The 452,983-nt window shown below is 63.6% G+C and carries 425 protein-coding genes, 18 tRNA genes and 1 other RNA gene (2 of these 444 cut by a window edge); 274 read left to right on the top strand and 170 right to left on the bottom strand.

Features of this window, described 5'->3' with window-relative positions; translation table 11 throughout:
- Window positions 1-186 carry the beginning of a hypothetical protein gene (locus K6G35_RS11775; RefSeq protein WP_223277285.1) on the bottom strand. It extends 222 nt beyond the left edge of the window, so only the first 186 of its 408 coding nucleotides appear in the window; the start codon lies at window positions 184-186; its stop codon lies beyond the left edge, outside the window.
- Here K6G35_RS11775 and rpoD point away from each other — a divergent pair.
- Window positions 176-2,455 (top strand): RNA polymerase sigma factor RpoD, encoded by a 2,280-nt coding sequence (gene rpoD / locus K6G35_RS11770; protein WP_035884812.1) that lies wholly within the window; start codon window positions 176-178, stop codon window positions 2,453-2,455. The two genes, K6G35_RS11775 and rpoD, sit on opposite strands and share 11 nt — an antisense overlap.
- Window positions 2,456-2,465: 10 nt before the next feature.
- Window positions 2,466-2,544 (top strand) — tRNA-Ile (locus K6G35_RS11765).
- Window positions 2,545-2,645: 101 nt separating this feature from the next.
- Here the strand turns inward: K6G35_RS11765 and K6G35_RS11760 are convergent.
- The 5 genes from K6G35_RS11760 to K6G35_RS11740 form a co-directional block, all read right to left on the bottom strand.
- Entirely contained in the window at window positions 2,646-3,674 is a 1,029-nt protein-coding gene (locus K6G35_RS11760; protein ID WP_035884813.1) for an NAD(P)H-dependent flavin oxidoreductase, read from the bottom strand.
- Between the two features lie 52 nt (window positions 3,675-3,726).
- Window positions 3,727-4,539 carry an SDR family NAD(P)-dependent oxidoreductase gene (locus tag K6G35_RS11755; protein WP_035884814.1) on the bottom strand — a complete coding sequence of 271 codons (813 nt, stop codon included), beginning with the start codon at window positions 4,537-4,539 and terminating at the stop codon, window positions 3,727-3,729.
- A gap of 54 nt (window positions 4,540-4,593) precedes the next feature.
- A complete protein-coding gene (locus tag K6G35_RS11750) occupies window positions 4,594-5,385 on the bottom strand; it encodes an enoyl-CoA hydratase/isomerase family protein (RefSeq protein WP_035884815.1) in 792 nt (263 codons plus the stop codon).
- Window positions 5,386-5,458: 73 nt separating this feature from the next.
- A complete protein-coding gene (locus tag K6G35_RS11745; protein ID WP_035884816.1) occupies window positions 5,459-6,607 on the bottom strand; it encodes a thiolase family protein in 1,149 nt (382 codons plus the stop codon).
- Window positions 6,604-7,008 carry a Zn-ribbon domain-containing OB-fold protein gene (locus K6G35_RS11740; protein WP_035884817.1) on the bottom strand — a complete coding sequence of 135 codons (405 nt, stop codon included), beginning with the start codon at window positions 7,006-7,008 and terminating at the stop codon, window positions 6,604-6,606. The genes K6G35_RS11745 and K6G35_RS11740 overlap by 4 nt, the downstream gene beginning before the upstream one ends.
- A 233-nt stretch (window positions 7,009-7,241) precedes the next feature.
- On the opposite strand from K6G35_RS11740, the gene K6G35_RS11735 reads away from it, so the two are divergent.
- From K6G35_RS11735 to K6G35_RS11720, 4 genes are all read left to right on the top strand, one after another.
- The gene (locus K6G35_RS11735; RefSeq protein WP_008649872.1) at window positions 7,242-7,991 is read left to right on the top strand and encodes an IclR family transcriptional regulator; all 750 of its coding nucleotides are present in this window, start codon (window positions 7,242-7,244) and stop codon (window positions 7,989-7,991) included.
- A 108-nt stretch (window positions 7,992-8,099) separates the two neighbouring features.
- A complete protein-coding gene (locus K6G35_RS11730; RefSeq protein WP_035884818.1) occupies window positions 8,100-9,248 on the top strand; it encodes an acyl-CoA dehydrogenase family protein in 1,149 nt (382 codons plus the stop codon).
- Window positions 9,249-9,360: 112 nt separating this feature from the next.
- The gene (locus K6G35_RS11725; RefSeq protein ID WP_008649875.1) at window positions 9,361-11,487 is read left to right on the top strand and encodes an acetate--CoA ligase family protein; all 2,127 of its coding nucleotides are present in this window, start codon (window positions 9,361-9,363) and stop codon (window positions 11,485-11,487) included.
- Window positions 11,484-12,578 (top strand): CaiB/BaiF CoA transferase family protein, encoded by a 1,095-nt coding sequence (locus tag K6G35_RS11720; protein ID WP_008649877.1) that lies wholly within the window; start codon window positions 11,484-11,486, stop codon window positions 12,576-12,578. The genes K6G35_RS11725 and K6G35_RS11720 overlap by 4 nt, the downstream gene beginning before the upstream one ends.
- Before the next feature lie 74 nt (window positions 12,579-12,652).
- On the opposite strand, the gene K6G35_RS11715 is transcribed toward K6G35_RS11720, so the two are convergent.
- Entirely contained in the window at window positions 12,653-13,636 is a 984-nt protein-coding gene (locus K6G35_RS11715; protein ID WP_008649879.1) for a Bug family tripartite tricarboxylate transporter substrate binding protein, read from the bottom strand.
- A 215-nt stretch (window positions 13,637-13,851) separates the two neighbouring features.
- Window positions 13,852-14,109, bottom strand: a complete 258-nt coding sequence (locus tag K6G35_RS11710) for a hypothetical protein (protein ID WP_008649880.1) — start codon at window positions 14,107-14,109, stop codon at window positions 13,852-13,854.
- Window positions 14,110-14,318: 209 nt separating this feature from the next.
- Here K6G35_RS11710 and K6G35_RS11705 point away from each other — a divergent pair, with 209 nt between their 5' ends.
- Complete coding sequence (locus K6G35_RS11705) at window positions 14,319-15,599, top strand: hypothetical protein (RefSeq protein WP_008649882.1); 1,281 nt, start codon at window positions 14,319-14,321, stop codon at window positions 15,597-15,599.
- A 117-nt stretch (window positions 15,600-15,716) separates the two neighbouring features.
- On the opposite strand, the gene K6G35_RS11700 is transcribed toward K6G35_RS11705, so the two are convergent.
- Window positions 15,717-16,955: a glycosyltransferase gene (locus K6G35_RS11700; protein ID WP_495675755.1), complete on the bottom strand. Its 1,239-nt coding sequence runs from the start codon at window positions 16,953-16,955 to the stop codon at window positions 15,717-15,719.
- Window positions 16,956-17,195: 240 nt separating this feature from the next.
- On the opposite strand from K6G35_RS11700, the gene K6G35_RS11695 reads away from it, so the two are divergent.
- Window positions 17,196-17,792: a hypothetical protein gene (locus K6G35_RS11695; protein WP_035884849.1), complete on the top strand. Its 597-nt coding sequence runs from the start codon at window positions 17,196-17,198 to the stop codon at window positions 17,790-17,792.
- A 39-nt stretch (window positions 17,793-17,831) separates the two neighbouring features.
- Here K6G35_RS11695 and K6G35_RS11690 read toward each other — a convergent pair whose 3' ends face one another.
- The 4 genes from K6G35_RS11690 to K6G35_RS11675 form a co-directional block, all read right to left on the bottom strand.
- Entirely contained in the window at window positions 17,832-18,608 is a 777-nt protein-coding gene (locus tag K6G35_RS11690) for a DeoR/GlpR family DNA-binding transcription regulator (RefSeq protein ID WP_008649888.1), read from the bottom strand.
- A gap of 108 nt (window positions 18,609-18,716) precedes the next feature.
- Window positions 18,717-19,718 carry a 4-hydroxythreonine-4-phosphate dehydrogenase PdxA gene (gene pdxA / locus K6G35_RS11685; RefSeq protein ID WP_008649889.1) on the bottom strand — a complete coding sequence of 334 codons (1,002 nt, stop codon included), beginning with the start codon at window positions 19,716-19,718 and terminating at the stop codon, window positions 18,717-18,719.
- 30 nt (window positions 19,719-19,748) lie between these two features.
- The gene (locus K6G35_RS11680) at window positions 19,749-20,981 is read right to left on the bottom strand and encodes a four-carbon acid sugar kinase family protein (RefSeq protein ID WP_495675754.1); all 1,233 of its coding nucleotides are present in this window, start codon (window positions 20,979-20,981) and stop codon (window positions 19,749-19,751) included.
- The gene (locus tag K6G35_RS11675) at window positions 20,978-21,961 is read right to left on the bottom strand and encodes a 2-keto-3-deoxygluconate permease (protein WP_008649893.1); all 984 of its coding nucleotides are present in this window, start codon (window positions 21,959-21,961) and stop codon (window positions 20,978-20,980) included. Before K6G35_RS11675 ends, K6G35_RS11680 begins: the two co-directional genes overlap by 4 nt.
- A gap of 270 nt (window positions 21,962-22,231) precedes the next feature.
- Between K6G35_RS11675 and K6G35_RS11670 the strand changes: the two genes are divergently transcribed.
- Window positions 22,232-22,840 (top strand): glutathione S-transferase, encoded by a 609-nt coding sequence (locus K6G35_RS11670; protein WP_495675753.1) that lies wholly within the window; start codon window positions 22,232-22,234, stop codon window positions 22,838-22,840.
- Window positions 22,841-23,030: 190 nt separating this feature from the next.
- On the opposite strand, the gene K6G35_RS11665 is transcribed toward K6G35_RS11670, so the two are convergent.
- On the bottom strand, window positions 23,031-23,819 hold the full coding sequence (locus K6G35_RS11665) for an IclR family transcriptional regulator domain-containing protein (protein WP_495676347.1): 789 nt from the start codon (window positions 23,817-23,819) through the stop codon (window positions 23,031-23,033).
- Window positions 23,820-23,994: 175 nt separating this feature from the next.
- Between K6G35_RS11665 and K6G35_RS11660 the strand changes: the two genes are divergently transcribed.
- Both K6G35_RS11660 and K6G35_RS11655 read left to right on the top strand, forming a co-directional pair.
- Complete coding sequence (locus K6G35_RS11660; RefSeq protein WP_035884823.1) at window positions 23,995-25,638, top strand: acyl CoA:acetate/3-ketoacid CoA transferase; 1,644 nt, start codon at window positions 23,995-23,997, stop codon at window positions 25,636-25,638.
- A 69-nt stretch (window positions 25,639-25,707) separates the two neighbouring features.
- Window positions 25,708-26,721: a Bug family tripartite tricarboxylate transporter substrate binding protein gene (locus K6G35_RS11655; protein ID WP_008649910.1), complete on the top strand. Its 1,014-nt coding sequence runs from the start codon at window positions 25,708-25,710 to the stop codon at window positions 26,719-26,721.
- A 68-nt stretch (window positions 26,722-26,789) separates the two neighbouring features.
- On the opposite strand, the gene K6G35_RS11650 is transcribed toward K6G35_RS11655, so the two are convergent.
- The gene (locus K6G35_RS11650) at window positions 26,790-28,397 is read right to left on the bottom strand and encodes an alkaline phosphatase D family protein (protein WP_051705561.1); all 1,608 of its coding nucleotides are present in this window, start codon (window positions 28,395-28,397) and stop codon (window positions 26,790-26,792) included.
- A gap of 257 nt (window positions 28,398-28,654) precedes the next feature.
- Between K6G35_RS11650 and K6G35_RS11645 the strand changes: the two genes are divergently transcribed.
- Window positions 28,655-30,151 (top strand): DEAD/DEAH box helicase, encoded by a 1,497-nt coding sequence (locus K6G35_RS11645; RefSeq protein WP_008649914.1) that lies wholly within the window; start codon window positions 28,655-28,657, stop codon window positions 30,149-30,151.
- Here the strand turns inward: K6G35_RS11645 and gluQRS are convergent.
- A complete protein-coding gene (gene gluQRS, locus K6G35_RS11640; RefSeq protein WP_035884824.1) occupies window positions 30,094-31,026 on the bottom strand; it encodes a tRNA glutamyl-Q(34) synthetase GluQRS in 933 nt (310 codons plus the stop codon). The genes K6G35_RS11645 and gluQRS overlap by 58 nt on opposite strands.
- Window positions 31,027-31,067: 41 nt before the next feature.
- Window positions 31,068-32,003, bottom strand: coding sequence for a LysR family transcriptional regulator (locus K6G35_RS11635; RefSeq protein ID WP_008649920.1), 936 nt, complete (start codon window positions 32,001-32,003; stop codon window positions 31,068-31,070).
- A gap of 145 nt (window positions 32,004-32,148) precedes the next feature.
- Between K6G35_RS11635 and K6G35_RS11630 the strand changes: the two genes are divergently transcribed.
- Together K6G35_RS11630 and K6G35_RS11625 are read left to right on the top strand one after the other, a co-directional pair.
- Window positions 32,149-32,847 carry a pirin family protein gene (locus tag K6G35_RS11630; RefSeq protein WP_035884825.1) on the top strand — a complete coding sequence of 233 codons (699 nt, stop codon included), beginning with the start codon at window positions 32,149-32,151 and terminating at the stop codon, window positions 32,845-32,847.
- Window positions 32,848-33,042: 195 nt separating this feature from the next.
- Window positions 33,043-34,023 carry a CobD/CbiB family protein gene (locus K6G35_RS11625; protein ID WP_008649924.1) on the top strand — a complete coding sequence of 327 codons (981 nt, stop codon included), beginning with the start codon at window positions 33,043-33,045 and terminating at the stop codon, window positions 34,021-34,023.
- A gap of 75 nt (window positions 34,024-34,098) precedes the next feature.
- Here the strand turns inward: K6G35_RS11625 and K6G35_RS11620 are convergent, their stop codons facing one another.
- From K6G35_RS11620 to K6G35_RS11610, 3 genes are read right to left on the bottom strand one after another with little or no spacing between them, the layout of a single operon-like run.
- A complete protein-coding gene (locus K6G35_RS11620; protein ID WP_008649925.1) occupies window positions 34,099-34,416 on the bottom strand; it encodes a putative signal transducing protein in 318 nt (105 codons plus the stop codon).
- Window positions 34,417-34,450: 34 nt separating this feature from the next.
- On the bottom strand, window positions 34,451-35,422 hold the full coding sequence (rsgA, locus tag K6G35_RS11615) for a ribosome small subunit-dependent GTPase A (RefSeq protein ID WP_008649927.1): 972 nt from the start codon (window positions 35,420-35,422) through the stop codon (window positions 34,451-34,453).
- Window positions 35,419-36,669: a M48 family metallopeptidase gene (locus K6G35_RS11610; RefSeq protein ID WP_035884826.1), complete on the bottom strand. Its 1,251-nt coding sequence runs from the start codon at window positions 36,667-36,669 to the stop codon at window positions 35,419-35,421. The genes rsgA and K6G35_RS11610 overlap by 4 nt, the downstream gene beginning before the upstream one ends.
- 152 nt (window positions 36,670-36,821) lie before the next feature.
- Between K6G35_RS11610 and orn the strand changes: the two genes are divergently transcribed.
- Together orn and K6G35_RS11600 are read left to right on the top strand one after the other, a co-directional pair.
- A complete protein-coding gene (gene orn / locus K6G35_RS11605; RefSeq protein WP_040011205.1) occupies window positions 36,822-37,439 on the top strand; it encodes an oligoribonuclease in 618 nt (205 codons plus the stop codon).
- Window positions 37,440-37,512: 73 nt separating this feature from the next.
- Window positions 37,513-38,394 carry an AEC family transporter gene (locus K6G35_RS11600; RefSeq protein WP_008649930.1) on the top strand — a complete coding sequence of 294 codons (882 nt, stop codon included), beginning with the start codon at window positions 37,513-37,515 and terminating at the stop codon, window positions 38,392-38,394.
- A 64-nt stretch (window positions 38,395-38,458) separates the two neighbouring features.
- Here K6G35_RS11600 and mog read toward each other — a convergent pair whose 3' ends face one another.
- A complete protein-coding gene (gene mog / locus K6G35_RS11595; RefSeq protein WP_286881498.1) occupies window positions 38,459-39,109 on the bottom strand; it encodes a molybdopterin adenylyltransferase in 651 nt (216 codons plus the stop codon).
- Window positions 39,106-39,705, bottom strand: a complete 600-nt coding sequence (yjgA, locus tag K6G35_RS11590) for a ribosome biogenesis factor YjgA (protein ID WP_411860074.1) — start codon at window positions 39,703-39,705, stop codon at window positions 39,106-39,108. Before yjgA ends, mog begins: the two co-directional genes overlap by 4 nt.
- A gap of 57 nt (window positions 39,706-39,762) precedes the next feature.
- Here yjgA and pmbA point away from each other — a divergent pair, with 57 nt between their 5' ends.
- Window positions 39,763-41,130 (top strand): metalloprotease PmbA, encoded by a 1,368-nt coding sequence (pmbA, locus tag K6G35_RS11585; RefSeq protein ID WP_011517150.1) that lies wholly within the window; start codon window positions 39,763-39,765, stop codon window positions 41,128-41,130.
- A gap of 98 nt (window positions 41,131-41,228) precedes the next feature.
- On the opposite strand, the gene K6G35_RS11580 is transcribed toward pmbA, so the two are convergent.
- The 3 genes from K6G35_RS11580 to K6G35_RS11570 form a co-directional block, all read right to left on the bottom strand.
- Window positions 41,229-41,729 (bottom strand): dihydrofolate reductase, encoded by a 501-nt coding sequence (locus K6G35_RS11580; RefSeq protein ID WP_035884828.1) that lies wholly within the window; start codon window positions 41,727-41,729, stop codon window positions 41,229-41,231.
- Window positions 41,726-42,520 (bottom strand): thymidylate synthase, encoded by a 795-nt coding sequence (locus K6G35_RS11575; RefSeq protein ID WP_495675752.1) that lies wholly within the window; start codon window positions 42,518-42,520, stop codon window positions 41,726-41,728. The genes K6G35_RS11580 and K6G35_RS11575 overlap by 4 nt, the downstream gene beginning before the upstream one ends.
- A 107-nt stretch (window positions 42,521-42,627) precedes the next feature.
- The gene (locus K6G35_RS11570; protein ID WP_008649936.1) at window positions 42,628-43,326 is read right to left on the bottom strand and encodes a TerC family protein; all 699 of its coding nucleotides are present in this window, start codon (window positions 43,324-43,326) and stop codon (window positions 42,628-42,630) included.
- 569 nt (window positions 43,327-43,895) lie between these two features.
- Between K6G35_RS11570 and egtD the strand changes: the two genes are divergently transcribed.
- Together egtD and egtB are read left to right on the top strand one after the other, a co-directional pair.
- Window positions 43,896-44,984, top strand: coding sequence for an L-histidine N(alpha)-methyltransferase (gene egtD, locus K6G35_RS11565; RefSeq protein WP_035884829.1), 1,089 nt, complete (start codon window positions 43,896-43,898; stop codon window positions 44,982-44,984).
- 130 nt (window positions 44,985-45,114) lie between these two features.
- Window positions 45,115-46,371 (top strand): ergothioneine biosynthesis protein EgtB, encoded by a 1,257-nt coding sequence (gene egtB / locus K6G35_RS11560; protein ID WP_008649940.1) that lies wholly within the window; start codon window positions 45,115-45,117, stop codon window positions 46,369-46,371.
- A gap of 75 nt (window positions 46,372-46,446) precedes the next feature.
- On the opposite strand, the gene K6G35_RS11555 is transcribed toward egtB, so the two are convergent.
- Together K6G35_RS11555 and K6G35_RS11550 are read right to left on the bottom strand one after the other, a co-directional pair.
- The gene (locus K6G35_RS11555) at window positions 46,447-48,372 is read right to left on the bottom strand and encodes a DEAD/DEAH box helicase (RefSeq protein ID WP_495675751.1); all 1,926 of its coding nucleotides are present in this window, start codon (window positions 48,370-48,372) and stop codon (window positions 46,447-46,449) included.
- A gap of 817 nt (window positions 48,373-49,189) precedes the next feature.
- Window positions 49,190-49,960 carry a PP2C family protein-serine/threonine phosphatase gene (locus K6G35_RS11550; protein ID WP_035884831.1) on the bottom strand — a complete coding sequence of 257 codons (771 nt, stop codon included), beginning with the start codon at window positions 49,958-49,960 and terminating at the stop codon, window positions 49,190-49,192.
- 109 nt (window positions 49,961-50,069) lie between these two features.
- Between K6G35_RS11550 and K6G35_RS11545 the strand changes: the two genes are divergently transcribed.
- From K6G35_RS11545 to K6G35_RS11535, 3 genes are all read left to right on the top strand, one after another.
- Window positions 50,070-50,144: transfer RNA gene (locus K6G35_RS11545), tRNA-Arg, on the top strand.
- A gap of 172 nt (window positions 50,145-50,316) precedes the next feature.
- Window positions 50,317-50,520, top strand: coding sequence for a hypothetical protein (locus K6G35_RS11540; RefSeq protein ID WP_152415053.1), 204 nt, complete (start codon window positions 50,317-50,319; stop codon window positions 50,518-50,520).
- Between the two features lie 727 nt (window positions 50,521-51,247).
- Entirely contained in the window at window positions 51,248-51,496 is a 249-nt protein-coding gene (locus K6G35_RS11535) for a hypothetical protein (RefSeq protein ID WP_008649945.1), read from the top strand.
- A 99-nt stretch (window positions 51,497-51,595) separates the two neighbouring features.
- On the opposite strand, the gene K6G35_RS11530 is transcribed toward K6G35_RS11535, so the two are convergent.
- Window positions 51,596-52,294 (bottom strand): fimbrial protein, encoded by a 699-nt coding sequence (locus tag K6G35_RS11530; protein WP_008649946.1) that lies wholly within the window; start codon window positions 52,292-52,294, stop codon window positions 51,596-51,598.
- Between the two features lie 652 nt (window positions 52,295-52,946).
- On the opposite strand from K6G35_RS11530, the gene K6G35_RS11525 reads away from it, so the two are divergent.
- The gene (locus K6G35_RS11525) at window positions 52,947-53,273 is read left to right on the top strand and encodes a hypothetical protein (protein ID WP_152415054.1); all 327 of its coding nucleotides are present in this window, start codon (window positions 52,947-52,949) and stop codon (window positions 53,271-53,273) included.
- Window positions 53,274-53,300: 27 nt separating this feature from the next.
- Here K6G35_RS11525 and K6G35_RS11520 read toward each other — a convergent pair whose 3' ends face one another.
- Complete coding sequence (locus K6G35_RS11520) at window positions 53,301-53,630, bottom strand: DMT family transporter (RefSeq protein WP_011517120.1); 330 nt, start codon at window positions 53,628-53,630, stop codon at window positions 53,301-53,303.
- A 338-nt stretch (window positions 53,631-53,968) separates the two neighbouring features.
- Here K6G35_RS11520 and K6G35_RS11515 point away from each other — a divergent pair, with 338 nt between their 5' ends.
- Window positions 53,969-54,493, top strand: a complete 525-nt coding sequence (locus K6G35_RS11515; RefSeq protein ID WP_008649949.1) for a hypothetical protein — start codon at window positions 53,969-53,971, stop codon at window positions 54,491-54,493.
- Between the two features lie 61 nt (window positions 54,494-54,554).
- Here K6G35_RS11515 and K6G35_RS11510 read toward each other — a convergent pair whose 3' ends face one another.
- Both K6G35_RS11510 and K6G35_RS11505 read right to left on the bottom strand, forming a co-directional pair.
- A complete protein-coding gene (locus K6G35_RS11510; protein ID WP_035884832.1) occupies window positions 54,555-55,742 on the bottom strand; it encodes a benzoate/H(+) symporter BenE family transporter in 1,188 nt (395 codons plus the stop codon).
- A gap of 153 nt (window positions 55,743-55,895) precedes the next feature.
- Window positions 55,896-56,828, bottom strand: coding sequence for an amino acid ABC transporter substrate-binding protein (locus K6G35_RS11505; RefSeq protein WP_035884833.1), 933 nt, complete (start codon window positions 56,826-56,828; stop codon window positions 55,896-55,898).
- Window positions 56,829-57,290: 462 nt separating this feature from the next.
- On the opposite strand from K6G35_RS11505, the gene K6G35_RS11500 reads away from it, so the two are divergent.
- Entirely contained in the window at window positions 57,291-59,216 is a 1,926-nt protein-coding gene (locus K6G35_RS11500) for an ATP-binding cassette domain-containing protein (protein WP_495675750.1), read from the top strand.
- A 69-nt stretch (window positions 59,217-59,285) separates the two neighbouring features.
- Here K6G35_RS11500 and K6G35_RS11495 read toward each other — a convergent pair whose 3' ends face one another.
- The gene (locus tag K6G35_RS11495; RefSeq protein WP_008649954.1) at window positions 59,286-59,411 is read right to left on the bottom strand and encodes a hypothetical protein; all 126 of its coding nucleotides are present in this window, start codon (window positions 59,409-59,411) and stop codon (window positions 59,286-59,288) included.
- 1 nt (window position 59,412) lies between these two features.
- Window positions 59,413-60,624, bottom strand: coding sequence for an MFS transporter (locus tag K6G35_RS11490; protein ID WP_008649955.1), 1,212 nt, complete (start codon window positions 60,622-60,624; stop codon window positions 59,413-59,415).
- Between the two features lie 201 nt (window positions 60,625-60,825).
- Here K6G35_RS11490 and K6G35_RS11485 point away from each other — a divergent pair, with 201 nt between their 5' ends.
- The 5 genes from K6G35_RS11485 (at window position 60,826) to K6G35_RS11465 (ending at window position 67,578) form a co-directional block, all read left to right on the top strand.
- On the top strand, window positions 60,826-62,820 hold the full coding sequence (locus tag K6G35_RS11485) for a DNA topoisomerase IV subunit B (RefSeq protein ID WP_495675749.1): 1,995 nt from the start codon (window positions 60,826-60,828) through the stop codon (window positions 62,818-62,820).
- A 13-nt stretch (window positions 62,821-62,833) separates the two neighbouring features.
- Window positions 62,834-63,673: a lytic transglycosylase domain-containing protein gene (locus K6G35_RS11480; RefSeq protein ID WP_495675748.1), complete on the top strand. Its 840-nt coding sequence runs from the start codon at window positions 62,834-62,836 to the stop codon at window positions 63,671-63,673.
- A gap of 154 nt (window positions 63,674-63,827) precedes the next feature.
- Window positions 63,828-66,158, top strand: a complete 2,331-nt coding sequence (parC, locus tag K6G35_RS11475) for a DNA topoisomerase IV subunit A (RefSeq protein WP_008649960.1) — start codon at window positions 63,828-63,830, stop codon at window positions 66,156-66,158.
- A gap of 311 nt (window positions 66,159-66,469) precedes the next feature.
- Window positions 66,470-67,051, top strand: a complete 582-nt coding sequence (locus K6G35_RS11470) for a chromate transporter (protein WP_011517094.1) — start codon at window positions 66,470-66,472, stop codon at window positions 67,049-67,051.
- Entirely contained in the window at window positions 67,048-67,578 is a 531-nt protein-coding gene (locus K6G35_RS11465) for a chromate transporter (RefSeq protein ID WP_008649963.1), read from the top strand. Before K6G35_RS11470 ends, K6G35_RS11465 begins: the two co-directional genes overlap by 4 nt.
- 7 nt (window positions 67,579-67,585) lie before the next feature.
- Here K6G35_RS11465 and K6G35_RS11460 read toward each other — a convergent pair whose 3' ends face one another.
- From K6G35_RS11460 to K6G35_RS11420, 9 genes are all read right to left on the bottom strand, one after another.
- Window positions 67,586-69,418, bottom strand: coding sequence for an ABC transporter ATP-binding protein (locus K6G35_RS11460; RefSeq protein ID WP_495675747.1), 1,833 nt, complete (start codon window positions 69,416-69,418; stop codon window positions 67,586-67,588).
- 109 nt (window positions 69,419-69,527) lie between these two features.
- Complete coding sequence (locus K6G35_RS11455; RefSeq protein ID WP_008649966.1) at window positions 69,528-71,204, bottom strand: L-lactate permease; 1,677 nt, start codon at window positions 71,202-71,204, stop codon at window positions 69,528-69,530.
- A gap of 518 nt (window positions 71,205-71,722) precedes the next feature.
- Complete coding sequence (locus tag K6G35_RS11450; RefSeq protein ID WP_008649973.1) at window positions 71,723-72,367, bottom strand: glutathione S-transferase family protein; 645 nt, start codon at window positions 72,365-72,367, stop codon at window positions 71,723-71,725.
- A gap of 37 nt (window positions 72,368-72,404) precedes the next feature.
- Window positions 72,405-73,592 (bottom strand): aminotransferase-like domain-containing protein, encoded by a 1,188-nt coding sequence (locus K6G35_RS11445; protein ID WP_186424915.1) that lies wholly within the window; start codon window positions 73,590-73,592, stop codon window positions 72,405-72,407.
- 86 nt (window positions 73,593-73,678) lie between these two features.
- Window positions 73,679-74,131 carry a RidA family protein gene (locus K6G35_RS11440; protein ID WP_008649984.1) on the bottom strand — a complete coding sequence of 151 codons (453 nt, stop codon included), beginning with the start codon at window positions 74,129-74,131 and terminating at the stop codon, window positions 73,679-73,681.
- Window positions 74,132-74,143: 12 nt separating this feature from the next.
- Window positions 74,144-75,118 carry a DMT family transporter gene (locus K6G35_RS11435; RefSeq protein ID WP_495675746.1) on the bottom strand — a complete coding sequence of 325 codons (975 nt, stop codon included), beginning with the start codon at window positions 75,116-75,118 and terminating at the stop codon, window positions 74,144-74,146.
- Window positions 75,119-75,123: 5 nt separating this feature from the next.
- Window positions 75,124-75,753 (bottom strand): LysE family translocator, encoded by a 630-nt coding sequence (locus K6G35_RS11430; RefSeq protein WP_008648093.1) that lies wholly within the window; start codon window positions 75,751-75,753, stop codon window positions 75,124-75,126.
- A gap of 22 nt (window positions 75,754-75,775) precedes the next feature.
- Window positions 75,776-76,492, bottom strand: coding sequence for an alanyl-tRNA editing protein (locus K6G35_RS11425; protein ID WP_495675745.1), 717 nt, complete (start codon window positions 76,490-76,492; stop codon window positions 75,776-75,778).
- A 27-nt stretch (window positions 76,493-76,519) separates the two neighbouring features.
- Window positions 76,520-77,197, bottom strand: coding sequence for a VOC family protein (locus tag K6G35_RS11420; protein WP_495675744.1), 678 nt, complete (start codon window positions 77,195-77,197; stop codon window positions 76,520-76,522).
- An 84-nt stretch (window positions 77,198-77,281) separates the two neighbouring features.
- Between K6G35_RS11420 and K6G35_RS11415 the strand changes: the two genes are divergently transcribed.
- From K6G35_RS11415 to K6G35_RS11390, 6 genes are all read left to right on the top strand, one after another.
- Entirely contained in the window at window positions 77,282-78,838 is a 1,557-nt protein-coding gene (locus tag K6G35_RS11415) for an aminotransferase-like domain-containing protein (RefSeq protein WP_286881735.1), read from the top strand.
- Window positions 78,839-78,939: 101 nt separating this feature from the next.
- On the top strand, window positions 78,940-80,841 hold the full coding sequence (gene htpG, locus K6G35_RS11410; protein WP_495675743.1) for a molecular chaperone HtpG: 1,902 nt from the start codon (window positions 78,940-78,942) through the stop codon (window positions 80,839-80,841).
- A gap of 125 nt (window positions 80,842-80,966) precedes the next feature.
- Window positions 80,967-81,461, top strand: a complete 495-nt coding sequence (locus tag K6G35_RS11405; protein ID WP_495675742.1) for a DNA-deoxyinosine glycosylase — start codon at window positions 80,967-80,969, stop codon at window positions 81,459-81,461.
- Between the two features lie 310 nt (window positions 81,462-81,771).
- Window positions 81,772-82,503: a gluconate 2-dehydrogenase subunit 3 family protein gene (locus tag K6G35_RS11400; protein ID WP_040011119.1), complete on the top strand. Its 732-nt coding sequence runs from the start codon at window positions 81,772-81,774 to the stop codon at window positions 82,501-82,503.
- A 2-nt stretch (window positions 82,504-82,505) separates the two neighbouring features.
- The gene (locus tag K6G35_RS11395) at window positions 82,506-84,281 is read left to right on the top strand and encodes a GMC family oxidoreductase (RefSeq protein ID WP_495675741.1); all 1,776 of its coding nucleotides are present in this window, start codon (window positions 82,506-82,508) and stop codon (window positions 84,279-84,281) included.
- Between the two features lie 10 nt (window positions 84,282-84,291).
- Window positions 84,292-85,644, top strand: a complete 1,353-nt coding sequence (locus tag K6G35_RS11390; protein WP_495675740.1) for a c-type cytochrome — start codon at window positions 84,292-84,294, stop codon at window positions 85,642-85,644.
- Window positions 85,645-85,706: 62 nt separating this feature from the next.
- Here K6G35_RS11390 and K6G35_RS11385 read toward each other — a convergent pair whose 3' ends face one another.
- The 3 genes from K6G35_RS11385 to K6G35_RS11375 all read right to left on the bottom strand — a co-directional run bounded on the left by K6G35_RS11385 (window position 85,707) and on the right by K6G35_RS11375 (window position 87,782).
- Window positions 85,707-86,789 carry an SRPBCC domain-containing protein gene (locus tag K6G35_RS11385; RefSeq protein WP_008648074.1) on the bottom strand — a complete coding sequence of 361 codons (1,083 nt, stop codon included), beginning with the start codon at window positions 86,787-86,789 and terminating at the stop codon, window positions 85,707-85,709.
- On the bottom strand, window positions 86,786-87,142 hold the full coding sequence (locus K6G35_RS11380; protein ID WP_008648072.1) for an ArsR/SmtB family transcription factor: 357 nt from the start codon (window positions 87,140-87,142) through the stop codon (window positions 86,786-86,788). Before K6G35_RS11380 ends, K6G35_RS11385 begins: the two co-directional genes overlap by 4 nt.
- Window positions 87,143-87,299: 157 nt before the next feature.
- Window positions 87,300-87,782: a hypothetical protein gene (locus tag K6G35_RS11375; RefSeq protein ID WP_008648070.1), complete on the bottom strand. Its 483-nt coding sequence runs from the start codon at window positions 87,780-87,782 to the stop codon at window positions 87,300-87,302.
- Window positions 87,783-87,937: 155 nt separating this feature from the next.
- Between K6G35_RS11375 and K6G35_RS11370 the strand changes: the two genes are divergently transcribed.
- Both K6G35_RS11370 and K6G35_RS11365 read left to right on the top strand, forming a co-directional pair.
- The gene (locus tag K6G35_RS11370) at window positions 87,938-88,699 is read left to right on the top strand and encodes a hypothetical protein (protein WP_186424920.1); all 762 of its coding nucleotides are present in this window, start codon (window positions 87,938-87,940) and stop codon (window positions 88,697-88,699) included.
- Between the two features lie 29 nt (window positions 88,700-88,728).
- A complete protein-coding gene (locus K6G35_RS11365) occupies window positions 88,729-89,628 on the top strand; it encodes a class I SAM-dependent methyltransferase (protein ID WP_286881730.1) in 900 nt (299 codons plus the stop codon).
- A gap of 54 nt (window positions 89,629-89,682) precedes the next feature.
- On the opposite strand, the gene K6G35_RS11360 is transcribed toward K6G35_RS11365, so the two are convergent.
- Window positions 89,683-91,269, bottom strand: coding sequence for an ABC transporter substrate-binding protein (locus K6G35_RS11360; RefSeq protein ID WP_008649339.1), 1,587 nt, complete (start codon window positions 91,267-91,269; stop codon window positions 89,683-89,685).
- A 78-nt stretch (window positions 91,270-91,347) separates the two neighbouring features.
- Between K6G35_RS11360 and trmB the strand changes: the two genes are divergently transcribed.
- Window positions 91,348-92,013: a tRNA (guanine(46)-N(7))-methyltransferase TrmB gene (gene trmB, locus K6G35_RS11355; RefSeq protein ID WP_286881729.1), complete on the top strand. Its 666-nt coding sequence runs from the start codon at window positions 91,348-91,350 to the stop codon at window positions 92,011-92,013.
- Window positions 92,014-92,085: 72 nt separating this feature from the next.
- Here the strand turns inward: trmB and K6G35_RS11350 are convergent, their stop codons facing one another.
- The 6 genes from K6G35_RS11350 to K6G35_RS11325 all read right to left on the bottom strand — a co-directional run bounded on the left by K6G35_RS11350 (window position 92,086) and on the right by K6G35_RS11325 (window position 99,464).
- Complete coding sequence (locus K6G35_RS11350) at window positions 92,086-93,288, bottom strand: DUF2863 family protein (protein ID WP_008649341.1); 1,203 nt, start codon at window positions 93,286-93,288, stop codon at window positions 92,086-92,088.
- Window positions 93,289-93,392: 104 nt separating this feature from the next.
- On the bottom strand, window positions 93,393-93,527 hold the full coding sequence (locus K6G35_RS11345) for a hypothetical protein (protein WP_008649342.1): 135 nt from the start codon (window positions 93,525-93,527) through the stop codon (window positions 93,393-93,395).
- Window positions 93,528-93,698: 171 nt separating this feature from the next.
- Window positions 93,699-96,404, bottom strand: a complete 2,706-nt coding sequence (gene acnA, locus K6G35_RS11340; RefSeq protein WP_008649344.1) for an aconitate hydratase AcnA — start codon at window positions 96,402-96,404, stop codon at window positions 93,699-93,701.
- A 188-nt stretch (window positions 96,405-96,592) separates the two neighbouring features.
- On the bottom strand, window positions 96,593-97,144 hold the full coding sequence (locus tag K6G35_RS11335; RefSeq protein WP_008649346.1) for a hypothetical protein: 552 nt from the start codon (window positions 97,142-97,144) through the stop codon (window positions 96,593-96,595).
- Window positions 97,145-97,366: 222 nt separating this feature from the next.
- Window positions 97,367-98,347: an HpcH/HpaI aldolase/citrate lyase family protein gene (locus K6G35_RS11330; RefSeq protein WP_286881728.1), complete on the bottom strand. Its 981-nt coding sequence runs from the start codon at window positions 98,345-98,347 to the stop codon at window positions 97,367-97,369.
- 133 nt (window positions 98,348-98,480) lie between these two features.
- Window positions 98,481-99,464 carry a malate dehydrogenase gene (locus K6G35_RS11325; RefSeq protein ID WP_008649349.1) on the bottom strand — a complete coding sequence of 328 codons (984 nt, stop codon included), beginning with the start codon at window positions 99,462-99,464 and terminating at the stop codon, window positions 98,481-98,483.
- A gap of 391 nt (window positions 99,465-99,855) precedes the next feature.
- Here K6G35_RS11325 and K6G35_RS11320 point away from each other — a divergent pair, with 391 nt between their 5' ends.
- On the top strand, window positions 99,856-100,710 hold the full coding sequence (locus K6G35_RS11320) for a GntR family transcriptional regulator (RefSeq protein WP_008649351.1): 855 nt from the start codon (window positions 99,856-99,858) through the stop codon (window positions 100,708-100,710).
- 65 nt (window positions 100,711-100,775) lie between these two features.
- Here K6G35_RS11320 and K6G35_RS11315 read toward each other — a convergent pair whose 3' ends face one another.
- Complete coding sequence (locus K6G35_RS11315; protein ID WP_152415047.1) at window positions 100,776-101,066, bottom strand: hypothetical protein; 291 nt, start codon at window positions 101,064-101,066, stop codon at window positions 100,776-100,778.
- 17 nt (window positions 101,067-101,083) lie between these two features.
- On the opposite strand from K6G35_RS11315, the gene sdhC reads away from it, so the two are divergent.
- From sdhC to K6G35_RS11175, 28 genes are all read left to right on the top strand, one after another.
- Window positions 101,084-101,494: a succinate dehydrogenase, cytochrome b556 subunit gene (sdhC, locus tag K6G35_RS11310; protein WP_008649352.1), complete on the top strand. Its 411-nt coding sequence runs from the start codon at window positions 101,084-101,086 to the stop codon at window positions 101,492-101,494.
- Between the two features lie 11 nt (window positions 101,495-101,505).
- A complete protein-coding gene (gene sdhD, locus K6G35_RS11305) occupies window positions 101,506-101,871 on the top strand; it encodes a succinate dehydrogenase, hydrophobic membrane anchor protein (RefSeq protein WP_008649354.1) in 366 nt (121 codons plus the stop codon).
- Window positions 101,872-101,874: 3 nt separating this feature from the next.
- Complete coding sequence (gene sdhA / locus K6G35_RS11300; protein WP_008649356.1) at window positions 101,875-103,653, top strand: succinate dehydrogenase flavoprotein subunit; 1,779 nt, start codon at window positions 101,875-101,877, stop codon at window positions 103,651-103,653.
- 34 nt (window positions 103,654-103,687) lie between these two features.
- Window positions 103,688-104,389 carry a succinate dehydrogenase iron-sulfur subunit gene (locus K6G35_RS11295; RefSeq protein WP_008649360.1) on the top strand — a complete coding sequence of 234 codons (702 nt, stop codon included), beginning with the start codon at window positions 103,688-103,690 and terminating at the stop codon, window positions 104,387-104,389.
- A 134-nt stretch (window positions 104,390-104,523) separates the two neighbouring features.
- The gene (locus tag K6G35_RS11290; protein WP_008649362.1) at window positions 104,524-104,805 is read left to right on the top strand and encodes an FAD assembly factor SdhE; all 282 of its coding nucleotides are present in this window, start codon (window positions 104,524-104,526) and stop codon (window positions 104,803-104,805) included.
- Between the two features lie 42 nt (window positions 104,806-104,847).
- Entirely contained in the window at window positions 104,848-106,149 is a 1,302-nt protein-coding gene (gltA, locus tag K6G35_RS11285; RefSeq protein ID WP_008649364.1) for a citrate synthase, read from the top strand.
- 665 nt (window positions 106,150-106,814) lie between these two features.
- Entirely contained in the window at window positions 106,815-107,942 is a 1,128-nt protein-coding gene (locus K6G35_RS11280) for a branched-chain amino acid ABC transporter substrate-binding protein (RefSeq protein ID WP_008649366.1), read from the top strand.
- Window positions 107,943-108,082: 140 nt separating this feature from the next.
- Window positions 108,083-109,009 carry a high-affinity branched-chain amino acid ABC transporter permease LivH gene (gene livH / locus K6G35_RS11275; RefSeq protein ID WP_008649368.1) on the top strand — a complete coding sequence of 309 codons (927 nt, stop codon included), beginning with the start codon at window positions 108,083-108,085 and terminating at the stop codon, window positions 109,007-109,009.
- A 12-nt stretch (window positions 109,010-109,021) separates the two neighbouring features.
- Window positions 109,022-110,296: a high-affinity branched-chain amino acid ABC transporter permease LivM gene (locus tag K6G35_RS11270; RefSeq protein ID WP_495675739.1), complete on the top strand. Its 1,275-nt coding sequence runs from the start codon at window positions 109,022-109,024 to the stop codon at window positions 110,294-110,296.
- The gene (gene livG / locus K6G35_RS11265; RefSeq protein ID WP_008649372.1) at window positions 110,293-111,060 is read left to right on the top strand and encodes a high-affinity branched-chain amino acid ABC transporter ATP-binding protein LivG; all 768 of its coding nucleotides are present in this window, start codon (window positions 110,293-110,295) and stop codon (window positions 111,058-111,060) included. Before K6G35_RS11270 ends, livG begins: the two co-directional genes overlap by 4 nt.
- Window positions 111,060-111,761 (top strand): ABC transporter ATP-binding protein, encoded by a 702-nt coding sequence (locus K6G35_RS11260; RefSeq protein ID WP_029307381.1) that lies wholly within the window; start codon window positions 111,060-111,062, stop codon window positions 111,759-111,761. The genes livG and K6G35_RS11260 overlap by 1 nt, the downstream gene beginning before the upstream one ends.
- A gap of 315 nt (window positions 111,762-112,076) precedes the next feature.
- Complete coding sequence (leuC, locus tag K6G35_RS11255) at window positions 112,077-113,486, top strand: 3-isopropylmalate dehydratase large subunit (protein ID WP_035884865.1); 1,410 nt, start codon at window positions 112,077-112,079, stop codon at window positions 113,484-113,486.
- A 26-nt stretch (window positions 113,487-113,512) separates the two neighbouring features.
- Window positions 113,513-113,647 carry an entericidin A/B family lipoprotein gene (locus K6G35_RS11250; protein ID WP_008649378.1) on the top strand — a complete coding sequence of 45 codons (135 nt, stop codon included), beginning with the start codon at window positions 113,513-113,515 and terminating at the stop codon, window positions 113,645-113,647.
- Between the two features lie 9 nt (window positions 113,648-113,656).
- Complete coding sequence (gene leuD / locus K6G35_RS11245) at window positions 113,657-114,307, top strand: 3-isopropylmalate dehydratase small subunit (protein ID WP_495675738.1); 651 nt, start codon at window positions 113,657-113,659, stop codon at window positions 114,305-114,307.
- Window positions 114,308-114,334: 27 nt separating this feature from the next.
- Window positions 114,335-115,402 carry a 3-isopropylmalate dehydrogenase gene (gene leuB, locus K6G35_RS11240; RefSeq protein ID WP_008649389.1) on the top strand — a complete coding sequence of 356 codons (1,068 nt, stop codon included), beginning with the start codon at window positions 114,335-114,337 and terminating at the stop codon, window positions 115,400-115,402.
- Window positions 115,403-115,845: 443 nt separating this feature from the next.
- Window positions 115,846-116,982, top strand: a complete 1,137-nt coding sequence (gene asd / locus K6G35_RS11235; protein WP_008649390.1) for an aspartate-semialdehyde dehydrogenase — start codon at window positions 115,846-115,848, stop codon at window positions 116,980-116,982.
- 302 nt (window positions 116,983-117,284) lie between these two features.
- Window positions 117,285-120,116 carry a motility hub landmark protein FimV gene (locus K6G35_RS11230; protein WP_035884867.1) on the top strand — a complete coding sequence of 944 codons (2,832 nt, stop codon included), beginning with the start codon at window positions 117,285-117,287 and terminating at the stop codon, window positions 120,114-120,116.
- A 152-nt stretch (window positions 120,117-120,268) separates the two neighbouring features.
- Window positions 120,269-121,099 carry a tRNA pseudouridine(38-40) synthase TruA gene (gene truA, locus K6G35_RS11225; protein WP_186425131.1) on the top strand — a complete coding sequence of 277 codons (831 nt, stop codon included), beginning with the start codon at window positions 120,269-120,271 and terminating at the stop codon, window positions 121,097-121,099.
- Entirely contained in the window at window positions 121,089-121,784 is a 696-nt protein-coding gene (locus K6G35_RS11220) for a phosphoribosylanthranilate isomerase (protein ID WP_495675737.1), read from the top strand. The genes truA and K6G35_RS11220 overlap by 11 nt, the downstream gene beginning before the upstream one ends.
- An 89-nt stretch (window positions 121,785-121,873) precedes the next feature.
- A complete protein-coding gene (gene trpB, locus K6G35_RS11215) occupies window positions 121,874-123,067 on the top strand; it encodes a tryptophan synthase subunit beta (protein WP_008648451.1) in 1,194 nt (397 codons plus the stop codon).
- Window positions 123,067-124,002: a DNA-methyltransferase gene (locus K6G35_RS11210; protein ID WP_008648449.1), complete on the top strand. Its 936-nt coding sequence runs from the start codon at window positions 123,067-123,069 to the stop codon at window positions 124,000-124,002. Before trpB ends, K6G35_RS11210 begins: the two co-directional genes overlap by 1 nt.
- A gap of 11 nt (window positions 124,003-124,013) precedes the next feature.
- Window positions 124,014-124,811: a tryptophan synthase subunit alpha gene (gene trpA / locus K6G35_RS11205; RefSeq protein ID WP_035884869.1), complete on the top strand. Its 798-nt coding sequence runs from the start codon at window positions 124,014-124,016 to the stop codon at window positions 124,809-124,811.
- A gap of 193 nt (window positions 124,812-125,004) precedes the next feature.
- Window positions 125,005-125,877, top strand: coding sequence for an acetyl-CoA carboxylase, carboxyltransferase subunit beta (gene accD, locus K6G35_RS11200; protein ID WP_008648443.1), 873 nt, complete (start codon window positions 125,005-125,007; stop codon window positions 125,875-125,877).
- A 78-nt stretch (window positions 125,878-125,955) separates the two neighbouring features.
- A complete protein-coding gene (gene folC, locus K6G35_RS11195) occupies window positions 125,956-127,266 on the top strand; it encodes a bifunctional tetrahydrofolate synthase/dihydrofolate synthase (protein ID WP_495675736.1) in 1,311 nt (436 codons plus the stop codon).
- A 41-nt stretch (window positions 127,267-127,307) separates the two neighbouring features.
- Entirely contained in the window at window positions 127,308-128,045 is a 738-nt protein-coding gene (locus K6G35_RS11190; RefSeq protein ID WP_495675735.1) for an SPOR domain-containing protein, read from the top strand.
- Window positions 128,046-128,260: 215 nt separating this feature from the next.
- A complete protein-coding gene (locus K6G35_RS11185; protein ID WP_017513725.1) occupies window positions 128,261-128,758 on the top strand; it encodes a CvpA family protein in 498 nt (165 codons plus the stop codon).
- Window positions 128,759-128,873: 115 nt separating this feature from the next.
- Window positions 128,874-130,406, top strand: a complete 1,533-nt coding sequence (purF, locus tag K6G35_RS11180; protein ID WP_008648427.1) for an amidophosphoribosyltransferase — start codon at window positions 128,874-128,876, stop codon at window positions 130,404-130,406.
- A gap of 36 nt (window positions 130,407-130,442) precedes the next feature.
- Window positions 130,443-131,651, top strand: a complete 1,209-nt coding sequence (locus tag K6G35_RS11175; RefSeq protein WP_008648424.1) for an O-succinylhomoserine sulfhydrylase — start codon at window positions 130,443-130,445, stop codon at window positions 131,649-131,651.
- A 44-nt stretch (window positions 131,652-131,695) separates the two neighbouring features.
- On the opposite strand, the gene K6G35_RS11170 is transcribed toward K6G35_RS11175, so the two are convergent.
- The gene (locus tag K6G35_RS11170) at window positions 131,696-132,553 is read right to left on the bottom strand and encodes an ABC transporter permease (RefSeq protein WP_008648421.1); all 858 of its coding nucleotides are present in this window, start codon (window positions 132,551-132,553) and stop codon (window positions 131,696-131,698) included.
- Window position 132,554: 1 nt separating this feature from the next.
- Window positions 132,555-133,448 carry a nodulation factor ABC transporter ATP-binding protein NodI gene (gene nodI, locus K6G35_RS11165; RefSeq protein WP_495676346.1) on the bottom strand — a complete coding sequence of 298 codons (894 nt, stop codon included), beginning with the start codon at window positions 133,446-133,448 and terminating at the stop codon, window positions 132,555-132,557.
- Window positions 133,449-133,632: 184 nt separating this feature from the next.
- Between nodI and K6G35_RS11160 the strand changes: the two genes are divergently transcribed.
- Window positions 133,633-134,250 carry a LysE family translocator gene (locus K6G35_RS11160; RefSeq protein ID WP_495675734.1) on the top strand — a complete coding sequence of 206 codons (618 nt, stop codon included), beginning with the start codon at window positions 133,633-133,635 and terminating at the stop codon, window positions 134,248-134,250.
- A gap of 64 nt (window positions 134,251-134,314) precedes the next feature.
- Here the strand turns inward: K6G35_RS11160 and rpsU are convergent, their stop codons facing one another.
- From rpsU to fdxA, 6 genes are all read right to left on the bottom strand, one after another.
- Window positions 134,315-134,527 carry a 30S ribosomal protein S21 gene (gene rpsU, locus K6G35_RS11155; RefSeq protein WP_008648415.1) on the bottom strand — a complete coding sequence of 71 codons (213 nt, stop codon included), beginning with the start codon at window positions 134,525-134,527 and terminating at the stop codon, window positions 134,315-134,317.
- A gap of 349 nt (window positions 134,528-134,876) precedes the next feature.
- A complete protein-coding gene (locus K6G35_RS11150) occupies window positions 134,877-135,485 on the bottom strand; it encodes a LysE family translocator (protein WP_186424929.1) in 609 nt (202 codons plus the stop codon).
- A gap of 24 nt (window positions 135,486-135,509) precedes the next feature.
- Window positions 135,510-136,349: an AraC family transcriptional regulator gene (locus K6G35_RS11145; RefSeq protein WP_286881723.1), complete on the bottom strand. Its 840-nt coding sequence runs from the start codon at window positions 136,347-136,349 to the stop codon at window positions 135,510-135,512.
- Window positions 136,350-136,494: 145 nt separating this feature from the next.
- Window positions 136,495-136,570 (bottom strand) — tRNA-Asn (locus tag K6G35_RS11140).
- Between the two features lie 239 nt (window positions 136,571-136,809).
- Entirely contained in the window at window positions 136,810-137,913 is a 1,104-nt protein-coding gene (locus K6G35_RS11135) for an NAD(P)/FAD-dependent oxidoreductase (RefSeq protein ID WP_008648409.1), read from the bottom strand.
- 75 nt (window positions 137,914-137,988) lie between these two features.
- Entirely contained in the window at window positions 137,989-138,312 is a 324-nt protein-coding gene (gene fdxA, locus K6G35_RS11130; RefSeq protein ID WP_008648407.1) for a ferredoxin FdxA, read from the bottom strand.
- Window positions 138,313-138,730: 418 nt separating this feature from the next.
- Between fdxA and K6G35_RS11125 the strand changes: the two genes are divergently transcribed.
- The 6 genes from K6G35_RS11125 to K6G35_RS11100 all read left to right on the top strand — a co-directional run bounded on the left by K6G35_RS11125 (window position 138,731) and on the right by K6G35_RS11100 (window position 145,185).
- Complete coding sequence (locus K6G35_RS11125; RefSeq protein WP_008648406.1) at window positions 138,731-139,261, top strand: hypothetical protein; 531 nt, start codon at window positions 138,731-138,733, stop codon at window positions 139,259-139,261.
- Between the two features lie 87 nt (window positions 139,262-139,348).
- Entirely contained in the window at window positions 139,349-140,527 is a 1,179-nt protein-coding gene (gene pncB, locus K6G35_RS11120; protein ID WP_286881721.1) for a nicotinate phosphoribosyltransferase, read from the top strand.
- 75 nt (window positions 140,528-140,602) lie between these two features.
- Complete coding sequence (locus K6G35_RS11115; RefSeq protein ID WP_286881720.1) at window positions 140,603-141,289, top strand: LutC/YkgG family protein; 687 nt, start codon at window positions 140,603-140,605, stop codon at window positions 141,287-141,289.
- Window positions 141,290-141,387: 98 nt separating this feature from the next.
- A complete protein-coding gene (locus K6G35_RS11110) occupies window positions 141,388-142,818 on the top strand; it encodes a sodium:proton antiporter (protein WP_495675733.1) in 1,431 nt (476 codons plus the stop codon).
- Between the two features lie 5 nt (window positions 142,819-142,823).
- A complete protein-coding gene (locus K6G35_RS11105) occupies window positions 142,824-143,819 on the top strand; it encodes a 2-hydroxyacid dehydrogenase (RefSeq protein WP_008648400.1) in 996 nt (331 codons plus the stop codon).
- A gap of 19 nt (window positions 143,820-143,838) precedes the next feature.
- The gene (locus K6G35_RS11100; protein ID WP_495675732.1) at window positions 143,839-145,185 is read left to right on the top strand and encodes a DNA recombination protein RmuC; all 1,347 of its coding nucleotides are present in this window, start codon (window positions 143,839-143,841) and stop codon (window positions 145,183-145,185) included.
- Window positions 145,186-145,341: 156 nt separating this feature from the next.
- Here K6G35_RS11100 and K6G35_RS11095 read toward each other — a convergent pair whose 3' ends face one another.
- From K6G35_RS11095 to K6G35_RS11075, 5 genes are all read right to left on the bottom strand, one after another.
- Complete coding sequence (locus K6G35_RS11095; protein ID WP_008648396.1) at window positions 145,342-145,623, bottom strand: hypothetical protein; 282 nt, start codon at window positions 145,621-145,623, stop codon at window positions 145,342-145,344.
- 178 nt (window positions 145,624-145,801) lie between these two features.
- Window positions 145,802-147,088 (bottom strand): molybdopterin molybdotransferase MoeA, encoded by a 1,287-nt coding sequence (gene moeA / locus K6G35_RS11090; RefSeq protein WP_008648395.1) that lies wholly within the window; start codon window positions 147,086-147,088, stop codon window positions 145,802-145,804.
- Between the two features lie 94 nt (window positions 147,089-147,182).
- A complete protein-coding gene (gene mobA, locus K6G35_RS11085; RefSeq protein ID WP_035884882.1) occupies window positions 147,183-147,794 on the bottom strand; it encodes a molybdenum cofactor guanylyltransferase MobA in 612 nt (203 codons plus the stop codon).
- A 37-nt stretch (window positions 147,795-147,831) separates the two neighbouring features.
- Entirely contained in the window at window positions 147,832-148,956 is a 1,125-nt protein-coding gene (gene moaA / locus K6G35_RS11080; RefSeq protein WP_495675731.1) for a GTP 3',8-cyclase MoaA, read from the bottom strand.
- 245 nt (window positions 148,957-149,201) lie between these two features.
- The gene (locus tag K6G35_RS11075) at window positions 149,202-152,276 is read right to left on the bottom strand and encodes an Rne/Rng family ribonuclease (protein ID WP_495675730.1); all 3,075 of its coding nucleotides are present in this window, start codon (window positions 152,274-152,276) and stop codon (window positions 149,202-149,204) included.
- A 983-nt stretch (window positions 152,277-153,259) separates the two neighbouring features.
- Here K6G35_RS11075 and K6G35_RS11070 point away from each other — a divergent pair.
- From K6G35_RS11070 to K6G35_RS11055, 4 genes are read left to right on the top strand one after another with little or no spacing between them, the layout of a single operon-like run.
- Window positions 153,260-154,270 carry an RluA family pseudouridine synthase gene (locus K6G35_RS11070; RefSeq protein WP_035884885.1) on the top strand — a complete coding sequence of 337 codons (1,011 nt, stop codon included), beginning with the start codon at window positions 153,260-153,262 and terminating at the stop codon, window positions 154,268-154,270.
- Between the two features lie 57 nt (window positions 154,271-154,327).
- A complete protein-coding gene (locus tag K6G35_RS11065; protein ID WP_008644829.1) occupies window positions 154,328-154,987 on the top strand; it encodes an HAD-IA family hydrolase in 660 nt (219 codons plus the stop codon).
- Entirely contained in the window at window positions 154,980-155,363 is a 384-nt protein-coding gene (locus tag K6G35_RS11060) for a Rieske (2Fe-2S) protein (protein WP_495675729.1), read from the top strand. Before K6G35_RS11065 ends, K6G35_RS11060 begins: the two co-directional genes overlap by 8 nt.
- 41 nt (window positions 155,364-155,404) lie before the next feature.
- Window positions 155,405-156,571 (top strand): S49 family peptidase, encoded by a 1,167-nt coding sequence (locus tag K6G35_RS11055; RefSeq protein ID WP_495675728.1) that lies wholly within the window; start codon window positions 155,405-155,407, stop codon window positions 156,569-156,571.
- 56 nt (window positions 156,572-156,627) lie between these two features.
- Here the strand turns inward: K6G35_RS11055 and K6G35_RS11050 are convergent, their stop codons facing one another.
- Window positions 156,628-157,359, bottom strand: a complete 732-nt coding sequence (locus K6G35_RS11050) for an SAM-dependent methyltransferase (RefSeq protein WP_495675727.1) — start codon at window positions 157,357-157,359, stop codon at window positions 156,628-156,630.
- 3 nt (window positions 157,360-157,362) lie between these two features.
- Window positions 157,363-157,962 carry a Maf-like protein gene (locus tag K6G35_RS11045; RefSeq protein ID WP_495675726.1) on the bottom strand — a complete coding sequence of 200 codons (600 nt, stop codon included), beginning with the start codon at window positions 157,960-157,962 and terminating at the stop codon, window positions 157,363-157,365.
- Between the two features lie 166 nt (window positions 157,963-158,128).
- Here K6G35_RS11045 and K6G35_RS11040 point away from each other — a divergent pair, with 166 nt between their 5' ends.
- The 21 genes from K6G35_RS11040 (at window position 158,129) to nagZ (ending at window position 177,735) form a co-directional block, all read left to right on the top strand.
- The gene (locus K6G35_RS11040) at window positions 158,129-158,746 is read left to right on the top strand and encodes a DUF177 domain-containing protein (protein ID WP_008644821.1); all 618 of its coding nucleotides are present in this window, start codon (window positions 158,129-158,131) and stop codon (window positions 158,744-158,746) included.
- A 120-nt stretch (window positions 158,747-158,866) separates the two neighbouring features.
- Window positions 158,867-159,046 (top strand): 50S ribosomal protein L32, encoded by a 180-nt coding sequence (gene rpmF / locus K6G35_RS11035; RefSeq protein WP_008644820.1) that lies wholly within the window; start codon window positions 158,867-158,869, stop codon window positions 159,044-159,046.
- 192 nt (window positions 159,047-159,238) lie between these two features.
- Entirely contained in the window at window positions 159,239-160,318 is a 1,080-nt protein-coding gene (gene plsX / locus K6G35_RS11030) for a phosphate acyltransferase PlsX (RefSeq protein ID WP_008644819.1), read from the top strand.
- Between the two features lie 78 nt (window positions 160,319-160,396).
- Window positions 160,397-161,377, top strand: a complete 981-nt coding sequence (locus K6G35_RS11025; protein WP_035884891.1) for a beta-ketoacyl-ACP synthase III — start codon at window positions 160,397-160,399, stop codon at window positions 161,375-161,377.
- 73 nt (window positions 161,378-161,450) lie between these two features.
- Complete coding sequence (gene fabD / locus K6G35_RS11020; protein ID WP_035884892.1) at window positions 161,451-162,386, top strand: ACP S-malonyltransferase; 936 nt, start codon at window positions 161,451-161,453, stop codon at window positions 162,384-162,386.
- 20 nt (window positions 162,387-162,406) lie between these two features.
- The gene (gene fabG / locus K6G35_RS11015; RefSeq protein ID WP_008644815.1) at window positions 162,407-163,156 is read left to right on the top strand and encodes a 3-oxoacyl-ACP reductase FabG; all 750 of its coding nucleotides are present in this window, start codon (window positions 162,407-162,409) and stop codon (window positions 163,154-163,156) included.
- A 169-nt stretch (window positions 163,157-163,325) separates the two neighbouring features.
- Entirely contained in the window at window positions 163,326-163,565 is a 240-nt protein-coding gene (acpP, locus tag K6G35_RS11010; protein ID WP_008644813.1) for an acyl carrier protein, read from the top strand.
- Window positions 163,566-163,776: 211 nt separating this feature from the next.
- The gene (gene fabF / locus K6G35_RS11005) at window positions 163,777-165,009 is read left to right on the top strand and encodes a beta-ketoacyl-ACP synthase II (protein WP_011517021.1); all 1,233 of its coding nucleotides are present in this window, start codon (window positions 163,777-163,779) and stop codon (window positions 165,007-165,009) included.
- 255 nt (window positions 165,010-165,264) lie between these two features.
- Window positions 165,265-165,864 carry an RNA polymerase sigma factor RpoE gene (gene rpoE / locus K6G35_RS11000; RefSeq protein ID WP_008644807.1) on the top strand — a complete coding sequence of 200 codons (600 nt, stop codon included), beginning with the start codon at window positions 165,265-165,267 and terminating at the stop codon, window positions 165,862-165,864.
- 136 nt (window positions 165,865-166,000) lie between these two features.
- Window positions 166,001-166,657 carry a sigma-E factor negative regulatory protein gene (locus K6G35_RS10995; protein WP_008644804.1) on the top strand — a complete coding sequence of 219 codons (657 nt, stop codon included), beginning with the start codon at window positions 166,001-166,003 and terminating at the stop codon, window positions 166,655-166,657.
- Between the two features lie 8 nt (window positions 166,658-166,665).
- The gene (locus K6G35_RS10990) at window positions 166,666-167,745 is read left to right on the top strand and encodes a MucB/RseB C-terminal domain-containing protein (RefSeq protein WP_008644803.1); all 1,080 of its coding nucleotides are present in this window, start codon (window positions 166,666-166,668) and stop codon (window positions 167,743-167,745) included.
- A gap of 139 nt (window positions 167,746-167,884) precedes the next feature.
- Window positions 167,885-169,390, top strand: a complete 1,506-nt coding sequence (locus tag K6G35_RS10985; RefSeq protein WP_035884894.1) for a DegQ family serine endoprotease — start codon at window positions 167,885-167,887, stop codon at window positions 169,388-169,390.
- 245 nt (window positions 169,391-169,635) lie between these two features.
- On the top strand, window positions 169,636-171,429 hold the full coding sequence (lepA, locus tag K6G35_RS10980; protein ID WP_008644801.1) for a translation elongation factor 4: 1,794 nt from the start codon (window positions 169,636-169,638) through the stop codon (window positions 171,427-171,429).
- Between the two features lie 45 nt (window positions 171,430-171,474).
- On the top strand, window positions 171,475-172,374 hold the full coding sequence (lepB, locus tag K6G35_RS10975; protein ID WP_008644800.1) for a signal peptidase I: 900 nt from the start codon (window positions 171,475-171,477) through the stop codon (window positions 172,372-172,374).
- Between the two features lie 53 nt (window positions 172,375-172,427).
- Window positions 172,428-172,820, top strand: a complete 393-nt coding sequence (locus K6G35_RS10970; RefSeq protein WP_051705568.1) for a DUF4845 domain-containing protein — start codon at window positions 172,428-172,430, stop codon at window positions 172,818-172,820.
- 4 nt (window positions 172,821-172,824) lie between these two features.
- Entirely contained in the window at window positions 172,825-173,595 is a 771-nt protein-coding gene (gene rnc, locus K6G35_RS10965) for a ribonuclease III (RefSeq protein WP_008644793.1), read from the top strand.
- On the top strand, window positions 173,592-174,530 hold the full coding sequence (gene era / locus K6G35_RS10960; protein ID WP_035884895.1) for a GTPase Era: 939 nt from the start codon (window positions 173,592-173,594) through the stop codon (window positions 174,528-174,530). Before rnc ends, era begins: the two co-directional genes overlap by 4 nt.
- A 5-nt stretch (window positions 174,531-174,535) precedes the next feature.
- Window positions 174,536-175,432: a DNA repair protein RecO gene (gene recO, locus K6G35_RS10955; RefSeq protein ID WP_008642366.1), complete on the top strand. Its 897-nt coding sequence runs from the start codon at window positions 174,536-174,538 to the stop codon at window positions 175,430-175,432.
- A gap of 28 nt (window positions 175,433-175,460) precedes the next feature.
- Entirely contained in the window at window positions 175,461-176,243 is a 783-nt protein-coding gene (gene pdxJ / locus K6G35_RS10950; protein ID WP_008642368.1) for a pyridoxine 5'-phosphate synthase, read from the top strand.
- A complete protein-coding gene (acpS, locus tag K6G35_RS10945; RefSeq protein WP_011517009.1) occupies window positions 176,240-176,671 on the top strand; it encodes a holo-ACP synthase in 432 nt (143 codons plus the stop codon). The genes pdxJ and acpS overlap by 4 nt, the downstream gene beginning before the upstream one ends.
- Before the next feature lie 14 nt (window positions 176,672-176,685).
- Complete coding sequence (gene nagZ / locus K6G35_RS10940) at window positions 176,686-177,735, top strand: beta-N-acetylhexosaminidase (protein WP_495675725.1); 1,050 nt, start codon at window positions 176,686-176,688, stop codon at window positions 177,733-177,735.
- 120 nt (window positions 177,736-177,855) lie between these two features.
- Here nagZ and efp read toward each other — a convergent pair whose 3' ends face one another.
- Both efp and earP read right to left on the bottom strand, forming a co-directional pair.
- Window positions 177,856-178,416: an elongation factor P gene (gene efp, locus K6G35_RS10935; protein WP_008642375.1), complete on the bottom strand. Its 561-nt coding sequence runs from the start codon at window positions 178,414-178,416 to the stop codon at window positions 177,856-177,858.
- 129 nt (window positions 178,417-178,545) lie between these two features.
- Window positions 178,546-179,697 (bottom strand): elongation factor P maturation arginine rhamnosyltransferase EarP, encoded by a 1,152-nt coding sequence (gene earP, locus K6G35_RS10930; RefSeq protein WP_495675724.1) that lies wholly within the window; start codon window positions 179,695-179,697, stop codon window positions 178,546-178,548.
- Between the two features lie 148 nt (window positions 179,698-179,845).
- On the opposite strand from earP, the gene uvrC reads away from it, so the two are divergent.
- The 6 genes from uvrC (at window position 179,846) to K6G35_RS10900 (ending at window position 184,785) form a co-directional block, all read left to right on the top strand.
- The gene (uvrC, locus tag K6G35_RS10925) at window positions 179,846-181,831 is read left to right on the top strand and encodes an excinuclease ABC subunit UvrC (protein ID WP_495675723.1); all 1,986 of its coding nucleotides are present in this window, start codon (window positions 179,846-179,848) and stop codon (window positions 181,829-181,831) included.
- Between the two features lie 133 nt (window positions 181,832-181,964).
- Window positions 181,965-182,564 (top strand): CDP-diacylglycerol--glycerol-3-phosphate 3-phosphatidyltransferase, encoded by a 600-nt coding sequence (gene pgsA, locus K6G35_RS10920; protein WP_008642380.1) that lies wholly within the window; start codon window positions 181,965-181,967, stop codon window positions 182,562-182,564.
- A gap of 180 nt (window positions 182,565-182,744) precedes the next feature.
- Window positions 182,745-182,820: transfer RNA gene (locus K6G35_RS10915), tRNA-Gly, on the top strand.
- Window positions 182,821-182,903: 83 nt separating this feature from the next.
- Window positions 182,904-182,979, top strand: a tRNA-Gly gene (locus tag K6G35_RS10910).
- Window positions 182,980-183,092: 113 nt separating this feature from the next.
- Window positions 183,093-183,166, top strand: a tRNA-Cys gene (locus K6G35_RS10905).
- Between the two features lie 392 nt (window positions 183,167-183,558).
- Window positions 183,559-184,785: a cation:proton antiporter domain-containing protein gene (locus tag K6G35_RS10900; protein ID WP_008642382.1), complete on the top strand. Its 1,227-nt coding sequence runs from the start codon at window positions 183,559-183,561 to the stop codon at window positions 184,783-184,785.
- Between the two features lie 20 nt (window positions 184,786-184,805).
- Here K6G35_RS10900 and K6G35_RS10895 read toward each other — a convergent pair whose 3' ends face one another.
- Window positions 184,806-185,723 carry a LysR family transcriptional regulator gene (locus K6G35_RS10895; protein ID WP_008642384.1) on the bottom strand — a complete coding sequence of 306 codons (918 nt, stop codon included), beginning with the start codon at window positions 185,721-185,723 and terminating at the stop codon, window positions 184,806-184,808.
- Between the two features lie 102 nt (window positions 185,724-185,825).
- Here K6G35_RS10895 and K6G35_RS10890 point away from each other — a divergent pair, with 102 nt between their 5' ends.
- Window positions 185,826-186,914 (top strand): YeiH family protein, encoded by a 1,089-nt coding sequence (locus K6G35_RS10890; RefSeq protein WP_035882251.1) that lies wholly within the window; start codon window positions 185,826-185,828, stop codon window positions 186,912-186,914.
- Window positions 186,915-186,922: 8 nt separating this feature from the next.
- On the opposite strand, the gene K6G35_RS10885 is transcribed toward K6G35_RS10890, so the two are convergent.
- Window positions 186,923-187,008 (bottom strand) — tRNA-Leu (locus tag K6G35_RS10885).
- Window positions 187,009-187,181: 173 nt separating this feature from the next.
- Between K6G35_RS10885 and K6G35_RS10880 the strand changes: the two genes are divergently transcribed.
- Window positions 187,182-187,508: a hypothetical protein gene (locus tag K6G35_RS10880; RefSeq protein ID WP_008642387.1), complete on the top strand. Its 327-nt coding sequence runs from the start codon at window positions 187,182-187,184 to the stop codon at window positions 187,506-187,508.
- Between the two features lie 248 nt (window positions 187,509-187,756).
- The gene (locus K6G35_RS10875; protein ID WP_008642389.1) at window positions 187,757-188,164 is read left to right on the top strand and encodes a heme-binding protein; all 408 of its coding nucleotides are present in this window, start codon (window positions 187,757-187,759) and stop codon (window positions 188,162-188,164) included.
- 208 nt (window positions 188,165-188,372) lie between these two features.
- Here the strand turns inward: K6G35_RS10875 and hemP are convergent, their stop codons facing one another.
- From hemP to K6G35_RS10855, 4 genes are all read right to left on the bottom strand, one after another.
- The gene (hemP, locus tag K6G35_RS10870; RefSeq protein ID WP_008642392.1) at window positions 188,373-188,699 is read right to left on the bottom strand and encodes a hemin uptake protein HemP; all 327 of its coding nucleotides are present in this window, start codon (window positions 188,697-188,699) and stop codon (window positions 188,373-188,375) included.
- A 209-nt stretch (window positions 188,700-188,908) separates the two neighbouring features.
- Complete coding sequence (locus tag K6G35_RS10865; RefSeq protein WP_008642394.1) at window positions 188,909-189,322, bottom strand: ExbD/TolR family protein; 414 nt, start codon at window positions 189,320-189,322, stop codon at window positions 188,909-188,911.
- Between the two features lie 32 nt (window positions 189,323-189,354).
- Entirely contained in the window at window positions 189,355-190,086 is a 732-nt protein-coding gene (locus K6G35_RS10860; RefSeq protein WP_008642395.1) for a MotA/TolQ/ExbB proton channel family protein, read from the bottom strand.
- Window positions 190,087-190,139: 53 nt separating this feature from the next.
- Window positions 190,140-190,799, bottom strand: coding sequence for an energy transducer TonB (locus K6G35_RS10855; RefSeq protein ID WP_186424940.1), 660 nt, complete (start codon window positions 190,797-190,799; stop codon window positions 190,140-190,142).
- 455 nt (window positions 190,800-191,254) lie between these two features.
- Here K6G35_RS10855 and K6G35_RS10850 point away from each other — a divergent pair, with 455 nt between their 5' ends.
- Window positions 191,255-193,570 (top strand): AAA family ATPase, encoded by a 2,316-nt coding sequence (locus tag K6G35_RS10850; protein ID WP_495675722.1) that lies wholly within the window; start codon window positions 191,255-191,257, stop codon window positions 193,568-193,570.
- Here the strand turns inward: K6G35_RS10850 and murI are convergent.
- From murI to K6G35_RS10830, 4 genes are all read right to left on the bottom strand, one after another.
- Complete coding sequence (gene murI / locus K6G35_RS10845) at window positions 193,560-194,372, bottom strand: glutamate racemase (protein ID WP_186424942.1); 813 nt, start codon at window positions 194,370-194,372, stop codon at window positions 193,560-193,562. The two genes, K6G35_RS10850 and murI, sit on opposite strands and share 11 nt — an antisense overlap.
- A gap of 166 nt (window positions 194,373-194,538) precedes the next feature.
- Window positions 194,539-196,062, bottom strand: a complete 1,524-nt coding sequence (locus tag K6G35_RS10840; protein ID WP_008642400.1) for a fumarate hydratase — start codon at window positions 196,060-196,062, stop codon at window positions 194,539-194,541.
- A 153-nt stretch (window positions 196,063-196,215) separates the two neighbouring features.
- Window positions 196,216-196,770, bottom strand: a complete 555-nt coding sequence (locus K6G35_RS10835) for a TIGR00645 family protein (protein WP_008642401.1) — start codon at window positions 196,768-196,770, stop codon at window positions 196,216-196,218.
- Between the two features lie 93 nt (window positions 196,771-196,863).
- Window positions 196,864-197,787: a DMT family transporter gene (locus tag K6G35_RS10830; protein WP_495675721.1), complete on the bottom strand. Its 924-nt coding sequence runs from the start codon at window positions 197,785-197,787 to the stop codon at window positions 196,864-196,866.
- Window positions 197,788-198,083: 296 nt separating this feature from the next.
- On the opposite strand from K6G35_RS10830, the gene acs reads away from it, so the two are divergent.
- The 3 genes from acs (at window position 198,084) to fliD (ending at window position 204,297) form a co-directional block, all read left to right on the top strand.
- Entirely contained in the window at window positions 198,084-200,066 is a 1,983-nt protein-coding gene (acs, locus tag K6G35_RS10825) for an acetate--CoA ligase (protein WP_495675720.1), read from the top strand.
- A 108-nt stretch (window positions 200,067-200,174) separates the two neighbouring features.
- The gene (locus K6G35_RS10820; protein WP_035882256.1) at window positions 200,175-202,226 is read left to right on the top strand and encodes a sodium:solute symporter family protein; all 2,052 of its coding nucleotides are present in this window, start codon (window positions 200,175-200,177) and stop codon (window positions 202,224-202,226) included.
- 574 nt (window positions 202,227-202,800) lie between these two features.
- On the top strand, window positions 202,801-204,297 hold the full coding sequence (fliD, locus tag K6G35_RS10815; RefSeq protein WP_495675719.1) for a flagellar filament capping protein FliD: 1,497 nt from the start codon (window positions 202,801-202,803) through the stop codon (window positions 204,295-204,297).
- A 386-nt stretch (window positions 204,298-204,683) separates the two neighbouring features.
- Here the strand turns inward: fliD and K6G35_RS10810 are convergent, their stop codons facing one another.
- Complete coding sequence (locus K6G35_RS10810) at window positions 204,684-205,148, bottom strand: hypothetical protein (protein ID WP_495675718.1); 465 nt, start codon at window positions 205,146-205,148, stop codon at window positions 204,684-204,686.
- A 525-nt stretch (window positions 205,149-205,673) separates the two neighbouring features.
- On the opposite strand from K6G35_RS10810, the gene K6G35_RS10805 reads away from it, so the two are divergent.
- From K6G35_RS10805 to K6G35_RS10735, 15 genes are all read left to right on the top strand, one after another.
- Window positions 205,674-206,924, top strand: a complete 1,251-nt coding sequence (locus K6G35_RS10805) for a tyrosine-type recombinase/integrase (protein WP_495675717.1) — start codon at window positions 205,674-205,676, stop codon at window positions 206,922-206,924.
- A 93-nt stretch (window positions 206,925-207,017) separates the two neighbouring features.
- Window positions 207,018-207,449, top strand: coding sequence for a hypothetical protein (locus K6G35_RS10800; RefSeq protein WP_495675716.1), 432 nt, complete (start codon window positions 207,018-207,020; stop codon window positions 207,447-207,449).
- A gap of 73 nt (window positions 207,450-207,522) precedes the next feature.
- Entirely contained in the window at window positions 207,523-207,990 is a 468-nt protein-coding gene (locus tag K6G35_RS10795) for a hypothetical protein (protein WP_495675715.1), read from the top strand.
- Window positions 207,991-208,036: 46 nt separating this feature from the next.
- On the top strand, window positions 208,037-208,300 hold the full coding sequence (locus tag K6G35_RS10790) for a hypothetical protein (RefSeq protein WP_495675714.1): 264 nt from the start codon (window positions 208,037-208,039) through the stop codon (window positions 208,298-208,300).
- 117 nt (window positions 208,301-208,417) lie between these two features.
- A complete protein-coding gene (locus K6G35_RS10785; RefSeq protein ID WP_495675713.1) occupies window positions 208,418-208,900 on the top strand; it encodes a hypothetical protein in 483 nt (160 codons plus the stop codon).
- A gap of 79 nt (window positions 208,901-208,979) precedes the next feature.
- Complete coding sequence (locus tag K6G35_RS10780; RefSeq protein WP_495675712.1) at window positions 208,980-209,183, top strand: helix-turn-helix transcriptional regulator; 204 nt, start codon at window positions 208,980-208,982, stop codon at window positions 209,181-209,183.
- A gap of 11 nt (window positions 209,184-209,194) precedes the next feature.
- Complete coding sequence (locus K6G35_RS10775) at window positions 209,195-209,509, top strand: helix-turn-helix domain-containing protein (RefSeq protein ID WP_495675711.1); 315 nt, start codon at window positions 209,195-209,197, stop codon at window positions 209,507-209,509.
- The gene (locus K6G35_RS10770) at window positions 209,506-209,691 is read left to right on the top strand and encodes a hypothetical protein (RefSeq protein WP_495675710.1); all 186 of its coding nucleotides are present in this window, start codon (window positions 209,506-209,508) and stop codon (window positions 209,689-209,691) included. Before K6G35_RS10775 ends, K6G35_RS10770 begins: the two co-directional genes overlap by 4 nt.
- A gap of 108 nt (window positions 209,692-209,799) precedes the next feature.
- Window positions 209,800-210,489 (top strand): helix-turn-helix domain-containing protein, encoded by a 690-nt coding sequence (locus tag K6G35_RS10765; RefSeq protein ID WP_495675709.1) that lies wholly within the window; start codon window positions 209,800-209,802, stop codon window positions 210,487-210,489.
- 10 nt (window positions 210,490-210,499) lie between these two features.
- On the top strand, window positions 210,500-212,293 hold the full coding sequence (locus K6G35_RS10760; RefSeq protein WP_495675708.1) for a toprim domain-containing protein: 1,794 nt from the start codon (window positions 210,500-210,502) through the stop codon (window positions 212,291-212,293).
- A 31-nt stretch (window positions 212,294-212,324) separates the two neighbouring features.
- Complete coding sequence (locus tag K6G35_RS10755; RefSeq protein ID WP_495675707.1) at window positions 212,325-212,744, top strand: DUF5681 domain-containing protein; 420 nt, start codon at window positions 212,325-212,327, stop codon at window positions 212,742-212,744.
- Window positions 212,716-212,952 (top strand): hypothetical protein, encoded by a 237-nt coding sequence (locus K6G35_RS10750; RefSeq protein ID WP_495675706.1) that lies wholly within the window; start codon window positions 212,716-212,718, stop codon window positions 212,950-212,952. The genes K6G35_RS10755 and K6G35_RS10750 overlap by 29 nt, the downstream gene beginning before the upstream one ends.
- Window positions 212,953-212,969: 17 nt before the next feature.
- The gene (locus tag K6G35_RS10745; protein WP_495675705.1) at window positions 212,970-213,821 is read left to right on the top strand and encodes a phosphoadenosine phosphosulfate reductase domain-containing protein; all 852 of its coding nucleotides are present in this window, start codon (window positions 212,970-212,972) and stop codon (window positions 213,819-213,821) included.
- A 23-nt stretch (window positions 213,822-213,844) separates the two neighbouring features.
- Window positions 213,845-214,141: a hypothetical protein gene (locus K6G35_RS10740; RefSeq protein ID WP_495675704.1), complete on the top strand. Its 297-nt coding sequence runs from the start codon at window positions 213,845-213,847 to the stop codon at window positions 214,139-214,141.
- Window positions 214,142-214,442: 301 nt separating this feature from the next.
- Window positions 214,443-216,890 carry a hypothetical protein gene (locus K6G35_RS10735; RefSeq protein ID WP_495675703.1) on the top strand — a complete coding sequence of 816 codons (2,448 nt, stop codon included), beginning with the start codon at window positions 214,443-214,445 and terminating at the stop codon, window positions 216,888-216,890.
- Window positions 216,891-217,667: 777 nt separating this feature from the next.
- Here K6G35_RS10735 and K6G35_RS10730 read toward each other — a convergent pair.
- From K6G35_RS10730 to K6G35_RS10645, 18 genes are all read right to left on the bottom strand, one after another.
- On the bottom strand, window positions 217,668-218,720 hold the full coding sequence (locus tag K6G35_RS10730; RefSeq protein ID WP_495675702.1) for a tyrosine-type recombinase/integrase: 1,053 nt from the start codon (window positions 218,718-218,720) through the stop codon (window positions 217,668-217,670).
- Window positions 218,721-218,960: 240 nt separating this feature from the next.
- Window positions 218,961-219,179: a DUF4224 domain-containing protein gene (locus K6G35_RS10725; RefSeq protein WP_495675701.1), complete on the bottom strand. Its 219-nt coding sequence runs from the start codon at window positions 219,177-219,179 to the stop codon at window positions 218,961-218,963.
- 362 nt (window positions 219,180-219,541) lie between these two features.
- Complete coding sequence (locus K6G35_RS10720; RefSeq protein WP_495676345.1) at window positions 219,542-220,021, bottom strand: DUF551 domain-containing protein; 480 nt, start codon at window positions 220,019-220,021, stop codon at window positions 219,542-219,544.
- Window positions 220,022-220,031: 10 nt separating this feature from the next.
- Window positions 220,032-220,325, bottom strand: coding sequence for a DUF4031 domain-containing protein (locus tag K6G35_RS10715; RefSeq protein WP_495675700.1), 294 nt, complete (start codon window positions 220,323-220,325; stop codon window positions 220,032-220,034).
- The gene (locus tag K6G35_RS10710; protein WP_495675699.1) at window positions 220,322-221,389 is read right to left on the bottom strand and encodes a DNA-methyltransferase; all 1,068 of its coding nucleotides are present in this window, start codon (window positions 221,387-221,389) and stop codon (window positions 220,322-220,324) included. The genes K6G35_RS10715 and K6G35_RS10710 overlap by 4 nt, the downstream gene beginning before the upstream one ends.
- On the bottom strand, window positions 221,386-222,303 hold the full coding sequence (locus K6G35_RS10705; protein WP_495675698.1) for a DNA cytosine methyltransferase: 918 nt from the start codon (window positions 222,301-222,303) through the stop codon (window positions 221,386-221,388). Before K6G35_RS10705 ends, K6G35_RS10710 begins: the two co-directional genes overlap by 4 nt.
- Window positions 222,300-222,497 carry a hypothetical protein gene (locus K6G35_RS10700; protein WP_495675697.1) on the bottom strand — a complete coding sequence of 66 codons (198 nt, stop codon included), beginning with the start codon at window positions 222,495-222,497 and terminating at the stop codon, window positions 222,300-222,302. The genes K6G35_RS10705 and K6G35_RS10700 overlap by 4 nt, the downstream gene beginning before the upstream one ends.
- A complete protein-coding gene (locus K6G35_RS10695; protein ID WP_495675696.1) occupies window positions 222,497-222,838 on the bottom strand; it encodes a hypothetical protein in 342 nt (113 codons plus the stop codon). Before K6G35_RS10695 ends, K6G35_RS10700 begins: the two co-directional genes overlap by 1 nt.
- 232 nt (window positions 222,839-223,070) lie before the next feature.
- The gene (locus tag K6G35_RS10690) at window positions 223,071-223,574 is read right to left on the bottom strand and encodes a hypothetical protein (protein ID WP_495675695.1); all 504 of its coding nucleotides are present in this window, start codon (window positions 223,572-223,574) and stop codon (window positions 223,071-223,073) included.
- 27 nt (window positions 223,575-223,601) lie between these two features.
- Window positions 223,602-225,197, bottom strand: a complete 1,596-nt coding sequence (locus tag K6G35_RS10685; RefSeq protein WP_495675694.1) for a YqaJ viral recombinase family protein — start codon at window positions 225,195-225,197, stop codon at window positions 223,602-223,604.
- Window positions 225,194-226,279, bottom strand: a complete 1,086-nt coding sequence (locus K6G35_RS10680) for a hypothetical protein (RefSeq protein WP_495675693.1) — start codon at window positions 226,277-226,279, stop codon at window positions 225,194-225,196. The genes K6G35_RS10685 and K6G35_RS10680 overlap by 4 nt, the downstream gene beginning before the upstream one ends.
- A 29-nt stretch (window positions 226,280-226,308) precedes the next feature.
- A complete protein-coding gene (locus tag K6G35_RS10675) occupies window positions 226,309-226,584 on the bottom strand; it encodes a KTSC domain-containing protein (RefSeq protein ID WP_495675692.1) in 276 nt (91 codons plus the stop codon).
- A 22-nt stretch (window positions 226,585-226,606) separates the two neighbouring features.
- Window positions 226,607-226,753 carry a hypothetical protein gene (locus K6G35_RS10670; protein ID WP_495675691.1) on the bottom strand — a complete coding sequence of 49 codons (147 nt, stop codon included), beginning with the start codon at window positions 226,751-226,753 and terminating at the stop codon, window positions 226,607-226,609.
- Window positions 226,754-226,945: 192 nt separating this feature from the next.
- Window positions 226,946-227,188, bottom strand: a complete 243-nt coding sequence (locus K6G35_RS10665) for a hypothetical protein (protein ID WP_495675690.1) — start codon at window positions 227,186-227,188, stop codon at window positions 226,946-226,948.
- Window positions 227,185-227,421 carry a hypothetical protein gene (locus K6G35_RS10660; RefSeq protein WP_495675689.1) on the bottom strand — a complete coding sequence of 79 codons (237 nt, stop codon included), beginning with the start codon at window positions 227,419-227,421 and terminating at the stop codon, window positions 227,185-227,187. The genes K6G35_RS10665 and K6G35_RS10660 overlap by 4 nt, the downstream gene beginning before the upstream one ends.
- On the bottom strand, window positions 227,418-227,762 hold the full coding sequence (locus K6G35_RS10655) for a hypothetical protein (RefSeq protein WP_495675688.1): 345 nt from the start codon (window positions 227,760-227,762) through the stop codon (window positions 227,418-227,420). Before K6G35_RS10655 ends, K6G35_RS10660 begins: the two co-directional genes overlap by 4 nt.
- Window positions 227,763-227,946: 184 nt before the next feature.
- A complete protein-coding gene (locus K6G35_RS10650) occupies window positions 227,947-228,585 on the bottom strand; it encodes a hypothetical protein (protein ID WP_495675687.1) in 639 nt (212 codons plus the stop codon).
- Between the two features lie 2 nt (window positions 228,586-228,587).
- Window positions 228,588-229,634 carry a LexA family transcriptional regulator gene (locus K6G35_RS10645; RefSeq protein WP_495675686.1) on the bottom strand — a complete coding sequence of 349 codons (1,047 nt, stop codon included), beginning with the start codon at window positions 229,632-229,634 and terminating at the stop codon, window positions 228,588-228,590.
- 40 nt (window positions 229,635-229,674) lie between these two features.
- Between K6G35_RS10645 and K6G35_RS10640 the strand changes: the two genes are divergently transcribed.
- The 13 genes from K6G35_RS10640 to K6G35_RS10580 all read left to right on the top strand — a co-directional run bounded on the left by K6G35_RS10640 (window position 229,675) and on the right by K6G35_RS10580 (window position 235,781).
- Window positions 229,675-229,920 (top strand): transcriptional regulator, encoded by a 246-nt coding sequence (locus tag K6G35_RS10640; protein WP_495675685.1) that lies wholly within the window; start codon window positions 229,675-229,677, stop codon window positions 229,918-229,920.
- A 118-nt stretch (window positions 229,921-230,038) separates the two neighbouring features.
- Window positions 230,039-230,425: an XRE family transcriptional regulator gene (locus K6G35_RS10635; protein ID WP_495675684.1), complete on the top strand. Its 387-nt coding sequence runs from the start codon at window positions 230,039-230,041 to the stop codon at window positions 230,423-230,425.
- Window positions 230,422-230,610, top strand: coding sequence for a hypothetical protein (locus K6G35_RS10630; RefSeq protein ID WP_495675683.1), 189 nt, complete (start codon window positions 230,422-230,424; stop codon window positions 230,608-230,610). The genes K6G35_RS10635 and K6G35_RS10630 overlap by 4 nt, the downstream gene beginning before the upstream one ends.
- Window positions 230,611-230,619: 9 nt before the next feature.
- Entirely contained in the window at window positions 230,620-230,796 is a 177-nt protein-coding gene (locus K6G35_RS10625; RefSeq protein ID WP_495675682.1) for a hypothetical protein, read from the top strand.
- Window positions 230,793-231,590: a YdaU family protein gene (locus K6G35_RS10620; protein WP_495675681.1), complete on the top strand. Its 798-nt coding sequence runs from the start codon at window positions 230,793-230,795 to the stop codon at window positions 231,588-231,590. The genes K6G35_RS10625 and K6G35_RS10620 overlap by 4 nt, the downstream gene beginning before the upstream one ends.
- A complete protein-coding gene (gene dnaB / locus K6G35_RS10615) occupies window positions 231,587-232,954 on the top strand; it encodes a replicative DNA helicase (RefSeq protein ID WP_495675680.1) in 1,368 nt (455 codons plus the stop codon). The genes K6G35_RS10620 and dnaB overlap by 4 nt, the downstream gene beginning before the upstream one ends.
- A gap of 7 nt (window positions 232,955-232,961) precedes the next feature.
- Window positions 232,962-233,510: a hypothetical protein gene (locus tag K6G35_RS10610; RefSeq protein WP_495675679.1), complete on the top strand. Its 549-nt coding sequence runs from the start codon at window positions 232,962-232,964 to the stop codon at window positions 233,508-233,510.
- 100 nt (window positions 233,511-233,610) lie between these two features.
- A complete protein-coding gene (locus K6G35_RS10605) occupies window positions 233,611-233,814 on the top strand; it encodes a hypothetical protein (protein ID WP_495675678.1) in 204 nt (67 codons plus the stop codon).
- Between the two features lies 1 nt (window position 233,815).
- Window positions 233,816-234,238 carry a recombination protein NinB gene (locus K6G35_RS10600; protein WP_495675677.1) on the top strand — a complete coding sequence of 141 codons (423 nt, stop codon included), beginning with the start codon at window positions 233,816-233,818 and terminating at the stop codon, window positions 234,236-234,238.
- Window positions 234,235-234,519: a helix-turn-helix domain-containing protein gene (locus K6G35_RS10595; RefSeq protein WP_495675676.1), complete on the top strand. Its 285-nt coding sequence runs from the start codon at window positions 234,235-234,237 to the stop codon at window positions 234,517-234,519. The genes K6G35_RS10600 and K6G35_RS10595 overlap by 4 nt, the downstream gene beginning before the upstream one ends.
- On the top strand, window positions 234,516-234,713 hold the full coding sequence (locus tag K6G35_RS10590) for a hypothetical protein (RefSeq protein ID WP_495675675.1): 198 nt from the start codon (window positions 234,516-234,518) through the stop codon (window positions 234,711-234,713). The genes K6G35_RS10595 and K6G35_RS10590 overlap by 4 nt, the downstream gene beginning before the upstream one ends.
- A complete protein-coding gene (locus tag K6G35_RS10585) occupies window positions 234,710-235,162 on the top strand; it encodes a phage protein NinX family protein (RefSeq protein WP_346812303.1) in 453 nt (150 codons plus the stop codon). Before K6G35_RS10590 ends, K6G35_RS10585 begins: the two co-directional genes overlap by 4 nt.
- Window positions 235,155-235,781: a hypothetical protein gene (locus K6G35_RS10580; RefSeq protein ID WP_495675674.1), complete on the top strand. Its 627-nt coding sequence runs from the start codon at window positions 235,155-235,157 to the stop codon at window positions 235,779-235,781. The genes K6G35_RS10585 and K6G35_RS10580 overlap by 8 nt, the downstream gene beginning before the upstream one ends.
- A 106-nt stretch (window positions 235,782-235,887) precedes the next feature.
- Here the strand turns inward: K6G35_RS10580 and K6G35_RS10575 are convergent, their stop codons facing one another.
- Window positions 235,888-236,091 (bottom strand): DUF6173 family protein, encoded by a 204-nt coding sequence (locus K6G35_RS10575; protein ID WP_495676344.1) that lies wholly within the window; start codon window positions 236,089-236,091, stop codon window positions 235,888-235,890.
- Between the two features lie 353 nt (window positions 236,092-236,444).
- On the opposite strand from K6G35_RS10575, the gene K6G35_RS10570 reads away from it, so the two are divergent.
- The 21 genes from K6G35_RS10570 to K6G35_RS10470 all read left to right on the top strand — a co-directional run bounded on the left by K6G35_RS10570 (window position 236,445) and on the right by K6G35_RS10470 (window position 252,584).
- Window positions 236,445-236,981 carry a helix-turn-helix domain-containing protein gene (locus K6G35_RS10570; protein WP_495675673.1) on the top strand — a complete coding sequence of 179 codons (537 nt, stop codon included), beginning with the start codon at window positions 236,445-236,447 and terminating at the stop codon, window positions 236,979-236,981.
- A gap of 43 nt (window positions 236,982-237,024) precedes the next feature.
- Window positions 237,025-238,362 (top strand): PBSX family phage terminase large subunit, encoded by a 1,338-nt coding sequence (locus K6G35_RS10565; protein ID WP_495675672.1) that lies wholly within the window; start codon window positions 237,025-237,027, stop codon window positions 238,360-238,362.
- Entirely contained in the window at window positions 238,359-239,930 is a 1,572-nt protein-coding gene (locus K6G35_RS10560) for a DUF1073 domain-containing protein (protein ID WP_495675671.1), read from the top strand. The genes K6G35_RS10565 and K6G35_RS10560 overlap by 4 nt, the downstream gene beginning before the upstream one ends.
- Window positions 239,836-240,513 (top strand): phage minor head protein, encoded by a 678-nt coding sequence (locus K6G35_RS10555; RefSeq protein WP_495675670.1) that lies wholly within the window; start codon window positions 239,836-239,838, stop codon window positions 240,511-240,513. Before K6G35_RS10560 ends, K6G35_RS10555 begins: the two co-directional genes overlap by 95 nt.
- 1 nt (window position 240,514) lies before the next feature.
- Complete coding sequence (locus K6G35_RS10550) at window positions 240,515-240,892, top strand: ubiquitination-like system serine protease family protein (RefSeq protein WP_495675669.1); 378 nt, start codon at window positions 240,515-240,517, stop codon at window positions 240,890-240,892.
- Between the two features lie 101 nt (window positions 240,893-240,993).
- Window positions 240,994-242,334, top strand: coding sequence for a DUF2213 domain-containing protein (locus K6G35_RS10545; RefSeq protein ID WP_495675668.1), 1,341 nt, complete (start codon window positions 240,994-240,996; stop codon window positions 242,332-242,334).
- A gap of 12 nt (window positions 242,335-242,346) precedes the next feature.
- Window positions 242,347-242,841, top strand: a complete 495-nt coding sequence (locus tag K6G35_RS10540) for a structural cement protein Gp24 (RefSeq protein ID WP_317915235.1) — start codon at window positions 242,347-242,349, stop codon at window positions 242,839-242,841.
- A gap of 13 nt (window positions 242,842-242,854) precedes the next feature.
- The gene (locus K6G35_RS10535) at window positions 242,855-243,895 is read left to right on the top strand and encodes a DUF2184 domain-containing protein (RefSeq protein WP_495675667.1); all 1,041 of its coding nucleotides are present in this window, start codon (window positions 242,855-242,857) and stop codon (window positions 243,893-243,895) included.
- 12 nt (window positions 243,896-243,907) lie between these two features.
- Window positions 243,908-244,246 carry an STY1053 family phage-associated protein gene (locus K6G35_RS10530; protein WP_495675666.1) on the top strand — a complete coding sequence of 113 codons (339 nt, stop codon included), beginning with the start codon at window positions 243,908-243,910 and terminating at the stop codon, window positions 244,244-244,246.
- Between the two features lie 39 nt (window positions 244,247-244,285).
- Complete coding sequence (locus K6G35_RS10525) at window positions 244,286-244,669, top strand: DUF4054 domain-containing protein (RefSeq protein ID WP_495675665.1); 384 nt, start codon at window positions 244,286-244,288, stop codon at window positions 244,667-244,669.
- Window positions 244,670-244,696: 27 nt separating this feature from the next.
- A complete protein-coding gene (locus tag K6G35_RS10520) occupies window positions 244,697-245,233 on the top strand; it encodes a hypothetical protein (RefSeq protein ID WP_495675664.1) in 537 nt (178 codons plus the stop codon).
- 3 nt (window positions 245,234-245,236) lie between these two features.
- Entirely contained in the window at window positions 245,237-245,608 is a 372-nt protein-coding gene (locus tag K6G35_RS10515) for a hypothetical protein (protein WP_495675663.1), read from the top strand.
- A 190-nt stretch (window positions 245,609-245,798) separates the two neighbouring features.
- Window positions 245,799-246,389: a phage neck terminator protein gene (locus tag K6G35_RS10510; RefSeq protein ID WP_495675662.1), complete on the top strand. Its 591-nt coding sequence runs from the start codon at window positions 245,799-245,801 to the stop codon at window positions 246,387-246,389.
- A gap of 10 nt (window positions 246,390-246,399) precedes the next feature.
- Window positions 246,400-247,875 carry a DUF3383 domain-containing protein gene (locus tag K6G35_RS10505; RefSeq protein WP_495675661.1) on the top strand — a complete coding sequence of 492 codons (1,476 nt, stop codon included), beginning with the start codon at window positions 246,400-246,402 and terminating at the stop codon, window positions 247,873-247,875.
- A gap of 15 nt (window positions 247,876-247,890) precedes the next feature.
- Window positions 247,891-248,337, top strand: a complete 447-nt coding sequence (locus tag K6G35_RS10500; protein WP_495675660.1) for a tail tube family protein — start codon at window positions 247,891-247,893, stop codon at window positions 248,335-248,337.
- Window positions 248,338-248,339: 2 nt separating this feature from the next.
- Window positions 248,340-248,843 (top strand): phage tail assembly chaperone, encoded by a 504-nt coding sequence (locus K6G35_RS10495; RefSeq protein ID WP_495675659.1) that lies wholly within the window; start codon window positions 248,340-248,342, stop codon window positions 248,841-248,843.
- Between the two features lie 29 nt (window positions 248,844-248,872).
- Window positions 248,873-249,043: a DUF6889 family protein gene (locus tag K6G35_RS10490; protein ID WP_495675658.1), complete on the top strand. Its 171-nt coding sequence runs from the start codon at window positions 248,873-248,875 to the stop codon at window positions 249,041-249,043.
- Window positions 249,018-250,727 (top strand): phage tail tip lysozyme, encoded by a 1,710-nt coding sequence (locus K6G35_RS10485; RefSeq protein ID WP_495675657.1) that lies wholly within the window; start codon window positions 249,018-249,020, stop codon window positions 250,725-250,727. The genes K6G35_RS10490 and K6G35_RS10485 overlap by 26 nt, the downstream gene beginning before the upstream one ends.
- Entirely contained in the window at window positions 250,724-251,302 is a 579-nt protein-coding gene (locus tag K6G35_RS10480; protein WP_317915225.1) for a phage baseplate protein, read from the top strand. Before K6G35_RS10485 ends, K6G35_RS10480 begins: the two co-directional genes overlap by 4 nt.
- A complete protein-coding gene (locus tag K6G35_RS10475; RefSeq protein ID WP_317915224.1) occupies window positions 251,302-251,616 on the top strand; it encodes a phage baseplate plug family protein in 315 nt (104 codons plus the stop codon). The genes K6G35_RS10480 and K6G35_RS10475 overlap by 1 nt, the downstream gene beginning before the upstream one ends.
- A complete protein-coding gene (locus K6G35_RS10470) occupies window positions 251,616-252,584 on the top strand; it encodes a phage protein (protein ID WP_317915223.1) in 969 nt (322 codons plus the stop codon). Before K6G35_RS10475 ends, K6G35_RS10470 begins: the two co-directional genes overlap by 1 nt.
- Here the strand turns inward: K6G35_RS10470 and K6G35_RS10465 are convergent.
- Window positions 252,581-253,126 (bottom strand): hypothetical protein, encoded by a 546-nt coding sequence (locus K6G35_RS10465; RefSeq protein WP_317915222.1) that lies wholly within the window; start codon window positions 253,124-253,126, stop codon window positions 252,581-252,583. The genes K6G35_RS10470 and K6G35_RS10465 overlap by 4 nt on opposite strands.
- Window positions 253,127-253,135: 9 nt before the next feature.
- Here K6G35_RS10465 and K6G35_RS10460 point away from each other — a divergent pair, with 9 nt between their 5' ends.
- The 11 genes from K6G35_RS10460 (at window position 253,136) to K6G35_RS10410 (ending at window position 259,934) form a co-directional block, all read left to right on the top strand.
- Window positions 253,136-253,852: a Gp138 family membrane-puncturing spike protein gene (locus tag K6G35_RS10460; protein WP_317915221.1), complete on the top strand. Its 717-nt coding sequence runs from the start codon at window positions 253,136-253,138 to the stop codon at window positions 253,850-253,852.
- Between the two features lie 8 nt (window positions 253,853-253,860).
- A complete protein-coding gene (locus tag K6G35_RS10455) occupies window positions 253,861-254,214 on the top strand; it encodes a contractile injection system sheath initiator (protein WP_495675656.1) in 354 nt (117 codons plus the stop codon).
- Window positions 254,214-255,395 (top strand): baseplate J/gp47 family protein, encoded by a 1,182-nt coding sequence (locus tag K6G35_RS10450; protein ID WP_495675655.1) that lies wholly within the window; start codon window positions 254,214-254,216, stop codon window positions 255,393-255,395. Before K6G35_RS10455 ends, K6G35_RS10450 begins: the two co-directional genes overlap by 1 nt.
- Window position 255,396: 1 nt before the next feature.
- On the top strand, window positions 255,397-256,059 hold the full coding sequence (locus K6G35_RS10445; protein WP_495675654.1) for a DUF2612 domain-containing protein: 663 nt from the start codon (window positions 255,397-255,399) through the stop codon (window positions 256,057-256,059).
- Window positions 256,060-256,068: 9 nt separating this feature from the next.
- Entirely contained in the window at window positions 256,069-257,085 is a 1,017-nt protein-coding gene (locus K6G35_RS10440) for a hypothetical protein (protein WP_495675653.1), read from the top strand.
- Between the two features lie 251 nt (window positions 257,086-257,336).
- On the top strand, window positions 257,337-258,275 hold the full coding sequence (locus K6G35_RS10435; RefSeq protein ID WP_317915216.1) for an FkbM family methyltransferase: 939 nt from the start codon (window positions 257,337-257,339) through the stop codon (window positions 258,273-258,275).
- 87 nt (window positions 258,276-258,362) lie between these two features.
- Window positions 258,363-258,725, top strand: a complete 363-nt coding sequence (locus tag K6G35_RS10430) for a hypothetical protein (RefSeq protein WP_317915215.1) — start codon at window positions 258,363-258,365, stop codon at window positions 258,723-258,725.
- Window positions 258,722-258,988 carry a DUF7940 domain-containing protein gene (locus K6G35_RS10425; protein ID WP_495675652.1) on the top strand — a complete coding sequence of 89 codons (267 nt, stop codon included), beginning with the start codon at window positions 258,722-258,724 and terminating at the stop codon, window positions 258,986-258,988. Before K6G35_RS10430 ends, K6G35_RS10425 begins: the two co-directional genes overlap by 4 nt.
- Window positions 258,975-259,469: a hypothetical protein gene (locus K6G35_RS10420; RefSeq protein ID WP_495676343.1), complete on the top strand. Its 495-nt coding sequence runs from the start codon at window positions 258,975-258,977 to the stop codon at window positions 259,467-259,469. The genes K6G35_RS10425 and K6G35_RS10420 overlap by 14 nt, the downstream gene beginning before the upstream one ends.
- A complete protein-coding gene (locus K6G35_RS10415; RefSeq protein ID WP_317915213.1) occupies window positions 259,466-259,759 on the top strand; it encodes a hypothetical protein in 294 nt (97 codons plus the stop codon). Before K6G35_RS10420 ends, K6G35_RS10415 begins: the two co-directional genes overlap by 4 nt.
- Window positions 259,692-259,934, top strand: a complete 243-nt coding sequence (locus K6G35_RS10410) for a hypothetical protein (RefSeq protein WP_495675651.1) — start codon at window positions 259,692-259,694, stop codon at window positions 259,932-259,934. The genes K6G35_RS10415 and K6G35_RS10410 overlap by 68 nt, the downstream gene beginning before the upstream one ends.
- A 9-nt stretch (window positions 259,935-259,943) precedes the next feature.
- Here K6G35_RS10410 and K6G35_RS10405 read toward each other — a convergent pair whose 3' ends face one another.
- The 18 genes from K6G35_RS10405 to bcsB form a co-directional block, all read right to left on the bottom strand.
- A complete protein-coding gene (locus K6G35_RS10405) occupies window positions 259,944-260,390 on the bottom strand; it encodes a hypothetical protein (protein WP_495675650.1) in 447 nt (148 codons plus the stop codon).
- Window positions 260,387-261,049: an SOS response-associated peptidase gene (locus K6G35_RS10400; protein ID WP_495675649.1), complete on the bottom strand. Its 663-nt coding sequence runs from the start codon at window positions 261,047-261,049 to the stop codon at window positions 260,387-260,389. Before K6G35_RS10400 ends, K6G35_RS10405 begins: the two co-directional genes overlap by 4 nt.
- 53 nt (window positions 261,050-261,102) lie before the next feature.
- On the bottom strand, window positions 261,103-261,486 hold the full coding sequence (locus tag K6G35_RS10395) for a hypothetical protein (protein WP_495675648.1): 384 nt from the start codon (window positions 261,484-261,486) through the stop codon (window positions 261,103-261,105).
- A gap of 551 nt (window positions 261,487-262,037) precedes the next feature.
- A tRNA-Ser gene (locus tag K6G35_RS10390) sits at window positions 262,038-262,128 on the bottom strand.
- 61 nt (window positions 262,129-262,189) lie between these two features.
- Window positions 262,190-262,453, bottom strand: coding sequence for a hypothetical protein (locus K6G35_RS10385; RefSeq protein WP_008642440.1), 264 nt, complete (start codon window positions 262,451-262,453; stop codon window positions 262,190-262,192).
- A 103-nt stretch (window positions 262,454-262,556) separates the two neighbouring features.
- The gene (locus tag K6G35_RS10380; RefSeq protein ID WP_008642441.1) at window positions 262,557-263,270 is read right to left on the bottom strand and encodes a GGDEF domain-containing protein; all 714 of its coding nucleotides are present in this window, start codon (window positions 263,268-263,270) and stop codon (window positions 262,557-262,559) included.
- A gap of 26 nt (window positions 263,271-263,296) precedes the next feature.
- The gene (locus K6G35_RS10375) at window positions 263,297-263,686 is read right to left on the bottom strand and encodes a DUF1987 domain-containing protein (RefSeq protein ID WP_008642444.1); all 390 of its coding nucleotides are present in this window, start codon (window positions 263,684-263,686) and stop codon (window positions 263,297-263,299) included.
- Between the two features lie 21 nt (window positions 263,687-263,707).
- Window positions 263,708-264,280 (bottom strand): SiaB family protein kinase, encoded by a 573-nt coding sequence (locus K6G35_RS10370; RefSeq protein ID WP_008642446.1) that lies wholly within the window; start codon window positions 264,278-264,280, stop codon window positions 263,708-263,710.
- 35 nt (window positions 264,281-264,315) lie between these two features.
- Window positions 264,316-265,491 carry a SpoIIE family protein phosphatase gene (locus K6G35_RS10365; protein ID WP_008642448.1) on the bottom strand — a complete coding sequence of 392 codons (1,176 nt, stop codon included), beginning with the start codon at window positions 265,489-265,491 and terminating at the stop codon, window positions 264,316-264,318.
- Window positions 265,492-265,708: 217 nt separating this feature from the next.
- Window positions 265,709-265,936: a BcsR/BcsP family cellulose biosynthesis protein gene (gene bcsR, locus K6G35_RS10360; protein WP_008642451.1), complete on the bottom strand. Its 228-nt coding sequence runs from the start codon at window positions 265,934-265,936 to the stop codon at window positions 265,709-265,711.
- Window positions 265,933-267,495 carry a cellulose biosynthesis protein BcsG gene (gene bcsG, locus K6G35_RS10355; RefSeq protein WP_495675647.1) on the bottom strand — a complete coding sequence of 521 codons (1,563 nt, stop codon included), beginning with the start codon at window positions 267,493-267,495 and terminating at the stop codon, window positions 265,933-265,935. The genes bcsR and bcsG overlap by 4 nt, the downstream gene beginning before the upstream one ends.
- A 27-nt stretch (window positions 267,496-267,522) precedes the next feature.
- Window positions 267,523-270,096 carry a UDP-forming cellulose synthase catalytic subunit gene (gene bcsA, locus K6G35_RS10350; protein ID WP_495675646.1) on the bottom strand — a complete coding sequence of 858 codons (2,574 nt, stop codon included), beginning with the start codon at window positions 270,094-270,096 and terminating at the stop codon, window positions 267,523-267,525.
- The gene (bcsQ, locus tag K6G35_RS10345; RefSeq protein WP_035882262.1) at window positions 270,093-270,848 is read right to left on the bottom strand and encodes a cellulose biosynthesis protein BcsQ; all 756 of its coding nucleotides are present in this window, start codon (window positions 270,846-270,848) and stop codon (window positions 270,093-270,095) included. Before bcsQ ends, bcsA begins: the two co-directional genes overlap by 4 nt.
- Window positions 270,845-271,045 (bottom strand): hypothetical protein, encoded by a 201-nt coding sequence (locus K6G35_RS10340; RefSeq protein WP_008640766.1) that lies wholly within the window; start codon window positions 271,043-271,045, stop codon window positions 270,845-270,847. The genes bcsQ and K6G35_RS10340 overlap by 4 nt, the downstream gene beginning before the upstream one ends.
- A gap of 3 nt (window positions 271,046-271,048) precedes the next feature.
- Window positions 271,049-272,797 carry a cellulose biosynthesis protein BcsE gene (gene bcsE / locus K6G35_RS10335; RefSeq protein WP_286881379.1) on the bottom strand — a complete coding sequence of 583 codons (1,749 nt, stop codon included), beginning with the start codon at window positions 272,795-272,797 and terminating at the stop codon, window positions 271,049-271,051.
- A gap of 76 nt (window positions 272,798-272,873) precedes the next feature.
- On the bottom strand, window positions 272,874-276,677 hold the full coding sequence (locus tag K6G35_RS10330; RefSeq protein ID WP_495675645.1) for a cellulose synthase subunit BcsC-related outer membrane protein: 3,804 nt from the start codon (window positions 276,675-276,677) through the stop codon (window positions 272,874-272,876).
- Window positions 276,659-277,822, bottom strand: coding sequence for a cellulose synthase complex periplasmic endoglucanase BcsZ (bcsZ, locus tag K6G35_RS10325; protein WP_035882265.1), 1,164 nt, complete (start codon window positions 277,820-277,822; stop codon window positions 276,659-276,661). Before bcsZ ends, K6G35_RS10330 begins: the two co-directional genes overlap by 19 nt.
- 1 nt (window position 277,823) lies before the next feature.
- Window positions 277,824-280,076: a cellulose biosynthesis cyclic di-GMP-binding regulatory protein BcsB gene (bcsB, locus tag K6G35_RS10320; RefSeq protein ID WP_495675644.1), complete on the bottom strand. Its 2,253-nt coding sequence runs from the start codon at window positions 280,074-280,076 to the stop codon at window positions 277,824-277,826.
- A 360-nt stretch (window positions 280,077-280,436) separates the two neighbouring features.
- Here bcsB and K6G35_RS10315 point away from each other — a divergent pair, with 360 nt between their 5' ends.
- Both K6G35_RS10315 and K6G35_RS10310 read left to right on the top strand, forming a co-directional pair.
- Complete coding sequence (locus tag K6G35_RS10315) at window positions 280,437-281,285, top strand: D-amino acid aminotransferase (RefSeq protein WP_495675643.1); 849 nt, start codon at window positions 280,437-280,439, stop codon at window positions 281,283-281,285.
- Between the two features lie 69 nt (window positions 281,286-281,354).
- A complete protein-coding gene (locus K6G35_RS10310) occupies window positions 281,355-281,630 on the top strand; it encodes a hypothetical protein (protein ID WP_008651922.1) in 276 nt (91 codons plus the stop codon).
- A gap of 15 nt (window positions 281,631-281,645) precedes the next feature.
- On the opposite strand, the gene K6G35_RS10305 is transcribed toward K6G35_RS10310, so the two are convergent.
- From K6G35_RS10305 to yfiR, 4 genes are all read right to left on the bottom strand, one after another.
- Window positions 281,646-284,198 (bottom strand): EAL domain-containing protein, encoded by a 2,553-nt coding sequence (locus tag K6G35_RS10305; RefSeq protein ID WP_286881375.1) that lies wholly within the window; start codon window positions 284,196-284,198, stop codon window positions 281,646-281,648.
- Window positions 284,199-284,483: 285 nt separating this feature from the next.
- Window positions 284,484-284,987, bottom strand: coding sequence for an outer membrane lipoprotein YfiB (yfiB, locus tag K6G35_RS10300; protein ID WP_008651927.1), 504 nt, complete (start codon window positions 284,985-284,987; stop codon window positions 284,484-284,486).
- A 9-nt stretch (window positions 284,988-284,996) separates the two neighbouring features.
- On the bottom strand, window positions 284,997-286,277 hold the full coding sequence (gene dgcN, locus K6G35_RS10295; RefSeq protein ID WP_008651929.1) for a diguanylate cyclase DgcN/YfiN: 1,281 nt from the start codon (window positions 286,275-286,277) through the stop codon (window positions 284,997-284,999).
- Entirely contained in the window at window positions 286,274-286,927 is a 654-nt protein-coding gene (yfiR, locus tag K6G35_RS10290; protein WP_186424970.1) for a regulatory sequestration protein YfiR, read from the bottom strand. Before yfiR ends, dgcN begins: the two co-directional genes overlap by 4 nt.
- Window positions 286,928-287,100: 173 nt before the next feature.
- Here yfiR and K6G35_RS10285 point away from each other — a divergent pair, with 173 nt between their 5' ends.
- The 3 genes from K6G35_RS10285 to K6G35_RS10275 all read left to right on the top strand — a co-directional run bounded on the left by K6G35_RS10285 (window position 287,101) and on the right by K6G35_RS10275 (window position 288,184).
- Entirely contained in the window at window positions 287,101-287,304 is a 204-nt protein-coding gene (locus tag K6G35_RS10285) for a hypothetical protein (protein WP_008651931.1), read from the top strand.
- A gap of 125 nt (window positions 287,305-287,429) precedes the next feature.
- The gene (locus K6G35_RS10280) at window positions 287,430-287,861 is read left to right on the top strand and encodes a YXWGXW repeat-containing protein (RefSeq protein WP_008651932.1); all 432 of its coding nucleotides are present in this window, start codon (window positions 287,430-287,432) and stop codon (window positions 287,859-287,861) included.
- Between the two features lie 98 nt (window positions 287,862-287,959).
- Window positions 287,960-288,184 (top strand): hypothetical protein, encoded by a 225-nt coding sequence (locus K6G35_RS10275; RefSeq protein WP_495675642.1) that lies wholly within the window; start codon window positions 287,960-287,962, stop codon window positions 288,182-288,184.
- 85 nt (window positions 288,185-288,269) lie between these two features.
- Here the strand turns inward: K6G35_RS10275 and K6G35_RS10270 are convergent, their stop codons facing one another.
- The 3 genes from K6G35_RS10270 to glpK all read right to left on the bottom strand — a co-directional run bounded on the left by K6G35_RS10270 (window position 288,270) and on the right by glpK (window position 291,888).
- Window positions 288,270-288,653 (bottom strand): hypothetical protein, encoded by a 384-nt coding sequence (locus K6G35_RS10270; RefSeq protein WP_035882356.1) that lies wholly within the window; start codon window positions 288,651-288,653, stop codon window positions 288,270-288,272.
- A gap of 78 nt (window positions 288,654-288,731) precedes the next feature.
- Entirely contained in the window at window positions 288,732-290,336 is a 1,605-nt protein-coding gene (locus K6G35_RS10265; RefSeq protein ID WP_495675641.1) for a glycerol-3-phosphate dehydrogenase/oxidase, read from the bottom strand.
- A 19-nt stretch (window positions 290,337-290,355) separates the two neighbouring features.
- Entirely contained in the window at window positions 290,356-291,888 is a 1,533-nt protein-coding gene (gene glpK / locus K6G35_RS10260) for a glycerol kinase GlpK (protein WP_495675640.1), read from the bottom strand.
- A 33-nt stretch (window positions 291,889-291,921) separates the two neighbouring features.
- On the opposite strand from glpK, the gene K6G35_RS10255 reads away from it, so the two are divergent.
- Both K6G35_RS10255 and purU read left to right on the top strand, forming a co-directional pair.
- Complete coding sequence (locus K6G35_RS10255) at window positions 291,922-292,773, top strand: NUDIX hydrolase (RefSeq protein ID WP_495675639.1); 852 nt, start codon at window positions 291,922-291,924, stop codon at window positions 292,771-292,773.
- 47 nt (window positions 292,774-292,820) lie between these two features.
- Window positions 292,821-293,687: a formyltetrahydrofolate deformylase gene (purU, locus tag K6G35_RS10250; RefSeq protein WP_008641549.1), complete on the top strand. Its 867-nt coding sequence runs from the start codon at window positions 292,821-292,823 to the stop codon at window positions 293,685-293,687.
- Between the two features lie 169 nt (window positions 293,688-293,856).
- On the opposite strand, the gene K6G35_RS10245 is transcribed toward purU, so the two are convergent.
- Window positions 293,857-294,627 carry a DeoR/GlpR family DNA-binding transcription regulator gene (locus K6G35_RS10245; RefSeq protein ID WP_008641550.1) on the bottom strand — a complete coding sequence of 257 codons (771 nt, stop codon included), beginning with the start codon at window positions 294,625-294,627 and terminating at the stop codon, window positions 293,857-293,859.
- Window positions 294,628-294,789: 162 nt separating this feature from the next.
- On the opposite strand from K6G35_RS10245, the gene K6G35_RS10240 reads away from it, so the two are divergent.
- The 7 genes from K6G35_RS10240 (at window position 294,790) to K6G35_RS10210 (ending at window position 302,289) form a co-directional block, all read left to right on the top strand.
- Window positions 294,790-295,914 (top strand): ABC transporter ATP-binding protein, encoded by a 1,125-nt coding sequence (locus tag K6G35_RS10240; protein WP_186424971.1) that lies wholly within the window; start codon window positions 294,790-294,792, stop codon window positions 295,912-295,914.
- A gap of 1 nt (window position 295,915) precedes the next feature.
- The gene (locus K6G35_RS10235) at window positions 295,916-297,016 is read left to right on the top strand and encodes an ABC transporter ATP-binding protein (protein WP_008641552.1); all 1,101 of its coding nucleotides are present in this window, start codon (window positions 295,916-295,918) and stop codon (window positions 297,014-297,016) included.
- Window positions 297,013-297,897 (top strand): carbohydrate ABC transporter permease, encoded by an 885-nt coding sequence (locus K6G35_RS10230; RefSeq protein ID WP_008641553.1) that lies wholly within the window; start codon window positions 297,013-297,015, stop codon window positions 297,895-297,897. The genes K6G35_RS10235 and K6G35_RS10230 overlap by 4 nt, the downstream gene beginning before the upstream one ends.
- The gene (locus K6G35_RS10225; RefSeq protein ID WP_008641554.1) at window positions 297,890-298,720 is read left to right on the top strand and encodes a carbohydrate ABC transporter permease; all 831 of its coding nucleotides are present in this window, start codon (window positions 297,890-297,892) and stop codon (window positions 298,718-298,720) included. Before K6G35_RS10230 ends, K6G35_RS10225 begins: the two co-directional genes overlap by 8 nt.
- 11 nt (window positions 298,721-298,731) lie before the next feature.
- Window positions 298,732-299,040 (top strand): DUF2160 domain-containing protein, encoded by a 309-nt coding sequence (locus tag K6G35_RS10220; RefSeq protein ID WP_008641555.1) that lies wholly within the window; start codon window positions 298,732-298,734, stop codon window positions 299,038-299,040.
- 123 nt (window positions 299,041-299,163) lie between these two features.
- Window positions 299,164-300,894 (top strand): ABC transporter substrate-binding protein, encoded by a 1,731-nt coding sequence (locus tag K6G35_RS10215; protein ID WP_008641556.1) that lies wholly within the window; start codon window positions 299,164-299,166, stop codon window positions 300,892-300,894.
- A 183-nt stretch (window positions 300,895-301,077) separates the two neighbouring features.
- Window positions 301,078-302,289, top strand: coding sequence for an ATP-binding protein (locus tag K6G35_RS10210; protein WP_495675638.1), 1,212 nt, complete (start codon window positions 301,078-301,080; stop codon window positions 302,287-302,289).
- A gap of 27 nt (window positions 302,290-302,316) precedes the next feature.
- Here K6G35_RS10210 and K6G35_RS10205 read toward each other — a convergent pair whose 3' ends face one another.
- Window positions 302,317-304,305 carry a sensor domain-containing diguanylate cyclase gene (locus tag K6G35_RS10205; RefSeq protein WP_495675637.1) on the bottom strand — a complete coding sequence of 663 codons (1,989 nt, stop codon included), beginning with the start codon at window positions 304,303-304,305 and terminating at the stop codon, window positions 302,317-302,319.
- A 231-nt stretch (window positions 304,306-304,536) separates the two neighbouring features.
- Complete coding sequence (locus K6G35_RS10200; protein WP_035882284.1) at window positions 304,537-305,397, bottom strand: LysR family transcriptional regulator; 861 nt, start codon at window positions 305,395-305,397, stop codon at window positions 304,537-304,539.
- Between the two features lie 85 nt (window positions 305,398-305,482).
- Here K6G35_RS10200 and K6G35_RS10195 point away from each other — a divergent pair, with 85 nt between their 5' ends.
- Both K6G35_RS10195 and waaC read left to right on the top strand, forming a co-directional pair.
- A complete protein-coding gene (locus K6G35_RS10195; RefSeq protein WP_008641567.1) occupies window positions 305,483-306,091 on the top strand; it encodes a cysteine hydrolase family protein in 609 nt (202 codons plus the stop codon).
- A 189-nt stretch (window positions 306,092-306,280) separates the two neighbouring features.
- The gene (gene waaC, locus K6G35_RS10190; RefSeq protein ID WP_035882357.1) at window positions 306,281-307,303 is read left to right on the top strand and encodes a lipopolysaccharide heptosyltransferase I; all 1,023 of its coding nucleotides are present in this window, start codon (window positions 306,281-306,283) and stop codon (window positions 307,301-307,303) included.
- Here waaC and K6G35_RS10185 read toward each other — a convergent pair.
- The 6 genes from K6G35_RS10185 to K6G35_RS10160 form a co-directional block, all read right to left on the bottom strand.
- Window positions 307,258-307,947 carry a hypothetical protein gene (locus K6G35_RS10185; protein WP_008641579.1) on the bottom strand — a complete coding sequence of 230 codons (690 nt, stop codon included), beginning with the start codon at window positions 307,945-307,947 and terminating at the stop codon, window positions 307,258-307,260. The two genes, waaC and K6G35_RS10185, sit on opposite strands and share 46 nt — an antisense overlap.
- Before the next feature lie 142 nt (window positions 307,948-308,089).
- Window positions 308,090-309,283, bottom strand: coding sequence for a c-type cytochrome (locus K6G35_RS10180; protein WP_008641581.1), 1,194 nt, complete (start codon window positions 309,281-309,283; stop codon window positions 308,090-308,092).
- A 15-nt stretch (window positions 309,284-309,298) separates the two neighbouring features.
- Window positions 309,299-310,087, bottom strand: a complete 789-nt coding sequence (locus tag K6G35_RS10175; protein WP_008641582.1) for an ABC transporter ATP-binding protein — start codon at window positions 310,085-310,087, stop codon at window positions 309,299-309,301.
- The gene (locus tag K6G35_RS10170; RefSeq protein ID WP_495675636.1) at window positions 310,081-311,124 is read right to left on the bottom strand and encodes an ABC transporter permease; all 1,044 of its coding nucleotides are present in this window, start codon (window positions 311,122-311,124) and stop codon (window positions 310,081-310,083) included. Before K6G35_RS10170 ends, K6G35_RS10175 begins: the two co-directional genes overlap by 7 nt.
- A 4-nt stretch (window positions 311,125-311,128) precedes the next feature.
- A complete protein-coding gene (locus tag K6G35_RS10165) occupies window positions 311,129-312,154 on the bottom strand; it encodes an ABC transporter substrate-binding protein (protein ID WP_008641586.1) in 1,026 nt (341 codons plus the stop codon).
- A gap of 35 nt (window positions 312,155-312,189) precedes the next feature.
- On the bottom strand, window positions 312,190-313,281 hold the full coding sequence (locus tag K6G35_RS10160) for an LLM class flavin-dependent oxidoreductase (protein WP_008641588.1): 1,092 nt from the start codon (window positions 313,279-313,281) through the stop codon (window positions 312,190-312,192).
- Between the two features lie 194 nt (window positions 313,282-313,475).
- Between K6G35_RS10160 and K6G35_RS10155 the strand changes: the two genes are divergently transcribed.
- The 5 genes from K6G35_RS10155 (at window position 313,476) to bluB (ending at window position 318,562) form a co-directional block, all read left to right on the top strand.
- Complete coding sequence (locus K6G35_RS10155) at window positions 313,476-314,684, top strand: acyl-CoA dehydrogenase family protein (protein WP_495675635.1); 1,209 nt, start codon at window positions 313,476-313,478, stop codon at window positions 314,682-314,684.
- 102 nt (window positions 314,685-314,786) lie between these two features.
- Window positions 314,787-315,407: a cysteine dioxygenase family protein gene (locus tag K6G35_RS10150; protein ID WP_008641596.1), complete on the top strand. Its 621-nt coding sequence runs from the start codon at window positions 314,787-314,789 to the stop codon at window positions 315,405-315,407.
- Window positions 315,404-317,002: a rhodanese-related sulfurtransferase gene (locus K6G35_RS10145; protein ID WP_495675634.1), complete on the top strand. Its 1,599-nt coding sequence runs from the start codon at window positions 315,404-315,406 to the stop codon at window positions 317,000-317,002. The genes K6G35_RS10150 and K6G35_RS10145 overlap by 4 nt, the downstream gene beginning before the upstream one ends.
- A 164-nt stretch (window positions 317,003-317,166) precedes the next feature.
- Complete coding sequence (locus K6G35_RS10140) at window positions 317,167-317,763, top strand: ParB-like protein (RefSeq protein WP_008641610.1); 597 nt, start codon at window positions 317,167-317,169, stop codon at window positions 317,761-317,763.
- A gap of 103 nt (window positions 317,764-317,866) precedes the next feature.
- The gene (gene bluB, locus K6G35_RS10135; protein WP_495675633.1) at window positions 317,867-318,562 is read left to right on the top strand and encodes a 5,6-dimethylbenzimidazole synthase; all 696 of its coding nucleotides are present in this window, start codon (window positions 317,867-317,869) and stop codon (window positions 318,560-318,562) included.
- Window positions 318,563-318,685: 123 nt separating this feature from the next.
- On the opposite strand, the gene K6G35_RS10130 is transcribed toward bluB, so the two are convergent.
- The 6 genes from K6G35_RS10130 to K6G35_RS10105 form a co-directional block, all read right to left on the bottom strand.
- A complete protein-coding gene (locus K6G35_RS10130) occupies window positions 318,686-319,573 on the bottom strand; it encodes a universal stress protein (protein WP_008641614.1) in 888 nt (295 codons plus the stop codon).
- A 30-nt stretch (window positions 319,574-319,603) separates the two neighbouring features.
- Window positions 319,604-322,342, bottom strand: coding sequence for a cation-transporting P-type ATPase (locus tag K6G35_RS10125; RefSeq protein WP_495675632.1), 2,739 nt, complete (start codon window positions 322,340-322,342; stop codon window positions 319,604-319,606).
- A 616-nt stretch (window positions 322,343-322,958) separates the two neighbouring features.
- Window positions 322,959-323,033 (bottom strand) — tRNA-Val (locus tag K6G35_RS10120).
- Window positions 323,034-323,157: 124 nt separating this feature from the next.
- Window positions 323,158-323,883: a DNA polymerase III subunit epsilon gene (gene dnaQ, locus K6G35_RS10115; protein ID WP_495675631.1), complete on the bottom strand. Its 726-nt coding sequence runs from the start codon at window positions 323,881-323,883 to the stop codon at window positions 323,158-323,160.
- A 22-nt stretch (window positions 323,884-323,905) separates the two neighbouring features.
- Window positions 323,906-324,343 carry a ribonuclease HI gene (rnhA, locus tag K6G35_RS10110; protein ID WP_008641621.1) on the bottom strand — a complete coding sequence of 146 codons (438 nt, stop codon included), beginning with the start codon at window positions 324,341-324,343 and terminating at the stop codon, window positions 323,906-323,908.
- An 18-nt stretch (window positions 324,344-324,361) separates the two neighbouring features.
- Window positions 324,362-325,156, bottom strand: coding sequence for a class I SAM-dependent methyltransferase (locus K6G35_RS10105; protein WP_011516914.1), 795 nt, complete (start codon window positions 325,154-325,156; stop codon window positions 324,362-324,364).
- 12 nt (window positions 325,157-325,168) lie between these two features.
- On the opposite strand from K6G35_RS10105, the gene gloB reads away from it, so the two are divergent.
- The 16 genes from gloB to K6G35_RS10025 all read left to right on the top strand — a co-directional run bounded on the left by gloB (window position 325,169) and on the right by K6G35_RS10025 (window position 345,572).
- Window positions 325,169-325,969, top strand: coding sequence for a hydroxyacylglutathione hydrolase (gene gloB / locus K6G35_RS10100; protein WP_035882293.1), 801 nt, complete (start codon window positions 325,169-325,171; stop codon window positions 325,967-325,969).
- Between the two features lie 137 nt (window positions 325,970-326,106).
- Window positions 326,107-327,819 carry a transglycosylase SLT domain-containing protein gene (locus K6G35_RS10095; RefSeq protein ID WP_035882295.1) on the top strand — a complete coding sequence of 571 codons (1,713 nt, stop codon included), beginning with the start codon at window positions 326,107-326,109 and terminating at the stop codon, window positions 327,817-327,819.
- A 172-nt stretch (window positions 327,820-327,991) separates the two neighbouring features.
- Window positions 327,992-328,951 (top strand): glycerophosphodiester phosphodiesterase family protein, encoded by a 960-nt coding sequence (locus K6G35_RS10090; RefSeq protein WP_200876279.1) that lies wholly within the window; start codon window positions 327,992-327,994, stop codon window positions 328,949-328,951.
- 83 nt (window positions 328,952-329,034) lie between these two features.
- Window positions 329,035-330,924 carry a propionate--CoA ligase gene (locus K6G35_RS10085; RefSeq protein WP_495675630.1) on the top strand — a complete coding sequence of 630 codons (1,890 nt, stop codon included), beginning with the start codon at window positions 329,035-329,037 and terminating at the stop codon, window positions 330,922-330,924.
- A 148-nt stretch (window positions 330,925-331,072) separates the two neighbouring features.
- Complete coding sequence (locus K6G35_RS10080; protein WP_495675629.1) at window positions 331,073-333,448, top strand: bifunctional salicylyl-CoA 5-hydroxylase/oxidoreductase; 2,376 nt, start codon at window positions 331,073-331,075, stop codon at window positions 333,446-333,448.
- 2 nt (window positions 333,449-333,450) lie between these two features.
- Window positions 333,451-334,245: an SDR family NAD(P)-dependent oxidoreductase gene (locus K6G35_RS10075; protein WP_008641636.1), complete on the top strand. Its 795-nt coding sequence runs from the start codon at window positions 333,451-333,453 to the stop codon at window positions 334,243-334,245.
- Between the two features lie 30 nt (window positions 334,246-334,275).
- A complete protein-coding gene (locus K6G35_RS10070) occupies window positions 334,276-335,127 on the top strand; it encodes an enoyl-CoA hydratase family protein (RefSeq protein ID WP_035882299.1) in 852 nt (283 codons plus the stop codon).
- A gap of 9 nt (window positions 335,128-335,136) precedes the next feature.
- The gene (locus K6G35_RS10065) at window positions 335,137-336,303 is read left to right on the top strand and encodes an acyl-CoA dehydrogenase family protein (protein WP_495675628.1); all 1,167 of its coding nucleotides are present in this window, start codon (window positions 335,137-335,139) and stop codon (window positions 336,301-336,303) included.
- A gap of 21 nt (window positions 336,304-336,324) precedes the next feature.
- On the top strand, window positions 336,325-337,986 hold the full coding sequence (locus tag K6G35_RS10060) for an AMP-binding protein (RefSeq protein ID WP_035882300.1): 1,662 nt from the start codon (window positions 336,325-336,327) through the stop codon (window positions 337,984-337,986).
- A 2-nt stretch (window positions 337,987-337,988) separates the two neighbouring features.
- Window positions 337,989-338,408: an acyl-CoA thioesterase gene (locus K6G35_RS10055; protein ID WP_008641640.1), complete on the top strand. Its 420-nt coding sequence runs from the start codon at window positions 337,989-337,991 to the stop codon at window positions 338,406-338,408.
- A gap of 35 nt (window positions 338,409-338,443) precedes the next feature.
- On the top strand, window positions 338,444-338,857 hold the full coding sequence (locus tag K6G35_RS10050; RefSeq protein ID WP_008641641.1) for a RidA family protein: 414 nt from the start codon (window positions 338,444-338,446) through the stop codon (window positions 338,855-338,857).
- A gap of 320 nt (window positions 338,858-339,177) precedes the next feature.
- Entirely contained in the window at window positions 339,178-340,326 is a 1,149-nt protein-coding gene (gene carA / locus K6G35_RS10045; protein WP_011516902.1) for a glutamine-hydrolyzing carbamoyl-phosphate synthase small subunit, read from the top strand.
- A 34-nt stretch (window positions 340,327-340,360) separates the two neighbouring features.
- Window positions 340,361-341,032, top strand: coding sequence for a leucine efflux protein LeuE (gene leuE, locus K6G35_RS10040; RefSeq protein ID WP_008641643.1), 672 nt, complete (start codon window positions 340,361-340,363; stop codon window positions 341,030-341,032).
- A 70-nt stretch (window positions 341,033-341,102) separates the two neighbouring features.
- Window positions 341,103-344,351 (top strand): carbamoyl-phosphate synthase large subunit, encoded by a 3,249-nt coding sequence (gene carB, locus K6G35_RS10035; protein ID WP_495675627.1) that lies wholly within the window; start codon window positions 341,103-341,105, stop codon window positions 344,349-344,351.
- A 237-nt stretch (window positions 344,352-344,588) separates the two neighbouring features.
- A complete protein-coding gene (gene greA, locus K6G35_RS10030) occupies window positions 344,589-345,065 on the top strand; it encodes a transcription elongation factor GreA (RefSeq protein ID WP_008641647.1) in 477 nt (158 codons plus the stop codon).
- Window positions 345,066-345,080: 15 nt separating this feature from the next.
- Complete coding sequence (locus K6G35_RS10025; RefSeq protein WP_017513923.1) at window positions 345,081-345,572, top strand: DUF4149 domain-containing protein; 492 nt, start codon at window positions 345,081-345,083, stop codon at window positions 345,570-345,572.
- 65 nt (window positions 345,573-345,637) lie between these two features.
- Here K6G35_RS10025 and K6G35_RS10020 read toward each other — a convergent pair whose 3' ends face one another.
- Complete coding sequence (locus K6G35_RS10020) at window positions 345,638-346,147, bottom strand: YhbY family RNA-binding protein (RefSeq protein WP_008641651.1); 510 nt, start codon at window positions 346,145-346,147, stop codon at window positions 345,638-345,640.
- A 156-nt stretch (window positions 346,148-346,303) separates the two neighbouring features.
- Between K6G35_RS10020 and K6G35_RS10015 the strand changes: the two genes are divergently transcribed.
- The 11 genes from K6G35_RS10015 to phoR all read left to right on the top strand — a co-directional run bounded on the left by K6G35_RS10015 (window position 346,304) and on the right by phoR (window position 358,548).
- On the top strand, window positions 346,304-346,969 hold the full coding sequence (locus tag K6G35_RS10015) for an RlmE family RNA methyltransferase (protein WP_008641653.1): 666 nt from the start codon (window positions 346,304-346,306) through the stop codon (window positions 346,967-346,969).
- A 201-nt stretch (window positions 346,970-347,170) separates the two neighbouring features.
- Window positions 347,171-349,072: an ATP-dependent zinc metalloprotease FtsH gene (gene ftsH / locus K6G35_RS10010; RefSeq protein ID WP_008641654.1), complete on the top strand. Its 1,902-nt coding sequence runs from the start codon at window positions 347,171-347,173 to the stop codon at window positions 349,070-349,072.
- A gap of 112 nt (window positions 349,073-349,184) precedes the next feature.
- A complete protein-coding gene (gene folP, locus K6G35_RS10005; RefSeq protein ID WP_008641655.1) occupies window positions 349,185-350,054 on the top strand; it encodes a dihydropteroate synthase in 870 nt (289 codons plus the stop codon).
- Between the two features lie 5 nt (window positions 350,055-350,059).
- A complete protein-coding gene (gene glmM, locus K6G35_RS10000; RefSeq protein WP_008641656.1) occupies window positions 350,060-351,403 on the top strand; it encodes a phosphoglucosamine mutase in 1,344 nt (447 codons plus the stop codon).
- Window positions 351,404-351,706: 303 nt separating this feature from the next.
- Entirely contained in the window at window positions 351,707-352,738 is a 1,032-nt protein-coding gene (gene pstS / locus K6G35_RS09995) for a phosphate ABC transporter substrate-binding protein PstS (RefSeq protein ID WP_008641657.1), read from the top strand.
- Between the two features lie 113 nt (window positions 352,739-352,851).
- Entirely contained in the window at window positions 352,852-353,817 is a 966-nt protein-coding gene (pstC, locus tag K6G35_RS09990) for a phosphate ABC transporter permease PstC (protein WP_008641658.1), read from the top strand.
- Window positions 353,814-354,743: a phosphate ABC transporter permease PstA gene (gene pstA, locus K6G35_RS09985; protein WP_495675626.1), complete on the top strand. Its 930-nt coding sequence runs from the start codon at window positions 353,814-353,816 to the stop codon at window positions 354,741-354,743. Before pstC ends, pstA begins: the two co-directional genes overlap by 4 nt.
- A 21-nt stretch (window positions 354,744-354,764) precedes the next feature.
- The gene (gene pstB / locus K6G35_RS09980) at window positions 354,765-355,553 is read left to right on the top strand and encodes a phosphate ABC transporter ATP-binding protein PstB (RefSeq protein WP_008641660.1); all 789 of its coding nucleotides are present in this window, start codon (window positions 354,765-354,767) and stop codon (window positions 355,551-355,553) included.
- Between the two features lie 70 nt (window positions 355,554-355,623).
- Window positions 355,624-356,328, top strand: a complete 705-nt coding sequence (gene phoU, locus K6G35_RS09975) for a phosphate signaling complex protein PhoU (protein WP_008641661.1) — start codon at window positions 355,624-355,626, stop codon at window positions 356,326-356,328.
- A gap of 36 nt (window positions 356,329-356,364) precedes the next feature.
- Window positions 356,365-357,072, top strand: coding sequence for a phosphate regulon transcriptional regulator PhoB (gene phoB, locus K6G35_RS09970; RefSeq protein ID WP_008641662.1), 708 nt, complete (start codon window positions 356,365-356,367; stop codon window positions 357,070-357,072).
- Window positions 357,073-357,195: 123 nt separating this feature from the next.
- Entirely contained in the window at window positions 357,196-358,548 is a 1,353-nt protein-coding gene (phoR, locus tag K6G35_RS09965; protein ID WP_008641663.1) for a phosphate regulon sensor histidine kinase PhoR, read from the top strand.
- A gap of 89 nt (window positions 358,549-358,637) precedes the next feature.
- Here the strand turns inward: phoR and ppk1 are convergent, their stop codons facing one another.
- A complete protein-coding gene (ppk1, locus tag K6G35_RS09960; RefSeq protein ID WP_080709698.1) occupies window positions 358,638-360,758 on the bottom strand; it encodes a polyphosphate kinase 1 in 2,121 nt (706 codons plus the stop codon).
- A gap of 110 nt (window positions 360,759-360,868) precedes the next feature.
- Here ppk1 and ppx point away from each other — a divergent pair, with 110 nt between their 5' ends.
- Complete coding sequence (ppx, locus tag K6G35_RS09955) at window positions 360,869-362,401, top strand: exopolyphosphatase (protein ID WP_186424985.1); 1,533 nt, start codon at window positions 360,869-360,871, stop codon at window positions 362,399-362,401.
- A gap of 131 nt (window positions 362,402-362,532) precedes the next feature.
- Here the strand turns inward: ppx and K6G35_RS09950 are convergent, their stop codons facing one another.
- The 5 genes from K6G35_RS09950 to K6G35_RS09930 form a co-directional block, all read right to left on the bottom strand.
- Window positions 362,533-363,384, bottom strand: a complete 852-nt coding sequence (locus K6G35_RS09950; RefSeq protein WP_081596761.1) for a GNAT family N-acetyltransferase — start codon at window positions 363,382-363,384, stop codon at window positions 362,533-362,535.
- A 248-nt stretch (window positions 363,385-363,632) separates the two neighbouring features.
- Window positions 363,633-364,109 (bottom strand): SixA phosphatase family protein, encoded by a 477-nt coding sequence (locus K6G35_RS09945; protein ID WP_008641667.1) that lies wholly within the window; start codon window positions 364,107-364,109, stop codon window positions 363,633-363,635.
- A 162-nt stretch (window positions 364,110-364,271) separates the two neighbouring features.
- Window positions 364,272-364,493, bottom strand: a complete 222-nt coding sequence (infA, locus tag K6G35_RS09940) for a translation initiation factor IF-1 (RefSeq protein ID WP_008641674.1) — start codon at window positions 364,491-364,493, stop codon at window positions 364,272-364,274.
- 429 nt (window positions 364,494-364,922) lie between these two features.
- Entirely contained in the window at window positions 364,923-365,075 is a 153-nt protein-coding gene (locus tag K6G35_RS09935; protein ID WP_008641675.1) for a hypothetical protein, read from the bottom strand.
- A 192-nt stretch (window positions 365,076-365,267) separates the two neighbouring features.
- Window positions 365,268-365,344 (bottom strand) — tRNA-Pro (locus K6G35_RS09930).
- A 445-nt stretch (window positions 365,345-365,789) separates the two neighbouring features.
- On the opposite strand from K6G35_RS09930, the gene K6G35_RS09925 reads away from it, so the two are divergent.
- Together K6G35_RS09925 and K6G35_RS09920 are read left to right on the top strand one after the other, a co-directional pair.
- Window positions 365,790-367,046, top strand: coding sequence for a GGDEF domain-containing protein (locus K6G35_RS09925; RefSeq protein ID WP_495675625.1), 1,257 nt, complete (start codon window positions 365,790-365,792; stop codon window positions 367,044-367,046).
- A gap of 74 nt (window positions 367,047-367,120) precedes the next feature.
- A tRNA-Arg gene (locus K6G35_RS09920) sits at window positions 367,121-367,197 on the top strand.
- 227 nt (window positions 367,198-367,424) lie between these two features.
- Here K6G35_RS09920 and K6G35_RS09915 read toward each other — a convergent pair.
- The 7 genes from K6G35_RS09915 to K6G35_RS09885 all read right to left on the bottom strand — a co-directional run bounded on the left by K6G35_RS09915 (window position 367,425) and on the right by K6G35_RS09885 (window position 381,894).
- Window positions 367,425-369,611: a c-type cytochrome gene (locus K6G35_RS09915; RefSeq protein WP_495675624.1), complete on the bottom strand. Its 2,187-nt coding sequence runs from the start codon at window positions 369,609-369,611 to the stop codon at window positions 367,425-367,427.
- Between the two features lie 327 nt (window positions 369,612-369,938).
- The gene (locus tag K6G35_RS09910) at window positions 369,939-372,398 is read right to left on the bottom strand and encodes an ATP-binding protein (RefSeq protein WP_495675623.1); all 2,460 of its coding nucleotides are present in this window, start codon (window positions 372,396-372,398) and stop codon (window positions 369,939-369,941) included.
- Between the two features lie 15 nt (window positions 372,399-372,413).
- On the bottom strand, window positions 372,414-373,055 hold the full coding sequence (locus K6G35_RS09905; protein WP_008641682.1) for a response regulator: 642 nt from the start codon (window positions 373,053-373,055) through the stop codon (window positions 372,414-372,416).
- Window positions 373,056-373,121: 66 nt separating this feature from the next.
- Complete coding sequence (locus K6G35_RS09900) at window positions 373,122-375,344, bottom strand: penicillin-binding protein 1A (protein WP_495675622.1); 2,223 nt, start codon at window positions 375,342-375,344, stop codon at window positions 373,122-373,124.
- Between the two features lie 226 nt (window positions 375,345-375,570).
- Window positions 375,571-377,268 (bottom strand): peptidoglycan D,D-transpeptidase FtsI family protein, encoded by a 1,698-nt coding sequence (locus tag K6G35_RS09895; protein WP_495675621.1) that lies wholly within the window; start codon window positions 377,266-377,268, stop codon window positions 375,571-375,573.
- 623 nt (window positions 377,269-377,891) lie between these two features.
- Window positions 377,892-379,781 (bottom strand): flagellin N-terminal helical domain-containing protein, encoded by a 1,890-nt coding sequence (locus K6G35_RS09890; RefSeq protein WP_495675620.1) that lies wholly within the window; start codon window positions 379,779-379,781, stop codon window positions 377,892-377,894.
- Window positions 379,782-379,920: 139 nt separating this feature from the next.
- Window positions 379,921-381,894 carry an alkyl/aryl-sulfatase gene (locus K6G35_RS09885; RefSeq protein WP_035882311.1) on the bottom strand — a complete coding sequence of 658 codons (1,974 nt, stop codon included), beginning with the start codon at window positions 381,892-381,894 and terminating at the stop codon, window positions 379,921-379,923.
- A 104-nt stretch (window positions 381,895-381,998) separates the two neighbouring features.
- On the opposite strand from K6G35_RS09885, the gene K6G35_RS09880 reads away from it, so the two are divergent.
- On the top strand, window positions 381,999-382,889 hold the full coding sequence (locus K6G35_RS09880; RefSeq protein ID WP_008641689.1) for a LysR family transcriptional regulator: 891 nt from the start codon (window positions 381,999-382,001) through the stop codon (window positions 382,887-382,889).
- Window positions 382,890-382,950: 61 nt separating this feature from the next.
- Here the strand turns inward: K6G35_RS09880 and fabI are convergent, their stop codons facing one another.
- A complete protein-coding gene (gene fabI, locus K6G35_RS09875; RefSeq protein ID WP_008641690.1) occupies window positions 382,951-383,733 on the bottom strand; it encodes an enoyl-ACP reductase FabI in 783 nt (260 codons plus the stop codon).
- Window positions 383,734-383,942: 209 nt separating this feature from the next.
- Here fabI and K6G35_RS09870 point away from each other — a divergent pair, with 209 nt between their 5' ends.
- The 5 genes from K6G35_RS09870 to K6G35_RS09850 all read left to right on the top strand — a co-directional run bounded on the left by K6G35_RS09870 (window position 383,943) and on the right by K6G35_RS09850 (window position 390,708).
- On the top strand, window positions 383,943-385,829 hold the full coding sequence (locus tag K6G35_RS09870; RefSeq protein ID WP_035882312.1) for an extracellular solute-binding protein: 1,887 nt from the start codon (window positions 383,943-383,945) through the stop codon (window positions 385,827-385,829).
- Window positions 385,830-385,847: 18 nt separating this feature from the next.
- Window positions 385,848-386,897, top strand: a complete 1,050-nt coding sequence (locus K6G35_RS09865; RefSeq protein WP_008641693.1) for a microcin C ABC transporter permease YejB — start codon at window positions 385,848-385,850, stop codon at window positions 386,895-386,897.
- The gene (locus tag K6G35_RS09860; protein WP_008641695.1) at window positions 386,894-388,024 is read left to right on the top strand and encodes an ABC transporter permease; all 1,131 of its coding nucleotides are present in this window, start codon (window positions 386,894-386,896) and stop codon (window positions 388,022-388,024) included. Before K6G35_RS09865 ends, K6G35_RS09860 begins: the two co-directional genes overlap by 4 nt.
- Window positions 388,021-389,670: an ABC transporter ATP-binding protein gene (locus K6G35_RS09855; protein ID WP_152564861.1), complete on the top strand. Its 1,650-nt coding sequence runs from the start codon at window positions 388,021-388,023 to the stop codon at window positions 389,668-389,670. Before K6G35_RS09860 ends, K6G35_RS09855 begins: the two co-directional genes overlap by 4 nt.
- A gap of 357 nt (window positions 389,671-390,027) precedes the next feature.
- Window positions 390,028-390,708 carry a C40 family peptidase gene (locus K6G35_RS09850; RefSeq protein ID WP_008641698.1) on the top strand — a complete coding sequence of 227 codons (681 nt, stop codon included), beginning with the start codon at window positions 390,028-390,030 and terminating at the stop codon, window positions 390,706-390,708.
- 133 nt (window positions 390,709-390,841) lie between these two features.
- Here the strand turns inward: K6G35_RS09850 and K6G35_RS09845 are convergent, their stop codons facing one another.
- Complete coding sequence (locus tag K6G35_RS09845; RefSeq protein WP_035882313.1) at window positions 390,842-391,792, bottom strand: patatin-like phospholipase family protein; 951 nt, start codon at window positions 391,790-391,792, stop codon at window positions 390,842-390,844.
- A 195-nt stretch (window positions 391,793-391,987) separates the two neighbouring features.
- Between K6G35_RS09845 and gltX the strand changes: the two genes are divergently transcribed.
- The 7 genes from gltX (at window position 391,988) to K6G35_RS09810 (ending at window position 394,449) form a co-directional block, all read left to right on the top strand.
- A complete protein-coding gene (gene gltX / locus K6G35_RS09840; RefSeq protein ID WP_495675619.1) occupies window positions 391,988-393,385 on the top strand; it encodes a glutamate--tRNA ligase in 1,398 nt (465 codons plus the stop codon).
- 208 nt (window positions 393,386-393,593) lie between these two features.
- Window positions 393,594-393,669: transfer RNA gene (locus tag K6G35_RS09835), tRNA-Ala, on the top strand.
- 7 nt (window positions 393,670-393,676) lie between these two features.
- A tRNA-Glu gene (locus K6G35_RS09830) sits at window positions 393,677-393,752 on the top strand.
- A 66-nt stretch (window positions 393,753-393,818) separates the two neighbouring features.
- Window positions 393,819-393,895 (top strand) — tRNA-Asp (locus K6G35_RS09825).
- A 150-nt stretch (window positions 393,896-394,045) separates the two neighbouring features.
- A tRNA-Ala gene (locus tag K6G35_RS09820) sits at window positions 394,046-394,121 on the top strand.
- Between the two features lie 109 nt (window positions 394,122-394,230).
- Window positions 394,231-394,306 (top strand) — tRNA-Glu (locus K6G35_RS09815).
- A 66-nt stretch (window positions 394,307-394,372) separates the two neighbouring features.
- Window positions 394,373-394,449 (top strand) — tRNA-Asp (locus K6G35_RS09810).
- 202 nt (window positions 394,450-394,651) lie between these two features.
- On the opposite strand, the gene K6G35_RS09805 is transcribed toward K6G35_RS09810, so the two are convergent.
- The 6 genes from K6G35_RS09805 to trxA form a co-directional block, all read right to left on the bottom strand.
- Window positions 394,652-396,001 (bottom strand): MATE family efflux transporter, encoded by a 1,350-nt coding sequence (locus K6G35_RS09805; RefSeq protein WP_008647956.1) that lies wholly within the window; start codon window positions 395,999-396,001, stop codon window positions 394,652-394,654.
- 75 nt (window positions 396,002-396,076) lie between these two features.
- Complete coding sequence (locus K6G35_RS09800) at window positions 396,077-397,861, bottom strand: ArnT family glycosyltransferase (protein ID WP_495675618.1); 1,785 nt, start codon at window positions 397,859-397,861, stop codon at window positions 396,077-396,079.
- Window positions 397,862-398,015: 154 nt separating this feature from the next.
- Complete coding sequence (locus K6G35_RS09795) at window positions 398,016-398,276, bottom strand: type B 50S ribosomal protein L31 (RefSeq protein ID WP_008647952.1); 261 nt, start codon at window positions 398,274-398,276, stop codon at window positions 398,016-398,018.
- A gap of 167 nt (window positions 398,277-398,443) precedes the next feature.
- A complete protein-coding gene (locus K6G35_RS09790) occupies window positions 398,444-399,334 on the bottom strand; it encodes a M90 family metallopeptidase (protein WP_495675617.1) in 891 nt (296 codons plus the stop codon).
- Between the two features lie 78 nt (window positions 399,335-399,412).
- Complete coding sequence (gene rho / locus K6G35_RS09785; protein WP_008647942.1) at window positions 399,413-400,675, bottom strand: transcription termination factor Rho; 1,263 nt, start codon at window positions 400,673-400,675, stop codon at window positions 399,413-399,415.
- A gap of 181 nt (window positions 400,676-400,856) precedes the next feature.
- The gene (trxA, locus tag K6G35_RS09780) at window positions 400,857-401,183 is read right to left on the bottom strand and encodes a thioredoxin TrxA (RefSeq protein ID WP_008647939.1); all 327 of its coding nucleotides are present in this window, start codon (window positions 401,181-401,183) and stop codon (window positions 400,857-400,859) included.
- A 462-nt stretch (window positions 401,184-401,645) separates the two neighbouring features.
- On the opposite strand from trxA, the gene K6G35_RS09775 reads away from it, so the two are divergent.
- From K6G35_RS09775 to K6G35_RS09765, 3 genes are all read left to right on the top strand, one after another.
- Window positions 401,646-401,921, top strand: coding sequence for a hypothetical protein (locus K6G35_RS09775; RefSeq protein ID WP_008647936.1), 276 nt, complete (start codon window positions 401,646-401,648; stop codon window positions 401,919-401,921).
- A 66-nt stretch (window positions 401,922-401,987) separates the two neighbouring features.
- Window positions 401,988-404,936 carry a PD-(D/E)XK nuclease family protein gene (locus K6G35_RS09770; protein WP_495675616.1) on the top strand — a complete coding sequence of 983 codons (2,949 nt, stop codon included), beginning with the start codon at window positions 401,988-401,990 and terminating at the stop codon, window positions 404,934-404,936.
- Window positions 404,933-408,496 carry a UvrD-helicase domain-containing protein gene (locus tag K6G35_RS09765; RefSeq protein ID WP_495675615.1) on the top strand — a complete coding sequence of 1,188 codons (3,564 nt, stop codon included), beginning with the start codon at window positions 404,933-404,935 and terminating at the stop codon, window positions 408,494-408,496. Before K6G35_RS09770 ends, K6G35_RS09765 begins: the two co-directional genes overlap by 4 nt.
- Before the next feature lie 127 nt (window positions 408,497-408,623).
- On the opposite strand, the gene ffs is transcribed toward K6G35_RS09765, so the two are convergent.
- Window positions 408,624-408,722, bottom strand: an RNA gene (ffs, locus tag K6G35_RS09760) — signal recognition particle sRNA small type.
- Window positions 408,723-408,886: 164 nt separating this feature from the next.
- On the opposite strand from ffs, the gene K6G35_RS09755 reads away from it, so the two are divergent.
- From K6G35_RS09755 to K6G35_RS09705, 11 genes are all read left to right on the top strand, one after another.
- A complete protein-coding gene (locus K6G35_RS09755) occupies window positions 408,887-411,394 on the top strand; it encodes an adenosylcobalamin-dependent ribonucleoside-diphosphate reductase (protein WP_286882186.1) in 2,508 nt (835 codons plus the stop codon).
- A 96-nt stretch (window positions 411,395-411,490) separates the two neighbouring features.
- A complete protein-coding gene (locus K6G35_RS09750; protein ID WP_495675614.1) occupies window positions 411,491-413,860 on the top strand; it encodes a DNA polymerase III subunit gamma/tau in 2,370 nt (789 codons plus the stop codon).
- 80 nt (window positions 413,861-413,940) lie between these two features.
- A complete protein-coding gene (locus tag K6G35_RS09745; protein ID WP_008647477.1) occupies window positions 413,941-414,267 on the top strand; it encodes a YbaB/EbfC family nucleoid-associated protein in 327 nt (108 codons plus the stop codon).
- Between the two features lie 28 nt (window positions 414,268-414,295).
- Window positions 414,296-414,910: a recombination mediator RecR gene (gene recR / locus K6G35_RS09740; protein ID WP_008647479.1), complete on the top strand. Its 615-nt coding sequence runs from the start codon at window positions 414,296-414,298 to the stop codon at window positions 414,908-414,910.
- Window positions 414,911-414,916: 6 nt separating this feature from the next.
- Complete coding sequence (locus K6G35_RS09735) at window positions 414,917-415,822, top strand: LysR family transcriptional regulator (protein WP_008647482.1); 906 nt, start codon at window positions 414,917-414,919, stop codon at window positions 415,820-415,822.
- A gap of 165 nt (window positions 415,823-415,987) precedes the next feature.
- Window positions 415,988-417,184 (top strand): CaiB/BaiF CoA transferase family protein, encoded by a 1,197-nt coding sequence (locus K6G35_RS09730; protein ID WP_035882319.1) that lies wholly within the window; start codon window positions 415,988-415,990, stop codon window positions 417,182-417,184.
- An 8-nt stretch (window positions 417,185-417,192) separates the two neighbouring features.
- On the top strand, window positions 417,193-418,161 hold the full coding sequence (locus K6G35_RS09725) for a hydroxymethylglutaryl-CoA lyase (RefSeq protein WP_035882360.1): 969 nt from the start codon (window positions 417,193-417,195) through the stop codon (window positions 418,159-418,161).
- A 59-nt stretch (window positions 418,162-418,220) separates the two neighbouring features.
- A complete protein-coding gene (locus tag K6G35_RS09720) occupies window positions 418,221-419,201 on the top strand; it encodes a Bug family tripartite tricarboxylate transporter substrate binding protein (protein ID WP_008647488.1) in 981 nt (326 codons plus the stop codon).
- 171 nt (window positions 419,202-419,372) lie between these two features.
- Window positions 419,373-420,416: an ABC transporter substrate-binding protein gene (locus K6G35_RS09715; RefSeq protein ID WP_029307553.1), complete on the top strand. Its 1,044-nt coding sequence runs from the start codon at window positions 419,373-419,375 to the stop codon at window positions 420,414-420,416.
- A gap of 102 nt (window positions 420,417-420,518) precedes the next feature.
- A complete protein-coding gene (locus tag K6G35_RS09710; RefSeq protein ID WP_286882181.1) occupies window positions 420,519-421,331 on the top strand; it encodes an ABC transporter ATP-binding protein in 813 nt (270 codons plus the stop codon).
- A 27-nt stretch (window positions 421,332-421,358) separates the two neighbouring features.
- Entirely contained in the window at window positions 421,359-422,150 is a 792-nt protein-coding gene (locus K6G35_RS09705; protein ID WP_186425000.1) for an ABC transporter permease, read from the top strand.
- A 67-nt stretch (window positions 422,151-422,217) separates the two neighbouring features.
- On the opposite strand, the gene K6G35_RS09700 is transcribed toward K6G35_RS09705, so the two are convergent.
- On the bottom strand, window positions 422,218-423,192 hold the full coding sequence (locus K6G35_RS09700; protein WP_008647506.1) for an NADPH:quinone oxidoreductase family protein: 975 nt from the start codon (window positions 423,190-423,192) through the stop codon (window positions 422,218-422,220).
- A 178-nt stretch (window positions 423,193-423,370) separates the two neighbouring features.
- Here K6G35_RS09700 and surE point away from each other — a divergent pair, with 178 nt between their 5' ends.
- From surE to K6G35_RS09675, 5 genes are all read left to right on the top strand, one after another.
- Window positions 423,371-424,123, top strand: a complete 753-nt coding sequence (surE, locus tag K6G35_RS09695; RefSeq protein WP_008647507.1) for a 5'/3'-nucleotidase SurE — start codon at window positions 423,371-423,373, stop codon at window positions 424,121-424,123.
- 88 nt (window positions 424,124-424,211) lie between these two features.
- Complete coding sequence (locus K6G35_RS09690) at window positions 424,212-425,120, top strand: protein-L-isoaspartate(D-aspartate) O-methyltransferase (RefSeq protein ID WP_286882178.1); 909 nt, start codon at window positions 424,212-424,214, stop codon at window positions 425,118-425,120.
- A gap of 8 nt (window positions 425,121-425,128) precedes the next feature.
- Window positions 425,129-426,016, top strand: coding sequence for a peptidoglycan DD-metalloendopeptidase family protein (locus K6G35_RS09685; protein WP_035882325.1), 888 nt, complete (start codon window positions 425,129-425,131; stop codon window positions 426,014-426,016).
- A 6-nt stretch (window positions 426,017-426,022) separates the two neighbouring features.
- Entirely contained in the window at window positions 426,023-427,183 is a 1,161-nt protein-coding gene (gene rpoS / locus K6G35_RS09680; RefSeq protein ID WP_035882326.1) for an RNA polymerase sigma factor RpoS, read from the top strand.
- Complete coding sequence (locus K6G35_RS09675; protein WP_008643743.1) at window positions 427,180-428,016, top strand: 3'-5' exonuclease; 837 nt, start codon at window positions 427,180-427,182, stop codon at window positions 428,014-428,016. The genes rpoS and K6G35_RS09675 overlap by 4 nt, the downstream gene beginning before the upstream one ends.
- A gap of 1 nt (window position 428,017) precedes the next feature.
- Here the strand turns inward: K6G35_RS09675 and K6G35_RS09670 are convergent, their stop codons facing one another.
- Window positions 428,018-428,872, bottom strand: coding sequence for an endonuclease/exonuclease/phosphatase family protein (locus K6G35_RS09670; protein ID WP_008643746.1), 855 nt, complete (start codon window positions 428,870-428,872; stop codon window positions 428,018-428,020).
- A gap of 185 nt (window positions 428,873-429,057) precedes the next feature.
- On the opposite strand from K6G35_RS09670, the gene rlmD reads away from it, so the two are divergent.
- Window positions 429,058-430,362 (top strand): 23S rRNA (uracil(1939)-C(5))-methyltransferase RlmD, encoded by a 1,305-nt coding sequence (rlmD, locus tag K6G35_RS09665; protein ID WP_495676342.1) that lies wholly within the window; start codon window positions 429,058-429,060, stop codon window positions 430,360-430,362.
- 63 nt (window positions 430,363-430,425) lie between these two features.
- On the opposite strand, the gene K6G35_RS09660 is transcribed toward rlmD, so the two are convergent.
- Window positions 430,426-431,133 carry a Bax inhibitor-1/YccA family protein gene (locus tag K6G35_RS09660; RefSeq protein ID WP_008643750.1) on the bottom strand — a complete coding sequence of 236 codons (708 nt, stop codon included), beginning with the start codon at window positions 431,131-431,133 and terminating at the stop codon, window positions 430,426-430,428.
- 340 nt (window positions 431,134-431,473) lie between these two features.
- Here K6G35_RS09660 and ndk point away from each other — a divergent pair, with 340 nt between their 5' ends.
- From ndk to K6G35_RS09580, 16 genes are all read left to right on the top strand, one after another.
- Complete coding sequence (gene ndk, locus K6G35_RS09655) at window positions 431,474-431,899, top strand: nucleoside-diphosphate kinase (RefSeq protein ID WP_008643751.1); 426 nt, start codon at window positions 431,474-431,476, stop codon at window positions 431,897-431,899.
- Window positions 431,900-431,948: 49 nt separating this feature from the next.
- Window positions 431,949-433,103, top strand: coding sequence for a dual-specificity RNA methyltransferase RlmN (gene rlmN, locus K6G35_RS09650; protein WP_029307560.1), 1,155 nt, complete (start codon window positions 431,949-431,951; stop codon window positions 433,101-433,103).
- Entirely contained in the window at window positions 433,100-433,876 is a 777-nt protein-coding gene (pilW, locus tag K6G35_RS09645) for a type IV pilus biogenesis/stability protein PilW (protein ID WP_186425004.1), read from the top strand. Before rlmN ends, pilW begins: the two co-directional genes overlap by 4 nt.
- The gene (locus K6G35_RS09640) at window positions 433,869-434,924 is read left to right on the top strand and encodes a RodZ domain-containing protein (RefSeq protein ID WP_495675613.1); all 1,056 of its coding nucleotides are present in this window, start codon (window positions 433,869-433,871) and stop codon (window positions 434,922-434,924) included. Before pilW ends, K6G35_RS09640 begins: the two co-directional genes overlap by 8 nt.
- A gap of 48 nt (window positions 434,925-434,972) precedes the next feature.
- On the top strand, window positions 434,973-436,265 hold the full coding sequence (gene ispG, locus K6G35_RS09635) for a flavodoxin-dependent (E)-4-hydroxy-3-methylbut-2-enyl-diphosphate synthase (RefSeq protein WP_186425006.1): 1,293 nt from the start codon (window positions 434,973-434,975) through the stop codon (window positions 436,263-436,265).
- 54 nt (window positions 436,266-436,319) lie between these two features.
- Window positions 436,320-437,663 carry a histidine--tRNA ligase gene (gene hisS, locus K6G35_RS09630; protein WP_008643762.1) on the top strand — a complete coding sequence of 448 codons (1,344 nt, stop codon included), beginning with the start codon at window positions 436,320-436,322 and terminating at the stop codon, window positions 437,661-437,663.
- A gap of 83 nt (window positions 437,664-437,746) precedes the next feature.
- Window positions 437,747-438,379, top strand: coding sequence for a YfgM family protein (locus tag K6G35_RS09625; RefSeq protein WP_008643763.1), 633 nt, complete (start codon window positions 437,747-437,749; stop codon window positions 438,377-438,379).
- A 33-nt stretch (window positions 438,380-438,412) separates the two neighbouring features.
- Complete coding sequence (gene bamB / locus K6G35_RS09620; protein ID WP_008643765.1) at window positions 438,413-439,564, top strand: outer membrane protein assembly factor BamB; 1,152 nt, start codon at window positions 438,413-438,415, stop codon at window positions 439,562-439,564.
- Window positions 439,565-439,795: 231 nt separating this feature from the next.
- Window positions 439,796-441,139, top strand: coding sequence for a ribosome biogenesis GTPase Der (gene der, locus K6G35_RS09615; protein WP_008643768.1), 1,344 nt, complete (start codon window positions 439,796-439,798; stop codon window positions 441,137-441,139).
- Window positions 441,140-441,347: 208 nt separating this feature from the next.
- The gene (gene hfq / locus K6G35_RS09610; protein ID WP_008643769.1) at window positions 441,348-441,587 is read left to right on the top strand and encodes an RNA chaperone Hfq; all 240 of its coding nucleotides are present in this window, start codon (window positions 441,348-441,350) and stop codon (window positions 441,585-441,587) included.
- 223 nt (window positions 441,588-441,810) lie between these two features.
- Window positions 441,811-443,046 carry a GTPase HflX gene (gene hflX / locus K6G35_RS09605; RefSeq protein ID WP_008643771.1) on the top strand — a complete coding sequence of 412 codons (1,236 nt, stop codon included), beginning with the start codon at window positions 441,811-441,813 and terminating at the stop codon, window positions 443,044-443,046.
- Window positions 443,047-443,151: 105 nt separating this feature from the next.
- Window positions 443,152-444,495 (top strand): FtsH protease activity modulator HflK, encoded by a 1,344-nt coding sequence (gene hflK / locus K6G35_RS09600; RefSeq protein WP_035882327.1) that lies wholly within the window; start codon window positions 443,152-443,154, stop codon window positions 444,493-444,495.
- A gap of 11 nt (window positions 444,496-444,506) precedes the next feature.
- On the top strand, window positions 444,507-445,409 hold the full coding sequence (gene hflC, locus K6G35_RS09595) for a protease modulator HflC (protein ID WP_035882328.1): 903 nt from the start codon (window positions 444,507-444,509) through the stop codon (window positions 445,407-445,409).
- 121 nt (window positions 445,410-445,530) lie between these two features.
- Window positions 445,531-446,682, top strand: coding sequence for an ATP phosphoribosyltransferase regulatory subunit (locus K6G35_RS09590; RefSeq protein ID WP_008643775.1), 1,152 nt, complete (start codon window positions 445,531-445,533; stop codon window positions 446,680-446,682).
- A gap of 179 nt (window positions 446,683-446,861) precedes the next feature.
- A complete protein-coding gene (locus tag K6G35_RS09585) occupies window positions 446,862-448,205 on the top strand; it encodes an adenylosuccinate synthase (RefSeq protein WP_008643776.1) in 1,344 nt (447 codons plus the stop codon).
- Between the two features lie 126 nt (window positions 448,206-448,331).
- Complete coding sequence (locus K6G35_RS09580) at window positions 448,332-448,901, top strand: phosphoribosyltransferase (RefSeq protein ID WP_008643777.1); 570 nt, start codon at window positions 448,332-448,334, stop codon at window positions 448,899-448,901.
- Between the two features lie 127 nt (window positions 448,902-449,028).
- Here K6G35_RS09580 and K6G35_RS09575 read toward each other — a convergent pair whose 3' ends face one another.
- The 3 genes from K6G35_RS09575 to K6G35_RS09565 form a co-directional block, all read right to left on the bottom strand.
- On the bottom strand, window positions 449,029-449,640 hold the full coding sequence (locus K6G35_RS09575; protein WP_286882173.1) for an NAD(P)-dependent oxidoreductase: 612 nt from the start codon (window positions 449,638-449,640) through the stop codon (window positions 449,029-449,031).
- Between the two features lie 63 nt (window positions 449,641-449,703).
- Window positions 449,704-450,138: an Rrf2 family transcriptional regulator gene (locus K6G35_RS09570; RefSeq protein ID WP_035882330.1), complete on the bottom strand. Its 435-nt coding sequence runs from the start codon at window positions 450,136-450,138 to the stop codon at window positions 449,704-449,706.
- Window positions 450,139-450,401: 263 nt separating this feature from the next.
- Window positions 450,402-450,488, bottom strand: a tRNA-Leu gene (locus tag K6G35_RS09565).
- Window positions 450,489-450,557: 69 nt separating this feature from the next.
- Between K6G35_RS09565 and rnr the strand changes: the two genes are divergently transcribed.
- A protein-coding gene (gene rnr / locus K6G35_RS09560; RefSeq protein ID WP_008643780.1) for a ribonuclease R crosses the window boundary here: on the top strand, window positions 450,558-452,983 show its 5' portion. Its footprint extends 205 nt past the window's final position; the window shows 2,426 of its 2,631 coding nt (coding positions 1-2,426); it begins with the start codon at window positions 450,558-450,560; its stop codon lies off the right edge, out of view.

Raw genomic sequence — 452,983 nt, 5'->3', positions numbered from 1 at the left:
GTCAGTCAGGACGACATCAGCCCGGTCTGCGCCAGCAAAATCCGCGCGGAGCGCAACTGCGCCCGCCGGAACCACTTCCGCCAGGAATCGCACATCCGAAAATACAAAGCCCTCGACTTCGGCACGCGAGAGCGGCAAGAGCGCCAATACAAGCGGCAAGAGCGCCGCTGCACCAGTGAAAGGCAAGAGTATCACCGTGGCGAAACAGCAGAATACCGAAGTCGAGAGCAAGCGTGCGGCAACGACGGCCGGCACACGGAGTGGAGGCGCCAAGGCAGGCACCACCGCTGCCGCGACGCCCAAGGCCCGTGCCGCGACTCCCGCACCCGTTGCATCCGAGCGTCCCGCCGCTCCGGCCGTCAAGCCGGAGCCGAAAAAGCGTGGCCGCAAGCCCAAGGCCGAGATGCAGCAAGACGACAGCACCATCGAAGACGTGACTGAAGAGTTTTACGACAACGACGCGCCGGCTACCCCTGCCGCTGCGCCCAAGACCGAAAAGCAGAAAGCCAAGGACCGCAAGGCCAAGGAAAAGGCCCTGCTCAAGGAATTTGCATCGTCGAATCAGGCTGGTAGCGAGGAAGAGCTCGAGATCCGTCGCCAGAAGCTCAAGGCGCTGATCAAGCTCGGCAAATCGCGTGGCTACCTGACCTATGCGGAAATCAACGATCACCTGCCGGACGACATGGTCGATTCGGAAACGATCGACACGCTGGTCGCCACGCTGAACGACATCGGTATCGCCGTCTACGAACAGGCGCCGGATGCCGAGACGCTGCTGCTCAACGACAACGCACCGTCCGCCACGAGCGAGGAAGAGGCCGAGGAAGAAGCCGAAGCCGCCCTGTCGACCGTGGACTCCGAATTCGGCCGCACCACCGACCCGGTCCGCATGTACATGCGTGAAATGGGTACCGTGGAACTGCTGACGCGCGAAGGCGAAATCGAGATCGCCAAGCGCATCGAAGCGGGCCTGAAGGACATGGTGATGGCGATCTCGGCCTGCCCGGTCACGATCTCCGAAATCCTGGCCAGCGCCGAGCGCGTGGCGAACGAAGAGATCAAGATCGACGAGTTCGTCGATGGCCTGATCGACCCGAACGCAGAGGAAGTCCAGGACAACTCCCCGGCCCAGGCGGTAGCTGCCGATGACGAGGACGAGGATTCGGACGAAGACGGCGACGACGGCGAAGAGGAAGACGACGAAAGCGGCGGTGGCGCCGGTGCGTCGGCTCGCCAGCTCGAGGAACTGAAGGTTGCCGCGCTGGAAAAATTCCGCGTGATCGCCGAGCAGTTCGACAAGATGCGCCGTGCCTTCGAAAAGGAAGGCTACAAGTCGAAGCCGTACGTGAAGGCCCAGGAAGCTATCCAGGCCGAACTGATGAGCATTCGCTTCACCGCGCGTAATGTCGAGCGTCTGTGCGACACGCTGCGTGGCCAGGTGGACGAAGTGCGCAAGCTGGAACGCGCCATCCTGAATATCGTCGTCGACAAGTGCGGCATGCCGCGCGCCGACTTCGTGGCCCGTTTCCCGGGCAACGAGACGAACCTGGACTGGATCCAGACCATCGTGGCCGACGGCAAGTCGTACAGCACGATCGTCGAGCGTAACGTGCCGGCCGTGCACGAGCTGCAGCAGAAGCTGATCGACCTGCAGTCGCGCGTGGTGCTGCCGCTGAAGGAACTGAAGGACGTCAATCGCAAGATGTCCGAAGGCGAGAAGCGCGCCCGCGAAGCCAAGCGTGAAATGACCGAGGCCAACCTGCGTCTGGTGATCTCGATCGCGAAGAAGTACACGAACCGCGGCCTGCAGTTCCTGGATCTGATCCAGGAAGGCAACATCGGCCTGATGAAGGCGGTGGACAAGTTCGAATACCGTCGCGGCTACAAGTTCTCCACCTACGCCACGTGGTGGATTCGCCAGGCCATCACGCGCTCGATCGCCGACCAGGCTCGTACCATCCGTATTCCGGTTCACATGATCGAAACGATCAACAAGATGAACCGGATCTCGCGCCAGATCCTGCAGGAAACCGGCAATGAGCCGGATCCGGCAACGCTGGCCGAGAAGATGGAGATGCCCGAGGACAAGATCCGCAAGATCATGAAGATCGCCAAGGAACCGATCTCCATGGAAACGCCGATCGGTGACGACGACGATTCGCATCTGGGCGACTTCATCGAAGACACGAACACGCTGGCCCCGGCCGAGGCTGCGCTGCATGGCTCCATGCGCGACGTGGTCAAGGACGTGCTCGACAGCCTGACGCCGCGCGAAGCCAAGGTGCTGCGCATGCGTTTCGGCATCGAAATGAGCACCGACCACACGCTCGAGGAAGTCGGCAAGCAGTTCGACGTGACGCGCGAACGTATCCGCCAGATCGAGGCAAAGGCACTGCGCAAGCTGCGCCACCCGAGCCGCTCCGACAAGCTGAAGAGCTTCCTGGAAGGCAACTAACGCCTTTCAAGGGCCTCTAGCTCATGCCTGGTTAGAGCAGCGGACTCATAATCCGTTGGTGCCGTGTTCGACTCACGGGAGGCCCACCACTGATGTTGTAAATGCGAAGGGGTTACGGTTTCTGCCGTAACCCCTTTTCTGTTTCTGGCCTGTCTCTGCCTGTAGATCGACCAAAACGTCGATCAAGGGCTCAAGCCCACGCCCGTTCCACCCGCCTTGTCATCGCCCCCCAGGCCGCACACGCCCCTTCCACCAATCGCTCGACAATCTTCCCCGCCGGCTCGATTGCATCGGCGAAGCCGGCGGCCGGGCCGAGCGAGACGATGCCGGCGTCGGTATCGCCGCCCAGGTACACGCGTTCCTGGGTGCGCGACGACAGGATAAGGTCGCCGAATGCCGCGTGCGAGCGGGCGCCTTCGGCTTCGAGGCGTTGCACCTCGCGCGCGGCAGCGTTGTCGAGCACGCGCCAGGTATCGTTCAGGCTGCGCAGGATGGCAACCGAGCAGCGCTCGTCGGCGGCGACGATGCGTTCCTTTAGCGCGCGGTGGGTGGCGATCTCCGTGGCCACCATGAAGCGGCTGCCCATCACCACGCCATCGGCGCCAAGCGCCAGCGCAGCCGCAATCTGACGGCCGCTGCCGATGCCGCCGCCGATTACGAGCGGGATCTCCACACGCTCCAGCGCAAACGCGCCATTGACGAAGGCCGACAACTGGTTGGCGCCAGGGTGTCCCCCTTCCTCGAGCCCGACCAGCGCGACGGCATCCACGCCAAGCCGCTGCGCTGTGACCGCGTGGCGCACGCTCGGGCACTTGTGGATCAGCAGGCCACCGCCGGCATGGATCGGCGCGACCAGTCGCTCGGGCGAGATGCCCGCGCTCTCGAACACGCGCACGCCTTCTTCCAGCGCCACGTCGATCCATGCTGCGGCCAACTGGTTTCGATCTTCGCGAGCAGAGAGCGTGACGTTGACACCGAAGGGCCTACCCCGGGTCAGCGTGCTGCAACGGCGCAGGTCGGCGCGAAAGGCTTCGAGGGTCGGGAAGGAGCGCGCCGTGATGAACCCCATCGCTCCCGCGTTGACAACGGCCGCCACCACATCGGACGTGCCGAGGAGTTGCATGCCGCCCAGCAGGATCGGATAGCGGATATCCAGCAGCGCCGCCAGGCGCGTCTGGAAGATGCGTTCGGCCGCGTGGCCGGATGCTGCCGGACTCATGTGTTCTCCTCGGTCGGACGTCAGGATGCGGTGCGAGCCAGAGAAGCTGGCTTCAGAGCATCACGTAGCCGCCGTTCACACCGAGGCTCTGGCCGGTGATGAAGGCTGCGCGATCCGATGCCAGGAAAGCCACCACACCCGAGATGTCCTCTGGCCGCGACAGCCTGCCGAGTCCGCGTGCGATCGGGTAGGCACCGAGCATTTTCTTGAGGCGGTCGTCGGTCTCGGGGGTGGACGACGGATGCAGCGGACCGTTGGCGATGCCCTCGTGCGACACCGCGCCCAGTGCGATGGTGTTCACGTTGATGCAGTCACGGCCGTGCTCCTGCGCGATCGCCTTCGCGAAGCCCAGCATGGCGGCCTTGGCGCCCGAGTAGACCGCCAGGCGTGCCTCGCCGACGCGTCCGGCTTCGGACATGATGTTGACGATCTTGCCGCCGCCCTTGCGTTGCATGCCGGGCAGGGCGCTGTGGCAGCAGTTCATCACGCCGTAGACGTTCAGGTCGACGACTTCCTTCCAGTCTTCGACCGGCATTTCCATGAACGTTGGGGGCATGCCGCCCTTGGTGCGACGCGCCACGGTCACGCCGGCGTTGTTCACCAGGATATCGACGTCGCCGAAGCGTTCACGCGCCGCCGCGAACATGCGTTCCACCTGTTCCGAGTCGCCGATATCTGCCTGCACGGCCAATGCCCGGCCGCCCGCTGATTCGATCTCCTTTTGCACCGCCTGCGCGCGCTCCAGGAAGTAGTCGTTGATCACCACGTTGACGCCTTCGCCGGCGAGTTCCAGGCAGATGCGTCGGCCCACGCCTTGTCCGCCGCCAGTTACCAATGCCACCTTGCCTTGCAGATGCAGTTCCATGCCGTACTCCTCCAGTTTTCGATGTTCCGTGTTTCGATACCGTTCGCGTGCGGATCAGCGCCCGACGAACCGGGGCTCGCGTTTCTCGACGAATGCGCGCATTCCTTCCTTCCTGTCCTCGCTGTCCATCACCATGGCCGCGCCGTAGCATTCGAACTGCAGGCCCATGTCGACCGAGCCCTGCATGCCCAGGTTGACCGACCGCTTGGCGAAGCGCACGGCCAGCGGTGGTTGCGCGGCGATGCGCCTGGCCATCGTCAGTGCCGCGTCCATCAGCTTGTCGTCGTCGATCACGCGATTCACGAGGCGGATGTCTTTCGCGGCGTCGGCGTTGATCAGTTCGCTGGTAAAGATCAGTTCCTTGGCGATGGCGGGACCCACCACGCGCGGCAGGCGCTGCGTGCCGCCGGCTGCGGGAATGACGCCGAGCTTGATCTCTGGCAGGCCGAATCGTGCCGATTTGGCGGCCAGCCGGATGTCGGCACACAGGGCCAGTTCCAGGCCGCCGCCGAGCGCCACGCCATTGATGGCGGCGATCACCGGCTTCTCGAATTCCTCGATGCCACGGAACAGCTCGTGCGTGCGTTGCTGCGTGACGTAGTAGTCGGCGGGGTGGGCCGTGCCGCCTGCGCGTTCCTTGATGTCGGCGCCCGCGCAGAATGCTCTGTCGCCGGTGCCGGTCAGCACTACGCAGCGAACGCTGGTGTCGTTACGCGCCAACTCGAAGAACGCGCGGGCGAGATCCGGTTTCATGGTGCCGCCGAGTGTGTTCATGCGATCCGGGCGGTTCAGCCGGATGATGGCCACGCCCTCGACCACTTCGTACAACAGGGTTTCGAATTGCATCCTTGTCTCCTTGCCTGGAATGATGTGCGCGACGGATGCGCCAGCCGTGCTCGCGGCCGGTGCATTCGCGCGGTCAGTGCGATGCCGCCAGGATGTGCGCGAAGGCCACCGAGCCGAGCCCGATCATGTGGGCGAGCCCCAGGCGTGCGCCGGGGTGCTGCCGTCCATGTGCCTCGCCGCGAATCTGGCGCGTGATTTCGGCGATCTGCCCGATGCCGGTCGGGCCGGTCGGGTGTCCCATGCCGAGCAGGCCACCCGAAGCATTGACCGCGCATTCGCCGCCAATGGCCGAAGCGCCGCGTTCGAGCCATGCCGCACCTTCTCCGGGCGCGCACAGGTGCATCGCTTCGGTGTAGACCAGTTCCTCGATCGAAAAGGCCTCGTGCAACTCCACCAGGTTCAGGTCGCGCGGGCCGACGCCGGCCTGCTCGTACGCCATCGCGGTGGACTTGCGCACCATGTCGATGGCTGCAGACGAATCGCCGTGTTCCAGTTCCTCGCTGTTCGCCACCGATGCCAGCACGCGCACGGCGCGGCGCTTGTCCAAGCGGAGCCGCTTGATCGCGGCCTCGGACACCACGATCACGGCTGCGGCACCATCGCCACGCGGGCAGCACTGCTGCACCGTCAGGTCACCCACCACCTTGGGCGAAGCCATGACCTGCTCGAGCGTACGAGCCTTGCGGAACTGCGCATATGGGTTGAGCGCTGCGTTGCCGTGGTTCTTCACCGCGACGCGCGCCATTGCTTCGGGCTTCAGCCCGTGCTGGCGCAGGTATTCATGCGCCATCAGCGCGAACTTCACGGGCGGCATGGTCGCGGTAGGCGCAAGGTGCGGCAGGCCGTCCTTGTCGGCGGCCTTGCGGCCATCGCCGAATTTGTCGACGCCGATTGCCACCACCACGTCCGAGACGCCGCTTGCCACTTCCAGGCACGCCTGGCGGAACGCCGAGCAGCCCGATGCCGAGGCGCTCTCCACCTGTGTCACGGCCAGGCCGGTAGAGCCCAGGTGGCGGAACATCACGCGTCCCGTTGCCATGCCGATTGCCGAGGTGCCCACGTAGGCGCTCTGCACCTCGGGCCAGGCGATGCCAGCGTCCGCCAGCGCCTCGCGCATCGCGCGCAGACCAAGGCTGACATAAGGGGTGTCCGACGCGAACTGGTACGGATGCAGGCCGATGCCGATGACATAGACCGAGGTTTGCTGCAGCAAGCGGTTCATCGTTGCACCTCCTTGCTGGCGGGTACGAAGTGCAGTGGATAGCGGTCGCCGCACGGTGCGTCGGCGCGGATCACGCCCTGAACCGTCATGCCTGGGGCCAGCTCCGTTTCGCTGGCGACGTCGAGCAGGACCTCTTCGCGAATGCCTTCCGCAAAGTCGACCTCGCCGACGACGAACGGCGGCGGCATGTCGCGCACCAGCGGCGCATGGACAGTCACGTAATTGCGCAGCGTGCCTCGCGCCGGCATCTGTTCCACCGTGCCGCGCTCGGGCTCGGCGCCGCAGTACTGGCAGCCATAGGCAGAAGCGGGGTAGGTGGGCTTGCCGCATGCGCCGCAGCGCAGGACGGCCAGGCTTGGCGCTGCTTGTGTTTCAGGCGAGCGGGATTCCGCAGTCTGCATCGTGTCTCCTCTTCAGTGTCTGTTTGTCCATCGAGGCGCGGGTGCCTTGTATGTCGGCGCGCCATCGCCGGTGCCATCGGCCGATCTTCATCTTGCGTAACTACGATAGGTCGGATTAGTATTCAGTATATCGTAGTAAGATCCCCTGTCAAACACGGAAACGCGTACGAAATCTCGTAGACTGTGCGGTTTGGGCGGATGTCGCCTTTTCAATACGAGATTTCGGAGAACCCATGCCTAGCTTTGTTCCTGCTGCCGCGCGCAGCCTTGCCGTCTTCGAGGTGTTCTCGCGCGAAAAGCGCGAGCTCTCCAATTCGGAACTTGCGCGCCTGCTCGACCTGCCAGAGAGCAGTTGCTCGGACCTGCTGCATACGTTGACCGAGACGGGGTACCTGATGCGTACCGCGCGCACGCGCCGCTTCTATCCCACGATGCGGCTCCATTCGATTTGCGAGGCCATTGCGGGCAACGATCCGCTGGCTGCCGTGGCGGCGGAGGCCACCGAGTTCCTCACCGGCAAGACGGGCGAGACCTCGCTGTGCGGCCGGCTGGACGGCGCCTACGTGCGGGTGACCGGCTTCCAGGAAAGCCGCTACGAACTGCGTTACGTGCTGCGCGTTGGCAAGCGTCTGGCCTTGCACGCCACGGCGCTCGGCAAGGCGTTGCTGGCGGTGCTGCCGCCGGAAGACGCCGCGCGGCAGTTGCGCCTGCGCGCGCTGCCCAAGCTGGGGCCGAAGACGGAAATCAATCCGGTCGTGCTGGAAAAGCAGGTCGCCGAAGTGCGCGAGCGCGGCTGGGCGTGGGTCGAGGACGAGGGCGGAGAAGGGGTGACGGCCATCGCGGTAGCCGGGCGCATCGGTGACGAGCCGTTCGCCATCTCGCTGGCGGGCCCCACCGAACGATTCAATCGCCGCAAGGACGAGTACCTGGAGGTAATCGAGGCAGCGCGGGATCTGGTTTTCCCGACCGCCCAGAAGGATTAGGCCGGCACATGGGACCGCTCCTGTGTCCGGCTTTGTTTCGACGGTGCCTGGCGATGATGCCGCTGGCGCCGGATGCATTTCCCAACCGGACTACTACAGGAGACATCCATGTTTTTCGAAGCCACGCCAGAGCAGCGACTGCTGCGCGACAACATTCGCCGATTCATGCAGGCGGAGGTCGCTCCGCTGATCAGCCGGCATGATCAGGAGAAGACGTTTCCGTTCGAGATCCTGAAGGGGCTGGCGCAGTTTGGCTACATCGGCGGGCGCCTGTCGGAGGAACAGGGCGGGATGGGGCTGGATCAGCTCACCTGGGCGATGATGATGGAAGAGGCCGGCTATGCCTGGCTTTCGCTACGCACCATCCTGAACATCACCAACGGACCGATCGCCAAGCTTGCCGCCGTCGGCACGCCGGACCAGAAGGCCCGCTTCCTCGAGCCGTTGCTGGCCTGCGAGCGCAAGGTGTTCACAGCGATCAGCGAGCCTGGCACCGGTTCCAATATCGCGCAGATCCAGACGCGCGCCGACCTGAAGGGCGACCACTACGTGCTCAACGGCCGCAAGCTCTGGATCACCAACGGCGCATTTGCCGACTTCGGCATCGTGGTGGCGCGCACCTATAGCGACAACTGCGAAGGCCAGCTGTCGACGTTCCTGGTGGAGCGCGAGGTCAGCCCCTACGAGGTGCGTCGCGTGGACACCATGGTGCTGCGCAGTACCGGCACCGCCGAACTCGGTTTCGATAACGTGCGTGTGCCGCGCGAGAACCTGCTCGGCGAAGAAGGCGGGGCACTCAAGCGCATGCTGCAGGGCCTGGATGGCGCGCGCGTCAATATCGCGATGGGCGCTGTGGGCGCGGCGCAGTCCGCGCTGGATCTGGCTACGGACTATGCCAAGACGCGCACGCAGTTCGGCCGTGCCATCGGCAGCTTTCAGCTCGTGCAGAAGATGATCGTGGACATGACGATCCGGGTGGAAGCCGCTCGCGCGCTCGGGTATCGCGCCGCAATGGCGCTCGACCGTGGCGAGGACACGCGTGTCTCTGCGTCGATCGCCAAGCTGTATGCGACCGAGGCCGCGCACGAAGTAGCCAGCATGGCGCTGCAGGTGCATGGCGGTCTGGGCTACGCCACCGACTATCCGATCGAGCGCATCTTCCGCGACACGCGTGGCGGCACGATTCCCGAGGGGACCACGGAGGTACAGACCTTGATCGTCGGCCGCGAGATTCTGGGCATGTCGGCGATTGCCTGATCGGCACAGCAGTCCCCTTTTCCGCCCGGCGTGGTGGTGGATCGGCGCATCAGCACATCAGCACATCAGCGCCTCGTCGGGCTCCACAGACTTCCGCAAAGAGAGAACAAATATGGAGACATACCAAGACCTGTCGCGGCTCGTCAGCCCGCGTTCCATCGCCCTGGTTGGGGCCAGCGACCGCAGCGGCAGCATTGGCGCGCGCGCGCTCGAGAATCTGATGGACCATTCCGACTTCAAAGGCGACGTCTATCTGGTCAACGCGACCAAACCGGAAGTGGCCGGGCGCAAGGCATGGCCCGATGTGGCATCGCTGCCGGCCGTGCCCGACACCGCTCTGGTAGCGGTGCCCGCCGAGCACGTGCTCGCGGTGCTGGAACAGTGCAGCGAGAAAGGGGTGCGCTTCGCGATCATCCTGACCTCGGGCTTCGGCGAAGCCGGTGAGGAAGGCAAGGCTGCCGAGCAGACCATGAAGGAGATCGTGGCGCGCACGGGCATGCGCATCTACGGACCGAATTGCCCGGGCCTGACCAATATCACGGAGCGTCTCGGCTTCACGTTCTCGCCTTCGTTCCGGCACGATCTTCGCGGCGGGCCAGTTGGGCTGGCCACGCAGGGTGGCGGCCTGGGCCGCAATGTGCTGCAGGCGATGGACCGTGGCATCGGCGTGGCGCTCTGGAGTTCCAGCGGCAACGAGGTCGATTTGCAGGTGAGCGACTTCATCCACTACATGGCCGACGCGCCGGATATCAAGGTCATCGCCACGCTGCTCGAAGGCGTCAACGATGGCCGCAAGTTCGTCGCCGCCGTGCAGCACGCGGCGCGCAAGGGCAAGCCGGTGGTGGTGCTGAAGGTGGGACGCTCCGAGTACGGCCGCAAGGCGGCGCAGTCGCACACGGCGTCGATCACCGGCTCGGCGGAGGTCAACAGCGCCGTGTTCGCGCAGCTTGGCGTGGTGGAGGTGGATGACATCGACGAATTGATCGACACCGCCTGGCTGTTCGCGCGCGGCATGCCGCGTCAGGGCGGCGCACTAGCCATCTATTCGGGATCGGGCGGCACGGCGGCACTGTGCGCCGACATGGTCGGCAACGCCGGATTGAAACTGGCGGAGTTCGCGCCGGAGACACTTGCCGTACTGCGCGACGCGCTGCCGTCGTATGCCGCAATCGACAACCCCATCGACACCACCACCGCGGTGATGGCAAAGCCGGAGCTGGCACGCACGTGCCTGCAGGCGGTCTGCAATGACCCGGGCGTGTCGCTGGTACTGCTGCCGCAGGCGCTCGAGTATGGCGACATCACCAAGCTCGCTGCCGACATCACGGCCGACGTGCAGAAAGGGAGCCCGGTGCCGATGTTGCCGATCTGGATGAGCGAGCGTCAGGGCGGGGCCTACAAGGTGTTTGCCGATGCAGGCCTGGCGCCCGTGCGCAGCATCAGCAAGGCGGTCAAGGCCGTGGAGCGCTGGATGGGTTACGCGAGCTGGCGCGCCCGCGCCGATATCGACTTCAAGCCGCTGATGCAGACGGCGGCGCGGCCCGTTGCCGATGTGCCGACTCGGGCCCTGTCTGAGCCAGAGGGCAAGGCGATGCTGCGTGCGGCCGGCATCGCTATTCCGGTGTCCCGCGTAGCGGCCACGCTGGAGCAGGCACGTGAGCTGGCGCGCGAGGTGGGGTATCCGCTTGTGGCCAAGGTGGTGAGCGAGCAGATCCAGCACAAGTCGGATGTTGGCGGCGTGGTGGTCGGCATTCACGATGATGCGGGACTCGAAGCGGCATGGGAGAGCATTCACACGTCGGTCAAGCGCAATATGCCCGATGCGCGTATCGACGGAATTCTGTTGGAACACATGGCCGCGCCGGGTGGACTGGAGATCCTGATTGGCGTGTCGCGCGATCCGGTGTTTGGGCACATCCTGACCTTCGGTCTCGGCGGGATCTACGTGGAAGTCTTCAAGGACGTATCGCGCCGGATGTTGCCGCTGTCGGCCACGGAGGCCGAGGCCATGATTCGCGAGGTGCGCTGCTTCGCGCTGCTCGATGGCGTGCGAGGCAAGCCACGGCGCGACATCGCCGCGCTGACGGCGCTGCTGGTGAAAGTCTCGGACTTTGTCGTCGCGCATGGTGACCATCTGGTCGAGATGGATCTGAACCCGGTATGGGTCGGCGTTGCTGGAGAGGGCGCATTGCCGCTCGATGCGGTGATCGTGATGGAGCAAGGGGAGGGGGGGAAATGAGCACGTCCGATGCCACCCATGCGGCGAACGCGGCGGATGCAGCCGCCACGCCGCCACTCGCGGGCGTACGCGTCGTCGACCTGACCGAACTGCTCCCCGGCCCGTTCCTGACGCAGACGCTCGTCGAGATGGGCGCCGAGGTAATGAAGATCGAACGTCCACCCCACGGCGACAATGCCCGGCGGCTGGCACCGGGGCTGTTCGCCGCGCTCAACCGTGGCAAGCACAGCCTGTATTGCGACTTGAAGAGCGACAGCGGACTGGCCGAGGTGCGGGCGCAGATCGCGCAGGCGGACATTCTGATCGAGTCCTATCGCCCGGGCGTGATGCGTCGGCTCGGGCTGGACTACGAGAGCCTACGCGAGCAGTTTCCCCGACTGATCTACCTGTCGCTGACCGGGTTTGGTCAAGAGGGCCCACATGCGCTGCTGCCGGGGCATGACATCAACTATCTGGCTGCGGCGGGCGCGCTGTCGCTGACGGGCACGCCCGGTGGCGCTCCGGAGCACCAGGCCATGCTGCCGATTGCGGATCTGGCCGGAGCTTCCATGGCGCTATCCGCGCTGCTGGCCGCGCTCTACCAGCGCACGGTGAGTGGACGTGGCCAGTATCTCGACGCGGCACTCGCTGACAGCGTTCTGCACTGGATGGCGCCGAGGCTGGGGCTGTTCCGCCAGAAGGCCGCAGCCACGCCTGACGCACAGCGCGCGATGCTGGGCGGCAAGCCAGCCTATGGCGTGTTCCGTTGCAGGGATGGCCGCTATCTGACCATCGCCGCGCTGGAGGAGCATTTCTGGCGCGGTCTGAATGACGTGCTGAGCCTGTTCGCCGCCAATGACGCGTGTTGCGTGGACCACGCCGCCCGGACGGCGAATGCGGAGAGGATCAATACGCGCCTGGCCGAGCGCGTGGCGGAATATGACGCCGATGCGTTGATGGCGCGGCTGGCGAATGCGGACCTGCCGGTGTTCCCGGTGCTGGATGCGGTGGAGGCTGTCGCGCAAGCCCGACACAGATCGGGCGCGCGGATCACGGAAACCGAGAACGGGCCGCTGCCCGGATTCCCCGTGACGCTGGAAGGCATGGCCTGAACATGGCCTGACTTCACGTGGGGCGTCGGCCTTCCCCGCGCCCCACGATGATGTCCTTGCGGATGTCCCGATGGTCAGTCCAGCTTGGCGCCGGACTTCTTGACCACATCCCCCCACTTCACGATTTCGGCCTGGATGAAGCTGCCGAACTTGGCTTCGGAGAGGCCGTACATCGGCATGCTGCCGTAAGGCTCGATCGATTTTCGTACCTCGGGGTCGCGCAGCGCTTCCTCCGTTGCCTTCGAAATCAGCGCCACGGTCTGAGGCGGTGTGCCGGCTGGCACCAGGATGCCGGACCAGCTGCTGGCCTGCGCCATGGCGAATCCCGATTCGGCGATGGTGGGCACGTTCGGCAGCAGCTCCAGACGATCCTTGCCGGTCGTGGCGAGCGCACGCAGCTTGCCGCTCTGGATGAACGGCAGCACGATGCTCGGATAGTCGAACATCACGTCCACCGTGCCGCCAAGCAGGTCATTGATGGCCGGCGAGCTGCCCTTGTAAGGAATGTGGGTCAGCTTCACGCCAGCGCTGGCCTGGAACAGCTCTGCGCTCAGATGCGTGCCAGTGCCGGCGCCAGCCGAGCCGAAGTTGACCTTGCCCGGATGCTGCTTCGCGTATTCCACCAGCTCCTTGACCGTCTTGTACGGGCGAGAGGCGTTCACGACCATGATCGTGGATGTTTCGGAGAGCGCGTGGACCGGGGCGAAATCCTTCAGCGGGTCGTAGCGCACCTTGCTGTACAGCGCCAGGTTCGCCGCCATCGTGCCCTGCGTGCCGTATATCCACGTGTAGCCGTCGGCCGGCGCGCGGGCCGCCACTTCCGTGCCGACCATGCCGCCCGCACCGGGGCGGTTTTCCACCACCACCGACTGTTTCAACGTTTCCGACATCTTCTTGGCGATAGTGCGCGATGCCGTATCGGTGATGCCTCCCGGGGTGAACGGCACGATCCAGGTGATCGGTCGGCTCGGGAACTTGTCTTGCGCGAATGAAAGCGCCGGCGCCAGTGCCAGCGTTGCCAGCAGCGGTCGCAGCCGGACTCGGAAACTCCTGTTCATTATTGTCTCCTTTTGGTTATATATTCCGATATATCGAAGAACTATACAGCCAATCGCAGAAAAGACAAACGGGAAATCCCCCGGTCTGGGCAAGAGGCCGTGTGGTTGGGCGTCGCGGGGGGCTTCCGGCTTCAGGTCATGCCGGCGAAAGGAGGGCCGGGGGCTGCGGTCGTGCCGGAGCCCCTGACTGGTCAGAAACGGGTGTGTTCAGTCTTTCAGTACTTGATGTCGCGGGCGGTCTGTCGCCCTTGCTGCTTGGTGTCCCGCTTGTCCTGCCGGCAATGCGAGTTGCTTTTCTGGTTCGCGGCGCGGCAATCCTGTTTGGTCTCGCGCGAGCCCTGGCGGGTGTCCTGGCGGACGTCGCGACCAGCGCGGCGTTGCTGCGCCTGTTCAGTGGCGCTGACCAGTCCGGGCGCCGGGATGACAACCATCGCGATGACCAGCGCGCCGAGCCTTCCATAGATGTTCGTCATTTGCCTGCCTCCCCAAAATCAAGCGACGAAGTCGTCCACCAAGACGTCTGGTAGCCAACCCGCCTGTACGTCAGTCTACCCCTCCACGCCTCATACGATCAGTTGATTCTCCAACGTAACGTCAGGGGATACGTTACCCATACGGTTGTCGCGCTCATGGCGAGCCATTGAACAACGCGTACAGGGAAATCAGAACAAGGGGGAGCCGTATGACACATCCTGCGAAGCTGACTGCAATGTCCTTTGCCTGCCTGACCATCGCGTTGGCGGGTTGTGGAGGAGGGGGCGATTCCACGCCAACGAGCGCCACTACCACGAGCACGGGAACGCAGCCGACCACGCCGACCACACAGTCTCCGACCGTCCAGCGCAATACGCTTCTGTCAGGGATCACGGATCCCGGTCCAAATATTGGCAACGATGGGGATTTCTATATCAATACCGCCACCTGGATGATCTTCGGGCCCAAGGCCAATGGCGTGTGGCCGGCGGGCGTGTCTCTGGCGGGGCCCGCAGGCGTAAATGGCACCAAGGGTACGACGGGCGCCACCGGAAATACCGGAGCAGCCGGCAACACCATTCTTTCCGGCTCGGTCGACCCGACCGACAGCGTTGGCAATAACGGGGACTATTACATCAACACCGCAACGTCCACGTTATTCGGGCCCAAGGCCAATGGCACGTGGCCACCGGGTACTTCGCTGGTGGGGCCGGCTGGCCCGAGCGGCAATCCCGGCGCGCCTGGTACCAACGGCAGCGCCGTGCTGTCTGGCAGCGGCGCTCCCGGCAACACCATTGGCAACAATGGCGACTTCTATCTCGACACCAGCACCTGGACGATCTACGGGCCGAAGGCCAATGGCGTCTGGCCGGCGGGCGTATCGCTGATCAACCAGAGTTCCAGCGGCGGCGGTACTAATACTGGTACTGGCACGGGCAGCGGTTCCGACACCGGCGGCCACATCCTGTCCGGGAGCGGCGCTCCGTCCGACAGCATCGGGGTCGACGGCGATTTCTATCTCGATACCACAACGTCCACCCTCTACGGCCCCAAGACGGGGGGCAAGTGGCCTGGCACCGGTATCACCATGACCACCGGCACCGTCTACAGCGGCAACTTCAATGTGCCCGATACATTGAGCCGTGGCGCGTATGTCATGACTGGCGACGGTGGCGCGGTGGCCTTGCCGAGCGATTTCGGCGTCACGATTCCGTACGACTGCAGAAGCGTTAGCCTGACGGCCACGACGCTTGGCAAAGCTACGGGCGTGTTGAACCTCGCTGTGTTCAAGGTCACGGGCTCCGGCGTTTCCGCGACGTACGCACCGGTCAGCGGGTTGAGTTGCAAGATCAGTAACGGTCAGCAGAACTGCAGCGTGCAGGCTCCGGCAGGTGCGGTAGCACATGGCGACAAGCTGCAGGTACAACTCGACAACAACCAGGCAACGGGCTGGGGCGGCCTCTCGGTCAACCTCGCGTGTTCGCTATAGCCTGATGATGACCGCTGCCGGATGCGGCGGTCATCATGCGTGCAGCGGGACGTCGTGTCCCGCTGCACGCTATTGGCAATCGCCGGCATCGGGCTGGGATTAGCGCACGGGGCCGGATCACAGACGGGCGGCTACCAGACGTCCGATCGCGCCAACAGCCGCAACCAATCCGTCCTCTTGCGCCATGCGTTCGCCAAGCGCGCGGGCGCGATCACAGACCTCTGGCCGTTGCGCGAATGCAATCGCCTGTGCCAGCGTGGAAGCCCGCAGCCGTTTGCCTGGGACCGGATCGCCGGCCACGCCGGCATCCCGTAGCCGCTGTGCCCAGAAGAACTGATCGCCCGCGAACGGCACAGCCACCGAAGGGATGCCGGCCCGCGCCGCCGAATGCGAGGTACCCGATCCGGCGTGATGAATCGCCATCGACGTCCGGGGGAAGAGCCAATGATGCGGGGTTTCGCCCACGATGAAGAAGTTCTTCGGCAATGACGCCCCATCAATGCCGCTCCAGCCAGGATAGAACAGCGCGCGCCGACCAGCGATGGCTGTGATCAGCGCATCGGTCATTGCCACATGATCGAACCCGGCCATGCTGCCGAAGCCGATGTAGATGGGCGCTTCTCCCGCTGCGAGGAATGCCTCGAGCGCTGGAGGTGGCGTCCAGTGGGTCGCTGCGGCGCTCCATTGCCCGCAGACGAATGCGTTCGCAGCCCAGTCCCGCGGGCGTGGCAGCAGGCTTGGCGATACGCCGTAGAGCATTGGATGATCGCTCCAGACATGCTTGCGTGCGGGCAGGCCGCAGACATCGGCTCGCGCGGCGTTGGTGGTTTTCTTGAATGCCTGCCAGAGCAGTTCGTTCACCAGACGGTGGCTGGCGCGATTGAGCCATCGCGGCACCTTGCCCGGTGGCAGGAAGGGCGAAGCGAAGTCGGCGGTCGGCGTGATGGGGATCAGTCCGGTACCGATGGCCGGGATGCCGCGATACTCGGCCACGGAAAGGCCGACAAAGGCGGCCAGCCCCGAGATGATCAACGCATCGCAACCCTCCGATGCGTCGGCGACCTCGCGCATCCAGGCCGGTGTGCTGGCATTGGCGATGGCCGCCAGCGCACGGCTCGTGTCCTGGAACCCGCCCTTGCGATAGACCGCGTTCGACAGCGCTTGCCCCGGCGCCAGCGCCTTGCGGATATCGCCTGAGAGTGCCGAGGCTGGGACGCCGAGCGCCTCGGCCGAATGCAGCGTCGAGGCGTCGGCCTGCAGATGCACCTCATGACCCGCGTCGATCAACGCACGGGCAAGCGCCGCGAGCGGGCGCGTGTCGCCTTCGGTTCCATAGGTCACCACAGCCAGCTTCATCGTTCACCTCTGCGTCGTACGGGCATGTGAGTGGCGATTATGGCATTCATGGTCGCGAGGATCTTGTCTGCACGAGCGGACATGCAGTCGTTCGTCACGCTGCGCGAAATGCGCCGTAACACGGCTTACAGACCGGGCGTCGTCTGCCTGCGCAGTTGCCGCATTAATGCAGGCAAGGGCGACGTCCCCATCAGAAACGACGGCCCGAGCACCCTGACAACGTATGTGGAGGAATCAATCATGAAGCGCAATTCCGTTCTTCTTGCTGGCCTGATCGCAGCCACCCTCTCGGGTATCGCCAGCGCGCAAACCGGCGCGGTGACCTACGACACCCAGCGCGACGTCAACCAGCAGCAGCGTATCGAGAATGGCCTGAAGTCGGGCACGCTGACCACGCGAGAGGCGTCAAGCCTGGAGCAGCAGGAGTCGAAGGTCGATCGCATGGAAGCCAATTCGCTGCAGAACGGCAAGCTTTCGCCGCAGGAGCAGGCCCGCATCCAGAACGCGCAGAACCGAGTGAGCCAGGATATATCGCGTGATACCCACAACGGCAAGGTCGGCAACCCGGACAGCGTGTCGTCACAGCGGATGCAGGCCGACGTCCAGCGCAATATCAATCAGGAGACGCGCGTCCGCAATGGTGTGGAAAATGGCTCGCTGACCAACCGGGAGACGGCGCAACTCGAGCGTGGCCAGGCGCATGTCGATCACGCGGAAGCGCGCGCGGGCCGTAACGGCCATGTCGGGGCGGGGGAACAACGCTCGATCAATCGTGCCGAGAACCATGCCAGCGGCCAGATCTACCACGACAAGCACAACGGCCATCGTCGCGGCTGAACGCCGGAGGGCGGATGTGCAAGCGCGGGCGGCGCGACGCTAACTCGCGACCGCCACGCGCACCTGCTTCAGCGCGCGGAACGGTTCTAGCTGGTCGGCGGTGGCATCGCCATCTGTCACCAGCGTCCATCCGCGTTCCAGCGGGGTCCAATGCTGCTGGCGGGCGCGGCCCAGCTTGGTCGAGTCGGCCAGCACGAAGATATCGGCGGCTTGCCGGATGATGCATTCCTTCAGATAAGCCTGTTCGGCGCTGGCCTCGCACAGGCCCACGCCAGCCACGACACCGTCGGCGCCCAGGAATGCCTTGTCGACGCTGATGCGCGACAGCGCCAACTGTGCCAGCGGGCCGAACGTGCCCATGCTCGATGGCCGCACATCGCCGCCGATCAGCGTGACGCGGACTTCGGGCAGGCCGGCCAGAGCAGTGACCACAAGCAGGTTCGTCGTGTAGACATGCAGGTCCGAACGCGCGGCGAGCATCCGGGCCAACGCGGCCGCCGTGGTGCCGCTATCGAGCAGCACGGCGTCACCGTCGTCGACAAAGGTCGCCGCCATGCGCGCGATCGACTCCTTCTGGTCGCGTTGCAGTGCCTTGCGTTCCTCGAGCGAAGCCTCGGGTTCGTGCCCGCCGATCTGCATCAGCGGCGCGGCACCGCCGTAAGTGCGCACGATGCGCCCTTCGCGTGCCAGCGCGGTGAGGTCGCGGCGCACCGTTGCTTCGGATACGCCGAGGTTGCTGGTCAACCGTTCAACGTTGGCATCCTCGCCGGACAGTACGAGTTCGAGGATAGCGCGGCGGCGGTCGGCGGCTTTCATGGATGGGAAAAGAGAAAAGGGGATCGCAAACGATCCCCGATCTTACCGCAGCGGTGGCTGGCTCAAGCCGTGTGGCCGTGTCGCCGTGTGGCTGGGCCGCCGGTCCGCTCACGCGCGGCGGGTAGCCAGTTCCGCGCCCTGGCGCAACGCTTCCAGCAGGCTGCGTTCGTCGGCGATGCCCTTGCCGGCGATGTCGAACGCCGTGCCGTGGTCCACCGACGTGCGGATGACTGGCAGGCCCACGGTGATGTTCACACCGGCTTCCAGGCCAAGCACCTTGACCGGGCCATGGCCCTGATCGTGATACATGGCCACCACGAGATCGAAATCGCCACGGCCAGCGCGGTAGAACAGTGTATCGGCCGGCAGCGGGCCTTCCACGTCCCAGCCGCGCGCGCGCAGTGCTTCCACGGCCGGAATGATCTTCTGCTCTTCCTCGCCGTGACCGAACAGGCCGTTCTCGCCAGCGTGCGGGTTGATGCCGCAGACGCCGATGCGCGGGGCAGCGATGCCCGCGCGCTGCAGCGTCACCTGGCCGCGCTCGATCGTGCGCTGTACCAGACCGGGCTCGATCTTGCGGATGGCATCCAGCAGGCCGATGTGCGTGGTGACGTGAATCACGCGCAGCTTCGGCGCGACGAGCATCATCGAGACTTCGGGCGTGCCGGTCAGGTGCGCCAGCATCTCGGTGTGGCCCGGAAACTTGTGGCCGCCCGCGTGCAGGGCTTCCTTGTTCAGCGGCGCGGTGCAGATCGCATCGATCTTTTCTTCCTGCGCCAGTCTGACCGCGCGCTCGATGTAGCGGAACGCGGCGTCGCCGGCCACGGCGGACAGTTTGCCGAACGGCAGGTCTTCGGGGATCAGGCCCAGGTCGATGCAGTCGATCGTGCCCGGCTCGAAGCGTGCTTCCTCGGGCGACTGGATCGCGCGGATCCTGAGGGCCGAGTTGACGAGTTTGCCTGCCTGTTCGAGCCGGCGCGCATCGCCGATGACCAGCGGGCGGCATTGGGCGTAGACGGTTTCGTGGGCCAGGCTCTTGACGATGACTTCGGGCCCGATGCCCGTGGCATCACCCATCGTGATGCCGATGACAGGAATGTAGTCGCTCATGTTTGTCTTTATCCCGTTTCGTGGGGCGGTTCAGTTCTGGCGCATGGCTTGCCACGCCAGCCACAACGCGGCTTCGGTGCCGAATGCACCGGCCTTGGTGGCCACGCGGCGCGCCGGCGCGCCAGGGAGGGATTCAATGGTGTCGGACAGCGGCACGCCGGGTTCGACCTCGTGCCGTAATGCCAGCGCGGCAATACCGGCCGCGCCGAGCATGGCGCGCGCGGTTTCGCCGCCGGTGGCGATCAATCCGCCAACATGTTCGAAGGAGGGCAGAACCAGTTGCGCGAGCGCGGTCGACAGCCGCGGCCCTTCGGCCGGGTCGAAGGCATCGTCGCGGCCGATGCTGAGCAGCAGATCGCGGCCGGCGCTCAGGCATGTCGTGATCGATTGCCGCGTGGTGGTCCATGCGGGATGGCCCGGGCCATCGCGTAGCGTCTGCGGCGCCACGATCAGGGCTTCCATTCGCGCCCGCTCGCACAGGTAGGCGGCTTGCTTGCCGGAGATGCCCGACATGCTGCCGACCATCGTCAGCATCGGACCCCGGTGATACGTGAGCGGAGATGTCGTCTCCGCACGCGAGACCTGCGCTACGGCGGACAGCGCGCGCGCCAGTCCGCCGGAGCCGACCCAGTACGCCGGCGTGTCGAGCTGACTCGAGGCGTCGGCCAGCGTCACCAGATCCTGTTCGGTTTCGGCGTCGCAGACAACTGCTGCGATGCCGTCCGCCTGTCGCGCACGCAACTCGGCGAGCACGGCCGGGGCGCCGGCACGAACGACGTCGAGCGGCAGTAGTGCCGTGGCCAGTCCGCGCGCGGCGAGCAGCGCCACCATGTCAGCGTGACCGTTCAGGCCTTCCAGGCGCCAGATGTCGGTGTCCTCCAGTGGCTGGCCGTTGACGAACATGCGGCCGCCGCGCGTGGTGCGCCCCGTCGCGGGGAACGCCGGCGCGATGATCGCCAGCCCTGCCAGCGGCTGCAATGCCACCGTTTCGGCGGCCCAGTTGCCGCGCAGGGTCGAGTCGATTTTCTTGTACAGACGCCGGTGCCGGCCGTCGCCGCGATGCCAGGCGTCGATGTTGCTGGTGGTGGCATCTTCGGGCGTCATGCGGCGGCTATCGACATCAGCCGCCACGATTTCTGCATCGGCGATGCCGACGGAATCGGCCACGTCGAGTGTGACCACCGCGCGCGCGCCGTGCGCGGCAAAGCCGATCGCGCAGTCAGCGGCGCCGGACAGGTCGTCGGCGATGATCAGCCAGGTCATGCGGTGGTCCTGGCCACGGCCGCACTGGTGCGATTGGCTACCCGGCGTGCCACGAATGCGGTGACCAGCGGCGTCAGCACGGCGGTCACGACCACGCAGGCGGCTACCAAAATCGTGGCGCTCTTGGCCGCTTCGGTATAGGCGGGGTTGGCTGCCGCCACCAGCGTGGGTACCGCTGCGGCATTGCCCGCGGTGCTTGCCGCCGCAACACCCGCCACACCCGTGCCGCCGCTCAGGCGGTCCGCGATATACAGCGCGAAGCCGGTGACCACCACCACTGCCACACCCAGGCCGAGGCCAAGCATGCCGGCCTGCCAGACCTTGTGCAGATCGAGGCCCGCGCCCAGCGCCAGCGCGAAGAACGGAATCATCACGGGAACGGCCTTGCTGAGGAAGTCGCGCATCTCGCGATCGAGGTTACCGAGCAGCATGCCCAGCATCAGCGGCAGGATACTGCCAACCAGTGTCGGCCAGGGGAATGCCGAAAGACCAGCCACGCCCAGCGTCACCATGGTCAGGAACGGCCCCGATTCCAGCGACATGATCGAGTAGGCGCCGACGTCCTCGGGCCGGCCGTACTGACCCATCAGCGCCATGTACAGGCCGCCGTTGGTGTCGTTCATCGCGGCCACCACGGCCAGTGTGGAGAGGCCGGCGAACATGCCCGCGCTGATCGGCGACTCGCCGAGGAAGTGGCCGAGGATCACGCCCAGCAGCATTGCCGTGCCCACCTTGGTGGCGAACAGCACGCCGCCTTTCTTGACGATGTATGGGGTGGCCTTGATGTTGATGCTGGCGCCCATGCAGACATAGAACACCGCCAGGATCGGCAGGGCGCCGGTGAACAGCGCGTTGGTGAACGACCCGAAGAACTTCGGGCCGTCGGGCGCGAAGGTGGCAACCAGTGAACCGATCAGCAACGGCACGATCATCATGCCGCCCGGCACGCGCTCGATGGCGCGCTTGATATGAATCTGCATGTTCGTCTCCAGCCGCGCCTGGGGTGCGCGGCAGCCTGTGTGTTTTGATCAAAGAATTGATTGAATCGATCAATTCAGGGGCGAAGTGTAGGCGAAATGCGAATTTCTGACCAGTTCAATCATTGATATGATCGAAATGATCATTGGGTTGCTTGAGCGACGCGGTCATGTGCTGTCACGTGCGGCACGCTGCATGTGCGTCCGGGCTGCGCTATCGTATGCGTCCCGGCGCGGAAATCGCCGCGTCACCCAGCCACCGGAGCCAAGGAAATGAGACTGATCGGGATGCTCGACTCTCCCTACGTACGCCGCGCCGCCATCGCGCTGCGCCTGCTCGACCTGCCGTTCACGCATGAATCGGTGTCGGTATTCCGTACTTTCGATCAGTTCCGCGCGATCAATCCAGTGGTCAAGGCGCCTTCGCTGGTTTGCGATAACGGCGTTGTGTTGATGGATTCGACGCTGATCATCGACTACGCGGAAACGCTGGCAGGCCGCAGCCTGATGCCTGCGGGTCTGATGGATCGCCAGCGCGCGCTGCGCACGATTGGCCTGGCGTTGGCGGCCTGCGAAAAGGTGGTCCAGAACGTCTACGAGCACAACCTTCGGCCCGAAGCCAAGCAGCATGAGCCCTGGCTGGAACGGATCGACGGCCAGCGCGCGGCCGCGTTTGAGCTGCTGGAGCAGGAGATCGCCAAGATGCCGGTGCCGGCCGACGCCCGTGCGCTTGATCAGGCAGGACTGACCGCTGCCGTGGTCTGGACGTTCACGCAGGCCATGTTGCCGGGAAAGGTCGACCCAGCGCGGCATCCGGCGCTGGCGGCGTTCACATCGGCGGTCGAACGGTTCGCTCCGTTCCAGGATCTGCCGCACGCATGACTTTTCGCGGAAGTTAGGTGCGTTACCCCACGCTTTTCCCCACATTCGGGTGATGCCGAGCCGCAGGTCTTCCACCAAGATAGCCCTTGGGGCGACTGGATCCTTGCCCCGCTACCACTTCAGCCCCGCGACCTCCCCGGCCAGCGGGGCTTTTTCCTTTCGGGCCCGTTTGCGTGTTGGCCGTGCGTCGTCAGCGTGCTTTCAGGATGGACTCGATCTGCGCCGCCGTGCGTCGTAGCGGCGGCAAGTAGTGTTTCTCGAGATATGCCTGATCGCGGCTGCCCAGCACCATGCTCAGGCCCAGGCCGGCCACGGTCTTGTCGGTCTGGTCATGCAGCGGCACCGAGATGCCGGCGAAGCCATCCGCCAATTCACTGATCAGCGTGCAAAAGCCGTCGGCGCGCACCGCTTCGAGCTTGCGCGCCAGCGCGGGGCCCGAACTGATTGTGAATGGCGTCAGTTGCCTGAGTTCAGCTTGCGCGAGATAGGCGTCGAGCGCTTCAGCGTCGAGCCCCGCCAGCAGCACGCGGCCGAGCGAGTGTGCATATGCCGGCATCCGGCGGCCGATGGCCATGTCCACGCGCAGTAGCTGGCTGGGTTCCTCGCGCGCGACCAGCACCACGGATTCCTGGTCGAGCATCCCGACCGAGCAGCTTTCGCCGACTTCGGCGCAGAGTGTCTGCAAGTAGGGGCGGGCCAGTTGCGGCAGGTTCATCGACGCAAAGTACGCGTAGCCCAGATCCATCACTTTTGGTGTCAGGGCAAACTGCCGGCCTTCCTGCGCCAGGTAGCCGTTGTGCGCCAGCGTCAGCAGCAGCCGGCGCGCGGCCGCGCGGGTGACGTCGAGTTCTTCCGCCACCTCCTGCATCGTCAGACGCTCCACGCCGCTGGCGTACAGCCGCAGCAGGGCAAGCCCCTTGGTCAGCGAGTCGAGCAGTTCTTCCTTCTTCGGGATCTCCGGAGCGTGGTCGTCAGGCATTGGCGTGGAGGTCAATCAAAGGTATCCGAGGGTCAGACCGGGCTTGCGTCCGGGCTGCCGATCCGTATGATATGCGTTTTCCGAACAAATGTTCGCAAAACGTGGTTCGGCGAAAACCACGGTGGCAGGACAATCCGGAAACGCCAGAAAAAACCAGAAGAACCAGGAGACAGCAATGAAGGTGATCACCACCGCGCAGGCGGCCGCGCTCGTGCAGAGCGGCTGGACCGTGGCCAGCGCCGGGTTTGTCGGCGCGGGACACGCCGAAGGGGTGACCGAGGCGCTCGAGCAGCGCTTCTTGCGCGAGGCCCTGCCACGAGACCTGACGCTGGTGTATTCGGCCGGGCAGGGCGACCGGGGCGCCCGTGGTGTGAACCATTTCGGTAACGTCGGCATGACCCGCGCGGTCGTCGGCGGTCACTGGCGCTCCGCCACGCGGCTGGCCACGCTGGCGATGACCGAGCAGTGCGAAGGCTTCAACCTGCCACAGGGCGTGCTCACGCATCTCTATCGGGCCATCGCTGGCGGCAAGCCCGGCGTGCTGACCAAGATCGGTCTGCATACGTTCGTCGATCCTCGTGTCGAGAAGGACGCGCGTTACCACGGTGGCGCGGTCAACCAGCGTGCCCGCGATGCCATTGCCGCCGGTACAGCGAACTGGGTAGAGGCGGTCGACTTCCGTGGCGACGAATATTTGTTCTACCCGAGCTTCCGCATTGATTGCGCGCTGATCCGCTGCACGGCGTCCGACACGCGCGGCAATCTCAGCACGCATCGCGAGGCCTTCCACCACGAACTGCTGGCGATGGCGCAAGCCGCGCACAACTCGGGCGGCATCGTGATCGCCCAGGTGGAGTCGGTGGTCGACTACCACGAGACCCTGCAGGCCATCCACGTGCCGGGCATTCTGGTGGACTACGTGGTGGTCAGTGAACAGCCCGGGCATCACCTGATGACGTTTGCCGAGGCCTACAACGAAGCCTACGTCAGGCCCTGGCGCGGTGAAGCTGCCGAGGCCGCGGAGCGGGCGAAGGAAGCCGAGGTGCTGCCCGATGCGTCGGCGCAACTCGATGCGCGCACGATCGCGCAGCGGCGCGCCGTCATGGAGCTAGCGGCACGCAAACCGCGCGTGGTGAACCTGGGTGTCGGGATGCCGGCCGCGGTTGGCGCGCTGGCGCATCAGGCCGGCCTGGGCGGTTTCACGCTGACCGTGGAAGCCGGTCCGATCGGCGGCACGCCGGCGGATGGACTGAGCTTCGGCGCGTCGGCCTATCCTGAGGCGGTGGTCGACCAGCCCGCGCAGTTCGACTTCTACGAAGGCGGCGGCATCGACCTGGCGATCCTCGGTCTGGCTGAACTCGACGGGCACGGCAACGTCAACGTGAGCAAGTTCGGGGAAGGCGAGGGTGCGTTGATTGCCGGTGTTGGCGGCTTTATCAACATCACCCAGAGCGCACGCGCGGTGGTGTTCATGGGCACGCTGACAGCCGGTGGCCTCGAGATACGGGTCGAGCAGGACCAGTTGCGGATCGCGCGCGAGGGTCGTGTGAAGAAGATCGTGCCCGAGGTATCGCACCTGAGCTTCAACGGCCCGTACGTGGCGTCGCTCGGTGTGCCTGTGCTTTACATCACCGAACGTGCCGTATTCGAAATGCGTGCTGACGCGCAGGGCGATGCTCGCCTGACGCTGGTCGAGATCGCTCCCGGCGTGGACCTGCAACGCGACGTGCTCGATCAATGCGCCACGCCGGTCGCCGTGGCCGATGACCTGCGCCTGATGGACGCGCGGCTGTTCCGGCCGGGCGTCATGAAGCTCTGAAACGGATTTTCAAGAACGAGAAAGCAGGCCGGCGTGTCCTGTTCGCCGGCAGCAATTGGAGGAAGCACCGTGCAATACCGTAGTCACCGTCATCAACGTACCCATCGCCGTCTGGCGCTGTCCGCGCTCGCCGTGGCGGCACTGCTGCCGTTCGTCCCTGCCGCTGCGCAGGCCCAGGCGAACTACCCGGACAAGCCGATCCGGCTGGTCGTGCCGTTCCCGGCCGGTGGTCCCACCGATACCGCTGCGCGCATCATCGGCCAGAAGATGAGCGAGACGCTCAAGCAGCCGATCGTCATCGACAATCGTCCGGGCGCATCGGGCACCATCGGCACCGAGACCGTGGCCAAGGCCACGCCTGACGGCTACACGATCGTGATGCTCGCCACGCCGACGCTGCTGGCGCCGTATCTGCTGCCGCGCAAGGGCTACGACATTTTCAAGGACTTCGCGCCGATCGGTAACGCGTATGAGCTGCCGATCGTGATGGTGGTCAATCCGCACGCGCTGCCCGATGTGACCAACCTGCAGCAGTACATCGCAAAGGCCAAGGCCAATCCCGGCCAGATGAACTACACCAGCGCGGGCAATGGCAGCTTCGGTCATCTGTCGACGGAGCTTCTGAAGAACCTCGGCCACTTCGACGTGCAGCACGTGCCTTACAAAGGCAGCGCGCCGGCCATGTCCGACGTGCTGGCCGGACAGGTGCCGATGATGTTCTCCGACATGATTGCCGCGCTGCCGCACATCAAGGCGGGCAAGCTGCGCGCAATCGCGGTGGGGTCAAGCAAGCGCGTGAGCTTCGCGCCCGAGGTGAAGACCGTGGCGGAGCAGGGCTTCCCGGGATTCGACGCAGCGTCGTGGGGTGGCTTGCTGGCGCCGGCCGGCACGTCCAAGGAGATCGTGGCCAAGCTGTCGGCCGCGCTCAAGGGGGCGCTGGCCGATCCGACCGTCGAGCAGAAGATGCTGGGCGCCGGCACCGTGGCCTCGTACCTGCCTTCCGACCAGTTCGCCACGCGTATGCGCAATGACTACGCGAAGTGGGGCAAGGTCATTCAGGACAACGGTATCAAGAGCGATTGATACCGGCGATTGATACCGGCGATTGATACCGCCGTCCGGCGTTTCGGTCGGCGGCTTCGCGAGGACGCTCAGGCCTGCGCCTGCAGCGTCTGCGAATACTGCGACACGCCGTTCAGGTCACGCAGATCGACGGTCAGCGCGCGTGAGGCGGGGTCGATGTTGACCTCGCCGAAGAACTGATAGCCGGCAAACGGCGACATGTTCTGCGCGGTGGGCGCTTTCTGGAATGCGACATGCGGCCCGAACGTGTTGTCGAGCGGGTTCGGGCCGAAGCTGCCTGCATTGAGCGGGCCGGCCACGAATTCCCAGAACGGATCGAAATCCTTGTACACCGCGCGTTCCGGCGAGTAGTGGTGGGCGGCGCAATAGTGCACGTCCGCCGTCACCCACACCACGTTCTTGATGCCGGCTTGTCGGATGCGCGTGAGCAGTCGCGCGGTTTCGAGTTCGCGTCCCAGGGCCGGACCGTCGCCGTTGGCGATGGCTTCCCAGCGCGGACGCCCCTGAGCGTCCTTGCCATCTGGCACGCCAAGGCCGATCGGCATATCAGCGGCGATGACCTTCCAGGTGGCCCGCGATGCCATCAGTTCCGCCACCAGCCATTCGAGCTGCGCATTGCCGAGGAATGCCGTGGCCGCGCTCTCGGTCGTCTCGCGGTTATAGCCATTTGGACCGCGGAAGCTGCGCATGTCGAGCACGAACACGTCCAGCAACGGTCCGTAGCCGATCTTGCGATGCACGCGCTCGGCCAGCCCCTGGCGGTGCCAGCGCATCGGCGCGTTTTCCAGGAAGGCGCGGCTGCCGCGCGCCACCAGCACGCGCACGTCTTTTTCCGTGTAGCGCGCGTCGCCGGAGAGATCCTTCGAGGCCGACCAGTTGTTGGTGATCTCGTGGTCGTCCCACTGCCAGATCTGCGGGACCTGGCTCGCAAAGCGGCGCACGTTGGTGTCCATCATGTTGTAGCGATGGCGGCCGCGGAATTCCTTCAGCGTCTCGGCGACCTTGCTGACTTCCTCCGTCACCAGGTTGCGCCAGATACGGCCATCCTCGGCTTTCTGCTCGGCCGTGATCGGGCTGTCCGCGTAGATCGTGTCGCCGCTGTGGATGAAGAAGTCCGGGTTGCGCTGGCGCATCGCTTCATAGATGCGCATCCCGCCGAGGTCGGGGTTGATGCCCCAGCCTTGGCCGACCGTATCGCCCGACCAGACGAAGCGGATCGGGCGATCGGCCTGCTGGGACGGGGTGCGGAACGAACCCTCCGTCCAGGCGCCCATGCCACGGCGTTGCTCGGGGTTCTCGAATGCGACGCGCACGTGGTATTGCTGACCCGGCAGCAGGCCGGTCAGCAAGGTGCGGGCGGTGAGGTCGGCTTCACTGGTCGCCAGCGGGCCTGAAATGCGCATCGGATTGCGGAAACCCGGCTCGGTGGCGTATTCGACCACCATGCGCGACTGGCGCTCGGCGCGTGCCCAGACCACGAGCCCGTCATCCGACGGATCGCCAAGCTGGATGCCGTCGGGCGTGTTCGGGCGTCCGTTCGACACCACGGCCGGGGCCGCGAGCACCGCCGGTCCAACCAGCGCCAGACTGGCGCCCAGGCCCAAAAAGCGCCGGGAAGTGCGCAGGAACCTGCGTCGGGTCAGATCGCTGGGCTCGGCGAGCGGGGTGGTGGTCATGGTGGAGTCCGTGGTGGAACGCTTTTTCTGGGTGGTATGGTCGGCGCTTGAGCCGGGGCGACATCGTCGCGCGTGGATGTGACATGTTGTTGACATCGCAGGCGCCGATACTGGCTAGCGTCCGGGATGACCGCGCCCGGGCAGTAATGGTAGAATCCAAGTCTTTGATTTTCCGGGCAATTCACCCTTTGCCCGGTCTCAGTTCCAGACGCGTGTCCGATTGCGACGGCTTCGCGCCCTGCACAGACACCTCAACCATGACGATGACAACCACACAAGACCAGGCCCCAGCAGCAGAGCAGACGTTCGAAAGCTTCGGGCTGGATCCGCGCGTTCTGCGCGCCTTGACCGAACAGGGTTACACCAAGCCGACGCCGATTCAGGCACAGGCGATTCCCGTGGTGTTGCTGGGCAAGGATGTGATGGGCGCCGCGCAGACCGGCACCGGCAAGACCGCCGGTTTCGCGCTGCCGATCATTCAGCGGCTGCTGCCGCTCGCCAACGCGAGTGCCTCTCCGGCGCGTCACCCGGTGCGCGCGCTGATGCTGACGCCGACGCGCGAACTGGCCGATCAGGTCTACGACAACGTCGCCCGGTATGCCAAGCATACTGACCTGCGCAGCACGGTGGTCTTCGGTGGCGTCGACATGAACCCGCAGACCGATGCGCTGCGCCGTGGCGTGGAAATCCTCGTGGCCACGCCGGGTCGTCTGCTCGATCACGTGCAGCAGAAGTCGGTGAACCTGTCGCAGGTGCAGATGCTGGTGCTCGACGAAGCCGACCGCATGCTCGACATGGGCTTCCTGCCCGACCTGCAACGCATCATCAACCTGCTGCCGGCGCAGCGCCAGACGCTGCTGTTCTCGGCCACGTTCTCGCCCGAAATCAAGAAGCTGGCCTCCAGCTACCTGAAGCAGCCGGTGACGATCGAAGTGGCGCGCAGCAACTCGACCAACGAGAACGTGCGTCAGGTGGTGTATCAGGTGCAGGATGGCCACAAGCAGGCCGCCGTGGTGCATCTGCTCAAGCAGCGCGCCAACGAACAGCAGTCGCGCCAGTGCATCGTTTTCGTCAACAGCAAGATTGGTTGCTCGCGTCTGGCGCGTCATCTGGAGCGCGAGGGCATCAACGCCGCCGCGATTCACGGCGACAAGACGCAGACCGAGCGTATGCAGACGCTCGACGGTTTCAAGAATGGCACGATCGACGCGCTGGTGGCCACCGATGTGGCGGCCCGTGGTCTGGACATTCCCGCCATGCCCTGCGTGATCAACTTCGACCTGCCGTTCAGTGCGGAAGACTACGTGCACCGCATCGGCCGCACAGGCCGGGCTGGCGCCAGCGGCGACGCGCTTTCGATCTTCGTGCCGGGCAATGACGACCGTCTGCTGGCCGATATCGAGAAGCTGATCAAGCGCAGCATTCCGCGTGGCTCGCTGGACGGCTTCGATCCGACCGGCGAGCGTGCGCGTCAGGAAGACAGCGATCGTCGCCGCGCGCGTTCGGAAGTTCGCCGCGTTCGCGACAATGGCGAGGGCGAGGAGCAGCAGCGCCGCCGCCGTACCGAGCCGAATGGTCGCCAGGCGTTCCGTCCGTCGGACGATCCGTTCTTCTCGCGTCCGTACGAGCCGTCAGGCAACTACACGCCGGCACCGAAGACCGAGGAACAACTGGCCGCCGCGCTGACGCGTGGACGTCAGGCGCCCAAGCGCCCCGTGGCCGCGCTGCTGGGCGGCGCGCCGCGCAAGTCCTGAACGGCGCGAAGCCGTTCCAGCCACTGACCGGTTGCGGTCGCCAGCCAGGCGGCCACGGTCTTCTCCTGATTCACGATGCCCAGATGCGTTCCCGCGGTGCGGAGCGCATCGAGCGGCGCCGAAGCATCGAGCGCTTGCGCGCCGCTCTGCTTGCTCAATTTCTCTCCGACTGCGTTGACCACCACCGGCACGTGCAGATAGCCCGGCGTCGGCAAGCCCAGCAAATGCTGGAGGTGGATCTGTCGCGGTGTCGAATCCAGCAGGTCCGCTCCGCGCACGATATGCGTGATGCCCTGCGCGGCGTCATCGACCACGACCGCAAGCTGATAGGCCCATAGCCCATCGGCCCGTCTCAGTACGAAATCCCCGAGTTCCGTTTCAAGGTTCTGGCATTGGCGGCCCTGCCAGCGGTCGTCAAAGCAGATCGTTGCCGCCGGGCCATCTGGCACGCGCACGCGCCAGGCGCGTGGCAGCTTGCCATGCAGGCCATTGCGGCAAGTGCCCGGGTAGCCGAGTGTCTGATGCCGTTCGCGCACGTGCACGAGCGAATCGGCGATCTCCTTGCGTGTGCAGCCGCACGGGTAGAGATTGCCGGCGGCATCGAGGTGACGCAGCGCCTCCGCGTACAGGCCCTCGCGACGGCTTTGCCAGACGGGCGGTTCGTCCGGGTGCAGGCCCAGCGCGTCAAGTGTGCGCAGGATGTCTTCGTCGGCGCCCCTGACGCAGCGCGGGTAGTCGATGTCCTCGATTCGCACGAGCCAGTCGCCGCCATGGGCGCGTGCGTCCAGCCAGCTCGCCAGCGCGGTAACCAGGGAGCCCAGATGGAGCGGGCCGGTGGGGGAGGGCGCGAAACGGCCCCGGTAGCGTTGTGACATGGAACTGCGGGATTCAGTCGACCTGTTTCAGTCGCTCTGTTTCAATCGGTCTGATCTAGCGGAGAGTGCGCCGGCTGAAGCAATAGCGCCTGTGCCAGCCGAGGGTCCTCGAGCTTGTTCGTCCACCACTGCAGCGCCTTGCCGCGCGTGTTCGTCCGCCAGGCTACCTTGAAGTTTCCGGGGGCGCGTACCTCCACGGTCTCCCGGGCCTGCAGCACGCCGCTTTCGATATGCGGTTGGGCCAGTGGCGCGGGCAGCCAGCCGCAGCCCAGGCCGCGGATCTGCGCTTCGAGCTTGTCGCGCATGGTGGGCACCACCAGCACATCCTGGCCGGCCAGCACGCCGTGGGTGCGCGCGGGCAGGTTGCGCGACGTATCGCCCACGGCCACGATGCGGTGCTTGGCGATCTCGATCGTCGTGAGCGGCCCTTCAATGGCGGCCAGCGGATGATGCGCGGCCACCGCGAACACGAATGGCATGGCACCAAGGGCACGCACCTGGAAGCCCTGCGTGCTTGGCGCCTCGTAGGCGCCGCCGATGATCAGATCCGCGCGATTGCTGACCAGCGCATCCCATGCGCCACCCAGCACCTCCTTGGAAAAGCGCAGCCGCGTGGCGGTGTTCTCGGCGTAGAAATCCTGGATCACGGGCAGCAGGGCGCGGAAATTGACGAGGTCGTCGACGGTGATGTTCAGGCTGGCCTCCCAGCCGGTGGCCAGTCGCTTGACGCGTCGCTCCAGGTCGTCGGCCGCGCGCAGGAGGTGGCGGCCCTCGTCGAGCAGCGCCCGGCCAGCCGGTGTCAACTCGGCGCGATGGCGGCGCCGGTCGAACAGCAGCACGTCGAGATCTTCCTCGAGCTTGCGGACGACATAGGTCAGGGCGGAGGGCACCTTGCCCATCTCGTGGGCGGCGGCGGCAAAGCTGCCTTTGCGCTCGATGGCGTCAAGGACTTCGAGGGATTCCAGGGACAGGGCCATATTCAGATTTTCTGAATGACTGCTTCTAATGTGGTGCCCGCCAATATACTCCCGCTGCCCTAAACTGCCTAGCATCGAAACGCCCCTGACCCATATGGATCTAGCCATCTGGGTCGATAGCCAGGCCACAAGGAGGGCCATCAAAATGATTGAAATCCGTAAATCTGAAGAGCGTGGGTATGCGGACCATGGCTGGCTCAAGTCGTACCACAGCTTCTCGTTTGCTGATTACTACGATCCGCGCCATGTCCAGTTCGGGTCGCTGCGCGTGATCAACGAGGACCGTGTGGCGCCGGGCATGGGCTTCGGCACGCACGGGCACCGGGACATGGAGATCATCAGCTATGTGCTTGAAGGCGAGCTGGCCCACAAGGACAGCATGGGCAACGGCAGCGTGATCCGTCCGGGCGATGTGCAGCGCATGAGCGCCGGCACGGGCGTGCGCCATTCGGAATACAACCACGCGGCGCACGATACGACGCATTTCCTGCAGATCTGGATCATGCCGAACGAGACCGGCATCGAACCCGGCTACGAGGAAAAGCGCTTCGAAGCCGCCGACAAGCGCGGTCGCCTGCGCCTGGTGGGGAGCCCGGACGGCGCCGAAGGTTCGGTGGTGATCCATCAGGATGTGCGCCTGTACGCGGGCCTGTTCGATGGCGATGAAACTGCCACGCTGTCGTTGGCACCGGGCCGCCGCGCCTATGTCCACGTGGCGCGTGGGCGCATCAGCATGAACGGCCAGGCGCTCGAGGCCGGCGACGCTGCGAAGCTGGAAGACGTGGAAACCGTGAACCTGTCGCAAGGCAGCGGGGCCGAGGTGCTGGTCTTCGATCTCTCCTGACCGGCTCATCCGTTTCCTACCCCGTGGCATTGACGCCCGCTTCGGCGGGCGTTTTGTATTTTTGCCGCTTTTAGCTTTTTGCTTACCAGTGCTTACACGAGTATTGCAAAGCCACCGAAGCGCTATGCTATCGTCTGGCTATACGGCCAAGGGACCGCCGCGGCACTTCGCCGCACACCGATTAATCGTCACCTGATGACTTTCGTTTCCATTCTTCTGGCGCTGATTGCCGAACAGTTCCGCGCCTTGGGTCGGAACAATCCGATTTTCGACATCGTGCGCGTGCTGGGCGACCGGGCCGAGCACGCATTCGATACCGGTCGCCCGCGCGACGCCGCGCTGGCCTGGCTGACCGTGGTATTACCGCTGACGCTGGCGGTAGTGATCGTCCACTATCTGCTGTCTTCGATCAGCATCGCGCTGACGCTGGTCTGGAATGTGCTGCTGCTGTACCTGACCCTCGGGTTCCGGCAGTTCAGCCACTACTTCACCGACATCCACGAGGCGCTCAACCGCGACGACCTGCATACCGCGAGGACGATCCTGCACGAGTGGACCGGGCTCGATACCGTCGAAATGCCGGTCAGCGAGATCGTGCGTCATACGCTTGAAGCGGCGATCGTCGCCGTGCACCGTCATGTCTTTGGCGTGTTCTTCTGGTTCCTGGTGCCGATCGGCCCGGGTGGCGTGATCCTCTATCGCACCGCCGAGTATCTGAGCCGGCAGTGGAACAGCCCGTCCAACGAACGCAGCCCGGCCCTGGGTTGCTTTGCCGCGCAGGCGTTCTACGTGCTCGATTGGGTCCCGTCGCGCCTGACCTCGATTGGGTTTGCGATCGTCGGCAACTTCGAGGATGCGGTCTACGCGTGGCGCAACCACGCGCGCAAATGGAACGATGCGGTCAACGGCATCCTGCTTGCCAGTGGTGGCGGGGCGCTTGGCGTCCGGCTCGGCGCGCCGCTGGCCGAGGACGATTCGAGTGTGATGCTGCGCATGAGCGTGGCGGGCGTCGACTATGCTCCTGGCATGGACGATGGTTCGGACCCCGTGCCGCCCGAATTTGGCAGCGATCCGGGTGTTCGCACGCTGCAATCGGCGGTTGGTCTGGTCTGGCGTGCCGTGGTCCTCTGGATGATTCTGCTGGCGATGATCTCGCTGGCGTTGTGGGTGGGTTGAGCCCGCAGCGACTCTCGCAAAGGAAAAAGCGCCACGTTGGCGCTTTTTCCTTTCTCCCGGCGGCCGATGGCTGGTCTATCCGACGGCCTGCTCCTGTGGCTGCCCACAGCGCCAGCACGCCGCGAACTGCGCCTCATGCCATTCTCCGCAGTGCCGGCACTGCCAGTGCGGACCCGGCCTCGGGTTTGCCGCGGCATTCAGCACCGCCCAGGCATCGGTTTCGGTAGAGTCATCGAGAATCCAAACCTGAGGTGCGCTTTCCTGCAGCGGGATATCACCCGCCGCGCCCGCCAGCCATGTGTTGCGGACCTCGGCCTGGATGCCCGCCGCGCGCAGCACGTTTTCGCAGTGCGCGGCGTGGACCAGCGATGGCGTCCTCAGCAGCAGTTTCATGATGGTGCGAAGCGAACGGGCAGGTGCGCTTACCTTACCACGGCTTCTGCTGGCGTGACTCGTGCAGCAACTGCGTGTAGAGCTGATGCCGGCGGGTGGAAATCGTGCCGTCGTCGATGGCCTGCAGCACCCCGCAGCCTGGCTCGTTGATGTGATGGCAGTTGTAGAATCGGCATTCGGTCAGCCGTGGCCGGAACTCCGGAAATGCCCGCTCGAGCATGCCTTCGCTCAGGTGGTGCAGTCCGAATTCCTGGAAGCCTGGCGAGTCGATCAGATAGCCCGGACGGCCGTCGACCACTGCCCATTCCTCGGGCAGGTGGTACAGGCGGGTGAACGTGGTGGTGTGCTTGCCCGAGTCGAGCTTCGCGGAGATCTCGCGCGTCTGCGCTTCCACACCCGGGATCAGCAGGTTCAGCAGCGACGACTTGCCCATGCCGGACTGGCCGATCATGATGCTGGAGACGCCCGCCGTACGCGGCTTGAGCGCGGCGAGCGCCTCTTCCGGGCGCCCGTGCACGGATAGCTCCAGCGTCTCGTAGCCCAGGTCCTGGTAGAGCTTCAGCCGCCGCCGCGCGTCATCGAGCCGCGCGGTCAGGTCGGTCTTGTTCAGGATCACCAGCGGCCGGATTTCCAGCGCTTCGGCCGAAACCAGGGCGCGGCCCAGCAGGTCTTCGGAGAAGCTGGGCTCGGTGGCCAGGACGATGATGACCTGGTCGATATTCGCAGCCAGCAGCTTCGACTTGAACTGGTCGGAGCGGTGCAGCAGGTTCTTGCGCGGATCGATCGCGGTGATCACACCCTGATCCACCGAGGCCAGTTCCACGCGTACATGGTCGCCCACGGCGGCATCGCTCTTCTTGCCACGCGGAAACGCATGCAGGTGCGTGCCGTCCGCGCGTTCCACGACATAGTGCCGGCCGTGTGCCGCGACAATCAGTGCCGATTCGCTCGAGTCGTTCTTGCCGGTGCCTTTCCCGGCGTTGTGATGGCGCGCGCTGCGGGTCATGCGTGCGCCAGCAGGCGGTCGATCCGCTGGGCTGCGGGCGGATGCGAGTAGTAGAACGCGCTGTAGAGCGGGTCGGGGGTCAGCGTCGAGGCGTTGTCCTTGTACAGCTTGACCAGCGCCGAGACCAGATGGCCAGCATTGGTCTGGTGCGCGGCGAATTCGTCGGCCTCGAACTCATGCTTGCGCGACGATACGCTGGCCAGGGGGCCCAGGAAGAACGTGAATACCGGCAGCGTCAGGAAGAACAGCACCAGCGCCAGCGCGTGGTTGCTGCTGCCGAAGTTCGGCAGCACGCCCAGCCCGGTGAAGAACCATTCGCGCGTGGCCAGCCAGCCGAGCAGGGCCAGGAACACCAGCGACAGCGCAAACGTCACGATCATCATCTTGGCCACGTGACGACGCTTGAAGTGGCCCAGTTCGTGCGCCAGCACCGCTTCCACTTCCTCGCCATCCAGGCGCGACAGCAGGGTGTCGAAGAACACGATGCGCTTCGATGCGCCAAAGCCTGTGAAATAAGCGTTGCCATGGGCGCTGCGCCGGCTGCCATCCATCACGAACAGGCCCTTGCTGGCAAAGCCGCACTTGCGCAGCAGCGCCTCGATGCGCTCGCGCAGGGTTTCGTCGTTGAGCGGTTCGAACTTGTTGAACAGCGGGGCGATGAAGGTCGGGAAGATCACCTGCAGCAGCAGGCTGAACGCCATCCACAGCAGCCAGGTCCAGACCCACCAGTACGTGCCGGCCTGGTCCATCAGCCACAGCACGGCCAGCAGCAGCGGCAGGCCCAGCACGCAGGCCACCACGGCCATCTTGAGCAAGTCCGCCAGCCACAGGCCGAACGTCATCTTGTTAAAGCCGAAGCGCTCTTCGACCACGAACTGGCCGTAGAGCGAGAAGGGCAGGTCAATCAGCCCGCCAATCAGTACCACGCTGGCGATCAGCGCGACGCCATAGAAGTAGCCACCGCCGCCGAATACGTGCAGCCAGAGCTGGTTCAGCGCGTGCAGGCCGCCCAGCAGCGTGAAGCCGATCAGGACGGCCGCGCCGGCCAGCACCTCGAGCATCGACAGCCGCGTGCGTGCGATGGTGTAGTCCGCCGCTTTCTGGTGGGCGGACAATGTGATGGTGTTGGCAAAGCGTTCCGGCACGGCGCCGCGATGACGGCCCACATGGCGAATCTGGCGGCTGGCCAGCCAGAGTTTGGTCAGCACCATGACAACCAGTGCGGCAAGAAAGATCAGCGTGAACATCTGTGGGCCTTGTTGACGATGGCGCGGCGGAAGACATGCATACCTGGCCATCGGGGCGGATATGCGAGAATTATAAATTGTTCGCCCGCCGTACCCTTGGGTAACTCGTCGGGCGCTCTTATCCGACCTCCATATCGAGCCGTACCGCCAGAATGACAAGCCCTTCCGCATCCTCCGTCAAAAGTGAAAACAACCTCGTCTGGTTGGACATGGAAATGACCGGCCTGCAGCCGGACACCGACCGGATTATCGAAGTGGCGGTAGTGGTCACTGACTCCGAACTCAATATCCTGGCCGAAGGGCCGGTGCTGGTGATCCATCAGCCGGATGCCGTGCTGGACGCGATGGACAACTGGAACAAGGGTACCCATGGCCGCTCGGGCCTGATCGACAAGGTCAAGGCGTCCACGCTGACAGAAGCCCAGGCCGAGGCCGAATTGCTGGCGTTCCTGAAGCGCTGGGTGCCGGCCAACAAGTCGCCGATGTGCGGTAATTCGATCTGCCAGGACCGTCGCTTCATGGCGCGCTACATGCCCAAGCTCGAGTCGTTCTTCCACTACCGCAACCTGGACGTCTCGACGCTCAAGGAACTCTGCAAGCGCTGGGAACCGGCGATCCACAAGGGTTTCACCAAGCGCCAGCTTCACACGGCCCTGGCGGACATCCTGGAATCGGTGGAAGAACTGCGCTACTACCGCCAGCATTTCATCAAGACGTCGGCCTCCGCCACGCCCGAGGCGCCCGACGCACCCCAGGCACCAGCAGCCTGACCGTTCAAAAGTAGTACCTCCACGTGGCGGGCCGGTGCGCGGCCTCCGCCGCGCCACCCTGTCGCCCCCGCCCATGTTCACGCGCATCGTTTCGATCATCACGCCGGTCATCCTGATCATCCTGATTGGCTGGCTCTACGGACGCCGTGCCCATCCGGACATGACTGGCATCAACCGGGCGACGCTGGAAGTGATTGCGCCGTTACTTGTGGTGTCGGCGTTCATCAGCAAGGACTTCGTGCTGGCCGACCAGCTTGTCCTGCTGGCCTGCGCGGTGGCCGTGGTGATCGGCTCGGGGGTGCTGGCCTGGCTCGTGGCACGGATGATCGGGGCCAATCCCCGCACTTTCGTGCCGCCGATGATGTTCAACAACTGCGGCAACATGGGCTTGCCGCTGTCGGTGTTCGCATTCGGTCCGGCAGGCCTGGCCCCGGCCGTGGCGCTGTTCGCGGCATCGAACCTGATGCATTTCACGGTCGGCATGAAGATCGTCAACCGGCACGCATCGATGGCGCAGATCGCGCGCAACCCGATGGTGCTGGCCACGGTGGCCGGTGTGGCGTTGTCGCTGGCGAAGCCCTACTTCACCTTGCCCGAGCCGGTCTACGAGTCCATCAAGCTGCTGGGCGATGCCACGGTGCCGCTGATGCTGTTCGCGCTCGGCGTGCGTATGAAGGACGTCAGCCTGCGCAACTGGGGGATGGGGGTGCTGGGCGCAGCGGTTTGCCCGCTGGCGGGGATCGTCGTGGCGCTGGGACTGGCCTGGTGGGTGCCGATGACCGACCTGCAACGCGGACTGCTGTTCGTCTTCGCGGCGCTGCCGCCGGCAGTGCTGAACTTCCTGGTAGCCGACCACTTCCGGCAGGAGCCGGATCAGGTGGCGTCGATCGTGCTGCTCGGCAATATCGCGGCGGTGGTATTCGTGCCGATCGGGCTGTACCTGGGTTTGAAGTGAACCTTTCAGTCTTCTCCCCGCTCCCGCCGGGCGGGTGTGGGGAGAAAACGTCAAACCTCAAACTTCAAGCCGATGCCGGCTTCGGGCGCACGGCGTTCTTCGGCCGCCAGGCCTTGACCACCGCTTCATCGGTCTCGATGTACGGTCCGCCGATCAGGTCGATGCAATACGGCATGGCCGCGAACACCCCCTGAACGATCGACTTGCCATCGGCATCGCGCAGGCCTTCCAGCGTTTCGCGGATGGCGCGCGGCTGGCCGGGCAGGTTCACGATCAGCGCGGCGCGGCTCGGCGTTTCGCGGATCACGGCCACCTGGCGCGACAGAATCGCGGTCGGCACGAAATGCAGGCTGACCTGGCGCATCTGCTCGCCAAAACCCGGCATTTCCTTGGTGCCGACGGCCAGCGTGGCTTCCGGCGTCACGTCGCGGCGCGCAGGGCCGGTGCCGCCCGTGGTCAGCACCAGGTCACAGCCAGCCACGTCCACCAGTTCGATCAGCGTGCGCGAAATCTGCGCCTGCTCGTCGGGAATCAGCCGCTCCACAGACTGCCACGGCGTGGTCAGCGTCTTGCCGAACCAGTCGCGCAGCGCGGGGATGCCTTCGTCCTGGTACGTGCCGGACGACGCCCGGTCGGAAATCGACACAAAGCCGACCACCAGCTCGTCTGGGCTCTTGCGGGCGACGGGCGATGTCAGCGGGGTCTGCGGGTTCATGCTTCGGGCTCCGGTGCGTTGTCTGGGGCCGCGTCGGCGTCCTTCTCTTCCAGCGCGCTCTTGATGGCCTGGAACAACTCGCGGAAGTACTTCGGCGGCTTGGCCAGTTCCTTTTCCTTGCGGGCATTGCGGATGATGTTGCGTACCGATTGCACGTCCACGCTTGGGTGCTCGCCAAGGAACTTGGTCAGCGCGTCGTCGTCGGCCAGCAGCAACTCGCGCCAGCGCTCGATCAGGTGCATCCGGGCCGTTTCGGCCTTGCTGGTGCCCTTGAAGCCTTCCAGAGCCGCCCGGATGGTGGCAATTTCGTCGTCGTCCAGGCCACGCATGACCTTGCCGACGAACTGCATCTGGCGGCGCTTGCCTTCGTGGCTCGTGATCTTGCGGGCCGCGTGGATCGCGTCGGCCAGCGCCTCGGGCATGGGCACGCGCGCCAGCCTGTCCTTGGGCAGGGACTCCAGCTCGGCGCCAATGTCCTGCAGCGCCGTCATATCGCGCTTGCGCTGGGACTTGCTCTTGGGCAGGTCGTCCTCGTCCTCCGGGGCAAAGGCGCCCGGGAATCGGCCATTGGGATTGTTACGGGTATTTCGCGTCATGGGCGGCATTTTATCTTGCTATGATTCCCGTTTGGACTTTTGATCACGCCCGCCCATATGAGCCAGACCGCTGAACAGACCGCGCATTTCACCTACACCCAGGACCAGCTCAAGGCCATGGCGGCCGATGTGCTGCGTGTGGCACGCGAGCTAGGCGCGACGGATGCCGCCACCGAGATTTCCGAGGGCAGTGGCCTGTCGGTGTCGGTGCGCAAGGGCGAGGTGGAAACCATCGAGCAGAACCGCGACAAGGTGGTGGGTGTGACGGTGATGATCGGCAAGCGTCGCGGCAATGCCAGCACGTCGGATTTTTCGGCCGCCGCGCTGCGCGCCACGGCCGAAGCCGCGTACAACATCGCCCGTTTCACGGCCGAGGATGACTGCGCTGGCCTGGCCGAGGAAGAGTTGCTGGAGCGCGACCCCCAGGATCTGGACCTGTTCCACCCGTGGACCATCGATGCCGAAGGCGCGATCGACATTGCCCGCCGCGCCGAAGCGGCGGCTTTCGCCGTCTCGCCGAAGATTCGCAACAGCGACGGCGCGAGCGTGTCGGCCCAGCACTCGCAGTTTGTGCTGGCCACGTCGCGCGGCTTCTCGGGCGGCTATCCCTACTCGCGCCACTTCATCTCGTGTGCGCCAATCGCCGGTTCGGGCGGTGGCATGCAGCGGGATGACTGGTATTCGTCGAAGCGCGCTCCTGGAGCGCTGGCTGAGCCGGAAGCAATTGGCCGCTATGCGGCGGAGCGCGCGCTGGCCCGCCTGAACGCCCGCAAGCTGTCCACGCGCAAGTGCCCGGTGCTGTTCGAGGCGCCACTGGCTGCTGGCCTGCTGGGCGCGTTCGTGCAGGCGGTGTCGGGGGGCGCGTTGTATCGCAAGTCGACGTTCCTGTATGACACGCTGGGCAAGGAGGTTTTCGCGCCGCATATCCAGGTTTACGAACGGCCGCACGTGCCGGGCGCGATGGGCAGCGCGCCGTTCGACGAAGAGGGCGTGCGCACGCACGAACGCGACGTGGTGCGCGACGGCGTGGTGCAGGGCTACTTCCTGTCGACGTACTCGGCACGCAAACTCGGCATGAAGACTACCGGCAACGCGGGCGGCTCACATAACCTCACGCTGACCAGCTCGCAGACGCAAGCGGGCGATGATTTCGTCGGGATGCTGAAGAAGATGGGCACCGGTCTGCTGGTGACGGAGCTGATGGGGCAGGGCGTGAACTACGTGACCGGCGACTATTCGCGCGGCGCCTCGGGCTACTGGGTCGAAAACGGCGTGATCCAGTATCCGGTGGAGGAAATCACGATTGCCGGCAACATGGTCGAGATGCTGCGCCAGATCGTTGCTGTTGGTGCCGATGCGCTGGTGCGTGGCACCAAGGAGACTGGCTCGATCCTGATCGAGCAGATGACGATCGCCGGGAACTGATGGTTTGTGCGTCTCTTCCGAACGGGAGAGACGACAAGGGCCGATCAGGGACGACGAAGGGCGGCGCAAGCGGGTGAACCCGTTTGCGCCGCCCTTTTTTATTCTTCCCCGGACGCCGGCCGTTCGTACGTCACGAACGCATAGTCGAAGCCATTCGTTTCCGAATGGTGTACCTCACGCGCGGTCTCGACCCATGTCGTGCGGTCCACGGCCGGGAAGAACGCATCGCCTTCCACATCCGCGTCGATTTCCGTGACGATCAGGCGATCGGCGCTCGGCAGTGCCTCCGCATAGAGCTGCGCGCCGCCGATCAGGAATACCTGCTCCACACCAACGCACAGCCGTTGCGCATCCTCGATCGATCCCACCACATCGGCGCCCTCGATATGCAGGTCGCGGTTGCGGCTCACCACGATATTGCGGCGCCCCGGCAGCGGGCGCCCGATCGAATCCCAGGTCTTGCGACCCATGATGATCGGCGCGCCCATGGTCGTGCGCTTGAAATGCTGCAAGTCTTCCGGCAGGCGCCACGGCAAGGTGTTGTCGCGGCCGATCACGCCGTTGCGCGCGCGCGCGACGATCAGAGTCAGCAGCGTCATACGGCCACCGGCGCCTTGATCGCGGGGTGCGACTCATAGCCGACCAGTTCGAAATCGTCGTACTTGTAGTCGAAGATGCTGTCGGGACGATGCTTGATTCGCAGCGTTGGCAGCTTCATCGGCTCGCGCGAAAGCTGCGTTGCCACCTGCTCGAAGTGGTTGCTGTAGATGTGGCAGTCGCCACCGGTCCACACGAAATCGCCCACGCCCAGGTCGCATTGCTGCGCGATCATGTGCGTCAGCAGCGCGTAGCTGGCGATGTTGAACGGCACTCCGAGGAAGATGTCGGCGCTGCGCTGGTAGAGCTGGCAGGACAGCTCGCCGTCGGCCACGTAGAACTGGAAGAACGCGTGGCAGGGCGGCAGTTTCATCTGCGGGATCTCGCCCACGTTCCAGGCCGACACGATCAGCCGGCGTGAATCGGGGTTGTCGCGGATCTGGCGCACGACCTCGGTGATCTGGTCGATATGGCGACCGTCCGGCGTCGGCCATGCGCGCCACTGGTAGCCGTAGATCGGACCCAGTTCGCCATTGGCATCGGCCCATTCGTCCCAGATGGTGACGCCGTTTTCCTTCAGGTACCGGATGTTGGTCGAGCCCTGCAGGAACCACAGCAGTTCATGGATGATCGACTTCAGGTGCAGCTTTTTCGTGGTGACGACGGGAAAGCCCTCGTTCAGGTCGAAGCGCATCTGGTAGCCGAAGACCGAGCGCGTACCGGTGCCGGTGCGGTCGGACTTTTCGGTGCCATGCTCGTACACATGGCGCATGAAGTCGAGGTACTGTTTCATCGGAACAGGAAGTGGGAAGTGACGTCGGCGCGCGGGCCGCAAGCGGGGATTTTAGCCTGAAAGCAGAAAGCCGCCCGAAGGCGGCTTTCTGCGTCAGATGCGGGGTGTCAGTTGGCTTGGGTGGACGGCTCCCGGCGCTTCTGCGTCAGGTAGCCGGCGCCCAGCACACCGCCGACGATCACCAGGTACAGCGCCCACTTGACGATGGGTTGCGCCTCGAAGAACGGCTTGGTGATCGGCTCGCCCAGGATCATCTTCACAGCCGTGAAGGCCAGCACGCCGGCACCCACGTAGATGATGGACGGGAAGCGTGCCATCAGCTTGAGCACCAGGCTCGAGCCCCAGACCACGATCGGAATACTGATCAGCAGACCCAGCACCACCAGCAGGAAGCTGCCGTGGGCGGCGCCGGCCACGGCCAGCACGTTGTCCACGCCCATGACTGCGTCGGCGATGATGATCGTCTTCATCGCGCCCACCAGCGTGCTGGCGCCGCTGCCGTGCTCGTCACCGTCTTCCTCGGCGGCCAGGAGCTTGTAGGCAATCCAGACCAGCGCCAGGCCACCCACCAGCAGCAGGCCGGGGATCTTCAGCAGCCAGACCACGCCGATGGTCATTGCCGAGCGCACGACCACGGCGCCGATGGTGCCCCAGACAATGGCTTTCTTTTGCAGGTGCGGCGGCAGGTTACGCGCCGCCAGGGCGATCACGATGGCGTTGTCGCCGGCGAGTACCAGGTCGATGACGACGATCGACAGCAGTGCTGTCAGGAACTGCATCGTGAACAGATCGGTAAACCACTCCATGTAGGCTCCTCAAGTGCAAATTGCTGCGGGCCGATCGGGCCAGCAAGTTTTTTGACACCTGGGATTACGGAGCGACGGAAGTTGCCGACAAGGGCGGGACTGCCTTTGCAAACCGTAACACCAGGTTGCAAAGGTCTTGCTCGACACGCTGGCACGGTATGCGTACCAGGGTCAGCACAACCGGAGACGGGTCAGCGCCTCGGAATGACGATTGTGCTAAGGGCATGGGCCCCCAAGCTACTCCCCTTTAACTTCCCTTTGGAAGGGACGCTGACACCGGATGCTCCGGCGTTTTGCGTTGGGCGCGATTATACCGAAGCTGCGGGAAAAATGTTGCATCACCGACAATGTGTCTGAATGTATGGACAAAGTGTGTAGGCAAATGCGGGGCTGCCGGGTCATGCAATGCATGACGCACGCATATGCATATGCGCCTATGCTTGTTGGATTGGCGGTCGGTCGGTGTGCGTCAGACACGACAGGAGCGCACCCCACGCCAACCGTGTGCCCGTCGTGCCATGCGGTCTTTGAGGGATTCACGTAGTGCCCATCGACAATAAGGAAACGTCATGCCGGCTGTTACGACACCACTGAACCCGTCTCGCCCCCAGCCTCAGCCTCTCCACCACGCCAACCACCATTCCGCTCCCGAACACGCGCAGGACCCGACGCCACGCCTGGTCGTGGCGAACGGCGCCCATGCCGCGCTCCGGCCGGAATTCATTCAGCAATATCACGAGAACAGTGATGCGCTGCGCGCGGAGATCGTCTCCGGATTGCTCCGGTCGCAGGCGGGCATCAGCCCGAAGTTCTTCTACGATGTGCTCGGCTCGCGCCTGTTCGAGGCCATCACCGACTTGCCCGAGTACTACCCGACGCGCACCGAGGCGTCGATCTTCGCCAGCGTCGCCCCGGCGATCGCGGCGCGTGCCGGTAGCGGTTGCGTGCTGATCGACCTCGGCGCCGGCAACTGCGAGAAGGCCGCCCGGCTTTTCCCGAGCCTGCAGCCGGCCCAGTACGTCGCGCTCGATATCTCGGTGGATTTCCTGCGCGGCACCCTGTCCGGGTTGCAGCAACAGCATCCGCATATCCCTATGCTCGGCCTGGGCACGGACCTGTGCGGGCCACTCGACCTGCCATCCAGCGTCAGGCGTGGCCGCCGGTTGCTCTTCTACCCGGGTTCCAGCATCGGCAATTTCACACCGATTGATGCGCTGGCGCTACTGCAGCGGCTACGCGCGGTGACGGGTCATGGCGATGGTGTCCTGATCGGCGTCGACCTCTACAAGGACGCTGATACGCTGGTCGCGGCTTATGACGATGCCCTTGGTGTCACGGCCGCGTTCAATCGCAATGTGCTGCGCAATGTGAACCGGATCCTGGGCAGCGACTTCGCGCTCGAGGACTGGCGCCACGTGGCATCGTTCGATCAACAGGCATCCCGCATCCAGATGCACCTCGAGGCCGAGCGCGCGGTGACGGTTCGCTGGCCCGATGGTGAACGCAACTTTGCCAAAGGGGAGCGGATCCATACCGAGGACTCGCACAAGTATCGGCCCGAGGATTTCGCGATCCTGCTGGAATCGGCTGGTTTCACCGACCCCGTAAGCTGGACCGACCCGCGTGGCTGGTTTGCCGTTTTCCACGCGCGCGGCTGAGCGCGAGCGGAGAAGCCGCGGCGCCGGCAGGGGGATAGGGCGCGCGGGAAATGGCACCGGCTCGCCGGTGTCATAATGCGCGCAGCCGGCGTGTCCGGCTTTTCTTTCACCCTCAGTCACGGACCTTGCGATGAGCGGCTTCTCCATGCTTCCCGATCTTCACTTTACCGGCGGCAAGGCGGCGTGGCCCGATGCGCGGCGCCTGCCGCGCGAGGGGCTGGCGCAGGCGCTCGTGGAATCGCGCAACCGCACGCTGGCGTGGCTGGGTGCGTTCGGTCAGACACGCCGAGGCTGGACCGTCCCGCGTCAGTACGATTGCAACCCGCCGCTGTGGACGCTGGGCCACGTCGCCTGGCACGCCGAATGGTGGTGTCTGCGCGGTGTACGTCATCTGGAGCAGGGCGGTATCCGCCTGCCGGTGGCCAGCGAACCATCCTTGCTAGATGGCGCCGACGAGTGGTTCGATCCCGAGCGCATCGGTCCGGACGAGCGCTGGGAAATCGCGCTGCCCGATGTATCGCGCGTCAAGCAGTACGCGGCCCAGGTGCTGGATGGATTGCTGCGCCGCATCGCGCTGCTGGCCGACGATGATGACGCAACGCTGTACCCGTTCCGCCGCGCGCTGTACCACGAGGACGTCCAGGGGGAGACCATCGCGGCGTTGTTGCAATCATTGGGCGTAGCGCCGGCCGAGCCGGCGTCCGTGGGCCCGGCGGCATCGGTCTCTCACAACGACGCGCTGCATTTTCCGGGTGGAAACTTCACGCAGGGCTGGAGCGATGCCGATGGTTTCGCATGGCCCGATGAACTGCCGCCCCAGAAGGTCTATGTGCCGGCGTTCGAGATGGATGCGGCACTGGTCTCCAACGCGCAATACCTCGAGTTCGTCGAGGACGGTGGCTATGAGCATCCTGCGTACTGGTCCGCGGCGGGCCGCCAGTGGCTGATGATGCAGGAGCGGTCCGCGCCGCGCTACTGGTCTCGCCATGCGGTGACGCGAAGCTGGGTGGTATCGCGCTTCGGTGCCGAGCGCACGCTTAACCCCGATGAACCGGTGCGGCACGTGACCCTGTTCGAGGCGCAGGCATGGTGCGTGTGGGCGGGCCGCCGCCTGCCGCAGGAAGTCGAATGGGAACTGGCGGCCACGCAGAATCGCGGACTCCAGTGGGGCGCGCTGCGCGAGTGGACCGCCACGCCATACGAGCCCTACCTGGGCTTCATCGCAGAGCCGACGGACGGCGAGATCGTCGGCCGCTTCGGTACCCATCAGGTGGTGCGGGGTGTGTCGTTTGCGAGCCCTGCGCGACTGCGCCATACGCGCGCGCGAACCGCGCTGCTGCCCGAGGACGATGTCTCATTCGTTGGGTTCAGGACTTGCGCGGTGTGAGGGGGCATCAGCGGCTCGCGCTCGTCGCAGGCAAGCCGACAGCATAAAAAAAGGCACCCGAAGGTGCCTTTTTATTTATCGCTCGTAACGCGAGCGGCTGTTGCGCTGGCCGCCGAAGCCGGCGCGGTCGCCACCGCGATCACCGAACTTGCGGTCGCCGAAGCTGCGATCGCCAAAGCTACGGTCACCGAAGCTGCGGTTGCCGTCGCGCTGGCCGTCACGGTTGCCGCCAAAGCTGCGGTTACCGTCACGTTGCGCGGTGTCACGGTTGCCATCGCGCTGCGCGAAGTCGCGGTTGCCGAAGCTGCGTTCGCCACCGAAGCTGCGCTGCTGACCTTGGCCCTGGCCTTGAGTCTGGCCTTGGCCCTGGCCACGGTAGCCGCCATTGCTATTGCCATTGCTGCGGTCGCCGAAACCACGCTCGCCACGATCGCCGAAACCACCACGGTTGTCGTCGCCGAACGGACGCGGGGCGCGATCGCCGAAGCCACGGTTGTCGCTGCTGAATCGGCGTTCGCCGAAGTTGCGGTCGCCGTTACCTTCGCGGTTGCCGCGATAGCCACCGCCGTTGTTGCCGCGATAGCCGCCACCGGTGCCACCGTTGCCGCGGAAGCCGTCACGGCCGCCCGGCTTGCCGCCGAAGTTCGAGCGCGGCTTCGGCGAGCGACGCGGTTCGAAGCCTTCGATCACCGAGGCGTCGATGCGGTTGTTCGTGAAGCGCTCGATGCGGCGCCACTGGAACATGTCACCGTGGTTCACGAGGTTGATCGCCACACCCGAGCGACCGGCACGGCCGGTACGGCCAATGCGGTGCACGTAGTCTTCCGCCTGCTTGGGCAGGTCGAAGTTCACCACGTGGGTGATGTCAGGCACGTCGATGCCGCGCGCGGCCACGTCGGTGGCCACCAGCACGCGTAGATTGCCACGGCGCAGGGCCGTCAGCGTGCGGTTACGCGCGCCCTGGGTCATGTCGCCATGCAGCGCGCCGGCGGAGAAGCCGGTGTCCGACAGGCGCTCGGCCAGCGAATCGGCATCGCGCTTGGTAGCGGTGAAGACGATGGCTTGCTTGAGCGATGCATCGCGCAGCAGGTGGTCGAGCAGGCGCTCCTTGTGCGACATGTCGTCGGTGAAGTGCAGGCGCTGTTCGATGTTGCTGTGGTCGGCGCGCGCGGCGGCGATCTCGATGCGCTGCGGGTCGCGGAGCTGGCGCGAGGCCAGTTGGGCGATGCGGGCGTCGAGCGTGGCCGAGAACATCAGCGTCTGGCGCGATGCCGGCGTGGCGGCGACGATGGCGTCGATGTCGTCGGCGAAGCCCATGTCGAGCATACGGTCGGCTTCGTCGAACACCAGCATTTCCAGCGCGGACAGGTCAATGCGGCCGGCTTCGATATGGTCGAGCAGGCGGCCCGGCGTGGCCACGAGGATGTCCGGCATACGGGCCAGCATGGCCAGCTGCTTCGGGTAGGGCATGCCGCCCAGGATGCTGGCGCAGACGATACGGCGCAGATGGCGGCCATACTTGGCGGCAGCTTCGGTTACCTGCAGGGCCAGTTCACGCGTCGGCGTCAGCACCAGCAGCGACGGCTGGGCCGGAGACGGACGGGGGCGCTTGCCCTTCATGCGCTTGGCCGGTTCGGTCGGGCGATGCGTCGTGGCAGGCTTTTCGCTGATGCGCTGGATTGCGGGCAGCATGAACGCGGCGGTCTTGCCCGAGCCGGTCTGGCTGGAAACCAGCAGGTCGCGGCCGGCCAGGAAGGCGGGGATGGCCTGCGCCTGCACCGGTGTAGGTGTGTTGTAGTTGGCTTCGGCCAGTGCGCGCAGGATGGCGGGGTCGAGGCCGAGTTTTGCGAAGCCGTTTTCCGAGGCTTCCACGGCCGGTGCGGCGTCAGCGTTCAGCATGGCGTCGAGCTTGTCGAGCGGGCTGGCGGTATCGGCGGGCGTGGCGAATGCGTCGGTGGCGGAGGCAATAGGCTGCTCCGCACGGAAATCGTGCTGGGTCATGTCGTACGTCTTAAAAATGCATGGCACCCCTGGCAGATGTGCGCGAAGGGGTGGGCGCAGTGCAAAGTCTTAAAAAGGCTTCGGCGCCAATCGGTGGGCCGTTCGACAGACTCAGCTGGCAAAACGGCGGCAGGCAGGGGCGACTGGTTATCGAGAAACCAACCGGAACCCTAGCAGGCAAACAGCTAACAATCGGGCTGTTCTTCAGGATCGGAGACGAGGCAGCGTCAGGTGAGTGGTGCGTTCTGGCCAGGCACCTGTCAGCGATACTTCCGAGAAAATGACAGAGGCAGGGAGCAGAGCTTGGGAGGTAGCGGATACGCCACAGCGTTGAAAGCCGGGCGAGTTGCGGAACTCACAGTGCGAAACTCACGGCGCGAAGTATAGCAGAACACCGAATATTTTGTTGCGGTGCGAAAAGTCCGAAAAGGTAACGGGATGTATCGCGCACATGGCTTGAATGTCCGGCCTTGCTGCCTATACTCGAGAGCGCGAGCTTCGATGCTCGTACGGGGCGGACGACGACATGTCCCGCTGATCCTGCCTTTGGCAAGGTTGGCTTGCCACTCGCCCCCCGGCATTGCGGTCATTGTTGCCATTGCCAGGTTTTCTTCGACTGTCCGGGTGGTCCGGATGGACGTCCGCGTCATGGGCGGAATCACGGGAAACATGCTTGGCACAGGAATGACCGGAATTGCCGGCGACGCAGACCCAGGAGGTCCGGGCCCGTCCGCAGCCCAAGCCCGCCACTCAGTTGGCGGGCTTTCTATTTGTGCTGTGTGTGGCGCGCTGCTTGCGCTGAGCCACGTTTGGCGGGTCAGCCCGTGGTGTCCGACGAGGAGGGCGATTCCGAGCCGCCGTCAGCCTCGCTGGCGCGGATCACCACCACCGTGACGTTGTCCTGACCACCGTGCGCCAGCGCCAGTCTCACCAGTTCATCCGCCGCGTGTCGGCAATCCCCGGAGGCCAGTACCGAGGCGATGTCCGTATCGTCGACGTCGTTGTAGAGGCCATCGCTGCAGAGCAGGAACATGTCGCCGTCCCGGACGTCCAGCGTGAGCGTTTCAAGGTCAAGCGTGGCGGCAGCCCCCACGGCGCGTGTGATCGCGTTGTGCGCGGGATGGTGTTTCGCTTCCTCGGCGGTAATAAGGCCACGCGCGCGCAATTGCTCCACGTGACTGTGGTCGCGCGTGAGCTGTTGCAGATGGTTGGCGCGGAGCAGGTAGAGCCGGCTGTCGCCCGCCCAGAGACAGGCGCATTGATGCCCGCGCGCGAGCAGCGCTACCACCGTGCTGCCGATCACGCGTACCCGCGCCTGCCGCGCTTCATCCATCAGCAACTGATTGACGCCGAGGATGGCAGCGCGTGTATCGTCGATGGCCTGATCGAGATCGCCGGGCAGCGATAGCGTCGACAGCGCCTCCACGATCGAGCGGCTGGCGAAATCGCCAAGCGCGTGGCCGCCCATACCATCGGCCACGACCCAGAGGCCGGGCGTGGCGAGCCACGCATCCTCATTGCGTGCCCGCGCGAGTCCAACATCCGTGTGGGCGGCGGATTCCCACTGGAACTCTGCTGTGTTCTCCATATGTCCAGCATAGCGGCTGTCGCCGATCCTGCGTCCGAGTTTGCTATACTGCGCCCCGTCTTTTGGCTCGCCTGCCCCGATGCGGCGCGAGCCCCAGGCAGACGGTCCGCTCGCCGTAGTTCAATGGATAGAACGAGCGCCTCCTAAGCGCTAGATACAGGTTCGATTCCTGTCGGCGGGACCATCATCAGTCTGCACTGGCTTCTCCCTCCCTTCATCGTTGCCTCCGATTGTTTCGCGCCGTGCCGTCTCTCGCTGTAGGAGAACGTCTTGCTGCGGAATGTCCTCGTTCCTACATCGTGGCGGTAATCCAATGCGTATGCTCGAGAAGGGAAAAGGCTGAACAGGAGTGCCATATGAAGCCCATTCTTGTGATTCTCATCACCTCCGTGGCGCTGCTTGGCGGGTGCGTCATTACACCCGACCATGGTGACCACAGAGGCGGTGGGTACTACGGCGGAGATGGTCGATCTGATTACGATCATGGCGATCGTGACCGGAACGATCACCGGGACAACGATAATGACCGGGATCGCTGGCAGGGCGGCCCGCATTATTAGTGTGTGTCCTGATCTCGTGCCAGGCGGCCACGGATGGGATGGGGACTCCCTACGTATTTCCAGACGGGGCAGGTCATCACCGGCGGAAGCGTCAGCGCCATTGTGACGCTGTACATGAACTATCCGTAGTTGCTGCCACGCGAGGTGGCCAACGGTAGATGGGGCGGCTGGACGCGCCCCGTCTGTGTGGACAAGGCCGACAATCAGGTAGGGCGAGACGGACAAGGCCATCCTCGCCCGTGGTCTTGCTGACGCTGAGACTGGTAGCTGGAAATCAAGGCGAATTGACTTGCCTTAGAAATTGCCGCAGCAGTTCTCTACGTGTCAGCCTTCCAACCATGACCACTTGACCTTGGCACATTGATTGTCTGCGCTAGCATCGGGAACGATCCGAACATGAAAAGTTGTGGCAGGTCATATGTGTTTCAGTTGCGGCGAAGAGCTGGTCGGATGCAGTGCTACGCTGTAGGAATACTCTGGAAGTATTCTGATGAAAGCATTGGCCAGTATGTGTTTTGCCTTGTTACTTACCGGCTGCGCGATCGGATCCAACTGCTCGTTGGGACAGCGTGAGCCCTGCAAGTTCATTCCGTTCATCGCGCCTCCGGGGACCACAGTCGTTCCTGCGACGGCACCCCGTTAGGTCCACGGGGCAGGCGTATCGTTGAGGATCCAGTCACGCGCGGGTACATTGCGCTGACGTCCATGCGGCATACGGAGCCTGACCATGCAGACCGACCCTGAATACTGGTTTCACGCCAAGCGCTATGGCTGGGGATGGGGGCTCCCGACTTGCTGGCAAGGCTGGGTAGCCTATGGCGCGTATTTCGCGATGCTAGCGCTGGCTGTCTTCTTCTTCCGTGTTGACCACCGTCCCGTTGTCTTCGTCTTCCTCGTGGTGATCCTGAGCCTGGCGCTGTTTGTCGTTTGCTGGATCAAGGGGGAGCCGCCACGCTGGCGTTGGGGAGACGACTGATCGGCCCGTCGCTGATCTACCTATCCACCGAGCTACCCCTTTTGGCAGACCATTTCACGATGGTCTGTTTTCATCTTGGCCGGTGTCCGCGCCCGCCAGTTATTGATAACTGAGCGTGAACGTTGCCAGCGCTCTGACAGCGCCGGGAATGACGGTTCCCGTTGAAACATAGCGCGCGGTCAAGGGCACAAGGGTGGTGGCGGCAGACGGCCCCACGTACCATTGCCCGGGGTTTCCTCGTACTGCGGAATCGGCGCCAAAGGTGATTGGCGTGCCGCCACTCGACAGTCGAAGCGCGATGCCCTGCGCCGCGGAATCAGGCGTCAGCGAGAGATTGTTCGTCCTGTTGCCGGGCCGGGTTGCGTCCGTCAACGTGATATAGACGCCGATACCGGTTGGACACGACAAACTGATGTTGAAGTCGGCGCGCTCGGCGCTAACGTTGCCGACTGGTAGCAGGCTCGCAAGCCTGACCGGGGGTAACGCCGCCTCGACGTGCGGCGTCGTGACGGTGCAACTGTTGGCGACGATCCGTGTGCCGGGCGTGATCGTCACGGTACGGGTGACCGTATTGAAGCAACTGCCTGAGAACTGAACGGTCATGGAAGGCAGGCCGGTCAGGGTACCGGACTCCATGGGACCAGTCACGATGATTTCGGCAGAGAAGTACTCCGCGGCGGAGATGCTTGGACTCGCCGCAGAAAACGTTGCCGTCTGTGGTGCTGGCGTGAAAAGCCCCGCCCAGCCGTCGGTGAGTGCGAAGCGTATACCGAAGCCGGTCAGATTGGTCTGGTACACATTGGGCATTCCTGGCACTGGAACCCCACTGACACTTGCTGTTTTCGTTATTGAGCAGCGAACATCAGAAAGTCTAACGCCGGGATTCCGCCACTCGCGTGCCAGTTGCTTCCCGATCCTTTCGACTCGCGAAGAAGTCATTAACGACGTCCCAAATGACAGATTGAACGAGGTCGATTCGATAGATGGATAGATGACCTCACCTGCTGACGCCGGCTGGACTTGGCTCAAGACGATGCAGCCAACGAGGAGGGTGATCCGGATAAGTCCGCGCGTGGCCGGCTTCCATCCGGTTGATTGGAAAGGTCTGATGAGCGGTTCAAGCATGGGCAATCGTTTGTCGTCGATGGAAACGCACCGGGATTGAGATTTCGTGCGGCAGTCCATCATCTATTGAAGGGAACGGTGACCGCCATCGTGGTGCATTCGATGCCATGCTCCAAAGCCAGTTTCGTCGAGTGTCGACTCTAAGGGGGGGGCTGTTGGTGTGTGAATCGTAATAAATTGAATGTCTCTGTTCAGGCGAAACGCGGCGTCTCTTGACGCGACCCGCTTACCTTGTGGACATTTCCGATTGGATGATTCAGCGAACGGATATGATGTCGGCTTCACGCCGCAAACGAGGACCCATTTGGCCAGCTTCCGCCCAACCATGCCATCCGTCCGCGCGAACCTCTGCCGGTTGCCGCTGCTTGTCCTGATTGGTGCGATGCCGGCTCTGGCGGTGCCACCGGCGTCCGATCCGGCGCTGGCCGATACATCGGGCTGCACGGCGCTGATCAATATCGTGCAGGAGAGCTTGCGGGGTGAGCTGGAGGTCCCGTGCGCGGAGCCGAATCGCGAGGCATGCGAGGCCAAGAATGGGCAGATCCGCGCCATGCTGGAAATCGTCGAGCAGCGCCGGCAGCGCAAGGCTGACGAATGCGAGACACTGGCCCAGGTCAATCGGCTGCTGCGCACGCTGCCACCAAAGGGGTGAGCGCAGCCGGGCAGGGTGCTGTCGGAATCAGTGCGACATCTTCGAGAAAAGCTGGATTACCGCCACGCCGGCGATGATCAGCCCGATGCCTAGCCAGGCCGCCAGGTCGGGGACCTGCCGGTAGAGCACGGATGCAATGAGCGTCACGAGCACGATGCCGGCGCCGCACCAGATCGCGTAGGCCACACCGACTGGCACTGTTTTCATCACCTGCATCAGCAACCAGAACGCCGCCACGTATCCGGTCACCACCAGGACGCTGGGGACCAGGCGCGTGAAGTTCTCGGCGGCCTTGAGGCTGCTGGTGGCGATGACTTCGGCAACGATGGCCAGGGCGAGGAGCAGATATCCGTTCATGAATTGATCAAAAGAGACTGTTGCGGCACGCGGATTCGATATTATGCAATCCGCGCCCCCGATCACCCCCAAACGGGGCTGCAAACCATGGGACGAATTGCCGAGAATCCTGGCGTCATAGTGCTTTCAGGTGATCGATTACCCTCCCACACGGTGGTTGCCCTGCAAGGGATAGGGGAATTGAATGATGGTATGCGCTGAAAACGCACGGGGCGCCCGGGAATACACAAGAGGCGCCTCCAGAATGTCGCGGCGGTATCCAATCTGGCCTGACCATGCCGGCACCAAAACATACGCCGGCGGCTGGCGAGGTTGTAGTTGGGATCAAGGGGAGCATCATGAACAACGAGCTTGACGGGGTAACGGCCTGGCCGACCACGCGACTCGGCCATTTGCAGGGGGAGTCCGATCCCGGGCGCGATCCGGGAGAGGGCGTCTGGCAGAACACAATTGCCGCCGCCGATCACGCGCTGGAAGAAGCGTCCCGCATTCAGCGAGGCGTGCAGCAAAATCTGAAACTGATGCAGGAGGTGCGGACGCTGCGCGACGAATTGCGCCGTGCCCATGCCGAGATCGATCGCTATCGAGGGATGCACGCGCGCGTGGTGGTCAGCATGCGGCAGCTTGAGGATGAGCACAGCGTCGAGATGTCGCGCCTGCAAACCGACAACGAACTGCTGCTGGTGCGCCATCGCGTCTACAAGCTGCTGGCGGAGCACTACGCCACCGCCGCATTGCGGTTCGATCCCGCTGTGTTCGCCGAGCACCGTGACCGGGTGCTCGAGCACGTGCTGTTCCAGCGCCGCAAGGGCATGTTGCTCACGCAGATCGGCGTGGCGGACATCGCCTTCCTGCTGCTGTAGCAGATCGGGTCGTTGAGCCCGGGTGTTGCCCGGCGACGATCAGGCGACCTTCAGGCGACCATCAAGCGGACTTTGGCTCGCGCGGCTTGAGCACCAGCAGCGCGAGCATGCCGCCCACCACGCCCCAGAACGCGGAGCCGACGCCTGCCAGCGTCATGCCTGACGCCGTGATCATGAACGTCAGCAGGGCCGATTCCCGTTCGGCCGGCGTCTGCATGGCCACCGTCAGGCCGTTGGCGATCGAGCCAAGCAGCGCAAAGGCGGCGACTGCCACCACCAGCGCCTTCGGGAAGGCCGCGAACAATGCGGCGATGCTGGCCGCCATGATGCCCATGACCAGGTAGCCGATACCGCAGACCACGGCGGCCATGTAGCGGCGGCGCGGATCGGCGTCAGCCTGCGGGCCGGTGCAGATCGCGGCCGTGATGGCCGCCAGGTTGATGCCGTGCGATCCGAACGGCGCCAGGATGGCCGATGCCAGGCCGGTGACCGCAATCAGCGGACTGGCCGGCACGTGGTAGCCATCGGCACGCAGCACGGCCAGCCCCGGGATGTTCTGGGACGCCAGCGCCACGATGAACAGCGGCACGGCAATGCTGACGAACGCAGATACCGAGAACGCCGGCGTGGTCCAGACCGGCATGGTCACGGCGAAGTGAAACTGCTCGAAGTGCAGCTGGCCGAGTACGCCGGCCAGCGCCACGCCGATCACCAGCACACCGGGCACCGCATACCGCGGCCACCAGCGCCGCCCGAGCAGGTAGACGGCGAACATCACCAGCAATAGCAGCGTCTGGTGCTGGGCCTGGACGAATACGTCGACGCTGATGCGGAACAGGATGCCGGCCAACAAGGCCGAAGCGATGCTGGCCGGTAGTGCCTTCATGAGCTTGTCGAACCAGCCGGTCAGGCCGGCCGCCGTCATTAGCAGGGCCGCCATCAGGAACGCGCCAATCGCTTCCGGGTAGGGCACCCCGGGCAGAGATGCGATCAGCAGCGCCGCCCCGGGCGTGGACCATGCGATCACGATCGGCACCCGCATCAGCAGCGATAGTCCGAGCGTAGTGACACCCATGCCGACCGATAGCGCCCAGATCCAGGACGATATCTGGGCATCGGTCAGGTGCGCGGCTTGCCCGGCCTGAATCATCAGGACCAGCGAACTGGTGTAGCCGGTCAGCATGGCGATCAGCCCGGCCACCGTGGTGGAAACGGACAGGTCGGACAGCTTGAGGGGGGCGGCGGTCATGGTGGATCGTGCGGTGCGGGCCCAAGGGCAACGGGCGGTATCTTCGCACGGGATGACCGGAGTGGTGTTCTGTTTTCTCCCCCTCTCCCGCAAGTGGGGAGCGGGGGAGAAAGGGGTGAAAGGGGAGAAAGACCGGCGGTCGGCGTCAGCGCCTCAATCCGCCACCTTGTCGCTCGGGAACTTGAACGAGTCCCGCAGCAGGTAGCTCATCGGAATATCCAGCGTGATCCCATGGGGCGGGATCGGCTGCTGGAACCACTTGCGGTAGAGCTTCTGGGTTTCCTGGTCATAGATCGCGTTGACCAGGGCCTTGTCGACGATCTTCTTGAACTCGGCGTCCTGCTTCGACAGCATGATCGCGTAGGGTTCGATCGTCAGCAGGTCGCCGGTCACCGCCAGCGACGCAGGGTTCTTCGCGTTTGCGCGCAGACCGAACAGCAGCACGTCGTCCATCACGAACGCATCGGCGCGGCCCGATTCCACCATCGCGAACGCCTCGGCATGGTCCTTGGCCTCCAGGACCTTCCAGCCCATCGCGCCGGACTCGTCCATCTTGCGGATCATGGCCAGCGGCGTGGTGCCGGTGGTGGAGACGACGGTCTTGCCGCGCAGGTCGCTCCAGCGGCGGATGCCGGAATCCGACTTGACGAGCATGCGGCTGCCGGCGATGTAGTGCGGGATCGTGAAGGCGACCTGTTCGCGACGCTCGCGATTGTTGGTGGTCGACCCGCATTCCAGATCGGCCTTGCCATCGACGATGGCCGGGATGCGCGTGGCCGGCGTCACGGGCACCCACTCCACGCGCAACTGCGGCATTTTCAGTTGGGCGCGCACGGCGTCAGCCGCTTTCAGGCACAGATCGACGGCGTACCCGACTGGCTTGCCGTCGGCCATGAACGAGAACGGCACGGAGCTTTCGCGGTGCGCGATACGGATCGTGCCGGTCTGCTGGATGCGCTGGATAACCGGACTGGATGCCGCCTGCGCGGCCGGGATGGCGGCCGGCGTCAGCAATGCGGCGAGGGAAAGGAAGACAGACGCGACGCCCCCGAACGAGGCGCGGCGTGGCAGGCCCGAATTGGTCATGATGATACCCGTCGAAAAATAGTCAGAAATAACCGTGGCGGCGCTAGGCCGCCCTGGCCATCCGCCGATCACCAATTGGCCGGATCGGTCCGGCTCTGTCGTGCTTCGTGGTGCTGCTTCTTGTTGTGCGATCGGATGTTTCCGATGGCGCTGATTGTTCCACGGGGGGCGGCGGTGACACAACTGCAAACGCCGGCAGACGTGCGCTACGCAATGGCGGCGTCCCCGTAACGCAACGCTTCGACCCAACCCGCGTTGACGGGGGCTTTCCCTTACGGAGTTATCCGACTTCTTGTGACTCAGGCGAATGGCTATTCTTCAGCCGTGCCTTGCGAGCAGGGCACCGAGGAGAGACTCTTGGGCCCGTGAAGGAACGGGCCCTTCTTTTTTTCGGGGGTGCCATTTGGGGTGCCGACGCCTGCGACTCGTCTACAATCTTGGGCCTACTCAGTCGGACCCACCATGGCCCTGTTCTCCATTACCGATGCCCAGCTGGCTTTCGGCCACGTGGCGTTGCTCGACCACACCGATTTTTCCCTTGAAGCCGGCGAACGTGTTGGCCTGATCGGCCGCAACGGCACGGGCAAGTCGTCCCTGCTGCGGATCGTGGCCGGCATGTCAGCGCCCGACGATGGCCTGATCTCCCGCCAGAGCGGCGTGACGTGCGCCTATGTGGCGCAAGAGCCGCAGTTCGCGCCGGGCTTGACCGTATTCGATGCGGTGAGCCAGGGCATGGGCGCGGCGCACGATCTGCTGCTGCGCTATGACGCCGCGCTCACCAAGCTGGAAACCCACAACGACGAGGCCACCCTGGCCGAACTGCATCGTGTGCAGGCCGAACTCGATGCCGCCGACGCCTGGCAGTTGCGTACCCGCGTGGAAACCACGCTGGCAAAGCTCGCGCTCGACCCTCACGTGCGCGTGGACGCGCTTTCTGGCGGTCTGCAGAAGCGCGTGGCGCTGGCTCAGGGTCTGGTGGCCGAGCCGGACATCCTGCTGCTCGACGAGCCGACCAACCACCTCGACGTGGAGGCCATCCGCTGGCTCGAAGAACTGCTGCTCGGGTTCCGCGGCAGCGTGCTGCTGATTACCCACGACCGCGCGTTCCTGGATCGCGTGGCAACCCGCATCGTCGAACTCGATCGGGGCCGGCTGGTTTCGTTCCCGGGCAACTTTGCCGCCTACCAGACACGCAAGGCCGAACTGCTGGCCAACGAGGCCGTGGAGCAAGCCAAGTTCGACAAGCTGCTGGCGCAGGAAGAAGTGTGGATCCGCAAGGGCGTCGAAGCACGCCGTACCCGCAGCGTGGCGCGCGTGCAGCGGCTGGTGACGATGCGGGCGGAGCGCGCCTCGCGTCGCGAGGTGCAGGGCAACGTCAAGCTCGAAGTCTCGCAGGGCGAGCGTTCGGGCAAGATCGTGTCCGAGTTGACCAACGTGTCGAAGGCTTATGGCGACAAGGCGGTCGTGCGCGACTTCACCGCGACGATCATGCGCGGCGACAAGGTCGGCCTGATCGGGCCGAACGGTGTCGGCAAGACCACGCTGCTGCGGCTGATTCTGGGTGAACTGCCGCCCGACAGCGGCACGGTGCGCAACGGCAGCAATCTGCAGGTGGCGTACTTCGACCAGATGCGTACGTCGCTGGACCTGGAGAAGTCGCTCGCGGACACCATCAGCCCGGGCAGCGACTGGGTCGAGGTCAACGGCCAGCGCAAGCACGTGATGAGCTACCTGGGCGACTTCCTATTCGCGCCCGAACGCGCGCGGTCGCCGGTCAAATCGCTGTCGGGCGGCGAGCGCAACCGGCTGCTGCTGGCACGGCTGTTCGCGCGGCCCGCGAATGTGCTGGTGCTGGACGAACCGACCAACGACCTGGACATCGACACCCTCGAACTGCTGGAAGAACTGCTGCAGGACTACAGCGGCACGGTGTTCCTGGTTTCGCACGATCGTGCGTTCCTGGACAACGTGGTGACCTCCACGATCGCCGCCGAAGGCGACGGTATGTGGCGCGAATCGGTGGGCGGTTACTCGGACTGGCTGGAACAGTCGGCTCGTGCGCAGGCGTTGCAGGCTGCCCGCGCTGAATCCAGGCAGGCCACGGAGGCGCCAAAGTCGGCCGCGCGCGAGGCGCGGGGCGCGAATCGCACAGTCAAGCTGTCGTACAAGGAGCAGCGCGAGCTAGACGGTCTGCCGGAACGTATCCAGTCGCTGGAGACCGAGCAGAAGACCATCGGCGCGCAACTCGAGGACGGCTCGATGTACGCCACCGATCCGAAGCGGGCGGCCGATCTGGCCACGCGTCACGACGAGATCGAGATGGAGCTGCTCGAAGCGCTCGAACGCTGGGAAGTGCTGGAGAAGAAGACGAAGGGCGAGGGCGCCTAAGCGTTGCTCTTGGTTTTCTCCCTCTCTCCCACGGCGTGGGAGAGAGGGGCTGGTCGGTAGTCAATCCACTCATCCGCACCACGCCAGCACCATATTGGTCAGGTCGACCATGAACGCTGGGCGCAGGTAAGCCAGAAACCCCAGCGTCAGCAGCGCCGCCAGGGCAAGGAATCCAAGGCCCTTGGCCAGTCTCATCTCAGGCCCCCACGGGTTGTGGACGGACCAGCGCCTGCTCGCGGATCGGCAGGTTGACTACCGCGGCCATCAAGCCCAGCGCGATCGCGATCATCCATACGGTGCTGTAACTGCCGGTCTTGTCGAACAGGTAGCCACCCAGCCATGCGCCCAGGAAGCTGCCGATCTGGTGCGAGAAGAACACCACGCCCGACAGCATTGACAGGTACTTCACGCCGAATACCTGGGCGATGATCCCGTTGGTCAGCGGTACCGTCGACAGCCACAAGAAGCCCATCAGCGCCGCGAACACCCAGGTGCTGGCCGCCGTCAGCGGCATCAGCAGGTAGCCGGCGATCACCACCGAGCGCGCGATATAGATGAACGACAGCAGGTAGCGCTTGGGCATCCGCTGGCCCATCGACCCGGCCGTATAGGTGCCGAACACATTGAACAGACCGATCAGCGCCAGCGCCACTGTGGCGACCTTGGGATCGGTGAAGCCCCGGTCCTTGAGGTAAGGGGCCAGATGCACGCCGATGAACACCACCTGGAAGCCGCAGACGAAGTAGCCGAGCGTCAGCAACTGGAAATTGCGGTTACCGAATGCCTCGCGCGTCGCTTCGCCGATGGTCTGGTGATGGCCGGTGGTCGTCGCGGCCATCTTCGGTTCCCGCAGTGTCAGTGCCAGAGGCAGCATGAAGCACGCGAGGAATGCCAGGATGAACAGCGCGTTTTGCCAGCCCATGGTGGAAATCAGCGTCTGTTCCACCGGAATCATCAGGAACTGGCCGAAAGACCCGGCCGCTGCCGCGATGCCCATGGCCCAGACGCGCTTCTCCGCGCTGGCCACGCGGCCGATCACGCCATAGACCACGCTGTACGTGGTGCCGGACTGTGCGATACCGATCAGCACCCCGGCGCCCGTGGCAAAGGCGGTGCCGCTGGTGGCCAGTCCCATGACGACCAGACCGGCCACATAGAGCGCCACGCCGATGATCATGATGCGCAGGGCGCCGAACTTGTCGGCCAGCGCGCCGGTGATCGGCTGGCTGGCGCCCCACATCAGGTTCTGCAGCGCCAGGGCAAAGGCGAAGGTCTCCCGGCTCCAGCCATGGGTTTGTGTGATCGGCAGGTTGAACAGGCCAAAGCCATGCCGGATGCCCATCGAGAGCGTCACGAGCAGCCCACCGCACACTAGGACGGTGGTCAGGGAGAGTTTGCGGTCAGTCATGTCGGGCTCGGTAGGTATTGTTTCTATTGTTATGTCGACGGCTGCTGTAGCGACTGCGGAGGTGCCGTATGCGCGGTCCGGCGAGTTTACTCCGCGCTATCCAATCTTGCCGGCGCGGGATTCGTGCCGCGCCCATCCATTACAATGCAGCGCATTCCGGCCGCCGACGGCCGGGCGTCCCACTTTCCGCAAAACGACTCCATGGCGAGCAAAACCAGTCAGTACAGCGAATCTTCCATCCGGGTCCTGAAGGGTCTGGAGCCGGTCAAGCAACGGCCCGGCATGTACACCCGCACCGATAACCCCCTGCATGTCGTGCAGGAGGTGATCGACAACGCGTCCGACGAAGCGCTCGGCGGCTACGGCACCGAGATCCTGGTCACGCTGCATCGCGACGGCAGCATCAGCGTGGAAGACGATGGCCGTGGCATCCCGGTGGGCATCCACCCGGAGGAACAGGTGCCGGTGGTGGAAATCGTCTTCACCCGTCTGCACGCGGGCGGCAAGTTCGACAAGGGCAAGGGCGGCGCCTACGCATTCTCGGGCGGCCTGCATGGCGTGGGCGTGTCCGTTACCAACGCGCTGGCCACGCGCCTGGACGTCACGGTCTGGCGCGACGGGGCGATGTCCACGCTGACGTTCGAGCACGGTGGCGAAGTGACCCGCCCGCTGGCGACGCGCAAGATCGAGCGCGGCGAGAAGAAAAGCGGCACGCGCGTGCAGGTGTGGCCGGATGCGAAGTACTTCGATTCGGCCGCAATCCCGATGGCCGAACTGCAGCGCCTGCTGCGCAGCAAGGCCGTGCTGCTGCCGGGCGTGAAGGTCACGCTGGTGCTCGAGAAGACTGGCGAGCAGACGGTGTGGCAGTACGAGCAGGGCCTGAAGGGCTATCTGGTCGAGGCCCTGGCCCAGGGCAGCGGCGCCGAACTCGTGATCCCGATGTTCGAGGGCGAGCACTTTGCCGACCCGGACAAGAATGCCGGCGAGGAAGGCTTTGCCGAAGGCGAAGGCGCGTCGTGGGTGGTGGCGTGGACCGAGGAAGGCGCGCCGGTGCGCGAATCCTACGTCAACCTGATTCCCACGCCAGCCGGCGGTACGCACGAATCTGGCCTGCGCGAAGGCCTGTTCCTGGCGGTGAAGAGCTTTATCGAGATGCACTCGCTGCAGCCGAAAGGCGTGAAGCTGATGAGCGAAGACGTGTTCGCGCGTGCATCGTTCGTGCTGTCGGCCAAGGTGCTCGATCCACAGTTCCAGGGCCAGATCAAGGAGCGCCTGAACAGCCGTGACGCCGTGCGTCTGGTTTCCACGTTCAGCCGCCCGGCGCTCGAACTCTGGCTGAACCATCACGTCGATTTCGGCAAGAAGCTGGCGGAACTGGTGATTCGCCAGGCTCAGGCCCGCACGCGTGCCGCGCAGAAGGTCGAGAAGAAGAAGGGCTCCGGCGTGGCCGTGCTGCCCGGCAAGTTGACCGATTGCGAATCGACCGATGTCGAGCGCAACGAGATTTTCCTGGTGGAGGGCGACTCCGCCGGTGGTTCGGCCAAAATGGGCCGCGACAAGGAATTCCAGGCCATCCTGCCGCTGCGCGGCAAGGTGCTCAATACCTGGGAGACCGAGCGCGACCGCCTGTTCGCCAATAACGAAGTGCATGACATTGCGGTGGCGATCGGCGTTGACCCGCATGGCCCGGACGACGAGCCCGACCTGTCGAACCTGCGGTACGGCAAGATCTGCATCCTGTCCGATGCGGACGTTGACGGGGCGCACATCCAGGTGTTGCTGCTGACGCTGTTCTTCCGCCACTTCCCGAAGCTGATGGCGAACGGCAACGTCTGCGTGGCACGCCCGCCACTGTTCCGCGTGGATGCGCCGGCGCGTGGCAAGAAGCCGGCGCAGAAGCTCTATGCGCTCGACGAAGGCGAGCTCGAAGCCATCCAGGACAAGTTGCTCAAGGATGGCGTCAAGGAAGGCGCGTGGCAGATTTCGCGCTTCAAGGGCCTTGGCGAGATGAGCGCCGGGCAGCTCTGGGAGACAACGATGAATCCCGATACGCGCCGGCTGCTGCCGGTGTCGCTGGGCGAGTTCGACATGCCGCAGACCGTCACCATGATGAACATGTTGATGGGCAAGGGCGAAGCCTCGCAACGACGAAGCTGGCTGGAAGAGAAGGGCAACGAAGTGGAGGCCGACATCTGACGGCAGCGCGCATATGAGGCAGGGTAGCAACAACATCGGACGATTCGGTCGATTCCGCCAATCTGGGCGGATGGTGGCGCGGGTGGCAGGAACGCTCGCCGCGCTGGCGTCGCTCTGCCTTGCCGCGCCTGCCCATGCGGAACTCTGGGGCTTTATCGACGCCGATGGCGTGGCGCACTTTGCCGATGCGAGGCTCGATGCGCGCTACAAGCTGTTCATGAAGGATGGCGGCAGCTTCGATTCGGGCAACATGCGCAATCTGCCCAATCTGCATCAAGGCGGCCTGCCCGGCGGCAAGCTGGACCCCGAACGCGAGAAGCTGTACCGCTACGTGCTCAACCATCCGAACCTGGCGATGGTCGATCCGATCATCCAGAAGGCGGCTGCGGCGCAGAACGTGGACCCGGCACTGGTCAAGGCCGTGATGGCCGTGGAGAGCGGCTTCAATCCGACGGCGGTGTCGCCGAAGGGCGCGATCGGACTGATGCAGGTGATTCCGGACACGGGCGCGCGCTTTGGCATCGCCGCAGACAAGCGCGGGACCGTGGAGCAGAAACTGGCCGATCCGCGTCTGAACATCACCACCGGTGTGCGGTACCTGCGCTGGCTGATGGAGCTGTTCCCGAATAACCTGGAGCTGGTGCTGGCCGCGTACAACGCCGGTGAGGGCGCCGTGCAACGCTACAACAACCAGATCCCGCCATTTCCCGAGACACAGCAGTATGTCGCCACGGTGCTGGAGTTCTATCGCCTGTACCAGCCGGGCGAGGCGTCCGGTGCGCGCGTGGTGCGGACCGGCATGGCGGCCGAGCGGGTCAGGATGGTGATCGGCGGTCGCCGGCCCATGCCCTGACATGCGGACGCCTGATGCCGCTTCCTGAGATGGATTTGCCACGCGGCCAGAGTTTGCGGCGGTATCGCCATCCACTTCCTTTAGAATCCCACGCTGACTGCAACAGCCGGCTGCCGGGCGCGCAGGTGCCTGCCGGGCCGAAATCTTGCCAAACATGGATCAACCAGACATTACGTTTCAGGCCGACGAGCCTGCCGATTCGCTGACGCTTGCTCGCTACGCCGAGCGCGCCTATCTCGACTACGCCGTGAGCGTGGTCAAGGGCCGCGCGCTGCCCGAAGTGGCCGACGGCCAGAAGCCCGTGCAGCGCCGCATTCTCTTCGCCATGCAGGCGATGGGGCTGCGTGCCGATGCCAAGCCCGTGAAGTCCGCCCGTGTGGTCGGCGAGGTGCTCGGCAAATTCCACCCGCATGGCGACCAGTCCGCCTATGACGCCCTGGTACGCCTGGCGCAGGACTTCTCGCTGCGCTATCCGCTGATCGACGGCCAGGGCAACTTCGGCTCGCGCGATGGCGATGGCGCCGCGGCCATGCGCTACACGGAAGCCCGCCTGACGCCGATCTCGCGCCTGCTGCTCGATGAAATCGACATGGGCACGGTGGACTTCCTGCCGAACTACGACGGTTCGGAAGAAGAGCCGAAGCTGTTGCCCGCGCGACTGCCGTTCGTGCTGCTGAACGGCGCATCGGGCATCGCGGTGGGTATGGCCACCGAAATTCCGCCGCACAATCTGCGCGAAGTGGCAGGTGCCACGGTGGCGATGATCCGCAACCCGAATATCTCGCTGGCGGACCTGCTGGCGCTGATGCCGGGGCCGGACTACCCGGGCGGCGGCCAGATCATTTCGCCGGCGTCCGAGATCGCCCAGATCTACGAAAGCGGCCGTGGCAGCCTGAAGGTGCGTGCGCGCTGGACCATCGAGGAAATGGCGCGGGGTCAGTGGCAGATGGTGGTGACCGAACTGCCGCCGGGCACGTCGGCGCAGAAGGTGCTCGAGGAAATCGAGGAAATCACCAACCCGAAGATCCGCACCGGCAAGAAGGCGCTGACGCCCGAGCAGACCCAGCTCAAGACGACGATGCTGTCCGTGCTCGACGCGGTGCGCGACGAGTCGGGCAAGGATGCGCCGGTACGCCTGGTGTTCGAGCCCAAGAGCAAGAACACCGAGCAGCAGGACTTCATCCAGACGCTGCTCGCGCATACGAGCCTGGAATCGGGCGCGCCGATCAACCTGGTGATGATCGGCACCGATGGCCGTCCGCGCCAGAAGGGGCTGCAGGAAATCCTGCGCGAGTGGATCGAGTTCCGCTTTGCCACGGTGACGCGCCGCACGCGCTTCCAGCTGACCAAGGTGGAGGATCGCATCCACATCCTGGAAGGCCGGATGCTGGTGCTGCTGAACATCGACGAGGTGATCCGCATCATCCGCGAAAGCGATGAGCCGAAGCCCGCGCTGATCGAGGCGTTCCGCCTGAGCGACCGCCAGGCTGAGGACATCCTGGAAATCCGCCTGCGCCAGCTGGCGCGCCTGGAAGCGATCAAGATCGAACAGGAACTGGCGAAGCTGCGCGACGAGCAGGCCGAACTGGACGTGCTGCTGAAGTCCGAGACGATGATGCGCCGTCGCATCATCAAGGAAATCGAGCAGGACGCGAAGCAGTACAGCCCGGAAGACAAGGATCCGCGTCGCACGCTGATCCAGGAGGCCAGCCGTGCCGCCGCCGAGGTAAAGGTGATCGACGAGCCGGTGACGGTCATCGTGTCGGGCAAGGGCTGGGTGCGCACGCGCCAGGGCCACGGCCACGATGCGTCGCAGTTCACATTCAAGGCGGGCGACAACCTCTACGGCACCTTCGAATGCCGCACCGTTGACACGTTGCTGGCGTTCGGCAGCAACGGCCGCGTGTACTCGGTGGCCGTATCGGGCCTGCCGGGCGGGCGGGGCGATGGCGTGCCTGTGACGACGCTGATCGACCTGGCCGCCGGCACGCAGATCGCGCACACGTTCGCCGGTGCCGCCGAGCAACGGATGCTGATCGCCACGGCGGGTGGCAATGGCTTCGTTACCAAGGTTGGCGACATGATCGGCCGCCAGAAGGCGGGCAAGGCCTTTGTCACGCTGGACGAGGGTGACACGCTGCTGGCCCCGACGCCGATTGGCGACGAGTGCACGCATGTGGCCTGCTTCTCGGCCAATGGCCGACTGCTGCTGGCGGCGCTGGACGAGGTCAAGGTGCTGTCGGCCGGTGGCCGCGGTGTGATCCTGATGGAGCTGGAACCGAAGGAAACGCTGATGCAGGCGGTGGCCGTGGGCGCGCCGGGCCTGATGATCTCGGGCATCGGCGTTCGTGGCGGCAAGGTGCCGCCGCAGAAGCTGGCCGGCAAGACGCTGATCCCTTACGTTGGCAAGCGCGCCCGCAAGGGCAAGGCGATCGAGCCGCGCCTCAAGGAAGTGAAGATCGAGCCGGTAAAGGTTGGGGAGTAAAGGGGAGCGGCGTCGGTGATTCTGGCGCTGATCCTCTGATCCGGTCCCTCTCCTGCTGGGCGGGAGAGGGGAGCGAACTCTCGGCATGTGAGTTGCTGTCGGGGCTCTCACCGCTCCGGCCCCGCGCGACAGGACAAGTCGCATGATCCGCGATACTGCCCGCATCACTCCTATCCTCCGGCATCGCCAATCGAGACCCCCTCTTTCCAATCCGTGATGACCCCGGGCGCGTGCCGCCGTGCGGGATTGCCGTACCATGTCGGTTGCCCCCAATTCCTCCAGTGCGCGGGCATAAGAAGATCATCAAGACCATGTCCTCCACGCCGATTCCCGTTGAGTCCGAGCTTGCGCCGGCTCCCACGCCCCGTACGTTGTTCATCGAATTTGCTCGCATGGGGCTGTCAGGGTTTGGCGGCGTGCTGCCATTCGTGCGACGGTCCGTCGTCGAACGCAACCGCTGGCTCAATGACCGCGATTTCGTCGAGATACTGAGCCTCGGGCAGGTGCTGCCGGGGCCGAACGTGATCAACCTGGCGTTGATGCTCGGCCTGCGCTTCGCCGGACTGCGCGGCGCGTTGGCCGCATTCGCCGGACTGGTGCTGATGCCGCTGGTCGTGGTGCTCTGCGCGATGGGCCTGTACCTGCGCTTCCAGGATGTGACCGCCGTGCGGCAGATGCTGGCGGGCATGACCGCGGTGGCGGCGGGGCTGGTGCTGTCGACGGGCGTGAAGCTGGCGCAGAGTCAGCCGCGCACCGTGCGCGCGATTGCCGTTGGGGTTGCCGCGTTCGTTGCGATTGGCCTGCTGCGCTGGCCGCTGTTGCCGGTGATGGCCGTGCTGGTGCCCGTTGCGCTGGTGCTCGAATACCGCGCGATGCGCAAGGGGGGCGCATGACTTCGCCCGAGATCCTGCGCAGCCTGCTTGGCCACTTCGGCATGCTCTCACTGCTGGCCGTCGGTGGCGGCGGTTCCGTGATTCCCGACATGCATCGCTTCCTGGTCGAAGCGAATGGCTGGATGAGCGATGAGCAATTTGCCGCGCTCTATGCCATCTCGCAGGCGTCTCCCGGGCCCAACATTCTGTTTGTGGCGCTGTTCGGCTGGCAGGTGGCCGGGCCGGCCGGTGCGTTCGCGTCGATGGCCGGCATCTGCGGGCCGTCGAGCGTCATCGCGCTCGGTTTCGAATACTTCGCGGGCCGTTCGCCGCACGCAGTATGGCCCGGCCTGATCCGACGCGGCCTGTCTGCATTGACCATCGGCCTGCTCATGTCCACGGGTTGGGTGCTGGCCGGCAGCGTGGACCATAGCTGGACGGCCGCGCTCGTGACGCTGGTGACGGTGGGGCTGATGCTGAAGACGAAGGTGCACCCGCTGGCCCTGGTGGCGCTTGGCGCCGGGGCAGGGCTGCTGGGGCTGGTCTGACGGCAGATCAATCGACGCCGACGAAGCCCCCGGTCTGGTGCGCCCAAAGCCGCGCATACAGGCCACCATCCGCCAGCAATTCGGCGTGCGTGCCGCTTTCGACGATGCGGCCGCCGTCGAGCACTACCAGACGATCCATGCGGGCAATCGTCGATAGCCGGTGCGCGATGGCGATCACGGTCTTGCCACGCATCAGCGCTTCCAGGCTTTCCTGAATCGCGGATTCCACTTCCGAGTCCAGCGCGGACGTGGCTTCATCGAGGATCAGGATCGGTGCGTTCTTCAGCAACACCCGCGCGATGGCGATGCGCTGCCGCTGCCCGCCCGAGAGCTTCACGCCGCGCTCCCCGACCAGCGCATCCAGCCCGTGATTGCCGTGCGAGTCGACCAGCAGGTCCATGAAGTCGTCGGCGCGGGCCTGACGCAAAGCCTCGTGCAACTCGGCCTCTGTGCTGTCGGGCTTGCCGTAGCGCAGGTTGTCGCGAATCGAGCGGTGCAGCAGTGATGTGTCCTGCGTGACCATGCCGATCTGCGCGCGCAGGCTTTCCTGCGTCACGCCGGCAATGTCCTGGCCGTCGATCAGGATGTGGCCGGTCTCCACGTCGTAGAGCCGTAGCAGCAGGTTGACGAGCGTCGACTTGCCCGCGCCAGACGGACCGACCAGTCCGATCTTCTCGCCGGGCCGCACCACGAGGTTCACGTTGTCGATGACGCCGCTGCCCTTGCCGTAGTGGAAGCCGACATGGTCGAACCTGACCTCGCCCTGGCGGATGTCGAGCGGCTGCGCATCGGGACGGTCGAGCACGCGACGTGGCACGGCGATGGTCTTCATGCCGTCCTGCACCTGGCCCACGTTCTCGAAGATGCCGTTGACCACCCACATGATCCAGCCGGACATGTTGTTGATCCGGATGACCAGCCCCGTGGACAACGCAATGGCGCCCGTGGTGACCAGCCCCTGGTTCCACAGCCACAGCGCGATGCCCGTGGTGCCAGCGATCAGCAGGCCGTTCAGCGTGGTCACCGTGACGTCCATCGCGCTGACCATCCGGCCGGCCTGCCGGACCTTGTCGGTCTGGTCGGCCATCGCATCGCGCGCGTAGGTCTCCTCATGCTGCGAGTGGGCGAACAGCTTGAGCGTGGTGATGTTGGTATAGCCGTCGACGATGCGGCCCATCAGGCGCGAGCGCGCGTCGGTGGCCACCACGGAGCGTTGCTTGACGCGCGGCGTGAACCACGCCAGCGCTGCGATGTACCCGACGATCCAGATGAGCAACGGAATCGTCAGCCGCCAGTCGGCCTCGGCGAACAGCGCCAGCGAACTGACCGCGTAGACGATCACGTGCCAGAGCGCGTCTACCGCCTGCACGGCCGAGTCGCGCAGCGAGTAGCCGGTCTGCATGATCCGCTGCGCGATGCGGCCGGCGAAGTCGTTCTGGAAGAACGACAGGCTCTGCTTGAGCACGTAGCGGTGGTTCTGCCAACGGATCATGTTGGCCAGGCTCGGGTTGATCACCTGGTGGACCAGCACGTCGTGGGCCCCGATCATCAGCGGGCGAAGGATCAGCGCGACGAACGCCATCCACAACAATTCGTTCTGGTGGCGTGCGAAGAACGACCCGTCGGGCGTCTCGCGCGCCAGATCGACCAGCCGGCCGAGAAAGCTGAAGAGTGCCACTTCGACCAGCGCTCCGATCAGGCCGACGATCAGCAACGCCGCGAAGACGCCGCGGACTTCGCGCAGGAAATGGGCATAGAAGCGCCACACGCTTTCCGGCGGCTGGCTGTCGGGCAGCCCGCGGAACGGGTCGATCAGTCTTTCCAGACGGCGCATCAGCATGGGGGGCGATCCTCGTCATGTCTGCCGGGTGAGCCGATCATGATACGCCCATGAAAAAGCCCCGCTCGAGGGCGGGGCTTGAAGACTGCAGCGGATGATGGCTGGTGGATCAGTGGATCACCATCAGCGTGAACGGATGCACGTACGCCTGCAGCGTCACGAAGATACCGACCATCAGCGCCAGCGCGATCGAGTGGAAGAACACGTAGCGCAGAATCTCGCCTTCGTGGCCATACCACTTGGTGGCGGTGGAAGCCACCACGATCGACTGTGCATCGATCATCTTGCCCATCACGCCGCCCGAGCTGTTGGCCGCGGCCATCAGGGTCGGAGACAGGCCAAGCTGTTCCGCCGTGGTCTTCTGCAGGCCGCCGAACAGCACGTTCGATGCGGTGTCCGAGCCCGTCAGCGCCACGCCCAGCCAGCCCAGCATCGTGCCGAACAGCGGGTAAAGCACGCCGGTCTGCGCGAAAGCCAGGCCCAGCGTGGCGTCCAGACCCGAGTAGCGGGTCAGGTAGCCGATGCCGAACATCGCGCAGATCGTCAACAGCGAGTAGCGCACGAGCTTGATCGTCTCGAAGTACTCCTTGATCAGGCGCGGGATCGAATAACCCATCAGCAGGCCGCCGACCAGGGCCGACACCAGAATGCCGGTACCCGCCATCGACAGCACGTTGAATGCGAACACGGCTGGTTCGGCGATTTGCTTTGCCACCACGGGCGGGCCCTTGAGCACGGCCTTGTCCAGACCCGGGATCGCGTACTTCCATTGCCATACGCCGTCCATCAGCTTCTTGAACTCGGGGATGCCCCAGACGAACACGAAGACGGTCAGGATCACCCAAGGCATCCACGCCTTGATCACCGAGATGTTGGCCGATGCGGCGTTGGCCTTGGCGTCGGCTTCGAGGGCTTCGGCATTGTCGACCTTGGAATCGTCGTGACGGCCCAGGATGCGCGTCGAGGTCCAGATTTCCTTCGGATGCCAGATCTTCAGGAAGGCGGTCAGGCAGCCCATTGAGACCAGCGCCGAAATCACGTCCACCAGCCACGGGCCGTGGAAGTTCGACACCAGGAACTGCGGCACCGCGAAGCTGACGCCGGCCACCAGGATCGCCGGCCAGATCGCCAGCATGCCGCGGAAGCCCGCGAACGCCCAGATCAGCCAGAACGGCACCAGCACCGAGAAGAACGGCAACTGGCGGCCGATCATCGCGGAGAGTTGCACCTGATCAATGCCGGTCACCGAGGACAGGCCGATGATCGGCGCGCCGAGCGCGCCGAATGCCACCGGCGCGGTGTTGGCGATCAGCGCCAGGCCCGATGCAGCCAGCGGCGAGAAGCCCAGGCCGATCAGGATGGCGCCGGTCACGGCCACGGGCGTGCCGAAGCCGGCCGCGCCTTCGAAGAACGCGCCAAAGCTGAATGCCACCAGCAGGAGCTGCAGGCGGCGATCTTCGGTGACGCCCGAGATCGAGTTCTGCAACACCTTGAATGACCCGTTTATCGTGGTCAGCCGGTGCAGGAAGATGATATTGAGGACGATCCAGCCAATCGGGAACAAGCCGGAGATGATGCCGAGCCCGGCGGCTTTGCCAGCCATTTCCGCAGGCATTCCGAACACGAATGACGCCACAACGACGCCGACGACCAGCGCCAGCCCGGCCGCCAGGTGCGCCTGCATGTGAAAGAACGCCAGCGCTGCGAGCAGCACGACAACCGGAACCGCGGCGGCAATAGTGGACAACGCCATACTGCCGAGCGGGTCATACACTTGACTCCACACGATTGAATCCTCCTCTGGATTGAAACGACAGCTTGCCTCTGACGGGCCTGGGCTGCCGGAATGCAAATGCCCGTTCTAGCGACGATAGCGCCCCTGGGGGGCGCTATCAAAATGAGTCATGCGTCGTTGCACGGCCTTGCCGTACGACTTCTACAGTCTGCGGCCGTACCCTTGGCCGGAACCGCTCCGCTTCATTTTGATAACGCCCCAAAGTGGACAGAAGGGGGATTGTAAGGATGGGTCCCGGGCCGCCTGCCTTAAATCGGATCATCGGAATGATGAGCCGGATTCAGGGATCAGGGTTTGCTCGGGGGCAGGCTGAAGCACCTCACGCTCTCGCGCGAGACTACTCCTTAATACGAGTGTTCGAAATAGGGGATGTGGAGGGAAGGGCGTAAAACCAACGCCGTGGTCACTGAAAACGCGGGCTTGCGTAGTGACTTGTTCCGCACAGGCAGGGGGGAGGGAGAGGAGGCGGTCACCGGCCGGCTGAGCGACGGTGACCGCGATACAACGATTTACTTCAGCGGCAGCTCGAGGATGCCAGTGGCCGCCGGACGCGCCCGCATGGCCGCGAGCCAGCGCTCCAGGTTGGGCCGGGCCGTGTGGGCCTTTGGCATGCCCATCCAGCGGTGCGCCGCGCAGGCCAGCGAGACGTCGGCCATCGTGAACCGATCGCCACCGATGAACTCGCGGCCTTCCAGCGCGTCGTCGAGCATCTTCGCCAGCGGCTCGGCGCGCTCGCACGATTTCTCGACGACGGCCTCGTCACGCTTGTCCGCCGGCGTGCGAACCAGTTGCAGGAACGCCTGGACCATCGCCGGGCTGAACGTCGTGGTCTGCCAGTCCATCCAGCGGTCTGCCGAGGCGCGCGCCTTGACGTCCGAGGGCCACAGCGTGTCCTCGCCATAGCGCGCGCACAGGTAGCGCACGATCGCGTTCGATTCCCACAGCACGAACGGCTCGCCGGCCACGTCGGTGTCGCGGAAATCCTCGATCACCGGAATCATGCGGTTCGGGTTGAGACGCACGTAAGCCTCGGTATCGAGCTCGCCCTTCTGATTGCCGATGTCGATGCGCTCGTGGTCCAGATGCAGCTCGCGCGCGCACCAGACCACCTTCTGGACGTTGATTGACGACAGCCTGCCCCAGATGCGAAGCATGTTCGATGGCTCCTCGGGTTGGTTGTAGCGTGCCGGCTCAGGCCGCCCGTGCCTGCGGCGCGGCTTGCGCGATCGCTTCGCGGAACACCTCGCCCAGGATCGACACGCCCTGCTCGATGCGCTCGGCCGAAACGGTCACGAACGCCAGGCGCAGCGTGTTCTTGCGCGGGCTGCCCGCGTAGAACGGCGCGCCCGGCACGTAGGCCACGTTGCGGCGCACGGCTTCTTCCAGGATCTTCATGCTGTCCAGACCCTCAGGCAGCTCCACCCAGATGAACATGCCGCCCTCGGGCGCGTTCCAGGTCACGCCGGCCGGCATGTGGCGCTTCAGCGCGTCCAGCATGTACGCGCATTGCTTGCCGTAGAGCTCGCGAATGGTCGGGATGTGCTGTTCGAGCAGGCCGTCCTTGATCGTTTCATAGGCGATGCGCTGCGTGAACGTCGGCGTGTGCAGGTCCGAGGCCTGCTTGGCCTGGCACAGCTTGAAATGCAGGTCGGGCGGGGCGATGACGAAACCCAGGCGCATACCGGGCGCCAGGATCTTCGAGAACGAGCCCATGTAGATCACGCCGTCCGGGTTCATCGACAGCAGCGACGGCAACTGGTTGCCCGAGTAGCTCAGTTCGCCGTACGGATCGTCCTCGACCAGCAGCACGCCGAGTTCCTTGGCGCGCTTGACCAGTTCCTGGCGGCGCTCCAGCGGCAGGCGGCGGCCGGTGGGGTTCTGGAAGTTCGGCAGGGCGTACAGGAAGCGCGCGCCGGCGGTCAGCTCGGGCGTCAGCGCCTCGGGGATCAGGCCATTTTCGTCGGACGGGATCGACACGAATTCCGGCTCGAACAGCGAGAATGCCTGCAGCGCGCCCAGGTAGCTCGGCGTTTCCACCAGCACCGGGCTGCCCGGATCGATCATCACCTTGGCGATCAGGTCCAGCGCCTGTTGCGAACCCGTGGTGATCATCACGCGTTCCACGTCGACGTTGTAGCGCTTGGCCACGAACTCGCGCAGCGGCATGTAGCCTTCTGTGGCCGCGTATTGCAGCGCGCCTTGCGGGTTGTCGGCGAATACACGGGCCACTGCCGCTTCCATGGCCGCTACCGGGAACGAAGCCGGCGAGGGCAGGCCGCCGGCGAACGAAATAACTTCCGGACGCTCGGTGACTTTCAGGATTTCACGGATGGCCGAGCTGGTCAGTTGCTGCGCCCGGCGGGAGATGGCCCATTTCATGATTGGTCTCGTGGTGGGGGAATTCAATGCGCCGGCCTCCGCAAGAGGCGGCGCGGCATTATCTGTTTACGTGGTTTTCGACGACGTCAGATCTCGACGATCATTTCGATCTCGACGCAGGCACCCAGCGGAATCTGCGCCACGCCGAACGCGCTGCGTGCGTGCTTGCCTTTCTCGCCGAATACCTCGGCCAGAAACTCCGAGCAGCCGTTGGTGACCAGATGTTGTTCAGTGAACTCGGGCGTCGAGTTCACCAGGCTCATCACCTTGACGATGCGCTTGACGCGGTTCAGGTCGCCGATATGGGCGTGCAGCGTGGCCAGCAGGTCGATGGCGATCGCGCGCGCGGCCTGCTTGCCGGATTCGGTGTCGATATCCTTGCCGAGCTTGCCAGCCCAGGGCTTGCCGTCCTTCCTGGCGATATGGCCGGACAGGAATACGGTGTTGCCGGTGGTCGCTGCCATGACATAGGCAGCGGCGGGGGCGCCGGCCGAGGGCAGTTCCACGCCCAGACGGGCAAGGGTGTCATAGACGGACATGCATGTCTCCTGTCAGTGAAGTCGTCCTGGAAGGATAGGGGGCGCCTCCTCGGCGGCGGATGCCAATGGCATGGCGGGTGCGGTGTTGCGCACTGCGGCGCGTCGGCCAAGGGCCACCACGGCGATCACCGCCACTGCGAAAGCGACGGTGGCGGCATCGAGGGGCTCGGCCAGGATCAGCGCGCCGCCCGCCAGCGTGAGGAACGGCTGGAGCAATTGTATCTGGCCTACGCGCGCCACGCCGCCTTTTGCGAGTCCGGCGTACCAGAACAGGAAGCCGATGAACATCGAGAACACCGACACATAGGTCATGCCCAGCCACGCGTGGGGCGACGCGGCGGCGATGGATGCGGCATGTTCCAGCCCCAGCCAGGCCACCAGGGGCGCCAGCACGGGCAGCGAGACCACCAGCGCCCAGCTGATCGTCTCCAGCCCGCCCAGTTCGCGCGAGAGCTTGCCGCCTTCGGCATAACCGAGCGCGCCAAGCACCACCGCCAGGAACAGGTACCAATCGGCATGTTGCAGCCCGCCCGCGCCTTGCCACAGGGCGAAGGCCACCACGAGCGCGCTGCCGGCCACGGCGGACAGCCAGAAACCCAGCGACGGCCGTTCATTGCCGAACCATGCGGCGAACACCGCGGTGGCCAGCGGCAGCAGGCCAATCACGATCGCGCCATGCCCGGACGGCACTTCGCGCATGGCCAGCGACGAAAACACGGGAAAACCGACCACCACGCCCAGTGCGGTCACGACCAGCCGGAGCCATTGGCCACCACGCGGTCGCCGGCCTGATGCCAGGGCGCCGCGCATCGCCAGCAGCGCGAGCGCCAGCGCGGCGGCGACCACGGCGCGTCCGAGCGCGACGAACGTCGCGTCCAGCTCGGCCACGGCCATGCGCGTAAAAGGCAGCGTCTGGCTGAAGATCGCCACGCCGATGAAGCCCAGCAGCATGCCGCCGGAGGGAGGGGAGTGATTCGGATCCTTCATGATGCTCAGTGCGGTTGTCCTGCGACGGCGATCCAGACGGCGGTCAGCGCCAGTGCCAGGCCCATCGTGCCGTTGAACCAGCGCACGCGATTGCCCTCCATCAGCCAGCGCCGCAGCGATGCGCCAAGCACGCCATAGGCGCCATTGCTGAAGAAGCCGAACAGCGCGAATATCGCGCTGACCAGCACCACGCGCTGCCCCGGCGAGGGGGCGCCCGCCATATACGATGCGGCCACCGCCAGCGCTAGCATCCATGCCTTGATGTTGGCGTACTGCAGTGCCGCCGATTGCCAGACATTCATCGGCTTGAGCACGGTCTTTTCCGCCAGCGACGTGCTGCGCGCGATGCGATACGCCAGCCACAGCAGATAGAGCACGCCCACCACGTGAATCACGGTGGCCAGCATCGGGCTGGCCAGGATCAGCGCGCCGACACCGGTGGTGCACAACGCGACGATGCTGGCGAAGCCGAACGACACCCCGACGCAATGCGGGAGCGTGGCGCGCAGGCCGAAGTTGGCGCCGGTGACGGCGGCGATTGTCGTGTTCGGGCCGGGCGTGAAGGCGCCCACCGCGAGCAGCGTGACCAATGCAAGGAACTGGGCTGTCGAGAGCCCCGTGAGCCAGGCTTCCATATTCTGTGTTTCGGGGGCGCTGTTATGCGAAGTTCACGACCACACGGCGGTTCGTGCGGCTCTTCTTCTCGATCTTGGTCACGGCCACCGCGCCGATCTCGCCCGTGTGGGCCACGTGCGTGCCGCCGCAGGGCTGACGGTCCACGCCGGGGATCTCGATGATGCGGATCGTCGATGTGCCGGCCGGCGGCGCCGCGCCGATCGTGCGCACGAGGTCGGGCTGGGCGGCCAGTTCCTCGGGCGTGATGCGGTCGACGGTGACCGGCGTCTTCGCGTTGATCAGCGCGTTGAGCTGTTCGGTCAGCACGGCCTTGTCGAGCGTGGATTCGGGCAGGTCGAAGTCGATGCGCGCGGAGTCAGGCGAGATGCCGCAGCCCGTCACCGGCACCGGGATCAGCGACCCGAGCAGATGCAGGCACGTATGCAGGCGCATCAGCCGGTGGCGGCGGGCCCAGTCGATCTTCACTTCGACACGGTCGCCGGCCTGCAGCGCCGGAGCGTCGGGGGCGGGGACGTGCAGGATGCGCTGGCGGTCGTCGGCGTAGACGGTATCGGCCAGTGTGACGATGCGGCCGTCGGCGGTGGTCAGGGTGCCGGTGTCGCCCGCTTGTCCACCGCTACGCGCGTAGCAGACGGTCTGGTCGAGTTCGATGCCGGCTTCGCTGACGGCCAGCACCGTGGCCTGGCAGTGGTCCAGGTAGGCGTCGTCGTCGAAGCGCTTTTGTGTGGTGGCGGGCATCGGGGGAGCTCCTTTGGTGTGTGTCGTTTATCGCAGGGTCTTGATGCCCGCTGGGGTTTCGATGTCGGCGGCCAGCAGAGGCGGGCCGTCGCCTTGTTCGATCTCGATCAGGTCCGTGGCGCCGATCCACGCCAGTCCTTGGCGCAACAGTTCCGCGTGCGGATGCTGGCCGTGCAGTCGGCGCAACGCCAGGTCATGGCCCGGCAGGCTGACTGCCGGATGGTTTGCCACGTCCCACTGGATCAGCGTGGGAAACAGGCCATCGCCCGCATTCGCCACCTCGCCGGTCCAGGCGGGCAGGCTGCCGTCGTCAGGCACGGTCAGGCGCCAGCGCAGGTCGCCGCGCGTCATGGGAATGACCGGGGCGATCCGGTCCGGGTACTGCGCCTGCCAGCGCGACAGATCGGCCGGACGCTCGACGCGGGCCGCCCAGTGCGCCAGGAACGGGCCATCGCGCAGCCGCTGGCGCATCAGGTCGCCATCCAGGCCGAACCAGCGTGGCCGATCAGGTGCGGCCGCCGACGGATCGATCGCGATGACTTCGAGGTACAGGCCACCGTAGAGGCCCATCACGCGGTTGTGCGTGCCCATGCGCGGGTGCGTGCCGCCGCATTGTGGAGCGACGCCGAGCGCGCTGGCCACATACTCGGCGCCTGAGTCCAGGTCGGGCGCGGCAATCACGAGATGGTCGATGGCAAGTGTCATGGTCGGTTGATGTTAGTCAAGCTCGTCGGTACAGTACCGATACAGTTGAGCAGATCGTCTTCAGTACAGTTGCGGGAGCGCCACATGGAAGGTAGCCAGAAGGATAGCCGGGGGGATCTTGGCAGTGCCGCAGGCGGCACACGGCCGTTGCGGCTCGTGATGCCGGCGACGGGGCTCGAGCAGCTTCCGGACCCGATTCCGTCGGCGCAGATGACGCTGGTGGAGCAGTTGACCGAGTGGGCGCGGCTGCGTATCGACGAACGGGTGTTCCGGGCTGGCATGCGTATGCCGTCGATCCGTCAGTTGGCGACCGAGAAGAGCATTTCGCGTTTTACCGTGGTGGAGGCCTATGAGCGGCTGGTGGCGCTGGGCTACCTCGAATCGCGCCGCGGCTCGGGCTTCTACGTCCGTGAGCGCACGCCGCTCGCGTCCACCGTGGCGCCACCGGCCACGCCCGCGATCCGCAACGTCGATGTCACCTGGCTGCTGCGCAGCATGTTCCATTCGGCCGAGAGCCACAAGGCGCCCGGCTGGGGCTTCCTGCCCAACGAATGGCTGGACGGGGAACTCGTGTCGGGCGCGCTGCGCAGCCTGGGCCGTCAGCCCGGCAGCCATTTCCTGGTCAGCGGCACGCCGCAGGGTTTTCTGCCACTGCGGCAGCAACTGCGCACGCGGCTCGAAGAACTGGAGATCGGCGTCACGCCGGACCAGATCGTGATGACTTCCGGCATCACGCAGGCGTTCGACCTGATCGCGCGCCAGTTCCTGCAGCCGGGCGACACGGTGGTGGTAGGCGACCCGGCCTGGTTCGTAATGTTCGCCCGCTTCGCCACGCAGGGCGCCAACGTGATTGGCGTGCCCTATACCGTGGAGGGCCCAGACGTGGAGGCGCTGGAGCGGATCGTCCAGGCCCACCGGCCGAAGCTGCTGGTGGTCAACTCCGTGCTGCACAACCCGACCGGGACGTCGCTGTCCGCCGCCCGCGCTTTCCGGCTGCTGCAACTGGCCGAACAGTACGATTTCACGATCGTCGAGGATGATATCTACAGCGATCTCTGCCCTCCGGGCCACGCCGCCACCCGGCTGGCCAGCCTGGACCAGCTCAAGCGCGTGATCTACCTGGGCAGCTTCTCCAAGACGCTGGCCGCCAACCTGCGCGTGGGCTTTATCGCCGCCAGTCCGGACCTGGCCGTGACCTTGACCGACAGCAAGCTCGTGACCGGCATGGCCTCGCCCGAAGTCAACGAACGCGTGGTCTACAAGGTGCTGACGGAAGGGCACTACCGCAAGCACGTGGAGCGCGTGCGCGGCCGGCTGGACCGGGCGCGTGACGAGACGCGCGAGCAGCTCGAGCGGCTGGGTTTGCGCATCTTCCCGGGCAATCATGCGGGCATCTACCTGTGGGCCGATACCGGCGTGGACACCAACGTGATCGCCACGGCCGGGCACGAGGAAGGCTATCTGTTCGCGCCGGGCAGCCTGTTTTCGCCGTCGCAGATGCCTTCCACGTGGACGCGCTTCAACGTGGCCAGCAGCAGCGATCCGGGCATGCTCCGGTTCCTGGCCGGCCAGATGGACCGCTTGTCCGGCCTGTCGGGCCTGTCAGCGCTGTCTGGCCTGCCCGCCAACGCCGGGGCTTGAAAAACCGGCTGCCGATCCCTATTTCCACACGCATCGATCCCGGTCCGGATCCCACGGACCAGGGCAAATACGCGCCCGTTTTCGTTTTCAAGAGGAGAACCATGACCGCACCGCACGAAACGATGAGCTTCCAGGCGGAAGTGAAGCAGCTACTGCACCTGATGATCCACTCGCTGTACAGCAACAAGGAGATCTTCCTGCGCGAGCTGGTATCGAATGCTTCCGACGCCACCGACAAGCTGCGCTTCGAGGCGATCGCGAATCCCGCGCTGCTCGAGAACGATGCCGACCTGGCGATCCGGATCGAAGCCGATCCCGCCGCCCGCACGCTGAAGATCACCGACAACGGCATCGGCATGAGCCGTGACGAGGCGATCCGCAATCTCGGCACCATCGCGCGGTCGGGCACCAAGGAGTTCTTCCAGCAGCTTTCCGGCGACCAGCAGAAAGACGCCGCGCTGATCGGCCAGTTTGGCGTGGGCTTCTACTCGGCATTCATCGTGGCCGACAAGGTCACCGTGGAAACGCGTCGCGCGGGTGTTGCCGCCGACGAGGCCGTGCGCTGGGAAAGCGCCGGCGACGGCGAGTTCAGCATCGATGCGATCAACCGCGCCGAGCGCGGCAGCACGATCACGCTGCATCTGCGCGAGGGCGAGGACGACTTCTTGTCGTCGTACCGCCTGCAGAACATCATCCGAAAGTACTCGGACCACATTTCGCTGCCGATCCGGATGCCCAAGGAGGAATGGGATGCCGAGGCGCAGCAGCAGAAGGTCACGGGCGAGTGGGAAAGCGTGAACCAGGCCAGCGCGCTCTGGACTCGCAGCAAGTCGGACATCACGGACGAGCAGTACCAGGCGTTCTATCAGCACATCGCGCACGATCACGAGGCGCCGCTGGCCTGGACCCACAATCGCGTGGAAGGCCGTAGCGAGTACACGCAGCTGCTGTACATCCCGGCGCGCGCGCCGTTCGACCTGTGGGACCGCAATCACAAGGCCGGCCTGAAGCTGTACGTGAAGCGCGTGTTCATCATGGATGACGCGGACCAGCTCTTGCCAGCGTACCTGCGCTGGGTCAAGGGCGTGGTCGATTCGGCGGACCTGCCGCTGAACGTGTCGCGTGAACTGCTGCAGGAGAGCCGCGACGTGAAGGCGATCCGCGAGGGCTGCGCCAAGCGCGTGCTGTCGATGCTGGAAGCGATGGCCGATAGCGAAGACGAAGCCGAACGCGCCAAGTACAAGACCTTCTGGGAACAGTTCGGTCAGGTGCTCAAGGAAGGCGTTGGCGAAGACCATGGCAACGGCGAGCGCATCGCCAAGCTGCTGCGCTTCGCGACCACGCATGGCGACACGGCCGAACAGTCGGTCTCGCTGGTCGACTACGTGGGCCGCATGAAGGAAGGTCAGGACAAGATCTACTACGTCACGGCCGATACCTGGGTGGCGGCGAAGTCGAGCCCGCACCTCGAGGTGTTCCGCAAGAAGGGCATCGAAGTGGTGCTGCTGACCGACCGCGTTGACGAATGGTTGCTGTCTTACCTGCACGAGTTCGACGGCAAGCAACTGGTATCGGTGGCCCGTGGCGACCTGGACCTGGGCGCGCTGGCCGACGAAGCTGAGAAGGCCGAGCAGGAGAAGGCCAGTGCCGACTGGAAGGAAGTGGTCGACCGCGCGAAGTCCGTGCTCGAAGGCAAGGCCAAGGACGTACGCGTGACGCTGCGCCTGACCGATTCGGCATCGTGCCTGGTGTCCGACGATGGTGACATGAGCGGCTATCTGCAGCGTCTGCTGAGACAGGCCGGCCAGAAGGCGCCCGATGCCCAGCCGATCCTGGAGCTGAATCCGGAACACGCGCTGGTGAAGAAGCTGCGCGATCTGCCGGATGGCGAAGCCTTCGGCGACCGTGTGCGCGTGCTGTTCGACCAGGCGTTGCTGGCCGAGGGCGGCATGCTCGACGATCCGGCTGCCTATGTGCAGCGGGTGAATCGACTGCTGGCCTGATCAGTATCGTCGTTTCGGTATCGTCGTATGAAACGCCTGCCCTCTCACCCGACCATTCTTCCCGTGCACGGGAAAGGGTATCGCGGCGGAGGGCAGGACTTTCCAGCTTCCAGTACCTCTTCCCGATGACCACCAAGCGCTGCTTTCCTCCGGTCGTCGACATTCACACTCGCGTGCTTGTGCTCGGCAGCCTGCCGGGCGAAGTCTCTCTCGCGCAGTCACGCTATTACGCGCACAAGCAGAATCGTTTCTGGCATTTGATGAGCGATGTGCTCGGCGTCGATCTGGTCGGCCTCGAGTACGAAGCTAGATTGCAGACACTGCTCGGCCATCGCGTCGGCCTGTGGGACGTTGTGGCCGAGGCACGGCGCGAGGGCAGCCTCGATAGCAGCATCCGCGATCATCAGGGCAACGATCTGATCGGCCTGATCGCGACGCTGCCGACGCTCAAGGCCATCGCATTCAATGGCGGCACCGCCGCGAAGATCGGCGAGAAGACGCTTCGGGACCATGGCGATCGCCATGCGATCCTCCGATTGCCATCGAGCAGCCCGGCTTACACGCTGGCCTATGCGGAAAAACGCAAGGCCTGGGAGAGCCTGCGCGACTGGCTCGACTGATCCGTCGACGCTGAATTCTGCCGTACGGCCGTGCGCATCTCCAGCGCATGGTTGGCACACGCGCTCGTACGTAGGCGAGACCTCGATTTGATGCAACGCAAATCGGGCACCCGATTCAAAAAAATCAATTCGCCTACTGGAAATATTCAGAATCCTCGGTCGAATCATTGACTATCATATTCAATTGATAAGTCAATGATTCGGTCATGCTCGCCCAGGTATGACCGTTTCTTTAATGGTGCAAGGCTCCACCACGTGTTTCGTTTTTTTCCCCAAGGCATCACGAAGTACCCCACACGAGAAGACGACCATGTCCCAGGAACAAGAACCGCGTCGCCGATTTTTTCGGCAGATGCTGGCAGTCGTGCCCGCTGCATCCGTTGCGACAGGTGCAGCGATATCACAATCCGCGTGCTCGGAGTCTCCCGGGCCGCAGTCCGCAAATGCCGGAAATGTCGGGCCCTACAAGCCTAACTATTTCACTGCCGACGAATGGAAATTCGTACAGGCGGCGGTCGACCGGCTGATTCCCGAGGATGAATTGGGGCCGGGTGCGCTTAAAGCGGGCGTTCCGGAATATATCGACCGGCAGATGGACACGCCCTACGGGCACGGCAAGCTCTGGTACATGCAGGGGCCATTTCATCCCGATGTGCCCGCAGAGCTTGGCTTCCAGATGAATCTCGCACCGCGCGACATATATCGTCTCGGCGTGAAGGCTTGCGACGAATACTGCAAGAAACAGTACGGCGGCAAGGCATTTGCCGATCTCTCCAAGGAAGACCAGGAAAGCGTGCTTGGCCAGATGGAACACGCCAAGCTCTCGTTCGATGCGGTACCGGTCAGGACGTTCTTCTCCTATCTGCTGAACAACACGAAAGAGGGCTTCTTTGCCGATCCGATCTACGGCGGCAACAAGGGCATGGTGGGCTGGAAGATGGTCGGCTTCCCCGGCGCACGGGCGGATTTCGCGGACTGGATCGATCAGCCAGGGGTGAAGTATCCCTATGGTCCGGTGTCGATCGACGGACGGAGGGGATAAGCATGGCGATCAAGAAGGACAAGGTCGATTGCGTGGTGATCGGTTTCGGCTGGACTGGCGCGATTCTCGCCCAGGAACTGACCGATGCGGGGCTCGACGTCGTGGCGCTCGAACGTGGCGCGATGCGCGATACCCCGATCGATGCCGAGTATCCGAAAGTCGTCGACGAACTGAAGTACGTCGTGCGCGGAGAGTTGTTTCAGGATCTCTCCCGGGAGACGGTCACGATCCGTCACGGCGTGGACGACCTGGCGGTGCCGTATCGGCAGAACGGCTCGTTCCTGCTTGGCAATGGCGTGGGCGGCGCGGGCTTTCACTGGAACGGCATGCACTATCGCGTTCTGCCGGAAGAACTGCAGTTGCGCAGCCGCTACGTGGATCGCTATGGCAAGAAGTTCATTCCCGAAGGGATGCAGGTGCAGGACTTCGGTGTCACGTACGACGAACTCGAGCCACACTTCGACTTCGCCGAGAAAGTGTTCGGCACGTCGGGGACGGCCGGCAACCTGAATGGCAAGATCCAGCCGGGCGGCAATCCGCTCGAAGGCCACCGGTCGAGCGAGTACCCGACCCCGGCGCTGAAGAATTCGCTCGGCGCGCAACTGTTTGAGAAAGCCGCGCGCGAGGCGGGCTTCCACCCGTACCCGGCACCGGCGGCGAATACGTCCGAGCCCTATACGAATCCCTACGGCGTGCGCCTTGGGCCGTGCAATTTCTGCGGCTTCTGCGAGGACTTCGGCTGCTACATGTACTCGAAGGCGTCACCGCAGACGACGATCCTGCCGGTCCTGCTGAAGAAACCCAACTTCGAGTTGCGCACGAAGGCGCAAGTCACCAGGATCCTGCTCGATTCCGACAAGAAGCGCGCGACCGGCGTGCTGTACATCGACGCCCAGGGGCGAGAGGTCGAGCAACCCGCCGATCTCGTGATCGTCGCGGCGTACCAGTTGCACAACGTGCGTCTGCTGTTGCTCTCTGGCATCGGTACGCCGTATGACCCGAAAACCGGCAAGGGTGTCGTTGGCCGCAACTACGCGTATCAGATGAACGGCGCGGTCAACGTGATGCTGCCCAAGGGCACGCTGCTCAATCCGTTCATCGGGACAGGTGCCGGCGGGGTAGGGCTGGATGACTTGAATGGCGACCAGTTCGATCATGGCCCGCTCGGCTTTCTCGGCGGGGCGAGTATTCGCCATATACGTTATGGCGGCCGGCCCATCAAGCAGACGCCGACTGTCCCCGGCACGCCAGCGTGGGGCAGCAAGTGGAAAGCGGGTGTGGTCGATGCGTACCAGCGCTATATGACGATCGGCATTTCGGGCTCGGTCATGCCATATCGCGATGCGTACCTCGATCTCGATCCGACGTACCGCGACGCCAATGGCCTGCCGCTGATGCGCATGACTTTCGACTGGCACGACAACGAGTACGCCATGCTGGATTACATGGGCACCCGCATGGAAGAGGTGGCCAAGGCGATGAAGCCCGAGGCGTACTACAAGGCCATCCGCAAGAAGGGCCAGCACTACGACACGCGCGTCTATCAGTCCACGCACACGACAGGCGGCGCAGTGATGGGGTCGTCGCCCGAGACCAGCGTGGTCAACAAGTATCTGCAGAGCTGGGATGTACACAACGTGTTCGTCATGGGCGCCTCGGCGTTCCCGCAGAACATGGGCTACAACCCGACCGGTCTGGTAGCCGCGCTTGCCTATCACTCCGCGAAGGCTATCCGCGAGCAGTACTTGAAGCACCCGGCGCCGCTGGTTCAGGCTTGAGGTGATGGCCATGAAAGCAAGCAAGAAAGCAACAATGGTGGTGGCGGTGTCGGCGCTGCTGGCGGCGTCGGCGTGGACCATCGGCGCGTTCGCCGATGACCGGCAGGGCGATTCGGCGACTGCCGCGCAAGTGTCGGGCGCCGATGCGCAACTGGTCGAGCGAGGCCGCTATCTCGCGACGGTGGCCGACTGCGCGGCGTGCCACACGGCGAAGAACGGCAAGCCGTTCGCAGGCGGTCTTGGTATTGAATCGCCGATTGGCCGGATCTATTCGACCAACATCACGCCGGACAAAAGCTCCGGCATCGGCAAGTTCAGCTACGACGATTTCGATCGCGCCGTGCGCCACGGCATAGCCAGGGACGGCTCCACGCTGTACCCGGCCATGCCCTATGCCTCGTATGCGAAGGTGAAGCCGTCCGACATGCAGGCGCTATACGCGTACTTCATGCGTGGTGTGCAGCCAATCGAGCGGGCCAACAAGGCGACCGATATTCCATGGCCGCTGTCGATGCGCTGGCCATTGCGTTTCTGGCGCATGGCTTTCGCCCCGGAGGTGGCCACCGACGACCCGCCGGTATCCAATGACCCGGTGGCGCGCGGCCGCTATCTGGTGGAGGGGCTCGCGCACTGCGGCGCCTGTCACACGCCTCGTGGCTGGGGGTTGCAGGAGAAGGCGCTGAGCGATGACGGCAAGACCTATCTCTCGGGAGGCGTGATCGATAACTTCCTGGCGAAGAATCTACGCGGCGACGGGAAGGATGGTCTCGGTACGTGGACGCAGGACGAGATCTTCGCGTTCCTGAAGAGCGGGCGCACCAAGCATTCAGCGGCATTCGGCGGCATGTCGGAAGTGGTCGAGAACAGCATGCAGCACGTGAACGATGCTGATCTGACGGCGATTGCGGCATACCTGAAGACGCTGGCGCCAGTGAATCCCAGTGCGGCCGTGTTGACGGCGAATGCCAGTGCGACGGACAAGCTGCGCGCCGGAACGGATCGCAGCAACGGCGCGCTGACTTTCGTCGACAACTGCGCCGCATGCCACCGCACGAGTGGCAGTGGCTACGAGAGTACGTTCCCGAGGATCGCGCTCAGCTCAACCGTGAACAGCAACGATCCAACGTCGCTGATCCACATCGTCCTGGTGGGTGGTGAGATGCCGTGGACGAAGACCGGCCCGACGCACTACGGGATGCCCGGATTCGCCAAGCGTCTGACGGATCGGGATATCGCCGATGTGCTGACGTTCGTGCGGACGAGTTGGGGGAATCAGGCGCCGCCGGTCAGCGCGGACCAGGTAGCGAAGGTGCGCAAGTCCGTTGGCGCAGCGTCTCAGCCGAAACGGCCTGAGAACAACTGACGGACGGGAAAGCGGGAGGCCGGCGCCTCCCGCTTTCCGCTACCCGCTGGTTGGGGCTCTGGCTAGCCGAAGTTCGGCTGTGTGGCCGCGTAGCTGGGCCGTGCCCGCATCGCTGCGTGAGCGCGCCGGATGTTCGGGCGTGATTCCAGCATCGCGGCACTTTCCGGAAAGCGTCCCAGGTACTCCACGATCGGGGCGAAGAACAGATCGGCCATCGTCAGCGTGTTGCCCGCCAGAAAATCGCGACCGCCATAGGCATGCTCGAGCGCATCGAGCTGTTTGGCGATGTCGGGCAGGGCGGCGTCGATCGTCTTGCGGTCAGGCTGGCCGTTCTCGCCGCTCGGGAAGACGTACTGCAGCACGTAGCGGCGCACCATGGCGTCATACGCGTGGCAGTTGATGAGGCTGATCCATTGCTCGCAGCGTGCGCGGGCCGTGGGGCCGGCCTGCGAGATCAGGCTTGGGCCATCGAATGCTTCCTCGATATAGCTCAGGATGGCGCGTGTCTCGAAGAACTCCAGCGGGCCGTCGGTGAAGGCCGGAATGCGGCCGAACGGGTTGTGCTTCAGCAACTCGGGGTCCCGCGGCGTCAGAGGATCGAGCTTGTACGCAATGCCTTTCTCTGCCAGCGCCATGCGCACGGTGCGGACATAGGTGCTGCGGCCATCGCCATAGACGGTGACGGTACCCGCGCTGCCTTCGGCATCCACGTAGTCGCTCAGACGGTTGAATACCGATTGCCAGCCGCTGGTGTGCGCATCGCGTGTGGCGGTGTCCGGGAAACCGCTGTGACGCATGTGCAGGAGCGTGCCGCCGTCCTTGTCTGTCAGGGTCACCTCGATCAGCGTGCGGGTGCCTTCGGGCAACTCGCCACCTTCCCACTGCCAGGTGTAGGCCAGGAAATTGGCGCGGTCGATCTTCTGGTACTCGCCGCCGACCATGTGCTGCGACCCGTCACGGCCACCCATCACAAGCCGATAGCGCCCGCCGACCCGTGCATCGGCGCTGGCTTCCAGCACGCGCATGCCGCGCGGGCAATGCCAGGCCGCGAGCGCCGCCTGGTCCGTGAACGCATCGAAGACCCGTTCGCGCGGCGCGCGAATCTGGCGGGTCATCTCCAGATGAAACGTAGCAGCTTCGGTCATGACTTGAACCCCTTGTCATCGGTGACGGTATGCGCCTGCTCGACAAAGGCGACGAGCCTGTCGAGGTTGTCCTCCCAATGCCGCCGATACGTTTCCAGCCAGCCATGCGCGTCGCGAAGCGCACCGGGGCGCAAGTGACAGATGCGCCAACGCGCGTTGACTTCCCGCTCGATCAGCCCAGCATCGGCCAGCACACGCAGGTGCTTGGAGATGGCTGGAGCCGACATGTCGAACGGACGGGCGAGTTCGCTCACAGGGGCTTCACCTTCCGCCAGCCGCGCAAGAATCGCGCGACGGGTGGGGTCGGCCAGGGCGGCGAAAACCGAGGAGAGCGGGTCGTCGGAATTGGGCATGCGCTCATTTAACTCATTGGTTAAATGAAGATCAAGGGCTGTTACATATGATCTTTGCTGCGCTGAGTGGAGGGCAGTTGTCGCCTGCCGGGCGATACCCAGCCAGGCGACAATTTTTGATCGGAAGCTGCTTGGCGGCTAGAAGCGGAAGAGCCCCTCAGGCCGTCGTATTGACCACACCGCCGGTGCTCGAGCCACTCTCTTGCTGCATGGCCTCGGCCAGCTTGGCGTACGCCTGCGACAGCGCGGCGTTGGTGGAGGACACGGCGCCTTGCAGGGTAGCGACGGTGCTCGCCTTGGTCCTTTCGTCGGTCTTGGCGTTCTGCGCCGCCTGGAGCTGCTGCATCTGGGTGGCCAGCAGTTTCTGAAGCGTTTCGATCTGCTGCTTGATCGCCTTGATGACCGCCGATTCGGTGTCGCTGCTGCTGGAGCTGTCCGTGCCGCCGGCACCCGCAGCGCCGCCGGCGCCGCCAGCCTTGCCGCTGAATGCGGCGCCGTTTACCCGGCCGTTTGCCGACGCGCTGGAATCCTGTGCGCTGGCCTTGCCCGTGCTGTCCGTGCCGTCCTGCGACGCCGAAGTGGTGACTGCGGCGCCACTGGCGGTGAAGACCTGCGGTGTAACGCTGGTGATAGATGTCATGTTCTGGTTTCCGATCGGAAGAGAGCCTATCCGTTGATCGGCCGGCGCCGGCAAAACTTTAGTGCCATCGCCGCTGTCCTACTGGCTTCCTTCGGCATCTGTCACAATCGCGGCCATGCATTCTTCCGGTCGTTCTTCTTCAGGATTGATTTGATATGTCCAATCTCGGTATCGGCGGCATCGGCCTGCACGTGATCGTGGCGATTTTCTTCGCCGTGCACGCCGTTCGCACCCACCAGAACATGTACTGGTTGCTGCTGCTATTCCTGTTCCCCGGCCTGGGCAGCATCGTCTATTTCTTCGCCGTTTACTTGCCGAGCCTGCGCGATTCGCGCGGGGCGCGGGCAGCGTCGCGGGCGATCAAGCAAATCGTCGATCCGAACCGGGCCGTGCGCGAAGCGCGCGAGGCATTTGACCGGGCGCCGACTGTCGATCACCGCATGCGCCTGGGCGCTGCCTTGCTGGAAGTGGGCAATGCGGCCGAGGCGCTCGAGCACTATCAGGCTGCAGCCAACGGCCCGTTTGCGTCCGATTCGGCCTTGCTTGAGGGGCTGGCGCGCGCCCAGGTTGCCACGGGCCGCCATGCCGATGCGCAGGCGACGCTTGAGAAGCTGTTTGCCGCGCATCCGCAGGCGCGCGACCAGGCCGAACCCGCATTGCTTTACGCGCGTGCGCTGTCCGCGCTCGATGCGCCCGGCACGCGCGACGCCTTCGAGCGCGCGCTGACCTGCGCCAGCGATGCCGCGCCGCGCTGTCTGTATGCCGACTGGCTTTCCCGCCAGGGTGATGCAGCCGACCGCGAGCGCGCCAAGTCGCTGTACTCGGAAATTGTTCACGACGCGCGCCACTGGCCGCGTCACGCCCGCGAGCACAATCGCGAATGGCTCCAGCGCGCGCAGGTCGCGCTGGGCCAATGATCCGCGCCTTGAGCGCGTTGTATTCCTCCATGACGCTTTTGAAACGCAAATCTATCGAGGCCGTGGCCTCACGCCGCCCCGCGCGCGGCGAACGTGAAACCTCGCGCAGGAAGCTGTCCGGCGACGCCGTCGATGTCGACAATGCCGGCGAGAAGCGCATGACGCCGCGCTTCGCGCCAGTGACGTTCTCGGAAATGGATGGCGTGCGCTATCTCCATTTCGGCACCGAGTGGGTGCAGGGCGCGATGCGCCTGCGCAAGCCCGATGCGATCGAGCTCGAGTACGCCCAGCAGATGATGGCGTGGCTGCTGTTCCTGTCGCCGTCGGCTGCGGATTTCCACGTGGCGCAGCTGGGCCTGGGCGCTGCCGCGCTGACCAAGTTCTGCCATCGCCAGTTCGCGCGCGCGAAGGTGACGGCGGTCGAGTTGAATCCCGCCGTGATCGTGGCCGGCCGCAGCATGTTCGGTCTGCGCGAGGACGATGCGCGTCTGACCGTGCGCGAGCAGGACGCATGGGACTTCGTGATGGATGGCGCGCAGACAGCGTCGATCGACGCATTGCAAGTCGACCTGTACGACGCCACCGCGCGTGGCCCGGTCCTCGACACCACGGCGTTCTATCGTGCCTGCCGTCGCGTGCTCAAGGCGCCTGGCGTGATGACGATCAACCTGTTCGGAGACCACGAGAGTTTCCCGAAGAATATCGTGCGTATTTGCGATGCGTTTGACAATCGCGTGCTGGTGTTCCCCGAGGTGCATGACGGCAACGTCATCGCGCTGGCATTCAACGGGCCGGCGATCGACGTGTCTTGGGAAACGCTGGAGGCGAGGGCGGAAGTGGTGGAGTCCACCACGAAGCTGCCGGCGAAGGACTGGGTGAAGAAGCTGCGCGCGGCGAATGCGCGGCAGGAAGAACGGCTGGTGATCTGAAGTCGCGCTTTTTCTCCCCCTCCCACCCGGTGGGAGAGGGGAGTCAGGCCACCATCATTCCTTATGGAAGAACTGCGCGAGCGACCACTCGTCGGTGCGCGCCTCATAGCGCAGGCCCTTGCGCATCGCCCACATCGCCAGTTGGCTGTGCGACGGGATGATCGCGTGGTCGGCCAGCGCGAACCTGGCCGCCGCGCGGGCATTCTCCTCGCGGGCCTTGTCGCTGGAGATCGTCGTCAGCGATTTCTCGATCAGTTGATCGAGCTGCGGATTGCTGTACTTGCCCCAGTTCCACGTGCCGTAGCCGGTCTTCGGGTTTGGAGTACCCGTGATCGAGCGCAGCGCCACGTCGGCAGCGGCCGATCCCCAGCCTAGCATCTCGAATGCAAAGTCCCCCTGGCGCGCGCGCGTGAAGTACGTGGCCACGGGCAGCGTCTCAACCTTGGTCTGGATGCCGATACGCGTCAGCATCCCGGCCGTGGCCTGCGCCACCTGGGCGTCATTCAGATAGCGATTGTTCGTGGCGTGCAGCGTCAGGCCGAAACCGTCCGGATATCCTGCGGCGGCCAGCAGCTTCTTCGCGCCTTCCACGTCATAGGCGTCCGGCTTGGTGCCAGGATGGCCAAAGATCTGCGGCGAGACGATCGACGAGGCCGGCACCGCCAGGCCTTCCATGATGCGGCTGACGATGGCGTCGCGGTTGAGGGCCTTGCTGATCGCCGCGCGCACGCGCGCATCCTTGAACGGATTCTTGCCGAGCGGCTTGCCTGCCTTGTCTGTGACGAACGGCGGGTTGTCGCGTGACTGGTCCATCTGCCAGAAGATCGTGCGCCACGACACGGTCTGCTCGATCTTGAATTTCGGGTTCTGCTTGAGCTTCGCCACGTCGGCGGATGGCACGCTTTCGATCACATCCACATCGCCGGCCAGCAGGGCGGCCGAGCGCGCGCCGTTGTCGGTCAGGATCCGGAAGATTGCGCGGTCCCATTCGGGCTTTGGCCCCCAGTAGTCGGGATTCTTCGCCATCACGATTTCCTGGCCGCGCGCGAAGCGCACGAACTTGAACGGACCCGTGCCGATCATCGCCTTGCCTGAATCGAAATCGGCCTGGGTCAGGTTCGCGGCGATCTTCTTCGGCATGATCGGCACGCTGTTCAGATCGTTGGCCAGGTTCGCATAGTTCGGCACGCTCATGGTCAGGCGCACGGTCAGCGGGTCGGGCGTGTCGATGCGGGCGATCGGCTTGGTGTAGCTGGTGAACGACCCCGGCGCGTTAGTCAGCTTCTCGGGCCGCTCCAGTGACGCCTTGACGTCCTCGCTCGTGAACGGCGAGCCGTCATGCCATTTCACGTTCGGGCGGAGCTTGATCTCCCACGTGATCGCGTTGAGCGGCTTCCACGACAGCGCGAGGCCGGGAATGTAGCGCGCGTTCTTGTCCATGAACACCAGCGACTCGAAGATATGGAGTGCGATGGCGTTGTTCGGGCCCGAGTTGTTCCAGTGCGGGTCCATGGACGTCACGTCGGCGGCCAGGCCGATGCGCAGGTCTTCGGCATGAGCCGCCTGGGCGGGCAACAGCGTGAGCGCGGTGGCGCTCAACGCAATCGAAAGGGATGCTTGCAGCAGCGTGCGGCGGATCATCGGTGGGCTCCTCGTACGGTGTTCGGCCATATTGTGCCGGTAACTATACATCGTTGCAGACCCAGTACAATCGCGGCCATGTTTGCCAATTCCCGCACGATTTCGTCGGCACAGTCCGATATCCATGAGCATCTGGCCACGCTGGTGGAGCGTCATCTGGCCGAGCCATTCCGCAAGCCGATTGGCGCGCCGAGCCAGCACGCGTTCGATGCGGCCATCGACGCGTGGCAGCGGGCGGGTAGCGCGCCGCTGATTCTCGATGCGGGCTGCGGTGTCGGGGAAAGCACGTTGCGTCTCGCCACGGCATTTCCGGATCACTATGTCATCGGTGTGGATCAATCGGAAAAGCGCCTGACGGCCGGCAAGGACTGGTGGGATGCACCCCTGCCCGAGAATTTCCATTGGGCACGCGCGGATCTGGTCGATTTCTGGCGGTTGGTGCAGAGCGCCGGTGTGCGGGTCACGCGGCACTATGTGCTGTATCCGAACCCGTGGCCCAAGATTGGCCATTTGAGCCGGCGCTGGCATGGGCACGCCGTATTTCCCGCGCTGGCGGCGTGCGGTGACTATCTCGAATGCCGCAGCAACTGGAAGATCTACATCGACGAGTTCTCGGCCGCGCTGACGATGGTGGGGCGCCCGGCGCAAACCGAATCGTGGCAGCCGGAGGCGCCGATGACGCCGTTCGAACGCAAGTACGCGGCGTCAGGGCATGGCTTGTGGCGCTGCGTGAGTGTTCGATGAGTGTTCGATGAGCGTCGGATGAAATGAAAAACCCGCCAGATCTGGCGGGTTTTTCATTTTCGGACTGCGCGGTCAGTGGAACAGCGGCTGTTGCGTCGGCGCGTCCTCGGGCAGTTCCGCGTGGACGATTTCGCCGGAGCGGTCCGCGTAGAGCGGGGTGCCGCAATCCTCGCAATACTCGGGATCGAACAGCGCCGCATGGCGGAAGATGTCCTCGACACCGGCGTTGCGCAGCTCCTCGCAGATCTGCTCGACCGGATTGCCCTTTTCCTCGGCATCGGCCTCGCCAGCTTCGCGGCCATAGACAGGCCAGACGATGCCGTAGATCACTTCCTTCTCGCCACGCATCGTGAAGCCGACGCGATATTCCTCAACCACTTCCTCGCCGAACCCGGCCACCACGGCGGCCAGTTGGCCGGCCGGCACATCGAGCGTGCCGCACAGGTAGTTCACGGCGGCGCGCACGGTCAGCGGACGGATGCTCTTGTCCGATTCGCGGCAGGACAGGAAGAAGGCATCCGGCAGCAGCAGTTCGAACTCGCAGCCGGGCAGCAGGAGCGCGACGGTCGGCTGCACCTGCTGGCGCCACTGTTCGAGGCACACCGAACGCTCGGCGTGGTGCTCCTTGGCATCTTCCTGCCAGCGGAACAGCGCGCCTTCGTGCGGGGCCACCACCACGGCCAGCAGGTAGCGCGGATCGGCCAGGATCGGCGCGGTTTCGGGCAGATCACGCAGGTCCACCTTCGGCATGGTCCCGGCCAGTGCGGCAGTAGCCAGCTTGTGGGTCAGGGCGAAGGTGTCGCTATGGCTGCGCGGCAGTTGGTCGATGCTGTAGAGGTACGGCGACAGCGCCACCTTGGTGCCGGTGGCCAGCACATGCGCCTGCAGATGCACGGCCAGCGTCTGGGCCAGTTCCGGCTTCAGCGCGCCCGATGGAATCGCGTAGCGTGTATGGGCCAGGATCGGTGCCGCGATCAGCAGCACATCCAGCTTGGCGCCGTCGACTTCGATGGTGGCCGATTCGGCCAGGGTTTCGGCCTGTTCGGCCAGCACGTCGGACGCATCGGCGTTGTGCTTGAACAGGTGTTCGAGCGCGGCGTCGAGCGCGGTCTGGCTGCCGTTTTTCAGCAGGCGATGGAGCCGCTGCGACAGCCGACGCTCCCAATACCCGTCCTCCATGCGGCTGCCCGATGCATCCAGGGCGAGCGCGTCGGCCACCAGCCGTTCGGCGTCAGGAGAGAGTCTGGCGGAAGACTTGGGGCGAAAACCTGCCATATATGTAGAGAACGTCCGTTTTTCGTAAAACGGTATTCTACTCGTTGCGCAGGCGGGTGCAGTCCTCGCGAACCCTCAATCAGGCTGTTGTTTGCATTGTTGGATTACTTTTGAGCCGCCGGTGCGTGCGATTCGGTGCTGTGCGACTCGCCAGCCATCGAAACCTCGCCGCCGCCCTTGGTCAGCAAGTACAGGCAGGCGCCCGCCACGACTACAAAAGCGATCAGAATCTTCACCATGTGATGTCTCCGTCTTTGTCTTGGTATAAGTCACGCTGAATCCGTGTGGGGCGAGTCTGGCAGTGCAGGCTTGCGCAAAACTTACGCGACGGGGTGGGGATTACCCGCAAAAACAAAACCGCCGCCCCGCTTTGCAAGCCGGGACGGCGGTTTCGGTCAGCGGCTGGCGAATCAGGCGGCCAGCAGTTGACGCAGCACGAACGGCAGGATGCCGCCGTGGTTGTAGTAGTCGACCTCGATCGGCGTGTCGATGCGGAGCAGCACCGGTACGCGTTGCGTGTCGCCGTTGGCGCGGTGGATGACCAGCGTCACGTCCTGCTGCGGCTTCAGGTCGCCTTCGATGCCTTCCACGTCGAAGGTTTCGTTGCCGACGATGCCGAGCGACTGCACGCTGTCGTTGCCCTTGAACTGCAGCGGCAGCACGCCCATGCCCACCAGGTTCGAACGGTGGATACGCTCGAAGCTGCGTGCGATCACGGCCTTCACGCCCAGCAGCTGGGTGCCCTTGGCCGCCCAGTCGCGCGACGAGCCGGTGCCGTACTCTTCGCCACCGAACACCACTGTGGGCGTGCCTTCGGCAATGTACTTCATCGCGGCGTCATAGATCGACAATTCCTCACCGGTGGGCTGGTGCAGCGTGATGCCGCCTTCCACGCGGGAGCCGTCGGCCTTGACCGGGATCATCAGGTTCTTGATGCGGACGTTGGCGAACGTGCCGCGCATCATCACCTCATGGTTGCCGCGGCGCGAGCCGTAGCTGTTGAAGTCGGCCTTGAGCACGCCATGCGACAGCAGGTACTTGCCGGCAGGTGAGGTGTCCTTGATCGAACCGGCCGGGGAGATATGGTCGGTCGTCACGGAGTCGCCGAACACGCCCAGCGCGCGGGCGCCACGGACGGTCACGGCTTCGCCGGTCGGCTCGAGCGCGAAGTCCTGGAAGAACGGCGGCTCGGCGATGTAGGTCGACTTCGGCCAGTCGTAGACCTGGCCCTTCGTGCCCTTGATTGCCGCCCACAGCTTGCTCGGCTTCCTGACCTGCTCGTAGTTGCCCTTGAACGTCTTGGCGTCCATCGCGTACTTCAGCAGCGCATGGATTTCTTCCGACGTCGGCCAGATGTCGCCCAGCCAGATGTCCTTGCCACCCTTGCCCTTGCCCACTGGCTCGGTCATCAGGTCGCGCGTGACGTTGCCGGCGATGGCATAAGCCACCACCAGCGGCGGCGATGCCAGGAAGTTGGCGCGGATGTTCGGGTGGATCCGAGCTTCGAAGTTGCGGTTGCCCGACAGTACGGCGGCGGCCACGATGTCGTTCTGCACGATCGTGTCGTTGAGCGCCTGGGTCAGGTCGCCGGCGTTACCGATGCAGGTGGTGCAGCCGTACGCGGTGACGCCGAAGCCGAGCTTGTCCAGGTACGGCAGCAGGCCGGCGGCCTTCAGGTATTCCGTGACCACGCGGCTGCCAGGGGCCAGCGACGTCTTGATGTGCGGCGCGACCTTCAGGCCAGCTTCCACGGCCTTCTTGGCCAGCAGACCGGCGGCCAGCAGCACGCTGGGGTTCGACGTGTTCGTGCACGACGTGATCGCGGCAATCAGCACATCGCCGTTGTGCACCTTCACGCCGTCGGCGTTCGTGTACTCGCGGTCCAGGTCTGCGACGTCCTTGTTGAAACCGTTCTCGGCCACTGGCTTGGCAAACAGCGACTTGAACGTTTCCTTGACGTGGCCAATCTCGATACGGTCCTGCGGGCGCTTCGGGCCGGCCAGTGACGGGGCCACGGCGCCCAGGTCCAGCGTCAACGTCTTGCTGTAGTCGATCTCGCCAGCGCGCGGAACGCCGAACATTTTCTGGGCGCGGAAGTAGCCCTCGAACGCGGCGATTTCCTCGTCGGTGCGGCCCGTGCCACGGAAATAGTCGATCGTCTTCTCGTCGACCGGGAAGAAGCCCATCGTCGCGCCGTACTCGGGCGCCATGTTGCCGATCGTGGCGCGGTCCGGCGTGGTCAGGCTGGCCGTGCCTTCGCCGAAGAATTCCACGAACTTGCCGACGACCTTTTCGCGACGCAGCATCTCGGTGATGGTCAGCACCAGATCGGTGGCCGTTACGCCTTCGCGCAGTCGGCCCTTCAGTTCCACGCCCACCACGTCCGGGGTCAGGAAGTAGACCGGCTGGCCCAGCATGCCGGCTTCGGCCTCGATACCTCCCACGCCCCAGCCGACTACGCCAATGCCGTTAATCATCGTGGTGTGGGAATCGGTGCCGACGAGGGTGTCCGGATAATAGACGCCATCCTTCTTGTGCACGCCGCGCGCCAGATATTCCAGGTTGACCTGGTGCACGATGCCGAAGCCGGGCTGCACCACGCCAAAGGTGTCGAATGCCTGCATCCCCCACTTCATGAACTGGTAGCGCTCGTTATTGCGCTTGAATTCCAGTTGCATGTTCAGGTCCAGGGCGTTCTTTTCGCGGAAGTGGTCGATCTGCACCGAGTGATCGACCACCAGGTCCACGGGAACCAGCGGCTCGATCTTCTTCGGGTTCTTGCCCATCTTCTCGGCCACGTTGCGCATGGCAGCCAGGTCGGCCAGCAGCGGCACGCCCGTGAAGTCCTGCAGCACCACGCGGGCCACGACGAACGGGATTTCATCCACGCGCTCGGCGTTCGGCTTCCAGTTGGCCAGTTGGCGGACGTGTTCCTCGGTCACCTTCTTGCCGTCGCAGTTGCGCAGCACGGATTCCAGGACCACACGAATCGACACCGGCAGGCGTTCGATCTTCACGCCCAGGGCCTTGCCCAGCTGGGGCAGGGAATAGTACTGGCCGCGGCCGCCAGTGCCGAGCTTGAATTCTTTCAGGGTGTTATTGAGATTGTGGGGCATTGCCTGACTCCAATCGAAGGGTGACGCGGGACGCTTCTGAACATTCTTATTCTTAAGACCCCGGTGCGCGATTGGGTTCCGCCGCCATGCAAGCGGCGCGGCCGGCGGGACCGGACGCGCACCGTTACCACGACTCGGCCTGACCCCGAGCGGGTCAGGCAAAGGTAAAACAGGACTTTACTGCGGAATTATTGCTTCGGTGCGGATTGTGCGGATGCGGGTTGCGCATCTGCCGGCTGGGCCGGTTGCGACGGAGCCACCAGCAGCGGCGTGGCCACCGGGGCGCGCAGCGCGCCGGCAACGGTCGGCGCGGAGCCGCCGGCCTGCATGTCTGCCGTCTGGCATTCGTCCGCCAGGCGCTGACCGAGGTTCCGGTTGAACAGCATGGCCTTGCTCGGGATCACCACCAGATCCATGCCGGTGCGTTGGTCGAAGTAGCGGTCGGCGCCGGTCACGGTGTTCTGGCGCGGCAGGCGGTAGACCTTGCCTTCCCAGTTCACGCCGATCACCTCGTCACGCTGCATGTTGCCGGTGATGTAGAGCGCATGGCCCAGTTCGCATTGCCACTTTTCGCCGGCCGGCGCTTCAACCGGGGCGGCTGCCTCGGTCTTCTTGGTGGTCTTCTTCGAGGCCGTCTTCTTGGTAGCGGCCGGTTTCTTGGCCGGTTCCTGGGCCAGCGCGGCGCCGGCGGATGTCAGGGTCAGGGCGCCAAGGCAGGCGGCCAGCACGATGTGTTTCATTGTGTCTTCCTTCCGGTTTTCTGAATAATCAAAAACGGCTGTTAGTCGTACGGTCCGCTGGGGAGCGCCGGGGGGCGCTCCGGCTACAACTTTCCGCCGCTATTCTCTACGATTTGCCCCACGGGGCGAAGCCCGTCGGTCATTGGTTACACAATTGTCCGCGGACGGTTTGTCATCGGCCACTTCAGGGCAAAAATGAGCAGTCCGCGTTTCGGACTGGTGTCAGTCGAAGAACAACTCCGTCACCGGCGAGGGCAGTTTCGTGCCAGTGGCATGGGCACGCTGCAGCAGCGACCAGTAATAGCGATAGCTTGCGCGGTCATGGAGTTGGCCGTCGTGGCGGATCGGCGCCCAGTTGTTCTCGTGCGCCGCGAGCAGGATCTGGCTTGCCGCGCCGATCTCGCTGTTCCCGGGGCGGAAGGCCGACACAATCGGTTCGATCTGGCCCGGATGAATGCTCCATTTACGCAGATAGCCGAATTCGGCGCGCGCCCGGTATGCGTCGTCGCCCGAGCGTTGGGGGTTCTGCACATCGGTGCTGACATTGTGTGACGGCACTTTGCCATGGCGGTGGCAGGCTGCCGAAATCTCGAGCATGGCCCGGCGGATCAGCGGATGCTCGAACTGCTCCGGCGAGCGCATGGCCTCGCCCGGAATCGCGCCGTGGTGCGCCGAGACAAAATCCATCAGGCCGAAGCTCAGGCACTCCACCTGTACGAGCGAGGCGATGTCGAAGACTTGCTCGAGCGCCGAATGTGTCTCAATCAGCACGTGTATCGGGATGTGGCGGGCAATGCCGGACGCGCGCGCCACCTGGTTCACGTGATCGGTCACGCGGGCCACTTCCACCACGTCGGTCACTTTCGGGACCACTACATAGGCCAGTCGGGCGCCGGCTGTCCTCACCAGGATGTCGACGTCCTCGCGCCAGCCCGGGTGCGCCGGGTCGTGGATGCGCACGCCCACGCGGTTGTGCGCATTTTCGGCACTGTTGATCAGTTGCGCGCACAGCGTGGCGTGCTGGCGTTCGAGCCCGACCGCTGCGCCGTCCTCGCAGTCGAACGTGATATCAAACACTGGCCCGAGCGCTTGCTGCAGGGCAAGCGATTTGCGCATGAGCTTTTCGCTACCGGCATAGTGGTCACACACCGGCAGTTGCACCGGAATGGCTTCGCCCTGAAACAAGACCTCGGATGGATGCACGTTAAATACGGAGAAAATGTAGGGTTATTCAAAAATGGGATTTACGCGCCCAAAAGAAAAACCGGGGTCCGCGCCGATTTTCGAGAATCGATGCGGAACCCCGGTCTTTCATGAGCGGGTGGCTCGCGGAGGATCAGCCCAGCAGGTGTTGCACGCCGGCACGCTCTTCTTCCAGTTCCTTGAGCGTGATGTTGATCTTCTCCTGGCTGTACGCGTCAATTTCCAGACCCTTGACGATTTCGTACTTGCCGTTGGCCGTGGTGACCGGGTAGCCGAACATCACATCGTTCGGAATGCCGTATTCACCGTTCGACGGGATGCCCATCGTAACGACCTTGCCGTTCGAGCCCAGCACCCAGTCGTGCACGTGGTCGATGGCGGCGTTGGCAGCCGAAGCGGCCGACGACAGTCCACGGGCCTCGATGATGGCGGCGCCGCGCTTGCCAACGGTCGGCAGGAACACGTCGTTGTTCCACACCGGATCGTTGATCATGTCCTTGACGCTTTTGCCGTCGACGGTGGCGTAGCGGTAGTCGGCGTACATCGTCGGGCTGTGGTTGCCCCAGACGAACATCTTCTCGATCGACGACACCGGCTTGCCGGTCTTGGCGGCGATTTGCGACAGGGCACGGTTGTGGTCCAGGCGCAGCATGGCGGTGAAGTTCTCGCGCTTCAGGTTCGGCGCCGACTTCATGGCGATGTAGGCGTTGGTGTTGGCCGGGTTGCCGACCACCAGCACCTTGACGTCGCGGCTGGCCACTTCGTCCAGGGCCTTGCCTTGCACCGTGAAGATCTGGGCGTTGGCTTCGAGCAGGTCCTTGCGTTCCATGCCCTTGCTACGCGGACGCGCGCCCACCAGCAGGGCAACGTCGGCATCCTTGAAGGCGACCTTGGGGTCGTCGGTAATGACCACGCCGGCCAGCAGCGGGAACGCGCAGTCTTCCAGTTCCATCACCACGCCCTTGACGGCGGCCTGGGCTTGCGGGAGATCGAGCAGTTGGAGGATGACCGGCTGGTCTTTGCCGAGCATGTCGCCGTTGGCGATGCGGAACAGCAGGGAATAGCCGATCTGGCCAGCGGCGCCGGTGACTGCGACGCGCATTGGGGCTTTAGCCATGAGTAAGTCTCCAAACGAAAAGAGGGGGTAACCGGTCGGTGGCGCTTGGGTCTCCAGGGTATGGAGCGGCCCGGCGCGTCACCGGGTGCTGGTCGCGTGTCGCCACGAAGGCAGGCGGGCGTCCGCCGCGGAACCCGCGGGCATTCGCGCGTGACCGGGCAACGAGAGTGCGCTTCCGGCCAGGTGCAGGCGTCGTGGGCGACAAGGCGTAAGTCTACTACTGCTGAGTGGTGCGTCGCATCCCGCAAAGGGGTATTCGGGAGCAACGGCACGGACCTGCGCGAGTGTAGGGTGAGCCCTGATTGATGTCAATTCATATGTCTTATATAAGACATAAGACATTTCATAGCGTGCTGGACGTGATTCTCGCTTTTGTGGTTGAATCCGGGCTATGTCATCCCTGCCTACGTCCCTGCCCGCAGCCGCCGCCAATGGCGCGCCGGAATCGGGCGCCCCCCAAAGCGGCGCCGGGACGCAGCCGTCCACGAACGCGCCGGGCGCTGCAGTCGCCCCCGCGACGGCCGCGCCGTCGCCGACTTTCAGCCCACTTTACCAGCAGATCAAGGCCCTGATCATGCAAAGCCTGCAGACGGGCGAGTGGAAGCCGGGCGAAATGATTCCGAGCGAGATGGATCTGGCTGCCCGCTACAAGGTGAGCCAAGGCACCGTGCGCAAGGCCATCGACGAACTGGCCGCCGAGAATCTGGTGGCGCGTCGTCAGGGCAAGGGCACGTTCGTGACTACCCATTATGAGGACGTGGTTAAATTCCGCTTCCTCCGTCTGGTACCCGACGAGGGCGAACCCCATTACGGCTCCAGCCGCGTGCTCGAATGCAAGCGGTTGCGTGCGCCTGCCGAGATCGCCCGCCTGCTAGATATTCGCACTGGCGATAGCGTGGTGCAGATCCGCCGCGTGCTGACTTTCTCGAATGAAGCCACGGTGCTGGACGAGATCTGGCTGCTGGGCGCCAACTTCAAGGGCCTGACGGCCGAAAAGCTCAACGAGTGGAAGGGCCCGATGTACGCGCTCTTCGAGGGCGAGTTCGGCACGCGGATGATCCGCGCCACGGAGAAGATCCGTGCGGTGGTTGCCGATGATACGGCGGCGGAATTGCTGTCGGTGGCACCGGGCTCACCGCTGCTATCGGTGGAGCGTGTTTCATTCACATATGGTGACCGCCCGGTGGAAGTCCGCCGCGGTCTGTATGTCACGACGCGGCACTATTACCAAAACGACTTGAGTTAATGCGCGATGGCGATGGGAGAGCGGTCCAGGGCGTCGATTATTGTGGCGCGTGTATGGGACCTGCTTCAACCATTGTCGAGCGTGAATGGAATGGCCAGATTTTTCCCGCCTGAAACGGTACAAACACTGTCGCGTGCGATTGTCGGGCACGCCGTGTTGGTGCGCGATAGGCGAAAATTATTGGTGCGCCGCGCAACAAAGGCGCTAAAATCATCTGGATTTGCTCCACTGCATTCATTTGCATCCAGTGTCACCCACACGCTTGATGCAATCCGGTGCAGCCACGGTACCCGCTGTGGCGCGCCAATGCAATTGGGAGCAATGGCAGTGTCGTACTTTTGCTGTTTTCTTTTCACCGCAAATGGGGTCTCGCATGGCTGAAGCCGTCAAACAAGCCAGGCCGGAGTTCCGGAACATCGGTATCGCGCAAATCTCGCGCTATCGGTTGCCCTGGGCCGGCAAGGTATCCATCCTGCATCGCGTAAGCGGCGCAATGATGTTCCTCCTCCTTCCTTTCGTTCTGTACCTGTTTGAGCAGAGCGTCACCTCCGAACTGAGCTTCGCCAAGTTCTCGGCCCTGCTGTCCAACGGCTTCATCAAAGTTGTGATCCTGGCCCTGATCTGGGGTTACCTGCATCACTTCTGTGCCGGCATCCGATTCCTGCTGCTCGATGTGCACGTTGGCGTAACCAAGCCCGCCTCGGCCAAGTCGGCTGTCACGGTGCTGGTGGTCAGCCTGCTGCTCACCCTGATCTTCGGTCTGAAGCTGTTCGGTCTGTTCTGAGGAGAATCAAGGTGGCAAACAATAATATTGGTCCCAAGCGCCTGGTTGTCGGCGCGCACTACGGTCTGAAAGACTGGCTCGCGCAACGCGTTACCGCGGTCATCATGGTGGTGTTCACCGTGGTGCTCGCAGCTGTGTATCTCGCCTTCGGCAACCCTTCGTACGAAGGCTGGTCGGGTCTCTTCGCCAATCAGTGGATGAAGATCCTGACGTTCCTGACCATCCTGTCCCTGCTGTTCCATGCGTGGATCGGCGTGCGCGATATCTGGATGGACTACGTGAAGCCGATGGCCGTGCGCCTCGTGCTGCAAGTTCTAACGATTCTGTGGCTCGTCGGTTGCGCGGGCTACGCTGCTCAGATTCTCTGGAGGGTGTAATAAATGGTCGCAGTCAAGACTGGATTGCCGCGTCGCAAATTTGACGTGGTCATCGTCGGGGCGGGCGGCGCCGGGATGCGCGCATCCCTCCAGCTCGCGGAAGCCGGCCTGAACGTGGCCGTGCTGTCGAAGGTTTTCCCGACGCGCTCGCACACCGTGGCGGCGCAGGGCGGTATCGGTGCTTCGCTCGGCAACATGAGCGAAGACAACTGGCACTATCACTTCTACGACACCATCAAGGGCTCGGACTGGCTGGGCGACCAGGACGCCATCGAGTTCATGTGCCGTGAAGCACCGAAGGTCGTGTACGAACTCGAACACTTCGGCATGCCGTTCGACCGTAACGCCGATGGCACGATTTACCAGCGTCCGTTCGGCGGCCACACCGCCAACTACGGCGAAAAGCCGGTGCAACGCGCTTGCGCGGCCGCTGACCGTACCGGTCACGCGCTGCTGCACACGCTGTACCAGCGCAACGTTCGCGCCAAGACCCACTTCTTCGTCGAATGGATGGCGCTGGACCTGATCCGCGACGAGGACGGCGACGTGCTGGGCGTGACCGCGCTGGAAATGGAAACCGGCGAAGTCTATATCCTCGAAGCCAAGACCACGTTGTTCGCGACCGGCGGTGCCGGCCGTATCTACGCGGCTTCCACCAACGCCTTCATCAACACCGGTGATGGCCTGGGCATGGCGGCACGTGCCGGCGTCCCGCTGGAAGACATGGAGTTCTGGCAGTTCCACCCGACCGGCGTGGCCGGCGCGGGCGTGCTGATCACGGAAGGCGTGCGCGGCGAGGGCGGTATCCTGCGTAACAAGGATGGCGAGCGCTTCATGGAGCGCTATGCCCCGACGCTGAAGGATCTGGCTCCGCGTGACTTCGTGTCGCGTTCGATGGACCAGGAAATCAAGGAAGGCCGCGGCTGCGGTCCGAACGGCGACTACGTGTTGCTCGACCTGACGCACGTCGGCGCCGAGACGATCATGAAGCGTCTGCCGTCGATCCGCGAAATCGGCATGAAGTTCGCCAACGTCGACGCGATCAAGGAACCGATCCCCGTGGTGCCGACCATCCACTACCAGATGGGTGGCATTCCGACGAACTTCCACGGTCAGGTCGTGGTGCCGAAGAACGGCAACCCGAACGAAGTGGTCAACGGCTTCTACGCCATCGGCGAATGCTCGTGCGTGTCGGTGCACGGCGCCAACCGCCTGGGCACGAACTCGCTGCTCGACCTCGTGGTGTTCGGCCGTGCGGCCGGTAACCACATCGTCGCCAACGCGATGAAGCAGAAGGAACACAAGCCGCTGCCGGCAGATGCCGCCGACCGCGCCATGGCCCGTCTGGCCAAGCTGCAGGGCACGACCTCGGGTGAATACACCCAGGACGTGGCCAACGATATCCGCCGCAACATGCAATCGCACGCCGGCGTGTTCCGTACGCAGAAGCTGATGGACGAAGGCGTCGAGCGCATCCTGGAAGTGGCCGAGCGCGCCAACAACATCCACCTGAAGGACAAGTCGAAGGTCTTTAACACCGCGCTGGTGGAAGCCCTGGAAGTGTCGAACCTGGTGGAAGTTGCCAAGGCAACGATGATATCGGCCGCAGCCCGCAAGGAATCGCGTGGCGCCCACGCCCATAGCGACTTCCCGAATCGCGACGACGAGAACTGGCTCAAGCACACGCTGTTCTACAGCGAAGGCAACCGCCTCGACTACAAGCCGGTGAAGATGCAACCGCTGTCGGTGGAATCGGTTCCGCCGAAGGCCCGTACGTTCTGATACCCGCGTCGTAGAGAAAACAGGACCCACAGAAATGAAGCGTATTTTCGAAGTCTACCGCTACGATCCGGACAAGGACGCCGCGCCCCGCATGCAGACCTACGAGGTGGAACTCGACGGTCACGAGCGCATGCTGCTGGACGCGCTGGTCAAGCTGAAGAAGCTCGATGAGACGATCTCGTTCCGTCGCTCGTGCCGTGAAGGCGTGTGCGGCTCGGACGCGATGAACATCAACGGCAAGAACGGCCTGGCCTGCCTGACGAACATGCGCGAGCTGCCGGACCGCATCGTGCTGCGTCCGCTGCCCGGCCTGCCCGTGGTGCGCGACCTGATCGTCGACATGACGAACTTCTTCAAGCAGTACAACTCGATCAAGCCGTTCCTGATCAACGACGAGCCGCCGCCCGAGAAGGAGCGTCTGCAATCGCCGCAGGAACGTGACGAGCTGGACGGCCTGTACGAGTGCATCTTGTGCGCAAGCTGCTCGACGTCGTGCCCGTCGTTCTGGTGGAACCCGGACAAGTTCGTTGGCCCGGCCGGTCTGCTGCAGGCCTACCGCTTTATCGCGGACAGCCGTGACCAGGCCACCAGCGAGCGGCTGGACAACCTGAACGACCCGTACCGTCTGTTCCGTTGCCATAGCATCATGAACTGCGTCGATGTGTGCCCGAAGGGCCTCAACCCGACGAAGGCGATTGGCAAGATCAAGGAATTGATGGTTCGCCGCGCTGTTTAATCCGCCGGTATAAACTGCCTTGTGCGTACCGGGCGGAATCCGTACGAACACAGACAGTCTGTAGTTGAAGTAAGCGGCGCGTCAGCCCGATGCGGTATCAATCGGGTGGCGCGCCGATCGCAAGAAGGCTGACCATGAGTCTTTCCACCACTTTCTCCCATCAGGCCGATCCGCACAAACGTGCCCGTCTACGCTGGCGCGCCCGCCGCGGCCTTCTGGAGAACGACATCATCGTCGAACGTTTTTTCAACCGTTACGAGGAGAGCCTGTCCGACGAGGACGTGGCATCGCTGAGCGAGCTGTTCGAGCTTGGCGACAACGAGTTGATGGACCTGCTGCTTGCCCGCAAGGAGCTGGACGGTGAGCTCGACACGCCCCCGATGCAACGGGTTGTAAGCCTGCTGCGTTCGGTCTGAGTTTGGTCAACACTATTATTCACAGTATTTGAAGGAACCGACATGACGCCGTCCGATGTGAAAGCCACGCTATCGTTTTCCGATGGTTCCCCCAGCGTTGAGCTGCCGATCTACAAGGGCACCGTTGGCCCGGATGTGATCGACATTCGCAAGCTGTACGGACAAACCGGCAAGTTCACCTATGACCCGGGGTTCATGTCGACCGCTTCGTGCAACTCCAAGATCACCTATATCGATGGTGACAAGGGTGAACTGCTGTACCGTGGCTACCCGATCGAGCAACTGGCACAGAAGTGCGATCACCTCGAGACCTGCTACCTGCTGCTGAAGGGCGAGCTGCCCAACGCCAAGCAGAAGGAAGAGTTTGTGAACTCGGTGATGAACCACACGATGGTCCACGAGCAGCTCCAGTTCTTCCTGCGCGGCTTCCGCCGTGACGCGCACCCGATGGCCGTCCTGACGGGCCTGGTTGGCGCGATGAGCGCGTTCTACCACGACGCGATGGACATCGATGATCCGCATCAGCGCGAGATCTCGGCCATCCGCCTGATCGCCAAGATGCCGACCCTGGTCGCCATGGCGTACAAGTACACCATGGGTCAGCCGTACATCTACCCGCAGAACGACCTGTCCTACTCGGGCAACTTCATGCGCATGATGTTCGCCACGCCGTGCGCCCCGTACACCGTGAATCCGGTGCTCGAGCGCGCGCTGGACCGCATCTTCATCCTGCACGCCGACCACGAGCAGAACGCGTCGACCTCGACCGTGCGTCTGGCAGGTTCGTCGGGCACGAACCCGTTCGCAGCCATCGCCGCTGGCGTGGCCTGCCTGTGGGGTCCGGCTCACGGCGGCGCGAACGAAGCCGCGCTGAAGATGCTGGAAGAAATCGGCAGCGTCGACAACATCGGCGAGTTCATCAAGCAGGTCAAGGACAAGAACTCGGGCGTGCGCCTGATGGGCTTTGGCCACCGCGTGTACAAGAACTACGACCCGCGCGCCAAGCTGATGCGCGAGACCTGCTACGAAGTGCTGAACGAACTGGGCCTGCACAACGACCCGCTGTTCAAGCTGGCCATGGAGCTCGAGAAGATCGCGCTGGAAGACGAGTACTTCGTCAGCCGCAAGCTGTACCCGAACGTGGACTTCTACTCGGGTATCGTGCAGCGCGCGCTGGGCATCCCGACCTCGCTGTTCACCTGCATCTTCGCCCTGGCACGCACGCCGGGCTGGATCTCGCAGTGGGAAGAGATGATCACCGATCCGGAATACAAGATCGGTCGTCCGCGCCAGCTATTCAACGGCGCCGCCGCACGCGAAGTGCCGGATCTGGCCAAGCGCTGATCTGGTTGCTGTCACGCAAGATGAAGAACGCCCCGGTCCGCCGGGGCGTTTTTTTTTTGCCTTGCGTGTTGCGCTGCACTGCAGAGAGCGGGGCAGCGCGGCGGTCAAGCCTGAGGCTGGCGCCGATCATTGACTCGCGCGATCTCATGTCCTTGTAGGGGGCTAGCCCTGCGGTTGCCATAGGTGGCCCAATGCAACCGGCGCGCCACAGATGCCGCTGTGCACAATTGTTGTGAAATCAGCTTTTGGCGGCGAATCCTGCCGTCGGCGGGTTGCAACGGTCTTCATAAGTTGTCGGGTTTTCCCCAAATTCGAAGAACTTCACTCTATCTGGTTGCAACTTTCCCTTTATAATGCGGGCTGCTTTACCGACCGGCAGCCGGGCCACCCTTCCGGCCAGCCGTGTTGGAAAGCGGGGCAGGCGAAGCGCTTGCGCAATAGAGAACGCATCAACGTTGTCTTTCCGAACTTTTGGCGACCGTCGTCTGGCGGGCGCCGACACATGCCGGGCCCCGCACAAGCATCAACTCTTCACCGCAGGCCCGACTTCCGCTCTGGGCCGTACCGTTCGCCACGTCAGGCGGCGCATTCCCGCGGGTGTTGTTCGATTGCGCCGGTCATGCCGACTCTGCCCGGATGACCAATACATAATCGAGGAGCTCCTGATGACGTTGTCCCGTCTCACGTCCACTGCCATGGCCGCCGTGCTTGCCACTGCCGGCCTCGCTGCCTTTACTTCGGCCAACGCCGAAACCATCAAGATCGCCATTGCCGGCCCGATGAGCGGCTCGGTCGCCCAGTACGGCGACATGGTCAAGGCTGGTGCCCTGACCGCCATCGAACAGATCAATGCCGCCGGCGGCGCCAACGGCAACAAGTTCGAAGCCGTCATGATGGACGATGCTTGCGAACCGAAGCAGGCTGTGGCCGTGGCCAACAAGATCGTGAGCCAGGGCATCCACTACGTGATTGGTCACGTGTGCTCGGGTTCAACGATCCCGGCATCGGATATCTACGAAAACGAAGGCATCGTGATGGTCACGCCGTCGGCTACCGCGCCGCAGCTGACCGAAACGAAGAAGCGCAACTTCATCTTCCGTACGATCGGCCGTGACGACCAGCAAGGTCCGGCAGCCGCCCAGTACATCATCAACAAGGTCAAGCCGAAGAAGGTTGCCGTGCTGCACGACAAGCAGTCGTACGGCCAGGGCATCGCCAGCTCGGTGAAGAAGGATCTGGAAGCGGCCAAGATTCCCGTGGCGGTCTTCGAAGGCATCAACGCCGGTGATTCCGACTACTCCGCTGTCATCACCAAGCTGAAGTCGCAAGGCGTGGACTTCGTCTATTTCGGTGGCTACCACCCGGAAATGGGCCTGCTGCTGCGCCAGGCGCGTGAGCAGGGCGTCAAGGCGACCTTCATGGGTCCCGAGGGCGTTGGCAACAAGGACGTGACCGCCATCGCCGGCCCGGCTTCGGAAGGCATGCTGGTGACGCTGCCCGCCGACTTCTCGGCCGATCCGGCCAATGCGGCCCTGGTGAAGGCTTTCGCCGACAAGAAGCGTGACCCGAACGGTCCGTTCCAGATGCCCGCGTACGCCGCCGTGAAGATCATTGGCGATGCCATCACGGGCGCCAAGAGCACGGACCCGACGAAGGTTGCCGCTTACATGCACAAGAACGCGTTCAACACGCCGATCGGCAAGGTTGAATATGACGCGAAGGGCGACCTGAAGTCGTTCAAGTTCGTCGTCTACACGTGGCACAAGGACGCCACGAAGACCGCCGCCAACTAAATCCCGGCGCCATTCTGGCGAGACGCCCCGCTCCCGACCCGGCGAGCGGGGCGTTTTGGTATCGGTTCGATGTTGATGGATCGCCACATGACGGCGGTCAACTCCCCGCATCGGGCTTCCCGATCCACAAGGTCCCTCGCATGAACGAATTTCTTCCACAGTTCACTCAGCAGCTGGTCAACGGCCTGACGCTGGGTGCGATCTATGCGTTGATCGCCATCGGCTACACGATGGTCTACGGCATCATCGGCATGATCAACTTTGCCCACGGCGAGATCTACATGATCGGCGCGTACGTGGGTCTCGTGACGCTGACCGCCATTGGCGCGCAGGCGGGTTATCCGCTGCCGCTGGTGCTTGGCGCGGCACTGATCGTCTCCGTCGCCGTGACAGGCTGCTACGGCTATGCCGTCGAGCGCGTGGCGTATCGCCCCCTGCGTGGCGGGCCGCGCCTGGTGCCGTTGATCTCGGCTATCGGCATGTCGATCTTCCTGCAGAACTATGTCCAGATTGGGCAGGGCGCGCGCGACGTGTCGGTGCCCATCCTGATTTCTGGCGCGATCGAATTCCAGATGGGCAGCGACTTCACGGTGACCGTGCCGTATTCGCGGCTGCTCATCGTGGGCGTGACGCTGGTGCTGATGATCGTGCTGACGCTGTTCATTGGCCATTCCCGCATGGGCCGCGCCTGCCGCGCCTGCGCGGAAGACATGCGCATGGCCAACCTGCTCGGTATCGACACGAACCGCGTGATCTCCTTCACGTTCGTGCTCGGCGCGATGCTGGCCGCCGTGGGCGGCGTGCTGATTGGTCTGACGATCGGTAAGCTCAATCCATTCATTGGCTTCATCGCTGGCATCAAGGCCTTCACGGCGGCGGTGCTGGGCGGCATCGGCAGCATCCCGGGCGCCATGCTCGGCGGCGTGCTGCTGGGTCTGGCCGAAACCTTCGCCTCCGGCTACATGCCGGCCGAGTACAAGGACGTGGTGGCGTTCGGCCTGCTGGTCCTGGTGCTGCTCTTCCGTCCCACGGGCCTGCTCGGCAAGCCCGACGTGGAAAAGGTCTAAGGGGAGGACGACATGACTCAAGCGACTTCGATTTCGCGGGCGTCCGTCCCGCAAACGTCGGTCTCCGACACGCTGAAGAACGCGGTGACGGCCGCCGTGCTGACGGCCATCCTGACCGTGCCGCTGCTCGGGCTGCAACTGAAGCTCGACGGCTACAAGGTGGTGCTCGAGCCGCACTGGCGTCCGGTATGGATCGCCGTGGCCGTGGTGTTCATCTTCCAGTTGTTCAAGCCGATGCTGACGCGCGCGCGCGGCGCCGTGAAGCTGCCGGCGCTGCCCGCGATGGGCGCGCAGCGGCAACGCAGGGCGGTGTGGCTGCTGCTGGCCGTGGGGCTGGTGTTTCCGTTCCTCGGCTCGCGCGGCGCGGTGGACGTGGCCACGCTGGCGCTGATCTACGTGATCCTGGGCCTGGGCCTGAACATCGTGGTGGGCTTTGCCGGTCTGCTCGACCTGGGCTACGTGGGTTTCTACGCTGTGGGTGGCTACACCTACGCGCTGCTGAACCAGTACTTCGGCCTGACGTTCTGGGAGTGCCTGCCGCTGGCCGCTGGTCTGGCCGCGACGTTCGGCTTCGTGCTCGGTTTCCCGGTGCTCCGGCTGCGTGGTGACTACCTGGCCATCGTGACGCTGGGCTTCGGCGAAATCATTCGTCTGCTGCTGAACAACCTGACCAGCCTGACCGGAGGTCCGGATGGCGTCTCGGGTATTCCGAAGCCGACCGTGTTCGGTATCGAACTGGCACGCAGCGCCAGCGTGGAAGGGGCGAAGACGTTCAATGACCTGATCGGTATTCCCTATACCGGCCAGCACATGGTGATCTTCCTGTACCTGCTCGGGCTGCTGCTGGTGGGCTTCACGCTGTTCGTGACCAGTCGTCTGATCCGGATGCCGATGGGCCGTGCCTGGGAGGCACTGCGCGAGGACGAGATCGCGTGCCGCTCGCTGGGCCTGAATCCCACGCGCATCAAGCTGTCTGCGTTCACGCTGGGTGCATCGTTCGCCGGTCTGGCCGGCGCGTTTTTCGCGGCGCGCCAGGGGTTGGTCAATCCGGAATCCTTCACGTTCATCGAGTCCGCGCTGATCCTGGCCGTGGTTGTGCTCGGCGGCATGGGTTCGCAGCTTGGCGTGATCCTGGCTGCCATCCTGCTGACCGTGCTGCCCGAGGTGGCGCGTGACTTCGCCGAGTACCGGATGCTGATTTTCGGTCTGGTGATGGTGCTGATGATGATGTGGCGTCCGCAGGGCCTGCTGCCCGCAAGCCGTCCCCACGTGGAGTTGCCGCGATGAGCGCAGAAATGCTGAAAGTATCCGGCCTGCAGATGCGCTTTGGCGGTCTGCTGGCCGTCGACGGCATCGAGTTCGATGTGCGTCGTGACGAGGTCTTCGCCATCATCGGCCCGAACGGCGCGGGCAAGACCACCGTGTTCAACTGCGTGGGCGGTTTCTACAAGCCCACGGCCGGCGAGATCATGCTCGACGGCCACTCGATCGCGCGTCTGCCGAGCCATCAGGTTGCACGCCGCGGTCTGGTGCGCACATTCCAGAACATTCGCCTGTTCAAGCAGCTGACCGTGGTGGAGAACCTCATGGTCGCGCAGCACCTGCAGGTGAAGGCAGGTTTGTTGCATGGGCTGCTGGCCACGCCAGCCTATCGCCACGCCGAGCGCGCGGCGCTGGGCCGTGCCGCCGAATGGCTGGAGCGCATGGGCCTGACCAGCGTGGCCAACCGCGAGGCGGGCACGTTGTCGTATGGCCATCAGCGCCGGCTCGAGATCGCGCGCTGCATGATCACGAAGCCCCGCTTGCTGATGCTCGACGAACCGGCCGCTGGCCTGAATCCGCAGGAGAAGATCGAGCTGCAGCAGCTGATCGACAAGCTGCGTCGCGAGTTCAACATCTCGGTGCTGCTGATCGAGCACGACATGAGCCTGGTGATGGGCGTGTCCGATCGCATCCTGGTGATGGAGCACGGCAAGCCGATCATGGTTGGCAAGCCCGAGGAAGTGCGCAACGACCCGCGCGTGATCAAGGCCTATCTGGGAGAGGACTGATGCTGAAGCTGGAAAACGTCCATACCCACTACGGCGCGGTCGAGGCGCTGTCGGGTGTGTCGATCGAGGTCAACAAGGGCGAGATCGTCACGCTGATCGGTAGCAACGGGGCCGGCAAGACCACGCTGATGATGACGGTGTGCGGCACGCCGCGCGCGTCCAGCGGCCGGGTGTCGTTCGAGGGGCAGGACATCACGCGGCGCAACACGCACGAGATCATGCGCATGGGCATGGCCATCTCGCCGGAAGGCCGCCGTGTATTCCCGAGCCTGACCGTGCTGGAGAACCTCAAGATGGGGGCGTTCTTCGCCAGCCGTCACGAGATCGAAGAAGGCATCGAGCACGTGTTCAAGCTGTTCCCGCGTCTGAATCAGCGCGCAAGCCAGCGCGCTGGCACGATGTCAGGCGGCGAACAGCAGATGCTTGCGATCGGCCGCGCGCTGATGAGCAAGCCGCGCCTGCTGTTGCTGGACGAGCCGACGCTTGGCCTGGCCCCGCTGATCATCGCGCAGATCTTCGACATTATTCGCACGATTCGTGATGAGGGCGTCACCGTGTTCCTGGTCGAGCAGAACGCCAACAAGGCGCTGCAGGTAGCCGACCGGGGCTATGTGCTGGAAACCGGCAAGGTGGTGCTGGCCGATACCGGACAGAACCTGCTGGCCAACGACCGCATCCGCGCGGCGTATCTGGGCGGGTAAGGTGCCGATTTCTCCCCTCTCTCGTCCGCGCGAGAGGGGAGGCAGACTGGCCGACGTCAAAGGCCCCTTCGCCATCCGCGAAATCCCCCTTTCGCCAATGACCGCCGCCCGGGTGGTCTCTCCGACCCGCTGGCGGCCGGCCCACATGGCATAATCGATTGCGATGTCAAGCAATCCCCCGGCCTTGCCGGAATCGCAGCAAAATACCTGCTTGCCCGCGAAGGCATCCGGAAAACAATTCCCCTGCAAACCAATGCGCGGACCCGCGCCGCTGCTGCCCCGGATGGGCAGAGCGGACGGTTCGCCACTCGCATCATGGCCAAGACGCTCTACGACAAACTCTGGGATGACCACACCGTCCACGTCGAGGAAGACGGCACCACGCTGCTCTACATCGATCGCCACCTGCTTCACGAAGTGACCAGCCCGCAGGCGTTCGAAGGACTAAAGCTGGCGGAGCGTCCGGTCTGGCGCATCAGCGCCAACCTGGCCGTGTCGGATCACAACGTGCCGACCACCGACCGCTCGCAAGGCATCGCCGACCCGATCTCGAAGCTCCAGGTGGACACGCTCGACCTGAACTGCGATGCCTATGGCATCACCCAGTTCAAGATGAACGATCACCGTCAGGGCATCGTTCACGTGATCGGGCCGGAGCAGGGCGCCACGCTGCCCGGCATGACCGTGGTCTGCGGTGACTCGCACACCAGCACGCACGGCGCGTTCGGTGCGCTGGCCCACGGCATCGGCACGTCGGAAGTGGAGCACGTGCTGGCCACCCAGACGCTGCTGGGCAAGAAGGCCAAGAACATGCTGATCAAGGTGGAAGGCAAGCTGCCCCGCGGCTGCACCGCCAAGGACATCGTGCTGGCCGTCATCGGCAAGATCGGCACGGCGGGCGGCACGGGCTACACGATGGAGTTCGCCGGCTCGGCCATTCGCGACCTGACGATGGAAGGCCGCATGACCGTCTGCAACATGGCAATCGAAGCTGGCGCGCGTGCCGGCCTGGTGGCCGTTGACGATGTCACGCTCGAATACGTCAAGAACCGTCCGTTCGCGCCGCAAGGCGTGGAGTGGGAGCAGGCCGTGGGTTATTGGCGCACGCTGCATTCGGATGCCGGCGCCCACTTCGACAAGGTTGTGGAGCTGCGTGCCGAAGAGGTCCGTCCGCAGGTGACCTGGGGCACGTCGCCCGAAATGGTCATCAGCATCGAGGACCGCGTTCCGGATCCCGAAAAGGAGAAGGACTCGAACAAGCGCAACGCGATGGAGCGCGCGCTCGAGTACATGGGCCTGCAGCCGAACGTGCCGATGGAGTCGATCAACATCGACAAGGTGTTCATCGGGTCCTGCACGAACAGTCGCATCGAAGACATGCGTGCCGCCGCATGGGTCGTGCAGAAGCTGGGCCGCAAGGTCGCGTCGAACGTGAAGCTGGCGATGGTGGTGCCGGGTTCGGGTCTGGTGAAGGAACAGGCCGAGCGCGAAGGTCTGGACAAGATCTTCAAGGCTGCCGGCTTCGAATGGCGTGAGCCGGGGTGCTCGATGTGCCTGGCGATGAACGCTGACCGCCTGGATCCGGGCGAGCGCTGCGCGTCGACGTCGAATCGCAACTTCGAAGGCCGTCAGGGCGCCGGTGGCCGCACGCACCTGCTGAGCCCGGCGATGGCTGCCGCGGCTGCGATCGAGGGGCACTTCGTCGATATTCGCAAGCTCGGTTGAGCCTGCGCCGATCGGCATTGAGACATATGAAAAAGTTCGTGATCACGCTGCTGGCATGTCTGGGCATGCTGCAAATCGCCGGCTGCAACACCATGGCCGGCCTGGGCAAGGACACGCAGGCTGCGGGCCGTTCGCTCGAGAGCGCGGCGACGAAGAAGTAAGGACATCACATGGAAAAGTTCACCGTACACAGCGGCCTTGTGGCGCCGCTCGATCGTGAAAACGTCGATACCGACGCGATCATTCCGAAGCAGTTTCTGAAGTCGATCAAGCGCACGGGCTTTGGCCCGAACCTGTTCGACGAGTGGCGCTACAAGGACGTCGGCGAGCCGGGACAGGACAACAGCAAGCGTCCGCTGAACCCGGACTTCGTGCTGAATCAGCCGCGTTACCAAGGGGCTTCGATCCTGCTGGCGCGCAACAACTTCGGTTGCGGTAGCTCACGCGAGCACGCACCGTGGGCACTCACGCAATACGGCTTCCGTGCCGTCATCGCGCCGAGCTTCGCCGACATCTTCTTCAACAACTGCTACAAGAACGGCCTGCTGCCGGTGGTGCTGACGGACCTTCAGGTCGACCACCTGTTCAACGAGACCAACGCGTTCCCTGGCTACAAGCTGACGATCGATCTGGATCGCCGGGTGGTGGTCACGCCGGGCGGCGACAACTACTCGTTCGATATCGCCCCGTTCCGCAAGTACTGCATGTTGAACGGCTTCGACGACATTGGCCTGACGCTGCGTCACAAGGACAAGATCAAGGCATATGAGGCCGAGCGCCTCACGAAGATGCCGTGGCTGGGCAACCGCGTGGTTGGCTGAGGCAAGACAAACTACAGGATTAGAAAGATGAAGATTGCAGTTCTGCCGGGCGATGGCATTGGCCCCGAGATCGTTGCCGAAGCTGTCAAGGTGCTCAACGCACTGGACGAGAAGTTCGAGATGGAAACCGCGCCCGTTGGCGGCGCTGGCTACGAGGCCGAAGGCCATCCGCTGCCGGACAACACGCTGAAGCTGGCCAAGGAAGCCGACGCCATCCTGTTTGGCGCTGTGGGCGACTGGAAGTACGACAGCCTGGAGCGTCCGCTGCGTCCCGAGCAGGCCATTCTCGGCCTGCGCAAGCATCTGCAGCTGTTCGCCAACTTCCGTCCGGCCATCTGCTACCCGGAACTGACCGGTGCATCGAGCCTGAAGCCCGAACTGGTGGCCGGCCTGGATATCCTGATCGTGCGCGAACTGAACGGCGACATCTACTTCGGCCAGCCGCGCGGTGTGCGCGAGGCGCCGGATGGCCTGTTCAAGGGCGCCCGCGAAGGCTTCGACACGATGCGCTACAGCGAGCCGGAAGTCCGCCGCATCGCGCATGTGGCGTTCCAGGCCGCAGCCAAGCGTGGCAAGAAGCTGTGCAGCGTCGACAAGGCCAACGTGCTCGAGACTTTCCAGTTCTGGAAAGACATCGTGATCGACGTCAGCAAGGAGTACCCGGACGTCGAGCTGTCGCACATGTACGTGGACAACGCCGCGATGCAACTCGTCAAGGCACCGAAGAGCTTCGACGTGATCGTCACTGGCAACATGTTCGGTGACATCCTGTCCGACGAGGCCGCGATGCTGACCGGTTCGATCGGCATGCTGCCGTCGGCGTCGCTCGATGCCAACAACAAGGGTCTGTACGAGCCGTCGCACGGCTCGGCGCCTGACATCGCCGGCAAGGGCGTGGCGAATCCGCTGGCCACGATCCTCTCCGCCGCGATGATGCTGCGCTACTCGCTGAACCGCGCCGAACAGGCCGATCGCATCGAGAACGCCGTCAAGAAGGTGCTGGCCCAGGGCTATCGCACGGCCGACATCATCACGCCGGGCTGCAAGCAGGTTGGCACGCGCGAGATGGGCGAGGCGGTGCTGGCGGCACTGTAATAAGGCCAGACGCCGAGTGGTTTGCTCCCCTTTCCCGCAAGGCGGGAGCGGGGCTGCGGGGGATGGCCGGGCGGTGCAAGATGCGAATTCGCAATTTGTTGCCGATTACCGCCTCCCCCGACCCCTCTCCCGCGTGTGGGAGAGGGGAGAAAGCCCTTCAGCAGCTACAAAACACCCATTATTTCCCCTGCGGCGCTGCCGCAAATTCGTGTAGACTGTCCCGCTATGGCCCGATTCCACCAGTCCCTTCTGACTGCATTCGCTGCTCGTACCGCCAAGCGCGGCTCGATTGGCGTGGATTCGCTCGGCCTGACCACCACGACGATTAAAACGATTACCAAAACGATCCCCTAGATCGTTCGTCGTGCCTGCCCGTCTTCCCCGCGCAGCCACGCCGGGCGAGGAAAATGGCGGGGAAGTTCACATCACATCCGAGGTAAGTCATGATTGTAGGTCTCGTCGGTTGGCGAGGAATGGTCGGCAGCGTCCTGATGCAGCGCATGCAGGAAGAAGGTGATTTCGACCACTTCGAACCCATTTTCTTCAGCACGTCCAACGCGGGTGGCAAGGCTCCGGCCATGGCCAAGAATGAAACCACGCTGAAGGACGCGAATGACATCGAAGCGCTGAAGAAGTGCGACGTGGTGCTCACCGCCCAGGGCGGCGACTACACCAACGACGTCTTCCCGCGCCTGCGCGCAGCCGGCTGGAATGGCTACTGGATCGACGCCGCATCGTCGCTTCGCATGAAGGACGACGCGATCATCGTGCTCGATCCGGTGAACATGGGTGTGATCAAGGACGCGCTGAAGAAGGGCGTCAAGAATTTCATCGGTGGCAATTGCACCGTGAGCTGCATGCTGATGGGCCTGGGTGGCCTGTTCGAGCATGACCTGGTCGAGTGGATGACCTCGATGACGTACCAGGCTGCTTCCGGCGGTGGCGCCCAGCATATGCGCGAGCTGCTGACCCAGTTCGGCACGCTGAACGCCGCGGTCAAGCCGCTGCTGGACAATCCGGCCTCGGCCATCCTGGAGATCGACCGACAGATCCTGTCGACCCAGCACGGCCTGTCTGCCGACGAAACCAAGCAGTTCGGCGTGCCGCTGGCCGGGAACCTGATCCCCTGGATCGACAAGGACCTCGGTAACGGCGTGTCGCGCGAGGAATGGAAGGGCGGCGCCGAGACCAACAAGATTCTGGGTCGTGGCGAAGGCTTCCTGGGCGCCACCGGCGCCAGCCCGATCGCCGTGGATGGCCTGTGCGTGCGGATCGGCGCGATGCGCTGCCACTCGCAGGCGCTGACGATCAAGCTCCGCAAGGACGTGCCGCTGGACGAGATCGAAGGCATGCTGGCCGCCAACAACCAGTGGGCCAAGGTGGTGCCGAATACGCGTGAGGCCAGCATGAAGGACCTGACGCCGGCCGCCGTGACCGGCACGCTGACGATTCCGGTCGGTCGCCTGCGCAAGATGCAGATGGGCGGCGAATACCTCTCGGCGTTCACCGTTGGCGACCAGTTGCTCTGGGGCGCCGCCGAGCCGCTGCGCCGTATGCTGCGCATTCTGATCGAGGGTTGATTCCCGAAATTGCCTTGCCGCATCGTTGCAGCGAGGCAACAGAATCTGCTGCTTTGCCTGCAACGCCGCGCCACAGCGCGGCGTTGTTGCATCCGGGTGGCTATTTTCCCCGGGGTTGCGTCACAATACAGCCGGCATGAGCTAGGCCAACGGGGTCAGCGTCACCCTGCGTCCGGGATGCGAGGTGATGGGAAGTGATGTGCGCCCGGGTAGATATTCGATTGGAACCGGTACCGCGCTGCCTGCCATGCGTTTTGGGGTCGGGTTAACTTTTTGCTACTAAAAACATAACGGAGCACGAGGTGAGTGTGAGCCTACATCGCCGGAAAGATGCGCCTAATGTCCGTCAGCGCTGGTCAACGCTGGCCGTCACGGCTCTCGGCCTGCTGCTTGTCCAGCCGGCCGCGTATGCCGCGGGGTTCGGGCAACTACGGGTACAGTCCAACCTGGGGCAGCCGCTCCAGGCCGAAATCGATATCACCGGCGTGTCGGCCGAGGAAGCGGGCAGTTTGGCTGTCAAGCTTGCCCCGCCGTCCGCCTATGCGCGTGCAGGGCTGACGTACCTGCCAGCCATCTCGAGCGTCAAGCTCGATGTGCAGCAGCGCCCGAACGGCAGCTATGTTGCGACCGTCCGCTCGAACCAGCCGCTCAGCGAGCCGTTCGTGGACATTCTGGTCGACATGAGCTGGTCCAGCGGCAAGGTCACGCGGGCATACACGTTCCTGCTGGATCCGGCCGGCGCCAAGCCGTCCAACCAGACTTTCTCCCCGACCACGGTGGTGCAGGCGGCCACGCCTGATGCAACACCGGCTCCGGCTCCAGCGCCAGCCCGGGCGGCGCCCGCGCCGGCACCGGTCGCAGCCGCTCCCGAGCCCGCGCGTCCGGCTCCTGCGGCGCCTGCTCAGCCCCGCGCCCAGCAACAGCCACGGCCCGCCACGGCTCCGGTGGCGAACGCAGGTGCCGTCGCCAATGGTTCCTATACGGTGCAGCGTGGAGACACGCTCTCTTCCATCGCCGGCGATGCGGTCCAGATGCAGGATTCCGTGTCGCTCGACCAGATGTTGTTGGCGCTGTATCGCAACAATCCCAACGCATTCATCGGCGGCAATATCAACCGGATCAAATCGGGTGCAGTGCTGAAGGTGCCGAGCGCCCAGCAGGCACAGTCCGTCAGCCCGCGTGAGGCGCGCCGTGAAGTGGTTGCCCGCACGCAGGGTTTCGACAGCTATCGCAGCCGACTGGCCGCTGCTGCTGCCGCCAAGTCGGTGGAGCCCGGTTCGGGCCGCGAACAGTCCGGCAATGTGACGGCGCGCGTGCAGGACACCACGGTGCCCGCAGCGGGCCCGCGTGACGAACTGAAGCTCTCCAAGGCGGACCGTGGCGCGCAGGCCAAGGCCCAGGCGCAGGCCGAGGCCGACGTGGCCAGCCAGCGCAAGCTCAAGGAAGCCGAGTCGCGTGTGGCTGACCTGGAGAAGAACATCTCCGACATGCAGCGCCTGATGGAGCTGAAGAACGCGGAGATCGCGAAGTTGGGCCAGGCCAACCAGGCAGCCAAGGCGCCTGCGCCGGCCGGCAAGGCGGCCGAAGCGGCTCCCGCGCCGGCCGTGGTGCCGGCAGAGCCTGCCAAGGCAGCAGCCACGACGACCGCCGCAGCACCAAGCACCGCCACACCCGGGCCTGCTCCGGCAGCAACCGCAGCCGCATCGGCACCGCAAGCCCAGGCCGCAACGGCTTCGGATGCTCAGGCCGCTGCTCCGGCGACGGCTGCTGCCGCTGCATCGGCTCCGAAGGCAGCAACTGCGGCCGCCGCAGCTTCGGCCCCGGCTGCCGCGAAGAAGCCCGTTGCCCTGCCCAAGCCCGAACCGTTGCCGCAGCCTTCGCTGCTCGACGGCCTGCTGGCCAACCCGATGCTACTGCCGGGTGCTGCACTGATGGTTGTGCTGCTGGGCGGATATGCGTACTATCGCCGCCGCCAGAAGCAGAAGACCGGCGACAGCACTGGCTTTGGCGACAGCATCCTGTCGCAGGAAAGCACGGTGATGGCCGGTGGCCACTCGCTGTTCGGCACTGCCGGCGGACAGAGCGTCGATACGTCGCAGCACAGCGTGTTTGGCGCGGACTTCCGCATTGGCAACAATTCACCCGAGGCGACGGAAGTCGATCCGATCGCCGAGGCCGAGGTTTACATCGCCTATGGACGCGACGTGCAGGCGGAGGAAATCCTGCGCGAAGCGTTGCAGCAGAATCCGGAGCGCCAGGCCATTCGCCTGAAGCTCATGGAGATTTACAGCACTCGTCAGGATGTGGAAGGTTTCCGAGTGATCGCAGAAGAAATGTTCGCCCAGACGGGTGGGCACGGCGCGGACTGGCTACAGGCCGCCGAAATGGGCCGCAAGCTGGACCCGAGCAACGCGTTGTACCTGTCGGTCGCGCCGGATACGTCGGACGAGGCGGATACGACCACCCCGGTGGCCGATCAATGGCGCACGCAGGATCCCGCAGCGAACCTGACGCAACCGCCTGCCATGCCGGACTTGGCATTGCCGGAGTTGGCCTTGCCGCTCGATGCCTTCCCGGCGCCGGCAGCGGGGGAGCCCATCGTGGCGCCCGAGTCCGCTTCGCTGGTGTTCGGTAACGATCTCGAGTCGGAGCCGGTGCGTCTCGACGACGCACTCGACGAACGTCACGATGCCGGCGTGCCGGCGCTCGATACGCCGACCCGTTCGCGTCCGCTCGAGTTCGATATGTCGAGCCTGTCGCTGGACCTGAATCCGGAAAAGCTGGAGCAGGACTCCGCCACGCCGCTGTCCGGTATGGCGCAGTCGCTGGACGAATCCACGGTGCCGCTGCCCGCGCCGACGATGCTCCAGGGCGGCAAGCTCGTCGAGCCGATCGATCTGTCGCGCGTGACGTCGGAGGGGCGGCATAGCGATTCGAATGGCATGTCCGCCAGCACGTTGTCGGTCACCACGATGGATGGCAGCCGCGATATGCAGATCAAGCTTGATCTGGCGCGCGCCTATATCGAGATCGGTGACAAGGAAGGTGCCCGCGAACTGCTGCAGGAGGTGGTCGACCAATCGCAAGATTCCCTGCAGGAGGAAGCCCGCTCGTTGCTGCGCGAGGTGGCCTGATCCATTGCAACAGACGGCCGCGGGGCACGCCCCAAAGGCCGGTATGATGCGGGGTTTGCGGCAGATGCCTTACCGCAACCCGAAGCGATGCGCCGGAAGCGTCCCTTCCGGCGCATTTTGTTTTTGTGCCATCAGGAAACTGTTTCTTGCCTGTGAACCGCATCGCCATCGGCCTCCACTATGACGGCTCGGCCTACTCCGGCTGGCAGTCGCAGCCCCATCGCAATACCGTGCAGGACCACCTCGAGGACGCGATCGAGCGCTTCGCAGGCGTGAGACTGCTGACCACGGTGGCCGGGCGGACGGATGCGGGTGTGCACGCGCTGGGGCAGGTCATCCACCTCGACACCGAACTCGACCGCGACCGCTTTTCATGGGTTCGTGGCGTCAACGCCTTCCTGCCGCCGTCGATCGCGCTGCAGTGGGCGGAGCCCGTCGACGAGAACTTCCACGCGCGCTTCCTGGCCTACGAGCGCATGTATTACTACGCCCTGTACACGGGGCCGCACCGCGCGCCGATGATTCACGGCCGTGCCGGTTACCTGATGCTGCCACACGGGCAGCGACTCGACGTCGAGGCGATGCGCCGGGCGTCGGCATGTCTGCTCGGCGAACATGATTTCTCGGCGTTCCGCGCCGCCGAATGCCAGGCCAAGTCGCCCGTCAAGACGATGTACGACGTGACGATCGAGGCGGATGGCAACTGGGTGTTCCTGCGCTTCCGGGCCAGCGCCTTCCTGCACCACATGGTGCGTAACCTGATGGGTTGTCTGGTGGCGGTGGGGCGTGGCCGATATCCCGCCGAGTGGATGGCGGAAGTGCTGGAAGGGCGCAATCGCCAGAAGGCCGCGCCAACCTTCATGCCGGACGGTCTCTATCTGGTCGACGTGAAGTATCCTGAGCCATACCAGTTGCCCAAGGCGGACTCGGCCGCCAGCTTCTTCCACGGAGTATTTGCCGATGATAGCCACGATGGCGCCTGAGCCCCGCACGCGTATCAAGATCTGCGGCCTGACGCGCGACGAGGACGTACGCGCCGCCGTGGATGCCGGTGCCGATGCGATCGGCCTGGTCTTCTACGCCAAGAGCCCACGCCACGTCGATGTGGCGCACGCCGCGGCCCTGGCCGAGCAGGTGCCGCCGTTCGTGTCCGTGGTTGGCCTGTTCGTCAATGCAGATGCCGAAGAGGTGGCCCATGTGGCCGAGCGTGTGCCGTTGACGTTGCTTCAGTTCCACGGCGACGAGACGCCCCAGCAGTGCACCGAGATCGCCCGGCGTTGCCGGCTGCCATTCATGCGCGCCGCACGTGTCCGCCCGGGGCTCGATTTGGTAGAATTCGCAGATCAATATCGTGACGCTTCCGGCCTGTTGCTCGATGCCTTCGTGGAAGGCTATGGCGGTGGCGGCCACGTTTTCGACTGGACCCTGATTCCTGCTCAATGGCTTCCGCCCAATCCTGCCAATCCCCGCGCAAACGACGCTCCTCGCATCGTTTTGAGTGGTGGATTGAACGCGCAAAACGTCGCTGGAGCGATTGAGCGCGTGCGGCCCTACGCTGTGGATGTCAGCAGCGGCGTGGAGGCCAGCAAGGGTGTGAAAGACCACGCCCGTATTGCCGCATTCGTGCACGCCGTTCGACAGGCCGACGCAGGGCGATCCGCAGGGTAATTCCCTCCGCCTTCCGTGGCTCACGGCCGCGCCGACCCCGATACCCCGCGCGTCATCCCATGGTTGACGCGCTTCCTGAGAGCCTGGACATGTACGACCTGCCCGATTCCCGTGGCCACTTTGGCCCCTATGGCGGTACCTTCGTTTCCGAAACCCTGGTTCACGCGCTGGACGAGTTGCGCGACGCCTACGCGCGGTACCAGAAGGACCCCGATTTCGACGCCGAATATCGCCGCGAACTGAAGCACTTCGTTGGCCGCCCGTCGCCGATCTATCACGCGCAGCGCTGGAGCGAGACGCTCGGTGGCGCGCAGATCTACCTCAAGCGCGAAGACCTGAACCACACTGGCGCGCACAAGATCAACAACGTGATCGGCCAGGCGCTGCTTGCCAAGCGCATGGGCAAGAAGCGTGTGATCGCCGAAACCGGCGCGGGCCAGCATGGCGTGGCCACGGCCACGATCGCGGCGCGCTTCGGCATGGAGTGCGTGGTCTACATGGGCTCCGAGGACGTGCGCCGCCAGGCGGCCAACGTCTATCGCATGAAGCTGCTGGGCGCCACCGTGGTGCCTGTGGAAAGCGGCTCGCGCACGCTCAAGGACGCGCTCAACGAAGCGATGCGTGACTGGGTGACCAACGTCGAGACCACGTTCTACATCATCGGCACCGTGGCCGGCCCGCACCCGTACCCGATGATGGTGCGCGATTTCCAGTGCGTGATTGGCGAGGAAGCCAAGGTGCAGATGCCCGAACTCGCGGGCCGCCAGCCCGACGCCGTGATCGCGTGCGTCGGCGGCGGTTCGAACGCGATGGGAATTTTCTATCCGTATATCGAACACAAGGATGTGCAGCTGATCGGCGTGGAAGCGGCCGGTGATGGCCTGGATTCGGGTCGCCACGCTGCTGCGCTGATCGGCGGTTCGCCCGGCGTGCTGCACGGCAACCGTACCTATCTGCTGCAGGACGCCAACGGCCAGATCATCGAGACGCACTCGGTGTCGGCAGGCCTGGACTACCCCGGCGTCGGCCCCGAGCACGCATGGCTGAAGGACATGGGCCGCGCGCAGTACGTGCCGATCACCGACGAGGAGGCCCTCAAGGCGTTTCACGACTGCTGCCGCATTGAAGGCATCATCCCCGCGCTCGAATCGAGCCATGCGATCGCCTATGCGTGCAAGCTGGCGCCGACGCTGGGCCGCGACAAGCTGCTGCTCGTGAACCTGTCCGGCCGTGGCGACAAGGACATGCACACCGTGGCCGAACGCGCGGGGTTGAAACTCTGATGCGCACGCTGCCTCCCAATACGACGCTGTCCCAGTCCGAAGAGGGCGGGGCAGGTTCGGAACCGTTCGATATTCTCGATACGGCAACCATGCGCCTCTATCAGGAAGACGTGCTCGAAGGGATCAAGCGCATCCCCGACGGCTCGATCGACCTGGTCGTGGCGGACCCGCCCTATGGCCTGGGCAAGGACTACGGCAACGATTCAGACCTGCTGTCGGGCGATGCCTATCTCGAGTGGTCGGAGCGCTGGATGGACGCGATCGTACCCAAGATCGCACCACGCGGCACGCTGTACCTGTTCTGCACCTGGCAGTACTCGCCCGAGCTGTTCGTCATGCTCAAGCGGCGCATGACGATGATCAACGAGATCATCTGGGATCGCCGCGTACCGAGCATGGGCGGCACCACGCGCAAGTTCTCGTCGGTGCACGACAACATCGGTTTCTTCGCCCGTCAGCGCGACTACTTCTTCGATCTCGATCCGGTACGGATTCCGTACGACGCCGAGACCAAGAAGGCGCGCAGCCGGCCGCGCTTCGAGGGCAAGAAATGGCTCGAGGTGGGGTACAACCCGAAGGACCTGTGGAGCGTGCCGCGCATTCACCGCCAGGACCCGGAGCGGGCCGACCATCCGACGCAGAAGCCGCTTGAGATCGTCGAGCGCATGGTGCTGTCCAGCTGTCCGCCGGGCGGCATTGTGCTCGACCCGTTCACGGGCAGCGGCACGACCGCCGTGGCTTGCGTCCGGCACGGCCGCAGTTTCGTCGGATTCGAGATGAATCCGGAGTACGCCGGCCTGGTGCGCGAGCGCGTGACCGCCGCGCAGCCCGTGTATGCGCCGCTCAAGCCGCAAGCGTCCGATGTCGCCGATACCGCCGACGCCGCCAATGACGATGCCAACGAAGCAGCATCGCCCGTGCAACGCCTTATCTGATTGCCACTGACATGTCCCGTATCCAGAAGACTTTCGCGGCACTGGCCGCGCAGCAGAAGAAGGGCCTGATTCCGTTCATCACCGCCGGCGATCCGGCTCCCGCGTTGACCGTCGACCTGATGCACGCCCTCGTGGCTGGCGGCGCCGACGTGATCGAGCTTGGCGTGCCGTTCTCGGACCCGATGGCCGACGGCCCCGTGATCCAGCGCGCTTCCGAGCGCGCGCTGGCCCAGGGCGTTTCGCTGACACAGGTGCTGGCCTGGGTGACCGAGTTCCGCAAGACGAACGCGACCACGCCGGTAGTGCTGATGGGCTACGCCAACCCGATCGAGCGCATGGGTGAGGAAACCTTCGCCAAGGCGGCCAGCGCGGCCGGCCTGGACGGCGTGCTCGTGGTCGACTACCCGCCCGAAGAGTGCGAGTCTTTCGCCGCGCTGATGCGCGCGAACCAGATGGACCCGATCTTCCTGCTGGCGCCGACCTCGACCGACGACCGCATCGCCGCGGTGGCGAAGGTAGCCAGTGGCTATCTGTACTACGTGTCGCTCACTGGCGTGACCGGCTCGGCCACGCTCGACCTCGAGAGCGTGGCTGCGCGTCTGCCGCTGATCAAGCAGCACGCGAATCTGCCCGTGGGCGTGGGTTTCGGTATCCGTGATGCGCAAACCGCACGCGCCATCGGCAGCGTGGCCGACGCCGTGGTGATTGGCAGCCGCCTGGTGCAGTTGCTTGAGGATGCGCCGCGCGAGAAGGCCGTGGACGCTTTGCGTGCCTTTATCGCCGACATTCGCCAGGCACTGGACGCCTGATTTCTGGTCCAACGCTTGGCGTGCCGCTGAGAAAAACGCGCCATTTATGATTCTTACTTCACAAATGGCGCGTTTTGCTTCGGTCCGATGGCCCGGGCGTGGTAAATTCGCGGCCTGATTCCCTGCCGTTCCTGTATTCGCCCCTCCCGAAGGAGGCCCGCGTGCGGACGGCAGTTATCCGAAAGGAGCTTTCATGAGCTGGTTGGATAAACTCCTGCCTCCCAAGATTCAACAGACCGACCCCTCCACCCGTAAGGGCATTCCGGAAGGGCTGTGGGTCAAGTGCCCGTCGTGCGAGGCCACGCTGTACCGTACCGACGTCGAGGCCAATCTTCACGTCTGCCCGAAGTGCGACCACCACATGCGCATCGGTTCGCGCGAGCGCCTGGACAAGCTGCTCGACGCCGAAGGCCGCTATGAAATCGGCCAGGAAATCGTGCCGGTGGACGCCCTGAAGTTCAAGGACACCAAGAAGTACCCGGACCGCATCAAGGCCGCCATGGATGACACCGGCGAGACCGACGCGATGGTGGTGATGGGCGGCGCGATCCACACCATTCCCGTGGTCGTGTCCTGCTTCGAGTTCGAGTTCATGGGCGGTTCGATGGGCTCGGTAGTGGGCGAGCGCTTTGCCCGTGGCGCCCAGGCGGCGCTGGAGCAGAAGGTGCCGTTCATCTGCGTAACCGCCACCGGTGGCGCGCGGATGCAGGAAAGCCTGCTGTCGCTGATGCAGATGGCCAAGACCACGGCCATGCTGAACCAGCTCTCGAATGCCAAGCTGCCGTTCATCAGCGTGCTGACCGATCCGACGATGGGTGGTGTCTCGGCAAGCTTTGCGTTCTTGGGCGATGTGGTTATCGCCGAGCCGAAGGCGCTGATCGGTTTTGCCGGCCCGCGTGTGATCGAGCAGACCGTGCGCGAAAAGCTGCCGGAAGGCTTCCAGCGTGCCGAGTTCCTGATGCAGAAGGGCGCGATCGACATGATCGTGGACCGCCGCCGCCTGCGCGCCGAACTGGCGCAACTGCTGGCGCTGCTGCAGAAGCAGCCGGCTGACGCGGTAGCCTGACGCGGCAAGCAAATTTGCAGGACAATGGCGCGGGTGCCGAATACCCGCGCCATTTTGCTTTTGTAGTTCTGAATCCGTATGCCCATCTTCCACAATCTCCCCGACTGGCTCGCACATCTTGAAACCGCTCACCCCGTGGGCATCGACATGGGCCTGAGCCGCATCACGCGGGTCAAGGAAGCGCTGGGCCTGCGCATTGACGCCGTGGTGTTCACGGTGGGCGGTACCAACGGCAAGGGATCCACCTGCGCGATCCTCGAGCGCATCCTGCTCGAGTCGGGCTACAAGGTGGGCCTGCACACCTCGCCGCACCTGATCCAGTTCAACGAGCGTGCCCGCCTCAACGGCGAGCAGGCGGCGGACGCCCAGCTCCTGCCGCATTTCGAGGCCGTCGAGCGCGCCCGTACGAGCTTTGCCGATCCGGTCAGCCTGACGTATTTCGAATTCACGACGCTGGCAATCATCCACATGTTTGCCGAAGCCGGACTCGACGCGATCATTCTGGAAGTCGGTCTCGGTGGCCGCCTGGATGCGGTCAATGTGATCGATACGGACTGCGCGATTATCACCAGCGTGGATATCGACCACACCCAGTACCTTGGCGACACGCGCGAGAAGATCGGCTACGAGAAGGCCGGCATCTTCCGCCCGCACGTGCCGGCGATCGTCGGCGATCCCATGCCGCCGCAGTCGGTGATCGATCACGCCGAGGCGATCGGCGCCGAACTCTGGCTCGTGGGACGTGATTTCCGCCACCAGGCTGCGCAGGGCCAGGAACGCCAGCAATGGGACTGGGCCAGCCGGGACCGCAAGCTGAATGGCCTGGGCTACCCGGCATTGCGTGGCGCCAACCAACTGCTCAACGCCTCTGCGGCGCTGGCCGCGCTGCAGGCCATGCGCTCGCGCCTGCCTGTGAGCGCGCAGGAAGTGCGCAACGGCCTGGCGTTCGTGGAGTTGCCGGGCCGGTTCCAGGTGCTGCCAGGGCGTCCGGCCGTGATCCTCGATGTCGCGCACAACCCCCATGCCGCAGCGACGCTTGGGCAGAACCTTGAGAATATGGGGTTCTTCCGTTACACCTATGCGGTGTTCGGCGCCATGCACGACAAGGACATCGCCGGCGTGCTGCAACATGTGGCCGACAAGGTGGACCACTGGTGCCTGTGCGACCTGCCGACCGACCGGGCCGCTACTGCCGCGGAGTTGCGCGAGAAGCTTGAGGCAACTGGCTTCCGTGAGGGCCCGGACAACACCGTTGCATGTTTTTCCAGCCCCGAACTTGCGTATCGCGATGCTGTCGAGCGCGCTACCGAGAATGATAGAATCCTGGTCTTCGGGTCGTTCTACACAGTGGCCGGCGTGATGGCATATCGTGCCACGCAGGCCAACTGAGTCGGAACGGCATCGCACCGAACACCATACTTTGGGCATCTATGGGCCTGCTTTCGCTGTTCTCGTCCCGCAAGGGCACTGACCCGGCACCCGAACGCGGTCGCCGCACGCGCGCGGAATCGAGCGCCGGCATCGGCGCGTCGCGTCGGACGGCGGACGAATACGCTGACGATACCCTTGACCCCGATTTTCCCCAGAAGCAACGCGCGCGGCGTCGCCTGATCGGTGCCGTGGTGCTGCTCGCGGCCGCGATCATCGTGCTGCCGATCTTGTTCGAGCACAAGCCGCGTCCGGTTTCGGAGGATGTGGCCGTCAGCGTGGCCAACGGGCAGGGCGCCACGCAAAAGCCGAAGGTCGAGGCACGCAAGGCCGAGCCGCTGCCACCGTCCGCCAATGCCAATCGCAACGATGCGGCGCTAGACGCGGGCGAGGAGATCGTCAGCGCACCTGCTACGGACAAGTCCGACAAATCCGACAAGCCGAAGGCTGACGTGAAGCCTGACACCAAGGTTGCCGATAGCAAGCCGGCGGACAAGCCTGCCGCCGCCGGCACGAAGTATCTGATTATGATTGGCGCGTTCTCGTCGGAAGAACGCGCGAAGAACTGGCTGGCCAAGCTCAAGGAGAGCAAGGTGCCGGCCTATGTGGAAAAGAAGATGCTGGCCGATGGTGAGCGGAACCTGCTGCGGGCGGGTCCGTTCACCAGTCGCGATGCCGCCGAGGCGGCGGAGAAGAAGGTCAAGGCGATCGGACTCACTTCGAAGATCGTGGAGCAGTAAGAGGCGCTTTCAACATGAAGCGAAGCGGTGCTGGCTAGCCGCGCGGACGCAGACAGTACAAGTGGACTGGCCAAGGCCGCGCAACGACGCCAGCGTCATTTTGATAGCGCCTCTAAGCCGATGTGTCGGCGAGTGGGCACGTGGTGTGCCGCGACGTATCGCAATCCGGCAGTCTGCCCCCATCTGACAGGAACGCATCGGACCGCCCAGGACGCATGGCTTTTACTTTTTTCGATTACGCGGTGGCCTTCATCGTGGTGGCCTCAGGCCTGGTTGGCATACTGCGCGGCCTGGTGCGCGAGGTGCTCGCGCTGGTGGGCTGGATCGTGGCTTTCGTACTGGCATACCATTTCGGCGGCATGGCCGCACAATGGATGCCGGAGTCGCTGCCAGGCGGCGAACTGACGCGCAGCGCGCTCGGCTTTCTCGCCGTATTCTTTGGTACGTGGATCGTCGCCGCGCTGGCGGGGGCGATTCTGGGCCAGTTACTGGAATCCACCGGGCTGAAGCCCGCGGATCGCGGCCTGGGATTGTTGTTCGGGCTGGCGCGGGGCGCGCTGATCGTGATGCTGGTCGTCGTGCTGGCGGGCCTCACCAGGCTGCCGGAAGAACCATTCTGGCGTGACGCGGTGTCGCGCCCCTATGTGATGCAGGCCATGGACGAGCTGCGGCACTGGCTGCCGCCGGACCTGGCCAAATATGTGAAGACGTGAGCGCCTGCGGGCGTTGCTCGACAGAGCGCACCCGCGGCGACAGTGACAACGCAGATCCCGTTCGCCCTTGACGGGATTGCGCCCCTGAATCATTTGCCTTTCCTGGGAGTTCGGCATGTGCGGTATCGTCGGTGCGGTTTCCACCAGCCCTGTCAATCAACTCATCTATGACAGCCTGCTGCTGTTGCAACACCGCGGACAGGATGCAGCCGGCATCGCCACGGCCAATGGCAGCACCTTTCACATGCACAAGGCCAACGGCATGGTGCGTGACGTGTTCCGCACGCGCAACATGCGCAGCCTGCCGGGCACGTCGGGCATCGGCCAGGTGCGCTACCCGACCGCCGGTTCCGCGTCGAGCGAGGAAGAAGCACAGCCGTTCTATGTGAACGCGCCGTACGGCGTCATCCTCGCCCACAACGGCAACCTGACCAACTCGGAACAGTTGCGCGAGGAAATGTTCCGTCGCGATCGCCGCCACATCAACACGCATTCGGATTCCGAAGTGCTGCTGAACGTGCTGGCCGACGAACTGCAACGCGCCAGCAGCGGCAACGAACTGGACCCGGAGACAATCTTCAAGGCCGTCGCGGGCATGCATCGCCGCGTCAAGGGTGCCTATGCGATCACCGCGCAGATCGCCGGCTACGGCCTGCTGGCTGTGCGCGATCCGTTCGGCATCCGCCCGCTGTGTATTGGCAGCGTCGACACCCCGACCGGCAAGGAATACCTCATCGCCTCGGAATCCGTCGCCCTGGAAGGCATCGGCTACCAGATGGAGCGCGATGTGGCGCCGGGCGAGGCGATTTTCATCGACCTGGACGGCTCGTTCCACAGCAAGCAGTGCGCTGATAATCCGGTGCTGACGCCGTGCATCTTCGAGTACGTCTATCTGGCCCGTCCGGATTCGTGCATTGACGGCGTGCCGGTCTACGATGCCCGCCTGCGCATGGGCGACTACCTGGCCGAAAAGATTCGCCGCGAAGTGCCGGCTGGCGATATCGACGTGGTCATGCCGATTCCCGATTCGAGCCGCCCGGCCGCCATGCAGGTGGCCAATGCGCTCGGTGTGCAGTACCGCGAGGGCTTCTTCAAGAACCGCTACGTGGGCCGTACGTTCATCATGCCTGGCCAGGCAGTGCGCAAGAAGTCGGTGCGCCAGAAGCTCAACGCGATGGGTGTCGAGTTCAAGGGCAAGAATGTGCTGATCGTCGACGATTCGATCGTCCGCGGTACTACGTCGCTCGAGATCGTGCAGATGGCGCGTGACGCAGGTGCGAAGAAGGTGATCTTCGCGTCGGCCGCGCCGCCGGTGAAGTTCCCGAACGTCTACGGTATCGACATGCCCACGCGTGCCGAACTGGTGGCCTATGGTCGCACGGACGAAGAAGTGGCGCGCATGATCGGCGCCGACCAGCTCGTCTACCAGGACGTGGAAGCGATGAAGCAGGCTGTGCGCGACATCAACCCGAACCTGCGTGACTTTGATGCGTCGTGCTTCGACGGCAAGTACGTTACCGGCGATATCGACGACGCCTATCTGGAGCGCCTCGAGACCGCGCGTAGTCTGGCCGATCGTGAAGGTACCAACGGCGGTGAAACCGAACGTTCGCAGCTGCATCTGCAGCGCTCGGGCGGCAACGAATAACAAGAAACCAGAATCTTCGGAAGGCAGCAAAGCAGCATGAGCGAACCGTTCAACCCAGACGCCTACGGCATTGATACCCTCGGCGTGCGCGCCGGCACGCTGCGCACTGGCGAATTCATGGAGCACTCCGAGGCGATGTACCTGACCTCGAGCTTCTGCTTCAACAGTGCAGCCGAAGCCGCCGCGCGCTTCGCCAACTCGGAAGAGGGTTACACCTACTCGCGCTTCACGAATCCGACCGTGTCGATGTTCCAGTCGCGCCTGGCCGCGCTGGAAGGCGCGGAGGCCTGCATGGCCACGGCTTCGGGCATGAGCGCGATTCTGTCGGTGGCGCTCGCCACGCTGCAGGCCGGCGATCATCTGGTCAGCTCGCGTTCGATCTTCGGCTCGACGATGACGCTGTTCAACTCGATCCTGGCCAAGTTCGGCGTGGAGACGACCTACGTCGACGGCACCGATCTGGCTGCCTGGCGTGCCGCCGTGAAGCCGAACACGAAGCTGTTCTTCCTGGAGACGCCGTCGAACCCGCTGACCGAGGTGTCCGATATCGCGGCGGTTGCCGATATTGCGCACAACGCTGGCGCGCTGTTCGTAGTTGACAACTGCTTCTGCTCGCCGGCTTTGCAGCAGCCGATCAAGTTCGGTGCCGATGTGGTGGTGCATTCGGCCACCAAGCACATCGACGGCCAGGGCCGCGTGCTTGGCGGCGCGGTGGTCGGCAAGCACGATTTCATCATGGGCAAGGTGTTCCCGTTCGTGCGAACGGCGGGCCCGACGCTGTCGGCGTTCAACGCGTGGGTGATGCTCAAGGGCATGGAAACGCTGGCGATCCGCATGGAGCGTCACTCGCAGAGCGCGTTGGCGATTGCCGAGTTCCTCGAGTCACATCCGGCCGTGAATCGTGTGTTCCACCCGGCACTGAAGTCGCATCCGCAATACGAGATCGCCCAACGCCAGCAGAGCGGGGGCGGCGCGATCGTGTCGTTCGAGTTGAAGGGCGACACCCCCGAGGCCATGCGTGCTGCTGCGTGGCGCGTGATCGATAACACGAAGCTGTGCTCGATCACCGGCAATCTCGGCGACACGCGCACGACGATCACTCATCCGTACACCACCACCCACGGTCGCGTGGCGCCTGAAGCCAAGGCCGCCGCCGGTATCAGCGAAGGGCTGATCCGACTGGCCGTTGGCCTGGAGTCCGTGGAAGATCTGAAGGCCGATCTGCTGCGCGGCCTGGGCCAGTAAGCGGTTGGTTTTTCTCCCCTCGCCCATGACTGGGCGAGGGGGCTTCACCGCAGCATCCTCTTCCTCAGCAGCACCAGCGCCACCGTCAGCGCCACGGCTGCATACGCCGCGAGCACACCGACGTGCAGCGCTACATTCTCCACCGGCCGGCCCAGCATCAACGGGCGAATCAATGCGACTGCGTGCGCCAGCGGCAACACTTGCGTGGCGGCCTGTGCGCCTTCTGGCAATTGTTCGAGCGGAAAGAACACGCCCGATAGCAGCAGCATCGGCGTCATGACCAGCGTCTGGTAGAACATGAAGAAGTCGTAGCTCGGTGCCAGCGCGGTCACGATCATCGCCAGACTGGCGAATGTCACGCCCGCCAGCACGATGACCGGTAGCGCCCCGAGCGCGCTCGGAAACTGCGCATAGCCCAGAAGGCCGGCCACCAGCATGATCGCCACCCCGGACAGCACGGCCTTGCTGGCTGCCCATAGCACCTCGCCCAACACCACGTCGCCCAGCGTCAGCGGAGCGTGCATGATCGCTTCCCAGGTGCGCTGCACATGCATGCGCGAGAACGCCGAATACATCGACTCGAAGCTGGCGGACATCATCACGCTCGATGCCGTCGTGCCTGCCGCGAGAAACGCGATATACGACACGCCATGCACATTGCCGACCAGCAATCCAAGCCCGAGACCCAGGCCGAACAGATAGATCATCGGATCCGCCAGGTTGCCGATCAATGACGGCACGGCCAGCTTCTTCCAGACCATGTAGTTGCGGTACCAGACCATCATCCAGTTGCGCGCGTTGCGTGGCAGCAGCGGCTGAGGGTAGCGCTGGTGGGTTTGCACGACGGGCGGCGCGCCGGCGACGACCGCGTCAGTGCTTCGTGGTGGGTCCAGTTCGCTCATTTCAATCCCTCATCTCGCGGCCGGTCAACTTGAGGAACACGTCCTCGAGGTTGGCGGGCCGATGCAGGTAGCGCACGCCGCCCTTGCCATGCAGGGCGGCCAGCAGCGGAGCCGGCTCGCGCACGTAGAAGAACAGCGTTTCGCCGCGCATTTCGGTGCGTTCGGCCAGGGGCGTCAGCGTGTCGCGCAGCGGTTCGAGTTCGTCGCCGTAGACTTCCACCACATCGCAGCCGATCTCGCGGTCAATCAGTTCATGCGGCTTGCCTTCAGCGATCTTGCGACCCGCGTCGATGACGCACAGGTGGTTGCAAAGCCGTTCGGCTTCCTCCATGAAGTGGGTGGTCAGCAGGATCGTCTTGCCGGCCGACAGCAGTGATTTGAGTCGCTCCCAGATCAGGTGCCGGGCCTGCGGGTCGAGGCCCGTGGTCGGCTCGTCCATGATCAGCAGGTCGGGGTCGTTGATCAGCGCTCGCGCCACGGTCAGGCGCCGCCGCATACCGCCAGAGAGGTCGCGCACCTGCGCGTCGGCACGGCTTTCCAGTCGCGCAAACTCGAGCAGCTTCGGCACTCGCTCCGCGATCTGGGCGGAGGACAGGCCAAAGTAACGCCCGAAGATGCGCAGATTCTCGATGACGGAGAAGTCGGGATCGAGATTGTCGAATTGCGGCACCACGCCCACGCGCATCCGCGCCTGTGGGGCGCGTTGCGGAATCGGTTCGCCGCAAAGCATCAGCGTGCCGGATGCTGGCGTAGTTAGGCCCAGCAACATCCGCAGCGTGGTGGTCTTGCCGGCGCCATTCGGGCCGAGCAGGCCGAAGCACTGGCCGGGCTGGACTTCCAGGTCCAGGTTGTCGACCACGACGTGGTCGCCATAGAGTTTGCGCACATTGCGCATCTGGAGGATTGCGGTCAAGGCGAGGTCCCGAGGATGCGATATCTGCCATTATGCAGGGCATCGCTCGGCGCATTGTTGCGCGAATCACGGCGAGACAATTCCATTTGCCGGAGTGTAGGTTGGCTAACGCGCGGCGTTCGGCTTACTCTTGATGTTTTCGACACTGGACTTCAAAGGAGCCGTGATGACTTTCGAACACTGGATTACGTTCGTGTTGACCAGCGTGATCCTGCTGATCATTCCAGGGCCGACGATCCTCCTTGTGATCGGCGATGCGCTCGCGCACCGTGGTCGCAGTGCCTATGCCACGGTGGCTGGTGTGGCCTGCGGCGACCTGACGGCCTTCACGCTGTCGATGGCGGGCCTGGGAGCGGTGCTGGCGGCCTCTGCCACGCTTTTCACGGCCCTCAAGTGGGTTGGGGCGGCCTATCTGGTCTATCTCGGTGTGCAGGCGTTGCGTACCGCGAATCAGGCCCGGGAGCTCGAGGTGGCGCCGCAGTCTGGCAGCGGCGCCCAGCGCTTTGCCAAGGCATGGCTGGTCACGGCGCTGAACCCGAAGAGCATCGTGTTCTTTGTGGCCTTCGTGCCGCAGTTCATGGATGCGAAGTTGGCATTCTGGTCGCAGGCCGTGGTGCTGATCCCGACCTTCGTGGTGCTGGCGAGTGCCAATGCCATGGTTTATGCGCTGCTGGCGCGGTCGCTGGCGACCCGGCTGACCACGCGACGGGCGCAGGCCAATATGCAACGTGCCGGCGGCATTACGCTGATTGGGGCGGGCGCGCTGATCGCCACGCGCTCCTAGGCAGTGCCGTAGGGACGAAAAAAAACCGCCAGCTTGCTGGCGGTTTTTCTTGGCAATGCGCGAATCAGTAGAGCTTCTTCGGCAGCATTTGCATACGCAGACGCTTGCGCAGACGGGCCTCGGCAGCCTTCTTCTTGCGCTTGCGCTCGGTCGTCGGCTTTTCGTAGGCGGTGCGGCTCTTCAGTTCCACGATCAGGCCAGTCTGCAGAATGGCGCGACGGAAACGACGCATTGCAACTTCAACGGGCTCGCCCGGTTTCAGAACGATCTTAGTCAATTCAGTCCTTCGGAAATTACCGCCAGAGGCGGTGGGTTCATAGGGGGAAACGTGCCATGTCGGGCCCCGGAGCCTTTCATGACGGTGGTATTGCACACAGCGGCGAATGCCGTGGTGCGCCCCTAGAACCTGCTGTGGACCGAAATCCGTACTGCCTGTGTCAGGGGTGATGGGCCAAATTTTCCTAGCTAGGTAAAAACTTGGCGGGCTACCTGTTTCCGTGAGTATTGCGCAAGAAATACGCCGGTAAGCTTTTACAGGTATACCGGGGGTGAGTCAAGTAAACCTGGGCAATCCGAGATCATACACCAGGAAATGTGCGCGAGGACCGCCAATCCTGGGATTGGCGTTACTGCAACAGGCTGCACCACGCCGAGATCAGCAGTACAAGCGCCATGAGGCGGTCAAAGCGCTTCATCATGGCGGGGGATCGGATGTAGCGGGTGGCGCCGGCGCCGAGGACTGCCCATACGCCCATGCAAGGCAGCGAGATGATAAAGAAGGTGAGTGACAGCAGAATCACCTGATGCGAATGGTCTGACCTGTGGCCCGCGAAAACACTTACCACGGCCAGCGCCATCATCCAGGTCTTCGGATTCACGAGCTGCAATGCGGCCGCGCCTGCGAGGCCGAGAGACCGTTTGTCGTTGCTGTCGACCTCGACACTTGCTGCCGGGCTGCTCCAGATCTGCCACGCCAGCCAGGAGAGCCAGAGCACGCCGCTCCAGGCCATCACGCGTTGCACCTGCGGGTGGTCAGTCAAGGCATCGCCAATGCCGATGCCGACGGCTAGTACCAGCAAGGCTGCGCCGCCACAGCCGCCCATGATGATCGGCAGCGTTGCCACGATTCCGCGGCGGGCGCTGTGGCTCAGTACGATGACGTTGGTCGGGCCGGGCGTGATCGACGCAACGATCGCGAAAAGCAGGAAAGGAAGAAAAGGGAGTGTGTCGAGCATGTGGCCATTGTTGCGGCCGATGCCTCACGCGTCTGGAAGATTTGAGCAGCGCTTGCGGTAGTGCGCGGGTGTCAGGCCATAGGCACGCCGGAACCAGCGTCCCAGATGGCTCTGGTCGGCAAAGCCGAGCGCCACGGCGACATCGGCTGGCGTTGCGCCTCGGGCCAGCAGGTGTCTTGCGCGCGCCAGACGCATCTGTACCAGGTAGGCGTGTGGCGCGATGCCGAATGCCGCCTTGAAAGCGCGTGTCAGTCGATAGCGATCCACACCGCTGATCGCAGCCAGATCATCGAGCCCGATATCGTGATCGAGGTGGTCGTGGAGATAGTCGCGCGCCCGCTGTGCCACCAGGGGCAGGCGCGGGTCGAATGCGTGATGCGCGCGCCAATGCATATGCGCTGTCAATTGGGCGAGCAGCGCATCGAGTGCCGACTGGCGGACGATGCGCAATTCGGGCTGCTGCAGGAACGAATAGGCGCTACCGATGGCCGAGATCAGCGCGGGGTCTTCTCTCAGGGTCTGAGCAAAGCCGGGTTGGCAGTGCGCTGGGGCGTCCTCGAATACGGCGCGTAGCTCGCGCTCCATCCACTGTGCGTCGAGATAGAGCATCGAGTAGGTGAAGCCCTCCGGTGCCACCGCGTAGCCATCATGGATCTCGCCGGGCTCCAGCGTGAACACTTTGCCGGGGGTACTGCGCTGGACTTCGCGGCGACAGTGGAACTGCTGGATGCCCTGCTCGGTGTATCCGACCAGGTAGCTGTCATGCCAGTGAGGATCGTAGGCGTGGCCGGTGAAATGGGCGCGAATCGTCTCGATGCCAGTGCTGGCATCCTGCCTGAGGTCGATCCAGCTTTGGGGGCTCACAGCGATTTTCGCGTTTCGGTTCCTTGAGCGGGCATCTTATACAGTCTGATGCGAAGGCTCTGGAACGTTTGTGCAGGGGAGGGGTGTTGGGCGCGCAAAAAGAAAAAGGCCGATGCTTTCGCATCGGCCTTCCTCTTATATTGGTTGGCTCCCCGACCTGGGCTCGAACCAGGGACCTACGGATTAACAGTCCGGCGCTCTACCAACTGAGCTATCGGGGAACAGCTGAGAAAGAAATTATAACCAGCCTCTCTTCGTTTCGTCAACAACTTTTTAACGTTTTGTTTTCGCTAGAAGTTATTGCCAGAACTCTGGTTCGCCTCGAAACCGGCTTGCAGCGGGCGTTTCCACCTTTTGCAGCGTTGCCGTGTTTAGCAGCGAGGCCGCATTATAGCCAGCTTTTCGATTTATGCAAACAAAAAAACCGCCCGGAGGCGGCTTTTTTGTTTCGGTTCCGATGTCAGTCGAAAACCGGCGTCTCCACGCCAAGCACCTTGTGCAGCTTCGGCGAGGTCGTCGTGTACTGCATGTGGATCTTCTTGTCCGGGAAGATGTACGGCGCGGCGCCGAAAGCAGCCAGCGCGGCTTCGTGGAAGCCCGACAGGATCAGCTTCTTCTTGCCCGGATAGGTGTTGATGTCGCCAACCGCGAAGATGCCCGGGATGTTCGTCTCGAACTTCTCGGTGTCCACCTTGATCTGCTTGCGCTCGAGGTCCAGACCCCATTCGGCGATCGGGCCGAGCTTCGGCGACAGACCGAAGAACACGAGGATGTCGTCGACGGGCATACGGCGGGTCACGCCGTCGGCGCCGGTCACCTTGATCTCGGTAAGCACGCCGTCCTTCTCTTCATAGCCGCCGATCTGGCCGACCATGAATTGCATTTCCATCTGTTCGCACAGCTCGCGCATCTTGGCCACCGATGCCGGCGCGGCACGGAAACCATCGCGGCGGTGGATCATCACCACCGACTCGGCCTTGCCCACCAGATCCAGCGTCCAGTCCAGCGCCGAATCACCACCGCCGACGACGACCAGATTGCGGCCGTGGAAGCGGCTCGGATCCTTGACGCGGTAGAACAGCTGCTTGCCTTCGAACTTGTCGATGCCTTCCACCTTCAGCGTGCGCGGCTGGAACGAGCCAACGCCGGCGGCGATGAAGATGGTCTTGGTGATGAAGCGGGTTCCGAGCGATGTTTCGACGAAGAAACGGCCGTCTTCGCGGCGCTCGACGACGCTCACTTCCTGGCCCAGATGGAACGTCGGCGAGAACGGCTCGATCTGCTTCAGCAGGTTGTCGGTCAGTTCCTGACCCGTGCAGATGGGCACGGCCGGGATGTCGTAGATCGGCTTGTCCGGATACAGCTCGACGCACTGGCCGCCCACTACCTTGAGCGAGTCGATGATATGTGCCTTGATTTCGAGCAGCCCCAGTTCAAAGACCTGGAACAGGCCAACTGGGCCAGCGCCCACGATCAGCGCGTCAATTTCCAGCGGCTGACCGCCAGGGTTCCCGCCGGCCTGATGGGTCGCGTCGGCCACGGGGTTAGGAATGCTCAAGTCCATATTCGTCCTGATACGTTGTGGGCACACGTGTGCCCGGCATTGCTAGAAAGCGCGGGGGACGGCTCTCCGTATTTTTTAGCGCTGCAGGTATTGCAGCTTGTCGGTGGCATCCTTCCATTCCTCGGCCTCGGCCAGCGGGGCCTTGGTCTTGGTGATGGAGGGCCAGATCCGGGAGAGTTCGGCATTCAGTTCGATGAACTGTTGCTGATCGCCCGGCACGTCTTCCTCGGCGTAGATCGCGTTGACCGGGCACTCGGCCACGCACACGGCGCAGTCGATGCATTCGTCCGGGTCGATGGACAGGAAGTTCGGGCCTTCGCGGAAACAATCGACCGGACACACATCAACGCAGTCGGTATAGCGGCAACGGATGCAGGATTCGGTGACAACGTGAGTCATTTCGGTTCCAGAAAAACGGATCGGTCTTCAAATGGGGGAGGTCCAAGGCCGCATTCTTGCCCGGCGTTCCCGCCAGTCACCCGACATGCGTCAAGCACAGCGCAAGTCAATCGGGATAACTTGGGGCGAACGGGGGCCGTGGCCTTTCAAAGACCGATATTGTAGCCGAGCCTTCCCGCAAGAATAGCGAGTCTATATAGCTGGGTAAGATAGTTTTCTTATTTCTTTATGTGTTTTGTTGGCAATTCGATTCGAAAGTCGGCCTGCCAGGCGGCTTTCGTGGCGTTCAGGGCATCGAAACCGGTGGCGAACCGCTAATATTCTCCCTACGATGCCTGTGGCTACCCGGGGTAAAAGTGCGGCCGCGGGCCCTTGCGGGACATTCAGACTACGCAACATCCGACCGGGGACCCATGCCATGCAGGCACGCCTTCTGTTCCGATTCGCAGTTTGCCTGGCCACAGCAATGCTAGCGCCGCTGCCGTTGGCCGCCCAGACGCTGGCGCCGACGAACGGCTCCGCGGCCATGGCCGATAGCGTGGTCTCCCGGCTGGTGGCCTGGCGGGCGCGGACGGACCAGCCGGTCACGCTTTCATCGCTGACGGCGTTTGAGTGGGATAGCTTCAGCGTGGTCCGTGCGGCCGCCGGCGACCCGATGGCCAATTGCAGCCGCGAAGGTCTCGTGCCATGTGGCCCGGACCTGCACCCGCCTCCCGGCTCGATGATCCAGGTGCTGCGCTTCGACCGGGCCGGCCGTTCGGTCTACCAGGAGCGCATCATGGTCGCATCGGCCAATTTCGCCGATCCGTTGCCGACTGCGGTGCCACGCGCGCAGGCCACGCTGGTCACCTGCCCGGACGAGCAGGGGGTGCCGCTCTGGTGTGTGCAGACGCCTCGCAAGTCGGAACAGAAACCGCCACAAGGGCTGCGCTCGCTCGATGGCGGCTGACGACGCCAGGCTACGCCAGCGCGCCTCCGCGATACTTTCGGTTAGCATGATGGCCTGACTTCCGGTATGCCCCCGTCTGGCCTCGTTATGATCATCCGTTCCCTGCTCGACACTGACCTGTACAAATTCACGATGATGCAGGTGGTGCTGCATCACTTCCCGCAGGCCCAGGTGGAGTACCGCTTCAAGTGCCGCAACGCCGGGGTCGACCTGACGCCGTACGTCGACGAGATCCGGTCCCAGATCACGCAGCTTTGCCAGTTGCGATTCACCGACGATGAACTCGATTACCTGCGCGGCCTGCGCTTCATCAAAAGCGACTTTGTCGAGTTTCTGGCGCTGTTCCATCTGAACGAGAAGTACGTGCAGGTGCTGCCGTCGGCCAAGGGTAATGGCGAAATCGAGATCATCATCAAGGGTCCGTGGCTTCATACGATCCTGTTCGAGATTCCGCTGCTGGCCATCGTCAACGAGGTGTACTTCCGACGTACCCAGCCGAAGCCCGATCTGGCGGAGGGCCGTCGCCGGCTGCAGGCCAAGCTGGAGCTGCTCGCGGCGCCACCCTATGTGGATTGCGTGATCGCGGACTACGGTACCCGCCGCCGGTTCTCGTGCGACTGGCAGGAGGAGGTCCTGCTGTCGATGCGCGACGCCATTGGCCCGCAATTGGCCGGCACCAGCAACGTCCACTTCGCGCGTCTGCACAACATGACGCCGCTTGGCACGATGGCGCACGAGTACCTGCAGGCCTGCCAGGCCCTTGGGCCGCGCCTGCGTGATTCGCAGGTCTACGCGCTGGAGCGGTGGGCGCACGAGTATCGCGGCGACCTTGGCATCGCGCTTTCGGACACCTACGGCTTCGACGCATTCCTGCGGGACTTCGATCTCTATTTCTGCAAGCTTTTCGACGGCGTGCGACACGACTCGGGCGATCCGTTCGAATGGGGCGAGCGGATGATCGCGCACTACGCAGCCAACCGCGTGGATCCGCGCGGCAAGACGCTGATCTTCAGCGATGCGCTGGACATTCCCAAGGTCATCGAGCTCTACGAGCGGTTCCGTGGTCGTTGCAAGCTCGCTTTCGGTGTGGGCACCAACCTGACCAACGATCTTGGCTACAAGCCGTTGCAGATCGTGATCAAGATGGTGCGGTGCAATGGGCAGCCCGTGGCCAAGCTGTCGGACACGCCCGAGAAGACGATGTGCGACGATCCCGGCTATCTGTCGTACCTGCGGCAGGTGTTCGCGGTTCAGGCCCCCGCTTAGGAACTTTCAACCGCGCGCATCAGGACGCTTTCTACAATCGGTCTGCCCCTTCAACCGCCACATACTCACATCGCCATGGAAACCAACGCCGCCCGTGACCGCATCTTCGCCCGCATCCGCGCTGCCCAGGGCCGGGGGCCCGCCGTGACCGAAGGTGAACGGGAGGCAGTGGCCGATTATCTGGCGCGACATCCGCAAGGGCCGCTGCCTCCGGTTGACGGCGATCGTGCGGCTGGGTTCGTCGCGCAGGCACAAAAGATGGCCTCGACCGTGGATCGCGTGGCGACCCTGTCCGAAGTTCCGGCGGCCGTGGTGCGGTACGTGGATGGGCTGAAGCTCGTGCGCCGTGCCGTGGCATGGACCAGCCTGGGCAGCTTGCCGTGGGCGGAGCAGGGGATGACGGTTGAATGCCGTCCGCCGCTGCGCGATCCGCAAGGTGACCATGACCATGGCGACCTGGTCGGCATCACGGGCTGCTTCGTGGCAATTGAAGAGACTGGCTCGCTGATGTTGCTATCGGGCCCGGACACGTTTGCGTCGGCAGCGCTGCTGCCCGAGACCCATATTGCGGTGGTACCGGTGTCGCGCATCGTGGCCAATCTTGAGGAAGCCTTTGCGCGAATGCGCGCCGAGCATGGTCAACTGCCGCGTGCCACCAATATCATCAGCGGTCCGTCGCGAACCGGCGATATCGAGCAGACCATCGTGCTGGGCGCGCATGGCCCATACCGGGTACACGTGATTCTCGTCGATCAGGGCTGATCATCGCCACACGCGCCGCAACAGGCGCATTTTGAGACCTTTCTCCGAGGGGTTTGCTTTACACTGACCCTCTTAACGAGAAAGGAGAAATCCACACGATGCGACGTGTCAGCACACTGCTTCCCCATTGCCTGCTTGCGCTTGTTGGACTGCTGCCGAGTTGGGGCCATGCGGCCGATCTCGACGGGGCGGCGTTAGCGCCAATCTGGGGACTGCCGTTTGCCGGCATTCTGTTGTCGATCGCGCTGTTTCCGCTATTTGCGCCCAAGCTCTGGCATTACCACTACGGCAAGATCGCCGCGGCGTGGGGCGTGCTGTTCCTGGTGCCGTTCGCGACGGTCTTTGGCGTGCATACCGCGGCGGCCAACGTCGTGCACGCGCTGCTGTCCGAGTACATTCCGTTCATCGTGTTGCTGACCGCGCTCTATGTGGTGGCGGGCGGTATCTGCGTGCGCGGCAACCTGCATGGCACGCCAAAGTTGAACACCGGCATTCTCGCGCTGGGCACGTTGCTGGCCAGCATCATGGGCACCACTGGCGCGGCGATGCTGCTGATCAGGCCGCTGCTGCGTGCCAACGACAACCGCCGGCATGTGGCGCATGTCGTCGTGTTCTTTATCTTCCTCGTGGCAAACGCGGGCGGCGCGCTGACGCCGCTCGGTGATCCACCGCTGTTCCTTGGTTTTCTGAAGGGCGTGGACTTCTTCTGGACTATGCGCAACATCCTGCCCGAGACGATCTTCATGTGGGTGCTGCTGCTGGCGCTCTTCTACGTGATCGATCGTCACTACTATCTGAATCGGGAAGAGGAACTGCCGGTCAGACAGGATCCGACGCCTGATTCGCGGGGCATCCGCATCGAAGGCAAGGTGAACTTCGTGCTGCTGCTGGCCGTAATCGGCCTGGTGCTGATGAGCGGGCTGTGGAAGCCCGGCATCGTGTTCGATGTGATGGGCACGGACGTGCCGCTGCCGGCAGTATTGCGTGACGTTCTGCTGGTCGTGGTCACCCTGGCGTCGCTCATCGTCACGCCGCATGTTGCGCGCGCAGGAAACGAGTTCAACTGGGAGCCGATCCTCGAGGTCGGCAAGCTGTTCGCCGGCATCTTCCTGACGATTATTCCCGTGATCGCGATGCTCAAGGCCGGTACGGATGGCGCTTTCGCGGGCGTGATTCGCGCGGTCAGTGATGGCAATGGGCAGCCTATCGACAGCATGTATTTCTGGGCCACAGGCATCCTGTCGTCGTTCCTCGACAATGCGCCGACCTACCTTGTCTTCTTCAATACCGCTGGTGGTGATCCGGCCACGCTGATGACGCGCGACGCTTCGACGCTGGCGGCGATCTCCGCTGGCGCGGTGTTCATGGGCGCCAATACCTACATCGGCAATGCGCCGAACCTGATGGTGAAGGCAATTGCTGAAAGCCGTGGCGTGAGGATGCCGAGCTTCTTCGGCTACATGGCCTGGTCCTGCACTGTGCTGCTGCCGCTGTTCCTGGTGATGACGCTCTTCTTTTTCCACGTATGACTGATATGAAGCCCTCCATTCTGGTCACCCGCGCAATCTTCCCCGATGTCATCGAACGGCTCGCGCAGTACTTTGACGTCGATGACAACCAGGAGGACCTGGTGCTCGACAGCGCCGCACTGCGAGACCGACTGGCGGGTAAGGCGGGTGTTCTGGCCAACGCTGCGGACCGGATCGACGACGAGCTGGTGGGGGCTTTGCCGCAGTTGCGCGCCGTATGCAACATGGCGGTCGGCTACAACAACCTCGACCTGTCTGCGCTGACTGCAGCCGGCATCGTCGCGACCAACACACCTGACGTGCTGACGGAAACCACCGCGGACTTCGGCTGGGCCCTGCTGATGGCAACGGCGCGTCGCGTGACCGAAGGGGAGCACTATCTTCGGGCCGGCAAATGGGAGCGCTGGAGCTACGACATGCTGGTCGGCATGGACGTCCAAGGCAGCACGCTGGGTATCCTCGGCATGGGGCGTATCGGCCAGGGGCTGGCGCGACGCGCGGCAGGCTTCGACATGCAGGTGCTTTATCACAACCGGAGCCAGTTGCCGGGCGATGTCGAGCGTTCGCTCAATGCGCGATATGTGAGCAAGGCGGAACTGTTGCAGCAGTCCGATCACCTTATCCTGGTGCTGCCCTATAGCGCCGAAAGCCATCATGCCATCGGCGCAGCGGAAATCGCGCAGATGAAGCCGACCGCGACGCTGATCAATCTCGCGCGCGGTGGCATCGTCGACGACGCCGCGCTTGCGGCGGCACTGCGCGCGCGCAAGATCTTCGCCGCGGGTCTTGATGTGTTCGACGGCGAGCCGAGCGTGCATCCGGATTTGTTGACCGTGCCGAACATCGTGCTGACGCCTCATATCGCCAGCGCTTCCGAGAAGACGCGCCGCGCCATGGCCAACCTGGCCGCGGACAATCTGATCGCCGCGCTGGACGTGGGTCCGCAGGCCGGGAAACCGCCGACTGTCGTCAATCCTGAAGTGATGGCGCATCGTCGCTGATTGCCGGGCTGCCCGAGACATGTCACTGGTTCCCATCCTGACCCTCGCGACCGCCGTGGTGGCGGTACTGCTGCTACTGGTGCTGGTCTGGCGCACGCAGGGCAAATCCGCTGGCGCGGACCTGCAACCATTGCTCGGCGAGTTGCGTGACGACGTGCGCGAGGATACCGCGCGTGGCCTGGAGCGGCTCGAGCGCGAAGTGCGCACGGAGATCGCCGAAAGCGCGCGCGCCAATCGCGGTGAAGCCGGTCAGCAGATGTTGCGATTCCAGCAGACGCTGTCGACGCATCTGACGAGCATCGCGACGGTACAGCAACAGCAGCTTGCGCAGATGTCGGAAGTCAATGAGCGGCGTCTGGTGGAGGTGCGTACGACGCTGGAGCAGAAGCTGCGCGACATCGAGGCCAACAATGCCGCCAAGCTTGAGGAAATGCGTCGCACCGTGGACGAGAAGCTCCACGCCACGCTGGAGCAGCGGCTCGGTGAATCGTTCAAGCTGGTGTCCGATCGTCTGGAGCAGGTCCATCGTGGACTCGGCGAGATGCAGGTGCTGGCGCAGGGCGTAGGTGACCTCAAGCGCGTACTGACCAATGTGAAGTCGCGCGGCACATGGGGAGAGGTTCAGCTTGAGATGCTGCTCGAGCAAATACTCACTCCGGATCAGTACGCCAAGAATGTCGAAACGGTCCGCAGTTCTGGCGCGCGCGTCGAATTTGCCATCCGTCTGCCTGGGCGAGAGTTGGAGAGTGGGGCAGTGTGGCTGCCGATCGACGCCAAGTTCCCGAAGGAGCAATACGAGCGCCTGATCGACGCCCAGGACCGGGGCGATGTGGACGGGGTGAACAGTGCGAGCCGTGAACTCGAGGTCGCGGTGCGGCGCGAAGCCCAGACGATCGCGGAGAAGTATCTGTCGCCTCCCGCAACGACGGACTTTGCGATTCTGTTCCTGCCTACCGAAGGGCTATATGCCGAGGTGCTGCGGCGCCCGGGACTCACAGACCTGCTGCAGCGCGACTATCGAGTGACTGTGGCTGGCCCAACGACGCTGACCGCGTTGCTCAACAGTTTGCAGATGGGTTTCCGCACGCTTGCATTGGAGAAGCGATCGAGCGAAGTCTGGGAGGTGCTCGGCGCCGTGAAAACCGAGTTCGGCAAATTCGGTGAAGTCCTCGCCAAGACGCGTGACACGCTGGTACGTGCGGCTCGGAATATCGAACAGGCCGAAGTCCGTACCCGGCAAATGGAACGCAAGCTGCGTACCGTCGAGGCGTTACCTGGAGATTTGGCGGAACAGCTACTGGGAACAGGCGAGAAGCCCTCAGTGGATGCCGACGCTGCGGAGCAGGGGCAGGCAGAAGGCCTGTAGTCGCTCAGATTCCGACGCGATCTCGGAGCGTCCACAAGGCTGCAGATCAGCCGCCGGAGGATGGCGGCAAAAGACACAGCAATCGCCTATGGCACGTCCAGCTTCTTGTGGCGCTGCGAGGAACCGGTGCAGCGCCCGTGTGACAGCCGAAACAGCTTACTGACGATCTTCGGGCGTCAATTCGCGCACGTGAACTTCGATGCCGCCGAAGCGGGCAGCCACCCAGTTGTATGCCTTGCAACCGAGCCAGAGCAGGCCGAATCCGATCAACGCGTTGAGAATCAGGGCCGTGAAGACGGTGATGCCGGGCAGGTCGCCATAGCGAATGAAGGCAACGAAGAGGCCCATGGCGACGATCGGTACGGAAAAGCACAGGTAGACCAGCACCAGCGCGCGAGCGGTCTTGACAGGGTGGAGGTACGCGATCTCCTGGTTCATGACGACAGACACAATATTCGGGGATTCGGATTTTCGTGCTGCAAGTGTAGCGATTGGGGCTTGCGACGCCTAGTCTGCCCCTCTTGTGGATGGGCAATTCGGATGGCGGGACCCGGCTTTTGCCGCCGAATGCGGCACAAAAACGACACCCTCGCAGGACCTCGCCGTATCGCTGCGCTCAGATCAATCCGTCGAAAAGCATGATTTCGACGCTTTCCCCAGCTTCCACAGTGCCTTGTTCATGCGCGAGCACGATAAAGCAGTTGGCTTCGCTCATGGACCGCAGCACCCCTGAGCCCTGCTGGCCTGTGACGCGGACTTCCAGCGTGCCATCGGCACCGGGGGCGAGAATGCCTCGTTGGTATTCGGTACGGCCCGGCTTCTTGCGAATGGTTCCGGCACTGCGCACGCGCATCAGCGGGAGTGGGGCGACCTTGGCACCCATCAGTCGATGCAACGCCGCGCGCACGAAATGGTAGAACGTGACCATCACGGCCACCGGATTGCCTGGCAGTCCGAACAACAGTGCCTCGCGGCCATTCGACGTGATGCGTCCAAATGCCATCGGGCGGCCGGGGCGCATCGCGATCTTCCAGAAGGTGACGTCGCCCAGTTGCGCCATGATCTGCTTGGTGTAGTCCGCTTCTCCAACAGAAACGCCGCCTGACGTGATGATCGCGTCGGCATTCTCGCAAGCGCTGCGGAACGCGGCTTCCAGTGCTTCCGGATCGTCCCGGACCACGCCCATATCGATCAGGTCGACATTGAGGCGGCGCAGCATACCGTGCAGCGTGTAGCGATTCGAGTCATAGACGCAGCCCGGGTCCAGTGCCTCACCGATCGAGCGGAGCTCGTCGCCGGTGGAGAAGAAGGCCACGCGCAGGCGGCGGCGCACTTTGACTTCGGCCACGCCAAGCGAGGCCAGCAGGCCGATATCCGCTGGCTGAAGGATGCGGCCCGCGGCAAGCGCGGCCTGCCCGTTGGCCAGATCCTCGCCACGCAGCCGGCGGTTGTCGCCGGCGCGCACGGCATCAGCCGCAAAACGGATCTGGTTGCCACCGGCCTGGATCTCAACGAACTCCTGAGGCACCACCGTATCGCAACCGTCGGGCATGACCGCGCCGGTCATGATGCGCACGGCTTGCCCCGGGCCTGCCGGGCTACCAAGCGCATTGCCGGCGTAGGCCGTGCCGATGACCTGAAGCACCACGTCGCTCCCGGCGTCGGCCAGCGCCGCGCTGCTGAACGCGTAGCCGTCCATCGCGGAATTGTCATGCGCCGGCACGTCGATCGACGAGATCACATCCTCGGCCAGCACGCGATCGAGTGCGGTGCGGATCGCCAGTTGTTCGATGCCGCCAACAGGCTCGATCACATCGCCAATGATGGCGTTGGCCTTCGCCACGGGCAGGGCGGAGGGGTCGTAGTCTGACAGGCAGGAGATGACGGATTGAAGCGAAGGCATGGCGTAGTCTCGTGGCGCGCCTGACAGTCTGAACAGAGACAGTGGACGGCGCGCGTGTACTCGGAAGGCGAGGTCTTGAGCGTAGGCTGGAAGTCTAACCCGCGCGCTTCTCGCTTTCGTGCATGTGCAGTTCGTCGAGCGTGTTGATATTGGCGAAGGCCGCGGCATCGTCGAACGGCACTTCCACCAACCGATGGCTGGCCGCCCAGGTCTCGATCTTGCGGCCGCCACCGTTCAGATAGGCGACCAGACTGTCGATGGCCGATGCCGGCATCAGACAGAACACGGGCTGGGTCTGGCGGCGGCCGTCGGCGTCGATCGTGACCGGAATCGCCAGTTCGGCGTCCTCGGTCTCGATGGCCTGGGCCAGCCGTAGCACCAGATCCGTGGGCAGGAATGGCGAATCGCAAGGCGCCGTCACCATCCAGCCGGTCTGGCATTGCTCGAGCCCTGCCAGCATGCCGGCCAGGGGGCCTGCGAAGTCGGGCACGGAATCAGTAACGACCGGCACGCCGAAAGATTCATAGGCGGCAAGGTTGCGATTGGCGTTGATCAGCATCGCGCCGGTCTGCGCGGACAGGCGCATCAGCGTATGCATGGCCATCGGCACGCCGCGAAGCGGTTGCAGGCCCTTGTCCGTGCCGCCCATGCGGCTGCCTCGGCCGCCGGCCAGGATCAGGCCGGTTATGTCGTCGCGTGAAATCATGGATCTCGAGGAATGGGGCGCGGCGCCCGGAAGGGCATCACCCGCCGATATAGGACATCTCGATCTTGCGCTCGGCGCGTGCCGCGCGAATTGCCGGATCGCTGCGCTGTTCGGAATAGTTGTCGGTGCGGCCTTGCCAGACCTGGGCAATCGCGTTGGCGATCTCCAGGTCACTGTGCCCACCGCGCAGCAGGGCGCGCAGGTCGTAGCCCTCGGTGGCGAACAGGCACAGATAGAGCCGACCCTCGGTCGACAGCCGGATGCGGCTGCAGTCTCCGCAGAAGGCCTGCGTGACGCTCGAAATCACGCCGATCTCGCCGCCGCCATCCCGGTAGCGCCATCGCTCTGCGGTCTCGCCCGAGTAATTGGCGGCCACGGCTTCCAGCGGAAACACTTCGTCGATCCGGCGCACGACTTCGGCCGACGGAAGGACTTCGCCCATCTGCCAGTGGTTGCTGGCGCCCACGTCCATGAACTCGATGAAGCGCATGATGATGCCGCTGCCGCGGAAGTGGCGCGCCAACGGCACGATTTCGCCGTCGTTGGTGCCACGCTTGACCACCATGTTGACCTTGATCGGCGCCAGCCCGACGGCTTGCGCCACTTCGATGCCGTGGAGCACGTCGCGCACGGCATAGTCGACGTCGTTCATCTTGCGGAAGATCGCGTCATCAATGGCATCGAGACTGACGCTGACGCGGGACAGGCCCGCGTCGCGCAACGACTGCGCCTTGCGCGCGAGCAGCGATGCGTTGGTGGTCAGCGTCAGGTCCAGCGGCTTGCCCGATACGGTTTCGATGCGCGCGAGCATTTCCACGAGTCGCTCGATGTTCTTGCGCAGTAGCGGCTCGCCGCCGGTCAGACGAATCTTCTCTACACCCTGCGAGACGAAAATGCGCGCGGTGCGTTCGATCTCTTCGAAGCTCAGCAACTCGGAGTGGGGAAGGAACGTGTAGTCCTTGTCGAACACTTCCTTCGGCATGCAGTACACGCAGCGGAAGTTGCAGCGGTCAGTGACCGAGATACGCAGGTCATGCAGTGGCCGGCCGCGCGTATCGGCAACGAGTCCGTTCGGCGCAACCAGGTGCGAAGGAATGCTCGGCACCATCGAATGGTATCGATGGTCGCGCAGGTCGAGAATGGGGATGACGGTATCGGTCATGGCCAGGGTGAGGACGGAGGCTCTTCGGCGCGCGGGCGCCCGGGAGGCCTTTCTGTCAGCCATTCTAGCCGAGCGGCATCGGGCATCGTGGATGACATTATTGCCATAGGGTCACAGTTTGCCCGAGGCAGCTGCAATACAGCTTGCGGCATTGCAGCAAGTCAATCAATCCGCAAACAAAAAAAGGGGACGGCTTCTGGCCGTCCCCTTTCCCCTTGCCGGCGCGCGGTCAGCGCGCGAGGCAATTACTGCTGTTGCTGTGCAGCGGCTTGCTGTACGCCACCGGTCTCGACCAGAACCATCGGGCCTTCCGGCAGCGGCGGTAGCGGCTTGCGCTCACGCGGCACGCGCGGCGCCGGCACGATCTGCGAAGCGGCTTCCTGTGCGGCGCGGTGCTTGTCGCCGTCCGTACGGACCCACTCCAGGCCAGCCGCAGCCAGCATCGGCTCCAGGTTCTCGGCGCTTGGCGCGGCGGTCACCGGCGTTGCGGCCGATACGACTGCCACGGTTTCCACCACGGCTGCAACCGGGGCTGCAACCGGGGCTGCAACCGGGGCTGCAACCGGGGCCGGGGCGACGTCCGGCGTGACGATGACAGGTTCCGAAATCACCGGAGCAGCTGCCACGGGAGCGGCTACCACCGGCGCCGTCTCGACCGGAGCGGGCGTCACTACCGGCGCCGCTTGCGGCTCGGCAACGGCTGCGAAGACGGGCTCGGATGCCACCGGGGCCACCGGAGCGACCGGTGCTGCTGGGGCCACTTCCGCCGGCGTCACCGCCACGGCCGTTTCGACAGCCTTGACGCTTTCATCGGCCTCGGCAACAGTGGGCTGGTAGCCAGTCGACTCAGATTCCGATTCCGTCACGCCTGCGCTGACTTCGGCCAGATTGGCTTCGTCGCCGTCAATACCTTCGGCATTCTGCGCAGTGTCATCACGGTCGCGGCGATAGCGGTTGCGGCCGCGACGATTGCGGCGGCGGCGTTCTTCGCCTTCACCGGTCTCGGCACCTTCCACACCAGCCGGCAGTTCCGTGGTGCCTGCTTCCGTGGTCACGGCGACCATTGCGGCGGCTGCGACGACCGGCGCTACCTGGGCGGCGCCGACGGCCAACTGCGGCGCTTCGGTGCTCAGTGCCTCGTCGGTCTCGCGGGCCTCATGGCGTTCGCGTTGACGCTCGCGCTGACGCTCGCGGCGTTCCTGGCTGCGCTCGCGGCGGCCTTCCTGGCGTGCCTCGGCACGTTCCGGCTGGGCGATTGCCGGGGTGGCCTGGCCTTCGCGAGGCACGCGTGCCGGGCGTTCGCCACGTTGCTCACGTGGCTCGCGCTGCTCACGTTGTTCGCCGCGTTGCTGCTCGCTGCGTTCACCACGCTGGCCACGGCCCTGACGGTCACCGCGCTGTTCGCCACGCTCGCCACGCTGGCCACGGCCCTCGCGACCTTCACGGCCTTCGCGTCCCTCACGGCCTTCACCACGGCCTTCGCCGCGCTGACCACGCTCGCGGCGGCCTTCACCACCACGCGACGGGGTTTCGGCTGCCGGCTTTGCCGGTGCCTCGGGCGGCGTGGCCGGCTTGGCGCCAAACAGGCCCTTGAGCCAGGCAATGAAACCGCCGCTGGCCACCGGCTGGGTTGCCGGTGCAGGGCGCGCCGCAGGTGCCTCCGGGCGCACGCGCTCGGGGCGCGGCACCGAAACCGGTGCCGGCGCGTCGGGCGTGATGCCCTTGACGGCCGCTTCCTGACGCGGGCGCGCTTCTTCCTTCTTGCGGCTGCTGTAGCTCGTGTCGGCCTCGAGTTCCTTGGCGGCAGCCTCGGCCATACGGTAGCTGGCAGTCGACTCTTCCAGGCGCGGATCGTCGTGGCGCAGGCGCTCGAGCTTGTAATGCGGCGTTTCGAGGTGCTTGTTCGGGATCAGCAGCACGTTGACCTTGAAGCGCAGCTCGATCAGGTTGATCTCCTGACGCTTCTCGTTCAGCAGGAAAGCGGCCACTTCCACCGGCACCTGGCAGTGGATGGCGGCCGTGTTTTCCTTCATCGCCTCTTCCTGGATGATGCGCAGCACCTGCAGGGCGGACGATTCGGTATCGCGGATGTGGCCCGTCCCGTTGCAGCGCGGGCAGGTGATATGCGAGCCTTCGGACAGGGACGGACGCAGGCGCTGGCGCGACAGCTCCATCAGGCCGAAACGGCTGATCTTGCCCATCTGCACGCGGGCGCGATCGTGGCGCAGCGCATCCTTCAGGCGCGTTTCCACATCCTTCTGGGCCTTGCCGGACTCCATGTCGATGAAGTCGATCACGATCAGGCCGCCAAGGTCGCGCAGGCGCAGCTGGCGGGCGATTTCGTCGGCCGCTTCCAGGTTGGTGCGCAGCGCGGTTTCCTCGATGTCCGCACCCTTGGTGGCACGGGCCGAGTTCACGTCGACGGAAACGAGGGCTTCGGTGTGGTCGATCACGATGGCACCACCCGACGGCAGCATCACCATGCGGGAGTAGGCCGATTCGATCTGGTGCTCGATCTGGAAGCGCGAGAAGAGCGGCACGTCGTCGCGGTACTTCTTCACGCGACTCATGTTGTCCGGCATGACCACGCTCATGAAGGCGCGGGCCTGCTCATAGATCTCGTCGGTATCGATCAGGATTTCGCCGATATCGGGCTGGAAGTAGTCGCGGATCGCGCGGATCACGAGGCTGGATTCCAGATAGATCAGCAACGGGGCCTTGTTGTCGCCGGCGGCGCCGTCGATGGCCTTCCACAGTTGCAGCAGGTAGTTCAGGTCCCACTGCAGTTCTTCGGCGGCACGGCCGATACCGGCGGTGCGCGCGATGATGCTCATGCCTTCCGGCACCTGGAGCTGCGCCATCGTCTCGCGCAGTTCCTGGCGGTCTTCGCCCTCGATGCGGCGCGAAACGCCACCACCGCGCGGGTTGTTCGGCATCAGCACCAGGTAGCGGCCGGCCAGCGAGATGAACGTGGTCAGGGCTGCGCCCTTGTTGCCGCGCTCTTCCTTCTCGACCTGGACGATCAGTTCCTGGCCTTCGTGCAGGGCGTCCTGGATGCGCGCGTTGCGCACGTCCACGCCGTCCTTGAAGAAGGCGCGTGCCACTTCCTTGAACGGCAGGAAGCCATGGCGCTCTTCGCCGTAGTTGACGAAGCACGCTTCCAGCGAGGGTTCGATCCGGGTGATGACACCCTTGTAGATGTTGCCTTTGCGCTGTTCGCGCCCGGCGGTTTCGATGTCGATGTCGATCAGTTTCTGACCATCGACGATGGCGACGCGCAGCTCTTCCTGTTGCGTCGCGTTAAACAGCATGCGTTTCATCGCAATACCTCACTCCAGTGTCGCGGGAGCCAAATGTCATGAATCGGCCATGCCCGCAACGGTCCAGGGAGCACGCGAGGAAAGTGAGCGAGGGCGGGAGAATTGCCAAAGACGCCAGCGCGCACGAAAGCGCGGCCGGCTGGGCGCGGGTGAAAGGAGAAGCTGTCGGCGAATTGGCCGTCCCTGTGGACGGGCAGTCAGTTGGGTCGGGAGAGCAATGCAATATTGCTCCTGATACAGCGACCTCTGGCGGATACCGGCTGGCCGGGGGCGGGAGGACGTGTACGCCGTGCCGTCGGCACAGGCTTTCGTTTCCTCTCGCAGCCGGGCCGGGGTGGCCAAGACGCGTCAAAGAGCAAGTTATCCGGACGCGGCGTGCGCATGCCGATACCAATCCGACCCGTGTGCTGGCGGGCGCGCCACTGCTTCTTGGCGTTCTGCGTCAGGGCGCCAGACAATCCGGGGTGTTATGAACCACGCCGGATCGCGGCCGATTTGCAGGTCGGTTGGCAGGCTGGCCTGCCGGGCCGGCACCGATTCCCGGTGCGGGCGGTCTTCTCTCACCGATGCGGATGCCCAATGGCGAGCATCCACATTGAATTCTTTTCTACCTGAACACTCAGTTTCCACGTGTCGACCGGTTCGATGCCGAAGTTACCTCTGGGCAACTTCCTGCGTGCCGGCGCGGCGCGTGCGTGCTGCTGATTGCCACCATTTGCCTGTCCGGCGCTTGCGGGGTACGCAATAAGCGGGGGACGGGCCGGGTCGATGGCAACCCGAAGTGTAAAATGCGAAATCTTGCGCGGATACTGGTGGGACTACCCAATTCAATCTGTTGGATGTCCCGCATGTTCCTGCCCGATGCGCCGCGAAAAAATGGCTGGCAAATCCGGGCAGGTTTTCAGGGCTCGCGCCAAACCTCGCTTACACAGGTCGTGCGTTTCCGGTCTTTGGCCGGTAACGGCCGGGAAATTATATTGAAAATGAATGAGTTACGCCATCAAATTGCAACGGAGCCGCAATCGCGCCCCAGCGGGCTCCAGGTGGCGTACGTGACCGTCGACGAAAGTTCGGAAGGGCAGCGCATCGACAACTTCCTGTTGAAGGTGGCCAAGGGCGTGCCCAAAAGCCACATTTATCGCGTGCTGCGCTCAGGCGAAGTGCGCGTCAACAAAGGTCGGGTCGACGCCACTTACCGGTTGCAGAACGGAGATGTGGTGCGTATCCCGCCGATGCGCGTGGCGGAGAAGGCTGCTACGGCCAGTGGTTTCGTCCCCGCAGGCGAGTTTCCTGTGCTTTTCGAGGATGCCGCGCTGCTCGTGATCGACAAGCCGGCCGGCGTGGCCGTGCATGGCGGGTCTGGGGTGGCCTTCGGGGTGATCGAGCAACTACGCCGCGCCAGGCCGGAGGCGAAGTTCCTCGAACTGGTCCATCGGCTCGATCGGGAAACGTCCGGAATCTTGGTGCTGGCGAAGAAGCGTTCCGCGCTGGTGCACCTGCACGAGCAGATTCGTGGCAACGGCATGGACAAGCGGTATTTCGCCTGCGTGGCGGGCGAGTTTCCGAACACGCGCCAGCATGTGAAGCTACCTCTATATAAATACAGCACGCCGGACGGCGAACGCCGCGTGCGTGTGCAGGCGGACGGGTTGGCGTCACATACGGTCTTCAATCGCATGGAGGCCTTCGACGGCTACACGTTGCTGGAGGCCGAACTGAAGACCGGACGGACGCACCAGATTCGCGTGCATCTGCAATCGATTGGCTTCCCGATCGTTGGTGATGATAAATATGGCGATTTTGCGCTCAATAAGGCGCTTTCCCGCAGCGGCGCCAAGCCGGGACTGAAACGCATGTTCCTACATGCGCACCGGCTCACGCTGACACATCCGGCCACCGGCGCGCCGATGACGGTGTCCGCGCCATTGCCTGCCGAGTGTGTTGAATTTCTGCAACAATTGCGGCAGGGGCGGCCAGCGCGCGACGCGGACTGATCCGTACGCACGTCGCTGTTAGCGCTCACACACTTTCAGTATCCAACAAGGACCGCAATGGCCAGGCAGCGCTTCGACCTGATCGTCTTCGACTGGGATGGAACCCTGATGGACTCCACCCCGACCATCGCCAAATGCATACAGCTCGCCAGCCGTGATCTGGGACTACCCGTGCCGGATGACAGCGCGGCCAGCCATGTGATCGGACTCGGCCTGAAAGACGCGCTCTCGTATGCCGTGCCGACGCTCGATCCCGCCGACTATCCGCGTCTGGCGGAACGCTACCGCTATCACTTCCTGACGCGTGACGCCGAACTGGTGCTGTTCCCGGGCGTGCTCGACATGCTCGAGGCGCTTCACGCCGAGCATTACTTCCTGGGCGTGGCCACCGGCAAGACCCGAGTCGGACTCGAACGCGCTCTGGCGGCAACTGGCATCGGCAAGCTGTTCGATGCCACGCGCTGCGCCGATGAGACGTTCTCGAAGCCGCATCCGGCCATGCTCCACGAACTGACGCGCGAACTTGGCCAGGATATCGGTAGGACCGTGATGATCGGCGACACGACCCACGACCTGCAGATGGCCATCAACGCTGGCGCGCAGGGGCTTGGCGTCTCCTACGGCGCGCATCCGGCGGAATCGCTGCGTGAGATGTCGCCCGTGCATTGCGCAACGTCGATTGCCGACCTGCAGGCCTGGCTGCTCGCTCATGCCTGAAGCATTGCTGGAACCGCGGCGCCTTTGCGCGGCAGAGGAACTGGTCGACGGTGGCGCAGGCGTGCGCTTTGCAGTGCGTCTCAACACGCGGGAGATCGGCGCGTTCGTCGTGCGATACGACGGCGCCGCGCACGGCTATCTGAATCAGTGCGCCCATGTGCCGATGGAGCTGGACTGGCAGGAAGGTCAGTTTTTCGATAGTGCGGGCTTATACTTGATGTGCGCTACACATGGCGCGACCTACGCGCCGGACACCGGCTTGTGCGTGGGTGGCCCGTGCAAGGGGGCCACGCTCGCCAAGCTCCGGATCGAGGAGCGCGAGGGCGCGGTCTTCTGGTTGCCTGAACCCCCATTTTTCCCGCTCGACGCCGAGTAAGGCGGAGCGGGACGTCATCTGACTTTATCGAGTCCATTCGCATGACAGAACAGCAAAATCCGCCGAACGAACCGGGTCAACCTCAAGATCGCGCAGGCGACGACAGCAAGCTGGAGACGGCAAAGCACGCCGAATTCCCGCTGGAGCGCGAACTGCGGGCTGGCGACGACGCGGCCAAGCGCGAAGCTGACGAGCGTCGCGCCCGCCTGGCAGGCAAGGGCGGTCCCGTTGGGGGCAGCAGTGGCGGCAGTGGTAGTGGTAGCGGTAGCGGTGGCTGGGAGCGCGACGTGCTCGAAAAGGTGCTGATGGCCTCCCTGCGCGAGCAGCGCTCGGCGCGACGCTGGAAGATCTTCTTCCGCTTTCTTACCCTCGGCATCGTTGCGCTGATTCTCTACGCCGTGATCGACTTCAAGGGGGATGTGCTGAGTTCGACGAGCGGTCGCCATACCGCCATGGTCACGCTCGACGGCGAAATCGCCGCCGGCACCGCGGCCAGCGCGGACTCGATCAACGCGGCGCTTCAGGCGGCCTTCGAGGACACGTCGGCGGCTGGTGTGATCCTGAAAATCAACTCGCCAGGTGGCTCGCCGGTACAGGCCGGCATCATCAACGACGAGATCCACCGCCTGCGCAAGCTGTATCCGGACAAGCCGTTCTACGTGGTGGTCGAGGAAATCTGCGCATCGGGCGGCTATTACGTGGCCGCCGCAGCCGACAAGATCTATGTCGACAAGGCCAGTATCGTGGGGTCGATCGGCGTGCTGATGGATGGCTTTGGCTTTACGGGTCTGATGGACAAGGTCGGCGTCCAGCGCCGCCTGTATACGTCCGGCGCCAATAAGGGCATGCTCGATCCGTTCTCGCCGGAAGTGCCACGCCAGAAGGGCTACGCGGAGTCCATGCTCAAGGAGATCCACCAACAGTTCATCGACGTGGTGAAGGAAGGTCGCGGTGATCGGCTCAAGAACGATCCCGAACTGTTCTCGGGGCTCTTCTGGTCGGGTGAGCGCGCTGTGGAGCTGGGGCTGGCCGATGGCCTGGGTAGCGCGGACTACGTGGCCCGGGACCTGTTCAAGGCCGAGGACATCGTCGACTACACGGTCAAGGAGAACATCGCCGAACGCATGGCCAAGCGCTTCGGCGCGGCTGCTGGATCGGCGGCGATGAAGTTGATGATGATGAGTGCAACCGTGCCTTCGGTGCGGTAATCGGCGCGATGCGCCCATGCAAAAGCCCCCGATTTCCGGGGGCTTTTGTTTTTGTCTTACTGCGCCAGCAGCGAGAAGATCGCGGGGCGCTTGTGCAGGTCGAGCCGGTCGGGGCGCCATGCTGAAATCGGCAGCGTGACGATGGCTTCGGTTGGGAGAGTCAGGTCGACTGCGATCGACAGCAGCGTGGTACCGGAGCAGTGTTGGCGCAGCGCCTCGAGCAGCGCACCGTTGCGGTAGGGCGTTTCGATCCACACCTGCGTCTGATGCGCCTTGCGCGAGCGCTGTTCGAGTTCGCGCAGCTTCTGCGCGCGGACATCTGCGTCGACGGGCAGGTATCCGTTGAACGCGAAGCTCTGGCCGTTCAGGCCCGAGCCCATCACGGCGAGCAGGATCGAGCTGGGCCCGACCAGCGGACGCACGGTGATGCCGCGCGTATGCGCCAGCCGCACCAGGTCCGCGCCGGGGTCGGCCACGGCCGGTACGCCAGCCTCGGAGAGCAGCCCGCCATCGCGGCCCGCGGCAATCGGGTCAAGCAAGGCCGTCAGTGTGTCCGGGCGGGTATTGACGTTCAACTCGCGGATCTCGATCTGCTGGATCGGCTGCGCGAGTGGGGTCGTTTCGCCGAGCTTTTTCAGGAATGCGCGTGCGGTCTTGGCATTCTCGGCGACGAGGTAGTCGAGCCGCGCCGCGATCTGCTGGACGCCCGCTGGGATCACGTCCATCACGGGGTCGAATTCGTCGCGCTTGCCCAGCGTGTTGGGAATCAGGAACAGGTTACCGGCCATCGGTCAGGCTCCGAAGCATGGATAGCCGACGTGACGCAGCATCCCGGTGAGTGCGATCAGCGGCAGGCCGATCAGCGCGGTCGGATCATCGGATTCGACGCGCTCGAGCAGCATGATGCCCAGTCCTTCGACCTTGGCGCTGCCGGCACAGTCATAGGGCGTCTCGAGTCTCAGATAGGCGTTGAGTTCGGCATCGGAAAGGTTGCGGAAAGTGGCGCGTGTCTGGATGTCGGCGATCTGGGCCTCGCCGGTGCGCCCATCGAGCAGGCAGAGCGCGGAATGGAAAGTGACCGTTCTTCCGCGCATCAACTGGAGCTGCGCCAGCGCCTTGGCATGGGTGCCGGGTTTGCCAATCTGCTGGTCGTCGAGCGTGCAAACCTGGTCGGAGCCGATCACCAGGGCGCCGGCGTGACGCGCGGCAATCGCTTCCGCCTTGAGGCGGGACAGGCGCAATGCCGTGGCAGCAGGACGTTCATCGGCCAGGGGCGTTTCGTCGATATCCGGCGTGGCAACCTCGAACGGGATGCGCAGGCGCGACAGCAGTTCGCGCCGGTAGGGGGAGCTCGACCCGAGAATCAAGGCAGGGCGGGTGTCGGAAGACATATTGTTAACAGAGAGCAGAGAGGCAGAAGCTGTGGTGAGCGGCGTACAGCTTGTATACTTTGACCGCCTCGGGTTTTTCAACGTATAATCGCGCGTTTAGCTGCACAGGCACGCACGTTGCCGGGATTTGTGTGGCAGACAAGGCATTTTGAGCGATTCAGCCCGTATGAGTCAGCTAACCCAGCCCGTGGCGTCCGCCGGGGCATTCGATCTGCGCGAAACCGATCTCTTCGCCTTCTGCCGTAAGGGCAGCAATGCAGCGGGGGATGTGGCCACGCGCGATTTGCCGCGCATCTTAGCCGAGACGGCCGCTGATGCGCCAGCTTCGGCGCCGGACGAGACATTCCACTATATGGTGGCAGGTTCCGTCCGCGATGAGGCGGTGGAGCCCGGCGCGCCGGTCGTGCAGCGACTGTTTCTCGATGTGGCGGTCAATGGACGTGTCTGGCTGGATTGCCAGCGGTGTCTCGGCGTGTACGCCGAGCCGATCGCCACGAAAATGTGCTTTGAAGTGGTGGTCAGTGAAGCGGCCGCCGAAGCGGCGCCAATGGATGACGACGAAACCGATGTCATTGTCGGTTCGAAGAAATTCTCGGTGCTGGAACTGATTGAAGACGAGGTGCTGTTGGCATTGCCTACAGCGCCGAAGCACGCGGTCTGTCCGTCGGTGCACGAGTCGCTCGTGACCGGCGCGGACGGCGAGGTGGAGCCAGAGGCGCCACCTGAGGAAGAAAAGCGGCCATCGCCCTTCGCGGCGCTGGCCAGCCTGAAGACGAAGCATTGACGCCGCAGACGCGGCACGGCAAGCGTCTTTTTGGTAGCAGTTGAAGCATCCGGCCGGGCCCCGGCTACGCCTTGCGCAGGATGCGTGTGTTAATATCGCAAAATTCTCGAAGGAGTCATCATGGCTGTTCAACAGAACAAGAAGTCGCCGTCCAAGCGCGGCATGCATCGCTCGCACGACCATCTGTCGGTCGCGCCGCTGGCTGTCGAGCCGACCACCGGCGAAACCCACCTGCGTCACCACGTGAGCCCGAACGGCTACTATCGTGGTCGCAAGGTCATCAAGACCAAGAACGACTGACCAGGTCGTCTGGCGTGACCCAGTGTCCCGCTCGCGCACGTTGTCAGGTGTAAAACAGGAAAGCGGCAAGCTCGTTGCCGCTTTTTTGTTGGGCGCTCGGCTCCCGCACCGCAACGTATTCGCGCGTCCGGCTGATTGCGTCCCCGCAGCCCCAGGCGACGGGTGCCGGCGCGCTTTCCGTATCAGGAAATAATGACGATCAAGCTCGCTATCGACTGCATGGGCGGCGATCACGGCGTATCCGTGACGGTGCCGGCGGCGATCAGTTTTCTTTCCAGTCACGACGACGCCGAGATGGTCCTGGTCGGCTTGCCCGACGCCATCGGCGCGCAGCTCAAGAAGCTGCATGCAACGGATCATCCGCGTGTGACCGTCGTGCCGGCAACCGAAGTCATCACCATGGATGACCCGGTGGAAGTGGCGCTGCGCAAGAAGAAGGATTCTTCGATGCGCGTGGCCGTCACGCAGGTCAAGGAAGGCAAGGCCGATGCCTGCATCTCCGCCGGCAACACCGGTGCGCTGATGGCGGTGTCGCGCTATGTGCTCAAAACGCTCGAAGGTATCGAGCGCCCGGCCATCGCCACCACGATTCCCAATGAACAAGGCTGGGGCACCACGGTGCTCGACCTCGGCGCGAATGCCGACTGCGAGCCCGGACACCTGCTGCAGTTCGCGCGTATGGCCGATGCCATGGTGTCGGTGGTGGATCACAAGGAGCACCCGACCGTCGGGCTGCTCAATATCGGCGAAGAAGTGATCAAGGGCAACGAGGTGGTCAAGGCCGCCGGCGAGTTGCTGCGCGCTTCCGAGCTAAACTTCTACGGCAACGTGGAAGGCAATGACATCTTCAAGGGTACGACCGATATCGTCGTTTGTGACGGTTTCGTCGGCAATGTGGCGCTCAAGAGCACAGAGGGCCTCGCGAAGATGATCGGCAGTATGATCAAGGAAGAATTCACGCGTTCGTGGTTCACGAAGCTGCTGGCGGTGGTGGCCATGCCGGTGCTGTCGCGCCTGGCGCGACGGCTCGATCCGGCCCGCTATAACGGCGCTTCCCTGCTGGGCCTGCGTGGGCTCGTGATCAAGAGCCACGGCTCGGCCGATGCCCATTCTTTTGAGTGGGCCATCAAACGCGGGTATGATGCCGCCAGAAATGGCGTCATCGAACGCATAGCAAGGGCATTCGCTCACAAGTCAGGTGCCGGTGGCGCCGCGACGGGCAGCCCGGAGACAGACGCACCGAACCCACATCCCGATTCTCGCGCCGCTTGAGGCCGCTCGCCCGCTGCGGCGGGCAGCCTGCGCGACCGCGCACAGGGCGGCCCGGTGAGCATCACGATCCGACACGACATGACCAAGTACGCAAAAATCATCGGTACAGGGAGCTACCTGCCTCCTCGGCGCGTCACGAACGCCGACCTGGCGGCTCAGCTTGCCGAGAAGGGCATCGAGACCAGCGACGAGTGGATCGTCTCGCGCAGCGGTATCTCGGCGCGTTACTGGGCCGAGCCCGACGTCACGTCGAGCGACCTGGCCGTCAAGGCGGCCGAACGGGCGATCGAGGCGGCCGGTATCGACCGCCAGGACATCGACCTGATCATCGTCGCCACGTCCACCCCTGACTACGTTTTCCCGAGCGCCGCTTGCCTCGTGCAGCAGAAGCTCGGCATCACCAACCAATGCGCGGCATTCGATCTGCAGGCCGTTTGCTCCGGCTTTGTCTATGCGTTGGCCACGGCGGATAAGTTCATCCGCAGCGGCTCGCACAAGAATGTGCTCGTGATCGGTTCCGAGGTGTTTTCGCGCATTCTGGACTTCAACGATCGCACCACCTGCGTGCTATTTGGCGATGGCGCCGGTGCGGTGGTCCTGACCGCGTCCGATGAGCCGGGCATCCTGTCCACGGCCATGCATTCGGACGGTAGCCACGTGGGCATCCTTTGCGTGCCGGGCAATGTGTCCGGTGGCGCGATCACCGGCAATGCGTTCCTGCATATGGACGGACAAGCTGTGTTCAAGCTGGCTGTGACCGTGCTCGACAAGGTCGCGCGCGAAGCCATCACGGCGGCCGAGATGCAGGCCGACGAGATCGATTGGCTGATCCCGCACCAGGCCAACATCCGCATCATGCAGGGCACGGCCAAGAAGCTCGGCCTGCCGAGCGATCGCATGATTGCCACCGTGCATGAACACGGCAATACCTCCGCCGCTTCGATTCCGCTGGCGCTCGACGTCGCGGTACGCGATGGCCGCATCAAGCCCGGGCAGACCGTGCTGATGGAGGGTGTGGGTGGCGGCTTTACCTGGGGCGCGGTGCTGCTGCGCATGTAAGATGCGGCCGGCGCGCGGCGCGTAGAACGCGGTGCGCCAGTCGACAAGATGAATTGCTAGGACTGGATTTCAGATGAAATTCGCATTTGTTTTCCCCGGACAGGGTTCGCAGTCGGTCGGCATGCTCAATGCCTTTGCCGATAACCCGGTGGTGCGCGCCACGCTTGAAGAGGCTTCGACGGCGCTGGGCCAGGACATCGGCAAGCTGATTGCGGAAGGTCCGGCCGAAGAGCTGAACCTGACGACCAACACGCAGCCCGTGATGCTGACGGCCGCAGTGGCCGTCTACCGCGCATGGCTCGACGCCGGTGGTCCGGCTCCCGCACTGGTTGCGGGCCATAGCCTGGGCGAGTACTCGGCGCTGGTGGCCGCAGGGGTGATCCCGTTTGCCGAGGCGGTGCCGCTGGTTCGCTTCCGTGCCCAGGCGATGCAGGAAGCCGTGCCGGTGGGCGAGGGCGGCATGGCCGCGATCCTTGGCCTGTCGGACGATGACGTGCGCGCCGCGTGCGCCGAGGCTGCGGCGGCAGGCGCCGGCGTAGTCGAGGCTGTCAATTTCAATGCCCCGTCGCAGGTGGTGATCGCCGGCAACAAGGGCGCCGTGGAAAAGGCCTGCGAGATTGCCAAGGCGAAGGGCGCCAAGCGCGCGCTGCCGCTGCCGGTGTCCGCTCCGTTCCACTCGTCGCTGCTCAAGCCCGCCTCGGATCGCCTGCGCGACCGCATGGCTGGCCTGTCGTTCTCGGCACCGGCCATTCCGCTGGTGAACAATGTCGACGTGGCGATCATCAATGATCCGGCTCAGATCAAGGACGCGCTTGTTCGTCAGGCAGCCGCTCCGGTACGCTGGGTAGAGTGCGTGCAGAAGATGGCCGCAGAAGGCGTGACACACGTGATCGAGTGCGGTCCGGGTAAAGTGCTGGCCGGTATGACCAAGCGCATCGACGGCAACCTCGTTGGTGGTGCAATCTTTGATCCGGCGTCGCTGCAGGATACGCTGGCGCTGCTGAAGTAAGACCAAGGAACAAACGCAACATGAGCAAGACTCTGGAGAATCAGGTCGCACTGGTGACCGGCGCATCGCGCGGGATCGGCCGTGCCATCGCGCTGGAGCTCGCACGGCAGGGCGCAACGGTGATCGGTACCGCCACGAGTGAGTCGGGCGCTGCTGGCATCAGCGAGTACCTGGCGGGCGAAGGCCTGAAGGGCAGCGGTGTGGTGCTGAACGTCAACGACGCGGCGCGCTGCGAGGCAGTGATCGACGAGATCATCAAGGCGAATGGCGGTCTGAACGTGTTGGTCAACAACGCCGGCATTACGCAGGATCAGTTGGCCATGCGCATGAAGGACGATGATTGGAGCGCCGTCATCGACACGAACCTGACGGCCGTGTTCCGTCTGGCCCGTGCCGTGCTGCGCCCGATGATGAAGGCCCGTGGCGGCCGCATTATCAACATCACCTCGGTGGTCGGCTCCACCGGCAACCCCGGCCAGATGAACTACGCTGCGGCGAAGGCTGGTGTCGAGGGCATGACGCGTGCGCTGGCCGCCGAAATCGGCAGCCGCAACGTCACCGTCAACTGCGTGGCCCCCGGATTCATCGATACCGACATGACCAAGGTGCTGTCGGAAGAGCAGCATGCGGCGCTGAAGACCCGGATTCCTCTGGGTCGTCTTGGCCAGCCGGAAGACATCGCTAATGCGGTGGCATTCCTGGCTGGACCGCAGGCCGCCTACATCACGGGCACTACGCTGCACGTGAACGGCGGGATGTACATGAATTGATGGTTCCGCCCGGGATCGGTTTCGAGGGAGAAGCCGAAAGAAGCCGGGCGAAGCTGTTGTTTTTCAAACCAAACGGGCGCGATTCTTGCAAAGCTTGGCAGGCGGATTTTTTGTGGTCCAAACCTGCTAAAATGCGCCCACTTTTTGTCGAACTTCCCTGGAGGGTTACATGGACAATATCGAACAACGCGTCAAGAAAATCGTTGCTGAGCAGCTTGGCGTGGCCGAGGCAGACATCAAGAACGAATCGTCGTTCGTGAACGATCTCGGTGCGGACTCGCTGGACACGGTTGAACTCGTGATGGCGTTGGAAGATGAATTCGGCATGGAAATTCCCGATGAGGAAGCCGAAAAGATCACGACCGTGCAACAAGCTATTGACTACGCTACCGCGCACGTCAAGGCTTAAGCCGTCGTCTTCATATTCCGAGCCACAGAAGGCAGGTCGGCGGGGCCATTACGGTCCTGTCACGCTGTTTTCTGTGGCTTTCGTCTGTTCGACGAAGCAGAATCGGAATGATCTCAGCCGCTTCCTTTCGCAAGGAATCATTTCCTATCGGCAGGAGCAGCGAGATCCTGAATCAATCCAATTCCGCTTCACGTACTCGTAGGAAAAAATAGTGAGCCGTCGTCGCGTCGTCGTCACTGGGCTTGGCCTTGTGTCTCCCGTCGGAAACACGGTTGCCGAAGGCTGGGCCAATCTGGTTGCCGGCAAGTCGGGCATCGCCACCATCACCAAGTTCGATCACTCTCCCTTTGCTGTGCACTTTGCGGGCGAAGTGAAGGGCTTCAATGCCGAGGATTACATCCCGGCCAAGGAAGCCCGGAACATGGATACCTTCATCCATTTCGGCATCGCCGCCGGTTCGCAGGCGCTCAAGGACAGCGGCCTGGAAGTGACCGAGGCCAACGCCGAGCGCATCGGTGTGCTGGTGGGCTCGGGCATTGGTGGGCTGCCGATGATCGAAGATACGCAGATGACGCTGGCCGAACGCGGCCCGCGCCGGATCTCGCCGTTCTTCGTGCCGGGTTCGATCATCAACATGATCTCCGGCCACCTGTCGATCATCCACGGCCTCAAGGGCCCGAACCTGGCTGCGGTGACGGCCTGCACGACCGGGCTGCACAGCATCGGTCTGGCGGCGCGTCTGATTCAGGCGGGTGACTGCGATGCGATGCTGGCTGGCGGAGCAGAGTCGACGGTGTCGCCGCTTGGCATCGGCGGTTTTGCGGCGGCGCGCGCGCTGTCCACGCGCAATGATGATCCCGCCGCGGCGTCGCGCCCGTGGGACAAGGACCGCGACGGCTTTGTGCTGGGCGAGGGTGCTGGCGTGATGATGCTCGAGGAGTATGAGTCGGCCAAGGCGCGCGGCGCGCGAATCTATGCTGAACTCATCGGCTTTGGCATGAGCGGTGACGCGTTCCACATGACGGCGCCGAACACCGACGGTCCGCGCCGCTGCATGGTCGCTGCGATCAAGGATGCCGGAATCAATCCGGACGAAGTGCAGTACCTCAACGCGCATGGCACCTCGACGCCGCTGGGTGACAAGAACGAAACGGATGCCGTCAAGCTGGCATTCGGTGATCACGCCTACAAGATGGTGGTCAACTCGACGAAGTCGATGACCGGTCACTTGCTGGGCGGCGCTGGGGGTCTGGAGTCGGTGTTCACGGTTCTGGCGATTCACAATCAGATCTCGCCGCCGACCATCAACATCTTCAATCAGGATCCCGAGTGTGATCTCGATTACGTCGCCAATACGGCACGTGACATGAAGATTGATGTTGCCGTGAAGAACAACTTTGGCTTCGGCGGTACCAACGGTACGCTTGTCTTCCGCCGCGTCTGATATCGCGCGCGTTTCGCATGACACGGGGCCGGCTGGCGACAGCGGCCCCCGTCCCATCCTGTACTCCCCGGCATTTCCCCGAACCTCAGGGTTGCACGCAGGTGCAACCGCGTTCGTGGCCAGGCGGAACCTTATTGCGCAGTTGTGGTCACAGAATGCGCTCCGCGACACCCGAAATCGCCTGGATCGTAGGTAAAATACAACGCTTGTCTTGACGACGAAACCAAGAGATACACTGCAGCAGGTGAACTATTCGTGAGTGAACGCGAAGCCGATCAGCTTCTAGTTGAACGCGTCCAGCAGGGCGACAAACGGGCCTTTGAGTTGCTGGTGACCAAATATCACCGCAAGATCATCCGCCTGATCTCCCGCCTTGTCCGAGACCCCGCCGAAGTGGAGGATGTGGCGCAGGATGCCTTTATCAAGGCATATCGCGCCCTGCCCCAGTTCCGGGGCGAATCCGCTTTCTACACGTGGCTGTACCGGATCGCCGTCAACACGGCCAAGAACTACCTGGCCACCCAGGGACGGCGGCCGGAAGCGTCCAGCGATATCGATGCCGAAGAGGCTGAAACTTTTGCGGACGGTGAGCAACTAAGGGATATCAATACGCCGGAGTCGATGCTCCACACGCGCCAGGTTGCTGATACGGTGAACCGCGCCATGGAGGCATTGCCGGAAGAGTTACGCACCGCCATCACGCTGCGCGAGATCGAAGGCCTCAGCTACGAGGAGATCGCGGAGGCGATGGGGTGTCCGATCGGTACGGTGCGCTCGCGGATTTTCCGGGCGCGCGAGGCGATCGCCGAGAAGTTGCGTCCGCTGCTGGGAACGGCAGAGGGCAAGCGGTGGTAGGGGATGCCAGCAGGATGCTGGTGTCTCACAGTTTGAATGTCGTGCAGCCAGCGTTGCAGCCTATTCCTGCATCGATAAACGACAAGCAGTAGTGACGGGATTTATCGGTGTTCGATGGAATTTCTTGGGGTTGGAAATGGGTCAGGCTCATAAGCAGTCGGTTCATGTAATGGAAGCCGCGGAGCAGATTTCCGCATTGATGGACGGCGAGCTGGCGCCGCACGACGTGGATGCCGCGCTCGGCCTTGCCAAAGGCGACGCCGGTATGGCCGACTGGTCGATGTACCAGTTGATCGGCGATGCGATGCGTTCGGAAGAGTTGACGCACGCAGGGTCGACCGAAGCCTTCCTCTCCCGATTCTCCGCGCAGCTTGAAGCCGAACCGCATGTGCTGGTGCCGGCTGTCGCGCAGGCTGGTCGTCATCGTCTGCTGGTGCGCCCATCGTGGGTGCGCCGTGTGGTGCCCGGTACCGCGATTGCCGCCGCAGTGGCCGCTGTGAGCTGGGTCGTGGTTCCGCAGATGCGTGGGCCAGGCGGTGTGGGCGCTCCGGATGCTGTGGTTGCAAGCGTCGAGCAACCGGCCGGTGCGACGGTGAAGGCTGGCGTTGCTGCTCCGGCGGCCGCGGGTTCGATCATGGCGGTCTCCGCCGATAGTGCCCAGATGATTCGCGATCCCCGTCTCGATGAATACCTGCGTGCCCATCGCGCGTCGGTCGCAACCGATGCCTTTGTGCCGACCATGCGTACGGTGGTGAATGGTGTCAACTTCTCTCAGGACAATTCGCAGGAATAATGCCGGACATGCATAAAGGACCGTCGCTCGCCAATGCAGCGGGCGTACACGGAAAGAAGGGCCTGCGGAGGTCCTTTTTTCTGGCCTTATGTCTGACCGCTGCCGCCGCGACTGCGCAGCCGTCTGACTCCACGCTGAACCGCCGTGACGCCACGGCGTGGCTGAACAAGATCCATCGTGCTGCCCAGCGGGAGAACTACGTTGGTACGTTGATTTATCAGCGCGGCAGCATCATCCATGCGTCGCGGATCCAGCATTACAGCGATCTCGTAAACAACGAGTACGAACGACTGGAAACGTTGGACGGCAAGCCGCGCGAGGTGCTGCGCCAGAATGATGTGGTTCACAGCCTGATTCCCGAGGCCAAGCTTGTGGTCGTGGAGAAGCAGGAGGCGAAGGACCGCTTCCCGGCGCTGCTGGCGACGAACAAGAGCGACGTGCTCGACCTGTACGACATGCATAAGCTGCCGGCCGAACGCGTCGCCGGCGTCGAGTGCGAGGTCTTCTCACTGGACCCTCACGACACGGCACGTTACGCGGTACGGTTGTGGGCCGACAAGAACTCGGGCCTGCTGATGCGCGCACAGACGATCGGCGAAGGCGGTAAGGTACTCGAGCAGGTCGCATTCTCGCAGGTCGATATCGGCGTGCCTTCGGACAAGCAGCGCATCCTCAATGCGATCAAGGGCGCGAGTTCCTGGAGCCATTACGAGGTTACCTATCAGCCTGCCAGCATTGCCGACGAAGGGTGGTCGATCAACACGCCGATCAAGGGCTTTCAGAAGATCCGGGAAGTGCGCCGCCCACTGGGCGAGTTGCACGCGCCGACCTCGACCAACAAGTCCGGGCAGGTCTTCGAAGTATTGCAGGTCGTCTACAGTGATGGCCTGACGGGGCTTTCGGTCTTCATCGAACCCGTATCCGAGCAGCGTGCGCGCCGCGAGGGCGTGGCGTCGCTAGGCGCCACCCAGGTCGTGGTACGGCGCGTGGCCGATTTCTGGATTACCGTGGTCGGCGAAGTGCCTGCTTCTACGGTGAGGCAGTTTGCGGCCGGCGTGGAGTACCGCCCGCCCAAAGCGGTACACTGACCGAAATCGGTTTGGCGGCGGTGGAGTGGTAGTCTCGCAACACCGCCAGGCAGTACGCTTTGCAGGCGTCCCCCGGCCTCATGCGCTGTGAAGCGCTGTGAAGCATCCGTTTCTCGCTGATCTCCCGGGAGTTTTGTCGATGATTTCCAGATCTCCAGCCCTGGCAAGGGTCGTGGTCATGGTGGCCATGCTCGTGTTCGGTCCGGCTGTTTCCGAATTGGGGCACGCTCAGGCAGCGGCCCAGAACTACAACCTGCCCGACTTTACCGACCTGGTCGAGAAAGTGAGCCCGGCGGTCGTGAATATCCGCACGACGGAGCGTGTGCGCTCGCGTGGCGGCAATTCCCCCGATGACGACGAAATGGCGGAGTTCTTCCGTCGCTTCTTCGGCGTGCCAATGCCAGGAACGCCGGGACAGCCTCGCCGTGGGCAGCCTCCGCAAGGACAAGGCCAAAGTCAGGGGCAGGGCGAAGAGATGAGCCGGGGCGTGGGTTCCGGCTTCATCATCAGCCAGGACGGCTACGTGATGACGAACGCCCACGTCGTGGCAGAGGCAGACACGATCTACGTGACGCTGCCTGACAAGCGTGAATTCAAGGCCAAGCTGATTGGTGCGGACAAGCGTACCGACGTGGCGCTGCTCAAGATCGACGCAACGGGTCTGCCGCGCCTGCCGCTCGGGGATTCGGACAAGGTCCGCACCGGCGAGTGGGTGTTGGCCATTGGTTCGCCGTTCGGCCTGGACAGCAGCGTGACCGCCGGTATCGTATCGGCCAAGGCGCGCGACACCGGCGACTACCTGCCGCTTATCCAGACTGACGTGGCGGTGAACCCTGGCAATTCGGGTGGCCCGCTGATCAACCTGCGCGGCGAGGTCATCGGCATCAATTCGCAGATCTACAGCCGCAGCGGCGGTTATATGGGCATTTCGTTCGCGACCCCGATCGACGAAGCGATGCGTGTGACCGAGCAACTGAAGGCGACTGGCAAGGTGACGCGTGGGCGGATCGCCGTGGCGATCGGCGATGTGACCAAGGAAGTGGCGGACTCGCTGGGTCTTGGGCGCACTCGCGGCGCGCTGGTTGGCAGCGTCGAGCCGGGCGGTCCTGCCGAAAAGGCCGGTATCGAGGCGGGCGACATCATCCTGAAGTACAACGGACGGGATATCGAGAAGGCTGCGGATCTGCCGCGGATGGTCGGAGACACCAAGCCGGGCACGCGCGTGCCGATGCAGGTGTGGCGCAAGGGGCAGACGCGAGAGGTAATGATCACGGTGGCGGAGCTTGAGCCCGACACCCCTCGCGCCACGCCGCGCCGCGGTGACAAGCGCGGCGGAGGTACCGAAGAGGCACCCGCGCCGAAGCCGAATGCACTGGGCCTGATCGTCAACGACATTCCCGAGGCGCGGATGCGCGAGCTCAAGCTGAAGTCAGGGGTGGAGGTCGACACCGTTGATGGTCCGGCCGCCCGTGCCGGGATCCGTCCGGGCGACATTATCCTGCGACTCGGCGATACCGACGTGACCAGCGCGCGGCAGTTCAATGATCTCGTCAAGGGACTGGACAAGAACAAGATGGCCGCCGTGTTCGTGCGCCGCGGCGATGCTACCCAGGTACTGACGCTGCGTCCGAATCAGGCGCGCTGACCAGGTCCTGGATCTAGGCTGTAAAAATCGCGCCGGACAAGTTCCGGCGCGATTGTTTCGTGGTGGGTGCGTCAAGCGCCATTTTGGCGCCTCGCGCCCCGCACCGCCCGAGTTCAATTCGCGGACGGAAGTCCTTGAAAATCCGGTAAAATCGCGGATTGGCGCGAGCTCCGTGCGCCCCAACTTTTTTGCTCCCGCGCCCGACAGGCCTACCATGAGCGCGCCGGTGCTTCCCAGAACGTTAGATGGACCACATTCGTAATTTCTCGATCATTGCCCACATCGACCATGGCAAATCCACCTTGGCCGACCGGATCATTCAGCGCTGTGGCGGGCTGTCCGATCGCGAAATGGAAGCGCAGGTGCTCGATTCGATGGATATCGAGAAGGAGCGGGGCATCACGATCAAGGCCCAGACCGCCGCGCTGAGCTACAAGGCGCGTGACGGCCAGGTCTACAACCTGAATCTGATCGATACGCCGGGACACGTCGACTTCAGCTATGAAGTCAGCCGCTCCCTGTCCGCATGCGAAGGCGCGCTGCTAGTGGTCGACGCCTCGCAGGGCGTGGAAGCCCAGACTGTGGCCAATTGCTACACGGCCATCGAACTGGGCGTCGAAGTCGTGCCCGTGCTGAACAAGATCGATCTGCCGCAGGCCGACCCGGCCAATGCGATCCAGGAGATCGAGGACGTGATCGGCATCGACGCGCAGGACGCCACGCCGTGCTCGGCCAAGACCGGCCAGGGCGTGGAAGACGTGATCGAGGCGCTGATCGCCAAGGTTCCGCCGCCCAAGGGTGACGCCGCCGCGCCGCTACAGGCGCTGATCATCGACTCCTGGTTCGACAACTACGTTGGCGTGGTGATGCTCGTGCGCGTGGTCAACGGCACGCTTCGCCCCAAGGACAAGGTTCTGCTGATGGCCACCGGCGCCCAGCATCTGGTGGAGCAGGTCGGTGTGTTCTCGCCCAAGTCGGTTCAGCGGGACGAGCTGACGGCGGGGCAGGTGGGATTCGTGATTGCCGGCATCAAGGAATTGAAGGCAGCCAAGGTTGGCGACACGATCACCACTATGACGCGCCGCGCCGAAGCGCCGCTGCCGGGCTTCAAGGAAGTCAAGCCGCAGGTGTTCGCGGGGCTGTACCCCGTGGAATCGAACCAGTACGAGGCCCTGCGCGAATCGCTCGAGAAGCTGCGCCTGAACGACGCATCGCTGCAGTTCGAGCCGGAAGTCTCGCAGGCACTCGGCTTCGGTTTCCGCTGCGGCTTCCTGGGTCTGCTGCACATGGAGATCGTGCAGGAGCGTCTGGAGCGTGAATTCGACATGGACCTGATCACGACCGCGCCGACCGTGGTCTATCAGGTTCAGCAGCGTGATGGCACGGTGTTGACCGTCGAGAACCCGGCCAAGATGCCCGATCCGAGCAAGATCGAAGCCATTCTCGAGCCGATCGTCACGGTCAACCTGTATATGCCGCAGGATTATGTCGGCTCGGTGATGACGCTGTGCACGCAGAAGCGGGGCGCGCAGATCAATATGAGCTATCACGGCAAGCAAGTGCAGCTCACATACGAGATCCCGATGGCGGAAATCGTGATGGATTTCTTCGATCGCCTGAAGTCGGTATCGCGTGGCTACGCATCGATGGATTACGAGTTCAAGGAATACCGGCAATCGGATGTGGTGAAGGTGGATATCTTGATCAACAGCGACAAGGTCGATGCCTTGTCCGTGATCGTGCACCGTTCAAACTCGCAGTATCGCGGTCGCGAGGTGGCGGCCAAGATGCGCGAGATCATCCCGCGTCAGATGTACGACGTAGCCATCCAGGCCGCCATCGGCTCGAATATCATCGCGCGCGAGAACGTGAAAGCGCTGCGCAAGAACGTGCTGGCCAAATGCTACGGCGGCGATATCAGCCGGAAGAAGAAGCTGCTGGAAAAGCAGAAAGCAGGCAAGAAGCGGATGAAGCAGGTGGGGACCGTCGAAATCCCGCAGGAGGCCTTCCTGGCGATCCTGCAGGTGGACGACAAGTAAGCGCGCCCCAGCGACGACACAACATCGACATCACTTGAAGCCGTTATGAATTTTGCACTGATACTTTTTGTGCTGGTGGTCATCACAGGCATAGCCTGGGTCGCGGACAAGCTGGTGTTCGAGCGACAGCGCCGGAGCGTGGCGCAACTCGCGCTGGCCGAATTCGATGCGCGTCGTAATGACATGCAGTCGATGCAGGGCGGCGCAGACATCGATCGCTCGCGTGCGCGTCTGGCGGAAGAGAAGCTGCGCCAACCGTGGTGGCTGGAATATTCGGCGAGCTTCTTCCCGGTGATCCTGGCGGTGTTCGTGCTGCGCTCGTTCGTGGTGGAGCCGTTCAAGATTCCGTCGGGATCGATGATCCCCACGCTACTGATTGGCGACTTCATCCTGGTCAACAAGTACGACTACGGCATTCGTCTGCCGGTCGTGAACAAGAAGATCATCAGCCTCGGCGAGCCCCAGCGCGGCGATGTCATGGTGTTCCGCTATCCGCGGGATGAGTCGCTCGACTACATCAAGCGCGTGATCGGCGTGCCGGGCGATGTGGTGCAGTACGAAAACAAGAAGCTGACGATCAATGGTAAGCCGGCCGAGTACAGCCCGCTGCCGGATTATCTCGACGAAGAACGTCTGGCGTACTCGAAGCATTTTGTCGAGAAGTTGCCGGGCGGTCCCGAGCACGGCATCCTGAATGACAACGATCGCCCCGCCTTCGTGGCCGGTGCCGATCCCGATTTTCCGTTCCGCGAAAACTGCACTTACAATCAGCAGGGCGTGACGTGTAAAGTGCCGGAAGGTCACTATTTCGTAATGGGTGACAACCGGGATAACAGCCTGGATTCCAGATACTGGGGGTTCGTGCCTGATCAGAATATCGTGGGCAAGGCGTTCCTGATCTGGATGAATCTGGGTAATTTCGGGCGCGTGGGGTCGTTCAAGTAACGCTCGTTCGGTTTCACGCGGCGCAAGACACTCAAAAAAGAGGGAAGCGCAACATGGGTCAAAAGCGGTTGGGTTCTCCGGGGCGAGTTCGTTTCGATGTGATTCATCGGGCGCGTGGATTCTCGCTGGGATCGTTGCTTGTCGTTGTCATCATTGTGGGGGCGGTCGCCGTACCGGCGTTGAAGGTAATTCCAAGCCTGATCGAGTATTTCTCCATCAAGCGCGCCGTCAACTATGCCAAGGGTACTGGTACCAAACGTAGTGACGTCGCAGCCAGTTTCGACAAACAGGCCGCGATTGATCGCATTTCATCGCTCAAGGGCGAGGATCTGGATATAGAAGAGGACGAAACCGGGCGGATCCGCGCGGTCGGCTTCGAGTACCGGACCGAAATTCAGATTTATGGTCCGTTGAGTTTTTTGATTACCTACTCGGGAACGCAGTAACGACATGACCCTCGACGCCTTGCAGCAACGTCTCGGCTACCGATTCAGCAAGCCCGAATTGCTGCAGCAGGCGCTCACGCATCGCAGCCATAGCGCCCAGCACAACGAGCGCCTGGAATTCCTGGGCGACTCGGTATTGAATTGCGCCGTGGCTGATATGCTCTTTGGCATGTTTGGCAAGCTCGACGAAGGCGATCTTTCCCGTGTGCGCGCCAATTTGGTCAAGCAGCAGGCGCTCTACGAGATCGCTCAGATGCTGCAGCTTTCCGATGCGCTGCGTCTGGGTGAGGGTGAGTTGAAGAGCGGCGGTTTCCGCCGCCCCTCGATTCTTGCCGACGCGCTCGAGGCTATCGTTGGTGCCGTGTTTCTCGATGCGGGGTTCGACGCGGCACGCGCGTTGATCCGCAAGCTGTATATCCCGATCCTGGAGCAGGTGGACCCGCGCACGCTGGGCAAGGACGCCAAGACGCTGCTCCAGGAGTATCTGCAGGGCCACAAGATTGCCCTGCCGCAATACAACGTCATCGCCACGCACGGTGCGGCGCACAGCCAGCAATTTGAAGTCGAATGCATCGTGCCTAAACTGGAGGTGCGCGTGTTCGGTACCGGCGCGTCGCGTCGTGCCGCCGAACAGGCCGCGGCCAAGCTCGCGCTCGACGAAGTCCAGAAGCTCGTGCCGCAGTTGCTCAAGCGCAGCCGTGCCGAACGTACGGGCAAGACGCGCAAGCAGCCGGTGCCGCCCGATCCCCAGTTGTCTCTCAGGTTGAAGGAATGACCGATTCTCTCCCTCCGCAGCAAGATGCGGCGGAACCCTCAGGTGCCGTGGCATTTCGCTGCGGCACAGTGGCCATCGTTGGCCGTCCGAATGTTGGCAAGTCCACGCTGATGAACGCGCTGGTCGGCCAGAAGATCAGCATCACGTCACGCAAGGCACAGACCACGCGGCATCGTATCGTCGGTATTCAGACGACCGATGATACCCAGTATGTGTTCGCGGATACACCTGGTTTCCAGACCCGCCACGCCAGCGCGCTGAACCGCTCCCTGAACCGCGCCGTGACGTCGACGCTGTCGTCGGTCGATATCGTGCTGTTTGTTGTCGAAGCCGGCTATTTCGGCCCCGATGACGAGAAGGTGCTGTCGCTGCTCCCCAAGAACGTTCCGGTGCTGCTGGTCTGCAACAAGCTTGACCGAATCGGCGAAGGCCGCAGCGAAGTCATGATGCCGTTCCTCGAGCAGATGGGGCAGCGCTTCCCGTTCCGGGAGGTGGTGCCGATGTCGGCCAAGACGCACGATCATATCCAGCGTCTGCTGGTGATCATCCGGCCGTATCTGCCGGAAGGCGAGCCGATGTACGACGTCGATGCAATGACCGATCGCAGCGAGCGCTTCCTGGCGTCCGAGATCATCCGCGAAAAGGTGTTCCGCTGGACCGGCGACGAACTGCCTTACACCAGCACCGTCGTGATCGACAAATTCGAGACCGAAGGGCGCCTGCGCAGGATTTTCGCGACGATCCTGGTCGAACGCGACGCGCACAAGGCGATGATCATCGGCAACAAGGGCGCCAAGCTCAAGCAGATCTCCACCGAGGCACGCCTGGATATGGAGAAGCTGTTCGATGGCAAGGTCTACCTGGAGATGTGGATCAAGGTCAAGAGCGGCTGGGCCGATAACGAAGCCAGACTGCGCGCCTACGGCTACGAGTGAGCAAGATGCCTGACGTGCGCCGCGCTGCTGCGCCGCGTGCGCGCAGCGCTGACCCGATTGCCGAGGAAGCCGCGGAACTGCTGGGGTCTGGCGCAGTACCTGCCATGAACGCGGCGGTTAGCCCCTCGGTGGCAGCCGGGCGCGAAATGATGGATCGCGCGATGCGTATCGTTCCGGCTCGCTCGGAACTGCGCGTCACCAATGAGGCGGGCTTCGTGCTTCATGCGCATCCTTATCGCGAAACCAGTCTGGTTCTCGACGTTTTTACGCGCGATCACGGTCGCGTGGCCATGGTCGCGAAAGGGGCCAAGCGGCCGCATTCCGCACTGCGCGCGGTGCTGCAGCATTTTCATCCGATCGCCCTGTCCTGGACCGGCCGCGGCGAGGTCAAGACGCTGACCAAGGCGGAGTACGTGGGCGGCATGCTGCCGCTTGCCGGCGACGCACTGCTTTCCGGCTTCTACCTGAACGAACTGCTGCTGCGTTTCTGCCCGCGCGAGGACGCGCATCCGGCCCTGTTCCGACACTACATGGCGACGCTGACGCGCCTGTCGCATGGCGAGCCGGCCAGCTTCGTATTGCGCAGCTTCGAGCGGGTGTTGCTGCAGGAGACTGGGTTTGCGGTAGCGTTTGATCAGTGCCTCCGATCGGGTGAACGCGTGCAGCCAGGGCTCGATTACGTCTACCAGCCCGAGCGCGGGGTGCGGCGCGCGCATGCGTCAGATCCGTCGAGCTGGCCCGTGGTGTCGGGACAGACGCTGCTGGATATGGCGCAGGATGATTACTCGCGCGCGCAGACCGTTTCGCAAAGCCGCGCACTGATGCGGTTCCTGCTGCATTATTATTTGCAGGGTGCGCCGCTGAAGACGCGCCAGATCCTGATCGATCTGCAGTACCTTTGATATCCCAATTCTCCTGAGAGAAGCCGGCATGATTTTCCACGCGAACCCCGGTGTCATCGACCTCGGGGTCAATATCGACCACGTGGCCACGCTGCGCAACGCGCGCGGCACGGTGTATCCCGATCCGATTCAGGCAGCGCTGCAGGCCGAGGAGGCCGGCGCCGACCTGATCACGCTGCATCTGCGCGAGGACCGTCGCCATATCCGCGACGCCGACGTGCGCGCGCTGCGCCCGAAGCTGGCCACGCGCATGAATCTGGAATGCGCGATCACTTCCGAGATGCTCGACATTGCGTGCGAGATCAAGCCCCAGGACGTCTGCCTGGTGCCTGAGAAGCGCGAGGAAGTCACTACCGAAGGTGGACTCGACGTGGCGGGCCATTTCGAGCAGGTCAGCGCCGCATGCCGGCAACTGGCCGACGCGGGTATCCGTGTATCGCTGTTCATTGATGCTGACCCTGACCAGATTGCCGCCGCTGCCGCGTGCAAGGCGCCGGTGATCGAGATCCATACTGGCCGCTACGCCGATGCGCATACCGCGGACGAGCAGGCAGTCGAGTTCCGCCGTGTGGCGGCGGGCGTGGAAGCGGGGCAGAAGCATGGTCTGATCGTCAACGCCGGCCACGGCCTGCACTACACCAACGTCCAGCCGATTGCTGCGCTGCCGGGGATCAAGGAGCTCAACATTGGTCACGCGATCGTTGCTCACGCGGTGTTTGCCGGGTGGCAGAACGCCGTGCGCGAGATGAAGGCCATCATGGTGGCGGCGCGCCTCGGTACCCGTTACCCGGTTCCGGGTCAGCCCGCGTGATCTACGGCGTCGGCACCGACATCATCCAGATCGATCGCGTGCGCGGTGTGATGGAGCGCACGCGTGGTCGCTTTGTCGAGAAGATTCTCGGGCCGCGCGAGATGAAGATCTATCTTGCACGCAAGGCACGCTCGGAAAAACGCGGCCTGGCATTCCTGTGCACGCGTTTCGCGGCCAAGGAGGCATTCTCGAAGGCCATTGGCCTGGGGATGCGCTGGCCGATGACGTGGCGTGCGATGGAGCTGCTGAACCAGCCATCGGGCGAGCCCGCGCCGCATTGCACTGGCGAACTGGCGGAATGGGTGCGGGAACGCGGCCTGACCGTTCGTGTCAGTGTCAGTGACGAACATGAATATGCGGTCGCGTTCGCGATCGCCGAGCGGGGTGGTCAGCTGGCGGCCCCGCAATCCGAACCCGCTTCGAACTGAATTCGATATTCGATATGAACAAGAAAGTCTCCGGCAAGCGGCCGGGCCCGGTAGTGCTCGACGTCGTGGGCAAGGAACTCACCGCCGAGGATGCGCGTCGCATTGCCCACCCGCTGACGGGTGGTGTGATCCTGTTTGCGCGCAACTTCGAATCGCGTGCGCAACTCGTGGCGCTGACGCGGGCCATTCGTGAAGTTCGTGACGATGCGCTCATCTGCATCGACCATGAAGGCGGCCGCGTGCAGCGTGCCAAGACCGATGGCTTCACGCACTTGCCGGCGATGTCCCGGCTCGGGGCGCTGTGGGACCGTGACGTGCTGGCTGCCACCAAGGTGGCGATGGCTTGCGGCTACGTGCTGGCGGCCGAACTGCGTGCCTGCGACATCGACCTGAGCTTCACCCCGGTGCTCGACCTCGACTATGGCCGCAGTGGTGTCATTGGCGATCGTGCGTTCCATGCCGATCCTCGTGTGGTGACCATGCTGGCCAACCATCTGACGCACGGACTGCTGCTGGCCGGCATGGCGAACTGCGGCAAGCACTTCCCGGGGCATGGCTATGTCGAAGCCGATTCGCATGTGGCCATTCCGGTGGACGAGCGCGGTCTTGATGAAATCCTGTCCCAGGATGCCCGCCCTTATGACTGGATGGGCCCGGCGCTGGCGTCGGTGATGCCTGCCCACGTGATCTACCCGAAGGTCGATCCGAACCCGGCGGGCTTCTCGCGCTACTGGCTGCAGGACATCCTGCGCACCCAGCTTGGTTTTGAGGGCGTGATTTTCAGTGACGACCTCAGCATGGAGGGCGCGAGCGTGGCCGGTACCGTTACCCAGGCCGCGCGCGCCGCGCTCGAGGCGGGTTGCGACATGGTGTTGATCTGCAACCACCCGGATCGCGCGGACCAGTTGTTGAATGAACTCGATGTGTCGATCGGCAAGGCCTCGCAGCGGCGCATCCGCAAGCTGTTCGGTCGCCGCAAGCCGCTGGACTGGAACAAGTTGCAGCAAGAGGGCGAATACCGTGCCGCGCTGCGCCTGCTAAAGGAACACGATCTGATCGCTTGAGCGACTCAGGCCGCCGGGTGGTGGATCTACGCCACCCAGACATGAATCCGCAAGAATGGATCGGTAGAAAGAAAAAAGGGCAGCCGAAGCTGCCCTTTTTTGCGTATGCCCTAAGAGATCTTAGTTGGCGCGGCTGCGGTATTCGCCGGTACGCGTGTCGATTTCGATCTTGTCACCGATGTTGCAGAACAGCGGCACTTGCAGTTCGAAGCCGGTGTTGATCTTGGCGCCCTTGAGCACCTTGCCCGACGAGGTGTCGCCCTTGACGGCCGGTTCCGTGTAGATGATCTCGCGAACCAGCGTCGTCGGCATTTCGACCGAGATGGCCTTGTCGTTGTAGAACACCACTTCCACCACCATGCCGTCTTCGAGGTAGTTCAGCGAGTCGCCCATGCTGTCCTTCTCGACTTCGTACTGGTTGTACTCGGTGTCCATGAACACGTACATCGGGTCGGCGAAGTACGAGTACGTGCACTCGCGGCGCTCCAGCACCACGACTTCGAACTTGTCGTCAGCCTTGAAGACGGATTCGCCCGGGGCTTCCGTCAGCAGGTTCTTGTACTTCATCTTGACGACAGCGGCGTTACGACCTGACTTGTTGTACTCGGCCTTCTGAACCACCATCGGGTCGGAACCAATCATGAACACGTTGCCGACGCGGAGTTCCTGTGCGATTTTCATCTGAACTGTTTTCCTGAAAAAAATGGTCCGGGATCGTTGTAGGTGCCCGGAAATCGGTATGGCGAAGGGCGCAGCCGGCGTTTGCTGTTCTTGGGCCTTTGAACTTGGCTCGCCATAAAAATCAGCCGGCTATTTTACCCGATTTTCGCAGAAGGCCACGAGATTCGCCGCCAGATCTCCCAAGTGCTGCAACTGCCGCTGCCAGCGGTCCATACCGGAAGTGAGGGCGGGTAATTGTGCCTGTAACGCCGCCCAATCCGGTGCATGGCCGTAGCCATTCCACGCGTGCGTGAAATTCGTCAGCGCGGCGGAAGCCTCGGGCACCACGCCGGAGCGTGAGAACCGGCCGAGCCAGGCGTCGAGCTTCTCGCGGTGCGCGTGGTCATCCTGGGGGTAGATGTGCCAGATCATTGGCTTGGCGGCCCAGTGCGCCCGCACGCATGAATCCTCGCCGCGCACGAAGTTGATGTCGCAGGCCCACAGCAGTTCATCGTAGTGTTCCTGGCGCACGAACGGGATGCATTGCAGGGTCAGATTGCCGCGCTCGTGCGATCCCCCCGGTTCTAGCGTCGCGCCGAGCCACCCACCCGCCTGCGTGGCGGCCAATCCTTGTGGCACAAGGCATTGGACCGGCGTAGCGCCATCGCGCCATTGTTCGAGTAGCGCAGGTAAGGCCGGGTTTGTATAAGCGAACAGGCTCGTCCGTAGGGCGCCTGCGATCGGCTGCACGCCCAGTCGGTGCCAAAGCGTGGCTTGTGCGGCCGGGCTGTCCAGAAATGCCGCGCGTGATGCGCCGAGCATGGATTCGCGCAAGAGGCCCCCGGTGCCGTGTGCAAATCCCGGGAAGAAGAAGTACTTGGTCAGTGGCAGCCGAGAATGGGGCGAGGCCATCGCATGATGTTCGCTGACCCAGGCCTCGGCGCTCAGGTATTCAAGATTGATCCAAATTGGTTTGCGATCGGCCGCGGCCATGGCGGCCTGCAACGGCTCGGGGAGATGGCAGGCGAAGGCCTCGATCACCACGTCGTGTGGCGTGACGGGCTCGAACGGTGCCTCTGGCTTTGGATCCCAGGTGTGCACGTCCACGCCGGCCAGCCGCTGGCGGGTGGCCGTCACATCAATCTCGGGTGCCAGTCGGGAAAAGCTGGTCAGGTCATCGACCCACAGTCGCACCGCATGACCGTGCTCCTGCGCCAGTTGGCGCGCCAGTCGCCAGCAGACGCCGATGTCGCCGAAGTTGTCGATGACGGTGCAAAAGATGTCCCAGGAACGGATTGGCATGACGATGACGGTGCCCGCCTGCGGAAAGTCCGGCGGGAGAATTGCTCTAAACTTGCGATTCTAGAGCGAGCGCCCCACGTTGGCGCGTTACGTCACACACTTTCCGTCCCCGATGCCCGAGCAGGAACCCGTCCTTCCCACCGAGACAATGCCCCCGGAATCCGATGCCCCGGAATCGTCCGGCGCGCCGGCGTTCGACCCGCGCCCGATCCTGGCGCGTATGCCGGGGTTGCCTGGTGTCTATCGCTACTTCGATGCCGACGGCAACATCCTCTATGTCGGCAAGGCGCGCGACCTGAAGAAGCGGGTCTCGAGCTATTTCAACAAGACGCAGTTGTCGCCGCGCATTGCGATGATGGTGGCCAAGATCGCCCGCATCGACACCACGGTGGTGCGGACCGAGGCGGAAGCGCTGCTGCTTGAGAACAACCTCATCAAGGCACTGGCGCCGCGCTACAACATTCTGTTTCGCGACGACAAGTCCTATCCATTCCTCAAGCTGACCGGGCACAAGTTCCCGCGCATGGCGTACTACCGTGGCGCCACCGATCGCAAGCACCAGTATTTCGGGCCGTTCCCGAGCGCGCACGCCGTGCGCGAGAGCATGCAGATCCTGCAGAAGGTCTTTCAGTTGCGAACCTGCGAGGACACGGTTTTCAACAATCGCACGCGGCCGTGCCTGCTGCATCAGATCCACCGCTGCACCGGGCCGTGCGTCGCCGCGATCAGCGAGGACGACTACGCGCGGGACGTGTCGAACGCGGCGCGCTTCCTGCAGGGCCGCGAGACCGAGGTGCTTGAGGGTCTGCAATCCAAGATGGAAGCCCATGCGGTGCAACTGGAGTTCGAGCAGGCTGCGGCGGTTCGGGACCAGATCGCCGCGCTGTCGACCGTGCTCAAGCGGCAGGCCGTGGAGGAAGTCGGCCAGGCGCGCGACATCGACATCCTGGCCGTGGCGGTGCAGGGTGGGCGTGCCTGTGTGAACCTGGCAATGGTGCGCGGTGGTCGTCATCTCGGCGACAAGGCGTACTTCCCGGCCCACGTCGACGAGGCGGCGATGATCGTGGAGGAGGGAGACGAGGCAGACGGTAGCGCGCATGAAGGAGCGGCTGCCGATACGGATCAGTTGCCCATCGACCGCATCGCCGCTCGCGTGCTGTCCGCTTTCATGGTGCAGCACTATCTGGATCAGGCACCGCCGCCCATCGTGGTGGTGAGTCATCGGCCGGCCGATTCCGCCTTGGTCGAGGCGCTGTCGATGCAGGCGGGCCGGAAGATCACGCTGGTGCGCCAGCCTCAGGGCCAGCGCAAGACATGGCTGGAGATGGCCGCGCAGGGTGCGGGCTTGGCGCTGGCTCGTCGGCTGGCAGAGCAGGGCAGCCAGGAGGCGCGCACGCGCGCGCTGGCCGAAACCATTGGCCTCGACCTGGAGGATCTGGCGACATTGCGCATCGAGTGTTTCGATATCAGTCACACCGCTGGCGAGGCCACGCAGGCATCGTGCGTAGTGTTCCATCATCACGAGATGCAGAACAGCGAGTACCGACGCTACAACATCGCCGATATCACGCCGGGCGATGATTACGCTGCGATGCGCCAGGTGTTGACGCGCCGGTACCAGAAGCTCGTCGAGCAGTTGCAGGAGGCGGGTGGCGATCCGGCTGGCGATGGCGGCGACGGCGTGCCCCGTATGCCCCGCGTGGTGCTGATCGACGGTGGCAAAGGGCAGGTCGAGGTCGCGCGGCAGGTGTTCGAGGAACTCGGTCTCGATATTGGCCTGCTGGTTGGCGTGGCCAAGGGCGAAGGACGCAAGGTAGGTCTCGAGACGCTGGTGTTTGCCGACGGCCGGCCGTCGCTGGAACTGGGGCAAGGCAGCGCGGCGCTGATGCTGGTCGCGCAGATCCGGGACGAGGCGCACCGGTTCGCGATTACGGGTATGCGCGCGCGCCGGGCCAAGGCGCGTACCACTTCGCGGCTCGAGGAAATCGAAGGTGTGGGGGCGCGCCGCCGGCAGAAGCTGTTGACACGCTTCGGAGGTTTGCGGGGCGTGATGGCGGCCAGCATCGACGAACTGGCCAGCGTTGAAGGCATTTCGCGCACCCTGGCCGAGGAGATCTACCGACAGTTGCACTGAGCCTCGCGCGCCCATGAATTGGGCGGTTTTCGGCCCGAAACTACGTGTCGGGTCCGAAATCGGCGACAATCGCGGCAATCGACATCGCAATCCGGCCTTGTCTGCCCGGGAACACACTGCCCTAGCACCGCCCATGCCACTTAACATTCCCATTCTGCTGACCTGGCTTCGCGTGGCCATGATCCCGCTGGTCGTCGGGGTTTATTACCTGCCCGAGGCCTGGTTGCCGATGCACACCAAGAACGTCACCGCGGCATCGTTCTTCGTCATCGCGGCAGTGACGGACTGGCTCGATGGTTTTCTGGCGCGGCGCTGGAATCAGACCTCGGCCTTCGGCGCGTTCCTCGACCCGGTGGCCGACAAGCTCATGGTGACAGCTGCATTGCTGTCGTTGCTCGCGCTGGGGCGGGTGGCCGACCTGATCGCGCTGGTCATCATCGGGCGTGAGATCACGATTTCGGCACTGCGCGAATGGATGGCCCAGATCGGGGCTTCGAAGAGCGTGGCGGTGAATTTCCTTGGCAAGCTCAAGACCACGGTGCAGATGATCGCGATCCCGTTGCTGTTATTCAACGACGCTCTGTTCGGTGTGGACGCATCGCTGCTTGGCGGCTGGATGATCTACCTGGCAGCCGTGCTCACGTTGTGGTCGATGTTCTATTACATGAAGCTCGCCTGGCCGCAGATTCGCGAGCGCAGCGAGGTTATCAGCGGGGCTCGGACACAAAAGTGAGATTTGCTGCAAAAAGTTGTTGACGAGCCGGATCGTCCTTTGCAATAATCTCGTTCTCGCTGCTGACGACGCAAACGAAAGCAGCAAGATAAGCGGTACATAGCGCGAAATGGCAGCATAAAGCTGCGCGTTTAAAAGAAGTTGCGCGATAGTCTGCTTTTCGGTAAGATGCAGGGCCCTGCGGGAGTAGCTCAGTTGGTAGAGCGCAACCTTGCCAAGGTTGAGGTCGCGAGTTCGAGACTCGTCTCCCGCTCCAGGTTAATGGCATCCGGTGGCATGACGAAGCATGTGCAAGTCATCGGAACGGCAGCAAAGCTGCCACAGCAGTAAAAGTTGTACGCGGGAGTAGCTCAGTTGGTAGAGCGCAACCTTGCCAAGGTTGAGGTCGCGAGTTCGAGACTCGTCTCCCGCTCCAATCCCAAAGGGAAGCAGCGCTTCCCTTTTTCTTTCTCGGGATTGCCTCCGGGTTGTGGCTATGTCGGTGACGACGGTCGCAACGAATGCGGATACAATCCAGCATCGTCACCTGGCGGGGTGGCAGAGTGGTTATGCAGCGGCCTGCAAAGCCGTGTACGCCGGTTCGATTCCGACCTCCGCCTCCAGTCTCAAGCAAAACGGCGCCCGATGTGGCGCCGTTTTGCTTTTCGAGCTTTACCTACTTCAGCTTCTTTGGGACATCGCGGATTTTTTGCGACTGCTCTCACATTTGCCTGCGTGGTGCGCGTGTTACATTACGTCATGCCGTACCGCATTCGGGACGACGCTTGGCGTGGCAATCCACCTCGCGTAGTTGTATTCCGATGCACTCTCCTTGCCGTGGAGCGTTGCGCCGCAATTGGCGCCCGCGCGTCGCGGTCTGCTCTTCCCGTACTATCCGTCTCTTCCTTGTGCCCTTCGCGGGGGCATGATCTCGTCGTGCGATGCCCGTAGGGGCGGCCACGAGGGGCGGGTGGTCCCCAGAACATCGAGACAACCATAAAGGAACCCCAGACGCATGCATCACGCCACCCCGCTCATCAGCACAATCGTCGGCGGTATCGTGCTGGCGTTCATTCTGGGTGCGATTGCCAACAAGTTCAGGCTACCACCGCTGATCGGCTATCTTTGCGCGGGCATCGTCGTGGGGCCGCACACGCCTGGCTACACGGCGGATCAGACGCTGGCGCCGGAACTCGCGGAGCTAGGCGTGATCTTGCTGATGTTCGGCGTCGGGCTGCATTTCTCGGTCAAGGACCTGATGGCCGTGAAGCGAATCGCCATCCCGGGGGCGATCGTCCAGATCAGCATTGCCACGGCCCTCAGCATGTTGGTGGCCTGGGGGTTCGACTGGTCCTGGGGGCAAGGGCTCGTGTACGGACTGGCACTCTCGGTGGCCAGTACCGTGGTGCTGCTGCGCGCGCTGCAAGAGCGCGATCTGATCGAGTCGCCACAAGGCCGCATTGCTGTGGGCTGGCTGATCGTCGAAGATCTGGCGATGGTGTTGACGCTGGTGTTGCTGCCGGCCATGGCGCGCTTGCTTGGCGGCGGTGATGCCAATGCGACAGCGCCGACCACGATGGAGGTACTGATCGAGGTCCTCTCCACGCTTGGCAAGGTGGCCGCGTTCGTCGCGGTGATGCTGGTGATTGGCCGGCGCTTCATTCCGTGGATGCTTGAGCGCATTGTCTGGACCGGTAGTCGCGAGTTGTTCCGCCTTGGGGTGCTGGCCACTGCGCTGGGTGTGGCCTTCGGCGCCTATGCGTTGTTCGGCGTGTCGTTTGCCCTCGGCGCCTTCTTCGCGGGCATGGTGCTGGCCGAATCGGAGTTCAGCCATCGCGCGGCAGAGGAATCACTGCCGCTGCGCGATGCCTTCTCGGTGCTGTTCTTTGTCTCGGTGGGCATGCTGTTCGACCCCATGGTGCTAGTCAACGACCCTTGGGGTGTGCTGGCGACGCTCCTGATTATCGTCGTCGGCAAGTCGCTCGCCGCGCTCGGCATCGTGAGGGCCTTTGGCCTGAATAACCGGACCGGTCTGACGATTGCCGTGAGCCTCGCACAGATCGGCGAGTTCTCCTTCATTCTGGCCAGCCTCGGTGTCTATCTGGACATCCTGCCAGAGCGGGGGCAGGCGCTGATCCTTGCGGGTGCATTGCTGTCGATTGTGCTCAATCCCGTGCTGTTTCACCTGCTCGACCGCTACACCGCGCGCGAAGACGGACAGGGCGATCCGCAACCTGCCTGACCGGTTGCCGTATAGCGCTGTCAGGCGCCGAGACTCGGCGCCACGCCTCGCAGGTACTCGGTAAACGCAAGCAGCCCCTGGGTGGGAAACTTGTCCTGGTGGACGACCAACTGGAGCGGGCGGATCACGCGGGGCAGGTCGCTTCGTAGCGCGACGAGTAGCCCACGCTCGATTTCGTCGCGTACGACGTGCAACGACAGGCAGCTGACGCCGAATCCGCTCATGACGGCGCGCTTGATGGCTTCCGCATTGCCGAGTTCCAGTGCAAATCGCAGCGCACCCAGTTCAGGTACCAGGCGGGCCTCGATGATTTCACGCGTGCCGGAGCCTGGTTCTCGCACGATCCAGTCTGCATCGCGCAGCATGTCGTGAAACTGCGGCGATTGCTCGCCTGCGAGGGCCAACGGATGCGTAGGCCCAACGACCACCACCATCTCGTCATCGCACCAGTGCACGCTGCGCAGATCGCGCTCATGGCTCGTACCCTCTATCAGGCCGATGTCGGCCTCGAACTTCATCAGTGACTGCAACACATCCTGGGTGTTGCCGATGCGGAGGTCGAGTGCGCATGGGCCCGTCTGGGCATTGCGGAAGCCCGCCAGCAAGGCAGGAAGGAGATAGCTGCCGATGGTGTTGCTGGCGGCGATGCGCAGTTGGACGCCGCCTTCCGAGGCGAATCGCTCCAGTTCCTGCGCCTGATCGAGTAACGATAGTGCGCGGGGAAAGAACTGCCGTCCCGCCTCATTGATCGCAAGGCGTCTGGCCACCCGGTCGAATAGCGCCCCGTTCAGTGCTCGCTCGAGCTCGGCCAGCGATGCGCTGACGGCCGATTGCGACATCGCAAGGGCGTCGGCCGCCGCGATCGTGCTGCCGTGCTGGGCCACTGCCACGAACACCTGCAGCTGGCGCAAGGTAAGGCGTAGCGGGCGCTGATCCATGATTTATCGATATTTAGGGTTACGACTACCAATATTACCCGTTTTACGGGTTAGATGTACGTCGATACCCTGCATGGCATCCGACGAGAACCAGTTGCCGCCATGTCTTCCACGCCTGCTACACCCGCGATTTCCTCGACTCCGCAGTCGGCGCTGGCGCTCTGGCGCATGAGGCTAATTACGCTCTTTCCGCTTGGCGCCATCGCGTGGATCTCCATGGTCCTCGCCGATCACCCCGCGATTGCCCATTACGGCCTTTCTGCCCTGACCCTGGCGATGGGCGCAGGCATGGTGGCTGCCAATACGATGCCGAAACACTGGCTTGCGCCGCTTGCCCCCGGGATGCAGTTCGCGCGCCATCATCTGTTGCGTCTCGGTGTCGCCCTGTACGGCCTTCGCCTGACATTTGGCGCAATTGCGGCGCTTGGCGTCGGTGGGGTGGTGGTGCCACTGACGATGCTCGTCGCCACGCTGCTCTTCGGCACGTGGGTCGGATCGTCGATCTTCGGGTTGAGCCGTCGCGAAGCCATCCTGGTCAGCGCCGGTAGTGCAGTTTGCGGAGCGGCGGCGGCGATTGCGGTGTCGTCGGTCGTGCGTACCGATGACCGGCAAACGGCTGTGGCGGTGGCCACGGTGGTGCTTTTCGGAACGGTGGGGATGTTGCTTTACCCCTGGCTCTACGAACTCGCCACGCTACACTGGCACCTTGCCATCAGCGAACGGAGCTTTGGCATCTTTGCCGGCGCCACGCTGCATGAAGTGGCCCAGGTGATTGCCTCGGGAAAGATGGTCAGCGATGGTGCGGCCGATGCGGCGGTGGTCGCGAAAATGGTACGCGTGCTCGCACTGGGCCCGCTGCTGCTGGTCATGGCGCTGTGGCCCCGCACGAGCTGGTCGCAGGAGTCCGGTGGCTCGCGCAACCTGCGTGGGCTGCTCCGGTCGGTACCTTGGTTCGCGTTGGGTTTCGTCGCTGTAATGGCGCTGAATTCAGCCCAGATGGTGCCGGCGGACTGGAAGCCTGTCCTGATTGGCTTCGATAACTGGATGCTGGCTTGCGCCATGCTTGCCATCGGCCTGCACACCCGCATCGGCGATCTGCTTCGCGCCGGCCGCAAGCCACTGGCCTTGGCGGGCGTCCTCTTCCTCTTCCTGATGGTCGTTGGTGCTGCGCTTTGCGCGCTGCTGGTCTGAGGAGAGCCTGGTGCGGCCGACGGGACTCGAACCCGTAAGCCCGGAAGGCGGCAGATTTTAAGTCTGCTGAGTCTACCAATTTCTCCACGGCCGCACGGCAAGCCCGGTATTGTGGTGGCTTAGCCTGCCGGACGCAAGCTGTTCAACTTGCGACAGAAGTGATGTGCCTGTTACCGGTGGTAACAATGTAGCGCCCGCCGTTTCACCTGAAAAAGCGTGAGCCTCTACAATTCGGTTACCAGAACCCAAATTCCAAGAGGCACGATCATGAAACGTTGGTTGTTCGCAGCATTCGGTGTGACCGCCGCGCTGATGTCGGGCGCTGCAATGGCACATGTGAGCGTTGGCGTGGCGATCGGCGTGCCGGGCGTGGTGATTGGTGCTCCGGCCTATTACCCGCCAGCGCCGGTCTACTATGCACCGCCGCCGGTGATGGTCGCGCCTGGACCCGCCTACTATGGTCCTCCTCCCGTCGTGGTGCGGCCGGCTCCGGTCTACTATGGTGGCTACGGTTACTACCGCGGTGGGCCCCGCTACTACTACGGCCCGGGCTGGCATGGTCGCGGCCACGGTCATGGCCGCTGGCATGACTGATTGACCGGCAGGATGTCATCCGAGAAAGAAGCCCCTGACTGGGGCTTCTTTCATTTCTGGCGGTCACTGGCAGGCGTGCTCTCCGGTGCCTCCGGCGTTGCCGGGTGTCTTGCGTGCGTGACAACGCGTCAAGTCGTGCGTCGGGTGAAGGTCTTTCACATTTTGCCGCTGTCGTGGAATGCATCGGCCCGCCCCGGGGGGCGATATACTTGCGCCTTATCCCTGACATGAATCGATGGAGAGAGGTAATGCAGCAAAAAACCGTACTGACGGCAGATGACGTGAAGAAGGTGATGGCCGCTGCCGAGGCCGAAGCCCTGGCCAACAACTGGGCCGTCACGATTGTGGTCGTCGATGACGGTGGTCATCCGCTGGCAATGCAGCGTCTGGATGGCGTAGCGCCGATTTCGGCCTACATCGCCACGGAGAAGGCGCGCACCGCGTCGCTGGGTCGTCGTGAATCCAAGATCTACGAAGACATGATCAACAATGGCCGCTACTCGTTCATGACTGCCCCGGTACTGAACGGCATGCTGGAGGGCGGTGTGCCCATCGTCGCCAATGGCCAGGTGGTGGGCGCAGTTGGTGTGTCGGGCGTGAAGTCGACCGAAGACGCACAGATCGCACGCGCTGGTATTGCTTCGCTGGGCCTCTGAGCGCCCAAAGCAAAAAGCCCCGCGAACGCAACGTCCGCGGGGCGGTATAAAAAGCGGCATGGCTGGCGTGGTCGGCACGGCAAGGGGTTTGGAGTTGCTTGCTATGCCGGGAATCCAATCGACTGGCTACTGCCCAACGCCCCGGTACAGGGCGGTCCCCACAAAAGTCTTTGCATGCCCGACCTTTCGGTCCGGCCACCTGATCAGATCACTTGGTCAGGATCAGTTTCCCGTAGCGCGTGACACGCAGCGTATAGACGTTCCCGTTGTGCAGGATCGGCAGCGTCGTCGCACCGTGCATGATGGCTTCCAGCGGTACGGGTTGCGCGGTACTACCGTCGGCCGGCGCGTCATGGCGCATCAGTGCTTCGAGGCGAGCGGGCAGGGCGGCGACCGCCGATTTGACCGATTCGATTGCTGACGAGGCCGTCGATGTCTCGCGCCTGTCCTGCTGGACAACCTCCACGCGGCGCAGTGACAGACGGCGGCGCGTGACTTCACGCGGTTGCGACATCGGCAGGCTCAGGGTGCTCATGGTCTTCTCCGTACGAAGTATTCAATAGGTGTCGGTGACGATGGAGAGAATCATAAATGAGAATTGTTATCATTACAAGTGAGATCGCAATTCGTTACACCCACATCAGTCTTCGAACACGGCTCTTGAGCAGATAAGGCGCCGATCACTAAAAAACAAGGGCACCCCGAGGGGTGCCCTTGTTGCGATGACGCAGTTGCGCGACCGGCCTAGTGCTTCGGTTCGGTGATGAACCCGATCTTGCCGAGTCCACCGTGCTGCGCCGCGGCCATGACCTGGGCGACGCGCTCGTAGCGCACTTCGCGGTCCGCGCGCAGATGCAACTCCGGTTGCGGCTGCTGCAAGGCGGCTTCTGCAATGCGCTGATCCAGTGTGGCCTCGTCAACTTCCTGCTGGTTCCAGAACACCTTGCCTTGGGCATCGATCGAGACATTGATGCTCTGCGGCTTGGAGTCGTTGGGCTGGTTGGTCGCGCGCGGCAGGTCGATCTTCACCGCGTGATTGATGACGGGAATTGTGATGATGAAGATGATCAGCAGCACCAGCATGACGTCGACCAGTGGCGTCATGTTGATCTCGCTCATCACCTCGTCATCATCTCCGTCGAGCGTGCCGAATGCCATGATGCTTTCCTTCCTGCGTCTGCCGGGCAGACTTAGTTCTTGACGGCCAGGCGGACCGACGCGTCATCGGCGCGGACGCCACCAGTAGTCGGGCGCACACGGGCGCCGGTCACGAAATAGGCGTGCAGGTCGTGCGCGAAGCGGTTCAGTTTGCTGATGACGCCCTTGTTGCCACGGCTCAGCGCGTTATAGCCGAGCACGGCCGGGATCGCCACGGCCAGGCCGAAGGCGGTCATGATCAGTGCTTCGCCCACCGGGCCGGCAACCTTGTCGATGGTCGGCACGCCGGAGGCGCCGATGCCGATCAGTGCGTGATAGATGCCCCACACGGTGCCGAACAGGCCAACGAACGGGGCCGTCGAACCCACCGAAGCCAGAATGGCCAGACCTGACTGCATCCGCGCCACGGCTTCGTCGATCGCGCTCTTGAGCGAACGGGTCAGCCAGTCCGAGATGTCGAGTGCGTCATGCAATTGCGGCTGGCTGGCGCGGTGATGCTGGGCCGCCTCGCGGCCGGTGACGGCCAGCATACGGAACGGGTTGGCATCGTTGGCGCCGAGCGTGTCGAGCGCGTGGTCGAAATCGTCGGAATGCCAGAAGCGCTTTTCCGCGCCGTGCGCCATCTTCTTGAGGCGAATCAGATCCCACGCCTTGGTGAGGATCACGATCCACGACAGCAGCGACATGATCAGCAGAATGATGGCGGTCGCGCGCATGACGAAATCGCCTTGCGACCAGAGGTGGGAAAGTCCGAGGTCCTGCATGGTGGTTCCTGAAAAGGGTCAGTGTAAGGAAGTGTCGGAAAGATTCCGGGGAATCAGTTCAGTTCGAAATTGATCGGCTGCTGAGCGGTTACCGCCACGGCGCGACCATTATCCATATAGGGCTTGCAACGCATCGCCTGCACCGCATTGACCGCCGCCGTATCCAGGCGTGTCGATCCGCTCGACGTGACGATGGCCGTCTTTACCACACGTCCGGTCTCGTCCGTGGTCAAACGCACCACGGTCTTGCCGGTTTCGCCCATCCGGCGCGACTGCGACGGATACGTGACCTGAGGCGGCGAACATGCGATTTCGCCGATACCTACTGCACGCGGTGCGGCATTCGCCGAGGCTGCAGGCGCGGCGGGCTCCGGAGCGGGCGCTGGTGGCGCAGGCGGAGCGGGCGGCGCTTCGATCGCGGTAGGCGAAGGCGGTAGCGATGCCACGGGCGTAGGCGTGGGTTGCGGCTTGGGCGGCGTCGGGCGTGGCGTCACGACCTTGACCTGCTTGGGCGGTGTTTGCGGCTGCTGCTTGGGCGGCTCTGGCGCCGGCGGCTGCTGCGGAGGTTCCATCGGGATGATGCGGGCGATGATCTCGGGAGCGATGACAGCTTCCGTCATCTTGCGAGCCAGCCCGCTCTGGATCAAATACAGCAGTCCTGCGTGGAACAGCAGGACCGCGATGGTGATCTTGAAGAAACGTTGATCGAACATGTGAAGAACGACAGGTGCACGCCAGATGGCGCAATCACTTGCGGTAGAACAGGATCAGCGAGATGCCACATCCGACCAGCAGGCTCAATAGCAGTTCCATGATGATAACGCTCCAGAAATAGATACCTCGAAGAAACCGGTTCCCGGGGGAGCGCCACTCTTGGGTAGCGTATCAGGGCGACAGTATAAACGATAATGATTCTTATTTGTTGCGCATTGTGCAATGCGTGATCGGGATTCTTTCCATCCTCGGATGCGCGCCGCATCAATGGGTACTCCGGGGTTGCGGGTGCGTTACGTGGGCCAGCTCGCGTAACGCAACGTCTCGCCGATGCTCCACACCCGCAAAACCGCGCTAGGATTAACAACTACAGCCATTAGCGGCAGACACGGCACAGGTGCAGCGCGTTCCCCGCGGTCCGGACGCCGAACGCCCCGTGCGAAGGGAACTGGCAATGGACTTTACCCGTTTTGCTGATGACGACCGCATGATGGACGACCGCACCACGCTGTTGCGCGCCTCGTCCGGCGTCGCGGGTACGTCGCCGCTGGACTGGATGTGCGCCCAGTTCGCGCTGCGCGTGGTCTGCGCGCTGGGTCCCCGCTTCAATCTGCGCAGCAATATCAATGACGTGCTCACTGTCAGCGCGCAGGAAATGGTCTGGCCCTACGGCGTGGTGCTGCGCGTGCAGCGGTTTCTGTCGGCGCGCTGTGCCGACATGCCGGCGTGGAAGGGGGCTGCGCGGCTTTCCCCGGAAGAGTTTCTCGATCGCCATGGCCAATGGAACAGCGCCTTCGATGAAAGTGCGCTGTTTTACTACCTCGACGAGTACGTCAAATACCACGCCAAGGACATGTTTGCCGTGTTCGCGGCCTCGTCTGCCGCCATTACGGCGAGGCTCGATGGCGAACGCGTGCTGCTGGTGCGCAATATCGACATGCTCAGCCACGTGCTCAACCTGCCCGAGCATGAGCGCAAGTTGCTGCTGTTCGCGGCGCTGGCGAAGTACAAGCGCGATCTTCGCGCGGTCATGGTCGACTGCAAGGTTGCTCACAGCCAGGAAGCATTTCAGATCCTGGCGGGCCTGACTGGTGCCAGCCCCGGCGATATTGCCGTCTCGCTGCGCCCGGGTTCACGGCTCGAAACCCTCAATCTGATCGAGCAACCCCTGCCGGAAAACAGCGTGACCGATCTGGGCGACTTGATGCGCCTGTCCGATCGTCTGTTGCACGTCCTGCTCGGCAACTACGCCAGCGAGGCGGATATGATGGCCGTGTTCACGCGGCCAGCCGCACCGCCGACGCTGGGGACGAGCGACTATCCGCATGTGGAAGCCGACGCCCGTTACCTCACGGCACTGATGGCCAATGCCACGCGACAGAATGCCACCGGCGTCAATGTTCTGATCTATGGCCCGCCCGGCACAGGCAAGACCGAGTTCGCGCGACTGATCGCGCGAGAGGCCGAGTGCGAACTTTATGAGGTCGACTGCTTCGATCGAGATGGCAACAGTCTTTCGGGCAAGGATCGGTATCGGTCGCTGCAAGTCTCGCAGGCCTTTCTGCGCGGGCGGCCGCGCACGGCCCTGCTGTTCGACGAGGTGGAGGACGTATTTCCGGGCAGCGCGCGCGAGTTGATGAGTCTGTTCGGCCAGGAAGACACGCGCGGTTCAGTCAACGGCAAAGCGTGGGTCAACCAGACTCTGGAACAGAATCCGGTGCCGGTGATCTGGATCTCGAATTCGATCCGGCAGATCGATCCGGCATACCTGCGCCGCTTCCAGTTCCATCTGGAGCTGAAGATCCCGCCGCCGCTGGTGCGGGAGAACATTATCCGCAAGCACCTGGGCGGTCTGGCCGTCAGTGATGCCTTCATCGCCACGCTCGCAGCCCGCAAGACGCTGACACCGGCGCAGGTACAGTCAGCCGCGCGGTTCGTGGAACTGGCGCGGCCCGATGTCGAGGAACCCGTGGAAGCGCTGATCCTGCGGCAACTTGAACACGCGGATCGCGCCATGGGATTGCAGCCCGAAGCGGAGGCACGTCCCGTGGTGACGCACTATCGCCTGGATAATCTGAATCTGGAAACGCGCTATGCGGTGAACAAGATCGTGCAGGCCCTCGGCGCGCGCAAGCGCGGCACGCTCTGCTTCTATGGGCCACCGGGCACGGGAAAGACCGCGTTGGCCGAGCACATCGCCGCCGAGCTCGATCTGCCGCTTATGATTCGCCGCGCCTCCGACCTGATGAGCAAGTATGTGGGCGAGACCGAGCAGCAGATCGCGGCCATGTTCGCGCGCGCGGAGGAGGACGGGGCGGTGCTGCTTCTGGACGAAGCTGACAGCTTCATGCAAAGCCGCCAGCAAGCGGTGCGCAATTACGAGGTGTCCGAAGTCAACGAGATGCTGCAGGGAATGGAACGCTTCAACGGCATCTTCATTTGCACCACCAATCTGTTCGATCGGATCGATGAAGCCGCGCTGCGTCGGTTCTCGTTCAAGATCCGCTTCCAGGCGCTCAAGCCGGTGCAACGGATCTCGATGTTCGTCGACGAAGCGCTCGATGGCGATGCGACGAACATGACCGACGCGATTCGCCGGGAACTCGATGGGATGGATTGCCTGACACCGGGCGATTTCGCGACAGTCAAACGGCAGTGCGTGGTGCTTGGCGAAGCGCTGACGCCCGAGGAATTTCTGGCGCAGCTACGTCAGGAACACGCCGTGAAGCCCGAGGTGCGGCATCACAGGCCGCTGGGCTTCATTCAGTAGCTGGAGCAGGTTCGATCACGACCGTCTCGGCGTTGGCCTCGACATGAAGCAGCGCTGCGGCCATTTCGCGCAGATGGGCGGCGTCCTTGGTGGACAGGTAGCGCACGCTCGGCACCGTGTCGGGACTGGCCGCGAGGTCGAACTCCGCGAGCTTGCGTGCGAGTTGGCGTGCGATGGCCACGCCCGTGTCGATCAGCGCCAGTCGTCCGTCGACCAGGTCATCAATCGTTTCCGACAGGAACGGGTAGTGGGTGCAGCCCAGTACGAGGGTGTCGGCGCCAGCTTCGAGCATCGGTGAGAGCAGGGTACCCAGCGTTTGGCGGACCGTGTCGCTCGACACATCGCCTTGCTCGATCAGCGGTACCAGGCCGACGCCTGCCTCGCAGAGAAAGCGACTCTCATTGCCGAGCGAGGTCAGCAGCCGGTTGAACTTGGCGCTCTTCAGTGTGTTGGCCGTGGCCAGCACGCCCACCACCTTGCTGCGGCTGGCCGCGGCGGCGGGTTTGAGTCCCGGTTCCACTCCGATAATCGGCACGGCAAGACGTTCACGCAGTGTCTGCACCGCATGCATCGTTGCGGTATTGCAGGCGATCACCAGTGCCTTGCATCCCTGCGCGACGAGCCATTCGCAAACCTGCAGCGTGCGCGCCTCCACGAACCGCTCGGGCTTTTCGCCATATGGGGCGTAACGGGAATCGGCGAAGTAGAGCAGCGACTCGTGCGGCAGCAGCGCGCGCACTTCACGCAGGACCGACAGGCCACCAAGGCCAGAATCGAAGATGCCGACGGGGGAGGGGTTCACGCGCGCAGTGTCGAGGAGGGTTTGCTTCCCTCTCTCGCTTGCGGAAGAGGGAAGGGGAGAGGGCGGGCTGTTCCATCAACGACAAGTCGCGATCTGAACCACTGCACCTTCTCCCCCAACCCCTCTTCCACGCAGCGGGAGAGGGGTGTACTACAAGTAGCCGGATTTAGGCCGTCGCGACCGGAATCTTGCCGATCTTGGCCTGCCACTCGGCGGGGCCGGTCTTGTGGACGGACGTGCCCGAGCTATCCACGGCCACCGTCACCGGCATGTCCTTGACGTCGAACTCGTAGATGGCTTCCATGCCGAGGTCTTCGAAGGCCAGGACCTTGGCGCCACGGATCGCCTTCGACACGAGGTAGGCAGCGCCACCCACGGCCATCAGGTAGGCCGACTTGTGCTTCTGGATCGATTCGATCGCGGTGGGGCCACGCTCGGCCTTGCCGATCATGGCGATCAGGCCGGTCTGCGACAGCATCGTCTCGGTGAACTTGTCCATGCGGGTGGCGGTGGTGGGGCCAGCCGGGCCAACCACTTCGTCACGTACGGGATCCACAGGGCCCACGTAGTAGATCACGCGGTTCGTGAAGTCGATCGGCAGCTTCTCGCCCTTGGCCAGCATGTCGGCGATGCGCTTGTGCGCGGCATCACGGCCGGTCAGCATCTTGCCGTTCAGCAGCAGCGTCTGGCCGGGCTTCCACGAGGCGACTTCTTCCGGCGTCAGCGTGTTCAGGTCAACGCTTTTCGACGTTTCGGTGTTCGGTGCCCACTCGACCTTCGGCCATTGCGACAGGTCCGGCGCTTCCAGCTTGGCGACGCCGCTGCCGTCCAGCGTGAAGTGCGCGTGGCGGGTGGCCGCGCAGTTCGGGATCATGGCCACAGGCAGGTTGGCCGCGTGAGTCGGGTAGTCCAGCACCTTCACGTCGAGCACGGTGGCCAGGCCGCCCAGGCCCTGCGCGCCGATGCCCAGTGCGTTGACCTTCTCGTACAGCTCGATTCGCAGTTCTTCGGCGCGGTTGCTCGGGCCGCGGGCGAGCAGGTCCTGAATGTCGATCGGCTCCATCAGGGCTTCCTTGGCCAGCAGCATGGCCTTTTCAGCCGTGCCGCCAATGCCGATGCCCAGCATGCCCGGCGGGCACCAGCCGGCGCCCATGGTCGGCACAGTCTTGAGCACCCAGTCGACGATCGAGTCAGACGGGTTGAGCATCACGAACTTCGACTTGGCTTCGGAACCGCCGCCCTTGGCCGCGACGATCACGTCCACCGTATCGCCCGGAACGATCGACATGTTGATCACCGCCGGGGTGTTGTCCTTGGTATTGGTGCGCTTGCCGGCCGGATCGGCCAGCACGCTGGCGCGCAGCTTGTTGTCCACGTCGTTGTACGCGCGGCGCACGCCTTCGTTGACCATGTCTTCCAGGCTCATCGTGGCGCCATCCCAGCGCACGTTCATGCCCACCTTCAGGAAGACCGTCACGATGCCGGTGTCCTGGCACAGCGGGCGCTTGCCTTCGGCGCACATGCGGCTGTTGGTCAGGATCTGCGCGATCGCATCCTTGGCGGCCGGACTCTTTTCCAGCTCATAGGCGCGGCCCAGGCTGGTGATGTAGTCCATCGGATGGTAGTAGCTGATGTACTGCAGGGAATCGGCGACGCTCTGGATGAGGTCTTCTTGCTTGATGACTGTCATTTTGTGGGGGATGGGCAGCGGTGAAACACAGCCCGGAATCATACACCGTCGCGGCGACGACTGCCGCTTTGCATACAGCCGTCGACACGAGGTTTGGTGGCGGGATGGGCGCAGGCGTCACCCGGGTGGCGGGCAGCCGTCTCCGCGCGGCGGTCAGTGTGTCGCTTCTGCCGCACCGCCGGACGCGCCGTGTCCGGCGGCCGGGTGCGGATGCGTGACCATGCGGTCCACCCAGGCCATTGCCACGGCCGAGAGCAGGAATGCCACGTGGATGATGACCTGCCACATGATCGTATGTTCGCTGCGCTGGTCGGCGTCGATGAAGGTCTTGAGCAGGTGGATCGACGAAATGCCGATCAGCGCCATCGACAGCTTGACCTTGAGCACGCCGGCATTGACGTGATCCAGCCACTCGGGCTCGTCGGGGTGGTTGTCGATGCCCAGGCGCGACACGAAGGTTTCATATCCGCCCACGATGACCATGATCAGCAGGTTCGAGATCATCACCACGTCGATCAGGCCCAGCACCACGAGCATGATCTTGGTCTCGTCGAAGGTCGTGACGTGCGCCAGCAGGTGCCAGACTTCGACCAGGAAGTGATAGACGTAGACGCCTTGCGCGATGATCAGGCCGAGATAGAGCGGCAGTTGCAGCCAGCGCGAGGCGAAGATGATGCGGGGAATCGGGCGAAGCGGGGTGTGGGCCATGGAATTGAATGTAAATGAAGCAAGACAATCAGGATGTGGTCTGATTGTACCGTGCACATTTGACACCTCGCTCCGCGATTCGGTAACCGAACGTCACCGGCCCGGGTCGCCTCCGAACGCCCGGCGCGCGATCGGTCCGGGCCAGCTTGCCAGCACGATGCCTGCGAGCACGCAGGCCAGCGCGACGCCGTGCGCCCAGCTTGGACGCTCGCCGAGCACCACGATGCCGTAGAGGGCCGCGGCCACCGGCAGCACCGACGTGAACACACCGGCCAGTTGTGCCGGAACATGGCGGACGCCCTTCATCCAGAGCCAGAACGAGAACACGCTGGCCGATAGCGCATACCAAAGCAGCATCGCCCAGGTGGTGCCGCTCACGCTGCCGAAGTCGAACGTCAACAGCGGCACCAGGCCCAGCGGCAGCATCAGCGCGCCGCCGATCAGATGCGTGTAGGCGCAGATTTCAATTGCGGCCAGGGTCTGGGAGAGCCGGCGCGACAGAATCACGTAAATCGACTCGCATACCACCGCGCCGAGGATCATCAGGTTGCCTATCAGCGCGCCGCTGCCACCGCTGCTGGTCGAGGCATCGTGGCCGCTGCCGCGCGCGATATTGAGCACCGCGATACCCGCCACGGCCAGCAGCACCGAGAACACCGTCCGCCGCGATAGCCGCTCGCGCAGCCAGAGCCATGACAGGATGGCTACCGTGGCCGGAATCGTGCTGGTGATCACCCCGGCGGCCATCGCGCTGGTCAGCCGCACGCCGCCCAGCATCAGCAACGTGAACATGAACGTGCCGAAGAACGCCATCAGGAACAGGTTGATCCATTCGCCGCGCGAGACCTGGCGCATCCGCGCTGGCCGATACCACGGGGAAAGGCAGACGATCGCGATCAGGAAGCGCAGCAGCGCGAACAGCAGTACCGGTACTTCCGCGATGATGGATTTGCCCAGGCCTACGTTGCTGCCAACCAGGGCCATGGCGGCGATCAGGAAAAAGGCGTGGATGGGCAAGGGGTGTCCGGCAGGAAGGGGTGCGACGTGGAGACGACGGAAACACTGACGCCGGAGAAAGGGCGCGCCAGAAAGGGCGTGCGCGACGTTCAGGTATAGGGTCCGCCGCATTATAGCTGTGCTAACTTAGTAGAGTCGACTGCACTTGTGCCCCAGCGTCTCCCGAATCAGGCCCCACCGGTCTGTTGCGACGCAGCATCGTTGCAAGTGGGATGCTTGCCTGAACCGTCAGGTTTAAGTAAGGCGTCGAGCGTACCTTGCACCGAAAGCAGTCAAAGTCAAACAGGAGACAACCCATGTCCGCCATCGAGTCGGTGATGCAGGAGCATCGCGTTTTCAATCCCCCTGCGTCGTTCGCCAAGACCGCCGCGATCCCCAGCATGGAGGCCTACCAGGCCCTGTGCGACGAGGCTGCAAAGGACTACGAGGGCTTCTGGGCCCGCCACGCGCGCGAGCTGCTGCACTGGCACAAGCCGTTCACGAAGGTGCTCGACGAAAGCAACGCGCCGTTCTACAAGTGGTTCGAGGATGGCGAGATCAATGCGTCGTACAACTGCCTCGACCGCAATGTCGAGAAGGGCCTCGGCGACAAGACGGCCATCGTCTTCGAGGCCGACGACGGCACGGTGACGCGCGTCAGCTACCAGGAACTGCTGGCGAAGGTCAGCCGCTTCGCCAACGGCATGAAGGCCCTTGGCATCAAGAAGGGCGACCGCGTTGTGATCTACATGCCGATGTCCGTCGAAGGCGTAGTGGCCATGCAGGCCTGCGCGCGCATCGGCGCCACGCACTCGGTGGTGTTCGGCGGCTTCTCGGCCAAGTCCCTGCAGGAACGTCTGGTGGACGTGGGCGCCGTGGCGCTGATCACGGCCGATGAGCAGATGCGTGGTGGCAAGGCGCTGCCACTGAAGGCCATCGCCGACGAGGCGCTGACGCTGGGCGGCTGCGAGGCCGTGAAGAACGTGATCGTCTATCGCCGCACGGGTGGTAACGTTGCCTGGACCGAAGGCCGTGATCGTTCGATGGAAGACGTCTCCGCCGGTCAGTCCGATAACTGCCCCGCCGAACCCGTTGGCGCCGAGCACCCGCTGTTCGTGCTCTACACGTCGGGCTCCACCGGCAAGCCGAAGGGCGTGCAGCACAGCACGGGCGGCTATCTGCTGTGGGCGCTGATGACGATGCGCTGGACCTTCGACATCAAGCCCGATGACATGTTCTGGTGCACGGCCGATATCGGCTGGGTCACCGGTCACACCTATATCACCTACGGCCCGCTGGCCGCAGGCGCCACGCAGATCGTGTTCGAGGGCGTGCCGACGTTCCCGAACGCCGGCCGGTTCTGGGACATGATCCAGCGCCACAAGGTCTCGATTTTCTACACCGCGCCGACGGCGATCCGCTCGCTGATCAAGGCCGCGGAGGCCGACGAGAAGATCCATCCGAAGCAGTACGACCTCTCGAGCCTGCGCCTGCTGGGCACCGTGGGCGAGCCGATCAATCCAGAGGCATGGATGTGGTACTACAAGAATATCGGCCGCGAGCGTTGCCCGATCGTCGATACGTTCTGGCAGACCGAAACTGGCGGCCACATGATCACGCCGCTGCCGGGCGCCACGCCGCTGGTGCCGGGCTCGTGCACGCTGCCGCTGCCGGGCATCATGGCGGCCATCGTCGATGAAACCGGGCAGGACGTGCCGAACGGCAATGGCGGCATCCTGGTCGTCAAGCGTCCGTGGCCGTCGATGATCCGCACGATCTGGGGCGACCCGGAGCGCTTCAAGAAAAGCTACTACCCCGAGGAACTCGGCGGCAGGCTGTACCTGGCTGGCGACGGTTCGATCCGCGACAAGGAAACCGGGTACTTCACGATCATGGGCCGTATCGATGACGTGCTGAACGTGTCGGGCCATCGCATGGGCACGATGGAAATCGAGTCAGCGCTGGTCTCGAACCCGATGGTGGCCGAGGCTGCCGTGGTGGGTCGTCCCGATGACACCACCGGAGAGGCGATCTGCGCGTTCGTGGTGCTCAAGCGTTCGCGTCCGACGGCTGAAGAGGCCGTGAAGATCGCGGCCGAGCTGCGCAACTGGGTGGGCAAGGAAATCGGCCCGATCGCCAAGCCGAAGGACATCCGCTTCGGCGACAATCTGCCCAAGACGCGTTCGGGCAAGATCATGCGCCGCCTGCTGCGTTCGCTGGCCAAGGGCGAGGACATCACGCAGGACACCTCGACGCTGGAGAACCCGGCCATTCTCGATCAGCTCAAGCAAGCCCAGTAACGGCCAGCAAGCGGATCCGGAAAACGGATCGTCCCGGTCACGCACCCGTGACACCCATCGTGCCCGCCTCGGTTTCATGCTGAGCGGGCACGATTTTCTTTCTTGCTGATGCCAGACACCCAGTCGCGCTTTCGCCGCCGGTTGATGCTGTACTACGGCCTGTTCACGCTCGGGCTGTTTGGTTTCGTCGGCATGATGGGCTTGCTGGAGCATTCCAATGCGGATGCGCTCTGGCTTGGCTACGTCTTCCTCTTCGTCACGATCGCGATTTATGCGTGCATCGGCCTGATCTGTCGTACCTCGGATCTCAACGAGTACTACGTGGCGGGACGGCGGGTACCGGCCATGTTCAATGGCATGGCGATCGCAGCGGACTGGATGAGCGCGGCATCCTTCATCGGACTGGCCGGCATCATCTTCGTCTCCGGCTACGAAGGGCTGGCCTATGTGATGGGCTGGACCGGCGGCTACTGCCTGGTGGCCTTCCTGCTGGCGCCATACCTGCGCAAGTACGGCGGCTATACGATCCCCGATTTCCTGGCAGCGCGGTATGGCAATGGCAAGCCGGGCGGCAACATGCCGGTGCGCGCGATCGCCGTGCTGGCCGCATCGCTATGCTCGTTCGTTTATCTGGTGGCGCAGATCCAGGGAGTCGGGCTGATCGTCACGCGCTTTATCGGCGTGGAATTTGCCGTTGGCGTGTTCTTCGGTCTGGCCGGCATTCTCGTCTGTTCGTTCCTGGGTGGAATGCGCGCCGTGACGTGGACGCAGGTGGCGCAGTACATCATGCTCATCGTCGCGTTTCTACTGACGGTGTCGCTGATCGCGTGGAAGCACCATCACGAAGTGCTGCCGCAGGTTAGCTATGGCAAGTTGCTGAGGCAGATCGACCAGACGGAAAAAGCGATCGAGCGCGATCCGGCCGAAATCCAGGTGCGCGAGATCTTCCAGCAGCAGGCCATAGCGCTGCAGGACCGCATCGCGCGACTGCCGGAATCGTTCCTGGAGGAACGCAATGCGCTCGACGCCAGATTGCTCGAGTTGCGGGCGCGCAATGCGCCGCTGCGCGAGATCAAGAGCGTGGAGCGCGAGCGCCTGGCATTCCCGGTCGATGCCGCGGACGCGCTGCAACAGTGGACCCAGATGCGCGAGGATGCGCTCGCGCGCAGCCGGGTTTCAACGCCCTCGACTGAGCCGTACCCTGCGGCGTCGGAGCAGGAGCGCAAGACGCAACGGCTCAACTTCGTGCTGCTGGTGTTCTGCCTGATGCTCGGGACGGCCAGCCTGCCGCACATCCTGACGCGCCTCTACACGACGCCATCGGTACGCGAATCCCGCAACTCGGTGGCCTGGGCGGTGTTCTGCATCGCGCTGTTGTACGTGTCCGCGCCAACGCTCGCGGCGCTGGTCAAGGCCGAGTTCCTGCAGCATCTGGTAGGCACGCCATACGCCGAGTTGCCGCAGTGGGTGGTGCAATGGCGGAAGGTCGACCCTCCCGTGTTCGGCATCCGGGATATGAACGGCGATGGCATCGTCCAATGGGCCGAGATCCTGATCCAGCCGGACATGATCGTGCTGGCCGCCCCAGAAATCGCCGGGCTTCCCTACGTGATCTCAGGACTGGTCGCCGCCGGCGCGCTAGCGGCAGCGTTGTCCACGGCCGACGGCCTTCTGCTTACCATCGCCAACGCGCTGTCGCACGACGTCTACTACCACATGGTCGACCGCCAGGCGAGCCACCAGCGGCGCGTGACGACCGCGAAGGTCGTACTGCTAGGGGTGGCGCTGTTCGCGTCCTATGTCACATCGCTACGGCCCGGCAATATCCTGTTCCTGGTCGGCGCGGCGTTCTCGCTGGCAGCATCGAGCTTCTTCCCGGTACTGGTGCTGGCCATCTTCTGGCGCCGCACCACTGCAGCGGGCGCGGTAGCCGGCATGGCAACCGGCCTGGGTGTGGCGGTCTACTACATCTTCGTCAACTACCCGTTCTTCACCAAGATGACTGGCATCTTCGGCAACCGCTGGTTCGGCGTCGACCCGATCGCATCGGGCGCGTTCGGCGTGCCAGCCGGGTTTGCCGCGGCCATCCTGGTCAGTCTGGTGACGCCGAGGAATGCGCCGGTGATCGACAGGTTGGTGAATTACCTGCGGAAGGGGTAGCAGGGTATTGCCCGTTGTCCATTGCCCATTGGACAAAAAAACGCCCACACCGGAGAGGTAGTGGGCGCGCGGGAATAGATCAGTTGGGGTCACAACAGATCTTGCTGAGGCCGGGAGGCGCCCAACGGATCAAGTCTGCTCCCAAGTGCGCGGGGGTTCCATTTGATGTTTCCGAATCTGGTCTGGGACGCTTCCGCAATTGACACTCCACGCGCGGCAGGAAAGTAGTCTTTCGCGCCACCGCCGTAGTCGCTTTGTCATCCAGGAGCCTTCGAAGCATTTGAATGCCGAAAGCAGGTCCGCGCAGTGGACAATGTTTCCGCTTTGTATTGGATTTGAGTCAGACAGTCCCACACAACCGCCTCAAATTCTTGCAGTGCGTTACGCATCGTCACCGCCGGTTAAATGCCGGCGAAAGCGGCGCCAATTCATCAATAAGCGCCAGTTTCTCGTTGCTATGGTGATGACGGGTTATTGCGTGCAGAACAAGCAATAGCCTGGTTGCAGAACCTGAGCATTGCTCAGGCTGCTCGATATCGTCCCAGACGATATATCCCCTCACCAGAAGCGAGTCATGACTACGACATCCAGTACGACTTCCGCCTCAAGCTCCGGCCTGATATCCAACCTCGGCGTTGGCTCCGGACTTGACCTGAGTTCCCTGCTCGACCAGCTCACTCAGGCCGAACAGGCACCGCTGACCGCGATCACCCAGGAGCAGCAAAGCTACCAGACCAAGCTCTCCGCATATGGGCAGATCCAGAGCATGCTGGCGGCCTTCCAGGGCTCGGCCAGCGAGCTTGCCAGTCAGTCCTTCTTCCAGGCAACGACTGCCAGTTCCAGCAACACCGCCGTGTTGAGCGCAACCGGTAGTAATACGGCGGCCACCGGCAACTATGCGGTCAACGTCACGCAACTCGCGCAGGCGCAATCGCTCGTCTCGAAGGGACAGGCCAACCAGACCGCTGCCATCGGCACCGGCACCATCCATGTCGATTTCGGTTCGATCACCGGCGGCACGCTTGACAGCAATGCGTCCAGCGGCACCTACGGCACATACACCGGGGCCACGTTCACGGCCAACAGCGCCAGCACCGGCGTCGACATCACGATCGACAGCAGCCACAACACGCTGCAGGGCATCGCCAGCGCGATCAACAACGCCAATGCCGGCGTCACCGCAAGCATCATCAACGACGGCTCTGGTACACCCTACCGCCTTGTGATCAACTCGAACAATACGGGTGCCACCAACAGCGTGCGGCTTTCGGTCAATGAAACCGATGGCGGCACGGCGCTAGCGAACCTTGTTGGATACGATCCTGCCGGCACGCAGAACCTGCAGCAGACCGTTGCTGCCCAGAATTCCCAGCTCACTGTCAACAATATCGCCATCCAGAGCACCAGCAACACCGTGAGCGACGCGGTGGCCGGCGTGACCATGACATTGGCGCAGACAGGTACCAGCAACGTCTCGGTGCAACGCGACACCAGCTCGATCGTGACGGGCATACAGGGATTCGTCACCGCGTACAACAACCTGCAGAGCACCTCTGCCTCGCTGTCTGCGTATGACCCCTCCACACAGACGGCTTCACCGCTGACCGGTGATTCCACGCTGAGCATCATGCAGTCGCAGTTGCGCAGCCTGCTGAATACGCCCCAGTCGAACAACGCGTTCAGCACGCTCTCGCAGATCGGCATCTCGTTCCAGGACGACGGTACGCTGGCGCTCGACACCAGCAAGCTGACCACGGCGCTGAACAACAATGCCGGCGCGGTGGGCAACCTGTTCGGCAACGCCGACGGCGTAAGTGGCTATGGCAATCAGATCGGCACGTGGGTCAAGAACCTGACCAGTAGCACCGGTGCGGTGACCACGGCAACCGCAGGCATCAACAACACACTCAAGGATCTGAGCAATCAGTACGATCAGACGCAGACGCAGATCAACGCGGACATCGCCAACTACAAGGCGCAGTTCACGCAGCTCGACGTGATCATGTCGCAGATGCAGAGCACCAGTGCCTACCTGACGCAGCAGTTCTCGTCCAGCAGTAGCAAGGGATAACGTCGGACGAGCAATGGCACTGCCGTCAGGCAACGGCGGTGCCTGCCGTGACCCTGTGTCCGCGCACAAGGTCACGGCCAAGGGGCAGGGCAGAAGTGCTGATGGTTTTGTGGGGAAACTGCCGGGCAGCCACACTCAACGCGAGTACGCGCTCTGGTCACACCGCACGGGTGTCAAGGAGTCCGGTCGCATTGACGCCCCCGCGCCCCCGCGCCCCCGCGCCCCCGCGCCGCCGGCCTGTCGCTTGGGACCGGTGCCTGCCTTTCTATACGTGGTTGGTAGCAGCGTCATCCAGGGTGTCGTTTGCGCGGCACACGACACCCTGCCGCGCGCCTCCCGTCCGGTTATGGTGAGAGCCCGGAAGGACCACGCGCGACCGGCGCAGATCAGGCGAGCGTACTGATGATCGAGCCAGCCGGCACTGCGGCGGCGCTCGCTTCGACCGCCAGCGAATTGCTCGCGTCCGTCGAGGACGTGCTCGCAATGGCCTGTGCGGGGGCCGCGCCACCATGATGGTGATGACCGCCGCCATGATGGGCCTGCTTGAGCTTGGCCAGCGCCTGCTGGGCACCACTCAGATCATTGTTTTGCAAGGCCTGACCGAGTGCGTCCAGCGGCGAGCTGTTTGACGTGCTGGAGGTACCCGACGTGCCTGACACCGAAGCGGTCGTGCTGGTATCCACGCCGGTTTGCTGCAGCGCCGAGTAGGCCTGCTGGGCGCCGCTCAGATCGTTGTTCTGCAGGTCCTGCGCGATCTGCTGGAAGTCGGCGCGCCGTTGCGCGGCATTGTTCTGGCTGGTGGCGGCCGGCAGGTAACCGGTGCTTGAAGACAGGCTGCTGATCGAAGACATGTGCTGTTTCCTTGAATGCGTTGTTTAGGTGAGCTACCGCCGTGAAGTACCGGGGAGCGGTTGCACGTTAGCAAGGGCATTCAGGCCGCCAGAGGCAGAACTGACAGGACTTCACTTGGCATTTAACCGTTTGTGATGACCGGATACAGGCTTGTACGAAAGCACCAGTACTTGTGCATCCGGACTCGACACGACAGTACAGAGTGGATACATGAAAGCGGCACGGGCGAGGGGTGCGTCAGGTGCGGTGTATGCGTGACGGGGTGCCGGAAGGAGATTCCCGCAGCGGGGATCGGCTGATCGACAGGTCAAAAAAACCCCGGCAGATCCTGGGATCTGCCGGGGTTTCTCGAAATCTGTGGCGGAGAGAGGGTCCGCCTAACTATACTCCACGCACGTCCAAGCCTGTCTAAGACTATCCAAAAAATCCCTTTCTTTACGGTGGTTTAGGCGAACTCCTTCCTTGAATTGTCTAAACGCATCTCATAGAATCCGATGAAAACGTGTGGGTAGAGGTGCGGGTAGATGAAGCTAGTCAAGGCTCCTAGAGCCATCCATACACTGTCAGCAGTAGGCGTCAACAAGCTCAAAGATCCCGGCTATCACAGCGATGGCGGCGGCCTGTACTTGCAGGTCTCGCCTGCCGGCACAAAGTCGTGGATCTTCCGTTTCAAGCACAACGGCCGCGCACGCGAGATGGGGCTTGGCTCCCTGCTGGCGATCGGCCTGGCCGATGCTCGGATCAAGGCTGCCGAATGTCGCAAGCAGCTTGCGAACGGTGTCGACCCGATTGAGGCTCGCAATGATGCGAGGGTGCAAGCACATCTAGAAAGAGCCAAGGCTGCTACCTTCGCCCAGTGCGCCAAGTCGTATATCGAGGCGCACCGGGCAGGCTGGCACAACGCCAAGCACGCGTCGCAGTGGGAAAACACCATCGAGACGTACGCGATTCCCGAGATTGGTGCGTTGCCTGTGCAGACCGTCGACACGGACGCGCTGATGCGGGTGCTAGAGCCGATCTGGACGGAGAAGCACGAGACCGCTTCCCGACTGCGCGGCCGCATCGAATCGATCCTAGATTGGGCTAAGGTGCGCGGTTACCGAGACGGCGAGAACCCGGCACGCTGGCGCGGGCACCTGAAATCGCTGCTTCCGAACATTTCACGATCTCGCATCGTCCAGCACCACCCGGCCCTGCCATACCAGCAGGTAGGCCTGTTCATGGCCGACCTGAAGACCCAGGAAGGCATTGCTGCGCGCGCCTTGGAGCTCACCATCCTTACTGCGGCACGAACCGGTGAAATCGTCGCGGCGAAGCGCAGTGAGTTCGATCTCAAGGAAAAGGTCTGGACCGTGCCAGCAGAGAGAATGAAATCGAAGCGCGAGCATCGTGTGCCGCTGTCGCCGGCTGCCGTGTCGATCCTGTCGGCGCTTGAGGCATATCAGGTCGACGACTTCGTATTCCCAGGAGCGCGCAAGGACAAGCCCCTTTCCAACATGGCCATGCTCGCGGTGCTCAAGCGCATGAAACGATCGGATTTGACTGCCCACGGCTTCCGCTCGACTTTCCGCGATTGGGCTGCAGAACAGACGAACTATCCGGGTGAGGTGGCTGAAGCCGCCTTGGCCCACGTGGTGGGCGACAAGGTTGAAGCCGCGTATCGACGCGGGGACATGTTCGAGAAGCGTCGCCGACTCATGAACGATTGGGCCAAGTATTGCTCCACCCCCGCGAAGGCGGCCGAGGTTGTTCCGATCAATCGCGCAGCGAGTTAGACCGCGCCTGACGGCATCAGGCAAAGCGGGAGGAACGATGTTGGCGCATCGAACCTCCCTAACCATAACCCAAGCTGAAAAGGAGCTTGAATCATGGCTGAAGCAGATTTTACCGCTCTGGCGAAGCCCCCCGCCGAAGCTGACACTGACCGCAATAGAAATACCGGCCACCGCTACTTTAGTAGCCCGGACGGCCTCATCACCTTCCTGTGGCAACACATGGATAAGAGCAAGGCAAGTGATGCCGATCTCGAATACCTATCCGGCGCCACCGACATCGCCTCATTATGGGCTCAGAATCTTGGCGACACGCTTTCTGGCATTGGTTGCCTGGTGTCCGAAGACGTCAACAATGGAGTCGAGGGAAGGCTCCAAAGTGGTGCCCTCCAGAGTCACGACCTGCCATTGCTGCTGTTCAGTGCAGCTGAATCACTTCGGGCAATTTCGGCGATGACATTCGTCGGGAACGAAGCCGACTTCGAACTCCGACAACGGCTTGCGAAGAGACTGGGGCGCACCACCTAAGACAACAACACAACTCGACGCTTCGCGCCTGGCACATTCATGGATCGGGCGCGCGTTCCTTCAGGAGCTGATCATGAGGCTCGAACACTACCCCACCCGCGACAGGTCCTATGGCGCCTGGCATCGCGCCCCATCGATCGGCCGTTACCTGAAGGGCGCCCAGGCCGAATCGCTGACTATGGTCGACTTGGACTCCGTCCTGTTCACTGAGTACGAAAACGGCAGCAAGTTGCCCCTGGCGCTTGTGGAGGTCGCGATTGACATCGGCCAAGAGAAGCCCGCCGGCGTCATTCAAAGGCTGGCGCAGATGGCAGATGTGCCAGCATTCGTCGCACTCTATACGCCCTCTGAGCACGCCAACCCGACCAATCCGAATTGGACGGATATTCAGTCGTTTCGAGTGCGACGTCTGTGGCCGCAACCTGAGCATCGGTGGCGTGTGCTTACGCCAGAGCAATGGGCGCGGGCGCTCGTACAGATCCGCGGATGGCAGTTGCGCCGCTTTGCTGTCCAAGAAGCAGCAAACGACGCTCAATATTGATTGCCTCGATCTCTCCATCAACGCATATTGAAAAAGGAATTCGATCATGGCTGAAGCTGACTTCATCCATCAAACATCCCAGATCATTCCGTGCGAGGGCCAGCTAAACAAGCTGACGCGCCGGGCGTGGGCCATCCACAACATCTTGGCATTCATGGCAGAAACCGTACCGGAAGACAAGATTGAGGACCTGCCGGTTCACAGCACATTGTTCGAACTGCGGGAGATGGCTTCGTCGTTGGCAACAGACTTGGGCGACGTTGCAAATGAAGCGTGGAAGCAGCAGAGAACGTGTACAGCGAAGGCGTAGCAGCCATTTGCCTGACGCATAATACTTACCGCCGCGCCTAGATCGGCCAATCGAAAACCGGGCACCCTACCTGGCTGGCGCGGCTTCCTTCTAGGGTTCACGCTTAGGGAGCGCCCAATGACCGTGTATGACCCGGATGCGTTTCCATCCTTCGATGAATGGATGGCGCGTAACGAAGTGTGGACCGAGAAGCGCGTTCCAAACTACGAAAACGCACTCTTTCTGTTGCAGATTACAAACTACCAGTACGATCGCCTAGCCGACTTCAATCGGCATTTACTCGAAGTTGCATCGAAGATCCCGGAATTGCAGAAGGCAGCGATTCTGGGGGCGACGTTGCAGCACTGGGAGGCCATTCAGCGCAGCAGGAAGATCCTGGAGTCGGCAACGCGCGGCCATGAGGCAATTCATGGGAACTCTGTTGAGAAAGCCGCCAGATGGGGTGAGTTGCAGGACGAGGTAGATCGGATTCGCACCGAAAAACCGAACTTGAGCTGGCAGCGAACAATTGAGCTCGCCGCGAAGGCCAAGAATGTGAGCGTCTCAACGGTAAAGCGACACTGCACGGACCCGAAAAAGTTGGGTCAGTCCCGCCAGTGAACTAGGTCTCAGTAAATAGATTACGGACATGCCGCTTCGTGCATCGACATGCGGCTAGACAACCTAACAGGAGTGTCAAATGTCCGTCAGCCAACAGGCCCTTCGTCCGAAGAAAGCCGCCGAAAAGCTCGCCATCGGCCTCTCCACGCTGTGGGCTAAGGCCAAGAATGATCCAGACTTCCCCAAGCCGGTAAAGCTCTCGCCGGGCACCACCGTATTCATCGAGCGCGAGCTCGACGACTGGATGGCAAAGCGCGCCGCTCATTCACGCGTTATGGCCTGAGGGGGCGGCTGATGGAAAACAATAAAAAAGCCGCAGCCCAAGCGGGTGCGGCCAAAGGTAAAGATCAAGCCCAGTATAGCGGCAACGATGCTGCGGCTCAACGGAATCGCATCCTCGCCTACCTGCGAAAGCACAACTCCCTGAGCACCTTCGATGCCCGGTATCAGATCGATGTCATGCACCCGGCTGCTCGCGTCATGGAGTTGCGCAAACTAGGGTTTGAGATCTACACGTCCTGGGTGCGTGAGGAAACGCCGGAGGGGAAATCCCATCGGGTTGGTCGCTACCACCTGCTAGCTGAGCCGAAGCGGGAGGCGACGCAATGAGTCAAGTCTCCTTTCGCAGGCAATCCGTCCCCATGGCCACGCGCCAACTCCGCTCGCTGCCGAATCGTGGCATCGGGCTTTACGAGGTGCTAAAGGCTGCCTGGATCTCCACTCATCCCAATGCGTCTACCTCCGAGTATGACGCGGCCATGCTGCGCTTTGCGCGCCTGTCGGGGGTGTGACATGCGCACCTTGATTAAGCGGCTTCTCATACTTGCCTATTGCCGTGGATGGGTCGGCGCCGACACGGTGTCTCGCCTATTCCTCTATTTCGATTTGGGAGCCGCCTGATGTCGATTCGTGTCATGTCTCTGGTCTGGGACGGCTTCCCTGGAAGTGGCTCCGAGTTGCTGGCAATGCTGGCGCTGGCTGACTGGAGCGACGACGACGGCCGTTGCTACCCATCCATGGCGGCCATCGCGATGAAGACGCGGTTGTCGCGCTCGCAGTCTCAGCGCGTTGTTCACGGTTTGATCGATGGCGGGTTTGTGGAGGTTGTCGGCAACGAGTACGGCGGACCTCCCGGCGCAACACGCCAATACCGGATCGTTCGATCCACCCTGACGGGTCGCATGGATGCGACGGGTAGCGCCAATGCGACGGGTCGCACCCATGCACAAGACGGGTCGCATGGATGCGCAGAGACGGGCCGCATGGGTGCGACCCAAACCGTCATTGAACCGTCAATAACCGTCATAGATACGCGCGCAGTGCCGGCAAAGAAAAAGACAACGAAGCGCCAGAGCGCCAGGACGTCGATCCCTGACGAGTTCGGAATATCGGAGAGCGTCAGGAAGTGGGCGCAGGAGAAAGACTACGGTCGCCTGGAAGAACGCCTCGAGCACTTCGTCGGTTACGTGCGGGCCAACGGCAAGACCTACGCCGATTGGGATCAGGCATTCATGAACGCTATCCGGAATGACTGGGCCAAATTGAATCAGCGTGTCAGCCGTGGCAACGGCGCACGCTTTGAGAACTGAGGTAGGCGCCATGAATTGGAACGAAGTGTCACAGCGACTGGCGCAGGAGGCCGAAGCGATCGCCGGCATGTTGCTGCCAAACGGCAAGCGCCAAGGCCCGGAATGGGTTGCCGGCTCCGTCGACGGTGAGGCGGGCGATTCACTGAAGGTCCGCATCAGCGGCAACAAGGCGGGGGTGTGGAAAGACTTCGCCGCGGGAGATAGTGGCGACCTGATCGACCTCTGGGCGGCGACGCGCGGAATAAGCCTCCGTGAGGCGTTTGAGGCGGCGCATAGCTACCTCGGTATATCCGGGCCCAAGTTCGCGGCTCCTAAGCGGGTCTACTCGCGTCCTGTGCGTCCTTCCGCCGTCAAACCTACCGGGCGCGCGCTGGATTACCTCATGTCAGAGCGAAAGCTCTCGCTGGAGACAATCCAGGCCTTCAAGGTAGGGGCGTCCAAGGACGACGACGCGATCATCTTTCCATACCTGCGTGGCGGCGAGCTCATCAACGTCAAGCACTTGGCACTGAAGCGAGATGCCAATGGCAAGAAAAAGACCTGGCAGGCGTCTGACGCCGAGGCCTGCCTGTACGGCTGGGATTTGATTCCCGATGCAGCGAAAGCCGTGCTGATAACCGAGGGTGAACTCGACGCGATGAGCCTGTACGAGTACGGGGTGCCCGCCTTGTCGATCAATCAGGGCGCCGGCAATCACCAGTGGATCGACTCGGATTTCGATCGACTCGAGCGATTCCAGGAGATTTTCCTCTGGTTCGACAACGATGAAGCCGGCCAGAAAGGCGCTAAGGAAGTCGCGAACCGGCTGGGACTGGACAGGTGCCGGATTGTCAAATTCCGCCTGAAGGATGCCAATGAGGCGTTGCAGCAAGGCGTGACGGACGAAGAGATCACGCAGGCTCTGGACGGCGCGGAGCGTATCGAGCCTTCCGATCTGCGCACACCTGATGCCTACCTTGATCAGGTTCTTGCGCTGTTCCGAGATGGGCCTGTGAATCTGACTGGGGCAACGCTTCCCTGGCCGGCATGGTCGGACCGCGTTCGCCTTCGGCCTGCCGAGCTGTCAATCTGGACAGGCATCAATGGCCACGGCAAGAGCGACTTGCTTGGCCTGGCGATGGTGGATCTGCTAGCGCAGGGCGAGCGGGTTTGTTTCTTCTCCGGAGAGATCAAGCCGTCGGTGCTACTGCGTCACCTGGTCACGCAGGCCGGCGCAACCTCTTCGCCAACCGAGCCCTTCGTCTGCGCCTGCAACGCCTGGATGAACGGCGCTGTCTGGATCTACGACCACGTTGGCAGCATCGACCAAGATCGTCTGTTGGAGGTATTTCGCTACGCGGCCAAGCGCTACCGGGTTACCCACTTCGTGGTCGATTCGCTCATGAAGTGTGGGATCGCGGAAGACGATTACAAGGCCCAGAAGGGGTTTGTCGACCGGCTGTGCGATTTCAAGAACGAGTTCGACGTGCACGTGCACCTGGTTGCTCACGCTCGCAAAGGGGAAAGCGAGGACAGGGCGCCGGGAAAGCTCGACGTGAAAGGTGCTGGCGCGATCACCGATTTAGCAGACAACGTCTTCACGGTCTGGCGGAACAAGCGCAAGGAACTGCAGGAAACCCCTGATCCTCAAGAAGAGGATGCCCGCCTGTACTGCCACAAGCAGCGTGCGACGGGCTACGAGGGAGCTCTGCGCCTCTGGTTCGACCCGAGCAACCTGCATTTCCGGCAGAGCGCCAACTGGCGCCCGAGGCCATATTTCGAGTTCTCTGGGCACACCGCCCAGGATCAGCGCGCCGCGGCGTGAGCGTGCAATTTTCAGACAAAGAACAGAAACCATGCGATTCAAACCCGGCCAATCTGGCAACCCGGCAGGCAAGCCAAAGGGCGTGAAGGATAAGCGCACGGCCCTGCGCGAACTCCTGCAGCCGCACGCCGCGGATCTGGTGAATAAGGCTGTTGAGATGGCGCTTGCTGGCGATACCACTGCCCTGCGCATCTGCGTCGATCGCCTGATCCCAGTGGCTAAGGCAAAGGATTCGCCCATCAGCCTGCATGGCCTGTCTGGCTCGCTGGCAGATCAGGGACGCACGGTTCTAACGGCGCTAGCAGCAGGCGAGCTAACGCCAGATGAAGCCAATGCGGTCATGGGCGTTATCTCGGCTCAGGCGCGAATCATCGAAGTCGACGAACTGGAGAAGCGCATAGCGGCGCTGGAGGGCAGGAACGATGGCAACCAATCTCAGAATCCGGCTTGAGCGGTTGGAGCAGCAGCGCGGCGGCGCGGAGCCGCTAATCGTCGTGATCAATCGATTCGACGAAGAGCACCGCTCTGCCGGCGTATCGGTCAATGGGACCGTCACCCAGTGTCAGCCGGGGCAAACTGCCGCGGACCTGGAAGAGCAGCTCGTTCGCGGCATCGAGGCGCAACGACGCCCCGGGATCTTCGTTGTCCGCCAGGTCTGAACATCATGGAGAGCACGATGCAACAACAAGCCGCCGTCAAACCCACACACGAAATCGATGCCGCGCTGGTGCGTGCAAGTCAGGATGAAATCGCCCAGGCGATAGCAACCCATAGCCGCGCAGCGCTGAAGTTCTCCGGCGGAAAGGATTCGCTGGCCTGCTTGTACTTGCTTCGGCCGTGGTGGGATCGCGTGATCGTGCTGTGGACCAATGCCGGCGATCCGTACCCGGAAACAGTCGAGCAGATGGAGCGGATTCGCCGACTTGTCCCTCACTTCCTGGAGGTGGCCGCCCCCGGCGGTGTGTCGTGTCACGGTCCTGGGGAAATGTACCCCGCCGACATGGTGCCGTGGGGCGCCACGCCAATGGGAAGGCTCGTGCAGACATCGGCGCCGCGCTTCACGATCCATTCATTTGCGGAATGCTGCGCTCACAACGTCTGGCTGCCGATGCAGCAGGCAATCGTTCAACTCGGGTGTGATCTGGTGATCCGGGGAGAGCGTGAGAGCGAGCAATACCGGCCGCCGGTAACCAGCGGAATGCATGACCATCAGAACGGCGGCACGCAGCTCCTGCCCATTTACGGGTGGGCGAAGGAGGATGTGTTCGCCTTCCTGCATGCCGAGGGCGTCGAGATCCCCCGGCAGTATGAATACGGGATGGGCTCCCTCGACTGCCTGTACTGCACGGCCCATCTCGGGGAGGCCGGCAGCAAGCTCCGATATCTGCGAGACTTCCACCCCGCCATCGCGGTCGAGTACGAAAGGCGCCTGCGGCTTATTCACGACGAGCAGGAGCGACACTTCAGACTGACAAAGGTCGCTCTCGGCGAGTTGGAGCCGGTCGGCAATGAGGGCCACGGAGACTAGGTTTCGGTATAGCGAGGCTCTAAATGGACTACCCACTTTCCTATGGTATCGGTCCGGACGGCGGCTTCACAGGCAACGCCATGCCGGATATGAGCTATCTCGACGACACGCCGACCCTTGGTATGTTCCAGGGCGGGGGCATGGACCCGATGATGGCATTCCAGCTATCACAGGCGATTGGCAATATCTTCACTGCTGGATCGCCACAGCTAAGCACGCCGAATCTTTCGTTGGCGGCTCCTCTGGCGTTGCTTAGTCCGGGTGGGCAGTCGCGCCCGCAGATGCTGGCTGCGGCGCTGCAACGGTACAGCCAATTTTGAGCGCCAAGGCGCGCGGCGCAGCAGATCGCGAGCTATTTGCCGCAGCGTTCCGGCCGGCGCGGGATGTGGCCTGAGCCGTCAAACCCGCCTAGGCGATCGCCACTCTTGTCTGGAAGACCGATCTGATTAGTTATGAGGCGTGTTTATGAGGACTAGCAAGGTGTAGAGCACCCGATAGGGTTGTATGTTCGGTGCCGGACAGAGTACGCGCAATTCCTTATCGGATCGTTTGCAAGACATGGAAGACGTCCAGAAACGTCGGCCCTGAGACCTCGGGATCTGATGCCCTTGCGAGACCAATATGCGCGAATCCATCTTGCGCGGCCTTGTCATGGCTGCGGTTTTTTTTCTCAGCGGCTGCGCTGCGCCTCTACCGGACATGGCGCAGAAGCTGCGGGGTATTCATGCACCAGACTATTTCACTACAGAGGCGTTACAGACGAGGTTCCCAGAAGAATGGGAAAACCTGCCGGAAAACGATGGCAAAGCAGGGGATCACGTACCACAACTCGGTCTCGCGTTGGCCGGGGGGGGGACGAAGGCGGCCGATTTCTCGGTAGGCGTTCTTCAGGGGCTAGAGGAGACAGGCATGTTGTCACATGTGGGCGTCATTTCCTCGGTGTCCGGAGGTGGCTACGCCGCATACTGGTATTTTGCGAGGTTAAACGAGCAATTGCTCAAAAAAAACGAAGTACCAAACGGTCGCTTGAGACTTGATAAAGAGTTCAGTGACTGCATGTCGAGTCATTATGCCTACGAGCAGCACGATCAAGTCATTCCACCATGCCCCGGCCCCAAGGACGCGCCACACAATTACACTAATTTCGATCGGGATCTGGAGGCGCCAAGGGGGGATGCCTATCGATATCAGAATTACCTACGCGGCTATCAGAACGTTTTCAGTAGCGGGAAAGGTCCTGATGGCGAATACCCTTTCCGATACGTGGGGGCCGACGACGACAACCCGAGGTTCAAGCGGGATGTTCTTGAGGTCGGGTTTGGGTCTCTGGTTCTGTCCGTTGTCAACCTCCTGCCGAACGTCCTCTTCGATTGGGAGAAGCAGCTATCGATCTCTCGCCATTATTACGACAGTGGCATTTACCGGACGTTTGGCGCTCTTCCTCCGGAGTGCGATCTCAGTGATCCACGTACGTGCAGCGCGGACGGACAAGCATGGCGTGCGGAGGGGAAACTCCCTGATCAGGAACACGATCGCCTCAACTTTGTGAGCTTGAGGCATATGGTCAAAGCCAAGCAGGCGCCGCTATGGATCATTAATACAACTGCAGGAGAGGATAGAACTCCATGGGATTTCGGAGGGGCGCGGTCGCCAGAACTTACGGTCTTCGAGATCACGCCGTACAGGTCGGGTTCGGGAATCTATGGATATCGAAAAGACCAGTTAGACAACATGTGGCCGTTCCGTGCCGCCTCCGCCTCTGCTGCGTTCCTTGACTCGCAGCAGAAGGTCACCCTGTCGGCTGGGGAGAGATTTTTTGCGGCTGGCGCGATGAGGCTGACGACTTTTGACTGGGGCGTGTCCTATATCAATCCCGCGATCGGTACAGGAACCGGAGGTGACCAAGTCAACACGAGTTGGAACGATCCGCTCGATGAAAGAGCTCAGAGCCAGCTTGCGGTTCATCGCATGCTGCCGTGGCCGTTTTACTATCTGCATTACTTCCGAGGGGCTCCAGATTCCGCGTACATTCATCTATCCGATGGCGGGCAGTCTGAGAATCTTGGGGCGTACTCGCTTATTCGGCGCGGGGTGGACACGCTCATCATATCCGATCATGCGCATGACCGTAGCGGAACGATGGAGGATATTTGCCGTCTACGGCGGGAGCTCGAAGATCGAGGAAGGGGCGTTGACGGGCAGAGTATTGAAAGCCCCCGCCAGGCGTACGAGCTTTACATCCCAGGCCTGAAAGATCTGGCGAAGGTTTGCGACACCGCCGAGGGTCTAGGCTACGACATCTTCGATTGGAGGCACCGATTCCTAGTTGGTTGTATTGTTCCGTACACGCGAAAGCCACACACAAACAGCGAAGGAATAGCCATAAGCGAAGAAGAGTACGGCGCCAAGGTTTGTGGCGCCCTGCATGGGACGTGGCGCACCGAGAATTGGCGTCAAAAGCGAGCAGACGGAACTTATTGGGCTCGAGTCATAGTAATAAAGCCGGCATTTGGCGGCCAAAAACTAATGGACGGTCTTGATACGGTTATGAAGTACTGCAATCCAACGAGTCCCCCTGGGGCTTGCTTTAGAGAGGTTGGGCAAAAGTGTGGCGAGAGCCACGGCGCGATGCTCAAGGGTGATGGTGAACCCGTTCCGTGTGAGGTGCTTGGATTCGCGGCCAATAACTTCTTCGTTGTCGGTGGTCGCGACTCGTCCGATCAATGTCCAGTTTTCCCTCAGTTCAGCACATTTTCTATGACACTAGAATCCTCTCCATGGATGTATGGGGCAATGAGGGAGCTAGCGCGCTACTACACACGCGTCGCTGCCTCGATGTTTGTTCCGGGGACTGGAAAAATCGAGCAATCGAGCTTCATTGAGAGGCTTAACACACAAGCGGCTGCTCCGTTGGAGGCGAAGAGCGCTAAGCGATCCGTCTTCTTCTCGAAGAAGGCTGGGGCTGATGAGGAGCAGGGGATGTGTCGCAAGTTCCCGATTAAAGGGCTCCCGGTGACAGCGAACGAAGCGAACGCATCGAAACAAGGTCCGGTCGGGGGCCATCCATGACTATGCCGAGGCGGTCCCTTCGTGCCTCTATGCTCTGGCAGCTACCGGGACGAATATGCCGCCGCAAACGCTCTCTAAAGCCCTTCGGCGCAACCTCCACCCAGCCGTCATCGGGCCGGCGGGGCGGGGCGACGCGGGCGCGACCGTAGCCACCACACGAACTCCCGGATGAGGGCATACATCAGCAACGCGATAAGCGGGCTTAAGGCGGTCAGGTTCATGCGGGATGGTGACCACTAAAGTAGTGAAGGATAGTGAAGGCGGACACGAGGCTGCGACCGTTGACTCACCGAGGGCTAACCAGCGCTGTTGTTCGGCGAAGTAGTCTTTCCGACCCAAGGATGGAAGCGCGATGCGGTCGCATTATTAGCCGACACCGGCGCGGCCTTCAGGAAGGAAGTCGGCGACTGTCACCGGGCACAAGGACGGACAGTGCCAGTGCTGAGGGGGCGGTGGCGTCCTCGCAAATCGGGCCACAGTGCCATTGTTGTTTTTCTTCACATCGCTGCGTCGCGAACCAAACCCAGCTTTTTCTGTGGGTTGGTTTGTGGGTAGGCAAACCAAGAAAGCAAAAAGCCCTTGATATTCAAGGGCTTAGAGGTAATCCTGGCGGAGAGAGGGGGATTCGAACCCCCGATGGGCTATTAACCTGTCCGCGTGCTGATCGTAACTCGTTGATCCGTAACGATTAGTGCAAATTATTCTGTCCTAATAATTTCTCATGCAGTGCGCTGTAAGTGCTTGATTTGTAATGGGCCGTTTTCCTGTATCGGACAACTATCGCAGGGGCTGAACCACCTGCGGCTTGCGTCGATACACGCGCTCCGTCAGCCTGCTATCCGCATGTGCCATCAATGCTTGGGCATGGGCAAGCGTCTCGGCATCGCTCGCGCACTTGGCACGTAGATCGTGCTCGTTGAACCGCTGCTTGACCTTCGTTTCCTTCAGCAGCCGTTCCATGAAGTTGCGCCACATCGTGTCCCATCCGCCAGCGCGACCAGTCTCTTCGCTGACGTAGCATTCGCCATCACGATTGCAGAACAGCCACGGCGCGATTCGGACAGGACGGGCGAACTTCGCCATTTCCACCGCAGCGCGGAGTTCTTCCGTCCACGTCAGGATGATGCTCTTGCCGGTGCTGCTTGCCGTCTTGGATGGCGTGACATGGATACCGTCTTCCTTCAAATCAGACATGGACAGACGGAGTAGGTCACCACGGCGCAGGCCGGTGATCAGCTTGATTCGGATATAGGCCTGCACAGCCAGTACGCTTCCGTGGGTTCGTCGCGGCTCGAGCGCCAGGCACTCCACGATCTCCCAGTCCTCGACATAGCGCGTGCGTGGCTTCTCTCCGGACAGGCGTACTTCGCCCTTGAACGGATGCCGGTCGATGATTCCCCATTCCACTGCCTTGGTGAAAGCGTGTGACAGGATCTCGATTTCACGACGTGCGGAGATCTTGGCGCTGCGCTTGTCGATGTACTGGTAGACCGTCTGCGGTCTGATAGCAGTGATGGGCGCAGTACCGAGTACGGCACGCAGGCGCTTGATGCAGATCTGATTGCTCGACTGCGTGGTCTTTGCCTTCGTCGGCACGACTTGCAGGCTGTATCGGTCCAGCAGATCAGCCACCGTCTTCGTGTTCTCGGTGTGCGCAAGTCGATCAGCCCAGACCTTGTACGCTTCCGGAAGTGATTTGCCGAGGCGGAATTCCTTCTTGCCGTCCCACATGGCCTCTAGACCACGGGGAACCTGATAGAAATAAGCTCCATTCTTCAGGCGCCAGCGCAGCGGGAGTCCCTTGTTCTCGGGGTTACGCGGACGGGGCATCGGTGGACTCTGGGATAGAGTACGTCACTACTGGGAATGAAATAGACAGAAGGTGCTTGACGTAGAATCGTCCTATTTCTGTAGCAACGATCTCACCGTCTCGGACGTGCTGTAGCAAGCCGTTATCAATGAGATATTGAATGCCAGATTGCACGGCCGGCGCGTCGAAGTTGTCACAACGGCCGGTACGGCAATAGTAGTGCGTCAGTATCCCGAGATCGCAGACTGTCCCGATAATATTCATGCTGCCCCCCAATTCGGCTCCCACGACACCAGTTTAGCGCCAGCCTTCGGCGCTCCCATCTGCGCATCAACGTGCGCCCGAAGCACAGCCACGCTCCCGTCAGGCCGCACCTTATGCTCGATGCCCATCGAGCGCAGAGCACGCACCTGTGCAGACGACCTGCTCTTGTGCGTCAATTCCCTTAGCTCATCCGGTGATAGCGTCAGGTTGTTCATCTTGCTGCTCCAGGTTCCAGAGTCGCCGGGTCACGGCGATGATTCGTTCTACTACTTGTTCCACTGCAATTATTGGTTTTGAATAATTCGGTCTAAACGGTCGCGGGCGGCGGTCAGTGCCGTGGTGGCGATCACGTTTCTTGCTGCTGCTTGCATTTATTCGCGCCGCATAAGCGGCTGTAAAGTTAGGCACTCAGGCACCTAACGCGCCCAGCGTGGGCAAGTGACTCCAAGTACGGCGCAATCCATCTTCGTCATCCATCGCAGAGCGTTCCACGCATTGCCAGGGGTGCGGCGTTGCGCGGCATAGGGGCTGCACTTGGCTACCCACCAGCCGCGGCACATGTACAGATGCGGCTTGCTCATGACTCCCTCCCTCCCTTCGCCTCGCCATTCCCCGCAGACGGGGCGGTAGGTAGTGGCATCCAGTGCGTGGGCTTCCAACGCATTACGTAACCTGCTGAATACATCCACAAGCCGCGAGTGCGGAAAGCGATAGTAGGGATCAGTTGGCCAGTAGCCCAAACAAGAACAGACGCCCCATCCGTCGGTGCCGTCTCAATCGGCTGCCATGCCTCCCCGCTGCCAGGCTGGCTGGCGCGGCTTTCGTGTTCAGCCCGGAGTTGCGCAACCTCTTTACGAAGCGCAGTGATCTCCGATGCGCGCTCACGCCAGCCGGGAATAAACTCGTCCAGTTCACTGACATGGAAGCCGCCACGACAGTTTCGGCCTTCCAGATCAATCAGCGCTGGCTGTGGGCTCCAACGCTTGCAGTAACCTGCATACGCCTCCAGGTGAAGCGACCACGGGATACCCGCTGGCCAGCCTTGGACCGGCGCCATCTTTTCTTTCTCAGCCATTGCTCGCCCCCTCTGTGGCGCGGGCGCGCTGCTCCGTGCGGCGCTGTTTCAGAATCGTGGCTAGTCCGGCGCGGTCGATCTCGACGGCGCCATGGCGGATCGCCTCGGCGCGCTTCGCTTTGCAGATGTCGAAGTGCTCCTGATACGTGCCCTCCTTCTGGATGTGCTTCGGGTGCACGCCGATATTCAGGGCCATGTCGATCAGTTCCGCCTTGGTGTCGGCCACCATGTGGAACATGATCATTCCGCGATAGGGTGCGGCCATGTCGTCAACGTAGACCGTCACGATGTTGTCTCCAGCACCAGCCCCGGCTGGCGCGTGCGCGCCGCCTGCAGGGCGATGTATTCGGGGTTGAGTTCGGCGCCGAGCCAGCGGCGACCGAGCCGCTGCGCGACGCTGGCCACCGTGCCGGAGCCCATGAACGGGTCGAAGACGACGTCACCCGGACGGCTGCCGGCGAGCACGCAGGGCTCGACCAACGCTTCCGGGAAGGTTGCGAAGTGTGCGCCGGGATATGCGCCTGTTGGCACTGTCCAGACGGAGCGACGATTCGCGCCTCCGCTGGGCATTCCGCCCGCTTCGCGTACCTTCTCGGCGTACGCCAGCAGACCGGCCTTGGTCCGATGCTCGACAGCACCTGCCTCGTACTCCGCTTGGCCCTTCGGTGGGCGAACATTGCCGGGCCCGCGGTACTTGTCACGCGCCTTGTAGTCCATCGTATCGAAGCTCTGAGCCTTCGTTTCCGGGCTGAATGGTGTGCGAATCGCATCCTGATCGAAGTGATACCGATCGCTCTTCGTCAGCAGGAACAGGTACTCATGCGCCTTGGTGCAGCGATCGCGCACGCTCTCCGGCATGGGGTTCGGCTTGTGCCAGATGATGTCTTGGCGGAGATACCAGCCGGCGTCCTGCAGCGCGAAGGCGAGGCGCCAAGGCTGGCCCATCAGGTCTTTCGGCTTCAGGCCAAGCTCCCGCCCGCGCGTGCCGGTGCCGGATCCGAAGCGCGGGCTGGCGCCGATCTGGCGCGCACTGCCCACACTGCGGCCGGTCATCTGGCCTGGCCCTTGAGGCCTGCCCTGCGCGCCCCACGATCCGGCGTAGGCGTCGCCCATGTTCAGCCACAGCGTGCCATCGTCTGTCAGCAGCTCGCGGCAGAGGTCGAACACCTCGACCATGTTGTTCAGGAACTCCCGTAGCGTCGGTTCCAGCCCGAGTTGGCCATCGACACCGTAGTCGCGAAGGCCCCAATACGGAGGGCTGGTCACGATGCACTGTACGCGCACGCCGTCCGCGATCAGTGACCGCATGACGGCGCGGCAGTCGCCTTGGTAGCAGTGATCGAGCTTCATGCCGCCTCCAGAATCGCAGTGATCACGTCACGCGCCACCGGCGGGCAGACAGCGTTGCCCAGCAGGTGCACGGCGGTTCGGTGTTGCTGCGGCAATTGGTAGTCAATGGGGAAGCCCATCGCAGCGCGGCACTCGTCGGCGCGGAGCATGCGCATACGGTTCCCGTCGATCACGGCATACCGGTCGCGCGTGGTGATGGTGCCCAGTGGGCGCGCCAGCGATCGGCCGCCGGCCTCGTTGCCGTAGTAGGCGGTCAGGAAGCGATCGCCATGGGCGCGCCGCCCGTTGGCAATCCTGCCCAGCGTCGCGGCGGCGCGGCCAGGCTTCTCGATCGGGGACCAACTGCCGGCGCCGAAGTCGATGATGTCCGCCGCCGGTACGTGCGTGCGCTGGGGCAACTGAAGCATCATCGGTCGCTCGCTGCGGCTCAGCACCAGATAAAGTCGCTCGCGGTGCTGCGGTACACCGTGGTCAGCCGCGTCGACGATGTGCGGAGCCACTTGGTAGCCCAGCGCCTGTAGCGCCAGCCGCCATGCCGGATACAGCTTCCACTGAACGAACTCGGGCACGTTCTCGACCACGCCGAATGCCGGCCGGTGGTATTCGAGCGCGGACACCACCGCCCAGGCCGTCGACCGGCTGGCGTCGTGCTGCGGGTTGTTGGCGGACTTGCCGCGTGCCTTGCTATGACCCTGGCAGCAGGGCGAGGCCAGGAGGATGTCGTGGGCCGGCACCTTCGTCCAGTCTGCCTGGTGCAGGTCCTGACAGACGTGCTGCGTCTCAGGGTGGTTCGCGGCGTGCGTCTCGACGGCCACCGGCCAGTGGTTGCTAGCCCAGACCACGTTGACGCCTGCCATCTGCGCGCCGGTCGAGAAGCCGCCGGCACCGGCGAAGAGATCGATCGCGCGGATCATGCGCGCACCTCCGCTAGGAACTCGGCCCGCGTGATCCGCTCTCCCACGTAGAACATGACGCCGGACGTCAGATGCTCGGGCCACTTCCGGCCGTGCGCCGCGACTGCGCGGGCGATGATCTGGGCTCGCTCGGTATTCACCGCAAGCTCTGCGGCGATTGGCGAGCTATTCACCGCATTGGTGGTGTCGGTCATCACAGCTTCCTGTTCTTGAATTGTTCGATCGCGCTGGCCATCGGGCCGAAGCGCACCCAGCGCAGCAGTGGCCAGTGGGGATGCTTCCGTGCGCTTTCGATCAGCGTTTGAAGTAGGCCGCGCAGTTGCAAGGCTTCAGCGCTGGCCACGGCATGGGCCTGGCGAAGGTCATCGCGCGCAACGTTCGCTTCGCGAAGGCGGCGCTCCAGTTCGGCAACTTGGCCGCGCAGCGTCGCGTTCTCACGCTTCAGGCGGTCAGCGTCCTTGCCAAGATCGATCAGGTCGTCGTCGATGCGCGAGCGTGCGCGGCTGACGGTGGTTCCGAATGGCCAGGTCATCATGTGCTCGTAGTAGGGTGGGGCGGCCGGAGCTGATCTCGGTATGCTGCCGCGCGGTGTGGACTGCGATGGGGTCGGGCTCTCGGCGAGAACTACGTGCCCGATCTCTTGCCGCCCCGGATACCTGTTGCATGCCCTATTGGTGGGCCACCTCTGCCGTGAGCGATGCCTCGCCTTGGCCGTATCCGCGCTTCCTAGTCGCTTGCGGGTCAGCATCCCGCATTCGCCCCGTTGATCACTCTTCGACGCTTTCCTGAGCGTCTTCGTCAATGCTCAGGCTCATGTGCACTTCTTGACCGAGCAGCTGCAGCAGGCGAGCCGTGTCCTTTTCGTCCGGATGCGCCTGCACGCGGAAGTTGATGAACACCGTGCCGCCTTCCTGCATGTCGAAGGCCATCTTGGCCACCTTGCAGTCGTCGAGAACGATGTCGTCTTCCTTGCGCACCTTGTGCAGGACGCGCAGGAGCTGGTGTTCCCAGGAACCATCCCATTTCACCGGCCCAAGTTTCGGGTTCTTCAGGTTGGGCAAGTGGTTCTTGTCCTTGACCAGGTCACCCTGCACCGAGTCGTCCTTGTGATAGAAGCTGGATTTCAGCGTCGGCGAGAACATCGACAGCGCGTCGTTCGACAGGCGCGCCTGGAGGCGAAGGTCAACGGCCAGCACAGACTCGTCCCCGTGCCGCTCGTTGCGGGCGTTGACGTGCATGATCTTGACCATCTGGTTATCGAGTTCGAGCATTCCGTGGCTCCGGTGGTGGATGGGTGATTAAGCGGCGTGGTCGAAGGTCGAGAAATCGAGCTCGCACAGCCAGCTGATCACTTCGGCCTCGGTGGCCTCGAAGTGGCTGACGAGAGCGGCGACGATCTCGGCGTCTGCCGGGCGCTGGGTCTGGCGAGGGCGGTTGTCGATGCGGGTGACGGGCGCGGCGGCCAGCGGGCGAGTGGGAGCCGGTTGGGGAACTGGCGTGGCAGCTGGTGCCGGTGCTGGCGTATTCGCCGCTGCCCGCTGGGCCGCTTCGCGCTCGAGCTTCTGTTGCTCTTCGCGACGGATGCGCTCGCGCTCGGCGTCCTGTCGGCGCTGCTCGTCGGCCTTGTGTTTGTCGATCCGGGACTCGACGACCAAGCGCAGGTCATCCAGTTGCTTCGCGGCTAGGCCCGTGCGGTCGGCAAACAGGAACTCGTAACCGGCGATCGCCTTGTCGAGGTAGGCGATGTTCTCGCGGATCCGTTTCGCGGAGGCGTCGGCCCCGATCTTGGAGTTGGCCAGCAGCGTGTCGACGGCATCCTGAATGCTCGCAACCGAGCGCTTGCCCTTGGCCGCGCCAGCAAAGTCCGGCGTGCCCAGATCCACCCAGGCGCCGCCGGTCTCCACCTTCAGCGACTGGATGTGCTTTGTATAGGCTTCACGGCCACCACGGATGATGGCTTCCTTCACCTCGGTCTTGCGCTGGGTGACCAGCTTGTCGAGGTCGAGGCGCACGCGGCGGGCCTCGGCGCTGATATCGTCGATCGTCCGGAACAGTTCGTCGATGCTGGCCGTCTGCGACAGGGCGTGCTGCTTGGCCGCTGCCAGCTTGCTCTCGACCTCGCCGCACCATTTCACGGTCTTCTCGGCGTCGGCGAAATCCTGGTCGGTCGACAGCTCGCGGTTGATGCCGCGAAACACGGCGATGGCGTGGTCGCGGAACTCGATCAGGTTGCTGGCCGTGACCTGGCCCGTTACCTCGACCAGTAGTGCTGGCAGAGTCTCCGGCGTGCGGCCGGCCGGTTTTATCTCCAGCGGCTGCGGCTCGTAGTCGGCCAGGTCTTTGTCGAACTGCTTCCAGCCGGCGATGATGCGGTCAAACCATCCTTCGTCGGGAAAGACATCCACCCAGACGAAACGGTCACGTGTGCCGTTGGACACCGTAAAGCGCACGCGCTCGGCGCCGGTCACCATGAGGATCTGCTGGCACTGTGGCATATGGCTGTCCGGAACGTTGCCGTTCTCGACGGCTAGCGCCAGGTCCTCGTTCCACTGCTTGTGTTCGAAGGCAATAGCCTCATCCATCGTCAGCCCGTCGAGCGACGACGACAGCCAGCCCCTGTCATCGCGGCAGGTTACCGGGTACAGGTCCTCTCTGAGGTCTTCCTCGACCAGCGGGCGTGCCAATGCCTCTACCTCGTGACCGTAGTCGAGCACGTGCTCCTGCACCCATTCACTGAATTCCTTCGGCGTGCCGGTCTTCTTGATTCGCAGCAGCTCAGTGCGCTTCATGTTCGGCGACAGGCCGAGCATCGCGGCTGCTTCGGATGCGCCGTGATACTGCTGGCGGAACTGCAGCCATTCCGGCGATCCCTGGATCAGATTGATGATTTTCATTCTTGGTCACCTTGCGTAGCAGCTGGCGTCGCCCAGCCAGCGATTTCCATCTTCTGATCGTCTGTAAGCGATTCCTTGGTTTCGATCATGGCGATCAGGTCGTTGACGGTCTTCGAGCCAGACTCGATCTGCTTTCTCCAGCCTGGTGCCTTCTTCGTGAAGGACTCGTCGGAGCAGTTCGGCTTCTGCTTGGGCTCGGCCTTGCTCTGGCTAGATTCGGATCCGGCGGCGGCCGTGCCTGACTGCTCGGCCTTGTTGTCCATGACGGACTTCCACGTGGCCTCGCCATCCTTGATGGCACCGTAGATGCCTCGCAGATCCACGAGTTCAGCCGGCGAACAGTTGTCGAGCGAGTGGCCAAGGTATGCAACCAAATCGGCCACTTTCACGCCGATGCCCGCGAATGCGTCGGCAACCTTTTTGCGCTCTGCGTCGGGATCTCGCGCGGCCTCGTCCATGCGCACGCTCTTGATAATGTCCTCGGCTTCGTCCTGCATATCACCGGGGATGATGCGCAGGCCCAGCGTGCGGATCGCTTTCGATATCTGAGCCGCGCGTTTGTTGAGCAGGTCGTCGTCGTTCGCCGGCACGGTGTAGACGTCCTTGCCGTAGCTGTTCTTGCGTACCGACAGGAAACTGCCGTCGTCCATCGGCTTTGAGCGCTCGACCGTCTTCGAAACGCGAACGTCGAGCGGATAGGTCAGATTCGACTCGAGGTCGGTTACCGACACGCGGTGCACTTCCTTGCTCTCGTCCTCGAAGATCATCGTGGTCTCGACGAGCACGTTGGTCATGCAGCGTAGCGCCACTTCAACGAAGCGAATTCCGAGGCCTTCCACGCCCTGACCGATAGGCTTGCGGTAGTAGGCGCTCTTGTTGTGTGCGAACGATGGGCGGCGGCACTCGCGTAGTAGCGTTTGGCGAACAGCATCCCAGTTGCGCGGGCGCTGCATGGCCATGATGTAGCGGGCTTCGACCATCGCCTTCGCTTGCGCGGCGACGGCCGTCGAGGCTGTCTCGACGAGTGCGTGTGTGGATTGCTGGGCGCCGAACTCGTTGCGCACGGCGATGGCAGTGGACATGGTGCGAATCTCCTGGTGATGGATGTGGTTCAGACGGCAGGCGCGGCGTCGACCTTCACGTACGGGTACTTCTTGTCGTACGGCTTGATGTGTTTGCCGAAGTGAGACCCCTTCGACTCGGCGTCGCGGAACGCCTCGAAGTCGGCGGCTGGGAAGTTGCTGTAGTGATAGAGCGACGTCGGCAGGTTCGAGCGCCGATCACGAAAGCGGATAGCTAGCGTGCCGCTCTCGGCGTCGTGGCCAATGCTGTGGATCTGCGATGAGTCGACTTCTTGCATGTCGATCGCGGGCGTGGTTTGTTCCATGGTGGTCTCAATGTGGAATGGGTCAGAACAGGGCGCCGGCGCGTACGGCGACGGCGACGTACCAGACGACGGGTGCAGCGATGCAGAATCCGGCCGCACAGGCGTACTCGATCGCGCGCTTACGCTTGGCGATGGCGAGCAACTGATTCGAAGCGGGGTCATAGGTCATGCCAGCACCTCGTTTGCGATGACGACCAGGGCATATCCGACAGCCAGCCAGAAGGCGGTAGTCAGCCAGCGGTTATTCCGGGAGACGGCGTCGGGGCTCATTGCGACACCGCCATGCAGATGACAGCGGCCGAGAGCACGACCAGCGGTGGTGCGACGCAGATGGCCAGTGCGATCAGGAAGAAGTCGCGGTTCACGATTGCGCTCCCGTGGCTTTCGAGATCACAGCGGCGCGCTCGTGATATCGCGTAGTGCCCTCGCCGTCGACGCCATCCTTGGCGTTGCGCTCAGCCCAGACGGACTTTTGTGTGACGGACATCAGATGCAGGCCGTTCTGGATGATCTGATGCGCGTGCTGCAGCTCGCGAAGCAATTCGGCGTTCCGGTTCTCAAGCACCGCTTGGCGGATGCAAGCCTGGTCCGTGGTCATGCTCATGCCGCCCTCGCGATCCGTTGCGCCGTGCCGGCAGCAGCCTGAGCGTTACCCAGCAGCAGTTCCGCGTACAGCAGGACTTCGGTCTTCGCGATCGATCCCCACGCCACACGGCGCTCTGCCGCGGCGATGTAGTTGGAGAGCAGGGTGGCCGCATCCTTGCTGGCGGCGAGGCGCTCGAGGAACGCCTTCTCGCCGGCCGTTCCGTACGAGCGGTTATCGTTGGCCGTAGTCATGCGGCCTCCCGGCTGTCTAGGGCGTAGGACGCCAGCAGCTCGAGGTGGGCGACAAAGCCGCCTGCCAGGCTGTCGATCAGCGATGACGACACGTTCCCGTCCTCGTAGACGAGGGCGATGTCGGACGCAATGAATGCGGGAGTCAGGCTGGGGGCCGGGGTGGTGAACTCGCCGACGACGGACCAGAACAGTCCATCGGACAGCACGACGGCCGTACGCTGGTCAGCGCGGACGGCTTGTTTGCGGAAGGTGCGCGCGATATGGCGCAGGCTTCCGCCAGTTCGTTGCCTGGCTTCTTGGGCGATCTGGTAAGCGGCTGCGTGGGGGAGGCCGGCTGGCATCTGCGACTCCATCGGTGAGTTGATGGAGTGAATACTAGCAACGCTGTTTGAATTACTCAACAGCAATGCTGTTTGTCTGTCATTGAATATTTAAATAGCTATGCTTGTAGTGATAGGCATTGTCGCAAAAAAGCCCGCTCGTGGCGGGCTTGATATTGAACCGGCGGGCGTGTCTAGGAGTGCTTCAGTTGTCGCCTTCTTCGCATTTAACCCACCGTCGTTCGTAGCCGGCATCATTTTTATGACCCCAGCACCAACCCTTTGCAGCGATGAGTTTCCCTACCTCGTCACGATCTGCGCAGGCCTTCATACCGGCCGGGTCGTCGCCGGGCTTTCCACGGCATAGGTCGTTCAACTCGTCTGAGCGGTCAGTGAGTACTTTGATTTCAGCAGGGATCGCTGGTCCAGCTTCAGCGGATTGTGGAATTTCTGAGGGCGGGGAGAGCGAAGGAATTGCTTTACTGAGCGCCCGTTTCATCACCTCTTGGGCAATGAAATCCATTCCTCCCGCTGTCACCTCATACATCACTTTGTCGCCGTCGGCCATGATGTTCAACGGGACTTGATGTACTTCTCCGTTCATGCCAATCGTGGCCATGCCCTTGTACTTATTTCCTGATTCGTGGATGACGTCAACACGTTCCACGATCAGATGTAAGTCTTTTAACTCCGGCTGACCGTCTAGCCGGCGTTGAAACACGGTCTTCACATCCTGTGCAACCGAATCATTGCTCGGGCTGCAGGCAAGTAGCACACAGCTTGCAAGTGCGACTAGGGATAACTGCGCAAGGCGGCGCGGAAGTGTTGCGAGGATACCTGTCATGGCTAGTCAGGCCGCCAGGCCGATCGCTTGACTATGCCGGCAACAAAGTGCATCCGTTCGATCTGCTCTTGTGGAATCCGCAGCATTCCGTGCTTCTCGTTCACAGAAGAGAGATGAACGATCCCGTCGCGCACATACGCCAGTTCCTTGACCATCACGCGTCCGTCTTGAGATTTGACCAGCACCTCGTCGCCATTCTGGATCTGAGTTCCAGGTTCCACGACCACGAACTCATTGTGCTTGACTCGTGGTCGCATCGATTCTCCGTTGCAGCGCAGGGCATACGCGTCCGGATCCTTGGTCGGGAAGGTCACATATCCGTCACCATGGCCGACTGGATACTCCACGTCGACAAAATGCCCGTTGTCTCCTAACTGTGCCATGCCTCTAACCGGGATTCGCCTGAAGGCGTCCTGCGGGATTGGAAAGGTGTCAAAGGGTAGGCTGGGTTCGTCCAGCTCTGGCTCGATCGCACCGGTCAACTTTGCGTCGCCGGCTCCAGTGATCAGCCATTTTGGGCTGTAGCTATACGCTTCCTGGAGCTTCACCGCATGGTGCAGGGGAATCTTGGAGGCGCCGGCCTCTAGCCATGACCGGATTACCGCTGATTCAACGCCGAGGAGCGATGCGAGGGACGGAACATCCAACCGCTGCTCGGCCATCACCAAACTGAGTCGCTCCTCGGGTGTGGTGATCGCCCCCGCAGTTGCCGGCGGAGAGGGGATGTGCTCCTGCACTGCAGCTGACGCACGGCGAATCTCGGCTGCCAGTCGCGGGCTGATGGACTCAATACTTACGCCCAGCCCGTGGGCGAAGTTCGTGACTGCTTTGATGTTAAGCGGACGCCGTCCATTGAGGTACTGCCAGACCATCGATTGGCGCCCGATGTCAAAGCGGACCCCGAACTCTTCCTGGCTCATCTTTCCCTTTTTCTCGGAAAAAAGTGCCTTGAGACGCTCAGCGTCTTCGATTTGCCATGGCTCGAGTGTGGTCGATGGTCGATTCATGGGCGCGAGTGTAGCAACGCTATTTATTTGATCAACCAGCATAGCTGTTGACATTATCATAAGCGATGCTAGTATTTCGCTTATGAACCTCGCCGACTACCTCGACAAGACGAAGACCAGCCAGGCTGCTTTTGCGAAGCAGTTGGGGGTCTCTCAAGGACTCGTTCACCAGTGGCTTGCTGGCAAACGGCCGATCTCGGCTGAACAGTGCCCGGTTATCGAGCGGATAACCGGCGGCGCAGTCACGTGCGAAGAGCTCAACGACAAAGTCGACTGGGCGTTCGTACGGCGAAGCGGTGAAAGGGAGCATGAACAACATGCTGCTTAAAGGGCGAGGGCTCATCTGAATTCCAAAGGCGTCGTAATCGACGCCTTTATTTGGCCCGGCGGCCAACTGTGGAAGCAACTGTGGAATTGATTGATTTTTCCAATCAGGAGAACAAGAAATGCGGGTAGCCGAACAGCCGACAACCGGCGCCGGTACTGGGTCTCAGGTTTTTTTTGATAGCGGCAAAGGGCGCTTTCTGTCCGATGCAGAGATTGCATCGTGCAGCACCTATCGCGACGCCTGTGCTTTGGCGTGGGAGCGCCGCACGCAGACCGGTTTGACCCTGCAGGCTCTGGCCGCTCTAGCCGACCTTTATCCGTCGCACGTCAGCGACTACTTCCAGCGCGAGGCCCTCAACACGAAGGGCAATCCGCGCCGCTCTCTGCCAGCCGAGAAGATCGCCGACGTCGAGCGCGTCCTGGGCAACCGGATTCTCAGCCAGTACCTCATGCATCGTGGGGCCTTGACCATCATGGAAGCGGTGCTGGCGGCGAGGGGTGCATGAGCGATTCGGAAGCAAACAAGCTGGCACTGCAGGTCATGCAGAAAGCGGTAGAGCAGAGCGGTGGAGACGACATCCAGTTGACCAAGGCGCTGGCCAAGGCAATGCAGGACCCGCGCGTCGCCGCGGCGTTCAAGGCAGTCGGTTACGACGATCTGCTCGAAGAACAGAACAGCACCAAGCACTGAGACCAAACCATGGATGCACTGCAGGCGATCCAGGCCCAACGCAAGTACGTCGACGAACTGTTGCACCGGATTACCGTCGCGAACTCCCGCGAGGTCCGCATGCAGCTGTGCCGCGAGACCAAGCACGAGATGACCGTGCTGGAGACCATGCTGCTGTCTGTCGCGGCTGGGGGAACGCAGCAATGAATTACTACGAGCGCCATATCGGCGACTACATCCGCGACACGGTCAGCCTGACCATGCTGGAGGATGGCGCATACAACCGTTTGCTTGACCAGTACTACCAGACCGAGCGACCGCTTTCGCTCGATCGCAAGATGGTCTATCGCCTGGCGCGAGCTACCAGCGCCACAGAGCGTAAGGCCGTCGATTTTGTGCTGGAAACGTTCTTCACGAAAACTGAAGAGGGCTACACGCAGAAGCGCGTGCAGGCAGAAATCGAGCGGTTTTCGGAGAAGCAGCGCAAGGCAAAGGCATCTGCGGAAGCACGCTGGAGCAAATCCAAAGGCAATGCGAACGCATCGGAATCGCATGATGAATCGGATATGCGAACGCATAGCGAAGGCAATGCTCTCCAGACACCAGACACCAGTAACCATAAGACATCCCCCCATACCCCCAAGGGGGGCAAAGACCAGGTCGAGGACAAAGCGGCCAAGCCCAAGCGCTCAGCCGTTGGCCTGCCGGCCTTCCTGCAGGAATGCCGCAAGACGGGGGAAAAGCCCATCCCCGAAGGCGACGCAGTGTTCGAGTACGCCGACAAGGTTGGCATTCCGCTGGAGTTCCTTCGCCTGCACTGGCTCGAATTCAAGACCCGATACTCGGACCCTGACGCCAAGCGGTACAAGGACTGGCGGGCCGTCTACCGCAAGTCGGTGCGCGGCAACTGGCTGAAGCTGTGGTTCTTCGCCCCTGACGGCTCGGTCGCTTTGACCACGGTTGGCGAACAAGCCCGACGCTCGAACGGGGAGGCAGCATGAACGCGCCGCTTCGCAACCCGCATCCCGAGGAACGGCTGATTGCCGTCCCGTCCGAACACGCTGTGCTCGGGGCCCTGATGGGTGACAACGAGTGCTTCGACCGCATCGGCGATCTACGAGCCGAGCACTTCACGCTTGGCGATCACCGGGCCATCTTCGCGGAGATCGAGCGCCAACTGTCCGCGGGCAAGCCGGCAGATGCGATCACGGTGTACGAGCGCTTGCAAGCCGCCGGCAACAGTGCTGCTGACCTGAGCTACCTGAGCACGATGGTGCAGAACACGCCTGGCGCGGTCAGCGTTGCACGGCACGCCGCGATCGTGCGTGAGCGGGCTATCCGTCGCGCGCTGGTGGCGCTGGGGCAGGAAATCTCCGACGAGGCCCGCACTTCTGCCGACGACGCTCCGGCGCTGGTCGATCACGCTACCAGCCGCCTCGAAGAGATCGCTCATGCGCGAGTCCGCAAGGAACCGACGCACGTTGGCCAAGGGCTGGTCGAACACGTCAAGGTGCTGTCGGCCAGGGAGACGCAGGGCGTGCTCGCCATCTCCACCGGGTTCCGTGATGTCGACGGGCTGCTGAACGGTGGCCTGCGCCCGGGAGAACTGGTCGTGGTCGCCGCCCGTCCGAAGATGGGCAAGACGGCCTTTGCGCTGAATATCGCTGCCTACGTTTCTCGGACGCACCACGTGACCGTGCTGTCGCAGGAAATGCCGAAGTCGCAATTGCACGACCGGAACATTGCCGCAGTAGGGCGCATCCCTCTGCCGCACATCCTGAATCCGCGCAACATGCTGCCCGACGAATGGGACCGCTTGTCGCAGGCTGTCGGGATGCTGGAGGAACTGAACCTGTGGCTGGATGATGAAGGCGGCCTGCGGCTGCTCGACGTTCGCATGAAGGCCAAGCTGGTGAAGCGAAAGGCCGGGCTGCACGTCCTAGTGATCGACTACCTGCAACTGATGGAAGGCGAGGGCGACAACCGGAATGCGCAGATCGAGAAGATCACGCGCGGCCTCAAGGCGCTTGCCCTGGAGCTCGGCATCACGATCATCCTGCTGTCGCAACTGAACCGCCAGCTCGAGCAGCGCCCGAACAAGCGGCCCATGCCCTCCGACCTGCGCGACTCTGGCGCGATCGAACAGGACGCCGATGTAGTGATGTTCCTGTACCGCGATGAGGTGTACCACCCGGACACCGACGACAAGGGCGTTTGCGAGGTGGAAGTGGCCTTGAACCGCCAAGGCTCGTCCGGCCGCGTAGCCCTCGGCTACGTCGGCGCGCAGACCCGATTCGAGAACCTGAACACCACCTGGCACCCGAGCGTGCCGAAGCGCCAGCCGCCCTCGCGGGGCTTTGACTGAGGCAACCATGACCTTTGACGAATACTGCGCCGCTCAGGACGCAATTGAGGCCGAAAAACAGGAAGTCGCGCTCGCAGAAGTAGCTACGCCCACCTGCAACGCCAACATCCTGGCCATCGACATCGGCACCACCACGGGCTGGGCGCTCGGCCTGCGCGACGGGAAGCTGCACAGCGGCAGCGAGTCATTCGCGCCGCGCCGTAACGACGGCCCTGGCCAGCGCTGGCTGAAGTTTCAGGCGTGGCTGGGCCAGCGCTCGCAGATCGCCGGCGAGATCCAGGCCATCTACTACGAGTTGGTGCTCCGCCACACCGCGGTCCAGGCGGCCCACGTGTACGGAGGCTTTGAGGCCCACCTTCAGGCATGGGCCGATCGCAACCGCGTGCGCCTGGTCGGCGTGCCGGTGCCAGTCATCAAGAAGTCGGCGACAGGGAAGGGCAACGCTAACAAGGACGCCATGGTGGCAGCTATGCGCCAGCGCGGCCACCGCGTCGTAGACGACAACCACGCGGATGCCCTGGCGCTGCTCGAATACGCACAGAAGCAGGAGGCATGATGGACAAGAGCTGGAACGGCTACTGCTACCGCTGCGGCGGGTTCGGGCATCGCTCGTCGAGCTGCCCGCGCTGGAAGAGCGTCCGTCTGACGAGGCCAGCATGAGCATCCCCTATCCGTATCCCTGCCCGAAATGCCGCGGACCGGTCCAGGTCTTTGGATCCCGCTGGTGCAAGGACTGCTACTACCCTGGCATCGATGAGACATACCAGCGCTATCGGGATTACATCGAAGAAGGCTATTCGCGCTACCAGGCGAAGGTGATGTCTGGCTGGGGTGACCCCGACGAAGCGCGGGAGGATTGAGATGGCCGCGCTCTACAAGGAATTCGTGCTGAAGTCGCCGGGCATCTGGCCATTCGTGACAGCGTTCATCAAGGCCAATGCCCGGGCCTGCGCCGACAAGGGCGAGCCGCTGCGCATCATTGTGACCGCCGAAGAGCGCCGACGTACCAACGACTCCAACCGGTACTACTGGGGCGTGGTCCTGCGCGACATCGCTGAGCAGGCCTGGGTGGAAGGGCGCCAGTACGACAAGGACACCTGGCACGAGTACTTCGCTGACCTGTACGGGGTGAAGGTCGAGCGCACCCTGCCCGACGGCAGGATCCACCTCTCGCGCAAGTCGACCTCCGACATGTCGGCCGGAGAGTTCAGCGAATACCTGACCAAGGTGCAAGCCCACGCCGGCAATGAGTTCGGTGTGTCGTTCGATGGGGTGCACGCATGACGCTGCCACGAATCACGCAGTTCGGCCCGCGCCTCAAGCGCGCGCGTCTGGAGAAAGGGTGGGGAGTGCGCCGGCTGGCCGAGTTGTCGGGCGTCGATTACCGGACGATCTACCGGTATGAGGACGAGGCCATTTCGCCCAACATCGAGGGCGCGGCCCGGCTGGCCCAGACGCTCGACTGCTCGCTGGACTGGCTCTGCGGCCTGGACGAGCCGGGCGCCGCACAACCAAACAGTTGTAAATCGGAAATACAACCTACAGGTTGTGAGGTGTCCGCATGACGCTGCCCGCCTTCATGTACCGCGACCCGGCCGAGGTCTACGAACAGAACGAGGCGCGCAGCTGCAAGGGCTGCATTTACGAGAAGACCGCCCGCCTGATGGGCGCCACGCACACGGTATGCACGAAGCTGCTGCCGGGCGGGAATCGAAGGAATCACGGCAAGAGACGTCCGTCTTACGGGGAAAAGAAATGAAGGTATCTGAACTGGAAGGGGCGCTGCTGGACCTATGGGTGGCAATCGCCGAAGGTCATCGGCTGGCGCCCGCGCACCCGGATCCTGATCCGGACACGGGCCGGTATTGGCTCCAACAGGGCAACCTCGGCAGCGTGCAGGAATGCCCGCGCTACTCAAGCGATTGGGCGGCGGGCGGGCCAATCATCGAGCGCGATGAAATTTTCCTGAATCCGCCGGGTGCGGTCCACTACAACGGCGGTCCGAACAACGGTTGGAAGGTCTACGGGCATTGGCGCGCCACTGTCTCGGCGTCCACCCGCACGCTGCCGCCGCAGAACGAAACCCAGGAAGCGCTGAATGTGCGGCCGGTCGGGCGTGGTGCCGGTGCGGGAGTCCTGGTCGCAGCCATGCGGGCGAAGGTGGCGAGCCATTATGGCGAAGAAGTCCCGGAGGTGGCCCATGGATAAACCGCTGTTCGCAGACGTCTCGCACGCGCTGCACGTCTCCTACTTGGTGCTGTCCTTGCCGCCGCGCCAGAAGGCGCCGTTCCGGAACATGCTGATCCAACTGCTGGAGGCGATCGACCAGCCGACGGCCGCGCAGGAGAAGTGGCTGGGCGAACTGCGCGGCGAGGTGTCTGAACGAGGCTATGGCGGAAGCCTCTCAATGGACGAATACCGAGCGCAGTGCGCCCTAATCACCGACGCTGCGAAGACTCGACTACCGTCGCCGGAGTACGCCGCGGTGCTGGCGCGATACGGGCACGGCCCCGAGAAGCTGGCCGGCTGCAAACGCCTGGCGCTGTACGCGCGCCGGTCGTGCGGGCTCACGGCTCTGGGCCTGCTGACGGAACTGACTGTCCGGCACTACCTGCCACGCAGGCACCGCGACGGGTACAGCCTCCGAGATCTGGCAGAGAAGGCAAAGATCGGCACCGACAAGGCGTTCCGTGCGGCGAAGTGGATGGAGAAGAATTTCAGGTCGCTGGAGGTGCTGGCCATGGAACGCCTGGAGCCGTCCTTCATTGCCCACGGCGTCGTCCCTGACCGTACAACGTGCGGATCGGAGGAATCTGTTACAGCGTAAGGGATGGCGGGCGCAACACCCTTGCATTTTCCAAACAAGTGCGCTAAATTCACCTCACACTACGGCAAGCCCCGCCCGGATGATTCCCGGCGGGGCTTTCTTATTCTTACTCGGAGTGAAATCCGATTGGTCGCCTCGGTGCCTCCGGAGTTGCCTTGACTTTGAGGAGTAGGACGGAAGTCTGCGTGTAATGTTGCACTAGGGTAGCTTCTCCGCCGTCCTCAGTAATGCCTTCTAGGCAGATGAACTGGCCATCTCGTGATATGGACCGCAACTGTAGGTGCACGGCGCTCCCAAAAGAGGCCAACATGGCGCCGACTGCTTCGGTCTCAGCCAGGTTCGCTTCAAATTTCTTGATTCTTGCCACGAGGCTGTCGAACGCTTGAATGTGCAGAGGATCTGGCTTACGAATTGCCAAATCAATCTGCCGAGATAGTCCCGTCACGAATTCGTTGTTCACCATTTCTCCAAGGGTGGGCACAGCCCCGTAGCGTACCAAATCTCCCCCGGCCGGCGGTGGGGCATAACACCGGCAGCAACCTGATGCGGTGACAAGCCGTTCTCCTCCCCGTGCATGGCTGTGGGGGCGCGGGGCATCTTCGGCGGTGGGCAGGTTGCCCCCTCATTCTTCTGGAAGTACACACCATGGGACGTCCCTCGAAGTTGACCGACGCCCAATGGGAGGTGATCGGCAAGCGCCTGCTCGCTGGCGAATCCACCTCGGCCCTGGCGCGTGAGTTCAAGGTCAGCAAGACTGCCATTTCGGTGCGTTTCTCGAAACGTAACGAAACAATCAAAACCGTTGCGAATCAGATAGTTGAGACGGAGCGCGCTCTTTCGAAACTCAATGTTTCGGAACAAATGGCAGCCCGGTCTCTGGCCGATTCCCTGAAAGACATCTCGGAACACTTGGCTGGCGCTGCACGCTTCGGCGCAATGACCGCGCATCGCCTCGCTGGTATCGCCGCGCAGCAGGTCGAGAAGATCGACGACGTTGATCCGCTGACGAAGAGCGCGACACAGTTGATGGGAATCTCCGCGCTGACCAAGCTGGCCAACGGTGCCAGCGAGATCGGGCTGAACCTGCTGCGCGCCAACAAGGAAGCATTGGAGGATGCCAGCCGCGGCAAGAAGCCGGTGCCCACTGGTCTGAACCACTTCTATGGCGAGTCCAACGACACCGACGCGGCCGACGCTTAATCCGGCCCTGAGACCGTTCTGGACAGCCCCCGCGCGGAATCGCGTGCTTGTCGGTGGCCGGGCCTCGACAAAGTCATGGGATGCGGCAGGCTTCGCCACGTTCCTGACTTCGAACTACAAGCTGCGCGTGCTGTGCGTGCGGCAGTTTCAAAACAAGATCGAGGAATCGGTCTACACGCTGCTGAAGGCGCAGATCAGCCGGTTCGGGCTGACTAGCCAGTTCCGCATCCTGGATAACAAGATCATCGGTCGGGAGACGGAGAGCGAGTTTCTGTTCTACGGCCTGTGGCGGTCCATTGACGAGATCAAGTCGCTGGAAGGTATCGACATCCTCTGGATCGAGGAAGCCCACAACCTGACCGAGGAACAGTGGAAGGTGCTGGAGCCGACGATCCGGAAGGCCGGGTCGCAAATCTGGATCATCTTCAACCCGAAGCTGGCCACGGACTTTGTCTATCGGCGCTTCGTGCTCAACCCGCCGCCGAACACGATCGTTCGTCACATCAATTACGACGAGAACCCATATCTGTCGGCCACCATGCTGGCCGTGATCAACGCGGCCAAGGAAGAGGACGAGGAAGAGTTTGCCCACATCTACCTGGGCGTTCCGAAGGACGACGACGAGGGCGCAGTAATCAAGCGCTCCTGGCTGCTGGCTGCGATTGATGCGCACAAGGCGCTGGGTTTTGCTCCAGCGGGTGCGCGGCGCTTGGGCTTCGATGTGGCTGACGGCGGCGCGGACAAGTGCGCCAACGTTTTCGCCCATGGCTCTGTTGTGTCGTGGGCCGATGAATGGAAGGCTGGTGAGGACGAGCTGCTCCAGAGCTGCAGCCGGACCTATGCCGAGGCTCGCGAGCGCGGCGCTTCGATTCGGTATGACTCCATAGGCGTTGGTGCAACTGCTGGCGCCAAGTTTGGCGAGTTGAACGAGGCCCGGCGCGCGGACAGCGACAACGTCCCGGTGTTCTACGAGAAGTTCAACGCTGGCGCGGTTGTTTGGGAACCGGACGAGATCTATCAGCAGCCGAACATCACGAACAAAGACATGTTCTCCAACATCAAGGCACAAGCTTGGTGGATGGTGGCGGACCGGTTCCGTAATACCTACAACGCGGTCAAGCGCGGCATGGAGTTTCCGACTGACCTGCTGATCAGCCTCGACAGCGCCTGTCCGCACCTGGATAAGCTGATCGACGAGCTGTCCACGCCGCGGCGGCAGTTTGATGACAACGGCCGCGTGAAGGTCGAAAGCAAGAAGGACCTGGCCAAGCCGAATCGGCCAGGCGGCCCAAGGCCATCGCCGAACATCGCCGACGCGCTAATCATGTGCTACGCGCCGGGCGATCACTCCATTGAAACCTGGGCGAAGCTCGCACAATGAATCGAAACCAACGCAAGGCGCTACAACGGGCGCAACGGGCAGAAGTGTCCGCGTCCGCCGGCGCCAAGCGCTGGATTAGCGGTGACAGTTTCCAGAACTTTGAGGCGCGAGTCGGCCTGGGTACGAATAATCAGGCGTCGCAGTACAGCTACGGCTTTGACTTCATCAGCCGGAATCGCATCCAGATGGAGGCGATGTATCGGTCATCGTGGATCGTTGGTCAGGCTGTAGACGTCGTTGCCGACGATATGACGCGCGCCGGCATTGAGATCGGCTCAGATCTGGATCCCGATGACAAGGACCTACTGAACGCCGCGATCGAGAACATGGCGCTGTGGGACCGCGTTGGCGACACGATCAAGTGGGCGCGGCTGTACGGTGGCGCGCTCGCTGTCATGCTGATCGACGGGCAGGATCCTTCCACGCCGCTGCGGCCGGATTCCATAGGCAAGGACCAGTTCAAAGGTTTGTATGTGCTAGACCGCTGGATGGTGCAGCCGACTCTCACGATGTTGGTCACCGAGATGGGCCCCGACATGGGCCTGCCGATGTTCTACGACGTGGTGGCGGACAGTATGGCGCTCACGCGCCAGCGCATCCACTACAGCCGGGTGCTTCGGATAGATGGCGTTGACCTGCCGTACTGGCAGAAGATCGCCGAGAACCTTTGGGGGCAGTCGGTGATCGAGCGGTTGATTGACCGCCTGGTGGCCTTCGACAGCACGACCATCGGCGCCGCGCAGCTCGTCTATAAGGCACACCTGCGTACGCTCAGCATTGACAAGTTGCGCGAGGTGATTGCTGCAGGCGGCCCGGCTATGGACGGCTTGCTGAAGCACGTCGAGTTCATCAGGCGCTTCCAGTCGAACGAGGGCATGACCCTGATCGACGGCAAGGATACGTTTGAGACTCATCAGTACCAGTTTTCCGGGCTGGACAACGTGCTGATGCAGTTCGGCCAGCAGCTCTCCGGCGCGTTAGGAATCCCCCTGGTACGGCTGTTTGGCCAGTCGCCGGCGGGCCTGAACAGCACGGGCGAGTCGGACCTGCGCACGTACTACGACAACGTCAACCAGCAGCAGGAACGCCGGCTGCGCAGCCCAGTGACGCGGATGATGGACGTGCTGGGACGCTCGGTGCTGGGCAGGGCGCTCCCCGAGGGCTTTGCTTATAGCTTCCGATCGCTGTGGCAGCTCTCCGACACGGAGAAGGCAACCAACGCCAAGACGACGACGGACGCCGTGGTGGCGGCTTACGACGCTGACCTGATCGACAAGCCGACGGCGATGAAGGAACTACGCCAGTCGAGCCACGTAACCGGGGTGTTCACCAGCATCACGGACGAGGACATCGAGGCGGCCGAGAACGAGCCGCCGCCTGTGCCGGAGATGGAACTGCCAAATGCTGATGACCCGAACAACCGACCGGAAGAAGGGACGGAAGAACCCGGTGAAGCTCAGCGGACCGGAACGGGTGTACAGGACGCAGCTCCGACAGGTCGCGCAGCAGGTTGGAACCCTCGTAAATGGCTTTCCGCCTGGCGATCCAACGGTCCTGCCAACGATTGAGCAGTTGCTGCAGCGGTATGCCGAGGCGCTGACGCCGTGGGCCGAGCGCGCCGCTGCCGAGATGCTGTCCGAGGTGAACCGCCGCGACGAGCAGGCGTGGATGCAGCAGACCAAGGATATGTCTCGCGCGCTGCGGATGGAAATCCGGACCACGCCGACCGGCGCCACGATGCAGGCGCTGATGGCCGAGCAGGTTGGGCTGATTAAGTCCATTCCGCTGGAAGCCGCCCAGCGTGTGCACAAGCTGACGATCGAGGGCATCGAGGACAGCAGCCGGGCCTCGGAGATCTCCAAGGCAATCCAGGCGTCTGGCGACGTGGCCAAGAGCCGCGCCGATCTGATCGCACGGACCGAGGTGGCGCGTACCGCTTCAACGCTGACCGAGGCGCGTGCGCTGCATGTCGGCTCTCCGGGCTACTTCTGGCGGACGTCAGGCGACGGCGACGTGCGCGACTCGCACCGCGAGATGAATGGCCAGTTCGTGGCTTGGAACGACCCGCCAACGCTCGACGCGATGACCGGCCACGCCGGCCAGTTTCCGAACTGCCGCTGCTACTCGGAACCGGTGATTCCGGAGGAATGAAATGGCGAAAGCGAAGATCGTTCGTGACACAGAAGGGCTGTTCTACGGCATCAAGTTCCTTTGCCCGGGATGTCTCTGGGATGACGGTCACCCGCAGGCGCACATCGTGCCGGTCAATTGGCTGCCCGCTGGCGAGACGCAAGAGTCGCCACATGTTGCCGGCAAGCCCCATTGGTCATTCAACGGCGACCTTGATCGTCCGGTGCTCGGTCCGAGCGTGCTGACGTGGTCGGGTGGTGAAGACACTGAGGTGCCTCTGCACCGCTGCCACTCGTTTGTCGGCTGCAACGGCGCGCAGCCGGGGCAGATCGCATTGCTGGGCGACTGCACGCACGCACTTGCCAACCAGACGGTCAACCTTCCTGAAATTGAGGACTGACATGGTCCCCAACGCCCTGATTGTCTGCGCACTGATCATTTTCCCGACCGTCGTCGCCGGCATTCTCATGGCCTGCTGCGAGATCCTGCTGGACCGCTGACATGCGTTTCTACACCGTTCAAAAGCTCGGACCGAAGCGATCGCTGACGCCCGAGGGCTTCCTGCTGTGCGAAGAGGTGCCCGTCGCGCGCACCGGCGAGATGTTGTATGGCCCCGGGGAAGTGCCGGTAGAGCCTGGCCCGGATGGGCTGATCCGCATCAGCCGGACGCCTGAAGAGGTGTTCCGCGACGCGACGCTGGCGAGCTGCATCGGCAAGCCGGTCACGCTAGATCACCCCGACGACTTCGTCACGCCTGCCAACTTCGCCGCTCTGGGCAAGGGCGCAATGCTGAACCTGCGGCGCGGCGCCGGCATTGAAGACGACCTGCTGATTGCTGACCTGCTGGTGACTGACCAGAAGGCTATCGACGCAATCCAGACCGATGGGATCGAAGAAGTCAGCCTCGGCTATGAGGCGGACTACGAACAGGTATCACCCGGCCGCGGGGTACAGCGGAACATCGTTGTCAACCACGTAGCCCTCGTCGAGCGCGGCCGGTGCGGCCCGCGCTGCGCGATCGGCGATAAGGAATCCGAAGACATGAAGACCAAAGACAGCAAGCCCAAGGGCAAGCGCACCTGGCTCGACCGCCTGATGACGGCCATGAAGGCCAAGGACGCCGAGGCGATCGGCGAGGCCATCGAGGAAGGCCAGGAAGCCATGGACGAAGAGTCCGAGGAAGAGCGCGAGGCCCGCGAGGCCAAGGAAAAGGAAGCCAAGACTGGCGATGCCCAGTCTGCGCTGCTGAACAAGATCCTGAAGCGCATGGACGCGCAGGATGCCGCCATCGCCGCGCTGGGCACGCGCAAGGCCAAGGACTCCGAGAAGGAAAAGACCGACGACGAGGACGAGGACGACGAGGACCCGGACAAGAAGAAGACCGGCGACGACGGCGACCTGACCGAAGCCGAGACGGCCGGCAAGCTCAACCAGGCCGAAGTCGATCTGTACACCGGCGATGCTGCGGCCGGCATTCCCTCGCGCGCCGAGATCCTGGCGCCAGGCATCAAGCTGCCCACGCTGGACGCCAAGATGGCCACGAAGGACCGCGCCGCCGCACTGTGCAAGTGCCAGCGCAAGGCCCTCGACGTGGCGTACGGCACCGACGCCGGCAAAGCGGCGATCGCACCGTTCCTCGGCGGCCACAAGGCCGACTTCGAGAAGCTGCCAGCCGCGCTGGTGCACGCCGTGTTCATGGGTGCCAGCGAGCTGGTGAAGGCCCAGAACAACGGCCGTGCGCACGACAGCGTCGCGAAGACCAAGGACTTCGGCAAGCCGCGCACCGTGCGCGACATCAACGAAGCCAATCGCAAGTACTGGGCCGACCGGTCCGCTCACTAAGGAGTCCCGCACATGGGCAACGCAATCCTGTATCGCATGGCCTCGGGCATTCCGGGGGACATCTCGCGCCAGTCGCAAGCCACGGTCGAGTCGCTGATTCTCGATCCCGCCAACCCCTTCCCGGGCTATGGCCTGTTCGGCAAGATCGCCAATGGCAAGTTCGTGCCGATTGGCGCGGGTGACACGGCAGCGGCGGTCTACGCCATGCTGGTGCGCCCGTTCCCGACGACCGGCGGTGCGGCATCCGACCCGCTGGGTACGTCCACTCCGCCGACCAAGGGTGTCGCCGACGGAATGCGCCGCGGCTACATGACGGTCAAGAACAACGCCGGCACCCCGGCGCTGAATGGCCAGGTGTATGTGCGCGTCGCTGCTGCTGCCGCTGGCAAGCCGATCGGCGGCATCGAGGCTGCTGCTGACAGCACCAACACCATTGCCATCACCGGGGCAATCTTCACCAACGGCGGCGATGCGAACGGCAACGTCGAAGTCGCATACAACATCTAAGGGGTCACCCAGAATGAGCAAAATCATCGTTCCGCGCATGGCCGCGGCTGCCGCGATCGCCATGGTGAATGCCCCGGCGGTCATCACCCGCGCTCGTACGCGCGACAACATGCTGACGTTCGACAGCCATACGATCGACAGCACCGGTTCCTTCCTGATCGGCGAGCTGGAGCGCCTGGACCAGACGCTGCACGGCCCGCTGGCCTCTGTCACCTGGTCGCGCGATATCGACCTGCGTGAAGACGTGTCGATCGCTGACGAGACGTCTTCGTTCACCAACTCCAGCTTCGCGGCAGCCGGCGGCGCATCGCCCAACGGCAAGTCGTGGATCGGCAAGGACGCCTCGGCCATCGCCGGTATCGCGCTGGACATCGGCAAGACGGCCAGCCCCCTGACGCTGTGGGGTATGCAAATCGGCTGGACGATTCCCGAACTGGAATCGGCGCAGAAGCTCGGCCGCCCGGTGGACCAGCAGAAGTTCACCGGTATGCAGCTCAAGCACAACATGGACGTCGACGAGCAGGTGTACATCGGCGATACCGTGCTGGGAGTCACCGGCCTGGTGAACAGCTCGGTCGTGACCAACGTGTCGAACGCTGCGACCGGCAACTGGGCTACGGCTACGCCGGACCAGATCCTGGCTGACGTGAACGAGTTGCTTACCAGCGTGTGGGCAGCCTCGGCGTACGCGTACTGCCCGTCGGAGTTCCGCCTGCCGCCGGCCAAGTTCGGGCAGATCGTGAGCATGAAGGTCAGCAGCGCAGGCAACATCAGCGTGCTCGAGTACCTGAAGCTGAACACGATTTCGAACTCGATCAACGGCCGCCCGCTGAATATCCAGCCGCTGAAGTGGCTGTACCAGCGCGGCACCGCCAACGCGGACCGCATGATGGCGTACACCAAGGAACAGGACAAAGTCCGCTTCCCGATGGTGCCGCTGCAGCGCACGCCGCTCGAGTACCGCGACATCCGCCAGCTCACCACCTATTTCGGCCGCCTCGGCGTGGTCGAGGTCGTGTACCCCGAGCTGATCGGGTACCGCGACGGCATCTGACGGGAGAACGACATGCCGAAGATCTACGTCAAGAAGGCATTCACGCTGCAGCATGAGGGCGAGAAGCACGAATTCCCGGTGGGCAACCACACCGTGCCGGCCGGCGTGGCCGACCACTGGTACGTGAAGGCGCATATCGGCGACGAGCCGCCCGCTGGCAGCGAAGGGGATGCCGACCTGGCCGAACAGCGCGCAACGCTGGATAGCGCAGCCGAGTTCCTGGAAGGCAAGGCCCAACAGTTGAAGGCGCAACAGGATGAGCTAGAAGCACGCGAAAAGGCAGTTGCCGAGCGCGAGCAGGCTGCCGAGAAGGCAGCGGCGGAAGCGGCCAAGGCGGCGAAGTCGAAATGAGGGGTATGATGCCTCGCGAGGGGCATCAGCCAACCACCTATGACACCAGACGATTTCAGAACCGACTTTCCGGAGTTCGCCGACAAGACGAAGTATTCCGATGCGTCTGTCGAATTCTGGCTGACCGTCTCGGTGTCCCTGGTGAACCCCTGTCGATGGGGCGTGCTGACCGACCAGGGTATTGAACTCTGCACGGCGCACCACCTCGTCCTGGCTGCCCGCGACCAGGCTACAGCCGATGTGGGTGGCACTCCGGGCCAGGTCACCGGCCCGCTTTCTTCCAAGGCAGTCGACAAGGTCAGCGCCAGCTACGACACGGGCGCAGCAACCATTGACGACGCCGGCATGTGGAACCTGACGACCTACGGCGTTCGGTACCTCACTCTCGCCAGAATGATGGGCGCAGGCGGCATGCAGCTGTAGTCGCGCGAGCCCATCGGGAGCATCCCCATGGGCTTCATCAAGACGGACCGCCTGAAGGACGTCCTGCAGTCGATCAATGGCCTGGTCGACAAGCAGGTGCTGGTCGGCATCCCCGACAGCACCGCCGGGCGCAAGGACGGGGGCGCGCCGCTCAGTAACGCGGAAATCGGGTACATCCAGGAGAACGGGGCGCCGGAGATTAACCTGCCGGCTCGCCCATTCCTCGTCCCGGGCGTGGCCGCCGCGCAGCCGAAGACCCTGCCGCAACTGCAGAAGGGCATGGAGGCAGCGCTCGACGGCGACATCGACGGCGCGCAGCGGCGCATGGCCATGGCTGGCCTAGCCGCACAGTCATCCGTCCGTGCTCGCATCAACAGCGGTATCGGGCCTGCCCTGAGCGAGGCCACGCTGCGCAAACGAGCGAGGCGCGGCCGTGAGGGTGCTAAGGCAGAACTGGAGGCGCGTGCCGCTGGCCAGCAGCCCAGCACCGAGCTGGCCAAGCCGCTGGTCGACAGCGGTCAACTGCGCAACGCGGTCACCTACGTGATCCGCAAACGGAAATAACCCATGGCACAACTCGACGTCGTCGACGTGCTGCTCGATCCGGATTTCATGGACACCGGCCTGGTGTGCAACCGGATGACGCAGACGGTCGACGGGCACGGCCGTGCGCAGAACACCGTCACGGCTTCTCCGTTCGCCGCGGTGGTGACGAGCGACAGCGGCGACATTCTGCAGCGGGGTTCGGATGGCAGCCACATCAAGGGATCGATCACCTTGCACACGCCGTTCCGACTGCGTGACGGTGGTGACGACGCGGACGCTGACGAGGTGTTGTGGGATGGCAAAACGTACACCGTGGCGAAGGTCAACAGCTACAGCCATTTTGGGCGCGGATTCGTTGCCGCAATCTGCGATCTGAAACCGCTTTCTGGCTGAAAAGGAAAAGCGATGCTTGCAACCTTCTGGTGGGTGTGCCCCAGATGCGGCGTACGGCACCGGCCCGGTGGATGCCGAGCGCCTTTGCGGGGCTATCAACCGCTGCCCGGCCCAAAGATGCCGCCGCCGCCGATGCCGCAGGTAAAGCCGGCACGTGTCGAATGGTCAGACTCCAACTGAAAGCGAAGACATGGCAAATACCAGCGCCACCGGCGGTTACCTTGCGCCGACGGCGCCGGTGCCGCCCGAAGACGACGAGCTCGACGATCTGCTGCAGGAGCTGGTCGTCGGCGTGACCGGCCTGCCCGGCGCCATGGTGCGGCCGCGCTGGCAGGCGACGGTGCCGAAGCAGCCCGAGCCGACTGAAAACTGGTGCGCGATGGGAATCACCAGGCAGGCGAACGACGCCAGCCCGGCCATCCAGCATGCCGGGGATGGCGACGGCAGCGACGAATACATCCGGCACCAGCAGATCGACCTGCTGTGCTCGTTCTACGGACCGGGCGCGAAGGGATACGCCCAGCGCCTGGCCGACAGCATGTCCATCCCTCAGAACAACGAGCAGCTGACGCTCAACGGGATGAAGGTCGTCAGCGCGAGCGACATCCAGCCCGCGCCAGCACTCGTCAACCAGCAGTGGAACCGGCGGTATGACTTGACGCTGGTGCTGCGCCGCAAGATCACCCGGACCTATCCGGTCCTCAACCTGTTGTCCGCCGAAGTGCAAAGCACCACCGACTCGGTGCCGCCGGTGGCCGCGACGACCAACATTCACCAGTAGAGGGATGACCATGTCCAACGGACTGCCGGTATCGCGGCTGATCAATGTCTCCATCAACATGTCGCCGCTGGCGGCACAGGGCGCCAACCTGAACACGGAACTGATCCTGGGCGCGTCAGCGGTGATCGACACCAACGAGCGCATGCGGTCGTACGGCACCATCGATGCGGTGGGCAGTGATTACGGCAACACCGCGCCGGAATACTTGGCCGCGCTGCTGTATTTCCAGCAGACGCCCCAGCCGTCGCAGCTCTACATCGGCCGCTGGGCAAAGACGGCCACGGCCGGCTCGCTGCGCGGCGCGGCGCTGAGCACTGCCCAAAAGGACATCACGGTGTGGAAAGCCGTCACAGCCGGATCGTTCAAGATCACGATCGACGCCACCGTGAAGACGCTGTCCGCGCTGGACTTCTCGGGCGTGACCAACCTGAACGGCGTGGCCACGATCATCCAGACCGCGCTGGCCGGCGCCGGCTTCGTGTGGAATGGCACCCAGTTCGTGGCCACCTCGCCGACCACGGGCACCAGCTCGAAAGTCAGCTACGCCACGCCGACGGGCTCGGGTACCGACATCTCGGCCATGCTGGGCCTGACCAGCGGCCTGGCATCGGTGCCGGTCGACGGCATCGTGGCCGAAACCCCGGACGCGTGCGTGAACATCTTCCTGGACCGCTTCGCGAACAAGTTTCTGGGCGTCCAGTTCGCCGACACGTCACTGACCAACGACCAGCATGTGGCCGTGGCAGACCTGATCGAGGCGGATCAGCGCCACATCTATGGCGCGACCACACAGGAGCCGCAGGCGCTGGACAACACCGTGACCACGGACCTGCTGTCCCGCTTCAAGGCGAAGGGCTACAAGTACTCGTTTGCGCAGTACTCGAGCACCAGCCCCTACGCCGCCGCCTCGATGTTCGGCCGGCTACTGACCACCGACTTCAACGGCAACAACACGACGATCACCCTGATGTACAAGCAGGAGCCTGGCATCGTGCCGGAGACCCTGTCGAGCAGCCAGGCTGATGTGCTGGAAGACAAGCGCGGCAACGTGTTCGTCGAGTACGACAACGACACCGCCACCGTGCAGTACGGCGTGACGCCGAGCGGCATCTTCATCGACTCGGTCTACAACTCGATCTGGTTCCGCAACCGTATCCAGACCGACGTGTACAACCTGCTGTACCAGAGCCAGACGAAGGTACCGCAGACCGATGCCGGTAACGCACTGATCGCCACGACCATTGAGGCAGCCTGTGCTGCCGCGGTGAACAACGGCTACCTGGCCCCGGGCGTCTGGAACTCCGGCGGCTTCGGCGCGCTGAAGCAGGGCGACACGCTGGCCAAGGGCTACTACGTCTATGCGCCGCCGATCGCGCTGCAGTCGCAGGCCGACCGCGAGGCGCGCAAGTCGGTGGCCTTCCAGGTCGCGGCGAAGGAAGCCGGCGCCATCCATACCGTTGACATCCTGGTCAACGTGAACCGCTGATAGGGGAAAGAGACCATGCAAGGCGGCACCTATTCGTTTATCGATGTCCAGGCATCCATCACCGGGCCCGGCGGTTCGTTCTCGCTCGGCTACGGCGAGGCCACAGCGGAAGAGGGCATCACGGTGGCCATGGCCAATGACAAGAACACCATGACAGTGGGTTCGGACGGCAGCGTACAGCACAGCCTGCGCGCGGACGGCTCTGGCCAGATCACGCTGCGCTACCTGAAGACGGCGCCCATTAATCGGACGCTGATGGCGCTGTACAACGCCCAGAAGATCGACAGTCGGCTCTGGGGCAAGAACGTCATCACCGTGACGCAATCTGTCGCAGGTGACGCGATCGCCGGAATCTTCTGCGCGTTCAAGAAGGTCCCTGACCTGACCTACGCGACCGAGGGCGGCACGGTCGAGTGGGTGTTCGACGCTGGCCGAATCGAAGGCATGCTGGGGACATACTGACCATGAGCCGTGAAATCGAACTGGGCGGCGTCCAGTACTCCATTGGGCGCCTGACGGCAAAGCAGCAGTTGCACGTCTCGCGCCGCATCGCGCCGGTGATCCCGCCGATGATTCCTGCCTTCCTGAAGCTGGCCGACAAGCTGAAAGCCAGCGGCGGAGATGATCCTGCGGTTCCTGGCGCTGCCAAGGCAACGCTGCTTCTCGCGGGAGACCTGTCCGACCTCGGTGAAGCACTGCAGCCGTTCGCAGATGCGCTGGCGGCCTTGAACGACGCCGACGCGGACTATGTGTTCGACAACTGCCTGTCGGTGGTCCAGCGCCGGCAGGACAGCGGCTGGGCGCGCGTGGTGTCGCTTGAACAGAAGACCCTGATGTTCCAGGACATGGACCTGGGTGTCACCCTGCCACTGGTAGTGCAGGTAATCGTGGCCAACTTGGGCCCTTTTATTCAAGGGTTGCTTACCAGCCTGCCGGGCAACCCGGATCTGCCGGGACAGGCTGGCTAAGGCAACTGCCCGGCGGCGAGGACTGGCTGATGGCGCCGGTCCTCGAAGGCCTGTGCAAGTACGAGTCGCTGATCGACGGCACGCTGGGCCTCGAAGACATCGCCCTGATGAACGACGCGCTGGCCGTACGGGCCGACAACCAGGCGGCCGCGCGCCGCTTCTTGGAACAGCAGAATGGCCCAAAGCACCGTCATCCGTGAATTTCTCGTCGGCCTAGGCTTCAAGGTCGACGAGAAGGGCCTGAAGAAGTTCACCCAGGGCGTCGAGCAGGCCACCAAGGGCGTCAAGCAGCTGGTGACGACCATTTCGGCGTCGGCACTGGCCGTCAGCGTCGGGGTGTCCGCGCTGGCGTCGAAGCTGGAGAACCTGTACTTCGTTTCGAAGCGCACGGGCGCATCGGCCACGAGTCTGAAGGCGTTCGATTTCGCCGCGCGTAACCTCGGCATCTCGACCGAGACTGCGTTCGGCGCTGTCGAAAGCCTGGCGAAGTTCCTGCGCAACAACCCGGCCGGCGAGGGATACCTGGCCACGCTGGGCGTGCAGACTCGCAACGCCAACGGTGAGCTGCGAGACACGGTCGACATCCTGACGGATCTCGGCGCGCAACTGGCGAAGCAGCCGACATGGCTGGCCAGCCAGTACGGCAGCATGCTTGGCATCGACGAGAACCTGCTGTTGGCGATGCGCAATGGCGATTTCGCCAAGTTCATGCAGCAGTACCGGGAGATGTCGCGGGCCAACGGGCTGGACAAGGCCGCCGAGGATGCGCACCAGTTCATGGTCGCGCTGCGCGGCCTGGGTACGACCTTCGAGAACTTCGCCATCAAGGTGGAGGGCGCGCTGCTGCGCAAGGTTGGGCCGCAGCTGGAACGGTTCCAGAAGTGGTTCGAGGACCATTCGGACGAGATAGCGCGGCGCGTCGCAGACATTGCCAGCGCCATTCTGGCTGCAGTAGCCGCACTCGGACCGCCGCTGTCTTGGCTCTCGGACCAGTTCATCGCGCTGGACAAGGCCACGGACGGCTGGTCGACGAAGATCATGCTGCTGGTCGGCGCGTTTGGCGCGCTGGGCGGCTTCAAGATCGTCAGCGGCATCTGGAAGATGGTCGCGGCGGTACGCGCGCTGGGCGCTGCCAATGCCGCTGCTGCGGCGGCCGGCGGCGCTTCAGCGGCTGGCGGCGCTGCGGGCGCCGGGGCTGCTGCCGGCGCGGGCGCTGGCTGGCTCGCCCGGTTCTTGCCGTGGGCAGCCCGGATCGGCGGTGCTGCAGCGCTGATGTTCCGCAGCGGTGACCTGAATACTGGCGAGGATGCCGAACTGGCGCGCCGGCGTGCTGCCGCTGGCCAGGCTGGCGGTACGGGCAATGCTGCATTCGACGCCGTGTCGGTCTTCCAGCGGCTGGGCTGGTCCCATGATCAGGCCGTGGGCATCGTTGCGAACCTGCAGCGCGAGAGTGGAAGGGGCCTGAATCACCAGGCCATCGGTGACAACGGGCGCGCCTATGGCGTCGCGCAATGGCATCCCGACCGCCAGGCGAATTTCAAGGCATGGGCGGGAAAAGACATCCGCGATTCGTCGCTGATGGAGCAGCTGCAGTTCGTGAACTACGAGCTGACGCAGGGTGCCGAGCAGCGCGCCGGCCAGCTGCTGCGCGCCGCGCAGAACGCCCAGCAGGCAGGCGAAATCGTGTCGCGCTACTACGAGCGGCCCGCCCAGGCTGACTTGGAGGCTGCACGCCGCGGTTCTGCCGCTGTCGATCTGCAGCAGCAGACGACAATCAACCTGTACGGGGTGTCCGACCCGGCGGCGGCCGGGCGGGCCGTGAACGACGGCCAGCGCCAGGTGAACGACGAAATGGTGCGCAACATGCAGGGAGCAATCTCGTGAGTTTCCTCGACATCATCACACTGGTGCCGAAGACCATCGGCCCGGTGACGGTCGGCTGCACGATCGAGGAAGCGCACCAGGACGAATTGCAGATCACCGAGCACCCGGTCGAGAAGGGCGCGCAGATCAACGACCACGCGTTCAAGTTGCAGCCCGAGGTAACGATCCAGTGCGGCTGGTCGAATTCGGACCTGGCCGCGCTGATCGGCACCCTGGAATCGATCTTCGAGGGCGGTAGCCTGCCGTCGGCTGACTACATCAGCACGGTGTACTCGCAGCTGCTGGCGCTGCAGGAGACACGCCAGCCGTTCGACGTGGTGACGTCGCTGCGCCTGTACCGCGACATGCTGTTCAAGTCGCTGCGCGTGGTGAAGGACCAGAAGACGGGCGCTGCGCTGAGCGTGACGGCCACGCTGAAGCAGATCCGGATCGTGCAGACGCAGGCCACCAAGCTGCCGCCGAAGGAAGACCAGGCTGACCCGAAGGCCACAGCCGAGACGCAGAACACCGGCACCAAGGCGGCCATGCCGGCCACGCCGGCGCCGGGCGGATCGGTGCCACCGACGAGCATGTGATGCCGACATTCTACGAAATTCCTCTGTCTCCGGATCCTCAGCGGCTCACGGTGACGCTCAGCGGCGTGGATTACCGGCTGACGGTGCAGTACCGCGACGCCGGTGGCGCCGGATGGGTGCTTGACGTGGCCGATGCGAACAACCAGGCGCTGGTGAGCGGCCTGCCGCTGGTGACCGGCGTGGATCTGCTGGGCCAGTACCGGCACCTTGAGTTCGGCGGCCGGCTGTGGGTGCAGGGCGCGGCCAATCCCGACGACGTACCCACGTTCGAGGACTTGGGCATCGGGTCGCACGTCTTCTGGGTGACAGACTGATGGGTACGAAACAGTACGGCCGGAAGGTATCCATCTTGGTCGGCCAGTCCGGCGGTGCCGCGACCGAGTTGTCGGAGCTGCGGTGCGTGTTCAAGATCAGTCGCGGCGACCTGCAGACGCCGAACTCGGCCCGTGTGCGGGTGTACAACGTCTCCGAGACCACCCGGCAGCGTATCGAGAAGGAATTCACTCGGCTGGTGGTGCAGGCAGGCTATACGGGCAATTTCGGCATCATCTTCGACGGCACCATCAAGCAGGTGCGCCGCGGCCGCGAGAGCCAGACGGATACGTACCTCGACATCACGGCGGCGGACGGCGACTCGGCCTATAACTTCGCGGTGGTGAACAAGACTCTGGCCGCCGGCTCGACATCGGCCGATCACGTGGCCGCGGCAGTCGCCGCCATGAATCCGTTCGGCGTGACGCAAGGATACGTTCCGACCTTGTCCACCAACCCATTGCCGCGCGGCAAGGTCATGTTCGGGATGGCCCGTGACTTCATGCGGTCGGTCTCGAAAACGAACCAGACGGTCTGGAGCATCCAGGACGGCAAGGCCATCATGGTGCCCGAGACGTCGTATATGCCCGGCGACATCCCGGAGATCACGTCCGAAACCGGCATGGTGGGACTGCCCGAGCAGACACAGAACGGCATCACGGTCAAGATGCTGCTGAACCCGAACGTGAAGATCAGTCAGCTCATCAAGATCAACAACGCCAGCGTCCAACGCTACGAGTACAGCCTGAACGTCGGGCAGCAGGCCCAGAACGAGCTAATACAGCATCAGGCGAAGCTTCAGGACGACGGCTTCTACTATGTGATGACCGCCGAACACTCCGGCGACACGCGAGGCAACGAATACTACACGGACGTGATCTGTCTGGCGGCCGATGCGACGGTGCTGCCCAAGCAATTCATCAATCGGGGCGAGGTGCCGCCGGAAAACGTGATCAAGAAATTCGGTTAGCGCATCGCTTTTTGATGGTCGGCGACGTTCTTGGTGAACTCGTCGCGCGACATTGCTGGCCTGACGAATAGTGCCGATCCATCAGGCTGAATTTTCGTCTCAGCGTAGTTGAGCAATGACTCCCTGCGCGAATCACCGGACTTTGTCACGATGACCACTTCGTCTTTCGTGGGGGTCACGAGCTTGCCCCAGCACGCCGGTGCCAGGCCGCGTCCGTATAACGACTCGGCAGCACGCATGTCTTTGGCGTGGCTCAGCGGCAGCGGGCACGGCGTGTCGCGATAGAGGATTGCGACCATGGCCGCACGAGGTGTCTTTTCATCGATCGGCGTTGCAAAGATGTAGGCCGTGCGACCCACCGTAGCTTGGTCGAACGACCGCATCTTGATTTCCGCATCTTCGGCATCCTGCTGGACCTTCCATGCAGGCTTTTGCGCTTCGCGCGCTGCCAGTTCGCGGTTGCTTCTAGTGAGCGCCTCAGCGTCGAAGGCGAACGCCTGTGTTGCGGTAGCCATCAGGATGGTTGCAACGAAAATTCTCATAGCGACACCATGGATAGACGAGAGAGAGTAGGTGACCCCGAGGTTGCGCTTCGGGAGGCTTTGGACGGGATGCGCGCGGGCCTCTGGACGGCACTTCCAGGAATCATCCAGTCGTTCGACGTTGACGCCATGACTTGCGAGGTGCAGCCCGGTATTAAGGTCAAGGTGCGCCAGCAAGACGGGACGATCGTCTCGGTGCCGCTGCCGCTTCTGGTGGACTGCCCGGTGCAGTTCCCATCTGGCGGGAATTGTAGTCTGACCTTCCCGGTTGCTCCAGAAGACGAGTGCCTGGTCGTCTTCGCCTCGCGGTGTATAGACGGCTGGTGGCAGTCTGGCGGCGTGCAGGAGCAGGCAGAGCTGCGAATGCACGACCTATCCGACGGCTTTGTGCTGCTGGGCTTCCGATCTCAGCCACGCGCACTGGTGGGGGTCAGCACCAGCACCACGCAGCTCAGGAACGACGCCGGCGACACCTACGTGGATCTGGATCCGGCCGGCAAGGTAGTGAAAGTCAAGGCGCCTGGCGGCATCACGTTGGACGCGCCGATGGTCACGATGACAGGTGCCATTGCTGTGCAGAACAGCGGCGGAGCCGTCACCGCATGCGCCATCACAGGCAACACAGCCTTTTCCGGTCAGGTGCGCGCGAACGGCAAGCGCATCGACGACAGCCATTCGCACAACGGCGTCCAGCCGGGAAGCGGCAATTCCGGCAACGTCAACTGAGGACTCCCATGCGGTACAGGAAGATGACGGCGGACGGGGATTACCAGTTCGGTGGGCAGCAGGCCGACTTCTACAAGGACTCCCCAGAGGCGGTCGGCCAGGCTGTGCTCACTCGCCTGCGCCTGCTGCGTGGGGAATGGTTCCTCGATAAGACCGAGGGGATGCCGTGGGCCACCGAGGTGCTGGGCAAGTACACCAACGGCACCTACGACGCAGCCATCCGCCAGCGCATTCTTGGCACGCAGGGTGTGCTGCAGATCACCGCCTATTCCAGCTCGGTCGACACCGAGAAGCGAAAGCTGACCGTGCGAGCAACGATCAGCACCATCTACGGCACTACCACCGTTGACGAGACTCTGTAATGGCGATCACCACCACCGCACCGACGATCGATGCCAACGGCATTACGGCGCCGACGTACGCCGAAGTGCTGGAGTATCTGAAGGATCAGTACCGCGCGATCTATGGACCAGACGTGTACCTCGAGGCGGATAGCCAGGACGGGCAGTTGCTTGCCGTGTTCGCGCGCGCGATCAGCGATTCCAATGCCGTGGCGATCGCGGTCTACCGCTCCTTCAGCCCGGGCACTGCACAGCAGGATGCGCTGTCGAGCAACGTCAAGATCAATGGCATTCAGCGTAAGGCGGCATCGTTCTCCACTGCTGACCTGCTGATCGTGGGGCAGGCTGGTACAACGATCTCCAACGGTGTGGCCAAGGATGCCAACAGCATCAAATGGTCGCTTCCGGCCTCGGTGACGATTCCACCCGCCGGCCAGATGACTGTCACAGCAACATGCCAGACGCTGGGGGCGGTAGCGGCGGCGGCCGGCACGATCACGCAGATCGGTACGCCGACGCTCGGGTGGCAGACCGTGACGAATCCTTCTGCAGCGGCTGCAGGTGCGCCAATCGAGTCGGACGCCGCGCTGCGGCAGCGCCAGACGGTTTCGACGGCTCTGCCGTCGCTCACTGTGCTCGACGGGATCATCGGGGCGGTGTCGAATATCTCAGGGGTCACGCGGCTGGCTGCATACGAGAACGACACCGACGCGACGGACGGCAATGGCATCCCCGCGCATTCGATTTCAATGGTTGTGGAAGGCGGAGACTCCGCGGCGATCGCACAGGCCATCGCCGCCAAGAAGACGCCTGGGGCCGGCACGTACGGCACCACTGCCATCGTGGTCCTCGACATCTACGGCCGGCCGATCACGATCCGGTTCTATCGTCCGTCGACTGCAAACGTGACTGTGGCGGTGACGATCAAGGCGCTGACGGGCTACACCTCGGCGGTCGGCGATGCCATCAAGCAGGCCATCTCCGACTACGTCAACGGTGTCGCGATTGGTGGCGGTCAATCCGGCAGCGTTGAGTGGGCGGATGCGATCACCGCGGCCAATGGCGTGGGCGGCGGCGTCGCCTTCAAGCTGACGGCACTGGCCCTCACTGGACCCGGCGGGGCAGGCGCGCCCGATGTGGCGCTGGCATTCAACCAGGTCGCCGCTTGCTCGCCGGCGGCCGTGACGCTGACGGTGACGTGACATGGCAGATGTCGCAACCTACACCGACCTGATCACCAGCGAGCACGACCAGCGGCCCGATTTCATGGCGGTGGTCGAGGCGCTGTCCCAGCCGATGGTCGACGTGCAGAACCTGCTAGGCAGCATGCCGGGGAAGTTCGACCTGGACGATGCCGTGGGTGCGCAACTCGACGACGTCGGGGCCTGGGCTGGGATCTCACGGAATATTCGAACGCCGCTGACCGGCGTCTATTTCTCGCTCGATACTGCGGGCCTCGGATTCGATCAAGGCTCGTGGAAGGGCCCGTTCGATCCCGACACCGGGCTGACCAGGCTGGATGACGAAACCTACCGGCTGGTGATCCGGGCCAAGATCGGCGCGAACCACTGGGACGGGACGCTCGAATCGTCGAAGGCAATCCTGGATTCCATCTTCGGCGGCGGCACGTTCGTCTTCATCCAGGACAACCAGGACATGTCGATGACCATCGGCGTGTCCGGCCAGATTCCATCGGCCGTCTTCCTCGCGCTTCTGTCGGGCGGCTACATCCCGCTCAAGCCTGAGGGCGTGCGCATCAGCGTCGTCATCGTGACTTCGGTCGACGGCGCGCCGATCTTCGGATTCGACATGGACAACAACCTCGTGGGCGGCTTTGACGAAGGCGCCTGGGGCACCCCTCTGTAAGGACGATCAATGGCAACGAACGATTTTCTGGTGTTCGGCGGCGGCGCTGGCGCCAACGTCATCACGCAGGTCACCTATTCTGGCTTGGCCGCGCGCACCGCGGGCTTCTCGTCGGGTGTGGCGCAATCCGCGCAGCTCAACAAGGTCTGGCGACAGTCGAGCGTCATGTCCGCGGTGCTGGCGCAGTTCATCTCTGATATTACCGGACAGGATTGCCTGGATGACGGCACAACGACAACGCTGCTGACGAATTTGAAGGCGGCAGTGAGCGCTCAGGCGCCCTGCATTGTTGGTGCAACCCGCAATGCTCGGATGTCTGTGGTAGCTGCTTCGTCCACCGCGACATTTGCGGCAGATGAGATTGCGCTGGAGGACACGCTGGGAGGGCGGACATATCGTCTTTCTAACTTCAGTAAGGTGGTCAACCTTGCGGCTACCGGTGCTGGCGGCATGGACACTGGCAGCGCGCCGACTAGCGGATTTGTTGCGCTGTATGCGATCTATAACCCGGTCACCGGGGCAAGCGCACTATTGGCGAGAAATGCAACAAGTGCCGCGCAACCCGAGGTATATGGCGGGGCGAACATGCCCGCCGGATACACGGCGTCGGCACTTATAAGCGTCTGGCCGACCACATCAGGTGGGCAGTTCATTATTGGGGTACAGCAAGAACGCCGTGTTTCGTTTGGATTCACTACGGTGTTGTCTACCAGCGTCCAGCAGGCGTCTGCAACCGCTTTGAGCATCGCGGCTGCGGCGCCAGCGAATGCCAAAGCGGTCAAGGGGTACTGCGTAATCACTTCCTCGGCTTCCACGGCGAACTTGTTCTTTACCGTGAGTGGATCGGGTGCAGCGCCTGGTCTTGGGGGTATGCAAGGGTCTATCACCACGAGCGCAGTGAGCGCGGGTCTCAGCAGCCCGTTCAATGACGTCCCCATCGTGACGGCACAAACTGTGTACTACACGGCTACTTCGTCGGCGGGCACCATGGGATTTTCGATGGTTCTTTCTGGCTATGTTTTCTGAGGGATGGATGATGAATTCCGTAACAGTTCAGTTTTCCGACGCGACGGAGTCGGAAGTGGTTGCAGTCTTTGCGAGTCCACAAGATGGGGGTTCTTATGCCCACATGGGTGAGGTGGATACTAGCGATCCACGCCTGGAGACATTCTTGGCGCAGCTTCCCCCATCGGTGGCGCCGATCTTTCGAGAATAGAGGTTTCGGGTAATATGTCGCGAGAGACACAATTTGATAACAATGCGATACATTCCCCAAAATGCTCAAGTCATTTTTTCGTCGATTGTCGGCCTTTGCCACCCGTGATGTAACGCACGAACTCGTTCAACTCCGATCCGATATCAAAGGCCTTACAGAGGCATTCCAAGGCGTTGTGAAAGCTGGTCAAGCGGAGGACGAGAGGTGGAACGAGTACCTAAAAACTATTGCCGGCGCGACGGATCAAACGAGGCACCTTGCCATCACGCAACTGAAGGTGACAAAGCTGGCGTCGCTCGGCGCTGATCCGGTTGTTTCTTTCTTTCACAATGGGACGATCCCCATCCGCTTTTTCGTTCCGAAGGCGGCGACGGATTACATCCAGGGATATCATCTTTTCCATGAGTCATTTTGGGATGTCGCACATCTCCAGCGCACCGACAGTTTTGTGAAGGGGAAGGCTGTACTGGATATTGGTGCGAACGTAGGTAACCACCTGGTCTACTGGGCTCGCGTGGCCGGCGCAAAAAGCATTACTGCGTTCGAGCCAATCCCTGAACTCTTCGAGATACTCCAGCGTAATATCTCGCTCAACGGCGTGCACAATGCCGAAGCTCTCAACGTAGCATTGGGCCGGGAAGAGTCATTCGGATCGGCAGTTTCCAGTGGTGACAATCGTATGCAGAGCGAAGTGCATGCGACCGCCGTCGAGGCGGCCGGCAGCATAAAAATCGTAGCGCTTGATGAACTGGAAATCGCGGAGGCTGACTTCGCAAAGATTGACGTCGAAGGACATACTCTGGATCTCTTGCACGGCGCAACGAAGACTTTGAGGCGACTACGACCGGCAATTTTCGTGGAGCTCTTCGAGCATGAGCGAAAGGCTTGTCATGAGATTCTGACTGGTATCGGATACGAGATGCGTCGAGCGGCGGCAGATAGCAACTACCTCTATGTGCACCCGTCACGACCGTTCGACGGCGAACTCGGCTTCCTGTAGAGAGAAACGCCAACAGCCAATTGGGCCACCTTCGGGTGGCTTTTTTCATGCCCGCCGCGCGCGGGCATTTTCATTTCCGGGGATTTCATGTCCGACAACACGACGCCTGGCGCAGCCAGGAAGCCGCGCTGGATCGACACCACCATCAACGTGCAGACGCTCGTCGGCAGCTTCGTCGGTGGCGCTGTGGCGCTGACGATCGCGTACTACGGCGTAGTCGAGCGGGTCACGAAGCTCGAGCAGAAGGACGGAGAGCAGGAGCGCCATCTGACAAGGATGGAGTCCGACTTGCGCCAGCAGCGGGACGAGACGAACCAGCAGATTCGCTCGATCAGTGCAGACGTGAAAGAGCAGTTGAGTGGCGTCAGCAACGACGTCAAGGAAATCCGGCGGTACCTAATGGACAACGCGGCCGGCGCGCGGCCCGATATTCGGAGATGGTCGAAATGAATCTGAGACTCAGCATGGCTGACAACTGGAAGCAGCTCCACAAGCGAGGCACGGTTATCCTCGCCAGCGTCTGTGCCGCGGTGACAGCGTTCGGACCGACGCTCGTGGACACCTGGAACCTGATGCCGCAGGACCTGAAGGCGGCATTGCCGGAAGGCACCGCCCGCTGGGTGTCGACCGCGGCGTTCGTGCTGCTGATCGTGGTGCGCTACACCGCGCTGCGTCCACGCGAAGAAAAGGGCGATGCCGATGCAACTCAATGAGATCCTTCGCAGCGCCATCATTCCTGCGTTTGGCATCTTGCCGGCAGCTATGGACAGCCAGCAAGCACGCGTTGAGCTGCTGACCATCGGCCTACAGGAGAGCGGCTTCCAGCATCGCAAGCAGATGGGCAACGGCCCGGCGCGAGGCTTCTGGCAATTCGAACAGGGCACGCGGAAATCGCGTGGCGGCGTCTGGGGTGTCTATCTCCACGATGCCAGCCGCTTCTGGCTGGAAAGGCTCTGCGCGTCTCGGGGCGTCCAGTTCCTGCCGGAGAGTATCTGGCGCGCGCTGGAGACCGACGACGTGCTGGCGGCCGGCGTCGCCAGGTTGATGCTTTTCACCGACCCCAAGCGGCTTCCAGCCGTGGAGGACGTAGATGGCGCCTGGGGGCTGTACTTGCGCACTTGGCGCCCGGGAAAGCCGAAGCCGGACACCTGGCCAGGTTTCCATACCCAAGCTCGATTCGAGGTGACGGCATGACCGCGCTGCTCGCAATCCTCGCCAAGATCTGGCCGTTCCTGCTGGCGGCCGGCGGCGTCATCTTCGGCATGTTCCGGCACCAGCAGGCTGCCAAGGCAGAGGCGCAGGCCAAACAGCGCGAGGCCGAGGCTGATGCACAGGTCGCCCAGGCCGATGTCGTACAGGCTAAGGCCAACCAAGACGCCACGCGCGCTGGCGCCGACAACGCAAAGGTGAGACGAGATGAAGACGCTGCTGTTGCTGGCGAGCCTGACGCTGACCGCGTGCTGCACGACGAATGGGGCAGGTAAGACGCCCGAGCCGCAGGTGGTGGTGCAGACACGCGTGGTAGACACGGCGTGCGACTGGACGCATCCGATCTACGTGGACAAGGCCGATGTGCTGACCAATGACACAGCCAAGGCGATCCTGGCTCACAATCGGGCCGGGGCGAAGGTGTGCGGGTGGAAACCGAGGGGGAAATAACAATACTGGCTATTTCTCTTTTTCCCTTAGATCCTGGTACTGCTTCATCTTCGGAGTTGGTGTAAAGGCATCCGCTTTGTACTCTTTCCACATTGGGCCGTTGCTTGTTTCCCAGCGAACCCGGACAGTGGTTGCCTGTTGGTCGCTGCAACCTTTCAGCTGGATCTGGCCGGCGCTGCTCACAATTCGCGCCGGTTTGCCCGCGACGAGTCGTTCTCCACGTGGCCCGATAGCGGCGACCTTTGCGCCGGCCGGCGCCGGATACCCGAGGTTACACACGCCGCTCAATAGTTCAAGGACTGAGCCTTCTGGTTCGGGTTTCGTGTGCGTTACATCAACCTCTGACAGTAGTTTCCCGGATTTCGTTGGGGCCGGTGTCCACACAACCCCAGAGTCTTCAGCGAGCGCCGACGATGTACAGGCAAATGCGATGAAGAGAGTGCAAATTTCTTTCATGGTTGTTCCTCGTCGCTCATAGATCGTTTAACGCGCGGCGGTACTGGCGCCGCCTCGGCCAGCATCCCATCAGACGGATAAAGCCGCAGGAATGTCCGAGCCACTTCCGGATCGCGGCAACCTAGCCAGTCGTCCCACTCTTCGCGCGGCAGAATCACCACGCCGCGCTTCTCATCTCCGGGCTTGTGGAATCGGCGCATCAACGGGTGACTATCCGCGTTGAGAGTCGGCATGGTGAACGACACAGCGCCATCCGGCCACGTGCGCCACAATCCCGCGATCGCAAACGGCTCCCCGTCCGGCAGACCAATCCTCCACCGCACGGCCTTGCCCGTCTCCCAGTTCGGCTCATAGAAGCCAGTGGCTGGGATCAGGCCGAACTGGGCCGCCTTCCAGTGCTTAGCGAACGAGCTGAGCTTCCCGATCGTTTCCGTCCGCGCGTTAGCCGTGGGGTAGTACCGGACGCCAGGCGGTATCTTTGCCTTGGGGACCATGCTGAACGAGCCCAGCACCGCTTCGCGCGATCCATCTGCCGCGGCGCGGATGATCGGGGCAGGATAGTCTGGCCAGGCCTCGGCCTTCCATTCGCCGGCGGGCGGCTCGACGCCGAAGACATCGCGCAACACCTGGCGCTGGACGGGGGCATAGTTCACGCACATTGAAAGTCTCCTGCCTCTTGGGGGCGCAATGGCATTGTTGAGCGGGCCCTCCGCTACAGCTCTACTGACGGAGGTTGGGCTTCTATGGTGAATTGTTTCCCGGTCCCGGTGGTGATCCGCACCTCCATCTGACTAATTTGTGCTGCGATGGTAAAGGCCATGGGGAGTGGGAGCGTAGCGGTGGCGCGTGCCTCAATGATGTAAGGCGCGCTAATTAGCTGGGACTGCTCGCGCCCTTCAGAAAAGAAGGATGCCGCTTTCACAATTTGGATGGGAAACGGGCTCAGGTTTCTCGCGTGGCACTCCGCTCCATCAATTTCGAGTGTTAAGCGTTCCCGTCTATCTAGGCGGGCGATGTACCAGTTGTAGCAGCTTATGGCTGTGCCGATTGCTCCAAGAATCAGACCACCCCACGCGACGACTGCACTATCTGCCATGCTGTCTCCAGAAATGGATTCAGGAGGATTACAGCACTTTCGGAGGGGCCCTGCGAATCTTTTCCGGCACTCGGTAGTGCTTGTCCTCGGCTTCTTCCCAAGTCAGAGATTCGAAGGTCTTTTGTCAGGCGACCGCAAGTCCAGCAAGGAAGTAGCCTGCTGATACTGTTCAGATATACAGTGCCATCCATGTCCGCCGGCTACTTCGAACCACCAGACGAGCCCATGCCACCCTACGTGGTGGAGGAGGGTACAGCGTGCCGTACGTGCTCGCGGCTCAAGATCGAGGTGCTTCAGGAGTGCCCCCATCCGCGCCTGTACCTCTACTGTGATTTCGAGGACCGCAAGTACATACCGAGGCGGTCGTGCGAGTTCTATGTGCGGGAGCCGGGGACGGACTGAACAAAATTCGCGCCGAGAGCACCGGACTAGTATTTCGGTGTCCTCAATAGCACTTTTCTTGCGGGGAATCTGGCGCCTGAATAGGACAATCCAGCTTTAATAGGACAGAAGCGCTTTGCTTAGAACCCGCAAAGCCTTACAGAATAAGGTGGCGGAGAGAAGGGGATTCGAACCCCTGATGGGCTATTAACCCATACACGCTTTCCAGGCGTGCGACTTAAACCACTCATCCATCTCTCCGGGAAGTCCGCGATTATAGCAGAGCCGCTCCGGCTGTCCAGCGTCGCGCATGTGCAACGTCTTACTCGCTGGCTCGCCCTCCTTTTCCGAACCTCAGGGACTTTGGCAGCAGGCACAGCATGATCGCCAGGAAGAAGAGCGTCGATGGCACGCCTTTCCCTTGCCAGCCGGAGAGCGAGTGAAACCAGTAGACGAGGACGGCCAGGCCGACGAGGTAGCGGAATCTGACAACAAGGTTGCCTAGCGGGGGACAGATTCGGCCGATGAGCCAGACGCAGCCGTAGGCGGCAGCGTAGTAGCCCAGCATGATGAGGAGAGCGCCCATGAGGTGACGGATAACGGATGCGGCACAAGACCCCTCATCTATCGGGCTGTGCCGGCGATTGCTTCACCCCTCGGACGAGTGGGCACTGGCTGGACGATGCCAGTCACTCCCGCGCCTGCGTTACCCGATTCCGCCCGCCTCGCTTGGCTTCATACAACGCCTCGTCCGCGCGGCCGTAAGCGTGCTCGAACGGGCGGCCCTGCGGTGACCAGCTCACGCCGAAGCTGGCGGTGACCTCGCGGTTGACGGGGGCAGGGAAGCGATGTCCGGCGATGGCCAGACGCATCTGGTCGGCCAACGTGGCGGCGGCGTCGATCGTGAAGTCGGGCAGCAGCGCTGCGAACTCTTCGCCGCCCATGCGTCCGATCACGCCTTCCATGCGGACCGTGTCCTTCAGGCAGGCCGTGACGCCGCAGATCACCGCATCGCCCACGGGGTGGCCGAAGTCATCGTTCAGGCGCTTGAAGTGGTCGATGTCGATCACGATCAGCGCCAGGCTGCCGCGCGCCAGCGCTGCTGTGGCGCGGTCGATGACGGCGCCGCGGTTGAGCGCGCCGGTCAGTGTGTCGTGCGTGGCGCGGTATTCGAGTTCCTGGGCCAGTTCCTGCAACCGGTGGTTGAGCCGGTTCATTTCCAGCTCTTCGCGGTCGCTGCGCCGGATCAGGCGGCGCGTCTCGCGCATCAGCCGCTCGTAGTAGCTGATGAGCTGGCCAAGGGTGTGACGATAGGCTTCCTCGCCCGCGTCGACATCGCAGAACACGGACCTGGCGTGGGCCAGAACGCTGTTCTCCGATTCGAACAGATCGGGTTCGGGCATGGTGGCGACGGTAGCGAGAGGGGGATTCAACTGCTGGTCGTCACTTCGTCGATGAAGTCGATGGCGGGGAAATCGGCGTGCAGTTCCTGGCCGAACTCGAGGATGGTGTCGTCGTCCTCGTCGTGGAACCAGTGCAGGCGGATCGCGTTGCCACGTTCGGCGGCCTCGTTCAGCGCGTCGAACATGCTGAACAGCATCTTGGTGCTGGAGCTGTTGAAGTACGTCAGCGCGACGTTGACCGTGACGGACGCGCCATCGCAATCGGACAGGTACTTGCGCAGGCGCGTGACGGCTTCGCCGTAGAACACGGCGGCATTTTCGGGGTAGGACTCACCCTTGAGCGAAAGAACGTGCCGCGTGAAGTCGAAGCTCACTTCGGGCGAGCTTGGCGTGGCGGCGATGAACAGGTTTTCCATGGCGGGCTCTTTCCGATGGGCTCAGATGGTGGCGACGAGCTGGAACATCGTCGAGACCGGATCGGAGTCGATCGGCTGAAAGTTGTACTCCAGAGGGGCGCTGGCATCGCGCGCCATTGTCAGGATGCCGAGACCGGCGCCTTTGCTGCCCTCCGGCACCTCGGCCCGCAGGGTTTCCTTGTAGGCGCGCTTGATCTCGTCGAGCGTCATGGTGCGCACGCGCTCCAGCGTGCCGCGCAGTTGCGCCACGCGCGCGGTGGACACCGGGTTCGAGCACATCAGGCGGTAGTGCTCGTCGACCATGCTGATGCAGACGGAACCGTGGCGCAGATGACCGTCGGCTTGCGATGGCGATGTCAGCGAATCGGACGAGTAGTGCACGATGTTCTGCGCCATCTCCACGAACGACGAGAAGAGCTTGCGGCGCGTGGCGCCGTCCACGCCGCTGACGGAAAGCTGCAGGCGCACCGCGTCGGACATCGCGGCGATGATGTTCTGCGAAAAATAGCCGACGTAGTAGAAGATCACGTTGCGTTCCCGAGCCATCGCGAAGAAGGGCTCATATTCATTGTCAATCGATTGTGCGGCGGTCATGTGTTGGCGAATGGGCGCGGTGCGGCCGGATGGCGTCACGGCGCGCGGAAACAGAAGAAAGTCAGGTCGTCGCGTCGGCGCTGCGTGCCTTGCCAGTCCCGGTGGGCATCCTGCACGGCCTGGCTGATCTGCGTCGCTGATGCGGCGCGATTGGCGCAGATCGCCTCGCGCATCCGGCGCTTGCCGAAGGCGATTTCCTTCGGGCCGCCGATCTGATCGATCAGGCCATCGGTGGTGACGAACACCAGCGTGCCGGACGTGGTCGGAACGGCGTTGTTCTGCCACGTGAATGCCATATCGGTATCGACGTAGCCGACACCCATGCGCGCGCCGTTGACCATCTCGCCTTCGGCGTCGGCGGGTTGCAGCACGAACAGCGATGACTTGGCGCCGGCGAAGGTCAGTTGGCGCGTGGCGTTGTCGAACCAGAAGAAGGCCGCGTCCATGCCGTCGTCGGATTCCGACGCGCTCGGTGATTCACGCGGCTCGCGGTCGTTCTGGCCGAGCATCTGCTTGATGCCGCGATTTACGGCCATCAGCAGCGCGCCGGGGTCACGCGGGCCGATCTGCTCGATGGCCTGCGTGAGTAGCGACGAGGCGATCAGCGTCATGAATGCGCCTGGCACGCCGTGGCCGGTGCAGTCGGCCAGCGCGGCGAACCAGCCGTCCTCGAAGGCGGCAAAGTGGTAGAAGTCGCCGCCGACCACGTCACGCGGTTCCCATACCAGTGCGGCGTCGGGCAGCGTGGCGCCCAGCATCTCGCGCGAGGCACGCAGCATCGCGCGCTGGATCGTGCTCGCATAGTCGATGCTGTGCATGATCTGGCGATTTCGCTCGGCTTGCATGTCCGCCACCACGCGCATCAGTTGCAGACCTTGCCCCAGGCCGATGTACTGGTCGTCGCGCGCGATGATGAAGCCGTCGGCCAGCGCCTTTTCACCGTATTCCACGGTTCGGAACGTCAGTGCGTCAATGCTCATGGCCGCGTCGACGATCAGCGGCTCCTTGTCCATGAACGCGATGCAGCTTTTGCGGTTGTAGAGCTCGCGATGATAGGGCTTGCTCATCTGCGACAGAAAGATCGACCGATTGATCAGGCCGATCGGCTTGCCTTGCTCGGTGACGGGCAGGCAGGCCAGGTCGCGATGGGCGGCAAAGACCTCCAGCACATCCTGGTTCGTCTGGTCGGTGGTGACAGACGGGGTCGGCATGGCCAGGTCTTCGGCGCATGGCTGTCGGAAGCGCGGACGGGCAGCGGAAGGGTCGACCAGTACGCCAGACATGACGGGAGGGACACTGTGTGGAAAGTGGCCCAGAGTCTAGGCAGGCGATATGACGAATCCGTGACACTTTGGCCCCGAAGGCCAATGTTGCTTCCCTACTGGCGGGGGATGGTGGGCGTAGCGCTTTGGGGGAGGGGGGCGACCGTCAGCCGCCACCGCTCGGGCCGACGGCAACCGACGGCTCCGCGTCGGCCAATGCCGAGCACCCCATCACCCGGGCCAGCAGAGGCCAGCGTTGCGCGGCGGCCACTGTTTCCACTTCAATTTGCTGGTCGAAGTACTGCTGCGCGTCGAAGCCGTCCACATGCTGGGCCAGCATGTCGATGTCGCTGTAGGCCGTGGCCGCCTTGCGGGACCCGATGGGTTTGCTCATTGCTGCTCCACCCAGACGCCGTCCGGTGTGTGAATCACATAGCCGTTGGTTCGTTTCATCGTCAGCGTCGCTTCGTTCTCGCCGACCATCTGGGTCTGCGGAAGATCCTCGACGTAGTGCGCCAGATCGGGCGCCCCCTGGCGGAACGGGCTGTCGGCCACGAGATTGAACACCAATTGTGACAATCCGAAGAAACTCGTCGGCGCGTCGATGGTTACCGGCTGCGGCGTTGCCGTGGTGGGCAGGCCGACCAGTTTGACGCCCACGGGCACGTGGATGATGTTGGGAGTGGGAATCTCGCGCAGCCCCGAGATCTGGTTCTTGTCGCCGCGTAGCGCCGCGCCATGCTCGGGCACGAAGATCACCACGGCCTTGCGGCCGGACTTGCTGATGGTGTCGATGATCCGGTCGACATCGTCGAGCAACGTCTTCAGGCGCAGCGGGTAGGACTCGATGCTGGTCAGGCGCTTGTCGGGCAGGCGATTGCCGTCGTGCAGCGTGACCGTGTTGTAGTAGAGCGCCACGGGGCCTTTGTCCTGCGCCAGGTGCTGCTTGTACCAGTGGTCAAAGGTATTGAAGTCGTCCAGGATCGGCGAGTCGTCGAAGGCGCGCATGGCCACCGGCACGCCGTCGGTCGATTCCATCTTCACGCCCTGAATGCCGATCTCGGTCTCCACGTAGTTGCGGAAGTTGTCGAAGCGGCCATCGTGGTTCATCAGGATGCGCGGCGTGAAGCCGGCCTGGGCCAGATCGGCGAACAGGTGGCATTCGGCGGGCGCGGGGTCGTACAGATCCTTGTGCGGCTGCTGGCCGCATGACGCGCGCAACAGGCGGATGGCGGCCGGACCGCTATAGCTGGCGGCGGAACTGAAGTTCTTGAACAGGTAGTCGAAGCGCGACAGCAGTGGGTGATTGAGGCTCTTGGCCGCGTCAAGGTCATCCCACGACAGCGAGCAGATGTGCAGCACGATGATGTCGAACTGCGCGTCAGGCGTTGCGGTGAGCGGCGAGAAGGTGGCGGTGCGCTGGGCTTCCTGCTGGCGGAACGCGGCCAGGATGGCGTCGTAGTTGTTGGTGGCGTTGATATCCGCGCGCGGCGATCCGTCGGATTGCGCTGTTGCTTGCTGAGCCTTCGCGCCCGGCAGCGTGATACCCGTGCCATACCAGATCGGCATGGCGATCAAGGCAAGCAGGACGAACGTAGTGGTGCGAATCCATCGGTTGATCAGCAGGTATACCAGGACCACCAGCACCACGGCCACCACCATCTCCACCGGCACGAAGCGCTGGAATAGCTCCACCAGGTATCCGGGCGTGAAGGTGCGGATGTTGGAAAACTCCGTGAGCAGGCGCGCGAACGGCGGCAGCGTGGATTCCCGCCACGCCAGCGCCGCGCCGGCGCCGATGGCGATGACCTGCCGCAGCACCCGCAGAATGCGCGACTCGAGCGGTATCACCAGCAGCAGGGCGAAGACCAGGTTCAGCAGCCATATCGGTTGCATCTGCCCGGTATGGAACAGGTAGATCTTGGCGAGGAAGTAGAGGTTCCAGAGTCCCATGGGGTCTCGCTTAGGGGTTCGGGGCGGTCAGGGCAGACGTGAGCGGCGTCGCGCGGTCACCAGCTCGACGGCATCGACGAAGGCGTCGTAGAGCCGCAGCAGGCCCTGATAGCCCATTTCAACGACTTCCTTGAAGCTGCGCAGCGGGGCATCGACGCGCTCGTCGTCGAGCCAGTCGATCCATGCGTCGGCGCGGCCGAACGTGCACTGGATCAGCTGCGCTTCGCGCTCGACGCTCAGATCGTCCATGCGCACCCCAAGGTGGCGATTGATATTGCGGGTGACCACGGCGGGGAAGTGATAGGTTCGCGATCCGCGCGACAGACATACGCCCACCGGCGCGCCCTCGACCAGTGGCACGTCGATTGGCAGCACCATGCCCAGGCCACCCATCGAATAGTTCTCGGTCTTGCACGCGATCGTGCGGCCATCGGGCAGCAGCAGAGTGGCCGGCACGCGCATCGGGATACGGTGCGACACGCGTACCTGCCGCGCCTCGCGGGCCACGCCAACGGCAGCGCCGAGCATGATGAGGTTGAACGTGGCCCATCCCATGTTCATCAGCACGGTGGCCGGCTCTTCGGTGCCCCAGAACAGCAGGCGGAGCACGCCGAATACAAGGCCGGCCACGTTCAGCGCCAGCAGTACCAGATAGGGCTTGGAGATAGTCCAGTCCAGATAGTCGTCGGCAATCTGCCCGCCCTTGGCTGTTACGTTGAATTTGCCGGCGCGCGGATTGATGAAGGCCACCGTGGTGGGCAGCACGATGTACCACGCCAGCACGGACTCGTAGACTTCCGCCCAGAACGAATGTCGGTAGCGACCCTGAAGTCGCGAGTTGGTGACGTTGGCGATCAGCAGGTATGGCAACACGTAGGCCATGATCATCAGCGCCGACGTATTGATCACGTGCAGCCCGAAGTACAGATACGCGATCGGCATGGTCAGGAAGATCAGCCGTGGAATGCCGTAGAAGAAGTGCAGCATCGCATTGCTGTAGCACAGGCGCTGGAACAACGTCAGGCCCTTGCCAAGCAGCGGATTGTCCAGACGGAAGATCTGCGCCATGCCGCGTGCCCACCGGATGCGCTGGCCGATATGGCTGGACAGGCTTTCGGTGGCCAGCCCGGCGGCCTGCACGGTACGCAGGTATGCGCTGTTGTAGCCACGGCGGTGCAGTTTCAGTGCAGTGTGCGAGTCCTCGGTGACGGTCTCTACCGCGATGCCACCGATCTCGAGCAGCGGCGCGCGCTTGATTACTGCGCAGGAGCCGCAGAAGAACGTGGCGTTCCAGAGGTCATTGCCGTCCTGGATCAGGCCGTAGAAAAGGCTGCCTTCGTTCGGCACGCGGCGGAAGGTGTCGAAATTGCGTTCGAACGGATCGGGCGAGAAGAAGTGGTGGGGCGTCTGCACCAGCGCGCACTTCGGATCGTCCAGGAACTCGCCCATGGTCATCTGCAGGAACGAGCGCGTGGGGATATGGTCGCAGTCGAAAATCGCGATGTAGTCCCCGCTGGTGCGCGGCAGCGCCTGATTGATATTGCCGGCCTTGGCATGGCGATTGTTGTCGCGCGTGATGTAGCCCACGCCCGCCGCTTCGGCGAACTCGCGCATCGCCGGCCGGCGGCCGTCGTCGAGGATATAGACGCGCAGCTTGTCGGCGGGCCAGTCCATGCTGCGCGCCGCGTACACCGTCGGCTGGACCACGGCGAGTGATTCGTTGTACGTCGGGATAAAGACATCGACGGTCGGCCATAGAGACGAGTCAGCCGGCAGCGGCTTTGGCTTGCGGTGCAGCGGCCAGGCGGTCTGCAGGTAGCTCAGCGCGAGCACCAGCCACGTGTAGCACTCGGCTGCGTAGAGCAGGTAACCGATCACGGCCTCGGTCGTGGTGGCGAACTGCAGCGTTTGTGTGGAGCGCCACCAGATATAGCGCACGGCCATCAGCATGGAGACGGCGATCATCGTGATCGTGGCCAGCCGCCCAGGAATGCGCCGCACGACGATCAGTATGGCCCAGACCACGGCGAACATCAGCATCTGGCTCGCGAACGTCAGCGGCGTGGTGCCGATGACGACGGTGGCGATGGCTGCGATGATCATGGAGATCGGCAGGACAAATGGAATACGCCCGACCTGCGCGGCAAGTGACTCGAGCGAATAGGCCACTCGATTCCAGTCCGGTCGAGGCAGGATCGACAAGAATTGGTGGTGCAGTCGCGATGTCGTATTCCAGACGGGCTCGAGTACCCGATCGAGCCAGCGGCGCAGCCAGTTGTCGCGCTCCGGCTCGGCCATCGAACGCTGCTTGCGCGGATCGGCAGCCAGTCGATGTCGAGGTTTTGGGGGGCGGATGAACAGGCGCCACAGCCACGCGCCCGTGCTTTGGCGCTTGCCGATGCCGAGCCGGGTCATGGCGCGTTTGTGAACCTGCGCGGCCCATTCCGCCGGGATGTCGCGCTTGCCCGGCCGAGGCGGGCGAAAGAACAGGCGGAGCAGCCAGTTGCCGGCATTCGCGGTGCGCGCCACGCCGAGCGCCCGCGCCACGCGGTCGCGGGCGCCCGAGAACAGTTCGCTTAGCGAGAAGCCGCGCGCGCTCATTGCCGGGACTCCTGTGTGGCGGCTTCGAGCCATGCCGACAACCACGACGCCAGGCCATTCATGTCATGCGCGGCCTGCGAGTGTGGCGTGCTGCGGCAGAAACTCTCGCTGCGGGCCAGCGCCTCGGCCACGCTGCTGTCGTCATGCACGTGATAGGGCAGCATGGCCTGTCCGAGCATGGCCTGCAACAGCGCGACGATATCGACATGAAGTTGCCGCGCAGGCTGCAGCCGCGTAGCCACATAGCGGGCGGTTTTGCCTTGCGCGGTCAGCGCGTCGGCCAGTCGGCGCAGCGTCAGGCAGGTCTCCGGTTGCGCCGGGGCCAGCACGAGCACGAGATCGGCCGCTGCGATGGCCTGATCCGCGAGTGGGGATGGCCAACGTGCGCAGTCGATCAACGTTACACCACGCGGTGGCAGATCCACCTGCGCCAGCAGCCGGCCGAGCCAGTCCGGCGCGGCGTTTGCCAGCGCGGCAGGGGCGCCGCCGCTGCCCCATGGCACGAACAGCACGTCATCATCGCTGCGTTGTCCGGCGCGTGCCCACGCGCCAGGGGTCGGTGCGTCGAGATAGGCACCGAGGCCATCCTCGGGAATTTCTCTCATCCCGAAGTGAAAGCCGAGCACGTTGGCGGGATCGCATTCCAGCGCCAACGCCGGGTGCTTGCGCTGGGCCAGCAGCGAGGCCAGTTCCGCCGTCAGCGTGCTGCGGCCAGCGCCGCCCGTGGTGGAGACGATGGCCACGGTATTCATGACTGTTCTCCATCGCCGATACGGCGCTTGCCACGTATCACCAGGGCGTCGAGTTGCGGTGGTAGTCGCACGCTGCGACGGGGCCGTGGCGCGGTCCAGCGCGGCAGCCAGCGCAACAGATCAAAGCGCCACGTCAGCCACGCAAGCGGCGCCGCCAGAATCAGTCCCCAGACGAAGTAGCCGAGAAAGATGGGCATGGGTCAGCGTAGTGGTTTGAGCGGCACGGGGTGGTGGCGCGGCAGGGCGCGTGGGCCACCGCCGCCTTGTGCCCGGCGAGGCGCGATCAACGGCAAGGTCTGCGCCGGGGCCGGTGTCGTTGGGGATGCCTCCGTTGGTGCATCCGACGGTTCCGTGTGGCTCGATGGTTCCTGGGCCAGCCAGCGCGTGTAGTCGGGAGGCGGATAGGCCTGAATATCGGCCTCCAGTTCGCTCAGCGTCGCGGCGATCGATTCGTTGTCGCCGCTGCGCAGATCGCCCTGGAACATATCGCCCATCGGACGCTGGAACACGCGCGCGCATACCGCGTCGACATCGTCCAGCCGGCAGGCGAAGAAAAACGCGTACACGCTATCACTGCCCGCGGTGCAGAGGTCGCCGGCGCGGTTCATATGGCAGGCGCGCAGCGCGTCGATATGCGCCACTTCGGGCAGTAGCGGCAGTTGCAGCAGTACGTGTGGCAGCCGGATCAAGCGGCTGCGGTCCATCGCATCGCGCACCAGAGAAAGGAACGTGTCGGGCGTCACGTAGCCGGTGGCCGAGGTCGTCAGCACGGCCGATAGGGCGCTGTGATAGTCAGCGAGGATCGGCCGCGAGAAGACCTGACCTTGCAACGCGTCGATCATCGCCTGCATTCGCGCGAACGGCGTGCGTTGCGCCACCACGGCATTGGCACCGAGGTTGAGCATCAGCAGCTCATAGTGCTGGCGCATGGCCTCGCGGTCTTCGCGGATCACGATCTTGAGCGCGCGGCCCGCGCTACGCCGCAGGCGGTGCACCTGGCTGGCCAGCAGTTCCAGGTCGCGGCTGCCCGAATAGCGCAGGATCACGGTCGCGGCCACGGACTGGCTGGCCGTGGCGACGGCGGCTTCGTTGCTGTCAACGATGCGCCAGTTCTCGGGAATGAAGCGCTCGCGCAGCACCGCATCGCGGCTGACGATCACGCGGTCTTCGTCGGGCGCCAGCATTCCCGCTTCCTCAATCTGGTCGCTGTAGGTGTCGGACGCCACCATCAGCCGTTGCTCGTGCGGCGCGAAGCGCAGCCGCAAAACTTCGCCAGCGACCACCGACTGCTTGTCGCGCCAGAACGCGACTTCCCAGGTGTACTGCCCCTGCTGCTGGGAAAGTTGCGCCGCACCGGCAAAACGGCCGTGGAAGGCCTGCAAGTCGGGCGGCGATTGTCCCGGCGCCAGCGGAGGCGGCGCGACCACGAGCAGCACGCCACAGCGTTCTTTCGCGCACCAATCGTGCAGGCGAACGCCTTGGCTCGCCAGGGCGACCGCATCCTGCCAGCTGAAAAATGCTTCGGCGCCTTCGATCAGGAGCATCGTGCCCCGCGCGCCGCATTGGTCGACGAGTGCCTGAAGCGCGTCGATCAAGGCATCGATGCCGTCGCGGCCGGGTTGGGCACGCAAGGCACAGAGATTGGCACGCGAATGCAGCGCGCGATTGACGTCGATATCGAGACCATGCTCGCGGAGCGCCTTGGCGATTTCGCCGGCATCACGCGCCGAGAGCACACTGGCGGGTCCGCGCAGCGCGCCGGCGGCGGTTTGCCAGAAGAAAGCATCGCGTGCGGGCGAGGGCTGCGCGTACACCACGTGTGCGCGGCCGCTGGCCAGCGTGCCGAGCGCCGGCGCCAGCCCTTCGATCGCGAGCAGCGTGCGCGCCTGCAGCCGCGCCAGCAGCGGCTTGCGGGAGGGGCGGGGGGCAGAGTGTTCGACGTCGTTCATGACAGAACCCGATAGCTCAGTATGTCGCTCAGTAAGTCGCTCAGTAAGTCGCTCAGTAAGTCGCTCAGTAAGTCGCTCAGTAAGTCGAATAGGGCCGCACTGGCGCGGGCGGGTACGGCACCGGGTCTTTCCGCTTGTCGAACAGATACCGGAGCCAGGCCATGGCACGGTTCGGCGCGTAGTCGCGTGACCGGTCGATCGAGAATGCCGCGCCAACCACCCAGTGCGGCGCGAGCGTGTATTCGATCGTCGCGCCCAACGTGTAGCTGAAGCCACCGCCCGAACCGCCCTTGTAGATGGCGTTGCCGCTCATCGCCTGCAGGTCGGGGCGGGTCGGGAAGTACGGCGCATCGTCCTCGTAGGTGAATGACCACCCTGCCGAGCCAAGGAAGCGCCACGACCACTTGTGATACCGCCCGGTCCAGTCCAGAGGGATGCCGAACGACACATAGCGTTGGGGGCTGTAGTAGCCGCCATGTCCAAACGTATAGAACCGCTGGTTGTCGGAGTAATGCCAGTAGTTGAGCACCAGACCGCTGGAGACCCTCTGGTCCCGCGCCATGTAGACGGGCACGTCGAAGCCGGTGCGCACGGTGATTTCGCGATTGGTCTTCACGTTGTCACCAGTGTAGAGGCCGGCGCCGACGTCGGCAAACAGGCCAATGCGTCCGACATCGCGCGCGTACCGCAAGTGGACGCCGTTGCGCACGATGCCGCCCCAGTGCTCCCCGGTGACCGGATCAACGGCCCCCGCGTACGAGATCAGCGAACTTGTCACGGCCCGCCGCGAGATGTCCGCGCTGAACGACGAAACGCCGAGGTCGGCGCGATAGCGGAAGCCGCCAACCACGTTCTGCTCGGTGAAGCCAAGCGGCGTGGTGCCGATATCGGCGCGCCAGCTGTTGTATGCGCCATCGTATTCGTAGCCGGCGGCCAGGGCCACACCCTTGTCGGTCTGGCCGATCGGCCCGAGCCCGGCGTTGCCGAGCGCTGGGATCTTGCCGAAGGGCAGGTCGCTGACCGATCGGCTGGCCTGCAGCGTACCCGCATCGAGCAGCACGGTATCTGCATGGAAAAAGTAGTGGCCTGTATAGCCATTCGGAATCCGCACATAGAGCGGAATCTCGGTGGCGTTCAGCTTGGAGATGCCGTCGTCGCCGGATTTGTTCGACTGCAACACGGCCGTTGCCACTTCGCCCTGGCGACGTGCCTCCAGGCCCGCCAGCGCGCGCTGCGCGGGCGTGCCCTCGGGGCCCGGCAGCACGCTTTCGCGTTGCTCGAGCCCGAGCGCGGTGCGATAGATTTCAGCCGCATCGTTGTAATCACCGCGCGACTGGGCGATGCGGCCACGCTGCACGGTGATGTCGGCGCGGTTCGGGAAGCGGGCGTCGAGCGCATCGACGACGGCATCCGCTTCGTCCTCGCGCCGCAGCGCAGTGAAGCGCCGCGCCACCGAGAGGCGTGTGTCGATATCGTCGTCGGGCGCTTCGGCCAGCACCGTGCGCACGATGTCGAGCGCCTCGTCGGTGCGGCCCATGCGTTCGTACTGCCGCGCCAGCGTCAGTTGCGCACCGGCGTCGTGCGGATCGGTCGCCAGCACCTGATGCGCCGCATCGGCCGCGCCCTTGAAGTCGCCGTGGGCCTCGCGCAGGTCCGCGAGCTCCAGCAGCCAGCGACGGTCGCGTTGCTGTGCTTCGGGCACTGCGTACAGGGTGTCGTGCGCGCCGTTGAAGTCGCCTTCGGCGATGCGCCGATCGGTCTCGCGGATGGCCAGTCGCAGTGACTGGTCGGCGAAGCTGGCACGTTGTTCGTCGGTGATGCCGGGCAGGGCGGTCGAATCGGCGATCCACTGGCGCAATGCCTCGTCGCGATCGGCCGCCGCCAGCAATTCGCCATAGCGCAGGCGGATGTCGAGATGCGGGTCCTCCGGGTGCGCGGCCAGCCAGTCGCTGACCAGATGCAAACCGGTCTCCGGCTCGCCGAGCGCGATCCATTCGCGTCCGATCGACGCCAGCATGTGCGGATCGTTCTGGGCCTCCTGCGCGGCCTGACGCAACAGGGCACGTGCCTCGTCGTCGTGTCCCTCGGCAACGCGCAGCCGGGCTTCGCGGAGCAAGCGCTGGGCGGCCAGGTTATGTCCGAGGTTCCTCATCCCTTCCGAGCGCTCGGCATCCGGCACGGCGGCCAGCACCGTAGTGGCCGCGTCGATGTCGTCCACGCTGTTCAGGTAGAGCGCCGTCGCATAGCGCATCTCGCTTGTCGGCGCAGCCTTGAGACCGTCGTCCATGACGGTGCGGCCTAGCGCGGGTAGTCCCAGATCGCGATAGAGGCGGGCCAGCGTGAAGCGTGTCCAGGCGTCGTCGGGCTGCAGCCGAACCGAAGCCTCCAGGTTGGCGATGGCGGGGCTGCGCTTCTGCTGCGCCAGCAGCCGTTCCGCCTGCACCGATAGCAGGTCGGCACGCATCGCGCGCATCTCGCGCTCGGAACCTTTCATGCGCGGCTCGATGCCGGCGATCAGCGGATCGATTTCGGCATCGCGATGTTCCTTCTGCAGGAGTTCGACCAGCGAGCGCAGCGCGCCCATGTCGGGTTTGGGGCGGGCCAGCATCTTGCGCAGCAGCGCCTCGGCTTCCGCATCCTTGTTCTGCGCGATCAGCGCGTCGGCCAGGATGCCTTCCGCACTGTCGTTGCCAGGCTGCTGCGCCAGTGCCTTGCGCGCCAGCGCTTCCGCTTCGGCCGGCTTGCCTTGCTTGTTCGCGTCGCGTGCCTTGGAGATCATGCCCCAGAACGTCGCCGTGGCCATCAGGCTGCGCCATTTGTTGCTCGGGTCGAGCTGCTGCGCACGTGCGAACAGTTCGCGTGCCTCGTCGTGCCGGCCTTCGCGCAGGCGCACGAGTCCGAGCCCGCCCACCACTTCGGCATCGTTCCGCCGCTTTTGATACGCCTTCTGCAGGGCGATGTCCGCCTCACTGAGCTGGCCACGCTCGAGCTGTGCCAGCCCGCGTTGCCGGGCCTGATAGGCGGGGTCGGCCTGCAGACGCTTCTGCTCCTCTACCTTCTTGCCGAGATCGGCGAGCGTCTGCCGCGCGGCGTCATCGTCGGGCACTTCCTTCAGGTAGCGCTCGAACCAGACGTAGTAGGCCGGGTCATCATTCACGCGGTAGAGCGTGCGCCGCCAGATGTCGAGCGCGGTCTTGCGGTCGCCATCGGGGCGCTGCGTGATGCGGTAGAGGATGCCGATGCCTTCCTGGCGGGTGCCGGCGCGGTCGGTCAGCAGATCGCCCAGTGCGAGCTGCAGTGCCATGTCGTTGGGGTTCTGGCGCGTGCGGCTGCGGAGTTCGCTGATGGCCCGTGTGCGGCCATCCGGCGTGCCTGAGAGGATGCGGTAGTAGTCACGTGCCAGATCGCCGCTGGGCGCGCCGCGCGGGAACAGCAACAGCAGCCGCTTCACGGCTTCCTCGTCCTTGCCCGATCGCGACAGCAACCGGATGGTGGCCATCTCGCGCTTGTCGCGCGTGGCGATCCGATAGGCGTCATCGAGTTCGAGCGTCGCGGCGCTGCCCGGCGCGGTCTGGCGCAGCTTGGCCAGCAGCTTGCCGGCTTCGGCGGGGCGGTTCGAACGGATCTCGATCAGGCCCATCAGCTTTAGCGCCTCGGGCTGGTTCGGATCGATCAGCAGTGCCTTTTCCAGGATGCCGCGCGCCATATCGGTGCGGTTCTTTGCCTCCCACATTTTGGCAGCGGCAAGCAACTGCGCCATCTGCGCGGATGTGGCAGGCGGCGACACACCTGCCGCTGGGGCAGGATCGGCCGCGAAGGCCGGCAAGGCGGAACTGGCCAGCAACAGCGCCAGCGCGGGAGCTAGCGCGTGGCGGGGCATGTGGATTTCCAGGCCGGCACCAGGGTGCCGTCCGCTTCGAAGCGGAAATGTCCGTCAAGATGGCCCAGGCCGAACAGCGCCAGCACCTGGCTGTAGTAGCCGGCGGGCTTCTGCGCGGCCAGGTCGCGGGCGCGCTGCGCCTGCGCGCGCGCGTCATCGGTCTGTCCCAGGGCGGCAAGGTAGGGCGCGATGGCTGCCGAGAAGCCACCGTTGCCGCTGTTCGGCCCGAACGTGCCCGACTGGGTATCGACCCGCTCGGGCGGATACCCCTGCTTGCGGACGTAATCGGCCATCGGGCGGAACGCCTGGAGCACCGAAGTGCGCAGCGGATCGCGCGGCGCCATCATGCCGGCCCAGAGATAGACCCGGATCGCGTTGTATGAGCCGCCGGCCTGTGTCTGCGTGTCGGGCCGGAAGCCTCGCCCCTTGTGATACTCCACCCAGTCAGGCGAAAAGCCGCGCGGGGCCGTGTTCAGGATCAGCCGGGCCGAGGTGTCGACCAGCGTTTTCCAACTGCTGTCCTCGCCCGGCATGGCTGCCAGCCGCCGCATGACCTGCAATGGCACATAACTCGGGTTCAGGCGCCAGACATCGGGCGACGTGTGGAATCCAGTGGGCCCGGGCAGCAACGTGCGGCCGAGTCCGGGCAGCACCGCCGTTTCCTCGCGCAGGGCGCGGCGCGCCACCAGCGTTCCAAGCGCCGTGAAGCGGCGCTCGTTCCAGAGGCGGCCGGCTTCGAGCAGCGAGTAGGCAATCCACAGGTCCGCGTCCGATGCCGGATTGGCGTCGATGACACCCCAGGTGCCTGCGTGCTCGCCCTCGGTGCGCTTGCCCCAGATCCACGCGGGCAGATGGGCCGTCAGGTCGCCTTGCGCGAGGTTGTTCTCGGTCCAGGTCAGCAGCCTGTCGAAGGTAGCGCGGTCGTTGGCCACGAGCGCGAAGAACAGCGCATACGACTGGCCTTCGGAGACCGTCACCTGCTGGTCGGTGCTGTCGTCGATCACGCGGCCGTCCTGGCTGATCGTGCTGCGCCGGAAGGCATCCCAGTCGGGCCACGCGCAGGTGGCCGCGGCACTGGTCAACACCGTGCCGGCCAGCGTGCATACGACGGTAGCCCGCAACAGCCAGGCCATTGCCCGACGCATGTCAGCCTCCGTTGCGGCGTGCCGCCAGCCGGCTCAGCGCCCAGAACAGCGTCAGCGCCACGATCAGGCCGGCAATGATGCCCGCGATCGCCAGGAGCGCAGGATGCCCGGACAGGCGCATCCACAAGCGGCCATACCAGGGCAGGCTGCCGACGTAATACCGTTCGCCCAGGCGCAGGCCTTCCAGGTCCCGATGGTGGATCACGGTCAGGTCGCCGCGGATCTGCGCCACCCTGCCGGGGTCCTCGAGCACGTCGAGTACATCGCGCAGACGCTCGTCGGCCGTGGCCGTCAGCGCGACGATGCTGTGCTGCGCCTTGAACGGCGATTCGAAGCCGATCAGCGCAGCCAACGGGCCATCGGCGGTCAGGATCGCGCGCCCGGCAGGCGAAACGTCGACGTCGTCGGTGCCGCTGAGCCAGTTCGACCATGCGTGCGAGCGTTGGTCGCGCAGCGTGATCTCGGTCTTGCCGCGCTCGATCATCAAGGGCAGCGACTTGCCCCAGCCGGTCAGGATCTGCGCCGCGCTGCCGGTACCGATGATGACGAGGTTCCGGTCCTTGACGGTGTCAATGGCCTTGGCAGGCGCCACGGCCACGCGCAGAGATGGCAGGCCGGTCCATTTGCCCATGTGGCCGAGCATGGTCAGTGCGGCTTCCTGGTCGATGGTGGTGGGTGCGTCGGGCACCACCACGGCGGTATCGGCCAGATCGGCCAGGCGCGTGAACGGATAGCCACTATTGGCGAAGAACGCCAGGTTGGGCAAGGCGGCGTAGTGCGCGAAGCCGCTGAAGTCGATCGACGAATCCGGGTCCACCGCCGCGCGCGCCACGTTGGTCGCCGTCGACGCGCACAGGCCGGTCTTCTGCGAGTCCATGCTGAAGCGGAACTGCATCTGGTTATTGCTGCCGACGCGGAACGCGGGGATCAGGATATCGCTGCTGGCCGAGACGCTGCCGCCGGACAGCAGCGGCACGCTGACGAGGTTCTCGTCGCCCTGTGTGGTCAGCGGCTTGAGGCGATACGAGCGCACGAGCTGGTCGTTGATATCGACGCTGAGCACTGAATCGTTGTACGTCGAAGGCGCGGTGTAGCGGTACTTGATGCTGAGCGGCACGGAGCGGTCGTTCCAGCCGAACAGGTCGGCCGGCACGCGCAAATTAACGCGGATGGCATCCGGGCTGGCGCCGGCCACCTGGAGTTGCTGCGGATCGGTGACGAGTTCCTTGAACAGGACTGGGCGATCCACCGGGGCCCACGCTGGCGCGTCATAGGGCTGGCGCGGCTTGCCCAGGTCCACGGCCTGCACGCCGGTGCTGGCGCCAGCCATGGCGGCCTTGCCCAGTACCAGCGCATTGGCGGCCAGCTGCAATTCTTCCGGATTGCGCCCGGCCAGCACCAGCAGCTTGCGCGCGGGGTTTGCGGGGTTCGGCATGACGCGCACCGAGGCGCCTTCGATCTTGTCGATATGAAGGCCGTCCGGCATGGCGTTGGGCATGACCAGTGCGATCGCGTGCGCATCGCCGGGCGCGGTGCGCGACACCGGGAAGCGGAGCTCGCGATAGCTTGCCAGTGCGCCGAGCCACGAAGCTACGACGCCAGCGGCGCGTAGCACGGCGGGATCAGTATTGGCCGGCAGCACGAACGGCACGGTGACGCGGTTGTTGTCGCGGCGGTCGAAGAACGGCGCGGGCAGCAACGCCAGGTTGTCTGGCAGCGTCACGCTGGCCTTGCTCAGCGTCAGCGTGGTGCTAGGACTGATGTCGGCCCACAGGCTTGAATGGAACGGGTCTTCGCAATGATCGAGCGTGTAATGCGCGATCATCTGCACGTTGATGCGGTTGAAGTCCGTGAAGTAGCGCGGGTCCAGATCCACTTCGCGCGTGACCTGTTGCCCGGCGTGTTCCTGATCCAGCGGAATCGTTGCCACCACCTCATCGTTGAGGCGAATCTTCAGGTGCGAGAGCGGGAAGACGAGCGCTGGCGAATAGGTGAAGACCAGCTTGAGCCGGGCCGCGGTGACCACTTCGTCGAGCCGGACCCCCACGTTCAGTGTGTGGTCCGGGTCCACGCCGCGCAGCGGAATCGGATAGTTGGCCCCCATCTGGGCGAGTGTCAGAACCTGGGTACGGGTGACGAGCGGAGAAGCCGCTGTCGCGCCCGGCGAGGGCGGGGGTGCTGCGGCGGGTGAAGAGGCCGCGACCTGGGCGGCCGACTGGCCGGGAATCGTCGAGATCAGGAAGGCCGTCGCCATGGCGGCAATCCGCGTGCAGCCACATCGCAGGCCTGACTCCAAATTCGTCATATAGGGCGCCCTGTAGGAGTGGCACGGCGAAGGCACGTGAACGCAATGCCGATGTCGCGCACTGAAGTTTCGCGTGACGAATATATCACGCTGTTTTTCGTCTGCTGCATGGCAATGCACGCTAGATCAATGAATTAAAAAATATTCAATACAGGCCGACTTTGTCGTTGAAATAGTTTTAGGCGCGCGTCTTGCCGAAGTCACATCGACGGAGGGGCGATGCCGCGACGACATGCCGAAATTGCATAAAGGCAGTCCGCGCCATGTGAAAGAATTCACTTCACGATCTTCCTTGCCCAAATACTGACCATGTCTGAAACAGTCGTTTTCCTGAATGGGGAACTGCTTCCCCTGTCCGAAGCCCGCGTGCCCGTGCTCGATCGCGGGTTCATCTTCGGTGACGGCATCTACGAGGTGATTCCGCTCTACAACGGCAAGCCGTTCCGTGGCGCTCAACATCTGGCGCGCCTGCAGCGCAGCCTTGCCTCCATCGGCATTCCCAACCCCTATTCGGAGACCGAATGGCTGGCGCTGATCGACCGTGTGGTCAAGGCCAATGGCCTGGGCGACCAGATGGTCTACATGCAGGTGACGCGCGGCGTGGCCAAGCGGGCCCACGCATTCCCGAAGGAAGTCACGCCGACCGTGCTGATCATGACCAACCCGATGGCCCTGCCGCCGGCGGCATCGGTGGAACAGGGTGTGGCCTGCGTGACGATGGAAGACCGCCGCTGGCTCAACTGCCAGATCAAGTCGACCTCGTTGCTCGGCAACGTGCTGGCCGCCCAGGTGGCCGCCGAGGCAGGCGTGACCGAGGCGATCCAGTTTCGCGATGGCAATTTGACCGAAGCGTCGTCGTCGAACGTCTGGTTGGTCAAGGATGGCCGCGTCTACGCGCCGCCCAAGGACAACCTGATCCTGGAAGGTATCCGCTATGGCCTGATGGAAGATCTGTGCACGGCGATGGATATCCCGTTCGAGGCCCGCCGCATCACGCGCGACGAGGTGTTCGCCGCCGACGAAGTCCTGCTGTCGTCGGCCAGCAAGGAGCTGCTGCCGGTGGTGACGATCGACGGCAAGACCATCGGCGCGGGCAAGCCTGGCCCGGTGTTCCAGCGCCTGTTTGCGGCGTATCAGGCAGCCAAGTCGGCGCTATGACAAGCGTCATGTCCCCGCGATGGTCGCGTGCTAGGATGGCGCGCACGAACCACCGAAAGGAGGCTGCTCATGGCCAAGCGCGAGCGCAGCCGGCATGCCATCAAGGAAGAGGTGAGCCGGCGCATTCATCAGATCGATGAGGTTGCCGACGATGGCGCGCATATCCGGGTACCCGACCCCGAGCCGCACGAGCGCGACGCGTGGGGTCGTAACTGGGACATGGACTATTTCGGCAATGCGCGCGGATACGAGGCATCGATCCGCAGCGTGGTCGATGACGTACGCGACGAGTTCGATCTCGTCGACGATCCCGTAACAAGGGTGCCGAACCCGTTCGGCGACTGAGCGGGGGCGAAATCCCTAGTGCATCAACCCTGGCCAGGACGGCTGGGGTTGCCATCTCTCGATGGACGCGGCCGGCAGAGGCTGGGCGAACAGGAACCCCTGGCCTACGTGACAGCCCTGGTCGAGCAGGAACTGGCGCTGGAGCGCGCTGGTGACTCCCTCGGCCACCACGTTCAGATCCCGCGCGCGGCCAATCCGGATCACGGCCTCCACCAGGGTGCGCGTGGCCTCGCTGTTCTCCAGATCCACCAGGAAACTCCGGTCGAGCTTGATCTCGTCGACTGGCAATTGCATGAGCCGGCTCAGGCTCGAAAACCCCGTCCCGAAATCGTCGATCGACAGGCGCACGCCCAGCTTGCGCAGGGCTGCGATCGTGGCCTCCGCCTCGGAGGTGTGATCGAGGAACACGCTTTCCGTGATCTCGATGGTCAGTTCGCCGGCAGGCAGCGCGTGCGTTCGCAGGGCCTGCGTCACTACGTCCGGCAGCGCTGGGTCACGGATCGATAGCGGCGAGAGGTTGACGGAGATGGCCGGCACTGCGGCGCCGAGCCGTCGCCAGCGTGCCTGCTGCGCACATGCTTCGCGCACGGCCCAGTATCCGAGCGCCACGATCAATCCGGATTCTTCGGCCAGCGGCACGAACACCGTGGGCGCGATGTCGCCGCGATGCGGATGCGGCCAGCGCGCCAGCGCTTCCACCGCCCAAAGGTTGCCCGAAGCCAGATGGATCTGAGGCTGGTAGCGCATCTGCAACTGGCCGCTGCCGATGGCTTCGCGCAGTTCGGATTCGAGCATGCGCCGATCGCCAAGGCGCCGCGCCAGCACCGTGTCATACACACAGATCTGGTTGCCGAGGTCCGGGCCACTGCGCTTCCTGGCCTGGCAGACCGCAAGGTCGGCATGATGCAGCAGCGTTTCGCGGTCGCGTGCCTGCTCGGTCAACATGCTGATGCCGATGCTGGCCGAAGGCGAAAGGCTCAGGCCGTGCGCGACGGTAACCGGCGGATCGAGCGCGCGCAGCAGCTCATCGGCGATGGCCAGGGCCTCGTCACGTCCGTGGCCCGGAAGCAGTACGGCGAACTCGTCCCCCGACAGCCGGCCGACGGTGGCATCCCGCGCGTGTTCGGCAGTGGCGAACTGCAGCCTTGATGCCACTTCGATCAAGAAGCGGTCGCCGGCGCCGTGACCCTGCACGTCGTTGACGCGCTTGAAGTTGTTCAGGTTGATGAACAGCAGGGCGAGCGGGGTGCCATGGGCGTTGGCACGCGCCACGGCATCGTCGGCGCGGGACAGCAGCAACTGGCGATTCGGCAGGCCGGTCAGCGCGTCGTAGTACGCCAGGCGGTGGATGCGCTCCTGGGTCTGGTCGCGCACCAGCGCCAGCGCGCAGAGGTCGGCGGCCACTCCCACGAGGTTTTCGTGGAACCCGTCTGGCAAGCGTGGTTCATTGAAGCACAGCGCGAAGGTGCCCAGCACGCGCCCGTCGGCGGCACGCACGGGGGTGGACCAGGTGGCGGCCATACCGGCGGCAAGCGCCGTTTCGCGTAGCGTTTCGCAGCGCGGATCCTGAGCGATGTCGTCGACGGCCACGGCGTGGCCGAGAAAAGCCGCCGCACCGCAGGAGCCCGACTGCAGGCCGATCTGCAGGCTGTCGAATGCGGCAAGCAGTTCGGGGGCGGCAGATGGCATCGCCACCAGCCGCAAATGGCCGTTGGAGACGCGCATGACGGCGGCCTTCGTGCCCGGCGCCATTCTTTCCACGCGACGGCACAGATCATTCATGATCTGCGCCGTCGGCAGGTCGCGCGCCAGGGCGTCAAGCGTGCGGTGCTGGATCGATTCGCGTACCTTCGTTGCCGTGATGTCGGTCAGGACCCAGACCGTGTTGACCAGTCCGCCACGATGCGTCGACGCCATAATCGGACTGACCGCGACCGATAGCCAGCGCGGCTGCCCGCTCTTGTCGGGCACCAGTGCTTCATTGCGCAGCGGCAGGCCGGCCGCCAATGGCGCCAGCAACGAAGGGATCTGCTCCGGCCGCGCGTTGATCGGCATGAGCAGATCCTGCCAGCGGCGGCCTACGGCCTGATACCGTGCGTAGCCGAGCAGACGCGTGAAGCCACCGTTCAGGTGGCAGATCGTGCCGTGGGCGTCGGTGATCATGACCGGGTTTTCGGCGTGGTCGAGGCACAGCGAGAGCATACGCAGTCCCGGCGGGCTCAACGTGGCGCCGGGCTCATTGCCGGTGCTGCCGTCGTCATGCAGGAAGGCGGCGAACTGCTTCGCAGGCACTCCTGGATTGGAGGCGCCGTCCGTGCCGAAGGTGGTGATGTGCAGCCGCACATGACGCACGGTGCCATCTGCGCGTGCGATGGCGAGATTCTGACCGCTCTGGTCATTGGCCACGCGCAGATCGCCGAGCGCCAGGACGGACGCGCACTGGCCTAGCACGGTGGTTCGTTCCAGACCCCACAATGCCTCCGCTGCGGCATTGAAGAGGGTGATCTGGTTGCGTGCGTCGACCGCGACCACGGCATCGATCGCCTGTTCCAGCGCCTGGGTACGCATTATTTTTTGACTATCTCGTTCTTGTCGGGTGTTACGTGCGCGACCAGGTGTTGCCCAGTCTCTCCCCATCGACCTGATCGACTGATCGACGTGCGCACCACGCGAGTGTACGACCGTTCTACTGCGCCCGTGGGCAGGGTTTGTCCGGCCTTCTGTCGTTGGCCGATCCACCGCAAACCACGGCTGGGCGGGCCTGGGGATATGGGCAAAGGGCGAGAAAGGCGCTTTCGCTCTGGCCTGATTTTCTCGGTACGCCTGAATTAGAGTGTTTCTTCGGAACAGGGTCTATTCGACCGTGACAATGATCGCCACGCGGCGGTTCTCCGCGCGACCCAGCGCCGTGCCGTTGTCGGCGATGGGGCGGGTCTTGCCGAATCCGCGCACATCGAGATGATCGCGTGCGAATCCGCAGGTGAGCAACACGCGCGCCACAGCCTCGGCACGGCGCATGGAGAGCTGCTGGTTGTACTCGATCGTGCCGACGTTGTCGGTGTGGCCGTCCACGCGCAAGGCGTCGATGCCGGCATCCCGCAGCGTGCGTGCGACCCGGGCGAGGGCGTTCTGTTGCTCGGCCGAGACCGTGTCGTCGTCGAAGCCGAACAGCACCTTGTCCGGCATGACAAGCTCCCAGCCGTTGCCGGTCAGCATGAACCCCTGGTTCTTGAGCACGGCAATCTGCGCGGGTGTCAGCTTGTGGGCGGGGCTGGCGCAACCGGACAGCGCCAGCGCGCCCAGACCGGCCAGTGTGGTCAGCAGGAAAGCGCGACGGGGTCTGCTGGGCGCTCTCATGGTCGGCCTCTAGAGATGTGGCTCCGGTGGCGCGGACTCCGCGCTGTGCCACGTGGCGCCGGACTGGCGCTTGGCCCCGTACATCGCGGCATCGGCGGAATGGAGCAGCGCCGTGCCATTGCGGGCATGCAGCGGGTACACGGCCAGGCCGATGCTGAGTGGCGCGAAGATGGTGGTGCCATCCGCCAGACACACAGGGGTGGCCATGGCGTTGAGGATGTGCTCGGCGATGCGAACCGCGTCCTCGGGCGCGCGGAGGGCGTTGACCAGCACGGCGAACTCGTCGCCGCCCAGCCGCGCCACGCTGTCGCCTTCGCGCAGGCAGCCGCGCAGGCGCTGACCGACGGCGACGAGCACGGCATCGCCCGCCGCGTGGCCATAGCGGTCGTTGATTCCCTTGAAGTCGTCGCTGTCGAGATAGAGCACGGCGGCATATTGGTTGCGCGCCGCCGCAGTACGCACGGCGAGATCGAGCGCTTCAGTGAAGGCGGCGCGGTTGAGCAAGCCTGTCAGGCTGTCATGGCTGGCGCGGTGCGCCAGCGAACGGTTCTCGTGCTGAAGCTGGTTCTGCCAGGCCTCGAGTTCGTCCAGCAGGACGTTGAAGTCTTCGGACAGCGCATTCAGTTCCTCGATCCGCGCCGGCGGCATGCGCTGTCCAAACGCGCGTTCGGAACGCACCGCGTGGGCCACGCGCATCAGGTTGCGCAGGGGATCGACGACATCCTTGAGCATTCGGCGGGACATGTAGTGCGCCACCAGCGCCGTCAACAGCAGGCAGGCTCCCAGGCCCAGCGTGCCCTGCAGCAGGAAGTGCAGCAGCGCCACCGGATCGCCTGCCACGCGCACGCTGCCTACCTGCTGGGCTTCGTGGAGGATTGGCTGCTCGACGGCGCCCGATATCAGCAGGTCGCCGGCCACCCGGCGCAGCGCGGGGAATCGCTCGTGGCCGGGGCGCTGCCACACGGTCATCGGTTGGTGGTCGCGGTCGTACACGATGACCCGCGTCACGTCCTCGGATGCGGCGATCACGGAAAGCGCATCGGCCGCGGCGGCGGCGTCGCCGAACACGACCGGCGCTTCCACCGTATAGGCGATCGAGCGCGCCACCAGCCGGAGGTTGTGATCCGCATAGACGCGCAGCGCGGTCAGCCCGAGCGCGGTCAGCGAGATGCCGACCGTGAACACGGCGATCAGCGCCACGCCAAGGTGGATACGCCGCAGCGCGCGGTAGAGCGTCGGGCGCTGTGGCACGGCGTCGTCGGGGGCGGGGGGGCGGCCGGGCCAGTTCATGATGCGGGCGTCCTGCGGCGGCCGAGCTGGAGCACGCCGGGGTGGATATGAATCCCGCTGCGCGCGATGGCATCTAGATTGATCCGGAACGAGACTTGATTCTCACGGAATGCCAGGCAAAACATGCTGCCAACTTCACATTCGAAATCTTCCTCGACGATCACCAGCACGGGCTTTCCCACCAGATCCGTCGTCAGCTTCTTGCGGCGAGCATCGGTCATGGCCCCCATATAGAGTGCGTCGCACTCGGACGCGAGTGCGTCGGCAAGCGGATCGACAGGGCGTGCCTGGACCAGCCGGCCCGTGGATAGCGAGCCGCCTTCCATCAGCTTGCCACCGTAACGTGCATCCGTATCCACGCACAGCCGCAGCGTTTCGCGCTCGGCGGGCCAGCGCGCATAGCTCAACAGGCTCATCACCATGCGGGCCACGGCTTCGGGGCGTGAAGCCGGTGCGGCGGGGGCCGATACCGGGGCTGATGCAGGCGCTGCCGCGGCAACCGTGGAGGCGGCCACGGCTGCCGGCCATGTGCCGGGCGTGGCCAGCAGCAGAACCAGTGGCAGTGTCAGCGCGGAGCGCGGTCGGTGAGCGAAATTGGGCGTCAAGTACGGCAATTGGGGCGGCGGCTGGCAGTGGTGTCCGGCGGACATCTGGTCAAGTGTCGGCACCGTTACAGAAAACTGTAGCCACTCTGGCTTATCTCCGCACCGGGCCAGATGTCTTAGATATAAGAGGATGAGGGTGACGGAGGCGGCAGCCATCCATCCCGTGTGCTAGAGTTCCCGGACGCGTTTGTCTCGCTTGTTTCGACCGGAGGAGTCTCATGACGACCGAATCCAGACCGCAACTCAAGGCTTTCGTGCAGACCGCGCCGCAGGCCGGGCGCTATGTGTGGGTGATCTCGCTGGTGGATTTCGGCGGGCAGCAGATCCGGCGCACCATCGTGTCCGACGACACCTTCACAACATCCGACGCCGCCCGCGTGGCTGGTGACGCCGAACTCAAGGCGATGGCTGCGGACCACTAAGCGTTTCAGCTGGCTAGTGCAGCCTGAGTCGCGTGGTAATTTTCGGATACCCTTTCTTACATCACATTCCAGATAGCACCGATAGACTTCTTTCTATCGGTGCTAATTACAAAGAGAGGGTCCCTATGAAACGACAGCTTTTCGCGCGCGCCTTTGCTGGCGCGGTTCTGCTTGGCTCGGCAGCGGCGCTGGCGCCAGCCGCCATGGCGCAGGTCAGCATCAATATCGGCATTGGCGTTCCGCCACCGGCCCCGGTCTATGAAGTCGTGCCGCCTCCGCGTGTTGGCTACGTCTGGGCGCCCGGCTATTGGGACTGGGACGACCACGGTCACAAGCATGCATGGAAGAAGGGGCACTGGGTCAGCGAACGCCCCGGCTATGTTTATGAGCAGCCGCGCTGGGTTCGCGCCAGCAACGGCTGGGTGTTGCAGCCCGAGCGCTGGAACCGCGGGCCGGGCCGAGGCGATGACGATGATCAGGGCCACGGCCATGATCATGACCGCGGCCGTGGCGGCTATCACTGCCCGCCCGGACACGCCAAGAAGGGCGAGTGCTGAGGATTTATCCCGATTTGTCGCGCCTTGCGATGCGGTGACAGCGGCGCGTGATGCCATGCTAGGATGCCCGGGCCAGAAAATTTCCCGGAGATGCGGACATGTCCAAGCAGGTTTTCACGCGCGCGCAGTATCTCGATATTCTCAATGACAGTCTGCGCCGCCATCCAGGTTTCCAGCCCGGCATGGCGTTCGTTTTCCTGCCGCCGGGCGCCAGCGCCAGCCAGGCTTCGGGCGTGGGTTGCACCGGTCCGATGGAATCGATGCCGATCTACTGCGAGATCGAGCGCGTGGCGTCGGGACTGATCGAGGTCGAGCCGGCGTAGTGGCCGGTGCGGCGACAATAGCGATAGGACAAAAGCAAAACAGGCACCCTGCGGGGTGCCTGTTTTGCTTTGTGGCGTGGCCTGCTTACGCCTCGTCTTCCTCGTCGTCGAGGAATTCGCGACGCAGCATCCAGTTGGCGATCGCTTCGTCGCAGACATTCTTGAGCTTGCCCTTGTCGGGCAGCTTGTCGAACAGCTGAAAGTTCACCAGCGCCATGCCGATATCGGTGATGTAGAACATGCGGTCCGGATCGTCGTGGTGGACGATGCGCCCGTCAATGCCCGAATCCTCACTGTCGGCGGGCATGTCCTCGAGTTCGACCACCCGGCACGTGAAGCGCGGGCTGCGGGTGTGGGTCAGATACTCGAATTCGTCGTGCATGACGTCGCCGCCCTTGTTGGCGATGACGGCGAAGCCCCAGATGAACCGGGGCATCGGCAGATCGGACAGATCGTCAATCTCGTCCATATCGTCCATGGTGTTCTCCCTGATGCGTTAACCGGCATTATCGCCCAAGTCCAGCACCATGAACGCAGGTATCGTCGATCAGCCGAGCATATAACCCCTGGCGAGCTTGCCGAAGTCCTCGAGTTCGCGTGCCTGCCAGGCCGAGTCGTGCGCGAGTTCTTCCGCCAGGATCGCCGCCACCCGGGGCGCGCCGTCCAGCGCAGCGCGGGCGTCCAGGAACAGCGCCCGATTGCGCCGCGCCAACACGTCCTCAACGCGTCGGGCCAGCTCGTAGCGCGCGGCAAAGCGGACGTGGGCCTCGGTCAGGCCGGAGGCGGGCACGAGCACGTTGTCCGCGCCCGGCATCGCCTGAACCAGGGGGAGGTCGGCGCCGTAGTAGCGGTCGGGCGATCCGGTGCCCGAGGGCGGCAGGTCATTGGGCATGTTGGTCGCGCCGTGCAGCGGCAGGTCGGCCGTGCGGCAGGGCGCGGCGCGCAGCAATTGCCGCTGGATCGCGGTTTCCATCACGTCCTCGGCCATCTTGCGATACGTGGTCCATTTACCGCCAGTGACCGTGATCAGTCCGGCTTTGGATACCAGGATCGTATGCTCGCGCGACAGCGACGCGGTGGAGGCTTCCCCGGTGGCCTTCACCAGCGGCCGCAGGCCCGCCCAGACGCTGGTCACGTCATCGCGGGTCGGGTCGCGGGCCAGGTAGCGCGCGGCCGTTTCCAGGATGAAGTCGACGTCATCGCTCGCAGCGCGGGGCTCCAGTGGCAGATCCTGGCGCGGGGTGTCGGTGGTGCCGACGATCGTGTGCCCGTTCCAGGGCACCAGGAACAGCACGCGGCCATCGTCGGTTTTCGGAATCAGGACTGCGCGATCGCCGGGCAGGAAGCTGCGCGGAATCGTCAGGTGAACGCCCTGGCTCGGCGCCACCATCCGCCGGGCCTGGCCGTCTTCCATCTGGCGCACGGCATCGACCCACACGCCGGTGGCGTTGATCACGCAATCCGCATGCAGGTGGAACGTCTCCCCACCGATCACATCTTGCGCCGTGACGCCGGTGATGACGCCGTTGGACTGCGAGAGTCCGCTCACGCGCACGTAGTTGACCGCGGTGCCGCCCACATCGAACAGCGTGCGCATCAACGCCATCGCCAGCCGCGCGTCATCGAACTGGCCGTCAAAATACAGATTGCCGCCGCGCAGCGGACGCCCGCCCACGTGCTCGGCCAGGGTTGGCGCGGCCTCGAGCGTTTCGCGATGGCTGAGCCAGCGGCTGCCGGAAAGGTTCAGGCCGCCTGCCAGCATGTCATAGAGCTTCAGGCCGATCCCATAGAACGGCTGGTCGAACATCTGGTAGGCCGGCACGACGAAGCCGAGCGGCCAGACCACGTGCGGTGCGTTGCGCGCGAGCAGGCCGCGTTCGTGCAGGGCCTCGCGCACCAGGCTGATGTTGCCTTGCGCCAGGTAGCGAACGCCGCCATGCACGAGCTTGGTGGCCTTGCTCGACGTGCCCTTGGCGAAGTCGGCGGCTTCGAGCAGCAGCGTGCGGTAGCCGCGCGAAGCAGCATCGAGCGCGGTGCCCAGCCCCGTGGCGCCGCCGCCGATGACGATCACATCCCAGCGTGGCTCGCGCGCGAGCGTCTGCAGCAGAGTGTCGCGGTAGGGAGGGGCGACCGGAGTGACGGAAGTTTGCATGGGAAATTCGAATCTGGGTTCAGCGTGCGGCGTCATCGGACTCGCGAGCCCAGTCGCGGGCGCGGTCGACGGCGCGGTGCCAACGCGCGATGCGGCGCTCGCGTTCGTCGGCGGACAGCTTTGGCTCGAAGCGTTGCTCCACCTGCCACTGCCGCGTGATTTCTTCGGGGTCGGTCCAGTAGCCGGTTGCCAGCCCGGCGAGGTATGCCGCGCCTAGCGCGGTGGTTTCGGTCACGCGCGGCCGGACCACGGCGGTGCCGAGCAAGTCAGCCTGCATCTGCATCAGCAGGTCGCTGCGCGAGGCGCCGCCATCGACCCGGAGTTCGGCCAGCGAGATGCCGGCGTCCTTCTGCATGGCGTCGAGCACATCCACGCTTTGCAGCGCGATGGATTCGAGCGCGGCCCGGGCGATGTGCGGCCCGCCGGTACCGCGCGTGATGCCGACCAGCGTGCCGCGTGCGAACGGATCCCAGTGCGGCGCGCCGAGGCCGGCGAATGCCGGCACCAGCACCACGCCGCCGGTGTCGGTGCACTGGCGGGCCAGCGGCTCCACCTCGGGGGCGCTGTGGATCAGCTTGAGGCCGTCGCGCAGCCACTGGATCGTCGCGCCGCCCATGAATACGCCGCCTTCCAGGCAGTACTGGGTATTGCCGCCGATCTGCCAGCCGATGGTCGTGATCAACCGGTTACGCGATGTCACGGGCTTGTCGCCGGTGTTCATCAGGATGAAGCAGCCGGTGCCATAGGTGTTCTTGGCCATGCCTGGCTGGAGGCACGCCTGGCCAAACGTGGCGGCCTGCTGGTCGCCGGCGATGCCGGCAATCGGAATCTCCACGCCGAACAGCCGTGCCGATGCGCGCGCGACCTCGCCGCTCGACGGCACCACTTCCGGCAGCAGGTTGCGCGGAATATCCAGCAGGCCCAGGAGCTCATCGTCCCAGCGGAAATCGTGGATGTTGAACAACATCGTGCGCGAAGCATTGGAAACGTCGGTGACGTGCCGCGCGCCATCGGTCAACTGCCAGATCAGCCAGCTATCGACGGTGCCAAAGGCCAGCTCGCCGCGCTCGGCGCGTGCGCGGGCGCCCTCGTAGTTGTCGAGCATCCAGCGCAGTTTGGTGCCGGAGAAATAGGCGTCGACGATCAGTCCGGTCTTGCGCTGGAATGTCTCCGCGTGGCCCGCTGCCTGCAGGTCCTCGCACATCGGCGCGGTGCGGCGGTCTTGCCAGACCAGCGCGCGCCCCACCGGCTCGCCGGTCTTGCGATCCCACAGCACCGTGGTTTCGCGCTGGTTCGTGATGCCGATGGCGGCAATCTGCGTGCCGCTGACGCCCGCGTCGCCCAGTACCTCGTGCGCCACGGCCAGTTGCGACTGCCAGATCTCGTAGGGGTCGTGCTCGACGTGGCCGGGATGCGGATAATATTGCCGAAACTCACGCTGGGCGATGCGTACGACATTGCCCAGGTGATCGAACAGGATGGCGCGCGAACTGCTGGTGCCCTGATCCAGGGCCAGCACGTACTGCGGCTGATGAGAGGTCGTGGATGTCATGCGTTCCATCCGGATGTGTTGAATTGAATAGCCATGGCCGAAACAGCTTCCCGCCCCGCCGATCCAGCCGATATCGTTAGCGTAGTCACTGCCGGCGTTGCCGCGCGCAGTCCCTTTGATCCCGCTGCCCACCTACGCCTGATGGTCGATGGGCGGCACGTGGGCTGGCTGCCGCGCAAGCACGCAGGCATCCTCGCCGGGTTTGATGGTGTGCTGGGCCAGCCTGACGGGCAGGGCGCCATCACGCTGCTACCCGGATGTACCACGGTGACTGCGCGCAATGCGGCGCTGGCGACGCTGGCCACCCAACTGGCAGATGACGGCCATGTGCGTGGCTGGCGCAACGAGCTGTTCGCGGTGACGCCGGCGCTGGAAGCCGAGCCGCTGGCCGTGATCGAGCGTGCGGCAGCCCGCTTCCTGGGGCTGCTGACGTTCGCGTCGCACATGAACGGGATCGTGGCCGGCCAGCGGGCGCTATGGATATCGCGCCGCAGCCCGCGCAAGGCGGTGGACCCGGGCATGTGGGACAACCTCGTAGCCGGTGGCATGCCGGCCGGCAGTGATCCGCTGGAAACACTGGTGCGCGAATGCGACGAGGAATCGGGGATTCCGCCCACTCTGGCTACCCAGGCCGAGGCCCACGGGGTGATCGATGTGCTACGTGAAATCCCCGAAGGCGTGCAGTGGGAGCGTGTGTATGTATATGACCTCGTGCTGCCCGCCGACTTCGTTCCCCATAACCGCGACGGTGAAGTGGCTGAGCACCGCCATATCGATCCGGAGGCATTGCTTGCTATCATGGCGGATTGCGCCATGACCGTCGATGCCACACTGGTGACGCTGGATGCCCTCTGCCGACGCGGCTGGGCCGGTGTCCAGCCCTGAATCGAGGCTTTCACGGTCCCGGCCCGCTCAATTCCGATTCGCATACGATGAGTTCCACCGGATTTATCCTCACGCTTTCCTGCCCGGACCAGCCGGGCATCGTTCACGCCGTATCCGGCCTGCTGTTCCAGCACGGCTGCAATATCGTTGACTCCGACCAGTACGGTGACGCCTTCGCCGGCCGATTCTTCATGCGCGTGCATTTCAGCGCCGCGCCGGGCGGCCCGGATCTGGCCGAGCTTCGTGCCGCGTTTGCCCCCGTGGGCGACCAGTTCGGCATGCAGTGGGAGGTGCACGACGCGACCGTGAAGCCGCGCGTGATGATCATGGTGTCGAAGATTGGCCACTGCCTGAACGACCTGCTGTTCCGCGCCAAGGTTGGCGGTCTGCCGGTGGAGATCGCGGCGATTGTCTCGAATCATCGTGACTTCTATCAGCTCGCCGCGTCCTACGACGTGCCGTTCTTCCATCTGCCGCTGATGAACGCATCGGCGGAGCAGAAGGCCGCGCAGGAAGCCCGCGTGTTCGAAGTCGTGCGCGAGCAGAATATCGACCTGGTCGTGCTGGCCCGCTACATGCAGGTGCTGTCCGATGACCTGTGCCGCAAGCTCCAGGGCCGCGCGATCAACATCCACCATTCGTTCCTGCCGAGCTTCAAGGGCGCCAAGCCTTACTACCAGGCGCATGACCGCGGCGTGAAGCTGATTGGCGCGACGGCCCACTACGTGACCGCCGACCTCGACGAAGGCCCGATCATCGAACAGGAGATCGAGCGCGTGGACCACAGCATGGATCCGGAGCAACTGACCGCCGTGGGTCGCGACGTCGAATGCGTGGCGCTGGCCCGCGCCGTCAAGTGGCATGCGGAACATCGGATTCTGCTGAACGGCCACAAGACGGTGGTGTTCAAGTAAGGACCGAAAACCGCAATGGTTTTCTCCCCTCTCCCGAACGGGGGAGAGGGGCGGTGAAGAGGGCATGCGGTTCAATTTGCGACCCGTCCTGGCTGCTACTACCCCAACGCCTTCTCCCAGAACCCCTTTCCCACAAGCGTGAGAAGGGAGCGCGAGACGTGAGCCCACCTCACTCCTGATCCGCGACCACACATTCCACCCCGCTTTCCTGCAGCATCGTGTCGAATGGCGCGGGTAACGGCTCGTCCGTGAATAGCCGGTCGATGCTCGCGAGCGGCGCCAGTTCCACCATGGCTCGCCGGTTGAACTTGCTGGCGTCGGCCGCCAGCCAGATTTCGCGCGAGTGTTCCATGATCGTGCGAGACACCTTTACCTCGCGAAAATCATAGTCGCGCAGCGAGCCGTCGGCCTCGATGCCCGAGATGCCGATCAGGCCGATATCCACCTTGAATTGCCGGATAAATTCCACCGTGGCCTCGCCAACGATGCCGCGGTCGCGCGAACGCAGCACGCCACCGGCGACGATGACCTCGCAGTCGGGGTTGTCGGCCAGGATATTGGCCACATTCAGGTTGTTCGTAATCACCCGCAAGCCCCGGTGATGGATCAGCGCGCGCGCCACTTCCTCCACCGTGGTGCCGATGTTGAGAATCAGCGAGCAGCCTTCCGGTACGGCGGCCGCCACCGCGCGTGCGATGCGCGCCTTGCCCTCCGCGTTCAGCACCTGGCGTTGCCGGTAGGCAATGTTCTCGGTGGTCGATCCCTCTACCCGTACCCCGCCATGAAACCGGGCCAGCATGCCGTTCTCGGCCAGCAGGTTGACGTCCCGGCGCACCGTTTGCAGGGTCACGCCGAACTTGCGCGCGAGTTCGTCAATAGAGGCAAAGCCCTGCGTGCGGACTTCCTCGAGGAGTGCGGTCTGGCGTGGATTGAGCGTCATGTCCGGCATTCTAGTTCAAACAGAAACGAAAACAAATGATGCGGCGCAGTATTGTTTTGTGTTCGTTTTTGAGCTAAAACGAGCGGGTTGCTATGAAAAGTGCGCTTCAGCCGCAGGTTTTCGAAGTGGCTGAGCTGTCACAAGAAGAATATTGGAGACTGGATGCAGCTCAGCCTGGAAGGCATTGCGCAGCACGTGGGATCGCAAGCCTATCTTTACCCGATGTCGCTGGCCCCCGTGCCTGGCGCCGTCACGATCCTGCTGGGAACGACCCAGGCGGGCAAGACATCGCTGATGCGGGTCATGGCGGGGCTGGACAAGCCCACCGCGGGCCGCGTGCTGGTAGACGGCGCCGACGTGACCGGCGTGCCGGTGCGGGAACGCAACGTGTCGATGGTCTATCAGCAGTTCATCAACTACCCGTCGCTGCGCGTCTTCGACAACATTGCATCGCCGTTGCGGCTGCGCCGGGATCGCCAGGCCGACGTCGACGCGCGTGTTCGCTCGCTGGCGGGGCGCCTGCACATCGAGCATCTGCTCGACCGGTATCCCTCGGAGCTATCTGGTGGCCAGCAGCAGCGTGTGGCCCTGGCCCGTGCGCTGGCCAAGAATGCGCCGCTGATGCTGCTCGATGAGCCGCTGGTCAACCTCGACTACAAGCTGCGCGAGGAACTGCGCGATGAACTGACGCAACTCTTCGCGCAGGGCGATGCCACCGTGATTTACGCCACTACCGAGCCGGCCGAAGCGCTGCTGCTCGGTGGCCATACCGCAGTGCTCGATGCTGGTGAGTTGCTCCAATATGGCCCGACGCCGGAGGTGTTCCACTATCCGGCGTCACTGCGCGTGGCGCGCGCCTTCAGCGATCCACCGATGAATCTTCTCGAAGGTGCGCTGGCGCATGGCCGCGTCGTGCTGGCCGGCAACATTTCCATCCCGATGCCGGACGTGGCTCATACCGATGGGCCGGTAACGGTGGGCGTGCGCGCTGGCGCGCTGCGGCTCGACGCCGTGCCACAGGCCGTGGCCGTGCCGGGCAGAGTGGCGCTGGCCGAACTGTCGGGTTCGGATACGTTCGTGCATGTCGATACACCCGCCGGCAATCTGGTGGCCCAGCTTACCGGTGTGCGCGATCTCGAACTGGGCGCGCAGTTGTCGCTCCATATCGAGCCAGCCCAGATCTACCTGTTCAACGCGGACGGCGACCGCATACACGCGCCGCGCCGTCCAGGCATGTCGCCGGCGTCGGCGGCACCGGTCGCCGCGATCACCGAGTCGGGAGCCTGATATGGCACGTATCGATCTCGATCTCGCGCACGCCTATGTCGCCAATCCGCAGAAGGATGAGGACTACGCGCTGCTGCCACTACATTTCACGTTCGAGGATGGCGGCGCCTACGCGCTGCTGGGCCCGTCAGGCTGCGGCAAGACTACGCTGCTGAACTGCATCTCGGGTCTGCTGCGTCCTTCGCAAGGCACGATCAGCTTCGATGGCAAGGACGTGACTGGCGATTCGCCGCAGGCACGCAATATCGCCCAGGTATTCCAGTTCCCGGTGATCTACGACACGATGACGGTCGGCGAGAACCTCGCGTTCCCACTGCGCAATCGCGGTGTACCGGCCGCGCAGGTCAAGGAGCGGGTGGGGCGCGTGGCCGAAATGCTCGACCTTTCGGCGTCGCTGGACCGCCGCGCCAGCGGGCTGGCTGCCGACGCGAAGCAGAAGATCTCGCTGGGTCGTGGTCTGGTGCGGCAGGACGTATCGGCGATCCTGTTCGACGAGCCGCTGACCGTGATTGACCCGCACCTGAAATGGCAACTCCGTCGCAAGCTCAAGGAGATCCACCACGAATTTCGCCTGACGCTGATCTACGTGACCCATGACCAGACCGAGGCACTGACCTTTGCCGATCAGGTTGTGGTCATGTCGCGTGGAAAGGCTGTGCAGGTGGGCTCGGCCGATGCATTGTTCGAGCGGCCCGCGCACACCTTCGTGGGGCACTTCATCGGCTCGCCCGGCATGAATTTCCTGCAGGGCCAATGGCGCGATGGCGGCATCGAGATGGCGGGGCGGCGCTACGCGCCCGACCTGTCGCCAGATGTGGCAGCGAGGCTGCAGGCTGCCGGCACCTTCAAGGTCGGCGTGCGTCCGGAGTACCTGAAGCTGGCAGCCGGCAACGATCCGCAAGCGCTGCCCGTGCGCGTGGAGCGCGCGCAGGATATCGGCACGTACTGGCTGGTGTCCTCGACGGTAGACCACGGCGAAGCCGCGACCCTGCGCGCGCGGCTGGGAACCGAGGCCGCGCATCTGCGTGCTGGCGATACCGCGTGGTTGTCAGTGTTCAACCGGCATACCTGCTTCTACGTCAACGAGGAACTGGTCCAATGAAGCCCGTCAACCAGAAGGCCTGGCTGCTGGTGCTGCCAGTGGTGCTGTGCGTGGCGTTCTCGGCCATCCTGCCATTGATGACAATCGTCAATTACTCGGTGCAGGACATCATCTCGCCCGATCGGCGGGTGTTCGTCGGTACTGAATGGTTCCGCACCGTGCTGCGAGACGAGGAACTGCATGGTGCGCTGTTCCGTCAGCTTGGTTTCTCGCTGGCCGTGCTGTGCGTGGAGATTCCGCTCGGCATCCTGCTGGCGCTGTCGATGCCGGCCAAGGGCTGGAAGGCATCGGCAACGCTGGTCATCATCGCGCTGTCGCTGCTGATTCCCTGGAACGTGGTCGGCACGATCTGGCAGATCTTCGGCCGTACCGATATCGGCCTGCTCGGGGCCGCGCTCGACGGGCTAGGCTTCGCCTACAACTACACCGGTAGCGCGTTCGACGCCTGGGTTACCGTGCTCGTCATGGACGTGTGGCACTGGACACCCCTGGTGGCATTGCTCTGCTACGCGGGGCTGCGGGCCATCCCGGATGCCTACTACCAGGCGGCGCAGATCGACGGCGCATCGCGCTTCGCGGTGTTTCGCTTCATCCAGTTGCCGAAGCTGCGCGGTGTGCTGATGATCGCGGTGCTGCTGCGTTTCATGGACAGCTTCATGATCTACACGGAGCCGTTCGTGCTGACCGGCGGTGGCCCGGGCAACGCCACCACGTTCCTGTCGCAATACCTGACGCAGAAGGCGGTGGGCCAGTTTGATCTGGGGCCGGCCGCGGCGTTCTCGATCATCTACTTCCTGATCATCCTGCTGACCTGCTTCATCCTCTACAACTGGATGCAACGCGCCGGCACGGCGGGCGCCGAGGAGATTCCAAATGGCTGAGCACGTGCTTCCGGGCCAGCGCGCCAGCTGGTGGCGGCCCGTATTCCTGACTACCTACCTGTTGTTCGCGATCGTGCCGATCTACTGGATGGTGAACATGTCGTTCAAGACCAACGAGGAGATCGTCTCGACACTCTCGCTCTGGCCGGCATCGTTCACGCTCGAGCACTACGTGACGATCTTCACCGACGCGTCGTGGTACTCGGGCTACATCAACTCGATGATCTACGTGGTCCTGAATACGGTGATATCGATCGGCGTGGCGCTCCCGGCCGCCTACGCGTTCTCGCGCTACCAGTTTATCGGCGACAAGCACGTGTTCTTCTGGCTGCTGACCAACCGCATGACGCCGCCCGCTGTGTTCCTGCTGCCGTTCTTCCAGCTCTACACGACGATCGGGCTGATGGATACACACCTTGGCGTGGCGCTGGCGCACCTGGTGTTCAACGTGCCGCTTGCGGTGTGGATCCTGGAGGGTTTCATGTCGGGCGTGCCACGCGAGATTGACGAGACCGCCTACGTCGACGGCTACTCGTTCCCGCGTTTCTTCCTGACGATCTTCCTGCCGCTGATCAAGGCCGGCGTGGGCGTGGCGGCGTTCTTCTGCTTCATGTTCAGCTGGGTGGAACTGCTGCTGGCGCGGACGCTGACGTCCGTCAACGCCAAGCCGATCGTTGCGACGATGACGCGCACGGTGTCGGCGTCCGGCATGGACTGGGGCGTGCTGGCCGCGGCCGGCGTGCTGACCATCGTGCCGGGCGCCATCGTGATCTGGTTTGTGCGGCACTACATCGCGAAAGGCTTCGCGATGGGCCGCGTTTAAGGGAGGCACCGATGCTGAGCTGGATGGTATGGACCACGCCCGTGGCCGTGTTCTTTGCCGCGGTGGTGGTGATGCTGATCGGCATGACGATCTGGGAAACCCGTACGCCGACGGTGATGCGCAAGGGCTTCCTGCCGATCGCCACCACGCGTGGCGACCGCCTGTTCATCGGGCTGATGTGCGCGGCGTGGGTCAACCTTGCATGGGTAGGGCTGGGTGAAAAGATCCAGAGCTGGCTGCAACTGGCCGAAGAACCATCGATATGGATCAGCGCGGGCGTCTCTGCTCTGGTGCTGCTGCTGATCATGCGCCGGGGCTAGTGTTCCGGCGCAACGCGGATTTTGCTGATGTGGGCTGCGAGATCTTGTCCCTTCCCCAGGGCCGCAACCCAATTACAGAGAGCCGGGGAAGGGGTTCATGAGGAGACACAGATGAAAGAGCGCGTGAAGTTGGGGATGTCGGCCCTGGCCTTTGCGGCCGCGCTGGCTTGCGGTCATGCGGCCTGGGCCGACGAGGCCTCCGCGAAGAAGTGGGTAGACAACGAGTTCCAGCCGTCGTCGCTGTCCAAGGACAAGCAGATGGCGGAAATGAAGTGGTTCATGGACGCCGCCGCCAAGCTCAAGGCGAAGGGTGTCACCCAGATCAACGTGGTGTCCGAAACCATTACCACGCACGAGTACGAATCCAAGACGCTGGCCAAGGCCTTCGAGGAAATCACCGGCATCAAGGTCAACCACGACATCATCCAGGAAGGCGATGTCGTGGAAAAGCTGCAGACGTCGATGCAGTCCGGCAAGTCGATCTACGATGGCTGGATCTCTGACTCGGATCTGATCGGCACGCACTATCGCTATGGCGCGATCCTGCCGCTGTCCGACTACATGACCGGCGTGGGCAAGGAGTACACGAACCCCGGCATCGACATCAAGGACTTCATCGGGACGAAGTTCACCACGGCGCCGGACGGCAAGCTCTACCAGCTGCCGGACCAGCAGTTCGCCAACCTGTACTGGTTCCGCGCCGACTGGTTCGCGCGCAAGGACCTGCAGGAGAAGTTCAAGGCCAAGTATGGCTATGACCTGGGCGTGCCGACCAACTGGTCCGCCTACGAGGACATCGCCAACTTCTTCACCAACGACGTGAAGGAACTGGACGGCAAGAAGGTGTTCGGCCACATGGACTATGGCAAGAAGGATCCGTCGCTCGGCTGGCGCTTCACCGATGCGTGGCTGTCGATGGCCGGATCGGCCGACAAGGGGCTGCCCAATGGCATGCCGGTGGACGAGTGGGGCATTCGCGTGGCCGAGGACAAGTGCACGCCGGTTGGTGCGTCGGTCTCGCGTGGCGGCGCCACGAACAGCCCGGCCGCGGTCTACGCGCTGACCAAGTACATCGACTGGATGAAGAAGTACGCGCCGCCGCAGGCCATGGGCATGACCTTCTCCGAGGCGGGCCCGGTGCCTGCCCAGGGCCAGGTGGCGCAGCAGATCTTCTGGTACACGGCGTTCACGGCCGACATGACCAAGAAGGGCCTGCCGGTGGTCAATGCCGATGGCTCGCCGAAGTGGCGCATGGCGCCGTCGCCGTACGGCCCGTACTGGAAGCAGGGGATGCAGAACGGCTACCAGGACGTCGGCTCGTGGACCTTCTTCAAGAACACCGATCCGAACCGTCTGGCTGCCGCCTGGCTCTACGCGCAGTTCGTGACGTCCAAGACGGTGTCGCTGAAGAAATCGCTGACCGGCCTGACCTTCATCCGCGACAGCGATATTCACCACGAGTACCTGACCAAGAACGCGGACAAGTATGGTGGCCTGATCGAGTTCTACCGCAGCCCGGCCCGCGTGGCCTGGACGCCGACTGGCAACAACGTGCCTGACTATCCGAAGCTGGCGCAACTGTGGTGGAAGAACGTGGCCACTGCGGTGACGGGCGAAAAGACGCCTCAGGTGGCGATGGATACCCTGGCCGAGGAGATGGACAACGTGATGGGCCGCCTGCAGCGTGCCGGCATGGCGAATTGCGCGCCGAAGCTCAATCCGAAGAGCGATCCGTCGAAGTGGCTGTCGTCGGAGCATGCGCCGTGGAAGAAGCTGGACAATGAAAAACCAAAGGGCGAAACCATCGCCTATGACAAGCTGCTGCAGGCGTGGAAGGAAGGGCGCGTGCGCTGATTGTTGCTGAACGGGGTGTTCGGCTTGTAGGGAGGAACGGCGGCGCTGTTGCGTCGCCGTTTCGTTTTGTGCCGGATCTGTGCCAGTTTGGAACTTCCGCGTTGCACTCCGTATTCGACACCCTAAAGCCTCCCATGGCTATCTAGAATCGCTCGCAGTTGGATCTCATGGACAGAGGCAAAGATGAACGAATCCGAAAGCATTTTCAGACGGCGACAGCTCGCGGCCGAACTCGCCGACGAGCTGATGGGCGATTCACGGACGGGCATGGCGTGGTCGGGGTTGTTCCTGTCGGCGCCACGCCGCACGGGCAAGTCCACGTTTCTGCGGGAGGACCTTCAGCCGGCACTCGAGCGTCGTGGCGCACTGGTTCTGGTGGCGGATCTATGGAAAAACAACGATGTCGATCCTGGCGACGTGATCGTCGACGTCGTGCGCCGGGCACTGGCCGCGCATGAGGGAGTCGTTGCCAGAGCGGCGCGCGCCGTGGGGCTGGACCGGTTCGGATTCGGAGGCTTTTCTTTCTCCATAGACCGGGTGGGGCTCGGCAAGGGCATTGCCCTGTCCGATGCGCTGGCCGAACTGTCGGACAAGGTCCAGCGGCCCATTGCGCTGGTCATCGACGAAGCTCAGCAGTGCATGGCCACCCGGCGCGGCAACAACGCGATGTTCGCGCTCAAGGCGGCACGCGATGAACTGAACTTCGCCCATCACGGCCTGCGCATCATCGCCACGGGCTCCGATCACGTCAAGCTGCGCATGCTGCTTGGCTCGCGCGAGGCATTCTTCTGCGCGACGGAACGGATCTTTCCGGTGCTGGGGCGTGACTACATCGATTGGTTCCGGTCGCGGCACGGCTTTTCCGACGTACTGAACGCCGATGTCATGACGCATCTGTTCGCGCGTGCGGCGTATCGTCCCGAGCTATTCGAGTCCGCGGCGGTTGCGGCGGGCGGGGACGGCCTTGTCGGGGGCGATGCGGCAGCGGTGCTCGAACGGCGGATCGACGAACAGATGCGCGCTGTTCATGCGCCGACCATGCGAACGCTGGAAGAACTGCCGCCGCTCGATGACGCGATCATCCGCGTCATGGCGACGAGCAAACAGATGTTCGCCGGATTCAGCGCGCCAACGATGCAAACCTATCGGCGAGTCATGAACGCCCTGTCAGGCGAGCCATCGTCGCGTCTCGACTATGCCGAGGTGGAGCGGGCGCTGGAAAGACTGGTGGTCCTGCGACTTGTCTGGCGCTCCGCATTGGGCCTGCATGTTCTCGAAGACCCAACGCTCGCCGAGGCGATGCGCCGGGCAGGGCTGCTTGACGTGGTCAGGCGCGTCTCTGGCAGAAAGCTGACCCTTGTTTCCGGAGCGGAGCACGACTTATCGGTTGCCTGAGGCGGGGCTGCGAATGGGGCGCGTCAGCTACGCGTGCGGAGCGATATCTGCGGCCTTGTTGGGGCCGGTCGACGAGTAGCAGGCTTTGCCATGCCGCTTGGCGTCGTACAGGGCCATATCCGCCCGTATGAACAGTTCGCTGACGGATGCGCTCTGGCCGGATTGGTGGAGCGCGCTGCCGACGCTGCACGTCGAGACGAGTATCTGGCCATCGATCGTGAACGGGCGTAGCGCCGCATGAACGACAGCATGTCCGATGCGTTCGACGATACTCGGCGTGGTGATGTGTTCGAGGATGATGGCGAACTCGTCGCCGCCAATTCGGGCCACGGCATCGCCGCTGCGTACACAGGTGCGCAGTCGTTCGGCGAAAGCGACGAGCAGGCGGTCGCCGACTGGATGGCCGTAGCTGTCGTTGACCGCCTTGAAATCGTCGAGGTCCACTAGCAGCAGCGCGGCGCCGTGATCTGCCGAGTCCGCTCGCGCCATGGCTTCCTGCAGTCGCCGGTCGAAGCCCTTGCGATTCAGCAGGCCGGTCAGGTGGTCGGACAGCGTCTGGGCTTCGAGCGTGCGCAGCTTCAGGCGTTCGCCGGTCACATCGCGGGCGAACATGTGCAGGCCGGTGAGAACGTCCTGCGTATCGTTCCACGCTGGCTGGTAGGTGATCTCCCGGGCGGTGCCGTCGGACGTTTCTCGCGTGAAGGTCACGACTTCGCCAGTGCTTGCACGCTCGAGGTAGGGCTTGTTGGCGACGTAGTCTGGCGTGCCCCAGAGCTCTCGCACAGAAAGGCCCGTGATCTGGTCGGCCGGCAGACCATAGTGTCGCGCATAGGCCTGATTGACGAACGCGAACCGCTCGCTGGCATCGATGAAAGCGACGAACTCGGGAACATGATTGGCGATGGCCACGAAGCGTTTCTCGCTCGCTGCGGCGCTGTCGTTGGCGGCCTTGAGCGCTGCCTCGCGCTCGGAGAGTTGCTGCATGACCTCGCAGAAGGCGCCGGCAAGCTCGCCGATTTCGTCCTCGCGGTCGACGGGCAGGTCCGCCACAGCGGATGGGCGCGTGGCCAGTTGCCTGACGGCGCGATGCAGGTGTTCGAGCGGGGCCAACAGGAAACGGATCGTCATCCACATCAGCGCGGCCGCAAAGATCAAGGAAACGAAGCCGATGACGATGGCATGTTGGCGGGCTTCGAGCAGCGGCCCGTAGGCTTCCTTGGCGGGCAGGACCGATATCACCTCCCACCCGTTTGATGCCAGCAGGTGGCGTGCGACGACCGGTTGCTGCGGCTCCAGCATTTCCCAGCGCGAGGCTGGCTGTTCAGCGCCGCAGGATTCTCCCGAGGCGCGTGCGGGCGTGAGCACCTTGGCGCTGTCGGGATGCATGGCATAGCGTGGATTCGGACCGGCCGAGACCAGGCAATAGAAACCGGTCAGGCCGATGCGGCTGCCTGCCAGCTCGCGCAGGAAGTTGTCCGCGGACAGGTTCAGGATGCCGCCGACGACGGCGCGCAGTTCACCCTTCGCACCCAGCAGGGGCACGGCGAGGATGACGCCGGGGGCGGCACTGTGTTTGCCCTGCAGCAGGTCCGAAACGACAAACGGGGAGCCGCGCAGGATTTCCTTGAAGTAGTCGCGGTCGCCGATCGTCATCTTGACGCCATCCGGAACCGCCGTGCTGAACGCGAGTGTGCCGTCGGGCCATGCCATGAAGACCGCGTTGAATTGCTCTGGTATGTCGATGGTGTCGGCGGCAAGCTGGCGCTGTCGGGCGGAGGGTGCGTCGAGCACAGGCGACAGGTTGTGGGCGAGCCGTCGCAGCACGACTGCGCGTGATTCGAGCTTCTCGTCCAATTGGTTGGCGACGAGCCTCACCAGTGTGTCCTGCTGGCTCTGAACGAGATCGTTCAGGCGCCCATAGGCGTACCACTGGGAAATCCCCGCGCGTGCCACAAATACCAGCGTAACCACAATTGCGGCGGCGATCGCCATCCGGTACTTCAATGAGTGCCGCATGATTCTTGTCTGTTCGCGCACTGACCCGTATTTGGCTGCCTGGATGCTGTCATTGATTGGCCCCACCTATCTATCATCGGCAACCGGTTCAAAGCGTAGCAGAACTGCTATCGGTTGCCTTGGGAGTACCGGCACAAACGCGTGTGTGATCGCACGCGAGGTGGAACATGGCGCACACCGTGGCGGTGGCGCGACATTCGGGAGCTTCCTGTGCGGCGAATGAGAGGATTGTCAGCGGCACTCGGCCAGCGCTTCGACCAGCCAGTCGATGACCGGGCGGAAGCGTGACGCCCCGCGAAACTCGGCCGGGTAGGCCAGCCAGATTTCACGGGTGACCTCGGGTACGTCCTGCGCCAGGGTCAGGCCCGGGTCTCCGGCGGCGAGGTAGTGGGGGAGCAGGGCAACCCCCAGGCCGGTGCGCACTGCCTGGCTGACCGCCAGCAGGCTGTTGGACTGGAATGCGAAACGCCGATTTAGCGATTTCGGCCACTCCACTTCCGGCAGCGTGAAACCCTCGTCGAGCAGGCCACAGAGTGGCGTATCGCTGGCGAGCGCGGTAGTCACCGGCATACCGGCCGGCGCATAGAGCCCGAAATGCACGGTCCCCGCGCGTTGGGCGACCACCGTGTCTTCCTGCGGCCGCGCCAGACGCACCGCGATATGCGCGCGGCGCCTGGCCAAGCTGGCTACCCGGTTGTCCAGTTCGAGCCTGACTTCCGCCTCTGGATTGGCTGCGTAGAGCGCCGGCAGGCGCGGCGTCAGCAGGCAGGTGCCCATCGCCGCGGTGGCTGCCACCCGCACCACCCCCGAGACCCCCGATGCCACGCCTTCGATTTCCCGCAGCAGGCGGTCGGCGGACTGCTCCATCTGGCGTGCCGCGATCAGTGCGTTGCGACCCGCCGCGGTCAGCACAAAGGTGCCGTCCGCCCGGGTGGCAACCGGCTTTCCCAGCGCTGTTTCCAGGCGCCGGATCCGCCGGATGGCTGTGGCATGGGTGATATCGAGTTCGCGTGCGCAGGCGGAATAGCTGCCGGCCCGCATCAGCGTTGACAGCGTCAGCAGATCATCCCATGAGATTGTGCTTTTTTGCACAGTGATTGTGAATGAGTGGCGAATTGGCGCACAGCTTAGCCTGTCCTACGATGCCTGCATAGTCACCTGGCCATGGAGATGTGAGATGTCAGTCGCCCCCGTTCCAACAACGCTTCTCGACGCTGCAGGCGCGAGCCGCCTGCCATCCGCCTGGTCGGATGCCGTTCTTGTGCTGGTGGATCATCAGCGCGAGTATGTCGACGGCAAGCTGCCGCTGACCGGTATGCCCGAGGCGGTGGCAAGCTGCGCAGAGCTTCTGGCGTTGGCGCGCCGGCACGGCTCGCCGGTGATTCACGTCGTGCACCACGGGAAGGCGGGCGGGGCGTTCGATCCGGCTGGACCTCACGCGGCGATCATCGAAGGTCTGACTCCGGTCGATGGCGAGCAGTCCGTGGTCAAGCACCTGCCGAACAGCTTTGCCGGCACCGACCTGGCCGATCTCCTGGCAGCCACGGGCAGGAAGGAACTGATCGTGGCGGGCTTCCAGACCCATATGTGCATCAGCGCGACCGTCCGGTCCGCGCTCGACCACGGCTACCGCGTGACGCTGGTGGCCGCTGCCTGCGCCACGCGTGATTTGCCCGATCCACTGGGAGGTGCACCGTTGTCCGCAGCCGAACTGCATCGCGTTACCCTGGCAGCCTTGAATGACCGGTTCGCCACCGTTGTGGCCGATGCATCGGTTTGGCACTAGCGGCAGGAATCGGCAGGAATCGGCAGGAATACACGCCGGTCAGGTGCCGGCGTCGGGTTGGAGGTGGTGGACAAGCGCGCTTGCCGGGATGCTGCGCGCGACTGGCTGAGGCATACTAGCGCCTTCCAAAACGCGGCCTGTCCCGCGGCGCCCCCATTTTTGCTGGCCATCGTGGCCGACCCACACCTCATGAAGCGCATCCTACTGATCAAGATCACGTCGCTCGGTGACATGGTGCATACGTTACCGCTGGTCCACGATCTGCGACGCGCCTATCCCGGCGCGAAAATCGACTGGGTAGCCGATGCCTCCTGCGCGGATATCCCGCGTTGGACGGTCGGCATTGATCGTGTGATTGCACCGCCGCTGCGCCAGTTCAAGAAAAACGGCAAGAAGTGGCGAGACCTGCGTGGCATTCTCGGCGCGGTGCGCGAGTTGCGCCGCGAGCCCTACGACGTGGCCATCGACGTGCATGGTGTCTACAAGAGCGCGATCGTTGCGCGCCTGTCCCGGACCCGCCGCCGCCTGGGGTATGCCGCCGAATTTCTCGGTGAGTCACGCGCCGAATTTGCCTATACCGAACTGTTCGGGCCGCACGGTGATGCGGACTGCCGGCACAAGATGCGCCTCGTGGTGGCCAATGCGCTCGGCTACGAGATCGAGCCGCAGGAAACCTGCGAGTTGAGCATCCCGAAGCCGGCCGCGCCGCTCGCCGCAGACGGCGTGCCGCGTGCGATGCTGTTTCACGCTACGTCCGCCGAGATCAAGAAGTGGCCGCAGGCAAACTGGATCGAGGTGGGCCACGCGCTCTCGCTCCGGGGCTACCGCGTGCAGTTGCCGTGGGGATCGCAGCAGGAGCACGAAGAGGCGAAGGCACTAGCGGCCGCCATTCCTGGCGCGGAAGTGCTGCCGCGCATGTCGATCACAGAGTGCGCGCAGCGTGTCGATGCGGCGGCGCTGGTCGTCGGCATGGACACGGGGTTCGTGCACCTGGCCGATGCGCTCGGCAAGCCCACGGTCATGATCTTCACCGCGACGTCGCGGCCGCATTTCGGCGTGAATCGGCCTGGCCAGTCGATCTCGGTCGGCGACAACGGCGTGCGCCCTCCGGTCGACGAGGTGCTGGCGGCGGTTGCCCAGGTCACTGGTCACGGTGCCGGCGCAAGTCAGGGATTGCCCCGCGATTGTGCTACGGGCGACGTGTCGGCGTAACGCCAGTAGTTGAATGCGACGATCGTGGCGCCGGCATGCGCCGTGACCAGATCCAGCATGAACGGCAGTTGGCGAATCCGTAGTCCGATCATGTAACGGGCCACGCCCTTCAGTCCTTCAGGCGGCGCAATGCGCTCCCCGTGGCGCATTGCCAGCCGCAAGATATGCACAGGGACGAAGCGCTGCGGATCGCTCATGCGTGCGTGTGCGGCCTCCGTATAGAGCAGCGGCGTGTCCGCCAGTGCGGCGAAACGCGAACGCAACTGCGCGAGCATCGCGGGTGCCAGCGCCATGCCTGAGCCGTTCAATCCCAGTGCGGTCATGCCACGCACGTTGGCCTTCCACAAGCCGCCCACTACCATCAACGAGCCACGTTCCGCCGGCGGCGGCAGTGCCGTCATGGCTTCCCATACACCAAGCATGTCGCCATTCAGATCGAAGAGATGGCAGCGATCGGCGAATGCGCGCTGGTAGCCGACGATACAGTCGAGGTCGTCGTCAAACACCGGCAATACGTCGCGCGGCATTCGCGCCGGGCGGACTTCGAAGAGCCCGGACGAGACGGGATAGCGGCCCGTCCAGGGTTTGGCGGCCCCCACGGCGAAGTCGGGGCCGGCATCCGCGGGCAGAAGATCCAGTGACATCGGAAGCAGTCCGTAGCGATTGAGGAGTGCATACGCTACGGGGGGCAAAGGGGCGCAATGTGAGGATTTTTCGATGCGCGATGGCGGCCCTTTCTGAAGCTGCTCCGTGACTTGATCCGACGCAACCGGATGCCCGGGGGGACTAGTGGATAAAGCCTCCCTGGACGAATCGGACGGGTTCGGCATCCATGCGCAACAGCAGTGACGTGAGGCCATCCGTGCCGGGCGATGTCGGGCCACGGTCCTTGTTGACCTGACCGGTCGAACAGAGCAGATCGGCGGTACCCCACGCATCTCGGCCCGGCAGGGATCGCGCGCGCAGCCAGCCATCGCGATCGGCCAGGAACTCGGTGCCAGCCAGTCTGTTGGGGGCAATGCCGGCGATGCGGGCGTATGCGTCCCAGGCTAGCGGTGATGCGGCGACGCACCCCGCGCGGAACTGTGGGACATTGACGGGCGGCTTCCCATCGCGCGTCAGCAGCAATGTCAGAAAGCGTGGGTCTTCCAGTGGCAGCGCGCCGGCATAGCCCTCGCCCTCGAATGCCACCACTCGGACGCGCTGATGTCCGCGCCAGTCGGCCATCGGGCGCCCCGCATCCTGTCCGCAGCGTACCGTGACGTCGAACAGACGCAATGGGATCGGCCAGTTGCCGAACGTCCTGGCGGCAGTGCCGGCGGCCAGCACCTTGGTGTAGTCGATCACGGCCCAGGTGTCGGCATCGTCGAACGCTCGCGAGAATGCGGGCATCGTCTGCCGGCCCTCGCTATCGCGCATCCCATTGGCGATATGCCAGAACAGATCGCCGCCGGCGCGGCGTCCCAGTAACGGGCCGACGAACGTTGGTGGCCATCGCGATAGCCCGGCCGCGAGCGGTCCTTCACCCCGGCCATCCTCGCCGTGGCAAGCGGCGCAATGCTGCGCGTAGAGACGTGCGCCATGCGCGATGCTGTCGGCTGAGAAGCGGGTGGGGCTGCGGTGAAAACTGGTGGGTGCGGCAGGGGTGAACAACAATGCCGGCGATGGCCAGGGTGCGAGGATAAGCGTCAGCGCCGCGGCAGCGAGCCAGGTCAGCCGCTTGCCACGCCAGATGCCGGCGACGGCGACACAGGCCAGCGCCGCCGCGATTGCCGCAAGGCTCCATGCGACCTGACGTGCCAGACCCAGATCGATCAGCAGCGTTTCCCCCGCGATTCTCCGGGCCCACGGCCAGGCGGGCTGGCCATGCGCGTCACCGGAGAGGTGCAGCCCATGCCAGAGCCGCAATAGCGCAAGCTGCCCATCCTGCAACAGCGTGAGCAGCGTGTTGAGCCACGCCTGTGCCGGTGGTCCATTCATGCGTTGCGCTGCCCGTTACCAGCTGGCATCCAGACCCAGATGCCGCAACGCTTCGTGCCGCAGCTCGGTCAGCCGAGGGTCGCCGCGATGCCGTGGATAGGGCAGGTCCACGTCGATCTGCGCGGTGATCTTGGCCGGGCGCTGGCTGAATACGATGACGCGTTGCGCCAGGAACAGCGCCTCCTCGACGTCGTGCGTGACCAGCAGGGCGGAGAACCCGGCGCGTTGCCACAGTTCGACTAGATCGCTCTGCATGGCCAGGCGCGTGAGCGAGTCCAGTTTGCCGAGCGGTTCGTCGAGCACGAGCAGCCGTGGATCGTTGACCAGCGCGCGGGCCAGCGCCACGCGTTGCGCCATGCCGCCGGAGAGTTGATGCGGGAAGGCATCCGCGAACGCTTCGAGGCCCACGCGTCGGAGCGCGGCGTCGACGCGATGGCCTTCACGTCGCAACAGGCCGCGAGCCTGCAGGCCGAGCGCGACGTTGTCACGCACGCGCCGCCACGGGTACAGCGTGGGATCCTGGAAGACCACGATGCGGGAGGGATCGGGGTGGTCGATGGGCGTGCCATCCTGCCGGATCTCCCCGGCGTTCGGTGTTTCGAGCCCGGCCACCAGCCGCAGCAGCGTGGACTTGCCGCAGCCGCTCGGGCCGAGCAGCGCGACGAACTCGCCGGGCGCGACGTCGAGGCTGACGTCGTCCAGCACCGGCAACCGCCGCGCGCCGTCGCCGAAGGCGTGGCTGACACTGCGAATGTCGATCCGGGCGCCAGCGGCCTCGGGGGCGTGTTCCATTACGGCTACCATTTGACGGTTCCTTTCTGCCAGGAGAGCGCGCGGTCGCGCACGGCGAACAGCAATGTGATGACCCCTGAGAACAGCAGTGCCATGACGATCAGCGCTGCATACATGTTCACGTACGATGCCCAGCCCTGAGCCCAGGTCAGGTACCAGCCCAGACCGGATTTCACGCCCATCATCTCTGCCGTGACGAGCACGGAGAACGATGCGCCAAGCCCCATGAACAGGCCGACGAATACCTGAGGCAGCGCGGCGGGGATCGCCACGCGCAGCACCAGGAACCAGCCCGATGCGCCCATCGTGCGCGCCACATCGTAGTAGCTCTTGTTGACGCCGGCCACGCCCGACCACGTCAGCACCGCCACCGGAAACGCGGTCGCCAGCGCGATCAGGAACACCGCTGCGGAATAGCTCGACGGAAAGAAGTAGAACGTGAGCGGCAGCAGCGCCGTGGAGGGCAGGGGGCCAAGCACACGCAGCACGGGGTGAATCCAGTAGCCGATGCGGCGAGACCATCCGATCGACACACCAATCAGGAAGCCTGCCAGCGCGCCGTATCCCACGCCAAGGCCGAGCAGCTTCAACGTGTTGAATGCGCTGTCGCCCAGACGTTGCCAGTCGTCGAGGTAGACCTCGATCAGCGCCTGGGGCGGCGCGAAGAATGGCGTCGGCAGGATCGCGGTCTTGGCGGTCAGGATCTCCCAGGCGGTGAAGACCAGTGGCAGGGCGACGAGCCAGGGACCGGCTGCCCGCAGTGCGGCGACCGCGCGCTGAAGCGGCCCACTTCGGCTTGCGTACCCGCCCGTCAGGGCCAGCAACAACAGCGCGGCGGATACACCGAGCACGACGATGCCGAGTTCCTCCGTATAGGCCCAGTCGTTGAACCCGGCCATCTTGTTGGGCCAGCGCCAGGTCACGGCGCCGAACACGCCCCAGGCCAGCGCCGCCACGATGCCCGTGGGCCAGACCGTCACGCGTGGGGCGACGGTCCTGGGGGCGGGTTGCGCGAGCCGCGCGCTAAGGGTGCTTTGGTTGGTCGTCATGGTCTTACCCCAGCACGTTGGCGTAGACATGCTGCGCCAGGCGTTTGGCATCGGTGGACTTCTTGAGCACGCCAATGCGGCGGAAGTCGTCGGCGTAGAACGCGATCTCCTCCTGCAGATCCACACCGGTCGGGTGGTGCGTGTAGGTGAGCGTGGCGTAGAGCTTGCGCAGATCGTCCGGGCTGATCTTGGGCGAGTACTTGGCGAACACCTTTGCCGCCTCGTTAGGGTTCTCGTTGACGTAGTCTGTCGCCTGGACGATCGAACGCGCCAGCGCGGCCGCCGTCGGGCGATCGTTGCGAACCAGCTCGCCCCGCGCCCCCACCACGCAGCAGACCTTCCGTGCGTATTCGCCCGTCAGGTTGGTGGCCAGTTCCACGTACGCGCCGTTGGTGCGCTTCTCCAGCAGGTAGAGGTTCGGGTCGCCATCGGCGATTGCCTGGATTTCGCCCTTGTCGACGGCCACGCCGAGCAGGTCGGCCGGGTACTGCCGCCAGGTGATGTCGCGGTCGGGGTCGATGCCGTTCTTGGCCAGCAGGATCGTGAAGAAATGCTTGCCCGGTGCGGCCAGGTCGCTGACGCCGACGGTCTTGCCCTTGAGTGCCTGAAGGTTCGTGACGCCGGCCGCCTTCGCGCCAACCAGCCGCACGCAACCGCCGTGCGAGCTGCCGATGATCTTCACATCGAAGCCGGCTTCGAGCGGCTTGAGCCAGCGATGAATCATGCCCACGGCGGCATCGGCCTTGCCGGTGGCGATTGACTCGAGCAACTGGTCCGTGGACCCACTGTAGTTGATCAGATCCACCTGCAAGCCGTTCTTTTCGAAGAAGCCTTTCTCCTGCGCCACGACGATAGGCGTCAGGCAGAAGGAATTCTGGTTCCATGCGAAGGTGAGCTTGCGCGGGGCCGACCAGGCCTGACGGCCCAGGATCAGCGCGGGAGCGGCGATGGCCGTGGTGCCGGCCAGGCGCAGCAGGCTGCGGCGACGATTGTCAGGGCGGGACGATTGTTGGGACGGCTTCTGGCTCATGGTTTTTCTCCCCGTTTTCAGTTGTTCAGGCCGGCTCAGGCTGCCTTGCGCTGGCGCTCGGCATCGCGTTGCGCAACGAGCGCGCGCACGCGCGGAATCAGTTCGCGACCGTAGTCGACGGCGTCGTCAAGCGGATCGAAGCCGCGGAGCAGGAACGTGCTGACGCCGAGGTCGTAGTAGGCCAGCAACGCATCGGCTACCTGTTCCGGCGTGCCGACCAGACCGGTCGAATTCGACCGGCCGCCGGTTTCGCGCGCGATGGCGGTCCACAGACGTTGATCAACGCGGTCGCCCTTGTCGGCGGCGGCGAGCAGGCGACGCGCGCCCTCGCTCTGTTGCGGGCCGCCACGGCTGTAGCCGGCCTGCACGCGCAACGCACGGGTGCGTTCCAGGATGCTGTCGGCGCGGGCCCACGCCTTTTCCTCGGTGTCCGCCAGCACGGGCCGGAACGACACTGAGAAACGCACCTCGCGGGCATGCCTGGCGGCCTCGGCACGCACGCGCGTGGTCAGCTCGCGTACCTGGTCGAGCGATTCGCCCCACAGCGCGTAGACGTCGGCATGTTTGCCGGCCACGGCGAGCGCTGCTTCGGAAGCACCGCCGAAGTAGATCGGCACATGCGGCTGCTGGGCGGGTTTGACTTCGGAGAAGCCGCGCTGGAAGCGGTAGAACGTGCCCTCGTGATCGAAGGGCTGGTCCTCGGTCCAGATGCGGCGCAGGATGCCAAGGTACTCGTCGGTACGGGCATAGCGCTGGTCGTGATCGAGATAGTCGCCATCGCGCCGCTGTTCGTCGTCGGATCCGCCCGAGATGAAATGCACCCCGAGCCGGCCGCCGCTGAACTGGTCGAGCGTGGCGATCTGCCGGGCGGCCAGCGTCGGCGCCGTGAAGCCGGGGCGGTGCGCCAGCATGAAATGGATGCGCTCGGTCACGGTGGCCGCGTAGGAGATCGTCAGCGTGGCCGATGGCCCGGTGGAGTGGTGAGGCACCAGGATGCGGTCGAAGCCGGCCTGCTCATGGGCCTGCGCGAACGCGCGCACGTAGTCGCGATCGATCACCGGCCCGTCAGGTGGGTGAATCTCGGACTGTTTCTGGCTCTGGATCATGCCGATGATGTCGACGCTCATGGGTGACGCTCCTGGTTCGTGAGACGGTTCGAGCCGCCACCGTAAGCCAGCGCGCGCCGCGCGAGAACGAATAAAAACGCGACTCCATATGCGTTGGGAACCGATGCTCGATATGCGAATTGCGTCGTTATCGCCAGCCCACTTCGGACGGTACGCTATGCAGCGATTCGTTCACGTCTTCCGAAGGATTCCCGATGTCTTCGTCCCCCTTGCGCCGGCTGCCGACCAGTGAGGCGCGGCTGGCCAAAGTCCTTGCCGAACTCACGCCGCGCCTTGCCGCCACTGCTGCCGATCACGACTCGCGCGGTACATTTCCCCATGACAACTTCGCGCTGCTGCACCAGTACGGCCTGATCTCGCAGGTGGTACCCGTCGCTTCGGGAGGCGGTGGCGCCGGGCTGGCGGAGGCGCGCCGCATCATCGCCGCCGTGGCCGGTGGAGACGCCGCGACGGCGCTGGTGTTGACGATGACCTACCTGCAGCACCGCGCAATTGGCCGGGACGAGGTACGCTGGCCGGAGGCGGTGCGCGAGCAGGTGTTCCGCTCGGCCGTGGAAGAGGGGGCGCTGATCAACTCGTTGCGTGTGGAGCCGGAACTGGGCTCGCCGGCGCGGGGTGGTCTGCCCGGCACCGTGGCCACGCGCGTGGGCGATCGCTGGCGGCTACGGGGGCACAAGCTCTACAGCACCGGCATCCCCGCGCTGCGCTGGCTGGCGGTCTGGGCGCGCACGCACGAACCGGAGCCGCGGATCGGGGTGTTCCTTGTGCCGAAGCCCGAAGCCGATACGCCAGGCATCCGTGTGATCGAAAGCTGGAACCACATGGGGCTGCGGGCATCGGGCAGCCATGAGACCCTGCTGGAGGATGTGTGGATTCCGATCGAACATGCGGTGGATATCCGTCCGCCATCGGCTTGGGCCCCGGCGGGCGCGAGCCAGGCCGATATCGACGGCAATATCGACCAGCAGGCATGGATGGTGGTGCTGCTCGGCAGCCTCTATGACGCCGTGGCGCGTGCCGCGTACGACTGGATTCGGGATTTCGTGCGCGAACGCGCACCTGGCAGTCTTGGCAAGCCGCTGGCAACCCTGCCGCGTGTGCAGGAGACCATCGGCGAGATTGCCGCGCTGCTGCGCGCCAACGAAGTGCTGCTGGACGATGCGGCGGGGCGTACCGACGCCGGCACGCCGCCGTCGGCCGAAGATAGCGGGCTGCTCAAGTTCACGGTGACCGGGAATGCCATCCGCGCAGTGGAGCTGGCGCTGCAACTCTCCGGTAATCAGGGCTTGAGTCGCAATAACCCGCTGGAGCGGCATTATCGCGATGTGCTCTGCAGCCGCATCCACACGCCCCAGAACGATTCGATCCTGACTGCCGCCGGCCGCACGGCGCTGGCCGACTGATCCTCGCAACGGAACGTCGCCGTCGTGCTATGTTTGCGGCAAACGTTATCGGCCGCGACACCTTGCCCAGGCACGACGGCCGAATGATCCAGGAGACATGGCATGTCCACATCGCCAACCCCTGCGCAGGCGCTCAAGCCCCTGCGCGATTTCATTACCGCTTTCACGGCGCTGCTCGACCAGCATCCCGACGAAGCCCGCATTCTCGACGAGGGCGGCAGCCTGCTGGCCAAACTCGTGGCCAGAGACGACTGGTTGCCCGATGCCTACGCGCAGCCGCATCCCGAGTACTACCAGCAGATGCTGCTGCACTGCGACTCCGCCGAGCGCTTTTCGATTGTCAGCTTCGTGTGGGGGCCGGGCCAGCGCACGCCCATCCACGATCACACCGTATGGGGGCTGATCGGCATGTTGCGCGGGTCCGAATACGCGCAGCCGTTCGAGATCGATGCCGATGGCACGCCGCAGCCACAAGGCGAGGCAACGCGGCTGAACCCCGGTGACGTGGAGGCGGTGTCGCCGACGGTTGGCGACATCCATCGCGTGCACAATGCGTACGATGACCGCGTATCGATCAGCATCCATGTGTACGGGGCCAATATCGGCGCGGTACGCCGGCATGTCTTTCCGGAGACCGGCGGCAGCAAGGCATTCATCTCCGGCTATTCCAATTCCACCTTGCCCAATCCATGGGATCGTTCGAAGGACCCCATCGCGTCATGACTGAAGTTCAATCGTTTCCGACGACAACTAGCCTGGCCGTGCGCCAGGCATTGCTGGACCGCACCGAGATCGCCTTGATCGACGTGCGGGAGGAAGACCCCTATGCGCAGCAGCATCCGTTGTGGGCGGCCAACTTTCCGCTGTCGAAGCTCGAACTCGAAGCCTGGGCGCGCATCCCGCGCCGCGACACGCGCATCGTCGTGTACGGCGAGCACGATGGCGAGGATCTGGCCCCGGGCGCGGCGGCCAGACTGCGGGAACTTGGCTACACCGACGTCTCGTTGCTGGATGGTGGTCTGACCGCATGGATCGCTGCAGGCGGTGAGGTCTTTCGTGACGTGAACGTGCCGAGCAAGTCGTTCGGTGAACTGGTGGAGGCGAAACGTCACACGCCGTCGCTGGCCGCACCCGAGGTGCAGGCGCTGATTGACGGCAAAGCCGACGTGGTGATCGTCGACGCGCGCCGCTTCGACGAATATCAGACCATGAGCATTCCCACGGCCACGAGCCTGCCCGGTGCCGAACTGGTGCTGCGGATTCGCGAGTTGGCCCCTAACCCGGCGACGCAAGTGATCGTCAATTGCGCGGGCCGCACGCGCAGCATCATCGGCACACAATCGCTGGTCAACGCCGGAATTCCGAACCCGGTGGCGGCGCTGCGCAATGGCACGATCGGCTGGAAGCTGGCCGGCCAGGAACTGGACCACGGCGCGAGCCGTGTGGCGCCGTTGCAGGTGGATGCCGCCAACCACGGCAAGGCGCGCGAAGGCGCCCGTGCCATTGCGGCGCGGGCTGGGGTCCGTCGTATCGGATTTGGCGAATTGGCGTCCCTGCATGTGCCGGGCCGCACGGTCTACCAGTTCGACGTCCGCACGCCCGAGGAATACGCGGCCGACCATTTGCCGGGATTCCGCAGCGCGCCCGGTGGACAACTGGTGCAGGAGACCGACCATCAGGCGCCAGTACGTGGCGCGCGCATCGTGCTGGCCGATGACGATGGCGTACGCGCGAACATGAGCGGGTCGTGGCTGGCGCAGATGGGGTGGGAAGTCTATGTTGTCGATCCCGTTGGCGAACATGAGCGCAGCGAACGTGGATTGGCGGCCGCGAACGTTCCGCCATCGCCCGAGGTGGCGACCGTTTCGCCTGCCACGCTGGCTGCATGGCTGAAGGAAGGCGACGTCGCCGTGATCGACGTGACCGCCAGCGTCAACTACGTCAAGCGCCATATCCCCGGCGCATGGTTTGCCATCCGTGCCCAGTTGGCTCAGGCGATCAAGGCGATTCGGCCAGCGAAGCGCTATGTGCTCACCTGTGGATCGAGCCTGCTGGCGAGGTTCGCAGCGGTTGATCTGCGGGCGCTGACGTCGGCCGAGGTCTTCGTGCTCGAAGGCGGCACGGCGGCCTGGGTGGAGGCCGGTTTGCCGGTAGAGCAGGGGGAAACTCGTCTCGCCGTACCGCGCACGGATCGGTATCGCCGGCCCTATGAAGGCACCGACAATGCCGCGGCTGCCATGCAGGCGTATCTCGACTGGGAGTTTGGCCTGATCGCCCAACTCGACCGGGACCGCACGCACTTCTTCGAGGTGGTCTGACACGGGTAACGCCGCAGGCACCTGCCGAGCGGAGGGACGGCCCTGGTTTCCTATACTTGCGGGAACCAGGGCCGCTTTCTTTATGAGACGTACGTTGCGAGGCGCGGCTTTCTCGCTTCGGATTGCGGCCCTGGATCGAACCATGTGCCAGGAGGGCGACCGCCGTGCCGAAGATCCGAGAATCACTGATCCACGATCTGCATCCCACCCAACTGACAGTGGGCATGATCGAAGTGCAGGACAAGAAGACGCACCTGGCCTCGCTGAAGCCCAAGGATCAGCAGGCGTTCATGGAGGCGCATCCGATTCCGGCCGTCGAAGGCCCCGGAGGCAAGCTCTACATCACCGATCACCATCACCTTGGCCGGGCTGCGCTGGAGGCGGGCCTTACGTCCGGCTTCTTTATGGTGGAGGCCGATCTCTCCACCAGCGCGCCAGGCGATTTCTGGGGGGAGATGGACAAGAACCAGTGGGTGCATCCGCTGGACGAGAACGGGGTGCGCCACTGCTACACCCTGATCCCGTCCCATCTGGAAAAACTGATCGACGATCCGTACCGGTCGCTGGCCGGCTACGTGCGCGATGCCGGTGGGTATCAGAAGACGCCTACGGCATTCGCCGAGTTCGTCTGGGCCGATTTCTTTCGTCGCCACATCGCCGTCGAGGACCTGAAGGCCGACTTCCAGGCCGCCGTCAGATGCGCGAAGGCGCTGGCCGCCAGCAAATGGGCGTCGGGCCTGCCGGGGTTCCAGTCGAAGTAACCTGCGACTTGCGCTTGCCGCTGCTGTTTGGTATTTGTCGGGCGTCCAGGCGTTGCATTCCGTTTCGGGATGACGCGGACATCGACAACAAGGAAGAAAAAGCATGTCAGGCCCGCACGTAGAAGCTTCCGAGCGCGAAGCGCTCTACCGCATCATGGCGTTGCGGCGCGATTGCCGTCATTTCACGCCCGGGCCGTTGCTTGGCGATGAGCAGTTGGAACGGCTGCTGGATGCGGCGCACCAGGCGCCCTCAGTGGGCCTGATGCAGCCGTGGCGCTTCATGCGCCTGAGCACGCCAGCCTGGCGCGAACACCTGATTCCATTCGTAGAGGCCGAGCGACAGGCCACGGCACAGGCCCTGGGGGAACGGGCCGCGGAATTCCTACGGATCAAGGTGGAGGGTATTCGCGATTGCGCTGAACTGCTGGCCGTGGTGCTGGCGCCGGATGACGGTACCGTCTTCGGACGGCGCAGCATGCCGCGTGAGATGGCGTGGGCGTCCGCCGCGTGCGCCGTGCAGAATCTCTGGCTGGCGGCTCGCGCCGAAAACCTGGGGCTAGGCTGGGTCTCGATGTTCGACCCCGAAGCGCTGGCACGCGAACTTCAGCTTCCCGAAGGCGCCACGCCGTTCGGGCTGCTGTGCCTGGGGCCCGTGCCGGCATTCTATGAAAAGCCGATGCTCGAGCAGATTGGCTGGCGGCAGCGCCGCCCGCTGCAGGAGATGTTGTGGGCGTCCCCGGACCTGCCGCCTGCCTCTGGTTCTGGTTCTGGTGGCGGGGAGCAGGTCGGAGGCGACTGACAGCGGGAGGCGACCGCTTGCGGCATGGCGTGGCTACCGCAAAGGCTCCCGACCGTGAGAACGTCGCGGACATCGATGTTGCTGACGCTCCGTCTGGCCGGGTTGCCTTTTTCCCCGATACCTTCAACCCACCGAGCGCGGCCGGGGCACGACCATTGAGTCGCAGGGCAGGCAGTCGAGCAGTTTTGCGGCAGTGCTGCCCAGCAACGCGCCAGTCAGGGCATCGCGACCCTGCGCGCCCATCACCACCAGGTCGACATCGTGCTGGCGGACGTGCTGGGTCAGGTGCAATTCCAACCCACCACGCACGATCAGCGGTGTGACGCGCGTTCCAGCGGGCAAGGCGGTGGCGGCGATAAACGCGTCGTACTGCGCGCGCTCCTGCGCTTGCGCGGAGGCAGGCTGCGGTTGCGTGTCGGTCAGCCCCGCGAAAGGCGGCAGGTAGGCATGAAAAACCGTCAGTTCGCATCCCGGAAAAAGCTGCGCCGCCGTCAGCAGCGCATTGCGCGAGGCTTCGGAGAAGTCGGTGGCCACAACAATCCGGCGGTAGGGCGCGTGCGGGCGATTCCGCACTATCAGCAACGGCTGCGCGAGCGTGCGCGCCAGGCGCTCGACGCTAGAGCCGAGCAGGAACCGGCCAAGCAGCTCATACCGCGCAACGCCGGTGACCACCAGGCCGACGCCGGAAACGGTTGCCATGTTGCGGATCGTCTCCGAGATATCCCGGGACTTCATGATTCGCACCTCGGCACGTACGGGGAGTCCGGCCAGGTCACGATCGATCTGTCGGCGGGCGATATGCAGGGCATCGCCGTCACCGCCGGTATCGGCAGCCCAGGCCAGTGCCTGGTCCGGGTGCGCGGCGGGGTCGAGCACATGGGCCACGATCAGTTCGGCCTTCCATGCCTGGGCCAGTCCCGCTGCACGGTCCAGGGCGCGATCGCAGCGTGGGCTCAGGTCGGTGGCCAGCATCAGGCTTGCGGGCGGGGAGGTGGCGGGGAGAGTCGTCATGGGCATCTCGCTAATCGTTCAATGGCAGGTTCAATCGGCAGCCAGACGCTTACCAGCCGGTTTGCGTCGGATCAGGATCTTTTCGAGTTCGGCGACGCAGAACACCAGCAGGCCGGCGCCGATCACCTTGCACCACTCCAGCGCGGACAGGTCGGTGGAATCAAACACTGCCTGCATCAGTGGCAGGTGCGTGTAGGCTAGCTGCAGCGGCACGCAGGCGGCAATGGCCAGCAGCACATACGGGTTGCCGAACAGCCCCTCGCGGTTGAGCACGGTCTTCAGGATATGCCGACTGTTGAGCAAGTAGAACATCTCGGCGGCCACCACTGCGTTGACAGCCATCGTGCGCGCGGTTTCCAGGCTGGTGCCGTCGGATAGTTCCCACAGGAACAGACTGAGCGCCCCCGCCATCATCAGGATGGATACCATCGTTACGCGCCAGACAAAGAAGCCCGACAGCAGCGTTTCTCCAACCGGGCGCGGTGGCTTCGCCATGATGCCGGCCTCGGCGGGCTCGAAGGCGAGCGCCAGTCCCAGCGTGCTGGACGTGACCATGTTGATCCAGAGTACCTGGGCAGGGGTGACGGGCAATGGCAGGTCGAACAGGATCGCGGCGATCACGATCAGCGCCTCGCCGCCGTTCGTCGGCAACATGAAGAGGATGAACTTCTTCAGGTTGTCGTAGACCGCGCGACCCTCGCGCACCGCGTGGGCGATCGACGCGAAGTTGTCGTCGGCGAGCACCACGTCGGAAGCCTCCTTGGCCGCCTCGGTGCCCTTGAGCCCCATCGCGACGCCAACGTCGGCCCGCTTGAGCGCGGGCGCGTCGTTGACGCCGTCTCCGGTCATCGACACGACCTGGCCACCGTCCTGAAGCGCGCTGACCAGGCGCAGCTTGTGCTCTGGGCTGGCGCGCGCGAATACGTCCACTTCCATCGCCACCCGGCGCAGTGCGGCATCGTCCATCAATGCCACCTCGCTGCCGGTCAAGGCGGGCTTGCCGACGCCGATCGCCAGTTGCGCGCCGATCGCGCGTGCCGTTTCGACGTGGTCGCCGGTAATCATCTTGACCCGGATGCCAGCGTGGTGGCACTCGTTGACGGCACGGATGGCTTCCTCGCGCGGGGGATCGATGATGCCGACCAGCGCCAGCATCGTGTAGCCGGTTTCCATATCGGAGAACGCGAGCTTGTCGCCCACGGGCGCCGCGCGCTTGCAGGCCAGGGCGAGCAGGCGAAGGCCCTGCGCTGCGGTGTCGGTCGCCATGCGGCGCCAGTAGTCCACGTCCAGCCGGTGCTCCCCATCGAGATTCCACTGCCGCGCGCACATGTCGAGGATGCGCTCGGGCGCACCCTTTACCAGGATCCACGGCGCATGATTGGCATCGTGGTGGTAGGTGGCCATGAAGCGGTGCTCGGATTCGAAGGGGATGGAATCGAGCCGATGCCAGCCGGATTCCGGATTCTGCTGCTCCACGCCCGCCTTGGCGCCAGCCACCAGCAATGCACCTTCGGTCGGGTCGCCCTCGACATGCCACATGCCGTCGTCATTGCGCATGTTGGCGTCGTTGCAGAGTACGCCGGCGCGCAAGGCCATGACCAACGGCGCGCAACTCATGGGATCGACGACGTGCCCGTCGATGCTGAAGTCTCCCACCGGCGAATAACCGACGCCCCCGACATCGAATACATGGCCCGCGCAGACCATGCGCTGCACGGTCATCTCGTTGCGCGTCAGTGTGCCGGTCTTGTCGGAGCAGATCACTGTCACCGATCCCAGCGTCTCCACCGCCGGCAGGCGCCGCACGATGGCATGGCGCCGGGCCATGCGCTGCACGCCGAGCGCAAGCGTGACGGTCATGATCGCCGGTAGCCCTTCGGGGATGGCGGAGGCTGCCAGCGCCACGGCCATCATGAACATGTCTGCTGCGGAGTGGCCACGCCAGAGGATGCCAGCCACGAACACCACGGTGGAGAGCAACAGGATGGCTACCGCCAGACCGCGTCCGAAACGATCGATCTGCCGTACCAACGGTGTCGACAGGCTTTCGATGCTGCTGAGCATCTCATTGATCCTGCCCAGTTCCGTGGTGCTACCCGTTGCGACCACGATGCCGGTCGCCTGGCCGTAGACCACCAGCGTGCCGGAGTACGCCATGTCGAAGCGATCGCCCAGCGGCGCGTCTTCCGCTACGGGCGCGACATTCTTTTCCACGGGCAGCGATTCGCCGGTGAGCGCGGCCTCCTCGACCCGCAGTTCTTTGACCGAGGTCAGGCGCAGATCGGCGGGCACCCGGTCCCCCGAAGCCAGCGCGACCACATCGCCCGGCACGAGATCCGCAGCGGCGATCTCGTGCCGCTGGCCGTCGCGAATCACGAACGCAAGCGGGGCGAGCATGGCGCGGATGGCATCAATGGCGGCTTCGGCTTTGCCTTCCTGGATGAACCCGATGACGGCATTGATCACGACTGCCACGAGCAGCACGGCCGCATCGACCCAGTGTCCGAGAATCGCCGAGACGATCGACGAGCCGAGAATGATGTAGAGGAGGATGTTGTGGAACTGCAGCAGCAGCCGCATCAGCGGGCCGCGGCGCTTGGGTGGCGCGAGACGGTTGGGACCGTACTCGTCCAGTCGACGGGAGGCTTCGGCTGCGCTCAGACCGGCTGCGCTGGTCTGCAGGGCCTGCCCGACCTGTGTGTCGGTGAGCGTGTGCCAGATGGGTGGCGATTGGTTTTCGGTGTCGTGGCTGGCAGGAGGACCAGTCATGTGGAGTTGGGGCCTTTTTCTGCAACCGGGCGGGCCGGTTTCGCGTTTCGATCGGAGGCGCGCATCGCCTGGTCAAGCCGCAGGCATCTTCTGGGGAGCCTGCGACACGGCGACGGCCTGACGGAGAAAGGGCGTATCAGATACTAGCTTGCTTCGATCACGCCCCGATGACAACACCTTGGAAGGCACTGCACATCTCTATTTCAACATCGCTTGGCGCTTGAGGGGGATGATCTCCATCAAAGTGATTAAGACACTCCTTGGCAAGTTGGGGCAGAGCAGTGCCACCGTTCAGCGGGGCATTCGGAGCTGTCAATCCGCCAGGGGCGCGCGACACCTGCAGGCTTGGCGCGAGTCGGTGAGCCTCATCCGGGATGATCAAGCGGCAGCGTCGCAAGGTATGTACTTGCCGAAACGACAAGAATCACCAGCCATGATCGGCTGGTCGAGAGGGCGGGTAGGGCGTCGACGTTGTCGATAGGCGTTCGATGGGCCCAGTGTCGTGATCCGTGAAGGACGGCGAATACCGTCGGTCATCGACAGACAACAAAAAACCCGGAAAGCTCGTCAGCGATCCGGGTTCACGGCAACGTTAGGCGTTGCAAGCCACAAATTTTGGTGGGTGGTACAGGGATTGAACCTGTGACCCCTGCCGTGTGAAGGCAGTGCTCTACCGCTGAGCTAACCACCCATGCTGCTTCGTCATCGTTGCTGCTGATGTCGTGCAGTGGAGAAACGAGATTATGCCGATGGGCCGGTATCTTGTAAAGCCCTTTTTCGAATTTTCTTCGAAATCCCTCGGGAGGCGCCGGGCCCTACTGAGTGGCGGCTTCGGCAGGGGAGGCATCCTGCCAGACCGTCTTGCCGCCACTTGCCTTGTCGAGTTCCTTGAGCACACCCATGTGCGCCGAGATTTCTTCCTCGGAGGCCAATAGCACGGGCAGCGTCATGGCGGACAGGTCGGCGGTGCTACGCGTCTCGCCATCCGTGGCGGCGCCGTCGAGCATGTCGATGACCAGTGAGTTCTGGCCGCGCGTCATCGCCAGGTAGACCTCGGCGAGCAGTTCGGCATCGAGCAGTGCGCCGTGCAGCGTGCGATGGGAGTTGCTGACGCCCAGTCGGTCGCACAGCGCATCCAGCGAGTTGCGCTTGCCCGGGAACATCTGGCGGGCTTCACGCAGCGTATCGATCACGCCGCTGGCGTGCTGGCGGAACGGCGGCAGGTCCAGGCGCTGGAATTCCATATCCAGGAAGCCAAGGTCGAAGGGCGCGTTGTGGATGATCAGTTCGGCGTCCTGCACGAAGTCACGGACCTCGTTGACGATCTCGGCGAACTTGGGTTTGTCGGCCAGGAAATCGAGTGTGATCCCGTGCACCGCGATGGCATCCTCGTGGATGTCGCGCTCTGGATTGACGTAGAAGTGGAGGTGGCGGCCTGTCAGGCGGCGATTCACCAGTTCCACACAGCCGATTTCGATCAGGCGGTCGCCTGTTGCGTGATTGAGGCCGGTGGTTTCGGTATCGAGGACGATTTGTCGCATGGGCAGGATTGTAAACGACGGCTCAGGTATTGATCGATGCCACCCCCCGATTGGCCAGCGCATCCGCGCGCTCGTTGCCGGGGTGCCCGTTGTGACCACGCACCCAGTGCCACGTGATCTGATGAGGTTTCTGGGCTTCATCCAGTACCTGCCAGAGGTCGGCGTTCTTGACCGGCTTCTTGTCCGCTGTCTTCCAGCCGCGCGCCTTCCAGCCGTGAATCCACTCGCTGATGCCTTTCTGCACGTACTGCGAGTCCGTATAGATATTGACGATGCATGGGCGCTTGAGCGCGCGCAGCGCCTCGATGACCGCCATCAGCTCCATGCGGTTGTTGGTGGTGGGGCTTTCGCCGCCGAACAGTTCTTTCTCGTGGCCGCCGGCGACGAGCACGGCGCCCCAGCCGCCGGGGCCGGGATTGCCCTTGCAGGCTCCGTCGGAGTAAATCGTGACTTCTTGCATGGATATAAGGTGATGGTCCTAGCTGTCCTGGCCGGGGGTCTTGCCGTGCGTGCCCGTGGGCGTGGCAACCGGAGCCGCTACTGGCTTCAACGCCGACTTGGGTGTTTTCCAGGCCGGGCCCACCAGGCGGATATTCTTGACGCGCTTGACCGCCGAGATCATATAGACCGCGCCGAAGATCGGCCACCAGCGGTCGCCGGCCTTCTCCATGAATGCCGCGCGCTGCAGCCAGCGTTCCGTGCGATAGGGCGGGCAGTAGCAGCCGAAGCGGCCCCGGATGATCTCGAACCCGAGCAGCTTGAGCCAGTCCTTGATTCGCACGAACCCGATGGTTTGGGCGTCACTTGGCAGGAAGGGCATGGCGCCAAGGCGGTTCAGGCCCTGCCGCGCGCCCCACAGGCTCATCGGGTTGAAGCATGTCACCACCACGCGCCCTTCGGGCATCAGCACGCGCGAGACTTCGCGCAGCACTTCGTGCGGGTCTTCCGAGAATTCGAGGACGTGCGGTAGCGTGACGAGGTCGATGCTCTGCGTGTCGAAGGGCAGTTCGTCGAACCGGCACAGCAGTTGCCGCGCATCGGGATGGGTCTCCCTTGGCCCGTGCGGGCCCGCGCGGCCGTCCAGCGCCAGCGCCGAGAACGGCATCCGGTTCTCGCGCAACGTGTCGATGGCGGGCAGGCCGAACTGCACCGCGTGATAGCCAAAAATGTCCGCTACCGTCCGGTCATACTGCTGGCCTTCCCACTCGAGCACGTACTGCCCGGGTGGCGAGGCTAGCCATTCTTCCCAATCTATAATCGGTCGGTTGGACATAGAGGAGCACGCATGTTGAAAGTGGAGCCGATTCCCGCCTTTCAGGACAACTATATCTGGGCAATCCACGACGGGCATAGCGCGGCCGTGGTGGACCCAGGCGAGGCCGCACCGGTCGAGCAGTTTCTGGCGCAACGCGGGCTGGCACTGGGCGCTATTGTAATCACCCATCACCATGGGGATCACCAGGGTGGTGTATCAGACCTCCTCGCGCGTCATCCGAGTGGGCCGAACGGCGAGCCACTGCCGGTGATCGGCCCGCAGGGCGAGCGAATCGCCCACCGGACGCAGGCCGTGCGCGAAGGCGACACGGTCACGCTGCGTCATCCGGCAGTGACGTTCCGGGTACTGGATGTACCCGGCCACACCGCGGGCCATGTGGCCTATGTCGGCGACCTGCCCGGCGCCGGCCCCGTGGTGTTTTGTGGCGACACGCTGTTCGCCAGCGGCTGCGGGCGCTTGTTCGAAGGCACGCCGGCCCAGATGCTGGCATCGCTGGACAAGCTCGCGGCACTGCCCGGCGACACGCGCGTCTACTGCGCCCATGAGTACACGCGCAGCAACGTCCGCTTTGCCCGGGCCGTCGAGCCGGCCAACCCGGATCTGGCGGCGTGGGCGGCGCGGGTGGATACCCTGCGCGAGGCCGGCACGCCTACGGTGCCAACGACCGTGGCGCACGAGCGCGCGGTCAATCCGTTCTTGCGGTCCCGCGAGTCCGCCGTCCGCCAGGCTGTGCGGGCGCAGGGCGGTGACGTGAGCGATGACGCGGCGGCTTTTGGTGCGCTGCGCGGCTGGAAGGACGGCTTTCGTTAACGCGGATGGGACAATCCGGTTGCGGGCTGGGCGAGGACAATTGACTCAAATTGCATCATGGGGAAAATCTCATTGACGCGAGGGGGGCTTTTCCATAGCATCAGGCCAACTTTTTGGCGTCACTTTCAGAGAACTTAATGCGATTTGGTCGATTTCTGGCGGTAGTTGCGTGTGCCACGCTGCTTGCAGCCTGCGCCAGCACACCCACACCGCCCGCCGGCGAATTGTCCGGCACGCCGACCGCCCTGGAATCCGGTCCGAAGAAGGACCCGCTCAATACCCTCAACAGCACCGGTCGCGCCGGCACGTTATCCCGTTCTACCGTCGTGAATGTCGACCAGTCCAGCGTGGACTGGCTGCGCGGGCCGTCCAGCGATATCTGGGACCGCATCCGCAAGGGTTTCGCGATGCCTGACCTGGAAGGCACGCTGGTCGATGATCGCACGCAGTGGTACGCGGCCCGCCCTGACTATATGGAACGGATGGTGGGCCGGTCGAGCCGCTACCTCTACCACATCGTCGAGGAACTCGAGCGGCGCAAGATGCCGACCGAGCTGGCCCTGCTGCCGTTCGTGGAGAGCGCATTCAATCCCCAGGCGGAATCCACGGCCAAGGCCGCCGGCATGTGGCAGTTCATCCCGAGCACGGGCAAGACGTACAACCTCAAGCAGAACATGTTCCGCGACGAGCGGCGCGACGTGCTGGCATCGACCGACGCGGCGCTCGACTATCTGCAACGGCTCTACGACATGTTCGGCGACTGGCAACTGGCGCTGGCCGCCTACAACTGGGGCGAAGGCGCCGTGTCGCGGGCCATCGCGCGCAATCAGGCCCGGGGGCTGCCCACGGACTACGCCAGCCTGACCATGCCGACCGAGACGCGCTATTACGTGCCGAAGCTCCAGGCGGTCAAGAACATCATCGCCAACCCGGCCGCGTATGGCGTCAGGCTGCCCGAGATTCCCGATCATCCGTACTTCGTGACGGTCACGACCTCGCGGGATATCGACGTGGCGCTGGCGGCCAAGCTGGCCAATATGCCGCTGGACGAGTTCAAGGCGCTCAATCCGTCGTTCAACCGGCCGGTGATCCTGGGTGCGGCCAATCCGCAGATCCTGCTGCCGTTCGAGAACGCCGAGCGCTTCCAGTACAACCTCAATACCTATCGTGGCGGGTTGTCGAGCTGGACGACGGTGACCGTGGATAGCCGGGAACGTGTGGAGTCGCTGGCTGCGCGGCTTAATGTGGATGTGGACACGCTGCGCGAGATCAACCGGATTCCCAAGGGGATGCGCCTGAAGGCCGGTTCGACCGTCATGATTCCGCGTACCGAGCGCCACGACCAGGACATCAGCGCATCGCTGGTCGATACGGCCATGCTGGCCGTGGAGCCGGATGTGCCTGACGCCAAGCGCGTTGTGGTGCGGGCGGGGCGCAAGGATACGGTGTCCACGGTGGCGCGTCGCTATGGCGTGTCGGTCAAGCAGGTGCAGTCGTGGAACAAGCTCTCCGGCAGCAAGCTTGTTGCCGGACAGAGTCTGGTGCTGATGCTGCGTCCGAACTCCGCCGCCGCCATGCGGGCGGAGCGCGCCGGGGACGAAGACGAAGCGCCAGCCAAGGCCGCGCCACGTGGCAAGTCGGGTGGCAAGACACAGGCCGTGGCAAAGTCGGAGAAATCCGATAAGGTCGAGAAGTCGTCGCGATCAGCCAAGGCCGAACCCCGCAAGCGGGTGGTGGTGGAGACCTCGCCGCACGGTTCCACGAGCAAGTCGTCGGCCAAGTCCGCCACGCGTGAAAGCAAGCCGTCGCCGACGCCAGCGACCAAATCCAAGTCGAGCCGCGCGCAGTAGCACCTGCGCGCGCGGCGACCTCCTGACGCCGCGAAATTCTGGCAACCCGGTTCCACGCTAGACGCTGGGCCGGGGACGCGCCGTGCCTCCGTCATGCAAATTGATGGGCATCAAGAACGTAGTCGGCGAAGGGTGGCAAAAGGGCAGTCTGATCCACCAATGGAACTGCCCGATGTCCTTCCCCAAAACCGTCTGTTGCCTGCCGATTCTCTTGGCGTGTCTTGGCGCGTCATGCGAGCGCGCGCAGGAGGATGACGAACCCGATTACCCTCTGCCCAAGCTCGTGGCGCATCGCGGTGGCACGGCGGATCGCCCGGAAAACACGCTTGTGGCGATCGAGTCGGCATTGCGCCAACGTGCCGACGTGATCTGGCTGTCGGTGCAAACGAGCCTCGATGGCGTGCCGGTGCTGTACCGCCCGAGCGACCTGTCAGCGCTGACCAATGGATCGGGCAAGGTGGCCGATTTCAGCGCCGCCACGCTGGCGACGCTCAATGCCGGCTGGTCCTTCGCCGAAATGGGTTCGGATGGCGTGAAGCGCTACCCCTATCGCGACAGTCCGGTCGGCATTCCCACGCTGCAGCAGGCATTGCGTGCCATCCCGGCCAACGTGCCGATCATTCTTGACATGAAGTCGATGCCGGCGGCGGCGCAGACGGCCGCGGTGGCCGCGGTGCTGGATGCCGAAGACGCCTGGAGCCGCGTGCTGATCTACTCGACCGAGGCCGACTACCAGAATACGTTCGCAGCCTGGCCACGCGCGCGGCTGGCCGAGGCGCGTGACGTGACCCGGCGTCGACTGGTCTCCGCAACGCTTGGCCAGCGCTGCGATGCGCCATCCGTTTCAGGTGTGTGGGCGGGATTCGAGATGCGGCGCAACGTGGACGTGGTTGAGACCTTCACGCTCGGGGAAGGGCATTCGCCGGTTCAGGCGGTGCTTTGGACCAAAGCCTCTGTCCATTGCTACCGGTCGAAAGTGGCGGCCAACCTCGTGGCATTCGGCGTAAATGATCAGGCTGACTATTGCGAGGCAAAGCGTTTGGGGCTGGACGCTGTCATGGTAGATTCTCCAGAAAAGATGGCCGGCATCCGAACGCAGGTGGAAAAGAACCCCGCGTCGTGCAACCAGTAGAGGTAGTCGGCAGGTTTGCGCCTGTCGAACTGTTCAAGCCATCAACACCGCACTGATCACCCATATAGCGGAGGAGACATACCATGACGGCAAGCCGCGCACTGCACGCGCGCTCCCTTTCCGATCCGGCAGGATTCTGGGCCGAACAGGCCGCACGCATCGATTGGGAGACCCCCTTCGAACGCGTGCTCGACGACAGTCGCCCACCTTTCGCCCGCTGGTTCGTCGGCGGGCGCACCAACATCTGCCATAACGCTATCGACCGACACCTGGCCGCGCGTGCCGACCAGCGGGCGCTGGTCTATGTCTCGACCGAGACCGATACCGAACGCACCTACACCTACCGCGAGTTGCATGACGAAGTCACGCGCATGGCGGCGACGCTGCAGGGGCTGGGCGTGCAGCGCGGCGACCGGGTGCTGATCTACATGCCGATGATTCCGGAGGCAATGTTCGCGATGCTGGCCTGCACGCGCATCGGCGCCGTGCATTCGGTGGTGTTCGGTGGGTTTGCTTCGGTCAGCCTGGCAGCCCGTATCGACGACGCCAAGCCACGCGTGATCGTGAGCGCCGATGCTGGCTCGCGTGCGGGCAAGGTGGTGCCGTACAAGCCGCTGCTTGATGAGGCGATCCGGCTGGCTGGTCATCATCCCGAAAAGGTGCTGCTGGTGGACCGCAAGCTGGCGGAGATGCCGCTGGTCAGCGGCCGCGACGAGGACTACGCGGCCTGGCGTGACAAGGTGGCCGGTCAGGCCGTGCCATGCGTCTGGATGGAATCGAGCGAGCCGTCCTACGTGCTCTACACGTCGGGCACCACGGGCAAGCCCAAGGGCGTGCAGCGAGACACCGGTGGCTACGCGGTGGCGTTGGCCACGTCGATGGAAAATATTTTCTGTGGCAAGCCGGGCGACACGATGTTCACCGCGTCCGATATCGGTTGGGTGGTGGGCCATAGCTACATCGTCTACGGGCCGCTGCTGGCGGGCATGACCACGGTCATGTACGAAGGCACGCCGATTCGTCCTGATGGCGCGATCCTGTGGAAGATCGTCGAGCAGTACGGCGTCAACATCATGTTCAGCGCGCCTACGGCGATCCGTGTACTCAAGAAGCAGGACCCGGCGCTGCTCAAGCGTCACGACCTGTCCAGCCTGCGGCTGTTGTTCCTGGCGGGTGAGCCGCTGGACGAACCTACCGCGCGCTGGATTCAGGACGGCATCGGCAAGCCCGTGGTCGACAACTACTGGCAGACCGAATCGGGCTGGCCGATCATCGCGATCCAGCGCGGCGTGGAAGCGCTGCCACCCAAACTGGGATCTCCCGGGGTGCCGGCCTACGGTTACGACCTGCGCATCGTCGATGAGGTCACCGGCGAGGAGTGTCCGCCAAACACCAAGGGCGTGGTGGCGATCGACTATCCGCTGCCACCGGGCTGCATGTCGACGGTCTGGGGCGACGACGACCGCTTCATTCGCACGTACTGGTCGGCGGTGCCGAATCGTCAGTGCTATTCCACGTTCGATTGGGGTATCCGCGACGAGGATGGCTACGTCTTCATCCTCGGTCGCACCGACGATGTGATCAACGTAGCAGGCCACCGGCTGGGCACCCGCGAGATCGAGGAAAGCCTGTCGTCGCACCCGGGCGTGGCCGAGGTGGCCGTGGTCGGCGTGCAGGATGCGCTGAAGGGCCAGGTCGCCATGGGCTTCTGCATTGCGCGTGACGCCGGGCGCACGGCAACCGAAGCGGACCGCATGGCATTCGAGGGGGAGTTGATGAAGACGGTGGAGCAGCAGCTCGGCGCGGTGGCGCGACCGGCGCGCGTGTTCTTCGTCAATGCGCTGCCCAAGACACGCTCGGGCAAATTGCTGCGCCGCGCCATTCAGGCGGTAGCGGAAGGCCGTGATCCGGGCGACCTGACCACGATCGAGGACCCGACGGCGCTGGAGCAGGTGAAGGAGTCGCTGGCCTGACGCAGGCATAGAAGGGCAGGGAGCCCGGCACTTGCGGGCTCCCTGAAAAACCCCTTGCCAGATCTCGGCATGCCGCCTAATATTTTAAGCATAAAATATTTAACCCTGATGTAGAGCCGTCGGCTGACGGCTTGCAGGAGGCGACCAGATGCGCGTGCTATGTATTGGTGGCGGCCCGGCGGGCTTGTACTTCGGCCTGCTGATGAAGCTGCAGAATCCGTCCAACGAGGTGATCGTGGCCGAGCGCAACCGGCCATACGACACCTTCGGCTGGGGGGTGGTGTTCTCTGATGCGACGCTCGAGAACCTGAAACAGGCCGATCCGGTCAGCGCGGCCGAGATCAACGCGGCATTCAATCACTGGGACGACATCGACATTCATATCGGTGGGCGCACCATCCGATCCGGTGGGCACGGATTCATCGGCATCGGCCGCAAGCGCCTGCTCAATATCCTGCAGGCACGCTGTGAGGCGCTCGGCGTGAAGCTGGTGTTCGAGACCGATGTCAGCGATGACCAGGCGCTGGCGCGGCAGTACAACGCGGATCTCGTGATTGCCTCGGACGGCCTTAACAGCCGCATCCGCACACGCTATGCCGAGAGCTTCCAACCAGATATCGACACGCGCCAGTGCCGCTTTGTCTGGCTCGGCACGCACAAGCTGTTCGACGCCTTCACGTTCGCATTCGAGAAGACCGAGCATGGCTGGTTCCAGGCGCACGCCTATCGCTTCGACGACAACACGTCGACGTTCATCGTTGAGGCGCCTGAGCCGGTCTGGAAGGCCGCCGGCATTGAACAGATGAGCCAGGAGGAGGGCGTGGCCTACTGCGAGAAGCTGTTCGCCAAGTATCTCGACGGCAACAAGCTCATCAGCAACGCCGCGCATCTGCGTGGCTCGGCGATCTGGATTCGCTTTCCGCGAGTGATCTGCCATCACTGGGTGCACTGGAACACCCTGGACGACGGCCGCCGCGTGCCGGTGGTGTTGATGGGGGACGCGGCGCATACCGCGCACTTCTCGATCGGATCGGGGACCAAGCTGGCGCTGGAAGATGCGATCGATCTGGCGGAGGCGATCGGCGAGCATCGCGCCGCCGGTGTCGACGGCTTGCCGGAAGCGCTGGCCCGCTACGAGGCCACACGCAGCGTGGAAGTGCTCAAGATCCAGAACGCGGCGCGCAATTCGACCGAATGGTTCGAGAACGTCGAGCGCTATGCCGGCATGGCGCCCGAGCAGTTCGCCTATTCGTTGCTGACGCGCTCGCAGCGGATCTCGCACGAGAATCTGCGCGTGCGCGATGCGCAATACGTCGACAACTTCGAGCAATGGCTGGCCGCGCAGGCCGGCGTGCCACAGGAGACGCTGAAGCTGCGCGCGGCTGCCGGCGATGCTGCCTTGCCGCCGATGTTCACACCATTCACAGTGCGCGGCGTCACCCTGAAGAACCGCGTGGTGGTGAGCCCGATGGCGATGTACTCGTCGGTCGATGGCGTGCCGGGCGATTTCCACCTGGTGCATCTCGGTTCCCGCGCCCTCGGTGGCGCCGGCATGGTTGTGGCCGAGATGACCTGTGTGTCGCCAGACGCGCGCATCACGCCGGCTTGCCCGGGGTTGTGGAATGACGCGCAGCGCGATGCGTGGAAGCGCATCGTTGACTTCGTGCACGCCAACGGCGATACGAAGATCGCCATGCAGCTTGGCCATGCCGGGCGCAAGGGCTCGACCCAGCTTGGCTGGGAGAAGATGGACTACCCGCTGGCGGACGGAAACTGGCCGTTGATCTCCGCGTCGGCGCTGCCGTACATGCCCGGTGTGTCGCAGGTGCCACGCGAAATGACGCAGGAAGACATGGACCGCGTGCGTGATGACTTCGTGGCCAACGCGAAGCGCGCGGCGGAAGCTGGCTTCGACTGGCTTGAGCTGCACTGCGCCCACGGCTATCTGCTTTCGAGCTTCATCTCGCCGTTGACCAACACCCGTACCGACGCGTATGGCGGATCGCTCGCCAACCGTCTGCGCTATCCGCTGGAAGTGTTTGCAGCCGTGCGGGCCGTGTGGCCGCAGGACAAGCCCATGTCGGTGCGGATCTCGGCGCACGATTGGGTCGAGGGCGGTATCACCGCCGACGATGCGGTGGAGATCGCACGCGCCTTCAAGGCGGCTGGCGCGGACATGATCGACTGTTCATCAGGCCAGGTCAGCCCGGATCAGGCGCCGGTCTACGGCCGGATGTACCAGACGCCGTTCTCCGACCGCATCCGCAATGAGGCGGGCATCCCGACCATCGCCGTGGGCGCGATCTTCGAGGCCGATCATGTCGACAGCATCGTGGCGGCTGGCCGGGCTGATCTTTGCGCGATTGCGCGTCCGCATCTGGCCGATCCGGCGTGGACGCTGCACGAGGCGGCCAGGCTGGGCTATCGCGATGTCACGTGGCCGAAGCAGTACGTGTCTGGCAAACGGCAACTGGAAACCAACCTTGCCCGCGCCGCATCGTACGCGCAGCAGCCGGGAAAATGACCATGGGCAATGCATTGCAAGGGCGTCACGCCCTGGTGACTGGCGGTGGGCGTGGCATCGGTGCCGCCATCGCGCGCCGGCTGCTGGCCGATGGCGCCAGCGTCACGCTGCTGGGTCGCGAGCAGGCAGCGCTTGATGCGACCGTTCACGCGCTGCAATCGTGCGTGACCGAAGGCGCGGCGCTGGGCGCGGTCAGCGCGGACATCACGGATGCCGATTGGGTGAGCGGAGCCTTTGCCGGTGCCACTGAAGCACGCGGGCCGATCACGCTGCTGGTCAACAACGCCGGTCAGGCGCACAGCGCGCCGTTCGGCAAGACCGATCTGGCGCTCTGGCAGCGGATGCTCGAGGTCAACCTGACCGGCACCTTTATCTGCACGCAAGCGGCGCTGCCGGCAATGCTCGAGGCGGGCTGGGGGCGCATCGTGAATGTCGCCAGCACGGCCGGCCTGATCGGGTACGGCTACGTCAGCGCCTATTGCGCGGCGAAGCACGGCGTGATCGGCCTGACCCGCTCGCTGGCGCTGGAACTGGCGACCAAGGGCGTGACGGTCAACGCGGTGTGCCCGGGCTATACCGAAACCGACATCGTGCGCGACGCGGTGGCCAATATCGTCGGCAAGACGGGGCGCTCGGAAGAACAGGCGCGCGCGGAACTGGCCGCGCGTAACCCGCAGCGGCGTCTGGTACGGCCCGATGAAGTGGCTGACGCGGTGGCCTGGCTGTGCCAGCCCTCGGCGTCCGCGATCACGGGGCAATCCGTGCCGGTGGCCGGCGGCGAGGTGATGGCGGGCTGAACGATCAAACAGAGTGGAGTGAGACAACACATGAGCGATATTGCACTGGACATGCGCCACCACAAGCGCGCCTTTGCGGACTATCAACCGAAGCATTTCCTGTGGTCCGTCTCGGCGGACGGCAAGGTCGGCACGATCACGCTGAACCGGCCAGAGCGCAAGAATCCGCTGACGTTCGATTCCTACGCCGAGCTGCGCGACCTGTTCCGTAGTCTGTGCTACGCCACCGACATCAAGACCGTGGTGGTGACCGGCGCGGGCGGGAATTTCTGCTCTGGCGGCGATGTACACGAGATCATTGGCCCGCTGACGCGCATGACCATGCCGGAGCTGCTCGACTTCACGCGCATGACCGGCGACCTGATCAAGGCCATGCGCGCCTGCCCGCAGCCGATCATCAGCGCGATCGACGGCATCTGCGCAGGCGCCGGCGCGATGATCGCGCTGGCCTCCGACATGCGTCTGGGTACCGCGCTGACGAAGACCGCGTTTCTGTTCGTGCGCGTTGGTCTGGCTGGCGCCGATATGGGCGCCTGTTCGCTGCTGCCTCGCGTGATCGGGCAGGGGAGAGCGAGCGAACTGCTTTACACCGGCCGATCGATGAGCGCCGAGGAAGGGCTGCAATGGGGTTTCTTCAACGCGCTGCACGCTTCCGACACGCTGCTGGCCGAGGCGCAGTCGCTGGCCACGCAGATCGCCGCGGGTCCGACTTTCGCGCATGGCGTTACCAAGAAGCTGCTCCATCAGGAGTGGAATATGGGGCTCGACGAAGCGATCGAGGCCGAGGCGGAGGCCCAGGCCATCTGCATGCAGACGCGCGACTTCCGGCGGGCCTATGACGCGTTCGTCGCGAAGCAGAAACCGGTGTTCGAAGGCGATTGAGGGGCTGACATGAGCGACAAGACCTACCTCGAACTACCGTTCTTCGACGATGCGCACCGTTCGCTCGAGCGCGATCTGGATGCCTGGTGCGGCGAGAACCTGCGCGACGTCGATCACCACGACGCCGACGCGGCGTGCCGCACGCTGGTGCGCCAGCTTGGGCAGGCGGGATGGCTCCGCTACTGCGTACCGGCGGCGTTCGGCGGCGCGCTGCCCGCGCTCGATTCGCGCGCGCTCTGCCTGCTGCGCGAGACACTGGCGCGCCATGACGGTCTGGCTGACTTTGCTTTCGCGATGCAGGGCCTTGGCTCGGGCGCGATCACGCTGGCCGGCAGCGACGCGGTGCGCGAGCGCTATCTGCCGCGCGTGGCGAAGGGCGAGGCCATTGCGGCATTCGCGCTGTCCGAGCCCGAGGCGGGTTCCGACGTGGCAGCGATGCAATGCAGCGCGAAGCTGTCCGATGACGGCACGCACTACGTGCTAAACGGCGCCAAGACGTGGATATCGAACGGCGGCATCGCCGACTTCTATTGCGTGTTCGCACGCACTGGGGAGGCAGCCGGCGCGCGCGGCATCACCGCGTTCGTGGTAGATGCCAATACTCCGGGCCTGTCCATTGCAGAGCGCATCGACGTGATCGCGCCCCATCCTCTGGCAACACTGCGTTTCGATGACTGCCGCGTACCCGTTGGCAACCGTCTGGGCGAGCCGGGGCAGGGCTTCAAGGTGGCGATGATGACACTCGACATCTTCCGGGCCTCGGTGGCCGCCGCCGCGCTTGGCTTCGGCCACGCGGCGCTGGACGATGCGCTGGCACGCGCCACGTCGCGCCCGATGTTCGGCGGCGTGCTGGCGGATCTGCAACTTACGCAGGCGGCGATCGGTGACATGGCTACAGCCATCGATGCCGCCGCGCTGCTGACCTATCGCGCCGCCTGGCTGCGCGATGTCAGGCAGCAGCGCACGACGCGCGAGGCGGCGATGGCCAAGATGGTCGCCACCGAGAACGCGCAGCAAGTCATCGACCGGGCCGTGCAGATGTTCGGCGGCCTGGGCGTCAAGGTTGGCACGCGAGTGGAAAGCCTCTATCGCGAGATTCGCTCGCTGCGGATCTACGAAGGCGCCACCGAAGTGCAGAAGCTGATCATTGCGCGCGAGACGCTGGCAGCTCGATAGAACACGAGACAGGAGACAAGTATGGCCGCCCCCCACCCAGCCACCGCTCATGTTGATACCTTCGCACGGGACAGGTTGCCGCCGCCGCAGACGTGGCCGGTGTTCCACTTCAATGACGACACGCGCTACCCCGATCGCCTCAACGCGGCAGTGGAGCTTGTGGACCGACATGTGGCGGCCGGCAGCGGTGGCCGCGTGGCGGTGCGCCATGAGCACGCGGGCCGTATCGAGACCGTGACCTATGCCGAACTGGCGGCGCTCGTGAATCGCATCGCGCATGTGCTGGTCGAGGACATGGGGCTGGTGCCGGGCAATCGCGTGCTGCTGCGCGGCCCGAACAACCTGATGATGGCGGCGAGCTGGCTTGCCACGCTCAAGGCAGGACTGATCGCCGTGCCAACGATGCCGCTGCTGCGCGCCAAGGAGCTCAAGCAGATCATCGACAAGGCGCAGGTGACGGCCGCGCTCTGCGATGCACGTCTGCGCGACGAGCTGGACGCGAACCGGCGTGCCGATGGCGAGTACTTTTGTCCGACGCTCGAACGCGTGCGCTACTTCCACGGAGAGGGTGCCGATGCGCTCGAAACCGCGATGGCGGGCAAGCCCGACACGTTCACCGCGTGCGACACGGCCGCCGATGACATCTGCCTGATCGCGTTCACGAGTGGCACCACGGGACAACCCAAGGGCACGATGCACTTCCACCGCGATGTGCTGGCGATGTGCGACCTGTTCCCGCGCCACGTGCTCAAGCCCACGCCGGACGACGTCTTCTGTGGCACGCCGCCAATCGCATTCACATTCGGGCTGGGCGGCATGCTCTGCTTCCCGCTGCGCATTGGCGCCAGTACCGCGCTGTCGGAAAGGCTGACGCCGGAACTGCTGCTCAAGCTGATCCAGGACCATCGCGCAACGATCGTTTTCACCGCGCCGACGTTCTATCGGCAGATGGCGGCGCTGGTAAAGAACTTCGATCTGTCGAGCCTGAGGAAGAGCGTGTCCGCTGGCGAGGCGCTGCCCGATGCCACGCGGCAGGCCTGGAAGGCAGCCACTGGCATCGAGATGACCGACGGCCTCGGCGGCACGGAGATGATGCATATCTTCGTTTCCAGTGCTGGCGCCGACGTGCGTCCGGGCGCAGTGGGTCGCGTGGTACCGGGGTACGAAGCCCGTATCGTCGACGAGAACATGCAGCCGGTGCCGCCGGGCACGGTAGGCAAGCTCGCGGTGCGCGGGCCCACGGGCTGCCGCTATCTGGACGATCCGCGCCAGGAGGCATATGTGCGCGACGGGTGGAATCTGCCCGGCGACACATTCATGGCCGACGCCGATGGCTACTACTTCTATCAGGCGCGTTCGGACGACATGATCATCTCGGCCGGGTACAACATCGCCGGGCCCGAGGTCGAGGGATCGTTGATGCGGCATGAGTGGGTGGCCGAATGCGGGGTGGTCGGCGCGCCGGACGCGGAGCGTGGCCAGGTCGTGACGGCATACGTGGTACTGCGTCCCGGCGTGGAGCCCTCCGACGCCACGCGGGCGGCGCTGCAAGACTATGTCAAGCGCGAGATCGCCCCGTACAAGTACCCGCGTCGCATCGAGTTCGTGGCGGCGCTGCCGCGTACCGAGACGGGCAAGCTGCAGCGCTTCCGCCTGCGGCAGATGGCGGCAGAGGGCGCGTAGCCATGAACGACGTGTTCACCAATCAGGTGCGTGTGCGTTTCAAGCATTGCGATACCGCCGGCATCGTTTTCTACCCGCGCTATTTCGAGATGCTGAACGACTTTATCGAGGACTGGTTCGCCGAAGCGCTCGACTGGCCGTTCGATGCGATGCATCTGACCGGTCATGCGGGGGTGCCGACGGCCGAACTGCAATGCCGCTTCGAGGCGCCAAGCCGGCTTGGCGAACTGCTCACACGAGAACTGCGCGTGTCCCATATCGGCCGAAGCAGTTTCTCGGTCGAGGTCCGCCTGGCCGGGCCGGACGGCGGCACGCGTATGCACATCTCTCAGCGGCTCGTCTGCGTCGACACACGGACGATGACCGCGCAGGCCCTGCCTGACCCCGTACGACATGCAATGGGACGCTTCCTGGCGGCCTGACGGATAACTCTGAACTCTGGATTGGAATCGACATCATGCTGAAGACATTGCAGCCGCCCGACTGGGCACCTCCGAAGGGATACGCCAACGGCATGCTCGCCGAGATGCAGGTGGGCAGCCGCCTGATCTTCGTCGGCGGGCAGATCGGCTGGAACGGCCAGTGCGAGTTCGAAACCGACGATTTCGGGCTGCAGGTGGCGCAGGCATTGCGCAATATCGTCGCCGTGCTGGAGCAGGGCGGGGCGCGGCCCGAGCACATCGCGCGCATGACCTGGTATGTGAAGGACAAGGCCGAGTACGTGGGTGCCTACAAGGCGATCGGGCAGCACTATCGTGACATCATCGGCCGCCACTTTCCGGCGATGACCGCGGTGGAGGTGGCGGACCTCGTCGAGCCACGCGCGAAGGTGGAAATCGAGGTCACCGCCGTGGTACCCGCCGCGGCATGACCGGCGTGCCGGGCGGTCGTGAATGACGGGCCGCCTGGCAGGCATGGCAAACGCAAGTCCTTGAAAACTTGAGAAATTGGGTGCGGCGGGATATAATTCGAAAGTTTCGCTTTCAGAACCCTTCACCCTAGCGCCTACCGTATTCCACCTTCCGCCGCCCCCATATTCGCGAGGGCTTTTCGTGCACCACGCAGACATTGTGCGAAGTGACGAAAGAGCCTCCGCCGGGAGTCTCGCCATGCACATGGCTGAGGACTCGCCCACGGGGCACGAGGCGTTGAGCAGGTCGGTCACGGGGTGAATCCAGCAGGAGCCTACCCGTGTTACCGTCTTTTCCGTCCGCCATCCTCGCGCTTGCAGACGGCACGGTCTTTCGTGGCTATTCCATCGGCGCTTCCGGCCATACGATCGGCGAAGTGGTGTTCAACACCGCCATCACCGGTTATCAGGAAATCCTCACCGACCCGAGCTATTCCCGGCAGATCGTCACGCTGACGTATCCGCATATCGGCAATTACGGCGTCAACCCTGAGGATGTAGAAGCCACGAAAGTCCATGCCGCCGGCCTGATCATCAAAGATCTGCCGATTCTGGCCTCGAACTTCCGCAAGGAACATACCCTCGCCCACTACCTGAAGCAGGAAAAGGTCGTGGCGATCGCGGGCATCGACACCCGCAAGCTGACCCGTATCCTGCGCGAGAAGGGCGCCCAGAACGGATGCATCCTGGCTGGTGAGGACAATGTCCAGAAGGCTATCGACCTGGCACGCTCGTTCCCGGGCCTGGCAGGCATGGACCTGGCCAAGGTCGTCTCCGTCAAGGAGCCGTATGAGTGGACCCAGACCGAGTGGAAGCTCGGCGAAGGCTACGGCAAGCAGGACAAGCCGCAGTTCCACGTGGTCGCCTTCGACTTCGGCGTCAAGTTCAACATCCTGCGCATGCTGGCCGAACGCGGCTGCAAGGTGACCGTGCTGCCGGCGCAAGCCAGCGCGGCCGACGCCCTGGCGCTGAATCCGGACGGTATCTTCCTGTCGAACGGCCCTGGCGACCCGGAGCCGTGCGACTACGCGATCGCCGCCACGCGCGAGTTCATCGCCCGCGGTATCCCGACCTTCGGCATCTGCCTGGGCCACCAGATCATGGCCCTGGCCGTGGGTGCCAAGACGCTCAAGATGAGCACGGGTCACCATGGCGCCAACCATCCGGTCAAGGACCATGATGATGGCCGTGTGGTGATTACGTCGCAGAACCACGGCTTCGCGGTCGATGCATCGACGCTGCCGGCCAACGCCCGCGTCACGCACACGTCTCTGTTCGACGGCACGCTGCAAGGCTTCGCGCTGACCGACAAGCCGGCTTTCTGCTTCCAGGGTCACCCGGAAGCGTCGCCCGGTCCGCACGACATCGCGTACCTGTTCGACCGCTTCACCAAGCTGATGCAGGACGCCCGCGCCAAGGCCGCTGCCTGAGATCGAGAAACGAGAGCCTGAACGGGAAACGCCCATGAACGCCTTCATGCATGCCAACCTCGGCATCACTGATTTCTGGACCTTTGTGCTCGGCACGATCTTCATCGTGCTGCTGCCGGGGCCGAATTCGATGTATGTGCTGTCGGTGGCCGCGCAGCGCGGTGTGCGCGCCGGCTACAAGGGGGCATGCGGCGTTTTCCTCGGCGATGCGATCCTGATGGTGCTGTCGGCCGCTGGCGTGGCATCGCTGCTGAAGGCCAGCCCGGGGCTGTTCCACGCGGTCAAGTACGTGGGTGCGGCCTACCTGGCCTGGATCGGCTTCCAGATGCTGCGTGGCGCGGTGCGTAACTGGTCGGCGCAAGCCGATGTCGCCACGAAGGCGGTGGCGTCGCTGGATCGCGCGTCGAACCCGTTCAGCAAGGCGCTGTTCATCAGCCTGCTGAACCCGAAGGCCATCCTGTTCTTCATCTCGTTCTTCATCCAGTTCGTGGACCCGCAGTTCGCCGTTCCGGCGCTGTCGTTCGTGGCGCTGGGCCTGGTCTGCCAGATCTGCAGCTTCGCCTACCTGACCACGATCATCTTCGTGGGCGCAAGGCTGGCCGATGCGTTCCGCCGCCGCCGACGCCTGTCCGCAGGTATGTCGAGCGGGGTCGGGGCGATGTTCATCGGCTTCGGCGCCAAGCTGGCCACGGCCACACTGGGCTGACGGCCTACAACCTGATTACCGGCCCGGCCCGCGCCCAACCGCGCGAGCCGGCCAACAAAGAGAGCGTGCAATGCCAAAGCGCACAGATATCAAGAGCATCCTAATCATCGGCGCGGGCCCGATCATCATCGGTCAGGCGTGCGAATTCGACTACTCCGGCGCGCAGGCCTGCAAGGCGCTGCGTGAAGAGGGCTTCAAGGTCATCCTGGTCAACTCGAACCCGGCGACCATCATGACGGACCCGAACACGGCCGACGTGACGTACATCGAACCCATCACCTGGGAAGTGGTCGAGCGCATCATCGAGAAGGAGCGCCCGGATGCGATCCTGCCGACCATGGGTGGCCAGACCGCGCTGAACTGCGCGCTGGACCTGCACCGCCATGGCGTGCTGGACAAGTACAAGGTCGAGCTGATCGGCGCGTCGCCGGAAGCCATCGACAAGGCCGAGGACCGCCAGAAGTTCAAGGACGCGATGACCAAGATCGGTCTCGGTTCGGCCAAGTCCGGCATCGCCCACTCGATGGACGAGGCCGTGGCCGTGCAATCGCGCATCGCCCAGGAAACCGGCACCGCCGGCTACCCGATCGTGATCCGCCCGTCGTTCACGCTGGGCGGCACCGGCGGCGGTATCGCCTACAACCGCGAAGAATTCGAGGAAATCTGCAAGCGTGGCCTGGACCTGTCGCCGACGCGCGAGCTGCTGATCGAGGAATCGCTGCTGGGCTGGAAGGAATACGAGATGGAAGTTGTTCGCGACAAGGCGGACAACTGCATCATCATCTGCTCGATCGAAAACCTGGACCCGATGGGCATCCACACCGGTGACTCGATCACGGTGGCCCCGGCCCAGACGCTGACCGACAAGGAATACCAGATCCTGCGTAACGCCTCGCTGGCCGTGCTGCGCGAGATCGGCGTGGACACCGGCGGCTCGAACGTGCAGTTCTCGATCAATCCGACGGATGGCCGGATGATCGTGATCGAGATGAATCCGCGCGTGTCGCGTTCGTCGGCCCTGGCCTCGAAGGCCACCGGTTTCCCGATTGCGAAGGTTGCCGCCAAGCTGGCCGTCGGCTACACGCTCGACGAACTCAAGAACGAAATCACCGGCGGCCAGACCCCGGCCTCGTTCGAACCGTCGATCGACTACGTGGTCACCAAGGTGCCGCGTTTCGCGTTCGAAAAATTCCCGGCCGCAGACAGCCACCTGACCACCCAGATGAAGTCGGTGGGCGAGGTGATGGCCATGGGCCGTACGTTCCAGGAATCGTTCCAGAAGGCACTGCGTGGTCTGGAAGTGGGCGTGGACGGCCTGGACGAAAAGTCGACCGATCGCGACGAAGTGATCGAGGAAATCGGCGAAGCCGGCCCGGACCGTATCTGGTACGTGGGCGACGCATTCCGCCTCGGCATGTCGCTGGAGGAAGTGCAGAGCGAGACCGATATCGATCCGTGGTTCCTGGCCCAGATCGAAGACATCGTGAAGACCGAAGGCCTGGTGCGTAATCGCACGCTGGAAAGCCTGTCGACCGCCGAACTGCGTCACCTGAAGCAGAAGGGCTTCTCGGATCGCCGCCTGGCCAAGCTGCTGAAGACCGACGCGAAGGCCGTGCGTCAGGCGCGCGTGGCGCAGAACGTGCGCCCGGTCTACAAGCGCGTGGACACCTGCGCGGCCGAGTTCGCCACGAACACCGCGTACATGTACGGCACCTACGAGGCCGAGCATGGCGAGTGCGAAGCCGACCCGACCAACAACAAGAAGATCATGGTGCTGGGCGGTGGCCCGAACCGGATCGGCCAGGGTATCGAGTTCGACTACTGCTGCGTGCACGCCGCGCTTGCGCTGCGCGAAGACGGGTACGAGACCATCATGGTCAACTGCAACCCCGAAACCGTGTCGACCGACTATGACACCTCGGACCGCCTGTACTTCGAGCCGCTGACGCTGGAAGACGTGCTGGAAATCGTCGACAAGGAAAAGCCGGTCGGCGTGATCGTCCAGTACGGCGGCCAGACTCCGCTGAAGCTGGCGCTGGATCTGGAAGCCAACGGCGTGCCCATCATCGGCACGAGCCCGGACATGATCGACGCCGCGGAAGACCGCGAGCGCTTCCAGAAGCTGCTGCAGAACCTGGGTCTGCGCCAGCCGCCGAACCGTACCGCGCGCGCTGAAGACGAGGCACTGCGCCTGGCCGAGGAAATCGGTTATCCGCTGGTGGTGCGTCCGTCGTACGTGCTGGGTGGCCGCGCGATGGAAATCGTGCACGAGCCGCGCGACCTCGAGCGCTACATGCGCGAGGCCGTGAAGGTGTCGAACGACTCGCCGGTGCTGCTGGACCGATTCCTGAACGACGCCATCGAGTGCGACGTCGACGCCCTGTGCGACGGCAATCGCGTGTTCATCGGCGGCGTGATGGAGCACATCGAACAGGCAGGCGTCCACTCGGGCGACTCGGCCTGCTCGCTGCCGCCGTACTCGCTGTCGCAGGCAACCGTCGACGAACTGAAGCGCCAGACCGCCGCGATGGCCAAGGCGCTGAACGTGGTGGGTCTGATGAACGTGCAGTTCGCGATCCAGCAGCGGAATGGCGAGGACATCGTCTACGTGCTGGAAGTGAACCCGCGCGCGTCGCGTACGGTGCCGTACGTGTCGAAGGCCACCGGCCTGTCGCTGGCCAAGATCGCCGCGCGTTGCATGGCCGGCCAGTCGCTTGATTCGCAAGGTATCGGCGAAGAGGTGGTGCCGCCGTACTACAGCGTCAAGGAAGCTGTGTTCCCGTTCAACAAGTTCCCGGGCGTGGATCCGGTCCTCGGACCTGAAATGCGTTCGACCGGCGAAGTGATGGGCGTGGGCAAGGTGTTCGGCGAAGCGCTGTTCAAGAGCCAGCTGGCCGCCGGTTCGCGCCTGCCCGAGAAGGGCACCGTGCTGATCACCGTCAAGGACAGCGACAAGCCGCGCGCCGTGACCGTGGCCCGCATGCTGCACGACCTCGGTTACCCGATCGTCGCCACACGTGGCACGGCATCGGCCATCGAGGCCGCCGGCATCCCGGTCCGGGTTGTCAACAAGGTGAAGGACGGCCGTCCGCACATCGTGGACATGATCAAGAACGGTGAACTGGCGCTGGTCTTCACGACGGTCGACGAAACGCGCACGGCCATCGCCGATTCGCGTTCGATCCGTATCGCCGCGCTGGCCGCCCGCGTGCCGTACTACACCACCATCGCCGGCGCCAACGCCGCGGTGGAAGGCCTCAAGCACATGCAGAACCTGGAGGTCTACGACCTGCAGGGCCTGCACAAGCAGCTGGCCTGACATGCCTGATGCTGCGGTGCGGGGAATGTGACCCCGTACCGCAGTAGTCCGTCCGTCGGGTTGATACCGGCGGCGGTTCTGGCCTACACTACGTCGAATTCGCCGATTGCACCGGCCTTGCTGGCCGCTGTGTGATCCCATCTGAAAGCCGCGGTTGAGCGGAAGTGCTGCCTGGCAGGTGACTGCCGGCGCATGGTTCCAGCTCCGCTGCGGCTCATTTTTTTGTTGAACAAGACAATGAGCACCATTCCGATTACCAAGCGTGGCGCCGAACTCCTGAAGGAAGAGCTGCAGCGCCTCAAGGCCGTCGAGCGTCCTGCGGTGATCAACGCCATCTCCGAGGCGCGTGCCCAGGGCGACCTGTCGGAAAATGCCGAATACGACGCCGCTAAGGAAAAGCAGGCGTTCATCGAAGGCCGCATCCAGGAAGTGGAAGCGAAGCTTTCGGCCGCCCAGGTGATCGATCCGACCCAGCTGGACACGGACGGCCGCATCGTTTTTGGCGCCACCGTGGATCTGGAAGACCTGGAATCTGGCAGCCCTGTGAGCTATCAGATCGTCGGTGACGACGAGGCGGATCTCGATACCGGCAAGATCTCCGTGAGCTCGCCGATCGCACGCGCACTGATCGGCAAGTTCGAAGGCGACGTAGCAGTCGTGCTGGCCCCGGGCGGCGAGCGCGAGTACGAAGTCATCACGGTTCGCTACATCTGACGGCGCGGGACAGGCGTGTTCTCCTCGTCTTACTCGAATCTGCCGCCGTTGCCGCATCGTCTGTTTCTGCTGCTGACCGTGATCTGGGCCGGCAGCCTGTGGACGATCGGCTATCTGGTGGCGCCGACGCTGTTCTCGGTGCTGCCGAGCCGCGAAACGGCCGGGATGATCGCCGGGCATCTGTTCCGCTACGAGGCGATCCTCGGCATGACCGTGGGCGTGCTTCAGCTCGTGCTCTGCAATGTGCTGATCCGCCGTGGCGCCGAGCGTTATCGCTCGTTGCGCTGGATCGTCCTGGCCATGCTGGTATGCGTGCTGGCCGGCTATTTCGGTGTGCAGCCGTTCATGGAAGGACTCAAGGTCAAGGCTCAGGCGCTGAATCTGGGCGTGTCCGAATCACCGTACAAGGCCGAATTCGGCATGTTGCACGGGGTGTCCAGCGTGATCTATCTGGTTCAGAGTGTGCTGGCACTGGTGCTGGTGTGGCGGGCTAGCGCGCCACGCTGAGCAAAGGTGTGAAAAAAGGCGGCCTCGGCCGCCTTTTTGGTGGAACTGGCCGATTCGGCCACTGGTCAACCCAGTGCTTTCTTTTTCTGGCTGGCCGGGCGGGCGCGGGAACGCTTGACGTTACCACCCTGGGTCACACGTTCGTTGCCCAGTACGGTGACTGCCGTGCTCTTGGGGCGGCGTTGACCGGAGGTGCTCGGCTTGCGGACCATGACGGTGCGTGGGGCTGCGCCTGTGCCAGTAGCACGGCGACGCGCGGCGGCTCCCAGTTCCTCCGGCAGGTTTTCCTTCAGGAGGGCGGGGCCCGGACGCCAGATCACGAGCAACTTGCCGATGTGCTGGATCGGCGCGGCGCTGAGTTCGTCACAAATGGCGTCGTAAATGGCAATGCGTGCGTCGCGTTCGTCACCGAGGACGCGAATCTTGATCAGATCGTGAGCCGCCAGGCTCCGGTCGATCTCGGCCAGGACCGCACGGGTCAGGCCTTCCGCACCGATCATGACCACGGGATTGAGGCTGTGGGCGCGCGAGCGCAGGTCGGAGCGTTGGGCGGAAATCAGTTGTAGGGCTGGCATGAGAGGGCAAATAGCGATTTGGCGCGTATTATCCGCCAAAATATCGCCGGCAGGCGGTAAAGATCTCCAAATCGGGAGAAAAAGCTCCGCACGGTCGTTCGACTTGCGGTGCCAATCCCGCCAAACCGGTAAGTAGCAAGTAGGCAAGTCTCATCAATGGCCAAGAACAAATTCAATCAGTCGTGGCTGCACGACCACATCAACGATCCGTACGTGAAGATGGCCCAGCGCGAGGGCTATCGCGCCCGCGCGGCCTACAAGCTCAAGGAGATCGACGATCAGGACAAGTTGATCCAGCCAGGCCAGGTCATCGTGGATCTGGGCGCCGCGCCGGGCAGCTGGAGCCAGTACGCCCGGAACAAACTGGCCGCTTCACCCCGCGCGAAAGACGGCCGGATCGACGGCGCCGTGGTGGCGATCGACATCCTGCCGATGGAGCCGGTGGCCGACGTGACCTTTATCCAGGGCGATTTCCGGGAGGAAGAGGTATTCCGTCAGCTCGAGCAGGTGGTGCTCGATGCGTCTGGTGGCTCCCGCATCGACCTTGTTATCTCCGATATGGCCCCCAACTTGTCTGGCGTGGCCTCGGCCGATGCCGCGCGGATCGAGTATCTGTGCGATCTGGCGCTGGACTTTGCCCAGGCCCACCTGAAGCCGGAAGGTTCCTTGCTGGTCAAGTGCTTTCACGGCTCGGGCTACAGCCAGATCGTGGAAAAGTTCAAGCGGCAGTTCAAGGTCGTCGCGAGCCGCAAGCCCAAGGCGTCGCGTGACAAGTCTTCGGAAACATTTATTCTTGGGCGCTACCTGAAGTCGATGGACTGACGCGGGCCCAAAACATGCCGCAGGCGCTCCCAGTGCTCCCAAAAGGGGGCAGGGTACGCCCGGGCGGTGCGCGACTTGCCCTGAATGGGCCGTATCAGGCACTATCAGGTCCATAGATTCAGATTTCCCTGCGGGGGCGGGGGCTGCATTACAATGCAATGCAGCTACCCGTTGGCAAGGCAATTGGAAAGGAGTTCGGCCTTGAATAACAACCTGTTTCAAAAGGCGGCAATCTGGCTCGTAATCGCGCTGGTATTGTTCACCGTCTTCAAGCAGTTCGACAAACCGCGTGCCCAGGACAGTGTCACCTATTCGCAGTTCATGGATGACGCCAAGAACGGCAAGGTGTCGCGTGTCGACGTGCAGGGCCGCAACCTCGTGGTTTCGCCCAAGGAAGGCTCCAAGTACACGATCATTTCGCCGGGCGATATCTGGATGGTCGGCGACCTGATGAAGTACGGTGTCCAGGTGACCGGCAAGGCTGACGACGAGCCCAACGTGCTGGTCCAGGCGCTGTACTACCTCGGACCGACGCTCCTGATCATCGTCTTCTGGTTCTATATGATGCGGCAGATGCAGGGCGGGGGGAAAGGCGGAGCCTTCTCCTTCGGTAAATCCCGCGCGCGCCTGATCGACGAGAACCAGAACGCCGTTACCTTCGCTGACGTCGCGGGTTGCGACGAGTCGAAGGAGGAAGTGGTCGAACTGGTCGACTTCCTGAAGGACCCGCAGAAATTCCAGAAGCTGGGCGGACGTATTCCGCGCGGCGTGCTGCTGGTCGGGCCTCCGGGTACCGGCAAGACGCTGCTGGCGCGTGCTATCGCCGGTGAGGCCAAGGTGCCGTTCTTCAGCATCTCGGGTTCGGACTTCGTGGAAATGTTCGTCGGCGTGGGTGCAGCCCGTGTGCGCGACATGTTCGAGAACGCCAAGAAGCAGGCCCCCTGCATCGTGTTCATCGACGAAATCGACGCGGTCGGTCGCCATCGTGGCGCCGGCATGGGCGGCGGTAACGACGAGCGCGAGCAGACCCTGAACCAGATGCTGGTCGAGATGGATGGCTTCGAGGCCAACTCTGGCGTGATCGTGATCGCCGCGACCAACCGTGCCGACGTGCTGGACAAGGCGCTGCTGCGTCCGGGCCGTTTCGACCGTCAGGTCTATGTGGGCCTGCCGGACATCCGCGGCCGCGAGCAGATCCTGAAGGTCCATATGCGCAAGGTGCCGATCGGCAACGACGTGGACGCATCGATCATCGCTCGTGGTACGCCTGGCTTCTCGGGTGCGGACTTGGCTAACCTGGTCAACGAGGCTGCGCTGTTTGCCGCCCGCCGCAGCAAGCGCGTGGTGGACATGCAGGACTTCGAGGACGCCAAGGACAAGATTTACATGGGCCCGGAGCGCAAGTCGACGGTCATGCGCGAGGAAGAGCGCAAGGCCACGGCTTACCACGAGTCTGGCCATGCCGTGGTTGCCAAGCTGCTGCCGAAGGCCGATCCGGTCCACAAGGTCACGATCATGCCGCGCGGTTGGGCGCTGGGCGTGACTTGGCAGTTGCCGGAGCATGACAAGTACTCGAAGTACAAGGACAACATGCTCGAGGAAATTGCCATCCTGTTCGGCGGCCGCGCTGCCGAAGAGGTGTTCCTCAACGCCATGAGCACCGGTGCTTCGAACGACTTCGAGCGTGCCACCAAGATCGCCCGCGATATGGTGACCCGCTTTGGCATGAGCGATTCGCTCGGCGCGATGGTCTACGTGGACACAGAGCAGGACGGCATGTTCGGCAAGCTGTCGTCGAAGACCGTGTCCGAAGCGACGCAGCAGAAGGTTGACGCAGAGATCCGCCGCATCATCGACGATCAATACGCGCTGGCCAAGCGCTTGCTCGAAGAGAACCGCGACAAGGTCGAAGCGATGACCAACGCGCTGATGGAGTGGGAAACGATCGACGCCGAACAGGTGAACGACATCATGGCGGGCCGTCCGCCGCGTCCGCCGCGTGGCGCGCAGGGTCCGAACAGCGGTGGCAACACGCCTCCCGGCGGTTCCCCGGTGGCACCGACCAATGCACCCGCAACGGCACGTGCCGACGAAACGGTTTGATACGGATGTGACATGAGGTGATACGCAGAGACCAGCTCGCAAGGGCTGGTTTCTGATAGCCTCTCAGGCCGGTGCCTTGCGCGCCGGCTTTTTTGTTTTCAGGACGCGAATCTTGTCGACCGAGTTCTTCCAGTGCGGGCGCTATCGTTTTTCCCGCCGCCGCCGCCCACTCGTGATGGGTATTCTCAATGTGACCCCCGATTCGTTCTCCGATGGCGGGCAGCACACCACCCGTGACGCCGCGCTGCGCCACGCGGAGCAATTGATTGCAGAGGGTGTCGACATCATCGATATCGGTGGAGAGTCCAGCCGACCTGGGTCGGCCGCGCTGCCGCTCGATCAGGAACTAGATCGTGTGATGCCGATTGTCGAGTCGCTGGCCGATTGCGGTAAGCCGCTTTCGATCGACACCTACAAGCCGGAGGTTATGCGTGCAGCGCTGGCGGGCGGAGCGGATCTGATCAATGATATCTGGGGCTTCCGAATGCCGGGTGCCGTTGAGGCAGTTGCCGCAGGGCAGTTCGGACTATGCGTCATGCATATGCAGCGTGATCCCCAGACGATGCAGGAGGATCCGCACTACACCGATGTGGTTGCCGAGGTAGCGTCTTTTCTGGAAGAACGGGTGTCAACCCTGCGTGCGGCGGGCATCGACACGGCGCGTATTTCCCTTGATCCAGGTTTTGGATTTGGCAAGACTCCAGACCATAATCTGAGGTTGCTCGGGCAATTACCTAGCCTTGCCGTTGATGGCCTGCCGCTCCTGGTGGGCCTGTCGCGCAAATCGACGCTGGGTGCAATCATCGGCGGCAAACCTCCACAGGCGCGCGTAGCTGCCAGTGTGGCGGCAGCCGTGTGCGCAGCTGAGCGCGGTGCATATATCGTCCGGGTACATGATGTTGAACAAACAGTGGACGCCCTCAAGGTGTGGTGGGCGGTCCGCCAAGAATCAGTTGCCCCCGATGGGCAACACGGAGAATGAGAAATATGACACGCAAGTATTTCGGGACAGACGGCGTGCGGGGTCGGGTCGGCGACGCGCCGATCACGCCAGATTTTGTGATGCGACTTGGCCATGCGGCCGGCAAGGTGCTGGCGCTGGGGCAGAAGAGTTCGCAGGGCAAGCCCACCGTCCTGATTGGCAAGGACACGCGGATCTCTGGATATATGCTGGAAGCGGCACTCGAGGCCGGCTTTACAGCCGCAGGCGTCAATGTGCTGCTGACTGGTCCGTTGCCCACGCCGGGCATTGCCTATCTCACGCGAACGCTCCGGTTGGCGGCGGGAGTGGTGATTTCCGCAAGCCACAACCCGTACTACGACAACGGTATCAAGTTCTTTTCGGCGTCGGGTGACAAGCTGCCCGATGACGTGGAATCGCGGATCGAGGCCATGGTTGAAGAGCCAATGACCTGCGTGCACTCGGATGAACTCGGCCGCGCCCGCCGGATCGACGACGCTGCAGGTCGTTACATCGAGTTTTGCAAGAGCACATTCCCGTACGAACACGACCTGCATGGTCTGAAGATCGTAGTCGATTGCGCTAATGGTGCCGCTTATCACATCGCACCGCATGTGTTCCACGAGTTGGGCGCCGAGGTGATTTCGATCGGCAACCAGCCCAATGGCCGCAACATCAACGCCGGGTATGGTGCCACCGCGCCCGAGAAGCTGATCGAAGCAGTCAAGGCTAACGGCGCGGATCTCGGCCTGGCATTCGACGGCGACGCCGACCGCCTGCAGGTGGTGGACGCCGATGGCCGGTTGTACAACGGCGATGAGTTGCTCTATCTGATTGTGCGCGATCGTCAGGCGTCCGGCCAGCGGGTAGAAGGTGCGGTCGGCACGCTGATGACGAACATGGCAGTCGAACTGGCGCTCAAGCGCATTGGCGTGTCGTTCGTCCGCGCCAAGGTTGGCGACCGTTACGTGCTCGAGGAACTCAATCGACGCCACTGGCAGCTCGGCGGCGAGGGATCCGGGCATCTGCTGTGCCTGGACAGGCATACCACGGGCGATGGCATCGTGTCCGCGCTGCAGGTGCTGGCCGCGCTACGCCGCAGTGGCAAGACCCTTCCGCAACTGCTGGATGGCGTGAGTCTGTTCCCGCAGACGCTCATCAACGTGCGCGTCGAGAAGGGCTTTGACTGGCAGAACCACGCTGGACTCAAGGCTGTCCGGGAGCGTGTGGAGCCCGAACTGGAAGGCCGGGGTCGGGTACTGATCCGCGCCTCGGGAACGGAGCCCGTGGTCCGTGTGATGGTGGAGGCCGAACAGGTGGAAACCGCTGAGCGCGCCGCGCAGGAGCTTGCCGCCGCATTGCGTGCCTGAGCGTTCCTCTGGGCAGTTCAACGCTGTCAAAAGGCCACGGCATTGTGTCGTGGCCTTTTCTTTTTCGCAAATAAGGCAATTAACCGCCGTCACTTACCGCCATCCATAGATGAAATACTATCAATAATTGGGTGGCGATTGAGGCGCAAATGTATGCTGGCACATTGACAAGCCCTTGAATATCGGGGCCTCCAGGTGGCGTTTGAAGAAGATTTGGCGATGTCATGGAACTGTCATATGGAGAGCATACAGTTCGCCTTGTCAAAAATTTGTCATTCCCAACCCATGTTCTCTGGAGGACATATGAAGCTGGTCAAGACTGCCGTAGCAGGCATCGTGTCGATTGTGGTGGCGGGTACTGCGTTCGCGGCGGAAATTACCGGTGCTGGCGCTTCTTTCCCGGCGCCTGTGTATTCCAAGTGGGCTGATGCCTACCAAAAAGCAACGGGCAACAAGGTCAACTATCAATCTATCGGTTCGTCGGGTGGTATCAAGCAGATCGGCGCCAAGACCGTTGACTTCGGCGCTTCGGACGCTCCGCTGAAGGACGACGAACTGGCAAAGGGCAACCTGATCCAGTTCCCGACCGTGATCGGTGGCGTAGTGCCGGTGATCAACCTGCAAGGCGTGAAGCCGGGCGAGCTGATCATCACGGGTGACGTGCTGGCCAACATCTACCTCGGCAAGATCAAGAAGTGGGACGATCCCGCGATCAAGGCCCTGAACCCGAAGGCCCACCTGCCGAGCCAGGACATCCTGCCGGTGCGTCGTGCCGACGGCTCGGGTACGACGTTCATCTTCACGAACTACCTCTCGAAGGTCAGCCCTGACTGGAAGAACTCGGTGGGCGAAGGCACCACGGTGAACTGGCCGGGCGGTGGCACGGGCGGCAAGGGTAACGAAGGCGTGGCCGCCTTCGTGCAGCGTCTGAATGGCGCCATCGGCTACGTCGAGTATGCCTATGCCAAGCAGAACAAGATGACGTACCTGACGATGAAGAACTCGGCAGGCGAGATCGTCAAGCCTAGCGACGAAGCCTTCAAGGCGGCCGCTGCCGGCGCTGACTGGAGCAAGTCGTTCTACCAGATCCTTACGAACGAGCCGGGCAAGACGGCATGGCCGATCGCTGGCGCCACCTTCATCCTGCTGCACAAGACGCAGGAAAAGGCGGCACAGGGCCAGGAAGTCATGAAGTTCTTCGACTGGGCCTACAAGAGCGGTGGCACGATGGCTGCTGAACTGGATTACGTACCGCTGCCGGAATCGGTCGTGAACCAGATTCGCTCGACCTGGAAGAACAGCGTCAAGGACGGTTCGGGTAAGGCACTGTACTAATCCCGAAGTCTGTCCGGTCACGTAGTCCGGGGTCGTGCCTCGGCGTTGCGTGACGGGTGCCGCGGCGGCTGAAAAGCCGCCGCGGCTCCGATTCACCCATCGATCTTTTCATCATGGCGACCTCGTCCGATCTTCCCGTCGTCCGGCCTCCCAGCCGTCTTGGCGACATCCTGTTCGGCGGCCTGACCCGCGGCGCCGCCATTGTGACGCTGTTGCTGCTCGGCGGCATCATCGTGTCTCTGGCCATCAGCGCCTGGCCCTCGATCAGCAAGTTCGGCATTTCGTTCCTCTGGAACTCGGAATGGGATCCACCCGCCGACGTCTACGGCGCGCTTGTTCCCATCTACGGCACGATCGTCACCTCGCTGATCGCGCTCATCATCGCCGTGCCGGTCAGCTTCGGCATCGCACTGTTTCTTACCGAGCTGTCGCCCGCCTGGTTGCGCCGGCCGCTCGGCACCGCCATCGAGCTGCTCGCCGCAGTGCCGTCGATCGTCTACGGCATGTGGGGTCTGCTCGTGTTCTCTCCGATCTTCGGCGAGTACTTCCAGAAGCCGCTGGCCAACACCATCGGTCAGGTACCCGTGATCGGCAAGCTGTTCCAGGGCGCTCCGCTCGGCATCGGTCTGCTCTGCGCGGGTGTGATTCTGGCGATCATGATCATCCCGTACATCGCCTCGGTGATGCGCGACGTGTTCGAAGTCACCCCGGTGCTGCTGAAGGAATCGGCCTACGGCATTGGCTGCACTACCTGGGAAGTGATGTGGCGCGTGGTGCTGCCCTTTACGCGTGCCGGCGTCATCGGTGGCGTCATGCTTGGCCTGGGCCGCGCGCTGGGCGAAACGATGGCGGTCACGTTCGTGATCGGCAACACCAATATCCTCGACAACGTGTCGCTGTTTTCGCCGGGCAACAGCATTACCTCGGCGCTGGCGAATGAGTTCGCCGAAGCCGGCGCTGGCCTGCATACCGCCGCGCTGATGGAACTGGGCCTGATCCTGTTCTTCATTACGTTCGTGGTGCTGGCGCTGTCCAAGCTCCTGCTGCTGCGTCTGGCCAAGAATGAGGGTGGAAAATGAACCAAGCCAGTCAAGCCAGTCAAGCCAGTCAAGCCAGTCAAGCCGTGTCAACTTCGTCCATCCCCGCCGTACGTCCTGACTCGGACGCTGTGCGCGCGCGCCTGCAGGGCTCGCGCCGCCGCATGAACATGTACGCGCTGACCGCGTCGCTGGCCGCGATGGGTTTCGGCCTGTTCTGGCTGGCATGGATTCTCTGGACCACCATCTCGCTGGGCGTCGGCGGCCTGTCGCTCGACCTGTTCACACAGATGACGCCGGCCCCGAACACCGCCGGCGGTGGTTTGGCCAACGCCATCTTCGGCAGCTTCGTGCTGGTGGGCATGGCCACGCTGATCGGCACGCCGCTGGGTATCCTGGCCGGCATCTACCTGTCCGAATATGGCAAGAAATCGCCGCTGGCCAGTTTGATCCGTTTCATCAACGACATCCTGCTGTCGGCCCCGTCGATCGTGATCGGTCTGTTCGTCTATGCCATCGTGGTGACCCGCATGGGCCATTTCTCGGGCTGGGCCGGTGTCTGCGCGCTGGCACTGCTGCAGGTGCCGATCGTGGTCCGTACCACCGAGAACATGCTGAACCTGGTGCCGAACGCATTGCGTGAAGCTGCCGTTGCGCTTGGCACGCCCAAGTGGAAGATGGTGATGTCGATCACGATCAAGTCGTCGTACGCGGGCATCGTGACCGGCGTACTGCTGGCCGTGGCCCGTATCGCCGGCGAAACCGCGCCGCTGCTGTTCACCGCGCTGTCCAACCAGTTCTGGAGCGCCGACCTGAACAAGCCGATGGCCAACCTGCCGGTGACGATCTTCCGCTTTGCCATGAGCCCGTTCACCGAATGGCAGCAACTGGCGTGGGCCGGCGTGTTCCTGATTACGATTGGTGTGCTTGCGCTGAACATCATCGCGCGCATGCTCTTCAAGAAGTAACAATTCAAGCGAGACATCAGCATGACCTCTACCGTCATCGATATTCCCGATACCGTGCGCGCCAAGATCGACGTTCGGAACCTGAACTTCTACTACAACCAGTTCCACGCGCTCAAGAACATCAACATGTCGATCCCGGATCGGAAGGTGACCGCCTTCATCGGTCCGTCCGGTTGCGGCAAGTCGACGCTGCTGCGTACGTTCAACAAGATGTACGCGCTGTACCCCGAGCAACGCGCCGAGGGCGAGATCAGCATGGATGGCGAGAACCTGCTGACGAGCAAGCAGGACATCTCCCTGCTGCGCGCCAAGGTCGGCATGGTGTTCCAGAAGCCGACGCCGTTCCCGATGTCTATCTACGACAATATCGCCTTTGGCGTGCGCTTATTCGAGAAGTTATCGCGCTCGGAGATGGATGACCGCGTCGAGTGGGCGCTCTCCAAGGCGGCGCTCTGGAACGAGGCCAAGGACAAGCTGCACCAGTCCGGATATGGCCTTTCCGGTGGCCAGCAGCAACGTCTGTGCATTGCGCGTGGTATTGCGATCCGCCCGGAAGTGCTGCTGCTGGACGAGCCGTGCTCGGCGCTGGACCCGATTTCGACGGGCCGCATTGAAGAACTGATCGCCGAGCTCAAGGACGAGTACACGGTCGTGATCGTGACGCACAACATGCAGCAGGCTGCACGCTGCTCGGACTACACCGCCTACATGTACCTGGGCGAGCTGATCGAGTTCGGCGAGACCGAGAAGATCTTCATCAAGCCGCATCGCAAGGAAACCGAAGACTACATAACCGGCCGCTTCGGTTGATCGAAGCCGGACTGAATTGCAGGACTCGAGCATCCACGCTTAGCATACGATTAGCGGCCAGGAGAACACCATGACTGACAAGCACCTGTCGACCCAGTTCGACGCAGACCTTAACGCGATCAACACCAAATTGCTGCAGATGGGTGGTCTGGTCGAGTCCCAGATCGAGCTCGCCATGCGCGCGCTGGCGGACTTCGACGGCGATCTCGCTGATCAGGTCATCACCCGCGAGCAGCAGCTCAACGCGCTTGAAGTCGAGATCGATGCCGATTGCGGCAACATCATCGCGCGCCGCCAGCCCACCGCGCGTGACCTGCGTCTGGTGATGGCGATCTCGAAGACGATCACCAATCTCGAGCGCGCCGGTGACGAGGCCGAGAAGATCGCCAAGCGGACCAAGCACATCATGGAAGATGCCGCGGCCCACACGATCAACTACGCCGAGGTGAAGCTGTCCGGCGAGATGGCCATCACGCTGCTGCGCCAGGCACTGGATGCCTTCGCGCGGCTGGATACCGTGGCCGCCGCGCGCATCGTGAAGGACGACAAGGCCATCGACGAGGAATTCCGGGCCTTCGTGCGCAAGTTGATTACCTACATGATGGAAGACCCGCGCACGATCTCGGTGGCGCTGGACTTCCTGTTCATCGCCAAGGCCGTCGAGCGTATCGGCGATCACGCGAAGAATATTGCAGAATTCATCATCTACATCGTAAAGGGCACGGACGTTCGTCATGCCTCGCGCGAGGACATGGAGCGCGAAGCGCTAAGCTGATAACGCGCCCGGACTGAGTTTGCGGAGAACAATTACATGCCAAGCAGTATTCTCGTTGTCGAAGACGAACCGGCAATCGCCGAGTTGATTGCCGTCAATCTGCAGCACGCCGGGCACTATCCCATCCGCGCATACAACGCCGAGCAGGCGCTGTCGCTGATGAGTGACGTGCTGCCGGATCTTGTGCTGCTGGACTGGATGCTCCCGGGCAAATCGGGTGCCACCTTCGCCAAGGAGCTGCGCAACAACGATCGCACCAAGCAGATCCCGATCATCATGCTCACCGCGCGCAGCGAGGAGCAGGACAAGGTGATGGGCCTCGAAGCTGGTGCGGACGACTATGTGACCAAGCCGTTCTCGCCGAAGGAACTGCTGGCCCGCATCAAGGCGGTGTTGCGCCGACGCGCGCCGCAGCTGACCGACGACGTGGTGGCGATCAACGGCCTGCGTCTTGATCCGGCCACGCACCGCGTTACCGGTCAGGATGACGGTGGTCCGATCAAGCTGGATCTGGGGCCGACAGAGTTTCGTTTACTGCACTTTCTGATGACGCATCCGGAGCGTGTGCATAGTCGCTCACAGTTGCTGGATCAGGTTTGGGGCGACCACGTTTTTGTGGAAGAACGGACCGTGGACGTACACATCAAGCGCCTGCGCGCCGCGCTGACCCCGGGTGGATACAGCAACATGATCGAAACCGTGCGTGGCAGCGGCTATCGCCTGGCGCGATCGCCAAGCCACTGAGCGTAACCGGCCGGCGGCGGTGCGGCGAGGGCCCCGTCCGGTCGAAAAGGACCATGCAGGCCACGGCTGTTTCGTGGCAAACTCCGTCGCAATGCGACCGCCGCTCGAACTTCCTACCCTCGCATGAATGTCATCTGGGCCCGTTCCGTGGCCATTCTCGTCAGCCTGACGGTCATCGCCGCCGGACTGTACGTCTTTGCCGGCCCTGTCTCCGGTCTGCTGTTCCTCTGCATTTCGCTGTTTCTGCTGCTCGGCTACTACCTGTTCCAGATCAACCGGCTCTGGAAGGTGCTGGACGCGCCCGCATACGGCGAGATCCCCAGCGCGCTGGGTCTGTGGGGCGAGGTCTACTATCGCCTGCACCGTCTGGTGAAGCGCTGGCGCACCCAGGTGTTGCAGGTGGAGCAGCAGCACACCCGCTTTATCCAGGCCATCCAGGCATCGCCCTATGGCGTGCTGATGCTCGACGACGCCGACCAGATCGAATGGTGCAACGACGTGGCCGAGCAGCATTTCGGCCTCAACGCGAAGCGCGACGTGCGTCAGCGCATCACGCACCTGATTCGGCGCCCGGAGTTCGTGCACTACCTGACGCGCGAGCGCTATGACGAGCCCCTGATCATGCGTGATATGGGCGAGCACAAGCGCAGCAGCACCTCGGTACAGATTCTTCCCTACGGCGAGAATCGCAAGCTCGTGCTGACGCAGGACATCACCAAGGTCGAGAACACCGAGGCGATGCGGCGGGACTTCGTCGCCAACGTCTCGCACGAGTTGAAGACGCCGCTGACCGTGCTGACCGGGTTTCTCGAGACCGTTCGCGACCTGCCGGTGTCGGAGGAAGATCGCAAGCGCTACATCGATATGATGCTGGTGCAGTCGATGCGGATGCAGCATATCGTCGAGGATCTCCTGGCGCTGGCCAAGCTGGAATCGGATGTCCAGCCTCCGACGCTCGATCCGGTGGACGTCGGTGGGCTTGCCGCTCACCTCGTACATGACGCCGAGGCGCTGTCCCAGGGGCGCCACGACATCCACACGGAGATCGATACCGCCGTGGTGCTGCGCGGCTCGGAGGGCGAACTGCTGTCGGCGCTTGGCAATCTGGTGTCGAACGCGGTGCGCTATACGCCGGACGGCGGGCGCATTGCCATCCGTATGACGTACACGGACGGGCATTCGGTGTTCTCGGTGAGCGATACCGGGCTTGGGATTGCGCCCGAGCATATCCCGCGCCTGACCGAGCGCTTCTATCGCGTCGACCGCAGCCGCTCACGGGATACCGGCGGCACGGGGCTGGGCCTGGCGATCGTCAAGCACGTCCTGTCGCGTCACCACGCGGATCTGCGAGTGACCAGCGAAGTGGGGCGGGGTAGCACGTTCCGCATCGTGTTCCCGGTGGATCGCAGCGGGTATGAGCCTGAGTCGGCGCAGCCGATGCCGCAACTGGGCGATGCCCCGCGCCACGCGGCCTGACGTCAACGGCACGCTGCTTCAGGCGAATCCGATACAAAAAGGGCCGCTTCCTTTCGGGAAGCGGCCCTTTCGCTTGCAAGGTGCGCCGTTCAGGTGCCGAACCTCTCCAGTAGCTCCACCTGGCTTACGCGCTGTTCCTTGGCGCGCGATGGCTTGCGCACATACTCGCCGTCCGATTGCATGATCCACGCCGAGGCGTTGTCGCGTAGATGCACCTGCAGACCTTCCTTGATCACGCGTGCCTTGAGCGTGCGATCCAGTACCGGGAAAGCTACCTCCACGCGGCGGAACAGGTTGCGGTCCATCCAGTCAGCGCTCGACAGATACAGCACGTCATCGCCACCGGCATGGAAGTAGTAGACACGATGGTGCTCGAGGAAGCGGCCGACGATCGAACGTACCGAAATGTTCTCGGACATCCCCGGCACTCCTGGGCGAAGCGCGCAAACGCCCCGCACGATCAGATCGATCTTCACGCCGGAACGCGATGCCTTGTACAGCTCTTCGATGATCGTCGGCTCCAGCAGCGCGTTCATCTTCGCGATGATGCGCGCCCGCTTGCCCGCGCGTGCGTTGCGGGCCTCGGCACGGATGTGCTCGACGAGGTTGCTGTGCATCGTGAACGGCGACTGCCACAGGTGATTCAGGCGGATCGTGCCGGCGGTGCCCGTCAGAAGCTGGAACACGTGATGCGCGTCCTCGCAGATCTTTTCGTCGGCCGTCAGCAGCCCGAAGTCGGTGTACAGCCGGGCCGTGCGCGGATGATAGTTGCCCGTGCCAAGGTGGACGTAGCGGCGCAGCATGAAGTGCTTCGCCTTGGGCGTGGCCGGCTCGCGGCGCACGATCAGGAGCATCTTGGCATGGCATTTGTGGCCGACCACGCCATACACGACGTGGGCGCCAACCGATTCCAGCCGTTCGGCCCAGTTGATGTTGGTTTCTTCGTCAAACCGCGCAAGCAGTTCCACCACTACCGTCACTTCCTTGCCGTTGCGCGCCGCGGTCATGAGCGCTTCCATCACCGCAGATTCGTTCCCGGTGCGGTAGACAGTCTGCTTGATTGCCACCACGTTCGGGTCGTTGGCGGCAAGCTGCAGCAGGTCGAGCACAGATGAGAAGCTTTCGTACGGGTGATGCAGCAGCACATCGCGCTGACGGATCACGTCGAACATGTTGGAACCCGCCGGAAACGCCTTGACAGCTGCCGGCACATGGGGCGTGTACTTGAGGGTAGGGCGGTCCACCATGTCGGGAATCTGCATCAACCGCGCCAGGTTGACCGGACCGCTCACGCGGTACAGATCCTGTTCGGTCAGGCCGGACTCGAGCAGCAGCCGGCGCGTCAGCGCGGGCGGCGTGTCAGACGACACTTCGAGGCGGACCATATCACCGAAGTGACGTGTCGGCAGTTCGCCCTGGAGTGCTTCACGGAGATCGGTAATGTCGTCTTCGGACACGAACAGGTCCGAGTTGCGCGTTACGCGGAACTGATAGCAGCCTTCGACTTCGATTGCGGGGAACAGCTCATGCACGAATGCCTGCATGAACGACGACAGCATCACGAACCCGTACGGATACCCCGAAAGCTGCTCGGGCATGCGCACCACGCGAGGCAGCGCGCGCGGGGCCTGAACGATGGCAAGATCGGCATCGCGTCCGAACGCGTCCTTGCCGGACAGTTCGATCACGAAATTCAGGCTCTTGTTGAGCACGCGCGGGAACGGGTGGGCCGGATCGAGCGCGATCGGCGTGAGCACGGGGCCCAGCTCGCGCACGAAGAAATCGCGCGCCCAGGCGCGCTGCTGCTCGGTCCAGGTGCTGGTCAGGTGGAAGAACACACCTTCCTGCTCCAGCGCGGGGAAAATCACGTTCTGCAGCATGTCATACTGCGAGGCAACCAGTCGCTGGGTGCGCTCGGTGACAAGCTGGTAGGTTTGCAGGAATGAGAGACCGTCGGGCGTGAGGCCCGATGCGTTTTCCCGCATCTGTTCCTTCAGACCCGCCATCCGGATCTCAAAGAATTCGTCCAGGTTGCTGGATACGATACAGATGAACTTCAGCCTTTCCAGCAGGGGAACATTAGGGTCGGCGGCCTGCGCGAGCACGCGCGCATTGAACTCCAGAATGCCCAACTCGCGATTGAGAAGCGTGCCGGGCGGCGTCGTCGACATGTCTATGACCTTATTTTGGCGATGTGGCGACTTTTTCATAGAATCGTGTCAGTTTAATGACACTTTGATTTTGTCATGATGCGGACATGGCTACGACATAATCTTACGAGTTTGGCTCACCAGAGCCTAGCTCGCGCTTGACAGACGCAATGACACAGACTCCCCGCTTGCTGGCCGCCGTCGACATGGGCTCCAACAGCTTCCGCCTGATGATTGGGCGGGTGGATGAAACCCCTACGGCTTCCGGCCCCGCCAGTCAGATCTTCCAGGTCGACGCGCTCCGTGAGCCGGTGCGCCTGGCCGCCGGCCTGACCCCTGACAAGTATCTGGACCAGCCGGCCCGCCGCCGTGGCATCGAGGCCTTGCGACGCTTCGGTGACCGCCTGCGTGACTTCTCTCCCGACCAGGTACGCGCCGTGGCGACAAATACGCTGCGTGTGGCCAAGAATGCCTCCGAATTCCTGATCGAGGCCGAGGCGGCGCTTGGGTTCCCGATCGAAGTCATTGCCGGTCGGGAAGAGGCGCGACTGATCTACCTGGGCGCCTCGCACGACGCGCCCGCCTGCCAGGGCAACCGACTCGTCGTCGATATCGGCGGCGGCTCCACCGAGTTCATCATCGGTAGCGGCTACCAGTCGAAGTTGATGGAAAGCCTCTACATCGGTTGCGTGTCTCACAGCCGCCAGTTCTTTCCAAGCGGCAACGTCGATGAGTACGCGATGAAGCAGGCCGAGCTTGCCGCGCGTCGCGAGATCCAGGTGCTGGTCCGCCAGTATCGGGCTGCAGGCTGGCAGCAGGCGGTGGGCTCGTCGGGCACGGCGAGGGCGTTGGCCGAGCTGATCGAGCTGAACGGCATGAATGACAGTGCTTCCGAGCATGGCATCACGCGTGAAGGTCTGGAGCGGCTGAAGCGCGCGCTGATCAAGGCCGAGAACGCCAACCGCGTGAAGCTCGCCGGCCTCAAGGCAGACCGTATTCCCGTGCTGCCGGGTGGTTTGTCGATCATGCTTGGCGTGTTCGCGGAACTCGATCTCGATCGCATGGACGTGACCGATGGCGCGTTGCGGCTCGGTGTGTTGTACGACCTGCTCGGCCGCAGTCATCACGAGGACATGCGCACGGTCACCGTGGATCAGTTCATGCGCCGCTACGGCGTTGATCGCGCGCAGGCCGGCCGGGTAGGGCTGGCTGCGCGCGACCTGCTTTCGCAGTTTCCTGATCCGCCCAACGAGCGTCGCTCCGATAACCTGGCACTGCTGGGCTGGGCCGCAAGCCTGCATGAGATCGGCATGACGATTTCGCACAGCGGCTATCACAAGCACTCGGCCTACATCGCGACGCATGCTGATATGCCCGGGTTCTCGAAGACCGATCAGGCGCGTCTTGCCACGCTGCTGCTAGGACACGCGAGCAAGCTCAGCAAGCTCTCGGGCAGCGGAAAGTTTCTCGACTGGCGCATGCTGTTCAGTCTTCGACTCGCTTTCGTGTTGTGCCGTCGGCGTGCCGATGTGAAGCTGCCCGAGATTCAGGTTGGCCAGCGCTCCGACGAACTCGACGAAGGGTTTGAAGTGCGGTTGCCGAAGTCGTGGATCGACATGAATCCGCTCGTCGAATACAGCCTGGCGCAGGAGGCCGATGAGTGGGAGCGCATCGGCAAGCGGTACAAGGTGGTCTACGTCTGAGGTAGGTCTTAGGCGTGTCTGAGCGAAGCTATCGCGGGTCTCAGATTGACGTGGCCTGCGATGCAAAACGGCGACTCCTGGGAGTCGCCGTTTTGTTTGCGAGGTCAGAGGATCTGCCGATCCGACCGGGATCAGTCGCGATTCAGGCCCAGGAAATGGCGTGCATAACGCGGATTCATGTCGCGTACGCGCAACAGCGTCAGGAAATCCGCCACGTTGAAATCGGGATCCCAGGCGGGCAGGCCGCAGATCTTCGCGCCTAGGCGCAGATAACCCTTGATCAGCGCCGGCGGTTCGACGTCCAGCGTCTGGTTCAGGTCTTCGACCGGCAGCGGTACCCGCGGGAAGGCGTGGTACTCGATCGGCGCCAGCGATTTTTCCGCGAACAGGCGATAGAGACTGGCAGCGTAGTGGCCGCCATCGCTCATCGGCACGCTGGCGCAGCCCAGCATGGTTTCGAGGTTGTAGCGTTGCAGGTACTCGCCGAGCCCACCCCACAGCGCCATGATGACGCTGCCCGAGCGATAGTCGCGATGCACGCAGGAGCGGCCCAGTTCAAGCATCTTGGGGCGCAGGTGCGAGAGGCGAACCAGATCGAACTCCGATTCGGCATACAGGCAGCCGATGCGCTTGGCCTGATGCGGGGGCAGCACGCGATAGGTGCCCACCACCCTCAGCGTCTCCTGATCACGAACGATCAGGTGGTCGCAATAGGCGTCGAACATGTCGACATCGGTTTCAGTGGCCGACGATTGCAGTCGCGCGCCCATTTCCTCGGCAAAGACCTTGTAGCGCAGGCGCTGGGCCTCGGCTACTTCGTCCTGGTGACGCGCCCACGCCACGCTGAAAGCAGGCGTTGCAACTTGTGTTTCGGCTTGGCGTTGTGTTGGCTGACGAGGAAGACGCCTCCGCGCCGACTGGCCGGTCAGGCCAGTGGGCAAGGAGTCGAAGAGCGGCTGGGTAGGCGTCGGAAGGTCTCGCATCAGGTGTGTCCTTTCGGTGACGAAACGGCTTTGAAACAATGTAGAGATGCCGGGTGACAGCGCCGTGAATTGATGGTGACGCTTCAGTGACGGCCACGCGCCTGCGTGCGCGGTACATTGATTGCTAAGGCTGCAACCTTAGATAGGGAGCCGTTTCGCGGCTATCGCCGATATCCGAAATGTGAACGTCCAGATGGAAGACGTGCCAGGCAACTGTTCAGTTGCGGGTGTCGGAATTGGAGGTGGTGCTAGAGAAGTTCGGGCGGGATCACCGCGCGCAACACGACCTGCGCTTCGCTTTCGCGGGTGCGGGCAGTCAGCCACCAGATGCCGCTCTTCTTGACGCTCCAGTTGATCTCCTGCCCGGCCAGCAGCAAGCTGGCGAGTTGGCCGATCCAGGGCTGGTGTCCCACGACGACGGTGTATTCGTGCCCTTGCGGCCAATCGATCGCCGCAAGCACGGCGCCGACATCTGCTCCTGGGGCGAGTTCATCGAGGATCTCGGCCTTGCCCGTCAGTGCGGCCGCCGTTTCCCGGGTACGCAGCGCGGGACTGCAGACAACCCGATAGTCGGCCGGCAGACGGGCGCGCAGCCACGCGGCCGATGATTCGGCCTGCTTGCGTCCGCGGCGGGTCAGTGGTCGCTGAAGGTCGGCCGAGCGCGAGATGCTCAGAACGTCGGGCAGGTCTTCCGCCTCGGCGTGGCGCCACAGAATCAGGTTCATGTTCGGGGCAGGGGCTTCGTACGAGCCTTGAGTATGGTGAAACGGGCTGCCGCCATCAAGGCGGCGGTCGCCGCAAACAAAAACGGGCTATCCGGCGGGATTGCCCCCGGATAGCCCGTCAGTGTCTGTAGCGGCTGTGTCAGCCGCGTGACAGGATCGAACTCAGGATTTGTGGCGGAAATTGATGCGGCCCTTGGTCAGGTCGTAGGGCGACATTTCCAGGGTCACGCGGTCGCCTGCCAGGATACGGATGCGGTGCTTTTGCATCTTGCCTGAGGCGTATGCCCAGATTTCCACGCCGTTTTCCAGCGTGACGCGATAACGGTTGTCGGGCAGGGCTTCCGACACCACGCCGCCAAATTCAATGAGTTCTTCCTTAGCCAATCTGTTTTCCTTTGCGGCAGCACCCTAGGCTGCATGAGTTAAAGGGATCGAGGGGACCCTGAGGACGTTCACCCGCGGGCGTGCCACAACGGCGCGACCGTGTGCGTCACGGGGAAAGGCGGGCAATGTGTTTCCGGGTCTGACCGGTCCCAACTCCCCCGATATGGGGTGTGGGGGCCAAATGTTCCAGTGCGCCTGGCGGCGCCGACCCGGTTACAGGGCATGCTCAGATACCCCAAACTGACGCGGGATTATAGCACGATCGCAGGCGCAGCATCGGACGCGGAGGATCGTACGTCGTCAGCTACCTGGGACCGTGTTGCGGCGCGACATCGGCGCATCAAATGGCCGAGGCGCGACAAGCAGCTGATTGTGCAGTGCAAGTTTCATTTTGAGTCGCTGTCATTGCGCCTTCTGACGCGTAACGTGCTACGGTTTCCGGACCAGCCAGCGCGCCAGCACGACTGCGGCAGCGAAGCCGACCATGATGATGGCCTCCTCGTATTGCGGCAATTGCCGGGCCAGCAGGCCGACGAGAGTAACGCAGATCAGTACGGAGACGATGGCCTTTACGTAACGCATGATGCACTTTATAGGGTTGGTTTCTGCGTATGGTACTGCGCGGGCAGGACCGGTGCAGCGGCGTCCGTACGGTGTTGCGCGTGCTCCGGCACGACATCAACGATATGGGGAGGCGTACGACAGGCAAGAAAAAACGGCCTACGCCGTGAGGCGTAAGCCGTTCAATCTTCTACCTAAAACTGCCTGCAAATATGGTCGGAGCGATAGGATTCGAACCTACGACCCTCTGATCCCAAATCAGATGCGCTACCAGGCTGCGCTACGCTCCGAAGCCGGCGATTCTATCGCGGTGTTGCCAGCCAGGTCAATTGTGCCGTGAAAGATATTCTATTCGGCATGTCGTCGGTTGCCCGATGTGCCGGTTGATTCTCTGGCCACGCACCCTGCTTCAGGCGGGTTCGGTTTTGGCTTGACTTGGTGCGGCGCGCTGACATAATCCGCACACCGTAACGGTCCGACCTGGCGCTTCGCGCCTGGCATTGCAGTATTCACACGGACCTGGTCCCGACTATCACAACTATGGCGAGACAGCCCCGCGAGCGATGCGATTGGGCTGGGGCACGCCTGAGCCATGCCCGGCCCGGCACGCTGTGCCACGGCGCCCGGGCAGCCGGACCTGCGGAAAACAAAATATGACGGCTTGTCGCGGGCCGGAATCAGAAGGTGCGCCATTGCCGTGCGGAGCATGGCGACACCTTTGGAACGGGAATTGAGATGTTTCAGTCGCAGGTGGTAGTGCTGATCGCAGGCTTGATAGCGCTGCAGATGGCGATCGTCTGTGCCGTGCTGCGGCGCTCTGCGGGTATGGAGCGTAGCGGGCTCACATCGTGGGCGCTCGGCGATCTGTTGGTGACCCTGGCCGTGGTCCTTCAGGCCGCGCACGCATACCGGCCAGACTGGCCGCTGGTGGCGCTCCCCGAGTTCGCCCTTACCGCGGGACTGTCGGTGATGGTCTACGGCACACGGCATTTCGCGGGCAAGCGTGGTCGCGGCGTGGTGCTTGGTTTGCTGAACCTCCCTGGGCTGGCTGCGCTGACGTTTTATGCGGCCGGTGGGCTTGTCGAAATGGGCCTGGGGCATGTGCCGGCCGGTACACTCGCCTGGCTCGAGCTTGCCGCGGCGTCGATCCAGACCCTGCTGCTACTGGAAATTGCCCGGATCACGGTTGCCCTAGTGCCGCACAAGCGCGGCACGGGTCGGCTGGCAGCACTCTCGTTATCCGTCCTGTCCCTTGGTTGCGCGGTACTGGCTGGTGCGGAGGCATGGCCGATGTTCGTCGCGCTCATGGACGGCCATACGCAGCCGATGGTTGATCGTCACGAAAGCATGACCGTCTGGTTCGTGTTCGGCGTGATGGGGCTGGCCGTCAGCTTCGCGCTGATGGCCCATGACCGCTTGCGCCAGATCATCGAACGTCGCGCGCGGCACGACGATCTAACCGATGTGCTATCTCGTGGCGCATTCTGGGAAGAACTCGAACTTGCCTGCAAGCAGGCGGAGCGCTCGCGCAAGCCACTTACCGTGGCGTTCATGGACCTGGACCACTTCAAGGCCATCAACGATCTCTATGGACACCTGGCTGGAGACAGCGTGCTGCGCCATTTCGCGGGACTGCTGCGCAAGGTGGCGGCGCCCGGCTCAGTGATTGGCCGTCTCGGCGGCGAGGAGTTCGCGATCGTGATGCCTGCCACCGGACTGGAGACGGGCCGCGCCATCAGCGTCCGGCTCAGCGCGCTGGTGCGGGCGACACCATGTCCATCCGAGCCAGACCCGATCGCCTACACGGTCAGCATCGGGATGGCGGAATGGCAGTTGGGCGAAAACGCCGACGCGGTCATGCGTCGTTCGGATCGCGCGCTCTATGACGCCAAGCAGATGGGGCGGAACTGCGTTTCCTCGCACGATGCGGAGGAGTTCACGGGAATGCCGCGTCGCCCGCGCGTGCGCGAACGCGAACGCGAGCCTTCGTAAAGCAGACGAAGTGTCCTGTGCGCGGCATTCGTGCTGCGGTAGAATGCACGCCTTGCCGCAATGGCAAGGCCGCGCCGCCCTTAGCTCAGTTGGATAGAGCACTCGCCTTCTAAGCGAGCGGTCAGAGGTTCGAATCCTCTAGGGCGGGCCAAGAATCCCAGGTTTGGAGGCCGTTCGGTGGAGAGAGGATCGCCCACCAAGGCACGCAGTTCTGCAGGCTTTCTGGCATCCCGAGAGCTTCCATGCACCTGATGACACGCTGGGCACGCGATGCTCACACTGTGCCGAAATCCTATCCCTCCTGACCGCGTGTGTTTCCGGCATCTGGCGTCGGCGGCCCCAACGTTTTTACGTCGGGGCCGCGCCAGCCGAGAGACGTTAGTAACGCGCGTCGGCCGGCTTCTTGTCGTTGGGCCAATCCTTGACCTTGGCCGCGAAGTCTGGCCGGGGCATGTGGGTGAAGTACTCGGCGACATCCACGGCTTCCTGATCGGTCAGCCCGCCCTGGCCCAAGGGGAACCCGTTATGGAAAGCGATGGGCATGTTGCGCTTGACGAAGGCCGCTGCCGTATAGGTTCGCGCCATACCCGCACCGATGTTGAAGGACTCGTCACCCCACAGCGGCGGATATACCCACTTGCCGTTGGCATTCTTGATGCCTTCGCCGCCGTCACCGTGGCATAGCGCGCACTGGACTGCGTAGATCTTCTTGCCGTTTTCCACGTTCGGTACCAGGCGGCGGTCGATCTTGCCGACACCGCGGCCTTCGACCTTGTCCTCTGGCTTGGTCTCGCGTTTCATCCAGTCGAAGTAAGCGACCATCGCCTTGAGTTCCTCGGAGTCGAGCGGCAGCGGCTTGCCGTTCATCGATCGCAGGAAGCAACCGTTGATACGGTCTGCCAGCGTGATGACCCGGCCAGCGCGTGGCGCGTAGCTCGGGAAGAACGCGGACACACCAACATACGGCGAGCCATCTGCGACGGTCCCGGCATTCAGGTGGCAACTCGCGCAGTTCAGCGCATTGCCCACATTCCTGGGCAGCATCTCGTGCGTGTTGATATTCAGCCGGGCACCAAGAACCAGCTGCGTGGCGTTGGACTCCTTCAGGATGTTGGCGATGCGCGGGGTCTCGAACTTGCTGTCGTCAAGCTTACGGACGTCGAGTTGCTTGCGCATGCTCCGCACCGTGGCTGCCGCGATCGGCTTGGCTGTGGCGTTGCCCCAGTTTCTGCGGGTGAAGTTCAGGATCTCGGCAATTTCCTGGTCGCTCAGGCGGGCGAATGCCGGCATGCTCAGGACGCGGGCATTGTCGGCAGTCTGGGCGGAACGCCAGCCCGTCAGCGTGATATGAACGAGCGTCGAGGGGTCGTCGGACATCAGTACCGGGTTGCCCGCAAGCGCCGGGAACACGCCTGACACCCCGGCACCATCCGAGCGATGGCAGTCGGTGCAGAACTGCAGGTATCCCAATCCACCGCGCGAGGTATAGAGGTCGGCGGGCGCTCCAGATGCGGTGGCCGGTACAACGTCCGATGCGGCCTTTGACGCGCGCGGCGCGATGGCGGGCGCGGGCCCCTGTGCGACCTGCATCGGCTTGTCATGCCCCGCAGCCGGTAGCGACTTGAGATAGACGCCGATGGCAGTCAGATCGCCATCCGTCATGTATTGGGTACTGTGCTGCACCACGTCGACCATGTTTCCGGACACCGTGCCATGCCGGTTGCGCCCGGTCTTCAGAATCTCGGCGGTGTCCTCAGGCGTCCACAGGCTGCGCAGGCTCAGTGCGCGCCATCCCTCCACGGTCTCTCCCGCGAGGAAAAATTTGCCCGTGCTGCCAGCATCGGACATGGTCTTCTCCTGGAAGCCAATGCCGCGAGGCGTATGGCACGCGCCGCAGTGTCCGAGCCCTTGCACGATATAGGCGCCGCGGTTCCATTCCGCGTCCTGCTTTGCATTGGTCTGGAAGGGCTTTGCGTCCAGGAACAGCCAATTCCAGACTGCCAATCCCCAGCGCTGGTTGAAGGGGAATGACATCCCCAACGGCTGATTGGCTTGGCGGACTGGTTTCACGCCGTGCATCAGGTATGCGTACAGCGCCTGCATGTCCTCCTGCGTGAGCTTGGCATAGGAGGGATACGGCATGGCCGGATACAGGTTGTGGCCGTCGGCGGCCACGCCCTTGCGCATCGCACGGTCGAACTGCGCGAAGCTGTATCTGCCGATGCCGGTTTCGGGGTCAGGTGTGATGTTGGTCGAATGCAGCGTGCCGAATGGCGTCTCCAGCGCAAGCCCGCCTGCCATCGGTCTGGACTTGTCGGTGCCGGTGTGACAGGCGACACAATCGCCCAGCCGCGCTACGTATCGGCCCCGTTCGACTTGCTTCCGGGTCGCGGCATCCAGGCTGGCAGCGTAGTTCGCTGGCAAGTCGTCGATGACCTGGGGATGGGACGCATTTGGCGAAGGTGCGGGCTCGGTTTGTGCCAGGGCATATGTCGCCCCGATGACCGTCAGCAAGGCCAATCCGCCTTGCAGGGCCTTTCGAATGGTGATCGCGGGAATTCTCATTATTGTGTGCGGTAGGAACGGAACCCCATGAGGTTCCGCGTGTTTTATGCCCTTGATGTCCAAAGGGTTTTGTCAGTGCATGGTCGCGCCAACACCCCGCACATGGAGTTGACGTAGATCAATCATTTAGTGATGTGGAAGTAACTCTCGGTAGCGCTGACCGATCCCGCCGGCAGTCGTACTGGCGCAGGTCGCGGCTGCATCGGCGGGCAATCTCGCGCAGGCGTTGTCTGCGCAATCTGACTCGTTCGGTGTGCGCAAGCGTGCCGCGCTAGCCGGATGTCGAGGTGGAGACCGGAAGAGGGCGATCAGCAGCGCTCGCCAGCATCAGGCGTCATCTGCTGACTGCCTGAGAATTTCGGATCGAAGGTGCTGAAGGCTCACAACGATGCCATCCCAGTTGACGTTCTTGTCGAGGCTGGCCTCGATCGACGGGATGTTCTCAGCCAGGTTCGTGAGCTGCGAGGACTGGAGCAGTGTCCCCTTTAGACGATGGAGATGATGCCTGGCCATGACAATGCCTTGCGCCCGCGCGGCGGCATCGAGGCCCGCAAGTTCGAGCAGCGCGTATTCCGCCATGGACTTGGTACGTTCCAAATGGCCGGAATGGCTGGCGTCGAGTGCGTCGAGTGCGTTGAGTGCGTCGGGAGAAGTCGCCCCGATGGCGCCAGCCGCGTGGCATTCCGGAATCCACAGGTGCAATGTTTCCTGCAATCCCTGCAGATTGATCGGTTTGGCGAGAACGCAATCGATGCCCGCATCCAGCGAACGCAATGCCTGCTCCGGCCCGGCTTCGGCCGTCACGGCGATGATTGGTGTGGCTTGCGAATGCGTCGCGTCCTCCCGCGCGCGCATTTGCTTTGCGACCGTGAAGCCGTCGACGTCCGGCAAGTGAAGGTCCAGCAGAATGGCGGCAAACGATCGGGTCGAGAACAGGTCGATGGCCCGGGCGCCGGATTCGGCAAGCACCGGGCCATACCCAAGCGCGCGCAACTGCTCCATGAGCACCAACTGGTTGGCCGGCGTGTCTTCGACGACCAGAATCGCCCCGGAGACGCTTGCTGCCACCTGTGGCGAGGGGGGCAAGGCGGCTTCGTCCTGTGTGTCGGCAATCGTCGTTTCCAGGGAGAATTCGACCGTCGTACCCTGCCCGAGGGTGCTCCAGATCGAGATGCTTCCCCCCATGGCTTCCACGAGCTTCTTGCAGATGGAGAGGCCAAGGCCACTGCTACCCGTTTGGCGTTGACGGGCGTTCCCCACCTGGCTGAAGGGCAGAAACAGCCGAGGTTGATCCTCTGGCGCGATACCGATGCCCGTGTCGCTCACGCGGATCGCCAGCGTGACGCGTTCCGACGACCGCTCTGACCGGGACAGCCGGACGTCGACCGTGACGGCACCCTGCTCGGTGAACTTGATCGCATTTGCCACGAGATTGCCCAGCACCTGGCGTATGCGATTACCGTCCAGGTCGATGGTGTGACCGCCAGACTGGTCGTTCAGCTGGAGCGCAATGCCCTTGCGATCGGCGATGGCCTCGAAGCCATTGAGCACCGAGCGGACGAGATCGTTTACACGCAGCGCCGAGGGCTTCACGAGGATCTTCCCGGTGCTGATGCTTGAATAATCCAGGACGTTATTGAGTACCGCGAGCAACGAGTCGGCGCTTTCCCGAGCCCGATGAAGAAGCTCTCGTCTTGGCGTGCTGTTGTCTTCCCGATCGAGTAACTCCAGCGCGCCCACGACCGCACTAATGGGCGTCCGTATCTCATGGCTCATGATGGCCATGAACTCGGATTTCACCTTCTCGCTCTTCAAGGCATTTGCGCGGGCACGCATCGCCTGGTAGACGGAAACGCCCAGTGATATCAGGACGATCAAGAAAAGCACAATCGTGGTGCCGTAGTAGTGCCAGAGTGCCTTGAGCGATGGCTGAAGATAATCCGCGCCCTCCAGCCAGTTCTGATAGAGCTGGTCGGTTTCCCCGGCGCTGAGCGAAGCCAGCGCCTGATTCATCAGGGAGAGCAGCGGCGCGGAATCCTGGCGGACGGCCATGCGCAGCACCAGAGGCAGCTCGGCGATGGTCCCCGCGATATGAAGCGTTTTGTCGTACTGCAGCCGGATGAGCGGATGCAGTACCGCGCTCGGCCCGACGGCGGCGGCAGCCTTGCCGTCGCGAACCGCCGCCAATGCCATGCTGTCGCTCGGCTCCGGGAGTATCCGCGTGCAAGACAACGGGTGCCCTTCGAACCATTGGTGATAGGCGCCGCCTTCCTTGACGGCTACGGTAATGCAGCCCAGGCTCGACAAATCGAAGTAGTTCTTGTCCCGCGCCTTTGCAACAACCAGTGTTGTGCCGACGTAGTAGGGACGTGTCAGCGCAATCCGTGTTCCAGCGGACTTGGGCAACTGGAAGTCAGGCACGGCAGGTAGCACGTCCACCTCGCCATCCAGAAGCTTGCGCACGGATTCCGACCATGACTTCGTGGGCACCAATTGCACCGTCATGCCAAGCCGATCGGCAATGGCATGGATATAGGCGATGCTGAGCCCGTGAGCGGTTCCTTTCTCGACATATTCGAGCGGTTGCCAGTAGGGGTCCACCGCGATACGCAGGACATGGTGCTCCTTCAGCCATGCTTCCTCCGCAGCTCCCCAGGGGCTTTGCGCCATGGCGCGGGCATACGGAACGAAGCCGGCCAGGACAGCCAGGATCAGGAGCAGTGCCCGTTTCATGATGCGTGGGGATTCGGTGCCGACATCGATATCTTCGTCTTGGGTTGCGGGCAAGTCGCTGGGCGTGGGTCAGATAAGATGGCGCACCTTGAACAGATCGTTGTCGGAGCGGATACCCAGCTTGCGGAGCGCCGACTGCTTGTGGCCGCTCACCGTCTTCTTGCTGCGCGAGAATTTCGCGGCGATCTCGTTGACCGTCATCCCGTCCAGAAAGCACCTGAGCACCTCGCGTTCCTTCTCGGTCAGCGCGGCGGTGAGGTCCCCCGATCCCGTTGCGCCTTCACCCTGCTCCTTGCCGAACACGGAAAGCGAAGCAACCTGGGCTGGGATATGGCTTGCCCCCCGGAGTATCTTGGCGATAGCCGCCGTGATTTCGGCAATCGAGCCGTTCTTGATGCAGTACCCATCGGCCCCCGCCTTCATTGCCAGGGCGATGGTGACGGGGCTGTCGTGGGCGGATAGAACGAGGATCTTGATGCCCGGATACTGTCGCCGGATCATCCGGATAACGCCGATGCCGTCCGCATCCGAAGGCTCCAGCGCATAGTCGATGATCACCAGATCCGGGGCCTTGTTCCTGAGCGCCTGCACGAAATCCCTGCTACGGGTGAATGTCCCGAGGATTGCGAATGCAGAGTTCTGCTGCAGTACCCGGACGATTCCCTGATGAACAATTTCGTGGTCATCCAGGACCATGATCGAAATGGGCATTTTGCGGCTTCCAAGACGTATCGCAGGCGCTGAATTATAAGCCTTGCAGCAATCGCGCCCGAGGCGTCACACGTTATCGGCGTCTTGCCGGAACCACTCCAGGACCTGCTCGTGCTCGCGTTGCTGCTCGCGTGTCGGGATGGGCGCGGGCTCGGATGCGCAGCGGTATCCCGTCCGGATGAATGCGTGGGAATCGCTCACGCAGGCGGACGAGCGATACTCGCGGTAGATGTAGTCGCCGTTTTCCTCGACAACATCGTCCGGCAACGCTCTGCTGATCGGGGCACGGTCAGCCGTGGCGTGGCGCATGAAGTCCGTCCAGATCGGCAGCGCAAGCGTCCCGCCCGTGACCGCCCCGAGGCTGCGGAACTGGTCATGGCCAACCCATACGGTGGTCGCCAGCCCCGTCGCGTATCCGGCGAACCATGCGTCCCTGGCATCGTTCGAGGTCCCCGTCTTGCCGGCAGCGTCGGCCTTGTCGATACGGGCCGCCGCGCGACCGGTGCCTTTCCGAACCACATCGCGAAGCAGCGAGTCCATGATGAACGCGTTGCGTGGGGAGATGATCTGTTTGCGCTCGATGTCTCCGGCCGATGTGTAGAGTTCCTGGTCGCCGCGCTGCACGATCCGGGCGATCAGGCGCGGCTGCACGAGATAGCCGCCGTTGGAGAAGACGGCGTACGCCTGCGTCAATTGCATCGGCGTCACGCTGCCGGCGCCCAGCGCCAGGGGGAAGCTGCCTGGATTCAGGTCTGGCGCGAAGCCGAATCGCAGCGCGAAATCCCGCACGTAACCGATGCCGGAAGCCTGCGTCAGCCCCACCGTCACCAGGTTCTTGGAGCGGACAAGTCCCTCGCGCGCCGTGATGAAGCCGTCATAGCGGCCGCCGTAGTTCTTGGGGCGCCAGGGCCGGGCGCCGGTGACGGTCGAGTCCAGCACCCGCTGACTGTCGTCCACCATGGTTCCCGGAAAGTAGCCTTTTTCGAGAGAGGCGGAGTAGACGAAGGGTTTGAAGCAGGAGCCCGGCTGGCGCAATGCCTGCACGGCGTGATCAAACTTGCCGCGATGGAAGTCATAGCCACCCACCCACGCCACGACATCGCCGCTGACAGAATCGATGGAAACCAATGCGCCCTCCATGTCGGGCGCTTGCGCGATCTCCCATTTGCCACCCAAGCTTGCCATGGTGACAACCGTGCCGCGCGTCAGCGGCGTCGCGGCATACGCGGGTGCTTGCGCACGAAGGGTCGTGCCATCGCGCGTCCTGACCGTCAGGCGGCCGCCGCGATCGGCCGTGGCGGTGACGACGGCCGTGGTGAGGCCGTCCCGATCCGGATAGTCGTCAAGCCCCGATGCTGGCGCATTGCCGTCGATGGTCACCCGTCCCAGCGGGATATAGCGTCGTCTTTGCTGGGCGCGAAGCAGGCCGTCATGCAGGGCATCGTATGCGGCTGCCTGCGTGGCGGTTTGAATGGTTAGCGTCACGTCCAGGCCATCCCGATAGGCGCGTTCACCGTATTGGTCCACGACCAGTTGGCGTGCGCGCTCCACCGGAAAGGCAAATGCCGGATCGATGGCATAACTACGCGGCTTCAGCCGAAGCGGTTCATCCAATGCGGATGCGTATTGTTCGTCGCCCAGATATCCAAGCTCGTGCATGCGCGCGAGGATGTACCGCTGGCGTACGCGGGCACGCTCCGGGTTGACCGTCGGGTTGAATGCGGATGGTGCTTTGGGGAGGCCCGCGAGCAGGGCCGCTTCCGCTGGGGTCAACTGGTCGAGTGACTTGTCGAAATAGATGCTCGCCGCGGCAGCAAATCCGTATGCGCGCTCGCCCAGGTAGATCTGGTTCATATAGACCTCGAGCAGCCGTTGCTTGCTGAATTGCTGCTCCAGCTTGAAGGCCAGAAGAACTTCACGGAGCTTCCGGTCGTAGGTCTTCTCGCTGGAAAGGTACAGACGGCGTGCCACCTGCATGGTGATGGTGCTAGCCCCCTGCGCGTGCCGGCCCGATGCGAAATTGGCCCATGCAGCGCGGAACAACCCCGAGAAGTCCACGCCACCGTGTTCGTAGAACCGGGCATCTTCGATCGCCAGCAGGCTCTGCTGCACGACGACCGGAATTCTGGAAAGCGGGACGATCTCGCGGCGCTCGTCGCCATATTCGGCCAGGAGGATGCCATCCTGAGAATAGATACGCAGCGGCCTGTCAGGTTTGAACGCGGCCAGGCTCGTGACGTCCGGGAGCGACAGCCATGTCTGATGGACGTGCCAGGCGCCGAAGGCCATTCCCAGCGCGATAAGGAGACCGGCAAGCGCGCCCAGGCAGGTTGCAATCCGGGCCCGTCCGGGAGTGCTGGTGGTTTCCGGCTTTGACTCTGTTGGCATCGCTGAAGGTTGGGCACGCGTGGATCGCCGCGCGCCGGTATGTCCTGAGGGTGGCAATGTCCACCAGTCTGTCGGACGGCTTCCGGGCTGCATACAGGACTGGTCTGGAATTGGCCCGAACCGGAACTCAATGTGCGATATTGGCCTCTGCCGGTGGGGCATCTGGAACCACATGCCGCAACTGCATGGCACGCGAGACGATCTGCGCGAAGATTGGCGCCGCGACTTTGCCGCCGAAGTGACTGCCTTCGCTGGGATCCTCGACGCTGACCACGACAACGATCTCGGGCGCGGACAGGGGGGCCACACCGGCAAACGACGCACGGTAGCGCTTCTTGTCGTATCCACGCCCCGGGACGTGCAGATAGGCCGTGCCCGTTTTGCCGCCGACGCGGTACTCGTTCACGCGGGCTTGTCGGCCTGACCCTCCGGCGCCGGTCACGCGTTCGAGCATGGCCAGCACGGCCTCCGCGGTTGCTGGCGTCAGGACCTGCGTGCCGCGCGTCTCGCTTCCTGCTGGCCGCCGTTCGAGCGTAAGGGGGACAAGCTGGCCGCGATTGCCGATCGCCGCATATGCCTGCGCAATCTGCAGCGCGGAGGCGGTCAGCCCGTATCCATAGGCCATGGTCGCCTGGGTAATCGGCGTCATCCCTCGCGCGCTATGCATGCGACCACTACCCAGGCCGGGAAACAGGAACGAGTCAGCTTTTCGTCCGAAGCCGAGCGCGTGCATGTGCGTCCACAGTTCGTCCGGCGAGAGGCGCGAGACGATCTTCACCATGCCAATGTTGCTCGATTTCTCGATAACGCCCGCGACCGATAGCTGGCCGAAGTTCCGGACGTCTGTGATCTTCGCGCCGGCAAAATCGAATCTGCCGTTCGTCTCGATCAACGTGTCTGGTGCAACGCGCTTCAGTTCCAGCGCACCCGCGACGATCAGCGGCTTGATGATGCTGCCTGGCTCGAAGGCGTCGATCAGCGCCGCAGCGCGACGTTTGCTGCTATCGGCGTGCCAGCTTGCAGCGGCGAGGATCTCGCCGGTCTTGACGTCAGTGACCACGGCAAGGCTGGATCGAGCCTTGACCGTTTCCGATGCCTGCTGCAGTGCCTGGTATGTGGCGGTTTGCAGCCGCTCATCGATCGACAGATGGATATCGCCGCCGTCCTCGGCCTCGGCAATCACCAACTGGGAGAGCGTATTGCCAAGGCGGTCCCTCTCGACGACGCTCCGTCCGCGCACGCCTTTCAGCCGGTCATTGAGCGCGAGTTCCAGTCCCTCGATGCCGATGCCGTCAAGATTGACCAGCCCGAGAAGGGCGTCGAAGGGCGGGCCGGATGGATAGACACGCTTGAACTCGCGTACCGTTCCCACGCCTGGCAGCGCAAGCTCCTTGACCTGCTCCAGCGTTGCCGCGTCGGTCTGGCGCCTGAGGTACACAAAGCCCCGATCCGATGCCGATGCCGCCTCGATCTCTGTCAGGGGCATACCGAGTGCCTCCGCAAGCCCCGTGTAATTGTCACTGGAGACCATCTGACGGGGGCTCAAGTAGATGGCGCCGGCCGGGAGGCTCTGTGCGAGCGTATGGCCGTTGCGATCAAGAATCCGCCCGCGCGTCGGCGGAACATCGAGCTGCCGCCTGACACGTAAATCGCCTTGCTGCTGGTAGAACGCGTTGCCAGGTCCGGCGATCCAGATGGCGCGGATAGCGAGCCCGAGGAAGCAGAGCGTGATCAGGAACACAAGAAACCGGGAGCGACCGGGGTGAAAACTCCCGATGGTGTTCGCGAAGCTCTGGGAATGGGCAATGTAGCGCTTGCTGGGCATCGTCAGCCTGTTGGCAAAGTTGCGGCGGTCGCAAGCAATCGGGCGCAATGTACGCCGGACACATATGTGCGGCTCTCGCCCGCAAATCAGGATCGAACAGGGTACCGACGCGCGGCCGGCCGGCGGGCCGGACTAGTCTGGTATTGATCGCTTTTCCGGCATGCGCTGGTCGCGCGACCACACGTGGTCAGAAACGTGGTCAGAAACGAGACCAGTCCGGGCGAAGCGGTGGCGTGGGCGGCTTAGCGTTGCTGCTTCAGGCAAACGTCGAGCTGTATGCGGAAGGGAGCTGTGAGTAGAAACAACGTCTATGTCGCCATCTACGTCGTAGCGATGGTGGGGCTGTCAGTCTGGGCCGTATGGCGCGACTTAGCGTCTCATCGACACTATTGGGCGCCTGGCGAGCAGTCGCCGGACAAGCCCGGCAGAATCGTACTGAGCGATCGGGAATCAGTGCTGCTGGAACGGTACTGCGCGATGCATGGGGATTGTGATCGGCCGGGTGAACGGCGGGGGCGCTAGCGCCGGTGGGCTCTCCTTGTTGCCATTGGCCTGGCCCACGATCGATTCCGCGACGTCAGCCAGCGGCGGGGCCTGTCCTAAGCCGCTGGCGTCGGCCGCAATTAGTTCCGACCCAGCAGCGAAAGCACCGCCTGGGACTGCTGGTTGGCCTGTGCCAGCATGGCCGTGGCTGTCTGGCTGACGATCTGGGAGGCAGTCATCTTCGAGACCTCGACCGCATAGTCGGCGTCCTCGATCCGTGAACGCGCCGTATCCAGATTGGTGGCGGTCGTCTGTTGGGCATTGGTGATCGAATCGAGTCGATTCTGCGCCGCGCCCAGCAGGCTGCGCTGGGCGTCGACGGCCGCGAGCGCGCGATCAAGCGTTGCCAGCGGATCGAGCGGCTGCTTGAGACGGATGCCTTCGCCGGCTTCCACCACATTGAGCACCGTCTTGTTGGTGGAGGCGTCGGTCAACGCAGTGAACGTCAATGGGTAGAAGATCAGTACGTCTTCGCTGCCGTTGACGGTGCGGATGTACTGCGAACCGTCCTGCGCGGTCACCAGCGTGCCGGTCTTGGCCGACTGCGGGAGGTTGAACACGTAGTTGCCGCTGGCGTCGAGCCCGAGCACGTTGCCATAGGTCACCCCGTTTCGATCGGTGTAGTTGACCGAGACCCTTGCCGGGTCGATGGTCACCGTCGAATCACCGCTGACCGACGGCAAGTCCGTGAACGACTGGTAGGTGGTGCTCACCGCCCTGGCTGTCATGGTCCGAGTGGTGCCGTCGTCGCTCATGGTGAGCGCTGCATCGTAATAGCGGAAATTGCCGCCGCCCGCATCCACCTCGATCACATAGGTACCATTGTTGCGTTGAAGCAGGCGCGAGGCGGATGCGCTGAGGCTGACGCCGCTGGCGTCCTGGAACGCGACGGTGTCGGTGGCGGGGTCCACGGGCGGCGATTGCGTGACCGTTGCCGGCAATGTGGAGAAATCCGCCGCGGTCAGCGGCGACGTCATGTCGGCGGCCTTTGCGGTGACCGTTCCCGAGGTGCCGAAACCGAGGCTGGCCTGATAGTAGTTGCCGGCCTTCCGGATGAAATAGCGGCCATCGTCGGCCTGGACCAGCGAAGCACCGGCGATCGGTGCATTCGTATCGTCAAGCAGGCTCGGCACGCCGATGGCGCGCGATGCCACCGCCGCCGGGCTTTGGAACACCGGCGAGCCTGACGGGTAGAGCGCGACGTCGCTGAGTCCCGTCACGGTATCGGTCGTCGGCCGGTACCCCACTTGCTGATAGGTTGGCTTGCCGGCGCCGTCCACGTCCTGCACATAGAAGGTGCCGTTGGCGTCCCGCACGAGATTGGGGCTCGTGCTGCCCGCCGGCCAGTGGACGGTGGTGGTCGGGCTGTCGATCATGACATTGGTACTGCGGCCCTGGAGCACGCCAAGGCCGCTGACGGTGCCGGGCAGCCCGGCGATCGTGAAGTCCTTCAGGCCCAGGGCGTTGACGCCAAAGCCGGAGCCACCGAGGTTCACGGATAGCTTGTCCGAATCGTTCGCGCCGACCTGCAGGTTGACCATGCCAGCGCTGCCGTCCAGCAGCCGCAAGCCGTTGAACGTGGACTGCTGCGTGAGTCGGTCGATTTCCTTCAGGTTCGCATTGATTTCGGCCTGGACCGCATCGGTATCCGTGAGCGAAAGTGTGCCATTGAGGCCCTGAACGCTCAGGTCCCGAATGCGCTGCAGGCGTGCGCTCAGGGAGTCGAGGGCGCCGCTGGCAGTCTCCAGCATGGATTGCCCGTCGCCCGCGTTACGTCGTGCCTGGTTCAGCCCACTGACTTGCACCCGCATCCGGCTGGCAATGGCGAGGCCGGCTGCGTCGTCCCGCGCGGAGTTGATCCGCAGCCCGGAAGACAGGCGTCGAATCGTGTCGCCCACTGCGTTGCTCGCTTTCCCCGCCTGCAAGGATGCGCTGAGCGCCAGGACATTGCTGGCGATGGTAAGGGCCATGGCTCGTGCTGGTTATCGTTATGATATTTAGCACGGTTATCGACACATTTGACGTTTCGCTTGAATGTGGCGTTCCCACACTAAAGCGGGGGACGCGAGCCGCCGGCTCGGGCTGGAGCCGGCGTGGCGAACCGCGTGGCTACTTCTGGTATCCGTGCGGCGTGACGATATTGAAGGCCGGGTCGAACGTGTCGAGCATGGAGAACAGGCCCGCCACGGCCTGCGGGTTGCCATCGATGCGGATCGCGCCCGACTGCATGGCCTGCGGCAGGGTGAGTTGCTTCAGGCTGATCTTGTCGAGCGTGGCCTTGGTCAGCGTGACCGTGGCGGTCGGCTGCGCGTGCTGGGCATCGGCCACGTAGGTCAGCGCGCTGTTGCGCAGCGTCATCGCGTAGCGCTGGTTCAGGTCGGTGAACTGCCAGTTCAGCGTCATGGCCTTGCCGGCGGCCTTGTCCGCGTTCAGGCGCACGGCCAGGTAGTCGAAGAAGTTCGGCACCGTCAGCGCGCGCACGAGATCGGCCGAGCCCAGCGAGCTGCCCTGCAGCTTGGGCACGCCATCGCGAAGTTCCTGGGCGCCGGTCAGGTAGATGTTGCGCCACGTGGCGTTCTCGCTCTGGTAGCCAAGCTGTTCCAGCGCATCGGCCTGCAGTGCGCGCGCCGCGGCGTTCGATGGATCGGCGAAAACCAGGTCATTGCCGATCTGTGCCACCCAGCGGTAGTCGCCCCGCGCATACGCCTCGCGGGCCTTGGCCAGTACGGCATCGGCGCCGCCCATCCATTCGATGGTCTTCCTGGCCGTTTGCTCGGGCGGCAGCGGGTTCAGGTGGGCCGGGTTGCCATCGTAGAAGCCAAGGTAGCGCTGGTAGACCGCGCGTACGTTATGGCTGACCGATCCGTAGTAGTCCCGTGCATACCACTTGCTGGCCAGCGGCTCGGGCAGCGTCTTGAGCGTGTCTGCGATCTCGAGCGGGGTCAGGCCCTGGTTCAGCAGCCGCAGGGTCTGGTCGTTCAGGTAGGCGTACATGTCGCGCTGGTCGGACAGCATCTCGACGATGCGCGCGTGGCCCCAGGTGGGCCAGTGATGCTGGCCGATCAGCACATCGGTCCGATCGCCGTAGCGCAATAGCGACTGGCTCAGGAAATAAGACCATGCCTTGGCGTCGCGCACCTGCGCGCCGCGCAGCGTCAGCAGATTGTGCTGGGTGCGCACCGCGTTTTCGGCGATGCAAAGCGTGCGGAACTGCGGCAGATAGATGTTCATCTCCGCGGGCGCCTCGGTGCCCGGGGTGAGCTGGAATTCGAAGTCGATGCCGTCGATCCGGCGCGTCTCGATCGGCTTGGTGATCGACGAGGTGGGCGCCAGCAGCGTGATGGTGCCGCGCGCGGTGGCTTTGCCCAGGCCGGTATCGACCTGGCCCGTGGCGTTCTTCGGCAGGTTGGTGCCGTACATGTACTGCGCCCGTCGGCCCATCGCGCCGCCCGCCAGCACATTTTCGCTGACGGCTTCGTCCATGAAGCCATTCGGCGCCAGGATCTCGACCTTGCCGGACTTCACATCGTCCTCGCTGACGATGCCACGTACCCCGCCGAAATGATCGACGTGGCTGTGCGTGTAGATCACGGCCAGCACGGGTTTGCGTGGACGGTGCGCGTAGTAAAGGTCGAGCGCGGCCCGGGCGGTTTCGGCCGTGAGCAGGGTGTCGATGATGATCAGGCCGGTGTCACCTTCGACGATGTTCATGTTTGCCAGGTCGGCGCCGCGTACCTGATAGACGCGGTCAGCCACCTTGAACAGGCCAGCTTCGTTGTTCAGTTGTGCCAGTCGCCAGAGGCTCGGGTTGACCGTGGGCGGGGCGTCCGCCGCCGATTCGAAGGCGTAGGCGCCGAAGTCCCACGCCGTCTTGCCGTCGGCGCTCTTGATCGTCGCCTCGGGGAAGCGCGCCACGAGTCCGCGCTTGGCATCTTCGAAATCGGCACGGTCGGCGAACGGCAGCTTGCGCAGCCATGCGGCGTTCGATTGCTCGGTCAGCGGAGTGGCGGGATTCGGGCCGGCGAGCGCGACGGACATCGTCAGCGCGGCGGAAGCAAGGACGGTCAAGCGGGCAATGCGCATGGGTGGGCTCTACAGGACTGAGTCGGTAAAAGAGTCATTGGATGCGGTGCGGACCTATAATTCAAGTGCAAATTTAGTATCGCAGCAATGCAATTTACGCATATATGAATCTCAAACGGCTCGAACATCTGGTCGCGGTGGCGGAAGAAGGCTCACTGGCAGCAGCAGCGCGGCGGGTTCATCTAAGTCAGCCGGCGCTGACGCGAAGCATCCAGACACTGGAAGAGGAAGCGGGCGCGGTGTTGTTCGATCGCGGCACACGCGGGGTGACGCTGACCGCTGTGGGGCGCATGGTCACCGAGCGCGCCCGGCGCATCCTGTTCGAGACGCACTGCCTGACCCGCGACCTGACGCTGGTGCGGCAGCACGAGATCGGCAGCGTCCAGATCGGACTCGGCGCCTTTCCGGCAGCGATGCTGCTGCCGGAGGTGCTCTGCCTGCTGCACCGGGAGTGGCCCGGGCTGCAGATTGCGACCGAGGTCAGTGATCCTCGCGCGCTGCTCGATGCGTTGCGCGCCGAGCGGTTGGATTTCGTCGTGATCGAGCAGAGCACAGTGCCGACCCTGGCCGAGCTGGAGGTGCAGCGGCTGCCGGAGGAGTCGGCCGGTCTGTTCGTGCGGCAGGGGCATCCGCTGGCGGGGCGGCCCGTGTTGCTGCCGGCGCTAAGGGAGGCAGCGCTGGTATCGGTGGTGTTCCCGCCCGAAACGCACGAGCGGCTGCGCAAGGTGTTGCGCTGCAAGCCGGGGGAGGCGCTGCCGTTCCAGGTCGAAAGCAACGATTTCCGGGCCCTGACCTATCTCGCCAAACACACCGATGCGGTGTTGCTGGCGCCAGCGCGTGCCGTCCGCGATGAGACGGCGGCGGGGGGTCTGGTGCCGCTCGACGTTCCGGGTCTGCCCGCCATGACAATGCAGTTCGCGGTCGTGCGGCTTGCGCAGCGGACGCTCTCGCCGGCCGCCGGGCGGGCCGTGGCGGCGATCGAGGCCGTGGCCTGAAGAAAGAAAAAGGCGCCCCGTGTTGGGGCGCCTGGATCGCAGGGGCGGTGCGAAGCCCGGATCAGTCCTCGACGGCCGTGCCCACGATGTTGTAGCCGCCGTCGACATACGTGATCTCGCCAGTCACGCCGCTGGCCAGATCCGACAGCAGGAAGGCCGCGACGTTGCCGACTTCCTCGATCGTCACGTTGCGACGGATCGGTGCCACGTCTTCGAAATGCTTGAGCAGGCGGCTGAAGTCCTTGATGCCCGAGGCGGCCAGGGTCTTGATCGGACCGGCCGAAATGCCGTTGGCACGCATCCCGCGCGGGCCGACCGCCGACGCCAGGTAGCGCACGCTGGCTTCGAGCGAAGCCTTGGCCAGGCCCATCGTGTTGTAGTTCGGTACCACACGCTCGGCGCCCAGGTAGGTCAGCGTCAGCAGCGATGCCTTGTCGTTGAGCAGCGGCATCGCGGCCTTGGCCAGTGCCGGGAAGCTGTAGGCCGAGATATCGTGCGCGATTCGGAAGCCTTCACGCGACAGCCCGTCCAGGAAGTTGCCGGCGATGGCTTCGCGCGGCGCGAAGCCGATCGAGTGCACCAGACCGTCGAACTTTTCCCAGCGCTGCCCCAGTGCGGCAAACGTGGCGTCGATCTGTTCGTCGCTGCCAACGTCGCACTCATAGATCATGTCGGAGCCGAATTCCTTGGCGAAGTCCGTGATGCGGTCCTTGAATCGTTCGCCGACATAAGTGAACGCCAGTTCCGCGCCTTCACGCTTGCACGCTGCTGCAATGCCGTAGGCGATCGAGCGGTTCGAAAGCAAACCGGTAATCAGGATCCGCTTACCTGCCAGAAATCCCATAGATTCTCCAAATATGTGTGGGGCGGGCGTATTTTATGCGATGGCCCATGGCCGATGCACAATAAGCAAACTTTCCCGCTTTTGTTGCACCGCGTAGAGGGAATGTCCGGATGGCTGTTGGCCACCCGAACGCATGTAAAATTGTCGCACAACTTCGCCCGGCCACAAGCCGCCGGGCTGTCCTGAGCATTGTGGAGGTCTGCAACCGGATGCTGATTCGTGCACGTTGGCCGCTTCGGGCGGCAGGGCAGTGCTTCTGTCGACGCGCGGTAGTGCAAGGGTGGGCGGCGCTGTCGATCGTGCTGGCTTCGGGTTTTCCCTTATCTGCTTTCGCTGCCCACGGCTTTGCGCTCCACGGCGACCTCAAGTATCCGCCGGACTTCAAGCATTTCGACTACGCCAATGCCGATGCCCCGCAGGGGGGCACGCTGACGCTGGCCAACCCGGACCGACGCACCAGTTTCGACAAGTTCAACCCGTTCACCCTGAAGGGTACGTCCGCGCCGGGGCTCAACGCCCTGATGTTCGAATCGCTGCTGATCAGTAGCGCAGACGAGACCGCCAGCTCCTATGGCCTGCTGGCCGACGATGTCACGGTGGCGCCGGACGAGTTGTCGGTGACGTTCCATATTCGCCGCGAGGCACGCTTCGTCAACGGTGACCCCGTGCTGGCGTCGGACGTCAAGTATTCGTACGACATGCTGATGAGCAAGTTCGCGAGCCCGGGCTATCGCAGCATGTGCACCGATGTGAAAGCCGTGGTGGTGACCGGCGAACGCACGGTGCGATTTGACTTCAAGCAACGCAATCCCGAGCTGCCGCTGATCGTCGGCTCGCTCCCGGTGTTCTCGAAGAAGTGGACGGAGAAGGTGTCGTTCGACAAGCTGACCTTCGAGGAGCCAATCACCAGCGGACCGTACAAGATCGAACGCTACGACGCCGGGCGCGGCATCGTCTTCGCGCGCGACCCGAAATACTGGGGCAAGGATCTGGCGGTACGCCGCGGCACGTTCAATTTCGGCCGGGTGGTCTACCGTCTCTACAAGGACGAGACGGCCAAGCTCGAGGCATTCAAGGCCGGTGAGTTCGACGCAATCGTCGAATATCGGTCGAAAAACTGGGCCAAGAGTTACGTCGGGAAGCGCTTCGAGGAAGGGGAACTGATCAAGACCGAGTTCCCGCACCGCAACGGCGCCGGGATGCAGGGCTTCGTGATGAACATGCGCAAGCCGATGTTCCAGGATGTGCGGGTGCGCCAGGCGCTGATCCTCGCGCTGGATTTCGAGTGGCTGAACCGCCAACTGTTCTATGGGGCTTACAAGCGGCTCGACAGCTGGTTCTCCAACAGCGAACTGGCTGCCAGCACCACCTTCGATGGCAAGCCGGGGCCGGGCGAACTGGCGTTGCTGGAGCCGCTACGCGCCGAGTTGCCGGCCGAAGTGTTCGGCGCGGACGTCGTGCAGCCCACGACGAACCCGCCGCGCTCCCTGCGCGACAACCTGCGCGATGCGCGCCGATTGCTGGCGCAGGCGGGGTGGACCTATTCGGATGGTGCGCTGCGCAATGCCAAGGGCGAGGCGATGGTGTTCGAATTCCTGGATGACGGCGGCGCCATGAGTCGGGTTATCACGGCCTACATCCGCAACCTGGAGAAGCTCGGCATCGAGGTGAACCAGCGCACCACGGACTTCGCGCTCTACCAGAAGCGACTCGAGGATTTCGATTTCGACATGGTGTCGATCCGTTTCCCGGATTCCCAGAGCCCTGGCAACGAACTGCGCGACCGCTTCACGGCCGAAGCGGCGGGCACGCCTGGTTCCGACAACCTGTTCGGCCTGAAGTCGCCGGCGGTCGACAAGCTTGTCGACACGCTGCTGCACGCCCGGTCGCGCGATGAACTGGTCACCGCCGGCCGCGCACTCGACCGCGTGCTGATGCATGGCTACTACATCGTGCCAAACTGGTACAGTGCGTTCCATCGTGTGGCATATCGCAAGGAGATGGCGTACCCGACGCGTCTGCCGTACTACTACACGGCGGAAGGCTGGATCCTCTCCAACTGGTGGCGCAATGACCTGGTGCCAAAGACCCAGTAATCCCGAACCCGGACGGCCATGCTTGCCTATCTGTTGAAGCGCATTTTGCTGATGATTCCGACGTTGATCGGTGTCATTACGCTTACGTTCGTCGTGATCCAGTTCGTGCCCGGGGGCCCGGTCGAGCAGATGATGCTCGAGATGAAAGGGCGGGGCGGTGCAGCGGAGGCCAGCGGCGGCGGCGCCGAGTATCGCGGCCGTCGCGGCGTGGACCCGGACAAGATCAAGGAGATCCAGGCGCTGTATGGCTTCGACAAGCCGCCGATCGAGCGCTATTTCCTGATGCTCAAGCGCTTTGCAAAGTTTGACCTCGGCCAGAGCTACTTCCAGCACCGCAGCGTCTGGGAACTGGTGAAGTCGAAGATGCCGGTGTCGATCAGCCTGGGGCTCTGGACATTCTTCCTGACCTATCTGATATCGGTGCCACTGGGCATCTCCAAGGCAATCCGGGCCGGCAGCCGCTTCGACGTGATCAGCAGCATGATCGTGCTGGTGGGGTATGCGATTCCCGGCTTCGTGCTTGGCGTGCTGCTGCTGGTGCTGTTTGGCGGCGGCACGTTCGTGCAGTGGTTCCCGCTGCGCGGCCTGACCTCCGATGACTGGGACCAGTTGTCGCTCATGGGCAAGGTGATGGATTACCTCTGGCACCTGGTGCTGCCGATCACGGCATCGGTCGTGGGCAGCTTCGCCGTGGTCACCATGCTGACCAAGAATGCGTTCCTGGAGGAAATCCGCAAGCAGTACGTGCTGACCGCGCGGGCCAAAGGCCTGTCCGAGCGCCGCGTGCTCTGGAAGCATGTGTTCCGTAACGCGCTGATTCCGCTCGTGACGGGGTTCCCGGCGGCGTTTATCGGCGCGTTCTTTACCGGCTCGCTGCTGATCGAGACACTGTTTTCGCTCGATGGGCTGGGTCTGCTGTCCTATGAGGCGGTGCTGCGTCGTGATTACCCCGTGGTGCTCGGCACGCTATACCTGTTCACGCTGATCGGTCTGGTGACGCGCCTGATTTCGGACATTTGCTACGTGATGGTCGATCCCCGTATTCACTTCGAGGGGATGCATCGATGAATCCCTTCAAACGCGCCCCAATCCAGAACGGGCTGCCGCACTCGCTGTCTCCGCGCCAGCGCGCCTGGCAACGATTCCGTCGCAACCGGCTTGGCTACTGGAGCCTGATCCTGTTCGTGGCGCTGTTCGTGCTGAGCCTGTGCGCCGAGGTGCTGTCGAGCGACCGGCCGCTGGTGGTCCGCTACAAGGGCGAGTACTACCTGCCGATCGCCAAGGTCTACCCGGAAACCACGTTCGACGGCGATTTCCCGACGCGCACCGACTATCTCGATCCGTTCATCCTCGATCGAATCACGACGCATGGCAATTTCGCGATTTTTCCGCTGAACCGTTATTCGTACGATTCGATCAACTACTTCGCCAAGGAGCCGAATCCGGCGCCGCCCTCGGCGGAAAACTGGCTTGGCACCGATGACCGTGGCCGCGATGTGCTGGCGCGGTTGCTATATGGATTCCGCGTATCCGTGCTGTTCGGGCTGGCGCTGACCATCATCGGCGTGCTGGTCGGCACGCTGACGGGCGCGCTGATGGGGTTCTTCGGCGGCCGGTTCGACCTCATGTCGCAACGCGCGATCGAGATATGGGGCTCGATGCCCGAGTTGTACCTGCTGATCATCTTTGCCTCGATCTTCGAGCCGAGTCTGGCGCTGCTGATCATCCTGCTGTCGCTGTTTGGCTGGATGGGGCTGTCCGACTACGTGCGCGCCGAGTTCTACCGCAATCGCTCGCTCGACTACGTCAAGTCGGCCCGCGCGCTGGGTTTGTCCAACGTGCAGATCATGTGGCGGCATATCCTGCCGAACAGCCTGACGCCGGTGATCACCTTCCTGCCGTTCCGGATGAGCGCGGCGATTCTGGCGCTCACGAGCCTGGATTTCCTGGGTCTCGGCGTGCCGCCGACCACGCCTAGCCTGGGCGAGCTGCTGGCGCAGGGCAAGGCAAATCTCGATGCGTGGTGGATTTCCCTGTCGACCTTCGCGGTGCTGGTGCTGACACTGCTGCTGCTGACGTTCATGGGAGACGCGCTGCGCGATGCGTTCGACACGCGCATGGGCCTGGCCCAGATGCGCGGCCGCGTGGCGCCGAAGGTGCCGGCACGTGGCGGGGCAGCGGAGGCCGTCCGATGAGCCTGGCCATGACCTTTACCGAACCGGCGGCAGTGCCAGCGCCGGGTACCAAGCTAATGTGCGTGGACCGCCTGTCGGTCACCTTCGGGGAGGGCGAACACGCCACGCGCGCGGTGCGCGAAGTGAGTTTCGACCTTCGGGCCGGCGAGCGCTACGCGCTGGTCGGCGAATCGGGCTCGGGCAAGACCGTGACCGCGCTGGCGATGCTTCGACTGGTCGAGGATGCGCACTATCAGGGCTCGATCCGTTTCGAGGGCGAGGATCTGCTGCAGGTGTCCGATCGCGAGATGCGCCGCATTCGTGGGTCGGAGATCGCCATGATCTTCCAGGAGCCCATGACGGCGCTTAACCCGCTCTACACGATCGGTAACCAGATCGTGGAGACGCTGGCGCTGCACGAAGGACTGGACCGCCGGGCCGCCCGTGATCGCGCGATTGCGCTGCTCGAGCGCACCGGCATCACCGACGCGCCCAACCGTTTCAATAGCTTCCCGCACCAGTTGTCGGGTGGTCAGCGTCAGCGCGCGATGATCGCCATGGCGCTCGCGTGCCGCCCCAAGCTGTTGCTGGCCGACGAGCCGACCACCGCGCTGGACGTGACCATCCGGGCCCAGATCCTGGACCTGTTGCGGGACCTGCAGGCCGAGTTCGGCATGGCGGTGATGCTGATCACGCACGATCTGAACATGGTCAGGGCGTTCGCCCAGCGCGTGGGCGTGATGGAAAAGGGCGTCCTGGTCGAGACGGGCGAGACCACCGAGGTCTTTTCCAATCCGCACCATCCCTACACACGTAAGCTGATCGACAGTCGGCCCCGGCGCGAGGTGTTGCCGCTGGTGCCGCTGGCCCCGGTGTTGCTGGAGACCGATGCGCTGTGCGTCAACTACATGAAGAAGCGTCCTGGCATGGCGGGCTGGTTCCTCAAGGAAGCATTCCCGGCTGTGAAGGAGGTGAACCTGCAGTTGCGCGAAGGGGAAACGGTCGGAATCGTGGGGGAGTCGGGCTCGGGCAAGACGACGCTGGCGCACGCCGTGCTCGCGCTTCAGCGCAAGAGTAGCGGCACGATCCAGTTCCTGGGCCGCAGCTTCGATACCTGCACGAGCAAGGAGCGCAGCGCGTTGCGCTCGCGGATGCAGGTGGTATTCCAGGATCCGTTCGGGTCGCTGTCCCCCCGGATGACGATCGAGCAGATCGTGGAGGAAGGGCTCGCGCTGCACCAGCCGGGCCTGTCGCGCGAGGCAACGCGCGAGCGCGTGATCGAGGCACTGCGCGAAGTGGGGCTTGACCGCACCGCGCTGGGGCGCTACCCGCACGAGTTCTCGGGCGGCCAGCGGCAACGTATCGCCATTGCCCGGGTCCTGATCCTGAAACCTCAGGTGCTGGTGCTGGATGAGCCGACTTCTGCACTTGATGTGTCGATTCAGCAGCAAGTGCTGGCTCTGCTGTCACAGCTCCAACACAAGTACAACCTCAGCTATCTCTTTATCAGTCACGACTTGGCCGTGATTCGCGCCATGGCGCACCGGGTCGTGGTGATGAAGAACGGCGAGGTCGTGGAATCGGGCGAGACCGAAACGGTACTCGGCGCACCGCAGCATTCGTATACACGCAAGCTGATGGCGGCGGCCCAGCTAGGTGTGGCTTGATTTGATGTGCGTCGCATCATGCATTGACACGCCGGCGTAACATCCGCTGTTTATGCGAAAACCAAGAAACTGGATGCGTTTTTTGCGCTAGTTCGTTGATTTGCAGGCGATTTGAGGGAAATTTGTAACCATCTTTGACATGTCAAGGGCGGCTACTTTAAGATCGCCCGATAAGTTTTTTGGGGGTGGTTCGTCCGCCGCGTGAGGTCTTGGGGAAGACCGGCAGTGCACGCGGCTGGTGCGAGACGGGAGCTTTTCTACTGGCGTACTTCTTGCGTCCGATCCGCCCTGATGTTTTCACGCTGTCCGGTGATGTCTTACTCGCCGGTCAGATTTGCCCGATCATCAGGAGAACCAATGCAGCGAACGGTACTTCATTCCCTGGCGCGCGCCGCCGTTGGAATTGCCATTGTCTGCGGTGCGACTGTGTCGAATGGAGTGCTGGCGGATACGGTGTTCAAGGATACCGACGCCCGGATCGACGCCCGTGCAGATGTCACGGACGCGCATCCGGAAGGCAAGCGTGGCTTGCTGTCGTCGATGATGAACTCCACCAGCAATGTCGCCACGAAAGCTGGCGACCTGGTCATGAACGCGCTGGGTCTGATCGGTGTTCGTTATCGCTTCGGCGGTAACAGCCCTGAATCGGGTCTGGACTGCAGCGGCTTCGTCCGCTACGTGTTCAACGACACCTTCGGCTTCATGTTGCCCCGTCGCTCCGTCGAAATGAGCCAGGTTGGCGCCACGGTTGCGGCGAACGATCTGCGGCCCGGCGATCTGGTGTTCTTCAACACCATGCGCCACACGTTCTCGCACGTCGGCATCTATATTGGCGACAACAAGTTCGTGCACGCGCCGTCCACCGGCAGCAAGATCCGTGTCGATGACATGCGTGCCGCCTACTGGGTGACACGCTACAACGGCGCCCGCCGCATCGACGATTCGGCGCGTGGCTCGGTCGAGAACACCAGCAACATGATCGAGACGCTCAAGCGTTACGATCCGAATGCCCAGGGCCGCTCGCTTTACGGTGGCTAAGTACGGCGCCTAAGGTTTGCGGCTGTTGAAGCGGCAAATCCCGAAGGCAAAACAAAAAAGGACTGCTCAGGCAGTCCTTTTTTGTTGCGTGCTGTTTGGGGGAGGGTGATGTTCGGGCGCGGCGGGTCGCCGCTTATTGCGTCGCGATGGTTCCGCCCGTCGTCGGACGATTGCGCGCGGCGGCCAGCTTTTCACGCAACGCCGCTAGTACCGCAGACGTGGCCTGCTCGCCAGCCAGGATCGCCCGATTGCGCGACGTGAAATCGCTGCCGCCCATATCCGGCAGGTCGGGCCGGATCACAACGTCGGCGCGCGCCAGCGCCATCTTGTTGATCGACTGCCCCATGATGGCCGTTGTCTGCAGCAGGACGCCACTCTGCCCGCCATTTTTCTGGCTTGCCGGATCGGCGGAGATATTCACCGCGATCACGAAATCGGCGCCCATCTCGCGGGCGGCATCCACCGGTACCGGCTCCACCAGGCCACCATCGACGTAGTCGTGGCCGCCGATCGCCACCGGCTGGAATACGCCCGGGACACTGCTCGATGCACGTACCGCCTGACCGGTATTGCCACGCCGGAACAAAATCCGCTCGCCGGTCTTGAGATCCGTGGCAACGATGCCGAGCGGCAGCTTCATCGACTCGATCGGACGATTCTTGACCAGGCGGTTGACGTAGTTCTGCAGCGCCTCGCCCTTGAGCCAGCCGCCGAAGCGTGTGCCGAAGGGCAGGGCCCAGTCGGCGATGGTCGCTTCGTCCATCGTCAGCGCGAGCTTGTTCAACGTAAAGCCATCCATGCCCGACGCGTAGAGTGCCGCTACCACTGAGCCCGCGCTGGTGCCCGTGACGATATCCGGGCGAATTCCCTGGGCTTCGAGCGCCTTGATCACGCCAATGTGCGCGAAGCCACGCGCCGCTCCGCCGCCGAGCGCCAGGCCGATGCGGATGGGCCGGGGCGGGGTGGTCGCCACGGGTGGCACGGTGGCGGTGGTGCCAGGGTTCGTCGCGTCCGGCTTGGGGCCGAAGGAGCAGGCTGCCAGCAGCATCGCTGCCGAGGCGCCCAGGAAGTTTCGTCGTTGCATCGAGGAAAGGAGATCTTGCTGGATGTGACGCCGGGGGCACTGTGGGGCCCCGCATCGCGCATGGCCGAGTGTCAGACTGGCGGCAGCATAAATGATTCCACGGCGGAGATCGTATCGGGCAGCGCGTATAATGCAGCATTCCCTGACATCCGGCCTGCGCGCATCCGTGCGCGGGCCTTTTTGTTTCCCCGAACCATGACACAACGCGTCCGCACCCGCTTCGCACCGAGTCCGACCGGCTTTATTCACCTCGGCAATATTCGCTCGGCGTTTTATCCGTGGGCGTTTGCCCGCCGCATGAAGGGCGACTTCATCCTGCGTATCGAGGATACCGACGTGGAGCGTTCGACCGATGTCGCCGTCGACGTCATCCTGGAAAGCATGGCCTGGCTCGATCTGGACATCGACGAAGGCCCGTTCTACCAGATGCAGCGGATGGACCGGTATCGCGCGGTGGTGCAGCAGATGCTCGACAACGAGCTGGCTTACCACTGCTATATGAGTACCGAGGAGCTCGACGCCTTGCGCGAAGCGCAGCGTGCTGCCGGCGAAAAGCCGCGGTACAACGGTTTCTGGCGTCCGGAGCCGGGCAAGGTGCTGCCCGAGCCGCCGGCTGGCGTGCAGCCCGTGGTGCGATTCAAGAACCCGATCGGCGGCAGTGTGGTGTGGGACGACGCTGTAAAGGGCCGCATCGAGATCTCGAATGATGAACTCGACGATCTCGTCATCGCCCGCCCCGATGGCACGCCGACCTACAACTTCTGCGTGGTGGTGGACGACCTCGACATGAAGATCACCCACGTGATCCGGGGCGATGACCACGTCAACAACACGCCGCGACAGATCAACATTATCCGCGCCCTGGGTGGCGAGGTGCCGGTCTACGCCCACCTGCCCACCGTGCTCAACGAGCAGGGCGAGAAGATGAGCAAGCGCCATGGCGCGCTGCCCGTCACGGGATATCGGGATGAAGGCTATCTGCCGGAGGCTGTCCTGAACTACTTGGCGCGACTGGGCTGGGCGCACGGCGACGCTGAGATCTTCTCGCGCGAACAGTTCGTCGAGTGGTTCGATCTGGAGCACCTGGGCAAGTCCCCGGCGCAATACAACCCGGAAAAGCTGGCGTGGCTCAACAACCACTACATCAAGGTTGGTGACAACACGCGTCTGGCAGATCTGACGCGTCCGTTCATCGAGACGCTCGGCGGCAAGGTCGAAGGCGCGAACCTGGTGGACGTGATCGCGCTGGTCAAGGACCGCGCGAACACGCTGAAGGAAGTGGCGCAGACCGCGATGCTGTTCTATCGCGGCGAGCCGCAGGCCGATGCGGCGCTGAAGGCCGAACACCTGACGGACGAGATTCGCCCCGCGCTGCAGGCACTGGCCACGCAACTCGCGGCGCTGCCGGAGTGGAAGCGCGAAGCGATTGGTGCCGCGTTCAAGGCAGTGCTGGCCGAGTTCGGCCTGAAGATGCCGAAGCTGGCGATGCCGGTGCGCCTGCTGGTGGCGGGGCAGTTGCAGACGCCGAGCATCGACGCGGTGCTTGAACTGTTCGGTCGCGACACGGTGCTGCGCCGTCTGGCTGCAGCGTAAAAAACTGCTGAAAAAGTCTCGGCTGGGGCTTGCGCTCTGGTCGAGACTTCAGCATAATCTCGTTCTCCCCGCTGCACGACGCGAGTCAAGCGGAACGGTTGAAAAATCGAACGGGGCTTGCAAAACGGTGAGAATGCTTTATAATCGCCGCTTCGCCAGAAACGCAGTAAATCTGGTGAGCAAGATTGCAGTAAATGGCAGTAACTATGGGGCTATAGCTCAGCTGGGAGAGCGCTTGCATGGCATGCAAGAGGTCAGCGGTTCGATCCCGCTTAGCTCCACCAAGTTTCTGTCCCCTTCGTCTAGAGGCCTAGGACATCACCCTTTCACGGTGAGTACAGGGGTTCGAATCCCCTAGGGGACGCCAGATGTTGGACGTAATCAAACGTCCAGTTGGCTGTCCGGAGCGAAGCTTCGGATAGCAACCGACAAAGGAGCGGTAGTTCAGTCGGTTAGAATACCGGCCTGTCACGCCGGGGGTCGCGGGTTCGAGTCCCGTCCGCTCCGCCAGACTGAGCCCGCTTGGGTGAAACCAAGCGGGTTTTTATTTGGGTGAGAGGTGATTATCTGATAATCACCTTTCGATTTACCCGAGGCAAATTTTCAGCCTCAAAAAATCAAAGATGATCGTGCCACAGTAATGGGCTGCGATTATAATTTGGGGCTATAGCTCAGCTGGGAGAGCGCTTGCATGGCATGCAAGAGGTCAGCGGTTCGATCCCGCTTAGCTCCACCAGAATTTCCGAGGCACGGATGCAGTAAAAAAGTGCCTCAGATTGCGAAATCTCTGCTAGAATGGCGGACTTCGCAGCAGTAGACGGAAACGTTGCTTGCAAATAGTTTCTGTCCCCTTCGTCTAGAGGCCTAGGACATCACCCTTTCACGGTGAGTACAGGGGTTCGAATCCCCTAGGGGACGCCAGATGTTGGACGTAATCAAACGTCCAGTTGGCTGTCCGGAGCGAAGCTTCGGATAGCAACCGAAAAAGGAGCGGTAGTTCAGTTGGTTAGAATACCGGCCTGTCACGCCGGGGGTCGCGGGTTCGAGCCCCGTCCGCTCCGCCAAATTAGAAATGCCCGCGCAAGCGGGCATTTTTTTCGTCTGTACGAAACGGAGCGAGCCATCTGCGCGGCACCTGGCCGGACTCGCAGAGATTCGCTTGCAAGCGAATCCGCAGCCTGTGGGATGTAGCCGAGTCCCGTCCGCTCCACCAAATAAAAAATGCCCGCATACGCGGGCATTTTTTCTGTGCGCCATTGATTGGGGTTATCCAACGCGACTCACGCGCATGAAGTATCGAACCAGCAGCGTTCCGGCAATTGCCAGGCTGATGCTGTTGGCCAACCAGAAGCCCGATGCGCCGCGCGTGAAGGCGGGCAGCGCATCGATCAGGCCGAAACCCATCACATAGCCGCCACCAAGCCCCACGCCCCAGAGTGAGCCGGCGTAGATCAGCGTCGGGATCAGCGCGATCTTGTACGCGCGCAGGATGAACGCGCTCATGACCTGTACAGCATCAAAGGCTTGATAGAACGCGACAAACAGCATCAGCGGCAATGCTTTGGCAATTACGGCCGGGTCGCTGACATAGGCATGCAGCAGCGGCTCGCGCAGCAGCCAGAGCAGCATGCCGGTCAGTAGCGAGAGTCCAGCGCCCAAGCGAATGCCACGCCAGCCGATACGCCGCGCGGCAGCCATATCGCGTGCGCCAATGGACTGCGCGACGAGCGTCGAGGTGGCGATGGATAGCGACAGCGGCATCATGTACGCCACGGCGCTGAGGTTGGCGATGATCTGATGCCCCGCAAGGGTATCGGTGCCCATGCGTGTGATGAAGATCGACATCAGGGTGAATGACGTGATCTCGATCAGGTAGGTGAGTCCCATCGGCAGCCCCAGGCGCAGAAGAGGCTGAATCCGGTCCCAGCGTGGCCACTCCCAACGCGTGAAGATCTCCAGGGACCGGTACGCCGTACCGCGCAGCAGGATCGCCAGTCCGGATAGAAACCATATCCAGCTGATCAGCGTGGATGCCAGCGCGCAGCCGGGCCCGCCCATCGGGGCGAGGCCATAACCGCCTTCGATGAACCAGGCATTGAGTGGAATCTTGAGTGCCAGGCCAGCGATCTGCAGCACCGTCACCATGACGGGGCGAGATAGCGCATTGTTCAGCGCCATGTAGATGCGAAACCCCAGCGCTGCGGGCAGGCCGTATGCGCCGATATGCAGATAATGCGATGCTTTTTCGACCAACTCGGGTGGTGCTTTGGCGAATTCCAGCAACGGTGCGGGAAACAGCAGCAACAGCATGCCGGGGATGGCCAGCGCCACGCCGAGCCATGCGGCCTGCCGTACCTCGGCGCCGATCTCCGCGGATCGGTTGGCGCCGTACAGCTGTCCCGCAACAGGCGCGAGCGCTTGCAGCACGCCCATCAGGCTGACGTAGACCGTGACATAGATCGATCCGCCCAAGCCGACAGCGGCAAGATCGGTGGCCGAGGCACGGCCGGACATGATGGTGTCGATGACACCGAACGCGATGACCGCCAGTTGTCCAACCAGCACGGGGGCGGCCAGATGGGTAATGCGACGAATATCTTGCAGCGCGCTGCTCATCGTTCTTCTAGGGTAGGGGCCGGCCGCGTGCCAGCGGGTGGCAACGCCGTCCGGATGCTACCGGGCGGCAGATGCTCAGGGCTGACGCGGCAGCCGGCGCTGAATTGTCGGCCGTGGCGGGGTGGTGTGCGACAAATCGACGAGCCGGTACATGCGGAAGCGCTCGTCACGGTCGGCGGGTCGGCGACCTTCCCAGATCAGGCGCCATTCGAAATGGGAGATGCTGCTCGGGGCGCCGTAGTCCACGGCATCATGCCGCAGCAGTATGTCGCAGCCGTCATCGGGACCGCCGAAACGGATATGACCGAAATAGGCAAACGAGGCAAGCTGCGCATCGCCCATGCGGATGGGCTGCACGCAGGTATAGGTGGACGGCAGCGCCAGTTGGGCGGCCTGTGCCACGTCTCGATAGGTCTTGCCGTAGTTGATGGACGGCAGCCACAGCGTCATCGCCATGACCCACATCAGCGTCGTGCCGGCGGCGGAAATAACCACGGGTCGCCAGATCTGTTTCGGCGCGCGTGACAGGCGCCAGCGCACGATCAACACCCATGCCACCGTCACCGCCAGCGCGATGATGACGGCGCTGATCGTGAACGTGTGCTGGAATCCGGGCAACTGACGGAATACGTTGCTGGCGATGCGTGGCGGCCAACCCGTGGTCTTCGCGACCCAGAGGAACCAGATCGTGCCGCCCAGGATCGTGAAGAACAGCAGCGAGAACCAGTCGATCGCGTTGATCGCCGCGCGTGGCAGCGTCGGAAGCGCGAAGGCAGCCAGAACGGCCATCGGCGGCAGCAGCAAGATGAACTGCACGTCTCCCGGGCTGCGCAGCAACACCAGCAGCACGAACAGCACGGCCAGGAACGACAGCGGCAGCGTCACATGGGGTGCCCGGCGCATGCCGCGCCACGACAGCCATGCAAAGGCGGCAATCGGCCAGACCGGCCACGAGAACAGGAAGAAGTTGCGTGCGATGAAGCCGGCGGCTGCCAGAGAAGGCGGGCCGTAGGTGTGGCGGTCGTAGCGAGCCCACTCGCGAATATAGGTCACCGCATCGTCCGTGACGGTGGCGCCGAAATATACCGTGGCTATCCATACGGCGATGATGAGGATGCCGAGCGGCGCCCCGATCGTCAGCAGCCGCATCAGCGGCAGCGGTCGGCAGATCAGTCCGGCAATGAGTGTCGCGGCAAGCAATACCAGCGGCAGGATCGGCCCGCTGGCCAGGCAAAGGGCGCCAAGCCCGACGCCGAACCAGAGGCTGCCCTGTACCGGCTTGTCAAGGCTGCGCACAAGGCCGTACAGGGTGAAGGCGATGAAGCAGACCTGGCCGACCTGTGCGGTGGTTTCGTGACCGCGCAACGCCAGGCCAACGCAGGCCAGGAAGATCAGCAGGGCCCCATCGGCGAGCGCGCGTCCGTAGGACCGCGCGTCAGGCTGACCGCCGAAGGCAAAGGCGAAGGGCTGCACCTCGTCGCGGCGGCCCAGCAGGTAGGTCGAGTACCAGATCAGTGCGCAGGTGGCGAAGTAGAACAGCGCGGTGGCGAGTCTTGCCGCATCCGGCGCGCCGAGCCAGCCGCCAAGCAGGCGGATCATGCCGCCGCCGATCCAGAATACGAGTGGGCCATCGTCGCTGTAGGGGCGGCCGACGATGTTCGGCATGAGCCAGTCCTGCAGGCCGCCGCTGCCGAGTTGCCACATCACGCCGAATCCGGCGGCATCCTCGTTTTTCCAGGGGTCGCGGCCGAACAGGCCAGCCAGTCCATAGATGATGCAGATCGCCAGCAGCAGTGCGCGCGGGAGGGCACCGGTAGCAGCGGCAGTCAGATGGACGGGAGAAGTCTTGGCTTGGCTCATCGGCAGATGGTAAGGCATGTGACCCCGGCGCATGAAAACCGTCTTATGGGGGCACAAATGCAAAGAGGCAGCCGATGCTGCCTCTTTGTCAGGTCGCGCGCCGCGGGAGCATCTGTCCTCTGGGCGCGGCGCTTGCTCGCATAAAGCGGGGCAATTACTTCTTGGCGGCGCCCAGCTTGCTGCCGAACTTCTGGCGGAACTTTTCGACGCGGCCGGCCGTGTCCATGATCTTTTGCGTGCCGGTGTAGAACGGGTGCGATTCCGACGACACTTCGATCTTGGCCAGCGGGTAGGTCTTGCCTTCGTGTTCGATCGTGTCCTTGGTCTGGATCGTCGAGCGGGTCACGAACTTGAAGTCGTTCGACACGTCGTGGAACAGGACTTCACGGTAATTCGGGTGAATGCCTTCTTTCATGGTGCTTCCTTTCAGGTTGGGTAGCCAGTCCGCTCGTCGTGCCGCAGGTCAGAATGCTTGCGGCGAGCGAACCACTTGCCGATAACGGGCAAACCGGGATTATGGCAGAAAATCAAGTGCAGGTGCAACAAACGAAATGGCGTCGTAGCTGGGCAACTGGCGATGTCTTAAGTGTCGCTTGCCGCATTCCCGGCTGGATTCTGCCGATAAAACTGGGCCAAGGCGTCATAAAGAGTAGGCCACTGCCGTCGCAAACCAACAGGTTCTACAAAAAATGCTTCGGACGCCACTGCAAAGAATTCGCTCGGCGCCTCACAGCCATACGGATCGATCACCTGCAGGCGGGGAGGGAGTCGATCGGGGTCGTCCCAGATATGGTCGGGCAAGGCGTCACAGGCCTCCGCGAACGTATCGTATTCGCTCAGGAAGGTCTCCGCCCACTGCTCGGCGTCGACGCCCGGGTGCAGAACGCGCGAGAACGGCGGCACACCGTCGGCCTCGCCATTGAGCATGTCGAGCTTGTGGGCGAACTCGTGGATGACGACGTTGTACGTGTCTACCGGTAGTTCGTGTTCGCCATGGTGGGCGTCCAGCCCGGCGCCGGGCGAGGCCACATCCGGCCATGACAGGATCACCGGGCCGTGTTCCCATGCCTCGCCGCTGGCCTCTTCCTCGACGCCATGTACGAGACCGATGTCCTCGAAGCCGACGTCCTCCTGGATGGTCTTGCGAATCACGAACTCGCCCGGGTAGAGCACGATGCCGTGCCAGCCGCGATACCACTCGATGCCGAGCTTGAGGATGGGCACGCAAGCCTGCGCCGCCACGCTGACCACCATTTCATCGGTCAACTCCATGTCGTGCGCGGTCGAGTATTCCTTGTTGGCGATGAACAGTGTGGCCAGCTCGCGTAATGCGGTCAGGTCAGCTTCGCTGTAGCGCTGCACGAAGGGCAGGGCAGCCACGGTTTGCGCCCAGAGATCGTCGGGAATCGCGTAATGGGCGAGCTTGCGCGCCTTCGAGCGGGCGCGCAGGAAACTGGTCAGTTTTCCGAACATGGTTCTCGCGAGGGGGCGAAAGAAAAAAGGCGCACCCAAGGGTACGCCTTTTTATCAGGATGGACTACCGGCGCGGCATCAGCCGCCGCGGCGCATCAGGTCGAAGAATTCCGCGTTGTTCTTTGTCGGCTTCATCTTATCCAGGATGAATTCCATCGCCTGCACTTCGTCCATGTCGGAGATGAACTTGCGCAGGATCCAGATCTTCTGGAGGATGTCCGGCTTGATCAGCAGTTCCTCGCGGCGCGTGCCCGACTTGTTCAGGTTGATGGCCGGGTAGACGCGCTTCTCGGCCAGGCGGCGCTCGAGGTGCACTTCCATGTTGCCGGTGCCCTTGAACTCTTCGTAGATCACGTCGTCCATGCGGCTGCCGGTTTCGATCAGCGCCGTGGCGATGATGGTCAGCGAACCGCCTTCTTCCAGGTTACGCGCGGCGCCGAAGAAACGCTTCGGACGCTGCAGCGCGTTGGCATCCACACCGCCGGTCAGCACCTTGCCCGATGCCGGCACCACGGTGTTGTAGGCGCGGGCCAGACGCGTGATCGAGTCCAGCAGGATCACCACGTCGCGCTTCAGTTCCACCAGACGCTTGGCTTTCTCGATGACCATTTCGGCCACCTGCACGTGACGGATCGCAGGTTCGTCGAACGTCGACGCCACCACTTCGCCGCGCACCGAGCGCTGCATTTCGGTCACTTCTTCCGGACGTTCATCAATCAGCAGCACGAACAGGTCGGCTTCCGGATGGTTGTTCGCAATCGCGTGGGCGATGTGCTGCAGCATCACGGTCTTGCCGGACTTCGGCGATGCCACCAGCAGCGCGCGCTGGCCACGGCCGATCGGCGCGATGATGTCGACGATGCGGCCGGTGATGTTTTCCTCGGCGCGGATGTCGCGTTCGAGCGTGAGCGGCCGGTTCGGATGCAGCGGCGTCAGGTTCTCGAACATGATGCGGTTCTTCACCGCTTCGGGAGGCTGCCCGTTGACCTTGTCCACCTTCACCAGTGCGAAATAGCGCTCGCCGTCCTTCGGCGTGCGCACTTCGCCTTCGATCGAATCACCGGTGTGCAGGTTGAAACGACGGATCTGCGAGGGGCTGATGTAGATGTCGTCCGTGCTGGCCAGGTAGGAAGTTTCCGGCGAGCGCAGGAAACCGAAGCCGTCGGGAAGAACTTCCAGCGTGCCGTCTCCGTAGATGGTTTCGCCCATCTTGGCGCGCTTCTTGAGGATCGCAAACATCAGTTCTTGTTTGCGCATCCGCTGTGCATTGTCGATCTCGAGCGTTGCCGCCATTTCGAGAAGCGCAGACACGTGAAGCGATTTGAGTTCTGTCAGGTGCATAGACGAGGGGTACAGAAGTGCCCGGACGGGCAAGAACAAGGAGAAGGGGGAAAAGAATGAGCGAACGCTCGGGGAAGTTGTTGGGTGGCATCATAGCACAATCCGGCCGGCGCGCCAGAGCTGGCGCACGCATGACCGGGTAGTGCATTCCCGGAGCCGTTCGGCCCCGGGCAGGTACAGCTTACAGCTGGCTGTCCAGAAACGCGGTCAGTTGCGACTTCGACAGCGCGCCAACCTTCTGCGCGGCCACTTGGCCGTTCTTGAACAGGATCAGCGTCGGGATGCCGCGAATGCCGAACTTGGCCGGCACTTGCTGGTTTTCATCCACGTTGATCTTGGCGACCTGCACCTTGTCGCCGTAGTCCTTCGCGACTTCGTCCAGGATCGGGGCGATCATCTTGCAAGGACCGCACCATTCGGCCCAGAAGTCGAGCAGCACGGGCTTGTCGGACTTGAGCACGTCGGCATCGAACGAAGCGTCGCTCACGTATTTGATTTGTTCGCTCATGGCGGGGAACCTCAGGTATCGCTCAGTTTATGTTGAAGGCGGACAACAGCTGTCGGCGCGATCCGCTACCTTACACGACATTGCGCGGACTCGCAGCGCGACGGCGCGCGGCAGGATGCGCCGCTGACGCCGATATGTTACCAGCTTGGCGAAAATCAAGTCCTCGCCAGAATCGGGATTTAGCCGGGGGGGGCAACAGTGGATATTGTGCCGTGTTGTGAATCGTTTTGCCGATGATAGTGTCAATCGCAGCAAGAGTTTCCCGCTATTGGCATCCCTTATTTGAGTTAATCTGCCGCGCCTTCGCGAAGGGGCCATGCGAGGCTTGCTCGTCGGCATGATCTAGAATGCACTTCGCGTATCCGCGCAATCCATGCGCAATCCATTCAGACAGACGTGACGCGCGAGTAGAATGGAATCGTGCGCATGTGACGCACAAACCGATTCACAACGCTATTGATCATGACGCCAGACTCCCGCAAGCCCAATCCGTCCGATGAAAGCCAGGCGGACCACCTGAGCGATGCGCTGCAGCATCTCAGCAGCGCCGTCGAGTCCGAGAGCATCGCCACCGGCGCCGCCAAGGGGCTGGTCTACAGTGTGATGGAAACGCTCGGCACGCTGATCGGCGACCCCGATTTGCCCGAGCACGCCCGCTCCGGCTATGAAGGCCTGCTGGAGACGGCGCGCGAACTGCGCGCCCGTCTGGAGGGCGGCAGCGCAGGCGACGACAACTAATCAAGACAAGATGTCTGTTCCGAGGGTCACGGGTTGCCCTCGGCCTCGACTCCGTCCCCGTTATCCATGACCCGACTCTCGTTTCCTCCCGGGCCGTCCTTTCTCGATCAGGCTGCAACGGCGACGTGGTATTTCCTGGATCACTGCGGCCCGGTAGCCGCTGGCGCGCACATCGTCGTGCCGACGGCTGCGCAGATTCCTGGCGTGCGCCAGGCGCTGGATGCCGCTGCGCGTGCCGCTGGGCAGCCCCGTTTGCTACCGCGCGTGCTGACGCTCGGGCACTGGCTGCTGGACCTTCCCCCCGACCTTGCTACCGACCCGACCCCCACGCGTGGCCATGCCGCGCGGCTGCTGGCAGTGCAACAGGCGATTCGCTCGCAGGATTGGCTGCGGATTGCCTTTGGCGCCCAGACAGAGGGGGCGGCATGGGGACTGGCGCAGACGCTGCTATCGATCAGCGACGAACTGAGCGCGCGCTGGCTGGAGGACGCGGCGATCCGCGGAGACGATGATCTCGAGGGCGACGGTAGCGACGGTAGCGACGATAGCGATGAGCGGGCGGCGCTCCTGCAAGGCGCGCTGCAACGTACTTATGCGCACCTGTCCGAACGCTTCCTCGGACAGGAGGCGCAGATCGTGCTGGCCTTCTGGCAAATGCTGTCGGGGCCGGACGATCCGCTTCCGGCACGGCGCCGGGCGCTACAGCGCCTGGCGCAGCAGGTTGCAGCGCCGGTGGTCTGGATTGGCCCGACACCGCCGGAACCGGTTGAAGCCAGATTCCTCGCGCAGGCCGGCGAACTCGTGCCGACGCTCGAAGTCGGCTACGACTGGACCGGCGCATCGGAAGCGGGGGGCGAGCCCGACTGGTATCGGACGCTGCTTGCGCTGTGGCCCGAGGCCCGGCGCGACGGGGACAGTAGTGCCGACAGCGAACCGTCCGCGGCACCGCTGGCCTTGCCCGTTGCGTTGCCGGCCGAATTGCCGGCCGAACGTCCGCGCGTCCGCGTTATCGGCAGCGCGCGCTTCGAGGATGAAGCCGCCGCAGCAGCGGACCAACTCGTGCAATGGCTCAACGAAGGCCGCAGGCATGTGGCGCTCGTGGCCCACGACCGAGTCGTGGCCCGCCGCGCCCGCGCGTTGCTGGCGCGTGCCGGCGCGCCTGTCCGCGATGAAACCGGCTGGAAGTTGTCGACCACGCGCGCAGCCGCCGCGCTGATGCGCTGGTTTGACGTGCTAGCGCGAGATGGCGATAGCGCGGCGCTGCTCGATCTGCTCAAGAGCCCGTTTTGCCTGCCTGCATTCGAGCATCGCGGCGCGGCAATCGCGCTGATGGAACGCCGCATCCGTCGCGCTGTCGTTACCGGAGGCTGGACCAGACTGGCGCATCTGTTTGCAGAGCGCGAGCGAGCGGCAGGTGCGCTGGTCGACGCGGAGACGATGGAGGCCAGCGATGCCGAACTGCAGATCCGCGCTGCGGCTCGCACGCTCGTCGCCACGCTGGCCGACGAGGCCGCGCAGTGGCCGCGGGGCCTTGCGCAACAGCCGCTCCATGTCTGGCTGGGCCGCCTCGACGCCATGCTTGACACGCTCGATATGCGTGCTGCGCTGGCTGCCGACGATGCCGGGCGGCAACTGCTCGATGCGCTGGCGAAGCTGGGCGACTTGCCCGACGACGAGACTGGCAGCCACGCCACGCTGAACCAGCAGGAGTTTCGCGCGATGCTGTCGGCATTGCTCGAATCGGTGGCTTACAAGGAGCCCTCGGCGCAGAGCCAGTCGCGCATCACGATCCTCCCGCTCAACGGCGCCCGGATGCGACGGTTCGACGGCGTGGTGGTAGTCGGCTGCGATGACGCGCAATTGCCGTCCAGCGCGGCCGAGCTGATGTTCTTCTCGAACCAGATGCGACGCGAGCTTGGGCTCGAAGACCGCGAGGCCCGCTTTGCCCAGCAGGCCCGGGATCTGGCCGAAGTGCTGCTCAACAACAGCGACGTCGTGCTGACGTGGCAACGCTTCGGCAGCCGGGGCGAGCCGCATCATGTCTCCGGCTGGATCGAGCGGTTGTCCGCATGTTGCGCGCGCGCGGGCCCGCCGATCGAAGCCAGCGCCACGCCCGTTCTGCACGATACCTTCGCGCAGCCCGCCGGAATGCCTGCGCCGGTGGCACCCGAGCGCGTGCCAGAGCGCTGGAGCGCGCAGGCGTACAACACGTTGCGCCGTTGCCCCTATCAATTCTTCGCCAGCCGGATGTTGGGCCTTTCCGGGCTCGACACGCTCAGCGACGACCTCGAGAAGCGCGATATCGGCAACCTGCTGCATCGCGTGCTGCTGCAGTACCACGAGGAGATCCATGCCTCTGGCGAGCGTGACAACGACCGGCGTCTGGCGCGTCTGCGGGAAATCTCGGATACCACGTTCGGCAAGCAGATTGCCGAGGACGGCAATGCCATCAGCTACTACCGCCGCTGGATGGAAGTCCTGCCGTCGTACGTGGCATGGCAGGCGGCGCGTGAGGAAGCCGGCTGGCACTGGCGCGGTGGCGAATTCGATGCCGGCGTGGATGTGGCGATGCCCGATGGCGTGCCGCTGCGGCTGGCCGGCCGGATCGACCGGCTCGACAAGGGACCGGATGGCGCTCATGCGGTGCTCGATTACAAGACCCAGCCAGCCAGCCGCCTGCGGCGCAAGGCCGGTGATGCCGAGGAAGACTGCCAGTTGGCGTTCTACGGTCTGCTTCGGGCCGATGCCGTGGCGGGAAGTTGGGTGGCGCTGGAAGGTGTGAAGCAGGGCGGCCGCGACAGTTCGCCCGGTGCCCAGCGGGAAGTCGATCTGCCGGAATTTCAGGCAGCGGTGACCTGGCTCGAACGCCAGTTGCGGCACGACGTCGTGCGTTTGCGGCAAGGCGCGAAGCTGCCCGCGATCGGCGATGCCGCCGCCTGTACTTATTGCGATGCCCGCGGCCTGTGCCGCAAGGGTTTCTGGGAGTCCACCGCGTTGCCGGATCTGCAGTCATGACCGAAGTTCACGCCTATTTGCGCGACGGCCAATCCGTGGGCGAGGCCGATTTCACGCGCGCCGCCTGCGATCCTGGCCGCTCCGTGGTGGTGGAGGCCTGCGCGGGCAGCGGCAAGACGTGGCTGCTGGTGGCGCGTCTGGTCCGTCTGCTGCTGGCCGGCGCCGCGCCGCACGAAATCCTGGCTATCACCTTTACGCGCAAGGCCGCCGAGGAAATGCGCGAACGCCTGCTCGAAGTGCTGTCGCAGCTTGCCGGCGGCACCGACGAGGCGGTGCTGACGCAGCTGGAAATGCGCGGGCTGTCTCCAGACGCCGCGCGCGCGGCATTGCCCCGCGCGCGGACGTTACATGCACAAGTGCTGGCGTCACCGGGCCGCATGGCGATCGACACGTTCCACGGCTGGTTCGGCACGTTGTTGCGGGGGGCGCCGCTGTCTTCGGGCATCGTGCCCGGCGCGTCGCTGCGTGAGGATGCCTTGCGCATGAAGCGCGAGGCCTGGGCGCCGTTCTGGCGCGCGCTGGCGCAGCCGCAATACGCGGATCTGCGCGAAGCCTACGAAGCGCTGGTTGATGCGATCGGCGACTTCCAGGCGCGGGGCCTGCTCGACCGGATGTTCCACGCACGCAACGAGTGGTTTGCGTTCAAGGAGTCGGGCGATCCCGCCACGAAGCTGGCGCAGGATCTTGGGGATGATGCCACCTCCGACATTCTGGTAGACGCGCTCTGCGACGACGACTGGCTAGAGGAATGCGCGCAGATGGCACTGCTGCTCGGTCGTGGCGGCAAGACAGAGCAGGGGCACGCATCGAAGATCATCGACGGACTGCGCGCGATCCGCGCATGGCGCGACGCAGGCGCCGCGCCGGGCGAGGCCGCCGCCAACGCATTCCAGTTGCTGCGTGCCGCGTTTTTCACCGATGCGGGTAAGGCGCGCTCGCTGCGTCGTACCACGGCATTGGCCAAGGCGTGCGGTAGTGAAGGTGCCGTCGACGAATTGCTTGCGCAGCACGCAGAGCACTGCGCACGACTGGACGAGATCGCGGCGCGCCGCTGCGAGGCCATGGTGCTCGCGATCAACCTGGCGCTGTACCGTCTGGGCGATGCACTGCTCGATCGTTATCAGCGCTACAAGGGCGACCAGCGTGCGATGGACTTCGCGGACCTCGAATGGCTGGCGGCGAAGCTGATGGCTGACGAGGAGACCGCCACGTACCTGCAGGTGCGTCTCGACGCGCGATATCGTCACCTTCTGCTTGACGAGTTCCAGGACACGAACCCGCTCCAATGGCGCATCCTGCAGGGCTGGCTGGCCGGTTATCAGGGGCTGGGAGAGAAGCCCACCGTGTTTCTGGTTGGCGATCCCAAGCAGTCGATTTACCGTTTCCGTCGCGCGGACGCGCGCCTGTTCGATGCCGCCCGGGTCATGCTTCAGGACGGATTCGGCGCCACCGTGCTGCGTACCAACCGCACGCGCCGCAATCGCCCCGAGGTGCTCGACTGGGTCAACGCCGTGTTCGATCACGCACGCGCGGAAGGGCGCTATCCGCTCTACGAAACGCAAACCACGGCGCTCGGGGGTCCGGCCGGACCGGTCTGGCTGCTGCCGCTCGTCGAGCCGGAGGAAACAGAGGATGACGAAGCATCCGAGGGCGATGGCCATCGCGATACGCTGACCCAGCCGCGCACGCAGAAAGGCGACTCCCTGCGCTACGAGGAAGGTCGCCGCGTGGCAGCCTGGCTGCACTATCTGCGTGACCAGGTGCCCGTGAGGGAAGGCGATGGCACTCGCCCGGCGGGCTGGCGCGACATGCATCTGCTGGTGCGACGCAAGACTTTTCTGGCCGATTACGAACGTGCGATGCGCGAGGCCGGCATCCCCTGCCTGAGCCCGCGCCGTGGCGGCTTGCTGACAACGCTGGAAGCACTCGACCTCTCGGCGCTCCTGGCGTTCCTGATGACGCCGGAATCGGACCTCGACCTCGCGCATGTTCTCAAGAGCCCGCTCGTGGGCGCGACTGACGACGATCTGGTGCTGCTGGCCATGATGGAGGGCGAGGGCGGATGGTGGGCGCGCATCGAGGCGCTGGGACTGCCTGAGCGCGTTTCCGATTCGCTGCGAACGGGTGTCGCGCGCCTGCGCGGCTGGCTGGCGCTTGCGCCGCACAAGCCCGTGCATGACCTGGTCGACCAGATCTATCACCAGGGCGAGGTGCGTCGCCGTTATGCCGAGGCCGCGCCTGCGGCCATTCGCGAGCAGGTGCTGGCCAATCTCGATGCCTTCCTGAAGCTGTCGCTCGACCTTGATGGCGGGCGCTATCCGAGCCTGCCCAAGTTCATCGATGAACTGCAGGAAATTCGGCGTGGTGACGAGGATGAAAGCCCCGACGAGGGCGGCATGGGTGAAGGCGTCGAGGATACCGAGGCGGAGCCCGACGACGCCGGAGACAATCAGCTCGACGCCGTTCACATTCTGACGGTGCACGCGGCAAAGGGCCTTGAGGCGCCATTCGTGATCCTGCTCGATGCGAATCACAGCGATCCGGCGGCCGATCGTGGTGGCATTCTGGTTGACTGGCCGCCGACATCGGCGGTGCCACGGCATTTTTCCGCCTACGGCAAGCGCGACGAGCGCGGCATGGCTCGCGCGTCGCTGTTCGACGCCGAAGCGGCGCTTGCCGATCGCGAAAACTGGAATCTGCTCTATGTGGCGATGACACGCGCCCAGCAAGGCCTGCTGGTCAGCGGAGTCAAGGGGCGCGCGAGCAAGGCGGAGAAGGAAGACGCGCCAGGGGCGGAGATCGCCGGAAGCTGGTACGTGCGTCTGGCTGCGGCGGGTGTCGGTGACGAGATCACGGCTTATCCAGAGACCGACGTCGCGGCAGTCGATACCCTGACCGCCGCCAGCGAGCGCATCCGCTATACCGATTTCCGGCTGCGCTATCGCGATGCGGCTGACGACCGTTTGCCGATCGACGATGCGGACGACGAGGCCGAGGGCATCGTGTTCGATGCCGACGCCGCGGCACATGGCGAACTGGTGCACGCGCTGCTCGAGCGTGTCTCGCGCTATCCCGATGCGCATGGCAGCTTGCCCGACGTGGAAACGGTTTTGCGCTGGTTCCCGCTGACTGGCGCGGGTGCGCCGAACGCGCGCGAGCGCTGGCGGCAGCAGGCCGAGGCGGCCGTCGCGGACTTGCGCGCAATGCTGGAGGCCCCGGCGCTGCGCGAACTGATGTTCCCGGTGGACGCCGTGTCGGCACGTAACGAGGTGGAGCTTTATGATGGCCGCGGCCGGTTGCTGCGGATCGACCGGCTGGTGGAGTTCGACGAGCGGGTCGTCATCATCGACTACAAGCTCAGGCTGTTGCCGCAGGAACATGCGGGCTATCGCGCGCAGCTCTTGCGCTATGCCGCGGCGGTGGCGCCGATGTTTCCGGGCAAGCGGATCGAAGCCGGCGTGGCTACAGCGGCCGGAGAGTGGATCGATGTAGAGCTTCTACGTGCCTCGGCGTCACAGGCGAAGCCTATCGCCACGACACAGCAGGGGTCATTGTTCTGAGCGCACTCGGCCCGTGCCCGATTCGCAAAACAGGCGCACAATAGGACGTTTCTGGCGCACGGAAACGGGCGGGCGCCAGAGATTAATCAGGGAAATGCCGGGAGATAAAAGCAGAAAGGGGAATTAGGGGGACGAGCCTGACCCTCGGCACTGGTGGAAAACGGCTGTGGCTGCTTCGTTCCCGACCTGACCAGGTTGACCGCGCCGCCATGCGAGGAGGCCCGTCCGACCGGCATTGTAACGCAACCTTGAGAGGGTTTCCAATTTTGTATTCTTGGCAGGGGCTTTGGCGCGTTGTTTGATCTGAAGCGGGGTTGGCGCCCTGCCGTGCTGGCAGCATGGCGGACGGCAAATTCGGGCCAGAAAGCTCTCATCTGACAGGCTGGGGACATGAACGCAAACGACCAGATCCTCCGCGGCGCGCTTGCGCCGCAAGACATCTCCATCGAAGTACTCCAGGAAAAATACGCCAAGGGCGAGGAACAGACCATTGACGATGTGCGCCGCCGTGTGGCGCGCGCGCTCGCGGAGGTGGAACCCGCCGACAAACGCGAGGCCTGGGCCTCGCGCTTTCTTTGGGCGCTGGAAGGCGGCTTCGTGCCGGCCGGGCGTATCAACTCGGCGGCTGGCACAGGCATTCAAGCTACGCTGATCAACTGCTTCGTCCAGCCCGTGGGCGACTCGGTGTCCCAGGTGCGTGGCGGCAAGCCGAGCATCTATACCGCCGTGGCCCAGGCCGCCGAGACGATGCGGCGCGGCGGTGGTGTTGGCTATGACTTCTCCTCGATCCGGCCGGGTGGCGCGCTGGTGCGTGCCACGCACTCGCGCGCATCGGGGCCGGTGTCGTTCATGAAGGTGTTCGATGCATCGTGTGCCACCGTGGAGTCGGCCGGCGCACGGCGCGGTGCGCAGATGGGCGTGCTGCGCTGCGACCACCCCGATATCGAGAGCTTTATCCACGCCAAGGATCGCGGTGACCTGACCAACTTCAATATCTCGATTGGCGTCACCGACGAGTTCATGCAGGCGGTGGCGGCCGATGGGGAAATCGAACTGATCCACGAGGCCGAGCCTGGTGCGGACGATATCGCGGCGGGTGCCTATCGCCGCGACGACGGTCAGTGGGTGTATCGGCGTGTGCCGGCCCGTCGGCTGTGGGATCAGGTCATGCAGGCCACCTATGACCACGCGGAGCCTGGCATCCTGTTCCTGTCGCGCATCAACGCTGACAACAATCTCTACTACTGCGAGACGATCGAGGCCACCAACCCGTGCGCCGAGCAGCCGTTGCCGTCGTATGGCTGCTGCTGCCTGGGCTCGATCAACCTGACGCGCTTCGTACGCCGCCCGTTTACCGATCAGGCCAGCTTCGATTTCGAGGCGTTTGCCGAGGTCGTGCGCGTGTCGACGCGGATGCTCGACAACGTGCTCGACATCACCTACTGGCCGTTGCCCGAGCAGCAGGCCGAGGCGCAGGCCAAGCGTCGTATCGGCCTGGGGTTTCTGGGGCTTGGCAGCGCACTGGTGATGCTGGGTCATCGCTATGACACCGATGCGGCGCGCGCGCTCGCCGGTCGGATCTCCGAGACCATGCGCGATCACGCCTATCTGGCATCGGTCGAACTTGCCGAGGAGAAGGGCCGCTTCCCGTTATTCGATGCCGACGCCTATCTGAGTGGCGGCTTCGTGAGCCGCCTGCCCGAGCCCATCCGCGATGCCATCCGCGAACACGGCCTGCGCAACTCGCACCTGCTTTCGATCGCGCCAACTGGCACGATCACGCTGGCCTTTGCCGATAACGCGTCGAATGGCATCGAGCCGGCTTTCTCGTGGACCTACAACCGGCGCAAGCGGATGCCCGACGACAGCTATCGCACGTTCGAGGTGGCCGACCATGCATGGCGGCTCTATCGCCATATGGGCGGCGACGTCGAGCAGTTGCCGGAGAGCTTCGTCACGGCGCTCCAGATGTCTGCCATCGACCATATGCGGATGCTGGAGGCGGTTCAGCCCTATATCGACACGAGCATCAGCAAGACCGTGAACGTGCCGGAGGACTATCCGTACGAAGCCTTCCGCAATCTCTACCTCGAAGCGTGGAAGGCCGGGCTCAAGGGGCTCGCCACGTATCGGCCGAACCAGGTGCTTGGCGCGGTGCTGTCGGTCACCCCGGCCGCCACGGCCGCCACGGCCACCACGGCGCCGGCGCCCGCCACGCCGAGCGAGGACGATCCGCTGACGCGGCCGTTCGGTAGCCGGCCACTCGGCGATCTGGAAGGCGTGACGTCGAAGGTCGAGTATTTGACCTATGAGGGCCACAAGACGGTCTACCTGACCGTCAACTTCATGCAGGTGTCCGGCACGGTCGGCGGTCAGTCGGTGACGATCGAGCGGCCAATCGAGTTTTTCATGCCAGCGGGGCAGCGCTCCGAGGGCCAGCAGTGGATCACGTCGACGATGAGGCTATTGTCGATGGTGGCCCGCTCGGGCGGCCCGATCGCCAAGGCGCTGGCCGATATGCGGAATGTGGTCTGGGACAAGGGCACGGTCCGCTACGGTTCCCTGGTCCGCCAGGACGGCACCGAGGTGCCGCGCTTCCATGATTCGGAGGTGGCGGCGCTGAGTTACGCGATTCAACGCATCCTGATCAAGCGTGGTTTCCTGGACGAGGAGGGCAGCCAGGTGCCGGTGGTGGCGCTGGCTGCCCGTCTGGCCCGGCGCGAAGGCGGCGAGGCGGCTGTGGCGCTGGCTTCGCCGGCCGAAGCGGCGCCCGCCGCCAAGCTGGCTGCCGGGATCGGCACCGGCAAGCCGTGTCCCGAGTGTGGCGCGCACGCCCTGCACAAGGTGGACGGCTGCGCCAAGTGCGCCAATTGCGGTTATGTGGGCGAGTGTGGCTAGCCGGCGACGCTTCACGGATGGCGGCGGCGTGCGATAGCATCTGGCAACTCCAAATCCAGGTCTGACCCAGGTCCGCCTTTTGCTACAATCGCCGCCATGAGTTATCAAGTTCTAGCGCGCAAATGGCGCCCCAGGGATTTCACCACGCTGGTCGGCCAGGAGCACGTGGTCCGCGCGCTCACGCACGCGCTGGAACAGCAGCGGCTGCATCACGCCTACCTGTTCACCGGCACGCGCGGCGTCGGCAAGACCACGCTGTCCCGGATCCTGGCCAAGGCCCTCAATTGCACCGGCCCTGACGGCAACGGCGGTATCACCGCCCAGCCTTGCGGCCAGTGCAAGGCCTGCACGGAAATCGACAGCGGGCGGTTCGTCGACTACATCGAGATGGACGCGGCGTCGAACCGCGGCGTCGACGAGATGGCGCAGCTGCTCGACAAGGCGATCTACGCCCCGACGGCCGGCCGCTTCAAGGTCTACATGATCGACGAAGTGCACATGCTGACCAACCACGCCTTCAACGCCATGCTGAAGACGCTGGAGGAGCCGCCCGAGCACGTCAAGTTCATCCTGGCCACGACCGATCCGCAGAAGATTCCGGTCACGGTGCTGTCACGCTGCCTGCAGTTCAATCTGAAGCAGATGCCGCCGGGTCACATCGTCTCGCACCTCGACCACATCCTGGCCCAGGAAGGGATCGGCCACGACGGTAGCGCGCTGCGCCTGCTGGCGCAGGCCGCCCATGGGTCGATGCGCGATGCGCTGTCGCTGACCGACCAGGCCATTGCCTACAGTGCTGGCCAGGTGTCGGAAGAGGCAGTGCGCGGCATGTTGGGGGCGATTGATCAGAGCTACCTCGTGCAACTGCTCGACGCGCTGGCTGCCGAAGACGGCGCCACGATGCTCGGCATCGCCGATTCCATGGCCGACCGCAGTCTGTCGTTTGCCGGGGCGCTGCAGGATCTTGGCTCGCTGCTGCACAAGGTCACGCTGGCGCAGGCCGTGCCGGCTTCCGTGCAGGACGAATGGCCCGAGGCCGAGGACGTACGCCGCCTGGCTGGGCAGTTCGACGCCCAGGAAACCCAGCTTTTCTATCAGATTGCCAACCTTGGCCGCAGCGAACTGGCGCTGGCGCCGGACGAGTACGCCGGCTTCACGATGACGCTGCTGCGAATGCTGGCGTTCCGGCCGTCCATTGCTCCCGCTTCGCCGGTGAGCGGACAGGGCGGTGGCGGGCAACAGGTGGCACGCCCGCGCCCGGCTGGCACGACGAGCGCCGCACCGTCGCCCCGGGTCATGGCATCGGCTGCTGCCGAGCCTGTGGCGGCCGAGCCGGTCAAGGCTGCGCCAGTGGTCGCGCCGACAGCGCCGACAGCGCCGATTACGGCCGCTGCTCCGGCTGCATCCGCAGCACCCTCCACGCCCGCTGCGCCAGCGAAGTCAGCCGAACCCGCGCCGCCCCAGGCTGACGTGGATACGTCGATGTCGCCAGCCCGTGCGGCGTTGGCCGCCGCGCGTCAAGCTTCCGCTGGTCGTGCTGGCCGTCCGATGTCAGCTGCGCCAAATGCAGGTGCCGCCGCCGCGGCCAGTTCGCGCCCGGCTGCGCAGCCGCTGCGTCCGCCTTCCGCCTCACGGCCGGCTACCACTGCCGCGCCGGCTCCGGCTCCGGCTCCGGCAGTTGCGCCGGCAGTGACGCCGGCTGTCGCTCCGAGCAAGGCCGCTGCTGCCCCTGTCGCGGCCGCGCGCCCGGCACCGGTCGCCAAGCCCGCGCCGCAACCCGAAGCCACGTCCGTCCCGCCGTGGGAAGCCGCGGGTGCAAGTGACGTACCGCCGTGGGAAGAGATGCCGCCCGATCTGCCTGTGATCGGTCCGTACGACAGCGATCCGGGCTATGACCCGAGCTTCGGTGGTTTCGACAACGGCTTTGAATCCGACAGCGCCGATCGCGCGCCGCGCGCTGCTCGCAAGCCGGCGCCGACGCAATCGGCAGCCAAGCCGGTCAGCAAGCCCGAACCGGAACCGGCAGTGCAACTGGCACCTGCCGTCCCGCAAGTGGCGCCAAGCGCCGGCGAGGATGGCACGCCGCCGGTTTTCACTGGCGACTGGCCCGAGTTCGCCGCCGCCCTGCCGCTCAAGGGGCTGGCCCAGCAGCTTGCACTTCAAAGCGAACTGCATCGCGTGGTCGGCCGTACGCTGCATCTGCGCGTGCCGGTTGCGGCGATTGCCGAAGCTAACGTCGCGGAGCGGCTTCAGGCCGCGCTGGTCGAGCATTTCCGCGTCGACGTGCGCGTGCAATGCGTCGTCGGCGGCGTGACGCATACCGCGGCGGCTGTCGATGCCGCGGCGCGTGCGGAACGCCAGCGCGAAGCCGAGGCCGAGATCGACCGCGACCCGTTTGTACAAGGTCTGCTGCGGGAGTTCGGCGGCCAGATCGTGCCAGGGTCGATCCAGCCGCGCGCAGCTTGAATTTCAAGTTTCAAGTGGCGGCCGCCTGACCAAGGGCCGCGCCGCCCGCCCCCATCCACACGTATTCAAGGAGTGATCCCATGATGAAAGGTCAACTGGCCGGGCTGATGAAGCAAGCCCAGCAGATGCAGGAAAACATGAAGAAGATGCAGGAACAGCTTGCCCAGATCGAGGTCGAGGGCCAGTCCGGCGCCGGCCTCGTGAAGGTGGTGATGACCTGCAAGAACGACGTCAAGCGCGTCACGATCGATCCGAGCCTGCTGGCCGATGACAAGGACCTGCTGGAAGACCTGGTAGCCGCCGCGTTCAACGACGCCGTGCGCAAGGCCGAGGCCACCACGCAAGAAAAGATGGGTTCGATGACGTCGGGTCTGCCGCTGCCTCCGGGCTTCAAGCTGCCATTCTGATGACACGTTCAGACCAGGCGGCTCTGTCATGAGAGCGGCGCCGCCCACCTCGCTGCAGGCGCTGATCGAGGCGCTCAAGGTGCTGCCCGGCGTTGGACCGAAGTCGGCCCAACGCATGGCGTATCACCTGCTGCAGCACGACCGCGAAGGCGCGCGCAAGCTTGGCGACGCGCTGCGCGGGGCCGTCGATGGCATCCGCCATTGCACGCGCTGCAATACCTTCACCGAACTCGAAATCTGCGGAACCTGCAGCGATCCAGAGCGTGACGCGACGCTGCTCTGCGTGGTCGAAACGCCGGCCGATCAGGTCATGATCGAGCAGACGCTGACCTATCGCGGCCAGTATTTCGTGTTGATGGGGCGGCTCTCGCCGCTCGACGGCATCGGTCCGAAGGAGATTCATCTCGACCGCCTGCTGGCACGTGCTACCGACCCCGAACTCGGTGGCCCGGCCAGCGAGGTGATCGTCGCCACCAACTTCACCAGCGAGGGCGAGGCCACCGCGCACTACATCGGCGAAATGCTGAAGGCGCGCGGGCTCAAGGTCTCGCGTCTGGCGCGAGGCGTGCCGGTGGGTGGCGAACTGGAATACGTGGATGCGGGCACCATCGCCCGCGCCGTGATGGACCGTCGCACCCTGTAACGGACCATGAATCTGGCGCGCTTCGATCTCGTCACGCTGGGGCTGTTCGTGGCCGTGGCACGGCAGGGCAGTATCTCGGCCGGCGCGCGGCAATCGCATCTCGCCGTGGCGGCTGCCAGCAAGCGGATCTCCGACCTGGAGACTGCGGTCGGGGCGCCGCTGTTTTTCCGCCATGCCGCTGGCGTGCAGCTTACCGAGGCGGGGCAGGCTTGCTTCCACCACGCGCTGACCATCCTGCAGGACGTGGAGCGCATGGCCGGGGTGATGTCCGACTACGCCTCGGGTGTGCGCGGGCAGGTGCGCGTCTGTGCCAATACCTCGGCCATCACGCAGTTTCTTCCCGATGATCTGGCGCAGTTCATGCGCCAGCATCCCACCATCCGCATCGAACTCGAAGAGCACAACAGCAGCGACATCGTTGCCGCTGTCATGGAAAACCGGGCCGATGTGGGCATCTTCGCCGACCGCACGCCGTGCGCGGGACTGGTGACGGTCGAGTATCGGCAGGACGAACTCGTCATCATCACGCCTCCGGGGCATCCACTGGCGCAAAACGGCCCGGTCCACTATGCCGATGCGCTCGAATACGACTTCGTCAGCTTGCCGCAGGTGACCTCGCTGGCGGCACGGCTGCTGGAAGAAAGTAGTCGGCTCGAGCGGCAGTTTCGGCTGCGCATCCAGGTGCGGAGCTTCGACGCGATGTGCCGCATGGTCATGGCCGGTCTGGGCGTGGGGGTGCTGCCGCGGATCGCCGCGGAGCCGCACGTCAAGTCGATGGGGCTCTCGCTGGTCGGACTTCAGGATGCCTGGGCGCGCCGCTCGCTGCTGATCGGCATGCGAGACCCGGCCGGGCTCACTGTCTCGGCGCGGCTGCTGATCAGCCATCTCTGCGGCGACCGCGCGCCATTCTGAGCCCCCGAGCCCGCTTCCGAACCCTATAGGGTTCTCCCTGATCTTTCGCATTCCGAGAAAGCCCGCTTTCCGGAATGCCGATTCCGCATCACCCCGCCGCTGGGGCACACTCCGTCGAAACTACGCCAATCCACCCCAATTGGGGTCAGTTTCTCGGAGACACTCATGGCGCGACAGATTCTCGACGGCATCCGCGTTCTCGAACTGGGCCAGCTGATTGCAGGCCCCTTTGCCGCCAAGACACTTGCCGATTTCGGCGCACACGTGGTCAAGGTGGAGCCGCCCGGGCAGGGCGATCCGCTGCGAAAGTGGCGCATGTTGCACGAAGACACCTCGGTCTGGTGGGAAGCTCAGTCACGCAACAAGCAGTCGATTGCCATCGATCTGCGCCAGCCGGAGGGCCAGGCTCTGGTGCGCAAGCTGGCCAGCGAGGCCGATGTCCTGATCGAGAACTTCCGCCCGGGAACCATGGAGAAATGGGGGCTCGGCTGGGATGTGCTTCATGCCGACAATCCGAAGCTGATCATGGTGCGGGTCTCGGGCTACGGCCAAAGCGGCCCGAAGCGGGATGAGCCCGGCTTTGCGGCGGTGGCCGAGGCGATGAGCGGGCTGCGCTACCTGACCGGCGAGCCCGGACGCCCGCCCGTGCGTGCGGGCTTGTCGCTGGGCGACACGATCGCCGGCCTGCATGGCGCGCTTGGCGTGCTGCTGGCGCTGTACGAACGCGATGCGCGCGGTGGCGAAGGCCAGGTCATCGACGTGGCGCTGTACGAGTCGCTGTTCAATCTGAGCGAAAGCCTGTTGCCCGAGTACTCCGCGTTCGGCGCTGTGCGCCAGCCGGCCGGGGGGGCCTTGCCGGGGATCGCGCCGTCGAATGCCTACCTGTGCGGCTGCGGTGAGTATGTGCTGATCGCTGCCAACGGCGACGCGATCTTCCGCCGTCTGATGGCCGCGATGGGGCGCAACGACTTGGGCGAAGACCCGGCGCTGGCACGCAATGATGGCCGCGTGAAGCGTGTCGACGAGATCGACGCTGCGATTACCACCTGGACGAAGACACAAACCGTGGCCTCCGCGCTGGAGGTGCTGCGCACCGCCGACGTGCCATCTGGCCGCATCTACACCGTCAAAGACATCGCCGAAGACCCGCACTACCGGGCGCGTGGCGTGATCGAGACGGTGACATCCGCGAAGGGCCTGCAGGTGGAGGTGCCGGGCATCATGCCGAAGCTGTCGGGCAATCCGGGCGGCATCCACGATCGCGCGCCGACGCTGGGCGAGCATACCGATTCCGTGCTGGTCGATGCCGGCTTCGACGCAGCGGCCATTGCCGACCTGCGTAATCGTGGAGTGATTGCATGAGTGCCAAGATGAGTGCTGCTACGTATCCGCTGTCAGGCCCGGCGAAGGTCGAGATCAACGAAGTCGCCCCGCGCGACGGGCTCCAGATCGAACCGTTCATCGTCCCCACCGAGGGCAAGGTCGCCTTCGTCAACGCGCTGGCACGTTGCGGTTTCGCGCGTATCGAAGCCACGTCGTTCACGTCGGCCCGCGCCATTCCCGCGCTGGCAGATGCGGAAGCCGTGATGCATCAGGTCGAGCGCGTCGCCGGCGTAGGGCTGACCGTGCTGGTGCCGAACCTGCGCGGGCTGGAGCGCGCGTTGTCTTGCCGCCCCGACGAAGTCAATCTGGTGATGTCATCCAGCGAGACGCACAACCGCGCCAATCTGCGCATGACGCGCGATCAGTCGCAGGCCCAGTTGCTGGCGATGATCGCTGAAGCGGGCAAGGCCGGCGTGCCTGTCAACGTGTCGCTGTCGACCGTATTCGGCTGCCCGTTCGAGGGCGACGTCAGCGAGGCCGAGGTCATGCGCCTGGCGAAGGCGTTTGCCGATGCCGGTGCGGCGGGTATCACCCTGTGCGATACCACGGGCATGGCCTATCCCAACCAGGTGGCCGCGCTCTGCGAGACGTTCCAGCGCGCCTTGCCGAAGACTGGCCTGACGATTCATCTGCACAACACCCGAGGCATGGGCCTGGCGAACGCGATCGCCGCGTGGCAGACCGGCGTGACGCGGTTCGACGCCGCAGCCGGTGGGCTGGGTGGGTGCCCGTACGCGCCCGGCGCGAGCGGCAACGTCAGCACCGAGGATCTTGTGCACATGTTCGCGTCGATGGGCGTGGATACGGGCGTCGATCTGGACGCGCTGCTCGACGTGGTCGCGGGCGTCTCCGATCTGGTGCAACGCGACGTGTCCAGCCAGCTCCTGCGCGCCGGCCCGCGCCTGCGCACGCATCAGCCGCCAGCGTGGATGGAAGCGTTTTTCGCCAAGGCTTGATGGCAGGCATCAACCGACAGATTTTTTTGAGTCCCCCAATAAAACATACGGAGACAACCATGAAACGCACACTGATTGGTGCCGGCACACTGCTGGCTGCCACCGGTCTGGCCATGTCCGCGGCCGCACACGCGCAGGAGGGCACGTACCCCAATCGCCCGATCATGCTTGTGGTGTCGGCCGCCGCCGGTGGCACGACCGATCTGGCCGCGCGCATGATTTCCGAGCCGCTGTCGAAGGCGCTCGGACAATCGGTGGTGGTCGACAACAAGCCCGGCGGCAATGGCACGATTGCCGCGCAGGCTGTGCAACGGGCCAAGCCGGATGGCTACACGCTGCTGGTGCAGTACTCGGGCTATCACGTGATCACGCCGTTGCTGACGAAGACTTCGTGGGACCCGGTCAAGGACTTCGCGCCGGTGGCCAACCTGCTGTCGGCGCCGCAGGTGCTGGTGGTGCGTTCCAGCCTGCCGGTGAAGTCGCTGAAGGAGCTGGTGGCCTACGCCAAGGCCAATCCGAACAAGCTCAACTACGCATCGTCGGGCAATGGGTCGCTGCAGCACGTCTCGACCGAATTGCTCAACGAGATGGCGGGTATCCAGATCACGCACGTGCCCTATAAGGGCACGGGTCCAGCGATGACCGACCTGCTCGGCGGCAATGTCGACATGACGATCACCACGCCGCCGCCGCTGATGGGCCATATCGCCGCCGGCAAGCTGCGTCCGCTCGTGGTCACGAGCAAGACCCGGCTGCCCAGCCTGAAGGACGTGCCGTCGGCGCCGGAGGCCGGCTATCCCGATCTCGACGTTTCGTCCTGGTTCGCGATGTACGCGCCCGTGGGTACTCCCAAGCCAGTGATCGACCGGCTGACAACCGAGATCGAGAAGATCATGAAGTCGGAGGCGTTCCGCAAGAAGGCCGAGGAGCTTGGCGCGGAGGCACGCTACATGAATCCGCAACAGCTCGACCAGTACCAGCGCGCCGAGTTGCAGCGCTGGACCAAGGTGATCAAGGCCGCCGATATCCACGCGGAATGACGGGTTGGCAAGCTGCCTGAAAGGGGCGGCGTGTAGCATGGCCGCCGCCGCGTCTGCCGGGATTAGGTATTGATCCCGATGCGCATGGCGCTTGCGTCCGCTAGCATCGCAGCAAGCCGCCATGCGGCGCGCCCCTCGATCGAACAGAAATAGAAAAGGCAGGAGAGCCATATGTACAACAAGAAGTTCTGGAAACAGGTGCTGATCGCGCTGGCGCTGTTCCTGGCTGGCTGGTTCACGTTTGGCAGCGCGCAGGCGCAGGGCAAGCCGGAGAAGAGCAAGGTCACCATCGCCGTGGGGGGCAAGAACCTGTTCTACTACCTGCCGCTGACGATCGCCGAGCGCCTGGGCTACTTCAAGGAAGAAGGGCTCGACGTCGAGATCGTCGACTTTGCCGGTGGCGCCAAGGCGCTGCAGGCCGTGGTCGGCGGCAGCGCCGATGTGGTGTCGGGCGCGTACGAACACACGATCAACCTGCAGGCCAAGGGCCAGCAGTACCAGGAGTTCGTGCTCCAGGGCCGCGCGCCGCAGATCGTGCTGGTGGTGTCGAACAAGACCATGCCGAACTTCAAGTCGATTGCCGACCTGAAGGGCAAGAAGATCGGCGTGACCGCGCCGGGTTCGTCGACCAACATGATGGCTAACTTCGTGCTGGCCAAGGCCGGGCTGAAGCCGTCCGACGTGTCGTTCATCGGTGTGGGCGCCAGCGCCGGCGCGGTGGCCGCGATGCGTTCGGGCCAGATCGACGCCATGGCCAACCTCGATCCGGTGATCTCGATGCTGACGCAGAAGAACGAGGTCAAGATCGCCTCGGACACGCGCACGATCAAGGAAACGCAGACCGTGTTCGGCGGCAATATGCCGTCGGGCTGCCTCTACGCGTCGGTGTCGTTCATCCAGCAGAACCCGAACACCACCCAGGCAATGGCCAACGCCATGGTGCGCGCGCTGAAGTGGCTGCAAAAGGCCGGCCCGTCGGACATCGTCAAGACCGTGCCGGAGAGCTACCTGCTGGGTGACCGCGCGCTGTATCTGGCCGCGTGGGACAAGGTCAAGGAAGCAATTTCGCCGGACGGCATGATGCCGGCCGATGGCCCGCACACGGCACTGAACACGCTGCAGCAGTTTGATCCGGAGCTCAAGGGCAAGGCGATCAAGCTCGAGAACACGTTCACGAACAACTTCGTGCAGAAGGCCAACGCCAAGTACAAGTAAGACAAGCCAGTATCCGATCCGGCTCCTTCAAGGAGCCGTCTCCCAGTCGCCCGCCGCGCGCCAGCCGTCCGGCGGGCGAAAGCTTCCCAGAGTCATGCCGTCATGAGCACGCCTGCACTTTCACTCGAAAACGTGACCTGCACCTTCGTCTCGCGCGAAGACCGCGCGCAGCGCTATACCGCTGTGCGAGACGTCACGCTATCCATCCAGCCCGGCGAGTTTGTCTCTGTCGTGGGCCCAACCGGCTGCGGCAAGTCGACGCTGCTGAACGTATCGGCCGGCCTGCTCGAACCCTCGACAGGGACCGTGCGCGTCTTTGGCGAGCCGCTCAAGGGCATCAACGCGCGTGCCGGCTACATGTTCCAGACCGAAGCGCTGATGCCGTGGCGCAGCGCGCTCGACAACGTGATCGCCGGCCTGGAGTTCCGCGGAGTGCCGCGCGATGAAGCGGTGAAGCAGGGCGAGGAATGGCTGCGGCGCGTGGGGCTGGGCGGGTTTGGCGATCGTTATCCGCACCAGCTATCCGGCGGCATGCGCAAGCGTGTGAGCCTGGCGCAGACGCTGGTGATGGACCCGGACATCATCCTGATGGACGAGCCGTTCTCGGCGCTGGACATCCAGACGCGCCAGCTCATGGAGAACGAGGTGCTCGACCTGTGGGCGGCCAAACGCAAGGCCGTGCTGTTCATCACGCACGACCTCGACGAGGCCATCGCGATGAGCGACCGCGTGGTGGTGCTGTCCGCCGGGCCGGGCACGCACCCGATCGGCGAGTTTTCCATCGACCTGCCGCGGCCGCGCGATGTGGCCGAGATCCGCAACCATCCGCGCTTCGTGGAGCTGCACGCCGCCATCTGGGACGTGCTGCGCGAAGAAGTGCTCAAGGGCTACGCGCAGCAGCGCAAGGCGGCCTGAGTTTCCCCGATCGGACAACAATCGAACATGGCATTCCGTCCCGACTCAAAAGGTATGCTGCGCGTCTGGCAGCTTCTGCTTCTTGCGGTGGTACTGATCGTGTGGCACATGGCCACGCGTTCCCAGCAAGTGGCGTTCTTCTTCGGTGAGCCGCTGATGGTGGCGCAGCGCATCTGGAGCTGGTTCATCGTCGAACGTGATATCTACCTGCACCTGGGTGTCACGCTGCTCGAAACGGTGCTGGCATTCGGCATTGGTACCGTGTCCGGGCTGGGCGTGGGCCTGTGGCTGGCGCTGAGCCCGTTCACTTCGGCGGTGCTCGATCCCTACGTCAAGGCTGCCAACTCGATGCCACGCGTGATCCTGGCGCCGATCTTCGCGGTCTGGTTCGGTCTCGGCATCTGGTCAAAGGTGGCGCTGGCGGTGACGCTGGTGTTCTTCATCGTCTTTTTCAACGTCTATCAGGGCGTCAAGGAAGTAAGCCCGGTGGTGCTGGCCAACGCGCGCATGCTCGGCGCCAACAAGCGGCAACTGCTGCGCCATGTCTACCTGCCGAGCGCCACGAGCTGGGTGTTTTCCTCGCTGCATACCTCGGTGGGCCTGGCGTTTGTCGGGGCGGTGGTGGGCGAATACCTGGGGTCGGCGCGTGGCGTTGGCTACCTGATCCTGCAGGCTGAAGGCACCTTCGACATCAACACGGTGTTCGCGGGCATCGTGGTGCTGACCGCGTTCGCGCTGGTACTCGACTGGATGGTGACGATGGGGGAGAAGCGGCTGATGCGATGGCAGCCGAAGTCGGGGGAGACGGAGAAGCTCTGACGCTTGAAGCTGCGGTCTGATTTCGCCCCTCTCCCGCGAGCGGGAGAGGGGCAAACAAAAGTCCGACTCAAGGTGTGATGACGATCTTCCCGGTCACCTTGCGGGCTTCCATGTCCTTGAGTGCCTGCGGCGCCTGCTCCAGCGGATACCGCGCCGAGATATGCGGGCGGATCTTGCCTTCCTTCATCCAGCCGAGCATCTGGGCCATGTTGGCCTGATTGGCCTTCGGCTCGCGGCGCGCGAACTCACCCCAGAACACGCCCACCAGCGATGCGCCCTTGAGCAGCGCCAGGTTCAGCGGCATCTTGGGGATCTCGCCGTTGGCGAAACCCACCACCAGATAGCGGCCGCGCCAGGCGATCGAGCGGAACGCCGGTTCTGCATAGACGCCGCCCACCGGGTCATAGATGACATCCGGGCCCTTGCCGTCGGTCAGCGCCTTGACGCGCTCGCGCAGGTCCTCGGTGCTGTAGTTGATCAGCGCATCCGCGCCGTGTTCCTTGCAGACTGCCAGCTTTTCATCGGTGGAAGCCGCGGCGATCACACGCGCGCCGATGGCCTTGCCGATCTCGATGGCTGCCAGACCCACGCCACCGGCCGCGCCCAGCACCAGCATCGTTTCACCGGCCTTGAGCTCACCACGGTCCACCACGGCATGGTGGGATGTGCCGTAGGTCAGCGTGAACGCCGCCGCCACGTCGAAGTCGATGCCCGGAGGCATCGGCACCACGGCCTTGGCGGGCGCCTTGGCCTGGCTGGCGAACGCGCCGTTGCCGAGGTAGGCGATGACCTTGTCGCCGGGCTTGACGTGCGTGACCCCCGCGCCAACGGCATTGACCACGCCGGCCAGTTCGGAACCCGGCGAGAACGGCAGCTCCGGCTTGGCCTGGTACTTGTTCTGAATGATCAGGACATCGGGGAAGTTGACGCCGGCTGCCTTGACGTCGATGACGACCTCGCCGTCACCCGGCACCAGATCGGGCAGCGTTTCCAGGGTCAGGGAGTCGGGCGGGCCCCAGGCTTTGCACAGTACGGCTTTCATTGTGTCTCCAGTTGGAATGGGGCATGCGCGGGGGTACGCATGCGCTGCGGGCAAGTGTAGCGCAGGAAAAGCACGGTCGTTCTGTTCGAAAAATCGCTGCATGACGTCCATTCGGGCGCCGCATGTCCGGGCGCACGATGACGCTCCCGCGCCGCTTTGCTCGGGTACAATCGCGGCCATGCATATCCTCCTCGCCAACGATGACGGCTACCTCGCGCCGGGACTCGCCGTCCTCCACGCCGCGCTCGCCCCCTTGGCGCGCGTGACCGTGATCGCACCCGAACAGAACCATAGCGGGGCATCGAATTCGCTGACGTTGCAGCGGCCGCTGTCTGTCTACGAAGCGCGGGAGGGCGTGCAGAAAGGTTTTCGCTTCATCAATGGCACGCCGACCGATTGCGTGCACGTGGCGCTGACCGGCCTGCTCGATGATATGCCCGATCTGGTGGTCTCCGGGATCAACCAGGGGCAGAACATGGGCGAGGACGTCCTGTACTCGGGCACGGTGGCCGCAGCCATCGAGGGCTATCTGTTCGGGATTCCGTCGATCGCGTTCTCGCAGGTCAATCACGGCTGGGAGCACCTGGACGCCGCGGCGCGCGTGGCGCGCGAGATCGTCGAGCATGTGATCGCTCACCCGCCGACCGAGCCGCTGCTGCTCAACGTCAATATCCCGAACCTGCCGTACGAACATATCCGCGGGCACCGCGCCACGCGTCTCGGCAAGCGGCATCCGTCACAACCGGTGGTGGTGCAGGTGAATCCGCGCGGGGAAACCAATTACTGGATCGGGCCGGCCGGCGACGCGCGCGACGCGAGCGAAGGCACCGATTTTCACGCGACCGCCAATGGCTACGTCTCGCTGACACCGTTGCAGCTGGATCTGACTCATCGCGGCCAGCTCGAAAAAATCGAACAGTGGTTGGGGTGAGCGTGTCATCGCCACGCTGCCTTCAGTCGTTCACATCGAATCCCCGCGCCTGCCTGCGCGTATCCGTCAGATTGCCGTACCTGTTCAAATGAGTTCCACGCCGCGCCGATCCCGCTTTCCACTTCCGCTCGATGCGGTGGTTGAGCGCAAGCCCGCGCCAGCACGAACCGCCGGAATGCCTGCGGTCGGCAAGCGCGCGGCGTCCCCGGCGCCGGCACCGACGGCTGTCAAGCCACGCAAGCCGGCGGCTCCGCCGGTTGCACCGCCGCCGCCGGGCAGCGCCGTGGAAGCTCGGGCGTCCGCAGCGGTGGCTGGCGGGGGTGGGATGGCATCGGATCGGGCTCGGGCGGCATTGGCAGCCCGCCTGCGCGCCGGCGGCATTCGCGACGAGCGGGTGCTTGGCGCCATTGCCACGGTGCCGCGCCACCTGTTCATGGAGCCGGGCCTGGCTTCCCAGGCGTACGAAGACGCTGCGTTGCCGATTGGACATCAGCAAACCATTTCGAAGCCGTCCGTGGTGGCGCGCATGATTGAGTTGCTGCGCGAAGGGATGTCATCCGATCACGCGCTGGCGCGTGTGCTGGAGATCGGCACTGGCTGCGGTTATCAGGCGGCCGTGCTGAGCTTGGTGGCGCAGGAAGTGTTCTCCATAGAGCGGATTCGTCCGCTGCACGAACAAGCCAAGGCGAACCTGCGGCCGCTACGCGTGCCAAACATCCGGTTGCATTACGGCGACGGGATGCTTGGCCTGCCGCAGGCCGCGCCGTTTTCGTCGATCATCCTGGCCGCCGCTGGCATGGAGGTTCCGCAAGCGTTGCTGGAACAACTGGCCATCGGCGGGCGGCTGATCGCCCCGGTGGTCGCGCCCAGTTCTGGCGCGACCGGGCAGACCGTGACGCAGCAGTTGCTGCTGATCGAGCGCCTCAACCGGCATCGTTTTCACAGAACTGCGCTTGAAGCGGTTTTCTTTGTGCCCTTAAAATCGGGCACCATCTGAGTCGAACTATGCACAACATCGTGAAATCGGATTCTTTCGCGCGAGTCGGACAACGTTTGAGCGTCGTGGCGATCGCAGCCGTTCTGGCCGCCTGCGCCAACTCCCCCATGCCCGCCCCTGTGGTGGATCGCACCTCCACGGCCGGCGCCCAGCAGGCTGCCTCCACCGAGCCGGCGCCGCCCGGATACTATCGGGTCAAGCGAGGCGATACGCTTTACCGTATCGCGCTCGAAAATGGCCAGTCGTATCGGGATGTGGCGAGCTGGAACAATATGGCCAATGCGAACCAGATAGAGGTTGGCCAACTGTTGCGCGTGGTGCCGCCGGGTGCGGACGTGAACGCCGCGCCTGGCGTGGCAACCGTGCCGGTGGCGTCGGGTGTCGTCCAGTCCCAGCCGATCGATTCGTCCCGTCCGGTAGGCGCGCCTGTCGGCGCGACGACCAGCACGCCAGCCGCTGTAGCGGCGGCGCCTGCATCGGCCGCGGCAGCCCCGGCAGCAACGCCTTCGGCATCGGCTTCCGCGCCGGCGTCCGATATTCGCCTGGCTTGGCCGGCCAGCGGCCAATTGATCGGCAAATTTGACGAGAAGAGCAACAAAGGCATTGATATTGCGGGTAAAAAGGGCGATGCAGTGCTGGCCGCCGATGAGGGGCGAGTGATTCACGTTGGCCCCTTGCGCGGCTACGGGAATCTTGTCATCATCAAACACAATGACACGTACTTGACGGCCTACGGGCACAACGACAAGGTGCTGGTCACAGAGCAATCGACGGTCCGCAAGGGCCAGAAGATTGCCGAAATGGGTAACAGTGATTCTGACAGGGTCAAGCTGCACTTCGAGGTCCGCAAAAACGGGAAACCGGTCGATCCGATGCGGTATCTGCCGCCACAGTGAGGTTTCATGCCACGCCAGAAAACTGTCTCATCCGGAGTTGTCAGCAGGACCCGTCGTCCCAAGCAGCCGGAAGGAAAGGCTGGAGTGGCAAGACCTGACGGCGGGATCGACACGGAAATGTTCGGCGACGATCCGGCCGCCGAACTGGTACCCGTCACCGATGAGCCGATCGCGCCAGTTTCGCGTGTCGGCCTGCGCAACACGGACTTGAATGCGGACGACGCCGATCACGACGACGGCGACGAGGATGAATCCGAAGAGGATGAGGAAGAGGGCAGCAGTGAGACCACTGCCGAGCCCGATGACTTCCGTACCGTGTTGCACACGGAACTCGCCGCCGACACGGTCCAGCATTATCTCAATCGCATCAGTATCAAGCCGCTGCTGTCCGCGCCGGAGGAACTCCATTTCTCCACGCTGGCCAAGGGCGGTGATTTTTCCGCGCGTCAGGTGATGATCGAGCGCAATCTGCGTCTCGTGGTCAGCATCGCCAAGGGCTATCTGAATCGGGGTGTGCCGCTGCTCGACTTGATCGAGGAAGGCAACCTGGGCCTGATGCATGCGATCGAGAAATTCGATCCTTCTCGCGGATTCCGCTTTTCGACGTATGCCACCTGGTGGATTCGCCAGAGCATAGAGCGCGCGATCATGAACCAGGCACGCACCGTGCGCTTGCCTGTGCACGTGATTCGCGAACTCAACCAGGTTCTGCGCGCCAAGCGCCATCTTGAAAAAGGTGGCACCGATGGCCGCGACGCCAGCCTCGAGGACATCGCCCACCTGCTCGGCAAGACGCCGGACGAGGTGCAGGATGTGCTGGCACTCAATGAACATACCACCTCGCTCGACACGCCGTTCGATCTCGACCCGGGCTCCAGCCTGCTCGATTTTCTTTCCGACGAGCATAACGCCGCACCCGATCAGGAGGTGGCCCACCGCGAGCTGGAAAACCTGATGAAACTCTGGCTGGCGCGACTGTCGGAGAAGCATCGCTATGTGGTGGAGCGCCGTTTCGGCCTCAATCACATCGAGCCGGCCACGCTCGAGGAGCTGGCCGAGGAAATGGGTCTCACGCGCGAGCGCGTGCGTCAGATCCAGCAGGAAGCACTGGTCAAGCTCAAACGGCATTTCGCTTCGCAAGGTGTACGCAAGGACGCCGTTCTATGACTCCTGTGCTGGTATTCGACATCGAGACGATTCCCGATGTCGACGGCCTGCGCCGTTTGCATGACCATCCCGCATCGATGAGCGACGCCGAAGTCGCCGAGCATGCGTTCGCCGCCCGCCGGGAGAAGACCGGCTCCGACTTCCTGCCGCACTACCTGCAGCGCGTGGCCGCCATTTCGTGCGTGCTGCGTCGGACGCAACGCGACGGATCGGCGGTGTTTCATGTCGGCTCGCTGGGCACGCTCGAGGATGGCGAGGCAACGCTGATCCAGAAGTTCTACGAATTGATTGCGCGCTATAGCCCGCAACTCGTGTCCTGGAATGGTGGCGGCTTCGATCTGCCCGTGCTGCACTACCGTGGCCTGGTTCACGGCGTCTCTGCGCCGCGCTACTGGGAAATGGGCGAGGGCCGCGACGACGACAGCCGCGACTTCAAGTGGAACAACTACATTAGCCGCTATCACATGCGGCACCTCGACCTGATGGACCTGCTGGCGATGTACCAGCCGCGCGCGAGCGCGCCACTCGACGATCTGGCGAAGCTGTGCGGATTCCCCGGCAAGATGGGGATGGACGGCAGCAAGGTCTGGGAAGCCTATCAGGCGGGAAAGCTGAACGAGATCCGCGACTACTGCGAGACCGATGTCGTCAACACGTACCTGATGTACTGTCGCTTTCAGCTCATGCGCGGCGGCCTGACGCCGCGCGAGTTCGATATGGAGGTGGCACTGGCCCAGGAGACGCTGGCAGAGCTTCCCGGGGAGCAGTGGATGGAATACCTGCGGGCGTTCCGACTCCAGCCGATGAGCCCGGAGAGCGAGGACGACGACTGATCTACAGATCCATCGTCAGGTGGATCGGTTGATGGTCCGATGCATCTGTGCGGTCGTTGACCTCGCACCGGCCCACATTCCCGAGCAGATCGTCTGTCACGAATACGAAGTCACAGGCGAAGGGTGGCTCCGGCCATTGCTCCTTGTCGAACAGTGCGCAGGTGGGTGCGTGCGGTTGCCCGGGATGCATATGGATCCATGCGTCGTGCCAGTCCGGCGTGACGCCGCCATAGGTTTCCACCATGCGCAGATAGGCCCCAGCTTCCGGCCGGCTGTTGAAGTCGCCGCACAGGATCGCCTCGCTCGGCCGGGGTTCCGGTGTGAACGGGCCGGGCCGGCTTTCCGATCGACCCGGGTGGCGCGCGTGGTCGCAAGCCTGCACATGCCAGTCGCGTAACGCTTCGGTCTGCGCCGTGCGCTGCGATGTCGAGTAATACTCCAGGTGCGTGCAGATGATGCGCAGCAGTCGACTGCCGGCCTGCACCGTGACTTCCAGTGCCACGCGGGGCATTGATGCGACATCGGGATCGGCGGGCCAGGGCAGGGCATGGTGGAAGATCTCGCGCACTGGCAGGCGAGTGGCGATTACGTTACCGAATTGGCGCGGGCTGCCGTCACGGTGGGTCCGGTCGACGCCGGGGGCGAAGATCACCTGGTAGTCCGGCAACAGGGCGGAGAGTTCGGCCACCTGATCGGGGCCGGGGTGGCCGGCAAGGTCGCTGAAGCCGCGCGTGATTTCCTGCAGGCAGAGCACGTCGGCATCGGCCATTCCACGCAGGGTGTCAACAATGCGTGCGAGATCGACCTTGCCGTCGGCCCCGCGGCCCCACTGGATATTCCACGAAATCAGTTCCATAGCCTGCCCCTTCGGTGTCGGGCGCCGCGACTGGACTACAATCGCGCTTTTGCAAAACAATACGACAGGTCCCACTGGTGTCTCAAGCCGTGTCTTCCCAGCCCAATCCGACAAGCCGCCCGGACGCGGCATCTGCCGCTTCCGCCGCTTCCAATGATCCCGTCGTCAAGATCGACAGCCTCGACATGGAGGCGCGTGGCGTCGGCCGTCTGGAGAACGAGGACGGCACGCCAGGCAAGGTGATTTTCGTCGAGGGCGCGCTGCCCGGCGAGACGGTGGCGTATCGCAGCTATCGCCGCAAGCCTAGCTACGAACAGGCCCATCTCGTCGAGGTGAAGCAGGCCTCCGTCATGCGGGTGAAGCCGGGTTGCCAGCATTTTGGCGTGTGCGGTGGCTGCTCGATGCAGCACCTGGATTCGCGCGCGCAACTGGCAATCAAGCAGCGTGTGCTCGAAGACAATCTCTGGCACCTGTCGAAGGTGAAGCCCGACGTCGTGTTCCGTCCGATCGCGGGCCCGGATTGGGGCTATCGCTACCGCGCCCGTCTGACGGTGCGGCACGTTGCCAAGAAGGGTGGAGTGCTGGTGGGCTTCCACGAGCGCAAGAGCAGCTATGTGGCGGACATGACGCGCTGCGAGATCCTGCCGCCGCATGTGTCGGCAATGCTGGTGCCGCTGCGCGAGTTGGTGGGCGGCCTGTCGATCCATGATCGGATGCCGCAGATCGAACTGGCCGTTGGTGCGGAGGTGACCGCACTTGTGTTGCGCATCCTGGAGCCGCTCAACGACGCCGACAAGGACTTGCTGCGGGCCTTCGCCGATCAGCATCAGGTGCAGTTCTGGCTCCAGCCGAAGGGGCCGGACACGGTCTATCCGTTTTATCCGGCCGAGCAGGAGCTGGCCTATACGCTGCCCGAATTCGGCATCCGGATGCCGTTCAAGCCGACCGACTTCACGCAGGTCAATCACCAGATCAATCGCGTGCTGATTGGTCGCGCGCTACGTCTGCTGGATGCGAAGCCGACTGACCGGCTGCTCGACCTGTTCTGCGGCATTGGCAATTTCACGCTGCCGCTGGCGACGCAGGGTGCGTCCGTCATGGGGATCGAGGGAAGCGAGGCGCTGACCACGCGTGCGCTGGCCAATGCCGAGTACAACGGGCTGGCAGCCAAGACGTCCTTCGCCTGCCGCAATCTGTTCGAGGTGACCGCCGAGGACATCGCGGCGCTGGGCCGCTTCGACCGCTGGCTGGTAGACCCGCCGCGCGAGGGTGCGCTGGCTGTCTGCAAGGCGCTTGCTGAACTGAGTCAGGCCGGTAGCGACGTGCTGCCGAAGCGTATCGTCTACGTGTCGTGCAGTCCGGCGACGCTGGCGCGCGACGCGGGCTTGCTGGTGCACGAGGCCGGCTACCGCCTGGCCGGCGCGGGCGTGGTCAATATGTTCCCGCATACGTCGCACGTGGAGTCGATCGCGGTGTTCGAACGCGACTGAATCCACATGGCGCGCTCATGAAAAAAGCCGCCCGAGGGCGGCTTTTTCGTTGGCAGATGCGGGTCAGTCGCGGCTGCCGCCTGCGATGCCGAGCAAGGCCAGCAGGTTCACGAACACGTTGTACACGTCCAGGTAGATCGCGAGCGTGGCGGTCACGTAGTTGGTTTCACCGCCATTCACCACGCGCTGCACGTCCACCAGGATGAACGCCGAGAAGATGCCGATAGCGATCACGGACAGCGTGATCATCAGCGCCGGCAGTTGCAGCCAGATGTTGGCCAGGCTGGCCAGGATCAGCAGGATCACGCCGACGAACAGGAACTTGGCCAGGCCGGAGAAGTCACGCTTGCTCACGCTGGCAATGGTGGCCATCACGCCGAAAACGGCTGCGGTACCGCCAAAGGCGTACATGATCAGTGCAGGGCCGTTCGAGAACGACAGCGTGAAGCTGAGGATGCGCGCCAGCATCAGACCCATGAAGAAGGTGAAGGCCAGCAGCAGGACCACGCCCATGCTGCTGTTCTTGGTCTTCTCAATGGCGAACATGAAGCCGAAGGCGACCGCGAGGAACAGCACGGCCGACATCATCGGGCTGCCAGCGATCATCGCGGTGAATCCAGTGACCACGCCGATCCAGGCGCCGATCACGGTTGGAATCATCGAAATGGCCAGCAGCCAGTAAGTATTGCGAAGGACCCGGTTGCGGACGGCTACATCAGTGGCGCTCGCAGCACTATTGCCGAAACCATAGGTATTCAGCTTGTTGTTCATGGTGACTCCTGTCATCAGATATCAGTGAGGCGCCGGGGCAACCCGGCCAGCACAGCGCCAATGTGGCATCGCGCCCGCGGATTTGCAAGGGGGCTTTGTATGGACAATATCCCCGTTCAATAGTTGTTTTCCGAAAACGCAAACATTTGACGGGGTCTACGCGCTTCCGTTCCCGCGATTTCCGGTCGATAAGTTACTTATGGATATCTTTTTGCCCAGTGGTCTGCGGCGTCGTGCGCGCCTGGAAATGCATTGGCAGGCATGTTCGAAACCGCCATGCGGTCGTGCTAGAATTGCACGTTTAATCCATTTGTAACCCCTTCATTTTTCGGAGTTTTTCATGGCGATCGAACGCACCCTGTCGATTATCAAGCCGGATGCTGTGGCCAAGAACGTTATCGGCCAGATCTACGCCCGTTTCGAGGCCGCCGGCCTGAAAGTCGTTGCAGCCAAGATGGCTCACCTGTCGCGCGGTGAAGCCGAGCAGTTCTACGCTGTTCACAAGGAGCGCCCGTTCTTCAAGGATCTGGTGGACTTCATGGTTTCGGGCCCGGTCATGATCCAGGCTCTGGAAGGCGAAAGCGCTATCGCCAAGAACCGCGACCTGATGGGCGCCACCGACCCGAAGAAGGCTGAAAAGGGCACGATCCGCGCCGATTTCGCCGACAGCATCGACGCTAACGCCGTGCACGGTTCGGATGCTCCGGAAACGGCTGCCGCGGAAGTGGCTTTCTTCTTCCCGGGCATGAACGTTTACAGCCGCTGATTGTCTCTGACATCACGACTGAACCTGTAGTCAAGTTGGAACTGCCGTCATGAACAATCTCGTCAACCTGCTCGATCTCGACGCGGACGCGCTCACCGCCTATTGCGGCGAGCTCGGCGAGAAGCCATTCCGTGCGCGGCAGTTGCAGCGCTGGATCCACCAGTTTGGAGCCAGCCACTTCGACGCCATGACGGATCTCGCCAAGTCGCTGCGCGAAAAGCTCGCGACGCGTGCCGAGATCCGCTCGCCCGCTGCCATTTCGGACAATACATCGTCCGATGGCACGCGCAAATGGCTGCTCGATGTGGGGGACGGTAACGCGGTGGAGACGGTGTACATCCCCGAGGACACGCGCGGCACGCTGTGTGTGTCGTCGCAGGCGGGGTGCGCCGTCAATTGCCGGTTCTGTTCGACCGGCAAGCAAGGTTTTTCCCGCAATCTCTCCACCGGTGAGATTATCGGCCAGCTCTGGATGGCCGAGTTCGCGATGCGCGCCCAACTGGGTCGCGGCCCCAAGGACGAGCGTGTCATCTCCAATGTGGTGATGATGGGCATGGGCGAGCCGCTGCTCAACTATGACGCGGTCGTGCCGGCCATGCGGCTGATGCTCGATGACAATGCGTACGGCCTGTCGCGCCGGCGCGTGACGTTGTCCACGTCCGGCGTGGTGCCGATGATGGACCGCCTGTCGAAGGACTTGCCCGTGGCGCTGGCGGTTTCGCTACACGCCTCGAATGATGCGCTGCGCGACGTGCTCGTGCCGCTCAACCGCAAGTACCCGCTGGCCGAGCTGATGGCGGCTTGTCGCCGCTACCTGGAATTCGCCCCGCGCGATTTCATTACTTTCGAATACTGCATGCTCGATGGCGTCAACGATGGCGTCGAACATGCGCGGGAACTGTTGAAGCTTGTGGCCGACGTGCCGTGCAAGTTCAACCTGATTCCGTTCAACCCGTTCCCGGAATCGGGGCTGAAGCGCTCGAACAACGAGCAGATTCGCCGCTTCGCCCAGGTATTGATGGATGCGGGGATTGTCACGACGATCCGCAAAACACGAGGCGACGACATCGACGCCGCGTGTGGCCAGCTTGCTGGCGAAGTCATGGATCGTACCCGTCTGGCCGAGCGCGGCAAGTTCGGCAAGATCACGCCACTGGTGCCGGTGGCTGACGCCGGCGCCCCTCGGGAGGCCCGTCCTGCATGACCCGTCTGATCGTTGCTGCCCTGCTCGGGCTGATGCTGTCCGCCTGTTCGTTGCCGCCTGCACCCGCCCAGGACATCAAGACCGCTTCCGATCAGACTCCGGCCGACAAGCGCGCCAGTATCAGGCTGCGCCTGGCCACGCAGTACCTTGAGGCGCGCCAGTATTCGGTAGCGCTTGACGAGGTCAAGCAGGCCATCAATATCGATCCGACGCTGGTCGACGCTTATCACGTTCGCGCGCTGATCTACATGGGCATGAACGAGACCGCCCTGGCCGAGGACAGTTTCCGCACCGCGCTGAGCATGCGCGACAGCGACCCGGATGTGTTGAACAACTACGGCTGGTTCCTGTGTCAGAGCAACCGCTATGCAGAGGCGAAGACCATGCTGCAGCGCGCGGTGCAGGCACCGTCCATCAATGGCCCCGTCAAGCCGTTGACGAACCTGGGCGCTTGCGAGATGCGCAATGGCGACCTGATTTCGGCGCAGAAGAGTCTCCAGACGGCCTATGGCTACGACCGCAATGATCCGGCGTTGCTGACGAACCTCGCGCAGCTCAGTTTCCAACGCGGGGAGATGCCGCAGGCCAGGGACTACGTTGGCCGCGTCAACAGCAGCCGCTTTGCCAGCGCGCAATCCCTCTGGCTGGGTGCGCGCATCGCCCGCCGACAGGGCGATACCGAAACACAGAACGCACTCACGGCACAACTGCGCAGCCGGTTCCCCGACTCGCGCGAGTTGACCGCATACGAGAGAGGAGCTTGGGATGAGTGAACAAGAGCGCGCCGACAGCCAGGCCGCGACGACGGGTCACGTCGGCGGTGGCGCGACAGACTCCGACCGCGAGGCCGTTGCCCGCGAGATCGGGGCGAAATTGAAAGACGCTCGCGAGGCGCAGCGGCTTTCTTTGGAAGATGTCAGTGCACGACTGAAGGTGGCAGCGTCGAAGCTTGTCGCCATCGAGTCGGGCAATGTATCGAGCCTGCCCGATGTGACGTTCGCCAAGGGTGTGATGCGTGCTTACGCGCGGGCGCTCCAGGTGAATATCGACGGGTTGCTGGGGCGCTATCACGCGCAGGCTCAGGCCACGCCGGTTACCGGGATCACGCAGCGTCATGAAGGCGCACTCAATCAGGCTTTCGACGATCGCAATCGCTTCGGTTCGAAGGGTACTGGCGGTGGTGCCGGTGGGCGCTGGGTCTGGCTGGTTTGCGTGCTGGCCTTGATCGGCGTTGGTGGATATTTCGGCTTTGATCATGCCAAGGCATGGGTCGAAGCCCGCAGCAAGGCCGCGGCCGAGGCGCCCAAACCGGCTGTTGTCGAGGAGCGGGCCCAGGAGCAGAGCAATAACGATGGCACGGTGAGCGCAGCGTTGCCGCCGGTGATGACCGGCAACGACTCGCCAGCACCGTCCGAGACTGCCTCGGCATCAGCTGCGCAGTCCGTGGCAGTCACGCCGGCTCCGACTACCACGTCGGCGGGTTTGCCGATGGTCACGGGTGGAGAGGCGCCCGCTGAGGCGGCAAAAACGCCAGCCGCTACGCCGGCTGCCACGGTTCCCGCTGCGCAGGACGATAGTGCGGGTGCTGTGCGGATCCGTTTCTCGGCCGATAGCTGGTATGAAGTACGAGACCGCACCGGCAAGGTCATTCTCGGCGGTACGGCCAAGGCTGGCGATACCGTGTCGGGTGGTGGTGCGGGCGGGCCCTACAAGGTCATTCTCGGGAATGTGAAGGGCGTTGAGTCGCTGACGCACAATGGTGCCGCAGTGAACTTCCAGGCGTCCAACCGGAATAATGTGGCCCGCCTGACCCTGCAGTAATGCGCTGCGGGTGGCGCGGTCAGCCATGCAAGAAAAGGTGGTAATGCAATGAACCAGAATGCTTTCCAGCCCGTGATCCCGGGCCCGCTGCCGCGTCGCATTTCGCGCCAGGCCAGTGTTGTGTGGGGCGACAACATCGTGACGATCGGCGGCGGCGCGCCAGTGCGCGTGCAGTCGATGACCAACACCGATACGGTGGATGCCATTGGCACCGCAATCCAGATCAAGGAACTGGCACGCGCCGGTTCGGAGATCGTCCGTATCACGGTGAACACGCCGGAAGCCGCCGCGGCCGTGCCGGCGATTCGCGAGCAACTCGACCGTATGGGCGTGAGTGTGCCGCTGGTGGGTGACTTCCACTACAACGGCCATACCCTGCTGCATGACTATCCCGAGTGCGCGCAGGCGCTCTCGAAGTACCGGATCAACCCCGGCAATGTGGGCAAGGGCGCCAAGCGCGACAAGCAGTTCGCCGAGATGATCGAGATGGCGTGCCGCTACAACAAGCCGGTGCGTATCGGCGTGAACTGGGGCAGCCTGGATCAGGATCTGCTGGCACGCATCATGGACGAGAACGCCCAGCGCGCCGAACCGTGGCCCGCGCAAAGCGTGATGGTAGAGGCGCTGATCACGTCGGCGATCGAGTCGGCCCAGAAGGCCGAAGAGATCGGTTTGCCGGCCAATCAGATCATTCTGTCGTGCAAGGTATCGCAGGTGCAGGAACTGGTCGCGGTGTACCGCGAGCTGGCGCGCCGCTGCGACTATGCGCTGCATCTGGGTCTGACTGAAGCCGGCATGGGCAGCAAGGGCATCGTTGCGTCGACGGCTGCGCTGTCGGTGCTGCTGCAGGAAGGTATCGGCGACACGATCCGGATTTCGCTGACGCCGGAACCCGGCGCGCCGCGCGAGAAGGAAGTCTACGTCGGTCAGGAAATCCTGCAGACGATGGGGCTGCGCAACTTCACGCCGATGGTGATCGCGTGCCCGGGTTGCGGCCGCACCACCAGCACGACGTTCCAGGAACTGGCGGCAAGCATCCAGTCGTATCTGCGCGAGCAGATGCCGGTCTGGAAGACGGACTATCCGGGCGTGGAAGAAATGGATGTGGCCGTGATGGGCTGCATCGTCAACGGCCCTGGCGAAAGCAAGCACGCCAACATCGGTATTTCGCTGCCGGGTTCGGGCGAATCGCCTGCGGCGCCGGTGTTCGTGGACGGCGTCAAGGTGAAGACCCTGCGCGGCGAGAACATCGCGCAGGAGTTTCAGGCGATCGTCGACGAGTATGTACGTTCGCACTACGGTCCGGGCGCGAAACAGGCTTCACAAGAAGCGGTGGCCTGATCGATTCGGCGCCATCGCGCAAGGATCGGGCATCACCGTAACAACAAATCAGACATGAGCGAAGACAAGACGAAGGCCGCCAAGGCACTGCAGGGCGTGAAGGGCATGAACGACATGCTGCCCACTGACGCCCCGCTGTGGGATATGTTCGAAAGCGCGGCGCGCAGCATGTTGCGCGCCTATGGCTACCAGCAGATCCGCACGCCGATCGTCGAGCATACCCAGCTGTTCGTGCGCGGTATCGGCGAGGTCACAGACATCGTCGAGAAGGAGATGTACTCCTTCACCGATTCCCTGAACGGCGAGAATCTGACGCTGCGTCCGGAAGGCACCGCCGCGGCCGTGCGCTCGACGATCGAGCATAACCTGCTGTATGACGGTCCCAAACGTCTCTGGTACATCGGTCCGATGTTCCGTCACGAGCGTCCGCAGCGCGGCCGCTATCGTCAGTTCCACCAGCTCGGCGCGGAAGCGCTCGGCTTTGCCGGCCCGGACGTCGACGCGGAAATCATCCTGATGTGCCAGCGCCTGTGGGACGACCTCGGGCTGACCAACGTGCGTCTGGAACTGAACTCGCTGGGCCAGGCACACGAGCGCGCCGCGCATCGCGAGCAGCTCATCAAGTACCTGGAAGGCTTCCAGGACATCCTCGATGAGGACAGCAAGCGTCGTCTGTACACGAACCCGTTGCGCGTGCTGGACACGAAGAATCCGGCGCTGCAGGAGATGGCCGCCAATGCGCCGAAGCTGATCGATTTCCTCGGGGAAGAGTCGCTCGCGCACTTCGAGGGCGTCAAGAGGATCCTGCTTGCCAACAATATTCCGTTCAAGATCAACCCGCGTCTGGTGCGCGGCCTGGACTACTACAACCTGACCGTGTTCGAGTGGATCACGGACAAGCTGGGTGCCCAGGGCACGATCGCCGGCGGTGGCCGTTATGACCCGCTGATCCAGCAGATGGGCGGCAAGCCTGCGCCGGCATGCGGCTGGGCAATGGGCATCGAGCGGATCATCGAACTGATCCGCGAAGAAAACCTGGTGCCGGATGTGCAGGGCTGTGACGTCTACATGGTCCACCAGGGTGAATTGGCGAACCAGCAGGCAATGATCGCCGCCGAACGCCTGCGTGACGCCGGGCTGGACGTGGTCCTCCATGCTACGCCGGACGGCAAGAGCGGGAGCTTCAAGTCGCAGATGAAGCGTGCCGATGCAAGTGGCGCATCCTTTGCAGTTATCATTGGCGACGACGAAATCGCCGCGGGCACGGTGCAGGTCAAGCAACTGCGCGGCGGCAATGCGGCCGAAGGTGGCCAGCAAACCACTGTGCCGGCCGAGCAGGTTGTCGAATTCATCATCGACGCGATGGTCGATGAGATCGAAGGCGACGACGAGCAATAATCTGCCGTTCCCTATCGCAGCACCCGGTCGTTGTCCCTGACGGCGGCCGGTTATATTCAACCTAAGCAGGTAACTGCCTCGACATGGCTTACGATCTAGAAGAACAGGAACAGCTTGAGAGTCTCAAGGCCTGGTGGAAACAGTATGGCAACGCTGTCACCTGGGCGTTGATTGTCATCTTGCTCGGGTTGGCTGCCTGGAGTGGTTGGGGTTACTGGCAGCGTGTCCAGGCGCGCGATGCGTCGATGCTGTATGAGCAGGTCACCAAGGCTGCGGAAAGCCGCGACGCCGACCGCGTGAAGCGCGCCGCTACCGACCTCGAAGAGAAGTTTGGTCGTACCGCCTATGGCCCGATGAGCGCGTTGGTTGCGGCCAAGGTGCTGTACGAAGCCGGTGATCTGGCTGGCGCCAAGACCCAGCTCCAGTGGGCGATTGACCATGGTGGTGACGACTACGCGCCGCTGGCCCGTGTGCGCATGGCTGGCGTGCTGCTGGACGAGAAGGCCTATGACCAGGGTCTGGCGCTGCTGAAGGACGAGCCGGCCGCGCCTTACGCTGCGCTGTTCGCAGACCGTCGTGGCGACCTGCTGGCTGCCCAGGACAAGCGCGAGGAAGCGCGTACCGCCTATCGCAGCGCGCTCGACAAGCTCGGCAGCGGTGAGGCGGCCATGCGCCAGATCATCCAGTTCAAACTCGATGCGCTGGGCGCGGCCTGAGCGGCCCCAGTTCCTCACTAAGGATTGCACCGTATGACGTCATTGCTTCGCGTAGCCGCCACCCGCACGATCGTTGCCGGCACCTGCCTCGGCCTGCTGGCAGGCTGCTCGCTGTTCAGCAAGGAAAACAAGCATCCGCCCACGGAGCTGAAGCCGATTGCAGCGACGCTGTCGGTCAAGCAGGCCTGGAAGGCCGACGTGGGCAAGGGTGGCCCGTACGTGATGTCGCCGGTGGCATCGGGTAATACGGTTTATGTGTCGTCGAACGGCGGCACCGTGCTGGCGCTCGATGGCGCAACCGGTCAGACGCGCTGGAAGGCGAAGACCGATCTGGACTTGACGTCCGGCCCTGGCACCGACGGTACGGTAACGGCTGTGGCGGGTGAAAAGGGCGCGATCTACGCGTTCGACGCCAGCGGCAAGCAGATCTGGAAGAAGCAAGTCAACGGCGAGGTGCTGTCGGCTCCGCTGGTTGGCAACGGTCTGGTGGTCGTTCGTACCACCGATACGCGCCTGATTGGCATGGATGCCACGACGGGCGAGCGGCGCTGGATCTATCAGCGCACGCAGACCCCGCTGAACCTGCGTGCCGCCATGGGCATGGTGTTCGCCGGCGACGGCATCGTCACCGGCTTCCCGGGCGGCAAGCTCGGCGTGCTTGCCCCGGCCAATGGCGCGCTACGGTGGGAAAGCACCGTGTCGTACCCGAAGGGCGTCTCGGAGATCGAGCGTCTGAACGATGTGACCGGCATGCCGGCCGTTAATGGTCGCCAGGTGTGCGCGACGACGTTCCAGGGGCGCGTGTCGTGCCTGGAACTGACCAACGGCCAGCCGCAATGGGGCAAGGATTTCTCGTCGCCGAGCGGGCTGGCACAGGATGATACCTCGCTGTATGCCAGCGACGAGACGTCGGCGGTGTACGCGTTCGATCGCCAGAACGGTAATGAACGCTGGAAGAACACTGAGCTGCGGTATCGTAGTCTCGGCGCGCCCGTGGCCGTGGGCCGCTCGGTGGTGGTGGGCGACTTCGAGGGCTTCGTTCACTTCCTGTCGCGCGAAGACGGCAAGATCCTGGCCCGTATGAAGACCGACGGCAGCGCGGTTACCGCAGCGCCGGTCATGGCCGGTCAGACCCTGGTGGTCCAGACCCGCGATGGCGATATTTACGGCTTCGTGCCGGACTGATCGCCAGCGCACGTAACGCACCCAAGGCCGCCCGTGCCCCTGTCGCGCGGGCGGCGCCAATCCGGTAGCATGATCCCTGGTCGTGCCAACAACTGCGGAATCGGGCCCAAGGCTCCGGTTCCGCCGACAGGAAAAGCGGCCAGACGTGCATAGGCACGGTGGTTGTCGGATCAACATGACTCCGGAATAGCTGGGGGACGGCGAAAGCCTCCCCCTGTTTCCGTTTATTGAATGAAACCAGTTATCGCACTCGTCGGCCGGCCCAATGTAGGGAAGTCGACGCTATTCAATCGCATGACCCGCTCGCGCGACGCGCTCGTCGCCGATTTGCCGGGCCTGACACGGGACCGCCATTACGGCGAGGGCCGTATCGGCGATCGCCCCTTCATCGTGATCGATACCGGGGGGTTCGAGCCGGTGGCCAAGGAAGGCATCGTGGCCGAAATGGCCAAGCAGACGCGCCAGGCCGTGGTGGAAGCGGATGTCGTCATCTTCCTTGTCGATGGTCGCCTGGGGCTGGCGCCGCAGGACCGTGTCATCGCGGATTACCTCCGCAAGACAGGTCGTCGCGTGATGCTGGCGATCAACAAGGCCGAGGGCATGAAGTACACCTCGGTGGCCGCGGATTTCTATGAACTCGGCATGGGTGACCCGTACGCGATCTCGTCGACGCATGGCGACGGCGTGCACGAACTGGTCGATGAAGCCCTTGACCTGGCCGTTCAGGAGCGTCCGGAGTTGGCCGATCAGGAAGATGCCGGTCAGCACGGTGTCAAGATCGCCATCGTTGGCCGCCCGAATGTCGGCAAGTCCACGCTCGTGAACACCCTGATCGGCGAAGAGCGCGTGATTGCCTTCGATATGCCGGGTACCACGCGCGACGCGATCTATGTGGAGTTCGAGCGCGGCGGCAAGCCATACACGCTGATTGACACGGCTGGCCTGCGCAAGCGCGGCAAGGTGTTCGAAGCGATCGAGAAGTTCTCGGTGGTCAAGACGCTGCAGTCGATCGCGGACGCCAACGTGGTGGTGCTGCTGCTGGATGCCCAGCAGGATATTTCCGAGCAAGACGCGCATATCGCCGGCTTCATTGTGGAGTCGGGCAGGGCGTTGGTGGTGGGCGTGAACAAGTGGGATGGCCTAGACGGCCATCAGCGCGATCGGGTCAAGCACGACCTCGAGCGCAAGCTGCAGTTCCTGAGCTTCGCGAACCTCCACTTCGTATCCGCCCGCGAGCGCACCGGCATTGGCGCGCTGCTGCGCTCGGTGGACGACGCATACGCCGCCGCGATGATCAAGCTTCCGACACCGCAGATCACGCGGGTGCTCCAGGAAGCGGTGGAGTTCCAGCAGCCGAAGCGCGTGGGTGTGTCCCGTCCGAAACTGCGCTACGCGCACCAGGGTGGTTCAAATCCGCCGATCATCGTTGTGCACGGGAATGCGCTGTCCGGCGTGACCGACGCGTACCGGCGCTACCTCGAGAACCGCTTCCGCACGGCGTTCAAACTCAAGGGAACACCGCTTCGGATCGAATTTCGTACGAACAAAAACCCGTACGCCGACTCGAAGGATTGACCAGGAAAAGGGACAGGTTTTGCCGCCAAGTTTCGTTTGCGTTCGTTTGGAACTGCGGCTAAATTCACGGTAGCGGGGAAACCCTGCTCGTAGATGCCAGCCTGGTACCGTTTTTGATCTTTTTTTGGCGCATCTTGCGCCAACTGGCTTGAACCGGGGATTTTCGTCCCCATGATCCATCACTAAATCTATAAATTTGGAGTGTGCCATGAGCAACAAAGGGCAATTGCTACAAGACCCGTTCCTGAATGCGCTGCGCAAAGAGCACGTGCCAGTTTCCATCTACCTCGTCAATGGCATCAAGCTGCAAGGCAATATCGAGTCGTTCGACCAGTACGTCGTCCTGCTGCGTAACACTGTGACGCAGATGGTTTACAAGCATGCGATTTCCACCGTCGTGCCGGCGCGCGCCGTCAATTTCCGTGTGGATGATTCTCCCGAGAGCTGATTTTTCCTCTCCCATGGGCGGCCGCATCTCCGTGCGGCCGTCGCATCGCGTGCCTCGGCTCATCAGCCGTCTTTTCCGCCCGGAACGGGCGAACCCATCCGCCGCTTCCCGCTTGCAACCTGAACCTGTCCCGAGCCTCACGGCGTCCGGGGGCTGCAGGCTGCGCCAGCGCGGCCAGATTTTGTCTTAACCACGATTCCTTCGGCGCACTGCGTCCACCCGCTTGCAACCCAGAGCTACCTCCCAAACCGAACCGACCCGCGCCATCCTGGTTGGCGTCGACTTCGGCAAGCATGACTTCCAGGAAAGCCTTTCCGAACTGGCGCTGTTGACGACCACGGCCGGCTCGGTGCCTGTGCACACGCTGACCGGCAAGCGTTCGCGCCCCGATCCGGCGCTCTTCATCGGTTCCGGCAAGGCCGAGGAACTGCGACAGGCCGCTGACGCGCTGGATGCCGATGTGGTGGTGTTCAACCACGCCTTGAGTCCTGCCCAGCAGCGTAACCTGGAGCGATTCCTGGGGCGCCATGTGATCGACCGAACCGGTCTGATCCTGGATATCTTTGGTCAGCGCGCACAGAGCCACGTCGGCAAGGTGCAGGTGGAACTGGCGCAGGTGCAGTACCAGGCGTCGCGCCTGGTTCGCGCGTGGAGCCACCTGGAGCGGCAGAAGGGTGGTATCGGGATGCGCGGCGGCCCTGGCGAGCGACAGCTCGAACTGGACCGGCGGATGCTCGATGATCGCGCCAAACGGCTCAAGTCCGATCTGGCGCGCCTGCAGCGCCAGCACCATACCCAGCGCCGCGCCCGCGCCCGTAATGACACGCTCAGTATCTCGCTGGTCGGATATACGAACGCCGGCAAGTCGACGCTGTTCAATGCGCTGACCAAGGCGCGGGCCTATGCGGCCGATCAGCTTTTTGCCACGCTCGATACGACCTCGCGCCGCCTGTTTCTCGACGGATTCGGCAATGTGGTGCTGTCCGACACCGTCGGGTTCATCCGGGATCTGCCGACACAACTCGTGGCGGCGTTCCGCGCCACGCTCGACGAGACCGTGCATGCCGACCTGCTCCTGCATGTGGTCGACGCATCGAGTCCGGTGCGCCACGAGCAGATTGAACAGGTCAATCGTGTACTCGCCGAGATCGACGCCTCGGACATTCCGCAGATCGTGGTCATGAACAAGATCGATGCGGCACCTGAGTTGCTCGAACTCGGCCCCCGTATCGAGCGCGACGAAGACGGTGTTCCAACGAAGGTGTTCGTCTCCGCCCGGGATGGCCTGGGGCTGGACGGTCTCCGCGAGGCCATCGTCGAGATGGCCCAGTGGCTGTCGTCGCGGCCGGAGGCCCCGGCCCCTTATGATCCAAGGCTGGAAGGGCTGCAGCCCGCCCAGGATGGGGAGCCGTGGGACGTCGATGACGAACCAGATACCCACCAGCAAGGTGCCAATTGATCGTTTTTGAACGAGAATCCCCGCCCAATTGGGGATTCTGGGCAAAAGTGATCAAGATGGCTGCTAGAATCCCTCTGATCCAAACTTCCCGGACCCGTGCTCTTCATGCCCCTGTTCCCTCGGAATCCTGACCCGCACATCGTGCCAGGCAGCCGCGCCCTGCGGTTTGCGCGCTGGCCGCGCCTGCGCGCCATCTTCTCGCTGAACGACCCCCGCTGGGGCCGCAACGGACAGGACGATGAAGACAAGGACAATAGCCGCCAGCAAAACCAGCGCCCGCAGGACGGCCCGCCCGATCTCGACGAGCTTTGGCGCGACTTCAATCGCCGCCTGAACGGCCTGCTGGGCCGCAAGGACAACGGTGGTGGTGGCCAGGGCTTCGGCAGCGGCCCGCGTCCATCGGGCAAGGGCTCGAATGTCGGTATCGGTGTGATCATCGCCGCCGTGATCGGCATCTGGCTGGCCAGCGGTTTCTTCATGGTGCAGGAAGGGCAGACCGCCGTGATCCTGCAGTTCGGCAAGTTCAAGTACTCCACCGGTCCCGGCATCAACTGGCGTATGCCATGGCCGATCCAGTCGGCCGAAGTGGTAAACCTGTCGGCCGTGCGTTCGGTGGAGGTCGGTCGTGCCACGTCGATCAAGGACAGCAACCTGAAGGACTCGTCGATGCTGACGCAGGACGAGAACATCATCGACGTCCGGTTCACGGTGCAATACGACATTCAGGACGCTAGCGAATTCCTGTTCTTCAACAAGACCGACCGCGGTGGTGACGAAGAACTCGTGACGCAGGCCGCGGAGACGTCGGTGCGTGAGATCGTCGGCCGCAACAAGATGGATGCGGTGCTCTACGAGAATCGCGAGCAGATTGCCCAATCGCTGGCCAAGTCGATTCAGTCGATCCTCACGGCCTACAAGACCGGTATCCGCGTGATTTCCGTCAACGTTCAGAGCGTGCAGCCGCCCGAACAGGTGCAGGCCGCATTCGACGACGTCAACAAGGCGAGCCAGGATCGCGAGCGCGCGATCAGCGAAGGTCAGGCCTATGCGAACGACATCATTCCGCGCGCCAAGGGCGCGGCGGCTCGCCTGAAGGAAGAATCGGAGGCCTATCGTTCCCGTGTGGTGGCGCAGGCCGAAGGTGACGCGGCGCGCTTCCGCTCCGTGCAGTCCGAGTATGCCAAGGCACCGCAGGTCACGCGTGACCGTATTTATCTGGAGACCATGCAGCAGATCTACGCCAATTCGAACAAGATTCTTGTCGATGCCAAGTCGGGCAACAACCTGCTGTATCTGCCGCTGGACAAGCTGATGACGCAGGTGCCGGGCTCGTCCGCCGCGCCGTCCTCGGCAGCGGCGGGCACGAATGCGCCGGCGGTACCGGATGCGACCACGCCGGATATCCGGTCACGTGAGTCGATGCGCAATCGCGACCGCGACATTCGCTAAGGAGACCCGTCATGAATCGACTGATTTCCTTTGTCATTGGCCTGATTGTTCTGCTGGCCGTCGCTTCGTCGATGCTGTTCGTGGTCGACCAGCGCCAGTACGCCGTCGTCTTCGCTTTCGGCGAAATCAAGCAGGTCGTGCGTGAGCCCGGTCTGCATTTCAAGCTGCCGCCACCGTTGCAGAACGTAGTGTTCATGGATCGTCGTCTGCAGACGATCGATGTTGCAGCCAGCGAGCGTTTCCTGACCGCCGAGAAGAAGTCGATGGTGGTGGACTGGTTTGTGAAGTGGCGCATCACCGATCCGCGCAAATTCTTCGTGGCGTTTGGTGGCAACCTGCGCGGCGCGCAGGACCGCATGACGCAGCGTATCGACGCCGTGGCGCGTGAAGAGTTCGGCAAGCGCACCGTGGCGGATGTGGTGGCGGGCCAGCGCGAGCAGGTCATGCAGAACATCCGGGGCGGCATGGCGGAGTACGCGCAGTCGGTGGGTGTCGAGATCATCGATGTGCGCCTGAAGCGTGTGGATCTGCTGCCGGCCATCAGCGAGTCGGTCTATCGACGCATGGAGGCCGAGCGCAAGCGCGTGGCCAACGAACTGCGTTCGACTGGCGCTGCGGAAGGTGAGAAAATCCGGGCCGATGCTGATCGCCAGCGTGAGGTGGTGTTGGCCGAGGCTTATCGTGATGCGCAGGTGGTCAAGGGTGAGGGCGATGCCAAGGCTTCGCAGATCTATGCCGATGCCTTCGGCAAGGATCCGAGCTTCGCCCAGTTCTGGCGCAGCATGGAGGCCTACCGCAACACGTTCCGCGACAAGGGCAACGTGATGGTGCTGGAGCCCAATTCGGACTTCTTCCGCTATATGCGTTCGCCGGGTGGCAACACCGCGCCGGCTCCGTCTGGCGGCAAGAAGTAGCGTGGATGGCGCACCAGGCGCCTGATCGCGTGATTCGACAGAACCCCGGGTCTTCCGGGGTTTTGTCCGGCTGGAGGGCATGAACCTTTCCCGCCTGTGTTTTTGATAGAAGAGATTCCCCATGTCCAACCGCTGGCTCCTGCCCGAAAACATTGCCGATGTCCTGCCGTCGGAAGCGCGCAAGATTGAAGAACTGCGTCGCCGAATGCTGGACCTGTTCCGCACCTATGGCTATGAGTTGGTCATGCCACCGATGCTCGAGTACCTGGAGTCGTTGCTGACCGGTACCGGGCACGACCTGGATCTGCGCACGCTGAAGCTGGTGGACCAGCTTTCGGGCCGCACGCTGGGCCTTCGCGCGGACATCACGCCGCAAGTGGCTCGCATTGATGCGCACTTGTTGAACCGCCCGGGCGTGACGCGCCTGTGCTATGCGGGCAATGTGCTTCACGCGCGCCCGGCGGGTTTCAATGCGACGCGCGAGCCGATTCAGATCGGCGCCGAGATCTACGGCCACGCCGGGTTGGAAGCCGACGTCGAGATCCAGGAACTGATGCTGGCTGCGTTGCAGGTGGCTGGTCTGTCGGATATTCGTCTGGACCTGTGCCACGCCGGTATTCTCGAGGCGCTGCTCGCGGCGTTGCCGTCGATTCGCCAGATCGAAGAGGCGATGTTTGCGGCGCTCGAAACCAAGGATGTGCCGGCCCTGCGCGAATTGACCCAAGGCCTGCCCGACACCGAGCGGAACGCGCTGCTGGCGCTGCCGACGCTGTACGGCGGTGTCGAAGTCATTGAGCGCGCCCGCGTCACGCTGCCTGCCAGCCCGGCCATTGGCCGTGCGCTGGACGAGCTTGCTGCGCTTGCCGCGCAGGTGAGCAATGCGAGTGTGAACATCGATCTGTCCGATTTGCGCGGTTACCACTATCACAGTGGCGTGATGTTCACGGCCTATGTTTCTGGTTTGCCGAACTATGTGGCGCGTGGCGGCCGCTATGACAAGGTGGGCGAGGCCTTTGGTCGCGCTCGTCCGGCCACGGGCTTTTCGCTGGATCTGCGCGAAGTGGCGGCGTTGTCGCCTGTCGAGGTGCGCGCCCAGGCGATCTTCGCGCCGTGGGATGCCGATCCGGCGCTGCGTTCCGCCATTACCGCGCTGCGTGCAAATGGGGAGATCGTGATCCAGTCGTTGCCGGGCCACACGCATGAACTCGACGAGTTCAATTGCGACCGGCAACTGCAGCGCCAGGGCGCAAACTGGGTGGTGGTGCCTCGCTGAAATTCCTGGCCGGACGTGCGAGCCGGCCGTTTTTGGTGCTCTCAGATGACGTTTGATGCCCGTGGTGGGCTGTAATCGCCCGCATTGGACAACAATCGTCTGTCATACGCGTGCCCGAAAACCGGGAACCGTAGAACAACGAGAGTAGAATACGTTTTTAACCTTCTGACCAATTCAACATGTCCGCATCCGCAGTAGGCCAGGGACGCAATGTCGTCGTGATCGGAACCCAATGGGGTGACGAAGGCAAAGGGAAAATCGTCGATTGGCTTACCGATCATGCTAAAGGTGTGGTGCGGTTCCAGGGCGGCCACAACGCTGGCCATACGCTCATCATCGGCGGCAAGAAGACCATTCTGCGACTGATCCCCTCGGGGATCATGCGCGAAAGCACCATCTGCTATATCGGCAACGGTGTGGTGCTGTCGCCTGAGGCGCTGTTCCGCGAAATCGAAGAGCTCGAGTCTGCCGGCCTGCAGGTGCAGAATCGCCTGCGTATTTCCGAAGCCGCGACGCTGATCCTGCCGTACCACGTGGCCATCGACAAGGCACGTGAAGCCCGCCGCGGCGCCGCCAAGATCGGCACGACGGGACGCGGCATCGGCCCGGCATACGAAGACAAGGTGGCTCGCCGCGCGCTGCGTGTGCAGGACCTGTTCGATCCGAAGCACTTCGCTGAACGTCTGCGCGAAAACGTCGAATTCCACAACTTCATGCTGACCCAGTACCTCGGCGCCGAAGCCGTCGACTATCAGCAGATCCTGGACGAATCGCTGGCATTTGCGCCGCGTCTGAAGCCGATGGTGGCGGATGTGTCGGCCGAGTTGTATGCCGTGAATGCGGCAGGCAACAACCTGATGTTCGAAGGCGCGCAAGGCACGCTGCTCGACGTGGATCACGGCACCTATCCGTTCGTCACCTCGAGCAACTGCGTGGCCGGCGCTGCTGCGGCTGGCGCGGGCGTGGGCCCGGGTCGTCTGAACTACATCCTTGGCATCACCAAGGCGTACTGCACGCGCGTTGGCGCTGGCCCATTCCCGAGCGAACTGTACGACAACGACAACCCTGCCCGTCAGGATGCCGTGGGCGTGCGCCTGGCTAACGTCGGCAAGGAATTCGGTTCCGTGACCGGCCGTCCGCGCCGTACCGGCTGGCTCGATGCCGCTGCGTTGAAGCGCTCGGTACAGATCAACGGTGTGTCCGGTCTGTGCATGACCAAGCTGGACGTGCTCGATGGTCTGGAAACGATCAAGCTGTGCGTGGGCTACGAGCTCGACGGCAAGCGCGTCGATATCCTGCCGCGTGGCTCGGATGCCGTGGCCGCTTGCGTGCCGGTGTATGAAGAGTTTCCGGGCTGGAACGAATCGACCTTTGGCGTGAAGACCTGGGATGCGCTGCCCGAAGCGGCGCGCGTTTACCTGAAGCGAATCGAGGAAGTGGTCGGCATTCCGATCGACATGGTGTCGACCGGTCCGGACCGCGACGAGACGATTCTGCTGCGTCATCCGTACCAGGTCGCCTGACCCGCCTGCATTACCCCGTGAGCATGATCGTGGCGCCACGAGCGCCACGGCCTCACAGATAGTCCTCGGCCCGCGATATGCGGGCCGATGCTTTATCCATTGGCCATCGATACAAGAAAAGACGCCATGAACCTGCCAATCAATGATGACGAGAACCTGTGGGTCTCGTGGGACGAATATCATCGCCTGATCGCGCGTCTGGCGCTGAACGTGCACGAGTCGGGCTGGAAGTTCGACCAGATCCTGTGTCTGGCGCGCGGCGGCCTGCGCGTGGGCGACCAGATGTCGCGCATCTTCGATGTGCCGCTGGCGATCCTGGCCACGAGCTCGTACCGCGAGGCGGCGGGCACGCAGCAGGGCGAACTCGATATCGCACAGTACATCACGATGACGCGTGGCAATCTGTCCGGCAGGATCCTGCTGGTCGACGACCTCGTCGACTCGGGTGTCACGCTGGAACGCGTGGGACGCCACCTGAAGGAGCGCTATCCCGAGGTGACGGATGTGCGTTCGGCCGTGCTCTGGTACAAGGCTTGTTCCAAGGTGACGCCCGATTACCACGTGACGTTCCTGCCTTCGAATCCCTGGATTCACCAGCCGTTCGAAGAGTACGACACGCTGCGTCCGCATAACCTTGCTGCCTGGCTCAAGCGCGGCAAGCGCGCCAGCCTGCAGGAAGACGATTCGGCGGCCTGAAGGCCGCCGTCCCTCCTCCCGCAAGTGCGGGAGGGCAGGGCTCGGAGAGCATTGGGGTTCGCGCGGTCGACCCGTGCCCCCAACCCGTCTCTCATGAATGGGAGACGGGTGATTGTCGCGGGTGAATTCAATACCCAACCGTGAATCGCTCCCGCACATGCTTTGGCTGCTCGATCTCATCGAGCATCGCGATGGCATAGTCCTCCATCGAAATCCAGCTTTTGCCGTCAGCGGCGACAAGCAGATCTTCCTTGCCGAGGCGGAACTTGCCCGTGCGCTCGCCGGGCGTGAACAGTGCCGACGGTGACAGGAACGTCCAGTCGAGCTGAGATTCGCCGCGCAGGGCGTTCAGGAAATCACGGCCTGCGGATGCCTCTGCCTTGTACAGGTCCGGAAACTCCGGCGTATCGATGAGTTGCACGCCTGGCGCCACGTAGAGGCTGCCCGCACCGCCCACTACCAGCAGGCGCTTGATACCAGCCGTCTTGGCCGCATCTGTGATCTGTGCCGCCGTGGCTTGCAGAAACCGGACGGTGCTGATGACGACGTCGTTGCCACGCACGGCATCAGCCAGTGCCTTGGCGTCGGCGACATCGGCGTCGCGGGTGGTGACGCCGTCACGTGATGGCAGTTTCGACGCCTGGCGGGCGATTGCGGTGACGGCATGGCCGCGGCGGAGTGCTTCGTCGGTCAGACGCGTACCTACGTTGCCGGTAGCGCCGATGATGGCGATCTTCATGGTCGTATCCTCTCGGAAGTGGTTGATATGAAACCAATGTGGTTACATATCCGGGCAAAAAAATCAGCGCTTGCGGCGCCGGGCGGCATGTTCGACTTCGCCGAGCATGCTGGCAATCGTGATTTCCGAGAGCGTGGCATCCATAGCGGCTTGCGCCCGATCGGCAACCACCTGCAGAGCGCCGGTGATCTCGCGACCTACCAGGCAAGCTGGATTCGGCGCGCTTTGGTGCAGCGTGATCAGCGCGGTGGTCTCCGTGGCGTGAAACACCTCGAGCAATGTGATCTGGCTGGCGGGTCGCGCAAGCATCGCGCCGCCGGTGCTGCCCATTGTCGTGGTGACGAAGCCCGCCTCGGTGAGCGCGCCGATCATGCGCCGGATGAGTGCGGGGTTGGTTCCCACACTGCCGGCGATCATCGACGACGGCACCGGACCCTCAGCCTGCGCGAGCAGGGTGAGGATGTGAACGGCGACGGCAAACCGGCTACTGGTGCTCATACGGAAATTTCAATGTGAAACTATGGTAGTTACATATCGCCGGCGCGTCAAGCGACGAGTTGGCGTGGCAATACCGCGTGTTTTTCGTGATGGATGCTACGAGAGTGGCGAGATAATGCCGGAATCGGCACTGAAGCTGATACACTCATCCACGGCTTTGCGCCATAGAGAGAGTGAACAAAAGAGAGGAACGAGATTTGAAGGATTCGGCGATGCAAAAACAAAAAACCCGCAACGTGTGTTGCGGGTTTCTCGCCAAATCTTGGTGCCCAGGAGAGGACTCGAACCTCCACAGTGTTGCCACCGCTAGGACCTGAACCTAGTGCGTCTACCAATTCCGCCACCTGGGCAGGTGTCGAAACAACCGAAGCGGCCATTATAGCGACCGTAAAACGTTTGTCAAACAGTTTCGAGAAAAATTGAATCAGAACAACTATCCGATCCCCAGCCGGGAAGAAATCCTTGGCGTACTGAGAACTTCGGGGTCGCCCCTGTCGGCCGGCGATATCGCCAAGGCCCTGGCCGTCACGCGCAAGGAGCATGACGGCTTTCAGAAACGGCTCGCCGCGATGGAACGCGACGGCCAGATCGAACTCAATCGCAAGGGCCGCTATGAGCTGGCCCATCAACCCAATTTCGTGCTTGGCCGCGTACAGGGCCATCGCGACGGCTTCGGCTTCCTGATTCGCGACGACGGCGAGGACGATATCTTCCTGCCCGAGCGCGAGCTGCAGAAGGCGATGCACAACGATCGCGCGCAGGTGCGCGTGGTTGGCTATGACCGCCGCGGCCGTCCGGAAGGGCAGATCGTCGAGATCGTGGAGCGTGCCAATCGCTTCGTGATCGGCCGACTGCTGTCTGAGAATGGCGTGCTCGTGGTGGCGCCGGAAGACAAGCGCATTGGCCAGGACATCCTGATTCCGCCCAAGGCCCAAGGTAAGGCGCGCGTGGGGCAGGTGGTCAGCGTCGAGCTGATGGAATGGCCCGATCGCTACGTGCAGCCGGTGGGCCGCGTGGTCGAGGTGATTGGCGATATCGACGATCCCGGCATGGAGATCGAGATTGCCGTGCGCAAGTACGGTGTGCCGCATCAGTTCTCGCCCGCTGCCGTAAAGGAAGCCCAGGGGTTGCCCGATGAGGTGCTTCAGGCCGACCTCGACCATCGCATTGACCTGCGCGACATTCCGCTGGTTACTATCGATGGCGAGGATGCGCGCGACTTCGACGATGCCGTCTATTGCGAGCAGGTGAAGATCGGTCGTGCAAAGGGCTGGCGTCTGATCGTGGCGATCGCCGATGTGTCGCACTACGTGCGGCCGGGCACGCCGCTCGATGCCGATGCGCTGGATCGCGCCACGTCGGTTTACTTCCCGCGCCGCGTGATTCCGATGCTGCCGGAGAAGCTGTCAAATGGCCTCTGTTCGCTGAACCCGAACGTCGACCGTCTGTGCATGGTCTGCGACGCGGTGATCACGGCCAAGGGCGAACTCAAGGGCTACCAGTTCTATCCGGCGGTGATGCACTCCGCTGCGCGCCTGACTTACAACGAGGTCTGGTCGGTTCTGTCGAACACCAAGGGGCCTGAGGCCCACAAGCGCGCGGAACTGGTGCCACACCTGCAGAACCTGTATGAGCTGTTCCAGGTCCTGCTCAAGGCTCGCCGTGCCCGTGGCGCGATCGACTTCGACACCACCGAGACCTATATCGTCTGCAACGCGCAGGGCAAGATCGAGCAGATCTTGCCGCGCACGCGCAACGACGCGCACCGTCTGATCGAAGAGTGCATGTTGACGGCCAACGTCTGCGCGGCCGACTTCCTCGAGCGCTTCAAGCATCCGGCGCTGTACCGGATCCACGCGGGTCCGAGCGAAGAGAAGCTCAAGAATCTGCGCGAGTTCCTGAAAACCGCCGGGCTGTCGCTTGGCGGTGGCGACAAGCCGCAGGCCTCGGACTATGCCGAGGTCATGGACAAGATCAAGTCGCGTCCCGATGCGCCGATGTTGCAGACGATGCTGCTGCGTTCGATGCAGCAGGCGGTCTACAGCCCGGACAATATCGGCCACTTCGGCTTGGCCTACGAGGCGTACGCGCACTTCACCAGCCCGATCCGCCGCTATCCGGACTTGCTCGTGCATCGATCGATCAAGGCGATCCTCGCACATACGAAGTATCGGCCGGCCTTTATCCAGGGGACGGAGCTCAATACGCAGATCTCGCCGAAAGCGCGCCGGATGCAGGCCGCCGATGCCGAGAAGCGTGCCGAGAACGTTGCCGCGCGCGCGAAGCGCGACGAGGGCGTCTGGGACGAACTGGGGTTGCACTGCTCGGCCAACGAGCGTCGTGCCGACGAGGCATCGCGCGACGTGGAGGCCTGGCTCAAGTGCTACTTCATGCGCGACAAGCTGGGTAGCGATTTCGCTGGCACGATCAGCGCGGTGACGTCGTTCGGCATCTTCGTGCAGCTCGACGAGCTGTATGTGGAAGGCCTCGTGCACGTGACGGAACTGGGCAGCGACTATTTCCAGTACGACGAGGCGCGCAACGAACTGCGTGGCGAGCGGACTGGCATCCGCTACCGGCTCACCGATCGCGTGCGCGTGCAGGTGTCGCGCGTCGATCTCGATGCCCGCAAGATTGACTTCCGTCTGGTGCAGGAGCCGTCGGCCAAGACGCTGCGCGCCCGGGCCGGCGTGCCCGAGCAACCGCGGGTGCCGGCTGCCCATGCGGTGCCGGCGCGCAAGAAGGGACGTCAGCTTGCCGCGCTGCTCGGTGGCACTTCGAAGCCGGAAGAGTCGTTCGACGAAACGCTGGACCGTGTGATCGAAGAGCAACCGGTGTTCGAGGC

Source organism: Cupriavidus sp. HY129 (genome assembly GCF_059492215.1).
Note: the sequence above shows the minus strand (reverse complement) of the source record. Positions and strands in the feature narration are given on the sequence as shown.

What these genes read in the sequence shown, in the direction of transcription:
- K6G35_RS11760 (WP_035884813.1), bottom strand. Translation starts at nt 3,674, where the DNA reads ATGAGTCCGGCAGCATCCGGCCACGCGGCCGAACGCATCTTCCAGACG.
- K6G35_RS11755 (WP_035884814.1), bottom strand. Translation starts at nt 4,539, where the DNA reads ATGGAACTGCATCTGCAAGGCAAGGTGGCATTGGTAACTGGCGGCGGA.
- K6G35_RS11750 (WP_035884815.1), bottom strand. Translation starts at nt 5,385, where the DNA reads ATGCAATTCGAAACCCTGTTGTACGAAGTGGTCGAGGGCGTGGCCATC.
- K6G35_RS11745 (WP_035884816.1), bottom strand. Translation starts at nt 6,607, where the DNA reads ATGAACCGCTTGCTGCAGCAAACCTCGGTCTATGTCATCGGCATCGGC.
- K6G35_RS11740 (WP_035884817.1), bottom strand. Translation starts at nt 7,008, where the DNA reads ATGCAGACTGCGGAATCCCGCTCGCCTGAAACACAAGCAGCGCCAAGC.
- K6G35_RS11735 (WP_008649872.1), top strand. Translation starts at nt 7,242, where the DNA reads ATGCCTAGCTTTGTTCCTGCTGCCGCGCGCAGCCTTGCCGTCTTCGAG.
- K6G35_RS11730 (WP_035884818.1), top strand. Translation starts at nt 8,100, where the DNA reads ATGTTTTTCGAAGCCACGCCAGAGCAGCGACTGCTGCGCGACAACATT.
- K6G35_RS11725 (WP_008649875.1), top strand. Translation starts at nt 9,361, where the DNA reads ATGGAGACATACCAAGACCTGTCGCGGCTCGTCAGCCCGCGTTCCATC.
- K6G35_RS11720 (WP_008649877.1), top strand. Translation starts at nt 11,484, where the DNA reads ATGAGCACGTCCGATGCCACCCATGCGGCGAACGCGGCGGATGCAGCC.
- K6G35_RS11715 (WP_008649879.1), bottom strand. Translation starts at nt 13,636, where the DNA reads ATGAACAGGAGTTTCCGAGTCCGGCTGCGACCGCTGCTGGCAACGCTG.
- K6G35_RS11710 (WP_008649880.1), bottom strand. Translation starts at nt 14,109, where the DNA reads ATGACGAACATCTATGGAAGGCTCGGCGCGCTGGTCATCGCGATGGTT.
- K6G35_RS11705 (WP_008649882.1), top strand. Translation starts at nt 14,319, where the DNA reads ATGACACATCCTGCGAAGCTGACTGCAATGTCCTTTGCCTGCCTGACC.
- K6G35_RS11700 (WP_495675755.1), bottom strand. Translation starts at nt 16,955, where the DNA reads ATGAAGCTGGCTGTGGTGACCTATGGAACCGAAGGCGACACGCGCCCG.
- K6G35_RS11695 (WP_035884849.1), top strand. Translation starts at nt 17,196, where the DNA reads ATGAAGCGCAATTCCGTTCTTCTTGCTGGCCTGATCGCAGCCACCCTC.
- K6G35_RS11690 (WP_008649888.1), bottom strand. Translation starts at nt 18,608, where the DNA reads ATGAAAGCCGCCGACCGCCGCCGCGCTATCCTCGAACTCGTACTGTCC.
- pdxA (WP_008649889.1), bottom strand. Translation starts at nt 19,718, where the DNA reads ATGAGCGACTACATTCCTGTCATCGGCATCACGATGGGTGATGCCACG.
- K6G35_RS11680 (WP_495675754.1), bottom strand. Translation starts at nt 20,981, where the DNA reads ATGACCTGGCTGATCATCGCCGACGACCTGTCCGGCGCCGCTGACTGC.
- K6G35_RS11675 (WP_008649893.1), bottom strand. Translation starts at nt 21,961, where the DNA reads ATGCAGATTCATATCAAGCGCGCCATCGAGCGCGTGCCGGGCGGCATG.
- K6G35_RS11670 (WP_495675753.1), top strand. Translation starts at nt 22,232, where the DNA reads ATGAGACTGATCGGGATGCTCGACTCTCCCTACGTACGCCGCGCCGCC.
- K6G35_RS11665 (WP_495676347.1), bottom strand. Translation starts at nt 23,819, where the DNA reads ATGCCTGACGACCACGCTCCGGAGATCCCGAAGAAGGAAGAACTGCTC.
- K6G35_RS11660 (WP_035884823.1), top strand. Translation starts at nt 23,995, where the DNA reads ATGAAGGTGATCACCACCGCGCAGGCGGCCGCGCTCGTGCAGAGCGGC.
- K6G35_RS11650 (WP_051705561.1), bottom strand. Translation starts at nt 28,397, where the DNA reads ATGACCACCACCCCGCTCGCCGAGCCCAGCGATCTGACCCGACGCAGG.
- K6G35_RS11645 (WP_008649914.1), top strand. Translation starts at nt 28,655, where the DNA reads ATGACGATGACAACCACACAAGACCAGGCCCCAGCAGCAGAGCAGACG.
- gluQRS (WP_035884824.1), bottom strand. Translation starts at nt 31,026, where the DNA reads ATGTCACAACGCTACCGGGGCCGTTTCGCGCCCTCCCCCACCGGCCCG.
- K6G35_RS11635 (WP_008649920.1), bottom strand. Translation starts at nt 32,003, where the DNA reads ATGGCCCTGTCCCTGGAATCCCTCGAAGTCCTTGACGCCATCGAGCGC.
- K6G35_RS11630 (WP_035884825.1), top strand. Translation starts at nt 32,149, where the DNA reads ATGATTGAAATCCGTAAATCTGAAGAGCGTGGGTATGCGGACCATGGC.
- K6G35_RS11625 (WP_008649924.1), top strand. Translation starts at nt 33,043, where the DNA reads ATGACTTTCGTTTCCATTCTTCTGGCGCTGATTGCCGAACAGTTCCGC.
- K6G35_RS11620 (WP_008649925.1), bottom strand. Translation starts at nt 34,416, where the DNA reads ATGAAACTGCTGCTGAGGACGCCATCGCTGGTCCACGCCGCGCACTGC.
- rsgA (WP_008649927.1), bottom strand. Translation starts at nt 35,422, where the DNA reads ATGACCCGCAGCGCGCGCCATCACAACGCCGGGAAAGGCACCGGCAAG.
- K6G35_RS11610 (WP_035884826.1), bottom strand. Translation starts at nt 36,669, where the DNA reads ATGTTCACGCTGATCTTTCTTGCCGCACTGGTTGTCATGGTGCTGACC.
- orn (WP_040011205.1), top strand. Translation starts at nt 36,822, where the DNA reads ATGACAAGCCCTTCCGCATCCTCCGTCAAAAGTGAAAACAACCTCGTC.
- K6G35_RS11600 (WP_008649930.1), top strand. Translation starts at nt 37,513, where the DNA reads ATGTTCACGCGCATCGTTTCGATCATCACGCCGGTCATCCTGATCATC.
- mog (WP_286881498.1), bottom strand. Translation starts at nt 39,109, where the DNA reads ATGAACCCGCAGACCCCGCTGACATCGCCCGTCGCCCGCAAGAGCCCA.
- yjgA (WP_411860074.1), bottom strand. Translation starts at nt 39,705, where the DNA reads ATGACGCGAAATACCCGTAACAATCCCAATGGCCGATTCCCGGGCGCC.
- pmbA (WP_011517150.1), top strand. Translation starts at nt 39,763, where the DNA reads ATGAGCCAGACCGCTGAACAGACCGCGCATTTCACCTACACCCAGGAC.
- K6G35_RS11580 (WP_035884828.1), bottom strand. Translation starts at nt 41,729, where the DNA reads ATGACGCTGCTGACTCTGATCGTCGCGCGCGCGCGCAACGGCGTGATC.
- K6G35_RS11575 (WP_495675752.1), bottom strand. Translation starts at nt 42,520, where the DNA reads ATGAAACAGTACCTCGACTTCATGCGCCATGTGTACGAGCATGGCACC.
- K6G35_RS11570 (WP_008649936.1), bottom strand. Translation starts at nt 43,326, where the DNA reads ATGGAGTGGTTTACCGATCTGTTCACGATGCAGTTCCTGACAGCACTG.
- egtD (WP_035884829.1), top strand. Translation starts at nt 43,896, where the DNA reads ATGCCGGCTGTTACGACACCACTGAACCCGTCTCGCCCCCAGCCTCAG.
- egtB (WP_008649940.1), top strand. Translation starts at nt 45,115, where the DNA reads ATGAGCGGCTTCTCCATGCTTCCCGATCTTCACTTTACCGGCGGCAAG.
- K6G35_RS11555 (WP_495675751.1), bottom strand. Translation starts at nt 48,372, where the DNA reads ATGACCCAGCACGATTTCCGTGCGGAGCAGCCTATTGCCTCCGCCACC.
- K6G35_RS11550 (WP_035884831.1), bottom strand. Translation starts at nt 49,960, where the DNA reads ATGGAGAACACAGCAGAGTTCCAGTGGGAATCCGCCGCCCACACGGAT.
- K6G35_RS11540 (WP_152415053.1), top strand. Translation starts at nt 50,317, where the DNA reads ATGAAGCCCATTCTTGTGATTCTCATCACCTCCGTGGCGCTGCTTGGC.
- K6G35_RS11535 (WP_008649945.1), top strand. Translation starts at nt 51,248, where the DNA reads ATGCAGACCGACCCTGAATACTGGTTTCACGCCAAGCGCTATGGCTGG.
- K6G35_RS11525 (WP_152415054.1), top strand. Translation starts at nt 52,947, where the DNA reads ATGCCATCCGTCCGCGCGAACCTCTGCCGGTTGCCGCTGCTTGTCCTG.
- K6G35_RS11520 (WP_011517120.1), bottom strand. Translation starts at nt 53,630, where the DNA reads ATGAACGGATATCTGCTCCTCGCCCTGGCCATCGTTGCCGAAGTCATC.
- K6G35_RS11515 (WP_008649949.1), top strand. Translation starts at nt 53,969, where the DNA reads ATGAACAACGAGCTTGACGGGGTAACGGCCTGGCCGACCACGCGACTC.
- K6G35_RS11510 (WP_035884832.1), bottom strand. Translation starts at nt 55,742, where the DNA reads ATGACCGCCGCCCCCCTCAAGCTGTCCGACCTGTCCGTTTCCACCACG.
- K6G35_RS11505 (WP_035884833.1), bottom strand. Translation starts at nt 56,828, where the DNA reads ATGACCAATTCGGGCCTGCCACGCCGCGCCTCGTTCGGGGGCGTCGCG.
- K6G35_RS11500 (WP_495675750.1), top strand. Translation starts at nt 57,291, where the DNA reads ATGGCCCTGTTCTCCATTACCGATGCCCAGCTGGCTTTCGGCCACGTG.
- K6G35_RS11495 (WP_008649954.1), bottom strand. Translation starts at nt 59,411, where the DNA reads ATGAGACTGGCCAAGGGCCTTGGATTCCTTGCCCTGGCGGCGCTGCTG.
- K6G35_RS11490 (WP_008649955.1), bottom strand. Translation starts at nt 60,624, where the DNA reads ATGACTGACCGCAAACTCTCCCTGACCACCGTCCTAGTGTGCGGTGGG.
- K6G35_RS11485 (WP_495675749.1), top strand. Translation starts at nt 60,826, where the DNA reads ATGGCGAGCAAAACCAGTCAGTACAGCGAATCTTCCATCCGGGTCCTG.
- K6G35_RS11480 (WP_495675748.1), top strand. Translation starts at nt 62,834, where the DNA reads ATGAGGCAGGGTAGCAACAACATCGGACGATTCGGTCGATTCCGCCAA.
- parC (WP_008649960.1), top strand. Translation starts at nt 63,828, where the DNA reads ATGGATCAACCAGACATTACGTTTCAGGCCGACGAGCCTGCCGATTCG.
- K6G35_RS11470 (WP_011517094.1), top strand. Translation starts at nt 66,470, where the DNA reads ATGTCCTCCACGCCGATTCCCGTTGAGTCCGAGCTTGCGCCGGCTCCC.
- K6G35_RS11465 (WP_008649963.1), top strand. Translation starts at nt 67,048, where the DNA reads ATGACTTCGCCCGAGATCCTGCGCAGCCTGCTTGGCCACTTCGGCATG.
- K6G35_RS11460 (WP_495675747.1), bottom strand. Translation starts at nt 69,418, where the DNA reads ATGCTGATGCGCCGTCTGGAAAGACTGATCGACCCGTTCCGCGGGCTG.
- K6G35_RS11450 (WP_008649973.1), bottom strand. Translation starts at nt 72,367, where the DNA reads ATGCTTCGCATCTGGGGCAGGCTGTCGTCAATCAACGTCCAGAAGGTG.
- K6G35_RS11445 (WP_186424915.1), bottom strand. Translation starts at nt 73,592, where the DNA reads ATGAAATGGGCCATCTCCCGCCGGGCGCAGCAACTGACCAGCTCGGCC.
- K6G35_RS11440 (WP_008649984.1), bottom strand. Translation starts at nt 74,131, where the DNA reads ATGTCCGTCTATGACACCCTTGCCCGTCTGGGCGTGGAACTGCCCTCG.
- K6G35_RS11435 (WP_495675746.1), bottom strand. Translation starts at nt 75,118, where the DNA reads ATGAAGGATCCGAATCACTCCCCTCCCTCCGGCGGCATGCTGCTGGGC.
- K6G35_RS11430 (WP_008648093.1), bottom strand. Translation starts at nt 75,753, where the DNA reads ATGGAAGCCTGGCTCACGGGGCTCTCGACAGCCCAGTTCCTTGCATTG.
- K6G35_RS11425 (WP_495675745.1), bottom strand. Translation starts at nt 76,492, where the DNA reads ATGCCCGCCACCACACAAAAGCGCTTCGACGACGACGCCTACCTGGAC.
- K6G35_RS11420 (WP_495675744.1), bottom strand. Translation starts at nt 77,197, where the DNA reads ATGACACTTGCCATCGACCATCTCGTGATTGCCGCGCCCGACCTGGAC.
- K6G35_RS11415 (WP_286881735.1), top strand. Translation starts at nt 77,282, where the DNA reads ATGGAAGGTAGCCAGAAGGATAGCCGGGGGGATCTTGGCAGTGCCGCA.
- htpG (WP_495675743.1), top strand. Translation starts at nt 78,940, where the DNA reads ATGACCGCACCGCACGAAACGATGAGCTTCCAGGCGGAAGTGAAGCAG.
- K6G35_RS11405 (WP_495675742.1), top strand. Translation starts at nt 80,967, where the DNA reads ATGACCACCAAGCGCTGCTTTCCTCCGGTCGTCGACATTCACACTCGC.
- K6G35_RS11400 (WP_040011119.1), top strand. Translation starts at nt 81,772, where the DNA reads ATGTCCCAGGAACAAGAACCGCGTCGCCGATTTTTTCGGCAGATGCTG.
- K6G35_RS11395 (WP_495675741.1), top strand. Translation starts at nt 82,506, where the DNA reads ATGGCGATCAAGAAGGACAAGGTCGATTGCGTGGTGATCGGTTTCGGC.
- K6G35_RS11390 (WP_495675740.1), top strand. Translation starts at nt 84,292, where the DNA reads ATGAAAGCAAGCAAGAAAGCAACAATGGTGGTGGCGGTGTCGGCGCTG.
- K6G35_RS11385 (WP_008648074.1), bottom strand. Translation starts at nt 86,789, where the DNA reads ATGACCGAAGCTGCTACGTTTCATCTGGAGATGACCCGCCAGATTCGC.
- K6G35_RS11380 (WP_008648072.1), bottom strand. Translation starts at nt 87,142, where the DNA reads ATGCCCAATTCCGACGACCCGCTCTCCTCGGTTTTCGCCGCCCTGGCC.
- K6G35_RS11375 (WP_008648070.1), bottom strand. Translation starts at nt 87,782, where the DNA reads ATGACATCTATCACCAGCGTTACACCGCAGGTCTTCACCGCCAGTGGC.
- K6G35_RS11370 (WP_186424920.1), top strand. Translation starts at nt 87,938, where the DNA reads ATGTCCAATCTCGGTATCGGCGGCATCGGCCTGCACGTGATCGTGGCG.
- K6G35_RS11365 (WP_286881730.1), top strand. Translation starts at nt 88,729, where the DNA reads ATGACGCTTTTGAAACGCAAATCTATCGAGGCCGTGGCCTCACGCCGC.
- K6G35_RS11360 (WP_008649339.1), bottom strand. Translation starts at nt 91,269, where the DNA reads ATGATCCGCCGCACGCTGCTGCAAGCATCCCTTTCGATTGCGTTGAGC.
- trmB (WP_286881729.1), top strand. Translation starts at nt 91,348, where the DNA reads ATGTTTGCCAATTCCCGCACGATTTCGTCGGCACAGTCCGATATCCAT.
- K6G35_RS11350 (WP_008649341.1), bottom strand. Translation starts at nt 93,288, where the DNA reads ATGGCAGGTTTTCGCCCCAAGTCTTCCGCCAGACTCTCTCCTGACGCC.
- K6G35_RS11345 (WP_008649342.1), bottom strand. Translation starts at nt 93,527, where the DNA reads ATGGTGAAGATTCTGATCGCTTTTGTAGTCGTGGCGGGCGCCTGCCTG.
- acnA (WP_008649344.1), bottom strand. Translation starts at nt 96,404, where the DNA reads ATGCCCCACAATCTCAATAACACCCTGAAAGAATTCAAGCTCGGCACT.
- K6G35_RS11335 (WP_008649346.1), bottom strand. Translation starts at nt 97,144, where the DNA reads ATGAAACACATCGTGCTGGCCGCCTGCCTTGGCGCCCTGACCCTGACA.
- K6G35_RS11325 (WP_008649349.1), bottom strand. Translation starts at nt 99,464, where the DNA reads ATGGCTAAAGCCCCAATGCGCGTCGCAGTCACCGGCGCCGCTGGCCAG.
- K6G35_RS11320 (WP_008649351.1), top strand. Translation starts at nt 99,856, where the DNA reads ATGTCATCCCTGCCTACGTCCCTGCCCGCAGCCGCCGCCAATGGCGCG.
- sdhC (WP_008649352.1), top strand. Translation starts at nt 101,084, where the DNA reads ATGGCTGAAGCCGTCAAACAAGCCAGGCCGGAGTTCCGGAACATCGGT.
- sdhA (WP_008649356.1), top strand. Translation starts at nt 101,875, where the DNA reads ATGGTCGCAGTCAAGACTGGATTGCCGCGTCGCAAATTTGACGTGGTC.
- K6G35_RS11295 (WP_008649360.1), top strand. Translation starts at nt 103,688, where the DNA reads ATGAAGCGTATTTTCGAAGTCTACCGCTACGATCCGGACAAGGACGCC.
- K6G35_RS11290 (WP_008649362.1), top strand. Translation starts at nt 104,524, where the DNA reads ATGAGTCTTTCCACCACTTTCTCCCATCAGGCCGATCCGCACAAACGT.
- gltA (WP_008649364.1), top strand. Translation starts at nt 104,848, where the DNA reads ATGACGCCGTCCGATGTGAAAGCCACGCTATCGTTTTCCGATGGTTCC.
- K6G35_RS11280 (WP_008649366.1), top strand. Translation starts at nt 106,815, where the DNA reads ATGACGTTGTCCCGTCTCACGTCCACTGCCATGGCCGCCGTGCTTGCC.
- livH (WP_008649368.1), top strand. Translation starts at nt 108,083, where the DNA reads ATGAACGAATTTCTTCCACAGTTCACTCAGCAGCTGGTCAACGGCCTG.
- K6G35_RS11270 (WP_495675739.1), top strand. Translation starts at nt 109,022, where the DNA reads ATGACTCAAGCGACTTCGATTTCGCGGGCGTCCGTCCCGCAAACGTCG.
- livG (WP_008649372.1), top strand. Translation starts at nt 110,293, where the DNA reads ATGAGCGCAGAAATGCTGAAAGTATCCGGCCTGCAGATGCGCTTTGGC.
- K6G35_RS11260 (WP_029307381.1), top strand. Translation starts at nt 111,060, where the DNA reads ATGCTGAAGCTGGAAAACGTCCATACCCACTACGGCGCGGTCGAGGCG.
- leuC (WP_035884865.1), top strand. Translation starts at nt 112,077, where the DNA reads ATGGCCAAGACGCTCTACGACAAACTCTGGGATGACCACACCGTCCAC.
- K6G35_RS11250 (WP_008649378.1), top strand. Translation starts at nt 113,513, where the DNA reads ATGAAAAAGTTCGTGATCACGCTGCTGGCATGTCTGGGCATGCTGCAA.
- leuD (WP_495675738.1), top strand. Translation starts at nt 113,657, where the DNA reads ATGGAAAAGTTCACCGTACACAGCGGCCTTGTGGCGCCGCTCGATCGT.
- leuB (WP_008649389.1), top strand. Translation starts at nt 114,335, where the DNA reads ATGAAGATTGCAGTTCTGCCGGGCGATGGCATTGGCCCCGAGATCGTT.
- asd (WP_008649390.1), top strand. Translation starts at nt 115,846, where the DNA reads ATGATTGTAGGTCTCGTCGGTTGGCGAGGAATGGTCGGCAGCGTCCTG.
- K6G35_RS11220 (WP_495675737.1), top strand. Translation starts at nt 121,089, where the DNA reads ATGGCGCCTGAGCCCCGCACGCGTATCAAGATCTGCGGCCTGACGCGC.
- trpB (WP_008648451.1), top strand. Translation starts at nt 121,874, where the DNA reads ATGTACGACCTGCCCGATTCCCGTGGCCACTTTGGCCCCTATGGCGGT.
- K6G35_RS11210 (WP_008648449.1), top strand. Translation starts at nt 123,067, where the DNA reads ATGCGCACGCTGCCTCCCAATACGACGCTGTCCCAGTCCGAAGAGGGC.
- trpA (WP_035884869.1), top strand. Translation starts at nt 124,014, where the DNA reads ATGTCCCGTATCCAGAAGACTTTCGCGGCACTGGCCGCGCAGCAGAAG.
- accD (WP_008648443.1), top strand. Translation starts at nt 125,005, where the DNA reads ATGAGCTGGTTGGATAAACTCCTGCCTCCCAAGATTCAACAGACCGAC.
- folC (WP_495675736.1), top strand. Translation starts at nt 125,956, where the DNA reads ATGCCCATCTTCCACAATCTCCCCGACTGGCTCGCACATCTTGAAACC.
- K6G35_RS11190 (WP_495675735.1), top strand. Translation starts at nt 127,308, where the DNA reads ATGGGCCTGCTTTCGCTGTTCTCGTCCCGCAAGGGCACTGACCCGGCA.
- K6G35_RS11185 (WP_017513725.1), top strand. Translation starts at nt 128,261, where the DNA reads ATGGCTTTTACTTTTTTCGATTACGCGGTGGCCTTCATCGTGGTGGCC.
- purF (WP_008648427.1), top strand. Translation starts at nt 128,874, where the DNA reads ATGTGCGGTATCGTCGGTGCGGTTTCCACCAGCCCTGTCAATCAACTC.
- K6G35_RS11175 (WP_008648424.1), top strand. Translation starts at nt 130,443, where the DNA reads ATGAGCGAACCGTTCAACCCAGACGCCTACGGCATTGATACCCTCGGC.
- K6G35_RS11170 (WP_008648421.1), bottom strand. Translation starts at nt 132,553, where the DNA reads ATGAGCGAACTGGACCCACCACGAAGCACTGACGCGGTCGTCGCCGGC.
- nodI (WP_495676346.1), bottom strand. Translation starts at nt 133,448, where the DNA reads ATGCGCAATGTGCGCAAACTCTATGGCGACCACGTCGTGGTCGACAAC.
- K6G35_RS11160 (WP_495675734.1), top strand. Translation starts at nt 133,633, where the DNA reads ATGACTTTCGAACACTGGATTACGTTCGTGTTGACCAGCGTGATCCTG.
- K6G35_RS11150 (WP_186424929.1), bottom strand. Translation starts at nt 135,485, where the DNA reads ATGCTCGACACACTCCCTTTTCTTCCTTTCCTGCTTTTCGCGATCGTT.
- K6G35_RS11135 (WP_008648409.1), bottom strand. Translation starts at nt 137,913, where the DNA reads ATGGACTTGAGCATTCCTAACCCCGTGGCCGACGCGACCCATCAGGCC.
- fdxA (WP_008648407.1), bottom strand. Translation starts at nt 138,312, where the DNA reads ATGACTCACGTTGTCACCGAATCCTGCATCCGTTGCCGCTATACCGAC.
- K6G35_RS11125 (WP_008648406.1), top strand. Translation starts at nt 138,731, where the DNA reads ATGCAGGCACGCCTTCTGTTCCGATTCGCAGTTTGCCTGGCCACAGCA.
- pncB (WP_286881721.1), top strand. Translation starts at nt 139,349, where the DNA reads ATGATCATCCGTTCCCTGCTCGACACTGACCTGTACAAATTCACGATG.
- K6G35_RS11115 (WP_286881720.1), top strand. Translation starts at nt 140,603, where the DNA reads ATGGAAACCAACGCCGCCCGTGACCGCATCTTCGCCCGCATCCGCGCT.
- K6G35_RS11110 (WP_495675733.1), top strand. Translation starts at nt 141,388, where the DNA reads ATGCGACGTGTCAGCACACTGCTTCCCCATTGCCTGCTTGCGCTTGTT.
- K6G35_RS11105 (WP_008648400.1), top strand. Translation starts at nt 142,824, where the DNA reads ATGAAGCCCTCCATTCTGGTCACCCGCGCAATCTTCCCCGATGTCATC.
- K6G35_RS11100 (WP_495675732.1), top strand. Translation starts at nt 143,839, where the DNA reads ATGTCACTGGTTCCCATCCTGACCCTCGCGACCGCCGTGGTGGCGGTA.
- K6G35_RS11095 (WP_008648396.1), bottom strand. Translation starts at nt 145,623, where the DNA reads ATGAACCAGGAGATCGCGTACCTCCACCCTGTCAAGACCGCTCGCGCG.
- moeA (WP_008648395.1), bottom strand. Translation starts at nt 147,088, where the DNA reads ATGCCTTCGCTTCAATCCGTCATCTCCTGCCTGTCAGACTACGACCCC.
- mobA (WP_035884882.1), bottom strand. Translation starts at nt 147,794, where the DNA reads ATGATTTCACGCGACGACATAACCGGCCTGATCCTGGCCGGCGGCCGA.
- moaA (WP_495675731.1), bottom strand. Translation starts at nt 148,956, where the DNA reads ATGACCGATACCGTCATCCCCATTCTCGACCTGCGCGACCATCGATAC.
- K6G35_RS11075 (WP_495675730.1), bottom strand. Translation starts at nt 152,276, where the DNA reads ATGAAACGCATGCTGTTTAACGCGACGCAACAGGAAGAGCTGCGCGTC.
- K6G35_RS11070 (WP_035884885.1), top strand. Translation starts at nt 153,260, where the DNA reads ATGAATGAGTTACGCCATCAAATTGCAACGGAGCCGCAATCGCGCCCC.
- K6G35_RS11065 (WP_008644829.1), top strand. Translation starts at nt 154,328, where the DNA reads ATGGCCAGGCAGCGCTTCGACCTGATCGTCTTCGACTGGGATGGAACC.
- K6G35_RS11060 (WP_495675729.1), top strand. Translation starts at nt 154,980, where the DNA reads ATGCCTGAAGCATTGCTGGAACCGCGGCGCCTTTGCGCGGCAGAGGAA.
- K6G35_RS11055 (WP_495675728.1), top strand. Translation starts at nt 155,405, where the DNA reads ATGACAGAACAGCAAAATCCGCCGAACGAACCGGGTCAACCTCAAGAT.
- K6G35_RS11050 (WP_495675727.1), bottom strand. Translation starts at nt 157,359, where the DNA reads ATGGCCGGTAACCTGTTCCTGATTCCCAACACGCTGGGCAAGCGCGAC.
- K6G35_RS11045 (WP_495675726.1), bottom strand. Translation starts at nt 157,962, where the DNA reads ATGTCTTCCGACACCCGCCCTGCCTTGATTCTCGGGTCGAGCTCCCCC.
- K6G35_RS11040 (WP_008644821.1), top strand. Translation starts at nt 158,129, where the DNA reads ATGAGTCAGCTAACCCAGCCCGTGGCGTCCGCCGGGGCATTCGATCTG.
- rpmF (WP_008644820.1), top strand. Translation starts at nt 158,867, where the DNA reads ATGGCTGTTCAACAGAACAAGAAGTCGCCGTCCAAGCGCGGCATGCAT.
- plsX (WP_008644819.1), top strand. Translation starts at nt 159,239, where the DNA reads ATGACGATCAAGCTCGCTATCGACTGCATGGGCGGCGATCACGGCGTA.
- K6G35_RS11025 (WP_035884891.1), top strand. Translation starts at nt 160,397, where the DNA reads ATGACCAAGTACGCAAAAATCATCGGTACAGGGAGCTACCTGCCTCCT.
- fabD (WP_035884892.1), top strand. Translation starts at nt 161,451, where the DNA reads ATGAAATTCGCATTTGTTTTCCCCGGACAGGGTTCGCAGTCGGTCGGC.
- fabG (WP_008644815.1), top strand. Translation starts at nt 162,407, where the DNA reads ATGAGCAAGACTCTGGAGAATCAGGTCGCACTGGTGACCGGCGCATCG.
- acpP (WP_008644813.1), top strand. Translation starts at nt 163,326, where the DNA reads ATGGACAATATCGAACAACGCGTCAAGAAAATCGTTGCTGAGCAGCTT.
- K6G35_RS10995 (WP_008644804.1), top strand. Translation starts at nt 166,001, where the DNA reads ATGGGTCAGGCTCATAAGCAGTCGGTTCATGTAATGGAAGCCGCGGAG.
- K6G35_RS10990 (WP_008644803.1), top strand. Translation starts at nt 166,666, where the DNA reads ATGCATAAAGGACCGTCGCTCGCCAATGCAGCGGGCGTACACGGAAAG.
- K6G35_RS10985 (WP_035884894.1), top strand. Translation starts at nt 167,885, where the DNA reads ATGATTTCCAGATCTCCAGCCCTGGCAAGGGTCGTGGTCATGGTGGCC.
- lepA (WP_008644801.1), top strand. Translation starts at nt 169,636, where the DNA reads ATGGACCACATTCGTAATTTCTCGATCATTGCCCACATCGACCATGGC.
- lepB (WP_008644800.1), top strand. Translation starts at nt 171,475, where the DNA reads ATGAATTTTGCACTGATACTTTTTGTGCTGGTGGTCATCACAGGCATA.
- K6G35_RS10970 (WP_051705568.1), top strand. Translation starts at nt 172,428, where the DNA reads ATGGGTCAAAAGCGGTTGGGTTCTCCGGGGCGAGTTCGTTTCGATGTG.
- rnc (WP_008644793.1), top strand. Translation starts at nt 172,825, where the DNA reads ATGACCCTCGACGCCTTGCAGCAACGTCTCGGCTACCGATTCAGCAAG.
- era (WP_035884895.1), top strand. Translation starts at nt 173,592, where the DNA reads ATGACCGATTCTCTCCCTCCGCAGCAAGATGCGGCGGAACCCTCAGGT.
- recO (WP_008642366.1), top strand. Translation starts at nt 174,536, where the DNA reads ATGCCTGACGTGCGCCGCGCTGCTGCGCCGCGTGCGCGCAGCGCTGAC.
- pdxJ (WP_008642368.1), top strand. Translation starts at nt 175,461, where the DNA reads ATGATTTTCCACGCGAACCCCGGTGTCATCGACCTCGGGGTCAATATC.
- nagZ (WP_495675725.1), top strand. Translation starts at nt 176,686, where the DNA reads ATGAACAAGAAAGTCTCCGGCAAGCGGCCGGGCCCGGTAGTGCTCGAC.
- efp (WP_008642375.1), bottom strand. Translation starts at nt 178,416, where the DNA reads ATGAAAATCGCACAGGAACTCCGCGTCGGCAACGTGTTCATGATTGGT.
- earP (WP_495675724.1), bottom strand. Translation starts at nt 179,697, where the DNA reads ATGCCAATCCGTTCCTGGGACATCTTTTGCACCGTCATCGACAACTTC.
- uvrC (WP_495675723.1), top strand. Translation starts at nt 179,846, where the DNA reads ATGCCCCCGGAATCCGATGCCCCGGAATCGTCCGGCGCGCCGGCGTTC.
- pgsA (WP_008642380.1), top strand. Translation starts at nt 181,965, where the DNA reads ATGCCACTTAACATTCCCATTCTGCTGACCTGGCTTCGCGTGGCCATG.
- K6G35_RS10900 (WP_008642382.1), top strand. Translation starts at nt 183,559, where the DNA reads ATGCATCACGCCACCCCGCTCATCAGCACAATCGTCGGCGGTATCGTG.
- K6G35_RS10895 (WP_008642384.1), bottom strand. Translation starts at nt 185,723, where the DNA reads ATGGATCAGCGCCCGCTACGCCTTACCTTGCGCCAGCTGCAGGTGTTC.
- K6G35_RS10890 (WP_035882251.1), top strand. Translation starts at nt 185,826, where the DNA reads ATGTCTTCCACGCCTGCTACACCCGCGATTTCCTCGACTCCGCAGTCG.
- K6G35_RS10880 (WP_008642387.1), top strand. Translation starts at nt 187,182, where the DNA reads ATGAAACGTTGGTTGTTCGCAGCATTCGGTGTGACCGCCGCGCTGATG.
- K6G35_RS10875 (WP_008642389.1), top strand. Translation starts at nt 187,757, where the DNA reads ATGCAGCAAAAAACCGTACTGACGGCAGATGACGTGAAGAAGGTGATG.
- hemP (WP_008642392.1), bottom strand. Translation starts at nt 188,699, where the DNA reads ATGAGCACCCTGAGCCTGCCGATGTCGCAACCGCGTGAAGTCACGCGC.
- K6G35_RS10865 (WP_008642394.1), bottom strand. Translation starts at nt 189,322, where the DNA reads ATGGCATTCGGCACGCTCGACGGAGATGATGACGAGGTGATGAGCGAG.
- K6G35_RS10860 (WP_008642395.1), bottom strand. Translation starts at nt 190,086, where the DNA reads ATGCAGGACCTCGGACTTTCCCACCTCTGGTCGCAAGGCGATTTCGTC.
- K6G35_RS10855 (WP_186424940.1), bottom strand. Translation starts at nt 190,799, where the DNA reads ATGTTCGATCAACGTTTCTTCAAGATCACCATCGCGGTCCTGCTGTTC.
- K6G35_RS10850 (WP_495675722.1), top strand. Translation starts at nt 191,255, where the DNA reads ATGGACTTTACCCGTTTTGCTGATGACGACCGCATGATGGACGACCGC.
- K6G35_RS10840 (WP_008642400.1), bottom strand. Translation starts at nt 196,062, where the DNA reads ATGACAGTCATCAAGCAAGAAGACCTCATCCAGAGCGTCGCCGATTCC.
- K6G35_RS10835 (WP_008642401.1), bottom strand. Translation starts at nt 196,770, where the DNA reads ATGGCCCACACCCCGCTTCGCCCGATTCCCCGCATCATCTTCGCCTCG.
- acs (WP_495675720.1), top strand. Translation starts at nt 198,084, where the DNA reads ATGTCCGCCATCGAGTCGGTGATGCAGGAGCATCGCGTTTTCAATCCC.
- K6G35_RS10820 (WP_035882256.1), top strand. Translation starts at nt 200,175, where the DNA reads ATGCCAGACACCCAGTCGCGCTTTCGCCGCCGGTTGATGCTGTACTAC.
- fliD (WP_495675719.1), top strand. Translation starts at nt 202,801, where the DNA reads ATGACTACGACATCCAGTACGACTTCCGCCTCAAGCTCCGGCCTGATA.
- K6G35_RS10810 (WP_495675718.1), bottom strand. Translation starts at nt 205,148, where the DNA reads ATGTCTTCGATCAGCAGCCTGTCTTCAAGCACCGGTTACCTGCCGGCC.
- K6G35_RS10805 (WP_495675717.1), top strand. Translation starts at nt 205,674, where the DNA reads ATGAAGCTAGTCAAGGCTCCTAGAGCCATCCATACACTGTCAGCAGTA.
- K6G35_RS10800 (WP_495675716.1), top strand. Translation starts at nt 207,018, where the DNA reads ATGGCTGAAGCAGATTTTACCGCTCTGGCGAAGCCCCCCGCCGAAGCT.
- K6G35_RS10795 (WP_495675715.1), top strand. Translation starts at nt 207,523, where the DNA reads ATGAGGCTCGAACACTACCCCACCCGCGACAGGTCCTATGGCGCCTGG.
- K6G35_RS10790 (WP_495675714.1), top strand. Translation starts at nt 208,037, where the DNA reads ATGGCTGAAGCTGACTTCATCCATCAAACATCCCAGATCATTCCGTGC.
- K6G35_RS10785 (WP_495675713.1), top strand. Translation starts at nt 208,418, where the DNA reads ATGACCGTGTATGACCCGGATGCGTTTCCATCCTTCGATGAATGGATG.
- K6G35_RS10780 (WP_495675712.1), top strand. Translation starts at nt 208,980, where the DNA reads ATGTCCGTCAGCCAACAGGCCCTTCGTCCGAAGAAAGCCGCCGAAAAG.
- K6G35_RS10775 (WP_495675711.1), top strand. Translation starts at nt 209,195, where the DNA reads ATGGAAAACAATAAAAAAGCCGCAGCCCAAGCGGGTGCGGCCAAAGGT.
- K6G35_RS10770 (WP_495675710.1), top strand. Translation starts at nt 209,506, where the DNA reads ATGAGTCAAGTCTCCTTTCGCAGGCAATCCGTCCCCATGGCCACGCGC.
- K6G35_RS10765 (WP_495675709.1), top strand. Translation starts at nt 209,800, where the DNA reads ATGTCGATTCGTGTCATGTCTCTGGTCTGGGACGGCTTCCCTGGAAGT.
- K6G35_RS10760 (WP_495675708.1), top strand. Translation starts at nt 210,500, where the DNA reads ATGAATTGGAACGAAGTGTCACAGCGACTGGCGCAGGAGGCCGAAGCG.
- K6G35_RS10755 (WP_495675707.1), top strand. Translation starts at nt 212,325, where the DNA reads ATGCGATTCAAACCCGGCCAATCTGGCAACCCGGCAGGCAAGCCAAAG.
- K6G35_RS10750 (WP_495675706.1), top strand. Translation starts at nt 212,716, where the DNA reads ATGGCAACCAATCTCAGAATCCGGCTTGAGCGGTTGGAGCAGCAGCGC.
- K6G35_RS10745 (WP_495675705.1), top strand. Translation starts at nt 212,970, where the DNA reads ATGCAACAACAAGCCGCCGTCAAACCCACACACGAAATCGATGCCGCG.
- K6G35_RS10740 (WP_495675704.1), top strand. Translation starts at nt 213,845, where the DNA reads ATGGACTACCCACTTTCCTATGGTATCGGTCCGGACGGCGGCTTCACA.
- K6G35_RS10735 (WP_495675703.1), top strand. Translation starts at nt 214,443, where the DNA reads ATGCGCGAATCCATCTTGCGCGGCCTTGTCATGGCTGCGGTTTTTTTT.
- K6G35_RS10730 (WP_495675702.1), bottom strand. Translation starts at nt 218,720, where the DNA reads ATGCCCCGTCCGCGTAACCCCGAGAACAAGGGACTCCCGCTGCGCTGG.
- K6G35_RS10725 (WP_495675701.1), bottom strand. Translation starts at nt 219,179, where the DNA reads ATGAACAACCTGACGCTATCACCGGATGAGCTAAGGGAATTGACGCAC.
- K6G35_RS10720 (WP_495676345.1), bottom strand. Translation starts at nt 220,021, where the DNA reads ATGGCGCCGGTCCAAGGCTGGCCAGCGGGTATCCCGTGGTCGCTTCAC.
- K6G35_RS10710 (WP_495675699.1), bottom strand. Translation starts at nt 221,389, where the DNA reads ATGAAGCTCGATCACTGCTACCAAGGCGACTGCCGCGCCGTCATGCGG.
- K6G35_RS10705 (WP_495675698.1), bottom strand. Translation starts at nt 222,303, where the DNA reads ATGATCCGCGCGATCGATCTCTTCGCCGGTGCCGGCGGCTTCTCGACC.
- K6G35_RS10700 (WP_495675697.1), bottom strand. Translation starts at nt 222,497, where the DNA reads ATGACCGACACCACCAATGCGGTGAATAGCTCGCCAATCGCCGCAGAG.
- K6G35_RS10695 (WP_495675696.1), bottom strand. Translation starts at nt 222,838, where the DNA reads ATGATGACCTGGCCATTCGGAACCACCGTCAGCCGCGCACGCTCGCGC.
- K6G35_RS10690 (WP_495675695.1), bottom strand. Translation starts at nt 223,574, where the DNA reads ATGCTCGAACTCGATAACCAGATGGTCAAGATCATGCACGTCAACGCC.
- K6G35_RS10685 (WP_495675694.1), bottom strand. Translation starts at nt 225,197, where the DNA reads ATGAAAATCATCAATCTGATCCAGGGATCGCCGGAATGGCTGCAGTTC.
- K6G35_RS10680 (WP_495675693.1), bottom strand. Translation starts at nt 226,279, where the DNA reads ATGTCCACTGCCATCGCCGTGCGCAACGAGTTCGGCGCCCAGCAATCC.
- K6G35_RS10675 (WP_495675692.1), bottom strand. Translation starts at nt 226,584, where the DNA reads ATGGAACAAACCACGCCCGCGATCGACATGCAAGAAGTCGACTCATCG.
- K6G35_RS10670 (WP_495675691.1), bottom strand. Translation starts at nt 226,753, where the DNA reads ATGACCTATGACCCCGCTTCGAATCAGTTGCTCGCCATCGCCAAGCGT.
- K6G35_RS10665 (WP_495675690.1), bottom strand. Translation starts at nt 227,188, where the DNA reads ATGAGCATGACCACGGACCAGGCTTGCATCCGCCAAGCGGTGCTTGAG.
- K6G35_RS10660 (WP_495675689.1), bottom strand. Translation starts at nt 227,421, where the DNA reads ATGACTACGGCCAACGATAACCGCTCGTACGGAACGGCCGGCGAGAAG.
- K6G35_RS10655 (WP_495675688.1), bottom strand. Translation starts at nt 227,762, where the DNA reads ATGCCAGCCGGCCTCCCCCACGCAGCCGCTTACCAGATCGCCCAAGAA.
- K6G35_RS10650 (WP_495675687.1), bottom strand. Translation starts at nt 228,585, where the DNA reads ATGACAGGTATCCTCGCAACACTTCCGCGCCGCCTTGCGCAGTTATCC.
- K6G35_RS10645 (WP_495675686.1), bottom strand. Translation starts at nt 229,634, where the DNA reads ATGCTGGTTGATCAAATAAATAGCGTTGCTACACTCGCGCCCATGAAT.
- K6G35_RS10640 (WP_495675685.1), top strand. Translation starts at nt 229,675, where the DNA reads ATGAACCTCGCCGACTACCTCGACAAGACGAAGACCAGCCAGGCTGCT.
- K6G35_RS10635 (WP_495675684.1), top strand. Translation starts at nt 230,039, where the DNA reads ATGCGGGTAGCCGAACAGCCGACAACCGGCGCCGGTACTGGGTCTCAG.
- K6G35_RS10630 (WP_495675683.1), top strand. Translation starts at nt 230,422, where the DNA reads ATGAGCGATTCGGAAGCAAACAAGCTGGCACTGCAGGTCATGCAGAAA.
- K6G35_RS10625 (WP_495675682.1), top strand. Translation starts at nt 230,620, where the DNA reads ATGGATGCACTGCAGGCGATCCAGGCCCAACGCAAGTACGTCGACGAA.
- K6G35_RS10620 (WP_495675681.1), top strand. Translation starts at nt 230,793, where the DNA reads ATGAATTACTACGAGCGCCATATCGGCGACTACATCCGCGACACGGTC.
- dnaB (WP_495675680.1), top strand. Translation starts at nt 231,587, where the DNA reads ATGAACGCGCCGCTTCGCAACCCGCATCCCGAGGAACGGCTGATTGCC.
- K6G35_RS10610 (WP_495675679.1), top strand. Translation starts at nt 232,962, where the DNA reads ATGACCTTTGACGAATACTGCGCCGCTCAGGACGCAATTGAGGCCGAA.
- K6G35_RS10605 (WP_495675678.1), top strand. Translation starts at nt 233,611, where the DNA reads ATGAGCATCCCCTATCCGTATCCCTGCCCGAAATGCCGCGGACCGGTC.
- K6G35_RS10600 (WP_495675677.1), top strand. Translation starts at nt 233,816, where the DNA reads ATGGCCGCGCTCTACAAGGAATTCGTGCTGAAGTCGCCGGGCATCTGG.
- K6G35_RS10595 (WP_495675676.1), top strand. Translation starts at nt 234,235, where the DNA reads ATGACGCTGCCACGAATCACGCAGTTCGGCCCGCGCCTCAAGCGCGCG.
- K6G35_RS10590 (WP_495675675.1), top strand. Translation starts at nt 234,516, where the DNA reads ATGACGCTGCCCGCCTTCATGTACCGCGACCCGGCCGAGGTCTACGAA.
- K6G35_RS10585 (WP_346812303.1), top strand. Translation starts at nt 234,710, where the DNA reads ATGAAGGTATCTGAACTGGAAGGGGCGCTGCTGGACCTATGGGTGGCA.
- K6G35_RS10580 (WP_495675674.1), top strand. Translation starts at nt 235,155, where the DNA reads ATGGATAAACCGCTGTTCGCAGACGTCTCGCACGCGCTGCACGTCTCC.
- K6G35_RS10575 (WP_495676344.1), bottom strand. Translation starts at nt 236,091, where the DNA reads ATGTTGGCCTCTTTTGGGAGCGCCGTGCACCTACAGTTGCGGTCCATA.
- K6G35_RS10560 (WP_495675671.1), top strand. Translation starts at nt 238,359, where the DNA reads ATGAATCGAAACCAACGCAAGGCGCTACAACGGGCGCAACGGGCAGAA.
- K6G35_RS10550 (WP_495675669.1), top strand. Translation starts at nt 240,515, where the DNA reads ATGGCGAAAGCGAAGATCGTTCGTGACACAGAAGGGCTGTTCTACGGC.
- K6G35_RS10545 (WP_495675668.1), top strand. Translation starts at nt 240,994, where the DNA reads ATGCGTTTCTACACCGTTCAAAAGCTCGGACCGAAGCGATCGCTGACG.
- K6G35_RS10540 (WP_317915235.1), top strand. Translation starts at nt 242,347, where the DNA reads ATGGGCAACGCAATCCTGTATCGCATGGCCTCGGGCATTCCGGGGGAC.
- K6G35_RS10535 (WP_495675667.1), top strand. Translation starts at nt 242,855, where the DNA reads ATGAGCAAAATCATCGTTCCGCGCATGGCCGCGGCTGCCGCGATCGCC.
- K6G35_RS10530 (WP_495675666.1), top strand. Translation starts at nt 243,908, where the DNA reads ATGCCGAAGATCTACGTCAAGAAGGCATTCACGCTGCAGCATGAGGGC.
- K6G35_RS10525 (WP_495675665.1), top strand. Translation starts at nt 244,286, where the DNA reads ATGACACCAGACGATTTCAGAACCGACTTTCCGGAGTTCGCCGACAAG.
- K6G35_RS10520 (WP_495675664.1), top strand. Translation starts at nt 244,697, where the DNA reads ATGGGCTTCATCAAGACGGACCGCCTGAAGGACGTCCTGCAGTCGATC.
- K6G35_RS10515 (WP_495675663.1), top strand. Translation starts at nt 245,237, where the DNA reads ATGGCACAACTCGACGTCGTCGACGTGCTGCTCGATCCGGATTTCATG.
- K6G35_RS10510 (WP_495675662.1), top strand. Translation starts at nt 245,799, where the DNA reads ATGGCAAATACCAGCGCCACCGGCGGTTACCTTGCGCCGACGGCGCCG.
- K6G35_RS10505 (WP_495675661.1), top strand. Translation starts at nt 246,400, where the DNA reads ATGTCCAACGGACTGCCGGTATCGCGGCTGATCAATGTCTCCATCAAC.
- K6G35_RS10500 (WP_495675660.1), top strand. Translation starts at nt 247,891, where the DNA reads ATGCAAGGCGGCACCTATTCGTTTATCGATGTCCAGGCATCCATCACC.
- K6G35_RS10495 (WP_495675659.1), top strand. Translation starts at nt 248,340, where the DNA reads ATGAGCCGTGAAATCGAACTGGGCGGCGTCCAGTACTCCATTGGGCGC.
- K6G35_RS10490 (WP_495675658.1), top strand. Translation starts at nt 248,873, where the DNA reads ATGGCGCCGGTCCTCGAAGGCCTGTGCAAGTACGAGTCGCTGATCGAC.
- K6G35_RS10485 (WP_495675657.1), top strand. Translation starts at nt 249,018, where the DNA reads ATGGCCCAAAGCACCGTCATCCGTGAATTTCTCGTCGGCCTAGGCTTC.
- K6G35_RS10475 (WP_317915224.1), top strand. Translation starts at nt 251,302, where the DNA reads ATGCCGACATTCTACGAAATTCCTCTGTCTCCGGATCCTCAGCGGCTC.
- K6G35_RS10470 (WP_317915223.1), top strand. Translation starts at nt 251,616, where the DNA reads ATGGGTACGAAACAGTACGGCCGGAAGGTATCCATCTTGGTCGGCCAG.
- K6G35_RS10465 (WP_317915222.1), bottom strand. Translation starts at nt 253,126, where the DNA reads ATGAGAATTTTCGTTGCAACCATCCTGATGGCTACCGCAACACAGGCG.
- K6G35_RS10460 (WP_317915221.1), top strand. Translation starts at nt 253,136, where the DNA reads ATGGATAGACGAGAGAGAGTAGGTGACCCCGAGGTTGCGCTTCGGGAG.
- K6G35_RS10455 (WP_495675656.1), top strand. Translation starts at nt 253,861, where the DNA reads ATGCGGTACAGGAAGATGACGGCGGACGGGGATTACCAGTTCGGTGGG.
- K6G35_RS10450 (WP_495675655.1), top strand. Translation starts at nt 254,214, where the DNA reads ATGGCGATCACCACCACCGCACCGACGATCGATGCCAACGGCATTACG.
- K6G35_RS10445 (WP_495675654.1), top strand. Translation starts at nt 255,397, where the DNA reads ATGGCAGATGTCGCAACCTACACCGACCTGATCACCAGCGAGCACGAC.
- K6G35_RS10440 (WP_495675653.1), top strand. Translation starts at nt 256,069, where the DNA reads ATGGCAACGAACGATTTTCTGGTGTTCGGCGGCGGCGCTGGCGCCAAC.
- K6G35_RS10435 (WP_317915216.1), top strand. Translation starts at nt 257,337, where the DNA reads ATGCTCAAGTCATTTTTTCGTCGATTGTCGGCCTTTGCCACCCGTGAT.
- K6G35_RS10430 (WP_317915215.1), top strand. Translation starts at nt 258,363, where the DNA reads ATGTCCGACAACACGACGCCTGGCGCAGCCAGGAAGCCGCGCTGGATC.
- K6G35_RS10425 (WP_495675652.1), top strand. Translation starts at nt 258,722, where the DNA reads ATGAATCTGAGACTCAGCATGGCTGACAACTGGAAGCAGCTCCACAAG.
- K6G35_RS10420 (WP_495676343.1), top strand. Translation starts at nt 258,975, where the DNA reads ATGCAACTCAATGAGATCCTTCGCAGCGCCATCATTCCTGCGTTTGGC.
- K6G35_RS10415 (WP_317915213.1), top strand. Translation starts at nt 259,466, where the DNA reads ATGACCGCGCTGCTCGCAATCCTCGCCAAGATCTGGCCGTTCCTGCTG.
- K6G35_RS10410 (WP_495675651.1), top strand. Translation starts at nt 259,692, where the DNA reads ATGAAGACGCTGCTGTTGCTGGCGAGCCTGACGCTGACCGCGTGCTGC.
- K6G35_RS10405 (WP_495675650.1), bottom strand. Translation starts at nt 260,390, where the DNA reads ATGAAAGAAATTTGCACTCTCTTCATCGCATTTGCCTGTACATCGTCG.
- K6G35_RS10400 (WP_495675649.1), bottom strand. Translation starts at nt 261,049, where the DNA reads ATGTGCGTGAACTATGCCCCCGTCCAGCGCCAGGTGTTGCGCGATGTC.
- K6G35_RS10395 (WP_495675648.1), bottom strand. Translation starts at nt 261,486, where the DNA reads ATGGCAGATAGTGCAGTCGTCGCGTGGGGTGGTCTGATTCTTGGAGCA.
- K6G35_RS10385 (WP_008642440.1), bottom strand. Translation starts at nt 262,453, where the DNA reads ATGGGCGCTCTCCTCATCATGCTGGGCTACTACGCTGCCGCCTACGGC.
- K6G35_RS10380 (WP_008642441.1), bottom strand. Translation starts at nt 263,270, where the DNA reads ATGCCCGAACCCGATCTGTTCGAATCGGAGAACAGCGTTCTGGCCCAC.
- K6G35_RS10375 (WP_008642444.1), bottom strand. Translation starts at nt 263,686, where the DNA reads ATGGAAAACCTGTTCATCGCCGCCACGCCAAGCTCGCCCGAAGTGAGC.
- K6G35_RS10370 (WP_008642446.1), bottom strand. Translation starts at nt 264,280, where the DNA reads ATGACCGCCGCACAATCGATTGACAATGAATATGAGCCCTTCTTCGCG.
- K6G35_RS10365 (WP_008642448.1), bottom strand. Translation starts at nt 265,491, where the DNA reads ATGCCGACCCCGTCTGTCACCACCGACCAGACGAACCAGGATGTGCTG.
- bcsR (WP_008642451.1), bottom strand. Translation starts at nt 265,936, where the DNA reads ATGAGCAAACCCATCGGGTCCCGCAAGGCGGCCACGGCCTACAGCGAC.
- bcsG (WP_495675647.1), bottom strand. Translation starts at nt 267,495, where the DNA reads ATGGGACTCTGGAACCTCTACTTCCTCGCCAAGATCTACCTGTTCCAT.
- bcsA (WP_495675646.1), bottom strand. Translation starts at nt 270,096, where the DNA reads ATGAGCGCGCGCGGCTTCTCGCTAAGCGAACTGTTCTCGGGCGCCCGC.
- bcsQ (WP_035882262.1), bottom strand. Translation starts at nt 270,848, where the DNA reads ATGAATACCGTGGCCATCGTCTCCACCACGGGCGGCGCTGGCCGCAGC.
- K6G35_RS10340 (WP_008640766.1), bottom strand. Translation starts at nt 271,045, where the DNA reads ATGCCCATCTTTCTCGGCTACTTCGTCTGGGGACTGATTCTGGCGGCG.
- bcsE (WP_286881379.1), bottom strand. Translation starts at nt 272,797, where the DNA reads ATGAACGACGTCGAACACTCTGCCCCCCGCCCCTCCCGCAAGCCGCTG.
- K6G35_RS10330 (WP_495675645.1), bottom strand. Translation starts at nt 276,677, where the DNA reads ATGCCCCGCCACGCGCTAGCTCCCGCGCTGGCGCTGTTGCTGGCCAGT.
- bcsZ (WP_035882265.1), bottom strand. Translation starts at nt 277,822, where the DNA reads ATGCGTCGGGCAATGGCCTGGCTGTTGCGGGCTACCGTCGTATGCACG.
- bcsB (WP_495675644.1), bottom strand. Translation starts at nt 280,076, where the DNA reads ATGGCGACGGCCTTCCTGATCTCGACGATTCCCGGCCAGTCGGCCGCC.
- K6G35_RS10315 (WP_495675643.1), top strand. Translation starts at nt 280,437, where the DNA reads ATGTCTGAAACAGTCGTTTTCCTGAATGGGGAACTGCTTCCCCTGTCC.
- K6G35_RS10310 (WP_008651922.1), top strand. Translation starts at nt 281,355, where the DNA reads ATGGCCAAGCGCGAGCGCAGCCGGCATGCCATCAAGGAAGAGGTGAGC.
- K6G35_RS10305 (WP_286881375.1), bottom strand. Translation starts at nt 284,198, where the DNA reads ATGCGTACCCAGGCGCTGGAACAGGCGATCGATGCCGTGGTCGCGGTC.
- yfiB (WP_008651927.1), bottom strand. Translation starts at nt 284,987, where the DNA reads ATGAGAGCGCCCAGCAGACCCCGTCGCGCTTTCCTGCTGACCACACTG.
- dgcN (WP_008651929.1), bottom strand. Translation starts at nt 286,277, where the DNA reads ATGAACTGGCCCGGCCGCCCCCCCGCCCCCGACGACGCCGTGCCACAG.
- yfiR (WP_186424970.1), bottom strand. Translation starts at nt 286,927, where the DNA reads ATGTCCGCCGGACACCACTGCCAGCCGCCGCCCCAATTGCCGTACTTG.
- K6G35_RS10285 (WP_008651931.1), top strand. Translation starts at nt 287,101, where the DNA reads ATGACGACCGAATCCAGACCGCAACTCAAGGCTTTCGTGCAGACCGCG.
- K6G35_RS10280 (WP_008651932.1), top strand. Translation starts at nt 287,430, where the DNA reads ATGAAACGACAGCTTTTCGCGCGCGCCTTTGCTGGCGCGGTTCTGCTT.
- K6G35_RS10275 (WP_495675642.1), top strand. Translation starts at nt 287,960, where the DNA reads ATGTCCAAGCAGGTTTTCACGCGCGCGCAGTATCTCGATATTCTCAAT.
- K6G35_RS10270 (WP_035882356.1), bottom strand. Translation starts at nt 288,653, where the DNA reads ATGGACGAGATTGACGATCTGTCCGATCTGCCGATGCCCCGGTTCATC.
- K6G35_RS10265 (WP_495675641.1), bottom strand. Translation starts at nt 290,336, where the DNA reads ATGCAAACTTCCGTCACTCCGGTCGCCCCTCCCTACCGCGACACTCTG.
- glpK (WP_495675640.1), bottom strand. Translation starts at nt 291,888, where the DNA reads ATGACATCCACGACCTCTCATCAGCCGCAGTACGTGCTGGCCCTGGAT.
- K6G35_RS10255 (WP_495675639.1), top strand. Translation starts at nt 291,922, where the DNA reads ATGGCCGAAACAGCTTCCCGCCCCGCCGATCCAGCCGATATCGTTAGC.
- purU (WP_008641549.1), top strand. Translation starts at nt 292,821, where the DNA reads ATGAGTTCCACCGGATTTATCCTCACGCTTTCCTGCCCGGACCAGCCG.
- K6G35_RS10245 (WP_008641550.1), bottom strand. Translation starts at nt 294,627, where the DNA reads ATGACGCTCAATCCACGCCAGACCGCACTCCTCGAGGAAGTCCGCACG.
- K6G35_RS10240 (WP_186424971.1), top strand. Translation starts at nt 294,790, where the DNA reads ATGCAGCTCAGCCTGGAAGGCATTGCGCAGCACGTGGGATCGCAAGCC.
- K6G35_RS10235 (WP_008641552.1), top strand. Translation starts at nt 295,916, where the DNA reads ATGGCACGTATCGATCTCGATCTCGCGCACGCCTATGTCGCCAATCCG.
- K6G35_RS10230 (WP_008641553.1), top strand. Translation starts at nt 297,013, where the DNA reads ATGAAGCCCGTCAACCAGAAGGCCTGGCTGCTGGTGCTGCCAGTGGTG.
- K6G35_RS10225 (WP_008641554.1), top strand. Translation starts at nt 297,890, where the DNA reads ATGGCTGAGCACGTGCTTCCGGGCCAGCGCGCCAGCTGGTGGCGGCCC.
- K6G35_RS10220 (WP_008641555.1), top strand. Translation starts at nt 298,732, where the DNA reads ATGCTGAGCTGGATGGTATGGACCACGCCCGTGGCCGTGTTCTTTGCC.
- K6G35_RS10210 (WP_495675638.1), top strand. Translation starts at nt 301,078, where the DNA reads ATGAACGAATCCGAAAGCATTTTCAGACGGCGACAGCTCGCGGCCGAA.
- K6G35_RS10205 (WP_495675637.1), bottom strand. Translation starts at nt 304,305, where the DNA reads ATGCGGCACTCATTGAAGTACCGGATGGCGATCGCCGCCGCAATTGTG.
- K6G35_RS10195 (WP_008641567.1), top strand. Translation starts at nt 305,483, where the DNA reads ATGTCAGTCGCCCCCGTTCCAACAACGCTTCTCGACGCTGCAGGCGCG.
- waaC (WP_035882357.1), top strand. Translation starts at nt 306,281, where the DNA reads ATGAAGCGCATCCTACTGATCAAGATCACGTCGCTCGGTGACATGGTG.
- K6G35_RS10185 (WP_008641579.1), bottom strand. Translation starts at nt 307,947, where the DNA reads ATGTCACTGGATCTTCTGCCCGCGGATGCCGGCCCCGACTTCGCCGTG.
- K6G35_RS10180 (WP_008641581.1), bottom strand. Translation starts at nt 309,283, where the DNA reads ATGAATGGACCACCGGCACAGGCGTGGCTCAACACGCTGCTCACGCTG.
- K6G35_RS10175 (WP_008641582.1), bottom strand. Translation starts at nt 310,087, where the DNA reads ATGGTAGCCGTAATGGAACACGCCCCCGAGGCCGCTGGCGCCCGGATC.
- K6G35_RS10170 (WP_495675636.1), bottom strand. Translation starts at nt 311,124, where the DNA reads ATGACGACCAACCAAAGCACCCTTAGCGCGCGGCTCGCGCAACCCGCC.
- K6G35_RS10165 (WP_008641586.1), bottom strand. Translation starts at nt 312,154, where the DNA reads ATGAGCCAGAAGCCGTCCCAACAATCGTCCCGCCCTGACAATCGTCGC.
- K6G35_RS10160 (WP_008641588.1), bottom strand. Translation starts at nt 313,281, where the DNA reads ATGAGCGTCGACATCATCGGCATGATCCAGAGCCAGAAACAGTCCGAG.
- K6G35_RS10155 (WP_495675635.1), top strand. Translation starts at nt 313,476, where the DNA reads ATGTCTTCGTCCCCCTTGCGCCGGCTGCCGACCAGTGAGGCGCGGCTG.
- K6G35_RS10150 (WP_008641596.1), top strand. Translation starts at nt 314,787, where the DNA reads ATGTCCACATCGCCAACCCCTGCGCAGGCGCTCAAGCCCCTGCGCGAT.
- K6G35_RS10145 (WP_495675634.1), top strand. Translation starts at nt 315,404, where the DNA reads ATGACTGAAGTTCAATCGTTTCCGACGACAACTAGCCTGGCCGTGCGC.
- bluB (WP_495675633.1), top strand. Translation starts at nt 317,867, where the DNA reads ATGTCAGGCCCGCACGTAGAAGCTTCCGAGCGCGAAGCGCTCTACCGC.
- K6G35_RS10130 (WP_008641614.1), bottom strand. Translation starts at nt 319,573, where the DNA reads ATGACGACTCTCCCCGCCACCTCCCCGCCCGCAAGCCTGATGCTGGCC.
- K6G35_RS10125 (WP_495675632.1), bottom strand. Translation starts at nt 322,342, where the DNA reads ATGACTGGTCCTCCTGCCAGCCACGACACCGAAAACCAATCGCCACCC.
- dnaQ (WP_495675631.1), bottom strand. Translation starts at nt 323,883, where the DNA reads ATGCGACAAATCGTCCTCGATACCGAAACCACCGGCCTCAATCACGCA.
- rnhA (WP_008641621.1), bottom strand. Translation starts at nt 324,343, where the DNA reads ATGCAAGAAGTCACGATTTACTCCGACGGAGCCTGCAAGGGCAATCCC.
- K6G35_RS10105 (WP_011516914.1), bottom strand. Translation starts at nt 325,156, where the DNA reads ATGTCCAACCGACCGATTATAGATTGGGAAGAATGGCTAGCCTCGCCA.
- gloB (WP_035882293.1), top strand. Translation starts at nt 325,169, where the DNA reads ATGTTGAAAGTGGAGCCGATTCCCGCCTTTCAGGACAACTATATCTGG.
- K6G35_RS10095 (WP_035882295.1), top strand. Translation starts at nt 326,107, where the DNA reads ATGCGATTTGGTCGATTTCTGGCGGTAGTTGCGTGTGCCACGCTGCTT.
- K6G35_RS10090 (WP_200876279.1), top strand. Translation starts at nt 327,992, where the DNA reads ATGTCCTTCCCCAAAACCGTCTGTTGCCTGCCGATTCTCTTGGCGTGT.
- K6G35_RS10085 (WP_495675630.1), top strand. Translation starts at nt 329,035, where the DNA reads ATGACGGCAAGCCGCGCACTGCACGCGCGCTCCCTTTCCGATCCGGCA.
- K6G35_RS10080 (WP_495675629.1), top strand. Translation starts at nt 331,073, where the DNA reads ATGCGCGTGCTATGTATTGGTGGCGGCCCGGCGGGCTTGTACTTCGGC.
- K6G35_RS10075 (WP_008641636.1), top strand. Translation starts at nt 333,451, where the DNA reads ATGGGCAATGCATTGCAAGGGCGTCACGCCCTGGTGACTGGCGGTGGG.
- K6G35_RS10070 (WP_035882299.1), top strand. Translation starts at nt 334,276, where the DNA reads ATGAGCGATATTGCACTGGACATGCGCCACCACAAGCGCGCCTTTGCG.
- K6G35_RS10065 (WP_495675628.1), top strand. Translation starts at nt 335,137, where the DNA reads ATGAGCGACAAGACCTACCTCGAACTACCGTTCTTCGACGATGCGCAC.
- K6G35_RS10060 (WP_035882300.1), top strand. Translation starts at nt 336,325, where the DNA reads ATGGCCGCCCCCCACCCAGCCACCGCTCATGTTGATACCTTCGCACGG.
- K6G35_RS10055 (WP_008641640.1), top strand. Translation starts at nt 337,989, where the DNA reads ATGAACGACGTGTTCACCAATCAGGTGCGTGTGCGTTTCAAGCATTGC.
- K6G35_RS10050 (WP_008641641.1), top strand. Translation starts at nt 338,444, where the DNA reads ATGCTGAAGACATTGCAGCCGCCCGACTGGGCACCTCCGAAGGGATAC.
- leuE (WP_008641643.1), top strand. Translation starts at nt 340,361, where the DNA reads ATGAACGCCTTCATGCATGCCAACCTCGGCATCACTGATTTCTGGACC.
- carB (WP_495675627.1), top strand. Translation starts at nt 341,103, where the DNA reads ATGCCAAAGCGCACAGATATCAAGAGCATCCTAATCATCGGCGCGGGC.
- greA (WP_008641647.1), top strand. Translation starts at nt 344,589, where the DNA reads ATGAGCACCATTCCGATTACCAAGCGTGGCGCCGAACTCCTGAAGGAA.
- K6G35_RS10020 (WP_008641651.1), bottom strand. Translation starts at nt 346,147, where the DNA reads ATGCCAGCCCTACAACTGATTTCCGCCCAACGCTCCGACCTGCGCTCG.
- K6G35_RS10015 (WP_008641653.1), top strand. Translation starts at nt 346,304, where the DNA reads ATGGCCAAGAACAAATTCAATCAGTCGTGGCTGCACGACCACATCAAC.
- glmM (WP_008641656.1), top strand. Translation starts at nt 350,060, where the DNA reads ATGACACGCAAGTATTTCGGGACAGACGGCGTGCGGGGTCGGGTCGGC.
- pstS (WP_008641657.1), top strand. Translation starts at nt 351,707, where the DNA reads ATGAAGCTGGTCAAGACTGCCGTAGCAGGCATCGTGTCGATTGTGGTG.
- pstC (WP_008641658.1), top strand. Translation starts at nt 352,852, where the DNA reads ATGGCGACCTCGTCCGATCTTCCCGTCGTCCGGCCTCCCAGCCGTCTT.
- pstA (WP_495675626.1), top strand. Translation starts at nt 353,814, where the DNA reads ATGAACCAAGCCAGTCAAGCCAGTCAAGCCAGTCAAGCCAGTCAAGCC.
- pstB (WP_008641660.1), top strand. Translation starts at nt 354,765, where the DNA reads ATGACCTCTACCGTCATCGATATTCCCGATACCGTGCGCGCCAAGATC.
- phoU (WP_008641661.1), top strand. Translation starts at nt 355,624, where the DNA reads ATGACTGACAAGCACCTGTCGACCCAGTTCGACGCAGACCTTAACGCG.
- phoB (WP_008641662.1), top strand. Translation starts at nt 356,365, where the DNA reads ATGCCAAGCAGTATTCTCGTTGTCGAAGACGAACCGGCAATCGCCGAG.
- phoR (WP_008641663.1), top strand. Translation starts at nt 357,196, where the DNA reads ATGAATGTCATCTGGGCCCGTTCCGTGGCCATTCTCGTCAGCCTGACG.
- ppk1 (WP_080709698.1), bottom strand. Translation starts at nt 360,758, where the DNA reads ATGAAAAAGTCGCCACATCGCCAAAATAAGGTCATAGACATGTCGACG.
- ppx (WP_186424985.1), top strand. Translation starts at nt 360,869, where the DNA reads ATGACACAGACTCCCCGCTTGCTGGCCGCCGTCGACATGGGCTCCAAC.
- K6G35_RS09950 (WP_081596761.1), bottom strand. Translation starts at nt 363,384, where the DNA reads ATGCGAGACCTTCCGACGCCTACCCAGCCGCTCTTCGACTCCTTGCCC.
- K6G35_RS09945 (WP_008641667.1), bottom strand. Translation starts at nt 364,109, where the DNA reads ATGAACCTGATTCTGTGGCGCCACGCCGAGGCGGAAGACCTGCCCGAC.
- K6G35_RS09935 (WP_008641675.1), bottom strand. Translation starts at nt 365,075, where the DNA reads ATGCGTTACGTAAAGGCCATCGTCTCCGTACTGATCTGCGTTACTCTC.
- K6G35_RS09925 (WP_495675625.1), top strand. Translation starts at nt 365,790, where the DNA reads ATGTTTCAGTCGCAGGTGGTAGTGCTGATCGCAGGCTTGATAGCGCTG.
- K6G35_RS09915 (WP_495675624.1), bottom strand. Translation starts at nt 369,611, where the DNA reads ATGAGAATTCCCGCGATCACCATTCGAAAGGCCCTGCAAGGCGGATTG.
- K6G35_RS09905 (WP_008641682.1), bottom strand. Translation starts at nt 373,055, where the DNA reads ATGCCCATTTCGATCATGGTCCTGGATGACCACGAAATTGTTCATCAG.
- K6G35_RS09900 (WP_495675622.1), bottom strand. Translation starts at nt 375,344, where the DNA reads ATGGCCTTCGGCGCCTGGCACGTCCATCAGACATGGCTGTCGCTCCCG.
- K6G35_RS09895 (WP_495675621.1), bottom strand. Translation starts at nt 377,268, where the DNA reads ATGCCCAGCAAGCGCTACATTGCCCATTCCCAGAGCTTCGCGAACACC.
- K6G35_RS09890 (WP_495675620.1), bottom strand. Translation starts at nt 379,781, where the DNA reads ATGGCCCTTACCATCGCCAGCAATGTCCTGGCGCTCAGCGCATCCTTG.
- K6G35_RS09885 (WP_035882311.1), bottom strand. Translation starts at nt 381,894, where the DNA reads ATGCGCATTGCCCGCTTGACCGTCCTTGCTTCCGCCGCGCTGACGATG.
- K6G35_RS09880 (WP_008641689.1), top strand. Translation starts at nt 381,999, where the DNA reads ATGAATCTCAAACGGCTCGAACATCTGGTCGCGGTGGCGGAAGAAGGC.
- fabI (WP_008641690.1), bottom strand. Translation starts at nt 383,733, where the DNA reads ATGGGATTTCTGGCAGGTAAGCGGATCCTGATTACCGGTTTGCTTTCG.
- K6G35_RS09870 (WP_035882312.1), top strand. Translation starts at nt 383,943, where the DNA reads ATGCTGATTCGTGCACGTTGGCCGCTTCGGGCGGCAGGGCAGTGCTTC.
- K6G35_RS09865 (WP_008641693.1), top strand. Translation starts at nt 385,848, where the DNA reads ATGCTTGCCTATCTGTTGAAGCGCATTTTGCTGATGATTCCGACGTTG.
- K6G35_RS09860 (WP_008641695.1), top strand. Translation starts at nt 386,894, where the DNA reads ATGAATCCCTTCAAACGCGCCCCAATCCAGAACGGGCTGCCGCACTCG.
- K6G35_RS09855 (WP_152564861.1), top strand. Translation starts at nt 388,021, where the DNA reads ATGAGCCTGGCCATGACCTTTACCGAACCGGCGGCAGTGCCAGCGCCG.
- K6G35_RS09850 (WP_008641698.1), top strand. Translation starts at nt 390,028, where the DNA reads ATGCAGCGAACGGTACTTCATTCCCTGGCGCGCGCCGCCGTTGGAATT.
- K6G35_RS09845 (WP_035882313.1), bottom strand. Translation starts at nt 391,792, where the DNA reads ATGCAACGACGAAACTTCCTGGGCGCCTCGGCAGCGATGCTGCTGGCA.
- gltX (WP_495675619.1), top strand. Translation starts at nt 391,988, where the DNA reads ATGACACAACGCGTCCGCACCCGCTTCGCACCGAGTCCGACCGGCTTT.
- K6G35_RS09805 (WP_008647956.1), bottom strand. Translation starts at nt 396,001, where the DNA reads ATGAGCAGCGCGCTGCAAGATATTCGTCGCATTACCCATCTGGCCGCC.
- K6G35_RS09800 (WP_495675618.1), bottom strand. Translation starts at nt 397,861, where the DNA reads ATGAGCCAAGCCAAGACTTCTCCCGTCCATCTGACTGCCGCTGCTACC.
- K6G35_RS09795 (WP_008647952.1), bottom strand. Translation starts at nt 398,276, where the DNA reads ATGAAAGAAGGCATTCACCCGAATTACCGTGAAGTCCTGTTCCACGAC.
- K6G35_RS09790 (WP_495675617.1), bottom strand. Translation starts at nt 399,334, where the DNA reads ATGTTCGGAAAACTGACCAGTTTCCTGCGCGCCCGCTCGAAGGCGCGC.
- rho (WP_008647942.1), bottom strand. Translation starts at nt 400,675, where the DNA reads ATGCACCTGACAGAACTCAAATCGCTTCACGTGTCTGCGCTTCTCGAA.
- trxA (WP_008647939.1), bottom strand. Translation starts at nt 401,183, where the DNA reads ATGAGCGAACAAATCAAATACGTGAGCGACGCTTCGTTCGATGCCGAC.
- K6G35_RS09775 (WP_008647936.1), top strand. Translation starts at nt 401,646, where the DNA reads ATGACGCCAGACTCCCGCAAGCCCAATCCGTCCGATGAAAGCCAGGCG.
- K6G35_RS09770 (WP_495675616.1), top strand. Translation starts at nt 401,988, where the DNA reads ATGACCCGACTCTCGTTTCCTCCCGGGCCGTCCTTTCTCGATCAGGCT.
- K6G35_RS09765 (WP_495675615.1), top strand. Translation starts at nt 404,933, where the DNA reads ATGACCGAAGTTCACGCCTATTTGCGCGACGGCCAATCCGTGGGCGAG.
- K6G35_RS09755 (WP_286882186.1), top strand. Translation starts at nt 408,887, where the DNA reads ATGAACGCAAACGACCAGATCCTCCGCGGCGCGCTTGCGCCGCAAGAC.
- K6G35_RS09750 (WP_495675614.1), top strand. Translation starts at nt 411,491, where the DNA reads ATGAGTTATCAAGTTCTAGCGCGCAAATGGCGCCCCAGGGATTTCACC.
- K6G35_RS09745 (WP_008647477.1), top strand. Translation starts at nt 413,941, where the DNA reads ATGATGAAAGGTCAACTGGCCGGGCTGATGAAGCAAGCCCAGCAGATG.
- recR (WP_008647479.1), top strand. Translation starts at nt 414,296, where the DNA reads ATGAGAGCGGCGCCGCCCACCTCGCTGCAGGCGCTGATCGAGGCGCTC.
- K6G35_RS09735 (WP_008647482.1), top strand. Translation starts at nt 414,917, where the DNA reads ATGAATCTGGCGCGCTTCGATCTCGTCACGCTGGGGCTGTTCGTGGCC.
- K6G35_RS09730 (WP_035882319.1), top strand. Translation starts at nt 415,988, where the DNA reads ATGGCGCGACAGATTCTCGACGGCATCCGCGTTCTCGAACTGGGCCAG.
- K6G35_RS09725 (WP_035882360.1), top strand. Translation starts at nt 417,193, where the DNA reads ATGAGTGCTGCTACGTATCCGCTGTCAGGCCCGGCGAAGGTCGAGATC.
- K6G35_RS09720 (WP_008647488.1), top strand. Translation starts at nt 418,221, where the DNA reads ATGAAACGCACACTGATTGGTGCCGGCACACTGCTGGCTGCCACCGGT.
- K6G35_RS09715 (WP_029307553.1), top strand. Translation starts at nt 419,373, where the DNA reads ATGTACAACAAGAAGTTCTGGAAACAGGTGCTGATCGCGCTGGCGCTG.
- K6G35_RS09710 (WP_286882181.1), top strand. Translation starts at nt 420,519, where the DNA reads ATGAGCACGCCTGCACTTTCACTCGAAAACGTGACCTGCACCTTCGTC.
- K6G35_RS09705 (WP_186425000.1), top strand. Translation starts at nt 421,359, where the DNA reads ATGGCATTCCGTCCCGACTCAAAAGGTATGCTGCGCGTCTGGCAGCTT.
- K6G35_RS09700 (WP_008647506.1), bottom strand. Translation starts at nt 423,192, where the DNA reads ATGAAAGCCGTACTGTGCAAAGCCTGGGGCCCGCCCGACTCCCTGACC.
- surE (WP_008647507.1), top strand. Translation starts at nt 423,371, where the DNA reads ATGCATATCCTCCTCGCCAACGATGACGGCTACCTCGCGCCGGGACTC.
- K6G35_RS09690 (WP_286882178.1), top strand. Translation starts at nt 424,212, where the DNA reads ATGAGTTCCACGCCGCGCCGATCCCGCTTTCCACTTCCGCTCGATGCG.
- K6G35_RS09685 (WP_035882325.1), top strand. Translation starts at nt 425,129, where the DNA reads ATGCACAACATCGTGAAATCGGATTCTTTCGCGCGAGTCGGACAACGT.
- rpoS (WP_035882326.1), top strand. Translation starts at nt 426,023, where the DNA reads ATGCCACGCCAGAAAACTGTCTCATCCGGAGTTGTCAGCAGGACCCGT.
- K6G35_RS09675 (WP_008643743.1), top strand. Translation starts at nt 427,180, where the DNA reads ATGACTCCTGTGCTGGTATTCGACATCGAGACGATTCCCGATGTCGAC.
- K6G35_RS09670 (WP_008643746.1), bottom strand. Translation starts at nt 428,872, where the DNA reads ATGGAACTGATTTCGTGGAATATCCAGTGGGGCCGCGGGGCCGACGGC.
- rlmD (WP_495676342.1), top strand. Translation starts at nt 429,058, where the DNA reads ATGGAGGCGCGTGGCGTCGGCCGTCTGGAGAACGAGGACGGCACGCCA.
- K6G35_RS09660 (WP_008643750.1), bottom strand. Translation starts at nt 431,133, where the DNA reads ATGAACAACAAGCTGAATACCTATGGTTTCGGCAATAGTGCTGCGAGC.
- ndk (WP_008643751.1), top strand. Translation starts at nt 431,474, where the DNA reads ATGGCGATCGAACGCACCCTGTCGATTATCAAGCCGGATGCTGTGGCC.
- rlmN (WP_029307560.1), top strand. Translation starts at nt 431,949, where the DNA reads ATGAACAATCTCGTCAACCTGCTCGATCTCGACGCGGACGCGCTCACC.
- pilW (WP_186425004.1), top strand. Translation starts at nt 433,100, where the DNA reads ATGACCCGTCTGATCGTTGCTGCCCTGCTCGGGCTGATGCTGTCCGCC.
- K6G35_RS09640 (WP_495675613.1), top strand. Translation starts at nt 433,869, where the DNA reads ATGAGTGAACAAGAGCGCGCCGACAGCCAGGCCGCGACGACGGGTCAC.
- ispG (WP_186425006.1), top strand. Translation starts at nt 434,973, where the DNA reads ATGAACCAGAATGCTTTCCAGCCCGTGATCCCGGGCCCGCTGCCGCGT.
- hisS (WP_008643762.1), top strand. Translation starts at nt 436,320, where the DNA reads ATGAGCGAAGACAAGACGAAGGCCGCCAAGGCACTGCAGGGCGTGAAG.
- K6G35_RS09625 (WP_008643763.1), top strand. Translation starts at nt 437,747, where the DNA reads ATGGCTTACGATCTAGAAGAACAGGAACAGCTTGAGAGTCTCAAGGCC.
- bamB (WP_008643765.1), top strand. Translation starts at nt 438,413, where the DNA reads ATGACGTCATTGCTTCGCGTAGCCGCCACCCGCACGATCGTTGCCGGC.
- der (WP_008643768.1), top strand. Translation starts at nt 439,796, where the DNA reads ATGAAACCAGTTATCGCACTCGTCGGCCGGCCCAATGTAGGGAAGTCG.
- hfq (WP_008643769.1), top strand. Translation starts at nt 441,348, where the DNA reads ATGAGCAACAAAGGGCAATTGCTACAAGACCCGTTCCTGAATGCGCTG.
- hflK (WP_035882327.1), top strand. Translation starts at nt 443,152, where the DNA reads ATGCCCCTGTTCCCTCGGAATCCTGACCCGCACATCGTGCCAGGCAGC.
- hflC (WP_035882328.1), top strand. Translation starts at nt 444,507, where the DNA reads ATGAATCGACTGATTTCCTTTGTCATTGGCCTGATTGTTCTGCTGGCC.
- K6G35_RS09590 (WP_008643775.1), top strand. Translation starts at nt 445,531, where the DNA reads ATGTCCAACCGCTGGCTCCTGCCCGAAAACATTGCCGATGTCCTGCCG.
- K6G35_RS09585 (WP_008643776.1), top strand. Translation starts at nt 446,862, where the DNA reads ATGTCCGCATCCGCAGTAGGCCAGGGACGCAATGTCGTCGTGATCGGA.
- K6G35_RS09580 (WP_008643777.1), top strand. Translation starts at nt 448,332, where the DNA reads ATGAACCTGCCAATCAATGATGACGAGAACCTGTGGGTCTCGTGGGAC.
- K6G35_RS09575 (WP_286882173.1), bottom strand. Translation starts at nt 449,640, where the DNA reads ATGAAGATCGCCATCATCGGCGCTACCGGCAACGTAGGTACGCGTCTG.
- K6G35_RS09570 (WP_035882330.1), bottom strand. Translation starts at nt 450,138, where the DNA reads ATGAGCACCAGTAGCCGGTTTGCCGTCGCCGTTCACATCCTCACCCTG.